The 461,373-nt window shown below is 63.3% G+C and carries 363 protein-coding genes, 4 tRNA genes and 1 other RNA gene (2 of these 368 only partly in view); 211 read left to right on the top strand and 157 right to left on the bottom strand.

The genetic code is table 11. The features are described from left to right. Positions 1-1,640: the 5' portion of a DEAD/DEAH box helicase gene (locus tag JJ896_02240; protein MBO6778449.1), read on the bottom strand. The gene continues 46 nt to the left of window position 1, outside the view; only the first 1,640 of its 1,686 coding nucleotides appear in the window; its start codon is at positions 1,638-1,640; its stop codon lies beyond the left edge, outside the window. Between the two features lie 293 nt (positions 1,641-1,933). Between JJ896_02240 and JJ896_02235 the strand changes: the two genes are divergently transcribed. The 5 genes from JJ896_02235 to JJ896_02215 all read left to right on the top strand — a co-directional run bounded on the left by JJ896_02235 (position 1,934) and on the right by JJ896_02215 (position 7,748). Further along, entirely contained in the window at positions 1,934-3,187 is a 1,254-nt protein-coding gene (locus tag JJ896_02235; GenBank protein MBO6778448.1) for a right-handed parallel beta-helix repeat-containing protein, read from the top strand. Beyond that, positions 3,169-4,218, top strand: coding sequence for a hypothetical protein (locus tag JJ896_02230; GenBank protein ID MBO6778447.1), 1,050 nt, complete (start codon positions 3,169-3,171; stop codon positions 4,216-4,218). Before JJ896_02235 ends, JJ896_02230 begins: the two co-directional genes overlap by 19 nt. Positions 4,219-4,230: 12 nt before the next feature. After that, positions 4,231-6,993 carry a TonB-dependent receptor gene (locus JJ896_02225; protein ID MBO6778446.1) on the top strand — a complete coding sequence of 921 codons (2,763 nt, stop codon included), beginning with the start codon at positions 4,231-4,233 and terminating at the stop codon, positions 6,991-6,993. A 198-nt stretch (positions 6,994-7,191) separates the two neighbouring features. Continuing rightward, the gene (locus JJ896_02220) at positions 7,192-7,341 is read left to right on the top strand and encodes a hypothetical protein (GenBank protein MBO6778445.1); all 150 of its coding nucleotides are present in this window, start codon (positions 7,192-7,194) and stop codon (positions 7,339-7,341) included. After that, entirely contained in the window at positions 7,338-7,748 is a 411-nt protein-coding gene (locus JJ896_02215) for a PIN domain-containing protein (protein ID MBO6778444.1), read from the top strand. Before JJ896_02220 ends, JJ896_02215 begins: the two co-directional genes overlap by 4 nt. A 25-nt stretch (positions 7,749-7,773) precedes the next feature. Here JJ896_02215 and smc read toward each other — a convergent pair whose 3' ends face one another. After that, complete coding sequence (gene smc, locus JJ896_02210; GenBank protein ID MBO6778443.1) at positions 7,774-11,322, bottom strand: chromosome segregation protein SMC; 3,549 nt, start codon at positions 11,320-11,322, stop codon at positions 7,774-7,776. Between the two features lie 353 nt (positions 11,323-11,675). On the opposite strand from smc, the gene JJ896_02205 reads away from it, so the two are divergent. Together JJ896_02205 and JJ896_02200 are read left to right on the top strand one after the other, a co-directional pair. Further along, positions 11,676-12,215: a sigma-70 family RNA polymerase sigma factor gene (locus JJ896_02205; protein MBO6778442.1), complete on the top strand. Its 540-nt coding sequence runs from the start codon at positions 11,676-11,678 to the stop codon at positions 12,213-12,215. A 1-nt stretch (position 12,216) separates the two neighbouring features. After that, complete coding sequence (locus JJ896_02200; protein MBO6778441.1) at positions 12,217-14,676, top strand: serine/threonine protein kinase; 2,460 nt, start codon at positions 12,217-12,219, stop codon at positions 14,674-14,676. 24 nt (positions 14,677-14,700) lie between these two features. On the opposite strand, the gene clpB is transcribed toward JJ896_02200, so the two are convergent. Next, positions 14,701-17,334, bottom strand: a complete 2,634-nt coding sequence (gene clpB, locus JJ896_02195) for an ATP-dependent chaperone ClpB (protein ID MBO6778440.1) — start codon at positions 17,332-17,334, stop codon at positions 14,701-14,703. A gap of 100 nt (positions 17,335-17,434) precedes the next feature. Next, positions 17,435-18,559 carry a hypothetical protein gene (locus tag JJ896_02190; GenBank protein ID MBO6778439.1) on the bottom strand — a complete coding sequence of 375 codons (1,125 nt, stop codon included), beginning with the start codon at positions 18,557-18,559 and terminating at the stop codon, positions 17,435-17,437. A 117-nt stretch (positions 18,560-18,676) separates the two neighbouring features. Between JJ896_02190 and JJ896_02185 the strand changes: the two genes are divergently transcribed. After that, the gene (locus tag JJ896_02185) at positions 18,677-18,970 is read left to right on the top strand and encodes a DUF493 domain-containing protein (protein MBO6778438.1); all 294 of its coding nucleotides are present in this window, start codon (positions 18,677-18,679) and stop codon (positions 18,968-18,970) included. A 25-nt stretch (positions 18,971-18,995) separates the two neighbouring features. On the opposite strand, the gene JJ896_02180 is transcribed toward JJ896_02185, so the two are convergent. Together JJ896_02180 and JJ896_02175 are read right to left on the bottom strand one after the other, a co-directional pair. Further along, positions 18,996-19,298, bottom strand: a complete 303-nt coding sequence (locus JJ896_02180; GenBank protein MBO6778437.1) for a hypothetical protein — start codon at positions 19,296-19,298, stop codon at positions 18,996-18,998. A gap of 51 nt (positions 19,299-19,349) precedes the next feature. Then, positions 19,350-20,588, bottom strand: coding sequence for a cysteine desulfurase-like protein (locus JJ896_02175; protein MBO6778436.1), 1,239 nt, complete (start codon positions 20,586-20,588; stop codon positions 19,350-19,352). Positions 20,589-20,702: 114 nt separating this feature from the next. Here JJ896_02175 and JJ896_02170 point away from each other — a divergent pair, with 114 nt between their 5' ends. After that, a complete protein-coding gene (locus JJ896_02170; GenBank protein MBO6778435.1) occupies positions 20,703-21,977 on the top strand; it encodes an amidohydrolase family protein in 1,275 nt (424 codons plus the stop codon). Continuing rightward, positions 21,974-23,626, top strand: coding sequence for a hypothetical protein (locus tag JJ896_02165; protein MBO6778434.1), 1,653 nt, complete (start codon positions 21,974-21,976; stop codon positions 23,624-23,626). Before JJ896_02170 ends, JJ896_02165 begins: the two co-directional genes overlap by 4 nt. A 39-nt stretch (positions 23,627-23,665) precedes the next feature. On the opposite strand, the gene JJ896_02160 is transcribed toward JJ896_02165, so the two are convergent. The 7 genes from JJ896_02160 to JJ896_02130 form a co-directional block, all read right to left on the bottom strand. Then, positions 23,666-24,115 (bottom strand): rhodanese-like domain-containing protein, encoded by a 450-nt coding sequence (locus JJ896_02160; GenBank protein ID MBO6778433.1) that lies wholly within the window; start codon positions 24,113-24,115, stop codon positions 23,666-23,668. Between the two features lie 86 nt (positions 24,116-24,201). Continuing rightward, positions 24,202-24,861: an energy transducer TonB gene (locus JJ896_02155; protein MBO6778432.1), complete on the bottom strand. Its 660-nt coding sequence runs from the start codon at positions 24,859-24,861 to the stop codon at positions 24,202-24,204. A 188-nt stretch (positions 24,862-25,049) separates the two neighbouring features. Then, positions 25,050-25,463: a VanZ family protein gene (locus tag JJ896_02150; GenBank protein ID MBO6778431.1), complete on the bottom strand. Its 414-nt coding sequence runs from the start codon at positions 25,461-25,463 to the stop codon at positions 25,050-25,052. 11 nt (positions 25,464-25,474) lie between these two features. Continuing rightward, the gene (locus JJ896_02145; GenBank protein ID MBO6778430.1) at positions 25,475-26,947 is read right to left on the bottom strand and encodes an NAD(P)H-hydrate dehydratase; all 1,473 of its coding nucleotides are present in this window, start codon (positions 26,945-26,947) and stop codon (positions 25,475-25,477) included. Beyond that, positions 26,944-28,611, bottom strand: coding sequence for an Ig-like domain-containing protein (locus JJ896_02140; GenBank protein ID MBO6778429.1), 1,668 nt, complete (start codon positions 28,609-28,611; stop codon positions 26,944-26,946). The genes JJ896_02145 and JJ896_02140 overlap by 4 nt, the downstream gene beginning before the upstream one ends. Then, positions 28,601-29,164 carry a hypothetical protein gene (locus JJ896_02135; protein ID MBO6778428.1) on the bottom strand — a complete coding sequence of 188 codons (564 nt, stop codon included), beginning with the start codon at positions 29,162-29,164 and terminating at the stop codon, positions 28,601-28,603. The genes JJ896_02140 and JJ896_02135 overlap by 11 nt, the downstream gene beginning before the upstream one ends. A 40-nt stretch (positions 29,165-29,204) precedes the next feature. Then, positions 29,205-30,512 carry a Glu/Leu/Phe/Val dehydrogenase gene (locus JJ896_02130; protein ID MBO6778427.1) on the bottom strand — a complete coding sequence of 436 codons (1,308 nt, stop codon included), beginning with the start codon at positions 30,510-30,512 and terminating at the stop codon, positions 29,205-29,207. A gap of 133 nt (positions 30,513-30,645) precedes the next feature. On the opposite strand from JJ896_02130, the gene JJ896_02125 reads away from it, so the two are divergent. From JJ896_02125 to JJ896_02115, 3 genes are all read left to right on the top strand, one after another. Then, positions 30,646-31,401, top strand: coding sequence for an RNA methyltransferase (locus JJ896_02125; GenBank protein MBO6778426.1), 756 nt, complete (start codon positions 30,646-30,648; stop codon positions 31,399-31,401). A gap of 110 nt (positions 31,402-31,511) precedes the next feature. After that, positions 31,512-32,732, top strand: coding sequence for an alanine dehydrogenase (locus JJ896_02120; protein MBO6778425.1), 1,221 nt, complete (start codon positions 31,512-31,514; stop codon positions 32,730-32,732). Positions 32,733-32,743: 11 nt separating this feature from the next. Beyond that, entirely contained in the window at positions 32,744-34,192 is a 1,449-nt protein-coding gene (locus JJ896_02115) for an SDR family oxidoreductase (protein MBO6778424.1), read from the top strand. On the opposite strand, the gene JJ896_02110 is transcribed toward JJ896_02115, so the two are convergent. After that, entirely contained in the window at positions 34,189-34,848 is a 660-nt protein-coding gene (locus tag JJ896_02110; protein MBO6778423.1) for a DUF3667 domain-containing protein, read from the bottom strand. The genes JJ896_02115 and JJ896_02110 overlap by 4 nt on opposite strands. A gap of 119 nt (positions 34,849-34,967) precedes the next feature. Here JJ896_02110 and pepE point away from each other — a divergent pair, with 119 nt between their 5' ends. The 8 genes from pepE to JJ896_02070 all read left to right on the top strand — a co-directional run bounded on the left by pepE (position 34,968) and on the right by JJ896_02070 (position 43,511). Next, positions 34,968-35,657: a dipeptidase PepE gene (gene pepE, locus JJ896_02105; GenBank protein MBO6778422.1), complete on the top strand. Its 690-nt coding sequence runs from the start codon at positions 34,968-34,970 to the stop codon at positions 35,655-35,657. Then, positions 35,657-36,289 (top strand): YceH family protein, encoded by a 633-nt coding sequence (locus tag JJ896_02100; protein MBO6778421.1) that lies wholly within the window; start codon positions 35,657-35,659, stop codon positions 36,287-36,289. Before pepE ends, JJ896_02100 begins: the two co-directional genes overlap by 1 nt. Positions 36,290-36,371: 82 nt before the next feature. Beyond that, a complete protein-coding gene (gene hutU / locus JJ896_02095; GenBank protein MBO6778420.1) occupies positions 36,372-38,033 on the top strand; it encodes a urocanate hydratase in 1,662 nt (553 codons plus the stop codon). Beyond that, entirely contained in the window at positions 38,030-39,517 is a 1,488-nt protein-coding gene (gene hutH / locus JJ896_02090) for a histidine ammonia-lyase (GenBank protein ID MBO6778419.1), read from the top strand. Before hutU ends, hutH begins: the two co-directional genes overlap by 4 nt. Continuing rightward, the gene (locus JJ896_02085) at positions 39,517-40,698 is read left to right on the top strand and encodes an imidazolonepropionase (protein MBO6778418.1); all 1,182 of its coding nucleotides are present in this window, start codon (positions 39,517-39,519) and stop codon (positions 40,696-40,698) included. Before hutH ends, JJ896_02085 begins: the two co-directional genes overlap by 1 nt. Further along, positions 40,691-41,182: an asparaginase gene (locus JJ896_02080; protein ID MBO6778417.1), complete on the top strand. Its 492-nt coding sequence runs from the start codon at positions 40,691-40,693 to the stop codon at positions 41,180-41,182. Before JJ896_02085 ends, JJ896_02080 begins: the two co-directional genes overlap by 8 nt. Beyond that, the gene (locus JJ896_02075; protein ID MBO6778416.1) at positions 41,166-42,611 is read left to right on the top strand and encodes a T9SS type A sorting domain-containing protein; all 1,446 of its coding nucleotides are present in this window, start codon (positions 41,166-41,168) and stop codon (positions 42,609-42,611) included. Before JJ896_02080 ends, JJ896_02075 begins: the two co-directional genes overlap by 17 nt. A gap of 21 nt (positions 42,612-42,632) precedes the next feature. Next, positions 42,633-43,511: a hypothetical protein gene (locus JJ896_02070; GenBank protein ID MBO6778415.1), complete on the top strand. Its 879-nt coding sequence runs from the start codon at positions 42,633-42,635 to the stop codon at positions 43,509-43,511. Between the two features lie 28 nt (positions 43,512-43,539). Here the strand turns inward: JJ896_02070 and JJ896_02065 are convergent, their stop codons facing one another. Further along, positions 43,540-44,331 (bottom strand): cyclase family protein, encoded by a 792-nt coding sequence (locus JJ896_02065; GenBank protein ID MBO6778414.1) that lies wholly within the window; start codon positions 44,329-44,331, stop codon positions 43,540-43,542. Between the two features lie 158 nt (positions 44,332-44,489). On the opposite strand from JJ896_02065, the gene JJ896_02060 reads away from it, so the two are divergent. Both JJ896_02060 and JJ896_02055 read left to right on the top strand, forming a co-directional pair. Next, positions 44,490-45,479: a hypothetical protein gene (locus JJ896_02060; GenBank protein ID MBO6778413.1), complete on the top strand. Its 990-nt coding sequence runs from the start codon at positions 44,490-44,492 to the stop codon at positions 45,477-45,479. Then, complete coding sequence (locus JJ896_02055) at positions 45,466-46,662, top strand: KamA family radical SAM protein (GenBank protein ID MBO6778412.1); 1,197 nt, start codon at positions 45,466-45,468, stop codon at positions 46,660-46,662. The genes JJ896_02060 and JJ896_02055 overlap by 14 nt, the downstream gene beginning before the upstream one ends. Before the next feature lie 10 nt (positions 46,663-46,672). Here JJ896_02055 and JJ896_02050 read toward each other — a convergent pair whose 3' ends face one another. From JJ896_02050 to JJ896_02015, 8 genes are all read right to left on the bottom strand, one after another. Beyond that, positions 46,673-47,797: a T9SS type A sorting domain-containing protein gene (locus JJ896_02050; protein ID MBO6778411.1), complete on the bottom strand. Its 1,125-nt coding sequence runs from the start codon at positions 47,795-47,797 to the stop codon at positions 46,673-46,675. Positions 47,798-47,972: 175 nt separating this feature from the next. Further along, entirely contained in the window at positions 47,973-52,052 is a 4,080-nt protein-coding gene (locus tag JJ896_02045) for a DUF11 domain-containing protein (protein MBO6778410.1), read from the bottom strand. A gap of 197 nt (positions 52,053-52,249) precedes the next feature. After that, a complete protein-coding gene (locus JJ896_02040) occupies positions 52,250-57,046 on the bottom strand; it encodes a DUF11 domain-containing protein (protein ID MBO6778409.1) in 4,797 nt (1,598 codons plus the stop codon). 395 nt (positions 57,047-57,441) lie between these two features. Further along, positions 57,442-58,731, bottom strand: coding sequence for an SUMF1/EgtB/PvdO family nonheme iron enzyme (locus JJ896_02035; GenBank protein ID MBO6778408.1), 1,290 nt, complete (start codon positions 58,729-58,731; stop codon positions 57,442-57,444). Next, positions 58,724-60,409, bottom strand: a complete 1,686-nt coding sequence (locus tag JJ896_02030) for an amidohydrolase family protein (GenBank protein MBO6778407.1) — start codon at positions 60,407-60,409, stop codon at positions 58,724-58,726. Before JJ896_02030 ends, JJ896_02035 begins: the two co-directional genes overlap by 8 nt. A 195-nt stretch (positions 60,410-60,604) precedes the next feature. Then, positions 60,605-66,478 (bottom strand): VCBS repeat-containing protein, encoded by a 5,874-nt coding sequence (locus tag JJ896_02025; protein ID MBO6778406.1) that lies wholly within the window; start codon positions 66,476-66,478, stop codon positions 60,605-60,607. Between the two features lie 349 nt (positions 66,479-66,827). Further along, positions 66,828-83,504: a carboxypeptidase regulatory-like domain-containing protein gene (locus tag JJ896_02020; protein MBO6778405.1), complete on the bottom strand. Its 16,677-nt coding sequence runs from the start codon at positions 83,502-83,504 to the stop codon at positions 66,828-66,830. Between the two features lie 489 nt (positions 83,505-83,993). After that, a complete protein-coding gene (locus tag JJ896_02015; GenBank protein ID MBO6778404.1) occupies positions 83,994-88,793 on the bottom strand; it encodes a DUF11 domain-containing protein in 4,800 nt (1,599 codons plus the stop codon). Positions 88,794-89,308: 515 nt separating this feature from the next. Between JJ896_02015 and JJ896_02010 the strand changes: the two genes are divergently transcribed. From JJ896_02010 to JJ896_01990, 5 genes are read left to right on the top strand one after another with little or no spacing between them, the layout of a single operon-like run. Beyond that, a complete protein-coding gene (locus JJ896_02010) occupies positions 89,309-90,700 on the top strand; it encodes a hypothetical protein (GenBank protein MBO6778403.1) in 1,392 nt (463 codons plus the stop codon). Beyond that, positions 90,697-91,869 (top strand): phosphopentomutase, encoded by a 1,173-nt coding sequence (locus JJ896_02005; GenBank protein ID MBO6778402.1) that lies wholly within the window; start codon positions 90,697-90,699, stop codon positions 91,867-91,869. Before JJ896_02010 ends, JJ896_02005 begins: the two co-directional genes overlap by 4 nt. Further along, positions 91,862-93,241 carry an aspartate aminotransferase family protein gene (locus JJ896_02000; protein MBO6778401.1) on the top strand — a complete coding sequence of 460 codons (1,380 nt, stop codon included), beginning with the start codon at positions 91,862-91,864 and terminating at the stop codon, positions 93,239-93,241. Before JJ896_02005 ends, JJ896_02000 begins: the two co-directional genes overlap by 8 nt. Before the next feature lie 53 nt (positions 93,242-93,294). Next, positions 93,295-93,561, top strand: a complete 267-nt coding sequence (locus JJ896_01995) for a EutN/CcmL family microcompartment protein (GenBank protein MBO6778400.1) — start codon at positions 93,295-93,297, stop codon at positions 93,559-93,561. Between the two features lies 1 nt (position 93,562). Further along, on the top strand, positions 93,563-93,850 hold the full coding sequence (locus tag JJ896_01990; GenBank protein MBO6778399.1) for a EutN/CcmL family microcompartment protein: 288 nt from the start codon (positions 93,563-93,565) through the stop codon (positions 93,848-93,850). A gap of 10 nt (positions 93,851-93,860) precedes the next feature. Here the strand turns inward: JJ896_01990 and JJ896_01985 are convergent, their stop codons facing one another. From JJ896_01985 to folP, 3 genes are read right to left on the bottom strand one after another with little or no spacing between them, the layout of a single operon-like run. Beyond that, positions 93,861-94,523: a protein-L-isoaspartate(D-aspartate) O-methyltransferase gene (locus tag JJ896_01985; protein MBO6778398.1), complete on the bottom strand. Its 663-nt coding sequence runs from the start codon at positions 94,521-94,523 to the stop codon at positions 93,861-93,863. After that, positions 94,516-95,310 (bottom strand): TIGR00159 family protein, encoded by a 795-nt coding sequence (locus JJ896_01980; protein MBO6778397.1) that lies wholly within the window; start codon positions 95,308-95,310, stop codon positions 94,516-94,518. The genes JJ896_01985 and JJ896_01980 overlap by 8 nt, the downstream gene beginning before the upstream one ends. A 37-nt stretch (positions 95,311-95,347) precedes the next feature. Then, positions 95,348-96,232 carry a dihydropteroate synthase gene (gene folP / locus JJ896_01975; protein MBO6778396.1) on the bottom strand — a complete coding sequence of 295 codons (885 nt, stop codon included), beginning with the start codon at positions 96,230-96,232 and terminating at the stop codon, positions 95,348-95,350. A gap of 109 nt (positions 96,233-96,341) precedes the next feature. Here folP and JJ896_01970 point away from each other — a divergent pair, with 109 nt between their 5' ends. The 5 genes from JJ896_01970 to JJ896_01950 all read left to right on the top strand — a co-directional run bounded on the left by JJ896_01970 (position 96,342) and on the right by JJ896_01950 (position 103,617). After that, positions 96,342-97,889 carry a GH3 auxin-responsive promoter family protein gene (locus JJ896_01970; protein MBO6778395.1) on the top strand — a complete coding sequence of 516 codons (1,548 nt, stop codon included), beginning with the start codon at positions 96,342-96,344 and terminating at the stop codon, positions 97,887-97,889. A 175-nt stretch (positions 97,890-98,064) separates the two neighbouring features. Then, a complete protein-coding gene (locus tag JJ896_01965; GenBank protein MBO6778394.1) occupies positions 98,065-98,904 on the top strand; it encodes an RNA polymerase sigma factor RpoD/SigA in 840 nt (279 codons plus the stop codon). Positions 98,905-99,688: 784 nt separating this feature from the next. After that, the gene (locus JJ896_01960) at positions 99,689-102,142 is read left to right on the top strand and encodes a CehA/McbA family metallohydrolase (GenBank protein ID MBO6778393.1); all 2,454 of its coding nucleotides are present in this window, start codon (positions 99,689-99,691) and stop codon (positions 102,140-102,142) included. Between the two features lie 115 nt (positions 102,143-102,257). After that, positions 102,258-102,809 (top strand): DinB family protein, encoded by a 552-nt coding sequence (locus JJ896_01955; GenBank protein ID MBO6778392.1) that lies wholly within the window; start codon positions 102,258-102,260, stop codon positions 102,807-102,809. 184 nt (positions 102,810-102,993) lie between these two features. After that, entirely contained in the window at positions 102,994-103,617 is a 624-nt protein-coding gene (locus tag JJ896_01950) for a hypothetical protein (GenBank protein ID MBO6778391.1), read from the top strand. On the opposite strand, the gene JJ896_01945 is transcribed toward JJ896_01950, so the two are convergent. Both JJ896_01945 and JJ896_01940 read right to left on the bottom strand, forming a co-directional pair. Next, positions 103,614-106,805: a hypothetical protein gene (locus JJ896_01945; GenBank protein ID MBO6778390.1), complete on the bottom strand. Its 3,192-nt coding sequence runs from the start codon at positions 106,803-106,805 to the stop codon at positions 103,614-103,616. The two genes, JJ896_01950 and JJ896_01945, sit on opposite strands and share 4 nt — an antisense overlap. Then, positions 106,798-108,060: a mechanosensitive ion channel gene (locus JJ896_01940; protein MBO6778389.1), complete on the bottom strand. Its 1,263-nt coding sequence runs from the start codon at positions 108,058-108,060 to the stop codon at positions 106,798-106,800. Before JJ896_01940 ends, JJ896_01945 begins: the two co-directional genes overlap by 8 nt. Before the next feature lie 52 nt (positions 108,061-108,112). On the opposite strand from JJ896_01940, the gene JJ896_01935 reads away from it, so the two are divergent. The 5 genes from JJ896_01935 to JJ896_01915 all read left to right on the top strand — a co-directional run bounded on the left by JJ896_01935 (position 108,113) and on the right by JJ896_01915 (position 114,146). Beyond that, on the top strand, positions 108,113-108,433 hold the full coding sequence (locus JJ896_01935; GenBank protein MBO6778388.1) for a hypothetical protein: 321 nt from the start codon (positions 108,113-108,115) through the stop codon (positions 108,431-108,433). Continuing rightward, a complete protein-coding gene (locus JJ896_01930) occupies positions 108,434-110,083 on the top strand; it encodes a DUF814 domain-containing protein (GenBank protein ID MBO6778387.1) in 1,650 nt (549 codons plus the stop codon). Next, complete coding sequence (locus JJ896_01925; protein MBO6778386.1) at positions 110,076-111,743, top strand: amidase; 1,668 nt, start codon at positions 110,076-110,078, stop codon at positions 111,741-111,743. Before JJ896_01930 ends, JJ896_01925 begins: the two co-directional genes overlap by 8 nt. Then, complete coding sequence (locus JJ896_01920; GenBank protein MBO6778385.1) at positions 111,740-112,552, top strand: undecaprenyl-diphosphate phosphatase; 813 nt, start codon at positions 111,740-111,742, stop codon at positions 112,550-112,552. The genes JJ896_01925 and JJ896_01920 overlap by 4 nt, the downstream gene beginning before the upstream one ends. Positions 112,553-112,676: 124 nt before the next feature. Next, complete coding sequence (locus JJ896_01915) at positions 112,677-114,146, top strand: sigma-54-dependent Fis family transcriptional regulator (GenBank protein MBO6778384.1); 1,470 nt, start codon at positions 112,677-112,679, stop codon at positions 114,144-114,146. A gap of 13 nt (positions 114,147-114,159) precedes the next feature. Here the strand turns inward: JJ896_01915 and JJ896_01910 are convergent, their stop codons facing one another. After that, the gene (locus JJ896_01910; protein ID MBO6778383.1) at positions 114,160-116,445 is read right to left on the bottom strand and encodes a patatin-like phospholipase family protein; all 2,286 of its coding nucleotides are present in this window, start codon (positions 116,443-116,445) and stop codon (positions 114,160-114,162) included. A gap of 151 nt (positions 116,446-116,596) precedes the next feature. Here JJ896_01910 and JJ896_01905 point away from each other — a divergent pair, with 151 nt between their 5' ends. The 28 genes from JJ896_01905 to JJ896_01770 all read left to right on the top strand — a co-directional run bounded on the left by JJ896_01905 (position 116,597) and on the right by JJ896_01770 (position 143,881). Further along, positions 116,597-117,412, top strand: coding sequence for an EcsC family protein (locus JJ896_01905; protein MBO6778382.1), 816 nt, complete (start codon positions 116,597-116,599; stop codon positions 117,410-117,412). Positions 117,413-117,676: 264 nt separating this feature from the next. Further along, positions 117,677-118,987 carry a DEAD/DEAH box helicase gene (locus JJ896_01900; GenBank protein ID MBO6778381.1) on the top strand — a complete coding sequence of 437 codons (1,311 nt, stop codon included), beginning with the start codon at positions 117,677-117,679 and terminating at the stop codon, positions 118,985-118,987. Between the two features lie 46 nt (positions 118,988-119,033). After that, positions 119,034-120,233, top strand: coding sequence for an aminotransferase class V-fold PLP-dependent enzyme (locus tag JJ896_01895; GenBank protein ID MBO6778380.1), 1,200 nt, complete (start codon positions 119,034-119,036; stop codon positions 120,231-120,233). Further along, complete coding sequence (locus JJ896_01890) at positions 120,230-121,114, top strand: PD40 domain-containing protein (protein MBO6778379.1); 885 nt, start codon at positions 120,230-120,232, stop codon at positions 121,112-121,114. The genes JJ896_01895 and JJ896_01890 overlap by 4 nt, the downstream gene beginning before the upstream one ends. Before the next feature lie 90 nt (positions 121,115-121,204). Next, a complete protein-coding gene (locus tag JJ896_01885) occupies positions 121,205-121,624 on the top strand; it encodes a BLUF domain-containing protein (protein ID MBO6778378.1) in 420 nt (139 codons plus the stop codon). Between the two features lie 61 nt (positions 121,625-121,685). Next, positions 121,686-122,984: a ribosome biogenesis GTPase Der gene (gene der / locus JJ896_01880; protein MBO6778377.1), complete on the top strand. Its 1,299-nt coding sequence runs from the start codon at positions 121,686-121,688 to the stop codon at positions 122,982-122,984. A gap of 84 nt (positions 122,985-123,068) precedes the next feature. After that, a complete protein-coding gene (locus JJ896_01875) occupies positions 123,069-123,683 on the top strand; it encodes an NADH-quinone oxidoreductase subunit I (GenBank protein MBO6778376.1) in 615 nt (204 codons plus the stop codon). Between the two features lies 1 nt (position 123,684). Beyond that, positions 123,685-124,098 carry a hypothetical protein gene (locus tag JJ896_01870; GenBank protein MBO6778375.1) on the top strand — a complete coding sequence of 138 codons (414 nt, stop codon included), beginning with the start codon at positions 123,685-123,687 and terminating at the stop codon, positions 124,096-124,098. A 204-nt stretch (positions 124,099-124,302) separates the two neighbouring features. After that, complete coding sequence (gene holA, locus JJ896_01865) at positions 124,303-125,343, top strand: DNA polymerase III subunit delta (GenBank protein MBO6778374.1); 1,041 nt, start codon at positions 124,303-124,305, stop codon at positions 125,341-125,343. Positions 125,344-125,394: 51 nt separating this feature from the next. Beyond that, positions 125,395-126,096 carry a sigma-70 family RNA polymerase sigma factor gene (locus tag JJ896_01860; GenBank protein ID MBO6778373.1) on the top strand — a complete coding sequence of 234 codons (702 nt, stop codon included), beginning with the start codon at positions 125,395-125,397 and terminating at the stop codon, positions 126,094-126,096. Between the two features lie 127 nt (positions 126,097-126,223). Next, positions 126,224-127,684: a hypothetical protein gene (locus JJ896_01855; GenBank protein ID MBO6778372.1), complete on the top strand. Its 1,461-nt coding sequence runs from the start codon at positions 126,224-126,226 to the stop codon at positions 127,682-127,684. A gap of 226 nt (positions 127,685-127,910) precedes the next feature. Further along, positions 127,911-128,084, top strand: a complete 174-nt coding sequence (locus JJ896_01850; protein ID MBO6778371.1) for a hypothetical protein — start codon at positions 127,911-127,913, stop codon at positions 128,082-128,084. Between the two features lie 65 nt (positions 128,085-128,149). After that, positions 128,150-128,755 (top strand): hypothetical protein, encoded by a 606-nt coding sequence (locus tag JJ896_01845; protein MBO6778370.1) that lies wholly within the window; start codon positions 128,150-128,152, stop codon positions 128,753-128,755. A 1-nt stretch (position 128,756) separates the two neighbouring features. Next, a complete protein-coding gene (locus JJ896_01840) occupies positions 128,757-129,845 on the top strand; it encodes a L,D-transpeptidase family protein (protein ID MBO6778369.1) in 1,089 nt (362 codons plus the stop codon). Then, positions 129,842-130,465 (top strand): L,D-transpeptidase, encoded by a 624-nt coding sequence (locus JJ896_01835; GenBank protein MBO6778368.1) that lies wholly within the window; start codon positions 129,842-129,844, stop codon positions 130,463-130,465. Before JJ896_01840 ends, JJ896_01835 begins: the two co-directional genes overlap by 4 nt. A gap of 1 nt (position 130,466) precedes the next feature. After that, a complete protein-coding gene (locus JJ896_01830) occupies positions 130,467-131,099 on the top strand; it encodes a hypothetical protein (GenBank protein MBO6778367.1) in 633 nt (210 codons plus the stop codon). Positions 131,100-131,405: 306 nt separating this feature from the next. Further along, the gene (locus JJ896_01825) at positions 131,406-131,978 is read left to right on the top strand and encodes a hypothetical protein (protein MBO6778366.1); all 573 of its coding nucleotides are present in this window, start codon (positions 131,406-131,408) and stop codon (positions 131,976-131,978) included. A 145-nt stretch (positions 131,979-132,123) separates the two neighbouring features. Continuing rightward, positions 132,124-132,197 (top strand) — tRNA-Val (locus JJ896_01820). Positions 132,198-132,626: 429 nt separating this feature from the next. Further along, positions 132,627-132,776, top strand: coding sequence for a hypothetical protein (locus tag JJ896_01815; protein ID MBO6778365.1), 150 nt, complete (start codon positions 132,627-132,629; stop codon positions 132,774-132,776). 82 nt (positions 132,777-132,858) lie between these two features. Next, a complete protein-coding gene (locus tag JJ896_01810; protein MBO6778364.1) occupies positions 132,859-133,203 on the top strand; it encodes a hypothetical protein in 345 nt (114 codons plus the stop codon). 64 nt (positions 133,204-133,267) lie between these two features. Beyond that, on the top strand, positions 133,268-134,623 hold the full coding sequence (locus JJ896_01805) for an MFS transporter (GenBank protein ID MBO6778363.1): 1,356 nt from the start codon (positions 133,268-133,270) through the stop codon (positions 134,621-134,623). 130 nt (positions 134,624-134,753) lie between these two features. Then, positions 134,754-137,579, top strand: coding sequence for an insulinase family protein (locus JJ896_01800; GenBank protein MBO6778362.1), 2,826 nt, complete (start codon positions 134,754-134,756; stop codon positions 137,577-137,579). Between the two features lie 59 nt (positions 137,580-137,638). Next, positions 137,639-138,121 carry a thioredoxin family protein gene (locus JJ896_01795; protein ID MBO6778361.1) on the top strand — a complete coding sequence of 161 codons (483 nt, stop codon included), beginning with the start codon at positions 137,639-137,641 and terminating at the stop codon, positions 138,119-138,121. Further along, the gene (locus tag JJ896_01790) at positions 138,108-140,414 is read left to right on the top strand and encodes a TonB-dependent receptor (protein MBO6778360.1); all 2,307 of its coding nucleotides are present in this window, start codon (positions 138,108-138,110) and stop codon (positions 140,412-140,414) included. The genes JJ896_01795 and JJ896_01790 overlap by 14 nt, the downstream gene beginning before the upstream one ends. Before the next feature lie 7 nt (positions 140,415-140,421). Further along, on the top strand, positions 140,422-141,102 hold the full coding sequence (locus JJ896_01785) for a metal-dependent transcriptional regulator (GenBank protein ID MBO6778359.1): 681 nt from the start codon (positions 140,422-140,424) through the stop codon (positions 141,100-141,102). Positions 141,103-141,215: 113 nt separating this feature from the next. Beyond that, positions 141,216-141,650: a response regulator gene (locus tag JJ896_01780; GenBank protein ID MBO6778358.1), complete on the top strand. Its 435-nt coding sequence runs from the start codon at positions 141,216-141,218 to the stop codon at positions 141,648-141,650. Next, entirely contained in the window at positions 141,640-143,094 is a 1,455-nt protein-coding gene (locus JJ896_01775) for a PAS domain-containing protein (protein ID MBO6778357.1), read from the top strand. Before JJ896_01780 ends, JJ896_01775 begins: the two co-directional genes overlap by 11 nt. A gap of 31 nt (positions 143,095-143,125) precedes the next feature. Continuing rightward, positions 143,126-143,881, top strand: coding sequence for a response regulator (locus JJ896_01770; GenBank protein ID MBO6778356.1), 756 nt, complete (start codon positions 143,126-143,128; stop codon positions 143,879-143,881). Between the two features lie 510 nt (positions 143,882-144,391). On the opposite strand, the gene JJ896_01765 is transcribed toward JJ896_01770, so the two are convergent. The 5 genes from JJ896_01765 to JJ896_01745 all read right to left on the bottom strand — a co-directional run bounded on the left by JJ896_01765 (position 144,392) and on the right by JJ896_01745 (position 157,369). Beyond that, the gene (locus JJ896_01765; GenBank protein ID MBO6778355.1) at positions 144,392-151,834 is read right to left on the bottom strand and encodes a DUF1929 domain-containing protein; all 7,443 of its coding nucleotides are present in this window, start codon (positions 151,832-151,834) and stop codon (positions 144,392-144,394) included. A 63-nt stretch (positions 151,835-151,897) separates the two neighbouring features. Further along, entirely contained in the window at positions 151,898-152,527 is a 630-nt protein-coding gene (locus tag JJ896_01760; protein ID MBO6778354.1) for a peptidylprolyl isomerase, read from the bottom strand. Between the two features lie 3 nt (positions 152,528-152,530). Next, a complete protein-coding gene (locus JJ896_01755; GenBank protein ID MBO6778353.1) occupies positions 152,531-154,180 on the bottom strand; it encodes a GMC family oxidoreductase in 1,650 nt (549 codons plus the stop codon). Next, complete coding sequence (locus JJ896_01750; protein MBO6778352.1) at positions 154,177-154,743, bottom strand: gluconate 2-dehydrogenase subunit 3 family protein; 567 nt, start codon at positions 154,741-154,743, stop codon at positions 154,177-154,179. Before JJ896_01750 ends, JJ896_01755 begins: the two co-directional genes overlap by 4 nt. 76 nt (positions 154,744-154,819) lie before the next feature. Beyond that, positions 154,820-157,369, bottom strand: a complete 2,550-nt coding sequence (locus JJ896_01745) for a T9SS type A sorting domain-containing protein (protein ID MBO6778351.1) — start codon at positions 157,367-157,369, stop codon at positions 154,820-154,822. Between the two features lie 198 nt (positions 157,370-157,567). Here JJ896_01745 and bioD point away from each other — a divergent pair, with 198 nt between their 5' ends. The 8 genes from bioD to JJ896_01705 all read left to right on the top strand — a co-directional run bounded on the left by bioD (position 157,568) and on the right by JJ896_01705 (position 166,670). Next, positions 157,568-158,263 (top strand): dethiobiotin synthase, encoded by a 696-nt coding sequence (gene bioD, locus JJ896_01740; GenBank protein MBO6778350.1) that lies wholly within the window; start codon positions 157,568-157,570, stop codon positions 158,261-158,263. A gap of 23 nt (positions 158,264-158,286) precedes the next feature. Then, positions 158,287-159,054: an AmmeMemoRadiSam system protein B gene (gene amrB, locus JJ896_01735; GenBank protein MBO6778349.1), complete on the top strand. Its 768-nt coding sequence runs from the start codon at positions 158,287-158,289 to the stop codon at positions 159,052-159,054. A gap of 1 nt (position 159,055) precedes the next feature. Further along, positions 159,056-159,970 (top strand): DUF2520 domain-containing protein, encoded by a 915-nt coding sequence (locus tag JJ896_01730; protein ID MBO6778348.1) that lies wholly within the window; start codon positions 159,056-159,058, stop codon positions 159,968-159,970. A 1-nt stretch (position 159,971) separates the two neighbouring features. After that, positions 159,972-160,328, top strand: a complete 357-nt coding sequence (locus JJ896_01725; protein ID MBO6778347.1) for a hypothetical protein — start codon at positions 159,972-159,974, stop codon at positions 160,326-160,328. 8 nt (positions 160,329-160,336) lie between these two features. After that, entirely contained in the window at positions 160,337-161,032 is a 696-nt protein-coding gene (locus tag JJ896_01720; protein ID MBO6778346.1) for a peptidylprolyl isomerase, read from the top strand. A gap of 4 nt (positions 161,033-161,036) precedes the next feature. Next, positions 161,037-162,587 (top strand): lysine--tRNA ligase, encoded by a 1,551-nt coding sequence (gene lysS / locus JJ896_01715; GenBank protein ID MBO6778345.1) that lies wholly within the window; start codon positions 161,037-161,039, stop codon positions 162,585-162,587. Next, positions 162,584-163,873 carry an MFS transporter gene (locus JJ896_01710; GenBank protein ID MBO6778344.1) on the top strand — a complete coding sequence of 430 codons (1,290 nt, stop codon included), beginning with the start codon at positions 162,584-162,586 and terminating at the stop codon, positions 163,871-163,873. The genes lysS and JJ896_01710 overlap by 4 nt, the downstream gene beginning before the upstream one ends. A 97-nt stretch (positions 163,874-163,970) precedes the next feature. After that, positions 163,971-166,670 (top strand): PAS domain S-box protein, encoded by a 2,700-nt coding sequence (locus JJ896_01705; GenBank protein ID MBO6778343.1) that lies wholly within the window; start codon positions 163,971-163,973, stop codon positions 166,668-166,670. Here JJ896_01705 and queG read toward each other — a convergent pair. Continuing rightward, positions 166,667-167,623 (bottom strand): tRNA epoxyqueuosine(34) reductase QueG, encoded by a 957-nt coding sequence (gene queG, locus JJ896_01700; GenBank protein MBO6778342.1) that lies wholly within the window; start codon positions 167,621-167,623, stop codon positions 166,667-166,669. The two genes, JJ896_01705 and queG, sit on opposite strands and share 4 nt — an antisense overlap. Positions 167,624-167,687: 64 nt before the next feature. Beyond that, positions 167,688-168,914 (bottom strand): OmpA family protein, encoded by a 1,227-nt coding sequence (locus JJ896_01695; protein MBO6778341.1) that lies wholly within the window; start codon positions 168,912-168,914, stop codon positions 167,688-167,690. A gap of 104 nt (positions 168,915-169,018) precedes the next feature. Here JJ896_01695 and JJ896_01690 point away from each other — a divergent pair, with 104 nt between their 5' ends. Next, positions 169,019-169,975 (top strand): DUF3667 domain-containing protein, encoded by a 957-nt coding sequence (locus tag JJ896_01690; protein ID MBO6778340.1) that lies wholly within the window; start codon positions 169,019-169,021, stop codon positions 169,973-169,975. 58 nt (positions 169,976-170,033) lie between these two features. Here JJ896_01690 and rpsT read toward each other — a convergent pair whose 3' ends face one another. After that, the gene (gene rpsT / locus JJ896_01685; GenBank protein ID MBO6778339.1) at positions 170,034-170,285 is read right to left on the bottom strand and encodes a 30S ribosomal protein S20; all 252 of its coding nucleotides are present in this window, start codon (positions 170,283-170,285) and stop codon (positions 170,034-170,036) included. A gap of 157 nt (positions 170,286-170,442) precedes the next feature. Between rpsT and JJ896_01680 the strand changes: the two genes are divergently transcribed. The 10 genes from JJ896_01680 to atpG all read left to right on the top strand — a co-directional run bounded on the left by JJ896_01680 (position 170,443) and on the right by atpG (position 177,814). Continuing rightward, the gene (locus tag JJ896_01680) at positions 170,443-171,327 is read left to right on the top strand and encodes a M23 family metallopeptidase (protein ID MBO6778338.1); all 885 of its coding nucleotides are present in this window, start codon (positions 170,443-170,445) and stop codon (positions 171,325-171,327) included. 42 nt (positions 171,328-171,369) lie between these two features. Further along, positions 171,370-171,786 (top strand): polymer-forming cytoskeletal protein, encoded by a 417-nt coding sequence (locus JJ896_01675; GenBank protein ID MBO6778337.1) that lies wholly within the window; start codon positions 171,370-171,372, stop codon positions 171,784-171,786. Beyond that, positions 171,773-172,147 carry an AtpZ/AtpI family protein gene (locus JJ896_01670; protein MBO6778336.1) on the top strand — a complete coding sequence of 125 codons (375 nt, stop codon included), beginning with the start codon at positions 171,773-171,775 and terminating at the stop codon, positions 172,145-172,147. The genes JJ896_01675 and JJ896_01670 overlap by 14 nt, the downstream gene beginning before the upstream one ends. Positions 172,148-172,338: 191 nt before the next feature. Continuing rightward, positions 172,339-172,653, top strand: coding sequence for a hypothetical protein (locus JJ896_01665; protein ID MBO6778335.1), 315 nt, complete (start codon positions 172,339-172,341; stop codon positions 172,651-172,653). Beyond that, positions 172,650-173,834, top strand: coding sequence for a F0F1 ATP synthase subunit A (atpB, locus tag JJ896_01660; protein MBO6778334.1), 1,185 nt, complete (start codon positions 172,650-172,652; stop codon positions 173,832-173,834). Before JJ896_01665 ends, atpB begins: the two co-directional genes overlap by 4 nt. 77 nt (positions 173,835-173,911) lie before the next feature. Then, complete coding sequence (gene atpE, locus JJ896_01655) at positions 173,912-174,139, top strand: ATP synthase F0 subunit C (GenBank protein MBO6778333.1); 228 nt, start codon at positions 173,912-173,914, stop codon at positions 174,137-174,139. 59 nt (positions 174,140-174,198) lie between these two features. Then, on the top strand, positions 174,199-174,708 hold the full coding sequence (atpF, locus tag JJ896_01650) for a F0F1 ATP synthase subunit B (protein MBO6778332.1): 510 nt from the start codon (positions 174,199-174,201) through the stop codon (positions 174,706-174,708). 2 nt (positions 174,709-174,710) lie between these two features. Beyond that, on the top strand, positions 174,711-175,262 hold the full coding sequence (gene atpH / locus JJ896_01645; GenBank protein ID MBO6778331.1) for an ATP synthase F1 subunit delta: 552 nt from the start codon (positions 174,711-174,713) through the stop codon (positions 175,260-175,262). Between the two features lie 33 nt (positions 175,263-175,295). After that, a complete protein-coding gene (locus JJ896_01640) occupies positions 175,296-176,885 on the top strand; it encodes a F0F1 ATP synthase subunit alpha (GenBank protein ID MBO6778330.1) in 1,590 nt (529 codons plus the stop codon). 11 nt (positions 176,886-176,896) lie between these two features. After that, positions 176,897-177,814 carry an ATP synthase F1 subunit gamma gene (gene atpG, locus JJ896_01635; protein MBO6778329.1) on the top strand — a complete coding sequence of 306 codons (918 nt, stop codon included), beginning with the start codon at positions 176,897-176,899 and terminating at the stop codon, positions 177,812-177,814. Between the two features lie 18 nt (positions 177,815-177,832). Here the strand turns inward: atpG and JJ896_01630 are convergent, their stop codons facing one another. Next, a complete protein-coding gene (locus JJ896_01630) occupies positions 177,833-178,582 on the bottom strand; it encodes a VTT domain-containing protein (GenBank protein ID MBO6778328.1) in 750 nt (249 codons plus the stop codon). A 149-nt stretch (positions 178,583-178,731) separates the two neighbouring features. On the opposite strand from JJ896_01630, the gene JJ896_01625 reads away from it, so the two are divergent. Then, a tRNA-Ser gene (locus JJ896_01625) sits at positions 178,732-178,820 on the top strand. 478 nt (positions 178,821-179,298) lie between these two features. On the opposite strand, the gene JJ896_01620 is transcribed toward JJ896_01625, so the two are convergent. The 3 genes from JJ896_01620 to JJ896_01610 are packed head-to-tail and all read right to left on the bottom strand — an operon-like array spanning position 179,299 to position 182,111. Continuing rightward, on the bottom strand, positions 179,299-180,471 hold the full coding sequence (locus JJ896_01620) for an FAD-dependent oxidoreductase (GenBank protein ID MBO6778327.1): 1,173 nt from the start codon (positions 180,469-180,471) through the stop codon (positions 179,299-179,301). A gap of 5 nt (positions 180,472-180,476) precedes the next feature. Beyond that, positions 180,477-181,028 carry a hypothetical protein gene (locus JJ896_01615; protein MBO6778326.1) on the bottom strand — a complete coding sequence of 184 codons (552 nt, stop codon included), beginning with the start codon at positions 181,026-181,028 and terminating at the stop codon, positions 180,477-180,479. 6 nt (positions 181,029-181,034) lie between these two features. Beyond that, positions 181,035-182,111 carry a M42 family metallopeptidase gene (locus JJ896_01610; GenBank protein MBO6778325.1) on the bottom strand — a complete coding sequence of 359 codons (1,077 nt, stop codon included), beginning with the start codon at positions 182,109-182,111 and terminating at the stop codon, positions 181,035-181,037. A gap of 63 nt (positions 182,112-182,174) precedes the next feature. On the opposite strand from JJ896_01610, the gene JJ896_01605 reads away from it, so the two are divergent. The 5 genes from JJ896_01605 to JJ896_01585 all read left to right on the top strand — a co-directional run bounded on the left by JJ896_01605 (position 182,175) and on the right by JJ896_01585 (position 189,573). Then, positions 182,175-182,906, top strand: coding sequence for a LamB/YcsF family protein (locus JJ896_01605; protein ID MBO6778324.1), 732 nt, complete (start codon positions 182,175-182,177; stop codon positions 182,904-182,906). Further along, a complete protein-coding gene (gene pxpB, locus JJ896_01600; protein ID MBO6778323.1) occupies positions 182,903-183,574 on the top strand; it encodes a 5-oxoprolinase subunit PxpB in 672 nt (223 codons plus the stop codon). The genes JJ896_01605 and pxpB overlap by 4 nt, the downstream gene beginning before the upstream one ends. Beyond that, entirely contained in the window at positions 183,571-184,470 is a 900-nt protein-coding gene (locus JJ896_01595) for a biotin-dependent carboxyltransferase family protein (GenBank protein MBO6778322.1), read from the top strand. The genes pxpB and JJ896_01595 overlap by 4 nt, the downstream gene beginning before the upstream one ends. A 22-nt stretch (positions 184,471-184,492) precedes the next feature. Then, positions 184,493-187,921 carry a response regulator gene (locus tag JJ896_01590; protein MBO6778321.1) on the top strand — a complete coding sequence of 1,143 codons (3,429 nt, stop codon included), beginning with the start codon at positions 184,493-184,495 and terminating at the stop codon, positions 187,919-187,921. A gap of 95 nt (positions 187,922-188,016) precedes the next feature. Further along, the gene (locus tag JJ896_01585; GenBank protein MBO6778320.1) at positions 188,017-189,573 is read left to right on the top strand and encodes an amidohydrolase; all 1,557 of its coding nucleotides are present in this window, start codon (positions 188,017-188,019) and stop codon (positions 189,571-189,573) included. A gap of 6 nt (positions 189,574-189,579) precedes the next feature. On the opposite strand, the gene JJ896_01580 is transcribed toward JJ896_01585, so the two are convergent. Then, positions 189,580-190,041: a hypothetical protein gene (locus JJ896_01580; protein MBO6778319.1), complete on the bottom strand. Its 462-nt coding sequence runs from the start codon at positions 190,039-190,041 to the stop codon at positions 189,580-189,582. Positions 190,042-190,125: 84 nt separating this feature from the next. Between JJ896_01580 and JJ896_01575 the strand changes: the two genes are divergently transcribed. Together JJ896_01575 and JJ896_01570 are read left to right on the top strand one after the other, a co-directional pair. Then, the gene (locus tag JJ896_01575; GenBank protein ID MBO6778318.1) at positions 190,126-190,707 is read left to right on the top strand and encodes a thioredoxin family protein; all 582 of its coding nucleotides are present in this window, start codon (positions 190,126-190,128) and stop codon (positions 190,705-190,707) included. After that, positions 190,704-191,963: a hypothetical protein gene (locus JJ896_01570; GenBank protein MBO6778317.1), complete on the top strand. Its 1,260-nt coding sequence runs from the start codon at positions 190,704-190,706 to the stop codon at positions 191,961-191,963. The genes JJ896_01575 and JJ896_01570 overlap by 4 nt, the downstream gene beginning before the upstream one ends. Here the strand turns inward: JJ896_01570 and JJ896_01565 are convergent. Continuing rightward, positions 191,948-194,146: an FdhF/YdeP family oxidoreductase gene (locus JJ896_01565; GenBank protein MBO6778316.1), complete on the bottom strand. Its 2,199-nt coding sequence runs from the start codon at positions 194,144-194,146 to the stop codon at positions 191,948-191,950. The two genes, JJ896_01570 and JJ896_01565, sit on opposite strands and share 16 nt — an antisense overlap. Positions 194,147-194,186: 40 nt before the next feature. Here JJ896_01565 and JJ896_01560 point away from each other — a divergent pair, with 40 nt between their 5' ends. The 4 genes from JJ896_01560 (at position 194,187) to JJ896_01545 (ending at position 198,517) form a co-directional block, all read left to right on the top strand. Next, the gene (locus tag JJ896_01560; protein ID MBO6778315.1) at positions 194,187-194,666 is read left to right on the top strand and encodes a nuclear transport factor 2 family protein; all 480 of its coding nucleotides are present in this window, start codon (positions 194,187-194,189) and stop codon (positions 194,664-194,666) included. 62 nt (positions 194,667-194,728) lie between these two features. Further along, positions 194,729-195,505: an imidazole glycerol phosphate synthase subunit HisF gene (gene hisF, locus JJ896_01555; protein ID MBO6778314.1), complete on the top strand. Its 777-nt coding sequence runs from the start codon at positions 194,729-194,731 to the stop codon at positions 195,503-195,505. Beyond that, the gene (locus JJ896_01550) at positions 195,495-196,094 is read left to right on the top strand and encodes a bifunctional phosphoribosyl-AMP cyclohydrolase/phosphoribosyl-ATP diphosphatase HisIE (GenBank protein ID MBO6778313.1); all 600 of its coding nucleotides are present in this window, start codon (positions 195,495-195,497) and stop codon (positions 196,092-196,094) included. The genes hisF and JJ896_01550 overlap by 11 nt, the downstream gene beginning before the upstream one ends. Before the next feature lie 161 nt (positions 196,095-196,255). Then, on the top strand, positions 196,256-198,517 hold the full coding sequence (locus JJ896_01545) for a TonB-dependent receptor (protein ID MBO6778312.1): 2,262 nt from the start codon (positions 196,256-196,258) through the stop codon (positions 198,515-198,517). Here JJ896_01545 and JJ896_01540 read toward each other — a convergent pair. The 3 genes from JJ896_01540 to JJ896_01530 are packed head-to-tail and all read right to left on the bottom strand — an operon-like array spanning position 198,514 to position 202,751. Next, positions 198,514-199,686, bottom strand: coding sequence for an amidohydrolase (locus tag JJ896_01540; protein ID MBO6778311.1), 1,173 nt, complete (start codon positions 199,684-199,686; stop codon positions 198,514-198,516). The two genes, JJ896_01545 and JJ896_01540, sit on opposite strands and share 4 nt — an antisense overlap. A 49-nt stretch (positions 199,687-199,735) precedes the next feature. After that, entirely contained in the window at positions 199,736-201,637 is a 1,902-nt protein-coding gene (locus tag JJ896_01535) for a response regulator (protein ID MBO6778310.1), read from the bottom strand. Position 201,638: 1 nt separating this feature from the next. Continuing rightward, positions 201,639-202,751 carry an FIST C-terminal domain-containing protein gene (locus JJ896_01530; protein ID MBO6778309.1) on the bottom strand — a complete coding sequence of 371 codons (1,113 nt, stop codon included), beginning with the start codon at positions 202,749-202,751 and terminating at the stop codon, positions 201,639-201,641. 175 nt (positions 202,752-202,926) lie between these two features. Here JJ896_01530 and uvrB point away from each other — a divergent pair, with 175 nt between their 5' ends. The 5 genes from uvrB to JJ896_01505 all read left to right on the top strand — a co-directional run bounded on the left by uvrB (position 202,927) and on the right by JJ896_01505 (position 211,631). Beyond that, entirely contained in the window at positions 202,927-204,975 is a 2,049-nt protein-coding gene (gene uvrB / locus JJ896_01525) for an excinuclease ABC subunit UvrB (protein ID MBO6778308.1), read from the top strand. After that, entirely contained in the window at positions 204,972-207,029 is a 2,058-nt protein-coding gene (locus tag JJ896_01520; GenBank protein ID MBO6778307.1) for a multicopper oxidase family protein, read from the top strand. Before uvrB ends, JJ896_01520 begins: the two co-directional genes overlap by 4 nt. A 46-nt stretch (positions 207,030-207,075) precedes the next feature. Further along, positions 207,076-208,485 carry an amidohydrolase family protein gene (locus tag JJ896_01515; protein ID MBO6778306.1) on the top strand — a complete coding sequence of 470 codons (1,410 nt, stop codon included), beginning with the start codon at positions 207,076-207,078 and terminating at the stop codon, positions 208,483-208,485. Between the two features lie 94 nt (positions 208,486-208,579). After that, on the top strand, positions 208,580-210,991 hold the full coding sequence (locus tag JJ896_01510) for a glycosyltransferase (protein ID MBO6778305.1): 2,412 nt from the start codon (positions 208,580-208,582) through the stop codon (positions 210,989-210,991). 163 nt (positions 210,992-211,154) lie between these two features. After that, positions 211,155-211,631 (top strand): protease complex subunit PrcB family protein, encoded by a 477-nt coding sequence (locus JJ896_01505; protein MBO6778304.1) that lies wholly within the window; start codon positions 211,155-211,157, stop codon positions 211,629-211,631. Positions 211,632-211,635: 4 nt separating this feature from the next. On the opposite strand, the gene JJ896_01500 is transcribed toward JJ896_01505, so the two are convergent. The 5 genes from JJ896_01500 to JJ896_01480 form a co-directional block, all read right to left on the bottom strand. Next, a complete protein-coding gene (locus JJ896_01500; GenBank protein MBO6778303.1) occupies positions 211,636-212,361 on the bottom strand; it encodes an ABC transporter ATP-binding protein in 726 nt (241 codons plus the stop codon). An 11-nt stretch (positions 212,362-212,372) separates the two neighbouring features. Continuing rightward, complete coding sequence (locus tag JJ896_01495; GenBank protein MBO6778302.1) at positions 212,373-213,749, bottom strand: efflux RND transporter periplasmic adaptor subunit; 1,377 nt, start codon at positions 213,747-213,749, stop codon at positions 212,373-212,375. A 31-nt stretch (positions 213,750-213,780) separates the two neighbouring features. Continuing rightward, entirely contained in the window at positions 213,781-215,136 is a 1,356-nt protein-coding gene (locus tag JJ896_01490) for a TolC family protein (GenBank protein MBO6778301.1), read from the bottom strand. Between the two features lie 177 nt (positions 215,137-215,313). Continuing rightward, positions 215,314-217,980, bottom strand: a complete 2,667-nt coding sequence (locus JJ896_01485; GenBank protein ID MBO6778300.1) for a T9SS type A sorting domain-containing protein — start codon at positions 217,978-217,980, stop codon at positions 215,314-215,316. An 815-nt stretch (positions 217,981-218,795) separates the two neighbouring features. Further along, positions 218,796-218,880: transfer RNA gene (locus tag JJ896_01480), tRNA-Ser, on the bottom strand. 63 nt (positions 218,881-218,943) lie between these two features. On the opposite strand from JJ896_01480, the gene JJ896_01475 reads away from it, so the two are divergent. After that, positions 218,944-219,534, top strand: a complete 591-nt coding sequence (locus JJ896_01475) for a YdeI/OmpD-associated family protein (protein ID MBO6778299.1) — start codon at positions 218,944-218,946, stop codon at positions 219,532-219,534. Here the strand turns inward: JJ896_01475 and JJ896_01470 are convergent. Together JJ896_01470 and JJ896_01465 are read right to left on the bottom strand one after the other, a co-directional pair. Beyond that, the gene (locus JJ896_01470) at positions 219,531-220,046 is read right to left on the bottom strand and encodes a hypothetical protein (GenBank protein MBO6778298.1); all 516 of its coding nucleotides are present in this window, start codon (positions 220,044-220,046) and stop codon (positions 219,531-219,533) included. The two genes, JJ896_01475 and JJ896_01470, sit on opposite strands and share 4 nt — an antisense overlap. Beyond that, complete coding sequence (locus JJ896_01465; GenBank protein ID MBO6778297.1) at positions 220,043-220,852, bottom strand: dienelactone hydrolase family protein; 810 nt, start codon at positions 220,850-220,852, stop codon at positions 220,043-220,045. The genes JJ896_01470 and JJ896_01465 overlap by 4 nt, the downstream gene beginning before the upstream one ends. Positions 220,853-220,925: 73 nt before the next feature. Here JJ896_01465 and JJ896_01460 point away from each other — a divergent pair, with 73 nt between their 5' ends. Further along, positions 220,926-221,873, top strand: a complete 948-nt coding sequence (locus JJ896_01460; protein ID MBO6778296.1) for a hypothetical protein — start codon at positions 220,926-220,928, stop codon at positions 221,871-221,873. Here the strand turns inward: JJ896_01460 and JJ896_01455 are convergent. After that, positions 221,857-223,155 carry an aminopeptidase P family protein gene (locus JJ896_01455; GenBank protein MBO6778295.1) on the bottom strand — a complete coding sequence of 433 codons (1,299 nt, stop codon included), beginning with the start codon at positions 223,153-223,155 and terminating at the stop codon, positions 221,857-221,859. The genes JJ896_01460 and JJ896_01455 overlap by 17 nt on opposite strands. A 37-nt stretch (positions 223,156-223,192) precedes the next feature. On the opposite strand from JJ896_01455, the gene JJ896_01450 reads away from it, so the two are divergent. Continuing rightward, complete coding sequence (locus tag JJ896_01450; GenBank protein ID MBO6778294.1) at positions 223,193-225,856, top strand: carbohydrate binding family 9 domain-containing protein; 2,664 nt, start codon at positions 223,193-223,195, stop codon at positions 225,854-225,856. Here the strand turns inward: JJ896_01450 and JJ896_01445 are convergent, their stop codons facing one another. From JJ896_01445 to JJ896_01420, 6 genes are all read right to left on the bottom strand, one after another. Beyond that, the gene (locus JJ896_01445; protein MBO6778293.1) at positions 225,857-226,591 is read right to left on the bottom strand and encodes a c-type cytochrome; all 735 of its coding nucleotides are present in this window, start codon (positions 226,589-226,591) and stop codon (positions 225,857-225,859) included. A gap of 86 nt (positions 226,592-226,677) precedes the next feature. Next, positions 226,678-226,953, bottom strand: coding sequence for a hypothetical protein (locus JJ896_01440; GenBank protein ID MBO6778292.1), 276 nt, complete (start codon positions 226,951-226,953; stop codon positions 226,678-226,680). Beyond that, the gene (hisH, locus tag JJ896_01435) at positions 226,953-227,537 is read right to left on the bottom strand and encodes an imidazole glycerol phosphate synthase subunit HisH (protein ID MBO6778291.1); all 585 of its coding nucleotides are present in this window, start codon (positions 227,535-227,537) and stop codon (positions 226,953-226,955) included. The genes JJ896_01440 and hisH overlap by 1 nt, the downstream gene beginning before the upstream one ends. Next, positions 227,534-228,193 carry an imidazoleglycerol-phosphate dehydratase HisB gene (gene hisB, locus JJ896_01430; GenBank protein MBO6778290.1) on the bottom strand — a complete coding sequence of 220 codons (660 nt, stop codon included), beginning with the start codon at positions 228,191-228,193 and terminating at the stop codon, positions 227,534-227,536. The genes hisH and hisB overlap by 4 nt, the downstream gene beginning before the upstream one ends. 1,214 nt (positions 228,194-229,407) lie before the next feature. After that, positions 229,408-230,268 carry an ATP phosphoribosyltransferase gene (locus JJ896_01425; protein ID MBO6778289.1) on the bottom strand — a complete coding sequence of 287 codons (861 nt, stop codon included), beginning with the start codon at positions 230,266-230,268 and terminating at the stop codon, positions 229,408-229,410. 68 nt (positions 230,269-230,336) lie between these two features. Then, positions 230,337-232,790 carry a zinc-dependent metalloprotease gene (locus tag JJ896_01420; GenBank protein MBO6778288.1) on the bottom strand — a complete coding sequence of 818 codons (2,454 nt, stop codon included), beginning with the start codon at positions 232,788-232,790 and terminating at the stop codon, positions 230,337-230,339. 77 nt (positions 232,791-232,867) lie between these two features. Here JJ896_01420 and JJ896_01415 point away from each other — a divergent pair, with 77 nt between their 5' ends. Further along, the gene (locus JJ896_01415; protein MBO6778287.1) at positions 232,868-234,100 is read left to right on the top strand and encodes an aminotransferase class V-fold PLP-dependent enzyme; all 1,233 of its coding nucleotides are present in this window, start codon (positions 232,868-232,870) and stop codon (positions 234,098-234,100) included. A gap of 1 nt (position 234,101) precedes the next feature. Next, positions 234,102-235,277 (top strand): aspartate aminotransferase family protein, encoded by a 1,176-nt coding sequence (locus JJ896_01410; protein MBO6778286.1) that lies wholly within the window; start codon positions 234,102-234,104, stop codon positions 235,275-235,277. Here the strand turns inward: JJ896_01410 and JJ896_01405 are convergent. The 5 genes from JJ896_01405 to JJ896_01385 form a co-directional block, all read right to left on the bottom strand. Further along, positions 235,274-235,804, bottom strand: coding sequence for a hypothetical protein (locus JJ896_01405; GenBank protein ID MBO6778285.1), 531 nt, complete (start codon positions 235,802-235,804; stop codon positions 235,274-235,276). The two genes, JJ896_01410 and JJ896_01405, sit on opposite strands and share 4 nt — an antisense overlap. Before the next feature lie 79 nt (positions 235,805-235,883). Further along, a complete protein-coding gene (locus JJ896_01400) occupies positions 235,884-237,026 on the bottom strand; it encodes a hypothetical protein (GenBank protein ID MBO6778284.1) in 1,143 nt (380 codons plus the stop codon). Then, on the bottom strand, positions 237,023-237,412 hold the full coding sequence (locus JJ896_01395) for a hypothetical protein (GenBank protein MBO6778283.1): 390 nt from the start codon (positions 237,410-237,412) through the stop codon (positions 237,023-237,025). Before JJ896_01395 ends, JJ896_01400 begins: the two co-directional genes overlap by 4 nt. A gap of 3 nt (positions 237,413-237,415) precedes the next feature. After that, positions 237,416-238,612, bottom strand: coding sequence for an alkaline phosphatase family protein (locus JJ896_01390; protein MBO6778282.1), 1,197 nt, complete (start codon positions 238,610-238,612; stop codon positions 237,416-237,418). Between the two features lie 71 nt (positions 238,613-238,683). Further along, the gene (locus JJ896_01385; GenBank protein ID MBO6778281.1) at positions 238,684-238,956 is read right to left on the bottom strand and encodes a PLDc N-terminal domain-containing protein; all 273 of its coding nucleotides are present in this window, start codon (positions 238,954-238,956) and stop codon (positions 238,684-238,686) included. Positions 238,957-239,058: 102 nt separating this feature from the next. Here JJ896_01385 and dusB point away from each other — a divergent pair, with 102 nt between their 5' ends. Together dusB and JJ896_01375 are read left to right on the top strand one after the other, a co-directional pair. Then, the gene (gene dusB, locus JJ896_01380) at positions 239,059-240,141 is read left to right on the top strand and encodes a tRNA dihydrouridine synthase DusB (GenBank protein ID MBO6778280.1); all 1,083 of its coding nucleotides are present in this window, start codon (positions 239,059-239,061) and stop codon (positions 240,139-240,141) included. 290 nt (positions 240,142-240,431) lie between these two features. After that, positions 240,432-242,795, top strand: coding sequence for a carbohydrate binding family 9 domain-containing protein (locus JJ896_01375; GenBank protein MBO6778279.1), 2,364 nt, complete (start codon positions 240,432-240,434; stop codon positions 242,793-242,795). 220 nt (positions 242,796-243,015) lie between these two features. On the opposite strand, the gene JJ896_01370 is transcribed toward JJ896_01375, so the two are convergent. The 5 genes from JJ896_01370 to JJ896_01350 all read right to left on the bottom strand — a co-directional run bounded on the left by JJ896_01370 (position 243,016) and on the right by JJ896_01350 (position 249,235). After that, positions 243,016-244,185, bottom strand: a complete 1,170-nt coding sequence (locus JJ896_01370; protein MBO6778278.1) for a hypothetical protein — start codon at positions 244,183-244,185, stop codon at positions 243,016-243,018. Between the two features lie 66 nt (positions 244,186-244,251). Then, positions 244,252-244,755, bottom strand: a complete 504-nt coding sequence (locus JJ896_01365) for a carboxypeptidase regulatory-like domain-containing protein (protein MBO6778277.1) — start codon at positions 244,753-244,755, stop codon at positions 244,252-244,254. Positions 244,756-244,773: 18 nt separating this feature from the next. After that, the gene (locus tag JJ896_01360; protein ID MBO6778276.1) at positions 244,774-245,745 is read right to left on the bottom strand and encodes a carboxypeptidase regulatory-like domain-containing protein; all 972 of its coding nucleotides are present in this window, start codon (positions 245,743-245,745) and stop codon (positions 244,774-244,776) included. A gap of 92 nt (positions 245,746-245,837) precedes the next feature. Beyond that, complete coding sequence (locus tag JJ896_01355) at positions 245,838-246,857, bottom strand: extracellular solute-binding protein (protein ID MBO6778275.1); 1,020 nt, start codon at positions 246,855-246,857, stop codon at positions 245,838-245,840. 2 nt (positions 246,858-246,859) lie between these two features. Beyond that, the gene (locus JJ896_01350; GenBank protein MBO6778274.1) at positions 246,860-249,235 is read right to left on the bottom strand and encodes a UvrD-helicase domain-containing protein; all 2,376 of its coding nucleotides are present in this window, start codon (positions 249,233-249,235) and stop codon (positions 246,860-246,862) included. A gap of 143 nt (positions 249,236-249,378) precedes the next feature. Here JJ896_01350 and JJ896_01345 point away from each other — a divergent pair, with 143 nt between their 5' ends. Next, on the top strand, positions 249,379-250,707 hold the full coding sequence (locus JJ896_01345; protein MBO6778273.1) for a hypothetical protein: 1,329 nt from the start codon (positions 249,379-249,381) through the stop codon (positions 250,705-250,707). Positions 250,708-250,866: 159 nt separating this feature from the next. On the opposite strand, the gene JJ896_01340 is transcribed toward JJ896_01345, so the two are convergent. From JJ896_01340 to JJ896_01310, 7 genes are all read right to left on the bottom strand, one after another. Beyond that, on the bottom strand, positions 250,867-251,589 hold the full coding sequence (locus JJ896_01340; GenBank protein MBO6778272.1) for a hypothetical protein: 723 nt from the start codon (positions 251,587-251,589) through the stop codon (positions 250,867-250,869). A gap of 133 nt (positions 251,590-251,722) precedes the next feature. After that, complete coding sequence (locus JJ896_01335; GenBank protein ID MBO6778271.1) at positions 251,723-252,226, bottom strand: hypothetical protein; 504 nt, start codon at positions 252,224-252,226, stop codon at positions 251,723-251,725. 64 nt (positions 252,227-252,290) lie between these two features. Next, positions 252,291-253,658, bottom strand: a complete 1,368-nt coding sequence (locus JJ896_01330) for a hypothetical protein (GenBank protein ID MBO6778270.1) — start codon at positions 253,656-253,658, stop codon at positions 252,291-252,293. Positions 253,659-253,665: 7 nt separating this feature from the next. Continuing rightward, entirely contained in the window at positions 253,666-254,406 is a 741-nt protein-coding gene (locus JJ896_01325; GenBank protein ID MBO6778269.1) for a L,D-transpeptidase, read from the bottom strand. Next, positions 254,379-255,110, bottom strand: a complete 732-nt coding sequence (locus JJ896_01320) for an HAD family phosphatase (GenBank protein ID MBO6778268.1) — start codon at positions 255,108-255,110, stop codon at positions 254,379-254,381. Before JJ896_01320 ends, JJ896_01325 begins: the two co-directional genes overlap by 28 nt. 1 nt (position 255,111) lies before the next feature. Beyond that, the gene (locus JJ896_01315; GenBank protein MBO6778267.1) at positions 255,112-255,933 is read right to left on the bottom strand and encodes an SDR family oxidoreductase; all 822 of its coding nucleotides are present in this window, start codon (positions 255,931-255,933) and stop codon (positions 255,112-255,114) included. A 117-nt stretch (positions 255,934-256,050) separates the two neighbouring features. Further along, a complete protein-coding gene (locus JJ896_01310; protein MBO6778266.1) occupies positions 256,051-256,872 on the bottom strand; it encodes an inositol monophosphatase in 822 nt (273 codons plus the stop codon). Between the two features lie 47 nt (positions 256,873-256,919). Between JJ896_01310 and JJ896_01305 the strand changes: the two genes are divergently transcribed. Next, positions 256,920-257,765, top strand: a complete 846-nt coding sequence (locus tag JJ896_01305) for a hypothetical protein (protein ID MBO6778265.1) — start codon at positions 256,920-256,922, stop codon at positions 257,763-257,765. Here JJ896_01305 and JJ896_01300 read toward each other — a convergent pair. Next, positions 257,762-258,424 (bottom strand): tetratricopeptide repeat protein, encoded by a 663-nt coding sequence (locus JJ896_01300; GenBank protein MBO6778264.1) that lies wholly within the window; start codon positions 258,422-258,424, stop codon positions 257,762-257,764. The genes JJ896_01305 and JJ896_01300 overlap by 4 nt on opposite strands. Before the next feature lie 126 nt (positions 258,425-258,550). On the opposite strand from JJ896_01300, the gene JJ896_01295 reads away from it, so the two are divergent. After that, on the top strand, positions 258,551-259,342 hold the full coding sequence (locus JJ896_01295; GenBank protein MBO6778263.1) for a biotin--[acetyl-CoA-carboxylase] ligase: 792 nt from the start codon (positions 258,551-258,553) through the stop codon (positions 259,340-259,342). Then, entirely contained in the window at positions 259,327-260,058 is a 732-nt protein-coding gene (locus tag JJ896_01290; protein ID MBO6778262.1) for a type III pantothenate kinase, read from the top strand. The genes JJ896_01295 and JJ896_01290 overlap by 16 nt, the downstream gene beginning before the upstream one ends. Before the next feature lie 80 nt (positions 260,059-260,138). Here the strand turns inward: JJ896_01290 and udk are convergent, their stop codons facing one another. From udk to JJ896_01270, 4 genes are all read right to left on the bottom strand, one after another. Continuing rightward, positions 260,139-260,786, bottom strand: coding sequence for a uridine kinase (gene udk, locus JJ896_01285; protein MBO6778261.1), 648 nt, complete (start codon positions 260,784-260,786; stop codon positions 260,139-260,141). A 2-nt stretch (positions 260,787-260,788) separates the two neighbouring features. Beyond that, complete coding sequence (gene yaaA / locus JJ896_01280; protein MBO6778260.1) at positions 260,789-261,595, bottom strand: peroxide stress protein YaaA; 807 nt, start codon at positions 261,593-261,595, stop codon at positions 260,789-260,791. Next, the gene (locus JJ896_01275) at positions 261,595-261,915 is read right to left on the bottom strand and encodes a YtxH domain-containing protein (protein ID MBO6778259.1); all 321 of its coding nucleotides are present in this window, start codon (positions 261,913-261,915) and stop codon (positions 261,595-261,597) included. The genes yaaA and JJ896_01275 overlap by 1 nt, the downstream gene beginning before the upstream one ends. 102 nt (positions 261,916-262,017) lie before the next feature. After that, the gene (locus JJ896_01270) at positions 262,018-262,113 is read right to left on the bottom strand and encodes an AURKAIP1/COX24 domain-containing protein (GenBank protein MBO6778258.1); all 96 of its coding nucleotides are present in this window, start codon (positions 262,111-262,113) and stop codon (positions 262,018-262,020) included. Between the two features lie 237 nt (positions 262,114-262,350). Here JJ896_01270 and JJ896_01265 point away from each other — a divergent pair, with 237 nt between their 5' ends. The 11 genes from JJ896_01265 (at position 262,351) to JJ896_01215 (ending at position 276,204) form a co-directional block, all read left to right on the top strand. Beyond that, entirely contained in the window at positions 262,351-263,148 is a 798-nt protein-coding gene (locus tag JJ896_01265) for an alpha/beta fold hydrolase (protein MBO6778257.1), read from the top strand. A gap of 4 nt (positions 263,149-263,152) precedes the next feature. Continuing rightward, on the top strand, positions 263,153-263,599 hold the full coding sequence (locus JJ896_01260) for a hypothetical protein (GenBank protein MBO6778256.1): 447 nt from the start codon (positions 263,153-263,155) through the stop codon (positions 263,597-263,599). A gap of 66 nt (positions 263,600-263,665) precedes the next feature. Next, positions 263,666-264,112 (top strand): hypothetical protein, encoded by a 447-nt coding sequence (locus JJ896_01255; protein MBO6778255.1) that lies wholly within the window; start codon positions 263,666-263,668, stop codon positions 264,110-264,112. Between the two features lie 69 nt (positions 264,113-264,181). Beyond that, positions 264,182-264,549, top strand: a transfer-messenger RNA (tmRNA) gene (gene ssrA / locus JJ896_01250). 511 nt (positions 264,550-265,060) lie between these two features. Beyond that, positions 265,061-267,103: an AAA family ATPase gene (locus JJ896_01245; protein MBO6778254.1), complete on the top strand. Its 2,043-nt coding sequence runs from the start codon at positions 265,061-265,063 to the stop codon at positions 267,101-267,103. 58 nt (positions 267,104-267,161) lie between these two features. Continuing rightward, positions 267,162-269,144 (top strand): UvrD-helicase domain-containing protein, encoded by a 1,983-nt coding sequence (locus JJ896_01240; GenBank protein MBO6778253.1) that lies wholly within the window; start codon positions 267,162-267,164, stop codon positions 269,142-269,144. Between the two features lie 311 nt (positions 269,145-269,455). Then, entirely contained in the window at positions 269,456-269,944 is a 489-nt protein-coding gene (locus tag JJ896_01235) for a hypothetical protein (GenBank protein MBO6778252.1), read from the top strand. Positions 269,945-270,004: 60 nt separating this feature from the next. Continuing rightward, on the top strand, positions 270,005-271,699 hold the full coding sequence (locus JJ896_01230) for an ATP-binding protein (protein ID MBO6778251.1): 1,695 nt from the start codon (positions 270,005-270,007) through the stop codon (positions 271,697-271,699). 12 nt (positions 271,700-271,711) lie between these two features. Continuing rightward, positions 271,712-272,872 carry an exonuclease SbcCD subunit D gene (locus JJ896_01225; GenBank protein ID MBO6778250.1) on the top strand — a complete coding sequence of 387 codons (1,161 nt, stop codon included), beginning with the start codon at positions 271,712-271,714 and terminating at the stop codon, positions 272,870-272,872. Then, positions 272,862-275,255, top strand: a complete 2,394-nt coding sequence (locus JJ896_01220) for an SMC family ATPase (protein MBO6778249.1) — start codon at positions 272,862-272,864, stop codon at positions 275,253-275,255. Before JJ896_01225 ends, JJ896_01220 begins: the two co-directional genes overlap by 11 nt. Before the next feature lie 406 nt (positions 275,256-275,661). After that, complete coding sequence (locus tag JJ896_01215; protein MBO6778248.1) at positions 275,662-276,204, top strand: hypothetical protein; 543 nt, start codon at positions 275,662-275,664, stop codon at positions 276,202-276,204. Between the two features lie 256 nt (positions 276,205-276,460). Here JJ896_01215 and JJ896_01210 read toward each other — a convergent pair whose 3' ends face one another. Further along, positions 276,461-278,161 (bottom strand): NAD-binding protein, encoded by a 1,701-nt coding sequence (locus JJ896_01210; protein ID MBO6778247.1) that lies wholly within the window; start codon positions 278,159-278,161, stop codon positions 276,461-276,463. Between the two features lie 162 nt (positions 278,162-278,323). Here JJ896_01210 and JJ896_01205 point away from each other — a divergent pair, with 162 nt between their 5' ends. Both JJ896_01205 and JJ896_01200 read left to right on the top strand, forming a co-directional pair. Next, positions 278,324-280,420: a S9 family peptidase gene (locus JJ896_01205; GenBank protein ID MBO6778246.1), complete on the top strand. Its 2,097-nt coding sequence runs from the start codon at positions 278,324-278,326 to the stop codon at positions 280,418-280,420. Positions 280,421-280,437: 17 nt separating this feature from the next. Next, entirely contained in the window at positions 280,438-280,842 is a 405-nt protein-coding gene (locus JJ896_01200) for a VOC family protein (protein MBO6778245.1), read from the top strand. Positions 280,843-280,866: 24 nt separating this feature from the next. Here JJ896_01200 and JJ896_01195 read toward each other — a convergent pair whose 3' ends face one another. After that, the gene (locus tag JJ896_01195; GenBank protein MBO6778244.1) at positions 280,867-281,463 is read right to left on the bottom strand and encodes a TetR/AcrR family transcriptional regulator; all 597 of its coding nucleotides are present in this window, start codon (positions 281,461-281,463) and stop codon (positions 280,867-280,869) included. Positions 281,464-281,585: 122 nt separating this feature from the next. Here JJ896_01195 and JJ896_01190 point away from each other — a divergent pair, with 122 nt between their 5' ends. The 3 genes from JJ896_01190 (at position 281,586) to JJ896_01180 (ending at position 283,683) form a co-directional block, all read left to right on the top strand. After that, positions 281,586-282,305, top strand: a complete 720-nt coding sequence (locus tag JJ896_01190; GenBank protein MBO6778243.1) for a hypothetical protein — start codon at positions 281,586-281,588, stop codon at positions 282,303-282,305. 90 nt (positions 282,306-282,395) lie between these two features. Beyond that, positions 282,396-282,845 carry a GNAT family N-acetyltransferase gene (locus JJ896_01185; GenBank protein MBO6778242.1) on the top strand — a complete coding sequence of 150 codons (450 nt, stop codon included), beginning with the start codon at positions 282,396-282,398 and terminating at the stop codon, positions 282,843-282,845. 196 nt (positions 282,846-283,041) lie between these two features. Then, positions 283,042-283,683, top strand: coding sequence for a hypothetical protein (locus JJ896_01180; GenBank protein MBO6778241.1), 642 nt, complete (start codon positions 283,042-283,044; stop codon positions 283,681-283,683). Between the two features lie 650 nt (positions 283,684-284,333). Here the strand turns inward: JJ896_01180 and JJ896_01175 are convergent. Continuing rightward, complete coding sequence (locus tag JJ896_01175) at positions 284,334-285,194, bottom strand: maleylpyruvate isomerase N-terminal domain-containing protein (protein MBO6778240.1); 861 nt, start codon at positions 285,192-285,194, stop codon at positions 284,334-284,336. A gap of 231 nt (positions 285,195-285,425) precedes the next feature. Between JJ896_01175 and JJ896_01170 the strand changes: the two genes are divergently transcribed. The 6 genes from JJ896_01170 (at position 285,426) to JJ896_01145 (ending at position 290,294) form a co-directional block, all read left to right on the top strand. Continuing rightward, positions 285,426-285,908 (top strand): hypothetical protein, encoded by a 483-nt coding sequence (locus JJ896_01170; GenBank protein MBO6778239.1) that lies wholly within the window; start codon positions 285,426-285,428, stop codon positions 285,906-285,908. Between the two features lie 171 nt (positions 285,909-286,079). Further along, complete coding sequence (locus JJ896_01165; protein MBO6778238.1) at positions 286,080-286,313, top strand: DUF433 domain-containing protein; 234 nt, start codon at positions 286,080-286,082, stop codon at positions 286,311-286,313. Beyond that, positions 286,313-286,636, top strand: a complete 324-nt coding sequence (locus JJ896_01160) for a DUF5615 family PIN-like protein (protein ID MBO6778237.1) — start codon at positions 286,313-286,315, stop codon at positions 286,634-286,636. The genes JJ896_01165 and JJ896_01160 overlap by 1 nt, the downstream gene beginning before the upstream one ends. A gap of 78 nt (positions 286,637-286,714) precedes the next feature. Beyond that, positions 286,715-287,635 (top strand): formylglycine-generating enzyme family protein, encoded by a 921-nt coding sequence (locus JJ896_01155; protein ID MBO6778236.1) that lies wholly within the window; start codon positions 286,715-286,717, stop codon positions 287,633-287,635. A 9-nt stretch (positions 287,636-287,644) separates the two neighbouring features. Continuing rightward, positions 287,645-287,866 carry a hypothetical protein gene (locus JJ896_01150; protein MBO6778235.1) on the top strand — a complete coding sequence of 74 codons (222 nt, stop codon included), beginning with the start codon at positions 287,645-287,647 and terminating at the stop codon, positions 287,864-287,866. A gap of 31 nt (positions 287,867-287,897) precedes the next feature. Next, positions 287,898-290,294, top strand: coding sequence for an ABC transporter permease (locus tag JJ896_01145; protein MBO6778234.1), 2,397 nt, complete (start codon positions 287,898-287,900; stop codon positions 290,292-290,294). Positions 290,295-290,486: 192 nt separating this feature from the next. On the opposite strand, the gene JJ896_01140 is transcribed toward JJ896_01145, so the two are convergent. Both JJ896_01140 and JJ896_01135 read right to left on the bottom strand, forming a co-directional pair. After that, a complete protein-coding gene (locus JJ896_01140) occupies positions 290,487-291,161 on the bottom strand; it encodes an outer membrane beta-barrel protein (protein ID MBO6778233.1) in 675 nt (224 codons plus the stop codon). A 152-nt stretch (positions 291,162-291,313) separates the two neighbouring features. Then, on the bottom strand, positions 291,314-293,902 hold the full coding sequence (locus JJ896_01135; GenBank protein ID MBO6778232.1) for a hypothetical protein: 2,589 nt from the start codon (positions 293,900-293,902) through the stop codon (positions 291,314-291,316). Positions 293,903-294,315: 413 nt separating this feature from the next. On the opposite strand from JJ896_01135, the gene JJ896_01130 reads away from it, so the two are divergent. The 5 genes from JJ896_01130 (at position 294,316) to JJ896_01110 (ending at position 300,556) form a co-directional block, all read left to right on the top strand. Then, complete coding sequence (locus JJ896_01130; GenBank protein ID MBO6778231.1) at positions 294,316-296,778, top strand: zinc-dependent metalloprotease; 2,463 nt, start codon at positions 294,316-294,318, stop codon at positions 296,776-296,778. Positions 296,779-296,801: 23 nt separating this feature from the next. Then, positions 296,802-297,833: a hypothetical protein gene (locus JJ896_01125; protein ID MBO6778230.1), complete on the top strand. Its 1,032-nt coding sequence runs from the start codon at positions 296,802-296,804 to the stop codon at positions 297,831-297,833. A gap of 12 nt (positions 297,834-297,845) precedes the next feature. Next, positions 297,846-299,072: a DUF418 domain-containing protein gene (locus tag JJ896_01120; protein MBO6778229.1), complete on the top strand. Its 1,227-nt coding sequence runs from the start codon at positions 297,846-297,848 to the stop codon at positions 299,070-299,072. Between the two features lie 8 nt (positions 299,073-299,080). Then, the gene (locus JJ896_01115) at positions 299,081-300,268 is read left to right on the top strand and encodes a beta-lactamase family protein (GenBank protein MBO6778228.1); all 1,188 of its coding nucleotides are present in this window, start codon (positions 299,081-299,083) and stop codon (positions 300,266-300,268) included. A 69-nt stretch (positions 300,269-300,337) separates the two neighbouring features. Further along, on the top strand, positions 300,338-300,556 hold the full coding sequence (locus JJ896_01110) for a hypothetical protein (GenBank protein MBO6778227.1): 219 nt from the start codon (positions 300,338-300,340) through the stop codon (positions 300,554-300,556). A gap of 72 nt (positions 300,557-300,628) precedes the next feature. Here the strand turns inward: JJ896_01110 and JJ896_01105 are convergent, their stop codons facing one another. Beyond that, entirely contained in the window at positions 300,629-301,150 is a 522-nt protein-coding gene (locus JJ896_01105; protein MBO6778226.1) for a DUF1428 domain-containing protein, read from the bottom strand. A gap of 118 nt (positions 301,151-301,268) precedes the next feature. On the opposite strand from JJ896_01105, the gene JJ896_01100 reads away from it, so the two are divergent. From JJ896_01100 to JJ896_01090, 3 genes are read left to right on the top strand one after another with little or no spacing between them, the layout of a single operon-like run. Then, a complete protein-coding gene (locus JJ896_01100; GenBank protein ID MBO6778225.1) occupies positions 301,269-301,967 on the top strand; it encodes an outer membrane beta-barrel protein in 699 nt (232 codons plus the stop codon). A gap of 12 nt (positions 301,968-301,979) precedes the next feature. After that, complete coding sequence (locus tag JJ896_01095) at positions 301,980-302,357, top strand: nuclear transport factor 2 family protein (GenBank protein MBO6778224.1); 378 nt, start codon at positions 301,980-301,982, stop codon at positions 302,355-302,357. Between the two features lie 57 nt (positions 302,358-302,414). Then, positions 302,415-303,674 carry a serine hydrolase gene (locus tag JJ896_01090; GenBank protein MBO6778223.1) on the top strand — a complete coding sequence of 420 codons (1,260 nt, stop codon included), beginning with the start codon at positions 302,415-302,417 and terminating at the stop codon, positions 303,672-303,674. Positions 303,675-303,695: 21 nt separating this feature from the next. Here the strand turns inward: JJ896_01090 and JJ896_01085 are convergent, their stop codons facing one another. Both JJ896_01085 and JJ896_01080 read right to left on the bottom strand, forming a co-directional pair. Further along, positions 303,696-304,430, bottom strand: a complete 735-nt coding sequence (locus JJ896_01085) for a hypothetical protein (protein MBO6778222.1) — start codon at positions 304,428-304,430, stop codon at positions 303,696-303,698. A 200-nt stretch (positions 304,431-304,630) separates the two neighbouring features. Beyond that, entirely contained in the window at positions 304,631-306,307 is a 1,677-nt protein-coding gene (locus JJ896_01080) for an AarF/ABC1/UbiB kinase family protein (protein ID MBO6778221.1), read from the bottom strand. Positions 306,308-306,867: 560 nt separating this feature from the next. On the opposite strand from JJ896_01080, the gene JJ896_01075 reads away from it, so the two are divergent. Continuing rightward, positions 306,868-308,637 carry an ABC transporter ATP-binding protein gene (locus tag JJ896_01075; GenBank protein ID MBO6778220.1) on the top strand — a complete coding sequence of 590 codons (1,770 nt, stop codon included), beginning with the start codon at positions 306,868-306,870 and terminating at the stop codon, positions 308,635-308,637. Between the two features lie 545 nt (positions 308,638-309,182). Here the strand turns inward: JJ896_01075 and JJ896_01070 are convergent. From JJ896_01070 to JJ896_01055, 4 genes are read right to left on the bottom strand one after another with little or no spacing between them, the layout of a single operon-like run. Beyond that, entirely contained in the window at positions 309,183-310,730 is a 1,548-nt protein-coding gene (locus JJ896_01070; GenBank protein MBO6778219.1) for a sodium/solute symporter, read from the bottom strand. Further along, complete coding sequence (locus JJ896_01065; protein ID MBO6778218.1) at positions 310,730-311,878, bottom strand: LLM class flavin-dependent oxidoreductase; 1,149 nt, start codon at positions 311,876-311,878, stop codon at positions 310,730-310,732. The genes JJ896_01070 and JJ896_01065 overlap by 1 nt, the downstream gene beginning before the upstream one ends. Before the next feature lie 10 nt (positions 311,879-311,888). Beyond that, on the bottom strand, positions 311,889-312,947 hold the full coding sequence (locus JJ896_01060; GenBank protein ID MBO6778217.1) for an iron-containing alcohol dehydrogenase: 1,059 nt from the start codon (positions 312,945-312,947) through the stop codon (positions 311,889-311,891). Between the two features lie 43 nt (positions 312,948-312,990). Then, on the bottom strand, positions 312,991-314,673 hold the full coding sequence (locus JJ896_01055) for a S41 family peptidase (protein ID MBO6778216.1): 1,683 nt from the start codon (positions 314,671-314,673) through the stop codon (positions 312,991-312,993). Positions 314,674-314,881: 208 nt separating this feature from the next. Here JJ896_01055 and JJ896_01050 point away from each other — a divergent pair, with 208 nt between their 5' ends. From JJ896_01050 to JJ896_00995, 12 genes are all read left to right on the top strand, one after another. After that, positions 314,882-315,400, top strand: a complete 519-nt coding sequence (locus JJ896_01050) for a sigma-70 family RNA polymerase sigma factor (GenBank protein ID MBO6778215.1) — start codon at positions 314,882-314,884, stop codon at positions 315,398-315,400. 19 nt (positions 315,401-315,419) lie between these two features. Continuing rightward, positions 315,420-315,932 (top strand): hypothetical protein, encoded by a 513-nt coding sequence (locus JJ896_01045; protein MBO6778214.1) that lies wholly within the window; start codon positions 315,420-315,422, stop codon positions 315,930-315,932. Between the two features lie 11 nt (positions 315,933-315,943). Further along, on the top strand, positions 315,944-316,492 hold the full coding sequence (locus tag JJ896_01040) for a DUF4252 domain-containing protein (GenBank protein ID MBO6778213.1): 549 nt from the start codon (positions 315,944-315,946) through the stop codon (positions 316,490-316,492). After that, positions 316,492-317,031, top strand: a complete 540-nt coding sequence (locus tag JJ896_01035; GenBank protein ID MBO6778212.1) for a DUF4252 domain-containing protein — start codon at positions 316,492-316,494, stop codon at positions 317,029-317,031. The genes JJ896_01040 and JJ896_01035 overlap by 1 nt, the downstream gene beginning before the upstream one ends. Before the next feature lie 83 nt (positions 317,032-317,114). Beyond that, on the top strand, positions 317,115-317,714 hold the full coding sequence (locus JJ896_01030) for a LemA family protein (protein MBO6778211.1): 600 nt from the start codon (positions 317,115-317,117) through the stop codon (positions 317,712-317,714). Continuing rightward, entirely contained in the window at positions 317,711-318,511 is an 801-nt protein-coding gene (locus tag JJ896_01025; protein MBO6778210.1) for a TPM domain-containing protein, read from the top strand. The genes JJ896_01030 and JJ896_01025 overlap by 4 nt, the downstream gene beginning before the upstream one ends. Continuing rightward, on the top strand, positions 318,508-318,828 hold the full coding sequence (locus JJ896_01020; GenBank protein ID MBO6778209.1) for a tetratricopeptide repeat protein: 321 nt from the start codon (positions 318,508-318,510) through the stop codon (positions 318,826-318,828). Before JJ896_01025 ends, JJ896_01020 begins: the two co-directional genes overlap by 4 nt. 90 nt (positions 318,829-318,918) lie before the next feature. Continuing rightward, complete coding sequence (locus tag JJ896_01015; protein ID MBO6778208.1) at positions 318,919-320,025, top strand: LysM peptidoglycan-binding domain-containing protein; 1,107 nt, start codon at positions 318,919-318,921, stop codon at positions 320,023-320,025. Further along, positions 320,022-320,762, top strand: coding sequence for a CPBP family intramembrane metalloprotease (locus JJ896_01010; protein ID MBO6778207.1), 741 nt, complete (start codon positions 320,022-320,024; stop codon positions 320,760-320,762). The genes JJ896_01015 and JJ896_01010 overlap by 4 nt, the downstream gene beginning before the upstream one ends. Before the next feature lie 4 nt (positions 320,763-320,766). Beyond that, positions 320,767-321,603 (top strand): zinc metalloprotease HtpX, encoded by an 837-nt coding sequence (gene htpX, locus JJ896_01005; protein ID MBO6778206.1) that lies wholly within the window; start codon positions 320,767-320,769, stop codon positions 321,601-321,603. A 5-nt stretch (positions 321,604-321,608) separates the two neighbouring features. Continuing rightward, positions 321,609-322,298, top strand: coding sequence for a site-2 protease family protein (locus JJ896_01000; GenBank protein ID MBO6778205.1), 690 nt, complete (start codon positions 321,609-321,611; stop codon positions 322,296-322,298). 18 nt (positions 322,299-322,316) lie between these two features. Then, positions 322,317-322,511, top strand: a complete 195-nt coding sequence (locus tag JJ896_00995) for a hypothetical protein (GenBank protein ID MBO6778204.1) — start codon at positions 322,317-322,319, stop codon at positions 322,509-322,511. A gap of 97 nt (positions 322,512-322,608) precedes the next feature. Here JJ896_00995 and JJ896_00990 read toward each other — a convergent pair whose 3' ends face one another. After that, complete coding sequence (locus JJ896_00990; protein MBO6778203.1) at positions 322,609-323,121, bottom strand: ComEA family DNA-binding protein; 513 nt, start codon at positions 323,119-323,121, stop codon at positions 322,609-322,611. A 51-nt stretch (positions 323,122-323,172) separates the two neighbouring features. On the opposite strand from JJ896_00990, the gene recO reads away from it, so the two are divergent. After that, positions 323,173-323,937 (top strand): DNA repair protein RecO, encoded by a 765-nt coding sequence (recO, locus tag JJ896_00985; protein MBO6778202.1) that lies wholly within the window; start codon positions 323,173-323,175, stop codon positions 323,935-323,937. Positions 323,938-324,105: 168 nt separating this feature from the next. Here recO and JJ896_00980 read toward each other — a convergent pair whose 3' ends face one another. Next, entirely contained in the window at positions 324,106-324,738 is a 633-nt protein-coding gene (locus JJ896_00980) for a hypothetical protein (protein MBO6778201.1), read from the bottom strand. A 1,046-nt stretch (positions 324,739-325,784) separates the two neighbouring features. Here JJ896_00980 and JJ896_00975 point away from each other — a divergent pair. The 3 genes from JJ896_00975 to JJ896_00965 all read left to right on the top strand — a co-directional run bounded on the left by JJ896_00975 (position 325,785) and on the right by JJ896_00965 (position 327,675). Then, entirely contained in the window at positions 325,785-326,408 is a 624-nt protein-coding gene (locus tag JJ896_00975; GenBank protein ID MBO6778200.1) for a methyltransferase domain-containing protein, read from the top strand. Next, entirely contained in the window at positions 326,405-326,923 is a 519-nt protein-coding gene (locus tag JJ896_00970; protein ID MBO6778199.1) for a hypothetical protein, read from the top strand. The genes JJ896_00975 and JJ896_00970 overlap by 4 nt, the downstream gene beginning before the upstream one ends. 68 nt (positions 326,924-326,991) lie before the next feature. Beyond that, a complete protein-coding gene (locus JJ896_00965; protein ID MBO6778198.1) occupies positions 326,992-327,675 on the top strand; it encodes a TonB family protein in 684 nt (227 codons plus the stop codon). Between the two features lie 71 nt (positions 327,676-327,746). Here the strand turns inward: JJ896_00965 and acnA are convergent, their stop codons facing one another. After that, positions 327,747-330,464 carry an aconitate hydratase AcnA gene (gene acnA, locus JJ896_00960; protein MBO6778197.1) on the bottom strand — a complete coding sequence of 906 codons (2,718 nt, stop codon included), beginning with the start codon at positions 330,462-330,464 and terminating at the stop codon, positions 327,747-327,749. 171 nt (positions 330,465-330,635) lie between these two features. Between acnA and JJ896_00955 the strand changes: the two genes are divergently transcribed. The 8 genes from JJ896_00955 to JJ896_00920 all read left to right on the top strand — a co-directional run bounded on the left by JJ896_00955 (position 330,636) and on the right by JJ896_00920 (position 343,815). Then, positions 330,636-330,708: transfer RNA gene (locus JJ896_00955), tRNA-Ala, on the top strand. Between the two features lie 165 nt (positions 330,709-330,873). Continuing rightward, the gene (locus JJ896_00950) at positions 330,874-332,745 is read left to right on the top strand and encodes a S8 family serine peptidase (protein ID MBO6778196.1); all 1,872 of its coding nucleotides are present in this window, start codon (positions 330,874-330,876) and stop codon (positions 332,743-332,745) included. Between the two features lie 64 nt (positions 332,746-332,809). After that, positions 332,810-333,865, top strand: a complete 1,056-nt coding sequence (locus JJ896_00945; protein ID MBO6778195.1) for an alkaline phosphatase family protein — start codon at positions 332,810-332,812, stop codon at positions 333,863-333,865. 40 nt (positions 333,866-333,905) lie between these two features. Beyond that, positions 333,906-335,921 (top strand): glycosyltransferase family 2 protein, encoded by a 2,016-nt coding sequence (locus tag JJ896_00940; protein ID MBO6778194.1) that lies wholly within the window; start codon positions 333,906-333,908, stop codon positions 335,919-335,921. Next, positions 335,918-337,030: a hypothetical protein gene (locus JJ896_00935; GenBank protein ID MBO6778193.1), complete on the top strand. Its 1,113-nt coding sequence runs from the start codon at positions 335,918-335,920 to the stop codon at positions 337,028-337,030. The genes JJ896_00940 and JJ896_00935 overlap by 4 nt, the downstream gene beginning before the upstream one ends. Before the next feature lie 110 nt (positions 337,031-337,140). Further along, positions 337,141-338,325, top strand: coding sequence for a UDP-N-acetylglucosamine 2-epimerase (non-hydrolyzing) (gene wecB, locus JJ896_00930; GenBank protein ID MBO6778192.1), 1,185 nt, complete (start codon positions 337,141-337,143; stop codon positions 338,323-338,325). Positions 338,326-338,521: 196 nt separating this feature from the next. Continuing rightward, positions 338,522-339,328, top strand: a complete 807-nt coding sequence (locus tag JJ896_00925) for a YaiO family outer membrane beta-barrel protein (GenBank protein ID MBO6778191.1) — start codon at positions 338,522-338,524, stop codon at positions 339,326-339,328. Then, positions 339,325-343,815 (top strand): DUF11 domain-containing protein, encoded by a 4,491-nt coding sequence (locus JJ896_00920; protein ID MBO6778190.1) that lies wholly within the window; start codon positions 339,325-339,327, stop codon positions 343,813-343,815. The genes JJ896_00925 and JJ896_00920 overlap by 4 nt, the downstream gene beginning before the upstream one ends. A 32-nt stretch (positions 343,816-343,847) precedes the next feature. Here the strand turns inward: JJ896_00920 and JJ896_00915 are convergent, their stop codons facing one another. After that, entirely contained in the window at positions 343,848-344,318 is a 471-nt protein-coding gene (locus tag JJ896_00915; GenBank protein ID MBO6778189.1) for a hypothetical protein, read from the bottom strand. A 63-nt stretch (positions 344,319-344,381) separates the two neighbouring features. Here JJ896_00915 and JJ896_00910 point away from each other — a divergent pair, with 63 nt between their 5' ends. The 8 genes from JJ896_00910 (at position 344,382) to JJ896_00875 (ending at position 354,790) form a co-directional block, all read left to right on the top strand. Next, on the top strand, positions 344,382-346,481 hold the full coding sequence (locus JJ896_00910; protein ID MBO6778188.1) for a tetratricopeptide repeat protein: 2,100 nt from the start codon (positions 344,382-344,384) through the stop codon (positions 346,479-346,481). 80 nt (positions 346,482-346,561) lie between these two features. Further along, positions 346,562-346,927, top strand: coding sequence for a hypothetical protein (locus JJ896_00905; protein ID MBO6778187.1), 366 nt, complete (start codon positions 346,562-346,564; stop codon positions 346,925-346,927). Positions 346,928-347,029: 102 nt separating this feature from the next. Beyond that, positions 347,030-347,422 carry a hypothetical protein gene (locus tag JJ896_00900; protein ID MBO6778186.1) on the top strand — a complete coding sequence of 131 codons (393 nt, stop codon included), beginning with the start codon at positions 347,030-347,032 and terminating at the stop codon, positions 347,420-347,422. An 84-nt stretch (positions 347,423-347,506) separates the two neighbouring features. Then, positions 347,507-348,073, top strand: a complete 567-nt coding sequence (locus JJ896_00895) for a sigma-70 family RNA polymerase sigma factor (GenBank protein MBO6778185.1) — start codon at positions 347,507-347,509, stop codon at positions 348,071-348,073. Beyond that, positions 348,070-348,960, top strand: coding sequence for a FecR domain-containing protein (locus JJ896_00890; protein ID MBO6778184.1), 891 nt, complete (start codon positions 348,070-348,072; stop codon positions 348,958-348,960). Before JJ896_00895 ends, JJ896_00890 begins: the two co-directional genes overlap by 4 nt. 43 nt (positions 348,961-349,003) lie before the next feature. Continuing rightward, entirely contained in the window at positions 349,004-351,541 is a 2,538-nt protein-coding gene (locus JJ896_00885) for a carboxypeptidase regulatory-like domain-containing protein (protein MBO6778183.1), read from the top strand. Between the two features lie 70 nt (positions 351,542-351,611). Continuing rightward, entirely contained in the window at positions 351,612-353,894 is a 2,283-nt protein-coding gene (locus JJ896_00880) for a TonB-dependent receptor (protein ID MBO6778182.1), read from the top strand. Continuing rightward, complete coding sequence (locus JJ896_00875; GenBank protein MBO6778181.1) at positions 353,894-354,790, top strand: DUF4249 family protein; 897 nt, start codon at positions 353,894-353,896, stop codon at positions 354,788-354,790. Before JJ896_00880 ends, JJ896_00875 begins: the two co-directional genes overlap by 1 nt. 251 nt (positions 354,791-355,041) lie before the next feature. Here the strand turns inward: JJ896_00875 and JJ896_00870 are convergent, their stop codons facing one another. From JJ896_00870 to corA, 10 genes are all read right to left on the bottom strand, one after another. After that, positions 355,042-356,040, bottom strand: a complete 999-nt coding sequence (locus JJ896_00870; GenBank protein ID MBO6778180.1) for a tetratricopeptide repeat protein — start codon at positions 356,038-356,040, stop codon at positions 355,042-355,044. 911 nt (positions 356,041-356,951) lie between these two features. After that, complete coding sequence (locus JJ896_00865) at positions 356,952-358,286, bottom strand: sigma-54-dependent Fis family transcriptional regulator (GenBank protein ID MBO6778179.1); 1,335 nt, start codon at positions 358,284-358,286, stop codon at positions 356,952-356,954. A 1-nt stretch (position 358,287) separates the two neighbouring features. Then, complete coding sequence (locus JJ896_00860; GenBank protein MBO6778178.1) at positions 358,288-359,856, bottom strand: HAMP domain-containing histidine kinase; 1,569 nt, start codon at positions 359,854-359,856, stop codon at positions 358,288-358,290. An 85-nt stretch (positions 359,857-359,941) separates the two neighbouring features. Further along, on the bottom strand, positions 359,942-360,958 hold the full coding sequence (locus JJ896_00855) for an agmatine deiminase family protein (protein ID MBO6778177.1): 1,017 nt from the start codon (positions 360,956-360,958) through the stop codon (positions 359,942-359,944). Further along, positions 360,951-361,838, bottom strand: coding sequence for a carbon-nitrogen hydrolase (locus tag JJ896_00850; protein ID MBO6778176.1), 888 nt, complete (start codon positions 361,836-361,838; stop codon positions 360,951-360,953). The genes JJ896_00855 and JJ896_00850 overlap by 8 nt, the downstream gene beginning before the upstream one ends. Continuing rightward, on the bottom strand, positions 361,835-363,832 hold the full coding sequence (gene speA, locus JJ896_00845) for a biosynthetic arginine decarboxylase (protein MBO6778175.1): 1,998 nt from the start codon (positions 363,830-363,832) through the stop codon (positions 361,835-361,837). The genes JJ896_00850 and speA overlap by 4 nt, the downstream gene beginning before the upstream one ends. Next, positions 363,829-364,842: a deoxyhypusine synthase family protein gene (locus JJ896_00840; GenBank protein MBO6778174.1), complete on the bottom strand. Its 1,014-nt coding sequence runs from the start codon at positions 364,840-364,842 to the stop codon at positions 363,829-363,831. Before JJ896_00840 ends, speA begins: the two co-directional genes overlap by 4 nt. Positions 364,843-364,854: 12 nt before the next feature. After that, positions 364,855-365,160 (bottom strand): hypothetical protein, encoded by a 306-nt coding sequence (locus JJ896_00835; GenBank protein ID MBO6778173.1) that lies wholly within the window; start codon positions 365,158-365,160, stop codon positions 364,855-364,857. Positions 365,161-365,209: 49 nt separating this feature from the next. Beyond that, positions 365,210-365,977: a sulfite exporter TauE/SafE family protein gene (locus tag JJ896_00830; protein MBO6778172.1), complete on the bottom strand. Its 768-nt coding sequence runs from the start codon at positions 365,975-365,977 to the stop codon at positions 365,210-365,212. A gap of 10 nt (positions 365,978-365,987) precedes the next feature. Next, entirely contained in the window at positions 365,988-367,043 is a 1,056-nt protein-coding gene (corA, locus tag JJ896_00825) for a magnesium/cobalt transporter CorA (protein ID MBO6778171.1), read from the bottom strand. 55 nt (positions 367,044-367,098) lie between these two features. On the opposite strand from corA, the gene JJ896_00820 reads away from it, so the two are divergent. From JJ896_00820 to JJ896_00810, 3 genes are all read left to right on the top strand, one after another. After that, on the top strand, positions 367,099-369,243 hold the full coding sequence (locus tag JJ896_00820) for a PAS domain S-box protein (GenBank protein MBO6778170.1): 2,145 nt from the start codon (positions 367,099-367,101) through the stop codon (positions 369,241-369,243). Further along, positions 369,218-369,853 (top strand): response regulator transcription factor, encoded by a 636-nt coding sequence (locus JJ896_00815; protein ID MBO6778169.1) that lies wholly within the window; start codon positions 369,218-369,220, stop codon positions 369,851-369,853. The genes JJ896_00820 and JJ896_00815 overlap by 26 nt, the downstream gene beginning before the upstream one ends. Before the next feature lie 176 nt (positions 369,854-370,029). Next, entirely contained in the window at positions 370,030-371,304 is a 1,275-nt protein-coding gene (locus tag JJ896_00810) for a hypothetical protein (protein ID MBO6778168.1), read from the top strand. 114 nt (positions 371,305-371,418) lie between these two features. On the opposite strand, the gene infA is transcribed toward JJ896_00810, so the two are convergent. Then, complete coding sequence (infA, locus tag JJ896_00805) at positions 371,419-371,640, bottom strand: translation initiation factor IF-1 (protein ID MBO6778167.1); 222 nt, start codon at positions 371,638-371,640, stop codon at positions 371,419-371,421. A 186-nt stretch (positions 371,641-371,826) separates the two neighbouring features. Between infA and JJ896_00800 the strand changes: the two genes are divergently transcribed. The 3 genes from JJ896_00800 to feoB are packed head-to-tail and all read left to right on the top strand — an operon-like array spanning position 371,827 to position 374,452. Continuing rightward, positions 371,827-372,060 carry a ferrous iron transport protein A gene (locus tag JJ896_00800; GenBank protein ID MBO6778166.1) on the top strand — a complete coding sequence of 78 codons (234 nt, stop codon included), beginning with the start codon at positions 371,827-371,829 and terminating at the stop codon, positions 372,058-372,060. Then, positions 372,057-372,284 (top strand): ferrous iron transport protein A, encoded by a 228-nt coding sequence (locus tag JJ896_00795; GenBank protein MBO6778165.1) that lies wholly within the window; start codon positions 372,057-372,059, stop codon positions 372,282-372,284. The genes JJ896_00800 and JJ896_00795 overlap by 4 nt, the downstream gene beginning before the upstream one ends. Continuing rightward, positions 372,281-374,452 (top strand): ferrous iron transport protein B, encoded by a 2,172-nt coding sequence (feoB, locus tag JJ896_00790; protein ID MBO6778164.1) that lies wholly within the window; start codon positions 372,281-372,283, stop codon positions 374,450-374,452. Before JJ896_00795 ends, feoB begins: the two co-directional genes overlap by 4 nt. A gap of 51 nt (positions 374,453-374,503) precedes the next feature. Here feoB and JJ896_00785 read toward each other — a convergent pair whose 3' ends face one another. Then, a complete protein-coding gene (locus tag JJ896_00785) occupies positions 374,504-375,079 on the bottom strand; it encodes a hypothetical protein (protein MBO6778163.1) in 576 nt (191 codons plus the stop codon). A gap of 195 nt (positions 375,080-375,274) precedes the next feature. Next, positions 375,275-376,201 carry a DUF4249 family protein gene (locus JJ896_00780; protein MBO6778162.1) on the bottom strand — a complete coding sequence of 309 codons (927 nt, stop codon included), beginning with the start codon at positions 376,199-376,201 and terminating at the stop codon, positions 375,275-375,277. Between the two features lie 817 nt (positions 376,202-377,018). On the opposite strand from JJ896_00780, the gene JJ896_00775 reads away from it, so the two are divergent. Both JJ896_00775 and JJ896_00770 read left to right on the top strand, forming a co-directional pair. Beyond that, complete coding sequence (locus JJ896_00775; GenBank protein ID MBO6778161.1) at positions 377,019-377,570, top strand: gluconate 2-dehydrogenase subunit 3 family protein; 552 nt, start codon at positions 377,019-377,021, stop codon at positions 377,568-377,570. Further along, positions 377,567-379,273, top strand: coding sequence for a GMC family oxidoreductase (locus JJ896_00770; GenBank protein ID MBO6778160.1), 1,707 nt, complete (start codon positions 377,567-377,569; stop codon positions 379,271-379,273). The genes JJ896_00775 and JJ896_00770 overlap by 4 nt, the downstream gene beginning before the upstream one ends. On the opposite strand, the gene JJ896_00765 is transcribed toward JJ896_00770, so the two are convergent. From JJ896_00765 to JJ896_00730, 8 genes are all read right to left on the bottom strand, one after another. After that, complete coding sequence (locus tag JJ896_00765) at positions 379,274-379,693, bottom strand: DoxX family membrane protein (protein ID MBO6778159.1); 420 nt, start codon at positions 379,691-379,693, stop codon at positions 379,274-379,276. Positions 379,694-379,751: 58 nt separating this feature from the next. Further along, positions 379,752-380,453 (bottom strand): dienelactone hydrolase family protein, encoded by a 702-nt coding sequence (locus tag JJ896_00760; protein ID MBO6778158.1) that lies wholly within the window; start codon positions 380,451-380,453, stop codon positions 379,752-379,754. A gap of 27 nt (positions 380,454-380,480) precedes the next feature. Beyond that, positions 380,481-381,386 (bottom strand): ring-cleaving dioxygenase, encoded by a 906-nt coding sequence (locus JJ896_00755; protein ID MBO6778157.1) that lies wholly within the window; start codon positions 381,384-381,386, stop codon positions 380,481-380,483. After that, positions 381,386-381,943 carry an NAD(P)H-dependent oxidoreductase gene (locus JJ896_00750; protein MBO6778156.1) on the bottom strand — a complete coding sequence of 186 codons (558 nt, stop codon included), beginning with the start codon at positions 381,941-381,943 and terminating at the stop codon, positions 381,386-381,388. Before JJ896_00750 ends, JJ896_00755 begins: the two co-directional genes overlap by 1 nt. 207 nt (positions 381,944-382,150) lie before the next feature. After that, complete coding sequence (locus tag JJ896_00745) at positions 382,151-384,739, bottom strand: ABC transporter permease (protein MBO6778155.1); 2,589 nt, start codon at positions 384,737-384,739, stop codon at positions 382,151-382,153. Then, a complete protein-coding gene (locus JJ896_00740) occupies positions 384,736-385,074 on the bottom strand; it encodes a helix-turn-helix transcriptional regulator (GenBank protein MBO6778154.1) in 339 nt (112 codons plus the stop codon). The genes JJ896_00745 and JJ896_00740 overlap by 4 nt, the downstream gene beginning before the upstream one ends. A 116-nt stretch (positions 385,075-385,190) precedes the next feature. After that, positions 385,191-387,005, bottom strand: coding sequence for an ABC transporter ATP-binding protein (locus tag JJ896_00735; protein MBO6778153.1), 1,815 nt, complete (start codon positions 387,003-387,005; stop codon positions 385,191-385,193). 90 nt (positions 387,006-387,095) lie between these two features. Continuing rightward, the gene (locus JJ896_00730) at positions 387,096-387,758 is read right to left on the bottom strand and encodes a C40 family peptidase (GenBank protein ID MBO6778152.1); all 663 of its coding nucleotides are present in this window, start codon (positions 387,756-387,758) and stop codon (positions 387,096-387,098) included. A 95-nt stretch (positions 387,759-387,853) separates the two neighbouring features. Between JJ896_00730 and JJ896_00725 the strand changes: the two genes are divergently transcribed. Beyond that, complete coding sequence (locus tag JJ896_00725) at positions 387,854-390,100, top strand: penicillin acylase family protein (protein MBO6778151.1); 2,247 nt, start codon at positions 387,854-387,856, stop codon at positions 390,098-390,100. Here the strand turns inward: JJ896_00725 and JJ896_00720 are convergent, their stop codons facing one another. Then, positions 390,101-391,246, bottom strand: a complete 1,146-nt coding sequence (locus tag JJ896_00720; GenBank protein MBO6778150.1) for a DUF3667 domain-containing protein — start codon at positions 391,244-391,246, stop codon at positions 390,101-390,103. 120 nt (positions 391,247-391,366) lie between these two features. Then, positions 391,367-393,964 (bottom strand): hypothetical protein, encoded by a 2,598-nt coding sequence (locus JJ896_00715; GenBank protein ID MBO6778149.1) that lies wholly within the window; start codon positions 393,962-393,964, stop codon positions 391,367-391,369. Positions 393,965-394,018: 54 nt separating this feature from the next. On the opposite strand from JJ896_00715, the gene JJ896_00710 reads away from it, so the two are divergent. The 4 genes from JJ896_00710 to JJ896_00695 all read left to right on the top strand — a co-directional run bounded on the left by JJ896_00710 (position 394,019) and on the right by JJ896_00695 (position 400,366). Then, the gene (locus tag JJ896_00710; protein ID MBO6778148.1) at positions 394,019-394,738 is read left to right on the top strand and encodes a DUF547 domain-containing protein; all 720 of its coding nucleotides are present in this window, start codon (positions 394,019-394,021) and stop codon (positions 394,736-394,738) included. Further along, on the top strand, positions 394,702-395,388 hold the full coding sequence (locus JJ896_00705) for a TVP38/TMEM64 family protein (protein MBO6778147.1): 687 nt from the start codon (positions 394,702-394,704) through the stop codon (positions 395,386-395,388). The genes JJ896_00710 and JJ896_00705 overlap by 37 nt, the downstream gene beginning before the upstream one ends. Continuing rightward, a complete protein-coding gene (locus JJ896_00700) occupies positions 395,385-396,827 on the top strand; it encodes a mercuric reductase (protein ID MBO6778146.1) in 1,443 nt (480 codons plus the stop codon). The genes JJ896_00705 and JJ896_00700 overlap by 4 nt, the downstream gene beginning before the upstream one ends. A gap of 65 nt (positions 396,828-396,892) precedes the next feature. Continuing rightward, complete coding sequence (locus JJ896_00695) at positions 396,893-400,366, top strand: T9SS type A sorting domain-containing protein (protein MBO6778145.1); 3,474 nt, start codon at positions 396,893-396,895, stop codon at positions 400,364-400,366. Between the two features lie 54 nt (positions 400,367-400,420). Here JJ896_00695 and dps read toward each other — a convergent pair whose 3' ends face one another. The 3 genes from dps to JJ896_00680 all read right to left on the bottom strand — a co-directional run bounded on the left by dps (position 400,421) and on the right by JJ896_00680 (position 403,520). Then, positions 400,421-400,909 (bottom strand): DNA starvation/stationary phase protection protein Dps, encoded by a 489-nt coding sequence (gene dps, locus JJ896_00690; protein MBO6778144.1) that lies wholly within the window; start codon positions 400,907-400,909, stop codon positions 400,421-400,423. 124 nt (positions 400,910-401,033) lie between these two features. Then, positions 401,034-402,374 (bottom strand): family 1 glycosylhydrolase, encoded by a 1,341-nt coding sequence (locus JJ896_00685; protein ID MBO6778143.1) that lies wholly within the window; start codon positions 402,372-402,374, stop codon positions 401,034-401,036. Between the two features lie 30 nt (positions 402,375-402,404). Further along, positions 402,405-403,520, bottom strand: a complete 1,116-nt coding sequence (locus tag JJ896_00680; protein ID MBO6778142.1) for a fatty acid desaturase — start codon at positions 403,518-403,520, stop codon at positions 402,405-402,407. Positions 403,521-403,689: 169 nt separating this feature from the next. On the opposite strand from JJ896_00680, the gene JJ896_00675 reads away from it, so the two are divergent. Beyond that, positions 403,690-404,133 carry a hypothetical protein gene (locus JJ896_00675; protein MBO6778141.1) on the top strand — a complete coding sequence of 148 codons (444 nt, stop codon included), beginning with the start codon at positions 403,690-403,692 and terminating at the stop codon, positions 404,131-404,133. A gap of 284 nt (positions 404,134-404,417) precedes the next feature. Here JJ896_00675 and JJ896_00670 read toward each other — a convergent pair whose 3' ends face one another. From JJ896_00670 to JJ896_00590, 17 genes are all read right to left on the bottom strand, one after another. After that, on the bottom strand, positions 404,418-404,945 hold the full coding sequence (locus tag JJ896_00670) for a PCP reductase family protein (GenBank protein ID MBO6778140.1): 528 nt from the start codon (positions 404,943-404,945) through the stop codon (positions 404,418-404,420). Next, positions 404,942-405,832, bottom strand: a complete 891-nt coding sequence (locus JJ896_00665; GenBank protein MBO6778139.1) for a P-loop NTPase — start codon at positions 405,830-405,832, stop codon at positions 404,942-404,944. The genes JJ896_00670 and JJ896_00665 overlap by 4 nt, the downstream gene beginning before the upstream one ends. 66 nt (positions 405,833-405,898) lie before the next feature. After that, entirely contained in the window at positions 405,899-407,920 is a 2,022-nt protein-coding gene (locus JJ896_00660; protein MBO6778138.1) for a universal stress protein, read from the bottom strand. A 3-nt stretch (positions 407,921-407,923) separates the two neighbouring features. Continuing rightward, positions 407,924-408,325 (bottom strand): hypothetical protein, encoded by a 402-nt coding sequence (locus JJ896_00655; protein ID MBO6778137.1) that lies wholly within the window; start codon positions 408,323-408,325, stop codon positions 407,924-407,926. Then, positions 408,322-408,495 carry a 4Fe-4S binding protein gene (locus JJ896_00650; GenBank protein ID MBO6778136.1) on the bottom strand — a complete coding sequence of 58 codons (174 nt, stop codon included), beginning with the start codon at positions 408,493-408,495 and terminating at the stop codon, positions 408,322-408,324. Before JJ896_00650 ends, JJ896_00655 begins: the two co-directional genes overlap by 4 nt. 4 nt (positions 408,496-408,499) lie before the next feature. Continuing rightward, the gene (locus tag JJ896_00645) at positions 408,500-409,642 is read right to left on the bottom strand and encodes a radical SAM protein (GenBank protein MBO6778135.1); all 1,143 of its coding nucleotides are present in this window, start codon (positions 409,640-409,642) and stop codon (positions 408,500-408,502) included. 86 nt (positions 409,643-409,728) lie between these two features. Next, positions 409,729-411,237 (bottom strand): c-type cytochrome, encoded by a 1,509-nt coding sequence (locus tag JJ896_00640; protein MBO6778134.1) that lies wholly within the window; start codon positions 411,235-411,237, stop codon positions 409,729-409,731. Beyond that, the gene (locus JJ896_00635) at positions 411,234-412,046 is read right to left on the bottom strand and encodes a cytochrome c (GenBank protein ID MBO6778133.1); all 813 of its coding nucleotides are present in this window, start codon (positions 412,044-412,046) and stop codon (positions 411,234-411,236) included. The genes JJ896_00640 and JJ896_00635 overlap by 4 nt, the downstream gene beginning before the upstream one ends. Beyond that, positions 412,043-412,849 carry a cytochrome c gene (locus JJ896_00630; protein MBO6778132.1) on the bottom strand — a complete coding sequence of 269 codons (807 nt, stop codon included), beginning with the start codon at positions 412,847-412,849 and terminating at the stop codon, positions 412,043-412,045. The genes JJ896_00635 and JJ896_00630 overlap by 4 nt, the downstream gene beginning before the upstream one ends. Further along, the gene (locus JJ896_00625) at positions 412,846-414,636 is read right to left on the bottom strand and encodes a cytochrome ubiquinol oxidase subunit I (GenBank protein ID MBO6778131.1); all 1,791 of its coding nucleotides are present in this window, start codon (positions 414,634-414,636) and stop codon (positions 412,846-412,848) included. Before JJ896_00625 ends, JJ896_00630 begins: the two co-directional genes overlap by 4 nt. Positions 414,637-414,656: 20 nt before the next feature. Beyond that, on the bottom strand, positions 414,657-415,418 hold the full coding sequence (locus JJ896_00620; protein MBO6778130.1) for a hypothetical protein: 762 nt from the start codon (positions 415,416-415,418) through the stop codon (positions 414,657-414,659). Then, the gene (locus JJ896_00615; GenBank protein MBO6778129.1) at positions 415,415-415,681 is read right to left on the bottom strand and encodes a hypothetical protein; all 267 of its coding nucleotides are present in this window, start codon (positions 415,679-415,681) and stop codon (positions 415,415-415,417) included. Before JJ896_00615 ends, JJ896_00620 begins: the two co-directional genes overlap by 4 nt. Then, positions 415,678-415,878, bottom strand: coding sequence for a hypothetical protein (locus JJ896_00610; GenBank protein ID MBO6778128.1), 201 nt, complete (start codon positions 415,876-415,878; stop codon positions 415,678-415,680). Before JJ896_00610 ends, JJ896_00615 begins: the two co-directional genes overlap by 4 nt. Positions 415,879-415,881: 3 nt before the next feature. Next, the gene (locus JJ896_00605) at positions 415,882-416,226 is read right to left on the bottom strand and encodes a cytochrome C oxidase subunit IV family protein (protein ID MBO6778127.1); all 345 of its coding nucleotides are present in this window, start codon (positions 416,224-416,226) and stop codon (positions 415,882-415,884) included. A gap of 3 nt (positions 416,227-416,229) precedes the next feature. Continuing rightward, a complete protein-coding gene (locus JJ896_00600) occupies positions 416,230-416,847 on the bottom strand; it encodes a cytochrome c oxidase subunit 3 (protein ID MBO6778126.1) in 618 nt (205 codons plus the stop codon). Between the two features lie 9 nt (positions 416,848-416,856). Continuing rightward, entirely contained in the window at positions 416,857-418,614 is a 1,758-nt protein-coding gene (locus JJ896_00595) for a cbb3-type cytochrome c oxidase subunit I (GenBank protein MBO6778125.1), read from the bottom strand. Between the two features lie 86 nt (positions 418,615-418,700). Further along, positions 418,701-419,486 carry a carboxypeptidase regulatory-like domain-containing protein gene (locus JJ896_00590; protein ID MBO6778124.1) on the bottom strand — a complete coding sequence of 262 codons (786 nt, stop codon included), beginning with the start codon at positions 419,484-419,486 and terminating at the stop codon, positions 418,701-418,703. 251 nt (positions 419,487-419,737) lie between these two features. On the opposite strand from JJ896_00590, the gene JJ896_00585 reads away from it, so the two are divergent. From JJ896_00585 to JJ896_00570, 4 genes are all read left to right on the top strand, one after another. Then, positions 419,738-420,499, top strand: coding sequence for a DoxX family protein (locus JJ896_00585; protein MBO6778123.1), 762 nt, complete (start codon positions 419,738-419,740; stop codon positions 420,497-420,499). After that, positions 420,499-420,861 (top strand): hypothetical protein, encoded by a 363-nt coding sequence (locus tag JJ896_00580; protein ID MBO6778122.1) that lies wholly within the window; start codon positions 420,499-420,501, stop codon positions 420,859-420,861. Before JJ896_00585 ends, JJ896_00580 begins: the two co-directional genes overlap by 1 nt. Continuing rightward, positions 420,858-421,319 (top strand): DoxX family protein, encoded by a 462-nt coding sequence (locus JJ896_00575; GenBank protein ID MBO6778121.1) that lies wholly within the window; start codon positions 420,858-420,860, stop codon positions 421,317-421,319. The genes JJ896_00580 and JJ896_00575 overlap by 4 nt, the downstream gene beginning before the upstream one ends. Positions 421,320-421,541: 222 nt before the next feature. Beyond that, positions 421,542-422,822: a hypothetical protein gene (locus tag JJ896_00570; GenBank protein ID MBO6778120.1), complete on the top strand. Its 1,281-nt coding sequence runs from the start codon at positions 421,542-421,544 to the stop codon at positions 422,820-422,822. Between the two features lie 79 nt (positions 422,823-422,901). Here the strand turns inward: JJ896_00570 and JJ896_00565 are convergent, their stop codons facing one another. Continuing rightward, a complete protein-coding gene (locus tag JJ896_00565; GenBank protein ID MBO6778119.1) occupies positions 422,902-423,705 on the bottom strand; it encodes a sugar phosphate isomerase/epimerase in 804 nt (267 codons plus the stop codon). A 68-nt stretch (positions 423,706-423,773) separates the two neighbouring features. Between JJ896_00565 and JJ896_00560 the strand changes: the two genes are divergently transcribed. Next, positions 423,774-424,814: an alkane 1-monooxygenase gene (locus JJ896_00560; protein MBO6778118.1), complete on the top strand. Its 1,041-nt coding sequence runs from the start codon at positions 423,774-423,776 to the stop codon at positions 424,812-424,814. A gap of 10 nt (positions 424,815-424,824) precedes the next feature. Here JJ896_00560 and JJ896_00555 read toward each other — a convergent pair whose 3' ends face one another. Then, positions 424,825-427,563 carry a response regulator gene (locus JJ896_00555; GenBank protein ID MBO6778117.1) on the bottom strand — a complete coding sequence of 913 codons (2,739 nt, stop codon included), beginning with the start codon at positions 427,561-427,563 and terminating at the stop codon, positions 424,825-424,827. A gap of 179 nt (positions 427,564-427,742) precedes the next feature. Between JJ896_00555 and JJ896_00550 the strand changes: the two genes are divergently transcribed. The 3 genes from JJ896_00550 to JJ896_00540 are packed head-to-tail and all read left to right on the top strand — an operon-like array spanning position 427,743 to position 429,592. Next, on the top strand, positions 427,743-428,171 hold the full coding sequence (locus JJ896_00550) for a hypothetical protein (GenBank protein ID MBO6778116.1): 429 nt from the start codon (positions 427,743-427,745) through the stop codon (positions 428,169-428,171). 16 nt (positions 428,172-428,187) lie between these two features. Further along, the gene (locus JJ896_00545; protein MBO6778115.1) at positions 428,188-428,556 is read left to right on the top strand and encodes a helix-turn-helix transcriptional regulator; all 369 of its coding nucleotides are present in this window, start codon (positions 428,188-428,190) and stop codon (positions 428,554-428,556) included. Next, positions 428,549-429,592: a carboxypeptidase regulatory-like domain-containing protein gene (locus JJ896_00540; GenBank protein ID MBO6778114.1), complete on the top strand. Its 1,044-nt coding sequence runs from the start codon at positions 428,549-428,551 to the stop codon at positions 429,590-429,592. Before JJ896_00545 ends, JJ896_00540 begins: the two co-directional genes overlap by 8 nt. Here JJ896_00540 and JJ896_00535 read toward each other — a convergent pair. Then, positions 429,589-431,220 carry a M28 family peptidase gene (locus JJ896_00535; protein MBO6778113.1) on the bottom strand — a complete coding sequence of 544 codons (1,632 nt, stop codon included), beginning with the start codon at positions 431,218-431,220 and terminating at the stop codon, positions 429,589-429,591. The genes JJ896_00540 and JJ896_00535 overlap by 4 nt on opposite strands. A gap of 112 nt (positions 431,221-431,332) precedes the next feature. Between JJ896_00535 and JJ896_00530 the strand changes: the two genes are divergently transcribed. The 4 genes from JJ896_00530 to JJ896_00515 are packed head-to-tail and all read left to right on the top strand — an operon-like array spanning position 431,333 to position 438,658. Then, complete coding sequence (locus JJ896_00530) at positions 431,333-432,397, top strand: pyridoxal-phosphate dependent enzyme (protein MBO6778112.1); 1,065 nt, start codon at positions 431,333-431,335, stop codon at positions 432,395-432,397. Further along, positions 432,394-433,467 (top strand): DUF1611 domain-containing protein, encoded by a 1,074-nt coding sequence (locus tag JJ896_00525; GenBank protein MBO6778111.1) that lies wholly within the window; start codon positions 432,394-432,396, stop codon positions 433,465-433,467. The genes JJ896_00530 and JJ896_00525 overlap by 4 nt, the downstream gene beginning before the upstream one ends. Continuing rightward, positions 433,460-435,739, top strand: coding sequence for a creatininase family protein (locus tag JJ896_00520; GenBank protein MBO6778110.1), 2,280 nt, complete (start codon positions 433,460-433,462; stop codon positions 435,737-435,739). Before JJ896_00525 ends, JJ896_00520 begins: the two co-directional genes overlap by 8 nt. A 57-nt stretch (positions 435,740-435,796) precedes the next feature. Further along, on the top strand, positions 435,797-438,658 hold the full coding sequence (locus JJ896_00515; protein ID MBO6778109.1) for a T9SS type A sorting domain-containing protein: 2,862 nt from the start codon (positions 435,797-435,799) through the stop codon (positions 438,656-438,658). A gap of 33 nt (positions 438,659-438,691) precedes the next feature. On the opposite strand, the gene JJ896_00510 is transcribed toward JJ896_00515, so the two are convergent. The 6 genes from JJ896_00510 to JJ896_00485 form a co-directional block, all read right to left on the bottom strand. Continuing rightward, complete coding sequence (locus tag JJ896_00510) at positions 438,692-439,114, bottom strand: methylglyoxal synthase (protein MBO6778108.1); 423 nt, start codon at positions 439,112-439,114, stop codon at positions 438,692-438,694. Positions 439,115-439,166: 52 nt separating this feature from the next. Then, on the bottom strand, positions 439,167-439,958 hold the full coding sequence (locus JJ896_00505; protein MBO6778107.1) for a redoxin family protein: 792 nt from the start codon (positions 439,956-439,958) through the stop codon (positions 439,167-439,169). 1 nt (position 439,959) lies between these two features. Then, a complete protein-coding gene (locus JJ896_00500; protein MBO6778106.1) occupies positions 439,960-441,450 on the bottom strand; it encodes a hypothetical protein in 1,491 nt (496 codons plus the stop codon). 4 nt (positions 441,451-441,454) lie between these two features. Further along, positions 441,455-441,934: a TlpA family protein disulfide reductase gene (locus tag JJ896_00495; GenBank protein MBO6778105.1), complete on the bottom strand. Its 480-nt coding sequence runs from the start codon at positions 441,932-441,934 to the stop codon at positions 441,455-441,457. Between the two features lie 88 nt (positions 441,935-442,022). After that, positions 442,023-443,015, bottom strand: coding sequence for a hypothetical protein (locus JJ896_00490; GenBank protein ID MBO6778104.1), 993 nt, complete (start codon positions 443,013-443,015; stop codon positions 442,023-442,025). Positions 443,016-443,382: 367 nt separating this feature from the next. After that, the gene (locus tag JJ896_00485; protein MBO6778103.1) at positions 443,383-444,126 is read right to left on the bottom strand and encodes a hypothetical protein; all 744 of its coding nucleotides are present in this window, start codon (positions 444,124-444,126) and stop codon (positions 443,383-443,385) included. A gap of 186 nt (positions 444,127-444,312) precedes the next feature. Between JJ896_00485 and JJ896_00480 the strand changes: the two genes are divergently transcribed. Next, positions 444,313-444,789, top strand: coding sequence for a nuclear transport factor 2 family protein (locus JJ896_00480; GenBank protein ID MBO6778102.1), 477 nt, complete (start codon positions 444,313-444,315; stop codon positions 444,787-444,789). 13 nt (positions 444,790-444,802) lie between these two features. Here JJ896_00480 and JJ896_00475 read toward each other — a convergent pair whose 3' ends face one another. Next, on the bottom strand, positions 444,803-448,012 hold the full coding sequence (locus tag JJ896_00475; GenBank protein ID MBO6778101.1) for a hypothetical protein: 3,210 nt from the start codon (positions 448,010-448,012) through the stop codon (positions 444,803-444,805). 57 nt (positions 448,013-448,069) lie between these two features. On the opposite strand from JJ896_00475, the gene JJ896_00470 reads away from it, so the two are divergent. After that, the gene (locus tag JJ896_00470) at positions 448,070-448,453 is read left to right on the top strand and encodes a DUF2177 family protein (protein ID MBO6778100.1); all 384 of its coding nucleotides are present in this window, start codon (positions 448,070-448,072) and stop codon (positions 448,451-448,453) included. A gap of 40 nt (positions 448,454-448,493) precedes the next feature. Here the strand turns inward: JJ896_00470 and JJ896_00465 are convergent, their stop codons facing one another. Continuing rightward, entirely contained in the window at positions 448,494-450,185 is a 1,692-nt protein-coding gene (locus tag JJ896_00465) for an ATP-dependent DNA helicase RecQ (GenBank protein MBO6778099.1), read from the bottom strand. On the opposite strand from JJ896_00465, the gene JJ896_00460 reads away from it, so the two are divergent. From JJ896_00460 to JJ896_00435, 6 genes are all read left to right on the top strand, one after another. Further along, complete coding sequence (locus JJ896_00460) at positions 450,184-451,083, top strand: histone deacetylase (GenBank protein MBO6778098.1); 900 nt, start codon at positions 450,184-450,186, stop codon at positions 451,081-451,083. The two genes, JJ896_00465 and JJ896_00460, sit on opposite strands and share 2 nt — an antisense overlap. A gap of 22 nt (positions 451,084-451,105) precedes the next feature. Next, positions 451,106-452,095, top strand: coding sequence for an alpha-L-fucosidase (locus tag JJ896_00455; GenBank protein MBO6778097.1), 990 nt, complete (start codon positions 451,106-451,108; stop codon positions 452,093-452,095). A gap of 94 nt (positions 452,096-452,189) precedes the next feature. Further along, complete coding sequence (locus tag JJ896_00450; GenBank protein MBO6778096.1) at positions 452,190-453,197, top strand: LacI family DNA-binding transcriptional regulator; 1,008 nt, start codon at positions 452,190-452,192, stop codon at positions 453,195-453,197. Further along, a complete protein-coding gene (locus JJ896_00445; protein MBO6778095.1) occupies positions 453,194-454,501 on the top strand; it encodes a sugar porter family MFS transporter in 1,308 nt (435 codons plus the stop codon). The genes JJ896_00450 and JJ896_00445 overlap by 4 nt, the downstream gene beginning before the upstream one ends. Further along, positions 454,498-454,917, top strand: a complete 420-nt coding sequence (locus JJ896_00440) for a DoxX family protein (GenBank protein MBO6778094.1) — start codon at positions 454,498-454,500, stop codon at positions 454,915-454,917. The genes JJ896_00445 and JJ896_00440 overlap by 4 nt, the downstream gene beginning before the upstream one ends. A 12-nt stretch (positions 454,918-454,929) precedes the next feature. Then, positions 454,930-455,751 (top strand): hypothetical protein, encoded by an 822-nt coding sequence (locus JJ896_00435; protein MBO6778093.1) that lies wholly within the window; start codon positions 454,930-454,932, stop codon positions 455,749-455,751. A 3-nt stretch (positions 455,752-455,754) separates the two neighbouring features. Here the strand turns inward: JJ896_00435 and JJ896_00430 are convergent, their stop codons facing one another. From JJ896_00430 to JJ896_00410, 5 genes are all read right to left on the bottom strand, one after another. Further along, the gene (locus JJ896_00430; GenBank protein MBO6778092.1) at positions 455,755-456,525 is read right to left on the bottom strand and encodes a DUF3047 domain-containing protein; all 771 of its coding nucleotides are present in this window, start codon (positions 456,523-456,525) and stop codon (positions 455,755-455,757) included. A gap of 71 nt (positions 456,526-456,596) precedes the next feature. Then, positions 456,597-457,337, bottom strand: coding sequence for an NTP transferase domain-containing protein (locus tag JJ896_00425; protein ID MBO6778091.1), 741 nt, complete (start codon positions 457,335-457,337; stop codon positions 456,597-456,599). Continuing rightward, entirely contained in the window at positions 457,337-458,665 is a 1,329-nt protein-coding gene (locus JJ896_00420; GenBank protein MBO6778090.1) for an inositol-3-phosphate synthase, read from the bottom strand. Before JJ896_00420 ends, JJ896_00425 begins: the two co-directional genes overlap by 1 nt. A 99-nt stretch (positions 458,666-458,764) precedes the next feature. Then, positions 458,765-459,925 (bottom strand): hypothetical protein, encoded by a 1,161-nt coding sequence (locus tag JJ896_00415; GenBank protein ID MBO6778089.1) that lies wholly within the window; start codon positions 459,923-459,925, stop codon positions 458,765-458,767. Then, a complete protein-coding gene (locus JJ896_00410; GenBank protein MBO6778088.1) occupies positions 459,922-460,896 on the bottom strand; it encodes a hypothetical protein in 975 nt (324 codons plus the stop codon). The genes JJ896_00415 and JJ896_00410 overlap by 4 nt, the downstream gene beginning before the upstream one ends. 146 nt (positions 460,897-461,042) lie before the next feature. Here JJ896_00410 and JJ896_00405 point away from each other — a divergent pair, with 146 nt between their 5' ends. Further along, positions 461,043-461,373 carry the start of a PD40 domain-containing protein gene (locus JJ896_00405; protein MBO6778087.1) on the top strand. 3,008 nt of this gene lie beyond the right edge of the window, so only the first 331 of its 3,339 coding nucleotides appear in the window; its start codon is at positions 461,043-461,045; its stop codon lies beyond the right edge, outside the window.

Here is a 461,373-nt window from a genome sequence, read left to right as displayed (position 1 = left end):
CCACTCTTCTGCATGAGCTCGGACACCGCAGACGTATGAATTCCCACCAGCGTGCGGCGGTCCTCAATGGTGATCCGTCCGATGCGGTCTGGGGGCACCCCGCCGTGGCGGGCAAGCGTCGAAACGAGCTGATTCACGCGCACCTCGTCCTGCCGGCCGATGTTGAGCTCGATGGCCACCATCTCCTTCTCGGACGGGTGTTCGCGTCGCGGCCGATCGGGCCGGCGCTGACCATGGCCCTGACCTGAGCGCTCGCCGCGGCCCCCACGCTCTCCGCGCTTGAAACCGCCGCCGCGCGGCTCGCGCTTCGGGCGCCGATCCACGACCTCGCTGATCTTCTCAACGGGTCGGCTGAACTCCGCCTGGCGGGCAATGCGCAGGGCCGCCGCCGCTATCTCCACGGGGTCGCCGCCCTGCTCGATCATCTCTTCCACAGTCGCACGCTCGGCGTTGCATCGCCCGCGGGTGATCCAGACGTCCACCCGCTCCAGCAGCTTCTGGCTGCGGCGCTCCTCGATCTCCTGCGCACTCGGCAGCTCGCTCAGCTCAATGCGCTGCTTCAGAAAACGCTCGATCCGGCGCAGTTTGCCCGTTTCGTTCGGCGCGTAGAGCACGATGGCGTCTCCGCCACGTCCGGCGCGCGCGGTGCGTCCGATGCGGTGTACAAACACCTCCGGATTGGACGGCAGTTCGAAGTTGAACACATGCGTGATGCCTTCGATGTCCAGTCCGCGGGCAGCCACGTCCGTACCGACCAGCACACGGATGTCACCGTTGCGAAGGCGCCGGACCACGCGGGTGCGAGCGTCCTGGTTCATGTCGCCGTGAATGGACTCGGCCGGAATGCCTTTGCGGGAGATCGCCGCGGCCAGATCATCCGTGCCTGCTCGGGTCCGGGCAAAGATCAACGCGCAGGAGACATCCTCCGCTTCGAAGATGCGCGTGAATGCGGCCACCTTGTCCCGGTGGTTGACCAGGAAGGCGCGCTGCCGCAGTTCGCCGGTCTCGGCGTCGGCCTTGACCGCGCAGGAGACCGCATCGTTCAGGTACCGTCCGGCCAGCTTGCGGATTCCGGCAGGCATCGTCGCCGACATGAGCACGGTCTGCCGCTCAGACGGCATGTCTTCGAGCAGCGCCTCGATGTCGTCAATGAAGCCCATCGACAGCATCTCGTCGGCCTCGTCCAGCACGACGATGGAGATGTCCGTGAGGTCGAGATGTCCTTTGGCCACCAGATCGAGCAGGCGGCCAGGCGTACCGACCACCACATCGACCCCTCTCCGAAGGGCCTGTACCTGCGGTCCGTAGGAGGACCCACCATAGACAGCCAGCACGCGGGCGCCGAGGTCCCGTCCGTAGCCAAGCAAGGTGTCGCGCACCTGCTGGGCCAGTTCGCGCGTCGGCGCCAGCACAAGGGCCTGCGGCTGCTTCCCGCCCAGCGTAATGCGCTGAAGCACGGGCAATGAGAACGCGGCCGTCTTGCCGGTACCGGTCGGGGCCTTGCCGATGGCGTCGCGACCCCCCAGGAGTGTGGGAATCAGGGCTGCCTGAATCGGCGTGGGAGCGGTGTAACCGCGAGCTTCGAGCGTAGCGGTCAACTGGGACTCGAGACCGAGTCCCTCAAACGTAGTCGGGGTCAATAGACTGTCCTGTAAGAATGTGGGGCGGGCAGCTTCTCAGCCGAATCCGCAGGTCGCTGCCGGTAGCGTGACCCCACACAGACGCCCAGCGCGGGCGGAAGAAAGAGGACGAGCCATATCCGGTGTCTCTGGCGCAAAGGGCCGAGACGTACAGATCCCGACCAACCGGGACGGGAACCTCGGGATCCTCCGGTTCCGTGAGGGTTCCGGGTATTTGGGTGTGGCCGGGGGTTCGCTACTTTGGCCGGCCTCAACGCCGAATCCCGACAGCGACTACCCTGACTTCCAGCCGCATGCGTCGTCAAGCCCCCTACATCCTCGCACTGTTGCTACCCGTCGCCCTGGCCTGCCAGCCGGCGGGGAATGCACCTCTGGATCCCGCCACCGTCGAAGCAGATCTCCAGCGACTGCTGATCGAAGCCGAGCCCGGATCTGAAATCGTTCTGCCGGAGGGCACCTTCAATTTCACCCGCTCACTTTCCCTCAATGACACGCCGGGCGTCACCATCAGGGGAGCGGGCATGGGCAAGACGGTGCTGTCGTTCGCGGAGCAGATCGACGGTGCCGAAGGTCTGCTGATCAAGAATGTGAACGGCATCACGCTGGAGGGCTTCACGGTCGCCGACTCTCGCGGCGACGCGATCAAGGTGCAGGGCAGCGAGAATGTGATTCTTCGGGGCCTGGAAACCACATGGACCGGCGGGGCGCTATCCACCAACGGCGGCTACGGCCTCTACCCGGTCAGCTGCACGAACGTGCTTGTGGAGGACTCGGAGGCCTCCTACGCCTCGGATGCCGGCATCTATGTGGGCCAGTCCCGCAACGTGGTCGTGCGCAACAACTACGTGCACCACAACGTGGCCGGCCTTGAGATCGAGAACACCATAGAAGGAGAGGTCTATGGCAATACGGCCCGCTACAACACGGGCGGCATGCTCATCTTCGACATGCCGGACCTGCCCCAGGCCAACGGCGACCGGATCAAGTTCTACGACAACATCATGGAGGAGAACAACAGCGAGAATTTCGCGCCGAAGGGAAGCGTGGTCAGCACCATCCCGCCCGGCTCCGGCATGATCATCATGGCCCACTCCAACATTGAGGCCTATAACAATCAGATCCGTGGCCACAAGACACTCGGCATCGCCCTGAACAGTTGGCTGTTCACGGGGCTGCCGTTCCAGTCCGAGGATTTCGACCCCTTCAGCACCAACATTTACCTGCACAACAATGTCATCGAGGGCAACGAAGGCCCGACGGACATGAGTTCGGAGTATGGGCAGCTGATCACCGCGCTCGGCCAGGGACAGCCGGTGGACATCATCACCGACGGCATCTTCAGTCCCGCCTCGCTGGACGCGAGCGGCATTCCCCAGGGTTACTGCTTCCGCGAGAATGGCGACATCCGGTTCCTCAATCTGAACGCGCACCTGGGTACGGCCCCCGAGGATCTCATGCGCAACATGTCATCCGAACTCGGTCCGTTCGACTGCGAACTGCCAACGTTCGACACCAGCAATCACGACGCGTGGCTCGCCTCGGAGTAGTCTGCGCCAGCCTCCTCCTGCTGACGGGCTGCACCTCCGGCATATCGGTGCCCGAGCGGGCATTCGATCAATTGACGGAGTACGGCTTCTTTGAGGGCGACCTGGCGGCCCTGCAGCCGGCAGACGGGGTCCTGCCCTACGACCTCAACTCCCCGCTCTTTTCGGACTACGCCGAGAAGGCGCGCTTCGTCTGGATGCCGGAGGGCACATCGGCCACGTATTCGGACGATGGGGTCTTTGCCTTCCCCGAAGACGCAGTCCTGATCAAGAACTTCTATTACAACGCGGCGGCACCCGGATCGGAGCGCCGGATCCTGGAGACTCGCCTCCTGATCAACCGGGGAGACGACTGGGAGGCGGTTGGCTACATCTGGAACGACGAGCAGACAGAGGCCTTCCGCGATGTGGTGGGCGCCGTCAAGCCCGTGCAGTGGACGGATGCATCGGGCGCGGTTCAGTCCGTGGACTACATCATCCCGAACCGCAATCAGTGCAAGAGCTGCCACCTGGCCGGCAAGCAGCAGGTGCCCATCGGCCCGAGCGCGCGGAATCTGAACAAGACGTTCGTCTACAGGGACGGCGCCGAGAACCAGCTGGCCAAGTGGGCAGAAAAGGGCTATCTGTCCGGTTTCGACCCGGCGGCTGCCCATCCCCGCGTGGCCGACTGGAACGACCCGGCCGAGCCCCTGCACGACCGGGCGATGGCCTATCTCGACGTCAACTGCGGGCACTGCCACAATCCCGCGGGATCCGCCAACACGTCCGGCCTGCATCTGGTGGCAGACGCGCCCATGGACATCTCATTGGGTCTGTTCAAGGCCCCGGTTTCGGCCGGAAGCGGCACCGGCGGTCGGCCGTACTCGATCGTGCCGGGCGATCCGGATCAGTCCATTCTCCTGTATCGCATGCAGTCCACGGACCCTGCCGAGCGCATGCCGGAGCTGGGTCGCAGCCTGGTGCATCACGACGGCGTGGTGCTCATTCGCCAGTGGATCCAGTCCATGGAGGCCGCATCTCCCCTCACTCCCTAGACCCCTCCTGACATGAAACCCCTCTCACTGCTCCTGGGCCTGCTCTTGGCCATGCCCGTCTCGGCCCAGACCATCTCCGGAACGGTGACCGACGAGGACGGAGTCGCACTGATCGGTGCCAGCGTGCTCGTTCAGGGCACCACCATCGGCGCCGTGACCGACACCGACGGAGCTTTTCAGCTGGACTACATGGGCGCGTTCCCGGTGACGCTGGAGGTGTCGTACATCGGGTACAGAACGGCCGAGATCTCCATTGCCGCCGCCACCACCACGCTTCGGATCCAGCTGGCCGAGCAGATTTCATTCGGGCCGGAGGTGGTCGTGTCCGCATCGCGCAGGCCCGAGAAACTGCAGGAAGCTCCTGCCGCGGTGGCCGTACTCACGGACGATGAGCTCTCCGCTTCCGGCGGCACCATTACGCCGTTGCGAGCCCTGATCAACACGCCGGGTGTTGAACTGCAGCAGCAGACCGGGCAGCGCATCAACCTGGCCCTGCGTGGCAGCAGCGGCATCTTCTCGACCGATGTCTTTCCGATGCTGGACTACCGGTCCCTGATCTCTCCAGGCCTGGAGTTCTTCGACTCCCAGAACTCGCCCATCAACAACATCGATCTGGAGCGCATCGAGGTGGTGCTCGGACCTGGTTCGGCCCTGTACGGCCCGGACGTGACGACGGGGGTAGTGCATTTCATTTCCAAGGATCCCTTCCGACATCCCGGCACGACCGTCGAGGTTGTAGGCGGCGAAAAGAGTACGCTGAAGGGTGCGATTCGGCACGCCGGCGTGACGGGCGATGAGCGCATCGGCTACAAATTCAACGCCCGTTACAGCAGTGGACACGACTTCGTGCTGCAGCCGGACAACGAGGACGATGCCCGCGTTCTGTCCAATTTCAAGGAGGCGATCCGCCGCGGGTTCGTGACGCCGGAAGGCTTCGTGGATCCGCAGCAGGAGGGCCCGCTGCTGTTTACCACGACGAAGGAGCAGGAAGAGGACTATTGGGCTGCCATGGCGACAGGCACGGTGCATTTCCGGCCGAATCCCGACACGGAACTCGTTGGTGCCGGTGGATGGAATGCGGCCAGTTCGATCTTCTACAATGATCTCGGGGAGGGCTTCAATCACTCCAACGAGTACTGGGGACAGGCGAGGCTAACCCACAAGGGTCTGTTTGCCCAGACCTACTACGTGATCAACGACGGAGGGAGCGACGAGAACCCTGTCTACCTGAACCGCACAGGGCTGATTGTGCCTCTGGAGCGCACACACTTTGAAGCGCAGGCGCAGTACAGCTTTGAAACCCCATCGCTACTCAATGCGGAATGGTCAACCGGACTCGACTACCGTACGGCCGGAGCAAACACGGAAAACCACGTGTATGGTCGGAACGAGGATGACGACGACTACCGCATCTTCGGCGGATACGTGCAGAGCAAGCTGCGTTTCGGATCGAAGCTCGACGCGTTTCTGGCCGGGCGCGTGGACTCGTACAACTTCACGGACGAGAAGACCTTCTCTCCGCGCGCGGCGCTGGTCTTCAAGCCCAATGGATTGCATTCGGTGCGCCTGAGCTACAACCGGGCGGCAAATCCCATCCCCGCATCGGACATCTACTTTGATTTGCCGGTGCAGACCGAGTCCATCCTGAACGTCTGGAATATGGGCGGCATTCGGCCGCAGACGTTCACGGACCCCATGATTACGTGGCTGATCCCGGGGGTGGATGACACTCCGTTCGACCAGGGTTTTCCACTCGCAGCGGCCTATGCGGCCGTAAACGATGCGGTCATTCCCCAGCTGCAGGCTCAGGCCTCAGCCGATCCGTCGCTGGCGCCGTTTGTGCCTGCGCTGGTAAATCTGCTGCAGTCAGGTGCTCCTCAGGGCTTTTCCCGCAGCCTCATCAGCACCGACTTCAATGTCAGCGAGCTGCTTCCGGTCTCTGCCGAGACCAAACTCATCTCGCAGCTGACCGCCTACGAGTTCGGGTACAAGGGCCTCTTCTTTGATCGGTTCGCCGCAGGCTTCGACGTGTACTACTTCCGCAAGGATGCCGCCGGTGGGTTCTCCCAGGTGAGTCCGATTATCACCATGCTGGGCTTGCCGGCCGATCTTGGCAATGGCGTTCAGGAGACCTTCCAACCTCAAATTGAGGCGCTCCTGCTTGGTGCCGGCGTTCCGGCTGCCGATGCCGCCGCCCAGGCCGCGGCCGTGGGTGCCTTGCTCAACGGTGCGTACACGCAGGCCGGCGAGAGCTTCATGGCGACGCTGGACGCCATGGGCCTGCCGTTCCATGGGCTGGTCGAGTCGGATCAGGTGCCGGACACCGGCTTCCCCATGCTCGCGTTCGGCTATCCGACGCGGAATCCCGATGCGGTCAGCGACGACTGGGGCTTTGAGGTGCACACACGCTACTACTTCTCGGAGGCTCTGAGTGCCTTCGCCAACTACACGTGGTTCAATCGGCCGACGGGCATGGCGGGCGACCTCAATTTCCCCCAGAACAAGGTGCGGACCGGCGTCGGCTATGCGCCAGCTGAGGGACTACGGGCAAGTGCGTCATTTGCGTGGGACCAGGCCTATCGTTCCAACAACTCCACCTATCCCGGCCGCATAGAGGCTCGGTCACTGCTGGACGCGTCGGTGGGCTACGGCCTCGACAACGGCGTGACGGTGGAGCTGTCGGGCACGAACCTGCTGGACAACACGTTCCGCTCGCTTCCGGGCTTTCCGCAGATCGGGCGCCGGGTCGTGGCGCGTGTGGTCTACGACTTCTGAGAGCATCCTGGGTTAGGATTGCTGCCGCATGGGGTCATGGGGGAAACCGCACCGGCCATGCTTCTGTAATGACATGTACACAAACATGTTGCTACAATGTCCGGTGGAGAGACTTTCGGGATGAGGCTTGCCCCACACGAACGACAACAGATTGAGAGATTGGCCGCGGCGCTTGGGTCGAGTATGAAAGGCGCCATCATGGAAGCTGTAGCTCGCATGCTGGAGACGGAACGCCTGCCGGTGAAGCTGTCCGGCCGCCTGCAGGGCAGAGAGGACCTGGTCGGTAGCTTCGAGGGGCCGACCGACCTCTCCACGGATCCGCGCTATCTGGAGGGATACGGAAAGTGACTGGCCGCACCTATTTGATTGATGCGGGGCCGCTGGTTGCCGTCATGAACCGGCGCGACCGGCACCACCAATGGGCCACGGAGACCCTGGATCATCTGGACGGGGGCATCGCGACGTGCGAGTCCGTGCTCTCGGAAGCCTGTTTTCTTGCAAAGCGCGGCGGGGGTGCCGCGGAGAAACTGCTGGACCTCCTGGCCACACTGCAGGTGAGGCTTTTACCCATGCCGAATGCAGCGCGGGACTATCTACGGAAGTACCAGGACATCGCCAGTGTGGCTGATGCGACCCTGCTTGCGCTGGCAGACGAGGATGCAAACCGCATCGTATGTACAACCGACGTGAGGGACTTCGGCGTATACCGGCTGAGTCGACGAAGAAGGGTACCCGCGTTGATGCCGCCGAGCTAGCGTGACGGCTGCGGACCTCTGAGGCCTACGCCACCAACACCATTTCCGGGTCTTTGTCGAACTCGACACCCACGAGACGGCTGACTCCCTGCGTCTGCATGGTTATGCCGTACATGCGGTCAGCCGCTTCCATCGTGCGCTTGTTGTGCGTCACGAGAACGAACTGCGTGGAGTCTGCGAAGGACCGGATGAGGTCCATGAAACGGTCCACGTTGGCATCGTCGAGCGGCGCGTCCACCTCGTCCAGAATGCAGAAGGGGCTGGGTTTGACGAGGTAGATGGAGAAGAGTAGAGCAATGGCCGTGAGGGTTTTCTCGCCTCCGGACAGCTGCGCCAGCACCGAGGGCTTCTTGCCACGCGGCTTCGCGAAGATCTCGATGTCGGATTCCAGTGGGTCGTCCGGATTCTGCAGCACGACGCGGGCGCTGGCATTCTCGCCAAAAAGGTGCTCGAACAGCTGCGAGAAGTTGGCCTGGATCGCCGCGAAGGTCTTTTCGAAGCGCTCAGAAGCCGTTGTATTGATTTCGGAGATGGTCTCCATGAGCGTGCCTTCCGCCTTCTCCAGGTCGGCAAGCTGCGTCTCCATAAACGTGAGGCGCTCCTTCTCCTCTTCGAAGGTCTCCAGGGCGAGCTCGTTGACCGGTCCCAGGTTGCGGATTCGCTGTCGCAGCTCCCGCACCTCTTCTCTCGCTGCGGACGCTTCAAAGTCTTCGGGCGGCTCGATTCGCGTCTCGGTCAGATCGATCTCGAAGTCCTCTCGGGTGGCAGCCAGAAGGTTTTCAGTGCGAGCCTCCAGATCAGCGGCCTTCACGTTGAGCGCGTTCTGCTCTTGAATGTGCTGCTCGCGTGTTCGGCGGAGGTCCCGCAGGGCGACGTCCAGTTCGGAGATCGCCACCTTGATTTCGCTCAGAGCATCCTTGGCAGTCAGTACCTCCCGTTCAATCGAGACCTTGTCCTGCTCCAGCAGGTCGATCGCCTCCTCGAGGTATTCGATGCGGTCGACAGCTTCCGTCTTCTGCTGTTCGAGATTTGCAATCTGTGCCGTACGGTTTTCGCGGCCCTGCTCCAGGCGCACAATCTCCTCCTCGACGCGCGACAGGTCCCGGTCCAGGTTTTCCAGATGGTTGCGCGCCTGAACAGCCGTCACCTTGGCTTCGCTGTAGCTGCCGATAGCAGTCCGGCCAGCGGCCTCGAGCGACTGGAATGCCTCCTCTTCCCTGGTCCGAACGGTCTCGATGTGTCCAACCCGTTCGAGTGCACCGGAGACGGCCTCGGATCGGGATGCGATGTCCTGTCTGTAGGCGTCAACGGCTTCAGAGAGTTCATTTCGACGCCGCAGCAATTCATCGATTCGCCGCGTCACGTTGTCACGCTCCATGGCGGCCCGGTCACCGGCCGAGCGGGTCTGGGAAGCGCGACTCAGCGCGTCCCTCAAAGCGCGCTCCGCTGCCGGGAGGTCGACAGCCGCAAGGGCCTGCTGCGCGCTCGTCGCCTCTTGCTGCAGGCGTGCCACATCCTGCTCGGCCGCCGACAGGTCGGTCCGAGCACGCTCGAGTTGCTCGCGGCGACCAAAACGGGCGGAGCCGGTCTCGCCGCTGGTTGCGCTGCCGCCGCACACCACCCCACCGTCGCGCACCCATTCGCCGGACGGCGAGAAACAGCGCGCGCCGGGGCCGGACAGCCTCAGCGCGGCGTCCAGGTCCTCGACGAGGTAGCAGTCGCCCAGCAGCACCCGAGCGAGCCGGCCGTACGCCGATTCGACGCGCACCAGATCGGTAAGCGGTCGAGCCTCCGAGGAGGGCGGCGCCGAGACGGAAACCTCCGGAAGCCGGTCCAACACAATGAACGTGGCGCGCCCTTTTTCCGAGTCGCGCAGTTTGGCGATGGCCCTGTGGGCTTCTTCCTGCGTGTGCACCACCAGACAGGACGCAAAATCACCCAGGGCTGCCTCAACCGCCGGGCCGTGCGATGGGTCACACCCAATCAGGTCAGCCACGGTGGCCAGCGCATGCTCGGACCAATCATCGTTCCCGGCCAGAAACTGTACCGACTCGGAGAAGTCGTCAAAACTGGCCAGCAGGCTTTCGAGCAGCCCCGTCTCTGCGCGCGCTGCGTCCATGCGACGCTGGGCATCCGCCAGAGTCTGCCGTGCCTCGGACAGTTTCGCCTGGCGCAACTCCTTGGTAGCGACGGAATCGTCCACTGCGGCGCGGGCCGCCTCCACGGCAGCCTCTGCCTCAGCCTTCGCTGCTTCGGCTGCCTCTGCGTTTCGCGCGGCCGTGTCAACCTGATCCTTGAGGGCGGACTCCCGCTCATCCAGCCCGGCCAGTTCCTCCTGCATCATCTCTACGCGGGAGGAGGACCGGTCAAGGTTTCGGCGCAGATCGGACAAGGCATCTGAGGCCTGTCGTTCTTCCGTGCGGGCAGCCTGAACGCGCTTTCGTTGCGATTCGACTGCCGCGACCGCCTGGTCCCGTTCGGCACGTGCAACGTCCAGCGCCTTCTCCGCCTCCTCGGTGGCCGGCTGTGCGCCCGCGATCGTCACCTGCAGCACTTCCAGAGACTCCGTCAGGTGCGTTGCGCGATGCTCCGCGTTCTTCTGATCCTCCGTCAGGCGCTGTATGTCTCGTTCGATAACCGCGAGACGTTCCCGAATCAGCCGCTCGTCAGACTGGGCTGCCCGAAGCTTCTCGACGTGGGCGCTAAGACGGGTTTGCGTAGCAACAAGCGCCTGCTCACGCTCAATGTGCCGAGTGCGCAGGTTTTCGTGCTCGGCTTCCCGCTCGGCCAGGCGGGCACCGTCTGCCTCCAGCACGTCGCCCAGTCGCGCCGTAGAATCGCCAATTCGCGCAGTCTCTCCCGTGAGATGATCGTATTGGGTCTGTGCAAGTGCGAGTTCCAGGGCGGACAGGCGCTCCTTGTGCGTCTTGAACCTGGACGCCTTCTTGGCCTGGCGCTCCAGAGAGCGCACGCGCTTCTGAAGCTCCTCGGTCAGGTCGCGCACGCGCGTAAGGTCGACCTGAGTCGCGCCCAGCTTGCGCAGCGTCTGGGCTCTGCGAATCTTGTACTTGGTGATGCCGGCAGCTTCCTCGAACAGGCGCCGACGATCCACGGCGTTGTCCGAAAGAAGCTCTTCAATCATCTTGAGCTCAATCACGGAATAGGCCCCGGCACCCATGCCGGTATCCATAAACAGATCCGTGATGTCCTTCAGCCGGCACTGCGTTCCGTTCAGCAGGTACTCGGACTCCCCCGAGCGGTAGAGCCGGCGTCCAATCGTGACCTCGTTGTACTCCGTGGGCAGGACACCGCGGTTGTTCTCGATGGTCAGCATTACCTCGGCCACGCCGAGCGCCTTCCGATTCCCGGCCCCGTTGAAGATGACGTTCTCCATCTTCTCCGAGCGCAGAATCCGGGCCCGCTGTTCGCCGATTGCCCAGCGAACGGCATCAACCACATTGGACTTGCCGCATCCGTTCGGTCCAACCACCACCGTTATTCCGGGGGCAAAATTGACTACCGTGCGGTCTGCGAAGCTCTTGAAGCCGTGAAGCTCCAGCTTACTCAGATACATGGGGGGCGATGATGGTGAACAGGCCTAATCGACTAATGAAACGGTGCCTAAAGCCGTTTTGCAAGGTCGTCTTTTCCACACGACAGGTGGGTACTTCTGGTTCCCTAACCGGAACAAATGCAGGGGTTTACGATCCGTGTAGTTGTCCACCGCAATTGGTACTTCCGTTATTGCGTCCGAACCAGCGCCGGACCAGACCGGTTTCGGTGCTACCTTGGCCTCAACGGAAGCCGCCTGCAGAAAGGTGTCTAACTGCCATTGAAAGGAGGTCTTTCTCTACGTATACAATAACGAGACAAGTCCGTTTTTCTCCCCACCCCTTGTCTATCCAGCACGAAGTAACACAGCTGCTGGTGCAGCACCGCGACGGCGACGAAGGCGCCTCCGGACAGTTATTTGCACTCGTCTACGACGAGCTGCATGCCATGGCGCACAGACAGCTACGCTTCCGGAGCCCCGGCGAGACCATCAATACGACTGGTCTCGTGCATGAGGCTTATCTGAAGCTGTTCAATCACAACGAGGCTGATTGGAATGATCGCGTGCACTTCTTTGCGGTCACGGCCCGGGCAATGCGTCAGATTCTGGTGGATCACGCCCGGGCAAATCGGGCGCAGAAACGAGGTGGCGACGCCCATCGCACCGAATTGGTGAGTGGCGTGCTCTACGAGGACGCCAGGTCCCTGGACCTGCTGGACCTGGAGGACGCCCTGACCCGACTTTCGCAGTTGAACCCGAGAATGGCGCAGATCGTGGAAATGCGCTTCTATGGCGGGATGTCGGTAGAGGAAATTGCGGTCGCCCTGGACCTGTCTTCCCGCACGGTGGACCGGGACTGGTTCAAGGCAAAGAGCTTCTTGTATCTGGCGCTAAAAGGAGAGGAGGAAAGCTGACGTGAAGCGGGTGTCGACAGAGCAGTGGAAGCGCATCGATACGATTGTTGACGGCGCACTGGACCTTCCTGAAGCGGAGCGGGCCGATTTTGTGGCGCGTGCATGCGGGGCTGACGAGGCGCTGCGAAAGGAGGTCATGGCCATGCTTGGTGCGGGCGAGGTAGCTGGCACTTTCCTCGAGAACCAGCAGCCTGAACTGCTGGGTGACATGCGCTCTGCCGTGCGCAAGGCCGCCGAGCCCAAGGACAACCTGATCGGCACACATGTCGGGCCCTACAGGCTCAAACGACCGATCGGTCGGGGCGGCATGGGCCAGGTGTACCTCGCCGTGCGTGACGATGAGTCCTACACCCGGTACGTGGCTGTCAAGGTGATCCGTCGTGGCATGGACACGGACGAGATCCTCAACCGGTTTCGGCAGGAGCGTCGCATCCTTGCCAGTTTGGCGCATCCCAACATCGCCCGACTGCTGGATGGTGGTGCCACCGAAGACGGCCTCTCATACTTCGTCATGGAGTACATCGAGGGAGAGCCGATCATCGAGTACTGCGATGCGCGCAAGATGCCGGTGCGCGAGCGACTCAAGCTGTTCCGCAAGGTGTGCGCGGCGGTTCAGTTTGCGCATCAGAATCTGATCGTACACCGTGACCTCAAGCCCTCGAATATTCTGGTCACGCCGGACGGGCGGCCGAAGCTGCTCGACTTCGGCATCGCCAAGGTGCTGAATCCGAATCTGGCCGGGTACACGGTTCCGATGACCCAGGCCGACATGCGGGTGATGACGCCCGAATACGCTTCACCGGAGCAGATGCGGGGCGGTGCGGTCACGACGGCGAGTGACGTCTACCAACTCGGCATTCTGCTCTACGAGTTGCTTACCGGGTCGCGCCCGCACGATACGAGCGGTCGCACGCGGAAGGAGATCGAGGACATCATCCTGACCAAGGATCCGGAGCGCCCGAGTACTGCCATCAGTCAGGTGTCTCCGGAGACTGTCAAGAAGCGCACTCACCGGGACGACGTCAACGCGCTGCGGAAGACGCTGTCGGGAGACCTGGACCGCATCGTGCTCATGGCGCTGCGGAAGGAGCCGGACCGCCGCTACCCGTCGGTAGACCTGCTGCAGGAAGATGTGCGCCGCTTTCTGGAGGGTCTACCCGTGTCGGCACAGGCAGATACGCTCGGGTACCGGGCCTCCAAATTCGTCCAGCGCCACAAGGTCGGGGTCGCCGCCTCCGCGGCGCTGATCGCGCTCATGATTGCGGTGACCGTGCTGGCTGTGCGCTTTGCGCTCGTCACGGGAGAGCAGGCAGAGCGCATTGCGATGGCCGCAACAAAGACCGAGCAGGTCAGTCGATTCCTGGTCGGCACCTTCCAGTGGGCCGACCCCGACCTGTCCGGCGGCCGGGACGTCACGGTCAACGAACTCGTCGACCGGGCCGTGGCGCAGGTGGATCAGGAGCTTGCAGGACAGCCGGAGGTGCACTCCCATATGCTCATGGAATTGGGCATCGCCTATCGCGAAATGGGCAACCTGGAGGCCGCGGGCGGACTGCTCGAACGTTCACTGGCCATGCGTCGCGCGGACCCCGACACACCGCCCATGGACCTGGCCGCCAGTCTCTTTCACCTCGGCATTCAGCGCGATTGGCGGGGCGACTGGCAGGAAGCCAAGGATTTGCATGAGGAGGCGCTGGCCATTCGCCTTGAAGAGGAAGGTCCTGGCGGGGTGGAGGTGGCCCGCTCCTACAACGCCCTCACCGCTCCGTACACCCACGCGGGCCGCGCCGAAGAAATGGTCCCCCTGCTGGAGCAAGCCCTTGCGACGGTCCGGCAGACGGAGGGGGTGCGAAACTTTGAGTACGGAGAGTTCCTCAGCAGTCTGGCGTATATCAAACACGAGCTGGGTCTGATCCAGGACTCAAGCGATCTGCTGGCCGAAGCGGAGCAGGCCTATCGGGAGTCGCTGGACATCTTCCTGGATGTTCTGGGCCAGGAGCACCCGAACGTGGGTTCGATGTACACAAACATTGGCGCGTTCATGCAGGATACCGGCCAGTATGCCGAGGCCGAGCAGCTGCATCGCATGGGCTTCCAGGTGAAGCAGAAGGTGTATGGTGATCGGCACACCCTGGTCGGGAATTCCGTCAGCCACATCGCCCGTGCGCTCTACGCCCAGGGCCGAACCGAGGAAGCCGAAAGTCTCTTCCGCGAGGCGCTGGCGCGCCACCTGGACACGCTTGGGCCGGATCACCCCTATGTGGGACGTGACCGGGCCATCCTGGCAAACCTGCTGATCGACACGGGTGAGACCGTCGAAGCCGAGCGTCAGCTCATCCAGGCGATGGAGGTCTATCGCAAGGGTCTTCCTCCGACACACGGATGGATCACGCAGGCGCGCGAGGCACTGGAACGGTTGTACGCCGAGACCGGACAGGAAGCGCGGAGCGGCCTGTACTAGACCTCACCGGACAAGCCAACGCCGTCAGGCTTCTGCGGGCTCTTCGTGTGGCAGCGTCTCGAACGTGAGGCCGGACCCGTCGTCCGCCAGATCGATGCGGATAGTTTCTCCTGCCTGAATCCACCCCGACAGCAGTTCCTCGGCGAGCTTGTTGGTTACCTCCCGCTGAATGACACGCTTCAGCGGCCGCGCGCCAAATACCGGGTCGAAGCCCTTGTCTCCAAGCCAGTGGCGCGCACTGTCGGTGACCTCCAGCTCAACCTCGGCACTGCGCGCGGCCAGCCCGCGCACGTGCTCGACCTGCAGGTCCACGATGCGGCCGATGGCCTCCCGGTTCAGCGGGTGGAAAACCACGGTTTCGTCGATGCGGTTCAGGAATTCAGGCCGCAGCCGTGCCTTCAGCAGCGTCATCACCTCATCCTTCAGGCGTTCCTCGGCGGCATCAGACAGGTCTCCGTCGAGGGCGTCGATGCGCTCACGGATCACCTCTGAGCCGAGGTTCGACGTCATGATGATGATGCTGTTCTTGAAGTCCACCGTGCGACCCTGATTGTCGGTCAGGCGCCCATCGTCCAGGACCTGGAGCAGGATGTTGAAGACCTCGGGATGCGCCTTTTCGATTTCATCGAGCAGGACCACGGCGTAGGGACGGCGTCGGACCTGCTCGGTCAGCTGGCCGCCCTCTTCATAGCCCACGTATCCGGGAGGCGCTCCAACCAGGCGAGACACCGCGTGTCGCTCCTGATATTCGCTCATGTCGATGCGCACCAGGGCGTGCTCGTCGTTGAACAGGAATTCGGCGAGCGCCTTCGCCAGCTCGGTCTTGCCGACTCCGGTGGTGCCCAGGAAGATGAATGAGCCGATGGGGCGACTCTCTTCCTGCAGCCCCGCGCGGCCACGACGTACGGCATTGGAGACGGCTGAAATGGCTTCCGGCTGGCCGATCACGCGACCCTCCAGTTCCTCTTCCATGCGCAGCAGCTTGGCCCGCTCGCTCTCAAGCATGCGGGAGACCGGAATCCCGGTCCAGCGGGCAACAATCGAGGCTACGTCTTCGGCATCGATCTCTTCCTTGAGCAGCGCGCCGTTCGACTGGATAGAAAGCAGGCGCTCCTTGGTCTGTTCGACGGCCCGTTCCAGCTCGGGAATCCTGCCGTACCGGATTTCGGCGACTTCGCCGTACTCGCCCTTGCGCTCCAGCGTCTCCGCCTCCAGGCGCGCCTCTTCGATCTCCTCCTTGGCGGCGCGCAGCTCCTGAATGAGCTCCTTCTCCTGCTGCCAGCGGGCTCGCAGCGCCGTGCGTTTCTCTTCGAGGTTGGCCAGCTGCTCCCCGATCGAGGAGAGTTTGGCTTCATCTTTCTCGCGCTTGACGGCTTCCCGCTCGATTTCGAGCTGGCGAATCTGGCGTTCCAGCTGATCCAGTTCCTCCGGCATGGAGTCGATTTCGATGCGCAGCCGTGACGCGGCCTCATCGATCAGATCGATGGCCTTGTCCGGCAGAAACCGGTCGGTGATGTAGCGGCTGGACAGCTGGGCAGCTGCCACCAGCGCGCCGTCCGTAATGCGAACGCCATGGTGCACCTCGTAGCGCTCCTTGATGCCCCGAAGGATCGAAATGGTATCCTCCTGGCTGGGCTCGGCGACAAGCACCATCTGGAAGCGTCGCTCCAGCGCCTTGTCCTTCTCGAGGTACTTGCGGTACTCGTCGAGCGTCGTTGCGCCGATGGCCCGCAGTTCACCTCGAGCCAGGGCAGGCTTGAGAATGTTGGCGGCGTCCATCGCACCTTCGGAGGCTCCGGCACCCACGAGCGTGTGGATCTCGTCAATGAACAGCACAATCTGGCCGTCGGCCTCGGTGACCTCTTTGACCACGGCCTTGAGGCGGTCCTCGAATTCGCCGCGGTACTTTGCGCCGGCGATCAGCGCGCCCATGTCCAGCGCGAGGATGCGCCGGTCCTTGAGACCCTCGGGCACGTCTCCCTGCACGATGCGGATGGCGAGCCCTTCGGCGATGGCGGTTTTTCCAACCCCGGGCTCGCCGACCAGCACCGGGTTGTTCTTGGTGCGGCGTGCGAGAATCTGAAGCACACGACGAATCTCATCATCGCGGCCGATGACCGGATCGATCTTGCCTTTTCGGGCAAGCTCGTTGAGGTCCCTTGTGTATCGGTCGAGGGCCTGGTACCGGCTCTCTGCATGCTGATCGGTTACCCGCTGGGTGCCGCGCACGTCCTTGAGCACGCCGAGGATGCGCTCCTTGGAGACATTCTGGCTCTTCAGCGCCTCGCCGATTCCGTCAGCGGAAGCAGAAAGGGCGATGAGCACATGCTCGCTGGCGACAAAATCATCCTTGAGCAGCTCGGCCTCGGCCAGTGCGCGGTCGAACACCTTCTTGGCCTCCTTGCCCACGTACTGCCCCGAGACGCTCGACCCTGTCACGACGGGCAGTTTTTCCAGCTCCTGCTGGGTCCTGTTTAGCAGCAGGTCCCGGTTGGCCCCCAACTTTTCCAGGATGGAGGGCACCACGCCGCCCTCGTCGTGGAGAAAGGCGTGCAGCAGGTGCGCCGGCTCCAGGCCCTGGTGATTGCGGGACTGGGCAAGCTCGACAGCCTTCTGGATGACCTCCTGGGCCTTGGCCGTAAACTTCTGCAGATTCATAAAGCGGGTATTCCGGTCAAAATGTCAGTCAGATCCACGAATTGGGGATCTGCCCACTACCGGACCAACGCTGTGCCAATCCCGCGAATCTGCCGTCGTGTCAGTGCTGGTGCTCGTCTGCTGCTGTCTCCTCCGCCGGTTCTGCCGAGTCGGCAGCGGCTCCGCCGGATGTGGCAGCAGCGAGATCAACGGCCTGGAAGACGGCCACCCGCACCGGACCCGACCCGTTGATGCGCAGTCCGACTCGGCCTGGTTCAAAGGCGCCACCATGGCCGTGGATGCGCATCTCGGTGTCTACATAGCTCCGGAAGTGGGTGCCGTCCACCACCACGCGGATATCCTGCCAACCCGGCGTTTCCTGTGCTTCGGTAGCCTGAACCAGCAGGTCCGCGTTCTCCGTGCGGCCCAGACGCATCGTTCCGCCGCCAAGCGACGTGAACCCGTATGAGCCGTCTTCCTGCACGTGGTGGGACACGAGCAGGGACCCGTCGAACTCGGAAAGATCCACCTTCATGTCTACCTGCAGGCGGTCGATGGTCGGCTCAAACAGGAACAGGGTCGGCTCATCTGCAGACAACTCGAGCACATCGCCCAACTCACCGGCGTCGACCAGTGCGGACCGCAGGCCTTCCCGGCTCCCCTCGACAAACTCAACGTCATCCAACCAGCCGCCCGCGGTGGCGGGCAGCCAGAGCACGCCCGTATCCGTGAGCTCGACGCCGGAGGAGCCTTCCGTTTGCTGGATCACCGGCGTTGCGGGTCGATTCTCCACGGCCTCCACGCCTACACCATACCGGAAGACCAGCTCGGCCCCGTGGGTGGCCGTGTGGGTCAGGAGCAAAAGCCCGGCAACGCCGACTACAAAAAAGCCGATTCGGAACACGGCCTTTGCTGACGCTGCGCTGAAGGCCGTAGCTCCCCGAAGCAATGCGTAGCCGCCGAAAAACCACATGGTGTACTTGCCCAGGTCGGCATGTTCGGTAAGGACTGCGTTGGCCTCGGTGGGCAAAAACACGGAGTCCGCAGCCAGCGTACCGGTATACCAGGTGGCTACTGCGGCGACGGCTCCGATTCCGTACATCCAATCCGCGATGCGGCGGAACGAGCCCCGGTCCCGGGTCACGAGACCAATGAGGTCCATGCTGGCCGCTCCAAACAGCAGTGCGATCGGAAAGTGGAGCACCAACGGATGGAAATTGGGTGCCCAGTCAGGAAGCAGATCCATGGCGTTGCCTAAAGTGAGTCCGGGTATACCTCAGCCGGTCTCGGAAGTTACTCCCGGGTGAGGGCAATGCGGGCAGGGAATTTGGATCGCATCGGCGGGATTCGCGTTGACCGCGCCATGGCAGAAGAGGAGGACAGCGGCAATTCGTCCGACCAGGACTGGTGGGACCGATTCCAGAAACTGCTGGATGACCAGAACGACTGGCCGTCGGCGTACACGTTCAAATTTATCGTGCCGTCCGGCAGTCTGGACGCACTGAAGCAGGTATTCGGTCAGGTCGACCTGGCGGTGCGTGAGTCACGGAAAGGCAACTTCCTGTCGGTGACCGCCGTGATGACCATGCACTCGAGCGATGAGGTGGTTGCCATGTACCACGCCGCGGGAAGAGTGGAGGGCGTGATCTCGCTGTGAGGCGTCGCGCTGTGGCGTCAGGTCTTCAGGCCGAGGTATCGAACCGGCTTCCGGCCTGCCGGGGACCGGGCTCGTAGGTCGTGCGCTCGCCGGGCTGAGGCTCCGGCATCGTCTTGACCTCGCTCTGCTTGATGGCCCCCATGCGGGTGTACGCGCCTGAGATAAACGGCGACTTCTTGCCGACTTCGCCACGCGTCAGGTTCAGAATGTAGGCCTCTTCCTGCTGCTCACGTTCAGAGCGCTCCTCGTCCTTCCGGCGCTGATCGCGGCGGTTCTGACGGTCGACGGGTTCGACGCGGCGTTCGTGATGTAGTGATTCGATTCGCATGGGACTCCGGGCCTCCCCAGTTGTATCGGCCACTATAGCAGCACGCTTAAATCATGCCAGAACCCGATCTCGCACCAGATTCCGCAGAGTCTCGAGCACCAGATCCACCTCATCGCTGGTGTTGTAATGGGCCAGGCCGATGCGCAGGAGACCGCCCCTGTCGTGGTAGCCCAACTCGCGAATGACCTCCATCGCGTAATAGTCCCCGTCCCACACAAAAATGCCCTGCGCCGCGAGGTGCTCGGCAGCCTTGCGGGCATGCATGCCCGGATCCAGTATGACGGTCGGCACGCGGTCTGCCGGAGCGTCGGTGATCCCGAACACCCGGATTCCATCCATGGCCAGAAGCCCATCGATCAGTCGCGTGCAGAGGGCGTGCTCATGGGTCGCGATGTCCTGCATTGCCGAGACCAGGCGTTCCCGTCTCGTGGAGCCTGACCCGAGCGTCTCGAGGTATTCGACCGTACCGAGGGTGCCGGCGATGCCTTCATGCGATAGCGTGCCGGTCTCGTGGCGGATCGGCAGTGTGTCCTCCGCAGGGCGCACCTTGTAGGCAGGCAGTGACTCCAGATGCTTCTGCCGGCCCCAAAGCATGCCCTGATGGGGTCCAAAAAACTTGTAGGCCGAGCACACAAGGAAGTCGCATCCCAGGTGCTGAACGTCCGTAACGCCATGTGGCACATACTGAACGGCGTCCACATAGGACAGCGCCCCCACCTCGGCCGCCATAGCGCACATCTGCCTGACGGGATTGATGGTACCGAGAGCGTTCGAGGCATAGTTGATGGCCACTAGCGCCGTGCGCGCCGACAGGAGCCCCGCGTACGTGTCCATGTCGTAGCGAAACGTGCCGGTGTCGAACGGTAGCCATCGCACCGTCAGCCCGAGGTCCCTTGCGAGCAGGAGCCACGGCGAGATGTTCGCGTCGTGATCCATTCGGGTGACGATGATCTCATCGCCCGGCCTGAACCGCTGACCGAGCGTGCGGGACATCGCAAACGTCAGCGTCGTCATGTTTTGCCCGAACACGATCTCTCGCCAGGAGGAGGCTCCGAGCAGGTCTGCCACCGCAGCGTGCGCCTCATCCAGCATGCGGTCGCTCTCGACGCTGGTGACGAAGGCACCCCCGCCGTTCGCATTCATGCGGATGAGATAGTCCGTGGTTCGGTCGATCACGGGCTGCGCGACCTGGGTGCCGCCCGGGTTGTCCAGGTACACCCGAGGTCGTCCTGCGTCGGTGATGGAGAGGGCCGGAAACGCAGCGCGAACGGCCGCAGGGTCTAGAGGCATGGCAGCGGAAGAGGTTGCCGCCAATCTACGCGAGGGCGCTCGAAACGGGTCAGGTAAACTGTTGTTAGCCGCGGGCAGGCCCGCTATTCTGCCGGCCCACCACCGCTCCCGGCCATGCGCATTCGCTCCCTTCTGCTTCTGCTCCTGATTCTGGCGCTCCCGGGCCCTGTTCAGGCCCAGGTCGTGATCGATGCGGCCCGTGCTTTTGACGGTGAGGCCATGCGACACGACGTGCGACTCGTGATCCGGGATGGACGCATCGCGGAGATCGGGCCACGCAGCGAGATCGCCGTTCCCCGAGAGGCGGAGCGCATCACGTTGGACGACCGTCATACGCTGCTGCCCGGGCTCATCGAAGGACACTCCCACATCCTCCTGCACCCGTACAGCGAGACGTCCTGGAATGACCAGGTTCTCGTGGAGAGCCGGGCCGAGCGAGTCGCTCGCGCCGTCGTGCACGTGGATCGCTCCCTGCAGGCCGGGTTCACAACCATGCGCGACCTCGGCTCCGAGGGCGCTGACTACGCGGACGTCGGTGTACGCACGGCGATCAACAAAGGCATCATTCCTGGCCCGGATCTGCTGGTGGCCGGGCGCGCCATTGTAGCTACCGGCAGCTACGGCCCCAGAGGGTTCCACCCGGAGGTGAGCGTGCCGCTGGGTGCGGAGCCTGCGGACGCGGGCGATCTGGTGCGCGTGACCCGCGACCAGATTGGCAAGGGCGCCGACTTCATCAAGGTATACGCCGACTACCGGTGGGGCCCCGACGGGGAAGCGCGGCCGACGTTCAGCGTTGATGAGCTGCGAACGATCGTGGAAACGGCCGCCAGCAGCGGCAGGCAAACCGTAGCCCACGCGGCGACGACCGAGGGCATGCGCCGGGCCATCGAAGCGGGTGTTACCACCATCGAGCATGGGGACGGCGGCACGCCGGAGGTGTTTGCACTCATGGCGCGAGAGGGCGTGGTCTGGTATCCGACCCTGGCTGCCGTCGAATCCATTCTCTCCTACAGGGGCTGGCGCAAGGGCATGGACCCGGTGCCGGAGCGCATCGCCCGGAAGAAGGTCGCATTTGCCTCCGCCCTGGAGGCGGGCACAGCGATAGGCATGGGGGGCGATGTGGGGGTGTACCACCACGGCGAGAACGCGCTCGAAATGGAGCTGATGGTGGAGTACGGCATGCAACCTCTGGCGGTACTGCACGCCGCGACGGCGCTGAATGCAGACCGCTTTGACCTGTCGGATCGGGGGCGGCTGAACCGCGGGCTTCGCGCAGATCTGGTAGCTGTGCGGGGAGATCCATCGCAGGACATCTCCGCAGTGCGCGATGTGGCTCTGGTGATCCAGCGGGGGATGATGGTGCGCAACGAACTGGGGGACGGCGAATGAGACGGGTTCTGGTCCTGGTCGGGCTTCTTGCGGTAGCCCTGCCGGTTGCGGCGCAGGTGGACGGCGTCCTGCAGGTGGACGATGGGCTCTACCGGTTTTTGTTCAGGCAGCAGCTTCAGGGACGTCTTCCGGGCGCGCATCTGACGCATCAGCCCCTGTCGGCGGGCGATGCGCAGGGCTACCTGGACTCGCTGCTGGTGCACCGCGCGCGCCTGTCCCGGGTGGATCAGCAGCTGCTGGATCGGTACCGGCGAACAGAAACGGGCCCCGGTGCCGACTGGGTTAACCGGCGTTTTGCAAGACTCTACAGCAACGGACACGATCTGATCGGGGCGTCCGATGACGACTGGTCGGTATCCGTCAACCCCATATTTGTCGGGTCCTGGGGCTTGGGCCGGCGCACCGCCGGAAAGGGAGCGGACGATGCTCCGGCCGTATGGCAGAACACGCGTGGAACGCACATCGCGGGAAGTATCGGTCCCTGGTTCTTCTTTGAGGGGCGGTTCACCGAGAACTCCCAGCGTGTGGTCGAGGGAATCTCACAAGACGGATCGGTACCGCGAAGGGGCTTTGCGAAGCTGGAGGATGGAGTCTACAACTGGATGGACGCGGTGGGCGTCGTCGGTGCGAGAGGCAAGTACCTGGAAGCCCGATTCGGGCGGGACAGGTTGCGGTGGGGGCACGCGCTGGCCAGTCCCTACCTGTCCAACTACGCGCCGGCGTTCGACCATGTGCTGCTGAAGGCCCGGTTCTGGCGCCTGGAATATGTCAGCCTGTTCAGCGGGTACAGCTCGTCTCGCGCACCCGGGTTTGTGCGCGGTGATCAGGTGCGGCGCCGCAAGTACGGCTCCACCCACCGACTGGCCGTGCACCTGCCCGGGCGCCTTGAGGTCAGCATCTTCGAGACGGTGGTGTTCGCCACGGACTCTCTGGAAGTGCGGGAGCGGTTTGACCTGTCGTATGCCAACCCGGTCATCTTTCTTCGAGCGGTCGAGCGCGACCGGGGCAGCCCGGACAACGTGCTCCTCGGTGCCAGCGCCGCCTGGACACCGGTGCGCGGAGCCCGCGTATTTGTAGAGCTGCTTCTGGACGAGTTCAAGGCCGATGCGGTCGGCAAGGAGTGGTGGGCCAACAAATGGGTCTGGAACTGGGGACTGCATGCTGCGCCGGTCGATGGGCTGACCGCTCGCATGGAGGTGGCGCGCCTGCGCCCGTTCATGTACAGTCACGACGACGAGATTGACGCGTTCGTGCATTTTGGCGACCTGCTTGGTCATCCGGCCGGTCCCAACGCCTGGGACTATACGCTTGCGTTGGACTGGCAGGTCTCACCGCGGTTGCGGCTGGCCTCCACGACGGCGGTGACCCGCCGGGGGCGGAACGACGGCGCCATCAACTACGGAAGCGATCCCCTGATCGACTACGAGGCAGGGCGCGACGATGACTTTGGACATGCCATCCTCCAGGGTATCCGCCAGCGGCAGATCCTGTCGGAGTCCCTGGTAAGCTTTGAGTTGTTGCCGACTCTGTTCGCAGAGGCAGCGCTCCGGTACCAGTCTCTGGACGATGCGGAGACGGGCCTGGATCGCTGGGTGACGCCATTCCTGCAGCTGCAGTGGGGGATGCCGTTCCCGTCCGAGCGCTGGTAGCGCCGGAATTCGGGCCAGGCACGCGGGCGGCGGGAAAGCCTAGTCTGCCCGAAGCTCGGGCTTCAGCAGCCGACCCCAGGTGCGATCATACGTATGCACCTTGCCGCCGGACCCCTCGACGGGTCGCCCCTCATTGGCCCAGCGAAAGATGGAGCCTTCCAGATTGACGATGCGGGCTTCAGTCTCCAGGCGCTCGGCGAGTTGCGAGGACCGATACCCTACCGAGCAATAGGCAACCAGCAGGCCGGTGGCCTCCGCAGGCAGCTCCACGGCGTCGGGGTCGACATGAATTGCCCCGGGGATGCGGCTCACCGCGTATTCCTCGGCTGTGCGCACATCCAGCAGCGTAACCGCGCGAGTCGAGTCGGCGAGCAGTGCGGCCAACGAATCCGTGGAGATCTGCTCGACCTCGGGGAAGGAGGTGCGCACCATGGTCTCGACAGCGGACCACTCCAGGTTCGGTCCGCAACCGGGCGTGAAGCCGGCCATCACGCCGGCCAGTACCCCATAAACGGCGACGGGCCCCGACGCCAAGCGCCGGAGCCCGTCCCAAAGGCGGGTTCGCCTGCTCGAGATCACTTCAGCTTGAAGGTGATCGGGAGGGACATTTTCACCTTGACCGGCTTGCCGCGCTGCTTGCCGGGCGTGAACCGGGCCTGCTGAACGGCGCGGATGGCCTCTTCGTCACAGCCGGCACCGATGCCGCGAACCACAACCGGGTTCTCGACCATGCCCTGCTCATTGACGACGAACTGCACAATCACACGGCCTTCGACACCTGCTTTCTTGGCAATCTCGGGGTAGCGGATCTTGCTCTGCAGCTCACCCAGTCCACCGATTAGGTCCGGCATCTGCTCCACGATCACAAAGATCTCGGGCTCGGGCTCGGGCTCGTCTGCCGGAGGCGGCGGCGGAGGCGGAAGGTCTACTGCGGCGTCGAGGTCCAGGGAAACGTCAAGCTCAAGCTCGTCGTCGTCAAGAATCTCATCGTTCGGGACCTCAACCGGCACGGGCGGGCGCGGCGGCGGAGGTGGTCTTTCGATCTGCTGGGTCTGCTGGATTTCCTCCATCTGGACCACTTCCTGCTCGGCGAGGTTGACGTTGAAGTCGCTGTCAGCGCGCAGATCGAGGCGGAACGCCACGATGAGCAGGGCCAGGGTGAGGATCATTCCAACCTCAATGAAAAGCGGATACCGCGTTTTCAGATCAGCCTTTTCGGTCTTGCGAAGGGCCATCGGTAATGGTTGGGTTTTAGTGGAAGCGCGGGATTGCCCGCTTCAATCGGGGCATCCAATATATCCGCCTGCAGGAGCAAACGGAAGAGCGCCAAGGAACTGATAACAAGAGATTTCGGCGGGGCTGCATGCCGCCCGCGGCGGTCGAAACTGGAGATCGCCCTGCCGAATTCACTGTTTAGACACGGCTAGGAGTCGAAAGTTGCTCCGTCCGACGGCGGATTGAAGCGCCTCCAGAGCACAAAAGCGCCCGTTCCGGCCAAAATGCCCAGGGCGTCGGCCAGGGCATCCAGGGGGTCTCCGGTGCGGCCACCGGGCACGAATTCCTGCGCCAGTTCCGTCAGCACCCCGTAGGTGACCCCGAGAACAATCACGTACAGCCACGCTTTGGGCAGCGTGTCTCCGAGAGCGACCATCCAGAGCCCGGCGAAGCCCGCGAACAATACGAAATGGGCCAGCTTGTCGAACTCGAGCAGGCCCGTCGACGGCAACTGGTCGCCCGGTACGAACAGGGCTGCCAGCGTGGCCAGCGTCCATACGACGGCGAAGGGTACCGCCCACTGTTTGATAAACGCCCGGATCCGGGCTGCGCGCGAGGTCAAATTCTCTGAGTTCAGTGTGCCAAGCGCTCGGAGAGCACCAGCGGAAGATGTCGAATCAGGTCGGCCGCCATCATGGTCGACGGTGCCCGGAGTCTGCCGTAACGCTCGGCGCAGGCGCCTCCCACATGGGTGGCACAGACGGCGGCCTCAAACGGCTGAAGGCCCATCGCCAACAGGCCCGCACACAATCCGGCGAGTACGTCTCCGGTTCCGGCCGTGGCCAGAGCGGGTGTGCCGGCGGTACAGATGACGGCCTGGCCGGTCGCGTCGGCGATTACGGTCGGGGCGCCCTTCAGCACAAGCACGGCATTCCAGCGCTCCGCCCAGGTTCTGGCTGCGGTGACGGGGTTTTCCGGCATTGCGTCGAGACCGGTCATGTGCAAAAATTCGCCGGCATGCGGCGTCAGAATGCGATTCGCCTCACCCTGCAAACGCCCGAGTTCAGAGGCCGCCCTCAATCCGTCCGCGTCGATGACCACGGGAGCCTGCGACCGCCGCAGCACCTGTTCGACCACGTCGCGTGCCTGTTCGCCGCGTCCAAGGCCGGGCCCGACCAGCACGGCTCTGGCCCGCTCCAGCCACTCGCCGGGAGCAGCCTGCGAGACTGTCGGAATCTCTGCAGGACCGGTCCACGTGGCATCCTCGGGAAACGCGCAGACCACGTATCCGGAGCCGATTCGGGCCGCGGCGGAGGCGGCCAGTACAGGGGCGCCTGGATACTTGATCGATCCGCCGACTACGAGGGTGGGCCCGGTGGAATATTTGTAGGCCTGCCGGGGTCGCACCGGGAGGCGTTCAATGACCCACGCATCGTCCGACAAATGCCCGGAACCGGCTTCGCCACTCAGAGCGGCCAGCACTCCGGGCGGAATTCCGATCTCTGCCGTCACTACCCGACCAGCCACATCGGGACCCCGTCCGAGCAGCAAGCCTGCCTTGGCAGCACCCATGGTTACCGTGAGGTCGGCGCGAACCACGTCACCGGCTGCCTCACCGGTGTCTGCGTTCAGTCCCGTGGGCACATCGATGGCCACCACAAACCCGTTCGCCTGATTGATGGCGCGTACAGCCGTATCGAGTGGAGCCCGAGGGGCTGCAGCCTGGCCTGTTCCGAGCAGCGCATCGACAAGCACCGTGCACCCGGACATGCGGTCAGCGGTGTGCACAAATGAAGCGCCCCCGTGTCGCTTCAGGATTTCCAGCTGGGCCTCCGCGTCCAGCGAGAGTCCATCGTCCGAAACCAGCCACACACGCGCCTGGACGCCGAGGTCCGCAAGGACACGGGCCATGACCAGGCCGTCCCCGCCATTGTTGCCCTTGCCGCACAGGATGCCCACGGCGCCGGGGCGGGGCCGGGCCTCGAGCAAAGCGCGCACCGCCTCACGACCGGCCGTTTCCATGAGCGTGGCTCCCGCGATGCCGATCTCTTCGATGGTCTGCCGGTCGGCCTCCCGCATGGCGCTGCTGGAGAGGAACGGTCTCATTGATCGATGCGCAGCGTGTCGGGAATAACAGTCTCCCAGCGGGCTCGCACGGGCGGGCTTTCGTCCAGCCAGCCGATGGGCTCCGGCGCGCGGAACGGTGCCAGGCTGCCGAACGACCAGCGTCCGTTGCCGTCGAGGTCCAGAAAAAGGTCCAGGCGCAACACGCTGCCACCCGGCAGCCGATCCAGCACGAATGCGCCGGAGGAGTCGGGCCTCACAATGTGCGGCGGCCGTGTATCCAGCCAGCCACGCACCACGGCGGAGTCCAGCGACGGATCGACGGTTCCGGCGAGTTCGCCAAGCAGTCGCGAGGGGGACGGCTGCACGGTCACTGAGGCCAGCGAGTCGGGGCCTGCAAACGCGGCCAGGTCCACTTCAATGCGATGGGGAGCGCCGGGTGGCAACCCGAGTGCGACGGCCGTGCCTGTTTCGGTACTCCAGGTCCAGTCGATGCCTTGCCCGCTGGTGTCAAGTACGGCCACACCCCGGCGCAAGGCCGCATCGTCCGGCGGGAAGGAAAACAGCAGTTCGGCCTGGGTCTCCGGGTAGAGGAACTGAACTCCTGATTCGACGGCGAGGGTGTCTACCCGGAACCCTTCGAAGCGCAGCTGGGCCGTGTCGGCACGAGCGCTGGAAGGGAAGGTGAGGGGTCCGATCACTCCGGTGTTGCCGGCAGAGTCGGCCACCGCGCCGTCTGCCCAGATTTCCCAGGCGTTGCCTACAAAGGGGTTGGTTCGCAGGACCACCCGACGGGGTTCGTCATGCGGCTGATAGGCGTCCAGGACCGGCATGGTGCGGGCGGTCAGCGTATCCAGGAGTTCCCAGCGCGATCCGTCCCGATCCACGAGGCGCACATCGGAATCGAACGTCAACTCGATGCGGGCTGTCGTTAAGGCGGCGGCGCGGCGTAGCACCGGAGCGGTGGTGTCGATGCGCGCGGAGTACCAGGTGCCTGCCGTGACGGATGAGTCGGGGGCGGCTGCGACGACCGGGACAGGGGGCCAGGCCAGCGTCTCTCCCGCCTCCGCAAATCGATTCCGGTTTGCATCCCGAACGCCCAGCACAAAGTACGGGGCCTCCTGCAGGTAGGAGAAGGAGAAGCGTCCCGCATCGTCGGTCTGGGTTCGGTAGTCGGGCGGGCGGTCCGGACCCGGCAGGGTGGCTGGCGCCGTGCTGTCGGGCATCAAATAGGCGTAGATGTCCAGCCCCGCGTCCGGCGATCCGTCGAGGGCCTTGACCACCGTACCGGCAAGCCGCCCCTGGTTGATGCGATCTCCGGTGGCGAATGCCACGCGCACGGGTGCGCTCAGTGCGACGCCGTGCGCATCGCGCAGCCCCGTGTCGACGGTCACGATGTAAGTGGTGTTGTCGCGCAGAGGCTCGCGAAAGATCACATCCAGGGAACGCCCCCCCGGCCTGATCTCAGGTGGGCGATCCGGCTCCGGCGTCACGGTGACGGCCGTGGCGGCTGAGCGACCGTCAATGAATTCGTCGAACCGGATGCGCACACGCTCCGGTCGAACGCTGGTCGTGCCGTCTTCAGGCGTCGTATCAACGATTTCCGGAGGTCGATCATCCGGCGGCCCCCCCGTGGGCGGCACCGGCACCGCGCAGGCAGCCATCATGCCGGCCAGCAGGGCAACGAGGTGCAGCCTACCCGCCATCGGCCCGTCGGCTTCTCAGGGAGAAGAAGAGCACGGTACCGGCGGCGGTAGCGAGCGTAATCACCGCAGGCTGAACGGCCCGTTGCCAGAGCGACTGCGGCACGTCGGCTCGCGTCTCCGGGTAGGCGGGTTCATTTACCTGCTCGGCTGCGGCGCGCGAGATCACATCGCTTCGCGACGGTTCGCACAGCCTGTCCACGACGACGACTTCATCCACAACAAGTCGCACGGCCATAGCCATCGACACCGTGCGGGCAATGCGGCCGCCGGGAGCCCGGCCGTAGGCCACTGCGGCTCGGCTGAGATCCATGGACAGGTTGCTTGCGGCCGCACCCTCCGGGGCAAGCACGGTTACGTCTCGTGCCTGCAGGGCGCTCACCAGGGCACCACTCAGGAATGGCGGGCGCGACGGCGGGTCGAGCACGAGCCCATCGCCCGTGATCTGATCCGGAATGCAGCCCACGGCCATTTCCGACAGCACCTCCACGTTGGAGGGCTGGGCGGCAGCCGGCAGGGCCAGCAGCAGGCAGGTCAGGAGCGGCAGGAGGCGCATGGCGCCAAGATCCGACCCCCGACCTGCGGATGAAAGCCGTTCAGGCGTAGATACCGCGCAGTTTGAGCGCGTCGGCCACCTTCTTGATGGCGTCCACGTACGCGCCGATGCGCAGCGTCACGTCATGCTTCTGGCTGACGTCGTAGACCTGATCAAAGGCCACGCGCATCATGCGGTCCAGGCGGCGATTTACCCGGTCCAGGCTCCAGAAGTAGCCCTGGCGGTCCTGGACCCACTCGAAGTACGAGACGGTCACGCCACCAGCGTTGGCGAGAATGTCGGGCACCACGAGCACTCCTCGATCCTTGAGGATGGCGTCTGCCTTGGGCGTGGTCGGACCGTTGGCGCCCTCGGCGATCACCTTGGCCTGCACCTTGTCCGCGTTGCGACTGGTGATCTGGTCTTCCTTGGCGCACGGGGCAAGCACGTCGACATCCAGGGCCAGGAGTTCGTCATTCGAGATGGTCTCCGCGCCATCGAACCCTTCCAGTGACCACCCGTGCGACTCCGAGTACGCCAGTGCCTTGCTGATGTCGATGCCGTCCGCGTTGTAGTAGCCGCCGGAAACATCGGAAATGGCCACGACGCGGCAGCCCTGCTCCGCCATCAATTGCGCGGCGACAGAACCCACGTTGCCGAAGCCCTGCACGGCCACAGTCGATTCGGAGGGCCGCAGACCAAGCTTGTTCATCGCCGCCAGCGCGGTCGTCATCACGCCGCGGCCGGTCGCCTCCTTGCGGCCAAGCGATCCACCAAGCTGGATGGGCTTGCCGGTAACGACCGCGTTCTCGGTGCGTTTGGCGTGCATGGAATACGTGTCGAGTATCCACGCCATGACCTGCGCGTTGGTGTTCATGTCCGGAGCAGGGATGTCCTTGTCCGGGCCGAACACGTCAATCAGGTTCGAGGTGTATCGACGCGTCAGACGTTCCAGTTCGCCGACGCTCATTTCCCGCGGGTCGCAGACTACGCCGCCCTTGCCGCCACCGAACGGAACGTTGACGACCGCACATTTCCAGGTCATCCACGCGGCGAGCGCCTTGACCTCATCCATGGTGACGTCAGGGGCGTAGCGAATGCCGCCTTTGGACGGCCCCAGGATGTCGTTGTGGATCACGCGATAACCCGTGAACACCTTGATGCGTCCCGAGTCCATCACCACGGGAATGGCCGTGATGTGCACTCGGGTCGGGGTGATCAGGTACTCATAGAAGCCAGGATCCAGTTCGAGGATCTGGGCGGCCACATCGAACCGCTCCACCATGGCCTCGAAGGGATTCTCATGGTCGCGGATGGGTGCCGGCTCCTTGTACACGGACCGGGAATGAACGTCGCGCTTGAAAGGCATTTTTGGTGCGGTGCGCCGCGGCTTCCACAGACGGTTCGGAAGCGCTTACAGAGGGAAACGTGCAGGCGGCGCGGTAGATTGAACAGATCTGCAAAGCTACCGCCCCCCGGCGAGACCGAAATACCAAGACACCTTGAAGTTTGATGCCAGTTCGGGTGAACGGCCGCTGACCAGCAGGCGACGCTCCGAGTATCGGAGTCTGGTGCGGGCCAAGGGGCGTCGCGAGTTGGGTCAGTACCTGATAGAAGGCGTGCGTGCGGTGGAGGCGGCTGTGCTTGGCGGTGCGGAACTGGTGGACGTGGTGGTGTCTGCGTCCGGAGATCGCGTGGACCGGATTCGGGCGATGGCGTCCTGCCCGGTCCTGAGCGCATCGACCCGGGATGTGGAGGCCATCGGCGATGCAAAGACGTCTCAGGGCATTGTGGCTGCGGCGCGCATTCCCGCCCCCGCCACCGTGCCGGCCGGGCCAGTACTGGTGCTGGACGGGGTACAGGACCCGGGCAACGTGGGTACCTTGATTCGCACCGCGGCATGGTTTGGCGTACAGGCCGTGATTTGTGCCGACGGCACGGCCGATCCGTGGCAGCCGAAAGTGGTGCGTTCCAGTCAGGGCGGTCTTTGGGACCTGGCCGTGGTTCGGTCCCCGGATCCGGTTGGGCTCCTGGCAGGCCGGAGCATGTTTATTGCGGATATGCGGGGCGTCCCGCTGTCGGAATGGCGCCCGGAACCCGATGCCGTGCTGGTGCTGGGTTCGGAGGCACACGGCGTGTCGCAGGCCTTCCGTGAGGCGAGTGCCGGGAGCGTGCACATCGCCGGTCGCGGCACCGCCACGGAGAGTCTGAACGTGTCGGTGGCGGGCGGCATCCTGATGGCCGCCTGGCTGGGCTGAACTCTTGGTCCGGATTTGTGGCAGAACCGCCGGTTTCAGCTATGCCTGACCCCGCGACGACGCACGTTGGGGTGTATATTTCCGGACTCGGCTAACTCGGAGGACGGCGGATGGAAGTGCCTGCATTGCAGGGCCTGGGTGTGGAGCACGGCCTCCAGACCCTGGAGCAGCGCGCCAAGGTGGGCGAACGGCATAAGAGCCTGCGCATCGGCGTACCGCTGGAGGTTTCCAATGAAGAGCGTCGTGTGGCTCTGGCCCCGTCCGGAGTCAGTTCGCTGGTGTCCAACGGCCACCAGGTCTACGTGCAGGAGGCCGCCGGCAAACAGGCCAACTTCTCAGACCAGGAATACGCGGAGGCCGGGGGCGAAATTGTGCGGGAAGCCGGTGAGCTGTACTCCAACTGCGGGCTCATCGTGAAGGTCGGCCCACCATCGGACGACGAATGTGCGCACCTGCAGGAGAAGCAGATTCTCATTTCTGCGCTGCACCTGGGAGGCACGTCTCCTGAATTCCTGCGATGCCTGATGGATCTCGGCATCACCGGGATCGGGTTCGAGTTCATCCGGGACCAGGACGGCACGCTGCCCATCGTTCGCATGATGCACGAAATCATGGGCTCCATGGCCGTGCAGATCTCGGCCCGCTATCTGGAGTCCGGCGAAGGCGGCAAGGGGGTCATGCTGGGCGGCATCTCCGGAGTGCCGCCGTCGACCGTGGTGATCCTGGGCGCCGGAGTGGTCGGTGAATGGGCCGCGCGCACGGCGCTGGGCTTCGGTGCGCACGTCATCGTGCTGGACAACGACCTGTCGGCACTACGGGTCATGGAGCACTATCTCGATCGGCGCATCACCACTGCCATGGCCACCGAGGGGTACATCCGCCACGCGCTGGAACGCGCCGATGTGGTGATCGGGGCCATGATGAAGGCCGGGCAGCGCTCGCCGGTCATGATCACCGAGGAGATGGTCATGCGCATGCCCAAGGGCGCGGTGATTGTTGATGCCATGATGGACCAGGGGGGCTGCTGCGAGACCAGCGCGCCCACGACCCACTCGCAGCCGAGCTTTGTGAAGCACGGTGTGATCCACTATTGCATCCCGAACATGCCGTCCAACGCAGCCCGCACGGCCACGTATGCGCTTACCAACGTGCTGGTGCCGTACCTGCTCAAGATCGGTGAGGCCGGCACGGTGCATGAGGCGCTCTGGCGGGATGTGGGTCTGCGCAACGGGACCTATGTCTATCGGCGTCACCTGACCAAGAAGAGTCTTGCCACGATGTTCGGCATGCCGCATCGCGACATCGAGCTCCTGATTGCATCGGGGATCTGAGCAGGGATAGCGTGAGTCGTGGACTGATTCTCGTCACGGGAGCTACCGGATACATCGGAGGACGGCTTGTGCCCTGTCTTCTGGAGGACGGCTGGTCGGTGCGCTGTTTCGTGCGCGACGCGGCGCGATTGGAAAACCGGCCCTGGTCGGACGACGTAGCCGTGGCGGTAGGAGATGTGCTGCAGCCGGAAACGTTGCCGGAGGCGCTGAGCGGCGTGAAGGTGGCCTACTACCTCATCCATTCGCTTGGTTCGGAGGGCGACTTTGAGGAGCGTGACCGACAGGCCGCGGAGAACTTTGCGCGCGCGGCCGAGGAAGCGGGCGTGGAGCGCATCATTTATCTGGGCGGCATCAATCCCAAATCCGACAAGCGTTCAAAGCATCTGGAAAGCAGGCTTGAGACGGGTGAATACCTGCGCAAGGGGTCTGTGCCGGTCACGGAATTTCGGGCGGCGGTGATCGTCGGGAGCGGCTCGCTGAGTTTTGAGCTGATCCGCTATCTCACGGAGAGGGTGCCGCTGTTGATCACCCCCAAGTGGGTCCGCACGCGCACTCAGCCCATCGCCGTGCGCAACGTGCTGCAATACCTGACGAGCGCGCTGGATGAGCCCGAGAGCACGGGCCGCATTCTCGAGATCGGCGGCTCGGAGGTGCTCAGTTATCAGGACATGTTCCGGGGCTACGCTCGGGCTCGTGGGCTCCGACGGGCCATCCTGGAGGTGCCGGTGCTGACGCCGTGGCTGTCTTCGCTCTGGGTTGGGTTGGTTACCCCGCTCAATGCGCGGATCGCCCGGCCCCTGATCGAAGGCCTGGACAACGAGGTCGTAGTGCAGGACGACACAGCGGCACGCATGTTCGACATCGAACTGCTGGACTACGAGACCGCCGTGCGCCTGGCACTGCAGCGCTTTGCCCGTGACAAGGTGGAGACGACCTGGAGTGACGCATTCTCCAGCAGTGCCGACAGACGGTTGGTCACGCGCCTGGAGGAAGACAAGGGCATGATCCAGGAGCGGTTGCAGGTCAACGTAAAGGCGCCGCCGTCCGCCGTCTGGGCCGAACTGAACCGTCTTGGGGGAGACAACGGCTGGTTGTACGCCAACTTCCTCTGGCGCATCCGGGGGCTCATGGACCTGGCTGTCGGCGGCATCGGCCTTCGCTCCACGCGCCGAACGTACAGCCACCTGCGTGAGGGTGACGCGGTGGATTTCTGGCGTGTGGAGGAGGCTCGCGAAAACGAGGTCCTGCGGCTGCGTGCGGAAATGAAAGTGCCCGGCAAGGCGTGGCTGCAATACGAGATCAACCCGGTGGACGAATCCACGACTGCCGTTACACAGACGGCGTTCTTCGAGCCGAAGGGCCTGTTCGGCTTCCTGTACTGGTGGATGTTCTACGTGCCGCACACGTTCATCTTCCCCGGTATGCTGAAGGAGTTGAGACGGCGGGCCGAGGCGGCCTAACCGCCTCTCGCTACGACCATCATCCAGCCAAAAATGGCGGCGCCGAGCACGGTCAGGTAGATCAGGAAGAACGTCAGTGTTTCCAGGAAGGCCCGCAGCCGGCCGCGGCCCCCGACCCGTTTGAACGACAGATAGGTGTGCACCAGAGTTGCGACGCGAGTGCCCACACCCACCGCCGCGAGCGGCCACTGCCACCAAAGCAGCGCGGCAAGGTCAGAAGGGTCTTCGATGGGTGCGGCCGCAAGCGCGGAGACTGCGAAGTACACATACCAGGCCGCATGAAGGTGCAGGGCGTGCACCAGATGCTCCACGTAATGCGGGCGCTCTTTGCGCTGGAGCAGAAACATGATCAGGCCGGAAATCGGCACGATCACGAACATGAATCGCGGTAGCAGCCTGGCCAGGTCGGTCCCGCTGGTGGAAGTCACGAACATCAGATCCGTCACTCCGAGCAACTCGGCGATCACGAAGTAGGCGACACTCAGCCACAGGTACAATCGGATCGCCGACAGATACGGCTGCCGCCGGCCCTCGAGGTATTCGACAGTGAGCAACCCCGGCCTTGCCAGCAGCGCACCCAGTGAGCGCAGCAGCCGGTTGTCCAGGCTGAAGAGCGCATCGACCGCATCCTCAAACATGTCCCGCAGCGGCTCCACGCGCGGTTTTGCGGCCTGCCCGCACCTGTGGCAGTGGGAGCCCAGCAGCTCGGCGCCACAGTTCAGGCAGCGAGCGCCATCGGGGATCTGCGTATCATGCCCGGCCATCCCGAGAAGCTATGAACCTGCTACTGCTATCCAACTCCCGCAACCCGGATTCCGGCTATCTGGAGCATGCACGTCCGTGGCTGCAGGAGGCGCTGGGCGGGTGTCGCACGATAGCTTTTGTGCCCTTTGCAGCCGTTCGACTGAGTTTCGACGACTACGCGGATCTGGTACAGCAGGGCATGGGCGATGGGGTTGAGGTGCGCTCCGTGCACCGCGGCAATCCGGCCGACGTTGTGGCGACCTGTGACGCGGTGGCGGTAGGCGGAGGCAACACCTTTCACCTGCTCGATCACCTCTACCGGCACGGCCTGCTTGAGGCCATCCGGAGTGCCGTAGCCGCCGGAAAGCCCTATGTGGGCTGGAGTGCAGGATCAAACGTGGCTTGCCCGACCATGCGAACCACCAACGACATGCCGATTGTGCAGCCTCCAAGTCTGGACGCCCTCGATCTGGTGCCCTACCAGATCAACCCGCACTATCTGGATGCGCATCCCGATCATCACATGGGAGAGACCCGGGAGGAGCGCCTGCTGGAGTTCGAGCAGGCGAATCCGGGGCGCATGGTGATTGGACTCAGGGAGGGCTCCGCCGTGCGGGTTAGCGGCGATCATGTCCTGCTGGGGTCGAGGACGGCCCGTATCTTTGGCGTTGCGGCCGAGCCGTTCGAGATGGATCCCGGACCTATCGCTGTCCCCGCCTGATGGATTTCACCCCCGAAGAAGTACGTGTGCTGGGTGTGCTCATTGAAAAAGAGCTCACGACACCCGATTACTATCCGCTCACCCTCAACTCGCTGACTACCGCGTGCAACCAGAAGTCCAACCGGGATCCGGTCGTGGACTTTTCCGAGTCCACAGTGATGCGGGCGCTGGATTCGTTGATGAGGCGCAAGGTGGTCGGTCACGCCGCCGGAGGCGGCAGCCGGGCGGAGAAATTCCGTCATGCGCTGGCCGAGGCCTGGGGGTTGTCGGAAGCGGAAAGGGCGGTGCTCAGCATTATGCTGCTTCGTGGACCGCAGACTGTGGGTGAGCTTCGGGCCCGAACGGGCCGCAGCCACCCATTCGAGTCGCTCGAGGAGGTAGAGGCGGTGCTTGCCGAACTGGCTGCCCGGGAGCAGCCCCTGGTCACCGAACTTCCGGTGCTGCCCGGCAAGAAGGAGGCCCGGCACACACACCTGCTGGAGGGTGAGCCGGACCTGGAGGCCATCGCGGCGACAGAGCCAGCACCTGCACGTTCAGGCTCTGCAGGGCTCAGCGAGGAGGTCGCCGAACTCAGGGAACGGCTCGAGGCGCTGGAGGCCGCCTTCGAGGCCTTTAAGACACAATTCGAATAGGCATTCTCGCCCCCGGCCGGCGTGTTCGGCGGGAGCGTTTCTGGTAGCGCTTCCAGCGTGCCACCAGCGGACTACGGAACCGATGGAAACAGACGTGATCAAGGCCCCCACCGGCACGACGCTCAGCTGCAAGGGCTGGCATCAGGAAGCCGCGCTACGCATGCTGATGAACAATCTGGACCCCGCTGTGGCGGAGCGCCCCGAGGATCTGATTGTCTACGGGGGTGGCGGCAAGGCGGCGCGCGACTGGGACTCGTTCCACCGCATTGTGAGTACCCTGCGGCGGCTGGAAAACGACGAGACGCTGCTGGTGCAAAGCGGCCGCCCTGCGGGGGTTTTTCGCACGCATGAGGAGGCCCCCCGTGCGCTGATCGCCAACGCGCATCTGGTGCCGCGCTGGGCCACCTGGGACGAATTCCGTCGGCTCGATGCGCTGGGGCTCACCATGTACGGACAGATGACGGCCGGCTCATGGATCTACATCGGCACCCAGGGCATCCTGCAGGGCACCTACGAGACCTTTGCCGAGTGCGCCCGCAAGTACTTCGAGGGCACGCTGGAAGGCCGCCTGGTGCTGACCGCGGGTCTCGGTGGCATGGGTGGCGCGCAGCCGCTGGCGGCGACGATGAACGGTGCCGCCTTCCTCGGCATGGACGTGGATGCGGAGCGCATTCGCCGGCGTGTCGAGACGGGCTACTGTGACGAGATGACCGACGATCTGGATACCGCGCTCGAGCGGGTGATGAACGCCCGCACGGCGCGGGAGGCCCTTTCGGTGGGCCTGGTCGGAAACGTGGCCGACGTGCTGCCCGAACTCGTGCGTCGCGGGATCACGCCCGACGTGCTGACCGACCAGACGAGCGCTCACGACCCGGATGTGGGATACATCCCGGCGGGACATACCACCGAGTCGGCGGATGCCTTCCGAAAGCGTGACCCGAGGGGGTACGAGGATGCGGTACTGGACTCGATGGTGGTGCACATCGACGCCATGCTGGCCATGCAGCGGGCGGGTGCAGTGACCTTCGACTACGGCAACAACCTGCGGGGACAGGTAGCCGATCGGCGAGGCCGTCCGGATGCGTTCGACATTCCGGGCTTTGTGCCGGAGTTCATCCGGCCGCTTTTCTGTCGCGGATCAGGGCCGTTCCGCTGGGCCGCGCTGTCCGGCGACCCTCGGGACATCGCCGTCACCGACGACGCCGTGCTGGAGACCTTCCCGGAGAAGGAGGCCCTCGCCCGGTGGATCCACAAGGCCCGCGAAAAAGTGCATTTCCAGGGATTGCCGGCCCGCATCTGCTGGCTGGAGTACGGTGAGCGTGCCGAGATGGGCCTGAAGTTCAATTGGCTGGTCAAGACCGGACGGGTTCAGGCACCGATTGTCATCGGGCGCGACCACCTGGACTCGGGCTCCGTGGCGAGTCCGAACCGGGAGACGGAGGGCATGAAGGACGGCTCCGACGCCATCGCAGACTGGCCGCTGCTGAACGCCCTTCTGAACACCGCCTGCGGCGCCAGCTGGATCTCGCTGCACCACGGTGGTGGCGTCGGCATCGGATACTCCATCCATTCCGGCATGGTCAGCGTGGCGGACGGGACCGAAATGGGAGATCGGCGCCTGGAACGCGTGCTCACTGCAGATCCCGGTACGGGGGTCATGCGACACGCAGACGCCGGCTACACGGAGGCAATCGATACCGCCGACGAGCGGGGCGTTGATCTGCCCATGATCAACGGGGCATGATCCGTATACGCACTTTGGCCGACAATCTCGCGGCGAGCATGGCCGCGCTGCGAAAGGACCCGGCGGCCGTGCTGGAATCACGCGCCCGCCTGGAGGCTGCCATGGCAACCGGCGGCGTCTATTACGGGGTCAACACGGGCTTCGGCAAGCTCGCCTCCAAGCGCATCGACAACGACAAACTCCGGGATCTGCAGCGCAACATCCTCCTGAGTCACGCGGTCGGCGTCGGCGATCCGGTGCCGCGTGAGATAGCCCGCATCATGCTGCAGCTGAAGATCCATGCGCTGGGTCTAGGCTATTCCGGGGTTTCGGAAACCACGTTCCGGCGGCTGCTGGACTTCGAGCGGCTGGACCTCATCCCGTACATCCCGAGTCGGGGCAGCGTGGGTGCCTCCGGGGACCTGGCGCCACTCGCCCATCTGGCCCTTCCGCTCCTGGGTGAGGGCGCTTTTCTGCGCGATGGGCTCCGAGCCGAGCCTGCGGCCGGTGTATTGGCGGCGCACGGCCTTGCGCCCATCGACCTGCAGGCCAAAGACGGCATCGCGCTGCTCAACGGCACGCAGTTGATGGCAGCCTACGGCGCCTTTGTGCTGCAGCGTGCGCACGAGTTGCTGCGTCTGGCGGACCTAATCGGCACCATGAGCCTCGAGGCCCTGCAGGGCTCGGCCACGCCATTCGATGCACGCATCCATGAAGTACGACCTCATCCGGGGCAGCAGCAGGTAGCCCGAAATGTGCGCCTCCTGCTGGAGAACTCGGAGATCCTGGAGTCCCATCGGGAGTGCGGCAAGGTTCAGGACCCGTACTGCCTGCGCTGCATGCCGCAGGTGCACGGGGCCAGCCGGGACGCCATCGAGCACGCGACGCGGGTGGTGGAGACCGAGATGAACTCGGTGACGGACAACCCGCTCGTGTTTGAGCAGCACGACATCATTTCCGGCGGCAACTTTCACGGGCAGCCGCTGGCCCTGGTCCTGGACTATTCAGCCATCGCGCTGGCGGAGCTGGCCAGCATCTCGGAGCGGCGCACGTATCTGCTGCTCGAAGGGCACGACGGCCTGCCGACGCTGCTCATGAAAGAGACCGGGCTGAACTCTGGATTCATGATCCCGCAGTACACCGCCGCCGCGCTGGTTTCCGAGAACAAGGTGCTCTGCCACCCGGCCTCGGTGGATTCCATCCCCACCAGTCTGGGCCAGGAGGACCACGTCTCCATGGGCGCGACCAGTGCACTCAAGTTGCTGCAGGTGCTGCACAACGTGGAGCACGTGATGGCCATTGAGTTGATCGCGGCCGCGCAGGCGCTGGACTACCGGCGGCCGCTACGGCCAGGGAGAGGCATCGAGTTCGCTCACACGGAGATCCGCAAGCGTATTCCGCATCGCGAGGCGGACTACTATTTCCAGGAGGACCTCGAGCCGGCCATTGAACTGGTGCGCAGCCATGAACTGGCCGATGCGGTTTCCGCGATGCTGGGAGACTGATGCCGGTTCTGACGAACATTGGGGTATTGGCCCGCTGCTCCCCGGCCGGAGGCCAACACGAGCTGCACCTCGTGCGCGACGCAGCGCTGGCCTGGAAGGATGGCGAGATCACCTGGGTGGGCTCGGCAGCGCATGCACCGGGAGACGAAGAGGTGCACGATGCGGGAGGCAGACTGGTCGTGCCCGGACTCGTGGACTGCCACACACACCTGGCATTCGGGGGGTGGCGCGCAGACGAGTTTGCACAGAAATGCCGGGGAGCCAGCTACCTGGAGATCCTGGAGTCCGGGGGCGGCATTCGCAATACCATGCGGCAGACACGTGCGGCTTCGGAGGAGGCACTACGGGGTCGCGCCGCAGGCTTCCTGAAAGAGATGGCGCGACTCGGCGTCACGACCGTCGAGGCGAAGAGCGGGTACGGTCTGTCCCTGGAGCATGAGTTGAAGCAACTGCGCGTCTACAGGGAGTTGGGCGTCGAGCCGACCTTTCTCGGAGCGCACGTGGTTCCGCCCGAGTTCGCCGATGCTGATGCGTACATCGACCATCTCATCGTTGCCCTGCCGCAGGTCGCGCCGCTGGCCCGCTTCTGTGACGTCTTTGTCGAGGAGGGCGCGTTCAGCGTCGAGCAGGCGCGCCGGCTGCTCACTGCGGCGTCCGCGTACGGCATGCGCGCCAAACTGCACGTGGACCAGCTGGGGGACGGCGGCGGGGCAGTGCTGGCCGCCGAGGTGGGCGCGATCAGCGCGGACCATCTGGAGTACACGTCCGAGCAAGGCATGCGGGCCATGGCAGCCGCAGGGGTGGTAGCTGTCACCCTGCCCATCGCCAGTCTGTATCTGCGTCAGAAGCCCATGGACGGCCGGGCGTTCCTGGATGCCGGGTGCTCCGTGGCGGTGGCCACCGACTTCAACCCGGGTTCGGCGCCGAGCTACCACCTGCCGTTCGCCATGACCCTGGCCTGCACCATGAATCGGCTCACGCCGGCCGAAGCTCTGAAGGGCGCAACACTGATTGCGGCCCGCGCGCTGGATCTTGAGACCAGCCGGGGATCCCTTGACCCCGGTAAGCGTGCGGATTTTGTTCTCATCAACGCGGAGTCCGTGGAGCAGTGGCTCTACCACTTCGTGCCCAATGCGGCCCACCAGACTTTCGTGGCGGGCGAACCTGTGTTTGATGCCTGAAGCGATCGCCATTCTTTCCACCGGAGGGACCATAGACAAGGTCTACTTCGATGCCCAGAGCGACTATGAGGTTGGGGAGCCGCAGATAGCGGAGATCCTGCGCATGGTCGGTGCTCAGGTGCCGTATACCGTGCACACCCTCTTCCGGAAGGACAGCCTGGACCTGACGGATGCCGACAGGCAGGTGATCCGTCAGATGGTCCTGGCCACCGATGCAGACCGCATTCTGATCACGCACGGCACGGATACCATGGTGGAGACGGCTGAGGTGCTGTCGGATGTGGCCGGCAAGACGATCGTACTGGTGGGGTCACTCACTCCGGCACGGTTCAAGAACTCGGATGCCGAGTTTAACATCGGTTTTGCCATCGCAGCCGTGCAGACGCTCCCGTCCGGCGTGTTTATCGCCATGAACGGATGCGTTTTTCCCTATGATAAAGTCCGCAAAAACCGCAAGATGAATCGGTTTGAAGAGGTGGTGTGAGGGTATAGCGTGTGTGTTTGTGTTGGCCCTGGCCACGCCGGCGGCGGGTCAGGTTATCGACACCCCGGAAGCGATTTGTCCGGCCGAGACCGGATTCGTGGCCGGCGCCCGACCCTTCCTGCCCTTCGGTCCTGTGCGCATGGAGCCGGCGATGCCGGCCGTTGCCAGCGCGCCGGCTCTGGTCTACCTGAGTGATCCGTTCGGGGGCGATGCCGTGGAGGTGACGCTTGAGCGTCTGCACGGAGACGGCACGTCGCTGGACGGGCAGTATGTGCGCGTGGCCAGCGACAAGGTTGATGCGCCGGGTACCGCCACGCCGGGCATTGGAGGGGCTGCCGACTTCCGGTACCAGCCCAACGACTACGTCACCGAGAGCTGCTTCGACCGCGTGGAGGACTGCGCGCTGTTTGACCCGGTCAATGTGTACTACCACGTGGACCGCATGGCCAGCGAGTTCTGGCGCGACCGCATGGGGGTGGATCCGGACTTTCAGGCCGACGTGCGCACCCACATAGCGGGCGATGGGGGCTTCGCCGATCCGCCGCGCTCCCTGATCATGCTGTCGGTGGGCTGGATCTTCATGCACAACGCGGCCAAGGAAGACGAAATCATTTACCATGAGTACACGCACCTGATTGCGGCGCGCCTGGGCTTCGAGCTGGATATCAATTCCCCCGTGGAAGCCCAGGCCATCTCCGAGGGGTATGCGGACTATTTCGCGGCCTCCTTTACCGATGATCCGCGCATCGGCGAGTTCGTGGTGACCTGTCCCCCTCGGCAGGGGTGCCTTGGGCCGCCGAACGACAAGGAGATCCGCACCCTGGCGACCGACCCGGCCGTCTGGAACTGGCAGGGAGGAAATCCGGACTCCGGTCTGAAGTACGGGATCTGCACACGCTTCCACGATCAGGATCTGAAGTGCAAGACCTCCTGGAACAACTACGTGCCGAGGTACACCTGGGCCATCATCTGGGGCAGCTTGCTCTGGGATCTGCGGGCCGAGTTGGGTGCAGACGTGACGGATCGTCTCGCGCTGGAAGCCATGCGCAACACGGACGGGCAGGCCGCCACCCTGGAGCGGGCTGCAGGCCGTCTGATCGATGCTGACCGGTTATTGTTCGCCGGTGTGCATTCCGCTGCCATCGAGGCAACGGCGAGCGACCGCGGAATTGCGGCGCTGACCACGGTGGCGGAGTTGCCTGATGCGGCCAACCTGTCCGTGTTTCCGCGGCCGGCGGGTGTGGAGCTGACCCTCGAGGCCGAGCCGGGCGCGATGCTGACCCTGTTCGACCTGATGGGACGGGTGGTGCGCCGAGAACGGTCGACCGGTCCGGCCCGGTGGGACATCAGCGGATTGGCACCCGGCATGTACTTCCTGCGATCCGAGGGCGCGCGCAGCGAGACGGTGCCCGTCATGATCGCGCGCTGACGCGCTATATTCCGCGCGCTCATGGCGCTACCCTACGCATTCAAGGAAGGACTGGCCGGTTTTCGGCGTGCGGCCTTTGCCTCGGCCGCTTCAACCGGCGCCATGGCCGTGGCGCTGATTCTGGTGAGCGTATTCTTCGCGCTGGGTTTTGAAGCGCAGGAGGTGGCCTCCTGGCTTCGGCAGCGCGTCGGAGAAATCGAGGTCTTTCTGGATGACGTCGACGATCGCGCGGGGCAAACCGTGCATGACCGCATCGCCGTCTTGCCCGGCGTCGAGGGTACCGAATACATCAGCCGGGCACAGGCCGCCGAAATCTTCCGGCAGGAGTTCGGTGAGGGTGCCGAGACGTTCTTCGATGCACCATTCCTGCCCGCCTCCGTACGATTTACGGTCTCGCAGGAGTATGCGAATGCGGACAGCCTGGGTGTCATGGCCGCCGAAATCAGCACCTGGACCTACGTGGACGATGTGCTCTTCAACCAGCCGTTGCTGGTGAAGGTGCAGAAGAACCTTAGACTGCTGACGCTGGGGGGCGGGGCGCTGGCGCTGTTGGTGCTCCTTGCTTCGGTATTCCTGGTGGCCAATACAATTCGCCTGACCATCTATGCGCGAAGGCTGCTCATCAGGACGATGAAGCTGGTCGGCGGGACGGATCGCTTCATTCGCCGGCCGTTTGTGATCGAAGGCATGTTGCAGGGCTTCCTTGCATCGCTCATTGCGCTGGGCGCGCTGGCCGGCTTCTACTCCCTGGCACTGCGCACCCTTCCGCAATGGCCACCACCGGGAGTGGACGAACTCGTCATCTTCGGAATGGCCGTGCTGCTTGGCGGCGTGCTCCTGGGCTGGGCGGGATCTGCGCTGTCCGTCAGGCGATTCGTCCGCAAGGTGGCGCTGCACTAGTCGAGCCTGCCCCGGTTGTCGCGGGCCGTCAGGGCACGACGGCCACGATGCGAAGCGGCCCGCCGGATCCTGCCTCGATGTGCATCGGAAGGGCGATGATGGAAAACCCGGTTGCCGGCAGCGCTGCCATTTCCGCCACGTTTTCAAACGCCGGGATATTGGCCTCGAACAGAATCCGGTGGCTCAGAAAGTCTGAGGACTGGCCAAAGTCGATGGACGGCGTGTCCAGGCCGACGGCAGCCACCGAACGATTGTCGACGAGCCACTGCGCCGCGTCCGGGTGAATGCCGGGGAAATGCAGTTTGGCGACGGCGTCGGGGCCTCGTTCATCCGTGCCCATGTAGGACACGCGGTCCGGCCAGAACTGTGCGTATCCGGTTCGGAAGAGCAGAATGTGGCCGTCGGGGATCTCTCCGTGCTCGGCCTCCCAGGCCTGCAGATCAGAGGGGGCTATCTGATAGTCCGCATCGGCCAGCGCCGCTTCGCTGACATCAATCATCACCGCCGGCGCCACCAGTCGCTCGAGGGGGATCTGGTCTGTCGAGTGCTTGCCCTCGGCAAAGTGCACCGGGGCGTCCAGGTGGGTCCCCCCGTGTTCGGCCGTGCGGAAAGTATTGGCTTCGTACCAGTACCCTCCGTCCGTCATCCCGGCGAAGTCCACGTCGAGCTCGAACCCGTCCGCGGTTGGCCAGAAAGGCGTTTCGGCGTTGTAGACGTGGGTCAGGTCGATGAGCTGACCGGCCGGGAATGCAGCCTGCGGAGCGTTGTCCGGGGTGGTGCAGGCGGTCAGGAGGATGGCCAGGCCGATGACGCTACGCATGTGCAATCAGGTTAGTGGGTTCGTTCCAGTCCAGAACAAGGCGGACCAGCCCTCTGCCGGGGCTGACCCGAGACGAATAGTACAGAATCAGCCACCAACACTGAACGTGGATTGTGTGACGCCGGGCACCGCACCCAAGCCGCGCCGTTACAGGCCCCATGACCGTCGGCATCGTCTTCGACCTGCACAGCGCCTGGCCGTGGCGTCCGGGGGACCCCCCGGATGCGGATGCCGAGTACGAGCCCGAGGAGACGGTAGAAGCCATCGAAGAGGCCCTGCGCGCGCTGGGCCATCAGCCGCTGCGGCTCGGCACACCGCGCGATTTGCTGCGGGACGGACCTCGCGACGTGGACGCTGCGGTCAACATTGCCGAGGGTGCCTGGAGCCGAAATCGGGAGGGCTGGGCGCCCACCTTGCTTGAGATGTGGGGAGTACCATTTACGGGCTCGGACGCGCTCGCCTTGTCCATCAGCCTCGACAAGGTCTACACCAAGCAGATTGCCGGTGTGCGCACTCCCGCCTGGACCACGGTCGCACCGGGCGAAGAGCCTCGGACTCCAGGTCCGTATCCGCTCTTTGTCAAGCCGCGCTTTGAGGGCACCGCCAAGGGTATTCGTCCGTCAAGCGTGGTCTCTGACGCAGGGTCCCTCGCCCGGGAGGTGGCCCACATTCACGCCACCTACGATCAGGACGCACTGGTGGAGACATTCGTGCAGGGCGGGGGCGAGTATACCGTGGCCGTCGTCGGCTGTCCGCCGCAGGCCCTGCCAAAACTGCAACGGGCCGTCGACCCCGACACGGGAATCGGCAGTCATGCCCTGGAGCGCCACGGCGTGGAGGGGTGGACCCTCGAAGGCAGCATTGACCCGGACCTGGAGGAAGAGATGCAGGTCATGTCGCTGCAGGTGTTTCGCGCTCTGGGATGCCGGGACTTTGCGCGCGTTGATTTCCGGGTGGACGCGAACGGCACACCGTGGTTTTTGGAGATCAATCCTCTGCCCACCTTCGCACCGGACGGCACGTTCGCCGTGCTGGCCGAGCTCATGGGCCAGTCCTATCCCGTCTGGCTGGCGGGCGTGCTCGAACAGGCCCTGGACCGCGCGATGCGTGAGGCCGGTCCGAACTACGTGCAGCATGCCACGACCTGATCACGTCTCCCAAACCGACTGGGACGACTGGCGATGGCACATGCGGCATCGTGTCTCCAGTGCGGACGCCCTGTCGCAGTGGATTGAGCCGACTTCTCAGGAGCTGCACGGAATCCGGGAGACGGACGGGATCTTCCGATGGAATATCACGCCGCACTACGCGTCCCTGATGGACCCTCAGGACGCGGCGTGTCCGGTTCGCCGCCAGGTCGTACCCCTGGCCGAGGAATGTGAACCGGACCTGGTGGGGGTCGTCGATCCGCTTGAGGAGGTGGCCCACAGCCCGGTCAAGAACCTGATCCACAACTACCCGGATCGTGTGGCATTCTGCGTCACGTCCGAGTGCGCGATCTACTGCCGGTACTGCCTGCGCAAGCGCATGGTGGGTGACGCGGACGCCATGATGCGCCGCTCAGAGCTGGACGATGCGGTTTCCTATATCCGCGCCCACCCGGAAATCCGGGACGTGCTGCTGACCGGTGGCGATCCCCTCACGTTCAGCGATGGTCGCGTGCGACAACTCCTGGAAGCTGTGCGCTCCGTCCCGCACGTGCACGTGATTCGCGTGGGCAGCCGCATGCCCGTCAAGCTGCCTCAGCGCATCACCGCGGATCTGGCCGGGATCCTGGGAGAGCACCGCATCTGGCTGAACACTCATTTCAACCACGCGCGCGAGTTGTCCTCAGAGGCGGACATCGCACTTGACCGCCTTCTGCGAGCCGGAGTGCCCATCGGCAATCAAACCGTGCTGCTGCGTGGCATCAATGATTCGGGCGATGCGCTCCGTGCCCTCCTGACCGGTCTGGTGGCGAGGCGGGTGAGGCCGTACTACCTCTATCAGGCGCAGCTGATCGGCGGCACACGTCACCTGCGCACGTCCATCGAGCACGGGATGGAGCTCATGGAGTCGCTGCAGGGCACGCTGACCGGATTTGCGATCCCGGTGTACGTGCTGGACACGCCCTACGGCAAGGTGCCGCTGAATCGCTCCTGGGTACTGGGCCGATCAGGCGATCACGTGGTGATGCGCACGACGCGCGGTACGATCTGGGCCGAGCCCAATCCGCGTCCCAAGGATGACCCGTCCAGGCCGTTGCCGGAGATTGCCATGCCCGATGGGGCCGAGACGATCCCGACGGGGGCGGCGAAGTTCGGTGAGGAGCGCTGGGTGGTGCCGGCGTGAAGCGGCCCGGCTAGCGCAGCAGCGTAACCGACCGTGTGAGCACAAAGCCGGGACCCGTGATGCGGTACATGTACAGGCCGCTCGGTAGCCCGGAGGCGTCGAATCGTGCTTCATGTGCGCCCGCTGCACGGAAACCGCTCTCGAGCACTTCAACCTCACGCCCAAGCATGTCGAACACGCTCAGCCGCACGTCACTGCCCACAGGCAGGGTATAGCCGAAGGTCGTTGTAGGATTGAAGGGGTTCGGATAGGCCGGCAGCAGGGCAACTTCACCCGGGAGCTCGGACGACTCCGAAGAAGAACTCATGGCACCGTGCGCCATGCACGTAACGGCCTCGTAGTCGCGGTTGGAGTTGACGCCGATCGCTGCCCACGGGGTGGCGTTACCGGTCGCCAGGTCGATTTCGACCATGTTCGGACCGTCGCCGCCGGGTGTGGCAAACAGGCGGCCGGCGGGGTCAAACGTGAGTCCTTCCAGGTCCTGGGTGGCCAGCGGGGCGATGGTGGTGGCCACGCCGGTTTGCCGATCAATCGAGACCAGAGTCGAATTCTCGGCAGCATCAGTCACCACGGCAACGAAGTCGCCGGTGGTCGGGCTGATGGCGATGTCGTCCACGTGCACGTCTGTGGAGCCAAAGCTGACGCGCACGTAGTCCTTGCCGCTTCCGAAGGCGTCTTCGACAACCCGCCCGCTCGCGGGGTCGATCTGCACCAGGAAGTCGAATGCAGACTTGCGCACCGCGCCGAACAGCTCTCCGGTCGTCGGATCGAACGTCATGCCGTCCACGTCACCGGCAGAAAGCGGGCCTTCGTCGCCGTAGGCGGTACCCAGCCAGCCGACGGGCGCGAAGCGGCCGGTCTCGACATTGATGGTGCCCAGCAGGCCGCCGTCGGCCGCGAAAATGCCGGGTTCGAACGGGTGGAACGCGACGGCCTCGATGTTCAGCGTGCCGGTCATCCCGATCTCGGTTTCCAGGCCTGTGGCCTTTTCCACCTGGGTGACCACGTCAGCGTCAAAGCGCACGCCGTTGTTGTCGGCCACAAGGAAACAGTAGTCCTCCGCACCGCCGGTCTGCGCCGAGGCAGCAAACGCAGGCGCAAAAACAATCAACAAGGCCAGGAATCGACGAGACATGACGTGCTCCGATAGAGATCAATCTCATCGGGTATCGGCCGGTATTGGGGCGACTAAACCGCCAGGGGCCGCTGGAGGGGGCAAACACGCAACGGGGCCGACTCCCCTGTTGGAGAGCCGGCCCCGTTGTGGGAACGCCTTCTGTCGTCCCCGAGTCGCCGTCGGGGAGAGGCGTCTACTTGATCAGGATCATGGAGCGGGTGAATACACCGGCCTTGGTGACCATGCGGGCGAAGTACGTGCCGCTCGGCATGGCATCGGCGCGGAAGGTCACTTCGTGCGTTCCTGCGGACAGGCTGCCCTGGTGCAACAGCGCCACTTCCCGGCCGAGGATGTCGTACACGGCCAGGCGTACGTCACCGGACTCGGGCAGCTTGAAGCTGACGGTGGTCTGGGGATTGAACGGGTTCGGATAGTTGCCGTCCAATGCGTACTCGCCGGGCAGCTCACTCACGGGCTCGTCCTCGGATGAGGTGGACAGGGCCCCGGTTACCGGCACGCCGGTATCGGTGGCCGAGAGGCCGAAGCCTCCGACGGTGCCTGCCACAGGGCCCGCGGCCGAGGTGTGCGCGCCGAAGGGCAGCGTGGAGGAGACGACCTGCATGAGGAAGTCGCCGTTCGCTGCGGTCTCAAAGACCACCTGGCCGTCGTCGCCCGTCTGGGACTGGGCAACCAGCACATCGCCCTGATCGAGGGTACCGTTGGCATTGATGTCGCGGAACAGGTCCACGCCCACGCCTGCGAAGCCGCTCTCGCCGGTCTGGTACTGGCCGTCACCGTTGTCGTCGGCAAAGAGCATCGTGCCCAATGCGTTGACCCGGCCGGTCAGGCAGTCGAGGCCGGATCCGTAGCCGGAGCCGCCGTTCGAACCGCCGGAGCCGCTACCCGGGTCGTACCCGGAGTTGTGGCCCGGTGCCTGCGGTGCGCCCGGATCCGTGTATCCAACGCCGTTGCCGGCTGAGCCATACGCGCCCTGGCCGAGCGTAGCCTCGATGGTGATCGAGATGTCCACGCCGATGTCCAGGTTGATCAGGAGCGGCACGTCGGTAGCGGTCGATGCAAAGAGTTCACCGTTGTTGAAGAACGAGAGGCCGTTCAGGCGTGCGGTGCCCAGGTCGCGGACCTCGTTTACCGTGCCGAATGTGCGGTCGATGCGCGCCATGCGGGCACTCATGCCGTCGGCCGTACCTACGGCGTAGAGACCGCCGTCGACCGGGTTGATCGCGATATCGTCCACCTGCGGAAGGTCACCACCGACCAGGAGGTAGTCGTTGCGAGGCCCAAAAGCGCCGCGCACTGCCGTACCCGTTTCGGGATCGATTTCGATGACCAGATCCGCCGCGTCCTCCCGGGCCACAATGCCGAACAGGCGTCCCTGGAAGGGATCGAACGTCAATCCGGTGACGCTTTCGAAGCGCTGGGGGCCGACCTCGCCTTCGCCTGACCCGATGTAACCCAGGCGCTGGAAGGCACCGGTGAGGGCATCCACAGTGCCGAGGGCCTCGCCGTCCGTGGCAAACAGCGTCTCGGACCACGGGCTGTACGCCACGGCTGCCACATCATCGGAAAGGCCGGCAAGCCGCACATCGGACAGCGCACCGGGCGCGAAGGTCGACACCTCACGATTTCCGGTCAGGTAGCAGAGCGGATCGTCCGAGGGGGCCTGGGGATAGGAGGGATAGGACTCCCGGAAGCCGAACTCAATGCCGGTGACATGGGCGCCACGGGACACCCAGACGGGCACGCGGGCAGCCGTCGTGCGGAAGTAGCCGGCCGGGACGGTGATGTCGAGAATGCGCAGGCAGTACTCGCCGGTCTCCACATCCCAGAACGTCACGTTGCCGCTCTTGTCGGAGTCGAGTGAAGCAACCTCCACGTCATCGAAGGTGCCGCAGGTGCGGTCTTCACCAATCGTGGTGAGATCCACCTCGAAGCCGCCCAGGCCGGTATCGTAGTGGTTGAAGACGCCGTCCACATCCGCATCGAGGAAGACGAAGGCTGAAACGGAGCCCTTGGGCTCGGGCAGCTGGTCTACGAAGATGGAAACGCAGTCCTGATCGTCCTCGGCGTCGGGGCCGCCCACGAGTTTGCCGTAGGCTTCGGCACCGGAGCGCGAGTCGCGATCGCCCTGATCGGCATCCCAAACCTCGGCGCAATTGCGGATCTCGCCGTCGTCATCCACACGGGCGCGGAACGAAACTGTCACCGACTTGCCGGGACGAATCTCGTCGATGGTCCAGGTGAATGCACTCTGGTCGAACGTGATGCCACCGGGCTGCCCGGGCACGGAAGAATCCGTGGCGGAGCCGTCCTCAAACCAGAGTCGGTTCGAGAAGTAGTCCTTGATGACGACGTTGGTCGCGCTGGCAGTCGGAATCTCGACACCCTGCTCGAACATGCGGTTCGTGACCGTGATCGAGTACGTCACATAGTCGCCCACGCGAGGGTTCTCGTTCGAGACATGCTTCACCAGCTCCAGGTCCGGACGGCGGGGCGTTACCCAGACGGTGACGCAGTCCTGATCATCTTCCGACTCGTGGCCGTAAGCCAACGGACCGCCGGCCTCCACTGCTGTTCGGGAGTCGCGGTCGCGCGGATCCGCTGCGTGGACCTCGGCGCAGTTGGAGTACTCTCCGGCATTGACCATCTCGGCCTGGAAGACCAGGGTAAGTGCCTTGCCTGCGCGCAGGCTCTCGATGTGCCAGGAGGTGTTGTGGGGGTTGAAGGTGATGCCGTTGGGGCCTCCCACCGTAGCCGACCCGTCGACATAGTGCTGACCGGGCTGCAGGTAGTCGGCGATGGTGATGTTGGTTGCGTCGGCCGTCGGGATGTCGCGTCCCTGCTCCACCGCGCGGTTGCGCACCGTCACCGAGTAGGTGATGATGTCACCCTGGATCGGGCGGTCGTTGTCGACCACCTTCTGGACTTCGAGATCAACCAGGAGGGGGCCGGCCCAGAGGGAGACACAGTCCTCATCATCCTGCCGCTTCGCTCCCGCAAGAGGTCCACCGGCTTCCTCACCGGTGGTGGAATCGCGGTCCTTCATGTCCGCGTCCCAGACTTCCGCGCAGTTGGTGTATTCACCCTCGGCCTCCACCCGAGCCCGGATGGAGAGACTGGTTGCCTTGCCCGGGTTGAGTTCTTCGAGATGCCAGGTGGTCGTGGACTCGTCAAACGTACCGAGCTGCACCGAGTGGTCGACCAGGGTCAGCCCATGAGGCAGGTAGTCCTTGACCTGGATGTCGCGGGCGACGTTGGTCGGGAACGTGCGACCGTCCTCGGACTCGGTATTGTTCGAGAGCGTGATCGTGAACGTAACGATGTCTCCTTCCAGCGGGTAGGAGTTGTCGACGACCTTGATCACTTCCAGGTCGATGGTCTTGCCCTGGGAGGGGCGCACGATGACCATGCTGCGATTGTTGGCCGGTGTCAGATCCGGGAGCGAGCCGCCGCTTTCCACGGTGGCTTCGTTCGTGAACGTGGTGGCACACGCCACCCAGCCGAACTGCCGGAAGGTTGCCGACTCCCCGGCACCGAGATCCAACACCCAGGTGGTCGTCTTGAAGTCACCCACCTGTGCGTACCCGCGTGAGACTTCCGGCTGGTTGATGCGCTGGAAACAGCCGCTGGGGTCAGCCAGCACGTCACGAATCACGATGCCCTGGACGGCGGGCCCGTGGTTGGTCACCGTAAGGTGGAAAGACATGCGTTGTCCGACGACCGGGTCCGTGTGAGAGACGGTCTTCACGACCTCCACGTCCGTGGAAGGGACCGGCCAGACCCAGACTTCTGCCTCGTGACCCACCGTGTCGGAGTCCGGATTGCTTCCGGAGCTGATGACCGATGCCTTGTTGGAGAACTGCGTGACGCAGGTGACCCTGGCAGCCTGGGTGGCCGTCATGGTCTGGCCCGCCGCCATGGTGCCCGTCCAGCGGAAGCCTTCGTCGGGCGTACCGATCCAGTTGCCGTGCGAAAACTGCGGCTGGCCGATCGTCTCCACGCAACCGGCGCCGTCATTGAACTGGTCCAGCACCTTCACCAGGTTGCTGGCTTCGCCGGAGTTCGTGAGCGTGACCGTAAACTCAATGCGCTCGCCGATGGCCGGCGACGCATTGGACACGGTCTTGGTAATGCTCAGGTCGGCACCGGCGTTGTCGGCGCCAGCCGTCGCTGCCGTCGCCGGGGCCGCCAGCAGCGCGGCAGCCGCCAGGGAGGCAAGGCCTGATCGAAGCGTCTTGAGGAAGGGGGTACGCATACGTGTGTCTGTTGTAAGCGGGAGGTGAGTGGCCGCCGGGTTGGGTGCAGAACCCGTTTCCGGACGGCGGCCGCGAACGCGCGGCGGCCGGGCCTGTGTGTCGCCCGGCTTGCCGCGCTGTGGCGTTGCGGCGGACCCGAGGGGTCCGGCGCGTGGACGCGGGTTCCGGGCCGCCGACCCGGAACCCGCCTGTCCCGCTACTTGAGGAGGACCATGGTTTTCGTCTGCACGCCGAGGGCTCCGGCCAGGCGGGCCATATAGGTGCCGCTCGGCAGATCGCCGGCCTCGAAGGTGACTTCGTGCGAACCGGCACCCACTACACCGTCGACCAGGACGGCCATCTCGCGTCCGAGCACGTCGTGCACCGAGAGGCGAACCTGACCGGACTCCGGCATCCGGAAGGACACCGTGGTCTGCGGGTTGAAGGGGTTCGGGTAGTTGCCGGCGAGACCGAAGCCGCTCGGCAGCTCCGAAGAGGCCTCGGTAGAGGTACCGAAGGCGCCATCTGCGGTGATACTCAGCCCGTAGCCGTCAACCGAAGCGGCGGCGATCATGGCCGAGCCCGCGTCGGTGGCCTGCATCACAAACGCTCCTGTTGCCGCCACGGCGAAGGTGGCCTGACCGTTCTCCGCGGTGGTGGTAGCTACAAGGAGGTCGTTCGCAGATACCGTACCGTCGATATCCATGTCGCGGTAGAGCTCCACCTCGGTGCCGCTCGTTACGGCAACGGAGAGGTAGGACGGCTCTGCCGTGAGGCAGTCGATGGACTCGTAGTCGCGGTTGCCGTTTACGCCGATCGAAGCGTGCACCTTGACCTGCAGGCTGTGCTTGTCGATCTCCACGATCGCCTCGGTGCCTTCACCGGCCGTGCCGTAGAGCGTGCCGTTGTTGAAGAAAGCCAGACCTTCCACGTTCTCGATCGGCAGATCAAGCACCTTCTGGATCCAGCCCGTGTGCGGGTCGATCACTACGAGGCGGCTGTGCATGCCGTCGTGGTTGTTGATCGCAAAGAGCTTCTTGGTCTCCGGGTCCACGGCGAGGTCGTCGATGTCGTCGAGCTCGGGACCGTAGTAGTGGCCGCTCTCCGGCTTGATCACCAGGTAGTCGATGCCGTGACCGAACGCGTTCGTGATTGCTTTGCCGGTCTTCGGATCGATCTGGATCAGCAGATCGCGCAGACCGGTGCGGCGAACCGAACCGAACATCACTCCGGAGTAGGGATCGAAGGTGAGGCCATCGACGTCCAGGAACGCCAGCCATCCGTCTTCGCCTTCGCCGCCTCCGAACTCACCGATCTCGGTGAACTTGCCGGTGTACCGGTCAAGCGTGCCGAGGGAGCGCGCGTTGGATGCGTAGAGCTGCTTGTTCCATGGGTTGTAGGCGACGGCCTCGATGAGCTCCGTATGCGTGCCACCGATCACCTCGTCCTGATACGCACCTTGCGTAAGGCGGGTGAGCACATCCGCGCTGCCATGGCCCTTTCCGTCATTGTCGGCCACGAGGTAGCACAACGTGTCGCCGCTCGGCGGCGGAGGCGGAGGCGTCACGTGACCCGACTTGAAGCCGAAGTTGACGACGGCGTTGCCGCCTTTGGTCACAACCACCTTCACCGGATCGGGCGAGGTACGGGTGAATCCGTGCGGGATCGCGATGTCCAGGATGCGCACGCAGTAGGTACCGGCGTCGACGTCCCAGAAGGCGTACTTGCCCTGGTGGTCGGTGTCGTCAGTGGCCAGCTCCTTGTCGTCGCCGCCTCCGCAGACGTAGTCCTTGCCGAGGTCGGTGAGGTCTACCTCGAATCCGCTCAGACCCGGCTCGCCGTGATCCAGCACGCCGTTGTAGTTCAGGTCGTTGAAGACAACACCGGTGACGGAGCCCTTGCCGACCGGGGGAGTGGTCTGACCCACCCAGTAGTCGACGCAGTCGTCGTCGTCCTCATTGCCCACGAGCTGGCCGCCGGCCTCATCGCCCGTCTTCGAGTCGCGGTCCTTCTGATCCGCATCCCAGACCTCGGCGCAGTTCTTGAACTCGCCTTTCTGGTCTACGCGGGCCTTGAGCGTCAGTGTCACCGTCTGGCCGGGAGCAATCCACTCGATGTACCACGTAGCGGCATGCTTGTCAAAAGTGATGCCGTTCGAGGCGTGGGCGCTTCCGCCGTCAATCACCCACAGGCCGGCCGGGAGGTAGTCCTTGACGATGACGTTGGTCGCCTTCGCTGTCGGCACGGTCTGGTGGTGCTCCTTGTCGTTGTTGGTGACGTTGAGGGTGAAGGTGACGATGTCGCCCACTTTGGGATTGGCATTGTCGATGGACTTGTCCAGCTCCAGGTCGATGAGCGGCCTGTCGGCCACCCAGAACTCGACGCAGTCCTGGTCATCTTCGTCACCGATCAGGACACCACCGGCGACATCGCCCGTCTGGGAGTCGCGATCCTTCTGGTCTGCGTCCCAGACTTCGGCGCAGTTCGTGAACTCGCCAGCCTTCTCGGCGCGCGCCTTCAGTTTGAGCACAACGCTCTGACCCGGCGCGATCCATTCAATGGTCCATTTGACGTTGGTGTCGTCAAAGGTGATGCCGTTGGCTTGCGCGTGGTCGCTCGAACCTTCCACCAGCCAGAAGCCGTGCGGTAGGTAATCAGCTACCATGACATTGGTCGCCTTGGCGGTCGATCCGTCGTGGTCGTTGTTCTTGACCGTGATGGTAAACTCGGCCGTGTCGCCCACGGTCAGGTTCGTTTTGTCCATCGTCTTGGTCAGCTCGAGGTCGATGAGCGCAGGGCTCGCCCAGAGGGCGGCGCAGTCCTGGTCGTCTTCCTTGCCGATGAGCTGGCCGCCGGCCTCGGCGCCGGTCTTGGAGTCACGGTCGAACTCGTTGTCGTCCCAGACTTCGGCGCAGTTCTCGAACTCGCCTTCCTTGTCCACGGTCACAACCAGCGTCGCGGCGAGGCTCTTGCCCGCAGCCAACTGGTCGACGTGCCACGTGAGCGAGCTGTTGTCGAACGTCGTGCCGGCCGGCACATTTGCCGTGTGGAGCGAGAGGCCGTGGGGCAGATAGTCTGCCACCTGGATGCCCGTAGCCGTGGCGGTCTCCACCGTGCCGTGCTGGTCGTTGTTCTTCAGCGTCAGCGTGAAGGTGACCTTGTCACCGACAGTCGGATAGGGGTTGTCGACCACCTTGGTCAGTTCGAGGTCGATCGTGCGCGGCTGCGCCCAGAGGCTGGCACAGTCCTGGTCGTCCTCGGCATGCGGGCCGCCCACGAGCTCGCCGTGCGCTTCGGCGCCCGTCTGCGAGTCGCGATCGATTTCGTTATCGTCCCAGACTTCGGCGCAGTTCGTGAACTCGCCGTCCTTGTCGACGGTCGCGATCAGCGAAAGCGAGATGCTCTTGCCGGCCTCGAGCTGGTCAATGGTCCAGGTAAGTTTGTGGGAGTCAAACGTCACACCGTGGCCGTTGGGGGAGGCACTGTGGAAGGACAGGCCGTGCGGGAGGTAGTCCACCACCTGAATGCCCGTGGCCGTGGCCGTGCGCACGGTGCCCCACTCGTCGTTGTTCTTCAGGGTGAGGGTAAACTCCACCTTGTCGCCGACGGTCGGGTACGGGTTGTCGACCACTTTCTCGAGCTCGAGGTCGATAGTGCGCGGCTGCGCCCAGATGCTTGCGCAATCCTGGTCGTCCTCGGCATCGGGACCGCCGACGAGTTCGCCGTGGGCCTCGTCGCCCGTCTTGGAATCGCGGTCCTTCTGGTGCGCGTCCCAGACCTCGGTGCAGTTCGTGAGCTCGCCGTCCTTGACCACAAGTGCGGTCAGTACGAGCGATACGCTCTTGCCGGGCTCCATGCGGTCGATGGTCCACTTGGTCTTGGACTCATCGAAGGTGATGCCAAAGCCGCTTGAGGCGGAGTGGAAGGTGAGACCGTGGGGGAGGTAGTCTGCAACCTGGATTCCCGTGGCAGTGGCCGTTGCCACCTTCTTGCCGTGGGCATCCACGTCGTTGTTCTTAAGCGTCAGCGTGAACGTGACCTTGTCACCAACCGTCGGACGCTCGTTGTCGACGACCTTCTCGAGTTCGAGATCGATGCGCGGCTTCTGGAAGCCAAACTTGATCCCGGTTACGTCTTCGCCTGCACCTACTTTGACCTTAACAGGATTCTCCGTCGTCCGCTGAAAGCCGTGGGGAATCGTGATGTCGTCGATTTCAACGCAGTACGTGCCGGGAATGACATCCCAGAACGCGTAGTTGCCTGCTGCGTCGGAGTCTACCGAGGCGACCTCCTTGTCGTCGTGCGTGCCGCAGGTGTGGTCGTTGCCGATTTCGTTCAGATCGATTTCGAATCCAAGCAGACCGGACTCGTGCGCGTTGAAGACACCGTCTCCGTTAACGTCGTCGAACACCATGCCCGAGATCGAGCCGGTGTTGACCGCCCAGAATTCGGCGCAGTCCTCATCGTCTTCTCCCAAATGCAAACCGGCGAGGGCCGCATAGGCCTCCGCCCCCGTCTTGGAGTCGATGTCCTTTTGGTCGGCGTCCCAGATCTCGGCGCAGTTCTTGAACTCGCCGACCTGGTTGACGCGGGCCTTGAACTGCAGATCTACCGACTGCCCTGCGTTCAACCACTCAATCGTCCACGTCAGCGTGCTGTGATTGAAGGTGATCCCGTGCTCGCCGCCCGTCGTGGCCGAGTGCTGCAGCGCGGTAAGGCCGTGTGGCAGGTAGTCCTTTACAATGATGTTCGTGGCCTTGTTGGCCTGGCCGTGCGCGGGCTTGTTGCTCACCGTGATGGTGTACACAACGTCCTCACCGACGGCGGCGAACTGTTTGTCGACGACCTTGCTCAGCTCCAGGTCCACCTTTCCGGAGGTCTGGGCCGCGGCCGGAAGGGCGACGGCAAGGAGCAGCAGGGCGAAGAGCGCCCAGGCCGTGAAATCGGCGATCGATGCGCGCGAACGCGTCTTGATCGGGTTAGAGGTATACATGGCGTAGCTGTCCTCCAACATGCTGTGATGCGGATTCGGGCCGCGCTCATCCGGAGGGGAGCACAGCCGGTTATGTGTTCAGCGGACGCCGGGGTGTGTGATGTGCGGGTCGGCGGAGCGCAACCTCCGTGGATCCGGCCCGGGCAGCGATTTCTCGCAACCAGATGTGGATTACGGGGCCGTCGTGAGGATTTGCGGACTCCTAATAGGGGGGCGGGCGTCCGAAATGTGTCAAGGCCGGAGATGCGACAAACCGGTCACACAGGCCGGTCGCGGGCCGTCGGAATCACGCCGCGGAGTTGCTCCAGATCGGACACAACCCGCGTTTTTAGGCCAGAATCGAGTCCGTTACCCGCCTTTCAGACAAATCGCAACACAATCCCGCAAACCGGGATTTTTTTGGGTCCCTCGGGCTCCTATCGCACGTCGAGTACACCGCGGAAGCCCTGGCTCTGATTGCCGTACGAGGCTTCGTAGGCCCCGTAGGTCCGGTCGGCGGTCGCCGAGAGACCGAGAACGCCCTCGGTGCCGCCTCGAAAGCCGCTTCCGATGGCCTGCGGCCCCGGCCAATCGGGATTCATGAATCCATAGGGCTGGCCCAGCTCATCCAGAAAGCCTCGACCCGGTGATCCAGCAAAGGCGCGCCCTTGCGGATTGCCCAAAGTGACCACCCGTTCCCACAGACCTCCGCGCATATCGACCACGCCCCAGTCCGAGGTGCGCCTGGAGGTGTATACGCTTACCGGGGGGTTGCCGTCGTCGTACCGCTTTTCGCCGTCTGGCGTGCCTGAGGCGGCCTTCTCGTACTCGAACTCCGTCATCGGCCGGAGGCCGGCCCAGGAGGCGAACGCAATGCCGTCGGCCCATGTCAGAAACGCCGCATGCTTGTCCTGCATCGCGGACACACAGTCGGACTCATAGCAGGTGATCGTGCCCCCGTTTTCGCGGTACTGCGGGTAGGCCGACACGTCCCGGGCCATGCGAGCGCGAGTCGGCAGTGTGGACAGCATGGCCGCATACTGTCCTTCCGTTGCGGCAAACTTCATGATGTAGAAGCCCGCGGTGCCCTTGGGCCAGGCGGCAGGCACGGGACCCATCCCGTCACCACCGGTCCATTCTTCGCCCTCGGGCACGTCGTAGTGCAGGTCGCCCGTGCCGACCGCCAGCTCGTCCTCCGACGTGACCCAGAACCCGTCCTCCGATCCGGCTGCGTAGAAACCGTTGGTAGCCGCTGGACTGCCTACCAGATGCGGCCCCGGCGGAACGAATACCATCTCGATGCCCGTGAGGCGCACGTTGGCGGGTGCGGGCAGGGCCTCCAGACCGCTCGCGCCGTAATGCCACACAGCGCTCACGGAGGCCTGCGTGGTCTCCTGACCGGACGCCAGCACCAGAAGGCCCACCGAGGTACCTGAAGACAGCGGACTCGTCTTCAGTTTCACGCCCTGCGCCGAGTGCCCGTCCACGGCAAACCGGAGGTCACTCCAGACTCCGGGCTCCCTCTCAAAGCGCGCGATGATCCAGGCGGCGTCGTGGTTGGTGTTCGTGCGCCAGCTGCCTGTCCACGAGACGTCGAAGGTCAGGCTCACCGTGTTCGTGGAGGTGTCGGCATTGGTCGCATCGACCCTCACATTTTCAATGCGCAGGTCTGCTGCTCGCGCCGGCAGTACCAGCAGGAGGAGGAGCGCAGGGGTCAGTCTAGTCATCCAGTCCTTGAAGTCGATCCAGGGCGTCAGGATAGTCAGGATGGATGGCGATTGCCTGTTCGAGCGACGAGCGGGCCGCGGCGGTGTCCCCACGGGCAAGGTGGGTCAGGCCCAGCTGGTAGTGCGCGCTGTGATAGTCGGGATAGGTCTCCGCATACATGCTGTACAGGTCGAGCGCCGCGTCAAGGCGTTCAGGGTCCGTGCTGAAGCCGTTCTCGCCGTACAGGTAGCCAAAACCAACGAAAAAGGGCGTGTACTGGCTGAAAAGGATCTCCCCGGGGTACACGGTGCGCAGTGAGTCGAACAGCACACGCGCACGATCGGTGCGGCCGCTGAACAACGCCTGTTCCAGATCAATGACGGCGGGGCGCAGGGGGTTGTAAGCCGCATTCAGCGAATCCAGGCGTGCCTGCAGCTGGCCACGGGTGTGCAGCTGTCCGTCCGTGAACACGGCCGCTATGGAGCGAGAGTGGGTGATCTCCTCAAGCGGATTGTCGTCCAGCAGCACGAGGTCGGCCACGTAGCCCTCGGCGATGCGGCCCATTCGGAGGTCATCATTCACACAGCGTCGCAGGAAGTCGCCGGCGTTGCTGGTGGCGGCCTGCAGCGCCTGCAGTGGGGTAAGCCCGGCATCTACCAGCATGCGCAGTTCCTCGTGGAGCGCATCGCCCGGAAAGACGCCTGCGGTCGACGCATCGGTTCCTGCGAGCAGGGGTACACCGGCTTCCTGCAGGGCCAGCGTTACAGCATTTTCAACCTCCAGGCGGGCGCGCACCTGCGGGACCCATTCCTCCGAGTTGCGGATGTACCGGTTATTGGCCGGTCGGAAGGGCTGCAAAATCGCGGGATGCAGGGCCCGGGCCACCGGCCGTGCCAGCAAACTGTCCAGACTCGTGCCCTGCGCCAGCAGTCCTCCGGTCCAGCTGAGGTTCGGGGTGACCGTAGTCCGACTGCCCGCGGCGATGGTCTGTGTAGTGCGCGCCACGTTCTCGTCAGTGTCCCCGTCATTGAAATACCAGCGATTGATGTCGTTGCCGTGTGCGATGTTGTCCTGGCCCATCGCAACAAGGGTGTCGAGCCCGGTGTCCGGCCCTGCGTGGCCGATCACACAGGAGCCGGCCGCATGTGTCTCCTGGACGATGGCCTCTCGCAGCTCGTTCGGCAGCCGGGTGTAGACCTTGATCATGTCGAAGCCCGCATCGAGCTGACGCCTCACGGCCGCCCGGGCGGATGCGCTGTCGCGCACGGACAACATGGGTTGCATCCAGGGTGGGTAGCCGTCCATGTAGTCGCCGGTCAAGAACATGCGCGGGCCGAACCGGGTGCCTTCTTCAATCTCGGAGCGCCACGTCAGGTGGTTCGGGAAGCCCCGAAGCACCATGACGCCTGTCACCCCGAACGCCGGATACAGGTTCAATTCGTCGGGGTGGTCCACATGGGTGTGTGCGTCGACGAGCCCGGGGATCAGCACGCGGCCTTCAGCATCCACCTCGGTATCAGCGATGCCGGACCACGAGGGACTCACCTCGCTGATAACACCGTCTCGAACGACCACCGAAGCACTGGTGAGTTCGCCCGTGTCCACATCGAGGACCTGGGCATTGCGGATGACGAGATCGGGTTGCGGCGCTGCGCACGCGGACAAAAGGAGCGCGGTGGCGACGAGGGAGCGCTTCATGCTAAAAAACCTTCAGGTGCGGGAGTTGGACTCGGCCCAACCTGCATGGTTTGCGCGGATTCCTCTTGCTGCGGTAAACGGCGACGCGAGCACGACTGCCGGGCGCGTGTGGCTGTCGGACAAAAAAAAGGGCCGGTCGGGAAGATCCCGACCGGCCCTGAGGCTCTCAAGACGGGCCGTTACACGGCCAAGAGACTATTTGATGAGTGTCATCGAGTGCGTCAGCGTGTGTTCTGCAGTCGACATGCGTACCAGGTAGACGCCGCTGGGCACGTTGCCGGCATCGAACACGGCGGTGTGCCGTCCTGCGGACACCTGGCCGTCGACCAGCACCGCCAGTTCGCGGCCGAGCATGTCGACGACCGCCAGTCTGACCCTTGCGGTCTCAGCGATGTCGAAGGCAATGGTCGTCTGCGGATTGAACGGGTTGGGATAGTTGCCCTCGATGCGGAAGCCACCCGGGACCTCGCTCAAGGACTCGCTTGAGGTCGAGGTGGCTGCAAGAGCCAGTTGCCCGACCTCCACCTGACCACCGAATCCGACGACCGATGCGGCGGACTCTCCGCCTTCCACGAGCTTCAGGACAAAATCGCCGGTGGCTGCCGGTTCGAAGACGGCATTTCCGGAGGCGTCTGTGTGTGTCTCGGCAACAACCACATCGCCCGTGCGGTCTCCGTCTACATCACGCATGAGTTGCACCACGCGCTGGGCGGCCGGGGTTTCTCCGACCTGGAAGATGCCGTCACCATTGAGATCCTGGTAGTACATGGCGGAGAGGCGGTTCGTGCCGTTGGTGAGGCAGTCGATGGACTCGTAGTCACGTCCGCCGGCTCCGAGGCCCGCCTGCACGGTGGCCTTACGCGTGTTGAGGTCGATGATCACGATCGACTCATGTCCTTCACCAGCCGTCCCGTAGAGGGTGCCGTCTCCGTAGAAGGCCAGTCCTTCGACGTTGCCCAGCGGTAGATCGAGCACCTTGAGTGCACGGCCCGTGTGCCGGTCGAGGGTCACGAGGCGGCTGTGCTGCCCGTCCCGGTTGTTGATTGCGTACAGCGTGCCGTCCCAGGGCGAGATGGCGATGTCGTCGATGTCGGTGAGCCCATGCACACCCTGAATGGTCACAAAGTCCTGGCCAGGCCCGAACGCGCCCTTGACGGCCTTGCCGGTTGCCGGGTCGATGCGAATCAGGAGGTCGGGTTCGCCGGTTTTCCGAACGGTGCCGAAAAGCTGATCCGAGCTGTAGGGATCGAACGCGAGCCCATCGACGTCCAGGAAGCCGCGCTCCACGCGCTGGCCGTGGTGGTTTACGCCCCAGCCACTTCCGAACTCGCCGATCTTCTGGTAGTGCCCGGTGTTCAGATCGACGATGCCCAGCGAACGCGCGTCGGCGGCGTAGAGCTTGCGGTTCCACGGGTTGAACGCAGCCGCTTCGATCATGGACGTGCCTGTGAACGCCACTTTGACGTCCTGCGTGGCGCCTGCGTAAAGCACCGTCAGCACGTCGTGCGAGGGCTGATGCTCGGCGTCATTGTCGGCGATCAGGTAGCACAGAGCGTCTGAAGGCGGAGGCAGCGTGCCTTTGGGGTCTACCGTTACGGAGGCCCAGTCATTGCCGGCGCTCTTGTCCTCTTTGGAGCCGCTGTCAGTGATCTCGGCGTTGTTGGTGAACGGGGTATCGCACCCCACCCAGCCCGTGATCGTCAGCGTCTCCTGGGCGTAGGCGGCAAGATCCAGGGTCCACTCGATGGTGGAGTTGCTGTGCGGCGTCACGGCGCCTTTGGAAATCCCGATCCCCGAGGTGGTATAGGAGAAGCATCCGTAGCTGTCGTCGAAGATGTCCTTCACGACCACGCCGGTGGTGGCTTCACCGTCGTTCTTGACGGTCACCGTGAAGGTGATCTCGTCTCCGACGTTCGGGTAGGCATTGGAGACGCTCTTGCTGAGGCTCAGGTCTGCCTTGCCTGCGGGCACATGAACCGGATCCACGGAAGCCGCTGCCCAGTCATTGCCCTGGCTGGCATCTTCCAGAGTGCCGGAGTCCACGATTTCTGCCTCGTTGCGGAATGCGTTCTTGCACGTCACCCAGCCGGTGATGCGGAACGTCTCGCTGGCTGCCGCTGCGACGTCCACGATCCAGCGATAGGCCCCGCCGGACTCGACGGCCAGCATGCCCTTCGAGAAGGCGAGCCCGGACGAGTTGTGGGAGAAGCAGGCCGAGCCGTCCACGAGCTCATCGCGAATGATGACGCCTTCAGTGGCCGCGCCGGTGTTGGTGACCGTCACGGTGAACGTGATTTCGTCGCCCACATTGGGTGTGGCGTGGCTCACAGTTTTGGTCAGACTGAGGTCGGCCTTCTTGGCGACAGGACGCACCTCAACGGAGGCTTCGGCCTCGTCGTCCTGGTTCTGCGCATTGGGATCGTAGGCGCCGCCCTCTTCGCCGGTCTGCGAATCATGGTCCAGGCCCACCTGGTCGACGTCCCAGACCTCGGCGGCATTGACATGCGTACCGGTCTGATTGACGACGGCCTGGAAGGAGAGGGTGATGGATTCATCCGACGCGAGGTCGGACACCACCCAGGTCAGGGAATTCTGATCCACGCTTACCACACGATTGTCGTCGGCGGGCGAGGTGGCGGTATCCCAGACGTAGGACATGGAGCCCGGCAGGTAGTCGCGAACGATGATGTTGGTCGCCGGAATGACCGGCCCATCGGCCGATGAGTTGGTCAGCGTCAGCGTGAACTCGACAACGTCGCCGACCACAGCTGAGGACGGGTCGGCCGCCTTGCTCAGCTCCAGATCAATCTTGTCCTGTCGGCCGCGGATGCGCACCGTGGTGCAGTCCTGGTCGCCTTCGGCGTCGGCCGGATTGGTGATCGGGTCCAGGGCACCGCCCGGCAGGGCGCCGGCCAGTCCGGACAGATTCTCGATGAGCTCGTGCTCGTCGTAGTCCCAGATCTCGGCGCAGTTTTCCAGGTCGCTGACCACCCACGCATCGACAACCGCGCGGATGCCCAACTCCACCGTCTCGCCCGGCTCGATCGCGTCGATGGTCCAGGTGTGCGTCACGGTGTTGAACGTGATGCCGGGCCCGGTTGTGGCCGAGAAGGGCACGTAGGTGAGACCGGCCGGCAGGATGTCGTCAACGATGACGGTCGTCACCGTCTCTGCGCCGGCCAGGTTGGCGCTGGATACGCGGATGTCGAACAGCACCTCTTCGCCCGGCACGAAGCCGTCCGGGTCATTCGGCACGTTGCGCACGGTCTTGTCTACGGTCAGATCGACGAAGCGGGCGACGGGTTCGACAATAAAGGCTCGCTCATTCGAGAAGCGGGACCCGGCGTAGGCCTGATCGATCGCCTGAACGGCCATGTAGTACGTGCCTGCCGGCAGATTCTCCAGGGTCCACTGCTGGTTCTGCTGGATGTTGCCCCACTCGGCGACCAGGCGCTGACCGTCGACCAAAGCCATGGGGGAGAGAACGTCCGTGCCGCCGGGGGTAGTGCCTACCCGCAGATTGTAGGAGAGGGCATCAGTCGGGGTCCAGTCATCTGGCGTGGGAGACAGGAAGGTCACGGTGGCCTCGTCCCCTATTACGGCTACCAGCGGCGCGAGCGGCGGATTCGGACGCACGTTCACAGCGGCAGCATGACCGTGGTAGATCTCCAGATGGCGCCCGTCGACCGCGTTGGGGTCTGAGGTCGTCCCTACAAGCGCGATATCCAGCTTGCCGTCGTTGTCATAGTCGCCGAATTGGGCATCGGAGATGCCAACCGGGGTCAGTACTTCTGTCGAGAGGGCAATCTCACCGGCGACGCCGGTATCACCGTCGTATAGCTTGGTGGCCGGGCCCCAGCAGTCGGATTTGGCAAGATCCAGCGTCATGCACCCCGTGATGAGGATGTCGATGGCGCCGTCGTTGTTGTAGTCACCCGTGTCTATGGAACCGCCCGCATTGGCAAACAGCTCGGCTTCTTCGGGGCTTGCGACGAAGGTGCCGTTGCCCTGATTGAGCAGCATGTTCACGCCCGGCGTGGAGCAGCTGGCATCGCGGCAGCCGCTGAGCAGCAGATCAAAGTCGCCGTCGTAGTCGAGATCGGCGACGGCCACGTCTCCGCCGGCGAAATCGGGCAGCACTTCTCCGGAATCGGTGAAGGTGCCGCCGACATTGTCATAAAGAATGGTGGTGGGCGTTCCTCCGGCATCAATGCCGGTCTGAAGCAGGTCCAGGTCACCGTCGTTTTCGCGATCCAGCAACGCCAGCGAGCCGATGGACAGTTGCGTCAGGCCCGCCGCGGCATCGGTGAAATTCGCGTCGCCATCGTTCTGGTAAATGCGGGACACGGCTGCGTTGCACACCATGTTCATGACGTCGATGTCCGTGCAGCCGGACACGGCCATGTCTATGGTGCCGTTGTTGTCGACATCGCCGAATGCCACGGCGGTACCAATGAAGGCGCCTAGCGACGACTGCGGCCAGAAGCCGCCGGCTTCGTTCTCGTAGACGGTGGCGTGCGCGCCCATGATGATGCCTTTGGAGCCGGACACAAACAGGTCCAGGTCGTTGTCACCGTCCAGGTCGGCGAACTTGACCACGCCGCCGCCGGCACCGTCCAGCGCGATACCGGAGTCGACAAAGCCGCTGCCGGTGTAGCGGTACAGCGTGGTTTCAGCCGTGTTGCACAGTGCGTCGACGCAGCCTGCGACAACAAGATCGAGGTCGCCGTCACCGTCGTAGTCGCCCCAATCGAGCGATGCGAGGTAGAGTCCGTCCAGAATCTGGGCGCTGGTGAATGCGCTTGGGTCCGGGCCCCCGATACCTGTGTAGACCAGTCCCTCGATGCCCCAGATCTCATCCGGGTCGGAGGTCGTGCCGCCGAGGGCCAGATCAAGTTTGCCGTCGTTGTTGAAGTCGGCCAATTCAGCGTCGGACAGGCCGAGGCCGACGAGGCTCTCCCCGGCATCCACAAACCCAAACGCGCCGTCTCCAAGGAGCAGGCTCGAAACCGGCGTGGAGCAGGTCATGGCATTGAGGTCCAGATCCGAGCATCCGGTGAGAATCAGATCGACCTCGCCATCCCGGTCGACATCGGCGGCATCCAGGCTGCCGGACGCCGTGCCGGGAATGTTGGTCTCCAGGGAGAAGGAGAAGGCGCCGACCGTGGAGGTGTTGCGGTAGACTGCACCGCCGACCGTACAGGAGGAGTCGGTGCATCCGTTCAGCGCGAGATCCGGCCTGGAATCACCGTCCACATCGGCCCAGGCCACTTGGCCCGCGGCGAAATCCGTCAGGCCGACCGGAATCTCGGTGAAGGTGCCCTGAGGGGCGTTGCGGTAGACCACCGTGTGCGGGTCGTTGGAGGAGTCGACGCCCGTGAGAAGCAGGTCCGGGAGGTTGTCTCCGTCGATATCCTGAAAGGAGACCGATCCGACGGCAAGCTGGGCCAGCCAAGGCGTAGCTGGTGCCCAGAAGGTGCCGTCACCTTCGTTTTCGTACAGAATGGTCTCCGGTGAGGTGCACGTCATCCCTGCCGTGCTCAGCATGGTGCACCCCGACAGCACGAGGTCCAGGTCGTCGTCGCCGTCGTAGTCGGCAAAGTCTGCGGCCGCGCCCAGCATGCCCTTCAGCGTGGTCAGCTGGGAGAAGCTCCCTCCGTCATTGCGATAAATCGTGGTGTGTGCGCCCCACAGTCCCGCGAACCCGGATACGAACACGTCGAGGTCATCGTCGCCGTCAAGGTCCACGAATCGCACGACGCCGGCTCCGGCCGCCTTGAAGGGGGCCGGCACCTCAACCAGGGTGCCGCCGTCGTTGCGGTACAGCTTGGTGAGGGGCGACATGCAGAAGTCGCCGGTGCAACCGGCAAGGAGAAGGTCCGGATCATTGTCACCGTCATAGTCCCCCCAGGCCAGGGAGGTCAGATAGGTGCCTGCGACGTCCACTGGGGGAGTGTCGAAGAACTGGGCCGTTGCGTTCGGAACCAGGATTGCGAGCAGCGTTGCCAGCAGTGCTGCGGCAAGACCGGGTCCGTCAAAGGGGAGTCGACCTGAAGAAAAGGTGTGCATCTCGGTAAGGGAGGATTGCGCTCAAAGGAGGCGGCTGGTCCTTTCCTTAACGGGGCGGGCAAAAGTATTCGAAGAGCCGAAAAAGACTGATTTCGGCAGATCCGGTAGCACAAATCGGACGCGGGCGACACGTCTGAATCAGAACCGACGGCGCCTGCAACCACTCCGACTCTGCAGGTCGGTGTGCGGGCACGCGTAGCGTCTGGCGGACGTGCAGATGCGCCCATCGGTCAACCCGCCCCGTCCGATTACGGCAACAGAATTCCGCCGGATTGAGACAAACAAAAAAGGCCGACCGGGGAATTCCCGGCCGGCCCTTTATGCCCCTGTGAGGGGTGGAGCAGCTTTTCTATTTCACGAGCACCATGGTGTGCGTGAAGGTCTTCGTAGCCGTCGACATGCGGTAGATGTAGGTACCGCTGGCGAAGCGTTTGCCGTTGAAGCGCACCTGATGCTGACCTGCCTGCGTGAGGCCGTCAACCAGGACCGCCACCTGGCGACCGAGGACATCGTACACCGCAAGGGTGACATGCTCGGTAGCCGGCAAGTCGAAGGTGATCGTGGTGACCGGGTTGAACGGGTTCGGGTAGTTGCTGTGCAGCGCGTACTCGACCGGAACCTCGGTATCTCCGTCTGTGGACGTGGCTGTCGATGCGCCGATGCCCATGTAGGCCCGTGCCGTCAGGCCGAAGCCTTCGAGGCCGGTCGCCGTCTGGAGACCCACGCCGCGGACGAACCCGCCTGCCATCCGGTACACGAAGTTGCCGGTAGCAGCCGTCTGGAATTCGACCTCGCCATTGCTGTCGGAGAGCCCCGTGCGGACCAGCGGGTCGTCACTGCCGATGAGCCCATCGCCATCCACATCCCTGAACAGCTCGATGTCAACGCCCGTGAGCGGGACTTCGATGCCGGTCTGCTGCCCGTCGTCGTCCAGGTCCTCAAACACCGTGATACGGAGTTTGTTGGTCGGAGTGGTCAGGCAGGCAATGGCCTCATAGTCGCGGTTGCGACCGTTGCCGATCGACGTCACGATCTGCGTGCTGAGCGTGGCCTTGTCGATGATGACGATGGCCTCGTCGCCCTCACCGGCGGTCGCGTAGAGCGTGCCGTCGCCGAAGAAGTCGAGTCCCTCGATGTTGCCGATAGGCAGCGTCTTGATCTCAGTGATCCAGCCGGTCTGCTTGTCGATCGTGACGAGTCGGCTGTTGGTGCCGCCTTCGTTGTTGATCGCGTAGAGCACACCGTTGGTCGGATCGATCGCGATGTCGTCGATGTCGTTCAGCCCGTTGTTCGTCAGGATGGAGATGAAGTCCTTCCCGGGACCAAAGGCTTCCGGCACATGGGCGCCCGTGGCTGGGTCGACCTTGAAGAGCAGATCCGGCTCGCCGGTCTTGCGGCTGCTGGCCCAGAGATCGCCGGTGAGCGCGTCGAAGGCCAGGCCGTCCGCGTCGAGCAGACCGCGGGTGCGGTACTCGCCGTTGGCCAACCAGCCTTCTCCGAAGCCGAACTCGCCGATGGTCGTGTACCGACCGGTATGCACGTTGATCACGCCCAGTTCGTTGGCGTCGGCCGCGTAGAGCTGGCCGGTCCATGGGTTGAACGCCATGGATTCGATCATCAGGGTACCGGTCCGACCGATGATGCTCTCCACTCTGCCCTGTGAGGTCAGTTTGGAGATCACGTCACGGTTGTCGAAGCCATGACCGTCGTTGTCCGCGATCACGTAGCAGAGCGCGTCCGTTGCAGGCGGCTGACCCACCCAGACGCTGGCCTCGGCCTCGTCATCCTCACGCGTGGCGTGCGGATTGAACGGTGTGCCGCGTTCGTCGCCGGTCTGCGAGTCCACATCTTTCTGGTCTGCGTCCCAGACCTCGGCGTAATTGGTCCACTCGCCGGACTGATTCACGCTCGCCTTCAGCGAGAGCTGGATGGTCTGCCCCGGCGAGACCGAAGCGATCGTCCATGTCAGTTTGCTGGGGTTGAACGTGATGCCCGGCCCCGTGGTCGCGGTGTCCCAGACGTAGCTGAGGCCCTGCGGCAGGTAGTCGGTCACCATCACACCCGTGGCGTCGGTGGTTCCCTTGTTGGTAAGGTCCAGCGTGAAGGTCACCGCGGAGCCAATGGACGGGTACGGCTTGTCGGCGCGCTTCTCGAGTTCGAGATCGATCTTCGCGCTGGTGCCGGTCCAGATCCGGTGGCAGTCCTCGTCGTCCTCGCGGGCGGCATGGGCGTCGAATCGCGTTCCACGCTCGGTGCCGGTGGTCGAGTCCTTGTCCTTCTGGCGGGCATCCCACACCTCGGCGCAGTTCTTGAACTCGCCAGGTTTGGTGACCAGTGCCTTCAGGGTCAGGTCGATCTCCTGCCCGACGCCGATCCACTCCACGGTCCAGCTGAGCTGGCTCGGGTTGAATACGATGCCCTGTGCAGTCGTCGCAGAATCCCAGACATACCGGAGACCGGTCGGAAGGTAATCCTTGACTACGACATCCGTCGCGGCCAGGTGCGCATCGTCCGAGTTGCGGAGCGTGATCGTGAAGGTGACTTCGCCACCTACCGCAACCGCATCCTTGTCGGCGGTCTTCTCGATCTCGAGGTCGACCTTGCTGCCCAGGGTAGCGTAGCCGAAGTTGGCCTCGACGGTAGCGCCATGGGGCACGGCGATCGTGGCCGGGTTGCCTCCGGTGGTGTTCGAAACGCCGCCCGGCAGCGTGTTTTCGTCCACAAGCACGCAGTACGTGTCAGGGTGCAGGCCGCCGAACGAATAGGCGCCCGAGGCATCCGTGGTGCGGGTGGCCCTGAACTGATCGTCCGCGGTGCCGCACTTGTAGTCGGCGCCCTGTGTGAACAGCTGCACCTTGACGTTCGGGAACCCGAAGTCGCCCGAATCAAGCGTGCCGTTCTTGTTCTTGTCCTCGAAGACCTTGCCCGCGATGGTTGCTTTGGGCTTGGCGATCTTCTTGAGTCCGAAGAGCACGGTTGTTACCTGATCCGCCTCCACCACGAGGTCCGACGGGTCGTTCATTGTGGTGACGTTGAAGCCAGCCGGCGCCGTGGTTTCGACGAGGTCCAGGCGGTAGGCCCCGATCGGAACATCGGTGAACCAGTAGCCGCCGTTGGATGCGGATACGGTGGTGCCCACGGGCACGTCATCCGGAGTGCCGAAGACACCATCAGTGCCAGGTCCGAAGAGGTTCAGCGTTACACCGCTGATACCTCCATCGCCAGAATCCTTGATGCCGTTTCCGTTCAGGTCGTTGAAGACGAAACCGTCGATCGAGCCCGTGACCGGCGCGAAACCTGTCAGCAAGCTCTCGGACTCGTTGGCGCCGAGTTCAACCTCCTCGGGGTTCTGCGTGGTTGCCTCAGTGCCTTCCGGCGTCTCAAACGAGGCCGTGTAGGTGCCCGGCGGCAGGAAGGTGAACGAATAGGTGCCGTTGAGGCCTGTCAACGTCTCCTTCTCGATCTCATCTCCGGTGCCCGGAATGCCGTCGGGTCCATCGCTCGTGAGTGTTACGAGCACACCCTGCAATCCTTCCTCGCCCGCGCCCTGCGTGCCGTCGCCGTCTGCATCGTCGAATACGATACCGGCAATCGATCCACCAACCGGGAGGAATCCGAAGTCGGCCGTTTCGACCACCTGGCCGTTGATGACCTCGAAGGCCAGCGGGTCCGTATCGCCGGTGGCGATGTGCTGAGCAGGCTCGGTGGCCTGAACCAGGTAGAAGCCCGGCATCAGACCAAGGAAGTTGTAGATCCCTGCGCCGGAAGTCACCTGGGTGATGCCCGAACCGACCTCGCTGGCATCCAGGAATCCGTCTTCGTCAGCGTCCACGTAGAGTGTCACGGTGACCCCGGAGATGCCCGGTTCGCCGTTGTCGTACACGCCGTTGCCATTCAGATCCTGGAAGACGTTGTCGCCGATCTGCGCCATTTTCTCGGTGGCGTAGCCGATGTCCTCGTTTTCCGTCGTTCCGCCTGAGATGGTTACCGGACGCGGTTCGGTGGAGGTTGCCACCAGACCGACCGGGTCGTCCACACTGATCAGGTAGTTGCTGTCCGGCAAACCTTCGATGATGTAGGTACCAGTGGCCGACGTATTGACGATGCGGCTCGGGCCGTCGTCCGCGGTGCCGGCCGTGCCGTCGGCTCCGAGGTCGAAGAGAGTGATCGTCACATCCGGCAGGCCGCTCTCGCCGCCGTCAAGGATGCCGTTCTGGTTGTCATCAGCGAAGATGGTGCCCTGAATGACCCCACCCGGCAGCATGATGCCGAAATTGGTCGTCACGGTGCCGCCGCCACCGACCCAAATGAACGCCGGATCGGGGGTGGTGCTGATTGAACCGAACGGTGCCGCAGATTCGTCCACGTTGACCACGTAGTCTCCCGGCGGCAGGCTGTCGAACCAGTACTCACCATTCTCGTCGGTGGTCGTGGACAGTTCGACGTTGTCGAGCGTCGTGTCGTAGTCGCCGTCCGGTCCCGGGCCATAGATGACCACCTGGAAGGACTGGAGTCCGGACTCCCCGTCTCCCTTGCGACCGTTCTTGTTGACGTCGTCGAATACCACACCGTGCACCGAAGCCGTGTTGGGCAGCAGCCCGTAATCGGCATCGTTGATATCGGTGTTGTCGACCAATTCGATGGGCTCTCCGGGATCGCCGTAGGCGGCGCTGCCGCTGCTGTTGAAGCCGCTCGGTACATCGATGGTCACGAAGTACGTGCCCGGGTTGAGGCCGGTGAAGTCGTAGATACCGGCGGAGTTGGTCACCGCCGTGCCGTCATCGGCCGTATTCGGGATTCCGTCCGGTCCCGGGGTACTGGCGATGGCGTCCTGCCCCGGTTCGAACAGGTCGTCTCCGTCATCCAGGTACAGCGTGAGCGTGATTCCGGGGATTCCGGTCTCACCCACATCCTGCACGCCGTCGCCGTTCAGGTCCTCAAAGACCGTGTCGCCGATCGAGGCCATCTTGTTCGTATTGAAGCCGAAGTCCACCGATTCGGTCTCCGCAGGCTGTACGCCCACGGTGACCTTGGGCGCGCTGGTCGAGACAAGCCCGCTCGGCGCGGTGGCCTCTACGTCATACGTACCCGGAGGCACATTGGTGAAGCTGTATTCACCGCTTCCGTCGGTATTCGCAGTGTCGAAGATGAAGTCGTCACCGCCCCCCGGAGTGTTGTCCAGCCCGAGGTTGATGAGTTTGACCGGTACGCCGGCAATCGTCGTCTCGCCGTTGTCAAACACGCCGTTGCCGTTGGCGTCGTTGTAGGCGACACCCTCAACCGTCGAGTTGCGCGTCTGGAACCCGATGTCTCCTTCGGACTCTTCGCCCGATTCCACGTCCACCGAGATCGGGTTGCCGGTTGTCGCCGTGGCCCCCTCAGGCACTTTCGGCGAGCCGGAATCAACCAGCACGTCGTAGGTGCCCGGAATGAGGCCCGTCACTTCATAGTCGCCTTGGGCGTTGGTCGTGGTTTCGCTGACGATGTCGTCTGCGGTGCCGTCGATACCATCCAGCCCGGGGCCGCTCACCGTTACCGGCACGTCGGGCAGACCGGGCTCACCCGGATCCTGTTCGCCGTTGCCGTTCAGGTCGTTGAAGACCGTGCCGGCAACCGTTCCGTTCATCGGCAGGAAGCCGTAGTCCGCATTGTTCACGTCGTCACCGGAGAGCACCTCGATGGGCTCACCTTCGGGACCGCGCGCTGCAGAGCCGGTTTCCATGAAGCCTGACTGTGGCTCGGCATCCACGAAGTAAATGCCAGGCGGCAAGGCCGTGAAGTCGTAGAACCCGGCGTTGTCGGTCGGATCCGATGTGCGGAACAGGGGATCGGACACCTCACGGGTTCCGTTGCCGTTTGCGTCCCGATAGAGTCTGACCACTACACCCGAGAGACCTGGTTCGCCCGGATCCTGAATGGAGTTGCCGTTGTCGTCGCGGAAGATGAGGTCACCAATGGACGCCATCTTGTTGTCGTTGAATCCAAAGTCCGCTTCGGCGTCGTCGTCGGCTCCCAGGACAACCGGCTTGGGATTGGCCGTAGTGACCACCTGTCCGCTGGGGGCGGACACCGAAACCTGGTAGTTGCCCGGAGGCAGCGTACCGAATGTGTAGGCGCCGTTCTCGTCGGTCATCGTGCTGCCGGCGAATGAATCGTCGCCGCCACCCAGCTGCCCGTCAGGTCCGACATTGATCAAGGTGACCACTACGTCCTCGATGCCCGGCTCGTCGTTGCCGTCATCCTGTCCGTTTCCGTTGGGGTCTTCGAAGACTACACCGGAGATGGAACTGTTGCGTGTCTGGAATCCGTGATCGACATCCTCGACTCTGGTATTGCTGCCGATGTCCACGATTGCAGGACGGTCCGTGGTAGGCGTGCTGCCGGTGGGGATGTCGGCGTTGACCGGGAAGACGCGATAGCGGCCGGGAGCCAGGTTCTCGAACCAGTACTCACCCTCGCTATTGGTTTCCACCGTGAGGTCGACGTTGTCGGCGGTAGTCGCTGCGTTGTTGTCCGGGCCGTTGCTTCGCAGGCGCACCGTGATCCAGGGCAAGGTCGGCTCGTTGTTGTCGAGCTCCCCGTCACCATCCAGATCGTTGAACACAACGCCGTGGATGGAACCGCGCTTCGGCATGATACCGTAGTCCGCGCCGTTGACGTCCTGGCCGTCGGCTACCGTGATGGGTGCCAACTCGTTGCCGGTGATGTTGTCAGGATCACTTGGTGAGCCTTCCTGGTCGCCGGTTTCGGAGTAGGCCGGGCCGGAAATGACGTCCACGAAATAGGTGCCTGGATCCAGCGCCGTGAAGTCGTAGATGCCTGCGGAATTGGTTACCTGCACCACTGGCGGACCGTCGTTGGCAGGTTCGAACGTGCCGTTGCCGTCGTCCTTGTAGAGTTTCACGGTGATGCCTGCCACGCCGAATTCGCCAGGGTCCTGGACGCCGTTGCCGTTCAGGTCCTCATAGACGGTGTCGCCGATGGAGGCCATCTTGTTGGAGTTGAAGCCGAAGTCTGCCGTTTCGGTCTCGTTCGGCATCAGCGTGATCGGCAGCGGGTTTGAGCCCGTGACGACCATCGTACCCGGCGGGGTCACTTCGACGCGATACTGGCCGGGGGCCAATCCGCCGAAGGTGTACGTTCCGTCGGTGACATGACTGGTTGCAGTCTGCAGAACCACATCGTCTCCGGTGTCGAAGTCGCCGTCTGGTCCCGGACCGATCAGCTTGACCGGAATCGATCCCACGGCGGGCTCGCCTCCATCGCGCTGGGCGTTGTTGTTGGGATCCGAGAACGTCACACCGGTAATGGCGGAGTTCTCGGAGCGGAATCCGAGTTCAGCCGTGGTGTCTTCATTGGCACCAAGCTCCACCGCGGGGTCCGGGCCAATCTGAATCGTGCCGGCAGGGCCGTCCGAGGAGACTGAATACGTTCCGGGCACAAGGTCGGTGAACCAGAACTGGCCATCCTGATCGGTGGTACCGTTCTGCGTGCCGTCGGGACCAACGAGGTCCACGTTGATGCCCTGCAAACCGCGCTCGCCAGGATCCTGCGTGCCGTTGCCGTTGGTGTCCTCGAAGATGGTGACCAGGATCGAGCCGTCCACCGGCTGATAGCCGTAGTCCGCATCGTCCACCGTGGTGCCGCTGACGACCACGATCGGGTCCCCTTCGTCACCGCGGTTTTCACTGCCGGTCTGCACGTAGCCGCCACCTGTCGGCGGGTGCACGTCCACGAAATAAGTACCCGGCATGAGCTGGCCGAAGGTGTAGAACCCGGCCTGGTTGGTGACCTGAGTATCAACCGGGTTCGGATCGTCTGCGCCATCCCGTACGCCGTTTCCGTTCGTATCACGGAACAGATCCACAGTCAGACCGGGCAGGCCGAATTCGCCGGCTTCCTGCTTGCCGTCGCCGTCCAGGTCTTCGAAGACCAGGTCGCCAATGGAGGCCATCTTGTTGTTGTTGAAGCCGAAATCGATATCACGGACATCGCCCGTATCGACCGCTTCGACAACCGGATTCGGCGTCGTATTGAGCAGACCGTCCGGGGACTCGGAGCGAATCTGATAGGTGCCCGCCGGCACGTTTTCGAAGGAGTAGTCTCCGTTTACGTCCGTGGTGTCAGAGGCCACAACCTGATCATCCGGCGTGCCGAACTCTCCGTCAGGACCGGCTTCCACCAGGGTAACCGTGATGTCCTCCAGGCCCGGCTCGCTTTCGTCGACGGCAGGAGTTGAGTTGTCGTCATCCGGGTCTTGATCACCGTCGCCGTTCTTGTCGTTGAATACCGTGCCTGCGATGGTGTTGTCTGCCGGCTTGAATCCCGCGTCAATGCCTGACACGTTCTGATTGGGTCCGACGTTGACCTTCTGCGGGTCTTCCGTGGTCGGCACAGTGTTGGCCGGGTCCACCACGTCCACGACGTACATGCCCGGCGCGAGGTCGGTGAACTCGTAGTTGCCGTCAGCGTCGGTCCAGATCTCGGGGAACGTGAGGTCGTCCTCGGTTCCAAAGAGACCATCGGGACCGGCACCGGTCAGGATGACACCCGCGTCGTTGAACCCGTCTTCGTCGTTGTCCTGCACACCGTCGCCGTCGTCGTCCATGAAGACGGTTCCGGCGATGCTGCCTGCTTTTGGCTGATAGCCGAAGTCGGCGTCAAGCTCGACATCTCCCATGGCGACGGTGACGGTGGTTTCACCGTCGAACGTGGCGCCGTCGGGATCGAACGTCTGCACATGTTCGGCCGGAGGCATGGTCACCCGGACCACATACGTGCCAGGCAGCAGGTTCGTGAAGAGGTAGCTACCGCTTGCGTCGGTCATCTGCGGGTCGACCGCCACGCCGTCCGCATCGTTGACGCTGGACGTGCCGTCCGAGGCAAAGAGCTCGACCTTGGCACCTTCGATGCCCGGCTCGCCCATTTCCTGACCGTTGATGCCGTTCGTGTCCTGGAAGATCGTATCGCCTATCGAGGCAACCTCGGCGTCCGGATTGACGAACCCGAAGTCCGCGTCCGTCACCGGGTTGGTGCCGTCGGTGGTTACTGCCAGCGGATCGTCCGTGGTGGGCGACATGCCGGGCACGTTGCCCACGTCCACGAGATAGTCTCCCTGCGGCAGGTCCTCGAAGAGGTAGTTGCCGTCATTATCGGTGACCGTATCGTCGATGAGCGGGTCGCCGGTGTTGATCGTGCCCGAGTCGTCGGCGTCCTCGTAGAGCGAGACCATGATGCCGGCTCCGAGATCGTCTTCGTCGGCCGGGTCAAAGGTCTGGTTTTCATTTTCGTCGCCGTAAACCGTGCCCGCGATGGAGCTTGTGGCTGGCTCGAAGCCGACGTCTGCTCCCGTGGTGGCCGTGTTCTCGGTGACTGAGGCGTCAATGGGGTTGCCCGTAGAGGAGACCGTATCGTCGGGCTCCGTGGGCACGGAGATCATGTAGTCCCCGGCCGGCAGGTTCTCAAAGATGAATGAGCCGTCTCCGCCCGTGGTGACCACGGAAGTGACAAAGTCTCCATTGGAGGCCAGCAGCTCGACCAGGGTGCCGTCCGGAAGCCCGGTGTCATCATCATTTGGCTCCCAGACACCGTCACCGTCTGCGTCATTGAAGATGTTTCCGGCTATCGAACCCGAGGGGCGGAACGGGAAGTCCGCCGTCAGGAAGTCCACGCCGGCGGCGATGGTGGGGCTGAAGGACGTAGTGACAGGTGGTGTGAAACCGCTCACGTCGGGATCACTGACATTCACTTCCACCGTGTAAGTCCCAGGCATCAGGCCTGCGAATTCATACTTCCCGAACGCATCGGTAGTCGTTGTGCCGCTTGCTGCGCCTGACAGCGTGACCTCCACGCCTGCGATGCCCGGCTCGCCGGCATCCTGTTCGCCGTCGCCGTCGTCGTCCCGGAACACAGTGTCGCCAATGCGCGCCATCTTGTTGGCGTTGGCGGAATAGCCGAAGTCTGCGGTGTCCGAGCCGTTGGGCTCAGAAATGGTCGCGCTCTTGGGCTCAGCGGTGGTGGCAATCAGACCGGAGGGAATCTCGCTGTCTTCGACATCCACGACATAGTCGCCCTGGATCAGATTTCCAAAGTCGTATGAACCGTCCATGCCGGTCTCTACAGACTCCACCGGCACCAACGTGCCGTCCTCATCGCGATACAGGGTAACCGTGACGCCCGGAAGGCCCGGCTCGTCGTTTTGTACGGTGTTGCCGTCCTCGTCTTCAAACACCACGCCCGAGATCGTGCCCTCGGCCGGTTCGTAGCCGATGTTGATTCCGGGGGTATTTGCGTTCAGTAGGATGGTAGCCGGGACCGGGTCTCCGGTTGAAGGCACCTTGCCGTCCGGCTCATCATTTTCGATGAGATTGACCAGGTAGTCACCCGGCGCCAGGTTGAACAACCAGTAGCCGCCCTCAGGCTGGTTGGTGACTGAACCGTCCGCTGTGACGGCGGTCACCGGCGAGCCTTGATGCTCGACCGGGTTTCCGTTCTGGTCCAGCAGTTCAACAGTAACGTTCGGAATAGGGGTATCCCCATCGGCGGTATTGAAGATGCCGTCTCCGTTCTGGTCCATGAAGACAAAGCCTTCCATGGTGCCCTTGGGACGGAACCCGAAGTCCGCATCCTCGAAGTCCTCGCCGGCAGCAAGGTCCTCCGTGTAGCCAGCGCTCCCCTGGGTTGGCGTAAACCCGCCCGCCCCTGCAGTAACCTCCACTGAGTGCTCGCCGGGCATGAGTCCGGTGAACTCGTAGAACCCACCATCCGCGGTGGTGGTGGTGGCGGTCGTGTTGTCGGGGAACGTGATGGTCACCTCGACGCCGTCGATTCCGGGCTCACCGGGATCGCGGTCGCCATCTCCGTTGTCGTCGCGATAGACCCGATCGCCGATGGAGGCCATTTTGTTGGCTACGCTGGAGAAGCCAAAGTCGGCCTCCTCCTCGTCTCCGGGGCCATCGAGCTCCACGGGCTTGGGCTCAGCAGAGGTGGGGAGCAGCGGATCCACGTTCGAGTCCAGCACATCCACGATATAGAAGCCTTCCGGAAGGCCTTCAAAACTGTAGTCGCCGTTTGGTCCCGTGTTTTCCACGGTGTCGACCACCATGTCGCCGACGCCGTCTGCGTCAAAGTCCTCGTAGAGGGTCACGGTGACATTCGGGATTCCGTCTTCAAGACCCGCGTCCTGGAAACCATCTCCGTCCGTGTCCTCGAAGACCACGCCAGAGATTTTGCCGGTGCTGTCTTCGAATCCGATGTCCACCCATTTCTGCTCGTGCAGACCGAGCGTGACATCGATCGGGTTTCCGGTCGATGTCGTCTTGTCCGGAATGACCGTATCGACTAATACCTCGTAGCTGCCCGGCGGCACGTTGGTGAACTGGTAGCTGCCGTCAGTGATGGTTTGGGAGGCATACTCATCACCCTCATCGTCCAGCAAGCGAACCGTCACCTCGTCGGTGATCAGCATGTCGAAGGAGGCGTTGTAGTCGCCGCTCGCGTCGCCGTCCATGAAGACCAGACCTTCGATCATACCGGTCGTCAAGAGGCCGAAGTCGGCTCCGTTGAAGACTTCGCCGGGGTCGAGTTCAATGGCGCCGGTCATCAGACCCGCGGTTCCGATGTAGCCGGTCGGCAGATTGGTTGCCTCTGCTACGTAGAATCCGGGAAGCAGACCGTCGAACTGATAGTTGCCCAGTGGGTCGGTGGTTTTTGGTGTACCAACCACGCTCAGCTTGTCACCCGCCGCATTGGAGTTGTAGAGCGTGATCTCCACGCCCGCAACGCCTACTTCACCCGGGTCCTGCGTATTGTTGTCGAGGTCGTCACGCCAGACGAAGTCGCCGATGGAGCCGCGATTCTTGTTGGCCGGATCGACAAATCCGAAATCCACGTTGACCGCGCTGTCCATGCCGTTCACTTCGCGTGACATCGGCTCCATGGTGGTCGGTATACGGCCTTCCAGCTGGGGGTCGTTGTTGTCGACGTCGATGACGTAAGTCCCGGCCGGCAAGTCGTTGAACTTGTAGAAGCCGTCCGTCGAACCTTCGGTGTAGGTCGTGACCTCGTCAACCACCACATCGCCCACGCCATCTTCGTCGGTGTCTGCATAGAGAGTAACCGTGACTCCGTTGAGTCCGGGCTCAGAGTCGTCCGACCCGTTGTCGTTGACGTCATCGAAAACCACACCGGAGATCATGGACTCGGCCTTCTGGTAGCCGAACTCCACTTCTTCGGTGGACGTGCCGTCTATGGTCAGGGTGACCGAGGTCGGTGTCGTCGGCAGGTCGGCCTCGGGCGGCAGGGTGGAGCTAACCACCTCCACGTCATAGCTGCCCGGAAGCAGATCCTGCCCCGTCATGGCCATGCCGCTGCCGTCGGTCTCGAGGGTGATCGCGTAATCGTCTCCCCCGCCGTTCTCGTCGATGCCGTTCGGGCCAAACGAGGTGATGCGCACGTCGACTCCCGGGAATCCATCTTCGCCGTTCTGGTCGCCGCTCGCGTCCGCGTCGTTGAACACAACAACCTTGATCTTGCCCTCTGCAGGGATGAGGCCGAAGTCCACGTCGTCCCGGTTGTCCCCCGAGGTCAGCTCGAAGGGGCCCATGGTGTCTGGAGGCGTGGTCAGGGCGAAGCCGGCCGGTGGCTCAATGCGCACCTGGTACATGCCGGGCATCAAGCCGACGAAGTCGTACAGGCCATCCGCCGTCGTTTCGATCATCGAGGTGTTCGTGCCGTCGGAAACGCTGTTTCCGGAGCCGTCCTCAAGGAAGACCTTGGCGCCGGCTACTCCCGGCTCTCCATTATCCTGATCGCCGTTTCCGTTGAGGTCGAGCCATACCCGATCGCCAAGCGTTGCCATCTTGACCGAACCGAAGAGGAAGTCAACGCCGGTTTCGTCATCTCCCACGCCGAGATCCACGTCCCGTGGCTCGGGGAAGTCCATCTCATCCACCGGGAAGTTGCCACCCAATTGGGCGTCCGAGTTGTCGACGTCAACCAGGTAGTTGCCTGCGGGCAGGTTGTCGAAGGTGTACTTGCCGTCACCATCGGTTTCGGTCGAGGCCGCGATGGTATCGCTGCCGTCGACCATGCCGTCATTGTTCTCGTCGTTGTAGAGGACCACGGTGACGTCCGCAATGCCTGGCTCGTTGCCATCCAGGTTGACGTCTCCCGCGGTGTCTTCACGCACCACGCCCATGATGGAGCCTGTTTGCGCGTAGCCGAAGTCAGCTTCCTCTGTTCCGTTGAGGGGCAGGATGACGGTGGCCGGCTCCGGAGTGGTCGGCGCGGTGCCTGCAGGCTCGCCCGCCGTCACGTCCACCATGTAGGTGCCGGGGGGCAGGTTGGAGAACATGTACATGCCGTTCTCATCCGTCGACGCCGTTACCGGCCCGTCACCAAAGTCGACGGCAACGCCGTTTTCGTCGAGGAGAGCGACGCTCACATTCTCGATGCCATTGCCGGCCTCGTCGAAGTCGCCTTCGCCATCCGTATCGCGCCAGGCAAACCCCTGGATCTTGCCTGTCGGCTTGAATCCGAAGTCGCCGTCGTTGTAGTCCTGGGAGGCTACAAGCGTCTCGGTATCGAAGAAGTCATCCGAGTCGGCCTCTCCGTCGTCGTTGTTGTCGGAGATCATGTAACCCGACGGGGCTACGACTTCGGCTACATAGGTCTTCGGGTCAAGCCCGGTAAATTCGTAGTGGCCGGCGCTGTTGGTGACCTGCGCAGGAGTGACCTCCATCCCGTTGATATCGTTCATGAACAACCGGACGGTTACGCCGGCAATTCCGGGCTCGCCTTCGTCCTGCATGCCGTTGCCGTTGTCGTCACGGTAGACGGTATCGCCGAAGCTGGCCAAGCGAACCTGACCAAACAGAAAGTCGACCATGACGGTCGGCAAGTCGTCGGTCAGCGCAACGTCGGCCGGGTTGGCGAGGATCGACTCAAGTGCCCCTGGAGGGTCCTCGTTTTCATCTACGAGTACCACGTAGTCGCCGAGCGGCAGGTCGGTAAACTCGTAGAACCCGTTGGCGTCCGTGCGGACCATGGCGATCTGCGTATCGCCGAAGCCGTCATTGTCCTCATCGGTGTACAGCAGCACCTTGACGTCCTCCAGCTCGCCGTCGCTTCCATCGTCAATGCCGTTGTTGCCGTTGGAGTCCTCGTACACCGTGCCGGCGATGCGACCCGGCGGGGGCACTGTCACGACGATTTCTGCGCAGGCGTTGTCGTCTTCGCCGGCCTTGAAGCCGTTGGACGGGGCGGAGTCGGGATCGTCCTGGTCTGCCGAGGCGATCTCCACACAGTTCACAAAGGTGTCCGGCTGAAAATCTCCGGTCGTAAACAGCCAGTCGCTGGCGCTATGATGCTGCAGTGAGCCGCGGCCGTCGTGTTTGAGCCAGCCCCAGCCACTGATTCCGGTGTGGGTGCGGTGGCCGGAGTCGTCATCCGTATTTCCAATGCGAAGGGCAAACGCACCTGACTTGTGAGCGGTCAGATTGAACACATGCCCGGCCCCGAAGTCGCTGGTTGAGAAGTGAGGCACGATGGTGCCTTCTCCCTGCTCGACCGTGGTATACAGATCATCGTCACCCGGCACCGGGGCGATGGTCATGTCGTAGCGGAAGTACAGGTCCCAAATGCCGGACTGGCCGACCACGTACTCGCTTCCGCCATCCTTGCCGCCAAACACCTGGCCGAAAATGATGATGGAGGATCCGTCTACCTGCATCCATACATCAGAGTCGTCGTGCTCGAAGTCGAACGTGATGGGCCGATGGTTGTGGAACAGTCGGTCCAGCCGCAGGCCGTACAGAGGATCCCGAGCATTTCCGTTGGGGTGGTTCTTCAGCTCGTACAGTCCGTTTGCCACGAGTTCAGAGCCTGACTCGACGACGTTCGCGGTAAAGGTGACATCGATGGTCGCCATGCTGTTGGCGCCAACAGTGCCCACGGTCCAGAGGCCGGAGGCATCGTTATAGCTGCCGTCACCCGAGGCGCTTACGAATTCAAAGCTTGCCGGGAAGCTGTCCTGAACGGTGACGCCCGTTGCAGGTGCACCGGAGTTGTTGGTCACCTTGAGCTGGTAGGTCACCTGTCCGCCGGTTGAGATCTCCGCGCCGGAAAGGACCGTCTTGCTGATTTCCAGATCTACTTCCGGCGTACAGTCGGTGTTGAGCTGCAGCCGATCCCGGTTGTTGCCGTACTTGACCTCGAGCATGAACGGCTCGTCCAGCACGTGCCCGTTGTCCAGCACGAAGTCGAACGTGGTCATTTCGCCGTCCTTGGCGCCCTCTCCGTCCGTCTCGTACTTCAGGCTGCGGGCGAACGGGTTGCTCGTCGGGAATTCGATGTCGTAGTCAAACGTGCCGTCCGAGTACTCGGACGTGTCGGACGAGAGGGTCGCACCGTCGGGCAACTCAAACGCCACGAAAGAGACGGCATTCCGGCAGTTATTGGTCACCTTGACCATATACCGGGTTTCTCCCGATCCCTCGTCCGTGACGGAGATGATCTCGGCCGTCGTGCACTGCGAAGAATCCGTCGTCATGCACATTGCGCCGGTCGGCCGGACAGACAGCGTAAAGCAGGACTCGTCATCCTCGGCAGGAGCCGAATCAAAATTGCCCGGGGTCGAGTCCTGGTCCGAACCCGCCATCGCAGTGATCTCGGCGCAGTTGCGGGCCTCGCCCTCTGCCGTCGTCATGCCGGTAAAGGTCAGGTCTATGCTTGCGCCTCCCGCCAATGAAGCAATGTCCCACGTAACCGTGCTGCCATTCAGCGTGCCGCCGGATACGTGCGACAGGTTGGTCGGCAGGTAATCGGACACCGTGATATCGGTAGCCGTGGTGGTGGACTCGTTGGTCACCGTAATGGTGAACTCAACGTTTTCGCCAACGGTCGCCAGGCCGGAGCCGGCGGTCTTTTCGATGGCCAGGTCGGCGAAACAGTCCGTCAGGAAGGTGACGTTGATGTCGCCGTGGCCTTCGTTCTTGAGGTCGGTGGTCGGTTCCTCGTCCACCCACCAGTCAAACCACGCCGAAGCGCCCAGCTTGAATTGGTCGAACAGGTTTGCGCCTGTGCCGAACTGGAAGGCCTCGCCTCGACGGGCAATGCGTACACGAGAGCCGTGGTAGTCGCCACCGTCGATTCCGTGCAGGAAGCCGGTGATGGTCTCATAGTAGACGAAGTCGGACGGGTCTACCGCATAGTTGTATCCGTTCTTCGGACTGCCTGCCGGCGGGGTGGTCGTTCTGTCTTCGAAGGTGAGTTCAAGAGTGAAGCCCTGCCCAATCTCGTTGATAATCGTGCCGGTCAGCGAAGCGGTGCCATCGTTCGCCTCATCGAATACGGCATTGGAAATGCTGTACAGCTTGGTATTGTTACGCTTGTCGAGACCGGGCAGCCAGAACCCGTATTCCCGCGTCATGCGATCCTCTACGCAGTACTTGGTTGGATCGGGTGCCGTGGACGGATCATCGTCCGCCGCGCACACCGGCTTGTCCTCGTCCCGGCTTTCGGCCTGTTCGATGAGGAACGATCCGTAGGTCGTGCCCGGACCGACCGGCTGCGCACAGGTCACATCGATCGTTGTATCCAGGTCCCAATCCCTGCCGTCCTGGATGTAGAATTTCAGCTCGTCGTCCCGGAACGTGCCGTCGCCGCTGCCTCCGTCGTCATCGTCATCGTCGCTGGTGCCCTGGCCTTGAACCATGAACGTATTGCCCGGCTTGACCACGGAGTCGAAGATCCGGTGTCCACCGTCGAGCACGACAATGCGAGCGGTCTGGTTACCCTGGTACCGCACGGTGAGCTTCGTGACGCCACCGCGACATTCAGCGCAGGAAGCGGATCCGAATCCTGTCACCAGCTCAAAAGCCGGCGCAAACGTGATCGGGTCATTCGAACTGGCGCCCGGCACTTCCGCAGACGGTGCTGCGGCTGCGTTCTGGGGGAGGGTCAGCAGCAGGCTGACCACCAGGCCAAGGGCCAGAGGGGCGAGACGGGAAGTCAAGGAGTTCTCCATGGCAGGAGTAGAGGGATATAGAGAAGGCAGTACAGGTGGAAGCGCCGCGTTCCGTAAGGGCGCAGTTCTTCGCGCTCCGCGAGAATCCAAGAAGGGTGCCGTGGTCGGCCGGTGATCGGCGCCAGGACCCAAAACCACACATCCCGATCGCTCAAATCGGGCCATGGAGGCCTGTTTCGGGCGATCGGGTACAAGTCGTTGACTGAAGGCTCCGGGAGGTGTCGACTCCTCTTCCGGCCCGTCAGGGACGTACATCGGCGGAAAAACTTTCTTGGAACGGCTCGCTGAGTGCGGGCATGGCAGCCCGCTTCCGTTCCCGGGTATCGACCGTTCTTCCAGGCTCAAAAGGGCGCCGTCCCCTGCCAGCGCCACCTCGTCCCGCCCGTCCCAAACAAAAAAAGCGGCCACCCGCCCTGAGGCAGGTGGCCGCGGATCCGGCGCCGGGTCCGTGAGGGGAAGCGGACCGTGGGCGCGCGGAAGCTCGAGGGGTTATTTCACAAGCGTGACCGTATTAGTTTCGACCTGCGAACCGGCGCGCATCCTCACAAGGTAGGTACCTGACGGGATACCGTGCGCGTGGAAGGTCACGGCGTGGCGACCGGCGGTCATCATGCCGTCCGCCAGGACCGCGACCTCGCGGCCCAGCAGGTCGTACACAGCCAGGTGAACCTGCGCGGCTTCCGACAGGCTGAAGGGCACTGTGGTCTGCGGGTTGAACGGGTTCGGATAGGCAGCGTCCAGATCGAATCCGGTCGGCACATCCACATCGCCGGTTTCGGTATTGGTGGTCGTACCCGAGGAGGCCGCCAGTCCGTGGCCCACGAACAGCCCCTGGCCGCTCGTACCGATGATCAGCGTCTGGTTCTGCTCCATCACAGCGAAGGCGAGCACCGGCAGGGCACCGAAGCCGGCGTCTTCCCACGTGCCCGTGCCCGGGTTGTAGGCAAGCACGCCCTGTCCCCAGGTGCCGGCGAAGATGATCTCGCCCATGAAGGCCAGTGTGCGCACATCAAAGTCCTCGCTGCCGTCTCCGAACAGCTCAAACTTGTTGCCTTGCTTGACGAACACGCCCTCGGGCGTGGCCGCAAACAGCTGGCCGTCGTACGGGCCGTGCTTGGGACCGAAGTGCAGGTCCCACGCGCCCGAAGGCGCACTGCCGTGTCCGCCGATCTGAGAGAAGCTCTCGGCGCGATCAAAGGACTCCCACACACCGCGGCCAACCGTGCCGACCACCACGTGGTTCGAATCATTCGGATCGACCTGGATGGCCCATGCCGGATCACCGAACGAATTCAGCGGCGTCCAGGTATAGCCTCCATCCATGGAGCGATACACAGAGCTCCACTCCAGATTGACGCCGGCGTACATGACGTCTTCGTCGTTCGGATCGATGGCCAGCGAGAGCACCTGCCGGTCACCCAGATCCAGGAACTCCCAGTTGCGGGCGTTGTCGTCCGAGCGCCAGACACCACCCTTTCCGTCGGCCCAGATTCCGACGAACAGCGTGCCTGCAGAATTCCGCTCGATGGCGTAGGTATAGAGGTTCTCGAACCCGCGGTTCATGCGGGTCCAGCACTGTCCGCCATCATTCGAGTAGAGCACGCCGTAGCCGTAGGTGGCTGCGAACAGCTCGCCGGTCTCCGTCTTTACGATGTCCTGGATGACGGCGTTCACCACCAGGGCCGCGACGTGGCGCCACTGGTCCAGCTGGCCGTCCCAGTCACTGTCGATGAAGGCGTAGACACCCGAGCCCGGCGTGCCGGCGAAGATCTCGCCCGTCGGCGCCGTGGTCACGGCAGACACCGTGCGCACCGGCAGGTTGACGGCGTTGGTCCACAGCTCCTTGGACTCGTCGTAGAAGTAGGCTCCGTTTTCGCGGCTGCCCGCCAGCAGCGTGCCGTCGGCACCCGTGGCAATGGTCTCGATGGCCTGGCCGTCCAGACCGTATCCGAACCGATTCCAGATGCCGTTCTCCAGACGATACACACCGTCGGTGTTTGTACCGGCGTACACCTGGCCGTCAGCCGCGTGCAGCGTATTGACGATGCCCACCGGCAGCCCGGCGCCCATCGGCTTCCACCAACCATTTACCAGGGCGTAGATGCCCAGCCCCGGCGCGGCCGCGAAGACCAGTCCGCTGGCGTCGTCCACGGCGACGGCCGTCACTTTCTTGTTCTCGAACGGGTTCGAGTTGGCCCCGGCACGACTCCAGCTCAGGCCTTCCCAGACCTGCACGGACCCATCGCCCGCCGCATACAGACGCATGCGGGAGTCATACAGGTCGATGTCGAAGAAGTCGGCGCCACTGGGACCGATCTGGTTCCAGTTCTCACCCTGCGAGTCGGACACGAACACGCCCGCGCCCTCGGTAGCGACGTAGTAGCTCCCGGTCTTCGAGACCAGGATATCGCGGATCGGCAGGCGATTGTCGGTCTGCAGGTACGGCGGCCAGCTCTGGCCGTTGTCGTTGGAGATGTGCACACCGCCCGTCTCGGTACCGGCAATCAGCTGCTCGCCGACGGGGTCGTAGACGAGCGCAGTGATCGTACCCATGTCCGTGCAGTCGGACGGCGTGAAGGCAGCCGTTGCACGCGCGGTTACCAGGGCATTGTCCTGATCGTCTTCGTTCGGGTCACCGTTGTCCGGCGTGGAATCCACGTCGTCCTGGTCGGCGGCCGAGACCTGGGCAATGTTCTCGATAGTGTTCGAGATCGTCACCGCCGTCGTGATTTCGAGCGATGCCGACTCGCCGGCCTTCAACTCCCCGACGGTCCAGAGGCCGTGGAGGAACTTGTACTCGCCCTGCGAGGCCCAGGCGCCCTCGAACTCGAGGCCGTACGGGATGATGTCGCGAACCTCAACGCCCGTCGCCTTGTCCGGCCCGGCGTTGACAACCGTGATGACGAACGTCACACTGTCGCCGAGCTTCGGGCTGGAGGTATTCACCTCTTTGGTCAGCTCGAGGTCAATGAGGCGCGGCTGCGCATCGGTGAAACCGAAGTCGTTGCCCGTATCGGTCTGGCCGAAGTTCGTGAACGATGCGGTCTCGACGTTGTCCGTCGTCAGCTCCGTATTGTTCGGGTAGGTGCGCAGGTCCGTCTCCAGGACGAAGTCGCCCAGCGACGAGACGTGGAAGGTGTACGTGCCGTCGGCGGCCGTCAGCCTGGACGCTACGAACGGGTCGTGCGCATCCACCTGGCCGTTGCCGTTCTTGTCGCGATAGAGCTTCACCGTGACGTCCTTCTGGCCCGGCTCGCCGTAGTCCAGAATGCCGTTCTCGTTCTTGTCGCGGAAGACGGTGCCCGAGATCTCATTGCCGGCGTCGGTCAGGCAGGCGATGGCCTCGTAGTCATTGTTGCCGGCAGCGCCGAGCGTGGCACGGGTGGTGGTCTCCCCGGTAGCCGGGTCGATCACGACGACTTCGCGGCCGTCATCGCCGGACACGCCCAGGAACGTCCCGTCCACCGAGAACCCGAGGCCTTCCACGTTCTCCAGATCGAGATCCGTGATGTCGGTGACGGCGCCGTCCCACTTGTCGATCAGCACCAGGCGGCTCTTCATGCCGGACAGATTCAGGATGCCGTACATCTTGCCGTCCCAGGTGGAGATGGCGATGTCGTCTACGTCATCGAGTTCCACGCCGTGCACCTCGATGGTGCCGACTTCCACGTAGTCCTTGTGCTGGCCGAAGGCATCTGCGACGGCCTCGCCGGTCGCGGTGTCGACCTGGATCAGCAGGTCAGGTCCACCGTTGCGGCGCACCGAAGCGAAGAGCTTCTCGGAGAAGGGATCGAATGTGAGTCCGTCCACGTCATCAAACTGCACGGTACCCAGGGATCCCTTGCCGGAGCCGAAGGAGCCGATCGCAGTGAAGGCACCCGTGTTCAGGTCCAGTGTGCCCAGGCGGCCGGCGTCTGCTGCATACAGCGTGTGCGTCTTCTTCTGGTAGGCGATGGCCTCCAGTGCGAATGTGCCGGTACTGCCGATGACCTGCTCGGCCCCATGCGACGTCAGCTTCGAGAGCACGTCAGCCGAGTTGCCGCTGCGATGGTCGTTGTCGGCGACCACATAGCAAAGGGCGGGGTCCTTGGAGATGTGCTTGACCGTGAAGCCGAAGTCGTTGTCCGAGTCATGTTCGCCGAAGCCCCCGAACCAGGCGGTATGCAGGTCCGTCGTGGTCAGCGTGGCGTGCGCCGGCAGCGTGCCTTTCTCGACGACGATGAGGAAGTCGCCCCGGGCAGAGATCTCGAACAGATACTCGCCTTTGTGGTCGGTCACCTCGGTGTCCAGCAGCTTGTCGTTCTGATCGACCTTGCCGTTGTTGTTGACGTCTTTGTAGAGCTTGACCGTGGCACCGGCGAAGCCGAGGTCGCCGTGCCCCCGAGCGCCGTCCTTGTCCTTGTCCTCGAAGACGGTGCCCGAAATCTTGTTGGTCGAGTCGGTCAGGCAGGCGATGGACTCGTAGTCGGTGTTGCCCCGTACACCAAGATGTGCGCGCACGCTGGTCGCGCCTGTGGTCTGGTCAATGACCACGACCTTGGCGTCCCCGTCGCCACGAACGCCAAGCAGCGTGCCGTCCGCGGAGAAGCCAAGACCTTCGATGTTCTCCACGTCGAGATCGGTGAGGTCGGTGAGCGCACCGGTGTTCTTGTCGATGGCCACCAGCCTGCTCATCGTGCCGTCCTCATTGACGATGCCGAACAGGGTCCCGTCCTTGGGGTCTACGGCGATATCGTCCACGTCATCCAGCAGGATGTACGCATCGGTTTCGAAGGGCTCGATGACGATGTACGTCTTGTGGAGGCCGAATGCGTCCTCGATGGCCCGGCCGGTGGCGGGGTCGATCTGGATCAGCAGATCCTCCGCCTGGCGGCGCACGGATCCGTACAGCACACCCGAGTGAGGATCAAACGCGAGCCCGTCCACATCACCGAAGTGCTGCGTACCGAGCGCGCCCTTGCCGCTCCCGATGTGACCGATTCCTGTGAACAGGCCGGTCGACAGATCCAGAGATCCGAGGCGTCCGGAGTCCGCGGCGTACAGCACACCCGTCTGCGGGTGAAAGGCCACGGCCTCTATATATGTGGTATGCGTCTTACCAATGAAGTGCTCATCGGCACCAATCAGCTTGGAGAGCGCGTCCGTGTTTTCTCCTTCGTTGTCTGCGACCAGGTAGCAAACGGCGCTACTGCCGGCAGCACGCGCGCTGGGCGCGAGCACGGGCAGCAGCAGGAATGCGGCCAGAAGGAAGGCACGGAATCCGTCAAAGGCGGTTCGGCGCTGGATCATGTCTGTTGGGGCGGGGCTCCGTCGGGGCGGGCCACCGCGATAGGTGTGTACATCGACTCACCTGCGTGTGTCCAACAACCGTGCCAGTCGCAAACAAATACACTTAGATATTGTGTGTCATAAAGTGTATCAAATACATACACGAAACCCTTCCTGCCTCGGGGGCGGGAAGGGATTCGTGACACACAGAGAAATACGCCGTCCAGGCGCGGCCGGCCAGGCAGATGGTCACCGAAAGAGAAGGCCCGGGTGGAGGAGTCAGTGAGGGCTACTCAGGGAGACCGGGGTCAGGCGCCGCCGTCCGGGATTCTGGTTTTCAATTGCCGTGCCAGGCCCGGAAAAGGCCGCAAATGAGGCTGAATCGTTTCATTGAGAGACATTTCACGTCCGATTCGGTCTCAAAACGGTCTCGAAACGAAACCCGTTATTGTTGACATGCCTTGCAACAAACGGGTACTTTGCGGCTTGATACGGGACACCCAGCTGCCTCGAATAGCGCACATCAGCCACGGCGCATGATCCGCGTCCTCTTCATCATCCTCGCCGTCGTCTCGATGGCGTTGGCCTTTGTGTTGAGTATCTCCTGGCTGTATCTGGCATCTGCGGCCATGCTCGTTGCGGCGGCCGTGATTCTCACACTGGATACGAGAAAGAGATTGCGCCGGACTGCCGTGGCCGGATCCAGAGCCGCGCCAGGTGTCTCCCGACCTACCGAGGACCTGCAATCCCTGGGGATCATGGAGATCAGGCCGAAGGCCACCGGCAATGCGGCGCGTCCGGCCGTGGACGGCGCCTCGGTAGCCGCCGAAGTGTCCGTGCTTCCGCCGGTCTCGGAGATGCGAGGTGGCGATGGAGCTGCTTCCGATTCAAAGGACGCCGAGACCCAGGCCACCGCTGAATCGGCCGGCAGCCAGCCCGTTGCCGTCGCTCCGCCCCCTCCGACCGAACCGGCACCACGTGTAGGCGTGGTTCGCAAGCGGGCTCGCACCGCTCGCATCATGGTCGAGGGCGTCGCCGACCAGTCCAGAAGCGAAGTCGTACTCTCAACCTTCAGGGCGCTTCGTGCCGCGGTGGACGCGACGACCATTGCGTTGCTTCGGGAAGAGCAGTCGCCTTTGGGGTACAGTCTTGAGGCCATCGTTTCCCGCAACTCGTTTGCACGCAGCGGCGGCCGGTTCACGGTCGCCAAGCCGCTGGCTACCTCCAGGGCAACCTTGCAGCCGCAGGTGTTCGCCTGTACGGGACCGAAGGGGTTCAACGCCAGGCGCCTGGGGTATTACCACGAGCCCATCGCCATTCACACGGTGGCCTTCGTGCCGCTGGCCGGGAGCGGTGCATCCTGGCTGCTGGTGGCCGATTCCATGTCCGACAATGCATTCGACTCGGAAGAAAGCCAGCGCATGCTGCGCGAATTCGGTCGCCTGATCCAGGCACTGGTCGGTGAGTCGGCTTCGGAAACCACGCAGCGGTCATCGGAAGTGGATGAAGATCTGCGTCCTCGACGAGAGATCATTGCGGAAGAGATGCAGGCTGCCCGGGACTCGGCTCAGCCGTTGTCCCTTGCGCTGGTGCACCTGAATCGCGGTGAGGGGCTGAATGAGGCGGAGGTCTCATCGTCCGAATCTGCCCTGTCATCCCGGCTTGCCATGGCCACCAGTGACGGCCGCGTGGAGCGGTTTGGCGAATTGACGTTCGGCGTGCTGCAGACCCGTGCGGTCGATGATATCGTGCGGTGGGCGTCCGACCTGCACGTGGACTTTCGCAGCAGCTCGGCGCTGGGTGGCGCGGTCAGTATCGGGGTTGCGATGCTGGATCCGCGGCATGACTCGCCGGATGCCCTCCGCGCCGACGCGACGGCGGCGCTGCGCGAGTCCTACGAGACTGGCGAGTGCGTCATTCTCGAGTGAGCCGTCCGGGGCTGTTTGTCACGATTGTTCTGGACGGCGTAGGCATCGGCTGGCAGCCGGATGCGGCGGCCTACGGCGACGAGGGTGCCAACACGTTGGCGCACGTGCTGGAAGCGGCAGCCCCGCAGCTACCGAATCTGCAGGCGGCCGGCCTGGGCAACATCGCTCCTCTCCCCGGAATGCCCGCGGACGCGAATCCTCAGGCGGCCTGGGCACGCATGGAGGAGCAGAGTGCCGGCAAGGACTCCACTACGGGTCATTGGGAGCTGGCGGGACTGCGACTGGAGAAGCCGTTCCCGACCTATCCCGACGGCTTTCCGGAAAACCTGCTGGATCGATTCCGCCGCGCAACCGGCGTCCCGCAGGTGCTGGGCAACGAGGTGGCCTCGGGGACAGACATCATCGCCCGACTGGGCGCGGAGCATCTGGAGACCGGCTCACCGATTGTGTACACGTCGGCGGACTCGGTCTTTCAGATTGCGGCGCACACCGACGTGGTTTCGCTGGACCAGCTGTATGCCTGGTGCGCCCTGTCTCGGGAGGAGGTTTGTATCGCAGACCATGCGGTGGGGCGCGTGATTGCGAGGCCGTTTACCGGAACGCCTGGTGACTTCACACGACTGTCCGACCAGCGCAAGGATTATGCGATGCCGCCGCCCGAAGGCACGGTGCAGGCACGGTTGCAAGACCTGGGCGTGCGCACGGTCTCGATAGGCAAAGTGGCCGATCTGTTCGCCGGGGCGGGATTTGACGAGACGCACAAGACAGGGCGCAATCCCATCGGCATCCGCACTCTCCTGAACAGACTGAACGCCTGGGACGGGGCGCCGACCTTCATCTGGGTCAACCTGATCGACTTCGACCAGGAGTTCGGGCATCGCAACAATCCTGCGGGCTTTGCTGCGGCTCTCGAAGAGTTCGACGCGGCCCTGCCTCACATCACGCAGGCCCTGCCCAGCGGGGCGGGTCTCTTTGTGACGGCCGATCACGGCAACGACCCCACCTACCCCGGCACGGATCACACGCGGGAGTACGTGCCGGTCCTGCTGTGGGGCACGCGGGCACGGGCGATGGGCTCGCGGCCGTCCTTCAACGACCACGCCGCGACCGTGCTGGACTGGTTCGCGCACCCTGAACCCGGGCCGGGGGTCTCCATGCTGGATGACTGAGCTCGCACACGCCGCACGCCGGGCCGAAGCCTGGCTCGAAGCCCTTTCGGACCGCCCGGTGGCGGCGACGGCATCCCACACTGAGCTGAAACACGCGCTTTCGGTGGACCTGCCGGAGCACGGAGAAGCGTTCCCCGACGTCCTCGAGGTGCTGCTGGGAGACGCCGAGCGTGGGCTCATCGGATCCGGGAGTCCGCGCTTCTTCGGCTGGGTCATCGGTGGTACCCATCCGGCCGCCCTGGCCGCCGACTGGTTGACCTCGGCGTTCGATCAGAACGTGGCGATCTACCAGACCGCCCCCATGGCGGCGGTCGCGGAAGAGATCGCGGGCCGTTGGCTGAAGCAGTTGCTTGGCCTGCCCGAGGAGGCCAGCTTCGCCATGGTGACCGGGTGCCAGATGGCCCACTTTACGGCGCTTGCGGCAGCGCGCCACCGCGTGCTGGCCCGAAAGGGCGTCGATGTGGAGCGTGATGGGCTGTTCGCCGCTCCGCGGGTCCGGGTGCTCACCGGAGCCCATCGACATGAGTCCCTGATCCGGGCCCTGCGCTTCCTCGGACTTGGCTCCGACTGCGTGAGGCTGGTCGATCTGGACACGCAAGGGCGCATGGATATGGGTCATCTTGCCAGGGTGCTGGATGAGGAGCCCGACGCACCGACCATTCTTTGCCTGATGGCGGGGGATCTGAATACAGGCGCGGCAGATCCGTTTGCCGAAGCCTGCGCCCTGGCGCACGCAGCAGGTGCCTGGGTGCACGTGGACGGCGCGTTCGGACTCTGGATGCGTGCCGGCAGCGACGGTGCCAATGCGCTGCCGGGATGCGAACTGGCCGACTCATGGGCGACCGACGGTCACAAATGGCTGCAGCTTCCGTTCGACACGGGGTTCTCATTCGTCCGGGATGAGCAGGCCCACCAGGCTGCGATGACCATGACCGCCACGTACCTGCCGCAGGCCGACGGAGCCGGGCGGGATCCCATGCGCTTCAACCCCGAGTGGTCACGGCGCGCCCGCGGGATTGTCACCTATGTGGCGCTGCGGTGCATGGGGCAGGAGGCCATCGCCCGTATTGTGGACGAGTGCTGTCGACATGCCCGGAATCTGGTCGATGGGCTGGGTGCCATTGAGGGCGTGGAGGTCGTGGCGCCGGCGCGCATGAATCAGGGGCTGGTGCGCTTCCTGGATGTGCACGGGGATCATGATGCGCACACGGACCGAATGATTGCAGCCATTCAGGCAGAGGGCACCGCGTGGTTCGGCGGCACCACCTGGAAGGGCGTACGGGCGATGCGCATTTCGGTCTGCAACTACCGCACGACGGATGCGGACGTGGATGCAACGATCCGGGCGGTGCGGCGCGTGGTTGCCGGTTGAGTTTGTCGTGCCGCTGAGACTATCGTGCGACGTTGCACCAAGCGCCACAGGGCATGACGTTGGGGAAAGTCGTAGGGACCGTCTGGGCTACCCGGAAGGATGAGCAGCTGACGGGGATGAAGCTGCAGATCGTGAAGGAGCTGGGGCTCGACGGGGGCGTGAAGGACAAGTTTGTGGTGGCCGTGGACTCGGTGGGTGCGGGCGTCGGGGAGACGGTGCTGTTTGCACAGGGGTCGAGTGCCCGGCAGACGGAGCTGACCCGAAACAAGCCCATCGACGCCGTGATCACGGCCATTGTGGACCGCGTGGACGCGGACTGAGATGAACCTCGGCAAAGTGATTGGTCGGGTCTGGGCCACGCAAAAGGTGGATACACTGGAGGGGCGCAGGCTCCTGGTGGTGCAGCCGCTGACCTTTGATCGGGAGGAGGCGGGGGCACCGCTGATTGCGCTGGATACGGTTGACTCCGGTGACGGCGACCACGTTATCTATGTGTCCTCCACGGAGGCGACCATTCCGTTCAAGCCTGCCCTCACACCGACCGATGCGACCATCGTAGGCGTGGTGGACCGGGTGGATAACCGCGGCGCGTCCTGGACGGCTACTTGACGGTCCGGAGTCAGTCGGGGATCAGCGGCACGAAGCTGAAACCGTCAAATTCTTCGCGCTCGTAGTTGTTGGCGCCCCTACGCACCACGCGCTGCATGACCTGGCCGCCGGATCCGCCGACCGGAATGATGAGTCGGCCTCCGGGGCGATCGTCTTCCGGCTCCCGAAGCTGTTCAAGCAGCGCGGGGGGGATGCCGATCGCGCCTGCCGTAACAATGATGCCGTCGAACGGTGCCACGGTCTCCCACCCTTTGGTGCCGTCACCATGTCGACAGTTGACGCGATATCCCAGGTCGCGCAGCAGGGTCCGGGAGCGTTCGAACAGCGGCCGCAGCCGTTCCACGCTGAACAGACTGACGCCGAGCGTCGCCAGCACGGCAGCCTGGTAGCCACTGCCGGTGCCGATCTCCAGGATGCGCTCACCGGGGCGGGTAGCCAGCCGCTCGGTCTGGTAGGCCACCGTGAAGGGCTGGGAGATGGTTTGGGACAGGCCGATGGGCAGCGCCTCGTCTTCGTAGGCGCGCCGCTGAAGGGCCTGATCCATGAACAGGTGCCGGGGCACCTCGCCCATGGCGGCGAGCACCCGCTCGTCCTGGATGCCCTTCTGGCGGAGCAGATCCACCAGGGCCTGACGCTGCCTTCGGAAGCGGCGCTTCGGATCGAGTTCAGGCATTGGCGGCTTCCTTCGTGGGGGTGAGTTGGGGCGACAGGGCTTCCACGAGGATCTCACGAAGGCGGCCCGTGGATACGTTGCGCTCCAGGCGCCCCTCCTCCGACACGGACACCCGACCGGTTTCCTCGGACACGACGACTACCACAGCGTCCGTCTGCTCGGTCAGACCGATCGCGGCCCGATGGCGCAGGCCCAAATCAGAGCCGAGATTCATGCTGGCAGACACCGGCAGGATGCATCGGGCGGCCTCAATGCGTCCGTTGCGCACGATCACTGCGCCGTCGTGCAGCGGGTTCTGCGAGTAGAAGATGGTCAGCAACAGGTCGCGCGAGATGTACGCGTGCAGTTCGGCACCGGTCTCGACATAACTGCGCAGCCCGGCCGTGCGCTCAAATGCGATGAGCGCGCCGATCTTGCGTGAACTCATCTCACTGACGGCATCGACGACCGATGAGATGCGCTCCTCCTGCGCCGGCGAGGACATGAATCGTCGCACGAGCGGATTCTGGCCTACCAGGAGGAGGAGACGGCGGATTTCGGGCTGAAAGAGAATGATGACGGCGAGCACGAACACATCGCCCAGCGCCCCGAACAGGGCTTGCAGCATGGTCATGTTCGCCGCCGTCACGAGCACCTGGATGAGGTAGAGAGCCAGAATGCCCGCAAAAATCTGCACGGCGATGGTGCCGCGCATCCACTGGTACAGCCTGTACAGAATCCACGCGACGAGCGCGATCTCCAGGAGATCGACGACACGGATCGGTATGACCCAGTCGAAAATGGTCACGTGGACGGGCGGATGAGCACTGGCGGGATGATACGGCTCATGGGGCCGCGGTGGCGCTGAGGACCCGCAGCATTTGCGCCGTCTCGGCCACGTCATGGGTTCGCACAATGCTGGCCCCTCGGAGCACCCCGACTGCCGTCGCTCCCAACGAGCCAAACAGTCGCTCCTCGATCGGGGCGGGCTTGTCTCTGGAGCCGAGTGCAGCGCCAATCGAACTCTTGCGGGAGACGCCCAGCAGCACCGGGTAGCCGAGTGCGACCAGCCGGTCACAATGGGCGATGAGGCGCAGGTTGTCGCCGACGCTCTTGCCGAATCCGAAGCCCGGGTCCAGCATGATGGCGCGAACGCCGGCACTTTCGGCTTGCATCGCCGCGTCCAGCAGTGAGTCTGCGACCTCCTGGACGACGTCGCCATACCTGGCCGAGTGGGGCATGCCCCCGACCTCACCCAGAGAGTGCATCAGCGCCAGTCCGGCGTTGCGTTCAGCCACGAGGCCCGCTATTTCCGGGCTGTGGCGCAGGGCCGTGATGTCGTTGATGAGGTGCGCGCCGGCTTCGAGAGCCTGCGCGGCGACCTCGCCCTGGAAGGTGTCGACGGAGATGAGCACATCCGGAACAGCTTCCGACACGCCATGGATCACGGGCAGGATGCGCGCGGCCTCTTCCTCCGGGGACAGCACCTGCGCCCCCTCGCCGTACACCCTGCCGCGAGGTCGGGAGGAAGCGCCCCCGATGTCGATCAGCCGCGCGCCCTCATCGGCCATGGTCCGCGCGCGTTCCACGGCGGCATCCACATCGAGGTAGAGACCGCCATCAGAAAAGGAGTCCGGGGTCACATTGAGGATCCCCATGACATGCACCCACCCGGGGCTGCAGTCCAGCAGGTGACCGCGCAGGTCAAGTACGAAAGGGTCGTGCGTCACAGCGGGGTGAATCTTTTTGCACCGCAGCGGTTAGATATGGCGTAGACCCGTCGCGAAAACGGCGGTTTCAGATCCCCCTCCAAGATTCCGCGTTTCCGCACAGCCGAGTATGCCGCTCACTGATGCCCTCGGCGCACTGCCGCACCTGCGAACCATCGACCGGTTCAAGGCAGACCCGGTGGGTACCCAGGAGCGCCTGCTGCGCCGTCTGTTGGAGAAGGCACGCGATACCGAGTGGGGTCGCAAGCTAGATTTCCGCGGGGCTCTGGCGGAGGACGACGTGGTCGGCGCGTTTCAGGCCCGGTCTCCCATCAGGGGCTATGAACCGTTTCGAGATGCAGTTGCGCGCATGCGACAGGGAGCGCCGGATGTCCTTTGGCCCGGTGTGACCCGGCACTACGCCGTGTCGAGCGGGACCGCATCGGCCGGGAAGATCATCCCTTTGAGCCTGGAGATGCTGGATCTGAACCGGCAGTTTACCCTGACGACGGCGCTGAACTACGCGCGCTCCTCAGGCAGCATGTCGTTCGTCGCGGGCAAACTGCTTTCGGTGCCCGGTCGCATCGACGAGGACCCCGACAACCCCGGCGTTTTCGTCGGGGAGATGAGTGGCTTGATGTACCTGTTCGGGCCCTGGTGGGTTAAGCGCTACCTGCAGGCCGTGGATCAGAGCGTGCTGTTTCTCCCGCGTTGGGAGGACAAGCTGAAGGCCATGGTGGACCGCACACTCTCCATGAACATCAAGTCGATGGCCATGGTGCCGTCCTGGGCGGTGGTCTTCTTCCCGATGTTGATCGAGGCCTACAACAGAAAGCATGGTGCGTCGGTGACGACGGTGCAGGAAGTCTGGCCGGAGTTCAGGGTGTTCTTTTCCGGCGCAGTGGCGTTGTCCTCATACCTCGAGCTCATGCAGGAGCAAATTGGCTCCGATCAGGTGGACTTCATTGAGTCGTACGGGGCTTCGGAAGGGGTCTTTTCCTTTCAGACCCAGGCCAGCGATACGGATATGCTGCTCCACCTCGACAACGGGGTGTTCTTTGAGTTCACTCGGATGGATGAGGAGGAGGAAACCGCGCGGCGCTACACCATCCGGGACGTCGAGGTGGGCGTGCGCTATCGACTCCATGTTTCGTCGTGTTCGGGGTTGTGGTCCTACGGGGTGGGAGACGTGGTCAAGTTTACCAGCCTCGAACCCCATCGTATTGTGGTGGCGGGACGGACGAGTGAGATGCTGGACCGGTACGGAGAGGCCGTATTTGGCGGGGAGGCACGGCAGGCTCTCGAGCGCGCATGTGCGGGCTCCGGTGCCCGATTCAGGGACTACCACATCGCCCCGGTGGCGCCCGACGGCACGCGCCCGCCACGCCATCAATGGCTCATCGAGTTTGATCAGCCGCCGGGCGATGTGGGAGCGCTAGCCTCGGCAATTGATACGTACTTACAGGATGTGAACCGCCACTACGTAATCCGGAGAGAATGCGGGGCGTTTGATGCGCCTGAAATCGTCGCCCTGGCTCCGGGCACGTTCCTGTCCTGGCTAAAAACCACGCGGGGCAAGGTGAGTGCACAGACCAAGGTTCCCCGCATGAGCGAAGACCGCGCGTATGCGGACGGGATCCTGGACACCCTCGAAACCATTGGCAGCCAGACCTCATAAGTGCCAAGGAATCAGGGGTTTCTGAATAATCCGTAAACCCACCACAAGCGCCTGTTCGCCAGTTCATCGGCGGGAACAACCCACCCGTGAACGAGTGAAGGGGCGTCGCCGCAAACGCGACCGATCCCCACCCAACGGCCGCTGCCAGAAAAAACCGCTACGAGGAAGAAGGTATATGTACGTCCCGCGACAGCAACGGATGCTCGACCAGTATCTCCAGGAGATTGGTCAAATACCCTTGCTGACCCCGCAGGAAGAGGTTGATCTGGCGCGCCGCATCAAGCAGGGCGACCAGGATGCGCTTCACAAGCTGACGCGCGCCAACCTTCGCTTCGTGGTATCGGTTGCCAAGAAGTACCAGGGTCAGGGACTGACGCTCGCCGACCTCATCAACGAGGGCAACTACGGCCTCATCAAGGCTGCCCAGCGTTTCGATGAGACCCGCGGCTTCAAGTTCATCTCGTACGCCGTCTGGTGGATCCGTCAGGCCATCCTTCAGGCCCTGGCCGAGCAGAGCCGCGTCGTGCGTCTCCCGCTCAATCGGATCGGCACGATTTCGAAGATTCGCAAGACCTCCGCGCGTCTGGCTCAGGTGCACGAGCGTCAGCCGAACATCGAGGAGCTGGCCAAGGAGCTCGAGGTGGACGTCGAGAAGGTCCGCGAGGCCATGCAGCACACCGGCCGTCATCTTTCGATGGACGCGCCCTTCAACGAGGACGACGACAACAGTCTGCTCGACGTGCTGCCCAACGACGAGGACACCTCGCCGGATGAGCTGCTCATGGACGAGTCGCTCAAGATCGACATCGAGCGTGCGCTTTCGCTCCTGCACCCGCGCGAGGCCGAGATTACGCGGCTGTACTTCGGGATCGGTCGGGAGCACCCGCTGACGCTCGAAGAGATCGGCCAGCGGTTCGGGCTGACCCGTGAGCGCGTCAGGCAGATCAAGGAGAAGGCTCTGCGTAAGCTTCGGCAGAAGCATCGGAGAGAGGAGCTCCAGATGCACATCGGCTGATCCGGGGCGGCTTTTTCCCCAGCTCGGCGTTGGACTTCGGACTCGGCTCCCTGCGGCGTATTGACATACGCCTCAGTCGCCTCGCCTCGTCCGCCTTGATCTGAGAAAAAATCCACTCCCGGATCGGGGCGGCTTTTTCCCAGCTCGGCGTTGGACTTCGGACTCGGCTCCCTGCGGCGTATTGACATACGCCTCAGTCGCCTCGCCTCGTCCGCCTTGATCTGAGAAAAAATCCACTCCCGGATCGGGGCGGCTTTTTCCCCAGCTCGGCGTTGGACTTCGGACTCGGCTCCCTGCGGCGTATTGACATACGCCTCAGTCGCCTCGCCTCGTCCGCCTTGATCTGAGAAAAAATCCACTCCCGGATCGGGGGCGGCTTTTTGCGGCGTGGCGCCGGCGGCGGTGCAGGTCAGCACTTAGGCCTCACTTTGCACGGGTCGGGTATCGTTCACACGGGGCGGGCTGGAAAACGCGGGGTGTTTTCCATGTTTGCGTGGGTGGCGAGATGGCTCGGGTGGAATCAGGCTTGGTATTCCACTCAAGGGTGGTGAGCAAGGCCCTGCACGTGGATTCGGGGGCTCGGATTCCATGTTTGGCCGTGAGCGGCGGAAGCATGCGCTTGGGGCACCGCGCCGGCCGGCGGGGATGGCGCCGCAAATTGTGCAGGCCCGCCCGCGACCCCGGACGGCCGGCCATGCGCTGCTGCCGTTGTACCCGCCACGCGCTGACCGGCAGGCACTGCGCTTGATCGGAGCCCTACGCTGAGGTAGCATTTCGCTCCGGAATGCGAGGAGGTGCCGCGGTGGATCGAGGTGGATTGACGCGTTGGCTGATGGCGGCGCTGTGCGGTTGCGCTCTGGCGTCAACCGTGGAAGCGCAGGTAACGCGGTACGGGTTGCCGACTCGCGTGGAGCTGCACATGCTCCCGGCGGTCTCGAGCACGCCGCTGGACCCCGACTGGCATCCAACCCAACCCCGGATCGCCTACTCCATGCGCGGAGATATCTGGGTGCACGACCTGGAAACGGGGATCGCAACCGCCGTCACCCAGGGCCCCGGCTACCACTTCGAGCCGGCGTGGAGTCCAGACGGACAACGGATCGCCATGGCGGTCGACTTCGATGGGCAGATGGACCTGGCCATCGTCAACGCGGACGGCACCGGGTTTGCCCGGGCCACCGACGGCGGGTCCATTGACGTGCAGCCGGACTGGACGCCGGACGGCGCGACCCTGGTCTTTGCATCAGCCTCGGGTTGGGACTTCGACATCATGTCCGTGAATCTGGAAACAGGGCTGGTCACAACGGTAGTCGGGGGCGGAGGCAACCAGTTTCAACCGGGAGTGTCCCCGGACGGAACGGAGTTGGTCTACATCTCGCGTGTCCGGGGCCGCCTGGGTAGTGGAGGGATCTGGCGCCGGTCTTTGGCTGGTGGAGAGCCAACCCTGGTCCACTATGAGGAAACCAGCTACCGACCCGCGCCTGTGTGGACGCCTGACGGGGCTTCGCTGGTCTTCGCTTCGGACGCCTCGGGCTCCTACGATCTGGCCACGGTGCCCGCGACCGGAGGGAATCGCGTGCGCCTGACCTCACAACCATTGGACGAGTTCGCACCGGCTGTAAGCCCCGACGGTTCGCTCGTGGCATTCGTGGGAAATCAGCATGGCCATTCAACCCTGTACATCACATCCCGATGGGGTGAGGGCAATACAAACTGGACCGAAGTAGCTCCGGTCTCCGTGGAGCCCCAGTATCAAACAGGCACCATTCGGGGTCGCGTACTCGGGCCGGACGACACCGTGCTGCCGGCCCGGATCCAGATGGTGGCTTCCGATGGGCGGGCCTACGTCCCGGACCAGGCCTTCCACCGGGTCAGTTCGGTGAATGAAATCCACTACTTCCATTCGACCGGCGAATTCGAGGTCACCGCACCGGCCGGCACCGCACGCATTGAGGCCGTGCGAGGGTTCGAGTGGATTCCAGACATCACCTCGGTGGTGGTGCCGCCAGGTGGGTCCGTGGACGTTGATCTGCGGCTCACCCGACTGGCCGACCCCGCCTCAGAGGGATGGATCTCCGGTGACATCCATGTGCACGACCTCCACGAGGGGCGCTATGGCCTGACGCAGGAGCAATTCTTCCAGCAGTTCGAGGCCGATGACCTGCGCGTCGCCAACAGCCTGATCCATATGGACGGCACGAAGATTATGGGGCGATGGGCGGACCTGACTGGAGCCGACCACGGCTCATCCACCAGCACTCACCTTCTCCGGTATGCCCAGGAGTTTCGGGGTTCATTCGGCCACGTCGCCCTGCTCGGCGTGTCTGAGTTCATGATGCCGCTGATCGGCGGTACGGCCGGCTCTCCGTATCCCGAGGACGGGTTGAAGCTCGCCTATCTGGACAGCGTGCGAGCTGTGGGCGGCATCGGCGGCTTCGTCCATCCGTACACCCGCAACAACGGCTCCATCGACTCGCCAGACGGCGCTGCGCAGTCGGACATCCCGATTCACGTTTTGCTCGGCAGGGGTGACTTTTTCGATGTGGTCTCCTACGCCTCGGACGAGATGGCCAGCGCGCAGATGTACTACCATCTGCTCAACGTCGGGGCTCGACTGCCGGCAACCGGAGGCACGGACAACTTCTCCAACGTATGGAGGGACCCCTCGGGTGGCACGGCGCGCACGTATGCGCGCATCGACGGCGACTTCGGCTGGCACACGTGGATCGAGGCTGTACGCGCCGGCAGAACCGTCGCCACAAACGGCCCCCTGCTGTCGGTCGAAATAGACGGACAGGAGCCCGGCTCTGCCATCACACCCCGGCGGGAGGTCACTGTCAAGGTGGCGCTCGATACCATTGTCCCGGTCGATGTGATCGAGGTGATCGTAGACGGGGCCGTCGCCTACGCCTTCGATGTGCCTCCCGGCCCGCGGCATGTCACATTCGAGCATCGACTCCGGACTGCGCATGCCCGGTGGGTCGCAGTGCGGGCCCGCGGTGGCGTTGCAAGGTACTCCGGGGATGCCTACGCCTTTGCGCAGACCACACCCGTCTATTTTGAGGGTGCTCCTCCCAACGAGGCCGCGCTCGCATCCGCGGCTTTCCTGACCGCGACCATCGAAGAAATCTGGCGCCGAGTCGAGCGCCGGGATCGCTGGTTGTCCCTGGACGCGAAGGCGACCTACCGAAACCGGGTGGAGGAGGCATTGAGTGTTCTGGAGGGTCTGCGGCGCTGATGCGGAGCGACGATCACCGTCTCCATGCGATTTCCGCTTTCGGTGACGCATCTCTGGCCAGGCCTGACGTAAGGGGAGCCAGAGCCTGCCCTACATCACCAAACCCCGGGAAGCCATGAGTTGGATCGATGACCGCATCGCAGAACTACGGGAGTTGGATGCCACCATCCGCGCGGAATTCCTGCACCTGACCCCAGAGCAGAGCAACGTGAAGCCGGGCCCCCGGAAGTGGAGCATCAACGAGTGCTTTGACCACCTCATCCAGACCAGTCGGAGCTACGAGAGCATCTTCGAGGACCTCGAGCGCGGCACATTGAGTCTTTCATGGGCCAGCCGTATTCCACTCCTGCCGAAGGCCATGGGCCGCATGGTGCTAAAGGTGGTCTCGCCGGACTACGCAGGAAAGAACAAGGCACCGACCCTCTTCACGCCAACCGCGTCGCAGTTTGATCGGAATCTGAGCCAGGATCTTCTGCAGGCCAACGCGGATCTTGCGGCGCATCTTGAGAAGTGTGCAGACGAGGACCTGGACCGCACGACGGTGCCATCACCCCTTACCCCGTTCGTGACGTATTCGCTCCGGGATTGCATCCTGGTGCTGGTCGAGCATGAGAAGCGACATCTGAACCAGGCGGATCGTGTGCGCACGGCGCTTGCCGTGGTCTGAGGCCGGTCACCGGTCCGCCCCAACCGCTCGCCATCCTGGGACTCGCGCGCCGGTCACCGGTCTGTCCCAACAGCTCGCTATGCCGAGGCTCGCGCCGAGGCCAACGGCATCCGTACACTGAGACACCAGCACCAACCCCATCGCCCGAATCCTTCTTGCTTCAGTAACCAGCTCCCTGCTGAAGATGCGTTGGATGGTGTGTGTGCTGTTTCTGGTGGTCTCGTGCGACACGGCCGCTCCTGAACCGGCGGAGCCTGAGGAATGGGCGCTTCCCCTCAACGTGGGAGATCGGTGGATTGCCAACACGTGGTTGGAGAGTCGCAGCGGGTTCTCGTTCTCCATGCCACCGACGGATACCATGGTGATCACCAGAGATTCGACCTTCTGGGGACAGCGCTGGTACTGGGTCGAGTCCTCCGGCAGACACGCGCTCCTTCAGGGATGGTACGCGAACACCCCCATGGGACTGATGAATGCACCGGACTCTGCCGGAGCTCGGTGGTTGCTCGCGTTGCCCAGGCCGGACCAGGAGGCCTCCTGGGGATCGGTGTCTGTAATCGATACCACTCGGGCGGAAACCGCGTCGGGCGCTTCCTATCGCAGGGTCCGAATTCGTCGCAAGATCCACACGCTCGGCGGATTCAGCACTCCGTTCCCGTTCTACGATACCCTGACGGTTTCTCCCGAACTGGGGTGGGTAAGGTGGATCACGCCGTACTACGCGCGCGGCGGCACCTCATTCTACACCTATGCCTATCGCATTCACTGGGAGCTGGTCCACTACCTCCCGGCGCGAACCGACCGCTAATAGACGAAGTGGCGTTCCCGCAGCGAGCGCACGACCGGTTCCAGCACGAGGCGTCTGATGCGATAGCGCACGCCTGGCATAATGGCTGCGGTGTCGACCGCGTCGAGGGTTTCGATCAGGCCCGCCGACAGCAGGGTTTCGAAAGCCATGATCGCCGTGGCTTCGTTTGTGCGGAAGAGCGTTGCATGCTCCTCGACCGTCATGACGTTGTGGAACACCAGCGATCGAATGGTGAAGGCGGTGTCGTTCTCGACCTGCGCCAGATAGGTGAAGCTTAGCGGCTTGATGGGATGCAGTCGCAGCACATCGCCCGCTTCGCTGAACTCCCCGGCGCGAATCCACTCAAACAACGCACGCGTTGGGCTCTGGCCGGAGATTCGGTATAGCGCATCGAAAAAATCCGTGGACAGGATGCGTTGCACATCCTGGGGCGTGCGCGCCCGCCTGAGGCGCTGGCGGGTGAGGGGCGATGGGTCCTCAGGCGGCTGGAACTCCAGCGTGACTCCGCTGCGGCGGTGGCGCTTCAGGATCAACTCTTCCATGGTCGGTGCGGACCAGCGGGAGAGCGGGTGGGACATGGCGAGTCTGGACGCTGCGGGGGCCGTCTTTTGTGCGAACCGCCAGGCCAACGAGCCGCAGGAAGCCACCCACGCGACCCGGTCGTCCGTGCGAATCCAGAAGAGCAGCAACTGATTCAGCAGCGCGGTGCCCCCGGAGATGTTGAACATCAGCATCTCGAGGTTGTCGACCATCACGACCGTGCTGTTGATCTCGATTCGCTCCCGGATCAACGATTCCAGCTGGGCGAAATCGCCTCGGAAGGGCAGGTCCGGAAACAGGGCTTCGGCGAACAGGCCGGCCAGTTCCGCTTCTGTGGTCTGGCGGCGGTCGAGCGCAATGCGCAGGGTATGGAAGTCGTCCCGGAGTTCGATGTCCAGCAGTCGCAGAAAGCTCGTGCGACCGGCGCCAAGCGGCGCATCGACGACAATGATGCCCGATCCGAGGTCCTGAGCCCATCGATCCAGCAGACCTCCGACCTCCTTGAGGTCCCCGGCACGGTTCTCAGCCAGGCCGGGATCTGCCACGGGCTCCGGAGAGAACAGGCGCCGATATACGAGCGGCAGCCGAGCGTACAGCTCCCGCGCACTGGCTACGGTATCCAGGGCCAGGTGTCGCTCGGCGGTCGTCGCGGTAGACACCCCGACTGCCGTCTGTCCGATGCGAATCAGGTCCCGACCACGCTGTCGCGCCAGCCGGAAGGCCGCCATACCACGCTCACGACCGGAGGACCATGCCTGTGTCACCCGTTTCCAGCTGCGCTCCGACCGCCTGCTGATGCTTGTTTGCAGGCCCAGCAGTCGCTTGGCGAGGAAGTCGTCGGACTGCACGGCCCGAAACGCACTGTTCCAGTCGTCCGAGAGGAGTCGATGAAGCTGGGTTACGAAGGCAGCCCACTCCGGCCCGAGAGACTGGTAGCGCTCCTCAAGGGAGAGCGCCGCACGATCCAGCCCGCTTGAGATCAGCGTCGCCAGATCAGGGGCCTCCTCTTCCGGCAGATCCCCGCCGGCGGAATCCGCATCGGTAGCGGTAACCTGCTGGAGCGCCGTATGCACGGTGTTTACGATGACCTCCTGGACCTGCTCGGTCTGATTCCAGACCCGAGCAATCGCCTTCCGCAGCGGCTCCGCAGTGGGCTCCAGGCGTGCTGAAAGGGAGCGCTCGAAAGCTCCCCGCGCTACCTGCATAAGGTCGGTCGTGTGGGTGACCGGTTTTTCGCCGACCACACTTCGCAGGCGCAGGTCCCGCGGCAAGGCGGCGATGTCCTTCATCATGCCTCGCCACGCCGATTCGCCGGCGTCGGTCAAGGCACGGTCCGATGAGGAGAGCCCCGGAAGATCCCGATAGACGGCAGCGATCTCCCCCGTCTGGCCCAGCAGGGACTCGAGTTCATCGGCGAGCCTGCGCGGATCGGCACTGTGCTCAGCGATCAGCGTGCGTGCTTCCAATTCCAGTGCCTTGAGACGATCACGCACCGCATCGTACGTGCGTTCCAGCGGAGAAAGCGCCTGGTGGCCGATTTCCTTGAGCAGGCCTTCCTCCGTCTTGCGGACGAGGTCCCGAAGGTCAAGCAGGGATTCGGCCAGTACCACGCGGTCGCGCGTGAAGGCGGCGCTGGTGCCTGACCGCCGCGTGATGGAAGCCAGGGGGGCCACGCTACCGTACAGGAAGGTCCCTGCCTTGGTGAAATCCCGTCTCAGGCCCTCGAGCGCCTCGGTAGGGTCGGGTTCGTTCACCTCCGGCGGAGCAGGCGCTGGAAGGTTCAGGGCCTCCGCGAAACCCGGGCGGACTGGTACGGACTGATCCTGGCCCTTGATGTCCGGCCACTTCAGCCGGACCGAGTGGGGCACATGGAATTTCGGCTGGTCGTGATCGGCCAGAAACCGCAATGCTCCGACGGTCCATTCCCACAGAATGCGCTCCTGCTGTCGCACCTCTGCCTCCAGCCACTGCCGGAGCGACCGGGTGTGGGCTTCAATCCGGGGCAGCACGTCGTTGTCCAGGCGAGCACGAGCCACTTCTTGCGGGGCCACACGTCGAGAGGCGTGGGCCAACATCGCCGGAGTCCGACCGAACACCCCACCCACCGAGTTGGACACGCTGCGCGCCGCACCCCGCGCGGCCCGTCTACCGCGCTGAGCCGACTTTCGCCACCGCATCATGAGCGAGTCGCCCGCCTGACCGTGGAGAAGGTCCTGTGCCGTCGGTAACTCGACACTCTCGGGCAGTCGGTCTACGGCCTTGTACAGGCGGGTGCGCGCGCGTTCAGCGACAGATTCGAGACGACTGATGGGGTCCGAGTCTCGATAGTAGTCGAGTACGGGGTCCATCACCTGTTGATGCACCTGATCGACGTAGAGGCGCACAGCATCCCACATTCGTTCGGCGGCCAGCCCATCGTCCGGAGGGATCTCGGCAATCTGCGCGTGAAGCGCCGTCTTCAGGCTGTCGTGACTGCCCGAGACATCCGCCGTCATGCGCCCAAAGGGTCGCACCACCTGACTGCGAACCGCCGCGGCCCACGCCCGCAGCTCGGCCCGCACCGCGGTTTCGAAAGCGGTGGATGCCGATTCCAGCTCAGCCTCCGCCTCCAGCAGGTGTTCCTCCGGAGCAGCCCAGGTGCTACTCATCGTCGCCCTCCTCCGGCTCGGCCGGTCCGGCGATGAACGGAGCCAATTCCTCAGGGGCCTGCAGGCCGTACACCGGGTACAGCAACCCCGCCTTCAGGAAGCCCATCTTGGCCGTTTCAGTGATATCCGTGCTGAGGGCGGACTCGTACAGGTGGTCCAGCACGTAGGCCTTCACGACAATCTTGGTGAGGAACGTTTCCTTGAATTCATCCCGCACGTGCACCACGATGGGCTTTTCGAGATAGACGTACCGGGAGTTGGCGGCAGCCTCAAAGGCGATTTTCTTGGCCAGACTGGCGTCCGTCCATCCCGGCAGATACAGCGTAGTCACTACCTGGCAGTCCAGCACGCCGGCGTTGGCGTTGGCTACCTGCCCATCGACCACCTGGGAGTTCGGAACGGAGACCAGGTTGTCGTCCAGAGTGACGATGCGGGTGGAGCGGATTCCGATGGACTTGACCTCGCCGTACGTGGCTCCCACCGCCACCTTGTCACCTACCTGGAACGGCGCGTCGAAAATGATGATGATGCCGGCCAGCAGGTTCTTGATGAGGTCCTGGGCGGCCAGGCCAATGCCGACGCCGAGTGCTGCAGAAGCGGCCAGTAGCCCGTTGCGGTCTACCGAGAAGACGCTCGTCACGATGAAATAGATGGTGATGGCCCACACCACCATGCGCACAATGGGAATCAGGCGCTTGAAGAACAGGCGGCGCGCGGCGCTCCGTTCGGCAATGGCCTCCAGAAGCCAAAGCAACGCCCGAAGGAAGTAGTAAACCGCGATGATGAGCAGCGCGGCGAAGATGATGCGGGCACCCACATTGCGCAGGCCTTCCTGGATACGCTCCACCGGAGCCACGGTGGTATCTGCCGCAGCAGCGGGTGCGCGCACGGTGTCGATCCGCACGATAAAGGTGTCGCGGACCTGCCCCTGGAGCTGCTGCAGGACGAGGGCGGCGATGGCCTGCGCGAGGCTGTCGCCAGAGGCGGGCGTAACGGAAGGAGGAGCGGACTGCGCAGGCGGTCCGCCCGGCGCTGCCGTTGCCTCAGCGGACTGCGCAGGCGACCCTCCCGGGTCTGCCGTCACCACCGCGGGCGAAATCGCGCCCTGCAGGCCGGCCGTCGAATCCGCGACCATCGAAGAGTCCACGGACACCACCAGCGAATCCGCTGGCTCCGGGTCCCCGAATCCGCCAAAACCCTGGCACGCCGGGAGGAGTAGCACCAGCGCCAGCAATACCGACCGCATGCGTAGCATGCGTGCTATATACTTCGCTGAGCGATTTACTGAAACAACTGAATACCCGGGAATGGGCTGGATTAGGCATGTGGTAATCGACATCGCAGTGACGCTGCTTATTGCGTATGTCGCATTTGCCGGCCAGGCGTGGGCACTTTGGGTGGTGTGGATCTATACCGGGCTCATGCTTTTGCTGAAGCTGGGCGCGGTGGCAGGGAACGTGCCCGTGCGCTCTCAGGGCGTGCCGACATGGTTCTTCCACGTGCTGTACGCCGCCAATGTGGGTCTCCTGCTGTACGCGGGGCAGCTCTGGGCGGCCGGCGGATGGGCAGTCATCTGGGTCCTCTCCATGATTGCCGAAGCTCGCTCGCGTCCCGCCAAGGCAAACTGAGTGCTGCTCGGCTATTACACGTTGCGCGCGCTCGCGCGTGAATGGAACGGCTCACTGCGCGGGTGGCGCATCGAGGATGCCTATTCGTCCTCCCGGGACGAGCTGACGCTATTGCTCGCTGACGGGGCAGGCGAGGCTTCACTTCGGATCTCCGTACGACCCGGCAGTACGTTTGTCTTTCGGCAGGACGGGGCCGGCAAACCTCGACGAAACGTCACGCCGCTGTTCCGGGCACTGCACGGTCACGCCGTCGACGGCGTGGCGGTCGCCGATCGGGACCGCATGCTGGATATCCGGATCTCGAACGGCCTCCTGCTTCGCACCCAGCTCTTCGGTTCGCGCGCAAACGTCTTTCTAGGCGATGGCCAGGGTGCCGTGATCGAGCGATTTCGCGAAAACGTGGGACCCGCAGAACTGCCGCTCGGCCGTCCCGCCCCCGACCCCGTCACGGCGGAGGAGTTGGCGGACCGCTGGCCTACGGGCGCGCAGCCCATCGCCCGTGCGGTGCTTAGGGCCGTTCCGCTGTTCGATCAGTGGATGGCGCAGGAGGTTGCTGCGCGCGCAGAACTCAAGATTGCAGACGCCTGTCTGGCGGGGCCGAACGACTTTCAGTCCCTCAGCAACGCGGTGGGATCCGTGCGGGAGGACGCGCTCCAAGCCGCGGCCCCGGCTGTGTATCGGAATGGCCGGTCTCCGCTCGCGCTCGGATTGATCCGCTTCACGACTCCGCCGGCCGAGCCGGAGCCGTTCGAGTCCGTGGATGCCGCCGTGCGAGCATTGGTTCGGGCCTCCCTTTCGGATCGTGCCTTCAGGAGTCGCTACGAACCCCTGGTCAGAGATGTCGAACTGAGAGCTCGCAAGGCCGCCGACTCCCTGGCCTCGATGAGCCGCGAAATCCATCGCCCGTCCCGCGCGGATCGCTACGAGCGATGGGGTCACCTGCTCATGGCCACCGAAGCAGGGTCGTCGCCCGGACGCGAGCAGGTGGCGCTGGCTGACCTCTTCGGGGCCGGAGAGACCGTCACCATACCGCTCGACCCGGCGCTTTCGGGGCTGGAGAACGCGAACCGGTACTACGATCGCGCTCGCCGGAGCCGTCGGGCGCGGGAGGAAGCGGAACGACGACTCGCAGCAGCCGAGGCACGGGCCTCCGCGACCGGATCCATGCTCAGCGAGCTTCAGGACGTGGAAGACCTGAAAGGCCTGAGGGCATTTGAGAAGCGCCACGCAGATCACCTGCCGAGCCGTAGGGACAAATCGGCTGCGTCAGACGTGCCGTACCGTGTCTTCAGGCTGGACGGCGATCACGAGGTGTGGGTGGGTCGCAACGCAAAGCAAAACGATCGTCTGACCTTCCGCGATGCCCGCAAGCACGATCTGTGGCTGCATGCGCGCGGCGTGCCGGGCTCGCATACGGTTCTGCGGCGACCGCAGAAATCCGGCAAACCACCCGGGCACGTCCTGGAGCAGGCGGCCTCCATCGCCGCCTGGTTTTCGAAGGCACGTGGATCCGGGCTCGCACCGGTAATCGTCGCTGAAAGGAAGTATGTTCGCAGCCCCCGCAAAGCCCCGCCCGGCACCGTGTTGGTCGAGCGCGAGGAGGTCCTGATTGTGCCGCCCCAATTGCCCCCCGACGCCACCGATGCGTAGTGCGTTTTTCCTTCTGATCGCAGGCTTCCTGGTTGGCTGCGGATCCTCAGAGCCATTTTCCAAGCGCGATGTACAGGGCGCCCAGAAAGTGGCCGGCCTGGACTTCACGGATGAGGAATTGCGCACCATGCGGCGCAATCTGGAGCGCAATCTGCGCAGCTATTCAGAGCTCAGGGAGCATCCGCTGGACAATGCCGTGGCGCCGGCGCTGTGGTTCGAGCCAAGGCCGCCGGGGTTCGTCATGCCCACGGGCACCAGCAGCTTTGATGTGCGACTCCCGGAGGCACGCGTTCCGGAAGACCGGGAATTCGCCTTCCTTACGGTTGCCGAGCTCGCTTCCCTTCTGAGGACGCGCGCGGTCACCTCTGAAGAACTGACCCGGTACTACATCGACCGGTTGCGGGCCCACGACGCCGAACTGCAGGCTGTGGTCACCCTCCTGGAGGATCGCGCTCTGGCGCAGGCAAGGGCTGCGGATCGCGAGATTGCGGCCGGCACCTGGCGAGGCCTCCTGCACGGCATTCCGTACGGCGCCAAGGATCTGTTGGCCGTGCCCGGCTATCCAACGACGTGGGGCGCGGGCCCGTACCGGGACCAGGTGATTGATCGTACGGCGACCGTGATCCGAAGGCTGGATGAGGAAGGCGCCGTGCTCATCGCCAAACTCACCAGCGGGGAGCTGGCCAGCGGCGATCGATGGTTCGGCGGCCGCACGATGACGCCGTGGGATTCCACCACCGGAGCCAGTGGATCTTCGGCAGGGCCGGGCTCAGCAACGGCTGCCGGACTCGTGCCCTGGGCCATCGGGACCGAGACGTGGGGGTCCATCATCTCGCCGTCCACCCGAAACGGCCTCACCGGACTGCGTCCTACCTACGGAATGGTCTCCCGGGCGGGGGCCATGACCCTGTCGTGGTCGCTGGACAAGATCGGGCCCATGTGTCGCACGGCACTGGATTGCGCCATCGCGTTTTCGGGCATGCTCGGGCAGGACCCGGAAGACCCATCCACGGTCAACGCCCCGGTGCAGGTGGGCCAGGGGCGAGATTGGTCCTCGGTCCGGCTGGGGTACGTCAAAGACGCGTTCGATCGGGACTCGACGGCCACCGGGGACAACGCACGGGCAGCGATGGAGGTCTTTCGGGCGATGGGCATGCAGGTGGATTCCGTTGCATTTCCGGGTCCCGTGAACTGGAGCGGCGTGATCTCAACGGTTATCCGGGGCGAATCCGGCGCGGTGTTCGACCAGCTGTTGCAGGAGAATCTGGACGATTCGCTTTCCTGGCAGAGCTCCTCATCCCGAGCCAATTCACTGCGCCAGTCTCGTTTCATTCCAGCCGCCGAATACATCCAGGCCAACCGGCACCGGGCCTTACTGATCATGAGCATGGATTCCCTCATGCAGGAGTTTGACCTGCTGATCGCGCCGAGCGGCGCGGGCGGGGCCATCACCAACCTGACCGGACAGCCGGCGATCACACTCAAGAACGGCTACCGATCACCGGATGACCGGCCGGAAGCGCGCCTGCCGACCGGCATCAGCCTGATCGGCGGCCTCTACGATGACGGCCTTCTGCTTGACGCCGCCATCGCCTATCAGCAGCGCACCGACTGGCATCGCCAGCACCCGCCGCGCTTCATCCCGGGAGGTCGCCCATGACATGGTGGGAAGCACTCATCCTGGGCCTGGTGCAGGGCCTCACCGAATTCCTGCCGGTCTCCTCATCCGGCCACCTGGTGTTGGGTGCGCACGTCCTGGGCCTTGAGGCCGAGGGCGATGTGGTGTTCGAGGTGTTTGTGCACTTCGGCACTGCGCTGTCCATCATCTGGGTATATCGGGAGCGCATCGTCGGATTGATCATGGAGACGTTGCGCTCCCTGGCTGCTCCGGGGCGACTGGTGGAGAGCTATCGGGAGCGCGAGGACTTCCGGTTGGCCATGCTCATCCTGCTGACACTCATCCCGACCGGACTCGCGTACGTGCTGTTCAAGGATCCCATAGAAGCCGCGTTCTCGAGTCCGCGATTCGCGGCCGGCATGCTGCTGGTAACGGGTACCTTGCTGCTGCTGACTGTGTGGCGCAGCGGCGGAGAGAAGCCGGTGGGTCCGCTCAAGGCGCTGGTAATTGGCGCCGCTCAGGCGATGGCCATGTTTCCGGGGATCTCCCGCTCCGGTTCCACCATCTGCACGGCCCTGTACATGGATGTGGAGCCCGAGAAGGCGGCCAACTTCTCATTCCTGATGCTCCTGCCGGTGGTGATCGGCGCTACGGTGCTGAAGACGGGTGAGTTGATGCAGGCGTCCTCCGTGGACTGGGTGCCGATAGTCACGGGCACGGCGATAGCCTTTGTCAGCGGCATCGCTGCCATTCACTTGGTGCTGGACTTCGTGCGCCGCGGCAAGCTGCAGTACTTCGCGGTGTACTGCTACATCGTTGGCGTGCTGGGACTGGTGTTGATTCCGGGGTGACGACCCGGGTCGGGCTGGCGCGGACCGCATCGCCCGTCTGCCGTCTCATTTTAAGATTTCGCCGCGTGGCCGATACCTCGGGTTGAACCGTGCCCCCAGTGCACAGCAACCCAGCCCCTCGGCCATGAAATACCGGATCTTTGTAGTAGACGACGACAGGCACTACGCGCGGATGTTGAGCTACCGGCTCGACAAGAACCCGCAGTACGAGGTGGAGACTTTCTCCAGCGGTGAGGAGCTGCTGCGCAACATGGTCAAGAACCCGGATCTGATCCTGTGTGACATCATGATGCCCGGTATCGACGGCATTGAGGTGCTACGCCGCATCGTGTCCCGCCGCCCGAATCTGCCGATCATCATGGTTTCGGCCCAGGGTGTGGTGGAGACTGCCGTGGAGGCCATGCGCATCGGGGCCTACGATTACATCACCAAGGGGCAGGACGACCTTTCCAAGCTGGACGCCATCGTCAAGAACTGCCTGGACAAGGTGAAGCTGGAGCGCGAGGTGAGCACCCTGCGCGAGGAGGTGTCGCAGAAGTATTCCGTGCGTGGGCTGATCGGCGAAAGCCCGGCCATGCAGAAGGTCTACAAGATGATCCAGAAGGCTCTTCGCGGCGATCTGACGGTGGCCATCCAGGGCGAGTCAGGCACGGGCAAGGAACTGGTGGCCAAGGCCATTCACTACGGATCGACGCGGAAGCGTGGTCCCTTTGTGGTCGTCAACTGTGCGGCGATCCCGCGGGACCTTATGGAGAGTGAGTTCTTCGGGCACGAGAAAGGCTCCTTCACCGGCGCGCATGCCCGCAAGATCGGCAAGTTCGAGCAGGCGGACGGCGGGACCATTTTCCTGGACGAGATCGGCGAACTGGACCTGGACCTGCAGGCCAAGCTGCTGCGTGCCCTGCAGGAGGGCGAACTGACCCGAGTCGGTGGCAATGAGACCATCAACTTCGACGCCCGCGTGATCAGCGCCACCAACAAGAATGTGGTGGAGATGATCAGGGACAACAAGTTTCGCGAGGACCTCTACTACCGGCTGTTCCAGTACCCGATTCCGCTCCCGCCGCTGCGCGAGCGTGGGCAGGATGTGATCGTGCTTACGAACTACTTCCTGAAGGAGTACACGAAGGCCCACCAGGAATTCAAGGGCAAGAGGTTCTCGAAAGCCGCTCGCCACGCCATTGCCACGTTCTCATGGCCGGGCAACGTGCGTGAGCTGAAGAGTGCTGTCGAACGCGCCATTCTCCTTTCCGACGCTGAGGAGATTTCGGCCGCAGACCTGATGTTGGGCAACGGAGGCGCCGTGTCGCCGTGGGCAGACCGCATGAGTCTTGCCGAAGCGGCGGAGACGCAGTTCGTGACCCCGGACTTTGACGAGGACGGAGTGCCCGCTGAGGGTGACGGCCCGACGGTGTCCGGCATCTCGCTTGGGGCCGATTCGGACCACATCGTCTCCCTGGAGGATCTGAAGCGCCGCGCCGTGGAGCGTGCCTACAGGCTGTGTGACGGCAACGTGGACCGGGCTGCTGTCGAGCTGGGCATCGGCCGTGCCACCATGTACCGGCTGCTCAAGAAGTACCACATGATGTCGTAGGCAGCCGGGCGCGCTAGAACGTGTGCCCGAACGAGAAGCCTACACCCGGAACCGGATCGGCGCCGCTGGTAGCCATGAACAACCGGAGTGGGCCGAGTGGACTCTCCAGTCCGATTTCCACTGCACCGCCCAGAATCGGGGGCTCCCGGAGCGAGTCGGTTACCTCATCCAGAGCGCCACGCTCAGCGGTGGTGAGCAGGGAGTAGGTGGTGCCAGCATTCAGCGTGCCGCGCAGAAACACGCCTTCATCCAGCTCAGCCTGCACAGTCACTGCGCCCGTCCAGGAGGCCCTGCCGAAACGCGCATGGCGCGGCACGCCCAGGAGAGGCAGGAAGGAGCCAGGCAGCACGTCTGCCGGCTGCGAGCCGCCGATAAAGCTGTAGTAGCTCAGCGGCAGCCGCTCTCCGGTGGCGCGGTAGCCCGTTGCTCCCACCCTCACGCTCCAGTATCGGGTGATCGGCAGGTGGCGCGAGGCGCGAAGTCGCAGAAGGGACACCAGGTGGCTGGGGTCTTCGTCGCCCGACCAGACGGGCTCCGCGGCGGAGTAGCCAATGCGGGCATCTAGCACGATCTCGCCACCCTGCGTCGGGAAGTAGGCCGTGTTTCGAGTATCGGAAACCAGTGAGAGGCCTCCTGAGAGTACCGCGTGATCGGCGTCCGCCGTGAGGGACCCCTGGGAGCCGTCTTCAGAGGTCAGGATGGTCGCCACGGCATTGCGTGCTCCAACCAGGTCCCCCTGGGCCGCGAGCCCGACCAGGGTGCCCCGCCCCGCAGGTCGTCCCCAGAATCCGAGCACGGACAACAGTTCGAGGCTGATCTGCTGTACGGGCACGTTGGCGTTTACGCCCAGGGATGCCGCGTAACCGTCCGGAAGGAAGAGATCGACCGGGGCACCGTAGTAGCCCAGTCTGATCCCGCCGGTCCAGCCGTTGTCGAACCGGTTGATGTGGCCTACGGAGAGCTCGGAGAGCTCGCCGACTCGCAATCGCATTTCGGTGGTGGACGCGAGGCCGCCCAACGTGCGACGCAGAAACGTGAACAACAGCTGGGTGGCAAACTCCGAATCATGGCGAAGCCCGAAACCGAGCCGGTCCGGGGCTGCTTCGGGCACTACCCGGAGTATGGCCTCTGCGCCCCTTTGGGTGCGAATGATGCGATAGGTCACCAGGCTGAACAGGCCGGTGCCGTAGACTCGCTGCACTCCGGCTTCCATGAGGTCCCGGGTGGCCGTAAACGGGGCATCCAGTGCGAACGCGGATCGGGCGATGGCGGCGGTCTCGAGGTCGGCGCCGTCCACGTGCACGCTGATTACGTGCAGGGAATCGGCTGGCGCCGGAGGCATGCTTGGCACCCTTCGGGCAATGCCCAGCGAGTCCACCAGGGCCTCAATGCGGGGCAACGCCGCGCGGGCCGCCTCCTCGCCGCGGGCAATCCAGGTCGGCGCCGCCTCAAATCCGGTCACGCTGAGGCCGGCCGTTTCCGGTCGGATCAGGATGTCGATGAGCTCCCGCTGTTCCTGGTCGTCACGCAGACTCTGATAGAAGGAGGCATGACTGAGAACATCCAGCAGGGACGGCTGCTCGAACTGGATATCGGACGGCTGTGTGCCGACGTCCACGCCGATCAGCACCGTCGCCCCCAGGTTGCGCGCCTCGACAGCCGGCAGGTTTCGGGACATGCCGCCGTCCAGATACAAGGTGCCGTTCAGATCAGCGGGCACGAACACGCTGGGCAGAGACATGCTGGCTCTCAGGGCCTCAGGCAGCGAGGCGTTCCGAAGCGTGGTCGCGGCTCCCGTATTGAGGTTTGTCGCGACCGTTGCAAACGGGATCGGAAGGCGACTCAGGTCCTCAACGTGATGGTATCCCCAGGTAAGCCGCGAGAGAAAGGCGGACACCTCCTGACCTGCCAGCAGACCGCCGGGAAGGCGTGGTTCCAGGCCGTCCATGGGCAGCGCGATCAGGGTACCCCGGCCGGCCAGCCGTCCCTCGAGTTGGCGGCTGCGTCGGGCGCGGGTGTCGGAGAAGTACTCGCTGAGGTCGTTCTCCGTCACTACCCGCTCCAGATCTGCGGATGTGTACCCGATCGCGTGTAGCCCACCGATGACACCCCCCATCGACGCGCCGCTGACCACATCGATCGGGATACCCGCTTCTTCCAGCACGCGCAGCACGCCGATGTGCGCCAAGCCCTTTGCACTGCCACCAGACAGAACGAGTCCCACGCGCTCCTCGGACTGGCCGTGGGCCGGGTCGGGAAAGAGAGCAAACAGCAGGAAGAGTCCGAGCAGAAACCGCATGATGGCGTTTCTCTACGGAAGGCCGTCAAAAGGTTGGGGGATCGCGAGAAATTAGTCGTCCCTGCAACACGTGTTTCGCGTCCGGGGTACACTGGAGCGCCCCTTGACGCCGAGGACACGGTATCTTGCCCCCCGAACCACCTTTGCACTGATGCGCCTTACGGAATACGAACGCACTGCCCGCCGCGAAATCGAGGCCTGGCAACACGGCGATGCGGGCATCGTCTCCAAGGTCCTCAACTGGGCCATGCAGCCGATGGACTGGGTGGTCAAACGGGTCATCACCGAAGACATCGAGTCGCAGGTGGACGAGGTGGTCAGCAGCATGCTGTCGCTATTGAACGATGCCTCCGAGTGGACCTACGATGTCTCTGGCGTGCTGGAACAGGCGCAGGAGCGCGGAATCAAGGCGGAGCGCATCGAGGATCTGCGCGATGTGCCCCTGGAGAACCTCGACCCCATCGCAAAAGGCCACACCACCGAGAACGCGCTCTTGGCGGCGCTGGAGGGTGGAGGCACCGGATTGGGAGGGGCGTTCCTGATTGCCGCCGACATTCCGCTGCTGATCACGATCAACCTCAGACTGATCCAGCAAATTGGGGCCAGCTACGGTTTCGCCATGAACGGCCCGGACTACCGGCCCCTGGTGTTGTCCATTTTCAACGTGGCGGCCTCCAACTCGAAGGAGGCCAAGAACGATGCCATGCGCGAAGCCTCCGTGGCCGGTGCGGCCCTGGCCCGGGACCAGGAGTATCGCGGACGCGTCAGCGGAAGCTTCCGCGAGCAGAATCGGCACTTGCCCAGGGAGATTGCCAAGAACATTCTCGGCCGCAAGCTGGCTCAGGCCGTTCCAATTGCTGGCGCCGCGGTCGGGGCGGGGATCAATTACTGGTTTACCACCGAGACGGCAGAGACGGCCTACATGCTCATGCGCGCCCTCTATCTGGAACGCAAGGAGCGGGCATAGGGGCCGGACCGGGCCGCCGGGGTGGCAGAGCCTCCGGACTGTAGGGAACCCGCCCGGAACTCAGGGTTTCGAGTCCCCGGCCGATACTTACGGCACACCGACCCGGCGATTGCGCGCAGGCGCCTAGCATATCAGATCGTCTCTTCCCCGGGTCCCCAAATTTTCTGGTCCCGCTGCCGACGCGCGCTGCGGGCATCTATCTCGCTCCGACCTTGGTTGACTGCAGCCGTGAACCGGCGCACAGGAGCTCGACGTTTCTCTCTTTTGACCTTCTCTGATCTGGCTCTCAGCGAGCCCATCCTGCGCGCTGTCAAGGCGCAGGGATACTCCAATCCGACCCCCATCCAGGCCAAGGCCATTCCGCCGGCGCTCGAGGGGCGGGACGTGCTCGGGGTGGCCCAAACCGGTACCGGCAAGACTGCCGCATTTACCCTTCCGATTCTCCAGTGTCTGTCGGCCCGCAACGAGCGTCCGACCACACGATCTCCCCGGGCCCTGATTCTAACGCCCACGCGCGAGCTGGCCGCCCAGATCGGGGACAGCCTCAAGACGTACGGCGCCCACCTGCGACACCGCCACACGGTGATTTACGGGGGTGTCGGCCAGCAGCGGCAGGTCGATGCGCTGCGTCGCGGCGTCGATACGCTTGTCGCGACGCCGGGTCGCCTTCTTGATCTCATGGATCAGGAGCATCTGTACCTGGACCACGTCGAGTTTTTTGTGCTCGACGAAGCCGACCGCATGCTGGACATGGGCTTCGTGCGCGACGTGCAGCGCGTGGTGCGTGAGTTGCCTCGCCGCAGGCAGAACCTCCTGTTCTCAGCCACCATGCCCAAGGCCGTTCAGGGCCTGGCCGGCGAGATCCTGTACAAGCACGTCGAGGTGGCGGTCAAGCCGGAATCGACCACAGCCGAGCGCATCTCGCAGCGTGTGCTATTCGTCCAGAAAGCGGACAAGAAGCAGCTTCTCGAAGAGCTCTTCCGTGATCCGGCGCTGGACCGCGCCATTGTATTTACGCGCACCAAGCACGGCGCCAACCGAGTCGCCAAGTACCTGGACAAGAGAGGTGTTTCGTGCGACGCGATCCACGGCAACAAATCGCAAACGGCCCGGCAGCGTGCGTTGCGGGGTTTTCGGGATGGCCGGGTGCGCGCGCTCATAGCGACTGACATCGCCTCGCGCGGCATTGACGTCGAGGACGTGAGTCACGTGGTCAATTTCGACCTGCCCAACATTCCCGAGAGCTACGTGCACCGCATCGGGCGAACAGCCCGCGCGGGAGCCGAAGGGTACGCGGTTTCCTTCTGCGATGCGGACGAGGTGGACTACCTGCGGGATATCGAACGCACCATTCGGCAGTCCGTCGAAGTGGACGGCGAGCATCGTTTTCACGACGAGCGCATCGCCAGTTTGCACGCCCGTGGGGCCAATGCAGGCTCGCCGAGCAACGGTCGTGGTGGATCGCGCAGCGGCCGCGGCGGCAATCAGTCCGGCAGCGGAAGGACATCGGGCGCCTCCGGGCGACCCAACGGTGGCCGGCGCAGATCCGGCGGAAGCCGTAGAAACCGCCGCTGATCGACGGCAATGCGTACCATGACGGCACACCCACCGGGTTGTCGTCATGGACCGCAGAGCATTTCTGGCATCGTCGTTGGCTCCGGCTCTCGCCGGGCTTGCCGCCGGTCGGTCGGCTGACTTCCGTGCCCAGTTTCCCATGCTGGAGCACACCGTCTGGCTGAACATGGCGTCCATGGGTCCGCTGGCCCGGTTTGCCTCCGCAGGCATGGACGTGGGTGTCGCGTTCCAGCAAGAGGGTCCGGGCGATGGGCGCTCTGACTACTTGCGCGCCGTGCAGGAGGGCGTTCGTGGCCGCTTTGCAGAGCTGGTCGGCGCGCGCGAGCCGGAGATCGGACTGGTGTACTGCACCAAGGCCGGCGAGCAGATAGCCATCGACGGGGTCATGGACCGGCTTCGGGCCGGGGACAACGTGGTCACCAACGACCTGCACTTTATGGGCTCGCTGAACAACCTTCTGGGGCTGCGGCACTCGGGCGTGGATGTGCGCATTGTGCGTGCGCTGGATTGGCGGGTTTCTGCGGAGCGCATGGTGCAGGCCATGGACGCGCGCACGGCGCTGGTATGCGTAAGCCTCGTGTCCAACATCAACGGACACATCGAGGACGTGCGGGTGCTGGCTGATGCGGTGCATGAGCGGGGTGGCCTGCTCTACGCGGACATCATCCAGGCCGCCGGCGCAATGCCCCTGAACCTGCGTGAGCTCGGAGTGGACGTGGCGGCCTGTAACGGCTACAAGCACCTGCTGGGTGTCTATGGCGCGGGCTTTCTGTTCGTGCGGCAGGAGGTCCAGGGAGAGGCCTTGCCCGACCGCATGTACCCTGGCAGGGCTCGCCACGGCTATGCGCCCTGGGGGCCTGAGCTGGAGGAGGCGTATTCCTGGAGCGCGTCTTCCACGGCCCGCCGCTATGAGGCGGGACATCCCAACTACATCGGCTACTGCGCGGCGTATGAATCGCTGGAACGGCTGCTGGCCATCGGGCCGGAGCGCGTTCGGGACCATGCAGTGGCGCTCAACCGGCGGTTGATCCGGGCGCTGCCACGAGCCCGGTTCGAGTGCATCTCTCCCGACCCCGACGCCATCGGCATCGTCACATTCAGGCTCTCAGAGCCCGACCAAGTGCGGGAGCGTCTTGCGTCTTCCGGCGTGGTGGTCACGCTCAGTGGCGACCGCATGCGCGTTTCGCCGGGTTACTTTTCTACCGAAGCGGACATCGATCGATTGACAGAGGCGCTGATCGGGTGAACAGGATTGTATGGGCGATGGCGGGGCTGCTGTCCCTGGCCGGGTGCGCGCAGGAGTACGACGTGGCGTTTCTGTCCGACCGCGGAAGCGGGTCCCAGATCTGGCGGGTGCGGGCGGACTCAGCGCTGGAGCAGGTGACGTTTGAGGAGGGGGGCATGTTCGGAGCCCGGTTTCGGTCGGACATGATCCTCTATTCGACGGTAAGGGACGGTCGCGCGCAAACGAGGCACACCGACCCCGTATGGTGGCAGTCACGGCGCACCAATTCACCGGGTCGGCATGAGGAAGAGACGCCTGATTTCAACGGGTCAGACTGGGTGTATCGCGTGGCGACAGGGATCGTCATCATCGACGGAGGGCTTCGCGGCATGTCTGCCTCCGAGGGGCGGTGGCTGGTCGAAGACTCGACGGCCACCCAGCCTGTTTTCTCGCCGGACGGTTCGCGTGTGGCCTATACCAGTGCCCGGACCGGAAACCGGGACATCTGGGTTGTGGACGTTTCGACCGGTGAGACCCGGCCATGGACGACCCATCCCGCGATGGAGGGCCACCCTGCATGGCACCCGAACGGGCGCGAACTCATCTACTACCGATACGAGGACGGCAACGCCGACCTGTTCTCGAAACGAGGTCCTGAGGGTGCACCCAGACAACTGACCGACACACCTGAGAATGAGCTGGTGGGACGCTGGTCGCCGGACGGACGGCAGATCGCATTCGGCGGCGTTCGGGATGGGGACTGGGAAGTGTTCACCATGCAGGCAGACGGTACCGGGTTGCAGCGCGTGACCCGGCTTGAGGGCTTCGACGGAGACCCGATCTGGCTGCCGCGCGCTCAGCGACCCGATACAAGTGATGTGCCCGGCCCGGCTCCGAATTGAGAGAGCGAAGAGAGCGGTAGAGACCCAAAACTGAAAATTGGCCGGCCGGTAGCCGATACCTCCCGGGAGCACACCCACCAGGAGGCCGCCATGATTCAGATGATTTACGCCAGCGCGGCGACCGTTCCGTTCAGCGAGGCCGATCTGCAGGCGCTGCTGGCCAAGGCGCGGGTCAACAATCAACGGGCGAATGTCACCGGGATGCTGGTATATGACCAGGGATCGTTTCTCCAGGTACTGGAGGGGCCTGAGGCCGCCGTGGACTCCATCTACCGCCGCATCGAACGCGACCGAAGGCATGGGAACGTGCTACTGCTGGCGAAGACACACGTCACAAAGCGGTCGTTCGGTGAGTGGAAGATGGGCTTCTTCAACACGGGCGGCGCGCATCTTCCGGGATTCAGTGACTTCTTCCGGCGCAAGATGCCTTTTGCCGGTGCCGAGTTGGATCAGGCCCGCAGCATTCTCCTGCGCTTCAAGCGTGGAAAGTGGCATCGCCACGTAGCCTAGCCTTCCCGGCGAATTCGCCGCCGCTACGGAACGGCCGGTCCGCCCTCAGGTGGAAGCGGTCATGCCACTGCTCGCCATCGTAGGCCGACCCAACGTCGGCAAATCCACCTTCTTCAACCGGCTCACGGAGAGCCGCGACTCGATCGTGGACGACCAGCCGGGCGTGACTCGTGATCGCGTGTACGGGCACGCAGAGTGGGCCGGAAAGCAGTTCTCGGTTGTCGACACCGGCGGTTTCGTCGCACACTCGGAGGACCGGTTTGAAGCGGCCATTCGCGAGCAGGTGGCCATCGCCATTCAGGAAGCGGACGCCATCATGTTTGTGGTGGACGTGACGGTGGGGGTTACGGATCTGGACCAGGACGTCGCTGCACTGCTGCGCAAATCCGGCGTGCCCGTGCTGATCCTGGCCAACAAGGCTGACAACGAGGAGCGTCGTTGGCAGGCGTCCGAGTTCTACGAGTTGGGCGTTGGAGAGGTGTTCGCCGCCAGCTCCATCAACGGCATGGGCACAGGGGACCTGCTGGACGCTGTCGTCGAACTGCTGCCTGATCACGAGGAAGAGGAAGATGACCGCCTTCGAGTGGCCATCATCGGCCGTCCCAACGTCGGCAAATCATCCTTGACCAACGCGTGGCTGGGAGAAGAGCGGTCCATCGTGACCGAGATCTCCGGCACTACCAGGGACGCGGTCGATGCGGTCATGAAGTACCACGGCCGGGAGATCGTGCTCGTCGACACGGCCGGCCTGCGCAAGCGCACCCGCATTCGGGAAAATGTCGAGTTCTACGCGCTGCTGCGCACGGAGCGGGCCATCGAGAGCTGCGACATCGCGGTGCTGCTGCTGGATTCGGTTGAAGGGTTGGAGTCGCAGGACATCAAGGTGCTCAAGCGCGCTGAGGAGCTGCGCAAGGGTCTGGTCATCGGCCTCAACAAGTGGGACCTCGTTGAGAAGGAGACCAACACGGTGCGCGACTACGAGCGCCAGATCCGCGAGCGGCTCAAGACGCTGGACTATGTGCCCATCGTCACGTTCTCTGCCGTGACCGGCCAGCGAACCGGCAAGCTGCTGGAAACCGTGCTTGCCGTGTCGGAGCGACTGGACAAACGGATCCCCACCGCGAAGCTAAACGAAGTCATTCTCCCCGCCATCGAGCGCCACGGGCCGCCGATGTATCGGAACGCTCGGGTGAAGATCAAATACGCCACCCAGACCAAGGCCCGACCGCCCGTCTTTGTGTTCTTCACCAACCAGCCGAAGGGCATTCGGGAGGACTACCGGCGTTACCTTGAGAACCGCCTTCGGGAAGCCTTCGACTTTGAGGGCGTACCGCTGACCATATCGGCCAGAAAGAAGTAGTCAAGCGGCGTTGAAATCCGCTGCGCGGTCCCACGGACGGCCACAGCCGTTGTAGATTCCCGACTCACGAATCGTTTCCAGCCCATGGGCGGCACCCCACAGATCACAGCCAAGAAGGACGAGCGCAAGCTCAATTTCTGGGAGCGGCTGTACCTCCCCGAAGTACTGAAAGGCCTAGGCTACTCGGCGCGGCGCATGCGCGACCCGCTGTACACCTTCCAGTACCCCGACGAGCAGTGGTATCCGCCGGATGCCTATCGCGGCCGCCCGGTGCTGGTGGAGGAAGAGGGCAAGCCCCGCTGTGTGTCCTGCAACCTGTGCGCGCGCGCCTGCCCGCCCATGGCCATCTCCATGCAGAGCCATGAGATTGAGGGCCCCAAGGAGCGCGAGCCCGAGTGGTTCGAGATCAACATGCTCCGGTGCATCTACTGCGGCTTCTGTGAGGAAGTGTGCCCGGAAGAAGCGATCATCATGTCCAAGGAATATGATCTGACCTTCCACGACCGGGAGGAGGCGATCTTCGGCATGGATCGTCTGCTGGTGCCGAAGGAGCGCCTCAAGGATCGACTGGATTGGCTGGCGAAGCAGCGCAATCCGCAGTTCGGCGACGAGGTGTGGGACCACCCGGAGGAGAACAACCGTCATTCCCTGCATAACCGCCCGTTTCTGAAGGCGCTTACGTCGGGCGGCGCCCACTGACGTGAGTCGTCAGGACGAGGTGCTGGACCAGATGGCGTATCTGGTCGATGAGCTTGAGGCGCAGCAGGTGGTTCTCGGGCTGATTCCTGATGTGCTTTGGGATGCCCGGCCGCCGGGGTCGACGACCCTGAGGGAGATGTATCGGGCGATGGCCTCCAGAGAGGCCGACGAGCATCGAACAGCACTTGGCCTGGAGCCTGTGGAGTTTCCGTCGTCCGACACTCCGGCAGACCTGTTACGCCAGGTGGGTGCGCTCAGGAAGCGCACCCTGCAGGAACTGCGGGCCACGGCACTGGACTCTGAGCGGTTGGACGTGTGCTACCGGATCACGCAGGCGGACGCGGCTCAGCTCCGCGAGGTTGGTCTGCGACTCAATGAGGCCGCCATGGGCGCACCTCGGGTTTCCAAGATGTAGGGCTTCCCGGTGAGGCGGCGACGCCCGTCCCGTTGTCAACTTTCGGGCAAGAGGCGATATGGGCCGCCGGGCGGACACTAGGATGGACGTTTTGGCCGTTATAATGAAGTAACGCCAACGGAAGTGCGGCAACCCAGCAACGTGCCTGTCACTGGGATGTCATACTTCCGTAGGTAGGTTTCTACCGCCAGACCGCTTCCTTACATGGCTCGTAGCTCGTCCTACGACGATACTGCCACTGCCTTCCGGCACGGCAACTTCAAGCCGCTGTACCTCCTGTACGGCGAGGAGCGGTATTTCGTGGACGAATTGCAGCGCCTGGCCATCGAGCATGCGGTGCAGCCCCACGAGCGGGACTTCAATATGGACATTGTGTACGGTCCCGAGACCGATGTCCAGAAGGTGCTTGCCCTGTGTGCCAGCTATCCCGTGATGGCGCAGCGTCGGCTGGTCATTGTGCGCGATTTCGACAAACTGTCGGAAAACAAGCGATTCAAGGCCTATGCCGAGCAGCCGAATCCGACCGCGGTGGTGGTCCTTGTGGCCTCAGGCAAGGTGAACACGGCGCATCACCCGTATCGCGCCATCAAGGCGCAGGGAGTCGCGGTGGACTGCAAGCGGTTGTACGACCGCGAGCTGCCGCGCTGGCTCGAAGGTGAAGTCAGGCGACGTGGGCGCGAGATCGAAGGCCGGGCGGTTCAGATGCTGGCGGAGTATGTAGGCTCCGATCTGCAGAAGGCCGTACGGGAGATCGAAAAAGTGCTCACGTTCGCTGGGGACCGAGAGCGCATTTCGGCAGACGATGTTGTCCAGGCGAGTGGTCACTCGCGGGAGGTCAACGTCTTCGAATTGCAAAAAGCAGTGGGAGAACGCCAGTTTGCGCGCGCTCAGCGGATTGCGGAGCGGTTGTTGCAACAAGCATCAAACAGCCGTGGAGAGGCTCTGATGATCGTTGCAATCCTGACATCTTTCTTCACCAAGCTCTGGATTCTGACATCTTGTCAGAGACAAAGCTTTGGCGAAAAAGACATGGCGCAACGTGTCGGGATCCCACCTTTCTACTTGAAGGAGTATCTTAACACGCTTAAGCGATTTGACGCGTCGGCGCTGGCAACAGCGTTCAGGACGCTGGCATCGGCTGATTTCGAGCTTAAAGGCGGAAGCAGCCGGAGTGAGCGCCTGATTCTGATGCTGGCGCTTCGCCGGATTACCGGGGGAGAGGCCAACGCGGCTATCGCGGCATAGATCCACGGCGGACTTCCGCCACTCGGACTTCGGTCCGAAAAACACAACAGTATGACTGAGACGACAACCAGGGTCAGCCCACTCAAGAAGCGCACGCTGCGTGTTAAGGCGAGCAAGCTCGGAATTCAGGCCAATGTGAATCCGAACAATCGCCACTACGAAGCGCTGATGGCGATGAGTGACGAGGACCTCATGTCCCAGTTCCAGATGGGAACTGTCGAAGCCTTCGACATTCTCGTCAGCCGGTACAAGGATCCTCTGACCAACTATATCTATCGCTTCCTGGGCGATATGAAGGAGTGCGAAGACCTCCTGCAGGAAACCTTCCTGCGGGTGTATCGCAACCGTCACTCCTACCGTCGAATTGCCAAGTACAGCACGTGGCTGTACACGATTGCCGGTAACCTTGCGCGTTCCGAGTACCGGAAGCGCAAGCGCCGCCGTCTGTACTCGCTGCAGTCTGTAAACCGCGACGACGAGGAGTACGAGGTCGAGATTCCGGACGAGACGTTCTCTCCGGACAAGCACGCCGAGAGCACCATCCAGGATCACTTCATCCAGGAGGCACTGGCCCAGATTCCGGAGGAATTCCGTGAGGTCGTGGTGCTGCGCGACGTGCAGCAGCTCGCCTACGAGGAAATCGCCGACATTACAGGCCTGCCGATGGGCACGGTCAAGAGCCGCATCAACCGCGGCCGGACCAAGCTCCAGGCACTGCTGAAAGACATCTATACGCCGTCGTCTGACGACTAGTCAGGCGCGCGCGCTGCAAAAAGACAAAGGCCGGCTGGGTGGATGCCCAGCCGGCCTTTGTTATGTGCGACGGCAGCACGGAACTCATGAGCGGCGTGGGCTTCCGATGCAGATGATCGTCCGACTCGTGGCAGATAAACTCGCCGTAGTTGCAGCAGCGCTACTTCTGCTTCCTATGGTGCTCACGGGCTGCGATTCTGTTCCCGCACCCGATGAGGTGTCGGTGCCCTGGAGTGACTCAGACCCTGACGGAGGCGAGATTGGTGCCGGATTCGAGGGGGGCGCCGGTTCCTTTTCCCTGAGGAGCCTTGCGAGAAGCGGCGAGTCTTTCCACGCGCCCGCCGCCGCAGGGAGTTGGGGGTACTACAGGCCGCCGGACTCCCTGTCGTGGGCCGACCTGGTGCGTATCACTTCCATCGACCTCGAAATGGAATCCGATGGCACCTACGCACTTGCCTGGACAGGCCAGGTCGCGTACAGCCGCTCAAGGCCCTGGAGAGAGCAGGCCATCAGCGGCAGATGGGAGGGGGTTCATCAGGAGGCGGATGGATTGATCTGGTTCGATCCCGATGATCCAAGTACCGCTCCGGTCGTAGTCGCACGATTCGATAGCAGGGGCCTTTTTCTGTTCTTCGACCAGTGGGATGCGGGAAGTATGGATGGCCCATGGGCCCTGATGCAGCAGTACTCCGTCATCAACCTGTCGGGTACCCTGCATTCATCGAGCGCCGCCTCGGAGCGTATCACGTTTTCGGGGGAGCCCCTGATCACCACAAATACGAAGGGAGAGGTCCTTTGGTCGACGGACTTCAAGGTTTCCGTCGGGCCTACGGTCACGGTGTCTGTCCTGACCGGCGGCAGTCAACAGTCGCAGGCCCCGCGCTCCTGGACCCTGCCCGCCAAACAGGGGCGTGCTCTGTGGCTCACAGGCAACAACGATTTCTGGATGCTTTGGAACGGTCGCTTGTACGTTCCGAGTCTAACGCTCGGGTCGACGCTCCATACTCGCCTCATTCTCGATACTGCGCCCGGATGTGCATCCGTAGATCCGCTTGCGACCATGGTCCCCCTGCAGGATGGCCGGTCATGGACCTACGACTACGTCGAGTCCGGCTGGGGATGGAACGGGATTGAAAGGGCCGAGCGGAGCCTGACGGGTACAGCGCGGTGGACGGTCTCGGGCATCGAAGAGCTCGGTGCTGACTCCGGCTCCGACTCCTGTATCCGAAAGGACGCTCTCTACCGACTGACCATCGAGGAGTCATTTACGGGTACCTATCGCAGGACCTCGGGAAGTGACCCAACGGGTATCTCGGTTGATTCGGTGCGGGTCCGCGAATTGTCCGTCTACATGTCGAGGACACAGCTGGTTGTTGGGCATTACGCCGATCGGATTCCTGCCATCCGCCTGACCGACTTCGGCGCTGGGCAGGGACCTGTTTCAGACTCGCGTAACTACGTGGCCGGGTTCGGGGGCGCATACGGCGTCGAATACACCGCGGTGCCCGGTCAAGGATTCACTCGCCTCAGACACTTCAAGAGTCAGCGGGAATCAGGATGGTCGGAGACTCTCACCCTGCGGCAGTAGCGGCTGACCGACCTTCTTCCCAGTGTTTGGCAGGGTCTGGCGAGGCCAAAATCGCCCTTATGAAGCGACGAGGGACGATTTGTGAAATTATTCGGCCTCGGGTTTTTTTGAATACGCCGGACGAAACCCGCGTATAAGTGCTCATCTGAATCCCAGGCCACTCGGCCGATGCGGCAAACGGCCGCCGGACGACGGGAGCCCTGATTCGGCTTCCTTGAAGGCATCCATGCCTCGCACGACGGCGCGCAGACAGCGTGTCACCACGGCGCGGGTCCATCGCGTGATTCCGCCCCCCAGCTCCCCGGAGCTGGACCGGATTACTACCTGGTCCTTCTACTTCCTGGCAGGCACGCTGGTCAGCGCGCTCGCACTCCTCTTGATCATTGCGGTCCTAGGCTAAGTCCGTCTGGACGACAACGAGCCGCATTCTTCCCTCATCCCGAAAGGGATACCTCTACTACTGCAATGAAACGCTTCTCCATAATCACCCTTACCCTCATCACCATCCTCGGCATTGCCGGCTGCGCGAAAGCCCCGGTTGATACCCTCGACCAGGCTCAAGCCAGCCTTCAGGCCGCCCAGGATGCCGAAGCCAACCTCTACCTGGTTGACATGTACCAGGCCGCTGCAGACTCCTTCGCAGCTGCCGAGGCGGAAATCGCCATCCAGGACGCCCGCAACGCCATCGTTCGCAACTATGACCGCGTGGAGTCCCTGCTGGCCTTCGTGATCCAGACGGCCGACTCATCTGCTTCGGGCGCTGCCGTGGCCAAAGAGATGATGGCCGCCGAAAACGAAGTCCTGTTCCAGGAAGTCGAAACGGCCATCGCTGAGGTCAACCAGCTCATGGGCATGGCTCCCCGCGGCAAAGACGGCGTTTTCGCGCTGGCCTCCATCCGCACCGACCTGACCGCGACCTCCGCGACGCTGGTCGAGGCACGCACGGCACAGGAGAACGGCAACGTGCACGAAGCACGCCAGCTGGCCCAGTCCGTGATGGACCGCGCCGCCGAACTGAAAGCTGAACTGGAGACCGCCATCCAGTCGGCCAACCCCGGTCGCCGCTCATAACGTGACCTCGCGCAAGCGTGAGGCAAAGCCCGGTCGCCCCGTGCGGCCGGGCTTTGCGCTTATATCGATTTCCGGTGGTGTGCTGCTTCTGGCAGCGGGTTCTTTTCTGGCGATGAGCTCCAGCCGGCAACTGCCGGCTGAGGAAGTTCGGACCGCTCGCGAGCGCCTGGCCGCTGCTGAAGCGGCCGGTGCCGCAGTGCTGGCCCCGGAAGCCTTCGAGGCGGCCTCGGCAACCTGGCAGCAGGTCCTTGCGGAACTGGACTCCACGGGATGGCTGCCGTACGGACGCTTTGCTGAGGTTCGGGAGCTCGCCGAGGAGACCATGCGGCTGGCCGACTACGCCGCCGAGCGGGCGAACCGGGCGTCGGACTCGCTCGTGGCGCATCTCGTGGAAACCCAATCCGGATTGAAAGCCAGCCTGGCGCAGGCGGATTCGCTGGCGCGACGGTTTCCCGGATCCCGGGTGCCGGTTGACATGCTGACGCAGGTGCGGGCCCTCAGGGCTCGCGCCCTGGCGGCCTCTGATGCCGGACAGGTCGTCGAGGCCTCACTCCGGCTCGAAGAGGCTACCGGATTGCTGCAGGCCTTTGAAGACAGTCTCGGCGCTCTGGATGCTTCGCTGTTGGCGTCTTCGCGCGCCGCAGAGTCCATCGCCCGATTCCCCCAGATTCTTGTTGACAAGCGCCGCCGACTGCTGGTGGCCCGCTACTCTGAGACCGACGTCGACACCTTTCATGTCGAGCTCGGTGCCGAATGGATGGGCGACAAGCAGCAGGAGGGAGACCGGCGCACGCCGGAAGGGCAGTACCGCGTGTCGAGAAAGCTCGGACGCGGTCAGTCCCGCTACCACATGGCGCTGCTCCTTGATTATCCCAACGAGGCCGATCGTTCGCGTTTCCGTGCAGCCCGGGAAGCCGGACAGCTGACGGATCAAGCGCGCATTGGCGGCCTCATCGAAATCCATGGCGAAGGCGGCAAGGGCGGTGACTGGACCGACGGCTGCGTCGCCCTGACCAACGAAGACATGGCGCGGCTTTTTGCGCGCATTCCTGTCGATACGCCGGTGCTCATTGCGCCGGCTCTGCTATGAAGTCGTCATCCCATCCCGTTCTGACGGGTGCCCTGTGCGGTGCCCTCGCCGGGGTTTTTCTTGTGCCGTGGCTGGCGTCCCTGACGCCTTCCCGGATCTCGGAGACGTGGACTACTGATTCGACCGCGGTGGCCCGCGAGGTGGCACGCCTGGAAGCGGCCACAAATCGGCTCAAGCCGAGTGGGCCCTATCTGGTGGTCTCCACTACCGACAACACCTTCCGTCTCATGGCTGGCGCCGATACGCTGCGCGAGGGCATCTGCTCGACCGGGAGCTACGTGAAGCTGGATGCTGCCGACGGTCGCTCGTGGCTGTTCCAGACGCCTCGCGGGCGATTCCGCGTACTGGACAAACGCACGAATCCCGTCTGGTCCAAGCCCGACTGGGCGTTTGTCGAGGCGGGCCTTCCAGTTCCCCCCGCCGGTCACCCAAGCCGCTACGAGCGCGGCGTACTTGGGCGCTACGCACTCGCGTTGGGTGACGGGTACCTGGTTCACGGCACACCCTACCAGCGACTGCTGGGGCAGCCCGTGACCCATGGGTGCGTGCGGTTGGGTGACGTCGATCTCCAGGCCGTGTTCATGGCCATGGGGATGGGCGCGCCCGTTTACATGTACTGAGATGAAGCAAGCGTTTCTGTCCGTTGCGGCCGTTGTGGCATTGGCGACGGTACTCTGGGCGGGACTGTCCCGTCCGCATCTTCGGATTGTCGAGGCGCCGGCCCTTACCGCGGCCGAGGCCCGAAACACGCTGGCGCGACAGGGCGAGTTCGCGCTGGTCATCCGCGTGGGGGAAGCCCGAGCCGAGTTGGTGCACGGCGCTGCCGTCATGCGGGAGATTCCGCTGCGTGGCCTTCGAGGCGCGTCTCGTATGGTCGAGATATCGGCCCTGGCCGGTCGCCGGGGAACGCTGCCGTTTGAGCCCATTCAGCACGTCACAGCGCCGCCGGATACGGCATCTGCGGAGCCGCCACGGGTGCGTCCGCTTGACAGTGATCCTGCCTACGGCGTGCTGGTGCTGGAGAACGGCCGGGAAATCCGGCTCTCACCCCACGACACCGGCGTGTTTGGATCGCTGGAGGTGTCAGGGTACCGGGTGGTAGACCACCTGCGCACGAGTGTCCGTCTGGTGCGGACGATGGGCGCTGGCGACCCGGCTCCCCGGCCGCCGCTGGTCCTGCAGATGTCTGACCGGGATGCGCGGGCCATATACCGGGCGCTCCCGATCGGGGCTCGGGTCCTGGTAACACCCTAAAACAAAGCGGGCCGGCGGGAGCGCTCCCACCGGCCCTGCCCATTCAGGCAGTCTCCCCAGGCCACCTGATCTGGATTGTCGGACTTGATGACACTCATCGGTGCCTTCGCATAAATAGACGGAGGTTTGACTTGCGGGGTTGTCACAAATCTGTGTCGAACGTAAGGCAAAAGATGGATCGAGTTCAGACGGGCGGCGATTCTTTGGGACGAGCGGCGCTGTCAGTCCACCTGCAGATTTTTTGCAGGATTTCGGATCCAGCGTTTTGTGACGGTGTATGCGCTCCATCCCCACTCAGCAAGGCGTATGGCCGAAGGCTACGACGGCGAACAATCGGCACCCCTCGACGAAGGACTGGACGAGTTCCTTTGTGAGTACGTGGACGGGGCAATGGACCCCGTAGTGCTCAAGGCGTTCGAGGAGTATTTGCGTGCAAATCCGCAGGTTGCGGCGCACGCGCAGTGCCTGTGTCAGGCGAAGCGACTTCTGTCGCAATCGGTAGCTTGTCCTCACGGGACAAGCGAGCTACAGTTTCGACTGAAGGAGGCGATTGCGCGCGAGCAGTTGGGGAGTCCCGCCCCGTTCGGCAGTCTTGGGTCGGCGGCCTGGTTGACGTCGGCGGTCGGCCTCATGCTGATTATGGGCATGCTTTTCGGGACCGCGGTGGTCCAATACAACACGCCCGCGTCGGGGCCGGAGATCGTGGCCGAGCGTGAGATCGTTCCGAGCGATGCGCACGCCGCCGTGCCGGCCAGGTTGAATGTTTCGACGGTGCGCTACGTGCGCGGCGGGGCACAACTGCCTTCGCTGCAGGAGTCTCCGCTGATGACGCCGTTGTTTGCCGGGCCGCTGGTGCAGCCGGCCGTGGCCACGCCGTAGGGTTCCTGGGGCTGGGTCGTTGTGAGTTTGCGAGGCTCGCGGGCTCTGCGGGCTGGCCAGTGTGGGTTTGTGAGCGTCGCGGGCTGGCCGCACGAAAGCTTCGCTTGCCGCCGTTCTCCCGCCTCCGTACTATTTGCGCCCTTCCGGGCCCGTAGCTCAGCGGTTTAGAGCGCTCGCCTCACACGCGAGAGGTCACAGGTTCGAATCCCGTCGGGCCCACATACGAATCAGCCCTGTCGTGCGTAGCGCGGCAGGGCTGATTCGTTTCTTGCGCGATGGGGTTCGAACCGTTCCCAGGTTCGACACGAGCGACCGCAGGGAGCGACTGATGGAGGCGCGCAGCGCCGGAGTAATCCCGTCGGGCCCACGTCGAGTTCAGCCCGTCAGCACCGCCCCAATCCGCCGCCCGCTGCGCGGCGAGTTGCCCGGAACGTGGAATCAGTGGGCGCTACTCCACATCTCGGCCCCGCAGCAGACCTGCCAAGTCCAAAAACGGGGTCGGATTCCACTCGAGGGCGCCGCAGAGGGCAACGCTGTCGGAATAGCGCCGCTGTATTCCACGTTTGCGGCAAATCGTCGCCTGCCAGCGGGCTGACTCGCGGCGCGACCCTGCGCTTTGGCTCGCCTGAAACGGGAAGAAGTCTGGAGGTGGCATCCTCAATCCTGGGCGCGCTGGGTCGCAAAGAGGAGGCTCTCCTCTACATCGACGAGGCGATTGCCTTGCATACCGCAAATGCCGACTCAGCCGGAATTGCCCACACAAGCTCGCTGCGGGAGGGGTTGCTGACGGACGACTGAGCATCTCAAGGACCGCCCCTGGCCCGCGAACACCACCCGATGGACCAGCGCGCAGGTCGGTTCTCCCGGCTATCTTCCGCCCATGACCCCCATCCCCTTCTCCCTCCCGGATGACGGCTTCACCGAGCGGAAGGGCTCCGTGCGCTTGATAGACGGATATGTAGAAATTCGTCTCCAGACTTCGCTCATGGGCGAGTTCAACAAGGAGGAGCGCATCTTCAAGATCGAGGCCGCGACACTGGAGGACGCCCACCTGACCACGGGCTGGTTCAAGGACAAGATTTGCCTGGCCCCCAAGAACGACGAGCTTTTCGAGGGCTTGCCGGGCTTTCTCGAGGGAGAGGTGAAACTGTCGGTGTGGCGCAAACACCGTCAGGCGGGCCTGCAGCTCATCGACCACCTGCAGCGCGCCATTGTCGGATTCTGACGGCGGACGGCGGCGTGTCGTAGCCCGCCGCACGGCGTCGGGGCGAGTACCGTTTCGCCGCGCCATGCGACTCAGTCTGCTGGATGGAGTTTTCGCGGTCCAGTACACCACGCTGACAGCGGGGCCTTTCCTCGTTGCATTTCTGCTTGTGCTGGGCGCCTCGGCACCCCAGATCGGACTGGTCGGCGCGCTGCCCCTTCTGGGTGGCTTGCTGCAACCCCTCGGCGCCGAGATCATCCGGCGCCGCGGAGGGCACCGCAAGGGTTTGCTCGTGACTGCAGCTCTGGTGGACGCCCTGCTTTGGAGCGTGAGTCTCGCGGCGGTCATCTGGCTGTCGCCCGGCGCAGCGTTGATCACGGTACTCGCGGTCATCACCGTACAGCAGGGCGCGTTGGCCTTCGCGGGCACAGCCTGGACCAGTCTGATCAGCGACCTCGTCCCCGTACGCCTGCGTGGGCGGTACTTCGGGACGCGCAACTTTGTGGCCAACGGTTTTGGAGCCATCACGGCGGTGGTCGCCGGATGGGCAGTACGGGTTGCCCCGGGCGATCCGATTCCGGTATTCCTCGTGTGTTTCGGGATCGGTGTGCTCTCACGGCTTGTGAGCATCCGGTATCTGGCGCGCCAGCAGGAGCCTGCCCCTGATCGTATCCCACCCGGAACGTTTCTCGCACGTTTTCGGAGACCCTTCGGCGACCTCGCGTTCCGACGCTATCTGACCTTTGGTGCGGCGTGGGGATTCGGAATCTGGTTCGTGGCTCCGTTCTTCACAGTCTACATGCTGGAGGAAGCCGGAATTGGGCTGCATTCGGTAATGCTCTTCACCGCGGCTGGCACAGTGTCCAATCTGCTGGGACAGCGTGTATGGGGTCGAATCTGCGACACCTACGGCGACAAGCAGGTCATGAGTCTGTCCGGTTTGACTGTGGCGCTCCAGCCGCTCTGGTGGATCTTCACCGCGTCGTCGGGTCCGGGCTTCTACCTCATCGTGCTTCTGAGTATTACAGGCGGATTCGCCTGGGGTGGATTCACGCTGGCCACCGGAAACCTGATGATGCGCCTGGCGCCCGCAGACGGAAAGACCCCCTTCTTCGCGACTCAGGCGGCCGTCGGAGGCTCGTTCGGTGCGGCAGGCTCACTCCTGGGCGGAGTGCTCGCCGGCATCTTGCTTGGGACTCCTGGATTCGCCTCCCTCGACCTTCTCGACGGGCTGAAGACGCTGTTCGTGCTGTCCTTCCTCATTCGCACATTGGCATGGCTCCTTCTCTTGCGTGTGCCGGATCCCGTGCGTCGGAAGCGCCTCCGGGGGGTCTACGTGATTCGAGACACGGTGCGCTCGCTGAATCCGGCGCATGGTTTCGGCCCAAACTCGGGACTCTTCCTATCCGGCCGCAGTCGACCGGAGCGCAACTCCCGATAGATCGTTTTTTCGGGCGATGGGGTTATGCGCGCCCCGCCTCCGGGTCAATGCAGTAGACTGCCGGCCAAAAAAGTCCAGTTTTGACCGGTTCCCGCACGCTATTGTGCGCTCCCTCCATCAAACCTTCCGCATGAGACTCTCCCGCCTCGTACCGCTGCTATTGCTCTTCTTTCTGCCGGCCTGTGCATCTGAGCAGGCCGTCCTCGCACCTCCGCCTGTCGTCGAGGCGGAGACCTCATCGCCCGTATTGCCGACGGATTCCCTCTTCACCATCGGCAAACTGGAGAACGGTCTGACCTACATCATCCGCCCGAATGACCGGCCGAGCAATCGCGCGCTGATGTGGCTCGCCGTCAACGCAGGGTCGGTGCTTGAGGATGATGACCAGCGGGGCATGGCGCATTTCCTGGAGCACATGGCGTTCAACGGCACCAGGGACTTCGACAAGACATCGCTGGTGACGTACCTGGAATCCATCGGGATGCGGTTCGGCCCGGATGTAAACGCGGTCACCTCTTTTGATGAGACGCTCTACATGCTGGAGGTGCCGACCGACTCCGCCGAAATCGTGGACCAGGCGTTCCGGATTCTGGAGAACTGGGCCGGTGGAATCAGCCTCAACGATGAGGACATCGAGGCAGAGCGGGGCGTGGTTCTGGAAGAACTGCGTCAGGGCCGCGGCGCGACCGCGAGGGTTCGGGAAAAGCAGTACCCCTCGCTGTTTTCCGGATCCCGCTATGCGGAGCGGCTACCGATAGGCTCAGTTCAGTCCATCCAGGAGTCGGATCCGGAGGCCATCCGGCGCTTCTATCGTGACTGGTATCGGCCCGATCTGATGGCGGTGATTGTGGTGGGAGACCTGGACCCTGAGGAGGTCGAGGCCCGGATTGTCGAACGATTCTCGGCCTTGCAGGGGCCGGAGTCTCCACGTCCCAGGCCCACCTTCAATATGCCGCCCCACGAAACCAAGGTAGCGGCGGTCACGGACCCGGAGGCGCGTTCCACGAGCGTCAACATCTACCGGAAGCTGCCTCCTCGCGAGGTGAAGACCGAGGCGCAGGCGCGGGCAGGACTTGTAGAGGGTCTCTACCACGGCCTTATCAACCTGCGCTTTCAGGAACTGACGCGAAGACCCGATCCGCCATTCACGGGGGCAGGGTCACTGCCGGCGGCCCTGGTGCGTTCCACAGCACTGCACATGCAGTACGCCGGCGTGCGAGACGGTGACGTGATTCCCGGGCTGGAAGCGCTCCTGACCGAGGTCGAACGGGTTCGCCGCCACGGCTTCACGGCCACGGAACTGGACCGAGCCAAGGTCAACCTGATGCGGTTCTGGGAGCAGGTCTACGCCGAGCGTGATCGGAGACCGTCCACCGCGTATGCGGCCGAGGCGGTAATGCATTTCCTGGGAGGCGCGGCCATTCCCGGTGTGGCGGTGAATTACGAACTCAACGGTCGCCTTCTGCCCGGTATAACGCTGGAGGAGGTAAATGCGGTTGCCCGGGAGATGTCGGAAGGATTCGGAACGGTGATAGCGGTTAGCGGGCCGGAAAAGGAAGACGCGCCGTTGCCTTCGAATGAGGAGATCCTTGCGGTGTTCGACCGGGTTCGTGCTGCCGAAGACATTGAGCCCTGGGAGGACGACGCGCCGGAGGGAGCGCTGCTGGCGGAGAAGCCCCGCCCGGGAATGGTGATCCGCCGCAACCACATCGAGGAGCTGGGCGTCACGGAGTGGACGCTGCTCAACGGCGTGAAGGTGATTCTCAAGCCGACGGACTTTCAGGAGAATGAAATCCTGATCGGCGCGACCAGCCCGGGTGGGCTGTCACTTATTTCCGATGAGGACTACGTCAGCGGGGACTTCGCCACGCTGCTGCTGCAAGCGGGTGGAGTAGCGGACTTTGATCGCACCCAGCTGCAGAAGTGGATGGCTGGGAAACTTGCCAGTGTCTCCATGCTGATCAGCGATGTTTCCGAAGATGTGATCGCAAGCGGGGCCGCATCTGACGCGGAGACGCTGTTCCAGTTGATTTATGCCCGGTTTACGGCCCCCAGGCTCGACCTGGAGGCAGCCGAAACCTGGCGGCATCAGCTGGGGATCGGCTTTGCCAATAGGAACACGCCGTCGAGTGCGCTATCGGACAGCATCCGGTCGGTGTGGTCCAGAGGGCATGCCAGGGAGCGCGCAACGACGACCGAGCTCCTCCAGGAGGTGGACTTCCAGCGAGCTCTTGAGGTCTACCAGGATCGATTTGCCGATGCCAGCGACTTCCATTTTGTGATTGTCGGCAACATTGACCTGAAGGAGATCGAACCCCTGGTCATTACCTATCTCGGAGGTCTGCCATCCATCAAGCGTGAGGAAACCTGGCAGGACCACAGCCCCGAACGTCCGGACGGGGTGACCGAGGTGGTGGTGCACAAGGGGCTGGAGCAGCAGAGTCGTGTAGAGATCCGGTTCCACGGAGAGGCGAGCTACTCATCGGACGCCTCGCTGCGCCTGGGCGCGTTGGCAGACGTCATGCGAACCCGATTGCGGGAGGTGCTGCGCGAAGAGATGGGCGCGGTATATGGCGTCTCGGTCAGTGGCTACATCTCCCGGATTCCGACCCAGCGCTACACCTTTACGGTGCGGTTTGGCTGCGCCCCCGAAAACGTGCACGAACTCGAGCAGGCCGTCTTCAACGAAATCGCGAAGGTGAAATCCGAGGGCCTGACAGAAGCAGAGGTAGCCGCTGTACGGGAAACCAGAAAGCGAACACGGGAGACCCGCATGGAGGAGAACAGTTTTTGGCGCTCGGCGCTGGACGGGGCCTACACCCGGGGTGACGACCCACGCCGCATCCTCACCTACTATGACCGCATTGCGGCGCTGAGTAAAGAGGCCTTGCAGCAGACGGCCATCGACCTCCTCGATCCCGAGCAGGTGCTCATCGCCCGACTGTTCCCGGAGTAGCGGATCCGGGATCCCATCGGGGTCTTGTGTGTAGTCGCAGGCAACAATAAATTTAGCCTGTGCTAAAAATCAGGTTGTCGGTGGTTGTGACCGGGGTGCTGTGCCTGGTCGTGGGACAGGTCCGTGGACAGGAGTCTGCGGACACGCTCGCCGTGCAGTGGCTCCAGTTTCAGGAGGGCGTAGCAAGGGCGCAGAAAGCCGACAAGCCCATCTTCCTCATGGTGGGCGCACCGTGGTGTGGCCCGTGTGCCCGGCTGAAGTCGGAGACGTACCCGGACCCGCTTGTCGCCAGAGCCATGCGGGCGTTCGTGCCGGTCGAGCTCACCATTGACGACTGGGATCGCAAACAGCGCATCGGCCCGTACCGTCTCACCGAGGCAGCCTGGTCAGAGCGCCTGGGCGCGGCGGAAACTCCGACACTGCTGGTGCTCACCTCGGATCTGCAGGTCCTCGGCAGGCACACCGGGTTCCTCCCCCCGGAAGGACTGCTACCCATCCTGAATGCGGCCGCAAGAGCGGCATCCAATCATGACGACTCGTAGTTGGGGTATCACACTGGCGGTGGCGGGGCTTTCGCTGACGATGGCTTCCCAGGGCCAGGCCAGACAGTTCGCGACCATCGAGGGCACAGTACGCTCTGAGGGGCAAGCGGTCGCCTATGCCAGCGTGCGCTTGCCCGACCTCCGTGCAGGTGTTGCGGCTTCCGAAGCGGGCGTCTACAGCCTGAAACTGCCGACCGGAACCGAAGGGTCAATCACCGTCCTGTTCACTGCGATTGGCTACCAGCCGCTGGAGAGGTCGGTTGAGATCCAGGGGGTGGAGACCATACGCCTGGACGTCGAGCTCATCCCGACGGTGTACGAGTCTGGAGCACTGGTGGTGACAGGAACGATGACCGAGATCACGACGGCAGAATCGCCGGTGAAGGTCAACCTGCTACCCTCGCGCTTCCTGGAGACCGTGCCGACGTCCAACCTGATGGAGGTGATCGACCGGGTCAACGGGCTCTATCAGCAGATTGACTGCGGCGTCTGCTACACCAACAACATCCGGATCAACGGCATCGACGGGCCCAATACCGCCGTGTTGATCGACGGCATGCCCATGATGAGCAGTCTGGCAGCGGTGTACGGACTGAACGGCATCTCACCGATGCTCATCAAGCAGGTCGAAGTGGTCAAGGGTCCCATGTCCACCCTCTATGGGTCGGAGGCGCTGGGTGGTGTCGTGAACATCCGGACCAAGGATCCCGGCTCGACGCCGCGATTCTCCGCGAACGCGTACACCACGCAGCACCGCGAGCACGTGGCAGAGGCCTCCGCGGTTGCACTGCGAGGAAGAACCAACCTGCTGGTGTCCGGCACCCTGCTGTCGGCACAGGACTACCACGACAACAATGCCGACGGTTTCTCGGACCGTCCATTCCAGTCTCGCGTAGCCCTGTTCGCCAAAGGCACGCGCACAGACGCGCTGGGGTTTGACCGAGCCTCCGTCGTGGCCAAGTTCTATCACGAAGACCGTGAGGCCGGTGTCGAATCCTTTCTGAAGGCTCCGAAGGATCTCCGTGGCTCCGGCGCGACCTACGGGGAGTCCATCTTCACGCGTCGCGCCGAGCTGATGGCTACGGTGCGCGCGACCAGCACCCTGAACGTGGCGTCCGCCCTGAGTCTGCACGATCAGGACTCTTTCTATGGCGACTCGGGCTACCAGGCACAGCAGACTGACGGCTTCCTTCAGGCCACCTGGACGCCGTTCATGCCCGCGGCCCGTGAGCACCACGATCTGCTGATCGGACTGGCGATGCGGTATCAGCGCTACGACGACGGTTCAGGCGTGACGGGCCGCTATGACGACAGCGGCACACTGCTCGAAAACCAGCCCGATACGCGCCTGATTCCAGGTCTCTTCGTTCAGGATGACGTGGAGGTCACGGACCGTCTCAGGGTGCTCGGTGGCCTGCGCCTGGATTATCAGCCGGATCACGGGCTGATACCATCACCACGACTCGCGACGAAGGTGGAGCTGGGTGATTTGACCACGCTGCGTCTGAACGTCGGCACGGGCTTTCGGGTCGTGAATCTCTTTACCGAGGACCATGCTGCCTACACGGGCGGCCGCGCTACGGTGATCCTCGAGGACCTGAACCCGGAGCGCAGCGTGAGTACCGCCGGCTCGATCCAGCACATCCTCACGGGGATGGGAAGCCCGATTACGGTCGACTTTGACGCATTCTGGACGCGGTTCTCCAACAAGATCGAGCCGGACTACGACACGCCCGGTGAGGTGCGGTACCGGAATCTCCGCGGGCACTACGCAACTCGGGGCGTCGCCCTTCAGGTTCAGGGCAATGTGACGGGAGGGGTGAGCTACTCGGTGGCGGGCACGTTGATGGATGTCTACGTCGAAGAGGATGGCACGCGACGGGACCATGAGTTTGCCCCCGCCTATCAGGGCACCGCGACCATCACCTGGCAGGCCCCGAACGATGTCGTGCTGGATTACACCGCGCGCGTCACGGGCCCCATGCAGATGCCGGGATTTGAGCCGTCTGTGCGCGAAGCCTACAGGCAGGCGACCGGGGTCACCCTGCACGAGCGCTCCCCGACATATGCTGTGCACAACCTGCAGGCCACCCGCGATTTCCGCTCCACCTCCGGGCGGTTGCTCCAGGTGTACGTTGCGCTCGAAAACCTCACCGGATTCAAACAGTCGTCGCCCCTGGTGGGCTACTACGAAGGAACGCCCGGATTCGGGGACTCGTTCGACACGGCCTATGTCTATGGCCCCATAGAGGGTCGGCATTTCGGCGCGGGAGTGCGCCTCATCCTTCCCTGATCTGACCATGAGCAACGAGGCCCCCGGATCCGGCCGCATGCTGAGCCAGGTAGCAGAAGACTACCTCAAGACCATCTACATGCTTCAGGGAGACGGTCGCGTGGGTACGAACGACCTGGCCCAGTCACTGGAGGTGTCGTCCGCCACGGTTACCAAGATGCTCAAGCGGCTGACACGCATGGAGCTGGTGGACCACGAGGCCTATCGCGGTGTCCGCCTGACGGAGCCAGGGCGAAAAATTGCGCTTGAGATTATCCGGCACCACCGCCTGCTCGAGACCTACCTCAAGGAGATCATGGGCTTCTCCTGGAGTGAGATGCACGATGAAGCCGAGCGCCTGGAGCACCACATCTCTGAGGAATTCGAGGAGCGCATCGACGAGATGCTGGGTTACCCCACGCACGATCCTCACGGCCACCCCATTCCCACCAAGGACGGGGTGATTGCCGACTCCGCGACGCAGACGCTTGCAGATGTAGATCCCGGAAGCTCCGTCGTGGTGCACCACGTGTCGGACGGAGATGCCGAAATGCTGCACTACCTGGAGTCTACGGGCCTGCTGCCCAACAGCCGGGTGCACGTCGTGCGCAAGGAACCGTTCAATGGACCCCTGCGCGTGCAACTGGAGTCGGGCGAGAAAACAATCGGCCGTGAAGTGGCCCGCAACGTGTTCGTGAACGAGGCCTGACCGGAGATCACGGAGTCGAGACCACAACTTGTTCCTTAGGAAACCTTAAGGTCAGAATCGGGCGGTTCCGGAGCCAAAGCCCTATGTTTACAGCCGTTCCTGTCTGTTGAGGTATGGCTGAAGTGACTGCCCGCATTGCGTCCGTGCTCGTTGTGGATGACAACGAGGTGGATGTCTTTCTGGCGCGGGAATTGATGAGACGTCACGGGGGGTTCGGTGACGTGTATGACGTGGCGGACGGGCAGGAAGCTCTGGAGCTCTTTCGGAGCCAGGCAACCGGCGAGCGTTTGATGGGCGACGATTTCCCGCCGACGCTGATCATCCTTGACATCAACATGCCCCGCATGAATGGATTCGAGTTCCTGGACGCCTTCCGGGAGGTCGAGGATTCTCTGGATCCCGTGCCGGTGGTCGTGATGATGCTCACCAGTTCGGTGGATCGCAGGGACCGGGATCGCGCCCGCGCCTACGGCATCGTGAAGGAGTTTGCCGAGAAGCCCGTAAGCATGGAGTTGTTGGACCAGGTGGTGAGCAGGTATGGCCGGTGATGCGCAGGCCACGGCTGCCGAGCACGGTGTTGATTTCCATCGCCTGGTCGACGACGCTCTGCACCTGTTCTGCGTAGCTGGTACCGATGCCCGCTTTTACTGGTTGAACCAGGCCTGGCCCGAGCTGCTGGGATGGTCGATGGACGAGCTGCTGTCCCGGCCGTTTCTGGAGTTCGTTCATCCGGAGGACATAGCCGCCACGCTGGCTGAGGTCGAAAAGCTGCGTCAGGGGCAGCCTACCCTGAAGTTCATCAACCGCTATCGGACCAAGGACGGCAGCTACCGGTCCCTGGACTGGCTTTGCACGCCGTACCCGGATGGCAAGTTGTATGCCTCTGCCAGGGATGTCACCGATCGTGTGGCGGAGCAGAAACGCATGCGCGAGCAGGTGGGCTGGCTGGAGATGGCGGAAGAGATGGGCCAGGTGGGCCACTGGCGCATCGACCTTGCTACGGAAGAGCTCTACTGGTCACCGCAAGTGTATCGCATCCACGGGCTCGATCCCGGCTCCGGCACCCCTCCGCTTAAAGGAGGGATCGAGGCCTACCACCAGGAAGACCAGCGGCGTGTCCGGGACTACGTCAACCGGGCCATCGAAAAGAAGGAAGGCTTCTCATTCCAGCTTCGCCTGATCCGGGCCGACGGGGAAGAGCGCCTGGTGCACAGCCGGGGCGAAGTGACCCTGGATCCGGTGACCGGTGACGTTGAGTCGGTGTTCGGAGTCTTCCAGGACATCACCGACCGGTTTCAGGACTTCCAGCGCAGCAATGAGGCCCTCGATCAATTCGCGTACGCCGCAGCACACGATCTACAGGCACCCCTGAAGACCATTCGTGGCCTGGTAAGTCTGCTCAAGCATGACCTGAAGCATTCCGATGAGCTGACTCCCGTTCTGGATCGCATTGTGGAGAGTTCCACCCACATGCAGGCCCTGATCGACGAACTGTACCGGTACGCACGCCTGACCGGCTCTCGTGAAGAGCTGACGTGGGTCAGCCTGGAAGGCGTGGTGAGGGACGTCTGTCGCAACCTGACGGCGGATATTGACGCCGCCGGCGCCGAGATCAAGATTGACCCTCTGCCGGACGTGCTCGGCCGATCCACGCTGCTGGCGGCCTTCTTCCAGAACCTGATCTCAAACGCCATTCGCTACCGGCACCCCGAACGGGCGCCGAATGTGTATGTGTATGCGATGCGGACGGAAGAGGAACACCGGATAACGGTGGCCGACAACGGCATCGGGTTCAAGCCCGCAGACAAGGCCAAGGTCGTGCGGCCGTTTTCCCGACTGGGTCGCGACAAGAAGGGCCTCGGCATGGGGCTGGCAATCTGCCAGCGCGTGGCTCAGATCCACCATGGCGAACTCGAAATTGATTCCGAACCGGGTACAGGCAGCCGGTTCACGCTGGTGATTCCGGCCGGCGAAATGGTGCCTGAGACGTGATCGACCCCCTCACCCCTCAACCCCTCAACACATGCAGTCCGGCGTACGCCGCCAGGTTCTTCTGGTGGACGACAACGACACCGACGCGCTCATTGTCGAGCATTTCCTGCAAGCCTCCACCGGCCCCCATGGCATCAGGTATGAGGTGACGCGCGCGTCCTCCATTGAGACCGGGCTGAGCGCTCTGGCTGAACTCAATCCGGACGTTCTGCTCCTGGATCTGCACTTTCCGGGTTCGGGAGCCGACGACACCTTCGCCCAGTTTGCACCCTTTGCAGATCAGGTACCGATCGTGCTAATGACGGCTTCGGACGAAGACGACCTGTCGTACCGGCTTGTGGAAAAGGGGGGACAGGATTTTCTGCGCAAGGACCACGTCAACCGATGGAGTCTGGTGCACGCGATCGAGTTCGCCTGCAACCGACACAAGATCCAGGTGCAGCTGAACAATCTGCTCAGGGCGGCCTCGGGGTCCGGGCGTGACTTCCAAACCCTGACGGAGGCAACAACGACGCCGCTCATCGTGGTGGATCCGGACTTCGCCCTGCTCTATGCCAACGCGGCGGGGTGCGGGTTGCTACACGTTGATCTGGCGGGGGCGGTTGGAGATCAGCTGGATCTCTACCTGGACCCACGCTCCGGTGCCGCGCTCATGTTGATTGACAAACGCCAGTATGTGGTCGATGCCGTCTCGATTGGGTGGGACGGTGCGGATGCCATCCTGCTCACCGTTCAGCAGCCGGTTCCAGAGGTGGAAGTCACCCCGGGAAGCGTGATTTCCAACTGACCCCACCAGACCGGGCGTCTCGATCCCGCATGCCGGGGGACGGCACGTCCGATTCGTTTGGTCAGGTGTCCCGGGCTCCTCATCCGGTACTTCCAACCATCCGGCCACAAGGCGCGCCCCCGTACCCCCATACGACGAGTCGCACCGACCGCGCTTGTCAACGAATCAAGGTCGTGCCGCCCCCGGCATGGGTCACCCCTCACCAAAGGCGGTTGCGTCGTCTACAGACGGGCCATGCGCGGTCTGTGACGGGAGGGGTCCCGGCGGGGACCCCCCACAGGGTCCACCGGTTGCCGATCACTAAGACTGACAATTATCCAGATACAGGCAGCCAACGCGAATACATTCAAGGCGATGGCAAACAAGGCAAGGGTGGGACTCATGGTACTCCTCCGAAAGTCACGCTTGGAAACAAACGCGACGGTCTCCACCGAACGGGGCCACGTTCGGGGTTTTTTTCGTAATGGAGGAGGTACCCCGCCGCGTCGGAACTACTTCATCAGGATCGAACTACTTCATCAGGATCACCGAGCGGGTCTGAACCTGCGCACCGGCCGTCAGCCGGTAGAAGTACATCCCGCTTGCAAATCGCGAACCGTCGAATCTCGCCTGATGTCGTCCGGCGGGATGCGCGCCTGAGGCAAGCAACGCAACGCGCCGACCTGTCATGTCGAACACCTCCAGTCGCACGGTGGCAGACTGCGGCAAGTCGAAGCCTATGGTTGTGATCGGATTGAACGGGTTCGGATAGGCCGGCAAGAGTTCAAACACCTTCGGCAGTTGAGCCGGGGTCTCCTGCGAGGTCGCCGATCCGATCTCCAGCACAAAGTCTTCCGCTCCTGCCGTCTGACCGAATCCGTGATGCTTCACTCCGCGGACGGTAGCTCCGGGCCGCGAGGTGGTCACGAGAAAGTCACCTTGGGACGCAGTGCGGAAAGTGTATTTCCCGGAGAAGTCCGTCTCGGTGACGCCCAGGAGCGCATCGCCCGAATCCAGTCGTCCGTCCGCGTTCATGTCTCTGTAGAGAGAGACCTCCAGATTGGGGAGCACGGCATCGTACGCGTCGAAGGCCCCGGACATGTTCATGTCGGCGTAAGCGCGTCCGGCGGTCGTATTGGTATCGTTGGTCAGGCAGGCGATGGCTTCGTAGTCACGATGGCCGTCGACCCCGAGTGAGGCCCACAGGGAGGTCGCGCCTGTGCTGCGGTTGACCACGACCACTTCCTGGAAACTGCTGCCACGCGTGGCAAGCAGCGTGCCGTCCCCATCGAACGTAAGTCCTTCCAGGGAGCCGTCGTTGACGCTGGCTACCAGCGTAGAGGCACCGGTTTCCCGGTCAATCCGGACCACCTGTCCCGACCCGGATCCATTCGCAATGGCGTAGAGCTGCCCGTCCAGAGGGTCGATGGCGAGATCGTCGATGTCGCCGCGGCCGTCGATGGCCTCGATCTCCACATAGTCGCCGCTGGAGAACGCCCCGGCCACTGCCGCACCGGTATTCGGATCCACCTGAATCAGCAAGTCCGTCGCGCCCGATCGTCGAACGGCCGCATACAGGATGCCCGTGTTCGGGTCAAACGTGAGTCCGTCCACATCACTGAAGGTCACGTTTCCGGCCAGACCGGACCCACTTCCAAACCGGCCGATCTCAGTGAATGCCCCGGTGACGACATCGATGGAACCAAACCGGCGACCATTCGCGCCGTAGAGCGTCGTCTGCTGCGGGTTGAATGCCATGGCCTCCACCAACTGCGAGCCCATGACCCCTACGGTGGTCTCGAGCAGGGAGCCTTTGCTGATGCGGGTCAGCACGTCCCCGTCGCCGAGCCCGCTTCCCTGGTCGGCCACCGCGTAGCAGAACAGGGAGGCAGTGGTCTGGTCCAGTTCGTAGCCGAAATCCACCCCCGAAACCTGCTGGCCTTCGGACTGCACAGACACGGCAGCCACGGCCTCACTCGATGGGGTCGCCGCCGGGGGCAGGCTTGCGTAGTCGAGGCGCACCAGAAACGCCCCCAGACTTGCCAGTTGGAACGACCATGTACCGTCCTGGGCGGTTGTGACAGAGCGCAGGAGGGCATCGCCCGCATCCAGGGTGTCGTCCGAATTGAGGTCACGGAACAGATCCAGCCGCGCGTTGGCCTGGCCGTTCTCTCCTGCTCCGAGCACGCCGTCCCCATTCTCGTCGAAGTAGACAGTGCCGGATATGCGTTGTTCGGCCTGCGGTCCGCGGCAGTCGATGGACTCGTAGTCTGTCCCACCCTCTCCCAACGTCGCCACGGCCGTCGTCGAGGCCGTAATCTGGTCGATCTCGACGATCGTGCGCCCGTTGTCTCCGGTCGTGCCGAAGAGGCGACCGTCCGTGGTGAATCCGAGACCTTCTATCTCGCGATCAACCACCCCGACGAGAGCCGTCATCCCGGTCACGGGATTGAGGGTAAAGAGCCGTGTACCCCCGGAGGTAGTACCGACGCCGTACAGCACTCCGGTTGTCGGGTGAAAGGCGATGTCGTCCAGGGTTTCGACACCGTCTACCGGTGCGATGGTGACGTATCCCGTGCCTGCTCCGAAGTGGTTCGGGACCACGGACCCGGTAACCGGGTCGATGACAACCAACAGGTCGGGCTCTCCCGATTTGGCAACGCTACCGAACAGAAGGCCCGTTCCCGGCTGGAAGGCCATGCCGTCCACATCCGAGACCCCGCGCGTTCCGTCCGCTCCGTCAGCGGAGCCAAAGGCACCGACATCCAGGAACGCTCCGGTCGCCGTGTCCAGGCGTCCCAGCCGGTCCGCGTCCGCCGCGTAGAGTGAGCCGAGGGTGGGGCTGTATGCAATGCCTTCGATCCTGGTCGTGCCCGTGCCCCCAACCCGGGATTCCTGGCCATCGACAACCATGGTCAGCACATCGGCGGCGCCGCTATTGTCCGCCACCAGATAGCAGGTGGACTCCACAGGCACGTCAACCTGCAGGATTCTCCACGTGAATTGTCGCGCATCGGAACCGTCGATGTCCTCCGCCCGCACGGTGACGGTGTAGGCTCCGGCCTGTGTTCCAGCGCCGGTAATGTGGCCGTCGGGGGACATGGACAATCCGGGTGGCAGTCCGGAGGCACTGAACGTCACCGGGTCCCCGTCGGGCTCGCTTGCGGTAACAACCAGGCTGACCGCCTCCTCGAGCAGGTGCGACTGTTCGGCGATGGCGTCCACGACGGGCGGGCCGCCTGATGAAGGAGCCGCGGCCTCCTCGTCGTCGATGGCCTGGAGATAGGCGACCAGGTTCGCCAAATCCCCTGCCGAGACGGACACGCCGGAATGGGCCTGCACGGCATCGCCCAGGGTGGCGGCAGAGCCGTCATGCAGGTACGGCCCCGTGGCCCAGACACCCCGCAGCGTCGGCGTATCGATGCCGGTCAATGGCTGCCCGAGACGGCTTCCGCTGGATGCACGCAACGTGCCTATATCATGCAGTGTGAGCGATGGGCTGTCCGTGAATCGCGTACCGGAGTGACAGGCGGCACAGTCCAGTTGACGAAATATCTCAAGTCCCGCCGCCGCCGCGGCCGAAAGCGAACCGTCGGCCATGCGGAAGGGGCTGCTGCCTGATTCTCGCAGGCTTGCAACGTACGCGGCCAGCGCGTCCAGATCCGGGGAGCGCCCGGCCTTCAGGGGGCCAAGCGGGTCCTGCGTTGCCTGGAAGTCGGCATTATTCAACAGGCCCGTTCCGTCGAAGACGCCCCGGATATCGTTCTCAAAGTCGTGGATCTCGTCAAAGTTGGCCGTCCAGTGCACCGGACCATGGTCGGTGCCGCCGCGGCCGCGCAGATCGATGGTATTGCGCAGTCCCTCTCCACCGTCTGTCATGTCCCAGACGCGGCCGTCATGCGCGCCGCCGGCATGGCAGGAGGCGCAGGACAGGTAGTCCTGGGCCGAGAGGCGGTCATCGAAAGCGTCGTTGAAGAGCTGCTTGCCACGAAGCACCACGGCATCCAGGGCTTCGATACCCACCGTCGAAATGGCCTGACCGACCGGCGCTTCCACTCCGCTTCCGCCTTCGGTGAGCGCGGTCACATTCACGGACTGCACGGTGCGGTCCATGTAGTTGTGCACGAACAGCGTGCGGCCGTCGGCAGAGAGCGCAAGACCTGTCGGGGCCCGTCCGACTGCGATGCGCGTAATGGCCTGGCCCAGGAACGGGTCAATGGCCGTCACCGCACGCGAGCCCGAATGAGCCACAAAGAGCACGTTGCCGCGCGGCCCGAACACGGACGCGACAGGGTGGCTCTGGTCGTCGACGTCGAGTCGGTCGGCCACCCGTTCGTTTCCGGATGGGATGTCGATCACAGAGATGCCGCCACGCACGAGCCGGTCGTGCTCGCGTGCCTCGCCGTCACGCTGCAGGCCGCGGAAAATGTTGTCGAACTTGGACGGGATCCACAGCGACGCACCGTCCGGGGAAACGGCTGGAGCCGCGAGGTAGTTGGCGATGCCGCGAGCGCGATCGGGCGTGTCCACCACGTCGTTGTAGGCCAGCGTGGTCGTGCGGTCCAGGCCGAGATCGGATGTACGAATCCACAGTACCTCCCCGCCCCCCTCGGTCCCTACGTTGGCCGTGCTTTCTCCTGCGATGGGCGGGGTGATGAATCTTGTGACGTAGAGTCGGCTTCCGTCGCCGGACAACGCGAGGTGGCGCAGCCAGGGGCCCAGAGACGATGACTGTTCGGCAAGACCGGAAGAGAGGTCCAGTCGGACCACGCGCCCGGAGCCCTCGAGGGCTACGAAGGCCTCCGATCCATCCGGGCGAACCACAATGCCATAGGGTCTGCTTGCAAACGGCATGTCAAATGTCTCCACCACACCCAGTGATGAGGTGGAAACGCTTGTGACGGTGCCGGAACCCCGACTTACCACAAACACCCGGTTCGCTGCATGAGACAGCGCCACCGGATTATCCCCGACAGGAAGTTCCGCGAGGCGAACCTGCCCGTTCGCACTGGTCACGGTTACGGAGTTGTTGTCCGGATTGACGTTCCAGATCCGACCGGAGGCGTCAAGGACAATGCTGGAGCTGCGGCTGCCCGCCTGGCCCGTTTCGGCCGGGTGCACGTTCTGGAAGAACGAGACCTGCGCCGATTCCGGGCCGGCCGTGACCACGGCGGAAATCTGATAGCGTCCGGGAGCGCTCCAGGTGTGGGATGCCTGCGCCCCGCCCGTTGTGCTTGTCCCATCGCCAAAGTCCCATGCCACATCGAAGGAAGCGGGCCCGGAGACACTCAGCGAAACGCTGCCGGCCTGGCCGACAGCAATGGGTGAAGACTGCACCCCGGCAATGGCGAGCGGCGCGGTGTTTGAGTCCACCGTCCACACGAAGGTGACCGACTCCAGTCCGGTTCCGTCAGTCACCGCCGCCGACACCGTGAACGTGCCTGGCGTGGCGAGTATGCCGGAAATCATCCCTGTCTGAGTGTCCAGCAACAAGCCGTCCGGCAGGCCGGAGGCGGAGAACGTCAGGGGCTCGTTTTCAGGGTCCGCGGCCTGCAGCTGCAGGTTAACCGCAGTTCCGACGGGGTCCTGCTGGTCTCCGGGGTTTGCCAGGGCGGGAGACCCATTGAAGGGCGAGAGAAAAGTGCCCGGTATGACTTCTCGGAGGCGGCTCGGGGTCTGCCAGGCCACGGCCAGATTGTCTCCGCCCGCTCCTTCCTTGTGCACAGCCTCGATGTAGTAAAGATTCCCGGCTTCGAGGTAGACCTGCGCCGACTCCTGCGAGGCGTATTTCTCCCAATCCCTCGAAGGAGTCCAATGGCCGACCGTAGCGATGACCTGCGCGTCGTCCGGAGATGCACTGGTGCTGAGCCACAGCTCGCCGTGGTTGTCGCTGGCAATCCAGAACGTGTACAGCCCGTCCTCAAGCGGGTGCAGGAAGCCCCGCATCCGCGTGCCGTAGAAGTTGGCGATGTCGGTCGGGGCCTCAAACTGGTCCGGGTAGTCGGTTCCCGATGGACTGTCGGGATAGCGGGGGTCGCTGCGAAGACCGGCGAGCTCATCGCCCTGGATGTTGCTCCACCACTCCCGGAGAATCGAACCAGTGCCGCCGTCCCGCACGGTCCAGTTGAATGATTCCGTGTCCTGGAGTTGACCTGCGGTAAGCGTGATCTCCACCGCGTGCAGGCCGGTCGAGCCGGCCGCGATCGTTCCGGAGATCAGGCCGGTCTCGGCGTGTATGGAGAGCCCGGGGGGAAGCCCCGTGGCTGAAAACGATGCCGTCATGCCCTCCGGCACGAACCACTGAACCTGCAGGTTGACGGTGTCCAGATTCCGCGATTCCTGGTCGGCGATCGAGAGCAGTGAGGCCGACAGATCTTCCGTGACAAGGACGGGCATGGATGTCGATGGTGTGCCGTCGGTATCGACGGCAAACAGCATCCAGTATCCGGGGGACAGCACGTTCTTGTTCGGGTGAGAGATGACCTCGTAGTTGTCTCCCGAGCGCGACCGAACCGCAAGGCGAACCAGGCGCTGATCCGTATTGACCGCATGCGTGGTGGACGATGCCTTGATCATCGTGAAATAGTCGATGTCCCGGGTAGCCTGAATCTGGAAGGTCTGGCTGTAGCCGACCGCTGAAGGAGCATTCAGGATCTCCGGGCGGGGTTTCAGGGCCCCGGCGGCGTCGTAGAGATACGGCGGTGTGTAGACCTGTCCGTCCTGGTGATTGGCGGCACATCCGGAGCCACAGAGGCCACCGCCCGCAGATAGCACGCGGCCATCGTCCAGGAGCAGGGCAATGGAGTGGTAGTTGCGAGGCTCGGAGATCCCCGCGACGGTGCGCCAGGTGCCGGCGTCCGGACTCCAGATTTCCACCGGGAGTACCGTGCCGTCATCGCTGAACTTGATGCCGGTGGTATTTCCGCCAACCACCAGCACTTCGCCGTTTGGCAGCACGACGGCGCTGGCGAACCTGCGCGGGTGCTGCATGGGCGCGATCTCGGTGACCACGGGCGTTGCCCCGTTGACATCCATGATCAACGCCCGATTGGTGGCGGGGTCGGCGACAGCCGTACCCGCGCCGCCGGCAATGAGAATCTTGCCCTCGTCGTACATGGCCACGGCCGCATGCTTGGAATACCATGCATCGGGCAGCCACGGGCCGTACTCCAGAAGCTGTCCGTTGCCCTGCACCGTGACGCGGTGCATGATCGAGGTCGGCCCCGCATGCACGATGTCGCCTCTGGGGTCCAGGAAAAGGTGCGGCCACCAGTGGGATTCGAAGCCCAACTGGCCGGAGATTCCACCCCAGTCGATTCCTGTCAGTTCCGCCCATCCGGACCCGGGCGTCAGGAGCTCAGCCGTGTCGGCCGCGTTAGGTTGGCCGCTCCCCGAAGCCGTAAACACCGTGCCATCCGGCATCGCGACCGTGGTCGGGTACCAGCGCCCGTGATTCATGGAGAATGTCTGCGACCAGCTTCCCGTATCCGGATCGAAGACGGAGGTGGTCTTGACGTGGTTGCGCCCGCCGTTCACCAGGAGCTTGCCATCCGGCAGCATGACCAGGTGGGCGCAGAACATGTCGTGCGTGTGGTTCGGTGTGTCCACAAAGCTGCCGGTCTGCGGGTCCCAGACAGAGGCATAGGTGAACTCCGAGCCCGACGGGAATCCGTCCGTCCGGTTGGACGACCACGTCAGAATGCGACCGTCCGGCAGATTCGCAGCCGACACCGGGACGTGCGGCCACTCGATCACGCTGCTCCACTCGCCGAGCTCACTCAGATCGGCGGGGCTCTGGGCTACGAGCGGTCCCGCAGCGATGACATAGCGGCCTGTGTGGTTACGGGCCTTTGCCGCCCAGAATGCATCAGACTGGGCGTGCGTCTCATGGTTGTGGTCCTGGGCACGAGCCGGTGCACTGAGGGCCACGGTGGTGAGCACCGCAAGCACAGCCGGACGGGGAAAGTGACGCATGACGACAGGGTAGGGGTATACCCGGTCGGTATCGTCAGCACAGGCCCGCTCTAAAGGGGATTCCTACCAGGCACGAACTACCGTCGTGACCGCAATCGAATCGAGTTCAGGGTATTCAGCGGCCAGTGTGCGCGCTCCGAGGTCGGTACGCATCGGTTCGTTCCCGTAAGCGCTGAACAAGCGCTCCACGATGTCCATGCCCTCGACCACACGACCGATGGGAGGAAAGCCCACGACGTTGCGTGAGGAGCGATCCGCGTCCAGGTGAATGTTGTCCTTCAGGTTGATGAACATGGTGAAGGACCGCGTACGCGCTCCGGCGCGGGCGAACGACAGGGTGCCCCGCTCATTGCTGGCTCGAACGGGCTCATCGTTCAACGGCATCTGGCGCCACTGCTCGTCAATGACGGGGTCACCCGATCCGCCGAACTGAGCCACGAAGTCTTCCACCACCCGGTAGAAGCGGGCACCCTCATAGAAGTTGTTTCGGAACAGGTAGTAGGCCCGATCCACCCCTTCCGGAGACCAGTTCCGATAGAGACGCAGGTTCAGGGCTCCTTCGCTGGTCTCCATGCGGACCTCGAAGGAATCCGGGGCCGCCTGATGCAGGGAAACCAGAGACGGCTGGGTGATGGGGTCCGAGGCGCTGCACCCTGCCAGAGCCACAACAAGTAAGAGAGAAACGGTACGCATGAATTAGATCTCGCCGCGTCGGGCGAATTCGGAGATGTGCTCTGCGGCGCGGAATGCCAGGGCCATGATGGTCATGGTGGGCTGCCCCCTTCCGGAAGACACGAAACTGCCCCCATCGACCATAAACAAGTTGGGGATCTCGTGGCTGCGGTGGTAGCGATCCACAACCGAAGTGTCGGGATTCGTGCCCATTCGGGTGGTGCCGAGCAGGTGGGCTCCGGCACTTTGAGGCACAACCTCCGGCGCCCAGACTTCCTGGGCTCCGGCGGCGTCCAGGACCTCGCGAGCCCGGTCCTGCAGAAACGCCATGGTGGCGAGGTCATCATCATGGTCGCGATAGGTGATGCGAAGCGACGGCAGCCCATGTTGATCCGTATGGGTCGGGTCCAGCGTCACGTTGTTGCTCGCGACGGGCAGGGAGGTGGTGTGCACGGCCACCGTCATGCTACGCGTGTAGTACCGCTCCAGCGCGTCCTTGAACCCGGCCCCCCATGTAGGCACAGAGGGCGGCAACCCACCTCCGACGGCCCACCAGATGGGGGTTCCAGGCTGAAAACGGGCGTCCAGCCCACCGCCGCCGTAGAAGCCGCGGCCGGGGTCGGTATCGTACCAGTCGTGCACGATCCGGGTGACCTGGGGGCCCTTGAACTCGTTCAGCGCGTGCTCAAACAGTCCGTTGGCCGCTGTTTGTCCGTTGAACATCAGGTTCTGACCCACCATTCCGCTGCCATTCCCGATTTCCGACAGGAGCAGCAAACGAGCGGTTTCGGCCCCATTCGCACTCAGTATGACGGCCTTGGCGGCCTGGGCATGCTCCAGTCCGTCTTTGTCCAGGTACCGGACCTCCCGCGCACGGCCGTCCGCGCCGAGGGCAACCTGAAAGACGGTGCTCAGCGGGCGGACCTCACAGTTGCCGGATGAGACCGCCTGGGGGATCATCGTCGCCAGTGTGGAGGATTTGGCGTTGACCTCGCAGCCGTATGCCAGGCAGAAGCCGCAATTGATGCACGGCGCACGACCGTCGTAGACCTCCGACAGGATGGCCATGGGGGCGGGATGCGAGTGCAGACCGAGCTTGGCCGCTGCGCGGTCCATCAGCACGCCCGAGGACTTCACCGCAAGCGGCGGCATCGGATAGGGGCGGGACCGCGGAGGGTCGTCCGGGGCCGGCGTACCGGAGACTCCGATTTCCCAGTCGACCCGCGTGTAGTACGGCTCGAGCTCGTCGTACGTCAGCGGCCAGTCGGCGAAATTCGTTCCGGCAATCGGACCGAGGCGGCTGCGCTCATTGAAGTCGACGGGGCGGAAGCGCCAGAAGTTGGCTGTGAAGTGCACACTGCTGCCACCGACCATTTTTGCGTAGAGCGCAGGCGGAAACGGGGTAGGGGCCGCGACCTGATCCTCGGAGGCGCGGAATGTCTGCCCGTGGCTGCCATCGCCGTTGCCCATCCACTCGTACTCAAAAAACGTTTTCCACTCATCGTGCCGAAACTCGGACGGGTCTACCCAGGGGCCCTTCTCAAGAAGGACCACGCTGTGGCCGGCGGCAGCCAATTCGCGGGCCATGATGCCGCCGGCGCTGCCGGAGCCGACGATCACAAAGTCTACCTCCTCACGGGTGGCATAGCGGGTGCTGGTCTCCACACGTTTCATGCGTTTACCTCCGCGTCGTAGTGGCCAAAGGGGGGCGTCCACGCGTGACGGTCATCAAATCCGATGAGTTGCCAGCCCACCTTGCCCCGGTTGCCTCCACGAGCGGGATGGCTGAGAAAGCCGGCCACAGTCAGGAATTGGAGGATCTGGAACGGCAGCTCCGTTTCGATCCCATGGATCAGGGTGTCCTGCTCGTCCTCCGAAAGAGAGGCGAAGGGCTGGCCCGCCTGCCCGGCCAGCTGGTCCATGGTCCCGCGGATCAGCGCATCGGCTCCCGTGAATACGGGCATGGTGTCCAGCACCATGTCGATGAACCGGGTGACACCCGCCTCCCTGGCACCGGGCCGGTCATCGGTTGGAATGATGCGCGCGGTGAAGGCTTCCACGAATGCGGCTTCCTCGGCTGTGAACAGGCGGTAAGGCTGCTGCTCGGCTCCCGGGCTGCAAGCGAGGTCCATGGTAGCCAGAAAAGCCGGCATGTAGGCCGTCAGGGCGGCCCCACCGGAAAGACCAGCAAAGCGGCGGATGAAAGCGCGGCGGTCCGGGTCTTCGGGGGATTGCATGGCTCTTGGGGGCTGGCTCTGGGCCAAGAAACCACCCCACCCGGACGCGGGCAAGCCGTTCGGGCCACCCCCGAACCTATCGCACGATGCTCACCGGGGTGGTGGTGTTCACGTCCTGGGACCGAATGGTCACGTAGTAGATGCCCGCCGGGAGATCTGCAGTCGGAATGCGATCAAACGCCCGGCCGGAGTTGACAGGCCCATCGATCACCGTTTTGGCACGTCGGCCGGAAGCGTCATGCAGCGTAAGCAGCACATCCTGCCTGCTGTCGAGCACATAGGTGACCGTGATGGCTTCACGGGCCGGGTTGGGAAAGACGGTCAGCAGCTCGAACTGGTTGAAAATGGGTAGTTCGGGTTCCGATCCGGTTCCTTCCAGCGCGCGCTGAAACATGCCGTTTCCGTGCGTGGCTACCCTCAGCCGCCGGGTAGCGTCGTCAGCGGTGGCAGCTTCGGAGATGGCCAGATCCATTGCGATGAGGGCCTCCGGAAGTCCTTCGTCGAACGGCTCCCAGGTATCGCCGCCGTCCGAAGAGACATACACACCCACATCGTTTCCAGCGTACACCCGGTTGGGTGTCTGCGGATCGACCACAACGGACCAGGTGGGTACGTCGGGCAGTCCCGAAATCGCAGCCGACCAGGATGCACCACCGTCTTCGGTTCGATAGACATGGGGCGTACCAAAGCCGGCCACAGCAACGAAGGCCCGGTTATCGTCCTGAGGATCCAGCGCGATATCTACCAGGTAGCGATCTGGTAATGTCCCGGTGATGTCCTGCCAGCGAACCGCTCCACTGCGCGAAACCAGCACCCGCGCGCGTTCAATGCCGGGTGCCGTTACCGCATAGACCACATCGGCCGATTGGGAGGAGGCAGCGAGACTGACCAGCGGCTCACCCGTCAGCGGGTTTCCACCGTTTCCGGTGCCCCATGAGGCGCCGCGATTGCTGGACATGTATACCCGGTCCCGTCCGGCATACAGCCGCGCGGGATTCACGGGACTCAATACGAACGGTGCCACGAAGCCCGTGGGCCTGTTGTTGCCCGGCGGTGCGACGCCCTGGGAGCTGAGCCCGCTGTCCGTGGAGCGACGCATCGCCAGGTACTGACTGGACCAGTAAACCCGATTGGGCTGCTCCGGGTCGATGGCCGTCCAGGCGCCGTCCCCTCCGTTCAGGATGCGCCACTGCAGGGTGCCGCGGTAGAGGAGCGTGGAGTTGTCCTGGGTGCCCGCCATGGCGACCTGCGGCACCTGGGGATTGTTACTCATACCCGCATAGAACTGCACCGTCTGCAGGCCCCCGTTGAGGGCCTCGAACGGTGCACCGCCGGTGGTCGTGCGATAGATGCCTCCGTCGGTCGCAAAGAGATGGTAGTCGGCATCCTCGGGATGCACTGCTATTGCATGGTGATCCGGGTGCGTCCACTGCGGTACCCCATCATGCCCACCGATGGGGGGCGTCGGGTTCGTCCAGCCCGTCCATTCGGTCTGCGGATTCAAGACGCGTCCGCCGTCGGTAGATGTGTAGATCAGGAAGCCCACGACCGTGATGTGGTCGATGTTGTCGGGACTGATCGAAACGTCGTGCGAATACCACCCCTGGGACCCCACGAAGTTGGTGGTCTCCTGCATCACCTCCCAGGTCGCCCCGCCGTCCAGCGTGCGAACCAGCCAATTCCCGTCCGAGGAGGTGAATCCGTTCCCGATTGTCGCGTAGGCAACGTTCGGGTCGGAGGGAGCCTGCGTGATCAGGGCCTTGCCGCGCCACGTCGCGGGAAGTCCTTCGGTGGTCCGACTCCAGGTGGCACCGCCGTCCAGGGATCGGTAGAGGCCGTTGCCCGGCGTGCCCAGGTTGCCGTGCGCCGCCAGGACCAGGCTCGTGTCGGCCGGATGCAGGGATACGTCCGTGGCCATAATCACCGGGTGCACGTTCGTCCAGCTGCGTCCGGCGTTGTAGCTGACATAGAGACCCTCGGTGGTCGCCGCCCAGACCGAGGCCGGCCGAAGCGGGTTCACCGTGATCATCTGCACGCCGCGGCCCTGCTCGGCCGCCCAGTCCAGCGTCTTGCTCCAGCTCGTGCCGCCATCCCGGGAGACCAGAATGCCCATGCCGTAGGAGCCGCGAGAGGGTCGATAGGTGACGCCCCGTCCATCGCGATCCTGATAGTTGTACACCTCCCCGGTGCCGAGGTAGATCGTGCTGGAGTCGTCCGGCGCGTAGGCGACTGCCGAGGCGGCGAGGACCGGGAATCCGGTCTCGATCCGGTGCCAGGCGCTCGTTCCCTCGCCGCCGGAGTAAGAGCGCCAAAGCCCTCCGCTGGCCGAGCCCGCCAGCAGCGTGCGCGGCCGCTGCGGGTTGAACACCACCGACAGCATGCGGCCGGCCACATTGTGGGGGCCGATGGCCTCCCAGGGTTCCTGCTCGAAGTCCTGCGTCTTGAACGCGCGCCTTTTCAGGTCAAAGGCCTCGGATACCCCGGCGGCCGGCACATCCGGCTGGGGATAGGCCCTGGCCTGGGTCATCCAATCCAGCGATGACCACGCACCGGAGGGGCGTGGTTTCGGCTCGGGCGAGGAGCAGGCCGCCAGTAGCAGCGCAAGAACGGGGAGGAATCGAACCATGGACACGGGAGGGTGAGCAGCAAGGCGCGGGGAATTCCTCAGCGGGCCTGCACGTTCCGATGATCCCGACCGAACGGTGCCGTTCGACGATTGACCGGTAGTCGGGTGGACAGATGCTTCCAGGGAGGTCGGCACTTTCGATTGCTGCCCTGCCACAGGGGAGGTACCTTTGCGCCTTGTTTCGCGGTTGGCGCCTGCATGGCAGAAGGCCTGTTTCTAGTCGGCAGTTCCCGGGGAGTCGGTCAGACCCTCGTCGGGCTTGGTCTGGTCGGATTGCTCCGGAAGATGGGCGTCGACGCTACGATGATGACGCCGATCACCACCGGTGGGTCCGGTGAATCCACGGCGGATGCGCTAGGCCGCCTGGGCATTGAAGACCCCCGGCCGTTGACCGAGCCGGTAAAGTTCGAGACGATGGCCGCCCCCTACGTGGCGAGCCGGATTGAGGGCAGACCCGTATCGCTCGAATCCATTCTGGACGCGTTCCGGGACCTGAGGAGCCGGCACGAATTCGTGGTCGTGGACGGCGGCGGCATCCTGGTACCGATTGCAGAGCGGTTTTTCATGATCGACCTGCTCGAGCGCATGGGGCTGCCGTCCATCATCGTGGGCCGAACCGCCCGGGGCACCCTCAACCACTGCCTGTTGACCCAGCGCATGATGTTCGTGCAGGGGGCGCATCCCCTGGGCTTCATCCTGAATGGATTCGGGCAGTTCGGTGACGGATTTGCGGAGGCCATGAACCCGGAGGTCCTCGCCGAGTTGGCGCGCCCAACGCCTGTCCTGGCATCCATCGAATGGCGTCCATCCTATCCAAACGACGTGGACGGCCTGGTCCAGGCGTTGGAGCAGCAAACCCACCTCGTGGACGTTCTGCGGGGAATCACATCCTGACTGTTCAACCCAGTTCAAACACCATGCGGGCACACGCCGTGTACGCCACCCAGGAAGCACCCCTGAAGCAACAGCTGACCGATCTGCTGAGGGAGGCTCCGGAGGAGCGGACCACCAGCCGGGTCCATGCCGTCGTAGTTCCGGACTCCAACCTGCTGGATGGCGGTGCGGCTTCGGCACGCGTGTTCGCGGCAATACGGGGCCAGGGCTACCGTCACGTGATCATGGTGGCCCCCAGCCGCAGCGGCCAGTTCAATCGGCTCAATGTGTGCAGCCTGGATCAGTACCGCACACCGCTCGGCGAGGTACCCATCAGCAATCGGCTGCGACAGGAACTCTGCGACGAGGACGACGACATTTTCGTCGGCGATGAGGGCCACTTTCACACCCACGGCGTGGACGCGCAGCTTCCGTTCCTGCAGATGACCCTGGAGGACTTCGAACTGGTGCCGATCGTCATGGGCCACGAAGGACCGGATCTCTGCAGAGAGCTCGGCCATGCGGTTGGCGAGGTCATGTACAACCAGCCCACGCTTCTGGTGGCGTGCGTCAGCATCAACGAAGCGGACGATGCGGCCATGCAGGACCTGCGCACCCGCCTCGAAAACAGGGACGTGTCCGGCCTGATGCAGCTGGTCAATGGCAACCGCATGAACATAACGGGTGGCGGCGCGCTGCTGGTCGCGCTTATCGCGGCACTGCACCGCAGCGCAGGCACGATCACAATCACCGACTTTCAGCGCCCGGCAGACGGCAAGCCCGGATACCTCGGAGCGCTGCTCAGCACCTGACATGGCTCGCAAGGCTTCCACATTCACCCTGGTCGGCGCCGGAGCCGTGGCCTCCACATTCGGGCTTGCGCTGCTGGGACAGGAGTGGCGGCCGATCGGCGTTTTCGGGCGCACGCCGGACAGCCCGCGTGCCCGGGCTCTCGCGGAGGAACTGGGGGCGGACGCCGGCATCTCGCTGGACGAGGCGTGTCATGCTTCGGACCTGGTGCTTATCGCGGTCCCCGACGTAGCGATTCACCTGGTTGCGGAAGAACTTGCTCTGGGCGATGCGGACTGGAGCGGCCGCATGGTGGTGCACACCTCGGGCGCCCATCCGGCATCGTTCCTGGCTCCCCTGGAGCAGCACGGCGCCCGCACGGCAGCCATGCACCCCCTGCAGTCCTTTCCCGGACCCGCCCAGCCCGGCGCGCTGCGGGGAGCCTATGTGACCCTGCAGGGGCATGCTGCGGTGACGGCTGCACTGCGAAACACCCTGGAGGAGATTGGCGCTCTGGCCATCGAAGTCACCGAGAGCGACAAGGTGGCCGTGCATACGGCAGCCTCGATGATCTCCAACTTCACCGTGACTGTCGCTGCCATGGCCAGGGAAGTGCTGCAGACTACGGGTCTCGGGGAACAGGATGTGGTGGCCATGCTGCAGCCGTTGCTTGCCGGCACCGTGGAGAACATTCGTCTTCGCGGACCCGAGCGTGCATTGACCGGACCCATCGTTCGTGGGGACATCCCCACGGTGGAGCGCCACGTGGAGTTGCTGTCTCGGCAGGCACCGCATCTCATCACCGCGTATGTGGCACTTGCCACCGAAACGGTTCGTGTGGCCCGAAAGACGGCCCGGTTGACCAGTGCCGACGCCATGGAAATCCTGGATCGTGTGATCGAAGCCCTTCCCATTCCGCCCGCGAGCGAAGAGGACTGATGTGGATTCGGTAGCATCCCTGCTGGCGGACCCCGCGGCGGAAGAAGCCTGGGCTCGGGTAGAGCGATGGGCAAAAAAGCGCTACGGCCGGGAAGCCTCCGTGGAAAGCCTGCTGTTCCTGATCGGGATTCATTCCCGCGATGGGGACATCGCAGCGCGCCTGAAGAAGGAGATGAAGCAGGACCTGATCATGGACGGCACGCATGCGGTTCTCGCCGAGCTCGGGGTCTATGCGCGCGAGGGTGCCGGCTGGAAGCGGATTCGGTCAATTCCCGTGCTTTCCGAGGACGATCAGGAACGTCTCCTGCGTGTCGCGATTGCCCGCTATCTTGATCGACATCTCGACCCCGGCTTCTGACCCCCGCCATGTCTCGTGTACTCCCCGTGCTGCTGCTGACCCTGCTTCTGGGTTGCGCACAGCCTCAGGACAGTGATCACTTTGCCATCGAAACGCAGCTCGGCACCATGGTGGTGCGGCTGTACGATGAGCAGACCCCAGGCCACGCGGAGAATTTCCGCAAGCTGGCCAACGAAGGCTTCTACGATGGCACGCTGTTTCATCGAGTGATCCCGCGCTTTATGGTGCAGGGCGGTGATCCGAATTCCAAGGACGGCAACCCCATGAATAACGGGGTGGGAAGTCCCGGCTACACCCAGCCCGCCGAAATCAAGCCGGAGCTATTCCACAAACGTGGAGCTGTGGCTGCGGCTCGTCGGCCCAACAGCCCCGGCAAGGCATCCAGCGGCAGCCAGTTCTACATCGTAGTCGGACGGCAATTCTCCGACCAGGAGCTGGACCAGGTAGAAGCCATGTTTTCCCAGCGCGACGGCGCACCATTCAAGTTTCCTCCTGGACAGCGTGAGGTGTACAAGACCGAGGGCGGTGTGCCCCAGCTGGACGGTGGTTACACCGTGTTCGGCGAGCTCGTGGAAGGTTTCGACGTGCTCGATGCCATTTCGCGGGTCGATACGCCGAATGGCCGGGGAACGCCCACGAGCCCGGTGCTCGGAGACCAGCCGCTGGAGCCGATTCCGATGGTGGTTCGGCCGGTAGAACGGTAGTCCCATGGCAGAGCGTACCGAGCAGGAGCTGCGGCGTCGCGAAGAGCGCGCCCATCTCGAGGAAGCGGGCATCGAACCGTATCCTCATTCGTGGAGCGTGACCCATCGTTCGGCGTCCATCGTGGACGGATTCAGGGATGAGGAGCACCAGCCCGATCAGGAGACCGGCGAAGCTCCGTTTCGCGTGAGCATCGCGGGGCGGCTCATGTCCCGCCGCATCATGGGCAAGGCGTCGTTCTTCCACCTCCAGGACTCCGAGGGGCAGATTCAGGTCTACATCCGGCGTGACGATCTGCCGGAGGGCTTCTACAACACGGTTTTCAAGCGCCTGTTGGATATCGGCGACATTGTGGGTGTCGAGGGCTTTGTATTCCGAACCCGCATGGGAGAGGTGTCCGTGCATGCCGAGCGCCTGGTGCTGCTGGCCAAGGCGCTGCGTCCGCTGCCGGTAGTCAAGGAGCAGGACGGGCAGGTCTACAATGAGGTCACCGACAAGGAATTCCGCTACCGCCAGCGGTACGTGGACCTAGTTGTAAACCCGAAGGTGCGCGAAACCTTCCGCAAGCGCGCCCGCATGATCTCCGCCATGCGCTCTTTTCTGGATGATCGCGGCTACCTGGAGGTGGAGACTCCGGTGTTGCAGCCCATCTATGGTGGCGCATCAGCGCGTCCGTTCACCACGCACCACAACGCGCTGGATATGCCGCTGTATCTGCGCATCGCGGACGAGCTCTATCTCAAGCGCCTGATCGTCGGCGGATTCGATGGGGTCTACGAGATCGCCAAGGACTTCCGCAACGAAGGCCTTTCCCGGTTCCACAATCCGGAGTTCACCATGATGGAGCTCTATGTGGCGTACCGGGACTATGCCTGGATGATGGAACTGGTGGAAGAGATGGTGGAGCACATCGCCATCAGCGTGCATGGATCGACGCAGGTGGAATTCCGCGGGCATAGCATCAATCTGGCGCGGCCGTGGAAGCGCGTACCCCTCCTGCAGGCCATCGAGGATCGCACGGGCTACAATCTCTACGGACGCTCTCGCGACGAACTGGCCGCCATCGCCGAAGACCTCGGGCTTGAGGTGGACGGCAGCATGGGTTCAGGCAAGTTGATCGATGAGATCTTCGGCGAGTTTGTCGAGCCCCACCTGATCCAGCCGACCTTCATCACCGACTACCCCATCGAACTCAGTCCGCTGGCCAAGAAGCACCGGTCGTCGCCGGGTCTGGTGGAGCGCTTTGAGGCCATCGTCGGAGGCAAGGAGATCTGCAATGCCTTCAGCGAGCTGAATGACCCGGACGATCAGCGAGAGCGGTTTGAGGCGCAGGACCGTCTTCAGGCTGCCGGAGACGACGAGGCCATGGCGATCGATGAGGACTATCTGCGGGCCCTCGAGTACGGCATGCCACCGACTGCCGGCCTGGGGGTCGGTGTGGACCGGCTCGCGATGCTCATGACGGGCGCAGAGTCCATTCGGGATGTCATCCTGTTTCCGCTGCTCAGGCCCGAGAAGGCTGAAGAGGATTCGGACACGGAGGACGCCGGAGCGTGACGAACGCCTCGGCCGACGCCTGGAGTGAGGTCGGCTACGGTCAGCTGGTCCGGCAGAACACGATGTTTCGCCGGCTCTGGCTGGGAAACATCGTCTCCCTGCTGGGTGATTGGTTCAACACCATCGCGCTGTACGCGCTGGTTCTGGAACTGACGGGCTCGGAGCTGGCACTCGGGGCCGTATTCATCTCCAAGATGCTGCCGTCGGGCCTGGCCAGTCCAGTAGCCGGACTGTTGGTGGATCGCCTGAACCGGCGCCGTGTCATGATCGGTGCGGACGTGCTTCGCGCGGTGGTGGTGCTCGGATTTCTGGTCATCGACCAGGCGTCCGAGGTGTGGTTGCTGTACACGTTGGTGGTGTTGCAGACAGTCATCGGCTCGGTATTCCGCCCCGCACAGAACTCCTCGGTTCCGAATATCACCGCACCGAACGAGCTGGTCACCGCAAACGCTCTCATGGCAGCAACGTGGTCTACGATGCTGGCGTTTGGAGCCGCGGCTGGTGGCATTGCCACCGAGTATCTGGGCCTGCAGGCGGTGTTCATACTGGACTCGCTCACCTACCTGCTCTCGGCGTGGTTCATCTGGCGCACCGTCATTCCGCAGGACACCGATCCCGTGCCTGCCGAGCCCGGCGTGCTGCGCACTGCGGCCAGGGATGTGATCGAAGGGTGGAAGCACATGGTGCGTCGCCCGGAAATCGGGCGCATGGCACTGGCCAAGGCCACCTGGGCCATTGCCGGCGGCGGCCTGGTGTTCCTGCTCGCGCTCATGGGCGAAGCGATTGAACCGGCCGCGGCATCGGTGGCCATCGGGGTTCTCTTCGCCGCTCGTGGCGTGGGTACGGGCATCGGTCCCATCGCCGCTCGCGCGCTGGCCAGGGATCGGCGCCACTGGCCGTTCATTCTTGGCGCGTGCATCAGCTTCAGCGGGTTGTGCTACCTGGTCATCGGCCTCGTGCCGTGGAGCTACTGGATTGTCGGACTGATTGTGCTGGGCCACGCCACCTCCGGGGCCAACTGGGTCCTGTCCAACGTGCTGTTGCAGGAACGCACCGAAGACCGATGGCGGGGGCGGGTGTTTGCTACCGAGTGGCTGACTGTCATGGCGGCCGACACCGTGGCCATTCTGTCGGCGAGTCTGCTCCTTGAGTGGGACCTGATGACGCTGGCGCCGGTCGTGATGCTGCTGGGAGGATTGCAGATTATTTCCGGCATCATCTGGATCGCCGCCGTGGTGCCTGCCGAGCGTCGCTGGTCCCGGGCCCGGGTACCCGGACGGAGCTGAGTGTCGAGGGGGGCTGGAGAGGATTGGCACCGTTTTCGATACGGGAGCCCATCGACACCAACTCTCCAAGACTCTCCAGATGTCCTCTCCGACGTGGATGCAAGTTTCAGCCCTGAGCGCCGATGCGCTGCAGGAGCTTGCAGACCTCAAGGAGTTCGCCTTTGCCGAGGTGAACGCACAGGGAGTGATCGGCACGCTGAACCCCTTCGCCCGGCTCTGCTGGGACTTTGAAGAGGGGCACCCGATGCCCGACGACGTGGCCTGGATGCTGCGCGAAATGCAGCCCGATTCGTCGGAAACGCTGCCTTTGAAGAAGGGAGGGCTCTATCTGCATGCCGTGCGGCTGGCTGAGGACCAGGGCTGGGTAGTCATTGGATACGAGCCGGACGCGATCGAGGAAGAGGACGAAGAAGGCGGCGAGTTCGCGCAATTGCTCGACCAGATGCCGGCCATCGTACTGCGCATGCAGACCGACGGCACGGTCCTCTCCGTGAACCAGGAAGGGCCTCGGCGTACCGGCTATTCCAGGGAAGACATCGTCGGAATCCGATTCTGGTCCCGTGTTGCCGTCACGGAACATATTTCCGAGGTCGAGCAGGCCATTCGCTCCGTCACGGCAGCCAAGAGTGGCTACGTCTCTTTCCAGTATCGCACCATGCAGGGTGTCGTCCGCCGCGCGGAGATGCACCTGTATTTCAGCGAAGCATATGAGGTCGAGGCGGTCGTCTTTGATCTGACCCGGCTCGAGGGCCAGGGTGTAGACGATGGGCTTTCCGGCGCACTTCGCAACGCCATCGACCAGAGCCCGATGGGCATGTTGTGGATCGACGTGTCCGGCACGGTCCGCTACATGAACAACCGGGTCCGTGAGATTCTCGGGATCACCACGTCCGCCGGTTGGCTGAACCGCACCATTGACGAGGCGAAGGGCTTTGATCCCACCGCGGCAAAGACCATTCGTCGGTGCCTCGTGGAAGGCGACGCGGCGCGCGGCATCGAAGCGAGCTTCGAAACCGCATCCGGCACTATCCAGCGAGCAAACCTGGCGGTATCCCCGGTGTACTCCGAGACGGAGCGGGCCGGATGCACCATCATCATTCAGACGGTCGGTGGCCGCGACGGGTGGGACGATCCCAAGTCACGGTATGAGGCCGCCTCCGCCGCCCTGCGCGAAGTGGCGACCGCATCGCCGGACGACAACGTCTTTCTGGACTCGGCAGCCCGCATCATTGGCGAGGCTTCCGGCGCGGACCGCGTACGTATTCTGCTTTCCGATCCCGCCGTATCGGCTCCCTTCACACGAGCGCAGTGGACGGCGACAATCGGATATGCGCGTCAGCGCTACGAAGGGGACCGTGAGGTGCTGGTCACCATGGGACCCAACAACGAACTGTACGTGGGTCCCGAACACGATGCGGACGCAGCTGCCCTCGCGTCCGTGATCGAACTGCACGAGGCTATCTGGCTGAGGCTGAAGCAGTCCGGCGGGTACGATGCCTACCTGGCGCTGGAGCGACTCCCCGGGGGGGACGGTGCCCGTACGGCGTGGACCGCCCGCGAGCGCAGCCATCTTGAGAATGTCCGGGAAACCTTCGAGACACTCTGGTCCTGGATCCAGGTCGGCGCGCGCTACCGCATGATCGTCGCGGCCATTGAAAACGTCCTGTTCGGCTTTGCCTTCGGTGAGGACGGTGCCCGGCGCTATCTGTTTGCCACCGATCAGGTGGAATCCCTGACGGGCCACGCAGCGCCCGAGTTTGTGGATCTGCGCAGCGGCACGCTCGATTGGATCGAGGATGTCGTGCACCCGGAAGATCGAGCCATGGTGCGGGCGCACGATCGCACCCTTGAGCAGGGCCATGAAAGCAAGATTACCTATCGCATCCGGCATCGAAACGGCGATGTTCGTTGGGTGCTGGAGCAGGCCGCGCCACACCCGGACCCGACCGGGTTCTCGACGGTGAGCGGCACGCTGACTGATCTTACCGAGCGCAAGGAGGCTGAGGAGATGTTGCTCTCGGCCAAACAGCAGGCGGAAACCCAGGCGCGTCGCAAAACGGCGTTCATGGCCACGATGAGCCACGAGATTCGCACTCCGCTCGGCGCCGTGCAAGGCTACTCCCAGTTGCTGGATCGCGAAATCGCCGAAACGGAGCAGTCCCTCGGCGTGCGCATGCCGGACGAGGTCAAGGAATTTGTGAAGGCCATCGGAGATCGCTCCAAACGCCTCCTTGAGTTGGTGCAGGACCTGTTTGAGGTGTCCAACCTTGAAATGGGCGAGGTCACCCTGCGCAAGTCACCGGTGGCCATCCACGGGGTCATCCGCAAGAGCGCCCAGAAACTCGCAGCGCAGCTTCGCGAGAAGGGTGTGCGCATGCATCTTCAACTGGACAGCCGGGACCCGAAAGTGCTTGGCGACGCCCATCGGCTGGAGCAGGTCTTTGACAACCTGCTCGCCAATGCCGTCAAGTTCACGGATGAAGGATCGGTGACCGTCACCACGCGGCACCAGCGCTCCGAGGTGGACATCGAGGTCATCGATACCGGAGTCGGTATCTCTGAAGAGTTTCAGGCGCGCCTGTTCGAGCCGTTTACCCAGGAAGAGGACTGGAAGAACCGCCGTTTTCAGGGTACGGGGCTCGGACTTGCACTCGTGCGCAAGCTGCTGCAGCTCATGGACGGCAGAATTGAGGTGGAAAGCGTCAAGGACGGCGGGTCCACCTTCCGCATCACGCTGCCGGCGGCAAGCACGCCCGATCTGACGGCGCCCCGCATGCCGAAGGCCCATCGCGGCTAGGGCCGGTTCTCCAGCGCATTGCGCACATTGCGCATGAACATGGCATACTTGGCGCGTTTGGCCGCACTGCCCTTGAAGAGGGCACGGAAACCGGCCGTATCCAGTTCCTCCCAGGCCTCAAGCGACGTGTCAGGCAGGCCGGTCCTGGTTGCGTAGCGGGGCTCCTCGGTGGGAGTAGCGAACCGGTTCCAGGGACACACCTCCTGGCAGATGTCGCATCCGTAGATCCAGTTTCCGATGTCGCCGGCCGTTTCTTCGGGCAGCGTCTCGTTGCGGTGCTCGATGGTGAGGTAGGAGATGCACCGGGCCGCGTCCAGTTGGTAGGGCGCGTCGATCGCATCCGTCGGACAGGCATCGATGCAGCGGGTGCACGTGCCGCAGTGGTCGGTATCCGGGCCGTCGGCAGGCAGGGGCACGTCGATGATCATCTCGCCGATGAAATACCACGAGCCTACCGACCGGGTGATCAAATTGGTGTGTTTGCCGATCCAGCCAAGGCCGCTCCGCCTGGCCCAGGCCTTGTCCATCACCGGCGCCGAATCGACAAAGACCCGTCCCGAAATGTCGCCGACCTCATCGCCCAACCAGACGAACAGTTCGGCGAGACGCTCCTTCATCACCGAATGGTAGTCGTCTCCCCAGGCGTACCGGCTGATGCGGCCGATGTCGGGGTCTGCCGGAGGCTGGCGCTCCGGGTAGTAATTGTGCAGTACGGACACCACGCTGCGCGCGCCTGGAACGAGCAGGGTGGGGTCGATGCGCTTGTCGAAGTGGTTCTCCATCCACTTCATGGTGCCGTGTCGTCCCTGGTTCAGCCAGGCCTCGAGGTCACGCGCCTCCTGATCCAGGGGTCCGGCCGTCGAGATGCCGCAGGCAAGAAAGCCCAGTTCCTGCGCGCGCTGTTTGAGACGGCGCGCCAGGCGTTCCTGCTGGGAGGCATCAAATCCGGGCATAGACAGGTGAGGCGACGTTCGGGGGAGAACGCCGCCTCTTGAGGGCTGTTGCCGGGAGGGGAGCCTAGAAGTTTTCGTACAGCGGGCGCCGGAACGAATTCCGGATCGATCCCCGCAGGACCTGGGCGCAGTCAAAGGGCAGTGAGTCCACTCGCCTGGCACGCGGACAGCCGGGACCTTCGGTGTCCTTGGCCTTGCCGCAGGCCTCGCCATAGCCCTGCGCGGACACGGTGAACATGTCTTCCGGCAGGCCGCGGCGCACGTAATAGTTGAAGACCGCATCGGCCCGCGCTCGGGACATGCGCAGTGCATCAATGCCGGAGTCATCCCGGTCGGTGTAACCGATGATCTCCACGCAGCAGGCCTCGTTGATGGTGAGGGCCTCGATATTCTCGTCCAGCATGGCCCGGGCTTCGGCGCTCAGTTCAACGCTGCCGTACTCGAAGTACACCGAGTTCAGCTCGACAAGCGGGCACATGAGGGGCGACTCGGGGAGTGGCGGAGCGTACGCCGGCACCGTCATCGGCGGGGGAATACGGGTAGGCTCGGGAGCGCGCACCTTGCGACGGTTGAGACACATGCGGATACCGCCCATGACCAGGGAGGTATTGTGCGGATCGTAGTCGGCCTCATTGCGCCAGACGTAGTTCAGGTCGAACCGCCAGCTGGCCTCCGCGAACGCGGACCAGCAGCCGTTGAAGGCTACGTCGATGCCTGCTCCTACGGGGATGTGGTAGACGGAGCGCTCCGGGCCAGGCACGCCGGTGCCGGGGATGTTCACCTGCGGGTTGGACTTAAAGGGGTCCGCCACCATCGCTCCGAAGCCGGTGAAGATGTAGGGCAACACGCGTGACCTGGATCCAGGCGTGAGCGTCATCACGATCTCCGGCTCCCAGAGCATTAGAAAGCTCGTCAGGAACTCGTTCTTGGCCGGCTGCGGCTGAGCCGCCACCAGTGCTTCGCCATCGCTCTGGGAGAAGTTGGTAAAGGCCAGCATCCCGCGGAAGTAGAACCGGTCGGAGATGATGGGGAACGAGCCGAAGAAGACCGCGGCCGGATCGCTTTCACGCACGAAATTGGAGGCACTGCGTCGCTGAAGCAGGTCGATCGGTCCGTGATAGGTAAACAGACCTGCGGCCACACCGAGGTGCGCCCGGGAGTCCCGGAACTGATTGGCCTGCGCAGATGCGGCGTCAACCCCGAGTGTGCCCAGGATCAGGGAGAAGGCCAGAAGACGGAAGGTCTTGAGCATAAGACCGCAGTGGTGCGTGATGAGTGCAGGTTTGGTCACGATGCGGACGCCAATTCCCGTGCCATTTCCGGAAACATCGTTTTTCTGCCGTTTTGGCGGGGTCGGGGTACTGTTTTGAGACTCATGCGGGCTAGATTCTCCATATGGAGACCTGTCCGACCTGTGGCACCGACCGGCCGGGGGCATTCTGCCCGCAGTGCGGCGAACGCCGCGTGGAACCCGAGGACCGCACGGTCAGGGCGCTGATCGGCCGCCTCTTTGGAGAGGTGACCAACGTCGACAGCGTACTGTGGCGAACCGTGGGGGTGCTGCTTGTCCGGCCTGGACGACTGGCCCGCTTCTGGGCGATCGGCAGGCGCCGGGCCTACCTGCACCCGGTTCGGCTTTTCCTGCTCATGAACGTGGTGTACTTCCTTGTACAGCCTCTCACCACCTACACGGGCTACAACACGCCGCTGCGATCACAGATGGAGCGGCAGTTCTACAGTGACCACGCGGGTCTGTACGATGTGGTCCGCGCCCGGGTCACCGAACGGCTGCACGTGACGCTGGCTGCCGAGGACCTGCATCCCGACAGTCTTGCGCGGCCGGTATACGAGGCAAGATGGCAGTCAGAGTTCCGGAACTACGAGGAGCGATTCGACGGACTCTCAAGCCGCCTGGCGAGCAGCCTGGTGATTGTGATCATCCCCTTTCTGGCGCTGACGCTCGTGCTGCTCTACCTAGGGCGAAGGCGTCTGGCGGCGGATCATGTGGTGTTTGCTACCCACCTCATGGCCTGGGACCTGATTGCCATCGGGGTGCTGTATCTGGGAGCGTTTGTGCTCCTGACCGCCGGACTGGTGGAGTTGATGGGTGGCGAGCAAGCCTTTCGCGAGTTCCTTCTCAGTCGCCCCCGGCTGGCCGTCTGGTTCGAGGGGTTCAGCGAACTCGGAAGCATGATTCCGTTCGGCTTCTACGTGTTCTTCGGGCTTCGACGGTTTTATGAGGATGCGGTCGGTGCTGCGGCCCTGCGCGCCCTGGTCCTGTGCATCGTTTATCTGGCGCTTGTGCTGGCCTACCGCTTCCTGCTTTTCTGGCTCACGTACTGGCAGGTATAGAAAAAGGCCCGAGTCCTTACGGAACCGGGCCTTTCCAAATCGGGGCAAGCGTCAAACTCTACAGGGCGTTGACCTGCTTCTCGAGAGCGCTCTTGTAATTGGCCGCCTTGTTCGGATGAATGATCCGCTTGGCCGACAGACGATCGAGATACGCCTTGACGTCGCTGAGCAGGGAGTTGGCCTCCTCCTTGTTCTCCGTGGAGCGGAGCTGCTTCATCATCGTACGCATACGGCTACGGTGCAGGCGGTTTGCTGCACGCTTCTTCTGATCCTGCCGGACGCGCTTGGCGGCTGACTTGTGCTGGGGCATGTTGGGAACGCGAGTTGGGCCCGTCACTCGGGCCGATCACTGATTTACGCAGAGCCCGCCATAATAGCCAATCGGATCCATTTCGTCAATGCCTGACGGACCGGAACCGGCTTCTCAGCGGTCTCGTTGAGGCCGATCCCACGACCCGTCCTGATTGATGTTCTCCTTTCTCAGTGATTTCATGCGTAGTGCCGGCCAGGCGCTCGACGTCATCTTGCTGGATGAGGACGGACTGGACGCGCCGCGACGCTATCGCTTGCATCCTTCTCAGGTGATTGGTGCCTTGGTGGGGGTCTCGTTTGTCCTGGGACTGTTCATGCTCCTGCTGGTGGTCGTAACCCCGCTTCGCGGCCTGTTTCCTGGCCTGGCAACGGCCGAGATGCGTTCGGAGGCTCGCCTGAACATGCTGCGTCTGGAAGCCCTGGAAGACTCGCTGCAGGCTCAGGTCGACTACATGACCCACCTGCGTGCCCTGATGATGGGCCGGGTAACCCCGGATGCCGAGGCGCCCGTGTCTGACCCGGACCCGGATCAGGCGATCGCCGGAGATCCTACCTCTGCCGATTGGGAAGATCACCAGCGCCCGGCCCTCAATCTGGGTTCGCTGCCCATCGAGGAAGGCCAGGGACTGCCCGTGGCGCTTGCCGCCGGGTCAGGATTGTCGATACCACGATTTCCTGCGTTGCCCCCTGTGGATGGTTTTGTGACCAGGGGGTTTGAACCGCGGATCGGACACTATGCCCTGGATATCGCCGTGACCGAAGGGTCGGTGGTACGATCGCTCAGTGGAGGCTACGTCGTCCTGGCAGACTGGACGCATGACGGAGGCTACGTGATTGCAGTCCAGCACTCCGGTGGATTCCTTTCCGTGTACAAGCATAACCAGCGACTCCTGAAAAGAGTCGGGGACCGCGTATCGGCCAGAGAGCCCATCGCCATGTCGGGGAACACGGGCGAAGTCACCACCGGGCCCCACCTTCACTTTGAATTATGGCGGGACGGGTTGGCCCAGGATCCGGAAGACTACCTGCTGGCCTTATAATGGGGGGCCGTCCTCGGGCCACACCGCTACAACAGTACTGACATGGCGAAAACACAGACAACGCCGGACCTCTCCTCGATCAACCTCATCGGTGAGGGCACCGAACTCGAGGGCACGATGCGCGCCAGCACGGACGTGCGTGTCAACGGTCGGGTCCTTGGAGACCTGACGGTTGAGGGCAAGGTGATCGTGGCTGACAAGGGTGTCATAGACGGCACCCTGAAAGCGAAGAGCGCCGATGTTGCCGGCAAGCTGAAGGGAGACCTTGTCGTGGACGACAGGCTGCTGCTGAAGTCCACCGCGGACATTGAGGGCAACATTCGAACGTCGCGTCTGGTGGTGGAGGAAGGGGCCAAATTTGAAGGCAACTGCTCCATGGGTCGCCTGGATGCCGCTCGCAAGGCCATGATGGGCGACGGCAGCGATACGAAGCAGAAACCGGTCATTGGCCAGTCCTGACCAGAAGGGGCCAGCCTGGCAGGCGGGTCTTCGCGATTCGAGCCCGTACCTGGGCCTGGGTCTGCAGTTGGCCGGTGCCGTCCTGGTCTATGTGGCCATCGGCTACCTGCTTGACCGTTGGCTGGATACCTCGCCCTGGTTTCTGGTGGCGGGCGCGGTGGTCGGCATGATCGCCTTCTTTCTGCAGCTCGTGCGGGTGGTCAGGCAAATGAATGCCGGAAGCAAGACGTCGGGCGCCGGCAAGTCTTACCGGGAGCTGGACGATGCCGCCTGGGGTCGGGACCCGTGGAAAGAGAAATGGCGGGATGAGGACCCGTGGAAAGACGGTTCCGGTAACGGAGGAGGTACGGAGCGCCGATAGGCCGGGGGGACTGTCGCCGGGCAGCAAAAAGCTCGATTTCGGGGCCGTTCACACCTATTTCACTGCTTCACCCCGGCCCGTTCATTCAGTTTTCACCCCTCCTCTTCATCCCCTGCAAGAGGGCTGACGTAGAATGGCCACCTGTTTGAAACAGGGGTGCCCGAAACCCCAGCCCAATCCCCCCAAACACTGTGGAGCCCAACGACGCTTACGTACTGAGTCTGACCCTCGGAATCGCGTTCGGTGTGGTTTACGGGCTTGCAAGTTTCATCACCTATCGACTGGCCCTCCGGAAGTCGGCGCGCACCTTCATGATGGTGGCGTTCGGCGGCATGGCCATTCGCCTCATGATGGCGGCGACGGCCGTGGTTCTGGTGCTCGCACTGGCGCCCGTTCAGCCGCTGCCCTTCGTAACCAGCTTTTTCGCGGTGTTTGCGATGGCCCTCGTGCTCGAGGTTACCGTGCTACACCGGCAACAGACTCGACAGGCGGTCGCTCGCACATGATCAAGTCCAGCCGATTCGGTTTTTCGCTGCTCGCCGCGCTGTTATTCGCAGCTTCCGGCACGCCGGCTTTCGCAGCCGCAGAAGGGGAAGAACTTGACGTCGTCGGTCACTCGTCGGACGGATATTACTGGGATTTCTCACCCGGTCCAAAGGTCGAACTGCCGCGCATCTTCATTGTGCGTGACGCTGAAGGCGGCCTGGGCGTGGACTTCTTCTGGTCCTCGACTTCGGCGGTCCTCGCCGGCAATTACGTGGCCACCTGGGAGGATGCCGGGAAAGACGATCCGGCCGATGTGCTCTCCGAGGAACTGACCGAGCCGGCTGATGACGACGCCGAGGTCGCAACCGAGGAACGCACCGACTACTACTACGCCGCTCTCGCGCCGCCTGCGGGCACCTCAGTGGTGCTGGACATGTCCATCACACGCCAGCTGCTGTTCGCGTGGTTCGGCATGATCATCGTCTTCCTGCTGTTCACGTCAATGGCCCGCAAGTACAAGGCGGGCGTCGGGCGCACGTCGGCCCCCAAGGGTCGGCTGCAGAACACGCTCGAGACGCTGGTGCTTTTCGTGCGGGACGAGATTGCCCGGCCGAACCTGGCCGACAAGACCGACAAGTACCTGCCGTACCTGCTGACAGTCTTCTTCTTCATCCTGACCTGCAACCTGATTGGCCTCGTGCCTTTCGGGGCGACGGCCACCTCCAACATCATGGTGACGGCGGTCCTGGCCACCATCACCTTCGTGCTGACGCAGCTGGGGGGCACCAAGGATCACTGGGCGCACGTCTTCAACCCTCCGGGTGTGCCGGGCTTCGTCAAGCCCATCCTGGTTCCGGTTGAGCTCCTGGGCCTGTTTACGAAGCCCATCGCCCTGGCCATTCGGCTGTTTGCCAACATGACGGCCGGCCACCTGATCATCCTCAGCCTCATCGGACTGATTTTCACCTTCGGCGGCCTTTTCGGCACGCTGGCGGGCTACGGCGTGGCACCGGTCAGTATCGCGTTCTCGCTCTTCATCTACTGTCTGGAGCTCCTGGTGTCCTTCATCCAGGCGTACGTCTTCACCATGCTTTCGGCGCTCTTCATCGGCATGGCCGTTGTTGAGCACCACCACGATCACGACGAGGATCATCACCACGCGCCTGCGCTCGCGGAGCTGGGCGAGACGGTACTCGAATGACTATCCGGCCATGCCGACTCCGCTGATGCGGGGCCGGCCGGCCACCCTTACCACCCTACACGAACACAACTGATACAATGGAACCGACAGCTTTGGCTTACCTGGGCGCAGGACTCGGCGCCGGTCTTGTCGCACTCGGAGCCGGCCTCGGCATTGGCCGCCTTGCCGGCCCGGCCATGGAGGGCTCTGCCCGCCAGCCGGAAGCAGCAGGCGATATCCGGACGACCATGATTATCGCTGCCGCTCTCATCGAGGGTGTGGCGCTCTTCGGTCTGGTTATCTGCATCCTGCTGGCGATCAAGTAGTCGCCACCCCGGCAATACGGCCGGTCCTGATTGGGGACCGGCCCATGACCCTTTAGACCATGACACCGATCCTGGCAGCAGGCCTCCTGTCTCCCAACATTGGGTTGGCCGTCTGGATACTGATCACGTTCGGCCTGCTCTGGCTGCTCCTTTGGCGTTTCGCCTGGGGACCCATCACCAGTGCGCTGGAAGAGCGGGAGAACACGATCCAGTCGTCCATCGACCAGGCCGAGAGGGCCCTGGCCGAAGCTCGGCAGATCCAGGCAGACAACGACAAGGCCCGTCGTGAGGCGGAAGCCGATGCGCAGAAGATTCTGCGTGAGGCCCGTGACACGGCGGAGACCCTGCGAACCGAGGAGGTCGAGAAGACCAAAGCCCAGATCCGTCACATGCAGGAATCTGCGCAGACGGAAATCGAGCGCGAGCGTGACGCCGCGCTGCAGACGCTTCGCAACGAAGTGGCCGACCTGGCCATCTCCGCAGCCGGACGCGTTCTGGGCGAGAGCGTTGACGATGCCCGTCAGCGCAAGCTGGTCGACAACTTCCTGAACGATCTGCCGACCAACTAGGCATGAGCGATCTCGCAATATCACGTCGCTACGCCCAGGCGCTACTCGAAGAGGCACGCGCCGCGGGCAACGTGGAGTCCACCGACGAGGATACCGCTGTTATCAGCGACTCCCTGGCCGGCTCCCGTGATCTGCAGCAGTTCTTCGACAGCCCCGTCATTTCCCGCGACAAGAAAAAGTCCGTTGTCGATGGGCTTTTCAAGGACCGGGTAGGAGCGCTGAGTCTTCGTCTGCTCCACATGCTTGTGGACAAGCGGCGGGAAGGACAGGTGGCCGACGTGTTGGCTGCCTACCGTGGCCTGCGCGACGAGGAACTGGGCATCGTCCAGGTATCGGTCCGGAGTGCACGGGCTCTCGACGAGGCCGACCGCTCGGCAGTGGCCGCATCGCTCGAGAAGCGACTGAACAAGCGAGTCAGACTGGAAGTGTCGGTAGACCCCTCCCTGATCGGCGGTATTGTCGTTCAGGTAGGCGACACGGTGTACGATGGCAGCGTCTCCAACCGCCTTGCGTCGCTTCGCGAGCGGATGATGGAAGGCGCCCTGATGAACTAACTCGGGCCTCGAGGCCCAACAATTCGATACGCGATGGCAACCGCAATCCGGCCCGATGAGGTCACTGCAGTCCTGAAGCGCGAGCTCGGCGGCTTTGAAGCCGACACCGACGTTTACGAAGTAGGATCCGTTCTCCAGGTTGGAGACGGTATCGCCCGCATTTACGGCCTCTCGAAAGTGCAGGCTGGTGAGCTGCTGGAGTTTCCCTCCAGTGGTGTGACCGGCATGGTGCTCAACCTCGAAGAGGACAATGTGGGTGCCGTGCTCTTCGGCGAAGTCGACGCCGTGAAAGAGGGCGACGAAGTCCGCCGCACCAAGCGCATTGCGTCCATCAACGTGGGCGAGGGCATGCTGGGTCGCGTGATCGATCCGCTCGGCAATCCGCTCGACGGCCGCGGCCCGATTTCCGGTGAGACGTTTGAGATGCCGCTGGAGCGCAAGGCGCCGTCGGTGATCTATCGTGAGCCGGTGTCTGAGCCGCTGCAGACAGGTATCAAGGCCATCGACTCCATGATCCCGATTGGTCGGGGTCAGCGTGAACTCGTGATCGGAGACCGTCAGACCGGCAAGACGGCCGTGCTGGTGGATACCATCATCAACCAGAAGTCGACGCACCAGACCGACAAGCCGGTCTTCTGCATCTACGTCGCAGTTGGTCAGAAGAACTCCACCGTTGCCCAGGTGCAGCGCGCCCTGGAAGAGAACGGCGCCATGGAGTACACGACCATTGTCAACGCATCCGCGTCCGATCCGGCGCCGCTGCAGTTCATCGCGCCCTACGCCGGCGCGTGCATCGGCGAGTTCTTCCGCGACACCGGTCGGCACGCACTGGTGATCTACGACGACCTGTCCAAGCAGGCCGTGGCGTATCGCCAGGTCTCGCTGCTGCTCCGTCGTCCGCCGGGACGTGAGGCCTACCCGGGTGACGTGTTCTACCTGCACTCACGGCTCCTGGAGCGTGCGGCCAAGGTCAACGGTACCGACTCGGTTGCGGCGCAGATGAACGACGTGCCCGACTCGCTGAAAGGCAAGGTCAAGGGCGGCGGTTCGCTGACCGCTCTCCCGGTCATCGAGACGCAGGCCGGTGACGTGTCCGCGTACATCCCGACCAACGTGATCTCGATTACCGACGGTCAGATCTTCCTCGAGTCCGGGCTCTTCAACGCCGGTGTGCGCCCCGCCATCAACGTGGGTATCTCCGTGTCCCGTGTGGGTGGTAATGCCCAGACCAAGGCCATGAAGAAGGTCTCCGGTACGCTGCGTCTGGACCTGGCTCAGTACCGCGAGCTGGAGGCGTTTGCCAAGTTCGGTTCTGACCTGGACCCCGCCACGCAACGGCAGCTGACGCGTGGTGCCCGCCTTGTGGAGGTGCTGAAGCAGGGCCTCTACGAGCCGGTCCCGGTGGAAGAGCAGGTGGCCATCATCTTCGTGGCTACGAAAGGCCTGTTGGACGACATCGCCGCCGACAAGGTTGGTGCCTTCGAGAAGGAGTTCATCGAGCGGTTGCGCCTGAAGCACGCCGATGTGCTGGCAAGCATCCGCGACACCGGAAAGACCTCCGACGAGGCCGCCGAGACCCTGATGAAGGTCGCCAAAGACCTCGTCGCCCTGCAGACCGCTTAGGCTAACGACGCATGGCCAGCCTCAGAGACATCCGCACCCGGATCAATTCGGTCCGGAATACCCAGCAGGTCACCCGCGCCATGAAAATGGTGGCGGCGGCCAAGCTGCGCCGTGCCCAGGAGCGCATCTTCCAGACGCGTCCGTACGCGTTCAAGATTGGTGAGATCATTGCGCACCTGAAGCGTCATGTGGATCCGGCGAGCCACCCGCTGTTCAGTCTGGATGATGTGTCGCCGGGCGTCTGCCTCATCATCGTGACGGCGGACCGTGGATTGGCGGGCGGGTTCAACTCGAACCTGATCAAGGTCGCCGAGAAGACCATCAATGAGCGTTTTGCCACTGAGCGGGACAACGGAGATCTCTATTTGATCTGTGTGGGTCGCAAAGGGCATGAGCACTTCGGGCGTCGCGGCCACCAGTTGGTGGGCGACTACCGGGGAACGTTCGACAGGCTTACGTTCTCCTCGGCCGACTCGGTGTCGGATGTTGCGGTGGAGGGCTACCAGTCCGGCAAGTGGGATCAGGTATTCCTGATCTACAACGAATTCAAGAACACCATCTCCCAGAACCGGGTGGTGGAGCCGTTCCTGCCCATTCCGAGTGAGCACTTCCTCACGCCGGTGATGGCAGAGCAGGAGGGCGATGCGGCCCAGGCAGACCTTGAAGCTGCGGTCGACTACATCTTTGAGCCCAGCGCCGAGAAGATTCTCGACGAACTGGTGCCCCGGTACCTGGGCTACCAGGTCTGGCGAGCACTGCTGGAGTCGAACGCGGCCGAGCAGGGGGCTCGCATGGTGGCAATGGACAACGCCACCAACAATGCGGACGAGCTGCTGAAGGATCTCAAGCTCAAGTACAATCGCGCCCGCCAGGATGCGATTACGAAAGAGCTCATCGAGATCACGTCAGGAGCTGACGCTCTGGGATAGGCCTCTTCGCGGCATCGCTCAGCCTTTCGGCTGAGGGCGGGTTGTCTTGAAGATCTGGCGGGTGGTGGCGGCTGTGCCGCGTACTACCATGCGGCCGCTTTCCCGGGCGTAGACGTAGGCCTGGCCCAGGAGACGGGGGAGAAGCTTGCGGAAGAGTGGGCGTCCCAGGTGCTCCCAGAACCACTCGAAGATGAGCGGTGCGAAGCTGAGCACGAAGATGGCGGCCAGTAGGAGCCCGAAGTTGTCGTGCAGGATCGGCACGTGCTCCACGAAGTATCCCGCGCCAGTCAGCAGGCTGACCCACAGCACAATCCCGACAACCGAGAATGCGAGGAAGCGGGAATACGGCATGGCTGTCATTCCGGCCACCACGGGTGCGAAGGTGCGCACGAGGGGTACGAAGCGGCCTACAACCAGGATTTTGGCGCCAAATCGCTCAAACAGGATGCGGACGTGCGCCAGCTGCTCAGCATTCAGGAATCGGCGGTCTTCCCGGAACGCGAGCGGGCCCACCCGCCGGCCCAGTTCATAACTGGTAACACTGCCCGCCAGGGTCGCGGTCACCAGGAGGGCCCACATCAGCGGGAAGCTGGCAACCTCCGTCGAGGCGACTACGCCGACGGCAAAGACCAGAGCGTCGCCAGGAACGAAGGGAGTGACCGTCGCCTCGAGAAAGGCGATAGTGAAAAGCGCGACGTACATCCACGCCCCGTACTCGACGAACAGGGCGCCAAGCTCTTGATCAAAATGGGCGAGAAAGTCCAGCAACCGGATTCAGGAAGATGCGCATTTCTACACGCCGTGCACCTGCGCCGGGTTCGCCGCGCCGTAGTTCCTGCAGAGAAAGTTGACGGATCAGGGCTAGAACATCCGGCCCGGTTCGCTGTAAGTTGCCGCCGCTCCAAAAAGCACCTCTCGGAGAGGTGGGTGAGTGGCTGAAACCACCGGTTTGCTAAACCGGCGTACGTGGCAACACGTACCGGGGGTTCGAATCCCCCCCTCTCCGCACAGGATGAACCCCCGGCTGCGCCAGCAGCCGGGGGTTTTTTGTGGGGTCGGCCATCAAGGCGCCCCCCACCCCCCTCTATCAGGATTCAGCACACCGGCCGCCAAGCGCCTTGTAAGGCCGCCCCCACAAAAAACCCAGGGCCGGAGACCCGTAGGGTTCATCCCGTGCAGGCCCACCCCCCGGGATGTGCGAGGCGCAGCCGAGCAAATCCCCCCGTCTAGGGTTCGGCCGCCAGACCTCCCCACTCCCAATCAGGATTCAGCACACCGGCCGCCAGGCGCCTTGTAAGGCCGCCCCCACAAAAAACCCAGGGCCGCAGGGCCGTAGGGTTCATCCCGAGCAGCCCCCACCCCCCGACGGGATGTGCGAGGCGCAGCCGAGCAAATCCCCCCGGCCACCATAGACTTTCGGGCTGGATCCCAAGCCCGTCGTGTGCCCATCTGCGGGACGTGGCCGCCCCCGTCCCGGTCACCCGCTAGGCGCTGAGCAACGCTCGAACCGCATCCCAACCCGACAAACTCGCGCCATGCACGGTAGACCACTCCTCAGCCAACGCCTCTCCTGCAAAAAACAGGTTCGCGCCGAGCGGCTGCGCCAGAAGCTCTCGGGATGACTCCCGCTCCCAGTGCGAGTAGGAACCCATGATGTGCGGTTCCTTGGTCCAATCCTGAACCACACTGCCCAGGTAGGCGGGCGTCGCTCTGTCACCAAAAATGGTGTCCAGTTCGCCCAGCACCCGCGAGACAACCTGCTCCTCCGTAGCCAACTCCGTGTAGGCGGTGGCCTTGTCTCCGATCACGAAGAGCCCGAGCACATTACGATCCGTGTCTTTTCGAAAGGCCGCATCGTAGAAGAGTTTGTCGGTATCGGTGATGCTTCCATCAATCGTCAGATCCGGGTAGAAGTCTTCGGAGAACTCGATGAACGCTTTGAGGATGGGAGGCACGTCGACGTCCTCGAACGCTTCTACGCGATCCGCCGGAAGGGGAGGGGTAAAGTCGATGGCGCCTGCCTTCAACACGGCAATCGGCACGGTCATAACAACCTTGTCTCCCGTGTACTCCTGGCCGGCCGCGGTGCGAACCACCACCTTGTCACCGGCATAATCAACACTCTGAACGACCTGTGCGAACCGAATGCGGTCTCCGATGGCGGGTAGCATAAACCGCTCGAAGAAGCCGTACCACGTGGTGCTCTTGAACTTGTACTCGGCGTAGAACGCGTTTATCCAGTTGCGCCCCTTGAGACGACTGCCGTTCCAGATCGAAATCGTTTCAGGTGAATAGCGAATAACCTCCACACTCGCATCGAACGTCTGGTCATTCACCAACCGAGTCAGGATGGTCGGGTCGGTATGGATCCACTCGGCTCCAAGGTCGATGGGGAAATCCGCCAGCGCGCGGGACCGCTTCATGCGGCCTCCGATCACATCGGACGCTTCCAGAATCTCGAAGTCGATGCCGTGTCGCGCGAGCGCGTATCCGGCAGTCAATCCCGCCGCGCCCGCGCCCACGACTAGCACCTTTCCGTTGAAATCTGTTTCGACCAGTTCGGAAAACAGGTCTTCGCTGCAGCCGAGGAAGGTGCCGAGAACAGGAACTCCGAGTCCCATCGCGGCCATCCGCTGGACAAAGTCTCGTCGGTGCATGGTGTTCAGTCTCTGAAGCGTATGGTCCCGCCAACCTGGACCATGAAAAAGAGCGCATCGGGCGTAGTGAACGACAGTCGGCGCCCGACGGCCAGCTGGAGGTGCTTGAGCCGCTGCCTGCCCCAATCCAGGCGATATCCGACCGCAGGAACAAGGTGGAGTCTCAGCTGCCGGGAAGCCTCTTTGTCGCCGCTCGAGATGCTCACGCTGACGTCGATGACCCGACTCTCCACGTGCACGTCAAGGCCGGCCGTTAACGATGACAAGGTCGACGACAGCTGCCATGACGCGTCCGCGCCGACCAGCAGCGTGCGATGGTCGCGCGGCCACGAAAACCCGCCAATCCGAGGCCTGACCACAGGACTCCCAGCAGCACTCATCGTCCACTCGGTGCCAATCACAATACCGGGTTGAATGACGTACCCACCAACAAGGCTTACCGCAATTGGGTACGGCTCCTCCTGCGACTGAGAGTACGCGGCCTGCGCCAGGCACAGGGCCACCACAAGCGCGGAGACGACCCGTTGCGTGCTGCTGCTGGTAAGGCCGGGTGCCATTCCTGTCTACGCCAGACTGCTTCGGAAGGACTCGTCTGGCCCAATCGACCGCGCGAACGCCGTCATCAGCGCCACGGTCCTCTCCACATCTCTCAGATCCACCATCTCGATCGTCGAATGCATGTATCGCATGGGAATCGAGATCAGCGCGCTGGGTATGCCCCGCTTGGTAACGAAGATCTTGTCCGTATCCGTGCCGGAGAAGCGGCTGCTGGCTTCATGTTGCAGCGGGATACTCTCCGCCTCCGCTAGCTTCATCAGCCGCTCGACGATCAGGGGGTGATTCACCGTGCCGTGTGTGATGGACGGACCTTCCCCAAGCACCACCTTTCCGTGCTTCTCCTTCTTGATCCCCGGCGAGTCCGTGGCATGGGTGACATCCAGCACGAGCGCAATCTGAGGTTCCAACCGGTACGACACCATGCGTGCCCCATTTCCACCGATCTCCTCCTGAACCGCGTTCACGGCAAGCACCGTCGCAACGGGAGGGTCGGCCGACGCCGCCAGGTTCTCCAGCACCTTCGCAATCACAAATCCACCAAGCCGATTGTCCAGGGCGCGTCCGATCAGTTTCCCGTCGCCGAGCTCATCGACCGAGTCCGTGTACACAGCCGGGTGACCTACCCGAATGCCACGCTGCGCGACCTCGTCCGGGCTGCCGGCACCGATGTCCACAAACAGCTCTTCCAGCTTCGGCGCCTTCTCTTCCGTACCCCGCTCACGGAGGTGAATCGCGGTATTTCCGATGACGCCAAGCACGGGGCCATCGTCCCCAAGAATCCGAATCCGTTTGCCACGTGCAATCGCATGATCGGAGCCACCGATGCGGTCGACATGCAGAAATCCGTCGTCGGTGATGTACTTCACCATGAAACCGATTTCGTCCGCGTGGGCCTCCAGCATCAGGGTCGGACCGCCGCGCCCATTCAGCGTTGCCCAGGTGTTGCCATAGGCATCGTTGCCGACCTCCGAGGCGAACTCGCGCACGCGGCGAGCCCAGACGCGCTGGCCTGGAAGTTCGAATCCGGTGGGGCTGGGGGTGTCTAGAAGCTCCTTGAGAAAGGCGCGGTCTCCTGCGGTCATTGCATCCGGGTTGGTTTGGCGGCAAGCTACATCAGGGCCGTCCCGCCCGTGTATCTTTCGCCGATGCTGCTGAACTGCGATATGGGGGAGTCCTTCGGGCCCTGGCAAAAGGGCCGGGACGCTGAAGTCATGCCGCTCATCGACTGGGCGAACATCGCCTGTGGCGGTCACGCCGGAGATCCGGACACGATGGCGCGCACGCTTGCGCTAGCAGCTGAACACAACGTGCGAGCCGGTGCCCACCCGGGCTACCCGGACAAGCGACACTTCGGGCGCCTCCGCATCGACATGCCCATCGACACTCTGGTCCACGAGGTTCAGGCTCAGATCGGTGCCCTGCAGGCCGTGGCCCGCGCCGAGGGCGTCACCCTGCACCACGTCAAGCCGCATGGTGCCCTGTACAACGCGATGATGGAGGATTGGGGTCTGTTGGTCCGATTGGGGCAGGCCGTAGCCGCTGTGGACCCCTCCCTGGTCTTCGTGCTCCAGGCCACCCCCGATCGCGATCGCCACGCGCTCGCGCTGCAGAACACCGGTCTGCAACTCGCTTTCGAAGCATTCGCGGATCGCCGCTACCGGTCCGACGGCAGGCTGCAGTCCCGGCGGCATGCCGGCTCCGTACTCGAGGACCCCGAGGAGGTGGAGCGCCACGTGGAGATGCTTCTTGCCGGTACGGTCCAGACTCCTGACGGGCCCTTGCAGATCCGCGCCGATACGCTCTGCGTGCACGGCGACAATCCGGTCGCGCTGGAAGCCGTGCGACGCGTGCGCGCGCTCATCCCACGCAGTCCGTGATCTCGCATCCCGCACCCTGGAGTGCCCTGATAACGCTGCCGCTCGCTCCCAGTGCGTCCACCGTTGCCGTCATTCTCGCCCTTGAGCAGGCGATCCTGGCTTGCGATCTCGAAGTCGTCGACACGGTACCGGCCTTCAATGCCCTCCTGGTGACCGGCCGCCCCGAATCCTGGGATCCGCGAATCGTCGAACGCCGCCTGTCAGACTTCGCAAAAGGACTTCTGGAGCAGCCGCCTCCAGTGACATCCTCACCGCAGACCATCGAGCTCCCGGCGTGCTACTCCCCGGCGCTGGCTCCCGACCTCGAGGCGGTGGCGCAGCGGCACTCGCTGACTCCGCAGGACCTCGCCCGGATCCACGCAGAAAGCACCTATACGGTGCTCGCTGTAGGATTCTCGCCCGGCTTTGCCTACCTGGGCGACCTCGACTCCAGGCTGGCGACGCCCCGGCGCGACGCGCCTCGTCCGGACGTCGCGGCCGGCAGCGTCGGACTGGCAGATCGGCGCACCGCGGTATATCCCTCAAACGGTCCGGGCGGCTGGCAGCTCATCGGCAGGGTGCCCGCATCCCTCTTCGCAGATGCCGAACAACGGCTTGCACGGTTCATGCCCGGAGATCAGGTCCGTTTTCGGGCCATCACCGAGCAAGAATTCGCCCGCGCCTCGTGACGGCCGTGATTCACAGCCCGGGTACGCTGACGACCATTCAGGATCTCGGCCGCATGGGACAGGCCCGACGAGGCCTGGCACCGGGCGGCCCCATGGACCGTGAGGCCTTCCTCTGGGCCAACCGGCTACTGGCCAACCCGATAAACGCCCCGCTCCTGGAAGTCGCTTTCGGCGGACTCACGGTGCAGTTCATGGACGATGGACTCTGCGCGCTGACCGGGGCGGATTGCACGGCCACCCTGGACGACGAGCGCATTGCCCCCTGGAGCGCTGTCCGCGTACAAGCGGGACAGACACTGAGCCTGCGATATGCAGCCGACGGCAACTACGCCTACCTGGCCTTCCCGGGAGGGCTGGTCGCGCCGAGATTTCTTGGCTCTGCCTCCGTGGTGATGCGCGAGGGAGTCGGGCTCTCGCCGGTGAGGGCCGGCGACGAACTGCGCTGGGAGGGTGGGAACGCCCGGCCGGCCCGGGTTCGCCCCGAGGTACACGCCAGAAGCGAGACGGCCTTCGCCTTTTTGCCTGGCTACGAATGGGGCCGATTCTCCGAAGAAGACCAGCACACCTTCCTCCACACTGGCTGGACCATTCAACCCAGCAGCAATCGCATCGCCCGTCACCTTTCCGGGGCCCAACTTGCGTCCGGTCCTCGCGTGCTCGACTCGGTGCCGCTGGTAGACGGCACCGTTCAGGTGCCGCCCTCGGGAAGGCCACTCGTATTCATGCGAGACCGCCCGACCATCGGTGGCTACGCAAAACTGGGTAGCGTTTCGCCCCGCGATCTGGATCGTTTGGCACAAATCCGCCCGGGCGAGGCCGTTCGCTTCAAACTTGGAAACCCTGAGGTGATCCGTCGCGTGTCTAGCTCGCATCGGAGTTTCTTCGAATTGCGCTGAGCAGGGGCACGAATTCCAACGCATGGCAGGACACGTCGCTCGCGACCAGGACCACCTGTACTTCCTCTCCGGTGGCGGAGAGATGGGCGCGATGGCGCGGGAATACGACTGGTCACGGTCTCCCGTAGGCCCCCCTGAGCAGTGGCCACCCAGTCTGAAGACGACGCTGTCGATCCTCTTCGCCTCCCGCTACCCGATGTTCTTGTGGTGGGGGAAAGAGCTGATCCAGTTCTACAACGACCCCTACCGTCCAAGTCTCGGGGAATTGCGTCACCCCGCTGCGTTCGGCCAACGCGGAGAGGAATGCTGGACGGATATCTGGAATTTCATCGAACCCCAGATCGAGCGGGTCCGGGAAGGCGAGTCGACCTGGAGTGAAAATCAGCTCGTCCCGATTCTTCGGAACGGCCGCATGGAAGAGGTCTTCTGGACCTACAGCCATAGTCCGGTCCGCGTTGAATCCGGAGAGGTGGAAGGGATTCTGGTCGTGCTGACCGAGACCACCGGTCAAGTCCTGGCCGATCGCCGCATGCAATCCCTGGCTCAATTGGCCGCGGCCACCCGAGGTGCTCATTCGGAGACTGAGGCATGCGAGGCGGCGGCTGCGGTTCTTGCCGAGGCACCGAGCGACATTCCGTTTTTGCTGATCTATCTGGATGATCCGCAGGCCGACACGGCCCGTCGTGTCGTTTCCACGGTGCCCGGGGTTGGCGAGCCCGCCGCGCCGGAAGAGGTGCATCCTGACTCATCGGCAGATCTATGGGAGATCGGAGCCGTCATGCAAGCGGGGGAAGCGAGACACCTGACGGATGTCACCGCCAGGTGCGGCGAGCTGGTGGCCGGTCCATGGCCGGAGCCGATCGAAGAAGCCCTCGTGTTACCCATCATCCAGCCAGGTCAGGAGGCCGCTTCGGGGGTGATGGTATCAGGCATCAGTCCGAGGATTCCTTTCGATCAGGAGTATCGGGAATATCTCAATCTGGTCGCGACGACGATCGCGACGGCGGTCGGTGAGTCCCAGGCCTTCGAGGCGGAGCGGCGGCGTGCAGAAGCCCTTGCCGAACTCGACCAGGCAAAAACCACCTTCTTCAGCAACGTCAGCCACGAATTCCGCACGCCGCTGACGCTCATTCTGGGACCGGTAGAGGATGCCCTGGCCGATCAGGAGCAGGTGCTCGCCGGCCGCCAGCGCGAGCGGGCCGAGCTTGTACATCGCAACTCGCTCCGACTCCTGAAGCTGGTCAATACGCTGCTCGATTTCTCGCGGATTGAGGCGGGCCGGCTTCGCGCGGTGTACGAAAAGACCGACCTCGCCCATTTCACCACGGAGCTGGCGAGCATCTTTCGCAGCACCATTGAGCGGGCCGGCATGGAGCTGCGGATCCAATGTGATCCGATTCCGGAACCGGTCTTCGTAGATCGCAACCTGTGGGAAAAGATTGTGCTCAATCTGATCTCCAACGCCTTCAAACACACGTTTGAGGGCCACATCGGCGTGTTTATCCGAAGTGTGGAGGGCCGCATTGAGCTGCAGGTGGAAGACACAGGCACCGGAATCCCCGAAGCAGACCTGCCGCACCTCTTCGAGCGCTTCCACCGGGTAGAGGGTGCGCAGGGACGCACGGCCGAGGGCACGGGGATCGGGTTGTCGCTCGTTCAGGAACTCGCCCACATGCACGGAGGCTCGGTCTCCGTGGAGAGCACGCTCGGGGTGGGAAGCTGCTTTCGGATCACCATCCCTGCGGGAGCGGGACACCTGGATCCCGAACTCGTGCGCGAGACCGACGATCACCCCCTGCCGTCGGGCGCATCTACGCCGTATCTGGAGGAAGTCCGCAGGTGGCTGCCCGATGACGATTCGGTTCCTCTTGCCGCTGCCGATCCTGTGCTGGAGGCGACCGGACCAGCGCGGCCGCGGGGCAAGGTGGTGCTGGCCGAAGACAACGCTGACATGCGGGACTATCTCCACCGCCTGCTCGCCGAGCAGGACTACGAGGTCGTCGCGGTCGGCAATGGGGAGCAGGCCTTGAAGGCCGCCCGGCTGCACCATCCTGATGTGATTCTGTCCGATGTGATGATGCCCGAACTGGACGGGTTCGAATTGCTCGAGGCGATCCGGGCTGATGCCGACCTGGCCTCGGTGCGCGTCATCCTGTTGTCCGCGCGGGCCGGCGAAGAAGCGCGCATCGAGGGCATTTCAGCAGGCGCAGACGCGTACGTGGTCAAGCCCTTCTCGGCCGGAGAGTTGATCGCTCAAGTGGGCGCGCAGGTCCAGATCGGTCAGTTGCACAAATCCACCAACGAAAAGCTGACCCGGCTCCTGATGCAGGCCCCGGTGGCAGTAGCCGTGTGGTCCGCGCCGGACTTCACGCATGAGCTCGCCAACGAGCGCTACCTGGAGATGATCGGTCGTTCCGAGGTCATCGGGAAGACGATCTATGAGGTGTTTCCGGAGCTGCCGAGGGATGCGCCCGCCATCCAGCTCATGCACAGGGTGTACGACACCGGGGAGGTTTATATCGCGACCGAGTTCCCCGTCAAGATCGACCAAAAGGGCACGGGCGTGCCGGAAGACGTCTTCTTCCACTTCAGTCTGGCACCGGTGTTCAGTGAGACAGGCGAGGTCACTTCGCTGATGACGGTGGCCGTCGACGTGACCGGCCACATCGAATCGAGACGACAGGTGGAGGGCCTGCTGGACGAAATCCGGCAGCTGAATGAGTCGCTCGAGGAGCAGGTTGCCGAGCGCACGGGCCAGCTTCGCGATGCCGCCTCTCGCCTGACCATGGCCGAGCAGGAGGAGCGTCGTCGGATTTCCCAAATCCTGCACGACAACCTCCAGCAACTACTCTGCGGGGTCCAGCTCCAACTCAATCGTGTGCGGAAGGACGCACGAGCAGGAAAGACAGAGCCCATCCTCAAGAAGCTTCAGGCCATGGACGAGTGGCTGGACGAGAGTGTGCGACTCACGCGCCAGCTGACTGTGGATCTGAGCCCTCCCATCCTGAAGAACGAGGGACTCAAAGAGGCGCTGGAGTGGCTGTTCGCACAGATGAAGAGCCTGCACGGGTTGCAGGTGTCACTGCGTGCGGTCCACTCCTTCCACATCCCCGATGAGGACATGCGGGTCCTGCTCTTTCAGATTGTGCGCGAACTCCTGTTCAACGTCGCCAAACACTCAGGCACCAGTCGCGCCTGGGTCGAGATGAAAGACATTGAGGGCGGTCTGGAGATCCATGTACGCGACAAGGGCCGTGGGTTCGACAGCGAACAGACGGGCGATGTCGGTGCGGCCGGCGGGTTCGGGCTCTACAGCGTGCGCGAGCGCCTGGCCCTGTTCGGGGGCACCCTGAGCATCAAGTCGGCCGCAGACTACGGCACGCGGTCCACCATTCGGATTCAGACGCGCGTCGAGCGAGGGCCTGCCTTCAAGCACCAGCGCTCGGCCTGAGCCCCCGCAAGGCTGACCTTACAGCGCGACCCAGGGGGGCGCAGGGCGGCGAATCCGTACATGACCTATTCTGGCGTCTCACAGACGACGGCGCCATGCGACTCTCCCTCTGCATCCTCACCCTGGCCCTCGCCGTGACCGCACAGGCCCAGGATCGACTGATCCAGCAAGCCGACGAGGCTGCCGCTGCCCAGGCGAAGCTGGTCCAGGTCATGGTCGACAAGATCTTCTCATTCTCCGAACTCGGCTTTCAGGAGGTTGAAACAAGCCGTTATGTCACGGCCATTCTGGAAGAGAACGGATTCCATGTGGAGCGAGGCATTTCCGGTATACCTACCGCGTGGTGGGCTACATGGGGCTCCGGGGAGCCGGTAATTGCCTTCGGCTCGGACCTGGACGGCATCCCCAAAGCGAACCAGAAACCCGGCGTGGCCTACCACGACCCGCTAGTGGAGGGAGCTCCCGGCCATGGTGAGGGTCACAATTCCGGCTCGGCCGTCAACGTCGCCGCCGCGATCGCGGTCAAGCAGGTGATGGAGCGCGAGAACATTCAGGGCACGCTGGTCCTCTGGCCTGGAGTTGCGGAGGAAGTGCTCGGATCGAAGGCATGGTTCGTGCGCGATGGGCACTTCGCCGACGTCGATCTGGTCTTTTTCACCCACGTCTCGTCCAATCTCAGGGTGGGCTACGGGCAGGCCCACGGCACGGGCCTGGTCAGCGTGCAGTTCTCATTTGACGGTGATGCGGCCCACGGTGCCGGAGACCCCTGGGCTGGTCGCAGTTCGCTCGATGCCGTCGAGTTGATGAACGTCGGCTGGAATTTCCGACGCGAACATCTGCACCCACTCCAGCGCTCACATTACGTCATCGTGGACGGCGGAGATCAACCAAACGTCGTTCCCTCCAAGGCCACCGTCTGGTATTTCATCCGGGAGATGACCTATGACGGAATCAAGGCCAACTTCGACACCGCCACCCGCATGGCGCAGGGTGCGGCGCTCATGACGGACACCGAAATGAGTTATCGGGTGGTGGGCGCGGCCTGGCCCCGGCATTTCAACAAGGTGATCGCAGAAAACATGTACGAGCACATCAAGGTGGTCGGTCTGCCCGAGTGGTCTGAGGATGACCAGACGCTGGCTCGTGCCCTGCAGAAAGAGCTTGGAAACCGCGAGCGTGGATTGAACACCGAGCTGGATACCATCGGCGTCCCGATTGGACCCAGGCGTAGCGGCGGCTCGGACGACATCGGCGACATCTCCTGGGCCGTGCCCACCGTCACGCTGCGCTTCCCGGCCAACATGCCGGGCATACAAGGCCACCACTGGTCCAGCGCGGTGGCCATGGCCACGCCCATCGCCCACAAGGGCTCACTGGCCGGGGCGCGCGTCATGGCGCGTACGGCGCTCGATTTCTTCCTGAACCCGGAGAAGGTGGAGCAGGCCTGGGACTACTATCGGGAGGTGCAGACGGCGGAGATGACCTACACGTCGTTCCTCGATCCCGACGAGCCTCCGCCGATCCATATGAACGCGGAGCGGCAGGGGGCCTATCGCGAAAAGCTGAAGGCCTTCTACTATGACCCGGATCGGTACGACAACTACCTGGAGCAGTTGGGCATCACCTATCCTACCGTACGCACCAATGACTGAGACCTCTCAGAACTGCGGAATTCCGAGAGGGCTTACCGGACAGTCCCGGCTCACGTTGTAGGCAATCGATGCAATTTTCCAGCCCTCCCGGGTTCGAAAGAGCTGAAAGGCGTCTGTGCCACAGTGGCTGAACGTGCGGTCGAGCCAGAAATCATAGCGCGTCCATACGATGGCCAGGTCGCCATCCACAAAGACCTGCGGATCCCACATTCTCTCCAGGTACATCGGCCCGTCCTGTGCCAGGCCCTGTGCATCCACCGTGACATCCCGGAAGCGGACGTCTCGGTCCCGGACTGAATAGGCGCGTGCTCCGGGCAGCATCAGCGCCATGAATGCCGTCGAATCGCGCTCTGAAATGGCGTCGAGGGCCTGGCGCGCCACGGCCTCGACGGCTGCGCGATCGGCCTGAGCGGCGACCTCGGAGCAGGCCGCCCCGACCAGGAGCATCGACAGGGCGAGATGTTTCATTTGTGTGCGGATTTGGGAGGAAGGCGGAATGGGGTGCCGCCCCATCGACAGTGGGCTATAATGTCGCAGTTGCCCCCGACCGATATGAAGCGAATTCTCCTGTTCTCGCTGCTGTTGGCGCCTCTTGCAGACGAGGCCCTGCGCGAACTGTACGAGTCCGGCCAGACCTACGAGGCGTTTCTGGAGCAGGCGGATCGCCGCAAGGCCATGTGGCACGACAATACCGAGAAGGCTGTCGTACCCGATTCCATCCGGACCCGTCTGCAGGCAGTCGCAGGTACGTGGCATCTGCTCGCCATCGCTGTGGACGGTTGCAGCGATTCCGCCAATACGATTCCCTATCTCGCAGCTCTGGTCGACGCTGGGGATGGGCTGACGATGCGCATTGTAGGCTCCGATGTCGGACGCGAACTCATGGAGGCCCATCGAACCCCCGACGGCAGGCCCGCCACCCCGACGGTGGTGCTTCTGGATGCGGAATACGAGTTGGCAGGCGTCTTTATCGAACGGCCGGCGCCTCTGCAGGAATGGGCCATCGCCCATCGGGACTCGATGAGCTCCGGCGAATTCCTGCAGGCCAAGTTTGACTGGTATGACCAGGATCTGGGTCGGACCACCATGCACGAGGTGGTCGAGCTCATGGAAGCTGCTGCGGCCGGCCAATGAAAGGGCTGCTCCAACGCCTGGTGCCCGTACGGGATGAGGAGATCTCCCGCCTTCTCTGGGCCACGGTCTATGGATTCTGCATCTTCACCTGCTACTACATTCTGCGGCCGGTGCGAGACGAGATCTCCTCGGCCGATCTGGGCAACCTGCAGATCATCTGGACGGTCGTCTTTGTGGTCATGCTGGCTGCCGTCGCCGCGTACTCCTGGCTGACCACGCGGTATGCAAGGGGACGATTCATCCCGCTCACGAATCGCTTCTTCCTGGCGAACCTGCTCCTGTTCTACGCGGTCCTGATGATTCTTCCCGAGTCCGCTCGGCCATGGATCGACCGCGTGTTTTACGTGTGGGCGGCCGTCTTCGCGCTCTTTGCGGTGACGGTTTACTGGGGATTCTTTGCGGACCTGTTCACGAGTGAGCAGGGCAAACGGCTGTTTGCCTTCATCGCAACCGGCGCGTCACTGGGCGCTCTGGCGGGCTCGTCCATTTCATCCTTCCTGGCCGAGCCGCTTCCGCCATTCACCCTGCTGCTGGTGGCCTGCGTACCGCTGGAAATCGCAAGCTGGTGCGTGCACGTACTCAATCGCGCCGGGGTGGCCGGGGAGCCGGACGCGGTACGGGATCAGCCTCTGACCGGATCCGCTCTCAGTGGCATGAAGCGTGTTGCCGGCTCGAAGTACCTGCAGGGCATCATGGCCTTTATCCTGCTGATGACGTTCGCTTCGACCGTGCTCTACTTCCAGCAGGCCGAACTTATCGGCAATGCGTTTCCGGAGGACCGCGCCGCCCGGACCGCATTCTATGCCCGCATTGACCTGGCGACCAACATTATCACTCTGCTGCTTCAACTCTACGTCACCGCGCGCATCATTCGGTGGATTGGGTTGGGCACCGCGCTTCTCCTGCTGCCCGCCGTGACGGCCCTTGGTTTCCTGACGCTGGGTGTTTATCCGCTGCTCGCAGTGCTGGTCGTTCTCCAGGTAGCCTACCGGGCCGGTCGTTATGGACTCGCCAAACCGGCGCGGGAAGTGTTGTTCACGGTATTGCCCCGGGAAGAGAAGTATCAGACCAAATCATTCCTGGACGCCGCCGTGTATCGCGGCGGCGATACGGTCAGCGGCTGGGTCTACTACGGTCTCGGTGCACTCGGTTTGTCGATCGGGGCGATTGCGCTGGTCGCAGCGCCGGTTGCAGCCGTCTGGGCGCTGGTCGGGCTCAGGCTGGGCCGCGCCCACGAAACTCAGGCCGAAGGCTGATCCATCGCCTCAACCCGAACGATTGCGCCCTTGAACGCCGGGGTACGGCTGGTGGGGTCCACGGTCCGACTGACAAGCTTGTTGGCCTCGGGGAAATACATGGCAGAATTGCCCGGCTTCAGCCGTTCGAATCGGGTGACGCGCACGGGATAGAGGCTGCCTGCCGGACCGTGTACGGCAACACGATCCCCAGCCTTGACGCCTGCGGCATCCATGTCTCGCGGGTGCATCAGGATCACGTCGCGGGACGATACGCCGCGGTAGAGGTCCTCCTCCTCGTAGACCACCGTGTTGAATTGCCCCTCACTGCGGACCGTCATCAGCCTCGTTTCTCCGGGCTCAAGTGACCTCGAGTCGGGCACTGCGTGCGCAAACAGTCGCGCACGTCCGTCTTCGGTCGGGAAGCGCGGCTGGTGCAGCGTGCGACCGCCGATCTGAAATTCCTCCCGGGTTGTGTCCATGGCGGACATGGCCTCCCAGCCCGGGATGACGGCTCCGATGACCTGGCGGATGGACCGGGTGTGCTCGAGCGACTCAAAGTCGACCGGCCCCTGAACGCCCAAAACACGCCGAGCCAGCTCGGCGATCACCTGCACCTCAGACCTGGGGCCCTCCAGTCGGGCAGGCCCCCCATCGCTCATGCGCACATAATTGAACATGGACTCCTGGGTCGTCGGCTCCGGCTCCTCATCCCGGGCCAGGACCGGCAGGATCAGGGACTGCGCGCCGGTGCCCCAGGCGTGCCCCGTATTGAGGGTGGTGCTGAGATACACCGTCAGGTCGAGGTTGCGTAGCGCAGAGGCCGCGAAGTCTGCGTCCGGATTCGAGCCGTACAGGTTGCCTCCCAGGCACACGCCGAGCCGCATGTGTCCTGCGTCGGAAGCCTCCATACAGGCCATCGTGTCCAGGCCCGGACTGGTCGGCAGCTGCACGTCCAGGCGATCCTCCAGCGCATCGAACACGGCCTTCTTCAGCGTCGGTGTGACACCCACCGAACCCATGCCCTGCACGTTGGAGTGGCCGCGAATGGGCATCAGCCCCGCGCCCGGCTTGCCTACCATGCCGCGCAGCAGGGCCAGGTTCGCCAGCGCCTGCACGTTCTTCACGCCGTGCGCGTGATGGGTAATGCCCATCGCCCAGGAGAAAATGGTGCTGTCCGAGTCTGCATACCGGCGGGCGATGCGATCGATATCCGCCATCGCCACGCCTGAGCAGGCGATCAGGTCCTCCCATGCGTGTGCCTCTAGTGAGTCGGCGTACTCCTGCCAGCCGTTGCAGTGCATGGCCAGAAAACCGGCGTCGTGAGCGTCGAGCTCGACCACGCGTTTGGAGATCGCCGTAAGCAGCGCTAGGTCTCCGCCGATATCCGGCTGCACAAACCAGCTCGCAATCTCGGAACCGAAGAGCAGACTCCACGGATGGCTGGGCACCTTGAAGCGTTCCAGTCCCGGCTCGCGCAGCGGGTTCACGACTACGACATCCCCGCCCCGCGCCCGCACACGCCGCAGACTCTCGATCAACCGGGGATGGTTGCTGGCCGGGTTGGCACCGACCAGGATCACGAGATCCGTCTTGTCCAGATCCTCCAGCACCACCGTGGCCGTGCCCGTGCCGACCGAACTCGTCAACCCCGCCCCGCTGGCCTGGTGGCAGTAGTAGGAGCAGTTGTTGACATTGTTCGTGCCGTACAGCCGCGCGAACAGCTGCAGGAGGAAGCCGGCCTCATTGCTGCTGCGTCCGCTGAAATACCAGAAGGTCTCGTCCGCCGGGGTGGCCCGCAGCGTAGAGGCAACAAGTCCCAGAGCCTCGTCCCAGCTGACGGGCTCATACCGTCCCGTCTCTCGTCGATACAGGACAGGCCGGGTCAGCCGGCCAGCGCTTTCGAGTTCACGAGGCGTCAGCTGGCGCATCCGGGCGATGGGGTAGCGGTGCCAGAAATCGCCCGGAATGCCGGGCTGCATGTCGGCAGCCATGGCCTGAAGGCTCTTCTTGCAGAGCTCAGGGAAGCTGCCGACCTCGTTGACCATGCCGCCCTTTTGGCCTCCCATGCCCACGGCGCAGGTCTTGCAGGCATTGCGCGAGCGCATCGCCCGCCAGAGAGGGAGGATTCCACCCGCCTCCCGAGCCTTGCGCCAGGAATAACCGATCGCGGCCCAGCCGCCCCCTGCTCGTGCTCCTGCCATGCATTAACATACGGACCGAGAACCCAACCCTGACGCTGCCATGCGCACTTCCCTCATACCGGTACTGGCCCTCGTACTTCTTCCCGGACTTGCCGTCGCTCAGGATGCCGAGTCGGATGTCTCCTCCGTGCTGGATCAGTTGCATCTAAAAGCGTCCGAAGGGGACTTCGAAGGCTATTTCTCCCTGTATGCCGAGAACGCCGTCTTCTTCGGCACCGATGCCTCGGAACGGTGGCCGCTGGAGATCTTCAAGGACTACACCAGGGGTCGTTTTGCTGAGGGCACGGCATGGACCTACCACATGCTGGAACGCAACATCGACTTCTCCCCGTCTGGTGAGGTGGCCTGGTTCGATGAGCTGTTGACCAACGACCGTCTCGGACTGACTCGAGGTACCGGGGTCTTGGTCAGACAGGACGATGGGTGGCTCATCACCCAGTACCACTTGACCATTCCGGTCCCGAATGAGCTCGCCGTGCCGTTTGTCGAGATCATCAAGGTGCACGAAGCCTCCCAGTAGGCTTTTCGCCTTCTTGACCGGAGACAGGGAACGCGCATGAGCGGGTCCGGTAATCGCGCGCCATGCTCACCAAGCGCATCATACCCTGCCTGGACATCCGCGACGGGCGTACTGTCAAAGGGATAAACTTTGTCAGCCTTCGGGACGCCGGAGACCCTGTCGAGCTGGCGGTCCGCTACACCGATCACGGCGCGGACGAGCTGGTTTTCCTGGATATCACGGCCACGGTGGAAGGTCGTCGCACGTTTGCCGACCTCGTGGCCGATATCGCGGCCGCCATCAACATCCCTTTCACCGTTGGTGGTGGCATCAGCTCGGCGGCAGATGTGGATCGTCTGCTGGGGGCCGGAGCCGACAAGGTTTCGGTCAACTCGGCCGCGGTGCGGCGGCCGGAGCTGGTGAGCGAATTGGCCAAAGAGTTCGGATCGCAATGCGTGGTACTGGCCGTCGATTGCCGGGATACTGACGGCAGGTCCGTGGTGCACACGCACGGAGGGCGCACGCCGACGGACCTTGAAACGGAGCCCTGGGTCAGGGAGAGTGTCGATCGGGGAGCGGGGGAGATCCTGCTCACCTCCATGGATCACGATGGGACGAAGGCCGGATTTGCGCTCGACATCACACGCCGCGTTTCGCAGTCCGTCAACGTGCCCGTCATCGCGTCCGGTGGTGCCGGAGCCCGAGAACACTTTGTGGATGTGTTTCGGCAGGGCAAGGCGGATGCTGCGCTTGCCGCCTCCATATTTCACTTTGGCGAGATTCCCGTTCCGGACCTGAAAGCCTGGCTGCACGAGCAGGGTGTTTCGGTCCGTTTACCCATGGCGTTCGATGCAGGTTGATTTTGACAAGATGGACGGGCTGGTGCCGGCCGTAGTCCAGGACGTGCGCACGGGCGATGTGCTCATGCTCGGCTATATGAATCAGGACGCGCTGTCCGCTACACGCTCGACCGGCCTGGTCACCTTCTTCAGCCGTTCCAGGGGGCGCCTCTGGCAAAAGGGTGAGAGCAGCGGAAACGTCCTGCATTTCGTGGACGCGCGGGCTGATTGTGATGGCGATGCACTCCTGATTCGCGCGCGCCCCGAGGGCCCCACGTGCCACACCGGCGCGAGCACCTGCTGGGGCGAGCCGGACGCGCGGGAAGGCGCGGGGTTCTTGCGCACCCTTTCGGCGGTCATCGACGATCGCGCGCAGGCAGAGGCCGGCGCTTCCTACACCCGGCGGTTGCTGGACAAGGGTCCTGCAGGGCCCGGACAGAAAGTCGGGGAGGAGGCTGTGGAGACGGTGATTGCCGCGCTGTCCGAATCGGACGATGACCTGGTCAACGAGGCATCGGATCTGGTCTATCACCTGCTGGTGCTGCTCAAGAGCCGCGGATTGACGCTTGACGACATCGGGGAGCGACTCCGGCAGCGTCACGCGGGCTGAAGCGGTCCCGCTCAGTATCGGAGGTCTCCGGAACCGGGTGACGCCTCCGAGTCGGCCGCCTGAACGGCGGGTCACCGGGCGCATGGAACCGCTCGCGGATGCGTGCACCAACGGCATTGGCGAACACCGTCTAGATTGCCGGGCCATTTGCCGACCGACCCATGCGCCGTCTCCTTATTGTCCTGCTGCTATTCAGCTGTGTCACGGGTGCTGCTGCCCAGACGGCCACCGTCAGGGGTTTCGTTACGGACGCCGAATCCGAAACCGCATTGCAAGGGGCCACAGTTGTCTTGGAGCGTGCCGGCGCATTGCTCGGGGAGGCCACAGACGGCGACGGCTTTTTCACGCTTCGCCGGGTACCCATCGGGTCCTACACCCTGCGCGTCTCTTTTGTAGGCTACCAGACACGGGAGGAAACGATTTCGGTAACGGCCGGCGAGCTCCGTGACCTCTCGATTGCGCTCGAACCCGCCACCGGAGAGCTCGAGGAGGCGCTGGTGGTTGCGGAGGTCGAAAGCGGCATTGCCGCGGTCGCAGCGGGCCTGGAGACCATTCGGCCGTCGGATGTGGATCGGATTCCGGTGCCTGGGGTGTCCGGGGACCTCGCCGCGTATCTGCAGACTGTCCCGGGCGTTGTGCTGCCCGGTGACCGGGGTGGTCATTTCCACGTGCGGGGAGGGGCGCCGGACCAGAACCAGGTGCTGCTGGACGGCATCCCCGTCTACAACCCGTTGCACGTACTGTCCATGTTTTCCGCCTTTCCGGAGGAGGTCATAGACGGCGCTGACTTTTACACCGGTGGCTACCACGCCGCCTACGGCGAGCGCATGTCCTCGGTGCTGGATGTCACGGCACGCAACGGCAACAAGCAGGACTTTGCCGGAGCGGCGGCGCTGGCACCGTTTCTTAGTGGCTTGAGACTGGAGGGGCCCCTGCTGACCCGAAGGGCTTCTTTTCTGCTGTCGGGACGGCGTTCCCTGGTGGAGGAGCTGACCCCGGACTTCTTCGGCCAGCGCATGGCATACCGGTTCGGCGATGTATTCGGTAAGGTTCACGCGCTGCTTGGTCGCCAGCACCGACTCTCCATCACCGGTCTGCACACGTTTGATCGCGGGGACCTCGCCGCCACGGAGAAGACGTTTCTTGGGGATGCCCTGGCGACGCCAGACACGGACTCGACCCGCATCGCCTGGACCAACACGGTCTTTGGTGCGCGCTACGAGTATTTCCCGGGCTTCATGCCGGCGCAGTTCACGCTTTCGGGCGGACTATCGTCCAGCACGCAGGAGTTCGGTCCGGCTGAGCAGCTCGAGCGCGAGTCTTCAATCGAGAGCCTGGACCTGAAGGCGGATCTGGTCTACTTCCTCTCGGGTGGGGAAGTCGCCCTGGGAGGCCTGTTCCGGGCCACGGACACAGCCTACTTCATGGACGGGCAGTTCGACGACGTACCGAATCGCGGTTCGGCCGCCCTGGAAGAGATTGCGGCCTATCTCTCGGTGGAGGCCCGGGCAGGACTGCTGACGCTCACGCCAGGGTTGCGCTGGTATTCCGTGCCGGATCTGTCGCAGTCTGTGTTTGAGCCTCGTCTGCGGGTCGCGGCCTCCGTGGCCGATGGGCATGAGGTGTCGGCATCGTGGGGCTTGTTCCACCAGGCACTGATCGGCCTGAATGATCAGCGGGATCTCGGGAATGTGTTTACCGCCTGGATGCCGGTGGATGGCGAGTCCCTTCCGCAGTCCATGCACGCAGTGCTCGGCTGGTCCGGCACATTGCCGGCCGGCGTTCGGTTGGCCGTCGAGGGGTACTTCAAGGACTATGCAGACCTGCGCATCCCGATCTTCAGTGCGTTTCCGCGGTTCAATACGCGGCTCGAGTCAGCAGACGGACAGGCATACGGGGCAGACGTCCGTCTGGAGTTCACCGGCCAGGAGTTCGTGCGGGAAAGCCAGATCGGCGGACGGGTGAGCTACTCGCTCGGCAAGGTGGAGTACACCACCGACTCGGGCGCCGTTTTCCCCCCAGGCCACGATCGGCGGCATTTGGCGCAGGGCGTCATCACTGTCTCCAAAGGAGAAGTCAGTTTGTCCGTACAGGCGCAATATGGGTCCGGTCTGCCGTTCACCCCATCGGCCGGGTTTGACAAGTGGTACCTGTTCACGCCGGATGTAGACGTGGCGTGGGAAGCGGGAGAGGATCGACTGCTGTACGCCGAGCGCAATTCGGCACGGCAGCCCACCTACGGCCGCGCAGACGTGTTTATTCAGCGGCGCATCGAACGCGGGCGATACGTGGGCACGCTGCGAGCGGGTGCCCTGAACGTCTTCAACCGGTCCAACCTGTTCTACTTCGACCTGTATACCTATCGGCGGGTGGACCAGCTGCCGGTTGTGCCGTCGGTAGGGATGAAGCTGGAGCTGCGCTAGCCTGCCGCGGGAAACAGCGACTCATCCAGGCCGGGGATGATGCGCATTGCATTGCCGTAGTAGACGGCACGAAGCACATCGTCAGGGAGGTTGAGTCCGTACAGCCGCCAGAATGCGTGGTACTTGCGGTAGTACGGGAAGTACTCGTGATCGGTCTCGAGCACCCGGAAGTAGGTGTGGAATTCCACCGGGTTGTAGAAGTCCTTGCCGAAGAGAACCCGGTCCTTGTAGCGTTCGAGCCAGGCCGCGGCGTGGCGTGGCTGCCGACCGAGTTCCTGCACGACCGCTCCGATCTCGGTGTAGACATTCGGTAGTTCATCCAGCAGGCCGCCGAGCTGGTCCAGGTCACTGCCCAACCATCCGAGGTGGGCGGCGATGAAGGTGGTATTCGGGTGGTTTCGGAACAGGTTGTGCTGTTCGCCGATGATCGTATCAAACGGCGGGAACTGATCCGCGGGGCGATACCGCCGTGGCCGAAGTTTCAGCTCGAGCCATCGCTCGTTGTGCTTGTTTCGGGGCTGCCAGAACATCGCCGGGTCTGCCGTGTGGATCAGGACCGGCACGCCGCGCTCGCCACACAGTGCCCAGATGGGGTCGAGACGGGGATCATCCACCGCAACGCGGTTGCCGTCCACATCCTGCACGTCCATACCCAGGTTCTTGTAGATCTTCAGGCCGCGGGCGCCGGCGTCCAGATCGCGGGCCAGTTGTGCCACCGCGCGCTCCGTCCATCCGGGTGCCCCGACGCTGTCGAAGGGCACGTTGGCAAACGTGACGAAGCGGGAGGGATGTCGACCCTCTGTATTCGCGATCGCCTGTTCGAGGCGATCCCCGGTGCCGCCGCTCAGGTTGACGCTCACCGCCAGATTCAGCGAGTCGAACTGTGCCACCAGCGTATCCACTGCACCTTCCGTGAAGGCGGGCGCGCGAAACCAGTGCCCATGCACATCAACGAACGGGAACTGCGCGGTTGGTACGCCGAATCCTGGCACACGCAGCGTGGACACCGGTTCGTATTCCTCGATGGTCATGCCGTCGAGCTTCTCGGCTTCGGCAGCCAGCTCAGGAGGCAACACCCACGGGACTTCTTGCTGGGGCGTATCGGCTTCAGATACGGCGCAGGCGCTCAGGATGAGGGACAGGCAGGCATGGGGAAGCAGGCGCGACATGGGGACCGGAGATTGTGCGCCGCTTGGATGCGGTCCGCTCCGGCAGGTTTCAGCTTCCCAGCCCGAGGCCGCGTTCGGTGCGTTTGATTTCCTGGTAGCGCGAGAGCGCCTGCTTCAGGTCGGCAAGCGTCACAGGCTTCGAGAGGTAGTCGTCCATCCCGGCTTTCAGGCATCGCGCGCGGTCTTCCGGCATGGCGTTCGCCGTGAGCGCGCAGATGTGCGGCTGCTTGATGTGCATATCCCGGATCTGGATGGTCGCGTCCAGGCCGTTCATGACAGGCATCTGCAGGTCCATGAAGTAGAGGTCATAGTACTCGACCTTGGCCATTTCCACGGCCTGGAGACCGTTCTCCACCACATCGGCAAAGACGCCCGCGCGCTCCAGCAGCTTGCACACCACACGCTGATTGGTCGGGTTGTCCTCCACTACCAGCACCTTGATGTCGAAGGAGGCGCGCCTCGGCTCGCGATCCGTTTTGACATCGGCGTTTCGGGTTGACTCCTGCTCGGTTTCCGGGACGACAAATGTGAAGTGGAACGTGCTTCCCTGGCCCACTTTGCTGTCGACCCATATTTCGCCGCCCAACGCCTCCACGAGTCGCTTCGAAATGGCAAGTCCCAGTCCGGTGCCTTCCTTTGTGCGGTTGTAGGCATCCTCTACCTGTGAGAAGGGGGCGAAGATGGACCGCAGTTTGGCGCCGTCGATGCCGATCCCCGTGTCGGAAACCGACACGTGATACCACACCTGGCCTTCCCGTGCGCGCGCCGAGACGGCCACCGAGATCTCTCCAGACTCCGTGAACTTGACGGCATTGCCGACCAGATTGAAGAGCACCTGGCGCAACCGCGTCTCGTCCGAGGTCACCCAGTTGGGGGCTCCGGCCTGATACCGCAGGTTGAGACGCACACTGTTTGCGTTGACCAGCGGGCGGAAGACGTCCAGCGTTGTGGCAACGCAGGCCTGAAAATCGAAGCGCTCTGCATCAAAGGTCAACTTGCCTGCCTCAATTTTGGATAGGTCCAGGATGTCGTTGATCAGGGAGAGTAGCGCGTTGCCACTCGACTGAATGGTCTGCACCATATCACGCTGATCCCCGGAGAGGTCCGTGTCCTCCAGAAGGCCCGTCATGCCTATTACGGCATTCATGGGCGTGCGAATCTCGTGGCTCATGTTGGCCAGAAACTCACTCTTGGCGTGCGATGCGGCCTCAGCCGCCTCTTTGGTGAGCCGCAACGCTTCTTCGTCGCGCCGCCGCTCGGTCATGTCACGCGCAATCTCTACGTAGCCCGTCAGTCGACCGGCATCATCACGGAGTGCGGTGGTAGTGGCCTCGGCCCAGAACATGCCGCCGTCCTTGCGACGACGCCAACCTTCTGTGCGCGCATAGCCGGTCAGGGCGGCTTCTCGAAGCGACTCTTCCCACACATCTGCCTCCACCACGAAGGCAACAGGACGCTGCCCCATCACTTCGTCTGCTGAGAATCCACTGGTCTTTGAGGCGCTCTCGTTCCAACTGGTGATCTGCCCGGCGGCATCCAGCAGCATGATTGCGTCCGGAGATGCCTCGAGAATCAGCTGAAGCTTGCGCTCGCGTTCCCGAAGCGCGTCCTCAGCGGCGTTCCGCCTGTCAATCTGATCCTGCAGCAGGGTCACGATGGACAGCACGTTCTCGTCCGCAAGATCCTGCTCCGACTCGGTGAGCTGGAGGGAGCGGAGCGAGTTCTTCAGTCGCCGCAGAACCAGGGCCTGATTCGCTGCTTCCTCGGTGAGCCGCTGATTGGCCTCATACAGCTCGCTGGAGCTGAGGTCCATCGAACGGCTCAGAACCTTTCGGTCCGAGTCGTACTGGGTGTAGGCGTCGCTGACAGCCTGCAGGAAAGCCTGCAGATCTTCCGGGGTGTCGCCTTCGCCCAGATACTTGCGAATCTGGCGCTTCAGGAGACGATGCATGTTACGCAGCTTCTCTGAGCGTCGTAATGGTCATCGTCTGGTTGTGCAGTTCGCACCAATCGGCGTGGGCCGTCGGGGCGAGCTCGCCGTAGGAGTAGAAGCCGGTCATCTTGGCCGCTGCCCCAATGGTTTCGCGCACAACTTCGGTTTCCTCTTCGGTTCGCTGACCAAGCACGATCCGCCGTCCGACACAGGATACCAGGATAGCGAGCTCCGGAGAGTGGCCTTCCAGGCCGCGAACCGCATGCTCGGCCGCGTAGGCAGCACCGTCCACGAGATCCTCGTACGAGGCACGCATGAAGCGAACGCTGGTGCCATGCGGCACGTCGCCTGCAAACGTCATCGACTGATCTTCCTCGTTGACGGAGAGAATCGTGCGCACAAGGCGCCGTCCGTCGGGGAGCATGAGACACAGCGGGAAACGCAGGGCCGAACCGGGGAGGTGCTGGGCCTGGTCACCGAGGTACAGTTTGTAGAGCTCCAGCGCAGACTTGCCGTCCAGCTGATACAGCACATTCGCCTCGGAGGACGTGACCGTGCGCACGGGACCGAAGGGGGCCCATCCGCCGGAGGATCCGAAGCCTACCGAGAGCGCATCGCCATAGAAGCCGACTGCCGCAATCTGCCCCGACTTCGGCGGGCCGTCCAGGCCGACCAGGGTGCATTCGAATTTGGTGCCGTCGCCGGCGAGGCCGCCGGTGAGGAGTGTGTTCTCCGGGAGCGTTTCGTTGAACCCCTTGGCCAGGGCGCTGCCGTTGACCAACTGTCCGTCAGACACGACGAAGACATGCTGGAGGTCGTCCGCGCTTAGCTTCTCGGCGAGTTCGACCCCGGCACGGTGACTGCAGTCGTCCTTTTCGATGGACATGGAGGCAGCCCGAACACGCGTCTTCTTGAACGTCACGGCAGTGATGGTCACCCGGTCGTCGGAGACTTCCGTGTCGTAAATCTCCCCGGAGGTCGATCCGGAAACGATGACGGCCTCCGGGTAGGCGGCACGGATGCTGGAGAATGCGTCTGATATCTGGTCGCGACTGCCGAAGGCGAGCACCCACTGGGCATCGCCAGGGGTGAGTTCTTCGCCAGGGCGCCAGGTCTGCTGATGAATCTGCATGGCAAACAGGGGGGATGAGACTGCTTTGTTATCGGCATTTCGGCGCGCGCCTGAAGCCCAAAACACACAGTTTCTTGCCACGAATGCACAGGCGGGCCGTGCAAAGGGGAGCGGCAACCCGGATACCGACTTCCCCGAGGATCCTGCCCATCGCCCCAACGTGGAAGAGGCCGCCATGCAAGTCCCGACCTCAGCGTTCCAGATCGAATCCGAATTCAGCCCGACCGGCGACCAGCCGAAGGCTATTCGAGAACTGCTGGAAGGGCTCGATCGGGGCGACCGGTACCAGACGCTGCTCGGGGCGACGGGCACAGGCAAGACCTTCACGGTGTCCAATGTCGTGGCGGAGGCCGGGCGGCCTACCCTGGTGATCAGCCACAACAAGACCCTCGCGGCGCAGCTCTACGCGGAGCTGAAGCAGTTCTTCCCGAACAACGCCGTCGAGTTCTTCATCTCCTACTACGATTACTACCAGCCCGAGGCCTACATCGTGCACTCGGACACGTATATCGAGAAGGACATGTCGATCAATGACCGCATCGATCGACTGCGTCTGCGGGCAACCAGCTCACTGGTCTCGGGACGGCGCGATGTCATTGTGGTAGCCAGTGTCTCCTGCATCTACGGCCTCGGCTCGCCTGAGGAGTTCAAGTCGGAGATCGTGCAGGTCAATGACGGCATGCAGATCGAGCGCAATGAGCTCCTGCGCAAGCTGATCGCGGTGTTTTACAGCCGCAACGATGTGGAATTCGTGCCGGGCACATTTCGCGTTCGGGGCGATGTGGTCGAGGTGTTTCCAGCCTACTTCGAGGACCGCGCGTACCGCATTGCGTTCTGGGGCGACGAGGTGGAGAAGATCACGGTGTTCGACGTCAAGTCCGGGCAGGATGTGTCCGATGAGGAGTTTCTGACGATCTACCCGGCGAAGATCTTCGTGACGCCCAAGGAGAAAATCGAGGCGGCAGTCAAGTCCATCGAGAACGAGCTGAACTGGCGACTGGCAGTACTCCGGGAGAACGGACAGATGCTGGAGGCGCACCGGCTGGAGCAGCGCACGCTCTTCGATATGGAGATGATGCGCGAGGTGGGCTACTGCTCGGGCATCGAGAACTATTCCAGGCACCTGACCGGCATGAATCCTGGCGATAGGCCGTACTGCCTGCTGGACTACTTCCCGGACGATTTCCTGATGGTAATTGACGAGAGCCACGTCACACTGCCTCAGGTCCGCGCCATGTATAACGGAGATCGTGCTCGCAAGCTGACCCTGGTGGAGCACGGATTCCGGCTGCCCAGCGCGCTCGACAACCGGCCGATGACCTTTGAGGAGTTCGAAGCCGCCCAGGACCAGGTGCTGTACGTGAGCGCGACTCCTGGAGATTTCGAGCTCGAGCAGTGTGGTGGCGTGTTTGTGGAGCAAATCATCCGTCCCACCGGCATTCCCGATCCCGAGGTCACCATCAGGCCCTCGAAAGGTCAGATCGACGATCTGCTGCACGAGGTGAAAGAGGTCAGCAAGCGGGGCGAGCGCACGCTGGTCACCACGCTGACCAAACGCATGGCCGAGGATCTGGCCGATTATCTGAGCTCGTACGGCGTGCAGGTGCGCTACCTGCACTCGGATATCGATGCGCTGCAGCGCGTGGAAATCCTGCGCGGGCTGCGCCTGGGCGAGTTCGAGGTGCTGATCGGCGTGAACCTGCTGCGCGAGGGGCTTGATTTGCCTGAAGTCTCCCTGGTAGCCATTCTGGACGCCGACAAGGAAGGGTTCCTTCGCTCGGATCGTTCGCTGATTCAGACAGCTGGGCGCGCGGCCCGAAACGCCAACGGCCGCATCATCATGTATGCCGATACGATCACCGGATCGATGGAGCGCATGATGGATGAGACCGAGCGCAGACGGGCCATCCAGCTCGCCTACAATGAGGAACACGGCATCGTGCCCCGGACGGTGCTCAAGTCCAAGGATCAGATCCGCCAGGGCACGATCATCGCTGAAGAGAAGAGCGACGAGACCGGCCGCAAGGAGTACTACGACGGTCCGGACGAAAACCTGGTTGTGGCTGATCCGGTCGTGAAGTACCTGGACGACGATCAGAAGAAGGACCTGGTGGTCCAGATGCGCAACCAGATGCTGGAAGCGGCCGAGAACCTTGAGTTCGAGAAAGCCGCGCAGCTGCGGGACAGCATCGCGCAACTGGAAGCCGCGCTCAAGATCGCATGATCAGGCACTGCCGGCACCTGGCAGTCGTCGCCCTGTTGTTGGCCGCCGTGCCGATCCAGGCGCAGGACGCCTGTGTCGCCGGAGACGACTATTGCATTCGGCTGGAGCCCGCCTCGCGCGTCTATGGGGCGATGGGGTCCGTGCGCCTGCTCCGGCCTGCCGGCAGCCCGTTTACGGTAGCTGTGGATCGGGACGGCCGACACCGGTATGAGACCGAGTTCGCTTTGCAGGGGCTTCCGGCGCCGTCTGAGTTGGGCGACTACGCGGTATACCGGGCCTGGGTGGTGGATCCCGACCTGAACCGGCTGCAGCCACTCGGGATCGTGCGAAACGGTACGGTTCGTACCGGAGTCGTTGCCCGCAACAAGTACATGCTCTGGGTTACCGCCGAGCCGGACACGCTCACGGCCGAGCGGCGAGGACCACTCGTGATGCGCGGGCTTTCTCCAAGCACCCGCATGGAGGCTCATGGCTTCATGGGACTGTCGGCCTTCATGCCGGCAGAACCGGGGGCGGGGCCGTGGACGCCGCCGCCCATGGTGGCCGGTGTGCGCATGATGCCCGGCATGAACCGGACGCGTCCCACCGTCTCGCCCTGGCTGCCCGAACTTGCCGGGCCGGAGGCGGAGGTGCGCAAGGAAGTGCGGCTTGCCGATGGGGACACGCTACGACTGGAGGCCTCACCCGTCACACGCGTCGTGCACGGGCGGGCTGTGCCTGGCTTCGCCTACAACGGTCAGATTCCCGGGCCGCTGATCCGCGTGGATCGCGGCACGGAGATCATCGTCATTGTGACCAACCGAACACCGTCGGAGACCGCCGTGCACTGGCATGGGCTGCGACTGGAGAATGCGTTTGACGGCGTGCCGGGCCTCACCCAGGATCCCATTCCGCCAGGGGGCACGTTTACATACAGGCTTCGCTTTCCGGATGCCGGCCTGTACTGGTACCACCCACACCACCGCGAGGATGTGTGGCAGGATCTGGGGCTCTTCGGCAACATCCGGGTGGATGCGGACTGGCTCCCTCCATCGGATCACGAAGCGGTTTTCATGCTCGATGACGTTCTGCTGGGGCGGGACGGCGGATTGCTGCCTTTTGGCGATGAGGAGGCGAACTTCGCCCTGATGGGGCGCTTCGGAAACCGGCTGTTGGTCAATGGCGAGCCTCGCCACGACCTGAGTGCGCCGGCAGGTAGCACATTGCGGCTCTTTCTGACCAACGTATCCAACACTCGCACCTTCAACTGGTCCATTGATGGTCATGCGGTGCGCGTGGTGGCTACGGACGTGGGCCCCTTCGCAGAGCCCGCCTGGACGGAAAGTGTGGTCATTGCACCGGCCGAGCGCTACGTGGTGGATGTCATGCCGGAAGCGCCCGGCCGCTTTGCGATCACGAATCGTGTGCAGTCGATTGATCACGGGCGAGGCCGGTTCTTCTCAACGGTGGACACGCTGGGTGTCCTGCAGGTCGGCGCGGCCCAGCCCGGCACCCTGAGGCGGCACGGCCCGACACCGGCGGCCGATGTGCCCGGTCTGCTCGAAGCGGACCTGCTGGCAGGCTTGCCGGAGCTGGAGTTGGAGCTGAGGCTGGAGACGGCAGGCCTGCCGGCCATCGTGCGTCAAATGATGCTGCTCGATCAGAGCTATTTCAATCCGGTCGAGTGGACGGGCACCATGCCACACATGAACTGGGTGTCCTCGGCTCGGGAAGTACGATGGGTGCTTCGGGATCCGCAGGCGGGGGAGGAGAACATGGATGTGTCCTGGCGCTTTCGGGCAGGCGATCTGGTGCGCGTGCGCCTGTTCAACGACCCGGACAGTCCACACGCCATGCAGCATCCCATCCATATCCACGGCCAGCGATTCGTCGTGCTTTCCGTCAACGGAGAGCCAAACACACATCGGGCGTGGAAAGACACCGTGCTGGTGCCGGTAGGCGCGGAAGTGGAGATCCTGCTGGAATTGTCGAATCCCGGGGCCTGGATGGTGCATTGCCACATCGCCGAACACCTGTCTTCAGGCATGCGCATGGTATTCGAAGTGGATCAGTAGCCCGGTCGGCTCTACTTTTTCGGGACCCATCATTCGAGTCCCCACCATGCGAGCTGCACTACTCAGTCTTCTGATCTCGGTCCTGGCGCTGCCGGCTCTGGCCCAACGTGCCGCCAACATGGGCCCCGCGGCCAAGCAGTTTGTGGTGGAGGATGCGGAGGCCATCGCTCTTGAAAACGTGCGCCTGATTGACGGCACGGGGAGCGCCGCGATGGAAGGGGTCACGGTGCTCATCGAAGGGGGAAGAATCTCTGCTGTCGGTACGGATGTGGACATTCCGCCGTTTGCCAGCAGGCACGACCTCGCCGGCCACACCGTGATCCCGGGCATGGTGGGTCTGCACAACCACACCTTCTACACCACGTCGGCCCGGCGCGTGCAGGCCAGTGAGACGGCGCCGCTGTTGTACCTGGCCTCGGGCGTGACCACCATCAGGACCACGGGGAGTTACCACCCCTACAGCGAAATCAACCTCAAAGAGGCCGTGCGGCTTGGCGAGCGTGCGGGCCCGCGCATGTTTGTGACCGGTCCCTACATCACCGGCGGCGAAGGCATGACCTACATGACGCGTCTCGGGACTGCGGAGGATGCCCGCCGGGTGGTACGCTACTGGGCAGAAGAGGGGGTCGATTGGATCAAGGCCTACACCCTGATCACCCGCGAGGAGCTGGCGGCTGCCGTCGATGAGGCCCACAAGCACGGTGTGAAGGTCACGGGACACCTGTGTTCGGTCTCCTTCAAGGAGGCCGTCGCGGCCGGCATCGACAATCTGGAACACGGCTTCTTTACGAATACGGATTACGATGCGGACCGCGCCCCGGACACCTGCCCGGGCGACTTCAGGAACTCGCTGCTGGAGGTGGACATGGAGTCGGATGAGATCCAGTCCACATTTCGCGCGATGATCGATGCGGGCGTGCCGATGACCTCCACGCTGGCGGTCTACGAGATGTTTGTGCCGAATCGCCCGCCCCTGGAGCAGCGCACGCTGGACGCGATGTCGGAGGGCACCCGTTCCGATTTTCTCCTGACCCGCGCGGCCATTTCGGAGCAGAACTCCGAAGTGTGGCGCGAGCTCTTTCCCAGGGCGCAGGCGTTCGAGCGCGCGTTTGTCGCGGCCGGGGGTCTGTTGGGGGCAGGTGTGGATCCCACCGGGTACGGCGGTGCCCTACCCGGATTTGGCGATCAGCGTAACTACGAGCTGCTGCGTGAGGCCGGCTTTTCTGCTGAGGAGACCGTGCAGATCATGTCGCTGAACGGGGCCCGCATCCTGGGCATCGAGGACGCAACCGGCAGCGTGGAGGTCGGCAAGGAGGCAGACCTTGTGGTGATCGAGGGAGACCCGGCGGCTAACCCGACCGAGATCCGGGGAGTCAGGCTGGTGTTCCGCAACGGGATCGGCTATGACTCGGCTGCGATGATTGAAGCGGTGCGCGGCGAAGTCGGCATTCGGTAGGGCGGCTCCGGAGTGAAGCCGGCTACGATCTGACGGGATTGGCACCCCGTTTGTCGGTAGGGTGGGCACATCCTGAACCACCCGTCCCGACACGATGTCCGGTACCGTTCACGAACTGCTCCAGCGTGGCGCGGATCTGCTCTCCCAGCGCCAATTCGACGAGGCTGAGGCCTGCTGGCTGAAGGCCCTGCAAGCCGAGCCTGGCAACGGTCAAATCGTCGCCGTTCTGGCGCGCCTGTACATGAACCAGCGCCGGCTCACCGAGGCCGTTACGCTGGTGCAGTCGGCGTTGCAGCAGGAGGGTGGTCCACAGCCCGTGGTGCTTCACGCCTTTGGCCTTCTCTGTCACCATACCGGCGATCCCGCAGGACTGGATGCAGCCATCGGCATTCTGGAGTCGGTAGCCTTCGATCCGGACAAAATCGCCGAATTACGCGCTCTGAAGGAGAAAACGGTGGAGACGACGCTTGCCGAAACTCGGGCTGAGCGGGACTGGGCCGCCGACGAGATAGCGATCTTTTGCGGACCCACGGGGCATACCTGGTCACCGCGCAGCCTGGCCCGCGGAGTCGGCGGGAGCGAGGAAGCCGTCATCCGGCTGGGGCGCTGCCTGGCCGCCGAAGGATGGAAGGTGACCGTCTTCGCCAATGTCGGAGAGGAAGCGGGCGACTACGACGGTGTCTCCTACCAGGCCCTGGACCACCTCAACATCCGGGACCAATTCAATGTCGTGGTGCTGTGGCGCTCGATTCAGTGGGTTGATTCAGACTTTCGGGCCCGGCAGACCTACGTCTGGCTGCACGACCTGCCGGAAACCGCGTCCTTTACCCGGGGAAGAGTCGACCGGGTGACGGGCATCATGGTCCTCTCAGCCTTCCATCGATCCACACTGCCGCACGTACCGGACGAAAAGTTTGTGATCACCGCGAACGGGATCGATCAGGCGTCCCTCGAGCCTTCCGAGCCGCAGCAGCGAAACCCGAAACGCTGCCTCTACGCAAGCTCGTATGAGCGTGGACTGGAGGCCCTGCTGGAGATGTGGCCGGCGGTGCTGGACGCGGTGCCCGATGCAGAGGTGCACGTGTTCTATGGCTGGCACGGGTTCGAATCCCGCATGGACGACCCGGAGGTGGCTGCGTGGGTGGCGCACATGAAGCAGCTGATGCAGCAGCCCGGCGTGCACGAGCATGGTCGCGTCAGCCAGCAGCGTATTATCGACGAATCCTACGCCGCTGGCGTGCTCGCCTACCCGTCGACGTTCGAGGAGACCAGTTGCATTACCGCCATGAAGGCGCAGGCCTGCGGGGCCGTGCCGGTGGTCTGGAATCTGGCGGCACTCGCGGAAACGGTCCGCTGGGGCGCTTGCATCGAGGCCGGTGATCGCGAGGCCTACCTGCAGGCGCTGATTGGAATGCTGCAAGACCCCGATCGCCAGGAGCAGATCCGGGAAGAAATGATTCCCGGTGCGCGAGCAGCGTTCTCCTGGCAGGCCGTTGCTGCGCAATGGAGCGAGCTGTTCAGTCAGCCCACGCTTTCGGTGTGCATGATTGCCCGGAACGAGGCGGAGCGCATCGGCCGCTGCCTGGCTTCGGTGACGCCGGTGGCCGATGAGGTCATCGTGCTGGACACCGGTTCAACCGACAACACGATTGAGATTGCCACCCGGGCCGGAGCTCGGGTGGAGCACCTGGAGTGGCCGGACGATTTCGCGGCGGCACGCAACCACTCGCTGTCTTTGGCGACTGGTGACTGGATCCTGGTCATCGATGCCGACGAGGTCCTCGATGAGGCGGCCGTCGCGCCCATTCGCAGGGCCATCGCACGGGAGGACGTGCACGCGTTCCGACTGCTACAGCGCAACTTCAAGCCGGAAGGCGAAGTCTCGCGATTCGACGATACGCCGCTCACTAGACTCTTCCGAAACGACGAGCGATTCCGCTACGAGCAGCCCATTCATGAGCAGATCCTGCCGTCCATCAAACGCGCGGGTGGTCATGTGGAGGATTCCACGTGGGTGTTGCTGCACGACGGATATATGAGCGAGACGGTGCAGGGCGGAGCAAAGCGGGCCGAACGCAACCTGCGCCTTCTGGCCGGGGCAGCTGCAAAGCGTCCCCGTGATCCCTATCTGCACTACCAACTGGGCGTGACCTACAAGAGCCTGCAGGACTTCGAGCGGGCCGAACAGCATCTACTGTTGGCCGAGCGCATTGGCATGCAGAATGAGGTGCCGGAGGCGCGCATCGATCTGGAGACGACCCTGGCGCAGTTGGCGCTGGCGCGGAACGACTATGCCGAAGCGGACCGTCGTGCATCCACCGTACTCGAGCAGGAGACGGGCCATGTGGTCGCGACGTTCGTGCGCGCGGTCAGCGCGATGTACTCCGGGCAGTTCGCACGGGCGCTGCCGGCGTTGGAGTCCCTCATGAGCTCGGATCGCTGTCATCCGTCGATGCGACCTCAGCTGGAGGCGCTGCGCGGCCACTGCCTGGCGCAGGCCGCCTGACGTCGCGGCTGCCGGACCGCCCGAATCCGGAGCACGGCGGAAGCCCGCCTGACGCGGCGGCTGCCGGCACGCGAGCCGGGTCCGAGCGCGAAAACCGGAGGTTCGTGACGCGCGCAGCAACGATCTTGGTACCTCGCGTGTCTTGCCCCAAAACCTCCGGACTGTGACCCGAATTCTTTGTGCCGTCTTGCTTGCTGTGCTGCTCTCCGCCTGCGGCGAGGACAGCGAAATCGTGAGCGAAGGAGTGGTCCTCTTCTTTGAGCCCGTGGCTATCGGGCAGGCCGGATCGGCACAGGACACGCTTGAAGTCGTGGTCCGCGACTCTCTGGCCTGGGTGGACGCCTCCCGTCAGCTGCGGCCGCTGGCTCCCTACAAGCGGGTGGACTTCTCCCAGTCCGTGGTGGTGGCCGTGGCCATCCCCACCGAATCAGGCGGATACCACGTGGAGGTGCAGTCCGTCGAGGATATGGGGGACGAGGTGGTCGTGACCTACCTGTTCCACGAGCCCGCTCGGGACTGTATCACGCTCGCGGCCCTGGCGCTTCCGTTCCAGGTCGTTTCCGTGCGCCGGTTTGACGACAAACCGGTCCGGTTTGAACGCGCGACCCAGCGCTACGAGTGTACCTGGAAACAGCCCTAGCGGCTCAGGCCTCCGTCAGCACGTTGCCCAGGTCCGCGCCTGCCAGCACCGGTTCGGGCACGCGCTCGTCCACCTCGATCAGTCCGTCACGGAGGCGGATGATGCGGCGGGCATGACGGGCGATGTCCTCTTCATGCGTGACCACCAGCAGGGTGTTTCCCTTCCGGTACAGCGCTTCAAAGAGCAGCATGATCTCATCGCCCGTACGCGTATCCAGGTTTCCGGTAGGCTCGTCAGCCAGCAGAATCGAGGGCTGATTGACGATGGCCCTGGCGACGGCCACACGCTGACGCTGACCGCCTGACAACTCATTGGGCTTGTGGGTCATCCGGTCTCCCAGGCCCACATTCTCCAGCGCCGTGGCCGCCATTTCCTTGCGCACCGAACGCCGCTTGCCCGAGTAGATCAGCGGCAATTCGACGTTCTGAAGGCAGTTGACGCGGGGCAGCAGATTGAACGTCTGGAAGACGAACCCGATTTCGCGGTTGCGCACGTTGGCCAGCTCGTTGTCGTCCATCTCGCTGACCTGCTGGCCATTCAGGATGTACGACCCCTCTGTCGGCGTATCCAGACAACCGATGATGTTCATCATCGTGGATTTGCCCGAACCCGACGGGCCCATGATGGCCACGTATTCGTTCCGGTCGATCGTGAGATCTACGCCATCCAGGGCTCGGACCAGCTCCGAACCCATTTTGTAGATCTTCTTGACGCCCTTCAGTTCAATGATCGGGCGCTCGCTCATGACCGTGCGCCGGGGTTGAATCCGCCGCTGCGCTCTTCAGTCACCGCATCGCCTTTCTCGAGCGTGCGGGATACGGCGCGGAACGGGCCGATGATGACCATTTCGCCACCGGACAATCCGGACGTAATCTGAATGTGCGTGTCATCTGCGATGCCGGTCTCGACTTCGATCAGCTGGGCCTCGCCGTCCTCAGCGACGAAGACCACTCGCCGCAGGTCTTCCTCGTCCGGCACCTCTTCGGTGGCGGCCGTGGAGTCTGCGTTCGCACCACGGCGATTGCGACGGGCTTCCTCGCGTGCGATGGCGTTGAAGTCCCGCACCGTCACCGCCTGAATCGGCACGGCCACGATGTCGACTACCGTCTCCGTGAAGACGTCCACCGTTCCGCTCATACCCGGGCGGAAGTTCGGGGCGGTCGAGGCCGTCGGGCTTTCCGCGGATGCCACGACGACGCCGGCAGCGGTGGACTGCGACACGTTGTGCGGATCCAGAATGCGAATCTTGATTGGGAAGTTGGTCACCTGCTCCTGCGTGCCGGCACCGGCGACGCGGGCGGAGTTGGCGATCTCAGTCACGACGCCCTTGAAGGTCCGGTTCGGGTAGGCATCGATTTCGATGGCGGCCGAGTCGTTGAGGGCGATGTTGACCACATCGTTCTCATTGATGTCCACCATGATCTCCATCGCATCAAGCTTGGCGACCCGCATCATCTCGGTACCCGTCATCTGGGTGGTACCCACGACGCGCTCTCCGAGCTCGACATTCAGCATGGATACGGTGCCGTCCATCGGTGCGAAGATGGCCGTCTTGGCCAGCTGCTCACGGGACTCCCGCAACCGTGCGTTCGCTGCGGCCACGGCATACTCGGAGGCTTCCAGTCCGGCCTTGGCCGTCTCAAAGCGATTCTCTGCGGTCTGCAGCTCCGCCTCAGCAATGGCTCCGTTCTCAAAGAGTTGCTTCGAGCGATTCAGCTCCAGCTCGGAAGTGAGCAGGTCCGCTTTTCGCTGCGCCATGCTGGCTCGGCTCTGCAGGAGACTGGCCTGGGCCTGCTCAAGCTGTGCCTCGTAAAAGTCAGGCTTGATGCGGGCCAGCAGTTCGCCTTGCGAGACGCGGTCGCCTTCGTTCACCGGAAGGGCCACGATCTCACCCGAAACGTCGGGGCTGATGACGACCTCGATTTCGGGCTGCACTCGGCCTGAGGCGGTGACGACCTGCGTCAGCGTGCGCACGGAGGCCTGCTCCATTTCCACGGCCGTCGCGTCCGGGCCGCCACCGAGCACCTGGCTCAATACAACGACGGCGCCAAGCGCGACTACCGCCAGCACGCCAATAATGATGATCAAACGCCGGGTGGCGTTCTTCTTCTTAGCCATTGGGAGGGAGGGTTGGGGGAAGAAGTAAGTCCTAGAAGAGTGGGTTGTCGGCGCTCAAGGCACCGAGGTAGAATTCGATCAGCGTCTGCTGGAAGTAGAACTGGGCAATTGCCGAAAGGCGCTGGCTCTCAGCATCGACAAAGGAGGCCCGGGCCTGCGTCAGTTCCACCAGAGTCGAAGAGGCGACGTCATACCGGGCCTGCTCGACCTCCAGGGCCTGCCGCGCACTCTGAACCTGCTTCTCGGTAACCTCCAGGCGCTTTACGGCAGTCTGATAGTCCAGATAGGCCTGACGCACATCAAGCGCGATCGACTGTCTGATGTTCTCCAGATCCAGCCGCGCGTTGCTCAATTGGACCTGTGCCCGCTCCACCGAGTTGCGCGTCTGGAACCGGTTGAAAATCGGCAGGCTCAGGTTGAGGCCGATGTTGCGCGACCGGTTGTCGGCCAACTGATCGTCAAAAGATGCGGTCTGGCCGGTCAGGGGATCGCGACCGAAGCTGGAGTAGCTGGTGCTGGCGCCGGCCGAGAGGCTCACTCGAGGCAGGCGGCTGGATTTGGCCACCGTGATGCCGGCTTCGGCGGCCGTAATCAGAAATTCGGAAGCCTTGAGATCCTGGCGCTGAGCATACGCCGTGCGAAGCAACTCGTCCGGGTTGTAGGAGCGCAGGGTAAGTTCGATATCGTCCGGGGACGGAGCCTGGAAGATCCAGCTTTCCAGCGGGTCCAGCTGCAGCGTGTTGATGAGGCGGGATTCGCTCAACTGCAGGGAGCGCTGAGCCGTCAGCAGTGAGGCCTCGGCGTTGGCCACCTGCACTTCCTGCACGTACTGGTCGGAAATGGGACGCTGGCCGACGCGAACAAACTCAACAATGCGTTCGAGCTGTTGCTGCTGTGCCGCCAGGTTTTCCTCCTGAATCCGGATTTGCTGTTGATCGAGGAATACCTGGAGGTATTCGCTGCCGACCGCGAGCACGGTAGCCTGTTTGCTGTTCTCCAGGGAGAACTCCTGCGCTTCGAGGGCAGCCTCTGCCTGATCGACGTTCGCACCCATGGCGAACCCGTCGAACAAGGTCACACCTGAGCTTGCGGACAGCGAGAACCGATCGCTGGAGGAGGTCTCCAGGCGTCCCGTCGTAAGGTCAAACTGAAGACCCCAGTTGCGGCCGGTGCTCGTGCTGAAGTTCAGGTTCGGCAGTCGGGCGGCGCGGGCCTGCGACAGCGAGGTGGCCTGCAGTTCCAGGGAATTCTGCGCCCTGCGGAGCGCCACGTTCTGGTCGAGCGCAATGCGAACAGCGTCTTCGTACGTGATCACTGTCTGCGCGGACGCTGCCTGCGGCAGGAGAAGCATGCCGGCCAGTGCCAGCATGGGAAGTCGGAAGCGCATGAGAAAGGGGGCCTGTTGGCTTCTGTGGGAGGCGGGATTGCCGGTCAAAGGGCGGGTACACGCGTTCCGGGAACGCACGGTTGCAGCCCGCCACATGCCGTGACAGAATCTCCGTAATTGCCCTCCCTACGACCGGTAAGGGCGCTCGGTTACGCGAAGAGGCTGAGAAGCCTTGATTTAGCGCACGATGGTGAGGGCAGAAGTGCGCACGAACCCGTCCAGGGAGGTGCGGACCATGTAGACTCCGGCCGGCCTGGAGGCGGCGTTCAGATCGACCAGTTCCCCATCGCCCGTATAGGAGCCGCGGAGGCGCCCCAGCATGTCGAAGACCTGAACGGTCGCGCCAAGCGGCGCGCGCACCTGAGCCACCTTGGTAGCGGGATTCGGGTACGGGATGCCCACGTCCTCCGGGAGTTCAGGGGCGATGGGGTCCGGCTCTGGTTGCACGAGCGTAGCGCTGAGGACGAACGGTTCGGAGCCCGACTCGGGATGGCCGTTGCGGAAGAGGATGGCGCGGTCTGTAGTGGCTGCTTCGTCGACGGTTGCGCCTGGCAGCGCGGCGCCCAGTCGACGCGTGTTTCGATGTGCTCCGGTCACCCAGAGCTGGGTTCCGTAGGGCTCCAGGCGCTCGGCCACAAGAATCTCGTCTCCGACGACCGTCAGCACCTCCACGGGCTGATCGAAGCCGGCCAGGATCCGGCTGCCCGTGCGCGTCCCGTCGGACTCGTACACACCAAACCCGTGGCGCGTCGAGGCGGAATAGTAGAATCGGTCATTGTGCACCAGCGCCTCCCGAAAGAAGTAGTCCCCTGAGGCGAGGATGTCGAACGATTCCGCAGCGGAATCGGTGATATAGAGACCTTGCCATCCCCGGAAGACGCTTTCTCCCCTGAACGTCAGCAGTGGAGACGTGGTGGAGAGTGGTTGCTCGGAGATGGCGCGGGCGCCACTGCCGTCCACCATCCACAACTTGCCGTCGTTGCCATCGAGGAGTCGAAAGAACGCAGCCGAACCGGCACCGTGCAGATCGCGGATTCGCTCACCGGCCGGAATCTCCATGACGACGGAGAGCCCCTCCTGACGCGTGTACCGATAGAGCTTGTGGTCGTCGTCCGTGAAAAACTGTCCGTCGTCCGTCAGCGCATAGTTCCAGGCATCGGGCACTCGCACCAGCACTTCTCCCGTTTCGGCGTCAATCAGGAAAGCGCCGTCTCTCCAGACCTGACCCGCCACCATGCCGGCCGCGACGTCCATGCTGTTCAGGTTGCCCTCAAAGACACGCGTGGCAACCGACTCGCCTGCGTTCAGCACCCAGACGCCTCGCAGGGTTCTCCAGTGGAGACGGTCCCCGTCGACCCGGGTCTCGAATATTCCTGTCCCGTCAGACTGAGCCAGCTGTCGGGTACCGGATGGCGTGCCGTCGGTCTGCCACATCTGGGCGCCCGCAAGACCTGAGTTGGCTGCAAAGACCACCTGCTCGCCCCATCGCGCGAAATGCTCGGGAAACGAACCCAGTGAACCCGAGCTGATCCGGGTGCCGACCGTGGCAATGGATTCGCCGGTCAGGTCGAGGCTTCGAAGCTGCTGCCCCGAATCGGGGGTCGAAGCCGAAATCAGGAGGGAGTCGTCCAGGAGTGCGACCCATTCCGGCGTCGAAGATGCAGCTCCGGGGGCAAAGTCGGAGACCAGGCGTGTGCCTTCCGGCGTGCCGTCGGTCACCCAGAGCTCCATCCCCGTGGCCTCGGTGACCGCGCAGAACCAGGCCCGATTTCCTCGCACGGCGAGTGTGACCGGGTCGCTGCCCGAACGACCCGGCTCGATGTCGCCAAGCATGATCGTGCCGTCGGGATCCCCGTTCGAGAACCACAGCTCCTTGCCGAACTCCGGCGTCCAGGCCGTGAAAAGGATACCGTCGCGGAAGGCGTGTTTGTCTTCGGGGTAGGCGTCGAGCAGGCCGGGAGCCAGGTCCTTCACCAGCACCGTTCCTGCCGCAGTGCCGTCCGTCCTGAACAGCTCCCACCCCGTGGACAGGTCCTGCGCCAGGAAGAACACCTCCTCGGATCCTACTACGAAGTCGCCGATGTCTTCCCACCTGGCGTTGACACCCAGCTCCGACTGCCGCTGGTTGTTTGTGCCGTCGAGGTTTACCGTCCAGACCTCATCGCCCAATTCCTGTGACCATCCGCCGTAGATGATGCGGTCTCCGAAAACGACGGCATCCGAACCCGGGGCCTGCACCAGCCCATGGTACGTGGCGGCCTCAGTCAGATCCGTCGACCAGAGCCCCATCCCGATCCCCTGGTTGTCGATGCCGAAGAAGTACAACCGGTCGTTTGCTACCAGCGGCCCTCCATTCCAGTCATACAGTCCTCTGGTGTAGCCGCCGGTGAAGAGGGTCACTGTGTTTGAACCGTCAGTGGCTCGAACGCGATACGCATCCCCGCGATCGACGAAGACGAAGTGGTCTCGGAACACGCCTGAGGGAATGATGCGCTCCGACGTCGTAACCAGTCTGGTCTCGTGGCCGTCCGAAACCCACAGTTCTGCGTCGTCTCTCGTAAAAAAGACCAGCGAGTCGTTGGCGGCGTGAAAGGTGAGATTGGAGCCCTCGGTGCCTGGTGTGAGATCGACGAGTTGCCGGATTACGCCACCCTCAAAGACCCAGGGCTCCCGGCCGGATTCCTCCGTCCAGCCGGTAAAGAACGCCGTGCCGCCAGGGCCCTTCAGCAGGTTCTTGGGATAGAGGCCGCGCGGGGTGGTATTGAGGTCGACAAGCAGTTCCTGTGCGGGGGCGACGGCGGTCAACCCCATCAGGAGCAGGAGAATGAGGAGAGTGCGTCTCATACTATCGTACCACAGTTAGCATGCGGGTTTGATCCGGGCGATGGGCGGCCCGCAGAATGTAGACGCCAGCCGGCCAGGTCGAGGAGTCGATGGTGAGTGCGCCGGAGGGATCGGCGCATGGTGCAAATGTACCTGCTACTGTCCGCCCTGGCCGCTTCGTAGGGTCGAACGGCCCATAGTGCCAGCCGGTTGGGCTTCGGAGCGAAGCAGGCGCGGCGCAGTGGAATATGGGGCCACTATTCCACGATTGGGCCGGCCCGGGGGCTTGCCAGGTGTAATACGGCGGCCTATTCGACTTCGGCGCCAGGCAGGGGCCGGTCGGGGTGGAATATGGGGGTGCGATTCCACTCGAGCGGCGGGCCGCGGGGGCTGCTGGGGCTGCGGGAGGCCTGGCTATGCGTAGGCTCGGCCCTCTTGGGCGAGGTCGCCTCTGCCAGGGGCGGCACTGCCGGGCGGGAATGCCCCGGGCCCCGGCCCCGGGCTCCCGGTTGGGCGCCACGCCGGACGGGAAGCGGAGGTGGCGCCGCGCGGAGTGAAATGTGGGGCCGCTATTCCATGTTTGGGCCGGCCCGGGGGCTTGCCAGGTGTAATACGGCGGCGTATTCGACCTACGCGCCGGGCAGGGGGCGGTCGGTGTGGAATATGGGGGTGCGATTCCACTCCAGCGCCGGACTCGCGGTTGCGGGGCTGCGGGGGCGGCACCGCCGGGCGAGATCGCCTCGGGGCTGGGCGGCGCTGCCGGCACGCTCGCTCGAGCAAGCTCGGCTCGGCGCCGGCCCCACGCTGGAGCGCTTCGCGCCTGGCCAAACTTGTTGCGGAGAGGGTGGGATTCGAACCCACGGTACCTTGCGGCACGCCGGTTTTCAAGACCGGTGCATTCGACCACTCTGCCACCTCTCCGCGCGCTCATACTCGATGCCCTGGGGGAGGTTCGGTACCTTGGCAGGACCTCATCGACCATCCATGAACCCTCCCGAAAACTCCTTCCATCCGTTGTCCCGGGCCGAGTGGCGGGCGTGGCTTCTGGAACATCATGCGCGCCCGGATGGGCTGTGGCTCATCAACCACTTGAAGGCATCGGGCAAACCCCGGCTGGACATGGAGGACATTGTGGAAGAAGCAGTGTGTTTCGGATGGATCGACAGCCTCCCTCGCAAGCTGGATGACGAGCGGACCATGCTTTGGCTCGCTCCCCGAAAACCCGGCAGCAACTGGTCCGCGATCAACAAGGCCCGGGTGGACAGGATGATGCAGGCGGGCCTCATGCACCCGAGCGGAATCGCCAAGGTGGAGGCGGCCCGGGAGGACGGCTCATGGAGCGCGTTGGACGCGGTCGAAGCCCTGGTGGTACCCCCGGATCTGCAGGCCGCTTTTGATGCCCGGCCGGGAGCGGAAGGGCATTGGCTCGCCTTCCCGAGGTGGTCCAGGCGCGCCATGCTGGAGTGGCTGGTAAACGCAAAACGCGCCGCCACGCGGGAACGACGCATCACTGAGATTGCCGATGCGGCCGCGGTCAACCAGCGGGCCAACGAGTGGCCCAAGCGTAAACGCTAGCGAATGCGCCTCCAGGTATAGGTGCGCTCTCTGGTCCAGGCGCCGTCTTCAGACACGCCGTACGAGGTGCCGATGTGCTGGTCGTCGGACTCGTTGCGGTTGCGATGTCCCTGCATCCAGCTGGTGCCGTCCTGGCTCGTGAACGTTTGCAGCACCTCGTTGCGGTCGGGACCGGTTTGCGTGAACAAACCGTCACCCACAATGCCGGAGGCACTCCACTGCATGAGTCTAAGGCGTTCGGTGCCGGGGTCCCAGAACAGCCGGAATTGCCAGTACTCGCCGGTTTCCTCCCCGTGAAGCATCCCGTACAGACGACCGGTGGCGGAGTGTCCTCCGGGCCCGGCCCGCCATTCCTGTCGATACGCCAGGTCTGGCTCTGTCTCGCTCACGTACGCGCTGTTATCAGCTTCCCAAACGCCGACTACGCGCGACAGCTCTTCCGCGGCCCACGCCGGCACCTGCGCCCGGACAACTCCAGGCAGCAGCAGCAGGACCCACAGAGCCGACTTCATCCCTGCTCTGCCTGAACCAGGGTTACCAGCATACGAATGCGCTCCCAGGCCGCATCCCGCGCCTGCTTGTTCGGGTCGTCCGCCCCAGTTGAGGGGTCGTCTCCCCGACGCATGAAGGCGTGTCCGGCTCCCGGGTAGATGACAGGGTGGTACGTCTTGCCCAGTTCCTCCATCGCCGTCTCCGTTCCTGGAATCTGCCTATTGATGCGAGCGTCGTTTTCCCCGTAGAACCCCCAAACCGGCGCCTCGATGCGCTCGTAGCCCTCCTCTGGGGACGACCCATAGAACACCATCGCGCCCACCAGTGCGTCGGAATTGGTGGCGAACCGGAAGGTCTGGCTGCCGCCCCAGCAGAATCCCGCCACGAACAGCAGGCCGTCGGATGCCGGAAGGCCGAGTGCGTAGGCCTGCGCCGCCAGGAGATCCTGCGTGATGCCGTCCGGGTCCAGTTCGTACAGGGCTGACCGGGCGGCATCGGACGACTCGAAATCGCTCGTCCTGCCATGCTGCTCATCGAATCCCGAAAGCAGGTCCACCGCCACCGCCAAATAGCCTGCCTCGGCGGCCTGATCTGCAAACAACCTCACCGAGTCCGTCAATCCCCGGTTCTCGTGAATCACGATGAAGGTGGGCGCCGGCTCCGAGGACTCCGGATACGCCACGAAGAGATGCAGGTCACGATCGCGGGACTCCACAGTGGTCCATTCGTGGTGGCGAGGCGACGCGTCCAGCGCGGCAACGGCCCAGTCTTGTGCAGAAGCCGGGAGTACAAAGAGGACACAAAGGATCAGAGAAAAGAAGCGCATCGCGGGGTCGGGAGAGTGTCGCACCAGAATAACGCTTTGCGTTTTCGTCTGTGAACCCCTCCGCGACTCTGTCATGTCTCGACCACTTTCCGTCACGGCTTCTGCCTGGTTTCTGCTCATCAACGGCGTGTTGTCAGTGCCGGCCCTGATCTGGGCCCTCAGCATGCCCGAAGCGCGCGAGTTGGTGGGGGAGATCGGACGGGGACCTGCCACACTGGTGATCAGCAGCCTCGGGCCGCTGCTGTCGGTCGCCGCGGGTTGGGGCATGCTGGAAGGGCACAAGTGGGGGCGCAATCTCTTCCTGGGCGTCCTCCTGTTCTCGCTCTTCTGGGGATCCTTTCAGTTCTCTTCGTCGATGGAGGGAGCGTGGGTCTGGCAACTCATCGTGAACCTGCCTTCCGTTGCGATAGCCATCGCCATTACCCGCCCTCGGGCAACGGCCTGGTTTGACGGCGAGCCTGATCCGGAGCCGGGCTTGGTGCCCGGTCTCCACCGATATCGACGCGCACGCCAGTCCGGGGACCTCGCACGGATCGTCGGTTTGATCGTGTTGGTATCAGGGACCGTATTGGCATATTTCTCGGCCACTCTGGTCGCATCCCTGTACGCCGTGCTGTTCTCGAGCAGCGGCTCGGGCGGCTTCTCCGGCTACGCCACATTCTTTATGGTGCCCCTGCTCTTGGGAGTGGTGGCCCTCGTTCTGGGCATCTTCCTCTGGGGCCGAAAGAGGTGGCAGGCCACGCTCGGATTGGTCCTGGCATCCGTGGGTGCCTTCCAGGCATTGCTGGCCGCCCAGTTGCCGTTTTTTCTCAACGGGCCATTCATGGACATGATGCGCCGCGAGGACTCCGCCTTCTCGGACCCGGAGTTTCTGGCCGAACTCGGACCGATGGTGGAGACGCTGCAGTCCCTCGGCTGGTACGGCCTCATGGTCGCACTCGTCGGTGGGATGATGGCCTGGCACCGATGGGCCGAGGACCGCCACGATGTGCGTGCTGACCTGGCTACCGGTACGGGATGAGGATCAGGTCCTCCTGAGGTGGGGTCAGCCACTCCGCTCCGGTCTCCGTGATGACCACCATGTCCTCCACGGAGATGGTCTTGGTCGTGGAGTCGGTCAACGGCCACGAAAAGAAGCCGTCAAACGCAAACGTCATCCCCGGAGCCAGTTCGTTCTCGGGTGACCGGTCCAACTCGCGGCCCAGATGTCCACCACCGAGCCGCGGCCCGACGTCGTGCGCCCAGAACCCGACGGGATGGCCGGTGCTCCACATGACCGGCAGCGAACCGGATTCTTCGAGCACCTCCCGCTGGGCACGGTCCACCTCCGATCCGAATGCGCCGGGACGCATGGCCGCAAAGGCAGCGCGGCTCCCCCGAATCGCAGCCTCCCACTTCCGGAATGCTTCCGGAGGCGCTTCCACCTCTTCCGGTCCGAGCACATAGGCAAACCGCTGAATGTCGGTCACCCACATGTCGTGCACCCGAATCCCGAAATCGGTCTGAATGAAGTCCCCGGGCTGGATAACCCTGGGTGTCGGGTGGGAGTGCCCGCGGTCCTTGCCGGAGTTCACGGCCGGATTCTGGGCAGGGCTCCACGCATCTCCAACCCCGGCCTCCGCCATGCGGGCCTCCAGGAAATTTGCGATGTCCAGGTCCGTCGTCACGCCCGGCACGGCCGCGGCATACGCCTCGACCTCCCACTGGGCGGTCACCTCGGCCGCCCGCCGCATGATGGCCACCTCCTCCGGAGTCTTGACGGCCAGCCAGGAGACAATCAGAGGCTCAGAAGAAACCAACCGCGCGCTCCACGCAGGACCCAGGCCTGCTTGCAGCGCTTCCCATTGGAGCGAGGAGAGCCCATCGGCCGCCGCGCGACGCCCTCGATTAACCGCAAGCGACTGAACATCATACCGCTCGAGCTCCGCCACCACCGCGTCCCATACGCTACTCCCGCGCTCGATGGCGACCACACGATGCGTGCCGAGTTCGGCAAGCGAGGTCGCCTCTCCAGCCGGGGAGATGGCCACCGGCTCGACCCCATCGCCCGTGCGAAAGAACAGGAATGCCGCCGTACCACCCGCGTTTTCGCAGCCCACGTGACGCGCCATCGGGTCATTGTTGTTCTCACGGCAGACGGTCAGCCACCCGTCCACACCCGCGCGATCCATGGCGGCAGGCAATAGATTGTGGATGCGATTCTGCCGGATCTCCGGCCACGGATCCCCCTCGAACAGGGTCTGGGTTTGCGGCTCGGCACGGCAGGCCGCCAGAACAAGGATCAGAACCAGAGACAGTCGCATGATGGTCACCAATTGGGCGCGCAAGATATCCTGTGCGATGGGCTCTGTGCTCCTCCTGTCGCTCGCCGGCCGTCCCGCGGCGGCACAAGAATCCGCCGTCCCCTTGCCGAGCGTCAGCGCCGGTGTAAAGGCCGGAGACGTGGTCATTGACGGGCACATCGACGAGGAGGCCTGGCAGGCTGTCCCGATTGCGACCGGCTTCGTTCAGCAGACTCCCGTGGAAGGCGCGCCCGCCACGATCCGCACGGAGGCCCGCACCATGTTCGACGGGAGCGCGGTGTACGTCTCGGCGCGTATGTGGGACCCGGAGCCTTCGACCATCGCCCGGCAGTTGGTGCGACGGGACGAGCGCGGGCAGTATGACGACTTCATGGTCGCGTTCGACACCAACCTCGACTTGCGCACCGGCTATCTGTTCGCGGTGAGCGCGGCCAACGTGCAGCTGGACATGTATCTCTACGATGACGGGGAGCTCGACGGCAGTTGGGACGCCGTATGGACATCGGCCGTGCAGATGCTGGAAGACGGATGGAGCGTCGAGATGCGCATCCCGCTGTCGCAGATGCGTTACGCGGCCTCTCCGGAGCCGCAGACCTGGGGTGTCGAGTACGTGCGTCACAAATTCAGCACGACTGAGGAGACCCAGTTTGCGCTGATATCCCAGCTGCAAAGCGGCCGGGTGTCCCAGTTCGGTCGGCTGGAGAACGTGGTCATCCCCCGCGCGTCGACCCGACTTGAGGTGCGACCCTACCTGTTGTCCCGGGCGGAGAGCTCTCCCAAGGTGGCCGGCAACCCCTTTGAGGACGGCTCCGGATTCGGAGGTCGGGCGGGATTTGATCTTCGCTACGGCATCGGCGCCCAGTTCAATCTGGACGCGACCATCAACCCCGACTTCGGTCAGGTGGAGGCGGATCCGGCCGTCATCAATCTGACGGCGTTCGAGACCTTCTTCCCTGAACGCCGACCCTTCTTTGTCGAAGACGCGCGCATCTTCGACTTCAGGCTCTCCGGCCGGAGCTTTCTGTTCTACTCCCGCCGGATCGGACGCGCGCCGTCGGGTCGCGCCCCGGACGGTGCCACATTCGTCGACGAACCCGAAGCAGCGACGATTCTCGGAGCCGCAAAGCTGACAGGGCGCACGTCCAACGGCCTGTCCGTGGGGGTGCTCACGGCCCTGACACAAAAGGAAGAAGGCGAGGCCTTTTTTCAGCAGACCGACACCCGGGCACGCTTCACCGTGGAGCCTCGTACGGGCTTCGGAGTGGTGCGTTTGCAGCAGGAGTTCAACGGCGGCGCTTCGACGGTCGGTGCCATCGCCACGGCCATGCACAGGGGACTCCCGGAAGACGGATCCTTCAACTTTCTCACCTCGTCGGCCTTCAATGCCGGACTGGACTGGCAGCACCAGTGGGCAGACCGCGAGTGGTCGTTCCAGGGCTACGTGGCCGGCAGTCATATCCGTGGGGACGAGGAGGCGCTGCTCCGAGTGCAGCGTTCCTCGAATCACTACTACCAGCGGCCTGACGCGACCCGCCTGGAGCTGGATCCGACAAGGACCACCATGTCAGGTCTCGACTGGCGAGCAACCCTCTCACGCGAGCGTGGCCGGCACTGGACTGGAGCCGTCTGGGCGGCCCAGGTGACGCCCGGATTCGAGACCAACGACCTGGGCTTCTCGAACCGCCAGGAAGTGCTCGACGGCGGTGCCCGGATTCAGTATCAGGAGATTCAGCCCGGTAGGGTGCTCCGCAACTACCGCGTCTCTGCGTTCACCTTCCACAACTGGAGCCACGAGGCCCTGGACGGCAGCTGGAGCGATGCGCACGTCCGTGGATTCGTGCGGCTGGGTGCCGACGCGCAGTTCCTCAACTACTGGAGCGTGGAGGGCAGCGTTGACTACCGGCCACCGCTCACCAACCGCACGGCAACGCGGGGCGGACCACTGATCCGTGAGCCAGCCTCCCGCGGCTTCGACATCGGATTCTCGACCGACCCGCGCACATCGTTCAGCTTCGGCCCCCGGGTCGAATACGCGGCTGGTACGAATGGTTCGGGCGATGAGCTCTCGTTCGGATTCGAGGCCGAGTATCGGCCCAGCCCGCGGGTTGAAGTCGGCCTGACGCCAATCTTTGGCAGATCCACAAATCCGGCCCAGTACGTCACGAGCATCGCGGACGCCGCCTACGTCGAAACGTTCGGTCGCCGCTACATCTTCGGGTACCTGGAGCGCTCGGAGCTGTCCGTGGAAACGCGGATCGACGTGGCCCTCAACCCTCGGCTGAGTCTGCAGGTGTATGCGCAGCCGCTACTGTCGGCCGGTGACTACACCTCCTACCGCCAGCTGGTGCGTGCCATGTCCTTTGACTTCGACGACTTTCGAGAGGGCACACCGGCTGGTAGCGGCTGCAGCGCGGGCCGGACCTGCCGCGAGGGGGACACGCGCTACTTCGATTTTGACGGCGACGGAGTGGCCGATGCGAGCACCCGGGAGCGAGACTTCAATGTGCGTTCCCTGATCGGCAATGCGGTCTTGCGATGGGAATATCGCCCTGGTTCTACGCTATTCCTGGTCTGGCAGCGCCAGCAAAGTGATCGCATTGTGCAGGGGGACTTCAGCTTCCGCCGGGACGTGGACGCGCTGTTGGGCGCAGACGCCTACAACGTGGTGATGCTGAAGCTGAACTACTGGTTCGGCGTCTGATCAGTTGTCTCCGCGCAGATCGTCAATGCGCGGCTGCACACGATTCGCGGGTGCGCCCAGTTCAATGGCCCTCTCATAGGCTGCAATAGCGGCCTCGACATCCCCCTTGCCCTCATAAAGCTGGCCAAGAGCCAACTGAATGCTGGAGGATTCGGGATGGAACTCGGCGTTCAGCTCGTAGATGACGATTGCATCGTCCACCTTGCCGGCCTCGGCCAGCTGGGAGGCTACCTCATTGGTTTCCCATTCCCTGAAGTCGTAGACGCCGGCCATGCCACTGCTCTCGCGCAGGTCCCGGTACTGTGTGGCCGCAGAATCGCCTCCCGACTCGTGCGCCGTCAGCAGCAGTTCCTGCATGAGCGTGCGTGGTTTGGCTACGCCCCGGTGGCACGTCTTGCAGGTGATCACGACGGGCGGGTCGTCGCGATTGGGCACCATGGGAAGAATCGCGTCGTTGAGATTGCGCGTCATGCGAATCATGAAGCGGGCCTTCTCCTTCAGCGGGTTCTCGTCGCTGGCAAAGTCGATATCCTGGAAGTTGCCCTCACCGACCGGATCATAGTGGCAGCCCTCACACCGCAGGCCGGTGCCGAATGAAAACTGCCGCATCAGGCTGATCACCTGGCCACGACTCCAGTCCCGCGGCAGGACCTGCAGGTTTTGTGGCGTGCGCTGGGCTTGTGCGGGAATAGCCAGCGGGGCTACAAGGACGGCGGCGAGTAGCAGGCGAAGCATGGATACCTCCAATAATTGGCCATGGAGGGTACTGTCGGTGCAGGCCTGCGATCAAGGCACTGGGAGGCGCAGGGCTACGGCGTGACTCAGTTGGTAAAGAGCCGTGGTCCTTCCCCTTCGATCACCTCGATGTCCTGCACCGCGAACCAGGACTCATTGTCCTCTCCCGAGCTGTTTGTATAGGGGACCTCAGGATCGCCGGTCTCAATATCCACCACGTAGACCAGGTCCTTGTGCATGCCGGGGGCTACCTGCACTCTGGGTGCATAGTCGGCCACACGGCCCGTCACGGTGCCGAGGGTGATTCCGGCGCGGTTGTAGAGGTGCACGCGCACCTGTTTGCCGACAAGCGTGTAGGACATCAGATGCTCAGGAAGTTCTGCAGGATGGCGGCCCCGACGTCACCGCTCTTTTCCGGGTGAAACTGCACGGAGTGGAAGTTGCCGCCGGACAACCCGGCGCTGAAGGGCAGGACGTAATCCGTGCGCGCGGTCGTCTGGGCGCCCAATTCAGCGTAATAGCCGTGCACAAAGTACACGTGTGCTCCGTCCGGGATGCCTTTGAACAAGGGCCCCCGGAGGTCGTGAATCGAGTTCCATCCGATGTGGGGAACCTTGTCCCGCGGAGGAAACAGGCGCACCCGTCCCGGGAATATGCCCAGGCAGGTAGCCTCGTTTTCATCGGACGCGTCACACATCAGTTGCAGACCCAGGCAGATACCCAGAACCGGCTGCGTGAGCGATGGGATAAGCGTGTGCAATTCGCGCTCTCGCAGGTAGGCCATGGCCGATGAGGCCTCGCCTACGCCGGGAAAGATCACGCGGTCGGCGGCTCGCAGCGCATCGTGGTCGTTGGTGACTTCGAACGCCACGCCCAACCGCCGCAGGGCGTGTGACACGCTGCTGATGTTTCCAGCGTTGTATCGAACGACGGCAACCTGACTCACAGTGTGCCCTTCGTGCTGGGAATGTCGCTGCCGCCACTCTGGCGCACGGCCTGCCGCAGGCTGCGGGCAAGGCCTTTAAATACGGCCTCAATGACGTGGTGGTCGTTCTCGCCGGATGCCTTGATGTTGAGGTTGCAGGCGGCCGCGTCGCAGAAACTCTTGAAGAAGTGCTGCCACATCTCCGTAGGCACGTCACCCACGACTTCTCGTGAGAAAGGCACCTCCCAGACCAGGTGGCTGCGCCCGCCCAAATCCAGGGCGACGTGGGCCAGGGCCTCGTCCATGGGCAGCAGAAACGCGTAGCGCTCGATGCCTCGCTTGTCGCCCAACGCTTGCCTGAGGGCCGCACCCAGGGCGATGGCCGTGTCTTCCACGGTATGGTGCTCGTCCACCTCCAGGTCTCCCTGTACACGCACCTCGAGATCCACCCCGCCGTGACGGGCAATCTGGGTCAGCATATGGTCGAAGAACCCGAGTCCTGTGTCGATGAACGATCGCCCGGCGCCGTCCAGGTTGAGGCGCACAAAGATGTCTGTCTCCGAGGTCTGGCGAGTGACGACCCCCAGACGATCTTCGACAGCGCTGCCTTCCGGCAGCTGCTCAAGCCGGCGCTGAACGGCGAGCGCGTGTCCTCTCAGCGCCTCCGCTTCTGCCATGGTTATGACCGCCGGACCCAGGCGGCGCAATCCCTGCTCGGAGATCTCCTGGAACGTGATTTTGCGCACGAAGGAGTCCAGGCTCACGCCGGAAAACGCTCGCGCGGCACCGCCCGTCGGCAGTGTGTGGTTGGTTCCGGAAGCGTAGTCGCCTGCGCTCTCCGGTGTCAGGTGCCCGACGAACACAGATCCGGCCTGCGTGATGCGGGATGCAATTCCGGAAGCGTTTTCGGTAGCGAGGATGAGGTGCTCGGCAGCGTACGCGTCGATCAATTCGACAGCTCGATCCGGGTCAGGCTCGACCACCACCACGCTGTGCGTCAGGGCCTCCTGGGCCACATCGGCGCGAGGCAGCTCCGCCAGCTGCTCTTCCAGGGCTGTCCGGAGGGGTTTCAGCAACGCGTCATCGGTGAGCACCACGAATACGTGCGAGTCGGGCCCGTGCTCGGCCTGCGACAGCATGTCGGCGGCCACAAACACCGGGTTGGCCGAAGCGTCCGCCAGGATCCCGACCTCCGTCGGCCCGGCGGGCAGGTCCACGGCGATCCCGCGCATTGCGGCCCACTGCTTGGCTGCGGTCACATACTGGTTTCCCGGGCCAAAGAGTTTGTCCACCTTCGGGACGGACTCGGTGCCCAGGGCCATGGCAGCGATGGCCTGTGCGCCGCCCACCCGGTAGACGTCTTCAATGCCGACCTCGTGAGCGGCGAAGAGAATCGCCGGGTGCACGTTTCCGCGTGAGTCCGGGGGCGTGCAGAGCACCCGCGTGCTGCAACCGGCCAGCCGCGCCGGCACGCCCAGCATCAACACGGTGCTGAAGAGCGGCGCAGTTCCGCCGGGCACGTACAGCCCGACACGCTCTATCGGCACCGACCGCCGCCAGCACGTCACGCCCGCGGTGGTTTCAATGCGCCGGACGGGCTCCCGCTGGGCCTCGTGAAACAAGGTCAGGTTGCGCACAGCGGTGCGAATCGCGGCGCGAAGTTCGGGTGATACCTGTTCCCGCGCGGCCTCGAAGGCCTCGGAGGGCACGCGCAAATTCTCCAGCCGAACGCCGTCAAAGCGCTCGGTCAAGTCCAGCAGGGCCGCATCGCCCGAATCCCGCACGGCCTGCATGATCTCGTCGATGCCGGCGACGGCATCCTCCAGCGGAGCGGTAGGGCGCTGTACCAGCTCACTCCACAGCGCGGGGTCGGGCCGGATCTCGATGCGCATCAGAGCACCATCTTTTCGATGGGGACGACCAGCATGCCTTCGGCCCCGGCATCCTTGAGTTGATCCACCACCGACCAGAATTCGTCGTCCTTGATCACGCTGTGCACGGAGCTCCAGCCTTCATCCGCAAGCGGAACGACGGTCGGAGAGCGCATTCCGGGAAGGAGATCCTTGATGCGTTCCACGGCGCTGTTCGGGGCGTTGAGCAGGATGTACCGGGACCCTCGGGACCGCATCACCGCGTCCATGCGGAACGTGATCTGATCCAGCAGCGCCTGCTTGTCGGCTGACAGCTCGGGATTGGACACGAGCACAGCTTCGGACTTCAGAATGGTCTCCACCTCTACGAGACCGTTCGACAGTAGCGTCGAGCCGGTGGATACCAGGTCGCAGATACCATCTGCCAGCCCGATCCCGGGCGCGATCTCCACGGATCCGCTGATCTCGTGGATGGATGCCTCAACCCCTCGCTCCGACAAATACGTGCCGAGCAGATTGGGGTAGGACGTGGCGATGTGCCTGCCGGACAGGGACTGAATGCCCTCGTAGGCATCGCCACGCGGGATGGCGACCGCCAGCCGGCATTTGCCGAAACCCAGCGCCCGAATCTCGCGGACCACGTGGCCCTTTTCGAGCACCACGTTCTGGCCGACGATGCCCAAATCTGCGACACCGTCTGCGACATAGCCCGGGATGTCGTCATCCCGCAGGTACAGGACCTCCACCGGGAAGTTGTGCGCCACCGCCCGAAGCCGCCCCTTGGGATGCGAAAACCGGATACCACAATGCTTCAGCAGATCGATCGAATCGTCTGACAGGCGTCCGGATTTCTGAATGGCCAGGCGGAGTTGGGCGGGCATGGCAGGGGTCTTGCTGCGGGAAAAGCGCTCCAACCCCGCCTGGCGGAGGCGGTTCTACCAAAAACCCGTCAATCGGCGTCCAGCACGTCTGCGATGCGGGCCTGCACATCCTGCAGGTGATATCGGGTGGTGCGGTCACGCGTGGACGGGAGTCGGGCCGAAATCAGCGCATCCAGATCACGCAACTGGCCGCGCACCATGGCGCGAATGTCGGACTGGCTGACGTCCACCGACGTGCCGAAGAAGAAGGCCGGCAGGGACGGCTCCTCGGTCATGAGGTACTCCATGCGCTCGACGTAGGCGCGTTGCAGCGCGCGGCGATAGGTATCGACTTCGGGACGATTGCCGTTCAGCTCCGCGAAGATCGCGTTACGCAGGTCGTCCAGGAACTCAAGGGCCGTGTACCCTTCCCGGTCGATGGTCTCCGCCTCGATAAGCATCTGAATGCGGGCGGGCCCGAGCAGATTGTTCAGAATCGAGGCCTGACCGGCGCGCATGCGATCCACTGCGCCTGCTGGCTCGATGCGCCGAAGCAGATCGGAATCCAGAACCCAGGTCGGGGTCTGCCAGACATGCTCGTCCAGGAAGGCCATTGCGGCCTCCTGCTTGTCACGCGGCACGACCTCATAAACAGGACCCTCCTGGTCGGTGGTCTTCGGCGTGACATAGCGCCCACCGACCACGGTCACCACATGACGCATATAGCGCGACCACATGCCCAGAAGCTCGCCGTAGATCTCATCGAGGTCGTCATAGGCCTTGCCGTCCGTCGAGGTCCAGTCCACCAGGTTCGGGACCACGCGCTTCAGGTTGGCCACCGCGTATCCGGAGGCTCGCACGGGGTCGTCGCCCATGTCCTCGGTCTGGGCGTCCGGGGTGAAGGCCGTGGACGTGAGGAAGCGGAATCGCTTGTCACCCGCCTTTTCCAGGATGAGCGCGTCCAGCGCCCCCTTCTCCTGGTCGGGATGCTCGATGCCGGGATACCAGCGGTAGCCCCAGTTGATGACGTAGTCGTCGTAGGGGCCCACCATGCGCACGAATCGCGTAACGCCGTCACCCGGCTGGGCGATGTAGTTCTGCCGGGTGTAGTCCATGATCGTCGGGGCAACGCCGTATTCCGAGGTGAACGTCGGCGAGCGCAGCGAATCCACGGGAAAGCTGGAGCTGGCGATCATGTTATGCGGAAGGCCCAGCGCGTGGCCGATTTCGTGTGCGATGACCTGACGCATGGTCTCGCCGATCAGGCTCTCTTCCGTATTCAGGGTGCGCGCGCCAGGATTGGCCGCACCCGTCTCGATCATGAGGCGGTTGCGGTAGGAGCGCATGTGGTTGTGGTACCAGATGATGTCGCTCTCGATGATCTCCCCGGTCCGCGGATCCGACACGCTCGGACCGGTCGCGTTGCGTGTGGTATTCGCCACATAACGCACCGTCGAGTAGCGCACGTCCTCGGGATCCCAGTCGGGATCGTCCTCCGGCGATTCGTGGCAGCGGATGGCGTTCCTGAATCCGGCCGCCTCGAAGGATCGATTCCAGTCTTCGACGCCGGCACAGAAGTAAGGCCGCCACCGCTCGGGCGTGCCCGGGTCCAGGTAATAGACGATGGGCTTGACGGGCTCCACGAGCTCGCCACGCAGGTAAGCTGCGGGATCCGAAGGCTCCAGTCGCCAGCGGCGGATGTAGCTCCGCGTGCCGGCCTTGAGTTCGTCCAGGCTGAAATCCAGCTGGCGCACGGTGAAATAGCCTACACGGTGATCATGCACGCGCGGCATCATACGCTCAGGAAGCAGCACCATGGACTGGTACATCTGCATCGAAATGGTACCGGTATCCGAGTTTGAGGGCGGATCCGAAGCCTCGTAGGTCATCGTGTGGCGCACATTCACGTTCAGCGGGAACGACTTGGCTTCATCGATGAAGCTGCGAGATCCGTCCAGACGGCGTACCCGGAAGCGTGTGCGCTGGCTGTTCGACAGTCCGGAAAGTGCGGGCACATCCGACTCAAACAGATCACCGACCTCAATGACGGTGCCCGCTGAATCCGGGCTCAGCGCCTCGATGTCGAACGACATGATGATCGGCTCGAAGTTGTTTATTGCTACCGAAAACGCTACCGGGAGTGAGTCCGGTGCCACGCTGGAGTAGGCCATGCGGCGCAGAAGCAATTGATTGGCCCGGCGCTCAAACCGCACCACCTGCTCGTTCACCTTCGAGCCGCCGTTGATGAAACCGGACAGGTTGGCCGGGGTCTGGGCGATGCGGGATACGAGCAACAGTTCGGCACCCAACAACGAGTCGGGAATCTCAAAGAAGTAGTCCTCATCCACCCTGTGCACGGTGAAGAGCCCATCGTCAGAAACGGCCTCATCCGTGATGACCTCGTCGTAGGGCTTGAACGGAGAGTCGGACTCGGAGCGCTGGGTGGGCGATGGGCGCTCGGCCGGAGTGGCCGGCTGCGTGGCAGACTGCGCCGTCGTGCAGGCGACCAGAAGAATCAGAGCGAGGGGTGCGAGACGTAACATCCGGAAACGGGTTGAACTGCAGAGCCCGAAAGATACCCGCTATCTTGCAGGCCGAAGCAAGCCAACCTGAGGTCGCCATGGCCGACCGTCGAAAATTCCTGAAGACCCTCGCCGGTGGGTCCGCCGGCGCGATGCTGGCCGGGCTGCCCGCCGCTGCGCCCGGGCTGCCGTCTCCGCCCGCGATTGCGGACGAGGCGTACTGGGAACTGGTCAAGGCCCAGTTTTCGGTACGTCCGGGCCTGATCATGATGAACGCCGCCAACCTGTGTCCGTCGCCCCGCGCGGTGGCGGAGGCCGTTTCCACGCTGACGCGAGCCGTGGACGCCGACGCCTCGTTCCAGAACCGTGCGCAGTTCGATGCGATGCGGGAGCAGGCCCGGTCCGCCATCGCGGCGCAGATTGGTGCCGATCCTGCGGAGCTCGCCATCACGCGCAACACCTCGGAAGGCAACAATACCATCGTGCAGGGTCTGGAGCTCGGCCCGGGCGATGAGGTGGTGATCTGGGATGAAAACCATCCCACCAATCGGGAGGCCTGGCAGGTGCGTGCCCGACGGGACGGCTTCCAGGTACGGCAGGTATCGGTCGATCCAACGGGATCGCTGATCGAGCCCTTCCTCCGGGCGATGGGGTCTGCGACCCGGGTCCTGTCGGTCAGTCACCTTTCCAATCTCACGGGGGTGCTGCTGCCGGCCGGCGAGCTGTGCGCGGAAGCCCGCAATCGGGGCGTGTACGTCCACCTGGACGGTGCCCAAACCTTCGGAAGCCACGTGCTGGATCTGCACGCCATCGCATGCGACTCCTATGCCTCCAGCTCCCACAAATGGTACTGCGGCCCCAAGGAGGCTGGAATCCTGTATGTCAGGGCCGATCGGATTTCGGAGGTGTGGGCGACCGATGTCGGTGTCGGCTATGCCGAAACCCCGGAGCATGGAGCGCGCAAGTTTGAATCTCTTGGACAGCGCGACGATGCCTGTGTCGCGGCGATGGTCACGGCGGCGGAGTTGCACGACCGCATCGGCAAGGAGCGCATCGAGGCTCGCGTACGGGAATTGACGGAGGCGCTCATCGCCGGTCTGCAGGAGGCGGTGCCCGGAATCTCTTTCTCGATGCCGCCGAGTCCGAGATCCCGTGGCGGCGTGGTCATTTTCCAGCTGCCCGGCAAGGACGGGCGTGAGGTCTTTTCGAGACTGTATGATGAGCATGGCGTTGCAGGAGCACCGACAGGCGGCATTCGCCTCTCGCCCCACATCTACAATACACTCGCCGATGTGCACCATGCCGTGTCAGCCGTAGCCGCCCTTGCCTGAGATGGATCCACGCTTTCGGGATCACGTGGCCTGGACCAGCGACGCGCCCCTGGGGCTGGTGGTGGAGCGGGCGGAGGGCCCCCTGCTGCACCTGGCCGACGGCCGCACCGTAATCGATCTGATCAGTGGAATTGCGGTTTCCAGCCTGGGGCACCGTCATCCCCGGGTCTTGCAGGCGATCAAAGCCCAACTGGATCGACACCTTCATGTGATGGTGTACGGCGAGTTTGTGCAGGAGCCGCAGTCGGCGCTTGCGGCCCGGCTGGCGAGTCATCTGCCGGAGTCGCTCTCGACGGCGTACTTCACCATGACCGGCACCGAAGCCAACGAGGGCGCACTCAAGTTGGCCAAAAAGTATACCGGCCGCAGCCGCCTGGTGGCCTTCGAGCATTCGTATCACGGTGACACGCATGGTTCGCTGTCGGTGACCGGGCGCCGGGTGTACCGGGACCCGTTCCTGCCGCTCTTGCCAGAGGTGATTTTCCTGCCGTTTGATGATCCGGAGGTGCTCTCGGTCATCGACCATAAAGTCGCCGGTGTGATCACCGAGCCGATTCAGGGGGAGGGCGGAGTCAATGTGCCGTCCGATGCCTGGATGCAGGCCCTTCGCGAGCGCTGCACGGATGCCGGCGCGCTGCTCATCTTCGATGAGATCCAGACCGGAATGGGCCGGACAGGCACGCTCTACGCGTTCCAGGGATTTGGGGTCGTGCCCGACATTCTGACAACGGCCAAAGCGTTGGGAGGCGGCATGCCACTCGGCGCCTTCATCTCAAGCGCCGAGATCATGGGCTCGCTCCGGCGCGATCCGCCGCTCAGTCACGTCACGACCTTCGGTGGTCACCCGGTCAGCTGCGCAGCGGCCGACGCCGCACTCACCGTGCTCATGGAAGAGGGTCTGCCCGGTCGCGCCGTCGAGGTCGGCAATCGAGTACGGAAAGCGCTCCAGCACCCCCGCGTGCGGGAAGTCCGCGGTCGGGGCGCCATGCTTGGCATGGAGCTGGGTGATGCGGCGCTGACCGAGGCCGTGGTGATCCGTTGTCTGGAAGGGGGTGTGCTGCTGGGCTGGACGCTGCACAGCAACTCCCTGGTGCGCATCGCCCCGCCACTTAACATCTCGTGGGACGTGCTGGATCAGGCGCTGTCCGTCATGCGCGGCGCGCTGGATCAGACCTAGTTGTCCAGGTAGGCGTCCGGGATGGGGGTGTCCGGTGATTCGGCCAGCCAGTAGATGTTGACGACCCACCAGCGGCTGCCGTCATTGAAGAGCTGGAACGAGTTGATGCCGCGCATGAAGGGCTCGGGATCTTCGGCGGCACGGCGGGCCTCATAGGTGGAGAAGAGGTGCACCATGGAGCCATATTGCTCCTGCGTGCGGGAGATTTCCCGCTCAAAGAAGCCCATCGTATTGAACTGGCCGCCGGCGCGTTCCACGTAGTCGTTCACACCCATATACACCGGGTAGTTGCCGTCCGGCGTGCGGGCGATGGGAATCAGTTTGGCCTCAGGCCTGAACAATGAACGGAACCGGTCCCAGTCGCGAGGGCCGGCGGGCCCCGATATCACGTCATAGACGGCAGCCATGATGGCATCAACGCTTTCCACGTCCGCGGCCGCAGGCTCCGGCCAATCGTCGGGGGCAGGTTGGGCCTGGACCACAGTGGTCGTCAACATCAGAACGGCAGCGAGAAGAATGGCTTTCATCGGGGGGCTGGCTTGATGAGGGGGAGAGAATAGGGGGATGCGCCGGCCGCGCAAAAGGGATAACGCGGGCCCGGCGGTTCTAGTACATGTCATAGCGGGCAAGGCGCCCCTCCAGGGCACCGTTGACCAACGCCTTCTTCCAGGTGGTGCGCAAGCCCACCGACTTCAGCTGCTTGGGCTTTCCGGCGTAGATGAATGCAGAACGACCCGTGCAGGATTGTTTGAGCCAATCGCCGAGCTCCTTCATCAGGTTACCGGCGGATCGCTCGTCGCCCAGTCGCAGTCCATACGGCGGGTTGCAGACGATCACGCCTTCGCTCACCTCCTCGATGCTGCGGAAGTCGCGCCGCTCCACGTGCACCGCCTTGCCGGCCGGCAGGCCGGAAAGGTTCAGGCGGGCTGCCTTGACGGCGTCGGCGTCCACGTCCGATCCACGGATGAGACCGGGCTCAACCGGCTGGATGGCCGCGTTGGCGGCCTTTCGCACCCGGCTCCAGGCAGCAGGATCGAAATCGGGTAGCGACTCGAATCCGAACCGCTTCTTCAGGTAGCCCGCCGGCACCCGCCCCGCTACCATCACCGCCTCTGCCAGGATGGTACCCGAGCCGCACATGGGGTCCAGCAGGGGCGTATCGCCCGTCCATCCTGCCAATCTGAGCGCCGCGGCGGCCACCGTCTCCTGCATGGGGGCCTCCAGCGTTTCCTTTCGATAGCCGCGGCGGTGCAGGGAGCCGCCGGACGTGTCCAGACTGATGGTGGCGACGTTGGCGTGGATGTGCAGATTCAGCCAGACGTCGGGGTCCGGGGTGCGCACGGACGGTCGTTTCCCGGTAGCCTCCCGAAATTGATCCACGATCGCGTCCTTCAGGCGTCTCGCTGCGAACTGGGAGTGCCGAATCTTGCTGTTCGAGACCGTGGCGAACACGGCAAACGTCTCATCGAGGCCGAAAAACTGACTCCAGTCGATCTTCTGGGCCTGCGTGTAGAGGTACCGGTCCGAGTGGCAGTTGAACTCGGCCAGAGGAGCCAGCACCCGCGTCAGCAGCCGGGATTCGTAGTTGGCGCGATAGAGGGTCTCAAGGCTGCCCTCGAAATAGACGCCTCTGTAGGCCGGACTGGTGGAGCGCGCGCCGAGTTCTTTCAGTTCCTCAGCGGCCGGTATCTCCAGTTTTCCGGCAGCCAGGCCAAAGAAACGGCCCGTTTCCTGATAGAGCAGCCTCACGCGGGAGCTTCGACGGGAAGCAACACCAGGGCGAACAAATAGACGACCACACCAGCGATGTAGGGTAGCATGCCCCCGGTCATCAGGAGGTGCACGGCACCAACCAGCGCGGCCAGTTCACAGGCTGCATAGGCGATGATCAGCATGCGTGCCCGCTCCTCGTAGGACGCGGCCCCGTCAATGCGGCGTCGAAACAGCATCACCACGCCCGCCGCCAGAATCACCAGCAATGCGACGAATCCTGCCAACGGACCGTCAGCATTGAGCGTGACACCATGGTCCGCCTGGCCCGCAATGAACAGGGCAACCAGGCCAAAAAGCACGATGCCACTCAGCAGGGCGAGTCTGATCAGGCGCACCTGGGCCGGCTGAATATTGGGAGTCATGGCTTACCTCAAGAACGGGGTGACAACCGCAATATCGCCATCATTCGGTGCCGGCGTGAGTCCCGCCACTTCAGTGAGCAGGTTGTAGACGTGCACCGACTCGAAAGACTCCACGCGCACGCCGGAGTGGAACGCAGGGCCGGCCGCTATGAACAGGCCGGCCATGGCCGGCAGGTGGGGGTGATATCCGTGATTGCCGGGATTGGGTGATCCGATCTCCCGGTGGCGGTCGCGGGTCGGAAGCACAGTCCACCCCTCCCGGGCCAGTCCGATCACGGCCGGAATGCGGTGGTGGCCGGTGTAGTGAAGGTCGGCGAGCTCCGTGTGGCTGAGCAGATCGACGCCCTCAAGACTGCGTACTGCATCGCGCACCATGTCTTCCCGACCGGGAGCAGGCCGAATGGCAAGAATCGGGGAGAGGTCGATGACCTGCCCATCGTCCGGCCCCATCACGTCCTCCAGGTAACTGACCGCGGTGGGGTCGACCTCCGACATGCCATGGTCCGAGGTTAGAACGAGGTTGGTGGTGGACAGCAGTTCGCGCTGCCTCAGGCCGCCGAGCAAGCGGGCGATGTGGTTGTCAACGGCCTGGAGCGCCGCTTCGGTCTCCGTCGAACGCGGTCCAAACAGGTGGCCCTTGGTGTCCACATCGCTGAAGTAGAGCGTGATGACGGTTGGACGCTCGTCGACCGGCAGGTCCAGCCACTCGAGGACCTGAGCCACGCGGTCCTCGCCCGGCACGGCCGCATCGTGCCGGAACCAGTGGGTAGCCTGGCGACCCTTGACCGGCGCTTCGGACCCCACCCAGAAGAACGTGGCGGCCGTCTGGCCCTGTGCCTCTGCGGTAACCCAGATGGGCTCCCCGCCCCACCACCGGGGATCCTCTACCGCATCGCGATCACTGATCCTGAACCACGCGTCCAGCTCGGAATCGTACATGGTGTTGGCCACGATTCCGTGTTTGGCCGGATATAGGCCGGTTGCGGTGGTGTAATGATTCGGAAAGGTCTTGCTGGGGAAGACCGGCGTGAGCCCATCGGGCGCCCAGACGCCTCCCGCCGCGAGATCGCTCAGGGCCGGCAGATCCACATCGTGCATGTACTGCGCCCTGAACCCGTCAATCGAGATCAGAATCAGGGTGTCCTGGGCCGCAGGGCGGCAGCCCACGAGCAGGAGGGAGAGAAGGAGCAGAACGCGCATGCCGGAAAATGAACACGCCGGCCCGGACAAACCGGACCGGCGTGCATCTTTCGCTGCGTTTGCGGCGAATTTCACTTGCCGAACAACCACCAGAGGATGAGGCCGCCGACAGGGAAGAAGATGATGATGAGCGCCCAGATGGCCTTGCGTTTGAAGGCCCAATCGGTGCCTGCAATCTGGACAAGGGCAATGATGTCCAGAATCAGAATCACGCCGCCGCAAATCCCGTAGCCCAGCAGGCCTCCGCCGGCCAGCTCAATCAGGTTGGGTCCTCCGCAGCCGGCGAGCACGGTCGTCATCAGGACGGCAAAGACGGGTAGTGCGTACGCGTGGAATCGTTTCATCGGAAGGGAATCAGTGAATACTGCTCGTTATACGGAGTCAGTCTGCCGGGTTGCAGCGCCTGCGTGGAACTGGTGTAAAACGGGCCTCGTTTGGGCGGTCTCATGCGTATTGGATCCATAGACTTAGGCGAACGCCCGGTATTTCTGGCGCCGATGGAGGACGTCAGCGATCCGCCGTTCCGCTTGCTCTGTAAACGGTACGGGGCGGACCTGCTGTACACCGAGTTCATCTCGAGTGGCGGCCTCGTCTATGGTGCCGATGGCTCCCACATGAAGCTTGACTTCTACGAGTCGGAGCGGCCGCTTGCCATCCAGATCTTCGGGGGCGAAATCGAGCAGGTACGAGAGGCGACCGCCATCGTGGATCAGGCCGGTCCGGACATCATCGACATCAACTTCGGCTGCCCTGTCAAAAAGGTGGTCTGCAAGGATGGTGGCGCCGGCATTCTGCGCAATCTGCCCAAGATGAAGGCCATTACGCAGGCCGTCATTGAGCAGGCTTCGAGGCCTGTCACGGTAAAGACGCGTCTGGGCTGGAACGACGAGTCCATCCGCATCATCGAGGTAGCCAGCATGCTCGAGGAGATCGGCGTGCAGGCGCTGGCCGTGCATGCCCGTACGCGCTCGCAGATGTATCGCGGGGACGCGCGATGGGAATGGCTGCGACGGATCAAGGAGGAGGCCGGCCTGACCATCCCGCTGATCGGGAATGGTGATGCGACAACACCTGAGAAGATCGAAGCCATGTTCCGCGAGACGGGTGTCGATGCGGTCATGGTGGGCCGGGGCGCCATCGGCAACCCGTGGATATTCCGGGATCTGAAGGTGTATCGCGAGACCGGCGAAGTTCCTCCCGCACCCACCTGGGAGGAGCGCATGGCGGTCGTGGCGGAGCACCTGACGCTGAAGTGCGAATGGCTCGGCGAGCGCAAAGGCGTGCTGGAGATGCGTCGCATGTACGGAGGCTATTTCAAGGGCTTCCGGAACGCGAGCCGATTGCGGCTGCTCATCATGGAGGAGGACACGCGCGATGGGGTCCTGGAGGTCATGATGAACTTCCGCGAGGATGAGCCGGAGACCGTGGTGTCGGCCTCGGTTGCGCGTCCGGCCAGGCTCAGTGCAGCCATCCAGGCCAAGCTCCCGGTACCCGCGACCCGGCGGGTCGAGCGCGAATCAGCGGCCTGACTCCCCCGAAATGGCGGAGTGATTTTGGGGCACTTGCGCATGCCCTTTCTGGCTTAATTTGGCGGTTTAGGGCACTAATAGATGCCCTTTGTCTACCAAAAACGGACTTGCTGTGTCCTCTATTGATGACCTGCGCCGGGCATGGGGAAAAATTTAGCACCCTGTGTAACAGTCTGAACCCTGGCCCCGTAGGTCCGCTGCATGGAACGTCGTCGCATCCACCGGAAGCGCCTCCCGCGACGAACCTCTCTCCATCCTGCCAAACCACTCTCCCCGAGATCGGATACACCATGAATCGGTGCTACAAACTGCTGTCGCTGGGCATCCTGGCGCTGGCGCTTGCGCTTCCAACATCCGCCCAGACATCCCGCACGGCCGCTACGCCGACGCTTTCGGATCCGGGTACATTCACGCCCAACGTCAAGCCGGCTCTCACGCCGCAGAAGACGGAATCCCGCATCATCGTGGACGGCGATCTGTCGGATCCCGGATGGAGCTCGGCGGACCGGGCCTACAACTTCAGCGAAACGTTCCCGGGGGATCAGTCCAAGCCGCCGGTTGGGATCGAGGTCTGGACCACCTACGATGCCAACAACATCTACTTCGCGTTCATGATCGAGGATGACCCGGAATCCATCCGCGTCAACATGAGTGATCGGGACGCCATCTGGCAGGACGACTACGTGGGGGTCATTCTGGATCCGTACGCCAACAATGCCTGGGCGTACTTCATTGCCTCAAATCCCATCGGCATCCAGGGGGATACCCGGATCCTGGGCGGCGGCAACGAGGACATGGGCTTCGACATCATCTTCCAGACGGACGGCAAGGTGACCGAGAAGGGCTATCAGGTGGAGATGGCCGTGCCGTTTGAGAGCCTGCGGTTCCCGCAGACGGATGTGCAGAACTGGAATATCAACTTCTGGATCACACATCCTCGTGAAAGCCGCAATACCTACTCCTGGGCAGCCATTGACCGGGACGATCCGTGCTGGCTGTGTCAGGCGGGTAGTATCGAGGGGATCACGGGCGCGACGCCCGCAGGCAAGCTGGAGCTGCTCCCCGCTTTCACCGGCTCGCAGGCCGCATCGCTGCCTTCATTCGACAATCCGGATTCCGGCCTTGACAACAGTCGTCTGACCACGGATCCAAGTTTTGGACTGAAGTACCGTTTCAATTCCAACCTCATTGCTGACGTAGCCGTCAATCCCGACTTCAGCCAGATTGAGTCTGACGCCGCGCAGATCGATGTGAACTCGACGTTCGCGCTGTTCTTTGAGGAACGTCGTCCGTTCTTCCAGGAAGGGTCCGATCTCTTCGACACGCCCATTCAGACCGTTTACACGCGGTCGATCAACAATCCGTCTGCCGCGGCCAAGATCACCGGACGTTCCGGAAATACGAGCTTCTCCTACGTGGGTGGCCTTGACGAAGACAGCCCGGTCATTCTGCCCTTTGAGGAGCGCAGCCAGTTTGTTCAGGGTGGCGAGAGTTACTCAAGCCTGCTCCGCGTGAAGCAGAACTTCGGTACCAACTCCCATCTTGGTGCGCTGGTGACGGACCGACGGTTCACGGGTACGGATGGGGTCGGATCGACGTTTGCCGTCGACGGCAACATTCGTCTCAGCCAGTCGGTGTCCGTCGTCGGACAGTTGGCGGGAAGCCACACATCCGAGGGCATGGACGATATGCTGTCCGAGCAGGCCGGCAACGCCACCTTCAATGGCGGCGAATACACCGCAGCGTTTGACGGCGAGAGCTATTCGGGATGGGCCTCCAGCGTGCAGCTGCAGCGCAACACGCGGCACATGTGGTCGCAGGTGAGCTTCGAGTCCTACAACCCCACTTTCCGGGCCGCCAACGGCTTCGTGAACCAGAACAACAACAAGGAAGTGTTCGGCTTCACGAACTACACGTTCTACCGGGACTCGGACAAGTTCATCCAGCGCATCTCACCGAAAGCGTTCGGTGGGTACATCTGGAACTTCGACGGCGAGCGCAAGGACGAGTTTGCCTGGGTCGGCGTGAACATGCAGATGAAGGGTCAGACGTGGTTCAACACGGAGATCCTGGTATTCAGCAACGAGCGGTTCGCGGGAGAGGACTTCCGCAACATGCGGCGCATCAACCTGAATCTGAACTCCAACTTCAGCCAGAAACTGACGGCCGGCTTCTGGATGGGCTACGGGCACCAGATCTCCCGGAACCCCTCCAACCCCGTGCTCGGCATGGGTACGAACCTGAACGTGTGGTCGACCTTCCGACCGACCTCACGCCTGTCCGTGAGTCCGAGGCTTTCCTACGCCCGCCTGGAAGATGATGCCACCGGCGACGAGATTTTCTCGGGGTACATCCTGCGCAGCCGGATGAACTACCAGTTCTCCAAGCGGCTCTTCATGCGCGTCATCACGCAGTACAACGACTTCGCGAAGCGTCTGGAGGTCGATCCGCTGGTGACCTACAAAGTGAATCCCTTCACGGCCGTGTACGTCGGTTCGACGCACGACTTCCTGGACTTCGAGCAGGTCCAGAACGCGCCGCAGACCGGGTTCTATCAGACACAACGTCAGTTCTTCTTCAAACTGCAGTACCTCTTCCGGATGTACTGCACCCCGGCGCCGGGTGAAAGGCGCCACACTTGCGCCGAGTCCTGAGTGGGGGCTCTCGCATCAAGGCCGCAGTCAGGGAGGGTCAGCGGCCTAAAATGAAGGGCACCGCCTGTGTGGAGGCGGTGCCCTTCTGTTTGGTACTGCCGTCCACCCTCCCAGGGAGGGGCTGGGTTGTTCAGAGCGGCCTATCCTAGAAAGGCACCGCCTGTGTGGAGGCGGTGCCTTTCTGTTTGGTACTGCCGTCCATCCTCCCGGGAGGGGCTGCTCAGTCCCGGGTCACCGGCTGCACCCAGGCCATCTCGAATTCGCCCTCTCGATAGGGATTGGGCTTGAGCTTGGTGGAAACGACGGTCGCGCGCACGAAGAGGTCATCGCCCGTCATGCGGTAGGAGGCCTCGGGGCCCTCCACGGTGGCCAGCAACTGCCCGGGTTCGCCGCCTTCGCGGGTGCCTCTGAAGTAGGTTGTGTAGAACACGTCCTCCTCAGGTTCGATGTCCACCTCGAGGCGCCGACCGTTGAACTCGATGCGGGAAATCGTCACTCCGGAGGAGCCGTAGAATGCACCGGCTTCGAGGGCGCCGATGACGGAGCCGGTGGTCAACGAATCGGCGCGCACCATGACCCAGCCTCGTCCAGGGTTGGCCACTCCCGTGCGCATGTCGTGGTATCCATGCGCATCGTCAACGGCGAGGCCGAACAACAGGGGGAGCCCCTGAGCCAGCCGTTCCGTGTTGACATAGTCCCACATCGCCTCGGTACCGGGCCGGGTGTCGTCGCCCTCGTTGTGCACGGCGGGGTGGCCGTTGTAGACCTCGAAGAAGTGTTCTCCTGTGAGTGGGACAAGATCATCAGGCGTGACCGCCCAGCCGAAATTCGGGTGGTTGACGTGCGGCACCATGGGTCGCCCGGTGGCCTCGCGCTGCTCCAGCACAGCGTCGATGTTGCGTTGCAACACGTCCGTGACGCTCGACCCGCCCTGCGGGGCGATGTGCTCGTGGATGCCCGTGGCGTTTACATGGAGAGGCTTGTCCTCGAAGCGGTCGGTGATCTCCTCCGACTGCACGAGGATGAATTGCCCGGCGCTCTGGAAGCGCTCCACGAGTTCGTCAAACGTAGCCAGGCGCACGAACACCGAGTCTTTCCGGATCTGCTGGTCGACTGCCGTGGCATCCCACGCGATATACTCGACGTAGGCGAGGTCCCGAGCCTCCGATATGTACACCCACCTGTCGCCCTCCTGAAGCGTGTTGTGATCCGAAAGGGCGAGGAAGTCCCATCCGTTGTCGCGGTACCACTTGACCACCAACTCGGGGAATTCGTCTCCGTCACTCCACAGGGTGTGGGTGTGCAGGTTGCCCTTGTAGTAGACCTGCGGCTCTGGTGGGGCACAGGCGGCTGCGAAGAGCAGGAGGAGGAAGGGGAGCTTGGAACGCACGGGTATCCGCGGATGGTGGTGCGTGCAAACTAGCAAGCGATCGCGGACCGGCGACGGCGGACCGTGTTATTGTCGGTGCTTTCGCAGAGGTAGCGTCTTTGGCGGAGACGGCTCGATCACCCGAACCGGCACCCAATCGTGATCATCCAAGACATGCCCGAATCGCATCCAGACTTGGACCGCGAGTGAATCCCGCAGAGGCAGCTCTTCTATGAGCATGGGACGGAAGCCGACGAGCAGAAACTCAAGTTCCGCAATCGGAAAGCGGCTTGGGATGAACAACTCGAAATAGCCGGTCGAATCGACCTGGGCGTGGAAGGTTGAATCTCCACGGGCGAATACGTCAGCCCCCCACAACGGGCTTCCCCAGGAGTCATACACCCTTCCGGTGATAGACCGTTGGCCGTCGTGAACCTCCAGGAGGTATCCGCTTCGTTCTGGGGGCGGAGGCGGTGCCTCTACGCAGTCAACCTCGCGAACGCCGTCTGCCGAGTACTCCCGGCAGATGCCCTGGCCGAAAGTGGACCCAACGGAGAAAGCCAGTGCGGCGAGCGAAAGCAGTCGTCTCATGGTTTCAGGCAGCCTGACTCAATACGGCGGCTTCAGTTTGATCTCAAGCACTACCTGACGCCCGCCGACCACTTCGAGAACATTGTCCGGGAGCACCCATCGGTCGGTCACGCCACTAAAACTATGTGGCGGTCCGGTTGACGACACGAAGTAGGTGCCGGGCTGCAGACCGACTACAAACGATCCGTCTTCGCCGGTTCTCGCCAGTGCCTGAAGGACACCGTCCTGGCTTCGGAAGAAGACAAGACTTTCGCCTGTCCTCGTCACATTCGGGGGATATCCGTTGTCGGCGCTGACCGCTCCCGTGACCACTCCCAATGCACCCGGGACATCGAATTCCTCGAGCGTGCGCATCCCGCGGTTCAAGGGGTAATTCCAACTCGAATGTGTCCAGGGCGGATAGGAAGCCGCGATGGACACAGCGAGGGAATCGCCGCGTGTCACCGTGAGACTGGTCTCAAACGCCGATCCATGGCCCGCAAAAAGCACGTAGCGATAGACTCCCGACGGCAGTCTGAACGCAAACCGACCTTCCTCGTCCAGCGTCGAAGACCACTGCTGCCCGACGTGATCTCTCAGCAGCACGCGATAAGCCTGAATTGCTGCGTCACCCGGAGCCACGACGCCAGTGAGCCAACCTTCTTCGACCGTTTCCAGCGGGTTCGGTGTCGATAACAGAGAAAAGGAGACCGACCGCTCGACGCCTCGTCGGGGGTCATCCAGTGCCCCCAGACGAGGCAGAGTGATCTCGATCACCAGCGAGTCTCCCGAGTGCACCGATTCCAGGTGCGTCACCGTCTCGTAACCGGCGTGCGTGGCCATGAGCCGAGCTACAGCGCCTGAGTCCGCATAGCTCCGGTACCTGAAGTATCCCGTCGAATCGGCGGCAGTCTGTCCGATGTACGGGATGCCTCTCCACGTGAGCAACAAGCTGGCGTCTGGCAGATGGGCCCCGTCAGCATCCACGATGCGAGCCGTAATCGAGCTCATGGAGCCTGAAGGAAGTCGGCTCTTTGACAGCGAAACCTGTCCCGATGCTTCGCCAGCAAAAACACTCGCGAGCACGAGCAACAAAAGCCGGCTCAACCCCCCAACTCCTCCAGATACTCCGCCCCGCGCCCCTTAATCCGCTGGTCCCAGTGCTCCATCCAGAGCGCACCCTCAATCTCCAGCCGACCCCAGTCGACATCCATCGGCACGATCGGCGATGCCATCCATTCCGGCAGCCGCTCCGCCCCGATATCCTGCCGAACCGGGATGCGGAAGTAGGTCTCGGCCTGCTGCACCAACGCCGAGTCCGACGTCACAAACTCGTAGAACGCGCGCGCCATGTCGGGATTCGAGCCTCCACGAACAAGCGCGATCCCATCGTTCAGAATGGGGGTGCCGGAACTCGGCACCGCGAATCCGAACGGATAGCCATTCAGCGACGACTGAATCTGCGTATCGGGCAGATTCCATAGCGACACGTCGCCCTCCTCACGCGCCAGCTTCAGGTACAGCTGCGTGGGGTCGGCGGTGTAGGTCTTGGTGTTCACGTCCAATCGCGCGAGCCAGTTGTAGCCGTCCTGCACCGTCGGCTGCCGCATGATCAGCGCGCCCCAGATGGTGCGCATGGTTGACGACGCCAGCGGGTACCGAATGATGATGCGGTCATTCCACTCAGGCTCGAGCAGGTCGTCCCAGTCCACGGGTCGCTCACCCTCCTCGACCGTTCGCGAGTTGTACATGATCACCTCGGGCGTCAGGTACGTTGCATACCACCGATCCTCGGCATCCCGCGAGCCCTCGGGCACGGCATCGGCCCATGACGGGCGATAGGGTTCGAGCAGCCCCTCGGCCGCCGCCTTGGAAAATGTCGGGCTGTCGCCGCCCCACCAGATGCTGGCCTGCGGGTTGGCGGCCTCGGTGCGAATACGGTCATACGCATCCTGTCCGCCCATGTCGATCCAGCGCACGTCCACGCTCGGATACCGCGCCTCAAACGCCAACTCGTACTCGCCCAGCATTTCCTTGCCGTGCGGCGAATACACCACAAGCAGGTCGCGGGAGTCGCCGGCACAGCCGACCAGAAACAGGAGCAGCAGCAGGGAAGCGCGCATGATCATCCAATGCGTTGCAGGTTGGCGAACCGCAGCATCAGCTTCTTCTCACCGACCTCGTTGAAGAACACCACCGCCTTCGCCTGGGGCCCGTTGCCCTCGATGGCCACAATGCGGCCTTCGCCGAACGTGCCGTGCTCTACCTGCATGCCGGCTGCCAGGTCGCCGGAATGCTCGGCGTCATATACAATCCGTCGGCCGGCGGGTGCGGGCGATGCGCTCTGCGCCGATCTCCGCGTCCCGCCTCGCATTCCGCGGGTATCGTGCGTGCGGCCCTTCTCGGACGGCCCCTTCTGCCCACCCAGCGGACGCCGATAGTAGAACGGGTCCATCTCGGTGTAGGACCCTTTGCCACCTTTGGCCTTGAAGCGGTCCTGCTTGGGAGAAAACGTGCCGCCGGCCTCGGTCTGCAGCAGGCCCTCGCCAAGCTCATCCAGGAATCGGCTGCGCACGCCGGACTGATGCTCGCCGTACCGGTACCGGCTCCGCGCATACGACAGGTACAGGTACCGCTCGGCGCGGGTCGCGCCCACATAGAACAGGCGCCGCTCTTCCTCCAGCTCCTCCGGGTCCTGCGCCGCGCCCGACAGCGGAAACAGCCCTTCCTCCAGGCCGGTGACGAACACGGTCTTGTACTCCAGCCCCTTCGACGCGTGCATGGTCATCAGCGTGACCTTGTCATCGAAGTCGGTCCCGCTGTCGGCGTCCGTCAGCAGGGACACTTCCTGCAGGAAGGCAGATACGGTGTCCGGGGTCTCGGGGTTATCCGTGAACTCCTTGACGGCTGAGATGAGCTCTTCCAGGTTTTCCCGACGCACCAGGTTCTCCGGCGTATGCTCGCGCATGAGTTCATGGCTCAGCCCGGCCTCGTTCACAATCGTGCGCACCAGATCCCCGGCCGGTTCGGACTCACCCTTGTCGATGAAGCCCTGGATCATGTCCCGGAAGGAGCCCATCGCATTGCGGGCCCTGCTGGAGAGACCGGGCACTTCATCCAGGCGACCGAGCGCCTCCCAGCCGGTCAGTCCGGCTCCTTCGGCCCAGGAGAAGAGCAGATCCTGACTCTTGTTGCCGATGCCGCGCGTGGGATAGTTGATCACCCGCTTCAGGCTGCCGTTGTCGTGCGGGTTGACCACCAGTCGCATGTAGCTGATGGCGTCCTTGATCTCCTTGCGCTGGTAGAACGACACGCCGCCGACAATGCGGTAGGGCACATCCTCACGTCGCAGGGCCTCCTCAATGGAGCGGCTTTGCGCATTCGTGCGATAGAGCACGGCCACGTCCTTGTAGCGGATGCCATGCCGCAGGCACAGGTCGCGAATCCGCCGTTCGATCTTTTGCGCCTCATCCCGCTCCGATAGCGCCTCCATGACAATGATGGGCGAACCCTCGTCATTGTCGGTCCAGAGTTTCTTCTCCAGCTGCCGCGTATTGCCCTTGATGATGGCATCGGCCAGCGCCACGATGGACTTGGTCGAGCGATAGTTCTGCTCGAGCCGCACCGTCTTGGCCTCCGGATAGTCCCGCTGAAAGGACAGGATGTTGCCGATGTCCGCACCGCGGAAGGCGTAGATGGACTGCGCATCGTCACCCACCACACACAGGTTCTGGTGGCCGTCCGCCAGCAGTTTGGCCAGCGTGTACTGCGCGTGGTTGGTGTCCTGGTATTCGTCGATGTGGATGTAGCGCCAGAAGCCGCGGTACTTCTCCAGAATCTCCGGGTGATTGCGATAGAGTTCGATGGGCTTCAGCAGCAGGTCATCGAAATCCATGGCGTTGGATCGCCTGAGCAGATCCTGGTACGGTCCGTAGATCTTTGCCGCTTTCTCCTGGGCGGGGCCGATCGCCAGCCTGGCGTACTCGCTGGGTTTGACCAGCCGGTTCTTGGCGCTGGAAATCAGGCCGTACATGGCCCGCGGCGAAAACTGCTTCGGATCGATGTTGTGCTGGTTCAGCAGTTCCCTCAGCGCCCGCTGCGTGTCGTCCGAGTCGTAGATCGAGAAGTCGGACGTGTATCCGATGTGCTTTCCTTCCTTGCGCAGCACGCGCGCAAACGTGGCGTGGAAGGTGCCGATGGTCATGCCTTTGGCCTCATCGCCGATCAGCTCGAACACCCGGTGCCGCATCTCGCGGGCCGCCTTGTTCGTGAAGGTGATGGCCAGGATCTGATGCGGCCGCGCCTTGCCGGACGCCAGCAGATAGGCGATCCGGTGCGTCAGCGTGCGCGTCTTTCCCGAACCGGGGCCGGCAATGATCAGCAGCGGGCCCTCCGTGGTCGATGCCGCCTCCTGCTGGGCCTCGTTCAGGCCATCCAGGATGTCGCTGGTGGCCAGTTCAGACGGCTTGTCGAGATCAGGGAGGAGGCTGTACTGCTTCATTCAGTCGGGCGGGTTCGAAGGGGCTCGGGACCAGACCACATGGAATCGCCCTGGGCGGAGGGGGTTTCAACCGAAGCCGGCCAGCTTTCCACAAGCGTGTATATTCGCGGGTCGCTGCGCCCCCAGCCCAAACCACCCCACCCATGAGTCTGGAATCCATCCTTCGCGGCCTGCTCGGCATTACGGTCATTCTGGGCATCGCCCTGGCCATGTCCAACAACCGCCGCAGCGTCAACTGGCGCATGGTGGCCGCTGGCCTGGGACTGCAGCTGGTGCTGGCAATCTTCCTGTTGAAAGGGGCCGCCATGGGCGAGGTCTTCGCGCCCCTGGCATGGCCCAAGGCTTTCTTTTCGTGGGTCAGTTCCTTCTTTGTCGTGGTGCTGGAGTTCACCACGGAAGGAGCCGAGTTCATATTCGGTCCGCTGGCACTGAGCCCGGGCACAGATGGCAGCCTGGGCAATTTCTTTGCCTTCCAGGTACTGCCGACAATCATCTTCTTCGGCTCCCTGATGGCGCTGCTCTACCACCTGGGCGTCATGCAGAAGGTGGTGCAGTACATGGCGTGGGCGGTGTCCAAGTTTCTCGGCACGTCCGGCGCCGAATCTCTCTCGGTGACGGCCAACATCTTCGTCGGGCAGACGGAGGCGCCGCTGGTGATCCGGCCGTACCTGGAGAAGATGACATACTCCGAGCTGATGGCCATCATGACGGGCGGTATGGCCACGATCGCCGGTGGCGTCATGGCCGCTTACATCCAGATGCTCGGCGACCCCTACGCGGCGGCGCGGGGCCTGGAGCTGGCCGAGGGGCGCCTCATCTTTGCCGAGCACCTGCTGGGTGCCAGTGTCATGGCGGCGCCCGCCGCGCTGATCCTGGCCAAGATCATCATCCCCGAGATCGGCGAGCCCGTCACCAGAGGCAAGGTCAGCATCCCCACCGAGAAGACGGCAGCCAACTCCATCGATGCCATCGCGAGTGGCGCGGTCGATGGGGTCAAGCTGGCCATCAACGTGGGCGGCATGCTTATCGCCTTCCTGGCCATGATCGCCATGATCAACTACATCCTGGGCTGGGGTGCGGGCTTCTTTGGCGCTGAGCTGACACTGCAGCAGCTACTCGGCTGGACCGTGGCTCCGGTGGCGTGGCTGATTGGCGTGCCATGGGCGGATGCCGTGCAGTTCGGCAGCCTTCTCGGTACCAAAGTGATCGTCAACGAATTTGTGGCCTACCTCGAGATGGCAGGCGCGATCGCCGAGGGCACGCTCGGCAGCAAGGCCACCATCATGGCCACATTTGCGCTTTGCGGGTTCGCCAACCTGTCGTCCATCGCCATCCAGATCGGGGGCATTGGGCCACTGGCGCCGTCCAGAACGGGTGAACTGGCCGCGTTGGGACTCAAGGCTGTGCTCGCCGGTACGCTCGCCAACATGATGACCGCCACCATTGCCGGGGCGATCGCGGCGGGAGTTTAGAAGCCTGTTGAACAAGTCCAGCACACCATTCTGCGGCGGCGGAACGCCATCTGCGTCGTTGTCGCTCCTCCGAATAGCGCTGCTATTCCTCGTCACGACGCCTAGCATCTGACATCCCGGCGCGCGCAGCCTGGCGCACTCTACTTATTCATCAGGCTTCTAGGACGGGAAACGAATCCGGAAGCGCACCCACGACGGGATGGCCTCCGACTTGCGGCCGCGCAGCAGATAGGCGGGCTGCCAGCGCATCTCGATGGTGCTCAGGAGGGCGATGCGGTCCAGCACCGGATGAACGCCGGAAAGCTGCTCGATGGCGGCGGGCACGCCCTCCTCGTTCACATAAACCTGGAACGACACCGCGCGCCCCCCGGCGGTGACCTTGAGGGAATCCGGAATGGAAATGGGGATGTCCTCGCCCAGCTTCAGAATCGTGCGCGGCTCGTGGTAGTGCCGGTAGATGATGCGGAATCCATCCCGCTTGAAGCGCGCGACGTCGGCTCCCGGATCTCCAGAAGTACCCTCTCGGAGGATTTTGGGCGTCACGTAGGCATCAAACAGGGAGTCAACCACATCCGGCTGGTTCCGGAAGAGCGGCAGCAGGCTCTGCTTCACATATCGCACCAACCGGTCCTGACTCACGTTGGCCGCTGCGGTAAGGGCCACGGTAGCATCATAAACGATGGGCTTTTCGTCGACACCCATCGACTGGAGGGTTTCCAGGTCCCGAAACGCACGGGAGGTGTCGGTCCCGGAGATCCACCAGCGCACGCCGAGATCCGACTGCCAGACCTCCGGCAGACTCAGATCGACAGGCTCCGGCTCTGAACAACCTGCTATCGGGAGCAGCAGGGCGAACAAGAGCAGAGGGTACCAGAGGCGCACAGGCGCGGAAGGCAGGTGCTACAAGCGTGCGATGGACCCGCAAAGGGGCACAAAATGGACCCGTGGACGGAAGAAAAGTTGCGCCGCGCGTCGAGGAGCCGGCCTTCCCGCAACCCGCCAGGCCGTGCCGAGCTCAGGTGGCGGGGGTCTCCAGCGCCGTGTCTGCCAGGCGCACGAAGAAGCGCCGGCGATCCATGGCTACCACGCGCACCCAGCTCCCCGAAGAGATGAACTCGCCTTCGGTGACCACTTCGATGCGCTTGCCTTCAATCTCGACGACACCGGTGGGCCGCAGCGGGGTAAGGGCCAATCCCTGCTTGCCAAGGTACGTGGAGCGCTGCTCGGACTCACGCTCGCCGCCCCCGGAGCCTCGCCCAAGGCTGGTGGACAGGACAAACCGCTCCCAGGCCCCCGATTGCCACATGCCCCAGAACATCAGGCCGCATGCCGCGCCGGCTCCGAGCAGGGTCACCATGCCACCCATCGGGCCGGACTCGGTGAAGACGTAGCCGACCGCGAACACAATGAGAACCAGCCCCACGATGCCGAAAATGTTGATTCCCGGCACCAGGTAGACCTCCGCCGCGATCAGGGCGAGACCCAACAGGATGAGGGCGATGGGGATTACGAGTTCCACGCGGTCGGACTTAGGGTAAGACGCAGTCTACGAGCCGGAAGGGCTTTGTTGCACGCGGGGAAAATTAACCCGCGACCTCCCGTACCTCGACCCTTGCGCCACGGGCGCTGACCACGCGCACCGTCGCGCCTGCGTCGATGTACTCGCCCGCTGTCACCACATCGACGCGCTGGTCGTCGAAGCTGGCCACACCCGCTGGACGCAGCGGCGTAAGGGCCCGTCCCACCTTGCCGAGCAGCGTATCGTCTGTGTCCGCCGACGTGAAGCCGGCCGCGCTGGACAACTCCGGTGCCAGCACCAGGCGCGAGAACCGCTCCGAACTCGGCAGCCATCGCGCCAGAGAGAACATGAGCACTACGGCCAGCACCAGCGTGATGGCCAGGGTCCAGATGGCCTCATTCATCCAGACCAGGCTCGGGAAGTCCAGCCCCACGTTGCCGACCAGCGAAAAGCCCAGCGATACGATCACCAGGGCAGCGCCGGAAAGCCCGGCCACGCCGAATCCCGGCAGGACAAAGATCTCCACCAATAACAGGCCGACCCCGAGCACAAACAGGATCAGCTCCCAGGATTCCACCAGGCCCATGATGTAGTGCGGTCCGAAGAACATCGCCGCACCGAGCAGGGCCATCGCGCCGGCAAAGCCTACGCCGGGCGTCTGCAGCTCGAAATACAGGCCCCCAAGCATCATGAGCATCAGGATCGACTGCATGACCGGCGATCCCAGGAATCGCAGCAGAGCCTCCACCCGCGTCGCGTTGTGGGAAACCACGCGGTCTTCGGTCACCTCCAGGGCTTCCAGGACCCGGTCCAGATTGTCGATGACCGCATCGGCCACACCGACCTCAAGCGCTTCGGACGCTGAAAGCGTCAGCACCTTGCCGGCCTCCGACACCCCCGGTACCTCCAGGGTCTCGTCCACCATGGCTTCGGCGATGTCGGGGTCGCGGCCGTTGGCCTCCGCGGTGGCCCGCATCAGCCCGCGCATGTAGCTCTGGTACTTGTCGGGCGCGGCCTCGCCGCCCATGCCTTCCACCACGGTCGCCGCTCCAATGGACGATCCGGGGGACATGACGATGCGGTCTGCGGCGTAGGAAATCAGCGCGCCGGCACTGGCCGCATTCTTGTCGATGAACGAAATGGTGATGATCGGCGTGTCCAGGATGGCCTGCCGAATCTCGTCCGCGGCGTCCACCAGGCCACCAAACGTGTCCATGTGGAAGACCACTGCCGAGGCCTCGGCCTCTTCCGCATCGGCCAGCGCACGATTGAGGTAGGTCGCCAGTCCGTTGTCGATCAGGCCTTCAATGCGCACGACGTACACGGGGCCGTCCCCGAGCACGGGGACCCACGTGTAGGCCGCCGTTTGCTGCGCCGAGGCCGGCGCGACAAGCGTCAGGAGTGCACCAAGTAGCAGGAGGGGGGATCGCATACCCGGTTCACGGTTCGATGACCACGGGGGTTCCAACGTGAACCAGCTCCCAGAGTCGATCGATGATGTGATTTTCGATGGCCACGCAGCCCTGGGTCCAGTTGGCGCGTCTGCCGGTGCCGTCCCCGTGGATTTCAATCCAGCCTCCGAGGGGCGTATTCATGGGCGGCATGCGGAAGACCCGGTCCGCCGCAAGGATGTCGCGGTACTGCTGGGTGGTGATCAGGGAGTCGCGCAGACCGCGCTCCGCATCCTCCCGGTTGGGGTAGTTGAGCACGAACGCCCGATGGTACTGGCTGTTGGCGTTCTTCATCACCACATGGAAGACGCCGTTGGGGGTGCGCCAGTGGTCCGGCTCATCGGGGGCGCCGCGTTTGATCTTGTCGGCAAAGAAGTTGTACCCCAGGTCCGCCGGCATGCGCTGCACCAGCTCTCCGCCCCGGTACACGTACAGCGTCTGGGACTTCTTGGAGATGCGAATCCATACGTTGGAGACGTCGCTGGTGCGCATGAGTCCGCGGGCCCCATCGCCCGTACGTACGGTCATCCAGGCAGAATCCCCTTCGACCCGAAATACCGGTTCTCGCAGCTTCAGGGCCACGTAGGGACGGGTGGTGTCCGAGAGCTGATAGATCATCGCCTCGGACCGAACCGCGTAGAAGAGCTCGGAATCGTCCGGCGCGTCCTGCCCCCACACCTGTAGGGGCAGGGCAGCAAGGATCAGGGGGATGAGGACGACGCGATGCATGCCTGGTAGGCCGCAAGCACGGCCTTGCTGGCTGTTCCTGGCAGAACGTGGTGCACGGCGCGCTTGACGGGCCCGGTAGCATTCGCCGGCGCAAAAGAGGTTCCGACCAATTCGAGTGCCCCCTTGTCGCCGCCGGTATCGCCGATGAAGGCCATGTCGGCGATATCGATGCCGAGTTCGCGGCCCAGCCAGAGCAGGCCTTCACGCTTGGTGAGCGCGCGGTGCATGATGTCTACTGAAATGGGCGTGTGGGCCACTACGAACTCAGCGTGGTGATCGGTGACATAGGCCTGGATCTGGTCGCGGGCCCGCAGGATGTCGTCGGTATCGGCGCCGATCACGCCGGCCTGGGTGTGTTTTCCGCGGTCCACGGACATGTCGGTACCGCGCACCACCGACTCGAGGTGCTCCTGGATCGCGGCGATCGCGCGTTCCTGCTCCGGTCCGAAGTCCGGGTGCCAGGCCCGGCGGCCGGTGGTGAGGTCGTACATGCCGGCCCCGGCCTCAAAGAGGAACGGGAGCCGCACATCGAGGGCCTGCGCGGTGGCCTCGGCATAGCCGAGCGGTCTGCCGGTGCAGAGCGTGAACGCAGGCGCACCAGGCAGCCGGGTCAGTCGCCTGAGTTCGGCGAAGTCGTCCAGTACAAACGGGACGAAGGGTTCAGAAAGGCAGCCGTCTATGTCGGACGCAAACAGTCGGACCACGTCAGCCGCCGAGCGCCTCGGCAATCGTGTCGATCAGCTCATCCGAGATGCCCATCGTGCTGAAGCCGCCGTCGTGGAACAGGGTCTGCATGGTGACCATGCGGGTGTAGTCACTCAGCAGCATGACCGTGTAGTCGGCGCAGGAGTCGGCGTCCGCGTTTCCGAGTGGAGAGAGGCGTTCGGCGAATTCGAACATGGAGTCGAATCCGGAGATGCCGGACCCGGCCGTGGTCTTGGTCGGGCTCTGCGAGATGCTGTTGATGCGGATGCCGCGCTTGCCGAGGCGGGAGCCGTACGAACGCACGATGCTCTCGAGCAGCGCCTTGGCGTCGCCCATCTCGGAGTACTTGGAGAAGATGCGCTGGGCGCCGATGTAGGAGAGCGCGACCACGGAGCCGCCGTCCTTCAGTGCACCGGTGGCGTCCGCGGCGCGGACCGTGCGGTGCAGCGAGATGGCCGAGATGTCGAGGGTCTTGTGGTACCACTCGTACTTCAGGTCCTCGTACTGGCGATTCTTGCGCACGTTGAGGCCCATGCCGATGGAGTGCACAATGAAGTCCACGCCGCCGAACTCCTCCTTGGCCTCGTTGAAGAGTGCCTCGAGGTCGTCGTCGTTCGTGGCGTCTGCCCAGACGATGCGACTTTCGGTGGCGTCGGCCAGGGCATCCAGGCCGCCGAGGCGTTTGGCCACCGGAGCGTTGGACAGCAGAAAGCGGCCGCCCTCCCGGTAGACCGCTTCAGCGATCTTCCAGGCGATCGAAGAATCGTTCAGCGCGCCAAAAATGACGCCGGTTTTGCCTGCGAGGAGTCCGTGTCCGGTCATGGCCAGGGGCTGGTGGGTGAACGAACGCCAAGAATACGGCGCGCGGCGGCATGGCGGATGAAAGGTGGTGGAAACCGGGCGATGGGGGGCGCGGCGGTCCGGCTCCGCGGCGCCGGCCTAGCCCCGCACCAGCCGCATCGGCTGCACCATCTCCCGCATGGTGTCGTGAATCCGCCCGTTCGACGCGATCACCTGTCGCGCAAACGTCGCGTCCGGCGAGCCCGAATAATCCGTCACCTGGCCGCCACCTTCCTGAACCAGCAGCATGCCTGCCGCCACGTCCCAGGGGGACAGCCCCGTTTCGAAGAACCCGTCGAACCGCCCGCTGGCGACCCAGGCCAGGTCCACGGAGGCCGACCCCGGTCGGCGCACGCCCCGCGCATCGCGCATGAACGCCTTGAGCACGGCCAGATACTGGTCGATGTGGGCAAACTCGCGATACGGAAAACCCGTGGTGATGAGCGCATCGTCCAGTTTGTCCGTTCCGGACACCTCCGCAGGCGCCCCATTCACCCGGAGGCCCTCTCCGCGCACCGCCGTGAAGAGCTCGTCGCGGGACACATCGTACACGACCCCAACCTCCGTCTGCGCACCCCGCTGCACGCCAATGGAGACCGCGTACGGCGGCACGCCGTGCATGAAATTGGTGGTCCCGTCGATGGGGTCGATGATCCATCGCCAGCGGCCTTCGGGCGCCGCCGGAGTCAGGTCATGCTGCTCATCTTCTTCCGCAAGCACAAGATGACTTGGGAAATAGCGGTTTATGGCCGATACGATGAGGGATTGCGAGGCCTTGTCCACATGCGTGACCAGATCGTGTACCCCTTTCGCCGAAATCCCCTCCGGGGTGACGCTTCCGGATTCCTTCCGGATCAGCGCTCCTGCCTGGCGGGCGGCGGAGATGGCTACGTCGAGGACCTGGTGGGCGGTGTCGGCCATGTGTCTGGCAGGGGAATCAAGGAAGTGAACCACGCGTATCGGCCCCGATGAACCGGATGACGCTCAACTTGGTCCGCGCCTGCGCCGTCGCCGTGCTGCTGGCAACGGCGACCGGATGCACCGGCGATCAGTTCAACCTGGGCGCCGAGGAAAGCGCGCAAGTCGACTCCGTGGCCACGCTGCTGAGCGGCGTAGACGACACGGCGTTCCGCGCGGCGTTCACCAAGCTCTCCGACTACTCCTACACCCGGTACAGCCGCACCGAGCAGTTCGACACCGACGACTTCCTGGTGGCGTTCCGGGAAAACGTGCATCGCAGTGAACTCGATGGCGGCGCGCGCATGGTGGACACCCAGGCGGAGGACTCGGCCGGCACGTTCGACTTTGGCCTGTTCCAACGCTTCACATCGAGCAATATCGGGGCGATGGACCCCGTGGATCTGGTGCCCTACCTGCTGCCCGAGGACCCTCCGTACCTGCAGGGTCGCAACCGGGAAAAATTCGAGTGGGAGACGATCGGCGATACGCTGCTGTGGGACACCCAGGCCCGCATCATCGAAGTGCGCGCCCGCCCGTTGCACGGGGACGGTGAAAACATCCGGCGCGTGCGCCACTACGTGGACGTGAGCACGAACGAGTTGCTCGCGATGTACCTGGAGCGCATCGACCTCGCCTTGCTCTTCCGGGAAGAGAGCCAGTTCTATGTGCACATGCGGCGCACGCATACCGGCGAACTGGTGCCGCACAATGCGCGCTTCCAGACGCACATCCGCACGCCGTTCAAGACGGACAACAAGTTTCGCACGGTGTCCACCTACTACGAGGTGCGCAGTCCGGGCACTCCGCCGTCCATGGCCTCAGAGCCGGCGATGGTTGGCGGCGAAGCGGGTTAGAACCAGGCTGCCAGAGCGGGCAGGGCGGTGAGCGGCTGAAGCTCCCGATCCGAGATCACGTCCGCAGGAGAGAGCACGCCGTTTTCGAGGGCGCCGGCCAACACCGTCGCGGCCGCATCGGTCCGGTTCTTGGCGACGAATACGCGGGCCAACTGGAGGTGCGCCGCTGGCGACCCCGGGTCCTGGGTGCGTGCCACGCGTGCAAAAGCCTCCGCCTGATCCAGGTCCCCGAGCATGCGGGCATTGATGGACAGGCGCACGTGCAGATCGGCGCCTCCCTGAATCAGATCGCCGGCCTCTTTCAAGGCCGATAGCGCGGTGTCGACAGCGCCGGCCGTGCGCGCGGCCTCGGCAAACAGTAGCCATGCCTCGCCGTTTTCGGGCTCCAGGCCGACCGTGGCCTGGGCGTCCTCCATGGCGCCTTCGGCATCGTCCAGCATCAGGAGTACCTTGCCTCGCAGCAGCAGGGCTTCAGTGTCCTCCGGCAGCTCGGCAATCACCTGATCCAGGCGGCGCTTGGCCTCATGCAGGGACGCGCCGGTACGCCAGGCACGCTCCGCCCGGTGGAACTGGAGCCTGAGTTCCGGCGGGCGTACAATCTGCGCGTCTACCGTCTGCACGGAGAGCAACAGGATGAGTATGGTCAGAAGGCGTTTCATGGGGGATCGGGGCCGGCCGATCGGGGACAAGAACCGTGCCCCCGCGGCGGTTGCCCCGAAGCGCGGCCTCGGGCGTCCCGGAACGTACAACATTGTAGCCACCCTGACGCGCCGCGAGGTCGCCCGATGAATTGGGTTGAGACCACCAGGCGCTTGCTGCAGACCAACTACGTAGGGCAGCAGATTCGTACGTTCGAGTCCACGGATTCCACCAATGTGCGGGCGATGGAGTGGGCAGAATCCGGCGGCCCTTCCGGCGCAGTGGTGGTGGCGGATAGCCAGACGGCAGGTCGAGGCCGGCTCGGCCGGCGGTGGGAGGGGGGCGAAGGCGAGTCGCTGCTGTTCTCGGTGATCGTGCGACCGGACGTTCCGGATGCTTCGATGGGGCTGCTGCCCCTTGCTTCGGGGCTTGCCGTGGTGGACGCGGTGACTCCGCTTGTACGTCACGAGCTGGCGCTCAAGTGGCCGAATGATGTGCTGTTGGCCGGCATGAAGTGCGCCGGTGTGCTGGTGGAAGGTGTGCGCTCCGCCGACAGCCGGTGGGCCGTTGTCGGCATTGGCATCAACGTGAATCAGGAGGTGATGCCGCGTGCCCTGGAGCAGACCGCGATTTCCCTGCGGCAGTCTGCGGCGGCAGTCATTCCCCGGCCGGTCCTTCTGGCCTCGCTTCTCGAGGCGTTGGAATCTCGCCTGCATCAGCTTGAGCATGATCGGGTGACCCTGCTGGACGACTATCGCGCGGCCCTCTCCGGGTTTGGCCGGACCATTTCCCTCCGACTGGCCGATGGCAAGACGGTGAGGGGACGACTGGCGGGAGTGCTCGGATCGGGCGCTCTGGAGATGGAAGTGGGCGGCACGCTGCGGCAATTCTCGGCGGGGGACGTGTCCCTGGGATCTGAGCGATGGGTAGCCTCATGACACTGACCGTCGACATCGGCAACTCGTGGTGCAAGATCGGCCGGCAAGATGCGCACGGATCCTGGATGGTGGACCGGGTGGCGACAACGGATGTGGCGGCTTCCCTGGCGGCCCGCGACTTCGACCGGGTGGCCTTCGCCTCGGTGGTGCCGGATGCTGCGAAGGCTGTCCGCGTTGCGTTGGAGGGACGCGGGGTTTTCGAGGTCTCCTGGCAGGTCAAGCTGCCATTTGCGATGGGCTACGAGACGCCGCAGACCCTCGGCAACGATCGCATCGCGGCGGCGGCCGGCGCGCTCCTGGAGTACGGCCGGGAGGGCCGGGCCGTGATTGCCGTGGATGCCGGCACGGCGGTGACGTATGAGGTGGTTGATGCGGAGCGCACCTACCGCGGCGGGGCGATTGCGCCGGGGCCTGGACTCATGGCGTCAGCGCTGAATCTGGGTACCGCGCAGTTGCCTGAGGTGGATGCGCCACTGGAGGGCACGGCCATCGGCGTGAGCACGCGGGAGGCGCTGCGGTCGGGCGTGTACTGGGGGTTTGTCGACGCCGTGGGCGGCATGCTGGACCGGCTGCGAGACGAAGTGGGCGATGCGACGGTGGTGCTCACCGGCGGTTGGGCCGGATTCCTGGCCGGCCACCTGGCCGGCGTGCATGTGCTGGATCCGCACCTGGTGCTGCGGGGGATCGCGGCGCTGGATGCGCTGAACGCGGGGTAGGGTGCGGGCGCGGGTCGGCCGCCTGGTCGCGGGTCAGCTGCCGGGGGCTCGCCGCGTCAGCCGCGGCTGGACGGGCAGGGTCAGCCTGCGGGAGTCGCGTGGCCCTCGGCCACCCCTTTCAGGTAGCCGATCAGCACATCGATCGCCGGCTGATTGTGACCACCACGCGGCACGATGACGTCTGCGTGGCGCATGGACGGTGCGACGAACTTCTGGTACATCGGCCGCACGGTGCGCTCATACTGGGAGAGCACGTTCTCTACGGAGCGGCCGCGCTCGGCAATGTCCCGGCGTATGCGGCGCACCAGGCGGATGTCGTCATCGGCGCGCACGAAAACCCGCAGGTCCAATCGATCGACCAATTCAGGTTCGGCGAGCACCAGGATGCCCTCCACCAGCACCACCGGTCGGGGCTCAATCCGCACCGTCTCGCCGGTGCGCGCATGGGTCGTAAAGTCGTAGATCGGCTTCTGGATGGCGCGGCCGGCCTTCAGCTCATCCAGGTGAGTGCAGAGCAGGCTCGTTTCCAGCGAGTCGGGATGGTCAAAGTTCTGGCCGGCGCGTTCCGCGACCGTCAGATGAGACAGATCGTAGTAGTAGGCGTCGTGATCCAGGACTGCCAGACTCTCCGGGCCCACGGCATCCAGCAGGCGCGCCATGACCGTCGATTTTCCTGAGCCGGATCCTCCGGCGAGCCCGACGCAGACGGGTGGGGCCGGAGCGGACACGACTAGTGGCGCACCATGGCGATGTGGTGGGTGCGGGTCGGCTTGTCGTACGACGAGCGCTCCTCGTCATACGTGTAGCCGTCCGGGTGACGCCAGGAAAGCAGGGGCTCCAGCTCTTCCAGGGTCTCGCGCACGATGAAGTTGACCAGGCGGCCGCGCAGCGGGACCTGATCCTCCACCACTTTCATTTCGCCACCCATGTTGCGCAGGAAGGTCACCCGCACCATGGCCTTGTAGGTCATCTCGTTGTCCCACGCGTCGTCGAACGACTCGGGGAGCAGATTCCAGAGAAGGCGCTTGCTGACCGTCTCATTGAGGGCCGGCGTGATGCGCGGCTTCCAGTACTCCATGACTGGACCCATGCCCGGTACATTGGCATCAATGCCCAGCATGTAGCGCGGAATGAGGTCGTCGGGTCGGAGCAGGCCGAAGAGCCCGGAAAGGATGATGCCTTCTTCGAGCAACCGGCGTTGCGCACCCGTGGGAAGCCCCGGAAAGTCCATCGCCTTGTACATCACGCCCGGGCCGTAGCGATCCAGGGCCGACATCAGCGGGGCCTTGTAGATGCTGCGGTTGACCTCCTCACCGTCGATACCGTCCGGGAGTCGGCCAAACAGCGCGTCCGGGTCTTTCACGCCGCCGTCCATTGCCGCGTGCAGGGCATCAATCAGGGAGCGCCGATCCGCGTTCAGCGCGTGGAAGTAGTTGAACGTGTTCGACGAACGATAGTCGAACATGTCCGGAGCGAAGGGATTGCCGCCTTCGGTCTTGGGACCAGAGGCAGGCAACAGAATCGAGAAATCGGGCATCAGCCGGTTTTGCGGTGCTCCCGCATCTCACCGAGGAGGTTGTCTATGTCAGCGCGAATCTGTTGCGCTTTCTCCTCGGCATCCGCAACGAGGGCGTCACCGTCGCGGCGAGCCTCGCCGCTCTCATCGGCGTTCAGAAACTCGTCCAGGAGTTCGGAAACGCGGTCTCCCAGGTGATCCAACTGGTAGGCAAGGCGGCGGCGGACCTTTCGGCCCTCTTCCGGGGCCGTGATCAGGCCCAGGGTGAATCCGGCGGCTCCGCCGACAAGGATTCCCCAAAGCCAGGCACGGGCGCTAGACCCTATTCCGTTGTCACTCATGGGATCGGCTGACTAGTACACTCCGCTGTTGAACCGTGACGCGAAGATCCGGTTCGGGAGCGTTAAAGACCAGAGGACGGCCGGACGATTCCGGCCATCAGACTACCGGTTCTTCTTCTTGTGCCGGTTCTTACGAAGGCGCTTCTTGCGCTTGTGCGTGGCGATCTTGTGTCGCTTGCGCTTGCGGCCGCAGGGCATATCGCTTCAGGTTTGGTAAAAAATCTTTGGCAGAACGAGAAAATACCGCTCTGGAGGCACTTCAACAAGCATATTTGCAGTGAAGAGGGGTTGCCGAGCCTGTTTCCAGAACGGCAAATCTCGACCTCAAAGAATCCAACGTGGATTGCGCTCAGGAAATCCCGAAATGAGGTTGTTTTGCTATATTCTCATCTTGATCGGCAGGGACTCCGTAGTCGCAGGCCCCCCCTTCTCATCATGACGCACACCGACTACACCATCCACACCACCGCAGGCTATCAGTATGCGGACGAAGGCCCTGCCCATGGCAAGGGTCCGATCCTGCTGCTGCACGGCATGCTGGGCGAGGTCAGCAACTGGGAGCATACCATCGGCAAGCTGGCCCGTGAGGGATACCGGGTGCTCGTGCCGATTCTGCCGGTGTACCAGATGCCCGTCAAGGAGACCAGTGTGCCGAGCCTGGTGGACTTTGTAGTCCGGTTCATGGATGCGCTGAACCTGGGTCCGGCCGTCGTCTGCGGTAACTCCCTCGGAGGTCACATCGCCCTTATGCTGACCATCAATCACCCCGAGCGGGTGCGCGGTCTGATGCTCGCGGGCGCGTCCGGGCTGTATGAGGTGGACATGGGGCAGTCGATCATGCGGCGCAAGGACCGGGAGTATCTGCGCGAGCGCACCGCTGTGACGTTCTTCGATCCCAAGCATGCCACGCCGCAGCTGGTCGATGACGTCTATGACGTGGTCAATGATCGTGGTCGGGCGCTGCGCCTAATTCGCATGGCGCGTTCGGTGAAGGCTGAGAACGTGCGCGATGACCTGCACAACATCCAGGTGCCCACCCTCCTGATCTGGGGCCGGGAAGACGAAATCACCCCGCCGGATGTGGCCGTGCAGTTCAACGAGCTGATTCGCGGCTCGGAGCTGGCGTGGATTGACGAGTGCGGGCATGCGCCGATGATGGAGCGGCCGGATCAGTTCAATCAGATCCTGCTGGACTTCCTGGGGCGGGTGACGAGCTACGAGGCGGTAGCCTGAGGCCATGGGCCGGCTGTCAATCGTGCTGCTGCTTGGGCTGACGGCGTGCGCGCTGGATCCCCTGGAGCGCGGCGCGCTGACGGTCACGACCAGTGTGAATCGATCCGACGTGTCCGAGTCCAATCCCGGCATCGTGCAGGTATCGGCTCACAACATGTCGGGCGTGCCCGTCAGTCTCGGCATGGGCAGCAGTTCGTGCGCGCTCAGCCTCTGGGTGCTGACGGAGGCCGGGCAGCGGCATCCGGTTGCGGGGCGCATCTGTACGATGGACTTGGTGCGCGATCGGGAGGTGCTTCCGGGCGATCGGCGCACGGAGAGCTTCGAGTTTGATGGTTCCGTTGCCGTGGACGGTGTGGTCCGGCGGCTCGAGCCGAACACGTATCGGTTGATCGGCACCGCGGCGGACAAAGGCGAGAGTCCCGCGGTCGAGGTTCGGGTAGTGGCGGACTGACGGGCCGGCACGCCCGCTGGGCACGGTTGGCGGGTTTGGCGTTGGGTCGGTCCCGATCTTCTTGCCATGAGGTACCTGCTAACCCTGTTGGCCCTGGTGATTCTGGCCGGCTGCGCGCCGTCCCTGAGTCCGTTGTATCGGGACTTTGAGGATGACACTCCTACCGGCGATGATGTCTTTGCCCGCATCGACCGTGCGCTCGGGGAAGCCGGATGGACCACCGTACCTGCCGTGACCGCCAACGCGATTGCCACGGAGCCCCGGAGCTTCAGATCCTGGGGGCTGTATTCGGTGGAGATCGAACTAGAGGTGGTGCCCATGGCCGGCGACCACGTCCGGGTGTTCGTCAATCCCTATCGCAAGTTCTTTCAGGGTACGCGGCGCAAGGTGCCGTATGTGCGGAAAGGGTGGGCGCGAGCGGTGGTCGGGGATCTGTCCGATGCGCTCGAGGCCGAGGGGCTGACGTACATGGGCACGGCCCAGCAGCGGGACCGACTGGCGGGGGCTCGGTAGGGCTTTCCGAAACACCGGCAGGGTCGATACCGTACTCATGGTAGAGGCTCACGCCTCCTGTTCTTTCTCGGGGATGTCACGGTTTCGACGGGTGGAATGTGTAGCAGGCTGCGCTTCGAGCCATTCATGGTGATGCTCGTTAATAATCCCATGAACACTGCAACTGCGAACGATTACTCGTACGCGATGGCGGCTTAGTCCCGCTATCTGTCTCTAGCTCACCTGACCATTGGTGGGTCATGAGGCATCATGCTTAATGGTCTAGCGCCTCAGACGCCGTCTGAGTACTGAGGCGCGAAACTCTATCAGACTGTGCCTTCGGGTCGCCTTGTCGACTGGCAATGGCCCGCGGGCGAGAACTCCAATAGGTCGACTATGAGCGTAGATGTCTGACTGGGCATCCATTCGGACGCGGGTTCGACTCCCGCCATCTCCAAGCGATCTCCGCTGTTAGCGGATGAAGCAAAGAACGGTTTAGCGCCGCGGCTCCAGAGGATTGGGGTCGCGGCGTTTTCTTTGGGGTGGGGGGTGTGCATGGCCAGTGGCTCTCTGGCTGGGACTGGCGCACCCGCGGCCTGACAACGTTTACGCGAAGCAAGACTGCCGGATTAACTCATCTTTGAGGCCGAGACACCGCCATTTCAAGTAACGATGTGAATGGCGGATGGCTGGGACATCTCTTTCCTATCGCCGAACCTCAATCGAGTCGGCTGCGCTCCGGCCGGTTCAGAATAGTGTCTAACTGCCATTGACCACCCCCAAGCGTGGGATGTACGCTGCCTTGGCGGCTTCGTCCGCACATCAAGACGCTACGTAGAGCTTTCGAAGGGCTCGTCGGAGACCGAGGACGGGGACTTTATTCGACGGCGATGCAGCGTTTACACAGGATGCTTGCGATATGATCGTTCCATCCCCATACGAGTGCTCACAGAAGGCTAACAGATTGGCATGTACCTGTCACGAGTAAGGCTGCGCAACTTTCGTCAGTTCGGCGAGGGTGATCAAAGGCTCGAACTATCACTTAGTAATGGGGTGACCGCGCTGGTCGGGCGCAACGATTGTGGCAAGTCTGCAGTGATCGACGCCATTCGTTATGCGCTCCTAACGCGTGACGCGAGCTATATCCGTGTCCAGCCCGAGGACTTTCACATTAATGAGCTCGGCGAGCAGGCGGGCGACATATCGATTCAGTGTCGCTTAAGCGGTCTCGACGATGAGGAGAAGGGTGCACTCGTTGAGTATCTGACGTACGAAAGCGGCGAAGTCTGTCTTCTCGTCAACTGGTCCGCGCGTAGGCGGAGCAATTCCCCGGGCGCCCGTAGGTGGGTTGACGTATCGGTTCGCAGTGGCGTCGATGGCACGGGGCCCGCCTTCGAGCAATCTGTGCGGGAACAGCTTTCTAGCGCGTATCTCCGGCCGCTTCGCGACGCTGCGCGAGAGATGTCGTCGGGCCGTGGCTCAAGGCTGTCCCAGATACTTGCGAACGTACCCGGAATAAGTGAAGGTGAGGCCTTCGACGAGCAGCTTCTCCCGGCCGATCCGGACACCGTGGGCAAGCTGAGCCTCCTTGGGCTGGCTGACTATCTCCGACACAGCGTGAACACTCATCAAGGGGTAAGTGGAGCCCAGGACGCGATCAACACGATGTACCTCTCCTCCCTCTTTTTGAGAGGAGATCGCCTGAAGGGCCGGATTGATTTCATTGAAGAGGGGAGCGACCAGATACGTCTCCGGAGAATCTTGGAGCGACTTGAGATCGGCCTATTTGACGCGTCAACACTGAGCGCACGTGGTCATTACGGTCTTGGCTCGAACAACATTCTGTACATGGCCTGCGAGTTGCTCCTTCTGGGACGGGAACCCGATGGTCTACCTCTATTGCTCATCGAAGAACCCGAGGCACACCTTCATCCCCAGCGTCAACTCCGGTTGATGGACTTCCTCGCGAAAGCGGCAGGTGGCGAGGTCAGCGAGTCCCCGCGGAAGGTTCAGGTCGTCCTTTCGACCCACAGTCCAAACCTTGCATCGACGATACCGCTCAAGAACCTCGTCGTGCTAGAGGGCGCGCGTGCCTACTCGCTCGCAGAAGGCCAGACCCGGCTCGACGCCAGCGACTATCGCTTCCTTGAACGGTTTCTGGACGTGACAAAGGCGAACCTCTTGTTTGCGCACGGGGTCATCATCGTCGAAGGAGACGCAGAGGCTTTATTGCTTCCGACGATTGCCCGGCTCTTGGGAACAGACCTCACAGAGCACGGAGTTTCCATAGTCAATGTCGGCGGAACCGGGCTTAGGCGGTTCAGCAGGATTTTTCAGCGGGCTGATGGGTCAGTGCCGCATATCTCCGTCCCTGTCGCCTGCCTAGCGGACATGGACGTCATGCCTGACTGCGCGCCTGTAATTCTTGGCCTGGTTGCTGACGAGACAGACGATGTCTGGACAAGTCCAAAGCGTCGCTGGAAGGCAATGCGCGACTTTGGCGACGAGGACAAGTCTAAAGATCAAGCGCTCGCCGAGTGGCGCGAAAGCATCCGAGCCTCCGATGGCCAGTCGGTCCGTACGTTCGTTGCGGACTTCTGGACGCTCGAGTACGACCTTGCATATTGCGGGTTGGCCGAGGATGTCTACGTTGCTGCCAAACTAGCGCAGAAAGACGGCTTGATCACGGGCGGGACGAAGTCCGTAGATGATGTCCAAGCAGCCGCGACAACCAGCTTCGGAGAACTCCAGGCGAAGTCGAAAGGCAATGATGAGGTGCTTTGCACCCACGTTTATCGGCTCTTCACCTCGGGTGGCGCATCCAAAGCAATCGCCGCTCAATATCTAGCCAACGCTCTCTCTGCCCAAGGAGAAGGCGACGACTTCGATCGCCAGGCATTTGCTGGAAAGTTGCCGCGCTACGTGGTCGATGCCATAGCTTACGCTACAGGAGATGTCGCACCTAGTGCGCCCATCGACCAGGAGAAGCCTGAGGTGGACGCAAATGACTAATCCTGGGTCCCTTGTCCCAAGGGTTGACGAGGAGGATGTCGCATGGGTCTGTCGCGTGATGGGCCTACACGGCTTCGACGAGTCCCGTCGGGAGTTCCTGCGGGCACGGCAGACGATCGACCTGTCTGCATGTCCGGGGAGCGGGAAGACGACGCTAATCGTCGCAAAGCTGGCAATCCTTGCCCGGAAGTGGCCACACCGAACGAAGGGCATCTGCGTCCTGTCCCATACGAACGCAGCGCGTGAGGAAATCCAGTTGCGTTTGCGGGGGACGGTAGTCGGGCAGCAGCTGCTATCCCACCCACACTTTATTGATACAATCCATGGATTTGTAAACCGGTTTCTTGCACTTCCGTGGCTGAACTCGAATGGCTATCCCGCGGCGACCGTCGATGATGACGCGACCAATTTGTACCGGCGCCGTTCGATTAGCATCTGGGAATACGAGATGGTCAGCTCCTACCTAAGGAGGTCTCATCGCGAGTTCGAGAGCGTGCGTCTAAAGGATCGCGAGCTCCAAGTCAAACTTGTCAATGGAGACTTTCCGTCTAAACCAGGCACTGCGACCTACGAAATCGCCAAGAAGGCCGTAGGAAAGTCGTCCGAAGCAGGATACTTCTGCTATGACGAGATGTTTGTCTGGGCCAAGGCGCTGCTTGAGGATTGCCCAAGCGTCTCAACCTGGCTACAGAGCCGGTTTCCGCTGGTCATGGTGGACGAAGTGCAGGACACCTCAGCTCTCCAAATGGGCATTGTAGAGGCTGTGTTTCCGAGAGCAAACTCCGCTGTCGCCCTGCAGCGGGTCGGTGATCCGAATCAGAGCATTTTCGACGATTCCAGAGCCAAAACTGAATCTCTTGGTGGGTTTCCAGCTTCTTCAACGCACCTGGAGATTTCTAAGACCTTCCGCTTTGGACCGGAGATCGCGAAGCTCGCATCCCCCTTTGCGGTCCATGCAGTAGGCCCAGGGGGCCTCGAGGGAGTCGGCCCGCGAGCAGTGAGAGGGGCACCACACAGTTGCCAGAACGCAATATTTGTATTTGATCCGCCCGAGGCCAAGGGAGTCCTGAATGCCTACGGCCTTCACGTGCTCTCCTCGTTTGAAAACGAAGCGCTCGCCGAGGGTGACGTCGTTGCCGTCGGCGCCGTCCATAAAGACGCGAGCGACGTGACCGTTGACCACCCCCATTTCCCGAAGACCGTTTCCCACTACTGGAGCGGCTACAAGGCCGAGGTAGGGCGCAGCGATCCGCATCCCGGAACGCTTCTACAATATGTCCGGGTGGCGCAAGCCTCCGTGCGGGATAGGGGAGACCTTGCCTCTGCAGTCCAAAAACTTGCAGCGGGTCTTGTTCGGTTGGCGCGACGCCGCGGTGGGGCCACATCTCTTGGGCGGCGAGTGCCGAGTCACCGATCGATTGTCGATGCGCTTGCCGACAACGATGCCGCGGCTTCCGCGTACCGCCGCCTACTAAAGACATATCTCCTCGATTTGGAGGCTCCGACGATCGCATCGTGGGCTCAGAGGCAGGCTGACATACTGCAAGTGGCGGCTGCTCTCGACGCTTCTGGTGCGGCGCCTGAGCCAAACGACCATTTCCTCAATTCGGACCCACCCGATCCGTTGCTCGCGTCCCTGGCTGGAGCGGTGCCAGGGGATCTGGGTCCGAACGTTTACCGCGTGGAGAATGCCACAGGACGAAGCGTCGACATACGCCTCGGATCGGTGCACTCGGTAAAGGGCCAGACCCATCTGGCTACCTTACTCTTGAACACCTATCGCAACGGCCATTCAGCGAAAAGGATGTTGCCGTGGTTACTCGGCGAAAAGGTGAACTTGGCCGGCGCAGGTGTACAAGATCGGGCTCGCCTGCAACTGACCTATGTTGCAATGACTCGTCCCAGTCACCTTGTCTGTCTTGCCGTTCCCCGAGATGCTTTGGGGGATGATGAGGCGATGAGTCTCCGGGTGGCAAGCTTGAGGCAGCGCGGCTGGTCGGTTGGGGAGATCAAGAACGGGGTGTCTTCCTGGTGCGCTTGATCAGACTAGCCGCCTCGCTGCATTCTGCGTCGAGCAAAAACAGCGCTGCGCAACTCAATGCCCCGCGACATAGGCGCTTGGCGACCCTTTACTAAATAGAGGCGGCTTGTTGGATACGCTTCAGGCCTATGTCACATTAGACTGAGCCACAGGTAAGGATTCTAGCTATGGGACTTTCTGATCTCTTTAAGAAACGGCACCAAGCCCCGGTGGAAGACCAGATCTACGATTTGGGCAAGGCCGCAACGCAGCTAAAAAAGGCCAAGCAGTATGGTAGGGCTATCGCGGCTCTACGCGAGGCACACAGTCTGATGGAGCGCACTTCCACGCAGTATTCGGTTAAGCACTTTCTGAGGGTCCCCATGCTGCTTCAGTTGGACGGAAGGGCTGAGGAGGCCTGGGCGGAATACCAGGAGCTGCTATCAAGCGGATACCCGGGTCAAATGAGGTCGAAAGACATGATTCTGATGGACTCGTATCAGATCTACGATAAGATGAGACTGCACCTCCAGCGCGAAGGAAGGGCGAAAGAGGCGGTCGTCTATCATGTCCTCTCCATTGTTTGTTGGTCGAGAGCTCTGCGCCTGCAGAACCGGTCCAACGAGCACGAGCATACGCTCACCCGCGAGTACGCGGCAGTTCAAGTCGAGAAAGTCTGGCGACGTACCAAGCTGAGTACGGGCGCCGAGGGTCTTGCCTCAATGCTACACGATTTGCTCAATGGTCTAGAGGGCATGCAGCTGCAGTCGGTCGAGCACCAAATTCGGGAGTATCTGGACGGCTGCGGTACGGGCAGATAGCAGGCTATGCAGCAGTCCGCAAGCGACGTGATCCTTTAAGAACGAGACGAACCTGAGAAGTTGACCAACGAATCGACCACCGACATTCGCGCGCGAGTCCTTGGCACAGAGGACGCAAGTCCACTCTCATTTTGGGTTGCCTTGCCGAAGGACAAGTACCTGCAGCTAGACGACGTCGTCGCACTTGAGAGGCACCTCCCCGGAGAGGCCGAACCCGTAAGTCTATATGGCATCGTCACCCAGGTCATCGCTCGGCACGAGGGTGCGCGCTTTGATAGTGACGTCTATCTGATCGAGGAGGGCGTGCTTCCGGCCGAGGTGACCGAGGTTGCGGAGGTCCTCACCACTCGCATCGAGCCGGAGCTGTTTGTTCCACCGCGACCGGGTGAAGCGGTACGACTTGCTGTGGGTGACGACCGTGATCAGGCGCTGTTCTTCGATGGGATGGAGGAGCGCCTCATCGCTGGATCTTCCCGAGACGGCCAGCCAGTATTCGTAAACCTCGAGTTTCTGGATGGGCGCCGGGGGGCGCATGTCAACATTAGCGGCGTTTCCGGTGTCGCCACGAAGACAACCTACGCCACCTTTCTCCTTTACAGCCTCTTCAATGACGCGCTGGGGGCTGAGGCCATGAATTCGAAGGCTATTATCTTCAATGTGAAGGGGGAGGATTTGCTGTTCCTTGATCAGCCGAACTCAAGACTGGATGCCAATGAGGAGGCCCGGTACAGCGAAATCGGGTTGATGCCGGGAGCCTTCGGGAGCGTGGAGTTTTGGGCGCCACCTCGGCCCGGACATCCCGATGCTGCTCCTGACGTCAGCAGTCGGGACAAAGAAATCGGTTCCTTCTTTTGGACGCTATCAGCGTTCTGTGAAGACCAGTTGCTCCCCTTCCTTTTCGCCGACGCGGGGGATGACCGTCAGCAGTACACAATTGTAGTCCACAACGTCGCTGCGCAGCTTCGAGAAAGGGCCAATCCCCAGGTAGGCGGTGGAGTATCTATCGATGGCCGCGAATTCCGCACCTTCGACCAATTGATTGAGTTTATACATCAGCGTCTGGAGGATGACAATACCCGGCAGACTTGGGCCGGTCAGTCCATCGGTCAAGGAACAATTAATGCCTTCATTCGCCGTCTCCATTCAGCGCGAAGGCATATCGGGCATCTCATTCGCGGCGACATACCCCACCCCGAGAACCACCGTATCGAGCGACAATCGCAGGTAACCGTGATCGATATTCACAACCTTCACGATCGAGCAAAGCGCTTTGTCGTCGGGGTAACTCTACAACGCGCCTTTGAGGAGAAGGAACGGACAGGTCAAGCCCGGCCCCTACTGTTCGTAGTGCTCGATGAGCTGAACAAGTACGCTCCTCGAGAGGGCTCGAGTCCGATCAAGGAGATTCTTCTTGACGTCGCAGAACGGGGGCGCTCCTTAGGAATAATCCTGCTAGGAGCGCAGCAAACTGCAAGTGAAGTCGAACGTCGGGTAATCGCCAACTCTGCAATAAGGGTAGTAGGCCGCCTGGATAGCGCGGAGGCCCAGCGCAGCGAATACGGGTTTCTTCCGCCCACACATCGTCAGCGAGCCACGATTGCCAAACCGGGAACGATGATTCTATCGCAGCCCGAACTTCCAATCCCGCTCGTCATCGGGTTTCCGTTCCCTGCTTGGGCCACCAGACCTTCAGAGGTCGCACCTAGATCGCCTGCAGCCGACTCGGACCCATTTGAAGGGCTTGAGGACGCCTAGACGCAGTCCGCCATGAGGATAATTCACACGGCTGATTGGCATGTCGGACAGGGCATGCGTGGTCGCTCCCGAGCCGACGAGCATCGTGCTGTTCTGGAGGAGATCGTTGCCATCGCTGCGGAGCACAACGCCGACCTGATCCTTGTGACGGGAGATCAATTCCACGCCGGGGCTCCAAGTCCGGAGTCCGAAGAAATCGTGTACGAGGCCCTCATGAAACTAGCCTCAACCGGTGCCCACGTACACGTAGTGGCGGGCAACCACGATAGCCCGAAACGACTGCGGGCCGTGGCGCCGTTGCTAAGGCTTGCCAACGTCACCGCGAGTTGGGTTGCGTCGCGACCCAAGGATGGAGGGGTTGTCGAATTGACGGTTGAGCGTACAGGTGAACGCGCAGTCATTGCCAGCATCCCGTTTCTCTCTAGACGCACAATCGTCAAGGCTGATGACCTGATGAACCTTGACTCAAGCCAGCACGAGGGTAAGTATCGCGATCGATATCGTCAGATTGTCGAGGCTCTGACGAAAGACTTTGACAAAGAAACGGTCAACCTGGTTGCCGCTCATGTAACAACGCAAGGAGGTGCCAGAGTCGGGGGAGAGAGGGAGTCGCAGTCAATTCTGGACTACGTGGTCCCGGCGGCAGTCTTCCCTACCAACACGCACTATGTCGGGCTCGGTCACCTACACGGGGTGCAGCGCATCGATGCGGGTGCACCCGTTTGGTACCCGGGATCGCCACTGTACATGGACTTTGGAGATAAATCAGCGGAAAAATGTGTTCTCTCCATTGAGGCCAAGCCGGGAAGGCCCGCTCGGGTCACCCGAGTCCCATTGACGTCAGGACGCGCATTGCTCACCTGGAAGGGCACTGTCGAGCAATTCAGACTGCATGCGGATGGCCTTGGGGACGCCTTCGTTCGCGTACGGCTGGCTGAGGCCCGAAGACCAGGCTTGGCTGACGAGGTTCGCGAAATTCATTCAGGTGTCGTAGAGGTAACGCTGGAAGACCAGAATGACCGAGAAGCCAAGGAGGATTCAAGAACCAATATCGAGGATCTGTATGGGTCGCCTCGTGAGCTATTTGCTCAGTACCTAGCCGAATCGGACATCGAGAATGAGGAGATAATATCGTTGTTCGATGAGCTTCTGGAGGACTCGCATGCGCCCTAAGAACCTAACCATCCACGGCTTTGCTTCTTTCAGAGATGAGGTAGAGATCGATTTCGAGGACGCCGACCTGTTCGTTCTAAGCGGTCCCACGGGATCCGGGAAATCGAGCATTATCGACGCCATGACGTTTGCGTTGTACGGCGCGGTCCCGCGCTACGGTAAGCAGGCCACGACCGCCATCGTGAGTAAGGGGCGCAATGAGGCCCGGGTTTGCCTCAGGTTCGATGCTGGTGGTAAGGAATACACAGCTACGAGGGTTGTGCGAATGCTCTCACCTGAAAGGGCCACCACCAAGGAGGCGCGATTGGAACAGGGCGTGCAGGTCCTAGCCGATAGCACTCGCGACATCGAGAACGCAATAACGAGCATCATTGGCCTGAATTATGAGGACTTTACTCGTTGCGTGGTGTTGCCTCAGGGCGAGTTCCAGAAGTTCATGCACGCGAATCCGGCGGAGCGCCAAGATCTGTTGATCAGTCTGCTGGGGCTTGGGCTCTACGAGGACCTGCGACGGGAGGCTTCCCGGCGGGCGGACGGGCACAGGTCGGAATTCGAGATCGCACAGCGGCGTCTAGAAGAGGATTACCAAGGTGTCACACCGGACGCGCTCAAGAGATCGGAAGAGGTGCTCAAAGCGCTGAAGGCCACTCAGCTAGCGGCTGCGAAGGCAGGGGACGAACTTGAACAGTTGCGAGACGAACTAAAAGAGATAGCGAGGAAGTCAGAGACACTCGCTACTCAGTCCGACATCGTGGCTAAGCTGAGAATTCCAGCGGCTGCGACGGTCGCTGCCGGACAATTGGATGAAGCCAACCTGAAGGTCGATAAGCTAGCGGAGGAACTGAAAAAGGTTCGCCTTGAGCGCTCGGCGTTGAACGAGGAGAGACAGGAACTCCCTGACCGAGGCGATCTCAAGGTCCAGCTTAGCCGACGAGAGGAGGCAGCGACAGTGGCTGCGCAGCTGGTCGAGCTCAAGGCTGATTCCAAGGACGGAAAAACGAGGCTGGAAACGGCTAGTGAGGCCTTGGCGCAAGCCGAAGACAGATTGACCCGCTCTGAGAGTGACCTCCGATCGGCTCAAAACCGTCATCAAGCAGCGCATCTCGCAAGGTCTTTAGTTCCAGGCGAGCCGTGTCCGGTTTGTCTTCAGGTTGTGGTTGACTTACCGGACCATTCTGGGACGGCCGACCTGGCGGCGCTGGGTGAAGTCGTCAAGAAGGCTAAGGCGGACCTCAAGGCAGCAACAGATAATCTGGGCAAGATTGAGAAGTCTGCCGCTCGATCTGAGGCCCGCTTTCAAGAGGCCGAGAAGCGCTTCAAGGATCTAGCAAAGCAGCTCGAAAAGACCCCTGAGTTGGAAGTGCTCGCAAAGGACCTCGCGCGAGTTGACGACCTGGATGCCCGGGTAAGGTCTGCCATCGCTTCGGAGGGCGCTATCGAGCGAAAAAGGCAGGTCGCTCAGGAGAAAGCCGGGCTTCAAGCGGGAATGGTGGTCGCGGCATGGGAGAAGTGGAAGGAGGCTCGGGGTGATGCCTCCCGGGCTGGCCTCGATCCGCCAGATCGCGTCGAGGGCGATCTCCTGGCCTCATGGAAGGGTCTGGAGCAGTGGGCAATCGCAGCGGCGAAGCGACTCAGGCCGAAACTTGACGCCTTAGAAGAGATGAGGCGATCCAAGCAGGCCGAGATGGAGGGTATCCTCAAGGGGCTTAAGGAAAGCCTCGCGCGTACCGGTGTCGAAGTAAAGGAAGGAGAGAACCCCATCGGTGCCGTTCAGAGCGCCTATGCGAAAGCTGAAAAGGCTGCCGCGGATCTCCAGGCGCAGCTTGAGAAAGCCTGTCAACTTCAAGACCGGGCAAGACAAGAGGATTCCGCTGGGCGGACCGCTCGAGAACTCTCGCGGCTCCTCGGTGCGAAGTACTTCGAAGGGTGGATGATTAAGCGCGCTCTTAAGGCGCTCGTCCTCGGGGCCAGCAAGACCCTTAGAGAGTTGTCTTCAGGAGCCTATTCTTTGGAGGTTGGGGACCAGAACGAGTTCGTCGTGATCGATCATCTGAACGCAGATGAGAGGCGGTCGGCGAAGTCGCTGTCCGGCGGGGAGACGTTCCTCGCTTCGGTGTCACTGGCACTGGCCCTTGCCGACCAGGTCGCAGAGTTGGGTGTGCGCGGAGGGGCAAACCTAGAGGCGCTTTTCCTGGACGAAGGGTTTGGGACACTAGACCCGGAAACACTTGATACCGTCGCTAGCGCCCTGGAGGAATTGGGCGCTGGGGGTCGCATGATCGGACTCATTACCCACGTCCAAGATCTAGCCGAACGGATGCCGGTGCGTTTCGAACTCTACAAGGAGGGAAACGTGTCGTCGATTACGAAAATGGCTGTCTGAAATGAAGATCGCCGTGGAGCCATGGGCTCCGGAATATGGAAGCCCTTTGGGAGCCGAGGCACTTGAGCAGCCGACCAGTTCGGTTGTTGATGTGGAGGTTGAGATGACTCGGGGAGAGTGGCGGCCGATCGCACCCGAGATGCAGCGGCCGCCTCGTGTCGTCTATTTCATCGATGGGGTTCGACGCATTGATGCGAGAGTCTGGATAACGCTTGAAGACGGGGAAACGCGCCCCGGGATATGCGCAAGTTTCGCCGCCGGCGTCGCCAGGTGTGGCGACTCCGCTGAGATTTGTAGCACTCGCGTCGAGAGACGACTTATCGCTCGTGCTGGACCCACCGACTTGCGGTCAAGTGTTGGTGTTTACTCGCCCCGGGCGGTACAGGCCGACGACGTCGATTCCTTGATGTCCGCACTTCAAGTAGATATGCGGGCAATTGAGGCGGATGTGGCCCGGAATATCTCCTTGGAGGAAGATGCGGTCGTGGTGTTCGACGGTCCAATTGGAAGCGGGCGGGACGTACAACCGGCAATTGGGTACGTCAAGACCCACCGCGTGGCCTACTTGGAGAGTGACTTGTCAGCCGTGATTCCCGAGCTGGAAGTCGGACAACGAACGCCCATCTTCCTGATCGGCGAGCAGTTTACACGATACACCTGGTACGCTCGATTGCCCATGCCAAGTTTGGCTGGGAATCCGTGGAGTGGGATCATCCGCTGTGAGGCCTCAGGTGACATGAAGTCCTCTACAGCCGCAACTCTCGCTGATTTTTCGTGTACGGCACTCCCCCGCTTCGCGGCGGAACCTCACAAGGATCCCAGGGCTCCACAGAATCTGTATCCGATCGCCGCGCTGGAGCGGGAGCTTCAGAGGCGGATGGGCCATCGGCGATATGTTGAACGCGAGTTGCGCGTGGCGGGATGGCGTCATTCAGGGGGACTGAGCTAGCAAGCCATGGTTGTTTGTAGTGGTGCTGAAGCGCTGGTCGGGGACGAGCGTCAGGCTGCCATGCCTGCTGCTCGTCAACGACCTAGACCAGCGGAGTATGTCGCCACCTGTAAGCGGTCTTCCCCATTGCACGGCCCTAGAGTGGAACCCCGGCTCAACTGCATCAGAGAAGTGCCCGGGACAGCGGTTAAGAACGAACATCAACGGTTCATCGTTAAAACTCAGCAGGAGGTAACCGGTCGGCAGCCAGCCCCGCCTACCCAAACACGCTCAAAAACTCCTGCCGCTGCTGATTACTACCAAGCATCAGCAGCTCCGTACCCGGCTCAAGCACCGTAGACGCCGGCGGATTCGTCCGAACCTCCCCACCATCCTGAATAGCAACCACATTCAGCCCCGTCCGCGCCCCAATTCCCGTCTCCGCCAGCGACTTCCCATGCAGCGACGCCGGCAGCGGAACCGAGAACAGGTCAACGCCCTCACCGAGCATAATGAGGTCCTTGCCCTCCACAATTGAAGTAATCGACTCCACGCCGAGCGAGGCATAGCTCAACACAAAGTCTGCTCCGGCGCGGTGGATGGCCTCCAGGTTGCGTTCGTGCGTAATGCGACTGACCAGGCGCAATTCCGGGTTGAGCTGCCGACAGTACGAGGTAAGGAAGATGTTCATCGCATCGTCGTGCGTCGTCAGTAGCACGGAGGGAGCTTTCAGGACGCCAGCCTCCACGAGCAAATCATAGTCCTCGGCGTCGCCCGTGAATACGGCCTTGCAATGGGGGCGGGCACGGTCACAGATGACGGGGTTTTGCTCCACCACGTGCACGGGAATGTCCTGTCGCTGCAACGCCCTCGCAGCTGCCCTCCCGACAACGCCACCACCGATGATCAACACCGGGTTCTCATTCACGTTGTAGATGAAGAGCAGCTCGTCCAGCTTGTCGAGTTGCGCCTGCGTACCGATGATGACCAGGACGCTGGAATGGGTGAGCTGAGTATCCGGTCGCGACGGCGTCATCCGGCCTTTTTCCCACACCCCGATAATGCTGACCCCGGAGATCTCCCGCAGCCGAGTCTCCCGGATGGTGCGTCCGGCGAGCGGTGTGCGATGCAGCGGCAATTCGGCGATCAGGAGATCTTTGAGGTTGCCGATCACATGCGAACGCGCATGAGAGGCAGCGACACGGCTGGCGAGCTGCTCGCCCAGAAACCTCTTCAGGCACAGCACATGATCGGCCCCGCTGAGCTTGAGCACATCTACGGAGTGCTCCCTGCCAGCCGTGGCTACAATGGGAACCTCCGGGGCCACCTCCCGAACCGTAAGGATGATGCTGGTGTTGACGGTGTCCGCCCTGTTGGCAATCACCATGCGGGCCCGATCCAGGTTCAGGGACTCGTAGGTCGCCCTGTTATCGAGCTCACCAACGACTACGGAGATCCCGTCGAGATACCGGTTTGAGGCGAGCGTCGGATCGGGTTCGAGGACGAAGTAGGGGATGTCTTTGCTCTTCAGGCGCTCAATCAGCCCCGGGGCAATCGTTTCGTAGTCACAGATGATGACGTGCCCCGTCGTGCCGGGGGGTACCCGCTCTGGCGCGCGATGCCGGATCTGCGCCTCCAGCCAGGGCGCATAGAAGAAGCGGATGAACGCAAAGGGCAGGACGATCAATAGCAGCACCACGCCGGACATCAGCACCACCATGCTGAAGACGCGCCCGATGTCGCTCTGGAAGGTGATGTCGCCGAAACCGAGCGTGCTCATCACCGTCAGCGTCCAGTAGAGACCGGTGAACCACGAGTGCTCCTGCCCCTCCACATGCACCATGATCAGGTGGAACAGCTCGGCGAACACCACGACCACCACCGCCACGAAGGCCACGTACTTCAGCAGCGCCCGCACATTGCGCTGGGTTCGCTTGTCGCTAAAGAAGTAGGATAGCTGGGTACTGACGAGTTTCATGAGGCAGTCGCGCCGCGAGGTAGAGAAATGTACTGCTCTCCGCGATGAGCTTGGCGAGGTCGGCGCCCGCGCGCCTGAGTACCTTGACGACAGTACAAGGACAAAGACATGCACATGGTGCCACTTTGGCGAGCCTGCCTACTCGTAGGCATCCTTATCGCGATGCCCAGGACAATCGTTGCCCAGCACGGTGAACTGACTCTGGACGACCTGTTCGCGACGCCCAAGCTGACGGGAACGACCCCGTCCAGGCCAGCCTGGGCACCGGACAGCGAGCATTTTGCGTTCTCCTGGAATGAGCCAGGAATACCCGGACGAGGCCTGTGGATTTCCTCGAGCGATGGACAGGACATCCGACTTGTGTCCGCAGCCGAATCCCCGTCAGTGCGCGACATCGTCTGGACCGACGCGGACGCCATCGTCAGTCTGCGGGGCAACGATCTCTGGCAGACCTCGTTGAGCCAGGGAGACGACGTCCGGTTCATGCCTCTCGAGGCAGGCGCACGCAGCCTCTCCCTGTCGCCAGACGCCAGCCAGGCGGCCTACATCCGCGACGGGGACCTGTGGCTTGCCGACTTCGCCTCCAAACAGAATCGCCAGCTCACCGACATCGGCATCCCGAGCCTCTCGAGTCTGCCCAGGGGGCGCTACAGCCGGGCAGAACGCGAAATAGGCCCCGGCATCTGGAGCGGACCGACCTACAAGTGGTCCCCGGATGGCACGACCATCGCGATCCACGTCGTGGATCGACGGGCGATGCGCAAGGTGCCATTCCCGGACTATCTCGCTGACGAAACCAATCCGAACGAGGTCCGCCGAGGCTACCCGGGCGATGCGAACGAGATTCGCAGGGTGGGACTGCTCGACGTGCAAAGCGGGGCCATCAAATACCTGGATCTGCCCAACCCGGACGCCAATCAGGTTATCGACTTCAACTGGTCACCGAGCGGTGCGCTGCTCATCGACATCGCGTCCGACACCGCGGTCGAGCGCAAGCTTTTTGTCGTTGCACCCGGTGAAGGCGAGCCCCGCGAGATCTGGCGAGGTGTTCGGGAGAGCCGCATGTACACATCGTTCGCGTCTGCCTGGCATCCGGATGGCAAGAGCGTCGTGTTTCTGAGCGACATGGGTGATCGCTACGGCCTCTATACGATCGATGCCTCGCCATCCAGGGATCTGCCCCGGCTGCTAACCGATCCTTCTTACGATGTGCTCTCTGCCCCCAGTGTTGCCGGGGAGGCGCTGTTCTACGCAGGCAACGGCAACGGTGCGCACGAGCAGCATGTCTATCGCCTGAAAATGTCCGATGGCGACCCCGAGCAGGTGACGCGCCTTGCTGGCCGGAACGCGGGCTACCCTTCACCAGACGGCCAGCACCTCGCCTTCATGCACAGTAGCGACACGTCGCCGAACGAGTTGTATGTGGTGAGCAACGACGGTGGTGACGCGACGCGTGTGACACACTCGCCGCTGCCCACCTTCTCGGAGCGAACGTGGACGGCTGCGGAATACGTCAGCTTCCCCAGTCTTGTCGACGACTACACGCTGCGTGCCCGGATTCTGAAGCCTGCCGAGATGCAGCCGGGCACCAGGTACCCGGTGTTGTTTGGGCCGGTGTACTCGAACACCGCTAGAAACCGCTGGTCCGGCAACTACAGCCTCGTGCAGCAACTGCTGGTCAAGAAGGGGTATGTGATCGTGCAGGTCGATTCCCGCGGCAGCGACGGCTACGGCCGGGCGTTCCGTGAGGAGTTCCTGCTGGGCTTCGCGGACCAGGACATCGAGGACTACGCAAGCGCCGTGGCCTACTTGGAGTCACTCGACTATGTCGATCCCGATCGTATTGGCATTTGGGGCAGCAGCTACGGCGGCACACTCTCCGTCTACTCCTTGCTGATGAAGCCAGGCCTGTTCCAGGCGGGTGTGGCTGCTGCTGCGGCGGTCGACCCGTTCTTTTTTGGCACCGACGACGTCGCGATCGTTCGTCGCCCCCAGACCCACCCGAAGGTCTTCGAAAGAAAGGCGCTCAAGTACGCAGCGAATCTGGAGGATCACCTCCTGTTCATCCACGGGATGCAGGACCATGTGGTCCCGTTCAAGACAACCGCGGTGTTGGCTGAAGAGCTAATTCGGCAGGGCAAGGACTTTGACTTTGCGTTTGCTCCCGGGGCTACGCACGGATGGAGTCGTGAGCGGCACTACGATCGCTACCTGTTTGGCAAGATGATCGAGTTCTTTGACCGACACCTGGCGCGGTAGCATGCCGCGGTCTGCCCATGGCCACCGGCCCCGAAAAACCGAATGTGCTGATCATGGCTGAGTTGCTTCGTCCTCGTTCCGTGCTAGCTGTCCGCGACCTCGAAGCGTCGACCGAGTACTTCGTCGAAGTGCTCGGCTTCGAACGGGACCCAATCGAAGCGCCCGGGTGGAGCTTCTTGTCTCGTGGCGCGGTCCTGCTCATGCTCGGCGAGTGTCCTGACGAAGTCGACGCTGGAGAGACGGGCAATCACTCATGGTTTCTCCACGTGATGACCGAAGGAGTGGATGAGCTCCACGACGAGTTCTTGTCGCGCGGGGCGGAGATCGTCGTTCCGATTGGGGATCGCTCACACGGTCATCGGGAATTCGTGGTGCAGACTTGCGATGGACACCGCATCCTGTTCGGTGAGCCCCTCAACTAGTCGGTGATCAGGTTGGCCTCGGGCCTACAGCCCTCGCCAAAACGAGTGGATGGCCTCTCGGCTGAGTGCTGCTGCAAGACCTGGTGACATGACCTCGGCTCCGAGCTGTCCGTCTATTATCAGCGTAGCAAGGCCATGGACGAGCGCCCAGGCCGCTGCTACCCCAAACTCCTCTGACGAAGGTGTGAGGGCTGCCCTGTTGCACGCATCAACCGCTCGCTCGAGCACCCCTCTCGCCTCCGAAGCTGCAGCGTTCAGTGCCGGGTAGGGCGTCGTATCAGCAATCTCGCGGCTAAACATCAGCCGAAACTGCTCGGGATTGTTCACGGCAAAAACGACGTATGCAACGCCAGCTTCCTGCAGACGCTCGACTGGATTGTCAATAGAGCGCTCGATCGCCAGAACAGCCTCTGCCAGGGAACGGAATCCCTCTTCCGCAACGGCAGCGATAAGTGCAGCTCTGTCTGAGAAGTGGTGATAGGGAGCCGCATGGCTCACGCCAGCCCGCCGAGCTACACGCCGAAGAGAAACCTGATCCGCGCCCAGTTCGCGCGCGATATCCAGCGCCACCTCCACAAGGGTCCGACGGAGATCGCCGTGATGATAGGATTTTGAGGTCATGATTCAGAGGATCTTGACACTGGCAAGATTCAGTTCTAACTTGACGCCGTCAAGATTGGGTCAGTCGGCTTCACAGTCAACTGTTCGATCATTCGTGGTTCGACAAAACCCACCAGTATCTGATGAACAAGAACCTCTTTGCCGCAGCCTGCGCGTTATTGCTGACGACGGGCGCTGTCGTCTTCCTATGGGGTGGTGCGCAGCACCCGTCAACGGGCTCCTCACTAGGGCCGGTTGGGTCGCCGGAGTACTTTCGTGCCTTCGCGCGTCACGTTGCGGACCACGTCGGCTGGCGGGAAATCCACAGTGGCATCCTTGCTGGACCGATTCTCTGGGCACTCGGAACGGTCGGACTGGCAGATCGCTTTTCGCTGGAACGGCAATCCAATTGGTCAATGTTGGCGCTCCTGTCGCTATCGATGGGCGCTGCGACGTGGGCTGTCGTATTCGTTCTGGATGGCTTCGTGGCGCCTCTTCAGGCTGAAGCAATCCTTGCAGCCGGGTCCTCCATCGATGCCGTCCATGCCTTCCGCTCCAATCAGGAAATCGTCATTCGGCTTGGACTCGTCAGCTGGCTGCTCATTGGAGTCGGAATCGCATCGATCTCAGCGGCAGCGCGGACGGCGGGGGAGCAAGCTCGCCTGATTCGCTTTGTTCTGGTCCCTGGCGGATTCCTCGTCGGCCTTTGGCCGCTGGTTGCTTGGATCATGGGCCCCTTTCGTCCGGGTCCCTTTACCAGCGGCACCTGGGCCGCAACTGCAATCCTGACGTCGGCTTGGTTTGTGGTAGCTTCTGTAGTGCTCGTTCGAAAACGTTCGACGCAAGCGGGGGGTGCTGCTTGAGCTCGACAAACACATTCCGCGCTTGCGTAGAATTCGGCTGAGTCGGCCGACCATCTGCCACCGATTCGAGACCACTCGCTACGCCGCACCATGGAGGACTCCAAAGAGATCCAGATTCGATTGCTGGCGGACGGCGATGGGGATGTCCTTCGTTCAGTGGACCCCGATGTCTTCGACAATCCGGTGGTAGAGCGTCTAGCCGACGAGTTCCTCCAGGACCCCCGCCACCACATCGTCGTGGCCACAGAAGAGACCGTTGTCGTCGGGTTTGCCTCGGGAATCGACTACGTGCACCCGGACAAACCACCCGAACTGTTCGTGCTCGAGGTTGGAGTTGCAGAAACCCATCAGCGTCGCGGTATCGCGAGCAAGCTGATTCGGAGGCTTCTCAGCCACGCGCGGTCAATTGGCTGTAAGAACGCATGGGTGGCCACCGAGACGACGAATCACGCGGCGCGTGCACTGTACGAATCTCTTTCTGGTCAGGAAGAGGCGGACCGTGCCGTGGTGTACAACTTTCCTCTGGCGTCTGGGTCCTGACGATTGGTCCACTTAGTGAAAGGCGGCATCCCCCGAGTGAAATCCCTTCGCGAGCCCTCGCCCGGAGGTCGGAAAGGGCGTTTCGCCTTATTGCGCTCAGGCGTCGGGACTGCTACGCTGGCTCAACCGGGGCGAAGCCCGGTTGGCTGAAGCATTCTCCATGGCCGATTCAGCACCCTCACGGGAAAAACACGGAATGACCCTTCGGACATTGCTCATCGCCACGATCATCGCATCGTGTTCCGTGCAGGATCCTGGCACCGACATCGGTATCCCCGGTGCTCAGGACAGCAGCGACCCAATTCCGGAGCCCAGGACCATAATCATTCCTCAGGCGACCGGCGTGGACACCGTTTCCGTTGTCGATCAGTTCTCGGGTCGGTTCGGTGCTCGCGAGGTACGAAATGCGGAGACATCCGGTCTCTTTGCATTCAACCTTCTGTGGTACCACGCCGAAGACACCCAACTCTTCTTGGGAGCGCGAGTGGAGTGTCCTGAAGTACCCGTCGTCACGATGCGGGATTTCGCGCTACTCGAGCTACCGGATACGGTATCCGTCCCTGAGTGGATGGGGATGCGACAGCAAGACTTCCTCAACTGGGCCCACCGTCTTGATCCAATTCACCACCAACTGACCTCAGGCGAGGTACGTTTTGAGGATGCCCGCTATGAGAGGGCGTACCGAGGCGAGAGTCGCGAAGAGGTCTTGATCTTCAAGTACAGCCTGGCTTTCGAGGACATTCGCTTTTCCAACGGTTTCCAAGTCCAGTCTCTTAGGTCCGAGCAGTACACGTGCTATCCAGGCACCCAGTTCTGGTTTGGAGACCTGCACAACTAGCAAGCCATCTGAGCGGGGTTCGCTCCGATGGGCGGCTCGATGCCCAATCTGCTCTGTGCACGTAACGAATCGATGAATGTCTATGTGGCGAATCTGAACTACGGTTTGGAAACACCCGATACTGTGTGAAGTATGTGTGCGAGGTCATGTCGGAAACTGATCTCAATCGTCACAAAGATGGGTAGTAAGAAGATTTCTCCAGGAACTCCTGCACCAAAAAGCGGCCAGTACAAGGTTATCGGCCCTCGGGGCGGCGATCAGGGCCGTGAGGTGACCAGCACTAAAGGCAAGCCACTTCCCCCGACTGAGAAGCCAGGTCAAGGCTACGTGCTCGTAGACCCGACGAAGCACAAGAAGTAGTTCGCCGAGGCGACGATCGCCCATCTGTACATGGGGCGCCGGGACCCGATGCTTAGCCTGAGGGTCGCCTCTATGTGCAGTGCGTCATTTCGGCGACGGTGCGCCGTGACCCATGAGTTGGTCGGCTGCCGACATGAGTTGCCCCGGTCAAGGCTTCTGAGCGCACCGGACTCCCCTCAGCAATTGCGCCATATCTGTCGCTCCCTTTCTGACGACAGCAACGCGACGGTGCGGCTTGCTGAGCAGCCGCATGCCGCAGATCCTAATTCAGGCACGGGCGGCGCCTCTCACTACGGAGTTGACCGCCTTGAAACCATGACGCTCCGAGCGCCGAGCAGTCGCCGGGCAAGGTCTGGATCCCCGTGCACCTCGGCTCTCTCCAAAGCGGTGTCCATGGGTAGTGCGTTGTAGAACAGGCGCCAAGCATCGTCAGGGCTGAGGCGGACCTCGGCGGACGGTGAGTCGGGCCTTCCCGCCTCCAGCGCCCAGGTACGGCCTGCGGCGGTGGCCGTCCAAGACCCTCCGGTGTCCCCTAGCACCGTGAAGGTGACCGTCGTTCCGGCGGTCGCTGGGGCACCGGACAGGGACACAGGGATAGCATGAACGCTCAGTTCCAAGAGCGGCGTGAGCCACTCTTGGGAGAGCAGAGGAGGAGCACCGACGGCATCGCGAATTTGAGCCTGGTGGTGCCATAGTTCCGTGTAGTCTCTCCCGACGTCCATCCAGCAAAGCGACTCCTGCTGGCCAGCCCAGGCCACAGGAAAGAAGGCTGGAGCCATCGGATCAAGTGACTCGTAAAACTTGGCGAGCTGAGGTCCAATTTGATCAAGCATCCCGATGAGCAGGGTCGGTGAGACCCGTCGAAATGCATCGACCCACATGTGGTTAAGGCGGTTCAGGAATTGGACCAGGTCCTCGTAGCTATCTCCCCCACGGGTGTCGGCTTCAAGCCGCAGCTGGTCCCGCTGTAGAGAGAGGCGGCGCACCTGGCCGTCGAGCAAGTGTGCCGCCACATCGCGGACCTGCCACTCTCCAGCCAAGGTCCGAGCGGTCCACTGCTCCTCGCCCAGGCTTCTCAAGAGCGACATCAGCTCCTCGTGGAGAGGCCCGAAGAGGTGTTGTGTAAGAACTGGTTCCAGCTGAGCGGTCATGGGACGTACCCTCAGATCAGGAGGCACAGGGAAGGGGTGAAGGTAGGGTTCGAACCCGTGGACTTCCCGATCAGGCATTGCGCCACTTCAGTCTGTACGATGGACACGAGGTCGTGATCTCCAGCTGCGCGCGTGGGCAGAAATTGGCGTCTGGCCTCGCTCCTCTGCCAGCACGATCTTCGTCGCGTTCGAATGACGGATCGGCCCTTCACCCCGTAGTCGCAACACCCAATGCGAACCTCCACACCACGAGCACATCCTCGGAAGGCCGCCGCCGACCATCTGGTCCTGGTGCTCCTGGGCTTCTCGCTGTTCAGTGGAGGCGCGCTCGGCTGTGCATCGACGAAGTCACCCTATGCTGACCTTGAGCCCTGTGGCGCGTACGTACCAGGGCCGCGTCCGGCAGAGCAGGAGTTGAGTGCAGGCGACCACACCGAGCCGAGGTTGATCGGCAGCGTTGCCGACCTGAGAGATCGCGTCGACCTCGACACCAGAATCCGAACTGGCGGAGTGGAGCTATTCTCGGAGGCTGAATTCCTGGTTGACGTCAACGGTTGCGTGCGAGAGATCAAAGTCACCAGGAACGACCTTCAGGAGATCACGGATGCCTTTGTCAGGGGCCTTGCTACGAGTCGCTTCCATCCGGCAACTTTGAACGGCGTGCCCGTGGAGGTTGTCAGTAGTAGGGCCTGGTCTTGGAAGTCCTCGCTTTGAGTGCTAGGTGATTTGCCCGGCGACCCGTGGAATCGCCACTTTGATGACCTAGGCGGGCCGGTGGGTGAAACCCACGTCCACCGATCAATGCCCAGCCGCGAGCCGCACGGATTCGCAGAGTGGATCGCGACGGTTTAGACCGCGTATAAGATCCAAAATCGGGCTTCGGCTATGGACCGTGCAGACATCTACCACTCCCACCCCGGGATTCTCAGCGGTGTCCCGGTTTTCACTGGCACCCGCGTCCCGGTTGATACGCTCGTTCAGCACCTCAGAGCGGGGGTAAGCATAGAGGCGTTCCTCGATGATTTCCCGAGCGTATCTCGGGCCCAGGCAGAGGCATTCCTTACCTTGGCTCTCAACGATGCGTTGGATCTGACTCCAAAGGACGCTGAGGCGGCCTAGTGCGCGTCCTGCTGGACGAGAATGTCCCGCGAAAGCTCAAGCATCGCTTCAGTCCGCCTCATTTCGTGACTACTGTTCAAGAGCGCGGTTGGGCCGGAGTCGAAAACGGAGCGCTGTTGCAAGCGGCGGCCGACGAATTCGACGCGCTGGTTACCTTGGATCGAGGAATTGAGTATCAACAGGATATGTCCGGACTCGATCTTCGGCTGATTGTTGTTAGTGCCTCCTCCAACCGGTATGAAGACCTCCTTCCTGTCGTACCGGCCATCGAGAGCGCCCTCGTCAGACTAGGGGCCGGTGAAGTGGCTCTTGTGGCGGGATGACCAGCCCTAGGAAGCGGCCATGTCAAAGCTTTCCGTCGATCTCCGTCGCGTTCAGCCAGGATGGATAACCAGTAACTAATGACCCGTCCGCAGAAGGCCTTTGTACTACTCGCCGCCGCCGCTTTCGTCGCGCTCCTGGCTCTGACCTACGGCTTCGAAAGCAACCCTGAACCCCCTGCCCAAGAGCCCGAGGGCACCACCAGCCCCGCCAAATCCAACCCACCGGAAGGCAACACCAACCAACCAGGCTCGTCCCGCCCAACAGACTATGTCGAGACAGTCCACGGCGTATCCTTCACGATGAAAGCCATCCCCGGCGGGACTTTCTTGATGGGGTGCGGCCTGGAGGATGAGCCTTGTGCCGATGACGAGTGGGCAGATAGAGCAGCCCAGCAGCGGCAGACAACGGCGAACGTAGCCCCCTTCTACCTTGCGGAGACTGAGGCGACCTGGGAGCTTTACCAGACCTGCATCGACGCTGGTGCCTGCCCCGACAACGACGCCGACGGAGGTGACAACGGTTGGGGCAAGGGCCAGCGGCCGGTCATCGAGGTGAGTCGAGACGACGTGGTGAATCAGTTTCTACCGTGGCTGAACCAACTCACGGGTCGGGACTACCGGCTGCCCTCCGAAATGGAGTGGGAGTATGCTGCCCGCGCGGGTACCACCAGCCGCTTTTCGTGGGGAGAGACCGCCGACTGCTCGCAGGCTCGTTACGGCTACGTGTCCGGTGAATGCGGAGGGCGTGCCTCCACCGACCCGGTCATGAGCTTCCCGCCGAACGGCTTCGGACTCTACGACATGCATGGGAACGTCTGGGAAATGGTTCAGGACTGCTGGACCGAAGACGACGAGGCCACGTGCGTCGAGTTTGTGCTTCGCGGCGGCTCCTGGCTGAACGCTCCCGTCAACCTGCGCTCCGCGGCCCGCTTTCACCATGACCGCTCGTACCGAGAGAGCGGAGACGGCTTTCGACTCGCCCACGACACCACTCCTTAACCCCCTGCCATGACTCGTCTTCTCTTGCTTACCTGCATCGCTCTTCTGGTCGTCACCGGCTGTGCGAGTCCCGGTCCGCCGACTACCGAATCCGGGCTGGCCTATTCCGTCGTCGCCGAAGGTGAAGGTCCGATCGCTGAGCCGGGCCAGCATGCGCTCATCCACGAGACGGTGACGTTCTTGGACGGCCGGACCTACTTCACCACACGCGAAGGCCCCCCTTTCCGGTAGGAATCGAGACGGAATAGAAGCGGCAACCCTCATGCCATCTCTCTTGCCCAATTATCTCAAGACCGCGGTCCGCTCTCTCCGGCGGGGCAGGATCTACACCGGGATCAACATCCTCGGGCTTGGTTTAGGGATCGGGTGCTGTCTGCTGATCGCCCTCTTCCTGCAGTACGAGCTCAGCTTTGACCGTCACCACAGCAATGCCGACCGCATTTTTCGAGTCGTGTCAGAGCGGCAGGTGGGCGATTCCGTTGAGTCGATGTCCAACGCTCCGTTCCCGACGGGGCCAACCCTCTCCGCCAATTTCCCTGAGATCGAAGAAGTCGCGCGGCTATTCAGGGCTACCAACGGAGCGAGTGTCCGGTACGCAGACGGGCTGTATACCGAGCCCAGGTTCTACTTCACGGACGCGAGTGTCTTCGATGTGTTCACGATCCCGTTTCGCGCCGGAGACCCGGCGAGCGCGCTGCGCGCTCCGAACGGCGTCGTCATCACAGAGCGGGCGGCACTGAGGTACTTCCGCGGCGCGGACCCCATCGACAAGACAATCAAGGCCACCCTGCTTGGTCGAACGGGTGACCTGGTGGTGACTGGTGTCGTGGAGACTCCTCCTGCGCAGTCTCATTTCGACTTCGATTTCCTGGTTCCGTTTGACTCGGAGCTGAACGGGTGGAACCAGGGGCCGCCGCGGTGGGAAACCGGCATGCTGGGGGCGTGGACATACGTGTTGCTTCCCGACAAGCGTGCTGCCCTGTCGCTGGAGAGCAAACTCGCTGCGTTTGTTGACAACCACGCGCCCATTGCGATGCACGGCAGCCTGGCCTTCTCGCTCCAGCACCTTCCGGACATCCATCTGCGCTCGCACCGAATCGATGAGCTTGGTGCGAACGGCAGCATGATGTACCTCTACGTGTTTGCGGGCGTGGCGCTGCTCATCCTGCTCATCGCCTGCATCAACTTCGTAAACGTGACGACCGCCCAGTCCTTCCGCAGGGTCAGGGAGGTCGGCGTGCGCAAGGCATTGGGGGCTGGACGGGGCCAACTGGTCCGGCAATACCTCAGCGAGTCCCTGGTGCTGAGCTTTGGGGCGGTTCTTGTCGCCCTGGCCCTGGTGGCCCTCACGCTTCCGTATTTCCGGTCTGCGATAGGGATACCGCTGTTCCTGGACGTGCTCGCCAATCCCTCAATCCTGGTGTTCCTGGGTGGCGTATGGCTGGTCACGGGAGTCCTGTCAGGCCTCTACCCGGCGTTCGTGATATCGCGATTTAGCCCTGTGAAGGCCGTGAAAGGAACTGTTTCGATGGGGAGAGCGCGTTTGCTCTCGCTCCGCACAGCGTTGTCTGTGGGACAGTTCGCGGCCTCGGCCATCCTTCTCGTGATCCTTCTGAACATCCTGAATCAGCTCGACTACATCGAGCACAGGGAGCTCGGGTTCGAGCAGGATCAACTTCTGGTGTTGACGGGGAGCGGGGCCTCTTTCGATGTGTTGAAGCGGGAGCTGACGGCAAGTCCCAGCGTGACCAGTGTGACGGTGACCTCGCGTGTCCCTGCGGGGCGACATCTCGCGCGTCGCTCCGTGGTACCCCAAGGGGTCGACCGGGAGAATGTGCAGAACGTGCCGTTCCTGAGGGTCGAGCAGGACTTCGTCAGCACCCTGCAGATGCGCGTGACTGAAGGTCGCGACTTCGTCGCGGGCGACCAGCAGGCAATCCTGGTCAATGAGGCTGCTGTTCGGGCGTTCGGCTGGACAGATGGTGCCATTGCGAAACAGGTGACCGAACTGGACAGGGGTAGCGAGCGAGTCTGGAACGTCGTCGGGGTGATTGAGAACTCCCATTTCGAGTCGCTCCACGCATCGGTTGAGCCACTCATCCTGGCAGGAGGTATCAACTCCGGCTCCCGGGTCATCGCCCGAATCAGCCCCCATGACATTTCGGGGGCCATCGACCATATCCAGACCACGTGGGCGAGGCTCAGTCCGGAGACGCCGGCAAGCTTCTACTTCATGGACGAGAACATCGACGCCATGTATGTGCAGGAGCGGCGTCTGCGCAACGTCCTTCAGGGGTTTGCTGCGCTCGCCATCTTCATTTCGTGCATCGGGCTGTTCGGCGTAGTAGCGCTGTCTACCCAACAGCGCAGAAAGGAGGTGGGCATCCGGAAGGCCCTGGGCGCTACCGCCACCGACATTGTGATGCTGCTGTCGCAGCAGTACGTGGCGCTCGTCGCATGTGCGATGCTTGTCGCCGCACCCGTGGCGTACATCGTGGCCGACCGATGGCTTGCCGGGTTTGCCTACAACACCGGGGTCTCGGGTTTGAGTTTCCTGATCGCGGCCGGATCCGTGTTGCTGCTCGCCCTGGGGACGACGGCTTGGCAGTCCCTGGGGGCGGCACGTGTGGCTCCGGTTGAGTCGCTCAGAAATGATTGATGGGTTGAGTCCGCGCTGGGACCATCGATCCCGATCCCTAAACTCCGCAAACAGCGCGCGAGGCCGGCAGCGCTGATGCACTGCCGGCCTCGCATCCGACTCTCCCAATTCGTCACTCACGTGCCTGAACCGGGCACCCTGCTTTCGCAGGATGGATCGGACATCCACAGGCGTAATGTTGCCTGAAAGGGACTACCGGAACGGGTACCAGGAGAGCCCAAGACTCAGCCTGACCCCTGCCGTGCCCAGATTGATGTCGGTATCGGAGCTGCCGATCTCCTTGAAGAGCATGGCGCCGGGCGTGAAGATGGTGGATCCCTCGATGGCCAGTTTCGGAAGTACGAAGTAGCTCACACCACCCGCCAGGGATGCGCCGAATCCTCCGTAGGTCACTTCCTTGTTGTCAACGCGCAGATCACCATCATAGGACAGACCCATGACCGAGAAGGCAGCTTCTGCGAATGGCATCCAGCGATGCTGGGGGCGGAAGTGATACCGTGCACCGAAGTCCACGAATCCGAAAGCGTAGTCGGCGTTGTCGGGCAAGCCGTCAAAGTCGCCACCTCCTTCCACACCGCTGGAACCCTCGAGTCCCACGAAGAGCGACCAGTGTTCATTCAAGGCATAGCCAAGCCTGAATCCGCCACTGGCACCGCTTCCATCGTGGTCGCCTTTGTAGCCGACCCCCAGGGCACCCGTGCGGGCGTGCATGAGGAAGCCGTGCGTCCCTGCGTCCGTCTCCGCGACGGGATTTCGCTGATCGTCCTGCCTGGCCTGAACGGTGCTTGTGAACATGAAAAGGGCAAGCACTGCCATGAGCCGTGTTCCTTGCCGCCCGAAGGGAGAGTTGTAGTTGGTTGCAGTCATGATTCCGTTGGAGTCAGTTGTCAGATGCGAGATGCTGACAACCCTTTCGGACCATCAGCGTCGGCAACCTATCTCTGCCTACCAGGGGCTCGAATCAGCCAAAAGGTGCAACCGGGGGTGTAAAAGCCTCCACGATTGTCTGCACCCGTCTCCTATCGCAACCAGCCTTTCATCCTGGCTTCCTTGATGGCCGCTGTCCGGTTACGGACCCCCATCTTCCCGTATACATTGGCTATGTGCCGCTTGACGGTGGCCACGCTGATGAACAGGCGATCTGCAATCTCCTGGTTCTTCAATCCATCAACGATCAGTCCGAGAATCTCCGTTTCGCGCTCCGACAGGGCGTCAGGGCCGCTCGCGTCGGTTTCCTGTACCGAGGCGCCAAGGAAGTAGAGAACGCGTCGCGAGAACTCGTCGTCAGCCTCAGCGAGCACCTCTCGAAAAACATCGGAGTCGTGTATCGTGGTCGCGCAGCAACGCACCATGTGGTGTTTCGTCGCGAGTCGAATGGCCCGTCTGGCGTGCTGCTCGGCCTCGGTCCGGGATGATTTCGAGAGTACGGCCGTTGCCAGGAGGAGCCACTCGACCACGTCGATCAGCCTGCCATCCTTCTCGGCATCGTCCGCCTCTTGAGCGCATCGCGTCGAAATCGCATCCCGCTCATTCAGCCCGATGCCTGACTCCAAATCCAGGTGCATCAACAGCCTCATTGCACCGTGGAGAGTCCAGTCAGCTGGCTTCTCGGGCTCGTTGTCCGCACCATGATCTGCAACGAGGGCCGCCGCCTGGCGATAGTCCCCACGTTTCGCCAGCAGCCGGGCTCGCAACAGAGACACGGAGACGGGTTCCGGTGTCCGCGGTGATGGCGGATATTGATCGGCCCGGACGAGGACCTCAAGGGACTTCGCCGGGTGGCCCTCCATCTCCAGGATCCCGGCCTCAAGCACCAACAGTCTTCGTTTCAGATCTGGCGCCTTTACCTCCCGTTCCATGATCGGGATCAACCTGGCACGGGCTCCTTCGGCATCCCCCTCCTCAAGGACTGCCTGCACCAAAGCCAGCTGGGTTTGGGTCAGTCTGTAGGAGGGCCCGCTCGAGCCGGCCTCTATCACTGAACAGGCGGACTCCAGGTGCACGCGTGCCTCTGCCAGATATCCCTGCATGAGACGGATTTCTCCGCGCATGTAGAGCGAGGCGTGATGAAAGAGGGTATCCCCGGCACGCTGGAATTGATCGGCGGCATCGGAGAAGTAGGGGAACGCTTGCTCCAACTGGCCAGTGCGCAAACGGGCCAGTCCAAGAATCACCAGCGGTATCCCGCGATAGGCTGATTCGTGATCCGGCAACAGCTCCAACGCTCGCTCGGCGTGGCGCTTCGTGGCCTCCCAGTCGCCGCGGGCTTGCCCAACAAACGCATAGGCGGCCGAAAGGAAGGCTTCAAGAGATTCGAACGTCTCCTGGTCGGACACCTTCGGGCTGGGATGATCGAGAAGCGACCTTGCTTGATCGAGGTAGCGTTCGCCGTCATCGATCTCGCTGGTATCCAGCAGCGCCCAGCCCATTCCCAGATTCAATACCGGACGGTCCTCAAAAACGAATCCGGGAAGCTGGCGGGCCTTGTCCAGCCAGATTCGGGGCTGGAACCGCCGGTCTGTTTCGCGCCAGAAAAGCTCTACCAGATCCGCGGACAGTTGGACATCGCCGGATTCGAGCGCATGTGGAATCGCTCGGGCAAGGTCTCCCTGGTCAGAGAACCAGGAAGCGGCCCTCCGATGGAAGGCGGGTTGCAGACCGGGCAACTGTCGCTGCAAGCGCGCCTGCAGGACTTCTGAAAACAGGTGGTGGTATCGATACCGATGCGCGACATCGTCCAGCGGGACGACAAACAGGTTGGCTCGGTGGAGCGATTCCAGAAGGTCTGCTGAACCACTGCCGCCCGTGACGCTGTCACACAGCGGACCCGACAGGAATGGCAGGATGGAAGTCGCCAGCAGAAACTCCCGGGTTTCAGGAGACTGCTGTTCCAGCACCTCTTCCAGCAGGAAGTCATAGACCTCCCGGGTAGAGCCAGAGAACCCATCGATCGTCCCTGAATTGCCCTCACCAGTCTGCACAGACAATGCAGCCATTTGCAAACCGGCAATCCAGCCTTCTGTCTGCCGGGACAGGACGTTGACCACGTCGGGGTTGAGGGTGACCTCCCGTCGGGCTCCACGCGCCCCCTGCTGAAAGCGCAGAAACTCCTCCAGGTAGGATTCGGCTTCCGCCTTGTCGAACTCCAGATCTCCGACTCCAAGGTCTCGGAGCTTGCCCGACGATCGCATCCTCGCCAGCGGAATGGCCGGTTCCGAACGGGTACCCAGAATCAGCCGAACGGACTCGGGTAGCCGTTCAATCAGGAACAACAGCCCGGCAAGCGTTTCTTCGTTTTCGACCAGATGCAGGTCATCAAGAATGACCGTGCGTTCGATTCGAGCAGCCACCAGGTCATTCACGAATGAAGCCAGGATGGTCTGCAGGGGCACAGGCTCGGAACCGTGCAACAGGGAGAACGCCAGGTCCCCGACCGTGCTGTCTTCGTCGCGGAAGGCACCCATGAAATAGGCCCAGAACTGCGACCGCGCCTGATCCTCGGGATCGAGGGAGATCCAGACGCGATCCTTTACGGGGTGGGCCCCTTTCCGGTACCAGTCAGCAAGCAACGTGCTCTTGCCGTATCCGGCCGGGGCACGAACGAGCACGTGGGATGTCGATAGGCTCACATCCAGTCGCGACCGAAGATGCGGTCGCGGAATCATCACCAATGGGTCCCCCTGGACGTGATACTTGGTGGCCAACAATTGAAGTTGGGCTACCCCTCCCGGAACCATGGCAATGGGGGATGACCAGGATTCTGCCGCCATTCCACGACGGTCAGGATCGAATTCAGCAATACCGCGATGGAAGGCCGGGTGTGAATCAGGATGCGAAGTCGCTTGCGAGAATGGTAGGCCGCAGTCCTAGGAGAGGCGAATATACCGGATTGGCACGCACCGACTCCCTGCCAAAAAACTGGTTGGGGCTTTGGTAGATCGGGTGAGTTCGGGTTGTGCCGTCTGAGGGCGGCTCGCTACACTCCGTACGCCATCCCTCCAAAAGCCCCAGCCGTTCCCGCATGGCCTATAACGCTCGCCCCCTCCGCCTGGCCGCTATCCTGACCGTCGCGATTCTTCTCGGCGCTCATCCGGCAGCCGCCCAGGACGCCGAATACACAAGTGTGGTGACCTCGTCGGCTGAGTCTGACGATGGGCTCTTCCATGTCCATCAGGTTGACGGCAAGATCCTGTTCGAAATCCCGGACGCCATCCTGGGCCGGGACATGCTCATCATGAGCCGCTATGACAAAACGCAGGACGGTTATGCCAGCGTGGGAGGGATGATGGCCGGCAACCTCCTGGTCCGCTGGGAGCGCCGGGACGATCGCATCCTGCTGCGCGGAGTGTCGCACTCCAAGACGGCCGACCCCGACGACCGGGTCAGCCTGGCCGTAGAGAATTCCTCGTTTCCCAGTGTCATTGCTGCCCTTCCTATCCTCACGAGGGGCGACGGCACATCCGTGGTGGACGTGTCGGACCTGTACCTTCGCGATCACGCGGCGTTCTCCATGCCTCGCAACACGCGCACCCGGTTCAACGTGCGCTCATTTGACGCTGACCGCAGCTGGCTGGAGTTCACCAGGAGCTTCCCGATCAACGTGGAAGTCCGTGTCGTCCAGACCTACGAGGCCCACTCGCCTCCGTCCGCCGGCCGCGGAGGGGCCGTTTCCTTCGAGGTGAATCACTCGATGATCCTTTTGCCCGAGGAGCCGATGATGCCTCGGCTGGAGGATGAACGGGTCACCTACATCGGCATCGACCGGACCGACTTCTCGAGTGACTTCCAGGGAGTGCGCCCGGAGCGCTACATCCGACGGTACCGAATGGAGCCGTCTGACCCCGAAGCATGGGCCCGCGGGGAACTCGTGGATCCCGTGCGTCCCTGGGTCTGGTACATCGATCCGGCGACTCCCGAGGAGTGGATTCCGTACTACATCGCGGGGGTTGAGGAGTGGCAGGAGGCCTTTGAGCTCGCGGGCTTCAGGAATGCCATTCAGGCACGACTTGCCCCGACACCCGAAGAAGACCCCGAGTTTTCGCTTCTGGATGCGCGCTACTCCGTCATCCGGTACGTGCCGACCACCGTGCGATCCGCGAATTCGGGAGGAGACGTGGTCGACCCGCGTTCCGGAGAAGTGATTCGGGCGCACACGAACATGTACCACGGCCTGGACGAGCGACTGCGCTGGTGGCTGCTGACGCAGGTGGGCGCAGCCAATGCCTCCTTCCAGACGGACCAACTCTCCCAGGAAGACATGGGCGAGGCCATCCGCTACGTCATCTCTCACGAGACGGCCCACTCTGTCGGACTTCCGCACAACCAGATGGCCAACTTCGTCTTCCCGGTCGACTCGCTGCGGAGTCGCGAGTTTGTGGAGCGCATGGGACACTCCGGTTCGTCGGTTGGCCGCACGCGCTACAACTACGTCGCTCAGCCCGGCGACAACGTGCCTCCGGAGCGGCGCATAGGGCTCTGGGACAAGTTCGCGGTTATGTGGGGCTACCGGCCGATCCCGGAGGCCACCACACCCCATGAGGAGTTCGAGACGCTGAATCGCTGGATTGTAGAGCGTGCCCACCTGCCCTGGTTCCGATCTGCCGGCGCACTGTTCGGTATGGACGTGGAGTGGGACCCCAAGAGAATGACGGAAGGCATATCGGACGATCCGGTCGAAGCCGCCGAGTGGGGAATGAGAAACCTGCGGCACGCCGCAGACAACCTCATGGACTGGGTCCTTTCACCTGGAGACGATTACTACGAACTGGAAACGCACCACCTCCAGCTCCTCACACAGTGGAATCGCTACGCCGAGCACGCAGCAGCCGCGGTGGGTGGGTCGTGGACCCATTACAAACGGTATGGAGAGGATGGCTGGGTGTATACGCCCATCGAAGCCGACTACCAGCGCAAGGCCATGCAATTCCTGGACGAGCACGTGCTTCAGACACCCGATTGGGCCCTGCAGCTTGACCAACTTCGTCGCATCGAGCACGTCGGGGTTGTGGAGCGCATTCGGGCGTACCAGGAGTTGGCCGTCCAGCGCCTGCTCAACCATGCACGGCTTGCGCGCATGATCGAGCACGAAGCGTTCCTCGGAGACGAGACGTATCGACCGGCCGATATGCTGGACGATGCGCGTGGCATCGTCTGGCGCGAGATCGCGTCCGGTTCGCCCATCGACACCTACCGCCGCAATCTCCAGCGTGCCTATCTCGCACAGGCACACTACCTCCTACACGAGGCTGAGTCAGAGCACTGGAGCCCCCCGCGCTCGGGAAACCTGCGCGTGGGCAGGAATGACGATCCTCCCCTGAACGCCGATCTCCACATCGGTCAATCTGACATCCGGCCGCTCATCCGTGATCAGCTGCTCCAACTCAAGCGGGAACTGGAGGCCGCGATGTCCGCCGGCGTACAGGACAGAATGACACGTATCCACCTGGACGATGCGCTCGTCCGCATCAATCAGGCGTTGGAATAGGCTCCTCCAACCGCCGATCTCCCATGACAAGGTTCTTTCTCGTGTGCGTTGTGACCGCATCGTTCAAGGTCGCTTCCGCACAGACTGTCCCGCCGGATACATCAAGGGCGGTGATAGACTCCGTCTATGCCATCATCCAGGAGCAGTCGCTGTTTCGCGACAGGGTCGACTGGACGGAGACCGACAAGACGTTCAGATCTGCAGTCGATGCTGCAGGGACGTTCGCCGAGGCTCTTGATGCCTTCCGGCTCGTGTTCGAGGCACTGGACGATGTGCACAGCGCGATCTACTACGCTGGAACCGGAATCGCTTATCGCCGGCCGCCCTCCCGACCTGTTGTGCGTGACGTGCGCTCGCTCATCATGCTTAGCCGCGAGCGAGCGAATCAACCTGAGGGCCGCATGCTGCCGGGCGGTGTCGGATACGTGTACGTACCGGCCTATGGGCCGATTGGCCCAGACCCGATCAACGAAGGCGCCCGAGCTCTGCGCGACGTCGTCTGCGACCTGGCGGCCGAGGCGGGGAACGGATGGATTGTCGATCTGCGCGTCAACGAGGGCGGCAATATCCACCCCATGCTGTCGGGCCTCGGTGATCTGCTGGGCGATGGGGTTGTTGCCCGCTCGGTGGGCTCGTCAGGCGAGGCCCAGTTCGGCTGGTCCATCGTTGACGGTGTGCTTTCCATCGACGGTTATTCAGCGGCGACGGTAGAACGGCGATGCCCCGAGGCCAGGGAGTTGGGGCCGATCGCTGTCCTCATCGGCCCGGCGACGCTCAGTTCAGGCCAGATTACCGCGGTGGCATTTGCAGGGTGGGAGCGCGCCCGACTGTTTGGCGATCCCACCGCCGAAGGCTACGCGACCAACAACGCATGGCACCAGATCACGCCGGCGCTCGCACTGAACCTCTCCACTGCGTACTTCGCCGACCGCTCAGGCTATGTGCACGAGGGCATCGTGCTCCCGGACGAGCAGGTCGAAGGGGAGTGGCGCCTGGATGACCTGGAGAATGATCCCGTTGTCCAGCGCGCGCTGGCATGGATCGCACAAGACTGAGCGGCGGGAATCATGGAAACAAGGCTGGCACCGGTTTCAGAGAAGCAGCGGATCCTCTCGCTCGACGTGCTGCGGGGGTTTGCGCTCCTGGGCATTCTGACGATGAACATTGGCTCGTTCTCGATGCCCGAGGCCACGTACTTCGATCCGACGGCCTATGGAGAACTGGTCGGCCTCAATGGCTGGGTGTGGCGGCTCACGCACCTCTTGGGCGACCTAAAATTCATGGCCATATTCTCGATGCTCTTCGGGGCCGGCATCGTGCTTGCCGACCAGCGGGCTGAGGCTCGCGGGCGCCCGTCGGCCGGTCTCCACTACCGGCGCGTGGGATGGCTGATCGTTTTCGGGCTGCTGCACGCACACCTCCTCTGGTACGGCGACATTCTCTACTGGTACGGCGTGTGCGGGATGGTGGTGTACCTGTTTCGCCGGGTCTCGGCGCCGTGGTTAATCGTGTGGGGGCTGGTGTCGCTGGGGGTGACCTCGGGCATCATGCTGGGAGCCGGGGCTTCCGTGCCGTTCTGGCCGCCGGAGGTGCTCGCCGAAATCAACGCCGACCTCAAGCCGTCTGACGCGGTGAAGGCCGCCGAGATTGCCGCCTTTCAGGGGGGATGGCTTGAGCAGATGAGCCATCGTGTACCCAAGGCCCTGGAAATGCAGACCAACACCCTCCTGTTTTGGGCCTTCTGGCGGGTCTCAGGTCTGATGCTGCTGGGCATGGCGCTGTTTAAGCTCGGCGTGTTCAGCGCAGCACGCACGACCCGGTTCTACGTGGCGCTGATCGTCGTAGCCGTTGTGGTAGGTCTCCCCGTCATCGCCTACGGGATCCGATACAACTTCGCCAACGATTGGGAAGCGCCGTATTTCTTCTTCTACGGCCTCCAGTTCAACTACTGGGCCAGCGTCCTGGTCAGCCTTGGATGGGTGGGTGGTGTGATGCTGGTCTGCCGGGCCAATCTGACACGACTGACACGGCCGCTGGCCGCTGTGGGGCGGACCGCTTTCTCCAACTACATCCTGCAAACGGTGATCTGCACCACCCTCTTCTACGGCCACGGTTTTGGGCTCTTTGGCCAGGTGGACCGGGTCACGCAGGCGGTCATCGTCCTCGCCATCTGGGCGTTCCAGCTGGCCATCTCGCCGCTCTGGTTGCGCCACTTCCGTTTTGGTCCACTGGAATGGCTCTGGCGCTCGCTGGTGTACCTGAAACGGCAGCCGTTTCGGCTCGCGACATCATGAGAATACCCATGACCCGATCCTTTCCCGTGCTGTGTGGCCTTGTGCCGGCCATCCTTCTTGTTTTCGCGTGCAAGCCGTCCCTCCATGAGGGTGTCGGCGTCGGCGTTGGCGCGGGGGCCGATACACTCATCTACGATTTGAGGCCGGAGGAAGGCGGCGAGCCCGCATCGCTGGTCGAGCGCATGGAGCACTATGGCGTTCCCGGTGTCAGCGTGGCCGTGCTGCGCGACGGGGACCTCGCCTGGGCTGAGGGCTTCGGTGTAAAACTGTCCGGTACTTCGGAGCAGGTGGACGCGGAGACCGTGTTTTCAGTCGGCTCGCTGAGCAAGGTCGGCGCCGCGGCGACAAGCCTGCGCCTTGCAGACGCAGGCCGGGTCAGCCTCGACGACGACGTGGACGGCTACCTCACGTCGTGGTCCATCCCGGAGAATGCCTACAGCGAAGACAGCCCGGTTACCCTCCGCCGGTTGATGTCTCATACGGCCGGGACCACAGTGCATGGTTTTGCCGACTTCCAACCCGGTGAGGATCTGCCGACCACGGTGCAAATCCTGAACGGCGATGGTCCTGCCAAGAGCCGGGCGATCGTTGTCGATACGGAGCCGGGAACGCTGTGGCGCTATTCTGGAGGCGGCACAACGGTCCAACAACTGATCATCGAAGATGTCACGGGCACCAGCTTCGCGGAAGCGGCGCGGACCTGGGTGTTCGAGCCGCTAGGCATGGACCGGAGCACCTACGTGCAACCCCTTCCGGCAGCCCATGGCAACATCGCGCGGGCACATGATCGCCGCGGCAACCCTTCAGCGCTCCCCCGAGGCTGGGAGGCGTTCCCGGAATCAGCGGCGTCGGGACTCTGGACTACCCCGACCGAATACGCCAGGATGCTCATCGCTTTTCGAGATGCATGGTTGGGAGAGTCGGACAGTTTCCTGTCGCAGGAACTTGCCCGGGACCTGATGACCGAGGTCGCGCCCGGCTCCTACGGGCTAGGGCCGCAGCTGGGCGGTGAGGGCTCGACCCGGTTCTACCGTCATGGGGGAGCCAACGAATCCTACCGGGCCTACTTCATCGTCTACCTCGAGAGCGGGGATGGGGCTGTGGTGTTCACGAATGGGGCGCGGGGGGGCGACCTGAACCAGGAAATCCTTGATGCACTCAGTCGCTCGGAGGGCTGGCCAAACGAGGAATCGTGATGGGATGGCGACCTCGGGCGTCACCTCTCGGGGTTGACCCCGTAGGCGGGAGAATCAGCCCCTGATTCCATGCGCAAGCTCATCCTCACCGTAGCCCTGATCGCCGGGGCATTCACTCTGCCCGGCATGATCGGCACCGTCCTGGGCATCGCCGGCGGATTTGCCGCGGCCTCCTACCTGTTCACGGCCCCTCGCACCAAGAAGCTTCTCAAGTGGGGTGCCGACAAGTACGTCGCGGACGAGAAACGCCGCGAGAAGGCCCGCGACTGGATACATACTGAGTCGTGAGGCGGGGGGCGGCGGTCCGGCGGCACGAGGCGCCCTGCCTTCACAGAACCCATGGGGCAGCGTGCTAGCCCATCAGCGGCGAATCAGCGGCTTGAACCCGCCATACGCCATGCGACTCGGGTCGAAACCGATATCGGCGGATTCCATCCATTCCGTCACACGGGGGTCGGTGGCCACCTTGTTGTGGATGCGATCACGCGCCTCTCGTGACTCGAACGTGATCCAGCCGAACACGACGACTTCGTCCTCAGTGACGCCAAGGGCATCCGTAAAGGGGCGAGTGCCTTCCACGTTCAGGTCGTCTCCAAGCCACTCGGCGTAGTCCAGGGCACCATGCTCCTTCCAGACCCCCGCGATCAAGCTTGCTACGCGCTCGTATTCGTCCAGGTGGGCACGAAGGACAGGGAAAGCGAAACCGTCGACATAGTGGGTCATGCTGCTGGGTGTCCGGTCGGAGGTACCCGGGAACGAGCCCGAAGCACCCACCGGATCCTGAATGATTGCGTATGCGAAACCGCCGGCTTTTGCCAGCGGCGATTGGATCTCCCCCTCCGTCGCTCGCCCGATTCGAATGGCATCGGTCGGCGCCAGCATCTAAATAGAACTCGCGCGACTCCCCAACAAGACAGCATCCTGAGATGAGACCATCGACACAACCTCGTCGGGACCTCATTGTCGATGTGGACCGGATTGTGGCCGACAACTTCTAACCATGACTCGCTTACCACGCAGCACTCCGGCATTCCGACTCGCCTCGCTGGCGCTATTGGCCCTCCTAATTCCGTCGATCGCGATTGGGCAAGAGTCCAGCGACTTCCGGGGTTTCTACATCGGCGTTGAGGGCGGAGCGATGAGCTACAACACCCAAATCACGTTCGATGGGGTGGATGACCCTGCCGGCCGAGGAGGAGTGGGTTACGGAGCAGCCGTCGGCTACAACCATCTTCGCGATCGCCTGTTGCTGGGAGCGGAACTGATGTTCACCGACGCCCCGGATCCGGATCCATATACGTTCGATCCGGCGGTGATCGGTTTTTCGGAGATGGACGTACTGCGAGGGGCGAGCGTTGGGCTGGATGTGCGGGCAGGTGTGCTGCTCACCAAGTCGATCCTTGCCTACGGAGCCGTCGGTTACTCTGCAAACCACCAGTCGGTGAGATTGGATGGCGTGCCCCTGGAGGAGTTTGCCAACGGCTCCGGACCAAAGCGCTATGGGGCCGTTCAGCTTACCGCCGGTCTGGAGTGGGCCTTCCACGAGCGGGTTGGGATTCGCACATCGTTCCGAAAACTGAACGGGGTTGACCTCAGCGCGGAAGACTTCGGCACGATCCCAATGGACGCGTCTCTCTCACGGCTGGATGTCGAACCGAGTCAGCAGCACTTCTTTACCTCGATCCTGATCCGCGTCTGACCAGATAACCCAATGAACGCCACAGAGCACGAAGTCTGGCAACGCGAACTCCAAATCCGGGCGGCCATCGCCCAGAGTTCGATACCCGACCTGGAAGACTTGATCCATCAGGATCTGGTCTTCGTCATCCCCTCGGGCGCCGTTCTCACGAAACAGGCAGACCTGGAGTCCCACCGCACCGGGACCATCAGCATTGCGGCGGCCGACTACTCTGAGGACCACATCGCCAGGGTGGGCTCGAACTTTGTCACGACTACCCGAGTCCACCTTACCGGCACATGGCAGCGGAACCCCTTCAAGGGAGACTTCCGTTACATCCGCGTTTGGGCCCGGTCGAAGGGGGGCGAATGGCAGGTAATAGCCGGCTCCGGCACCGCCATCGCTACCTGAGGTGACTGGTGAGAATCGGCCGGGAATCCGGCCCGGACCAATCCGCCCTTCTGACAGGTGAACGACCTCGCGACTCGACTACGCGCATCCTGGAGTGTTGCAGCCATTCCAGCCGCCGCGATCTGTGCGATCCTGCTGACTGGTTGTGGTTCACCTCCATCCAGCCTGTACACCATCAGCGAACCTGAGAACCGCCAAGATGGCCTTGAAGTCGGCACTCTGGAGGAGGTCAGGATGGATCCAGTGCCGGTTGGACGTGCCGTCGATGGCATTGGTAAGGGCAAGTACGGCGAGATTCACTCCCTGCTCATCTACAAGGACAGCAAACTGGTCGTCGAGGAGTATTTCGTCGGTCACGACTACCAGTGGGACGGGCCCGATTTCCAGGGGGCCTTGGTGGAATGGGGGTGGGATACCGAGCACAACATCCATTCTGCAGGAAAGAGCATTACCTCTGCCTGCGTCGGTATTGCTGTTGATCGGGGGTTCATCGAAAGCGTGGATCAGTCCATATTTGACTACCTGCCAAGACACCAGCACCTCAAAACCGATGGAAAACGCCAGATAACCATTGAGCATCTGCTCACCATGACCTCGGGGTTGGAATGGGATGAATGGCGCACATCGTATTCCGACGAGCGAAATGACGTGATCGCTCTCTGGATGGACTGCGAGGATCCGGTGGCATGCATCCTGGCAAAACCTCTGATCAGTGAACCAGGAACCGACTTCACCTACAGCGGCGGCAACAGCATCCTGCTAGGCGAGATCGTCAGGAGCGCCACAAACCTGGATATCGAAGCGTTTGCAGGCGAGTACCTGTTCTCGCCGATGGGCATAGACCCCCCTGAATGGGGCTGGATCGGAGATAGCGGCGTGGTTTATGCGGCCGGGGATCAACGCTTGACTTCCAGGGAAATGATCAAGTTCGGGGTCGCTTACCTCAACGGCGGCGTTTGGAACGGCCAGCGTATTCTCTCCGAGGGGTGGATCGGGCGTAGTGCCGCCTCCTACGCCGGGCCCAACAACAGTTGGTTCAACTACTTCCTGCGCTCTATTCCGCCTGGAGACAACACGTGGGGTCAGCGAGGCTACTCCTACGCGTGGTGGACCCACGAGTACTCTCACTCTGGCTCGCGATTCCCCGCGTTCTGGGCCTTCGGTTGGGGAGGGCAGAGGATCGTCGTCTTCCCGGATCAGAGCGCAGTTGTCGTGTTAACGGGAGGTAGCTACGTCTCGAAGGACCACACTGCGACGATCTTGGAGGAGTTTGTGCTCCCTGCTTTTCGAGCCAGTCGCGCAGCCGTGACCCTCTAAGGGGTCTCAAGTGACTCCGGCTCACCTGCCTTCGATCACCAGGCAAACGCCAACCGGGTCCCTTACCACGGCGCGATCCGTCGGGACGGAGCGCCACACAACTTCGCCGCCCCCCTCTCCCGTGCGACGGAGGCTCTCGTCCAGGTCGCCAACAGGCAATCCGATCAGCCAGACCGACGGGACACCCTGAGCCCCATCGCCCGAAACCAGGATTTCAGCGGACGTCCCACCATCGGGCCGCACAATGCGAAATATGCCATCGGCACCCTGAGCCGCCGACCACCCGACGACTTCCTGGTAGAACAGGCTCGTCGCGGGGACATCCGCAGCCACAAGCGTCAGGGACGAGATACGCCCCGTCCCCTCGACGACGGCTAGCTCAGCCTCAATCACCGGGACCAACCCAAATGCTTCCCCGCTCGGATCCGTCAGTACAGCCCACTGACTCCGTCCCTCAGCGTCCCGGCCGTGCATCAACTCACTGCCCCCAAGCTCAACAGCTCGCGAAGCACAGGCCCCCACATCCGCCACCTGGAGGTGCGGCATCCACTGCATCGGCAGGGCCTTGTACTCTGGCATGCGCTTACCCAGCCCGATGATCGGCATGCCCCTATTGTTCATCAGGTCCTTCCGCCAGAGCGGGGAGCCTCCGGTTGTCAGGATTCTAGCGTAGAACCGAAGCTCTGCCTCGTGTTCGGGTACGGCAATGTCAGCACTGAGCACGCCGCCGACACCGGGAGCAAACGGATTCTGCATAGCCAGATCACCTGATCGAGTGCTCAGGAATGTAACCGCAGGGCGGCGGTCGCCGGCAACTAACAGCGCTACAGATTTTTTCTCCCGCACTGACCGCATCGCCCGAATAGATCACGCTGATGGGCCACTAGTGGACAGCAGATTTCCGTCGCAACTAATGCCACCGGGGACGGGGATGCCGGCCGCCAGGGGCCAGGCCCTCAGGCCGGCCGCGCCCTGTCTCGTGGGTTGCGATCTGCACCCCTGAACAGATGGACGATGAGCACAAACCCGCAGGTCGCTGCCAGCAGAAATACCACCATCGCAATGCCTGGGTAGCCCAGCAGCGTGAAGCTGGTCTCGACCCGCATCAGGAGCGCAGCGCCGATCACAAGCGCAGCGACCACGATGGCCAGCGAGATTCTGTCCGAGATGCGGTTCAGGTTGGCCAGAAGGCGGACTTCGTCAAAGGCGCGCACCCGTACCTCAAACTCGCGCTCGGCAAGATCTTTCAGGATCGCGTTGACGCGATTAGGCGCCTCTCGTACAAGATCCTGAGCCTCCAGGAGCGTTCGGAAGACGTTCCCCGGCGATAAGCTCGAGATCATGGTCTGCTTCATCAGGCGATTGGCCCTACGCCGAATCGCCGCTCCCGGATCAAATGTCGGATCGAGAAGACGCGTGACCTGATCCAGCTGCAGCAGCGTCTTGCCAAGAATTGAGAGCTCCGGCGAAGGTCGCAGACCGTTTTCCGCGGAAACCCTCGCCAGCTGGACCGCCACGACGCCGGGGCTCATGGCTTCCAGAGTCGCATCCCGATGCCGGACAACCAGAGCCGACACCTCCCGGGTGTATTTGTCCCGGTCAAACCACTCCAGCGGAGTGCCCAGCGCCAGACCCGCCTGGGCGGCTTCGTGGCCCTGGCCTTCGCTGGCGGCGAGAAGCAGCCGAAGGAGCCCCTCCCGCTGGGTAGGATCGAGTCGCGCCACCTGACCGAGGTCGAGCAACGCCAACTTCCCATCCCGGGTGAGAAACACGTTCCCAGGATGCGGATCCGTGTGGTAGAAGCCGTGCGCGAGCATGCCGTCGAGATACACGTCGGCGAGCGCCGCGCACAGTCCCTTGCGGTCTACCTCCAGGAGCGCAACCGGCGAAACGTCGGTGATTTTTGTGCCATCCACGTAGTCCATGGTCAGGACCGTATCCGAGCAATAGTCGTGAATGGGTTCCGGTACGATCACCTCGCTCGATCCGGCGACCAGGTCGCGCATGGTGTCGAGATTGTTTGCCTCAAGGCGGAAGTCCAATTCGCGCACCAGCGTGTCCCGGAACTCATTGAGCATGCCTGTCACCGCGAGTCCACGTGCGGCGTCCAATCGCTCATCAATCAGATCGGCGACGTCAGCCAGCGCATCGAGGTCCTTGAGGATGGTCTCACGAATCCCGGGCCGCTGCACTTTGACCACGACTTCGCGTCCGTCGCGAAGCGTAGCACGATGCACCTGTCCGAGTGAGGCAGCCGCCAGCGGTGTCTCCTCGAAGCGCCCAAAGGCTTTCGAGAGTCGCACGCCCAGCGACTCACAGACAATCCGCTCCACCTCCTCGAAGGGAATGGGCTTCACCTCATCCTGCAGGCGCTGAAGCGCTTCGACATACGGCTGAGGCAGCAAGTCTACCCGCGACGAAAGCAATTGCCCCAGTTTGATGAATGTGGGGCCGAGTTCTTCCAGATCGGCGGCGAGTTCAGCGGGCTTTGAATCTCCAGGGAGATCCTCTTCATCCCGAAGCGAGCCCTCCAGGCCCGCTCCCTTGGCCCAGTCCTGACTTCCGTATTTGGCCAGAAGGCGCACAAGCGCGGCATACCGCGGGAGGCGGGCAGGCGATAATGACAATGACATGATTCAATAGATATCTGCTGATTCCTGAAGTGAAGATTCGCACCGCCAAAACACATGCGGAGCGATAGAAAAAAGGCCCCCGGCAGCAATCTCTGCCGGGGGCCTGGCGCAACCTCCCGGTTAAGGGAGGACGTGTATCGCGGGACCGAGCCCCCCCGGCTCGGCCGACGCTCAGTTGCGCTTCGAAAGCGGGTTTGGAACCCTTGTAGCCATTCCGCACTGTGAGCACCGGGTGCCCAGCGTCGCAGACAGCAGTCGGCCGAAGACCTGCAGGATGCCCCCACATCGCTGGCAGGACAGGTGGTAACTGCGCTCCGAAGAGCGCGGAGTAGCATGACTCGATTTCATTTGTAAAGCCGGCATAACAAACCCCCAATGGCTTTTTCTTCACCAACGGTACGAAACGTCCAAAGCATCCAGTGTGGGATGCGATGCCGACTCCTTGTAGGAATTGTCTGATTTCGACTGCAGGATATTCGGTAGGCCCCATTTTCGGGTTTTCTGTAGGCCAGCACGGCCGGGATCCCGGATTGGTACCGCCGCAGTTCGGATTTTCCGGCGTGAGCACTGCGTCCAATCAACAGGGTGCCCTGAGTGGCAGTCTGACTCAACTTTATCGTCTGCTGCGTCCGTATCGCGGGCGCGTCGTGGCCCTGTCGGCGCTCATCAGCGCTTCGGCGGCTCTGGGAACGGTCGCGCCGCAGTTCGTGCGATACGCATTCGACACGGTCATTCCCAGCGGCTCGCTTGAGCTGTTCGGCTGGTTGGCCGCGGCCTATGCAGGCTTCTACCTGATCCGCGCATTCGTGTCCTACGCGGCGATGTACCTGAGCTTTGCATTCACTCAGGGCATCATCAGCGACATCCGGATGCGGGCCTACTCGCGACTGCTTCGGCTCCCGGTATCGAGGTTCGCAGACGAGCGGTCCGGCTCGCTGGTCTCCCGCGTGGTCTCGGACGTGAACGCTCTTGAGGGCATGATTCAGGCGGGCTCGACCCGCCTCGCCGGCCAGCTGTTCAGCATTCTGGTGGTGCTGGTGATCGTCATTGTGATGAATTGGAAGCTGGCACTGGTGAATCTGGTCGTGACCCCGCTCCTGGCCTGGATCACGCGTCACTACCAGGGCCCACTGCGGGCGGCATCGCGAAAGATTCGTGGCCGGGTCGGAGAGATGACGGCCGTCGCGAGCGAAGCGATCGGCAACATCCAGGTGGTGAAGTCCTTCGCAGCCGAGAATGAGGAGACAGAACGCTTTGGCGAAGAGAACGGCGCCTACGTGCGATTCAACCTCGACCGTCGCAAGGACGTGGGCATGATGGAGGCCCTGATCACGCTGACCGCCACCTACGGCATCGGCGTGATCCTGATCTACGGAGGCTGGCTGGTGGTCGGAGAAGCGCTGACGGTGGGTGAGCTCACTGCCTTTCTCATGTATCAGCGCCAGTTGCAGCGGCCCATCATGTCCGTGATGTTCTTCAACAACCAACTGCAGTCGGGCATGGCCGCCCTGGAGCGGGTGGCGGATCTGCTGGACGCTGAGCCGGAGCGGGGTGGTGACCTCAAACGCCTGCCTGCGGGCGCCATCGAATTTCGCGATGTCACGTTCTCCTATCCGGGAGGAGAAGCCCCGGTCCTCCGGGAGTTCAGCTTTGTGCTGGACCGCAACCGTACGGTTGCTCTGGTCGGTCCGTCGGGTGCTGGCAAGAGCACCGTCACCAAGCTGCTTTCTAGGCTTTATGACCCGCAACTCGGCGAAGTCATTGTAGGCGGAGAGGACGTTCGGGGCATCGATCTCGATGCGCTCCGCGACGGCATCGCCGTGGTGCCCCAGGAGCCGACGCTGTTTTCCGGCAGTGTGCGCGAGAACATCGGCTACGCCCGACCGGGCGCGACGGAGGAGGAGATCCGGAAAGCTGCTCGCCTCGCCAACGCCGATGGATTCATTCAGCAGCTGCCCGAGGGGTACGATACGCAGATAGGTGAACGAGGCACCAAACTCTCGGGCGGCCAGAAGCAGCGCATCGCCATCGCCCGTGCCATCCTGAAACAGGCCCGGGTGCTGGTCCTCGATGAGGCGACAGCCAGTCTGGACAGCGAGTCCGAGGCCATCATCCAGGAGGCGCTCGAGGGTTCATTCCGTACGGATGAGGACCTTGCGACGATCATCATTGCCCATCGACTGTCCACGGTGCAGAACGCCGACCGCATTCTTGTGCTGGACGGGGGCCGGCTGGTCGAGTCTGGCTCCCACGCGGAGCTCATCGAAGAGAAGGGGCTGTACGCCAGGCTGTACGAGTTGCAGCACGGAGCCGAGCTGGAGTCGCGGTAGCGGCGCGGAGCAGGCGCTTCGCGCGTCTGCACGGTCCGCATGCGCCAGGCGGGACCGAGTGCACAAAAAAAGCCCCCGGCAACCGAACTGCCGGGGGCTCTTCCTTCGTTGATTGCCACCTACGCCTGGACCATCGACCCCCCCAGTCTAGGCCCGCGTCGGGCAATCGCCAGAACCGCGTCCAGTCAGTTACGCGGTATTGTCAAAGTGCTGATCAGGTCAGCGGCTGTCGGGTTGGCAGCGGACCTTGCACATGCTATCGGCTGCCGCCCACTGTAACTACAGCTTCTGAAGCCCGGATTCTGTCCGTTTTCTTCCGAAAGGCCTGTAGGCGCTTTCCGTATTGGCTGTAGGATTTGTCCTACGCTCCAAAAACGGCCAAAAAACGCGCTTTTCATGGTAGAAATCCGTCTCGCGCTGCGCAAAGTTCTGTCAGAAAAAAGACAGCAAAGCACCGAGGCACCCTGGCCCAGATCAGTTGTCTGTCACGATCGTGACAGTACGAACATATGTAAAGGTTTTCAGACGCCAGCCCCGGAGCCACGTCAATGGAAGACGACATGCAGCGCCACAAGAGAAGCCGCCAGAAGCAGGCCGGCGCGCGCCACCGACGGGGAGTGCGAGGTCAACAGCTCACCTCCCGACACCCAGTTTCGTCGCGGCGTGGTCAGCGCAATGACGCCAAACGCGATCACGATGACCCAGAACGCCCGCACGAAGTAGTTCATGGCCGGGAAGGCCTGCAGGATGAACAGGTTCAATGGGATGGTCAGGAAGAACGCCAGCAATACGATCCGCTCCCGCGGAACGGCCACCAGGACCGCCGTACAGATGAGCACGACGATGCCGCAGTTGATGTAATACCGGAGTTCGTTGAGCGTGTGCGTGAACGCCGCGCCCGGGTCTTCAAACTTCAGGTACAGCAGCACCAGTCCCATCAGGCAGCCGGTCACTAGCGCAACAAGGATCGCACGCCGTCCCGCCTGCACGACCTGGCTCTCCGACGCTGCCGGGCGGAAGTAGCCTTTGTACAGATCCACGGACCAGAGCGTGGCCAGTGAGTTGTAGGTGGAGTCCACCGTACTCATGAGCGATGCGAACAGCGCGCTGAGAATCAGCCCTTTCAGACCGATGGGCAGGTAGGTCGTCACCAGATACGGGAACGCCATATCCGGCTCGTCCAGCCCCCCGGCCCCGAGGATTCCGGCCAGCGCCACGCCTGGCACGACAATCAGAACGGCCATGGCGTACTTCAGCACGCCCCCCACCATCAGTCCGACCTGCGCATCCTTCAGGCTTCGGGCGGCCAGTGACCGCTGCAATACCGACTGGTTGGCGCACCAGTAGTTGATGTTCAGCAGGAAGAGCCCAAACATGTGGGTCCAGGGCAGGGTCGGGTGCTCCCGCGGCAGGTGCAGTTGCATGAGCTCTGGAGTGCGTACGTAGAGCTGCCCCCAACCGCCGACCTCCCGGATGGCAACAAGCAGTACCACAAAGCCACCCAGAAAGAGGATGCCGAACTGCACGACGTCGGTGCGCACCACGGCTGCCAATCCGCCCAGGTACGTGTAGATGGCCGAGAACACACCGAGGCCGACGAGCAACACAGCAATGCGCACCACCCGATCCTGGGAGATCACAGCGAGGTAGTCCCCGAAGACCAGGTCGGCGGCGTAGGCCCCCCAGAACAGGGCGGCGCCCAGCGTAATCGTGCTGAAGAGCGCAATGTTCGCTCCCGAGTAGACCAGCGCCGCCTTCCGTCCGATGCGCTCTGCGATGAACTGGGTGACCGTAACGACCCGGGAGCGCATATACAGCGGCACAAAGACGAACACCGCAAGCAGGATGCCCTGAACAGCGTTGATCTCCAGGCTGGCCTGCGCAATCCCGAACAGGTACGCTGAGCCCATCATGCCCAGGAACTGGTAGCCCTGGATGTTGGTCGCGATGGTCGAAAGCGCAACGCTCGGCCAGCGGAGACTGCGCGACGACAGGAAGTACTGCTCTACCGTCACTTCACCCCGGTCGCGGCCCCAGAGCGCGGCGACCATGATGGCCACGAAGTACGCAAGTACGATCCCCAGGTCCAGCATCAGAAGCGCGGCCCCGCGCCGAGCGGAGTTTCCGGAGTCGCAGAGGACACACGCCCCTGGACATCGGGCAGAAAGGCCGTCCTGAAGCGGGGCAACACGTGCCGCGCAAACAGCCGGCACTCGTCCAGGTGCGGATATCCAGACAGAATGAAGGAGCGAATGCCCATGTCCATGTAGCGCTGCAGCTTGGCAGCAACCTGGTCCGGATCACCGACCAGCGCCGCGCCACAGCCCGAGCGCGCGCGTCCGATGCCGGTCCAGAGCTCGGGCTCCACGTAGCCGTCGGTATCTGCATCCTCGCGAAGACGAGTCTGTCGCGCCACTCCCAGAGACCGAGCGTCCTGAGAGCGATTCCGGATGTCGGTCCCCAGGGCCTCGGGCAGCCGCGATACGAGCGATGCGGCCCAGGCCCGAGCCTCGGCCTCCGTCTCCCGAACCACGACATGCACGCGCAATCCATAGTCCAGCGTGCGACCGTACGACGCCGCGCTGCGCCCGACCTCCTCCATCAGGTTCGTGAGCCCGGCTTCCGTGTCAGGCCACATCAGATACACATCACACTCGCGCGCACACAGGTCCAGCCCCGCCGGCGAGTACCCGCCGAAATAGAGCAGCGGCCCACCGTTCTGCTGGTAGGGCTTCACCGGTGCGGAGGGCAGGGCCAACCGGTAGAAGTCTCCCCGGAAGTCTATTTCGTCCCGGGTCCAGGCCTGCCTCAGTATCTGGATGACTTCGGCCGAACGGGCATATCTATCCTCCGACGACAACGTCTCACCCGGCAGGTCCGACGAAATCACATTCAGCGTCAGGCGACCCTTGAGGATGTGATCGAGGGTGGCAATCGCCCGGGCCAGCATCGGCGGATGGAGTTCTCCCATGCGCACGGCCGGCAACAACCCCATCGTTCGAAGGCTGGGTGCCAGAGCGGCTGCAAACGTCCACGTGTCCTGCCCCACCTGATAGGAGCTGGGGCAGAGGCTGTTTCGGAACCCCAGGCGGTCCGCTTCCAGCAGGACGCGAGACGTGTTCTCCCAGGACGAACGGAAGGCGGGATCGCGCGCACCCAGGTAGCGGTCGTCTCCGTCGCATATCGGCGCAAACCAGGAGAACTCCGCGGCCTGCAGCGCCTCGGAACGAATGTCGGGCAAGGGCGGGGGGCTAAAGCTCCCGCAGAATAGCCAAATAGTCGGCCGCAGTCATGGTCCTCGGGTTGGAACCGTTGGAGCCGTTCTGTTCGGCTTCCCGGGCGATGGGCTCGTAGTCTTCCCTGGGCACGCGAAGCTCCCGGAATGAAGGAATTCCTACCGCGCGCGACAACGTCTCCAGCGCGGAGAGCAGGTCCGGTGTTCCGCAGGCCTCACCCAACGTGTTCAGCTTGCCGGCGGCTTCCCGTTCCTGGTAGCGCAGGACGGGCACCAGCAGCGCCGCGTTGAGCGCACCATGCGGCAAATCGTGTCGGCCGCCGATGGCCTCGGACAGGCAATGCACGCCGGCGACGTCGGCGTTGCCGAACGCCATACCGGCCAGGGTGGATGCCTCCATGAGGGCTGTCAGAGACTTGGGTGTGCGCCTCTCGACCGCCGACTCGAGATGGTCGAGGATCCGCCGGAGAGCGCCGGCGGCCAGCGCGTCGCTGGCGGGGTTGGCCTGCCGACCTACGGCCGCCTCCACGGCATGGGTGGCGGCATCCATGGCCGTGGTGGCAATCAGGTGCTCCGGCAGGCTCGCAAGCAATTCAGAATCAGCGATGGCCCAGGCCGGAAACATGCGATCTCCCTTGACCGAAATCTTGCGCCGCTCGGCCTCGCTGGTCAATACGGACACCCAGGTGACCTCCGAGCCGGTGCCGCAGGTGGTCGGGATGGCCACAAACGGCGCGGATCCGTTGGGGAACCGGTTGCGGCCTTGATACTGGGCCACGGGACCGGAGTTTTGCAACATCAGGGCGATGCCCTTGGCCGCATCCAGCACTGATCCGCCTCCGATGCCGACCACCACCCGGACCCGCGAGTCTCGGTAGCGGGCAGCAACCTCATCGACCGTACTGGTCCGGGGGTTCGGGCGCACCCGGTCCCAGACCACGGGCCGAAAGCCGGCCGTTTCCGTCAGGCCGCAGACCCGGTCCGCGATTCCCGCCGAGGCCACCCCGGGATCGGTGATCACGAGCGCCGTGCCGGCGTCGTAGCTCGACAGGACTTCCGGGAGCTTTGACAGCAAACCCGCACCGATCATTGTGCGGGTCGGGATCCGGAACGGCAACTCAGTCGCCCCGCGTCTCCGCGTCCTCCGCGGGCGGCAGTGCGGCCAGCTCCGCAGCGTCCGTCCACATGCCCTGGGCCTTGAGTACCGTGGGGTCGATGGCGTTGAAGATCGGGAACCAGGCCTCGCTGCCGTAGAGTCGTTGGGCAAGTCGGGCTTTGAGCACGGTGCGCAAGAGCGCCTCCGACTCAGCGAGATCCTCCGCTGAAAAGACTCCGTCCTCCGCGCGGGAGTCTCCATCGGTGATGGAAATGCCGACCCCCTCGGCGTAGTCCCAGAACCCTTCCATAAAGCTCTCAGGCACAGCGTAGCTGTCCACAAACTCGTCCTGGCGCTCCATCCACGTGCCCCGGAAGGCGGCTTCACGCTCCAGGAACCACTCCCGGGCAAATCGCACGTCCGCTCCCTGGCGCACGATGGCGCGCAGGATCGGGGCGTTCATGCCACCTACGCTGTCAGGCGCGATCACGATGTCGGGCATCACACCGCCGCCACCAAACACGGTCCGCCCGTGCGTGGTCTTGAAGCGCAGCGAGTCCGGAAGGTCATCGAGGTATTCGGACACGTTGTACGTGGCCTGGCGCAGGCTGCCGAACTTGGAAGTGTAGTAGTCTTCCAGACTGCCGTCTTCATAAGCGGTCTGAATCAGGCGGCCCGACGGCATGTAGTACCGGCTGACCGTCAACTGCAGGATGCTGCCGTCCCGAAGCTGGAACGGACGCTGCACGAGTCCCTTGCCGAACGTGCGCCGACCGACCACGAGCGCGCGGTCGTGATCCTGAAGCGCGCCCGAGATGATCTCACTGCCGGACGCAGTGTTCTCGTTGACCAGCACGATGACTGGTCCGTTTTCAAACAGGCCACCGTCGGTGGAGACGTCCCGCTCGGACTCGCGCTCCACACGTCCCTTGGTATAGACGATGGTGTGCCCACCCGGGAGAAACTCGTCGGCAATCAGGACCGCGGTCTGCTTGATGCCTCCTGGGTTGTCCCGCAAATCCAGCACCATGCGCTGCATGCCCTGGTCGATCAGCGCGCGCGTATGCTGCAGAAACTCCTGGTGCGTGGTCATGGCGAATCGACCGATGCGCAGGTAGCCGGTCTCATCGTCCATCATGTACGAAGTGTCGATGGAATAGAGCGGGATCTCGCCACGCGTGATCACGAATTCCACGGGCTCGTCCACACCACGGCGCACCACGTCCAGCTCCACATCCGTGCCGATGGGACCCTTGATCCGGTTCTGGATCTCAATCGAGTTGTAGCCTACCACGGACGAATCGTCTACTGCAATGATCAGGTCACCGGGCATCAGGCCGACCTTTTCCGATGGGCCGTCCGCGATGATCGAGGTCACTCTGGCCGTGTCTTCCGGCGGGGCCTCGAACCAGATTCCAATGCCACCAAACGAGCCGCGGTAGCCTTCCTGGACCTTGGCTACCTGCTCTTTGTCGATGTAGGAGGAGTGCGGATCCAGCTCTTCCAGCATCGCCGAGATGGATCGGTCCACCAGATTCACCGGGCTGACTTTCTCCACATAGTTCCGGTCGATGAGCAGGAACGCGTCTTCGAGCTTGCGCAACTGCTCCAGCGTGTCCGGCTGGGAGAACACGCCGCCCACGCGTGCGCCGATGAACGTGCCCGCAGCAAAAACAAACAGGGCGGGTAGGATGAACCGCTTCATGTAGACGTAATCTTCCGGATGAAATGAAGTAATCGTGCCGGCTCTCCAAAGTTTCGGCGATTGCGGCGGGTCAGGCGTCAGGCCATGCCGTTCGGCGGATTTTGGGAGGGCACCCGCTGTGCAGGTGCAACGTTCGTGCCGAGGCCGTGTAACCTTGGCGCAGTGCCGTCCGTTCTGCATCCGAATCCGGCCTGACACCCCACCAGCGTTGACACTTTCGGAGTTCGAACTCACGGTTACCCGGCACCAGAACCGGGTCTTTGGCTACGCGGCACGCCTGCTCGGCGACCGCGATCAGGCCAAGGATGTCGTGCAGGACGCGATGCTCCGGATGTGGAAGCATCGGGATAGGGTGGATGAGGACGGCGCGGTCTCCTGGTTGCTTCGCGTGACGCACAACGCCTGCATTGACGTGTTGCGTCGGCGGCAACTGGAGCACCGGATTTTTGACGGAGAACCGGACGCGGATCGGACCGGGAGCGCGACGCTCTCGCCTGCCCGCCAAACGGAGTCTGCCGACATGATGGCGCACCTGGAGCGCGCCATCGAGACGTTGAAGGAGCCCTATCGCAGCATTGTTGTGCTGCGCGAAATCGAGGACTTCCGATACGAAGAAATCTGCGGCGCCCTCAACCTGCCCATGTCCACGGTCAAGGTGTACCTGCACCGTGCGCGCCGGATGCTACGGAAGACCATTGAAGAGGTGATGCACCTTGAAACAGCCTGACAACCAATCGCCCGACGCCATGATCGAGGCGTTCCTGGACGGCATGCTCAGTCCGGAGGAACGACAGACGGTCCTGGGGCGCGCAGCCCGCGACGCAGGCTTTGCCGCCCGGCTGGACCTGGCCAAGTCCATTCGGGAAGCCCTGCGCACCATGCCGTCGGAGGCCGCTCCGCCGGATCTTCTGCCAGCCGTCATCCGCGAGGTCCGTCGGGATGCTCGCCGGCAGATGCTGGCGCGTGTCAGCAGGTGGTTTGTGTCGTTCGATGTGCGTCCAGCGCTTGTGACCGCATCGCTCGTACTGGTGATCGTGATGGCCGGCATTCTGGGCCGGCCTGCGGAACCGGTGCCTACCGAGCCCGAAGTGGCCGAGGCACTGGAGCAGATCAAATGGACCCTGGGTCTCGTGTCGGAAGTCGGCCAGATCACGGCCGTGCACCTGCGCGATGACGTGCTGGAGCCCCATGTCATCGGACAGCTGCCTGGGGTGGTCGGCGAGCCATTCGATGCCCCCCGTGGGGCACGACTAAATTGAACCGGAAAGCCATGACATACAGAACCGTTTTTTCCACGCTGATGCTGCTCGCCATGCTGGGCGTGGCGGGATCAGCCCAGGCGCAGCGCATCGAGCGCATGCCCGGCTACTTCGATTTCGATGAGCTGGAGCGCATTGTGGGTGCCGAAACGACCCTCGAGGTCAACGTCAAGGGAGCCCTCCTTCGCATGGCCGCCGAGGCCGCGCGCATCGAGGACGACACCCTGGCGGACATGCTGCTCAAGCTGGTCGCCATCCAGGTGCGGGGCTATACGCTGGACTATGAATCGCGGGAAGTGCTCCGGGACCGGGTGGGTCCGCTTGCTCGCAAGTTGTCGGAAGATGGCTGGGACCGCGTAGTGCGGGTATCGGAGGACGGCGAGTTTGTAGAGATGCTGGTGCGCGATACCAGCGGCGAGCGTGTCGAGGGCATGATGGTCTTTGTCATCCAGTCCGGAGACAATGGGACCGTCTTTGTCAATATTGTTGGAGAGATTGATCCCGAGGACATCGGCCGTATCGGGCGCCGCTTCCGGATCGATGTGTTGGAGGACCTGTAATGAGAAGAAGCTTCACCCACGTTATTCTGCTTCTGATTCTGGCTCCGACGCTCGCGGGCTGCTTCTACTCGCGGGAAATCGCGCACATTCGCGAGGACATCGAAGACATTCTCGGCGCCCGCTTTGAGCGGGAAGTGGTGGTCAAGGTCGGGCCGCGGCTCTTCCGCACCGTGAGCTGGATTTCCGGGCGTGTGCCGGACGTCTATGCACAGATGGCGAGTGACTACGTGCGCGAGATAGATCGCGTCAAAGTCGGCGTGTATTCGGTTGAGAAGCAGCCGACCCGCAGCGACCTCCGCTTCAACCGGGTGCCACGGTTCAAGCGCAGCGGCTGGGAGGTGGCGGTGCGCGTCGAGGATGATTCCGAGACGGTCTGGGTCCTGTACCGCGAGCGGTACGACAGCATTCGGGATATGCTGGTGCTGGTGCTCAATCGCGACGAACTGGTCATCGCCCGCATCGAGGGTCATCTGAACGAGCTGGTCTCCATGGCCGTGCAGGACGCGGATTTTTTGCGTGACGTGGCCTCCTGGGAGTAGGCGATAGAAACCCGGATTCAAAGGCTCCGTAAGCGCGGTAGAAGGGCATCGCCCTCTACCCTCCCACCAACTTATGGACCTCCATGCGAAGCACGGGAACGCTCGTCATTGTTTTCATTGTACTTGTGGTCGGATTTGCCGGCTGCGCGGGCTGTGGCACCTATAACGGGCTGGTCGCTCAGGAGGAGCGCGTAGAACAGTCCTGGGGTGACGTTGAGACCTCGTATCAGCGGCGGGCCGATCTCATCCCCAACCTCGTGCGCACCGTTCAGGGCGCTGCCGATTTTGAGCAGGAAACCCTGGAGTCCGTCACGAACGCCAGGGCTCGGGCCACGTCCATCAACGTGTCTCTGGATGACTTGAATGACCCGGCCAGGGTCCAGGAATACCTGGCGGCGCAGTCTGCGCTCGGATCATCGCTCGGCCGATTGATTGCCGTGGCGGAAAGCTATCCGCAGCTGACGGCGACGGCCGCGTTCCAGGACCTGCAGACCCAGCTGGAAGGCACGGAAAACCGCATCAACACCGCACGTCGCGACTACAACGACGCGGTACGTCAGTACAATACCCGGGTGCGGCAATTCCCGGGGTCGATCATCGCCTCGATAACCGGCTTCGAGCGGCGCACGCCGTTTGAAGCCGAAGCCGGTGCCGAGGCCGCTCCGACCGTAGAGTTCAATTGATCCGGGCCACGTCCCGTTTTGCCGTTGCGGTGTTGCTGGCGACGGTCGCTCTTGCGGGCGCCGTGCGCGGGCAGGACGTCATCGCTCCGTCCGGACTCTGGGTCACCGACCTTGGCGAGTTCCTGACGGACAGCGAGGAGCGCCTGCTTTCATCGCGTTTGGCGGGATTTGCGGACACGACATCGACCCAGATGATCGTGGTCACGCTGCCGTCGCTGGACGGGGCGGAAGCATCCGACTATGCGACTGCGCTCGGTCGGGCCTGGGGCGTGGGCCAGGGCGACAAGGACAATGGGGTTGTGGTGCTCGTTTCGCGCGAGGACCGACAGGTGCACATCGCCACGGGATTGGGTCTGGAAGGCGCAATTCCGGATATCATCGCGGGCCGCATCGTTCGTGACATCATGATTCCCGCTTTCCGGGACGGGTATTTCTACGATGGGATTTCGGGCGCGGTGGACAAGCTCATGCTCGCCGCGGCGGGCGAGTTCACGGTGGATGCATCGGATTCCGGAGACGGCATCCCCATCGAGTTTATCGTACTGGCATTCATCGTCATCGTAATCATTGTGATTGCGATCGCTGCAGCCGCGGATGAGCATGACGGCGATGGGGGGCGACGCTACCGGCACCGGTCCGGCCCGGTCATCATCTGGGGCGGCGGCTGGAACAGCGGCTTCGGCGGCGGCCGTGGCGGCGGAGGATTCGGCGGCGGCGGGTTCGGTGGCGGCGGTTTTGGCGGCTTTTCCGGCGGTGGCGGCGGCTTCGGCGGAGGCGGTGCCGGAGGATCATGGTGATGGACCGCCTTGCGATTCTCAAGGAGTACCTGCGCGACGATCCCGAGGACGCATTCACCCGATTCGCCATCGCGTCCGAGTACCGGAAACTCGGCGATCTCCAGGCCGCACTCGAAGCGTTTGAGGGGCTGGTTCGGGATCAGCCCGGATACGTAGGCACGTATTACCACCTCGCTGCGCTTTATCGGGAGCTTGATCGTGGCGAGGATGCCCGCCGCACGTACCAGGCCGGTATCAAGACGGCCGCCGCGGCCGGCGACCGGCATGCAGAGTCGGAGCTGCGCTCCGCGCTGCTCGAGCTCGACATCGACTTCTAGCGCATGGCGGCCCGGCAGCGCCGGCGACCGTTGTGCGCGGAACCTGGGTGCCACGACACGTATCCAGATCTGCAATCCCCCCGAAGCGCCATGCTGAATGCTCGTGTAACTGGGGCCCTGGCGCCCCGTATGCTGCTGGTGATCCTCCTTATGGCAGTGGCCGGTCAGGCCACCGCCCAGGTCAAGCGCACCTACACCGTTAGGGCGGGCGATACGCTCTACCGCATCGCGCTCAATCACAACATGTCCGTGGAAGAACTACAGCGACTCAACGGTATGGACGGCACCATCATCAAGGTGGGGCAGGTGCTGCGGTTGACGGACGGGTCCGACCTGACCGAGGAGGTGCCGCCTGCTGCGGAGCCGCCGGCAGAGGTTGCTCCCCCGGTCGAGGCTGAGGTGGTTGAAGAGCCTCCGCCGGTCGGGGTGGAGTCCGCGGTCACCGATCCGCCCGCGGAGGATGTGGCGATCGACGCGCCCGCCGTGCAGACTCCCGAGTTTGAAACCGAGTCGTTGCCCGCGTTTCCGGAGCCACCTCCGCCTGCACCGATCACGGCCGTGACGGATTCCTCGGGCGCCGTTCTATTTGGGGAATACACGCTGGCGGCCGGACAGTCCTACTACGACATCGCCTTCACGCTTGGCGTTTCCGTCGACACGCTGGAAGCGCTGAACCCGGATCAGCCGGCCGTGGTGGCCAGTGGTGATGTGGTTCGGGTTCCGGCTCGGTACGCATCGTCCACGCACACTGTAGCAAGCGGCGAGACGCTGTACGGGATTGCGGCCTCTCACGGCGTGGCCCTGTCCGAGCTGCGCCTGGCCAACCCGGATCTGGGCGATGTGCTCCTGGTGGGTCAGGACATTCGTGTGCCCCGCGCACCGGCCGAGATTACGATGCCGCTGGTGGTGGCTCAGGGACCGGCATCCATCTATCCGCAGCAGTTTGTCGGCCGGTTGATGGCAAGCGGACGCCCGTACGAGGACGATCGCTTCACGTTGGCCCACCCGGCCCTGCCGTTCGGCACCGTGGTGCTGATTGAGAACGCAGAGACCGGTCAGTCCACGTTCGCCGAAGTGGCGGACCGCATGCCGGTGAGCACCGATTTCGTGGTTGAGGTATCGCGGGCCGTGGCTGAAGCCATTGGTCTGGGCGAGGCGGGAGTTTCGGTGCGCATCATCGAGTCGGGTGGCCAATGAATCTGAAAGCCTACTTCCAGAACACTCGGACCGTTACCTACTCGGTCATCCTGGCGCTGCCGCTTCTGGTGGCGTACGAGGTGTTGATTGTGCTGGTCAACAACGGGACCGATGTGCCGGTGCGGGTGGGCGCGGACGTGTGGATCAAGCAGGTGATCGACATGGTCGGCGATGTCGGCATGTTCGTCATCGGGGCGCTTCTTGTCGTAGGCGGGCTCTGGCTGGTCAAGCGCGATCGCGAGAACGGAGTGCCGCTTCGGCCCCGCTATTTCGGCTGGATGCTGCTTGAAAGCATGCTGTACGCCGTGGTGGTAGCGGGCATCGTATCGCGATTGGTGGGGGCCATCTACTACAACATTGCGCCGGTCGCCTTGATGGCGTCGGTCCAGGAAATCGGACTCGCCAAGATGCTGGCGCTTTCGCTGGGTGCCGGGCTGTATGAAGAGCTGGTGTTTCGCGTGCTGCTGGTAGGTGGTCTGTTCTGGCTCTTCACGCGTAAGAAGCAGGAGGGCAGCCGTCGCATCGGGGCCTACTTGCTGGCGGCGGTCATCGGCGCCGCCATTTTCAGCGGCGTGCACTATACCGGGACATTCGGCGACCCGTTTGAACTGCCGAGCTTTACGTTTCGATTTCTGTTCGGACTGGCACTCAATGCTTTGTACCTGTGGCGTGGCTTCGGCATAGCCGCCTGGACCCACGCCATATATGACGTGCTGGTCGTGACCAATACGCTATAGATCCATGAACAACTTCTTTCGCACTTCGGCCCTTATGGCGGCCATGATTGTGCTCTTCGGGCTGATTGGCGCCGGGCTGTACGGCCAGACGGGCATGATCATCGCCTTTGTGGTGGCCGTGGCCATCAACTTTGGCAGCTACTGGTTCAGCGACAAGATTGTGCTGAAGATGTACAAGGCCACCGAGGTCGGCCCGTCCGAGGCGCCGGAGCTGTACCGCATGGTGGATCGGCTGCGCCAGAACGCCGCGCTGCCGATGCCGAAGCTCTACGTCATCCCGAATGATCAGCCGAACGCGTTTGCTACCGGCCGCAACCCCGAGAACGCGGCCGTGGCCGTCACCAACGGCATCGTTCGCCTTCTGAGTCCTCAGGAGCTGGAGGGCGTGATCGCCCACGAGCTGGCGCACATCAAGAACCGGGACATCCTCACATCGACGATTGCGGCCACTTTGGCGGCGGCTATTACCATGCTGGCGCGGTTCGGCATGTTTGCCGGAGGTGACAGGGATCGCGGAGGGGCCATCGTCAATCTGCTGATGATCTTCCTGGCGCCGCTTGCTGCCTTCATTATTCAGATGGCCATTTCCCGGGCCCGGGAGTTTGCAGCAGACCGAACCGGAGCGGAGATCTGCGGCAATCCGCGCTCGTTGGCCAGCGCGCTGGAGCGGCTGCAGTCCGGTGCGGAGCGAGTTCGCATGGATGCCAATCCGGCCACCGCCCACATGTTCATTGTGAACCCGTTTGCGGGCGGAATGAGTGGACTGCGCACCCTTTTCTCGACACACCCGTCTACGGACAAGAGAATTCAGCGATTGCTGGCGCTTGAAGGGCGCCGATAGAGCACATGAAAGGATCCGCACGCATAGGTACCGTATCGGGGATCGGCATTTTTGTCCACTGGACCTTCTGGATCCTGCTGGGCGGCCTGTTTGCGTGGTACATGTACCTGGGTGCGACCGTGGTCGCCGCCATCATGGGCATCGTCCTGGTGCTGGCGGTGTTCGGCTGCGTGATTCTGCATGAGCTCGGTCATGCCATGGCGGCGCGGAGATACGGGATTCCGACGCTCGACATCACCATGTATCCCATCGGCGGCGTGGCGCGGCTCCAGCGTATTCCGCGTGAGCCCAAGCAGGAACTGGTGATTGCCCTGGCCGGGCCGGCGGTGAACCTGGGCATTGCGGCCCTGCTGGCTCTGCTTGGTGGTGCCGGTCAGGGAGCGGATCCGCTGTGGATGGTGATGTCTGGTGACGGCGGCATGCTGGAGATGCTGATGTGGATCAACCTGGCCCTGGTTGGATTCAATATGATCCCCGCCTTTCCCATGGATGGAGGTCGCGTTTTCAGGGCTGGTCTTGCCACCTGGACGGACTACCGGCGGGCCACCCACATTGCGTCGCTCGTCGGAATCGTCATGGCCATCGGCATGATTATCTACGGCGTGGTGACGTTCAATCCCGCACTGCCGTTTGTGGGACTCTTCGTGATGTTCGCGGGCCGCCAGGAGGTGGCGCATGTCATGGAGACCTCGTAGCGGCGCTTCCCTCCCTGCATGAGCGCGGACTACGTACTGGTCATCATTCTGACGACGGTCGGCTTCGGCATGCTGGCCGCCATCCTGCTCATTCCGGTCTATCGATTCATGCGCCGGGAGGATCAGGCCATGGAGCAGATCAGCGAAGCGGATCTGCATGAGGAAGCGCAGCGCCGGGATCGGGTGCATGCGGGTACGGACGAGGAGGTGTAGCTGGGGGGGCGACTCGGCTGGCGACAAGGTCCGTGCGGCCCTGGTGCCTGGGGGCGGCTCGGCTACTGCTGACGGGGGTCCCGTGCGGCCCTGGCCACTAGCCGCCGCGAAGCGAGTCCGGCACGGGCGTCGCGGTCACCATCAGACGTAGACCCTCCATGGTCGCGGCCCCGATTCCACGTACCATCTCCAAGTCGGCGACCGATCTGAATGGGCCGAACTGCTCCCGGTGGAGAAGAATGCGGGCGGCCAGCGCGGGCCCGATGCGAGGCAGGGTTTGCAGTTCCTCAGAGGTCGCCGTGTTCAGGTCGATGAGTTTCTCCGGCGCCTGGGCCACCGGGCCAGGAGTGGTGGCGGACTCTATCGCCTGCTGTTGCGGCGGTCCGATCAACTCTGCGGAAGTCCACCGGCTGGCCCGTTCGTGGTACTCGGCCTCGAGTTCCTGATACAGCGCCTCGTCGACAGCTGGAATCCGGCGTGACAACTCCTGTGCGGCCACCCCGAACACAAGCAGTCCGGCCAGGATGCAGAGCCCTCGAAACTCGGACGCCGTCAGGCCCAGATGCAGCTGGGCCCGGTAGTAGAATCGCAGGAGGTCGTCGCGCTTCATATCCCATCGACCCCAAGCGGCACTCCGCATAACGCCGGGCGTTACGGAGGCATGTCCTCATCCCGCACCGAGATCCTGCGCACGGACGCCGTGGTCCTCAAGGCCATGGACTATGGCGAGACCAGCCGCATCGTCACGCTGTTCACGCGCGATCACGGACGAGTCGGTGTGATGGCTCGGGGGGCACGGTCGTCCAAGAGCCGGTTCGGCTCGACCCTGGAGCCGATGTCGTGGATTCAGACCGTGATCCACTTCAAGCCGGGACGCGATCTCCAGTCGCTTTCGGAAGCGTCACACATGGAGCTCTTTGCCAACATTGGCCGCTCGCTGGATCGAATTGCCGCGGGCGTGCGCACCATCGAACTCACGTCTGCGCTCATGCAAAGCGGGCAGAGCAATCCCATCGTATTGGAACTTCAGGTCGAGGCACTGCGCCTGATTGACCAGGCCGATGAGCGCATCGGCAACGTCTGGCCGTTCTATGCGATGCGACTTGCCGGGCTGCTGGGCCTGTCGCCGTCCTTTGGCCGCCCCGAGGTGGACCGGCTTCCGGGGGACGGTGGCTGGTTGCGCCTGGATACCGGCGGCCTGGACGCGATGCGACCGGCCGGCGTGCAAAGCATGAAGGCCTCGCGGTCCGCGCTGCGGGCATTCGCCGTCTGCACGCGGGCGCCGGCAGACATGGTCATGCGCATGAACATGAACGATGCGGTCCTCGGCGAAGTCACACGCCTCGTGGAGTCATTCATCCAGTATCACGTCGAGGACGCCTTTCCGCGTAGGACGGCCCGCGTGTTGGGGCAGATCGGGATGTAGTTGGGCGGGCTGCGGATCGGTGCGGCCGGGGGGGGCTCGGCGGTCGGGTCGGGCTGCGCACCGTGCGGCCGGGGCGCTGGCCCGCGGGGGCTCGGGGCGCAGGCGCTCAGGCCGCGGGGCGGTCAGGTCGCTGGCCCGCGGGGCTCGGGGCGCTGGATGCTCGGGCACTCAGGCCGCAGGGCGCTTGTAGATCCCCGTGTGGTTGACGTGGCCCACGTATCGCCCGAGGACCCGGACTTCCTCAAACACGTCGGGGCGGATCTGGATTGCCTGGTACTCCGGGTTGGCCGGCTCCAGGCGGAGTCCGCGCTCGTCATAGAAGACGCGCTTCAGTGAGGTCTCTCCGTTATAAAGCACCGCGCCGATCCCGCCATTCGGGATGTCGTCATCCATGAGTAACACGTAGTCTCCGTCATTGATGTCGGCACCGATCATGGAGGTACCGGACACGCGGATGGCGAAGATCCGGTCTATGCTGGGGAAGAGCATGTCGAGGGTGATCGTGCCCAAGTGCGCATCGACCGCCTCCTGCAGCGTGCCGGCCGTGATGATGCCCCGAATGGGAATGCCGCGCGTAGCCACACCGTCCGTTTCCGGCGGCGGGAAGCGATAGCCGTCATCGTCCCGTTCCAGATAGCCCTTCTTGGTCAGCGCCTCCAGGTTTTGCGTGACGCTGTTGGGGGAGCGGTACTCGAATTCGTCGATCAGCTCCCGATACGTCGGCCAACCGCCCGTCGTGCGATTGTAGCGTTTCAGGTAGTCGAGGAATGAGCGCTGTTTCTCGGTAAGCCGTCTGGACATGGCTAGACAGTGTCACATACATGTATCATGTGTAATGATAGTTAGCGTGTCCGGTAAGTGCAAACGCGGGCGTTGGGGGCGGGGGGTGGCGCCCGGGTGTGGCCGGCCCCGGCGTGGAGGTCCCGCCTTGAGCCTACCGGGCCCGCGATGTGGAAAACACCCCCGGGATTACACACGGAGGCCGGCCCGTCTGAGGGGCGGAGTGTAAATCACCCCCCGTTTTACACTCCGGCGGCGCCGGTGGCGGCTCCGAGGTGTAAAACGCGCCCCGTTTTCCATGTCGGGCCGGATACGGGCGATGGGCTCGCGGACACCCCGCCGCGGGCCGCGCACGACCGCAGGCGCCGCGCCGCGCCGGCCCCACGACCCCGCCTAGAGCCTACCGGGCCCGCGATGTGGAAAACACCCCCGGATTACACTCCGAGGCCGATCCGTCTGAGGGGCGGAGTGTAAATCACCCCCCGTTTTACACTCCGTCGGCGTCGGTGGCGGCTCCGAGGTGTAAAACGCGCCCCGTTTTCCATGTCGGGCCGGATACGGGCGATGGGCTCGCGGACACCCCGCCGCGGGCCGCCCACGACCGCAGGCGCCGCGCCGCGCCGGCCCTACGACCCCGCCTCGAGCCTACCGGGCCCGCGATGTGGAAAACACCCCCGGGATTACACACGGAGGCCGGCCCGTCTGAGGGGCGGAGTGTAAATCACCCCCCGTTTTACACTCAGGCGGCGCCGGTGCCGGCTCCGAGGTGTAAAACGGGCCCCGTTTTCCATGTCGGGCCGGATACGGGCGATGGGCTCGCAGGCACTCCGCACGGATCACGCCGACCGCGGCGCCAACCGCCGCGCCGCCCCGGGCCAACCGCCGCGCCGACCGGCACCCCCGCGCCGCGCCGGACCGCCGCGCCGACCGGCACCCCCGCGCCGCGCCGGACCGCCCCGACCGCCGCGCCCGCCCCAACCCCAACCCCACCCGCAGAGAAAAGGCCGCGGATGGGGGATCATGGCGCGATGCTCAGGGTGAAACGCTCTCGCACTCGAAGAAACCGCATGAAAACACCCAGCTGGCGCAAGGGACTTCTCGGCAAGGGAGGCTTCTGGCAGAACGGATACTGGTACGACCTCCACGTGGAGCGTCGCATTCCGCTCGTCATGCCGATGCTGGAGGAGATCCTCGCGGCCCTGCCGCCGCTGGGCCCGGGCGTGTCGGTCTGCGACCTGGGCTGTGGCACCGGCAACGCGGGCTTCGCGGTGATGTCGGCGTACCCGGGAATCCGCCTCACGTTGCTGGATCGCGATGAGGACCTGCTGGTGCTGGCGCAGTCCAAGCTGGCGGAAATCAGTGATGGCGCATTGGCCATTCGGGCGGAAATCCGCGCGGATGGAGAGGCCATACCGGGCGGCCCGTTTGATGTGGTGGTCGCGTCGTTGGCCTTGCAGGACATTGTAGGTGCGGACATCGAGGGTGCGGAGGCGGAGTCGCACTACGAACTTCTTTTCCAGGGCATCTTCGACGCGCTCAACCCGGGAGGTCACCTCATCGTCGCTGACGGCGCGGGTACGATCGGACTCTACCGGCAGATGAAGGCCATGGAGCGTGCCGGATTCATGGACGTAGATTGTGCCTGGCGACAGAACGAACTGTTTGTATGCGGCGGCCGCACGCCCGAATGATCCGAGTCCTGGCTCTCTTGGCCCTGATGTCTGCCATCCCGGTCAGCGCGCAGAGCGGCGTAGACTGGGTGGCCGTCGACTCGGTGTTCGTCTCGCGCGCCCCGACACCGGACAGACCAGACCTGCCGGCCGAGGCGTTTTCGGTGCCCATCGCCGATCCGACCATGCTGTTCGTTCCGGGCGATGTCGTCCTGCCCGATCCGACCCCCGAAGGCTGGTCCGCGCTGATCGCGTTCCGGGATCGGCACCCGGCCATCGCCCGTGGTCTGCATGAACGGCTCGATGCGGCCGGCTACGCATTCTATCGCGGGCTGCGACTGGACAGGGACTCGACCGATGAGGTGGTGATCGTGGCCGGAGCCTCGGGAGCAACCCGCATCAAGGTCGCGTCTGTCTTCCCCGACGACACGGTGGTTCGAGAGGTGCTCACCGGCCAAATCACGATGGTCAGCTACGGGGAGGTATCCTTTGAGGCCGACGACTCCGGCATGCTCCTCATCGAGGTGGTGCAGTAGCCGCCGAACTCCGGAATAAGCAACTCTGTCGGTGAGAGTGGGTCTTACAGGAAAACCCACACGCTCCGATGAAACGATCCCTGCTTCCGGCGCTTGCCCTGATGCTACTGACGGCCTGCACGCAAGAGGTTGAGCAACAGTCCGGCGAACTCTACGTGCTTTCGGGCACGGTGACCGACACCGCACTCGACATGCCGCTTGTGGGCGCGAACGTGGCCCTGGAGGGCACGCCCTACGGAGCGGCGACCGGACCGGACGGGTTTTACTCCATTCATGCCATCCCGGCGGGTACCTACCTGGTGCGCATCACGCATGCGGGCGGGCTGGTCTCCTCCGAAACCGTGCAGGTCCCCGGCCACGCGTCCGTCACGCATGCCGTGAGTCCCGCGGGCCAGACCAGACACGAGCGGGCGGCCCCGGCACCACGCATGAACTCGACCGGCGAGGAGTTCGTGGTCGTGGAGCAGATGCCGCAGTTGATCGGGGGGCTCGGGGCGCTGCAAGCCGAGATCAGGTACCCGGTCATCGCCAAGAAGGCGGGCATCGAGGGCCGCGTGATCCTCCAGTTTGTGGTCGATGAAGAGGGCTATCCGACCGATATCACCGTGGTACGTGGCATCGGGGCCGGAGCTGACGAGGAGTCTGTGCGCGCCCTGCAAACCATGCGGTTCGAGCCCGGCCGTCAGCGTGGCCAGAAGGTTCGCGTCAAGATGAGTCTGCCCGTGACGTTCAAGCTGCCCGCCGACGCCTGAGAGCATCAGGGCAAGAAAAAAGGGCGGCCCCCGGTTGGGAGGCCGCCCTTTCTCATTTCAGGCCGTGGGGTCTACGCATCCACGCGGCTGGCATTCAGGAATTCCCTGAGCACGTAGTGCAGGATGCCGCCGTTGCGGTAGTAGTCCACCTCCACGGGCGTGTCCAGACGACATACCGTATCGAACTCGATCGTGCTGCCGTCCGCCTTCTCGGCAGTCACCGTGATGGTGGAGCGGGGCTGCACATCGTCAGTGACAGGAATGCTGAACGCTTCAGTCCCGTCCAGTCCCAGGGAGGCTGCGGAGGCGCCCCCGGCATACTGCAACGGAAGCACACCCATGCCGATCAGGTTGGAGCGGTGGATGCGCTCAAAGCTGTCGACAATCACGGCTTTGACACCCAGCAGCAGCGTGCCCTTCGCCGCCCAATCGCGGCTTGAGCCCATTCCGTAGTCCTTGCCGGCCAATACCACGAGCGGGGTGCCCCCGTCGATGTATTGCATGGCCGCATCGTAAATCGGCATGGTCTCCCCGGTGGGGAAGTACTTGGTGACGCCGCCCTCAGTACCCGGCACGAGCTGGTTTTTGATGCGAATGTTGGCAAACGTGCCTCGCATCATGACCTCGTGGTTGCCGCGGCGCGATCCGTAGGAGTTGAAGTCCAGGAAGGACACATTATTCTCCAGCAGGTACCGCGCGGCGGGCGAATCCGGGGCGATGGCCCCCGCGGGCGAAATGTGGTCGGTTGTGGTTGAGTCGCCGACCTTGGCCAACACGCGCGCCCCGGAAATGGGCTCAATCACCGGGGTCTCAGGTGTCAGATCCATGAAGAACGGGGGCTCCTGCACGTAGGTGGAGGCCGGGTTCCAATCGTAAATGGATCCCTCTCCGATCTCGATGGCATTCCAGGACTCGTTGGACTCCTCGATTCCGTCGTACTCGCTGATGAACTGCTCCGGCTTGACACAGGTGTTGACCATTTCGAGGATCTCACTCCCGGTCGGCCAGATGTCACTCAGGAAGACGTCATTACCCGCCGAATCCACGCCGATGGGATCCGTGGTCAGGTTGATGTCGACGGTGCCCGCAAGTGCGTAGGCGACCACAAGCGGGGGCGAGGCCAGATAGTTGGCCTGCACAAGCTGATGGATGCGGCCCTCAAAGTTGCGGTTGCCGGACAGCACGCCGGCAACAATCAGATTGCCCTCCTTGACCGCGTTGGCGGTCTCCTCCGGCAGCGGACCGGAGTTGCCGATGCAGGTCGTGCATCCGTAACCAACGAGGTTGAATCCGAGCTGGTCGAGGTACGGCCAGAGTCCCGCCTCATGCAGGTACTCGGTGACGACCTTCGAACCCGGCGCCAGCGACGTCTTGACGTAGGGCTTCACCTTCAGTCCGCGCTCCACCGCCTTCTTTGCCACCAAACCCGCGGCCAGCATCACAGACGGATTGGAGGTGTTGGTACAACTGGTGATGGCGGCGATGGCCACATCGCCATGTCGCAGGACCCCATCTCCGTAGGCACCTGTGTCCTTGAGGCGATCCTCATTGAGGCCGAAGCCCTTGGGGCCGGCCGGAGTGGTGAGGGACGTGCGGAAGCTGGATTGCACGGCCGGCAGTTCGATGCGATCCTGCGGGCGCTTGGGTCCGGAAAGGCTCGGAGTAACCGTGCTCAGGTCCAGTTCGAGTACGTCGACGAACTGCGGATCTCCCGAGTCGTCGGTCCGGAAAAGGCCCTGCAGCTTGGCGTAGCGCTCCACCGCCATGACCAGTTCGTCGGGCCGCCCGGTGCGGTGCAGGAAGTCCAGCGTTTCCTGGTCGATGGGGAAGAAGCCCATCGTAGCCCCATACTCGGGTGCCATATTGGCAATCGTGGCCCGGTCCGGCACCGTCATGTTGGACACGCCGGGGCCGAAGAACTCCACGAACTTGCCGACTACGCCGTAGGCGCGCAGCATTTCCGTCACCGTCAGCACGAGATCCGTAGCCGTGGCGCCCTCAGGCAGCTGGCCTTTGAGGCGGAACCCGACCACCTCCGGCATCAGCATGTACACGGGCTGACCCAGCATAACGGCCTCGGCCTCGATACCGCCGACGCCCCAGCCGACAACACCCAGCCCATCGATCATCGTCGTGTGCGAGTCGGTGCCGACCAGCGAGTCGGGGTAGAACACGTGCACACCGTCTGCCTCCGGTTTACTCCAGACAGCACGGGCGATGTACTCCAGGTTCACCTGATGGCAGATGCCGGATTCCGGCGGCACCACGTGGAAGTTGTCGAACGCCTGCTGGCCCCAGCGCAAAAACTCGTACCGCTCACGGTTGCGCTTGAACTCCTTCTCCGCGTTGATCTGGATGGCCGCCTTGGTGCCGAAAGCATCCACCTGCACCGAGTGGTCGATGACCAGGTTGACAGGCACGCGGGGGTTGATCTCGTCGGGATCGCCGCCCAGACGCGCCATCGCAGACCGCATCGCAGCCAGGTCCACCACGGCCGGCACGCCGGTGAAGTCCTGCAGCAGCACGCGTGCGGGCATGAACGGAATCTCTTCCTTGGCCGGTGCTTTCGGGTCGTACGCAGCCAGGCGCTTTACGTCATCCTCGGTCACCAGGAACCCGTCACAGTTTCGCAGGACCGATTCCAGCAGCACTTTGATGGAATAGGGCAGCCGGTCGATGTCGAATCCGCGCTCCTTCAGTGCGTCCAGGCGGTAGACATACCCGGTGCCGGAGCCGGTGTCGAAGGTGTCGCGTGCGTTGAAAGGATCCTCTTTGCGGGGCGTGCTCATGCTTGTCTGCTTCTCGTGTGCGGAGACTGAAAGTACCCGCAAACGGTGCAAAATGTTCGATTCCGGGGGCGAATTGGCAACGAAGCCGCACGGCCACCGCAGGTCTCGGAGCACCGGCCCGGGGGCGTCTCACAGGAACAGCGTGCGATGGATTCTCGTTTGCGCCGCCAAGGGGCTATAGCTCAGGTGGTAGAGCGCTTGGATCGCACCCAAGAGGTCTGGAGTTCGACTCTCCATAGCTCCACAGGAAGGCCGCGGCACGATGTGTCGCGGTTTTTTTTGTGACGCGCGGTCCGCAAGGAAGCCTCACGATTGATTCTGTCGACACAGCGCACACCGCTTAAGTCGCAGCCAAAATTGCCGATACCCCGCTTGCACTCCCTGTACTTGCCCCCTGCAAGCTTTGATTTTGTCTCTCCGGACCGCCGTCCGTTTTGCCGCTCCCGTCCTGATCCTTGGACTGCTCTCGGGCTGTTCCAACGAACTGCTTTCTCCGGAGCCCGCGGCCTCTTCCCCGGACCCCAAGATTCGCCACGCGGAGCTGTTTGATCAGGCCATCCGCTCCGGGCGGGCCGGCAAGGAGGGCGATGAGGTCGGTATCATCATCAAGTCCTCGAAACTTGTGGACAGGTACAAGCTGGTGGACCGCTACAAGCTTGTCGATCGCTACCACTACGAATACGCGTTTTGGGGCCTGGCGGCCTGGGTTCCGGAAGGTGAGCTGCGAGATCTCCTCGAGGAGATGGCGGGAGATCCCGACATCCTGTCGGTCGAGCCGGACCTGCCGGTCGATCCTCCGGAGACCATGCTGCCGATCCCCGTGGCATTCCAGCAGTCGCCCTGGAACATCAGCGATGTCGGGGGCAACTCAAGTATCGCACGATCCGGAGACTGGCGAGGGTCCGTGGAGGGCGTCACCGTGTATGTGGTCGACTCCGGCATTCACGGCTATGACCTCAACGAGGTGGCAACGGACAACCTGAGCAACTCGCAGGATGGTCTGGATGCCCAAATGCACGGCTACCCCGCCGCGATGATCGCCGCGGCCGAGGACAATTCATCCGGTCTCGTCGGCATCGCTCCCGGTGCGAGCGTGCACTCCATGAAAGTTTTGGACGATGACGGCACGGCCGATCTGGCTACCGTCGTGGCGGCGATGGAAAGAGTCATTGCGCTCCAGGCTCAGAGCGACACCCCCGCGGTGGTAAACCTGAGTTTGGGCGCAGACGTGGGTTCGGAGCAGTACACGGCGCTGGATGATGCCGTGGACGCTGCCGTCGCCGCAGGCATCTCAGTGGTAGTTGCCGCGGGGAACGAAGGCATCGACGCTCGCACGGTGACGCCGGCACACGCCAAGGGTGCCATCACGGTCGGCAGCTATTCGGTATCAGGACTGTTCACCAAAAGCCGTCGTGAATCCAGCTTTTCCAACTATGGCCCGAGCGTGGACCTGTGGGCACCCGGCGAGTCGGTGTACTCCCTGGTGGAACCTGCGGAGGGTCTCGGAATGGCCAAGGCCGCGTTCCTGGACGGCACTTCGTTCGCCGCTCCCCACGTCACGGGTGCAGTCGCGCTCATGCTGAGCCACCTGGGTCCTGTCGAGCCGATGCTCCTCAAGAGCGCTCTCATCGACGCTGCGAAAGAACTGGACTCCGGCCTGCCCCGGCTCTGGGTGGGCGACGGTGCGGCCGAGGCCATGGAGCTGTATGTAGCGGGCCAGACGGCCTCGCACGATTCGGTCACGCCCCCCGGATCCGGCGCGGGGGCTGACGGGAGCGACTCGACCCCGAACGACGCTCCGACCCACACCCTGATGGACTCTTTTGAGGACGGCTTTGCAGGTTCTGACGGCTCCGCCACGTGGTCCGGCGAATGGGTGGAGCACGGCGAGTCCAACGGAACCGACAAGGGCAAGCTCAGGGTGGTGAGTAGCGGCAGCTGCGCCTCGGGCTCCTGCTTGCGGCTACGAGCCCCGGGCAAGAACCGCAGTGTATCGCGCGCCGCCGACCTGGCCGGCGCGACGTTCGCGACCCTGTCCCTCTATACCAAGCACTCCGGCGGCAAGCACCGGCTGGAGATCTCCGGCGACGGTGGTGCTTCCTGGACCATGCTACACGAATTCAGCGGCAAGCAGGGAAAGCAGAACCTGCAGTTCGACATCTCCGGGTTCCTCGACAACACCTCGCTACGATTCACGGCCGTCGACTCAGGTGAAGGCAATCTGTTCGTCGACGACCTCAAGATCGAGGCGAACGCGCCCGGCTTGCGATCGGCCAACTGAGTCCGGACCTATCCCAACCAAGAGCCGCGATGCACCAAGCGCCGCGGCTCTTTACGTTTGGGGCATGCGTGTACTGCCTCTCCTTGTCCTTTTCCTCGTCCTGGCCACAGCGCCCTCTCACGCCCAGGAAACCCGCGTTGTCCTCGTCACACTGGACGGTCTGCGCTGGGAGGAAGTCTTCCGCGGCATGGACCCGTCCATGACGGAGGATGAGTCCCTGCTCGCCGAGTTTGGCGTGGGCGATGCGGCCGAGCGCCGCACGACCCTTATGCCCTGGTTGTGGAGGACCCTGGCCACGCAAGGCGTGCTGCTCGGCAATCGTCAGCTGGGAAGCACGGGCCGAGTTACCAACGGCCACGTGTTCTCCTACCCGGGCTACAATGAGATACTGACAGGCAGGGTGGATGAGCGCATCGACTCCAACGACAAGGTGCCGAATCCCAATGTCACCGTGCTGGAGTGGTTACAAACCCGAGCCGGAGTTCGCGCCGCCGCTTTCGGCTCCTGGGATGTATTCCCATACATCATCAACGAGGAGCGCAGCGGTATCCCGGTCAATGCCGGGTTCGAGCCTTCGCTGGACCCCGAACGTTCCGAGAGGGAGTCATTCCTCAATGAGCTGCAGGCACAGATCCCGAGCCCGTGGGGCACTGTGCGCCTCGACGCGTTTACGCATCACTACGCGCTGGAGTACATGAAGAGGGCATCGCCCGAAGTCGTCTACATCTCGTATGGCGAGACGGACGACTTTGCGCACAACGACAACTTTCCTGCTTACATCCGAGCCGCCCGCAATACCGACGCGTTCCTGCAGGGGCTTTGGACGTTCCTCCAGACGGATTCCGCATATGCGGGCCGCACTTCGCTGATCATCACCACGGACCACGGTCGCGGGTCGGGCGATGGCTGGGTAGGCCACGGTACGGGCGAAGAATGGGCGGGCTCGGAGTACATCTGGCTGGCCGCGCTCGGGCCATCGATCCCGGCCGGCGGCGAGCTGCGGGGCGTCGGTTTTGACCAGGCGCAGGTAGCGGCGACCGTTGCGGCGCTGATGGGCTTCGACTTCACTATAACGGGGGCGGCGCCGCCGATCTCCGCGGTGGTCGCTCCGCGCGACTAGGCACGGAAGGTGCATGCAGGTGGCTCACACCATCTGCTTCATGCCGATCAACGTCGCTTCCCAAGGCCGATCTCGGCGGGTTTCCACATCTGGAATCCTGCGTTTCTGTACGCTTCTGCTGCTTTTGAGCGTAGTGAGCGGCTGTGCGCGCTACGGCGAGGACGCCGGCACTCTGGTTCTGGACAGCGCCGTCGCAGTGGAAACGACGGCAAAAACGGCTACGGGCTCGGCAAATGATGCCCAGCTGGCGAAACTTGAATCACCGATTCCGCTGCCAGACGGGGTCGAGGTGGGTCACTTGCCTCCGCATTGGTATGGCACGACCTGGGATCGCGACCGCGCAGCCTGGATCAAGGCTGTGCTCTGGGTACTGTACTCGATCGTTGCGCTGATCTGCGTGTACGGCGTTCGGCACTACACCTTTACATACAACCGGCTTTATGGCAGGCAGCGGCATACCTACCTGCCGATTGACGTCGCCAACTGGCCCAGTCTGACCGTCCTGATCCCCTGCCACAATGAGGAGCGCGTGGTCGCGTCCATCCTGGAGGCACTGCTCGCAGCGGACTACCCGGCTGATCGCATGCGCATTGTGCCGGTGAACGACCGCTCCACCGACGGGACGCGGGACATCATCGACCGGTACGCGGCGAACCACGCAACTCGCATCTTCCCCTTACACAGGGAGGGTGGTACACCGGGCAAGGCGGCCGCGCTGCAGGATGCGATCGCGGACGTGACCGATGACGTCATTCTCGTATTTGACGCCGACTATCTGCCCGGCCGAGACCTGATCAAGCGCCTGGCCGCACCATTCCTGGACCCGCAGGTCGGTGCCGTCATGGGCCGCGTGGTACCCGTGAACACGCCTCGGAATCTGCTCACGCGGCTGCTCGATCTGGAGCGCTGCGGTGGGTATCAGGTGGACCAGCAGGCGCGCATGAATCTGAAGGTGATCGCCCAATATGGCGGTACGGTCGGCGGCGTGCGCGTTTCCGCGCTGAAAGCCGTCGGCGGCTGGCGCGAGGACTCACTCGCTGAGGACACCGATATCACGTTCCGTCTGGTCCTGGGCGGATGGAAGATCGCCTATTCGAATCGTTACGAGTGCTACGAGGAGGTCCCGGAGACCTGGCCCGTCCGCATTCGGCAGATCATGCGATGGGCTCGCGGGCACACCGACGCCGCCGTGCGCTACATGCCGGGACTATGGTCCAGACCGCGGCTGACGTTTCGAGAACGGCTGGACGGCGCCCTTCTGTTGGGCACCTATTTGATGTCGCCGATCCTGCTGATCGGCTGGTTCCTGGCCATCCTGGCCTTCTATCTCGGTGCGAACCCGTTCCTGGGGGCCGTGGCCATTTTCTCGGTGGCCGCCTACAACACCATCGGCAACTTCGCGGCCTTTTTTGAGATCGGCGCGGCCGCGCATCTGGACGGAACCGAGCGTCGCATTCGCATTCTCCCGCTGGTCCTCGGCGGTTTTCTGGTCAGCCTGGTCTCCACCTCGCGGGCCGTCATGACCCAACTCTGGCCGCGTCGCCGCAAAGAGGTGGTCTGGGACAAGACGGAGAGGTACCGCACGCCGGCTAGCGCAGAGGAGACGATTCGCAGCGCGGATGCCATTCCGGCTGTTCCGCAACCGGTTCCGGCCCCGGCGCCGATGGCACCGGCGCCGATGGCACCGCCCGCGCAGCGCCCGATGCGGCCTGCGGCGGTTGCTCCCGCCCCTGCTCCGGATCGAGCCGCAAATCGTGAAGCGGCACCGCGTCCGCCCGCATGGGCACCGATTCAGCGGTCGACCCCGGCCCCGCAACAGGCCGCCCCGGCCCCGCCGCAGGCCGCCCCGGCCCCGCAGCAGCAGGCCGCCCCGGCCCCGCAGCAAGCCGCCCCGGCCCCGCAACAACCTTCCCCGAAGCCCCCACAATCCGGCCCGAGACCGGCTGACGAACTCCGAAAACGAGACCGTCGGCCACCGTCCGCACCCGATCGTGTGGCCAGCAGGGCGCCCACCGTGGGCCACCGCATCCCATCCTCCCCGAAGAAACAGTCATGACGATCGGTGTGGTCATACTGATCGTTGCCGCAGCGCTTGTCCTGTTGCTCCCGGCCTGGCCGGCGCTCACGGAATGGCGCACAGGGCGGGACAAGCTGCCCCTGACCATTTCCGACACCTACGCGGACGACCATCACCTGGTCGCCGAGAACTTTGGACAGGAGGTCGCCACGCATGTGCAGGAAGCGGTCTCCAACTACCTCGCCGCAGGGGGCCGGCCGGGCGGAGGCGTCGAAGCGCTTCGAAAGTTCTACGAGGTCATCGGCCCGCATTCCACCGACACCCCCGACTTCCAGAACGGCGTACTGCCGCTGGTGGTGGTGCGCAACACGCTCACCCAATGGCCGGCCGGCGCCGGACTGCTGCGGCAGACCTACATCTCCGGGGCCTTCGAGTCCGGCCAGGGCAGCCTGATCCAAAAACTGTTCGTGGATGGAGACGCATTTCTGGGTGACGAAACCGTGATCGGGGACTGGATCCACGCCCGCCGCACGCTTCGTGCATTGGCCGGCTGCGAACTTAACGGCTCCGTCGCCGCCCACCGCATGCTGCAGGTGTGGCCCGGTTGCCAGTTTGAGCGGCTCGCCAGTCTGGAAATCCGCTTCGGAGACGAGTGGCATTGGCCGGAGGGGCAGGTACCCTCTCTGCACCGCACGCTGGACCTTCCGCCGCTCTTCCGCCTCAACGGACGCGCTGCCAGACACGGCAAGGCGCATCAGGTGGACGGAAACCTGACAATTCCCCCCGAACATGTCTGGAGGGGAGACCTCATTGTACTCGGCAACCTCCGCCTTGGGCGCGGAGCCCGCGTCGAGGGCTCCATCAAGGCCGAAGGCTCGATTCTGCTTGAGGTCGGCGCCTCGGTCGAAGGAGAGGTGTTCTCGAACACGTCACTCGAATTGCGAGCCGGCTCCCGAGTCACGGGCATCGCAGGTTCGGAGGGTCAGTTGACCGTGCGATGGGGTGCCGAGGTCGGCACACCGGAGACGCCATCGACAGCCACAGGAAACACGGTACTGATGGAGCAGGGAGCGCGCGTCCACGGAGTTGTGATGGCCGTCGAGGCCGGCCGCGTGGCGCTACGCACGGTTTCCCGCATGGCCGCCTGACTTCCACGTCGACGGAGCCAGAATAAAGGCCAAATTGGCCTTGAGGGCGCCGGAAAGAGGTCGATACCGCTCTTGTTGCGAACCGCCACAAGACGCACCCCTCTTTCCACATGAGCCAGAAGCGCATCCTGCTGTGCATGGGTACGCGTCCGGAGATCATCAAGATGGCTCCGGTCTACCATGCCCTCCAGGGCAGTCCCCTGACACCCGTCGTGGTGCACACGGGCCAGCACGAGGAAATGGCATGGCCGGTCTACGAGTTCTTCGAGATGGATCCGGCCCACGTGATCACGCTAAAGCGTGAACGGTCAACGCTGGGTTACCTGGGTGGCAGACTCATGGACGGGGTCGATGCGGTCATCGCTTCCGAAGATGCTGAGGCCGTTCTGGTCCACGGCGATACCTCCTCGGCGCTCATGGCGGGACTGGCGGCATCGTACGCGCAGATCCCTGTGGGCCACGTGGAGGCCGGCCTGCGCTCGCACGACATGAGCGATCCGTTTCCCGAGGAGCAAAACCGGGTGCTGCTCGCACAGATAGCGCGGTGGCATTTCGCACCGACCGAGCGCGCGGTGGACAATCTCACCGAGGAAGGCATTGCCCGAGACGGCATCGACATGGTGGGCAATACCATTGTAGATGCGACCCGACTCGGCATGGACTACGCCATCTCGCACTACGCCGGCGGGGGTGCAGTCGAGGGCTGCGACGTGGCGCCGTTCGTAAAGGCCTCGGAAGGCTCCAAGATTGTGCTCGTCACGGCCCATCGCCGCGAGAACTGGGGGGCGCCCCTGGCTCGTATCGCGCACACGGTGCGTGAATTGGCAGAGACACATCCCGAGTTGCGCGTCGTGTGGCCGGTGCATGCGAATCCGGTTGTGCGCAAGACGGTGATCGGGGTCATGAAAGACCTTGCGCCCGATGTGCACGAGCGGGTCCTGCTGACGGGGCCGCTCAACTACCCGCAGATGCTGTGGACGCTGCGGAATGCCTGGCTGACCATTACGGACTCCGGCGGCATCCAGGAGGAGGCCGCGGCACTGCGTGTGCCCGTGCTTGTCACGCGCAAGACGACCGAACGTCCGGAGCTCATCGAGGCCGGCGGCGGCGCCCTCGTGGCCACTGATCCCGGCAAGATCCGGCGCTGGGTAGAGACGCTGCTCGAGAAGCCTATCGTGCACAGCCGCATGCGCACGGTGAGGAATCCCTACGGCGATGGGCATGCCGGACAGGCCATCGCCCGTGTGCTGGTCCAGGATCTGGCGGGCTCCCAGCGAGTCATTCGCGCCGCCTGATCAGAAGGGGCGGAGAGGCCGGCTCTGGCGGCCGACACAAAAGCAGACGGGGTAGGGGTCAGGGCAAGTTTTGCCCGTCGGGCAGGGAGGGAGTCCCTCCTGAAACGCCAAAAAGCCCGAAAAGGAGCACGGCACACTGCTTGCCACTCGCGTGGAGGAACCACAGCCATGCGCCGGCGGCAAAGCCGGTGTGCCCATGCTCCGACATCTGTTTCTGGCCTCGATCATTACCTGCGCCGCCACGACCGCGCACGCGCAGGGACTGCAGCAAACCGCCCCGCCCCGCGATCGGGTGGAAATCGGTGGGCTGAACTACAGCTTTGACGCGGGCATCAGCCCGTGGCGCGGGGCCGTGGTGCGCACGGAGTTTGTACGTGGCCCGAAGATGATCTGGAACGGCGAGGCCGTGGCCGAGCATCGCTTCGGAGAGCCGAGCTTTGCCTACAAACTGCAGCACACGGCCAATCTGGGAGCGTGGATCACCCGGGTGGCGGCACGCACCTCAAACGGCGGGTTCTACAATCCGAAGTATCGCGCGGACGTGACCATCGGCCGCAAGCTGCCTCCGCGTCGCAAGGTGGTGCTGCTTGTCAGCGGCTTCTTCCGGGAAGTACGCGACGGGCATCAGGACATGGCGGCTATCGTGGAAGCGCAGGTCTACTTCAGTCGATGGCTGATTGCGCAGGGCGGCGTGCGGTTTCAGCTAAGCAATCCGGGCGAGGCCACGTCACGCTATCACGACGCCGCGCTTACGATTGGCCGGCACGGAAAGGCAACGCTGCTACTGCATGCGGCGATGGGCTCTGAGGCCTATCAGATCATCGATCCGCTGGTGATCTACACAAACTTTGACAGCCGCATGGGGCGCGTGGCCTGGCGGCAGTGGTTGACGCGGACCTCCGGGCTTCAGGTATCGGGCTCCTGGTACAACAACCCGTACTACACCCGGACCGGGGTGGAGGTATCGCTCTTCTTTGGATTCAACGCCGCGGGGCGCCGATGAGGAACTTGCGCAAGAAGTATCCGGGCAGGGCGACCACGTATCTGCACCGGCACCGCGGCATCCGACGCACGGAGTCCCGCGCGCACATTGTGCCGATGGCTCTGCTGGGCCTGCTGGTCACGCTCGTGTGGGTAGCCACTCTGCCCTTCACCGGCTCGGTCTGGGTATGGATCCTCGATGTCGTGCGTGAACCGCTCGGCATGGCCAGCGGCACGACAGCGCTTCACTACGTGATCGGCGATCGCCTGGCGCTGGTACTGCCCAAACTGGATCTGCCTTCGTTCGAGCCCTCCCGTGCGCATCTGATCGTGACCGGGACGGTGTGTCTGTGTCTGGTCATCCTGAGCTACCTGCTGCCGGCCAAGATGGCACCGACCAACTATTTCCTCCGCGCGGCGGCCCTCATCCAGGGCTCTGCCGTCGCCTTCTTCGCCATTCAGCCCTGGCCGTTTCCGTACACGGCCGGCGACTACCTGACCGGCCTCACCGGCGCAGGCATGACACTCATCGGGGTGGTGCCACTCATCCTGGCGGTCACGCACTGGATCCTGGACTACCGGTGGTGGCAAAAAGCGACCATCACGGTGGTGTGCATGGGCTACCTCTTCTTCATGATTCCCCTCAAGTATGCCGTGCACGGGGTGGTCCTGTACTACGGCGGATTACTCTACATGCCGATTCTGTTCATTCTGTTCGGCCTTCCGGTCGAAGTGTTCGCATTCATCGCGCTGTTCTCATGGGGAATGAGCTGGGAACGGGACCGGGGTCGTCAGGACCGCAACCTTTCCGCCATGCCCGCGGGTGTAGTGGTCCTTGCCATGTTGCTGCTTGGCGCGACGCCGCTCGCCGAGCCCGACGAGAGCCCGTGGACAGCGCCGGCCGTCGACGTGGACCTGGCACTCGCATCGTCCGCCTCTTCGTTGACGCCGCCCGTCGGTTCGGACATGACCCTGACGCTGACGCTGGACGAGCAGTCGGGCAACAACGCGACGAGCGTCATTGTCAATGCCACGCTCGACTCAGGGCTGACCTACAAGTCCTCGACTCCAAGTCAGGGCACCTACAATTCCGGGACCGGCGAATGGAATGTCGGCACGTTGACCGCTTCGGGCACGGCCACGCTGTCCATAGTGGTAACCGTCGATACGTTTGATCCCGTCACGCAGAGCTTCGAAGTCAAGAGCCACGACTTCAACGACCTCGACTCCACCCCGAACAACGCCTCCACCAACGAGGATGACGACGATTCGGAAAGCCTGACTCCGACTGCCATCGGAGGGCAGGTCTGCTACGTGGTGGCTGACTCCGGGGACACGCTCCTGCGCACCACGCGCAGCGGATCGACCGAGCAGAGCGTAGGTGCGACCGGCACCACCGTCATCGAAGCCTCGGCCTACTGGCCGGAAACGGAGATTCTCTACGCGGTGGACGGCGGCGACTTCGGCACGCTGAACACAAGCACCGGCGTCTTCACATCCATTGGAACGATCGGCCAGGGCGACGGCGCCGACGGACTTCAGACGCTGGACGATGCGGACGGGCTGGCCTTTGACCCGCTGACCGGCATCCTTTGGGCCACCGAACGCCGGGAGGGCGCCACCAACCTGGATGACCTCCTGTTCCAGATCAATACGACGACCGGAGCCTTTATCCCGGACGCGTTCGGAGCAGGCGTGGACTACCTGGTGATCGCTTCCACGGCTGTCACCGGTCTGCCCGACATCGACGACATCGCCATCGACGCCTACAACGGCACCCTGTACGGCATCAACAACTCGTCCACGGCCGATGTGCTGGTGACCATCAACAAGACCGACGGCAGCGTCACCAGTGTCGGTGCCCTGGGGCAGGACGACATGGAAGGCCTTGCGTTCGACGCCTACGGTGAACTCTACGGTTCGACCGGGACCAGCGGCGGTGCCAACCGGAACTCCTTCTTTACGGTCAACAAGACGACCGGCGTTGCGACGCACGTGCGCAGCCTGACCACCGGCACCGATCACGAATCCGTCTCCTGTCTCGTGGACGGCGTCAACACCATCTCGGGCAATGTCTTTCTCGACATGAACGAGAACGGCACGTGGGAGGGAGGCACCGACTCGGGCACCTCCGGTGTTACGGTGAGGCTCTACCGCGACGTAAACGCAGACGGTCTCGTTGATGGAGGTGACATCCAGGTCGCGACCCAGGACACCGACGGCAGCGGCAATTTCAGCTTCGTGGTCGCCTCCGAAGGCAACTTTGTCATGGACATCGATACGGGAGACCTCCCGGGCGATGCGGTTCTGACCACGGACAACGTGGAGACGGCTTCATTCTCAGACTTCGGCAATACGGACTCGGCAAACCGCTTTGGGTATCGCCGTCCGATCGATCTGTCGCTCACAGTCGACGTCGATCAACCGAGCCCGAATGTCAGCGACAACGTGACATTCACCATCACACTGGCCAACGCGGGGCCGAACACGGCCACCAATGTTCAGGTGACGAATACGCTGCCAGGCACGCTCACCTTTGTGTCTGCGACGCCCAGTCAGGGCTCGTTCGATGCGGGCACTGAGATCTGGACCGTCGGTACGGTGAACGTGTCGGGCGGCGCGACACTCGACATCGTGGCGACGGTGACCACCTCGGATCCGGCGACGGATTCCGCAGAGGTAACCGCGGCGGATCAGACGGACGTGGATTCCACGCCGAACAACAATCAGCCGACCGAAGACGACCAGGATGACGCCACGGTGACGCCCAGCGGCGGCTCGGGCGGAGGCGGCGGAGGACTGGAGTCAGACGGCTCGCTTGCGGGCACACTGGCCCGGGTGCTGTTCACACGTCGACTCGAAGCGTCGCAGACCGGAGGGATTGATGGTCTGCCGAAATTCCAGTTTGACGGTGCCGGCAAGTCAGGGCTGAGCAACCCGACGCTGCGGGCCGTGGTACCGCTCACCGGACCGGACGGCAGTGAGCCCTTCGAGAGTTCGCCGGAGGACATCCTTCCCGTGACAAATGCTGCCGATGTGGTGGCTGCCGACTACCTGCGCATGCGCGATGGCCGGCGCCTTGGCGCCGTGTTTGCAACGTTGACGCTTTCGGGCGAACTGTACGAACACACCAAAGTCGTGTGCGATCGCCTGCGCGGTGCGCACCTCACATCGGTTGCGGCCATTCAGGCGGCCGGACAACCGTTCCTGTTGTCGCGCCTGGTGCATGAGGACGGTGCGGTCGATCACGCCGTGACCTACGTGGCCTACCGGACCGGATCCGGGTGGACCGTCGACAGCCGATTCCGTCTGGACGAGCACGACGTGCCGGCAGACGCAGAGGACGTCATCAATGTGCAGGTCTGGTCGGTGAGTCCATCGTACACAAGAATGATGGTCGAGGCCTCACTGGCACGTCTTGCCGAGATGGGTCCGATCACGTTCCTTAATACGGAGGCGAATCCGCCGCAGGCGCCGGAGCTCTACATCCGGACCGGTAACTACAGCAGTGGCGTGCTGGAACTGGAGCTCTACAATCCGAAGGCGCGCGGTCGCATTCATCTCACCGGCGGCACCATCCAGCGCACCGAACTCGGGGACCGTCAGGCGTTCCAGGAATCGGTCTCTGTGCCGCGCCCGGACGAAAACGGGATCTCGCGGGTAAGCATTCCGGTCGGCCCGCTGTTCGACGCCTCATTTTTTGTGGAAACGGATGCCGGTGACCGGGACGTCGTCTACCTGGCCGATGGGGCCTGGAGCTACACCTACGACGGTGAAGGTGGCTCCGACGTGAACGATTTTCGCGTGGAGGCCGACCAGGGCGCAGCCAAGGACGGTGTGCATCGCATAGAACGCAGCGTCAATATGACGGGCAGCGTGCGCACGTGGGCGGTTCTGTTCCGCTATCTGCGGGCCAACGGCCGCGCCATGGACCTGTCCGACTACCGGTATGTCGAGTTTACGGCCTCCGGCGCGGGGCAACTTCGGGTACTCTTTGAGAAGGAGTCGGTGCGCACCTCGGACCACCACGGGACCGTGGTGAAACTGGAACGGCAACCGCAAACATATCGACTCTGGTTCGACGAATTACGGCGCCCGGACGGAACGGGCTCACTCGACCCGTCTGACCTGCTGCTGATCTCGTTCTACGTGATTGGCGAGCAGGGTCGGTCCACACCGTTCGAGTTGAACGTGGGCGAACTGCGATTCGGAGGCGCGGAGGGAGATCCTCTGGCCGTGACGCCGGACAGCTACGAGTTGAAGCAGAACTACCCCAATCCGTTCAACCCGCACACGCGCATCGAATTCGGACTGCCGGAAGACGGGCCGGTACGGCTTGAGGTGTTCGACATGCTTGGCCGTTCGGTCGGCCTGCTGGCGAACGGGTTCATGACCGCGGGACGCCATGACGTGCCGTTCGATGCCAGTCGGCTTGCCAGCGGCGTGTATCTGTACCGCCTGCAGGCAGCCAATCGCACGCTCGTGCGACACATGACCGTGCTGCGGTAAGGATCGCGGGAGGCCGGTTCGCGGCCAACGCTTCAACCTGGTGCCAGCTCTGCCGGAAGGCGTGAAAGCCAGCCAAGGTCCAGCACGGCCCACAGGCCCACGAGGATGGCCTCGGCGGCATCATGACGCAATGATGTAGGTCTGGTAGCCCCGGACCACGCGATCACCTTTCGTGCCAGCCTGTCGGCCGCTTGCTTGGCCAGGGCCCCGCTTCGCTGCTCTCGGGGAAGCAGCAGCACCGTGCGCCAGGTGTGCGCATCCAGGAACTGCGGTACCACGCCGGCCCGCTCGGCCGCCTTTTGCCACGGCACGGCCAGGTCCCCGCCGCCCTCGACCACCAGGTGGGTAGTTTCCCGGTATTCGCGCAGAAGAGAGGCCGCAGCGCTGCGCAGCCGGCTTCTCGATCCGTAGTTGCGGCTTCGGTACCACAGCAGACGACCGTCCGGCCCGTAGGCGGCGAGTCCGGTTCGCAGTCCGAGGTCCACGGCGAGTAGAGACGGCATCGCCCAAATTACGGAAACCCTCAGCGCGGAAGGCGATACACGCCGCCCTTACCCCACCCGCTGATGACCCGTCTGCTTTTTCTCGTTGCGCTCCTGGTCGGCTGTGCGCCGGCGGATCCGTCGGTGTCCGACGTGCCCGTGGTAACCGCGGCGTACACCGGAGACACGGCCTGTGCGTCCTGCCACGAGGACCAGTACGCATCCTTCCAGTCCCACGGCATGGCCAACTCGTTCTATGCCATGCATCCGGAGCGAGTGATCGAGGACTTCCCGGGACCGGCAGTCTACCACGAGGAAAGCGATTTCTACTACAGGGCATTCCGCGAGGGAGACCGGTTTTTTCAGGAGGAGTACCGCCTGGACGATCGCGGGACCCAGACGCATCGTCTGGTGCGTCCGATCACTCATGTGGTGGGCAGTGCCCAGGCGGCGCGCACCTACGTCAGTCATGTGAACGGGCGCTACTTCGAGTTGCCACTGACGTGGTACGCCCAGGAGGGAATCTGGGACTTCAGTCCGGGCTATGCCGAGGCGAATCAGCGATTTGATCGTAAGGTGACCGCCCGATGCATGGCTTGTCACACGGATGCGCCGCCCCGCGCGCAGGGGCTGGACGATGTGTTCGGTGCCCAGCCTGCGGCCATCAGCTGCGAGCGCTGTCACGGTCCGGGTTCGGAGCATGTGGCGGCCCGACGGGCGGTGCCGAACCCGCCGGAGGGAGGTGACCCGACGTTGGTTCGGCTCGCGTCGCTGTCCATGGATCGTCGCCTGGATGTATGCCAGCAGTGTCACCTGAACGGGGCTGTCGTCACGTATCCCGACGGGAAGGATCCTTACTCGTTTCGGCCGGGCGATGCGCTCTCCGACCACCAGGTCCTGTATGCAGCGGCGCATGACCAGGGCTTCAGCGTGGTCAGTCACGCGGATCGTCTCAAGCAAAGTGCCTGCTTTCTGGAGTCGCTAAGCACGCAGCGCCCTCTGGAGTGTACCACGTGTCATGATCCACACGACGGATTCCGTGATCAGGGGCCGGCCTACTTTGACGCCACCTGTCAGTCCTGCCACACCGGGGTGGCTCAGGAGGTTGCGCCGGAGCTTCAGGGTGCCCACCAGGAGGCTGTTGGATGCGTGGACTGCCACATGTCTCGGCGGGAAGTGGAGAACGCGCCGCACAGCACGTTCACGGATCACTTCATTCGTGCGTCTGCCCCGGTTGAGGAGTCGGTGTCCGGCCAGAACGTGGAGGGTGTGGTCCTGCAGCCGCTTGAAGGAGAGGCTTCTGCTGGAGAAGAGGCGCTGGCATATCTGACCTACGGATTCGGGCGCGGGGATATGGATGCCATCGCCCGTGGCCTGATTCTGGCCGAAAGCGAGCGGGACTGGTTCCTGCAGGAAGAGAACTCGGAGGCGGCGCTGACCTGGGGAAAGGCGCTGCTGCTGGCGGGGCGGCAGGGGGCGGTCGAGCCGATGCGGGCGGCGGCGCGCGCCGACACGACGGACGCCGAGCGATTGCATGGTGTGGCCCGCGCACTGGAGGCAGACGGTGACTTCGACACCGCGTTGTCCTTCTACGAGCGCGCTCTGACCTATACGCCCGGTTCCGTGCGCATTCTGTCCGACTACGGCAATCTGCTGCAACGGCTTAGTCGACTCGGGGAGGCCGAAGAAGCGTACCGGAAGGCGATTGCCGAGGAGCCCTGGGACGCGGCCTCGCACAACGGACTGGCGGTTACCCTCATGGCCGCAGGTCGGCTGGACGAGTCCATCGCGGCGGCTCGCGACGCGGTGGCGCTGAACCCGGACTACGTGGACGGCCTGACCAACCTGGGTACGGCCCTGGCGCGCAGTGGCCAGCTCGAGGAGAGCCTGGAAGTGCTGCGCAAGGCATCCCTGCTCGGGTATGAGCAAGGCAACCTGGCGCCGGTGCTGAACCTGGGGCTGGTAGCCCTGCAGACGGGTAACCACGAGGAGGCCGTCAACATGATCGGCAGAGTCGTGGTAGCCAACCCGGACAACACGGACATGCGTGTCCTTCTGGCCCGCGCATTCATCGGAAAAGGCGACCCCATCAGTGCCATGGCGCAGCTGAACGCGGGTCTGCGGGCTAATCCGGGTCATCCGGCCGCGACCGCGCTCAAGGAAGAACTCGAGTCGCGCAACTGAGAAGCTCCTCTTAATCACCAGCTGTCGGGTGCCGATAACGGAGGGGCAGCCCTCCCCCCCACTTGCACTCACCGATAGCCATGAAGCGAGTGAGCCTCGGGTCAATCGACCACGACGACCTCATTAGCATCATCCTTGCCCACCCCATGGCGGGCAAGTTTGTAGCGAGCCTTATTGAAGGAGCCGGCGACAATGGTTTGCTGGCCTCCTACGCAGCCGTGTTCAAGGACACCACCGTCTGTCTTCGCGTGCCGAACCACGTGGAAATGGATACAAAGCGCACCTTCCTGCTGGTCTGGCACGGTGCCGAAAAAAGCCCCTGGAGGGTGGAGTCTGTCCTTTTGCCGCGCGATGCCGTCGAGTTGCGACTGCTCGCCGCGGCGGCAAGCACGGCAACGATGGTCACAGCCAAACTGCCCATCGTGAGCGATCAGAAGGCCGCCTGAGGGGACGAATCTTCCGCCCCGCGAGTCGCGAAATCTGGCTTCCAGCTACGATTCGGGCTTGGCCCAGCGTTTGCCCTTCCGCGGGTGAACAACTGCTGAGTCATGGCCACACTTGTAGAACGGCGGCGCCGTCTGGCACGACATGAGCTTCCCGTCGAGTCCTTCTTTCTGGAGATGGACGATGCGGAAGAGAACGTGCGCGAGGAAATGCTCTTCGATCGCGCCGCGCTGGAATTGGAGTCGGGTCGATCCCGACGAGGCGTGTATGCCATGGCCCTGACCGCCACGGACGGGGACCGGGATCGCGCAGGCGCTCGCTATCTGCAGCTGCGGGTCGACCAACTGGCCAGCGAGTTCGAAGCGTGGGAAACCGAGCGCCGACTGGAAGAGACTGAAGAGTCGCGCCGCGAAGAGGCTTCGGCCGATCTCCTGGGGACCCTGTTTGCCATCGGACTGGTGATTCTCGCCGTCATTGCGATCGTGAACTGGAGCTGAGCCCGGGCGCGGGGTCCGATTCGGGAGGACCAGCGCCGTCGATTACGCGTAGCCGCAGGGTCGTGTGTCTTCAGGCCACACCCGATGACCGACCGCGTGACCCCATCGCCATCCAAAACGCTGCCCGAAAGGATTCAGCAGTCCGACCGGGAGGCCTTTGAGTCTGCCGTGACGGCGTACCAGGACGCCTTGTACCGGTACGCCGCGGGAATTGCGGGCAGTGCATCGGCGGGCGATGTCGTTCAGGACGTCTTCCTGAAGTTGTGGGAAATGCGTGAGTCGCTCTCGATTCGCATCTCACTGAAGGCCCTGCTGTATCGCATGACCCGGAACCGCGCCCTGAACATGCGCCGCAAGCTGCGGCGCGTAGAGCTGCCCGGAGAACTGCCGGAACCCGGCGCGCCTGATCAGGAATCGTCGCAGGACCTCGAAAGACTGGTCCGCGAGGGCATTCGGGCGATGCCGCCACGCCGTTCGGAAGCTTTCCTGCTCAGTCGCTACCACGCGCTGACCCATGACCAGATCGCCCGGATTATGGGGTTGTCCGTGCGAACGGTCCAGACCCACATCGTGCACGCCCTTCGCGACCTGCGGGCGCATCTGGATCTGCATCGGGAGGCGGGCATGCATGCTGAAGAGGCACGATCATGATGGACCCAGGAATGACTCCCGAAACCGAACTCGACGCTTTGCTCAGTGGTCTTCCGGCGGCGGAACGTGAGCCGTTGAAGCGCGCCTGGGATCTCGCCGGCTCCGTGGCACCGGAGCCGTCTCTGGGTGTAGCCGAGGCGGAGGTACTCCGTCAGGACATCCTTGCAGGCGCCCAGCCGTCGGGGCGCCGCTTTCCCTGGAAATGGGGGGCTGCTGCCGCTGCGGTGCTCCTCGTCGCCGTCGCTCTTGGCTGGTCCGGGTCTACACTGGTCGCCCCGGCGGGAAATACCCAGCTGGTCACGTTGCGGGATGGTTCCACCGTGCTTTTACACCCCGGCAGTGAGCTTGACATGCCGGGGCCGCTGCGCCGGTCCGCGCCCGTGCATCTTCGGGGTGAGGCGCGCTTCGACGTGGTTCCGTCGCAGCGGGTCTTTCGTGTCCATACCGGGGACGCGCGGGTCACGGTGCTTGGAACCCGGTTCGTCGTGCGTGCCTGGCCGGGGGAGGCAGGTACCGCTGTGCATCTTGAAGAGGGCAGTGTGCGACTCGAGTCGGCTGTTGCCGCCGAACGCATTGAGGCCGGCAGCTCGCGCCGGATCCAGGCAGGCCGCATCCTGGACGCGCCCGAGTTTGGTGTCGACGTCGCGCTTGACTGGACCAACGGCGATTTCGTCTTTGTGGACGCCCCGTTCTCTGCTGTCCTCCAGGACATCGAGCGCCGGTTCGGGGTCCGCATCGAAAATCGCACGTCGGAAATGCAGGGGCGTCTTGTGAACGGAGCATTTCGTGGTCCCGCCTCGGCTGAGGAGGTACTGGGAGACCTTTCCTTGATGCTGGCTCTGACCTACTCCCCCACGTCCGACGGCTTTGAAGTGACCGATCGTTGATCCGATAGCTGCGTTTCGGCATACACTGGTCCTGGTTGTCGCGTTGCTGGGACTTCTGCACCCGCCTGAACTCCAGGCGCAGGAGACCCGCGTTATCGAGATCCAGGCTATTGATGCGCCGGTGGCCGAGGCCCTACGGCTACTGGTGGCGCGGTCGAAAATCGAGTTGCTGTATGAATCGGCACTGGTCGACGGAAGGCGGACCACCTGCCGGATTCGCACACAGGATGCGGTGGCGGCTCTCCGGTGCATTCTCGATCACACCGGGCTGGACTATGTGACCCTCTCGTCCGGTGTGCACGTGGTGATTGGAGCCCCTGAGCGCCGTCCGGAGTTGGCCTCCATTGTCGGGCGTGTGGTCGATGCGGTCTCCGGCCAGCCGGTGCGCCATGCTCACGTGCAGGATGTGTCCGCCGGTACAGGAACGCTCACTGACGAGGAAGGTCGATTTCTGCTCGGCATGGTGCGACCCGGCCCGCACCCGGTTCGCATCACCCATGTCGCCTACGAGACCCGGATCGACACCGTATGGACGGCGCGAGCGGCCCGGTCCATTCCCCTGCAGCAACGCATCGTTCAGGGGCAGGCTGTGCTCGTCTCCGGGTTGAAGGCCCGGAGCCTGGAGGAAGGCACCTCGGCGGTTCGGGGCCTTGTCGATGACGTGCGCGCTCTCACCACGGGCGGCGTCGGAGGGGCGGCCCGAGTATCCGGGGTTCGTGTGGATCCCGGCGGGGCCGGTGTGCTCCTGGAGGGCAGTGCACCTGGAGAACACGGTCTCTTCCTGGACGGCACGCCCATTTTTGTGCCGCTGCCGAATGGTGGGGTGTTCAGCCCTTTCAGCCCGCTGGCCGTTCGCGACATGATGGTGCACCGAGCCGGATCGTCAGTGCGGTCGAACTCGGGGCTTGCGGGGAGCATTCATGCGGAGCACTCCCTGCACGATGGCCCTGGCGGTCGCGCCGCCGTGGTGCAGGTGTCGCCGCTCGCGGCGGACGCACGCGTTTCAGGTCGCCGGGATAAGTGGGAGATGATGTTGGCCGCTCGCAGCGAACTGGGGCGACACCTTCGGCCGAATGCGCTGGACCGAAGAATCCGCCAGTGGAGCCGGCCGGACCCATGGCTCGCCTCCCGGCTGTTCGAATCAGACGCAACCGAACTTGAGCAACTGGGGGCCGCGCTGCAGCAGCAGCCGGTGATCATGAGCTATGCCGATGCCCACGCCGCGGTCAAGCGGACCGTCGGGGCGGCCGGCTGGCTGTATGCCTCCGCCTATTTGGGCGACAACCGGTTCGGTACTCCCGCGCTTGAGTCTCCGCCGTTTGAGCTGGATGCCGTGTCGGATGAGTACGTCTGGCGCAATCGCGCCTTCCAGGCCCGGTACAGCTGGTTGCCCGGCACGCGTACGCTCATGTCGGCAGGTGTGTGGACATCCTCGTTTCTTCTGAACCACCCGTTTGCCGAGTCGCCGCAGGCTCCACGGGGCGCCCAGGGGTCGGAATTCAACGAAGTCGTTTCGGAAGGCGTCTACGCAGTGCTGCAGACAAGTCTGCGTCCTCGTGTCTCGATGAACCTGGATCTGAGAGTGCGAAACGTGGACACAGACTCGCGCATGGGTGTCGACCCTCGCGACCCAACCCGGGAACTGTTGCCTCCCGAAACCCCGGAGGCGCGCTGGCTCGCTGAAGCTGCCCTGGATTCAGACTGGTACCTCGGTTCGGCCGTCAAGGTGACCGGAGGATCACGGCTGGTGTGGGTGCACGCCCGTCGAACTCTGTATGCGGAGCCGCGGGCGGCTGTGCACCTGGAGCGGGGACGGACCTCCGGTCGGGCAGCAGTCGGACTCTATCGGCAATACCTCAACCAGTTTGATCTGGCGAGCTGGAGCCTGTCGGCCGTACTGCCGACGTTTCGGGTCTGGCTGCCTCTGACGGCCGACCAGCGGCCGGCGACCGCCGCACACGCGGTGCTGGAGGCCGCCTGGCAGGGTGCGCCGGACCTCACCGTAACCAGCCGCGCCTATCGCAAGGAGTTTCTGCGCCTGCATGACGTCGCTCTCCAGTCCGGAGGGCCGAGTGTTGGGGAGGCGTCCGGAACGGCTTCCGGCGCTTCACTGGAGGTCGATTGGCGTCCAGGCAGCCTGGAAGTGCAGGGAGCGCTGGAATTGTCTCGCTCGCGAAGGACCGTGCCAGGTCGCTATGGAGGCGCCGAAATTCGCTCGCCCTGGGAGCAACCGTTGCGTGTCGCCGGTGGCGCGATCTGGCGCCCCGCACCGGCATGGTATCTGTCGATGAGTGGTGAACTGGTGCGAGGGCGATCCTGGGGTATGCGTCGCGCCTACTATGCGTATCTGCCCGGCGAGGTCGCACGCCCCGATGAGGATCGGCTGCCGCTCTACGCGCAGCTCGACGCCGCCCTTTCCTACACCATGTCGCGAAGTGCACTTCCAGTCACCTTGCGGCTTGACGCCATCAACGTGACGGCACGAAACAATGTGGTGGAGTATCGACTGGACGCCGACGGGAGATACGCCATTCACGGCCTGCCCCGCGTGCTGATTTGTTCCGTGCGCGTGCACCTCTGAATTCGGGCGATGGGACTTACGCGTTGCGAAGTCGCCGCGTGTCCAAAGGGTAACCAACCCGACTGGCGGCATGCGCACCCTGATCGTTTTCATCGTCTGCATGGTTGCGTTCGGCTCGAACGTCCAGGCCCAGCGCTTCACGATCAGCGGCGTCATTACGGATGCCACCAATGGCGAGACCCTGATCGGGGCGAATGTGCACGCCGTGACCGCCGGGACCGGCACGGCCGCCAATGCCTACGGATTCTACTCGCTGACCCTGGACGCAGCGGACTCGACGACGCTGGCTTTCACGTTTGTAGGGTTCGAACCTCAGGTCAAAAAGGTCTATCTGAATCGGGACGTCCGGCTGAACGTCGCTCTCCAGCCCGGCGCAGGTCTGCTTGATGAGGTAGTCGTCTCGGCTGAGGCCCTGGTGGAGGACAACGTGCGCACGACGCGCATGAGTGTCGTGGACGTTCCCATTCGATATGTGGAGCAGTTGCCTGCACTGCTGGGCGAGCAGGACGTGCTCAAGGTGATCCAACTACTTCCCGGCGTGCAGCAGGCGCAGGAGGGCACCACCGGATACCACGTGCGTGGTGGCAACGCCGACCAGAACCTGGTCGAACTGGACGAAGCCACGGTCTACAACCCAAGCCACCTGTTCGGATTGTTCAGCGCGTTCAATTCGCGTGCCCTGAACAACGTGGAGTTGGTGAAGGGTGGTTTTCCCGCCCAGTACGGCGGCCGACTTTCGTCCATCCTGCGCGTCTCCATGAGGGATGGCAACCGGCAGGAGTTTGAAGGCCAGGCGGGTGTCGGCATCGTATCGTCGCACGCCACCATCGAGGGGCCGCTGGCAAAGGGCAAGGCGTCCTACATCCTCTCCGGCCGGCGGAGCTACCTGGACCTGTTGATTCGGCCCTTTCAGAAGGACCGGGTCTACTACTTCTACGACCTCAACGGCAAGCTGAACTACAGTGCCGGAGAGAATGACCGGATCTACCTGAGCGGCTTCCGCGGCCGGGATCACGCGGAGTACCTCGACGCTTCCGGAACCGGCTACGGCATTCGCTTCGGCAACTCCACCGGCACGCTGCGCTGGAATCACATTTTCGGGCCCCGGTTGTTCTCCAACGTCTCGCTGGTCAGCAACGAGTACTTCATCCGGGTGAACACCATCCAGGGGCAGTTCTACTCCCAGAACTACTCTGGCATCAACGATCTGACGGCAAAGGCGGTGCTGGAATTCTACCCGGCGCCCCGCCACAACATCCGGATCGGTGGCACGACGACGCGTCATGTGTTCATGTCCACCGGGACCGGCGGACAGCTCCCGACGGGGCACGTGGTCGCCGGAATCGACGCCGGCCAGATTCCCGAGCGGAAAGTGCACGAGTCTGCCGTGTTCATTCAGGACGACTGGGACTCCAACGGGCGGTTTGGCCTGAGTGCCGGCCTGAGGATTCCATGGTACAGCGGTGACGACACCACCTATTCAGCGATTGAGCCCCGACTTGCGGTGCGCCTGAGTCTGACCGAGCGGTCTTCCTTCAAGGCCAGCTTTACACGGATGAATCAGTTCGTGCATCTGGTTCCGAGCACGACCGCATCGCTCCCGACCGATATCTGGACCCCGGCGAGTCGGGCGGCCAGGCCCCAGGAGGCCACGCAATACGCGTTTGGCTACTTCCGGAATTTCCGGGAAGGGCGCTATGAGGCCAGCCTGGAGGGGTACTACAAGGAAATGCGCAACCAGGTCCTGTTCCGTGAGGGGACCCAGATTCTCGCCTACCAGGACATCGACCGTCAGCTCACGTTTGGACGGGGCTGGTCCTACGGGGCGGAGCTGTTTGTAAAACGCCGGGCGGGCAAGCTTTCGGGGTGGCTCAGCTACACGCTGAGTTGGACGCGCCAGCGGTTTCCAGCGCTCAATCGCGGGGAGGTCTTTCCCTTCCGATATGACCGGCGGCACAATGTGTCTGCTGCTGCGACGTACGAGTTGCCGGGCAAGTGGTCACTTTCGGGCGCGTTCGTTTTCCAGAGTGGGCCGGCGGCCACGCTGCCCGTTGGCCGCGTGCATGTCAGCCTGGGCGGGGAGCTCTACGAAGGCCTGTTCTACGACTACGAGCAGGTCAACAACTTCCGCATGCCCAACTACCACCGGCTGGACGTCTCGGCCACGCGCACGATCGCGAGTCCCCGCTGGTTTGACGAGGGCGAGCTTGTGATTGGCGCCTACAACGCCTACAGCCGCCTGAATCCCTACTACGTCTACCTGGATCTGGACATCAAGACCGGCGAGCCCGTGGCCAAACAGGTCGCTCTGCTGCCCATCGTGCCCAGCATCTCCTACAACGTGCGATTCTGATGAGAGCAACTCTGCTTGTATTGGCTGCGCTCAGCCTGCTGGGCTGCAAGAAGACCATTGGCATCACCGAGCAACCCTATCGGCCGACCATGGCGATCGAAGGCCTGCTCATGCCGGGCGAAACACCGCGCATCTACCTGAACGAGACCGTGCCCTTCTTCTCGTCGCGGCTGACTCCGTCGCAGCTGTTTGTGGACGATGCGGTCGTCAACATTCTGGGGCCGGACGGTCTGGATCAACTGGTGGTTGATTCCACCTACAGCCGCTGGTGGTGCCGATGGGAGCCCTTCTACGCCGGGTCCATCCAGATCCGGGAGAACGCCACATACACCCTGTCGCTGACCCGGCGGGGGCAGTCGTACACGGCCGAAGCGACGACCAATGTGCCGGCTGCCACAATCAGCGACGTTTCCTACGTGGAGACCTTTGTCGACATTTATGGTGGACACGAGGGGGTCGTGGTGAATTTCGACGACATCCCCGGACGGTCCGATCAGTACCGCTTCGAAATGGTGCGCGAGCTCGACACTCGGCATGAGACCGTGGACGACCGGGAATATCGCAGTCCCTGTCTGGCTGAAGATGAGAAGGTGTGGCAAACCGACGTAGGTCGCTTCGTGTACTTCGATGACCGGCTGGACGGCGCCCCGGTGCGCTTTGTGGTCGAGCCGGCCCACACGAACTACAAGGACGACAAGGCCCTAGTCTACATCCAGAGCCTGGACCGCGAGGCCGCCGAGTTTTACGAGCGCCTGGACAGGCAGCGAGAGGCCAACGTCAATCCCTTCATCGAACCTGTCTTCTTGGAGACCGGAGTGCATGGGTTGATCGGCGTGTTTTCTGCCATGAATCGGTCCGAGCCCATGCCCTTTGTGTTTCCGCTGGATTCGGGGTGATGGGTGCGGGCTGGCTGCTGGTGGCCGGCCGGGGTTGGCTGAGGCCGTCTGGGGCTGGGCTCTCGGCCGGATGGGGCGCGCGGGCGCAACCGCCAGGCCGGGGACGGGGCGCGCTGGCCGCAAACCGCCAGGCCCCACCCGCCGTCGGCGAGTGGGGCCTTCCGTTTCGCTGCGATGTCCCCCCAATCAGCCGTCCGCAGCGATGGCGGGGGAGGTAGTTGGGGAGCGGACTTTCCGCCCCCCAACACGGCTCAGGAATCCACGTCGGTGAGTTCCGGGGCCGGTCCCAATTCGCGGGCCACGTATTCGTCGCGCCATGTGTTGACCTCGTCGATGAAGGCCTGCGCCAGGGTCTCGATGGAGATTTCCGAGGGGTCAATGCCCTCGACCGCTACGACTCGATCCAGATTGGACTGTGCGCGCTCGTAGTCGATGTTCAGGTCCACCGCCCGGCCGTAGGCCAACTCGGCGGCGCGGAAGAATCCTCGCAGTTCCAGTGCCATGCCCAGGTTGTTCTGGAACGTGGCGTTATCAGGTGCAATCGATACCGCCTGGGCGAGCGCGGTCAGTGCCTGCTCGTACCGCTTGTCATCCACCAGCACGAGGGCCAGGTTGTTGATCGCCCACGCGTCTGATTCGTTGATCAGAATCGCTTCGCGATACGCATCCGCAGCGCTGATCAGTTCGCCGGCCTGGTGCAGGGCACGACCGCGAAGTCTGTGATTGATGCCGTTTTCCGGCGACAGCGAATCAGCCTCGATGAGGACCGAGAGCGCATCGTCCGAGCGACCGCCGTCCAGCAGCGTACGGGCCAGATTCTGCCACGACTTGACGTGGGTGTCGTCGAGCATCAGTGTTTCGCGGAAGGCGAGTTCGGCGATTTCCAGTTCGCCGGCTTTGCGTGCAGAGAGGCCGAGCATGTAGTGGCCCCACGGGTTCTCCGGCTTCTGATCGATGTACCGGGTGAAGAGCTCGGTGGCGCGCACATAGTCGCGCTCGTTCCAGGCGGCTTCCGCCTCTTCGTAGGTGACCGGCGTCACCACGGTCGGTGCCGGGGGTTGCACGGGCTCCACGACCGGAAGCACCACAGGTGCCGGGGCAGGACTCACGCGCTCGGTCACCTCAGGGGCGGTGTCGGCGGCAGTGGGTTCGCTATCCGGCCGGCAGCCGACCAGGGCGAGGGTGAGAACGAGCGCGGTCATGTAAACCAGCGTCACTAGTTCGGATAGAGGAAGGCTTTTGCTATGCATGGTCTCGAAGGTCTTGGTTGCGAGTGCCGTGCAATGCCCACCCAAGCGCGATGCCAAGGCATGCCAGGTACGGGCGATGGGGTTTGTAAGCGATTGGGCGGCAGTGGGTTAGGGGTCTTTTGCCTGCGGACCGCGCGGGCGCGCTGTGTCCGTTGGGACACGAGCGCGGGAGGCGTCACGTGTCCGCCTGGACACGGGGCACCGGCGCCGGCCGCGATTCCGGCGCGAGCGGCCGCCCCGGGGTTCGATTTGTCGCTAAGGTTTCATCCGGAGGGGTTTTTGAACCTATTTGCGCTCGAATCCGCTGCTAAGGTTCCATCGGGGGTGTTTTTAAACCTATTTGGGCTCGAAACCGCTACTAAGGTTGCATCCGGGGGTGTTTGTGAACCTATTGGAGCCGGAAGCGCGCAGTCGCTACCCCGCCGCGGGGTGCGGCCGCTGCGGGTGCCGCCGCTGCGGGTGCCGCGGGATGCCCGTGCCGCTGCGCCGCCGCGGGACGCCCGAGCCGCTGGCCGCCTCGGGTGCAGGTGTAATCGGGGGCCCTGATTCCACATCGGACCCCGATGCTCGGGCCCCGACATGCAATCAGCGGCCGTATTCCACATCGGCGGCCTCGCCGAGGGGTCTTTTGTGGGATGCGGGGGCGTGATTCCACTTTCGGGGCTTTTTGCTGGCCGCCGAGGGGTGCCGCCGCCCCGCACCGCCGCGCCAAGGCCGCGCCGAGCGCCCCGCCGCGCCGCGCCGCGGGATGCCGCCGCCGCGCCGCCGGGCCGCGCCGCGGGGCCGCGCCGCCGAGTCGCGCTGCCGCCCGGGCCGACCGCCACCGCCCGCGCCGAGCCCACCGCCCCGCCGGCCGGGCCGAGCCCACCGCCGCGCCAAGGCCGCGCCGAGCCCGCCGCGCCCCCCCCCCCCTACCCCCGCTGGATTCCCAGCCGGCGCATGATCTTCAGCAGGCTCGCGTGGTCGGCCAGGCCCAGCGAGGCCGCGGTCTCCGTAATGCGCCAGTCGTGGGCTTCCAGCGCGCGCAGGACAATGCCCCGTTCGGCCTCGACCTTCTGCTCTGCAAAGGACGATCCGCCTGAGACCGGGACTTCGAACTCCGCGGGAAGGGCGTCCACATCGATCACGGCATCGTCCGACGCGATGACCATGCGTTCGAGCACGGTGCGCAGTTCACGCACGTTGTTTCGGCGCCACTCGGCGTTCATGAGGGCCGCGAGCGCATCGTCCGAAAGCCGTCGCGCCTTCATGCCGAAACTTTTGCAGATCCCGCCGAGCAAGGCCGCGGCCAACTCCGGAATGTCGCTCTTCCGATCCCGCAGAGGCGGCACGCGCAGGACGTGGGTGTTCAAACGGTACAGCAGGTCGGTGCGGAAGCGGCCGTCTTGAGCATCCTGGTCGAGGTCCCGGTGGGTCGCAGCCACCACGCGCGCGGTGACTGAAATCGGCTTTTCGCCTCCGAGGCGTGTGACTTCCCGAGCCTCGAGGGCTCGGAGAAGGCGTGCCTGTATGCCGGATTCCAGCTCCCCGATTTCGTCCAGAAACAGGGTGCCTCCTGCCGCCCGCTCAAAGGCCCCGCGGTGGACCTTGTCCGCGCCGGTAAAGGCGCCACGCTCGTGTCCGAACAGCTCGCTTTCGACCAGCGAGTCCGGGAGTGCACCCGCGTTGATCGCCACAAAGGGACCGTCCCGGTCCGACTGCTCATGCAGGGCACGAGCCACCAACTCCTTGCCGGAACCGCTCTCGCCCAGAATCAGCACGCTGCTGGGAATGGGTGCGAGGCGCGCGATCTGATCGCGCAGGGTCTGCATGACGGCGGAGGTGCCCAGCAGCTCGGGACCGCGCAGCCGAGCCCGCAAGGTGGCGACCTCTTCCCTGAGGCTGCCGTGTTCGAGAGCCATTTCGACCTCGCGCACCACGCGTTGCATGGGCTCGGACTTGTCGATGAAGCTGAACGCTCCCAGCCGAACGGCGCGCATGCAGCGGTCGAAGTCACCGGTTCCGGTGTACACGATCACAGGAATCGAAACCCCGGCCTCCTCGAGCGCACGAAGCACGGCGAAGCCGTCCATGCCCGGCATTTCCAGGTCCAGGATGATGCAGTCCGCCGGCACCTCCGCGACCTGCTCCAGTGCTTCCGCGCCGGATGTTGCCACGGTGGTCTCGTGGTCCGCCAGACGCCGCAGATCATATGCGTACTGCTCCGCCAGAGCGGCCACGTCGTCGACAATCAGGATGTGCGCCATGTCAGTCGCGATGGGCGGAAGCGAGGGGGAGTTGGATCACGAAGCAGGTCCCTTCTCCGGGGGTGGAGTCTACGTCAATCGAACCGTCCATATCAGACACGAGACGCCGGACAATGGAGAGGCCCAGTCCGGCTCCGGTGGACTTGGTAGTAAAGAAGTCCTCAAAGACCCGCGCGCGCACCTCCTCGGGCATGCCGCTGCCGGTGTCGCGGACCTCCAGAACCGCTTTCCCATGATCGGATGCCGCCCGAACCTGCACGCTGCCACCGCCCTCGGGCAAGCTGTCCAGCCCGTTCGCGATCAGATTCTCCAGGACGCGCCTCAGCGCCAGGCGGTCCACATTGGCCCGGATCTCTCCCGAAGCAGCACAGTGCACCCGATCGTCAGCCAAGGCGGCAACAATCCCCCGCACCTCCGCCGAAAGATTGACGGACTCCAGCCGAGGACTGGCGGCGAGTCGAGCATATGCCGTCGCCAGTGACTGTAAATAGTCCATGCCGGACTCCAGCGTGGACCGGCGATCGGCAAACACACGACCCAGCTCCGCGGGGTCGTTCGAGACTTCGTCCAGATGGCGCATGACATTGCGCACCGGGGTGAGGCCGTTCTTGATGTCGTGATTGGCCTGTCGGGCAAAGTCGCCCAGGGCGGCGCGCCGCTCTGTTTGCCGCAGCCGGGAGGCCTGCCCGCGAAATCGCCTCAACATGCCTTCCAGAGATCGGCTGAGCCCGCCAATTTCGTCGCGGCGCTGCGCCAGGAATCTGGGCGCGGAAGTCGTGCTGTCGAGATTGGTGCGGCTGTACGTTTCCCGCAGCTCGCGAATCGGCCGGGTGAACCGATGGGATGCCCACCACGATATACCAACGGCGCTGACGGCGACGACCAACAGCGCCAGCAACAGCCACCGGTCCAGCGCTCCGAGTACCTGATCCAGCGGACCGAGGCTGTGCGTGATGCGGACCACGCCGTCCCGCCAGCGCTCCCCATCGGAGACGCGCACAGCCATCTCCGCCGACAGACCTGAACGGGACTCGCCGGCTCTCAGCAGATTCTGACTGATGAGGCCCGCGACGAGCATCGAGTCGGGAGCAAGCGAGCGCCAGAAGTCGGAGCCCACCTTACGCGCGCCGATCAACGCGGTACCTCGATCAGCCAGCTCCGCGGGTGTGGCTACCACCAGCCACGTTCCTTCCTCCGTCACAAAAAACTGAGGATCGGTGCCTGCTTCGGGATGCGGCAGGACCTCATCGCCCAGGACCCGGCCCTCATCGAGCCGCACCTGCAGCCGGTTCATGCCGGTGCGTGCCGCAGTCCGGTCCAGCAAGCCGGGCACCGCCGACAGCCAGGCACTGTCTCCGCGCAGGAAGCGCACGAGTCCCGGCTGCGTCGCAAGGTCTTGTGCAGCCGACTCAGCGGCTGCCAACAGCAGGCGCCGTTCACCTTCGAGGCGGGATTCGGCCGTCTCCACGAGCGAGCGTACGCGATCGCGATACTCATCGGTGAGTTGGCCGCGCACCTCAACCCGGACAGCGCCGAGCAGCAGGGCAAGTGGCAGCAGCAGGGCCGCCATGATGAGAAGAGTCAGTTGTCCGCGAAGCCGCACGTCTCGCCAGCCTGGTTGGGCTCGATAAACGGCACGCCGGCCGGAGAGGGTCCTACGCGGGCACCTGCTGCGTCAGACAGTGAATGGCGCCGAGGCCCCAGACCAGCGGCCGGCAGTCCAGAAGTACAACCTCCCGGTCCGGGAAAAATGGCGCCAGAATCTGGGCCGCCTGCGCGTCCGACGATCCTCCATACGCGGGGATCAGCACGCTCTCATTGCTGATCAGGAAATTGGCATAGGAGGCCGGAAGCCGATAGCGCTCGCCGTTCTCCGTAGTGTGCCAGGTCGGGGCAGGAAGTGGCAGCCGATGGACACGTAGCCCATGTTCGGCGGCCTGCTCCCGGAGCGAGACAAAAGCCTGTTCCAAATGCGCGTGTGCAGGGTCGGGATTCGTCCCGGGAACGCTCATGACGATGTCCCTCGGAGAGACGAAACGGGCCAGGTTGTCGATGTGCCCGTCGGTGTCGTCGCCCTCGATGTGGCCTTCCACCCAGAGCACGGTCTCAGTGCCAAGCAGCGCATTCAGCCTGGCTTCGGCCTCGGCCCGGGTAAGGCCCGGGTTGCGGTTGCGGTTCAATACGCAGGATTCCGTGGTCAACAGAACGCCCGAGCCGTTCACGTCGATGGCGCCCCCTTCGAGGGTGAGGCCGGCCTTGTGCACGGGCACCCCAAGCGCCTCAGCCATCCGCCCGGCCACGGCAGCGTCCAGGTCAAACGGCGGATATTTGCCGCCCCACGCGTTGTAGTCGAAGTCGATGGCCACCAGCCCGTCGGTCCCATACACCAGGGTGGCGCCGTGGTCGCGGCACCAGGCGTCGTTGGTCGGAATGTGGTGAAAGACCACGTTCTCCGACGGCCGCAACAACCCGCGCACGTGACGCTCATGGTCACCGCCGAGCACGTTGACATGCACGGTCTGCCCGGAGCTCAGGGCGTCTACGATTGCCGCGAAAGCCGGCTCGACCCAGGCGAACGCGCCGGGCCAGGTTTCACGGTTGTGGGGCCAGGACACCCACACCGCCTGCTGCGGCTCCCATTCCGCCGGCATGCGGAAACGGGACTCAGTCATCCAGGAAGCGACGATTCAGTGGCGAATAACTGTCGATGCGGCGATCCCGCAGAAAGGGCCAGCCGTGTCGCTGCTCGGCAATTCGCCCTCGGTCAATCTCGACCACACGAACCGACGGCTCGTCGACGGGCAGCTTCTCCACAATGGATCCGTCCGGACCCGCCAGAAACGACTGGCCCCAGAACTGGATGCCCTCCGCAGGGGCGGTCGGGTCCGGCTCGAAGCCAGTGCGGTTCACAGCGGCCACGAAACAGCCGTTGGCCACGGCATGCGAGCGCTGAATCACCTCCCAGGCGCCGTGTTGCTGCGCGCCGTGAGAATCCCGTTCGTCAGGATGCCAGCCGATTGCGGTCGGGTAGAACAGGATATCCGCGCCCTGCAGCGCCGTGAGACGGGCGGCCTCCGGATACCACTGGTCCCAGCAGATGAGCACGCCGATGCGACCGTGTCGGGTATCGAACACGCGATAGCCGAGGTCCCCGGGAGTGAAGTAGTACTTCTCGTAGTACCGGGGGTCGTCGGGGATATGCATCTTGCGATACTTGCCGAGATAGCCCGCCCTGCCGTCCACGACCGCAGCGGTATTGTGGTAGAGTCCAGGCGCCCGCGCCTCAAACAGACTCAGTACCATCGTGACATCGAATTCCGCCGCGATGCGCTCAAACCGATCCGTAGTCGGGCCCGGCACCGGCTCCGCAAGCTTGAAGTATTCGGGGTCCTCGGTCTGACAGAAGTAGCGGCTCGCAAACAGCTCCGGCAGGCAAACTACCTGCGCGCCGGCCTCTGCAGCCTGACGCGTCAGCGCCTCCGCCTGATCCAGATTGGCCTCTACGTCGTCGCTCATCTGGAGCTGTACAAGGCCGATGCGGACTATGCTCATTGCGCAGCCTCCGCTACAGGGTCGAGCTCCCGGCGTGCCCCGGCCGCTGCCGGATCCAGATAGGTGCTGTCTGCGAACATCGCCTCGTACTGAGCCAGGAGCCGCACCGCTTCCACCCGGCGGAGCCGGCCTCGTCGCACCTCCCGCATCATCATCTTCTCCAGGCGCTTCCGAAGGTCCTCCGGGAAGTACTGAACCAGGGCCAGCATCTGCTGCACCGTGGTGCCCGGGATGGCCTTCTCTATGTAGAAGCCTTGCGGCTCGTCGGAGTCCGCGTACACGTGCACCTCCGCCACCCTGCCGAACAGATTGTGCATGTCGCCCATGATGTCCTGGTACGCGCCCATCAGGAAGAAGCCCAGACGATACGGTTCGTCCTCCTTGAGCGGATGCAGATGCAGGAAGCGTTTGTCGTCGTGTGAGGTCACGTAGCGCGACACCTTGCCGTCCGAATCACAGGTCAGGTCCACCAGCACCCCACGCCGAGTGGGTGCTTCATCCAGCCGGGTCAGCGGCATGATCGGGAAGCGCTGCCCGAAGGCCCAGTGATCCAGGATGGACTGGAATACGGAAAAGTCGCAGAGATACTGGTCGACCAGGCGTTGATCCAATGCCTCCAGCTCCGCCGGCACCCATTCGGCGCCCGCCGCATGAACGCACCGGATGATCTCCGCGCACACCGTCCAGTAGAGTTCCTCGGCCAGTCCCTTTTGCTCCAGGGGCAGGTATCCAAAGCCGAACAGGGTTTCGGTTTCCTGCCGCTTGGCCGCGGCGTCGTGGAAGGCCTCCAGCAGTTCGCCGGGTTTCAGCATGTTGTCCTGCACCCAGGCCAGCGTCTCGGCAAGTGCCTTCACGGCGGGGTGGGCCGCATCGCCCGGGGATACGTCCTCTCGAGCGACGTCCTTGCGATAGGCGGAGAGCACATCGACCACAAGCACCGAGTGGTGTGCCGCAAGGGCCCGACCACTCTCGCTGATCAGAACCGGCGGCGCTACGTCCTCAGCGCGGCAAATCTCCTGCACGATGGAGACGACCGCGTTGGCATACTCCTGAAGGGAGTAGTTCATGCCCTCTTTCGAGGCGCCGCTTTCGGCCTCATAGTTCACGCCGAGTCCGCCCCCGACATCCAGAAAACGGATGGACAGACCGCGGGCCGCGAGCAGCGTGTAGATGCGGGTGATCTCCTTGATTCCGGCCCGCAGCGACTGGATGCGCGAAATCTGGCTACCCAGATGGAAGTGCAGGAGGGAGAACCCGGCTTCGAGCCCATCGCGCCGCAGCCGATCTAGGATGCGCAGCAGCTCCGGAATCGAAACACCGAACTTGGAGAGGTCGCCGCCTGACTCGGCCCATTTGCCGGAGCCGGCGGCGGTGAGGCGAATACGGACGCCAAATTCCGGTCGGATTCCGCGCCTGGCCGCACCCTCCAGCAGCCGCTCGAATTCGTCGAACTTCTCGATCACCGGGATGACGGTGCGACCCAGCTGCTGACCGGTCAGGATGAGGTCGAACATTGCCTCGTCCTTGTAGCCGTTGCAGATGAGGAATGTCTCGTCATCCAGGTAGGGCATGGCGGCCACCAACTCGGCCTTGGACCCGCACTCGAGGCCCATGCCGTGCGGCCTGCCTGCCTCAAGGATCTCGTCCACCACCTCGTGGAGCTGGTTGACCTTGATGGGGTACACGCCCCGGTAGGCCGGCTGGTAGCCGAACTCCTCGCGCGCGGCGTTGAAGGCGGCGTTCACCTGTTCGACGCGGCTCTTGATGATGTCCTGGAACCGAATGACCACCGGAGTGCGCAGGCCATCCTCCAGCAGGCGCTCCACGACATCCTGAATGGCGATGCGCTGAGTGCCGTCGCGATGCACATCGGCCACCATGCGGCCGTCGTCGGCCACATCGAAATAGCCATCACTCCACCCGGGTAGATGGTAGAGCTCGGCCGCGTCCTTCACGCTCCAGTCGGGGAGCGTATCCGGAGTCCGCGGGCTCATGCGCGCGATGCGGCCGCGACCCGGCCGTCGGCCTGCCAGTTCAGGGCCGGGTCAGACTCGAGGATGTAGGCGAAGATCATGGGAGCCACAATGGTCGCGTCCGACTCCACGATGAAAGACGGCGTGTCGACCGCGAGCTTGCCCCAGGTGATTTTCTCATTGGGCACGGCCCCGGAGTAGCTTCCGTAGGACGTGGTAGAGTCCGAGATCTGGCAGAAGTACGCCCAAAGGGCCGTGTCTTCCTGGAGGTCCTGCTCCAGCATGGGGACCACACAAATCGGAAAATCCCCCGCAATGCCGCCTCCGATCTGGAAGAAGCCGATGGGCTGCTCCTGATCCCGGTACCAGGTCGCCAGACTCATCATGTATTCGATGCCCGACTTCATCGTGCGGGGATCCGCGATGTCGCCCTTGATGCAGTGGGCAGCGAAGATGTTGCCGAGCGTCGAGTCCTCCCAGCCCGGGACGACCATAGGCAGGTTCTTTTCGGCCGCAGCCATGAGCCAGCTGTCGGCCGGGTCAATCTGGTAGGCGTGCTCGAGTGCGCCGCTGAGCAGAAGCTCGAACAGGAATTCGTGTGGAAAGCGCCGTGCCCCGGTGCGGTCTGCCTTCTGCCACAGATCCAGCACAGCGTGCTCGATGCGGCGAATGGCCTCCTCTTCGGGAATGCAGGTGTCGGTGACCCGATTCAGATGGCGCTCCAGAAGGGCCTGTTCGTCTGCTTTTGTGAGATCGCGATAGTGGGGGACGCGCACATAGTGGTCATGTGCGACCAGGTTGAACAGGTCCTCTTCCAGGTTGGCCCCGGTGCAGCTGATGGCGTGCACCTTGCCGCTACGGATCATGTCGGCCAGGGAGAGTCCCAACTCGGCCGTGCTCATGGCGCCAGCAAGCGTGACCATCATGCGGCCACCTGCCTCCAGGTGGTGCACATAGGCCTGGGCCGCATCCACCATCGCCGCCGCGTTGAAGTGGCGATAGTGGTGCTCCATAAACCGCCGCACGCTCATCGTGCGGAAACCTCAGTCGTCTTCATCATCCGACCACTCTTCCGTGTCTTCATCGCCGGACCAGTCGTCATCTTCCGAATCGTCCTCGTCGGCTTCCTCGTCGTCATCATCCCAGTCGTCGTCATCGTCTTCCCACTCATCATCGTCTTCTTCTTCGTCGTCCTCCTCATCGTCCCATGGCTTGTCCCAATTTTCGGGATCCTCCATCCAGTCTTCGTCATCATCGATGGACATCATCAGCACCGGCGGAAGGGAGGGCAACGTAGTCAGGGCAGGGTCAAGGACAGGCATATCCATGGCTGCTAGGGTGAGCTTCAACTACAAATCTACTGCGTGATCCCGAGCGCGGGAACCCGTATGGCGTGATTTAGACGAAGAAGAGCACGGCCGATCCGGCCACGGTCAGAATGAGCAGACGATGGATCCAGCGGTCGGCGTCGGGGACCTGAGCAACGAACCGCACGGCCAGCCACGCGCCGATGCTCTGAAAGACGGCCATGGCCAGCCCGTAGCCCCAGTGCACCTGATCCTGCAGGAAGAAAATGAGCAGGGTTGGAAGCCCATAGGCGGCGACTACCAGCAGCTTGATTCCGTTGGCGGCGGAAAGCGTAAAGCGCCCAATCAGGACGAGGCCCGCCAGGAGAAAAACGCCGACGCCCGCCTGGATGAAGCCGCCGTAGACTCCGATGGCAAAGAACACGGGTGCGGCCAACCATCGGGCGCGGCCGGAGAGGACTTCTCCGTGCGGGATCAACCACCGTTTCGGGTTGACCAGCAGGACAATGAGCATGAAGACCATCAACCCGCCAATGGTGTAGTTCATGGTCTGCTCGTCGATGCCGACTGCAATGCGTGATCCAACGGCTGCCCCGATCACTGCCGGCAGCACCACCCACCATGACCCCGCGAACTCCGTGATGCCTCGGCGGGACATCTCACTCATGCCCACCATGCTTTGCACCATCACGCCGATGCGGTTCGTGCCGTTCGCGACCGGGGCGGGGAGTCCACACACAAAGATGAAGATGGGAAGCGTGATCAGCGACCCACTCCCTGCCAGGGTGTTGATGACGCCCGTACCCACTCCGGCCACGGCAAAGAGCACCCAATCCAGCAGCGACAGATCGACGTTCATGTGTGTCCCGCTAGAGCCAGCCCTTACGCCGGAAGAACAGCACCAGCAGTACCGCCATGGCCGCCATTACGCCCATCGCGACAGGGTAGCCGTAGGGCCACTGCAGCTCGGGCATGTTGACGAAGTTCATGCCGTAGATACCGGCAATGAATGTCAGCGGAATGAAGATGGTGCCTATGATGGTCAGCACCTTCATGATCTCATTCATTTTGTTCGAGATCGCCGCCATGTACAGATCGTGGATGGAGCCGCCGACCTCGCGCAGGGACTCGATCACATCGATGATCTGCACGATGTGATCGTACAGGTCGCGAATGTACGGCTGGGTCTCACGCTGCATAAGCGCCAGATCTCCGGACAGCATGCGGGATGCCGCCTCGCGAAGCGGCCAGGCCACGCGGCGCATCATGATGAGCTTTGACCGCAGTCGCCGCAGCCGCGGAAGCGTGTCCTCCGGGGGGCGCTCCTGCACCGAGTCTTCCAGGGCCTCCAGGTCATCGGAGATTCCCTCCAGGGCGCGGAAGTAGTCATCCACAATGACGTCCATCAGGGCATAGGCCAGGTAGTCAGGTCCTGCCCCGCGGATGCGCCCGATGCTCTCTCGCAATCGCCGACGCACGGCTTCGAACACATCGCCCTCCATTTCCTGGAACGACACGACGAAGTTGCTGCCGACGGCCAGTGTCACCTGCTCGGAAAAGGCCACCCTGGACTCGCCGTCTCCCAGCATGCGCAGGGTGATGAACAGGTGGTCGGTGTACTCGTCCACTTTGGCCCGCTGCAAGGTCGATGCGATATCCTCCAGTCCCAGCGCGTGAAGGCCAAATCGCTGGCCGATCCGGGTCAACAGCGCCTCGTCATGCACGCCGTTCACGTTCAACCACATCACCTTTCCCGGGGTGTGGTGGATGTCATCCAGGTCCTCGATGCGGCGCTCCTCGAGATTCTCGAGGTCGTAGGTAATCAGCTGGAGCGTTGGCGCCTCCGTCCTGGGCACGCCTCCATATACGATGGTGCCGGGTGCCAGGCCCGTTTGGGAAGAGCGTTTCCGGAGATAGAAGCCCATGGCCGTGGTGATTGCTGGATGAAGATACCGGCGCGGGAGACTCACCGTGGATCGAATGAGGAAGAGACCGTATTTATTACAGTCCACCACTGGCAGGAAACGCACCATTCTCAGCCACGAACAGATACTCGTTTACGTCCGGGAGGACTGGCGCCAGCTCCTGCTGACCGTGCCCGGCGTACGGTTGCTGGACGCTCCCCCCGAACAGGGGACCCAGGCACCCGCAGTCGTGGATCACCGTCACGCCGACGCGGTGCTGGCCTCGAGGCCGAGCTTTCCCGTGGTGGTGGCCATGCCTGAGTATGACCTGGAGGAAGAGTGCCGGTGGCTGGGCCAGGGAGCGGATGCGTGTCTGTTTCTGACTGAGGATCTGCCGGTCCGTGTTCCTCAATGCGCAGAGCGCGCCCGGGCGCGACGACGCGCCATGAACCGCATCCGAAAGGAGGACCTTCGATACCGCGCCATGGTGGAGAATCTCCTGGACGTGGTAACGCTGCTGGACGGCTTTGGCGTGATTCTGCATCAGAGCCCATCGGTCACGGACGTATTTGGTTGGGAGCCGAAGGAGATGCTGGGCCGGAATGCCATCGAGTTCGTGCATCCGGCAGACGTTCCCCGCATCCTGCAGCTGATTGCGGAAGGGCGGGAAATTCCATCGATGCGCGCCAGCACGCAGTATCGGTTCAAACACAAGGACGGTGGCTGGCGGGTAGTTGAGTCGAAAGCGGTAAACCTGCTGCACGACATGGCGGTGCAGAGCATTGTGGTGGTCTCGCGGGACACCACCGAGCGGCAGCAGTCCGAGGATTCCCTGCGCGCGAGCCGGGGCCGCCTGGCGGCGCTTCTGGATGCCATTCCCGATGCGTACGTGCTGGTTGATCGTGAGGGAACGTATCGGGACGTGCACATTCCGAGCGGATACCCATCGGCTCAGTCGGCTGCCGAACTGATTGGGCAGAGCGTGCGCGAGGCGTTGCCGATGCCACTCGCGGAGCGCGCCCACCAGGCGGTTCAGCAGGTGCTCAAGACGGGTGTGGCCACGGTTTTCGACTATTCGATTGATGTCAACGGCTCCACGCGTTTCCGGGAGGCACGCATCGTGCCCTTCGATTCCGAGCTGGTCTTGAGCGTGCAGCGCGACATCACGGATCGCATGAAAGCACTCGAGCAGGTGCGGCTCAGCGAAATCCGGTTTCGTAGCCTCTTCGAAGCATCGCCGGACGCCATCTTCGTGGAGTCGGAAGAGGGAATCGTGTTGGATGCCAACCCGGCGGCCTGCGAGTTGCACGGCGCTGAGCGAGAGTGGCTGGTGGGGCGTTCGGTGGAGGAGCTTGTACCGCCCCGTTTCAGGCGGGAGGTCGGGATCAGCTTCCGCCAATTGGTGGAGGGCTCGCTGACCCGGGGCGAAGGCTTCAGCATGCGAAAGGATGGCAAGTCGGTGCCGATCGAATTCAGTGTGGGCCGCACCGTCTATGGCGAGCAGTCCGCGCTGCTCCTGCACGTTCGCGACATCTCCAAGCGCAAGGCGCAGGAGGCGCTGATCAGAAAGCTCGGATCCTATCGACAGTCCGCAATTGAAAAGGAGCGGGCCCGCATCTCCCGAGAGGTGCACGATGTACTCGGACAGGCGCTCACAGGGCTTCGTTTCGACATCTCACGGCTGGGTCGACAGGTGGGGCCTGAGTACGAGAGTCACATTGTCGAGGCCAATGGTGCTATCGATGCCATCATCGATGACGTCAGGAGAATCTCGGCGGAACTCCGCCCGGGAATTCTGGACGATCTGGGTATTGCGGCGGCGGTGGAGTGGCAGGCCAAGGCCCTGGGCAACCGTTCCGGCATCGAGGTGGAACTGGACATCGAGCATGCCCTGCAGAGCGACCCGGAGCGGTCCACTGCGCTCTTCCGGGTTTGCCAGGAAATGATGACCAACGTGGCCCGGCACGCCAAGGCGTCCAAAATGTGGGTGTCCCTGAGCAAAACCGACGAAAAACTGCTCCTCAGGGTCGCCGATGACGGAAAGGGACTGGACCTTGGATCGGACTCGGAGACGGAGCGGGTCTCTCTCGGATTGCTCGGAATCCGGGAGCGTCTCCAACCCTGGGGGGGTACCTTTGAACTCCGCGAGAACGAGCCACGCGGAACGGTCGCCGTAGCTACATTACCCCTCAACGATGCCCATCCGCGTACTCATAGCTGACGATCACGCCATCGTCCGAAGAGGGGTCATTCAGATCTTTTCTGAAGAGCCGGACATGGTCCTTGTCGGCGAGGCCGATACAGGCAATGGCGCCATCGACCTTGCCCGGGAGCACGAAGCCGACATCTTCATTCTTGACCTGAACATGCCGGGTCCCGGAGGTCTGGCCGTGCTGAGTCAACTTCGTGCAGAACATCCCAAGCTGCCGATCCTCGTGCTCACCATGCACGACGAAGAGCAGTACGGGGTACGCATCCTGAAGGCAGGCGCGGCCGGCTTCCTCGCCAAGAACTCGGCGCCGGACAAGCTGGTCGAGGCTATCCGGCACATCATCCGAGGACGCCGCTACGTTTCGGCGGCACTGGCCGAGGCCCTGCTGGAGCACATGGAGTCTCCTGCCCCGGAGGCTCCGCACGAAAGCCTGTCCGACCGGGAATTCCAGGTCTTCCAGGAGTTGGCCCGAGGAAATACGCCGTCCGGGATTGCGGACAAATTGTCGCTCAGCGTCAAGACCATCAGCACCTACCGGTCCCGGGTTCTGGCAAAGCTGAACCTGTCTTCGAACGCAGAAATCGTGCGTTACGCGCTCGAAAACGACATTATCGTCTGATACGTAGGAGACTTCCTACGCTCCATTCGGAGCACTCCTACCCCTCTTAGTCCGCGCATCCTATATCCGGTCCGTGGGATCACTGCGTACTGTTGCAACGAGGCTGATCGCGCCCCTCAGGCGATGCCTTCTCCGGATCATTCCGGTGTAGTCAGTCAAACATTCTTTTCCCCATAATGCGTATCAAAACCCATCGTTCACTAGTCGGACCGGCCCTTGTTGCGGCTGGTCTCCTGTTCACCGGTTGTGACTCGGATTCCAATGTTTCGGGACCGGGCAATACCAATGGTGACCGTACTGTAAGTGGATTCGTCACAGACGACGCCGCAGCAGGCAAGTCTGCTGGCACAATTGAAGGCGCGGTCGTGACCGCAGCCGAACTCAATGCACAGGGCCGCCTGTCGCAGGCCGAAGGTGATGCCACCACGGATGCTTCCGGCCGCTTTGTCCTCGAGACCTCGGCAGATTCAGACCTGATGGTGGTTACGGCCACCAAGGGCGACTTTGAGTCCAGCATCCTGGTCGATGCAACGGGCTCGACATCTACCGAGACTCCTGCCATGACCTCTGAGACCTACGCGGAAGCGGAAGTCTACGTGGAGGCGCAGCGACAGAATGAAGAGGAGGTAACCGCAGCCGACGTTGCAGCCTTTGTTGACGCCGAGATCGCAGCTCGCATCCGTTCCGGCTCCGAAACCGCCGCCCGAGTGGCCGTGGCCATTGCCAATTCGGCCGAGGCCGAGGAGGAGTACGCGGAGGAGAATGAAGGATTCGACGACGAAGACTTCGACCGGGCAAAAGAGGAGGACGAGCGCACCTATCGTGACTACCAGAGCTCCATGCGCGGCCAGGTCAGTGCTTCAGCTGCTGTCAACGCGCGTGTCGCCCTGGAGCGTGCAGTAGCCCGCGCTCATGCCACCGCCGGCGCGTCGGCCACGGCCCAGGCCAAGGCTCGCGGCGCTTCCAAGACCGCCATGCAGTCCTTTACCGCAAATATGGACGCCACGGTGCGCTTCCATCTTCGCAAGAAGGCCGAATTGATGAGCGCGATAGCTTCTGGTGCTGCCATCGAAGCAGAGTTCCAGGCAGAGGGCTCGTCACAGACCTCGACGGTCTCGCAGGCTGCTGCCAGCCTTGAGGCTCAGGTTCGCTCAGCCGGATCCGAGTCACAGATTGAGGCGGCCTGGGATGAGTTCCGCTCCGACATCAAGGCTGCCGTGGCAGCGGAGTTGTCAGTGTCTTCCACGCTGATAGACGCAGCCATCACTTCGGCGAATTCGGTGGAGGCCAAACTGGTGGCTGACCTGCTGATTGCGACGACGGTCGATGCGCTGGTCAATGCCAAGGCGGCCTACTACTCGGCTGCCGAGTCCACGATGGCCGCAGCGCTCTCAACCAGCGCCAAAGCCAATTTTGGAGCCAAGGTTCTGGTTCTGGCCTCTGGCTCCTGACAGATCTAACGCCCGCACGGAGCACATCTTTTCAGCCGTAGCGGGAATACTCCTCGCCGTGGATTACAAGGCGAGGAAAAGCCCGGCCGCTCATTGGGGGGAGCGGTCGGGCTTCTAGTTTTTGTAGCGGTATACGATGCGTCCCTTGGTCATGTCGTAGGGCGACATCTCTACGTCTACGCGGTCTCCGGGCAGGATGCGGATGAAGTACTTACGCATCTTTCCGGACAGCAAACCGAGGATGCTGTGTCCATTGCTGAGTTCAACGCGGAACTGAGCATTCGGGAGCGCCTCAGTCACGACGCCTTCCTGCTTGATGGGTTCTTGCTTGGCCATTCAGTGGGATTCGGTGGTGGAACAATGCCTCGCGGGGGAGACAGCACAATAATACGCTGCGTGCCGGCAGGAAGGTCCGTTCCGGGCGATGGGCTGGTCACGATGAACTATCCGTGACCGGATTGGTTATTTGGACTCATTCTAAATAAGTTCGCCTGCGAACCCGGCAGAACCCCCGTGATCCCGATGGACATAGCCCCCCTGACGTCATTCCCCGAGGGTGACTCCGTGGAAATCCACGTGCTGGGAGTGGGCGACAAGCTTGCCGACCGCCTTCGCAGCTTGGGTCTGCGGGAAGGCTGCTGTGCACGCGTCATGAGTACGGGCGACAAGTGCGTTCTGGCCGTTGGTGAATGTCGAATCGCGCTCAGACGTGAAGTTGCCATGGGCCTGATGGGCTGCTCCGTCTCTGGTCGGTGAGCCTGAAGCTGGACCAACTCAAACCCGGAGAGACCGGACGCATCGACGGATTCACGGATGCGTCGCCCTCTGTGCGCCTGCTGGAGTTGGGCCTGCTTCCGGGGACACAGGTTGAGGTGGTCAGGCTGGCACCGCTCGGTGATCCAATGGACCTGAAGGTGAGAGGATTTCACGTGTCTCTTCGCAAGTCGGAGGCTGCATGCATCCTGGTCAGTCGAGCGTGATGCAAGCAGTTGCCGTGCGCAAAATTGCGCTCGCCGGCAACCCGAACGTCGGGAAGACGGTGCTCTTCAACGCGCTCACGGGCGCCAACCAGAAGGTCGCGAACTATCCGGGGGTCACCGTAGAGCGCAAGTCGGGACGCCTCAAGGATTCTGGACAGGGGGGGCAGCCCGTCGAGATCATTGATCTACCAGGCTGCTACAGTCTGAACCCCCGATCCATTGACGAGCGCATCGCCCATGATGTCCTGGTCGGAGCGATGCCCGGGGAGGCTCCTCCGGATGCTGTGGTCTGCGTTGTGGACGCGACCAATCTGGAGCGCAATCTGTACCTGGTGACGCAGGTGCTGGACCTGGGTTTGCCGTGCGTGCTGGCCCTCAACATGACCGATGCGGCCGAGGCAGCGGGCATCGAAATTGACATCGCAGCGCTGTCTGAAGCGCTCGGTATTCCGGTGATTCCCCTGGCTGCCCGACTGGGGCGGGGCATCGCCGACGTACGCGAGGCCGCCCTGGAGCGCGCCGTCGTCGCGCCGCCCATCGACTGGCCTGTCCGGGAGGATGTTGAAGAGGAGGTGGCGAAACTGAGCGCGGTGCTGTCCGCCGAGCGGCCGGAGCTGTCCGACCGCCGCCGCCGCTTCGAGGTGTTCGCGGCCCTGGTGAGCGACGTGCTGCTGGAAACGTGGCAGGAACGAGCGCCGGAATTCCATGCAGCCGTGCAGGATGCGCGGCACCGGATGAATGCCTACTCGGTGCCCTACCAGATGGCGGAGACCATGGGGCGCTACGGTTGGGTTTCTCCACTGGCTCATCGTGTCATCACTACCAGGAAGAAGGTGGGTGAGCGGTCCCTGTCCGACAAGCTGGATGCGGTACTGATCCACCGCATTTGGGGGCCGGTCCTGTTTGCCGCGCTGCTTGTCGTGATTTTCCAGGCCGTGTTTACCTGGGCCGTGCCGGCCATGGACTTCATCGAGTGGGCAGTCAACGAAACCGGCGCGGGGATTCGGGCGGTCATGCCGGACGGCATCCTCGAAGACGTGATGGTGGAGGGTGCGCTTACAGGTGTGGGCAACGTCATCATCTTTCTCCCCCAGATCCTGATCCTGTTCTTCTTCCTCGGGCTAATGGAAGACACGGGATATATGGCGAGAAGCGCGTTTATCATGGATCGGGCGATGCGCCGGTTCGGGCTCAGCGGCGCGTCAGTGGTCCCCATGCTTTCCGCATACGCGTGCGCCGTGCCCGGCATAATGGCAGCCCGGACGCTACCTGAGGAGCGCGATCGCATCATTACGATCATGGTGGTGCCGCTTCAGGGCTGCTCGGCGAGGCTCCCGGTGTACGTCTTGTTCATCGGTGCCTTTATTCCTGCCGGTACCTATTTCGGTGTGATCGGCTATCAAAGTCTGGCCATGACGTCGCTCTACTTCCTGGGCACCGGCATGGCATTCGTAGCGGCCTGGGTGCTGAGCAGGTTCGTCTTCAAGGGCGAGGGCTCCAGCTTTGTCATGGAGCTGCCACCATACCGTCTGCCTCAGATCAAGATGGTGTTGCGCCGCATGGTAGACCGCTCCAAAGTCTTCGTGGTGCGTGCCGGACGCATCATTTTCGGCTTGAGCATCCTGCTCTGGATACTGGCTGCATACCCGAAATCTGACTTGCCCGCAGATCTCGAGGCCAGGATGGCGGCGGCGACCACGGCCGAGCAGGTGGAGACTCTGCAGAACGAAGCTTCCGCCTGGCGCACCAGTCAGTCGTACATCGGCCGGTTTGGCCGGGCGCTCGAGCCCGTCATGGCTCCACTGGGCTTCGACTGGAAGATTTCGGCCGGCATCGTGGCTTCCTTTGCGGCCCGGGAAGTCATCGTGAGTGCGCTCGCGACCATCTACAGTGCGGGGGCCGATGCGGACGAAGAAAGCCTGGCCCTACGAGACGCCATCAAGGCGGACACCTATCCCGACGGCACGCCGGTCTTTACACCGCTGGTGGCCGTCAGTCTGATGGTCTTTTTTGTGTTTGCGCTCCAGTGCATGAGCACATTGGCCATCGCCAGAAGGGAGCTGAACTCCTGGTTCTGGCCCGTCGTCATGTGGGTCTACATGTTCGGGCTGGCCTATCTCTTTTCGCTGGCCATCTATCAGGGTGGCCTGGCCCTTGGACTAGGGTAACCGGTCGCCCGCCCGCGGCCTGTGCGCGCGGGCGGGCTGACCGCTACGACATCAGGTGGCGACGCAGGTCGAACCGGCGAAGAGGACGTCGACGGTATCCTCATCGGTGTCGCCGGTCAGCGTGCCATTCAGGCCTCCGGCCATGAACATGGGGCCGACGCTGCTGTCCTGGAATTCGGCAGCGAGTGCATCGCTCAGTTCCGCTCGGGTTGAGCCGGGGCCAATGCCGGCCATGGTCGTCAGGGAGCCGTCCGTGTCCCGGGCGGACCATCCCGCGAATGCGTCATCGGAGAAATAGAGTGTCAGGCCCGAATCCCAACGCATCACCCGGAGACCACACTCGTCATTCATCATGTCCTCCGCAGCCGGCCCGAAGTTGGTTTCCACGACGGTCAACAGCTGAGAGCTGCTGGCCCCGAAGTTGATGTCCCGCGTGCTGGCGTTCTGCAGGACGACGACCTGCAGACCCTCTCCGGAAAGGTTGAGGGCAATCTGTGGCGTGGGTGCTTCCGCCGGAGCGGCTTCTTCAGTGGCCGGCGCCTCGGCCGACGTATCGGCGTCATCAGCGCCCTGGCAGGCGGTCAGGCCGAGGAGGAGGAAAGCGGTAAGTAGTAGTCGCGACGACATGTTCTGTGAGATTCGGTGTTGAGGGAGCGCTCGGCCCGCCGATGGGGTCCGTCTTGTTCCAGCGCGGCGTGGCGGTTCGAGGGGCAACCGGCAACGGATCGGTGGCGGGCGGCAGCGCGGATGGATCAACATATGGTCGTTCCTCGGGCTCCGGCAATCAGGGAGATGCCTAAACGTGCAGCCGCTTACCGCACGCTACCACTCATATCCCAGGGCACGGGCGAGTTCGCGCGGAACGGCCCACTCCTGCCGATAGATGCCGATGGACCCCCACAGTCCATATCCCTGGACCACGTTGCTCATGGTACCCGGCTGGGCCAGGACTTCCGGGTCGAAGTTGCCTTCGGGCGGATCCCACCACTGGTCCAGGATGCGCACCTGAATGCCCATCGCAGTGGCCGTCTCCGGTGTGTTGTCGTACGCGCCCGCGGCCCGAAAATCTGCTACGCGCTGGCGGATTTCGCGCGTGTCCTTTGTCAGGTCGAACACCACCTCCCAGCTGCCGTCCGGCATGCGTGATCCCGAACGGCCGTAGGGGACCAGCATGTAGGCCTGCAGCGCGCCCCCTCCAGGTCTGGAGCCGTTGTTCTGGTTGTGCATCAGGTAGATGGCGTTGATGTCCCAGGGCGAGGCGATGCGCGGAATGGTGAGGCGCATGTTTGCCTGTGTAGAGTCCGCGTTGAAAACGGGCTCGTTGCGCTGGACCAGCGCTGCGTCCGGTATGGTCGGAACCTGGGTTTCTGCCCAGGCCATCTTCTCGTCCTGTCGCACCACTTCAAGCCTGTAACGCCGTCCTGGCTGCACGATGAATCGCGATCGGAAAACGTGACCGTAGGTGCCGTCCTCCAGCCTCTGAAAGTCATGCGTCCATTCCCGAACGTCGCCCGTGGTCAGATCCGTCGAGAAGACTCGCGCGTCGATGCGGTTGTCCTCCGTGGGCGTGAGGATGTTCTCAGCATTCCGTGTGACAGCGATCACCCGGACAGAGTGGTTCACCTCAAGCTGGTCGAGGAACCCGTAGATCGTGAAGTACCTCTGGTCGTTGTCGAACGGATCGAACGCGGTGTCCGAGCAGCCGGTCGTCGACAGCAGAACGAGTAGCAAGAGCGCCAGACGTGCCATGGCCGGAATCTAGGCGCGGGTGCTGAGCCGCCTCCACCGTGGTTTCCGAACGGTACGAGGCCCGAGGCGACCGGTCGCTCGGCGGTTTTGGATTTTCCGGGTTGGGGGTGGGGGCGGTCTTGTGCGGCCGGCGGGTGAGGGCTCTCGCGGCGCTCGCGGCTCTCGCGGCTCTCGCGGCTCTGTGCGGGCGCGTTGTCGGCGCCAGCGGCGGGCATGCGGGCTGGGCCTGGTTGGGGACGGTCTTGCGCGGCCGGCGTGTGAGGGGCTTTCGCGGCGCTTTCCGGGCGCGTTGTCGGCGCTAGCGGCCGGCATGCGGGGTGGGCCTGGTGGGTTGCCGCACCCGGCCGGACGTGGAATCCTCGGGCCCGCTTCCACTCGGCGCGGAGCTCAGCCCGGCGCGACATGGAATTGCGTGGTGCTTTTCGACTCGGCTCGGGTGTCGATGGGGCCTTAGGTGGAATCGGCCAGTGGTATTCCATGTGGGAGACGGCAGGTGCTGCCGCCGCGGTTGCCGAGGCTGGTGCTGGGGCCGGAGCCGCCGAGGACGGCTGCCGGTGCTGGGGCCGCGGCCGCCGAGGACCGCCGGTGACCGCCGCCGCCGCCGCGGCCGCCGAGGACCGCCGGTGACCGCCGCCGCCGCCGCGGTCGCCGAGGCTGGAGCCGGCCGGCGAGGACCGCCGCCGCTGCCGGCGAGGACCGCCGCCGCTGCCGCCGGGGACCGCCGCCCAGAACCGCCGCTGCCGCCGAGGACCGCCCCCGCCCACCCGCCTGCGGCCAGCGCCCTTGCCCCCGCCGGCACCTGCCGCTAGCTTTCGTAATGGATCGCAGAGACGCACTTCGCCGGATTTCGCTGTTGCTTGGCGCAGCGATATCGGCCCCTACGGCCGCAGGCCTGCTGGCGGGATGCCGTGCCGGTGGCGGGAGCTATCAGCCTCGCGCGCTGGCAACGGACGAATATCGATTTATGGGCCGGCTGGCGGAGGCCATCATTCCACAAACGGACACTGCGGGAGCCCTGGCCGCGGGCGTCGACGAGTTCATAGACGCCATGCTGGTCGGATACTACCCGACACCAGAGTTAAATGCATTTCGAAGTGCAGTGCCGCCGCTTCGGCGGCGCCTGGAAGATGAGCAGGGTCTCATCGACATGCCCAGCCTGGTGACTCTCGACTCCCAGGCCTTCGAACAGGATCCGGGGCCGCGGGAAATGGGGGCGGATTTCAGCGACATTCAGGCCTACAGACGCGTCAAGGAGTTGGTCGTGGCGGGATACTACACGTCACAGATCGCCGAGTCGGAGGAGCTTCGACCGACGCCCATGGGACAGTATCGCGGCGACATCCCTCTCGAAGGGAGGACGTGGGCATGACGGCAGTGCACACCCGCAATGAGTACGATGCCATCGTGGTCGGCTCCGGCATGACAGGCGGCTGGGCCGCCAAGGAGCTTTGCGAGAAGGGCCTGAAGACGCTGGTTCTGGAGCGCGGTCGCAGCATCGAACACATCCGCGACTACGTCACGGAGCACAAGCGTCCCTGGGAGCTTCCCCTTCGGGGCCGGGTCAACCAGATCGAGGCCGAGACCGAATACGCGGTCGGCAAGGACGTGTACCTGTTTTCGGAGGCCACCAAACAGTTCTTCATCAATGACAGGGAGAACCCCTATCGCGCCGATCGCCCGTACCGATGGATCCGCGGCGATCAGGTGGGTGGCCGGTCTCTGCTTTGGGCCCGTCAGGTCTACCGCTGGAGTGACCTGGATTTCGAGGCCAATCTGAAGGATGGGCACGGCGTGGATTGGCCGATCCGCTACAACGACATCGCCCCCTGGTACGACTACGTGGAGCGCTTCGTCGGAGTCTCTGGCCAGGCAGAAGGCCTTCCGCAGCTGCCGGACGGCGTATTCCAGAAGCCGATGGAGCTGACGGCCATGGAGAAGCACGCCCGCGCGCGCATCTCCCAGGCGTTTCCCGAGCGACTGCTCACCATCGGGCGCAGCGCGGTGCTGACCGAACCTCTCAACGGCCGGGCCGCCTGTCACTACTGCGGAACGTGCGAGCGCGGCTGCTCCAGCGCCTCCTACTTCTCGAGCCTCAGTGTCACGCTTCCGGCCGCCATGCGCACTGGCAACCTGACGCTGGAGGCCGACAGCCTGGTCCACAGTCTGATATACGACTCCGAGCGCGACCGTGTCTCGGGTGTACGCGTCGTGGACAAGGAGACCGGCCAGATGCGCGAGGTTTATGGCGGTGTGGTCTTTCTCTGCGCGTCGGCTCTGGCGTCGACGCAGGTCATGCTCAACTCCACCTCCAACCGTTTCCCGGACGGCATCGCCAACGGCAGTGGAGAATTGGGTCACAACCTGATGGATCACCACATGGGCGTGCATGGCTACGCCTCATCCGACGACTTCGCCGACTCCTACTATGAAGGTGTGCGGCCCAACGGCATCTACATCCCGCGCTGGCGAAACCTGGATGCGGCTTCACGAACCGACGAGTTTGTGCGAGGATACGCCTACCAGGGCAGTTCGTACCGCGACGATTGGGGCCGCGGCATGTCGCAGGCCGGCGTCGGAGAGGCATTCAAGCACGGACTGCGCACTCCGGGTCGCTGGCACATGGTGCTGTGGGGCTACGGCGAGTGTCTGCCGGACCACACCAACCGGGTCTACCTCTCCAGTGAGGAGGACCAATGGGGCCTGCCCGTCCTGGTCATGGATGCCGACTGGGGACCCAATGAACGGGCGATGCGCTCCGAGATGGCCTCATCCGCTGAGGAAATGCTCAACGCGTGCGGCTTCGACGACGTCTCTTCCGAGGACTACATCGACGACAACCCACAAGGCTTCGCCATACACGAAATGGGCACCGCGCGCATGGGTCGGGATCCGCGCACGTCCGTGCTGAACGGATGGAATCAGGCACACGAGGTGCCGAACCTGTTCGTCACCGACGGTGCCTGCATGACGTCAAGCGCCGTGCAGAACCCATCGATCACTTACATGGCCCTCACGGCGAGGGCCGTGGACCACGCGGTCACGGCCCTGCGCCGGGGAGACATCAGGATCTGATCAAGCCGTAGCCGGGGTAGCAGTGCCGGCAACCACAGCCTTGGACGGCTGGGTGACCCAGATCGTGTAGAGGAAGAAGGCAGCCCCTCCCAACCCGAAATCCTTCACCATGTGCAGGAACGGGTTGATGCCCATGACGGCCGTTTCGGAGCCCAGGTACTCGGGAAGGTGCACCAGAAGGGCCGTCATCATGAGGAAGATGCCCAGAATCAGTGCTGCCAGGTGAGCCCGATAGCCCGCCAGAATGGCGAGGCCACCGAGCAGAAGCAATATTCCCGTCGCTCTCACCACAAGCATCTCCGCGGGCAGGAAAGAAGGAACCGCGTTGGTGAGCAGGTATGCGTTGACCAGGTGATTCAGCCCCATCAGGATGAATGGAACTGAAAACAGGACCCGGCCGATCACTGGCAAGTGTTTCATGGCGACGGGTGTCGGTTGGGTTCAGACGGGAAAGAACGGCCGGGGACGCCGTGCTTCCTCATTGTAACCCGTTCGCACCCTTCGCACAACAACGCGCCAGAAGATCCCGCGCCATGCGAATCTCGTCGGCGTTCACCGTGTGTCCCATCCCCGGATAGATTCTGGCCTCCACCTCCGCCCCCAGGTCCTTGAGGACTGCAGCCGACCTTTCCACTCGGGCCAGCGGGATGTGGGCATCAACATCACTGCACCCAAGGAAGAACGGCACGCCGTCGAGCCGTCCCGGATACTGAAACTCTTTGTCGTCAGGCGGGCGGACATCGCGCTTCTGCACCGTGCCGATGAGCCCGCCACTCAGGGCGATTACGGCGCCGAGGTTTCTGCCGAACCGCGCCGCGTACTCCAGCGCCAGGCAGGCGCCCTGTGAGAACCCCAGGAGGGCGATGCGCTCCGCGGCCACGCCTTCCACAAGCACGCTTTCCACGACCTCGTCGATGCGCGCAAGGGCCCCTGCCAGGTATGGCTGATTGTGGCTCAGCGGTGCCAGGAAGGAATTGGGGTACCAGGTGTTTTGATCAGCCTGCGGCGCAATCCAGGCCACCTTGTCGTCAAGGTCCAGAAGGCGCTCGAACTCGAACATGGACTCTGCCGTCGCCCCACGCCCATGCAATAGAATGACGGCTGCTTCTGCAGCCGCCACCGGCGGGCCCGACCTCCTGATCGGGCTCGCCCTGTGTGGAAGCGAATCTGTCGTCAGCATGCAGTCCGGGGGGCTGGACGGCGGTAATCAGGCAGGCACGCTGTCCAGGGAGGGGAGTCGCTGCTCGATGCGGGAGCGGTGTGGCTCCAGCCAATCAGGCAGTTTCAGCGTTTGCCCGAGAGATTGTACGGACTCGTCCACCGTGAATCCAGGAGGGTCCGTGGCGATCTCGAACAACACGCCACCCGGCTCCCTGAAATAGATGCTTCGAAAGTAGTTGCGGTCCTTCACTTCGGTAACGGGGATGCCGGCCGAGATCACGCGCTCCCGCCAGGCCAGCTGCTCCTCATCGTTCGCCACGCGAAACGCCACGTGATGGATCGTGCCCGCTCCCATGCGGGGAAGGTCCGTACCGGTTTCGAGATCAACGCGACTGCCATTCCCGGTCAGAAAGCGCGTCCGGGCGCCTTCCTCGGCGCCTCGTTCAAGACCCAAAACCTCCTCAAGCAGGCGAGCCGTCGGTTCGGTCTCAGATACCTGCAGGGTCACGCCATCGAACGAGCCCAGGGCCGGTGTGGATGATCGGCCGACCAGCGCAAGATTCAATCCATTGGGATCGCGGAAACGCAATACCCGATCCCCGAATCGCTCCGTGATCGGGCGGAAATCAAACGGTCCGTGTTGTCCCGCGCCTCGCACCTCGGCGAAGCGTTCCAACCAGGTGTCCAGCGCGTCGTCCTGAACGGAGATCGACGTTTCAGCAACATTGCCGTTGCCCGCTCTTCCCTGCCTGGCCTGCTCGTAGGGGAAGAAGGTCAGGATGGTGCCGGGCTCTCCGGTCTCACTGCCGTAGTACAGGTGCCACGTGCCGGGGTCGTCAAAATTAATGGTTCGCTTGACAAGCCTGAGCCCCAGCACATGCGTGTAGAAAGCGACATTCTTCGCCGCTGGCCCCGCAATCCCCGTCACGTGATGGATGCCTGAAATACGCATCACGCCGCCTCCAGCCTGGCCTGGGCCTGACGGATCAGACGATCCACGAGCTCGCGTAGCCGGCGCCGTGTTTCGGGATCGACGAGTTTGCCCTCCTCAAACTTGGACAGCGCGCCGCCCACAAGAAGTCCTGCACCGCCCAGGGGCCGTGCGCCAATGGTCATGAGCACAAACTTCAGGTGATCCTGCGCCCGCGCCGTGCCGACCAAACCGGGCGATGCGCCGATCACGGCCACCGGCTTGTTCCGGAGCGGCGGGGTACCGCCAAGCGGCCGGGAGGCCCAATCCAGGAGATTGGCCAACACGCCCGGGATCACGTGATTGTACTCGGGAGTGGCAAACAGGACTGCGTCGGCTTCCCGGATCGCATCGCCGAGGGCCAGTACCGATTCTGGACGATGCTCGTCCGAGTCCAGATCGCCGTTGTACAGTGGGAGCGAGCCCGGATCGAAGCGCGTGAAGCGAGCCTCATGGCCCAGTTCCTCTGCGGCGGCATCCAGGAGAGCGGTGTTGAACGAGCCGTCCCGCAGGCTGCCAGAAATGGTGAGAATTGTCATGACCGTGGGTTGTCGAACACTGATAGTTGTTACGACAAATAAATCCACGGGTTCCTCCTGCGGCCGCCGCGGCGGGGGTGAGACCAACCGCATCGTCCCGGCCGGTCGCCGGCGGCAGGCGCGAGACCACCGGCATCGTCCGCGCCGTCCGTACGCGGCAGGCGCGAGACCATCCGCGTCGTCCGGGCCGTCCGGCCGCGACCACAACTACTCTGTCCGCAGCGCCTTGACCGGACTCATGCGGGCGGCCCGCCAGGCCTGAAGCCCGGTCGTCGCAACCGCAAGTGCCAGGGCCCCCAGGCCGGCGACCAAGAGCGTGCTTGCCTCAATGCTGGTGTGGTACGCAAAACCTTCCAGCCATCGTGAGCCAAACAGTACGGCGATGGGCACCGCGCCGACCACAGCCGCCCCCGTGAGCCACACCGTCTCCCGGGTCAGCAAGCCGACAATGCCCGCCGAAGAGGCACCGATGGCCTTGCGTACACCGATTTCGCGGGTACGACGTTCAGCCGCATGACTGGCAAGCCCGAACAGGCCGAGGCAAGCGACCAGGAATGCCATGAGCGTCGCAAGTCGGAGCAGTTCCCCCGTGCGTTCGTCTGTGGCATAGAGTTGTTGGAAGCGCTCGTCCACCGGATGCGCCGAAAACGGATTCTCCGCATCGAACCGCGCATACACGTCCTGCAGGCCGGCCAGAGCCTGCGCCGCGCCGCCATCCTCAACCCGCACGAGCACGGAGCCATACCAGCCCGGCGCGGGCGCGGTAAAGATCATGATGGGAGAGATGGCCTCGCGCGCGGAGCGAAAGTGGAAGTCCTCGACCACTCCAACGACCGTGAATTCCCGCTCGAAGGCCGGCATCTGCACGATTTTTCCGATGGGCTCCTGCCAGCCGGTTTGACGCGCAAACTCCTCATTGATCACCAGAGCTTCCGCTTCGTTGGTACGATCCGGATCGTGCAGCCGGCCCTGCACCACAGAAAGCCCCAGCGTGGCCGTGTAGGAGGGATCGCCGACGAGCATGCGCACGGCCGGCCGCGTCTCGTCCGTAAACCCCGGAATCTGTATGGGAATGCCCCAATCACCACCGCCGGGCTGGTTCGCCGCGAGCGCGACGGACTCGACCCCGGGCAGGCCCGCCATCTGGTTGCGCAGTTCCTCGAGACGAGGCGCCATGGAGGGGTCTTGCAGCGAGACGGAGACCAGTCGGTCCCGCTCAAAACCGGCCGGCTTCTCGGTGACGTAGGTCAGCTGGTCGGAGACGATGCCCGTCGCCATCAGCAGCGTGGTGGAAATCACGAACTGGGCCAGCACAAGACCACGACGCACACCGCCGCGGTTGCCGAGCTCGCCTCGGCCCCGCATGACCACGGCAGGTCGGAATCCGGAAAGCACGAATGCCGGATACGCGCCGCCGAGCACACTCATCACCAGCAGCATGGACCCGAATACCGTCAGGACCTCGGGTCGGATCAGGTCGGCAGGTGCAAAGGACTTGAAAGCAAGCTCGTTGAAGAAGGGCAGCAGCAGAAGGGCAAGGAGCACGGCCAGGGCAGCGGCCAGCACCACGTTCGTCCCGGACTCGACCAGGAACTGACGGGCGATGGCGCCACGCCGCGCGCCCAGACTCTTGCGCACACCGACCTCCCGGGCACGCAGGGCGGCTCTTGCCGTTGCCAGATTCACGAAATTGAACGATGCCAGCAGCAGGATGAAGGCAGCGATCCAGGACATCATGCGCACGGTCTCGGCGCTACCCATCACGGCAATCTCCCTGAACATGGAGGAGCGCAGGTAGATGTCCTGTACCGGCTGAAGGCTGAGCGGACCGAAGCGCTCGGCCTCAGCACCAAGGCGACTCCTGACGAGATCCGTGATGGCCCCGGCCACCAGGGTGGCGTCTGCATTCGGGCGCAGCTTGAGGTATGTGTAGTACTGATTCCACCTGACCCAATCGTCGTGGCTTGGGTTGGCATAAGACACCATGGAGGCCAGGAATTCGGGACGGAAGTGGGTGTTCGTCGGAACGTCCGCCATGACCGCGGTAACCGTGAACTGCCGATCGCCAACCGCAAACGTGCGTCCCAGGGGCTGGCCCGCCCCAAACAGCGTGCCCGCGAGGGACTCGGAGAGGATCATGCCTCCCGGAGTGCGAAGGGCTTCATCCGCGTCGCCGGAAATCAGCGGCCAGGGAAAGACTTCAAAGCTGGTGGAGTCCGCGTAGAAACCGCTCTGCAACTGCTGCTGCACTCCGTCGATCTCGATCGTCGTGGACCCGAAAAAGACGAACCGTGCCGACGCCTCCACCTGCGGCAGTTCGCGAGCTGCCGTGGGCCCGTACGGCCCGTTCACCTTGGCAATGCCATCGAAGTTCGCATCGCTGTGCCCCGCCACGATGCGGTAGATGCGGTCGACGTCCGGGATGTAGGTGTCGTATGAGCGCTCGTCCAGCACGAACAGGCTGATCAGCAGCGCCGCCGTGAGTCCAGTAGCGAGGCCAAACAGGTTGATGGCCGAGTACGTTTTGTGCCGGAGCATGAATCGGCCGGCGACGCGTAGGTGATTCTTCAGCATGATGGGTGCCGCGATGCGCCCGCGGCGTCTGCGCAGTGTGTGTGGGCGAACGAACAGGAGGACTTCCTTCCAGTAGCGCCGACGCGCCCGTCGCAATCCGTGCCGCCGGAGGTCTGCGTGCCAGGCCTCATCGAGATCGCCAAGGATCTCTTCGAGGAGTTCGTCGCGGCAGTACAGCTCCAGGAGCCAGCGCGCCAGTCCAGGTGCTCGAGCATCTCTCATGCGCCGAACTGCAGCTGGAGTGCCGGCTGGGCCAGCGTGCGCAGGCGTTCACGGGCCACGCGGGCAGACTCAAGCGCGCGGGCACCACTGCCGGTCACGCGAAACAGGCGCTTTCGGCGGCCTCCCCGCTGCTCGGTGGCCCCGCCGAGTTCGGACCCCAGCAGCCCCTTGTCCTCCAGACGGTACAGCGCCGCATGCACGGCGCCGAGGGATACGCTACGACCGGCCTCGGTGTGCAGCATGTCCCGTACTCCCAATCCGTAGGCCTGGTCACCGAGCGCCGCTACAGCCAGCAGTACCAGTTCCTCAAACTCACCAAGTCCACTTCGCGCCATGACTCCCGTCGATTTGCGGGAGTATATGCAAAAGTATAACTAATGGTTGCGCGGGCCCTCAGGAATGCCCTTCCGAATGACCGGCGCAGGCCCCGGGCTACACCGCCGGGCGGCCCTCAGGGAGACTGCGTCGCATAGTCCTCGCCCGGGTTGACAAACAGGTCCTCTTCCCACCGGTATTGTTTGTCGTGCAACTCGCGGTAGCGCCCATCCAGGGCCATCAGTTCGGCGTGCGTGCCGCGCTCCACGATCCGGCCCTCTTCCAGGACGAGAATCTGATCGGCACTTCGAATCGTGGACAAACGGTGAGCAATGACGAACGTGGTACGCCCTTCCCGAAGGCTTCGGAAGCCCTCCTGAATCAGGGCCTCACTCTCCGAGTCGAGGCTGGAGGTCGCCTCATCCAGAATCAGTATCCGCGGGTCGGCAAGGATGGCGCGTGCGATGGCGATGCGCTGCCGTTGCCCACCGGAGAGTTTGACACCCCGCTCTCCTACTACGGTATCGTATCCGTCCGGGAATCCGGAAACGAACTCGTCGCAATTGGCCAATGCGGCAACGCGGCGAACCTCTTCATCGGAGGCGTCCGGACGGGCGAACCGAATGTTGTCGGCCACGGTGCCATCGAACAGGAAGTTCTCCTGCATGACAACGCCAAGGTTGCTCCGGTAGTCTTTAAGGCGCACGCTGGCGAGGTCACGGCCGTCCACCTGCACCTGCCCGGAGTCAGGACGGTTGAATGCCATCACCAGGCTGACAAGAGTGCTCTTGCCCGAACCGCTTGACCCCACCAAGGCCGTCGTAGTGCCGGCAGCGGCTTCCAGCGAGACGCCCCGCAGGACCGGCACGTCTTCCTCATAGGCAAACGTGACGTCCTCGAAGCGTATGTCGCCACGCACTTCGCCCAGGCGATCCTTGCTTTCGTCCTCCTGATCCTCGGTTGGGTTGGCCGTGAGCTCCCGGATGCGGTCCAGACCGGCGAAGGCCTCGGAGACCTGTGTACCGATGTTTGCAATCTGGACGATGGGGGCCGCAAGCAGCCCGATCAGGAATACGTACATCACAAAATCGCCGAGAGTCATCTCCCCGGCGAGGATCGAGCGGCCTCCCACAAGAATCAGAATAATGCCGACTCCTCCGATCACGAGTCCGGCAAAGGTGGAGATGGCCGACACACCAGTGATGGACCGGCGGATGTTCTGGAATAGGCGATTGACGCCGTCGTAGAACACGTTCTGCTCGCGCTCCTCTACCCCGTAGGCCTTCACGATGCGAATGCCGTTCAACGTTTCGTTCAGACGACCGGTGACGTCCGCGTTGATTTCGCCGCGCTCACGGAAGATGGGGCGCAGTCGGCTGAACGCCAGCGCCATACCGCCGCCAAACACCAGCAGCAGGGCCAGCGTGAACGCGGTCAGTTGCCAGTTCAGCCAGAACAGCACGCCGAGGGCCAGCACAGCCGTGAACAGTCCTCCCACCAGTTGGATGATCCCGGTGCCCACCAGATTGCGGATTCCCTCGGCATCCGTCATGATGCGCGAAATCAGCACCCCGGTCTTCGTGGAGTCGAAGTAGCGGATGGGCAGTCGCGTGACGTGGTCCTGGACTCGTCGACGCATCTGCATGATGGCACCCTGTGCCGTCACGCTGATCACCTGGGACAGCGAAAACGTCGTGATGCCCTGCACCACGGTCGCCGCTCCCACGGCCAGTGCCAGCGGAAGCAGCAGATCGCCCTGTCCGGCATTGACCACGTCATCGATCAGGTACTTCGATGCCCACGGCAGCACAAATCCGCTCAGACGGTTGACCACCATCAGGGCCATGCCCAAGGCCAGTTTCCCGCGGTGATCCCACATCAGGGACCGTGCGGCCTGCCAGGTGGCCGCAGTGATTTTGGCTTTCGGTTTCTTGTCTGGGAGGTCGGCCACGGGAGGAAGGCTAAATGGTGCCTAGCCTACGCTGCCTGTGTCAGAAGTTTCGGCATTGGAGGCGCCCGGCAGGGCTCCTCGTCGTGCAGGCTACCAGCCCGTGCGTCGACGCGAGTTCGCCTTTTTGGATGGAGCCTTTCGGGGCGCCTGCTCGGAGACCTCGACGGGCACGGGTTCCTGGGCCAGCATGCGCACTGCGCGGGGAGCCGATTCTACGGGCCTGCGCGCAAAGACGAACGCATCATCCCAATACCGTTCGGACAGGTTGGAGACCATCACTCCGCGGCTTGACGATGCGTGTGCGAACTGGCCATCGCCCAGGTAGATACCTACGTGGTCAGTGCGTTTGGGCGTGTGGAAAAAGACCAGATCCGCCGGTTCGAGCGCTGCGCGAGTGACCCGGGTGCCGGATTCCTTCTGCTGCGCTGTTGTGCGCGGCAGGGCCAAACCGAGGGCCTCCGCGAAGACATTCTGCACAAAGGCCGAGCAGTCCACGCCGCTCTTGTCATTGCCCCCGTAGCGATACGGAGTCCCCATCCAGCCGCGGATTTCAGCTTCAAGATGGGAGAGTTGGTCCTCCGGAGCGGGCTGGTCCGGTTCTTCCGGAACGGAGATCCAGCCCTCGGCGTCGGGTTGCGTGGGCTTGGCGACCGGTGTGCGCACCGGCTCTTCCAGGGTGGCAAGCGACACGGTGCCGCAGCCGGAAAGCAGTACGGCGACAAGCAGGGCCGCCAGAGAATGGGATGATTTCACGCCAGACACCGAGGGAAATGAGGGAGCGTGTATCGGGTATCGGCGATCACCCTTGAGGAGTTAAGTTCGAACCTGCCCAATCAATGCCTGAAGTCATGCGCGCCCCCCTGATTCTCCTCGTTGTCCTGCTCGTTGGCTGTACTGATCCGGAGCTGGCCCGCTGGCAGGAAACCGCCGAACGGGTAACCATCACCCGGGATGACTGGGGCATACCGCACATCTACGGTCCCACCGACGCAGACGCGGTATTTGGCATGGTCTACGCGCAGGCAGAGGACGACTTCAATCGCGTCGAGACCAACTTCATCAACGCCATGGGACGCCTGGCAGAGGCAGAGGGGGAAGACGAGATCTACCGCGACCTGCGCATGAAGCTGTTCATTGATCCAGACAGCCTGCGCGCGATGTACGATGAGAGCCCGGCATGGCTGGTGGCGCTCATGGATGCCTGGGCCGACGGACTGAACTACTACCTGCACACGCATCCCGAGGTGACGCCGCGCGTGATTACGCGATTTGAGCCCTGGATGGCCCTGAGTTTCAGCGAGGGGTCCATCGGCGGTGACATCGAGCGCGTCAGTATTGGCAGGCTTGAGGAGTTCTACGGCGGGGACCCACGGGCGATGGTGTCTGCGCCACTCCGGGAGGCTGCGGGTCTGACGCCGCCCGAAGAGGGGCCGCCGTCCACTGCGCTCGGCGCTGCCATCGCCGAAGTGTTTGTGCCGGACGAGGAGTTCCACGCAGAGCCGACCGGATCAAACGGGTTTGCCATTGCTCCCGACAAGAGCGCAACGGGCGAGGCCCTGCTCTTCATCAACCCGCATACCTCATTCTTCTTTCGCTCCGAACTGCACATGAAGTCGGACGAGGGGCTGGATGCGTACGGAGCCGTCACCTGGGGGCAGTTCTTTGTCTACCAGGGATTCAATGAGGATGCAGGCTGGATGCATACATCCTCAGGCGTGGACAACATTGATGAGTTTGTTGAGGACGTGGTAGAACAGGACGGCGCCCTGTTCTATCGCTATGGCGATGAGCTCCGGCCGGTGCAGGTGAAGGAGATCACGGTACCCTATCTGGCGGAAGACGGCAGCATGGCGGAGCGCACCTTCGAGACGTTTCGCACGCATCACGGGCCCATCGTTCGTGACCTGGATGGCGAGTGGGTGGCTGTGGCCATGATGGAGGAGCCGATGCAGGCCCTCATGCAATCCTACGGGCGCACCAAGGCGCGCAACCTTGCGGACTACCGCGAGAACATGGAAATGCATACCAACTCATCTAACAACACGGTCTACGCGGATTCAGAGGGCAACATTGCGTACTGGCACTCCAACTTCATCCCGCGCCGCGACAACCGATTCGACTTCACCAGTCCGGTGGACGGAAGCGACCCGGCTACCGACTGGGACGGCGTGCTGAGCATTGAAGAGACCCCGAACGTGTTCAACCCGCCCAATGGCTGGCTGCAGAACACCAACAACTGGCCGTTTTCGGCAGCGGGGCAGTTCAGCCCGGATCAGGACGACTATCCCCGCTATGTGCAGCGGAGTGGGGAAAACGCGCGTGGCATCAATGCCATTCGCGTGCTGAGCCGGGAGGATGCGTTCACCCTGCAATCCCTCACCGACGCCGCTTTTGATCCGTACCTCTCCGCGTTCGCAGAGATGATTCCGGTGTTGGTGAGTGCGTACGACCGCACGGCGGCTTCTGCGTTGAAGGAGCGTGTCGCGGAGCCGCTGCAAACGCTGAGGGAGTGGGACTACATGTGGGGCGAGGAGTCAGTACCGACTACACTCGCCGTCTATTGGGCCGAGCAGACCCGGCCGTCCGCCATGCGTAATGCGCGGGATGCAGGCCTGTCGCTGGAAGCCTACATGGCCTCACCCGGCGCCCGTCCGCTGCTGCTGAAGGGATTGTCCGAGGCCGTCGATACCCTCGCCGCCCACTTCGGCTCATGGCAGACACCCTGGGGAGAGGTGAATCGCTTTCAGCGCCTGACCGGGGATATTCGGCAGCCATTCTCGGATGACGGCCCGAGCATCCCGGTAGGGTTCACGTCCGCGCGATGGGGCTCGCTGGCGTCCTTCGGAGCGCGTACATACCCGGGCACGGTGCGTCGGTACGGGACCAGCGGCAACAGCTTTGTGGCTGCGGTGGCCTTCGGCGATTCCGTGCGGGCGATGGCCGTGACCGCCGGCGGACTCTCCAGCGATCCGGACTCGCCTCACTTCAACGATCAGGCGGAGCGCTACGCCAACGGCAACCTGCGCGAGGTGTACTACTATCCGGAGCAGCTGGAGCAGCACACCGAGGAGGTCTACCACCCGGGGCAGCGCTGATCAGCCGAACAACCCTGCCAGCAGGAGCACACCTGAGACGCCGAAAATCAGTATCGCAAGCCAGTAGAAGGAGGCGACCAGCATAAACTTGACGCCTGTTTTCAACCAGCCCTGTCCATACACCTTCTTCTGGGCCACATAGAAGTACAGCATCAGCAGCACATCCAGGGTGACGCTCAGGATGACTACTGCTCCGACATTTTCGGGGTTGTCCCCGGACACGGCCGACGCAATCGCCATGATGCTGAACGCGAGGAAGGCGACGGCGTGGTTATGCAGTCCAAAGACCAGGTGCTCGCTGTAGTACCAGTCTCGTCGGATGTAGACGAGCTTCATGAGCAGCGCGAAGACCGGCAACATGAAGAACATGATGATGGGCAGCTTGTCGATGGCCCCCCGGCCGAAATCGACAGCAGCACGTCGGGTCTCAGTGGGCGTTCTTGCTTCTTTCAGCCGCCTGAGCGGTGAGTTCGTCAGGTTCTCCGCCCCCATCACGGTGATGTTGAGGTTGGATTCTGACGGAAACAGGATGGCCGCGGCCTCCTGAAGGTCTTGAGGTCGGACCAGACTGTCCGGTGGGTATGTCTCGAGCACCGATTGCTGCCAGGTCAGACGATTCCGGTCCCTGTCCTGAACACGATCCAGCCAATCCTCCTCCTCATCCTCCGCCGCTTCTGCCGCCTCCTCCAGGCGCTGCCTGAAGGATGCCAGCGATGCGCTGTCTGCCAGCACGCCCGAAAGCGAGTCGGCCTCGAACACAGCTGTGAGACTATCAACCCGACCTTGAGCCGCGTCGAAAGCCAGACGCGCCAACTGGGTACGCGATTCCAGCGACTCCAGGTCTTCCTCTATGTCAGCCATGAAGGCCGCCACCGTCATGGTGGTATCTGCCCGGGCTGAGATGCGCTCATCAAGCGCGCCGACCGGGTCGAGCACCGACAGCAAAAAGAAGAAGGTGATTGTCGCGCTCAGATACAGGCGCAACGGAGCCAGATAGCGCTTCCGGCGCCCCTGGAGGTACTCGACCGTCAGAGAGCCCGGACTGAAAAGCAGCTGGTACAGCGTCTTCCAGAGGCGCCCGTCCAGCCCGAAGTACTCCGTAAACGCATGTCTCAGGAACTGCCAGGCATTCTGGCGAAGCGGCAAGTCATTCTGCCCGCAGTTGTGACAGAATGAGTGGGGTCGTTCGGTGCCGCAGTTCGGGCAGAGAGGCGTTTCAGACACGGTCGGCGGAGCGCGGAGGGAGGCGGATATCGTCTGACGGGCTCAACGCGGAGCGGACGGAGCCTGGATGTCGTCGCCAAAGAATAGGGCGTTTACGAATAGACGACTCGTGCCGCGCCAGTACCCGCGGAAATTCGGATTGTCAATCATCAAGACCACCGTGCCGCCGCCCAACCGGTCTGCCATAACGGAGGGCGAGCCCGACAGCCGATCCCGGTTTCGGTCCGAGATGTATCCGGAGAGGTGGGCGTCCCCTTCAATCAACTGCGCGACCGTTCCGTACGGACTCTGACTAGGAGCGAAAAACCAGCTGTGGTCCCGCCAAACGGGCAGGAATCGGCGGGTGTAACCGAATCCCAGTGGGTGCGAGACATCGAGGTCGGCCTGCCAGATGGAGCCCCCAATGGCCTGGGCACCCGAGATCTCCGAGGCCAGTTCGTAGTCTTCTCGCTCAGGTGGCGGCTTCGGCGCGTCGGGTTTTTCCTCCGGGTCTACGGGCTTTCCGATGCCTGGCGCCGCGACGTTGGGTGTAAGCTCATTCTGCGCGGCCCAGGCGGCTGCACTTCGCTGGGCGATGAGTGTGCCTCCGCCTCGGATCCACGTCTTCAGATTGTCCAGTCGATCTCCCGAGAAAGACCGCTGGGCTCCTGACACCAGCACCAGCACATCGTAGTCGGACCAGTCCACACGACCGAGATCGGCGGGATCGATCTTGGTGACCGGCATGCCGACACGCGTGTCGAGCAGGTGCCAGAGCTGACCGGCCTCATAGGAACTGACCCCATCGCCCATGGGAATGAGCACCCGGGGAGCGCGTACGGGACGAAATCGGCCACTGCCCAGATCCGGCCCGGAGACCACGCCGAGTGAGGTGGCCGCGTGTACCGGGGCGCCGTGGTTCATGGAGGCTTGGGACACGATGGCGTGCACATCCTCCGCGGAGTGCTCCTGAATCGACACCGGAATGCTGATGGAGCCCCGACCGAATTCCACCTCCCCGGCCGATGTGCGGGCCGTGAACGGTGCGAAGGCGGCCTCCACGCGAAGCCCGGCGGCCTGCATGGCCTGGAGAGCCGGCATCGCCGCCGAGTCCCGCCAGTCCATCAGGTAGGCCAGCTGCGAGAACGGTACCTCAGGCACCGCGAAGGCCGGAACGGCAATGACCTCATCGCCCAGAGGAAGGGTGCCTCGAAGCTCGGCGTCCGGAATTCCATAGGCCAGGGACACGGTCCACGCCGAGGCGTCGTAGAACACCGAGTCCGCAAACGTCTCCGTACGCTCGAAAATGGAGCGGGCCAGGCGATACATCGGTTGGCGCGCCGGCACCACCCATCCCATGCCGGGCTCAAAGCCCTCCACAGACCGGGAGAGTTCGTGCACACGAATCTTGTGGCGCAGGAGCAGCTCCAGAAAAGCGCGGTTCAGTGCGTGGTCCACAGGATCCCCGAATACCCAGCCCTTCGTGGCGTAACCGTCCGCTTCAGACAGGGCCGATGCAAAGAACCGGCGCTGGTATTCCTGCATGTCGGCGCGTTTGTCGATGGCGGCCTGCACGGTCGCAAGACTTGTGCGCACATGATTGCGGATGGCGAACCAGAAGGTCAGGGTGCCATGGTGGCTGCTCTCCTGGATGTGCCCGCGCGCGCTGGCTTGCTCGAACACCAGACCCAGGCCGCCCAGGAAATTCGGGTACGTGGAGCCGTAGCCGGGGTAGGTGTTGTCGAACACTTCCCGGGTGAAATAGAGGCTGCCGATTTCGTCCAGTGACTCCGCCCAGTAGCGGGCGAAATCGACCGTCACGTCCGTGTAGAGCTCTTCCGGTAGCAGGGGGTTCCACGACCCGTAAGGCTCGCTGGGCTCGAAAAAATAAGTGCTGTTCGCGCCCATCTCATGGTAGTCGGTGACGACCTGCGCCTTCCAGGCGTGGTGGAAGTCGATGCGCGCCTGACTTTCCGGATTCACAAGCGGGAGCCAATCGCGGTTCAGATCGAACCAGTAATGGTTGGTCCGGCCGCCCGGCCAGGTCTCGTTGTGCTCGCGGTCCAGTCGATCTGCCACAAAGGGTTGGGCGCGGTTGGCGTTTGCCCAGAAGGTGTGCCGATCCCTTCCGTCGGGGTTCAGCACGGGCTCGATGTGGAAGATGCCTTCCCTGCGGATCCGGTCCATTTCGGCGCCCTCTCCGGCAACCAGCCAATAGGCCGTCAGCATGGCGGCCTCAGCGGACGACGTTTCATTTCCGTGCACGCCGTAGCCAAGGTGTACGATGGCCGGGACTTCCGGGTCGGGGTCGCCCTCAAGCGAAGCCAGGTGCCGGGTGCGCCACTCTTCAAGTCGCTGATGATTGGCGCTGGAGGTTACCGTCAGCACCGGCATGGGGCGGAGTTCATGCGTGCGCCCGATCGAGCGGTACTGCGCGCGGGCCGATAGTCGGGCCAACTCGCGCATGTAGGAGACGATGCGGTCGTGCCTCGTGTGGAAGGTTCCGATTTCGTACCCCAGGAATGCCTCGGGAGACGGCACGGAGGGATCAAACGTGGTGCCTTCCGGGAAATAGTAGTCGGTAGACTGAGCAAAAGAATCGACGGACGGGGCAAGCAGCAGGATGGCTGCACCCACCAAAAGGAGCAAACGACGTAGCATGACTGTGCAAAAGGTGAGCAGCCAATCTAGCTCAGCGTGTCCCTTCACTAAAGCATGGCGCAGAAAGTGCCCTTCGATCATCAACACGCCCTGTGGGGTGACGTACTGCGCAGCCGTGTTCGGGGCGGCCTGGTTGACTACCGAGGGCTGAAAGCGAGTCCCACGCAGCTCCAGGACTATCTGAAGGCCCTCGGCGCGGTGCGCCGCGGGCAGTTCGCTGCCTGGTCCAAGACGGAACGGCTGGCTTTCTGGATCAACGCCTACAACGCGTTTACCCTGCGCCTGGTGGTTAGCCACTATCCCGTCGGCAGCATCCGCGACATTGGCCTCCTGCCACGCTGGGCGTTCCTGACGCCGACGGTGAGGCTTCCGGGCATGCGCCGGGTCATGAATCTGCTGTGGCTGGAGCACCGAATTCTTCGGAGCCGGTTTTCCGAACCGCGCATCCATGCCGCCATCAACTGTGCCTCGATGTCGTGTCCGGAGCTGGCTCCGGAGCCGTACCAGGCGAATCGCCTGGAGGAGCAGCTGGAAGGAGCCATGCTGCGTTTTGTGCGGGACCCGGCAAGGAACCGCCTCGACCGGCAGGGGAATGTGCTGTATCTCTCAGCCATCTTCGACTGGTTTGAGACAGACTTCCCCTCCCCGATATCCGGCTTCGTGGCGTCCTGTATGGAGGCGGACGATGCGGCCTGGATCCGCACGCACCATCCCGCCATCAAGACATTGCCTTACGATTGGAGTCTCAACGCTCAAGACCGACTCTCCGCCTGATCGGGATGGTGCTGGTGGCCGCTGTGGCTGCGTGGCTGGCTGCGAGCCCTTCCGGCCGTGCCGGACTGGCCGATGTGGCCATGCGACTCGGTGACAGCGGACTGCCTGGTATCGCCGGATTTGTGGTCGTCTACGTGGGTGCCACTCTGCTCATGATTCCCGGCACCCTGATGAGTCTGGCGGCGGGATTTGTATATGGACCATGGCTGGGACTGCTGGTGGTGTCACCTGCGAGTGTGCTCGGCGCGACCGCAGCGTTTCTGGCCGGGAGGTACCTGGTGCGGGAGCAGCTTCAGGCCCGGTTCGGCCCCAAAGTGCACGCAGTGGATCAGGCTGTGGGGAGACGCGGATTTCTCGTGGTCCTGCTCCTGAGGCTCTCTCCCGTGTTTCCGTTCAACCTGCTGAACTACATGCTGGGCGCGAGCTCGGTCAACCTGCGCGAGTACGTGCTGGCTTCCTTCCTGGGAATGCTTCCCGGCACTGCCATGGTGGTGATCGCCGGTTCCCTGGTCGCAACTGCTCCGGGACTGCTGAACGCCGCGCCTCGATCCGGGGCTCTCATGGCCATCGGCTTTTTCGCCACGGTGGTGGTTGTCTGGTACTCGGCCCGCCTGGCGAGGCGAGCGCTCAAGCCGTATCTCAAGTCATGATCGCTTCAGACCCCTCTGACATTGCGCTACGTGCTCATGTAGCGCCCCCGGGATGGCAGCCGCCGCGGCCCGCCGACCGCTACAACCTGGTCGTGATCGGAGGGGGTACGGCCGGGCTGGTTTGCGCGATGGGCGCGGCCGGCCTCGGTGCGCGGGTTGCTCTGGTGGAGCGCCATCTGCTGGGCGGTGATTGTCTGAACACCGGCTGCGTGCCGTCCAAAGCATTGCTCGCTTCCGCCCGGCAGGCCAAGTCGCAGGACGAGGTGCCGGACTTCAAAGACGTCATGAGCCGAATGCGCCGGATACGAGCGGAAATAGCGCCGCACGACTCCGCCCGTCGCCTTAGCGACGCCGGCGTCGATGTGTTCTTTGGTGCCGCGGCGTTCAGCGGAAACAACACGGTGACGGTGGACGGCGTCGAGCTCCGATTCGCTCGCGCTGTGATCGCCACGGGGGCCTCTCCGGTGGTACCGCGCGTGCCCGGTCTCGCGGAGCGGGGCTTCCTGACCAGCGAAACCCTGTTTGACCTCAATGAGCGCCCAGCACACCTCGCAGTAATCGGCGCAGGTCCCATCGGCTGTGAGATGGCCCAGGCGTTCCGGAGGCTCGGCAGTCGCGTAACGGTTGTCAGTCGGGATGACGAGGTGCTGCCCAACGAGGACCCGACGGCGGCTGCACTGGTGCGGCGTTCCCTGGAGGGCGATGGCGTGCATCTGGTGCTCGGTGCCGAGGTGAGCCATGTGTCAGATGACTTGCTGCACGTGCAGCAGGGCGAGGAGACGCGCAGTCTAAATGCGGACGCCGTGCTGGTAGCCGTAGGTCGCTCAGCCAATCTGCATCATTTGGGCCTGGAGGCGGCCGGTGTGCGCACGGACCATGGCAGGCTGATTGTGGACGATCATTTGCGCACGTCCAACCGGAGAATCTTCGCGGCCGGAGACGTGGCATCGGGCTATCGATTCACCCACGCCGCCGATGCCATGGCCCGCATCGTGATTCAGAATGCGCTTTTCCTGGGGCGGAAGAAGGTCAGCGACCTTTTGATGGCGTGGTGCACCTACACCGATCCTGAGTTGGCGCACGTCGGACCGCAGTCGGCTGAACTCGAGGAGAAAGCCGGTCGGTGGCACGAGGTTGATCTCGCATCGTTGGATCGGGCCAGGACGGACGGCCTTTCGAGTGGACTACTCCGCCTGGCGGAGGGGCGGGATGGACGGCTGCTCGGCGGCACCATCGTCGCCCCGGGCGCCGGCGACCTAGCATCCGTGCTGATCACGGCCGTGCAGGGTGGACTTGGGGTTCGGGATTTTGCCTCCATGGTGATTCCCTATCCGACTCTCGCGGAGGCCTTCAAACGCGCCGGCGATCAAGCCAACCGCGAGCGCCTCACACCCTTGATTTCGGGCGCCATGCGACAATTTCTTGCGTGGCGGCGGTAGCCTTTCGGCGGGTAGCCCCGACGGTTAGATTGCGACTTGCTACTCACACTCCGACACCGGCACCCATGCGGAGAATAATCGTCGCGTTTGCCGCGCTCCTGCTGCCTTTGGGCCAGAGCGCGGAAGCACAGATAGCGTTTTCGGGAACGACGGTTGACCTGGACGCCACGTTGCAGATCGACGCGGCGGATGTGGACGGCGACGGCGATATCGACCTGCTGTCCGTGCACGGCAATACCATCTCGTGGTGGCAAAACAGCGGCGGATCGTTTACCGAACAGACCATCGACACTTCGTTTGATGGAGCCCGAGGTGTGCATGCGGCAGATGTCGACGGTGATGGCGACATCGACGTGGTGGGATCGGCCTCAACCGACGATCTGAAGCTGTTTGTTAACAGCACCGGCGATGGTTCGACGTGGACGACGACGAACATCGATGTGCTGTTGACCGGCGTGTACTCGGCCACCACGGGCGACATCGACGGTGATGGTGATCTCGACATCATTGCGGCCGTCGAATCTGACAATGATGTGTCCTGGTGGGCGAACGGGATCTGGGGCGAAACCAGCATCGACACGGACTTCAGCGGAGCCCGCTTTGTGGCAGTTGGTGACCTGGATGGAGATGGCGACCTCGATGTGGTCGGCAGCGGATTTGACGCAGGCAGCATCGTTACCTGGGCCAACAATGGCTCCGGCACGTTCGCCGCGGACACGAACATCAAGACCGCATTCGGCAATCCAGGTAACATCGATCTGGCCGACATGGACGGAGACGGTGATCTGGATGTGATTGGGACATCGACGAGTCTGGACGATGTCAGTTGGTTCGAGAACGGCAACTCGTGGGCGGAAACCAGCATTGACGCCGACCTGGACGGGGCCTCCGATGTTGATGCTGTGGATTTTGACGGAGACGGGGACCTGGATGTGCTGGCCGTCGGCGATGACGGTGCCGACGTGGTCTGGTACGAGAACGCGGGCGGCGGGACGTGGACCCAGCGAGACATCGACCTGTCCTTCACCGATGCCGTTTCCGTGCTTGCCGTTGACATCGACAGGGACGGGGATCCGGACGTACTCGCCTCGGGTCAGGGCACCTCTGGCGGCGACATGGGCTGGTGGGAAAGCAGCCGTCGCGGACGCATCGTTTCCACCGGCTCGGAAACGACGGTTCAGTCAGACCTGACCGGCGCGACCTCGGTGGTTGCCGCGGACATCGACGCAGACGGAGATATCGACCTAGTCAGCGCTGGATCGGCAACGGCCGCGCGGCTGCATACTTCCGGTGGCGGTTGGACCAGCAGCAACATTCACGCTGGGAGCGCGGGCGCTTCTGTCGCGGTCGCAGACATCGACGGAGACGGAGACCTGGATGTCATCAGCGCAGACCCCACCGATGACGATGTAGAGTGGCACGCAAACAGCGGGTGGTCGACGACGCAGATCGACGCATCGTTCAACGGAGCTCGGGCAGTGGCGGTGGGTGACCTGGACGGTGACGGCGACGTCGACGTGGTCGCGGCCGGCGGGGACGGCAACCAGCTCTCGTGGTTTCAAAGTGCGAGTAGCGGGTCCAGCTGGACGGAGCGCAGTATCAAGGCCTCGTTCAACGGCGCCTGGGGCGTTGCGGTTGGCGATGTGGATGGAGACGGAAACCTCGACGTGGTCGGTACCAGCCACACGGACGATGATGTGACTCTGTTTGCCAACACGCTGGGCACAGGGCTTGCCATGGTTGAAACCGCCGTCGATGCCTCATTCAACGGAGCCCGATCCGTGGCGCTCGGTGATCTGGATGGTGACGGTGACCTGGACATTGTTGCAGCGGGTGACGACGGCAACCAGGTTTCATGGTTCGAAAACGGCAACAGCTGGACCGAAGCCTCCATTGCCACGCCTACCGCACCTGCATCCGTCTTCCTGGCCGATATGGACAGCGACGGCGACCTGGACGTGTTGATTACCGCCAACACGGACGATGATGTGATCTGGTACGCCAACGACGGGTCGGGAGGTACCTGGACCGCGACGACAGTGGACGCTGCCTTTGACGGAGCGGCGGCTGCCGTTGCTGCGGACCTGGATTCCGACGGCGATCTGGATGTAGTTGCCGCCGCGGATACCGACAACGACGTTGCCTGGTGGGCATCCGATACGGTCATCGGCAACCAGGCGCTGTTTATCTCAGGCACTGCCGGGCAGAGCAACAATGTGGGTTGGAGGCTGCTCTCTGTTCCGTGCTCCGGCCAGACCCGCGCTGGAATGGAAGGCATCACAATCAGTGGCCCCGACGAGATCCGCCGATACGACGAGAGCGCCGGAGCGACTGCGGAGGATCGCTGGCTCGACACGGCCTCGTCAGACGGCCTCACCCACGGCCATGGATTTGCCGCATATCTCTATGACGACGGTACGCAGGAAGTGGGCGCCACCTTCCCGGTCATGTTTCCTGCCTGTGGCCCGAGTACGGCAAACGTGACGGCCACCCTGGACGTGGACGAAGAATGGTTTTTGGCAGGCAATCCCTTCCTCCAAAGCTTCGACATCGAGAGTCTGACCATGACCGGCCACCAGGCCGTGGTCAAGCTCTGGGATCCTTCTTCCGGGAGTTACACAAATGTGACGCAGGGCGGGGCAGGCGATGTGGTCCCGGTGGGTCAGGGCTTCTTCATCCAGAGGAGTACGGTAGGGGCCGGGGCGACCACGATCACCTACGCGCTGACCGGTCGCACGAGTGGAGGCACCTTTGTGGGCAAGCGTTCCCCCACGCTGCGCACCGATTTTGTGCTGACGGTAACGGACGATGCCGGTCACCTGCTAAGCACCGATCGTTCCGCAGCGCTGATTGTGAGGAATGACGTGACTACCGGTTGGGACCGGTACGATTCCTCCAAGCGCAGGCCTCTGTCGGAGCAGTTCGCGGCACTGACGCTGGTTGGAGAACGAGCCGGTCGGGAAGAGGCGCAGTCGCTTTTGAGTATTCCGCTGTCCCTGGACCGCCCCCTGTCGATCCCGGTCCAGGTAGACGCGCAGGGAATCAGGGGGACGGCAGAGTTGGCCTGGTTCGGCCTGGATGCATTGCCCGAGGATTGGTCGGTAGAACTCGTGGATCTCAGCACGGGCTTTGGCCAGCCCATGCGGACAACCAATCGCTATCGGTTCGCGGTTGAGCCTTCCGCCTCCAAGACAAATAGCTCGACCATCGCTCTGACCGAAGCCCGGTTTGAAATCCGAATTGCACCGTCGGCGACGTCCGCCTCGGCCGAGCACGCTGAGGAGTTCGTCCTGGGATCGGCCTACCCCAATCCGAGCACGGACCTGGTGCAGGTGCACTACACCCTGCCCCATGCCGCGGCGCCAGAGTGGACGGTAGTCGACTTGCTCGGCCGCGTCGTTCGGCGCATTCAGTCGCCTCCCACGGCCGCTGGCCGGCAGGTACAGACCGTTTCAGTGTCTGGCCTTGCGCCGGGCCTGTACTTCATGGTGCTTCGCGTGCAGACGGGTCAGCGCTCCATGCCCATCCTGGTCCAATAAAAAAGGGACGACACCGCGACGGCATCGTCCCTTTTGTAGGTCTTTTGGTCGAACCTATTGCACGTGTGCTTCCAGGAAGTACAGGTGCTTGTCCAGCAGGCGCGTGATCTCCGTAAAGAGATCGACCGTGACTTCATCTCCTGCTTCGCCGGCCTGATTAATCGCGTCCCGCATGAGATTCGCGGTCTCGCCCCAGCGGTCGGCCAGCGCTTTCAGCGCTTCCATATCCTGGGTGACGCGGATGTCGATGTCGGCCAGGTCTGAGTTGCGGGCCGCCATGCGTACGGTGCCTTCGGCGACACCGCCGATGGCGACCGTGCGCTCTGCGAGCATGTCGATTGGCTCCGTCAGCGCTCCCGCTGCCTCGTCGAACGTCTCGTGCAGCTGTTTGAAGTGCGGACCCTTCACGTTCCAGTGCATCTGCTTCGCCAGGCCGCGAAGAACAATGATGTCGGCGAGGCGCTTGTTGATGAGCGTATTCATCGACTCTCGGGTTTCCTCCGAGAGACCGTTGCGAGTTTTAAAGAGAATGGCAGTCTCCATAGGGATCTGCATATGTATTAATTGGATATCTACTTACGCGAATTGTTGTTATAACGACTAATGGGTCCTCGGGTTCCGCGATTGCCGCTTAGAACCTCCACTAAGCCCCCAAAAACGCCGCTTTTCAGAAAGGCATGCGGCTCACGGCGTTCGCCGCGGCGATGCTGCGCAGATACCGGGCTGAGTCCTTGAAGACGGGCTGTCCAGACACCGAATCGATGGCGATGATGCCGGAGACGGGTGGGCCGGCCGCGTCGAAGGCGCTCCAGACGAAAAAGCCTCGCAGGTCCACGCCGTCCGCGGCCGCGAGTTGTGCACGCACCAGGTGACGCCTCAGGAATCGTACCCGCAGTTCGTCCCGGATGCGGCCGGCTGCATTCAGTTCGTCTATCGGCCCGTAAGCCGCACCGTTGCCAGTGACATAGACCGGTGGGTTGTCGTAGCGATCCGCGACCTGGGTGAGAATGGCGTGCAGGCTGCGGGCGTCGGCCTCGCCAAAGGCTGACTTGTCTCCGTCAAGGTTGGGGATCAGTCGAACACCCATGTGCTCGGAGAGGCTGTCCGCTTCGACACGCACCGGGGCGAAGTAGTCGATGCCCAGGAAGTCCGCTTCCGTTTCCGGGGCATCCAGGTCAAGCGCGAGCGCCTCAAGCAGGTCTGAGGGGTACGCTCCCTCGTACAGCCCGCCCAGCAGGAATCCGTTGCGGTATTGGTCCTCCAGATCTGCAGCCGGTCCATCGTTCTCCGGGTCGGCCGGATGCACCGGGGCCGCGCCAACGATGAGGCCGATCGGTGCTTGTGCGCCGGCCGCCTTGGCCCGGGCATGGGCCTGGAGCATGTGGTGCATCTCCGTCAGGCGCGTTGCCAGCAGGGCTCGGGTGGACTGCTCCGGATTCTGGGCGCGGGCGGCACGTCGGGCCTGCACGAACGGGGGTGCCGCGGCACTGACCGGGCGGAGGGTGGTGTCTGGCTCGACGGGTAGCCGATGTGCGTTGAGCCGGTCGCGGAAGGGGTCTGCCATGGTCACCCACATCGAGACCGCATCGCCAAAGGCATCGAACGCCTGGCGCGCGTAGTGCTCGAACCAGACCGGGGATTCCGCCGAGGCCCAGCCGCCCTCGTCCAGAAAGCGGGCCGGCATGTCACCCTGGTACAGTACCACCAGCGGTTCCACACCCGCGTCATTCAACAGCGCGAGTTCGGCAGCCACCCGATCTGCCTCATTGGTGTTCAGGTTCTCCCCGTCCGGCAGCAGGGCGGCCCAGTCCAGGGACAATCGGTAGTGGGTCAAACCCACGGCCCGCAGCGCCTGCACGTGCGCCTCGGTCAGTGTGACTTCCTGGAACGCGGCATTTCCCGCACCCCACACAAAGTCTTCCGGGAACGGTTCTGCCTGGCCGACCGGCCGACGGCATCCACTGAGCAGGACCAGCAGGGCGGTCAGGAGGGGTAGGAGAGCGCGCATCCTGCAAACTACGCGGCGCGCGGCGGTCCGTCATGTCGCCTGGACGCTCCGTACAGGTTCAGCGGGGCGTTGTCCCATCTCCCTGAGGAAGCGGAAGTGTGAGCGCAGCATCTCAGGCAGCGTAAGCTTGTTGTAGGGCACATCGAACTCGTTGGCCGTAGCCTCGATGATGGGCGCCATGCTGCGATAGTGCGTATGGCAGATCCGCGGAAACAGGTGATGCGTAGCGTGTGCGTTGGTGCCGCCAATCAGGAATTGCGCGACGCGGCTGTACGGGGACCAGTCGGCACTCGTCACCATGGCGTGGTAGGCCCAGTTGTAGGGAAGGACGCCGTCCTGGTCCGCCTCGGGGAATTCGGCCTCCTCGCAGAAATGCGTGCCTACGAGCAGGTAGACGAAGGCCGCGGAAACGACCATGGACATGCTCATGTAGCCGATCATGATCTGCCACCAGGGGAGGTCGAGCAGCATGAACGGCAGGACCAGGGCTGTCGTGATGTAGATCACCTTGGTCAGTGCGAACACCGCGTAGTCCTGCCAGCCATAGTCTACCGCGCCCAGGGTGGTGAGGCGCTTGCGATTGGTGATGTACAGGAAGTCCTGCCGCCACGCCGAATGCAGCACAATGATGGAATAGGCCAGCGGCGCATACAGGTGCTGCCAGGCGTGCTTGCGCTCCCAGGGTTGGTGTGGGCTGAGCCGGAGCAGTGGATTGCGCGTCACAGCGGAATCACCACCTTCCACGTTCGGGATCACGTGGTGGGCCTGATTGTGTCGCAGCTGCCACAGCGTGCCGTCCACGCCGAGGAATCCGAACGTGATAATCTGTACCCAGCGGTTGACCGTCTTACTCGGCGTGAGCGCCTGGTGCACGGCGTCGTGGGCCAGGTTGGTGACCAGCAGCAGGGCCGCGAGACCGTATAGCATCGCAAAGCCAAGCTGGGACCACACAGACTGGATCGGATTGATGAAAATGGCGGCGTAGCTGGAGGCCAGCAGAAGCACAAACACGGTGGCCTTAAACAGCATGAATCCGTCCGCATAGCGGGTCTTGCCGCGGGCCGCGAGGTCGTCGCGCACGCGTTGGCGCAACGTGAGGAAGAACCCGTTATCCTGGGTGGTATTGAACTTGATTGCGTGGGCCATGGCAGGGGGTGGTTTCCTGCAGACACGCGATTCCCCGGCTGGCGGGATCAGCCAGGCCCACGGGAGTCCCCGGCCGGCGGGATCAGCCAGGCCCACGGGATTCCCCGGCCGGCGGGATCAGCCAGGCCCACGGGATCAGGAAACCCCCATCGCCCCCTATCTTCGGTGAATGAACCAGCCCGACCCTGTAAGAGCCCGAGTTCTCGATGCGCTGTCACTTATCGCGTCCGGGGATCGGCTGGCAGCGGTCAACCCGGAGCTTCCCCCCGGTCGCGCTGCCTGGCTGCTCTGCGAGACCTGGTTCGACATCGTCTACCAGCCGGGCACACGCTATATGGACGGCCTGAAGGGCGATCACGACCCCGAGTCCGCGGAAGCCTTCCTGGCCCATTTCGGCGAGGACGAACGCCGCTGGCTGGAGCGTTTCAACCGCTTCCTGGAGTTACGCGTGGATCGACTTACCGCAGGCCAGCGAGAGAATCGGGTGTTTCCGCCGGGTGAACGCTGGACCAACGTCATGCGGGACGCCGGCCACATGGTGGATCTCCTCGGCGGTAATCCGCGCGAAAGCCGCATCCTGGAGACGGCCGCACAGAACCTGCTACACGCCTGAAATTCCGATCACGGCCTACCTGGGCGGCCCGAGAGGTTGACTCCGGCCGTGTTTGTAAACCTTCGCGCCGAGTTTGCGGCCCGAGAGGTTGAATCCGGTCGTGTTTGTAAACCTTTGCGCCGAGTTTGCGGCCCGAGAGGTTGAATCCGGCCGTGTTTGTGAACCTTTGCGCCGAGTTTGCGGCCCGAGAGGTTGAATCTGGCCGGGTTTGTGAACCTTTCCGCCGAGCTCCCGGCGCCTGTGTCCGGCCGCGGCACAGCGGGGGCAGCGCATCCGCGGGGGACCTACATGCCCATCTGCCCGCGCGCGCGCTCCAGGTAGCTGACATCTACGACTGCCGCGCCCTCTGAGCGCGCGGTGTCCTCGATGCCCTTGCGCACGATCGGACGCACGAACTCCGGAATACGCTCCATGCGCGCCTCGGCCTCGGCCGTCCATTTCAGGCCCTCGGCCGCCTCGATCTGAGGCGCCATCATGCCGCTGAACGGGCAGCCTCCGCCTTCACTCTTCGGCGCCGCACCCATCTTCTGCGCGTACCATTCCGCCGTGTGAGGAGCAGGCTCCTCGGGCGATGGGGCATCGAATCCATCCAGGTTGTCGCGGATGGTCTCCATGGGGGCAGCAGGCTCGGTGCGTCCGCCCACCTTGACGCCCAACGAATGAATCATCTGGGTTTCCATGTGATTCGTCAGCATTGCAGTCTGACGACCACATGTACCGCACTCGAAGACCACGGACAGCGAGCCGTTGTCGGGACCAAGGGCCTCTTTCAGGGCCATGGGTTCGTCGCAGTCGACGCAGAGAAACTTCATTGCGATATGGGTTCGCTCACGGTTTCGAGCAAGGCGAGCAGATTGTCGGCTACTGCGGCAACGCCCTGCGCCGCCGGTCCGCCGTCCGACAAGGCACGCTGGGGCCGTCCTGCATCAAGCAGTGAGCCGAAGTCCGGATCAAAAGGAATCTGACCGAGAGACAGCACGCCGGGCATGTCGAGCGGGTCCGAAGCATACAGCACATGCTCCTTGCCGCAGTCCGTGCACACGAAAGTAGCCATGTTCTCGACCAGCCCCAGCGGTCGGTTGCCGAGCGCTTCCTGGGCGAGTGTTACCGATTTGCGTACCACGTAGCGTGACGCCGGCGAGGGAATCGATACCACGACTGCGGCGGACAGACGCGACACGGTGTCAAACAGATTGGGCAGTTTGTCCGTGCCCGGCGGGAGGTCGATGAGCAGCACGTCCAGTGGGCCCCAGACGGTGTCTGCCAGCATCTCCCGGATGGCGTTGACCTCAGCCATGCCCCGCCAGGCGTAGGCGTGCTGCTGTGTGTGTGCCGCCCACTTGACGGGCTTTCCGTCCGGGAGGAACAGGTCGATGGACATGACCTTCACCCCGACTTCGGAGACAGGGGGGCGTACCCCGTGCGCGGTGGTCGGAAGGGTACGAGGCACGCCCGTCATCTGGGCCACGGAAGCGCCGTTGATGTCGGCATCCACAATGCCGGTGCGCATGCCGCGCATGGCCAGCTCCGTGGCCAGGTTGGTCGTGACGGCACTCTTGCCCACGCCACCCTTCCCGCTCATCACCGCGACGATATGCCGCACCTCGGAGAGGTTGGCGAACATGCGCTCGTCGCGCTCGGCCACCTGGCCGGCTACGTTCGAACCGCCGTCGTGGGCTATGTCGTGGTAGGTCTTCACTGAGGGTGTTCAGGCACCGGTACGGGGCGCGGCGCCGCTCTGGCGTGAATGTCTGGCGTCGCGCCCTCAGGCGTCGTCGAGATCAGGGGGCATCGCAGGGCCTGCGGCACCGTCGCCACCGGCAGGGGCCGCTCCGTCGCCTCCATGCGAGTCGTGCCCTTCCGCGCCGCTCTTCTTGGCCGCGTTCTGCTTGCGAATGGCTTCCTCCATCATCTGGAGACCGACCTTGATGCCTTCCTCGACCACGGGCAGGTCGACGAGGTCGGTGCCCTGCTCATCGGCAATCTTCTCGATGCGCCGCTTGGTGGCGTTGCGCATGAAGCCCTCCGGCACGCGCGCCAGTCGCGCAACGGCGTCCGGGGTCCACGAATAGTTGCCGTCGCGCGTATTGCGTTCCGGTGCCTGGGCGGCGTCCACAGCTCGTTGTCCCAACTCTCCTCGCTCCTCCAGCATTCGGGTTTCGATTTCGGTTACGTCCACCACCTCGGCCACCATGGTCCGGGTGATGGTGTCGATCTTGCGCACGCGGGCGCGCTTCTCCACCTTGGCCTTGGCGCGACGCCGTTGATAGCCATCCGGAATGGCGGCCAGAATGGCGCGGGCTTCCTCGGTGTACTTGAGCCGCACCTTGTCAAAGGCCTGCTCCTCGTGAATGGCGCCCTCCAGCGGTGCCAGACCCTCGATGGCCTCCTTGTCCAGGAGCTGCAGATGCTCTTTCTCTGCGCTGCACACGGTGCATTTGTGCGGCTCAAAATTGCGCGCTACCCAGCCGCACTTGGCGCACACCCAGGTCTGCTCATTCGCAGTCTCGATCTGGGTACGGGCCACATCGTCCGCAATGATGCCCATCGCCAGCATGGAGCTGCGGGGCAGGATGGTGCCTAGTGCCTGCTCCAGTACGGAGACCGTGACCACGGAGTGGCCGCGTTCCATGGCCCAGCGGTGCACGGTGGTGCGGGCGATGCCCTTGGCGAAGTCGGGAGCCCGGTCCAGGATGCGCTGTGCCGGCTCCGTCCAGATCATCGAGGATTCGGCCTGCACGTCCACGTCCGGGGTAAACCGCTGGCTCGAGAGCAGCACATTGCAGGGCACCAGGCGCAGCAGGTTTTCGGTGTTGGAGCCGATGTCCATCGACTCGTCGCTGTGCACTCCGATGCGGCCCATGACCAGCAGCCACGGCTTCTTGCGGCGCACGTACTCGAGAATCTTCTCGAACGCCTTGCCGTCCAGCAGCGTGATCTTGAGGTCGAAGTCCTCGTCCTCAGCCAGTTTGCGGGCCACCTCGAGGTGGGACTGGTAGATCTTTGCCAGCCCGGTGTCGATCACCTCCTCGTGCAACTGCTCCTGCTCCTGGAATTTGAAGACCTTCGAGGCTTTCTCCGTCAGCACATGCACGATGCTGTTGAACATCGCGTAGTGCAGGTACGGATCGTAGGCGCTGATGGCCTCCACCGTTTTGCCGAGTGCCTTGCCCATCTGGATGGCCGTCTTCAGGCCTGCAAATGACTCGGGACTGCCGTCCACGGCCACCACGATGCCGCCCCCGTCCTTGTGGGCCACCTCGCCGACGTTGGGCGTCAGCTGGTCCTCCATGGGAGCGGTGTTCTTGATGACCAGTGTGTCGGTCTTGGTGCGGCGCACCACGCGCTCGCACACCGAACCAATCTGACTGTCCTTGACGGCACCGAGCCCCAGGGCGCCCATGATCACGAGGTCATAGTCGCTTGTGTTGATGTCGTCGGCGATCACCCGAAAGTTTTTGCCGTCGTACATCTTCGGCTCAAACTGCAGTCCGGCCTCCTGGGCGCGCGCCTGCATCACCACCAGATAGGAGTCGGAGATCAGCTCCAGTCCCATCGTGATCAGGGTGTCATGCACCTTGCGCTGCTTCTCCATCTCCTCCTCGATGAGGTACTCATCGGGAAGGGTGAATTCCATCTGCTTGAACCGGTAGTCATGCAGGCGGGCTGCGTAGGCGTGACTGCCCACGAGTTCCGATTCAAATTCCTTGCCCAGCGCCACGGCCATGTCCACGGCCGTGATGCTGTGTTCGGAGTTGTCTACCGGTACGAAGATCTTCTTGTACATGCGTCAGCGCAGTCGGCTGAGCCGCTCCCGGACGTAGCCCAGGCGGTCGGCAATGTTATCGAGCGTGCGGTCCATGGTACCGCGGCGGGTGGGGGCGCGCACCCCTACGGCGAGAATCGCCGCGCTGAGGTGCTGGTCGCATTCGGTCAGGCTGGCGGTCTGGAAGTCGCCCAGCACGATCGTGCGGAGTTGTTCGAGTCGGAATCGTGCGGAGACGAGCGAGTTGCGAAAGTCGTCGTCTACCGGCAGGGTGCCAATGAGTCGGCTGATGCGCCCGATTTCCAGGCGCAGAACCGAAGGGGCCATTTGCGCAAACGTCTGGCGGCTGACGTAGTGGAGTTCGTTCCACTCGTTGTTCTCGCCAACGGCCACGTCGGCCAATCCGTAGGCGTCCTGACGTCTCATGCGTCTTCCTCCGGCACGATGGCGTCCTCCGGGCACACAGAAACGCACTCCTCAAAGTCGCAGCACGTGTCGTTGATCACGTAGATGGGATCACCTACCTCGATCGCTTCGATCGGGCATTCTGGCAGACATTTGCCGCAGGCGGTGCATTTGTCGGTGATCGTAAACATGGCGTCAGGACTGGCCCCAGGCCGGCATGGCGCGGCCGCTGCCGGCAATGGCGGCATCCATGTCGGCCGTGGTGACCACGGAAAGATGGTGCCTCGAAGCGTAGGCGATGAGCCCGCGACGCACCTTCTCCCGGATAAAGGCGATGGGAATGCGGTCGATGCGGCGAATCACGGGATCGGAGAACGCCACATCGGGGATCTCCGGGCGCTCCATGGAGCCGGGCTGATACATGCACGCCGGATCCTGGGCCAGGTGGTCTCCCGAGGCGGCGTAGGCCCGGCAGCGGCAGCCGCCGCATAGCTCCGAGAACTCGCAGGAGCCGCACTTGCCCTTGAGCCGGGCGGTGTCGCGCAGGTCCAGCAGTACGGAAGACGTATCCCAAACCGCTGTGAATCCCTGGTCCCGCACGTTGCCGGCGACCAGGTCCATGTAGGGACACGGCGTTACGTTGCCTTCGGGGGTGATGCGGCAGTACTCCGTGCCGGCCATGCAGCCGCCGGATTCCATGCCGCCCCGGCCCATCTCAAAGGCGAGCTGCTTGAACTGTGGCGCACACTTGGCGCGCACGAGCATGGGCGCGTACTCATGCTGGGCATCGACGAGTTCGCGCAGTGAGGCGTCGGTTTGGGCTGCACTGAGCTCCTGCTCGGCCATCTCCCGGCCCCGGCCGGTCTCGACGAGGTAGTACAGGTTGAAGGACCAGGCGCCCTTGTCCCGGGCAAACGCCATGAGGTCCGGCACCTCCTCCAGGTTGTCGCGCATGACCGTGGACTGCACCAGCACCTCCAGGCCGTGCTTGCGGCAGATTTCGAGGGCACGCACCGAATACTTCCAGGCGTCCGGGCCGCCGCGAAACGCGTTGTGCTTGCAGGGGTCCACCGAGTCGATGGAGATGCCGACGCCCTTTACGCCGCACTCCACCATCTTCTTCGCGACGTGGTCATTGACCAGCACACCGTTCGTGCCCATGACCACCCACATGCCAAGTTCGGACGCCCGGCTTGCAATCTGGTAGATGTCCCGGCGAAGCAGCGGCTCGCCGCCGGTCAGGATCAGCATCTCCGTGCCGAGCGCACGCATCTCGACGACGAGATCCAGGCACTCCTCGGTGGTCAGTTCATTCTCGGCCCCCTGACCGGCATCCATGTAGCAGTGCGGGCACGCCAGATTGCACTTCTTGGTCAGGTTCCAGGAGACCAGAGCCGGTCGGTATGGGCGCGGGGGCTGCAGAGTTATTCAGAGGCGTATTTGCGGCGCATGTAGAAGGTGATTCCAACCCCCAGCAGCAATGTGAACAGTCCGTATCCCGCCATCGGGCCCGCCGGAGAGGGCTTGTCGGCCACATCGACGTACAGGTTGTACCAGACGCTGATGCCGCGCCGGTTGCCGGCCTCGGCATTGAAGCCGTCCCAAACGGTGAAGGCCACCGGAATGAAGGTGCCTGCTTCGAAGCCGATATGGCCTTCCACCGAGCGATCCCGGGTGAAGGTGGCAGTCCAGGCACCGTCTTCGAACGCCGCGTCCACACCAAGGCTCGGACCCTCAGCCGTCAGCGCGTTCGAGCCGCTGCCCACGTAGTGCGTTGCCGTCGGACCGGCCATGTCCGCAAACCACAGGTCGACGGAATTTTTTCGGTCTCCGAACATGAAGTACGGGAGTTCCACGCCATCCGGGGCCTCCGTCGGGAATTGCAGCGCCACCGCATCCGACCACGTGCCGGAGGTATCCGGCGCGCCGATCCAGGGCTCGCCGGGCACTTCTTCCACCGCGACGTCCGGGCCGTTGCTGCCCCGCGTGTCGGCCTGCAGGTCGTGCCAGCGCAGCCGCACGGCAATCTGGTCAGCCGTTACAAGAGCTCTGGCTTCCACCGCGTTGACACCCGGGAAGAATGAGCGGCCGGGCTCTACCACCTGGCCAACAATCGGGAAGAGCGCGGGACGTGCCGCCTCGAACGCTTCCTCGGAGATGGCATCGACCGGGTCGGCAACCAGCGTGGTCGCGTAGTTCGGCTCGTCATTGGACAGCGAGAGCACATAATCCACCAGCGCCCAGCGGTCTTCAATCGGCTCGATCTCGTAGGCTGGCATCGGGCTGCCGTCCAGACCCGTATTGAACGTGCGGTAGATGTCCTCCCGACTCGATCCGTTGCGGAATGTCCAGCGTTTGGTCAGGTCGGCCGCGCGGATATGGAATCCCCACTGGTCCGTCAACGTGGGCGCAGAGGGTCCGTCACCGCGACCCAGGTCTCCGTGGCAGTCCACGCACTGGTTCTCCAGAAAGACCTCGCGTCCACGGGCGATGGACTCTTCGCTGGCCCGCGGTGCATCCGGAATCTCGATCAACTCCGGAATCCCAAACGGCCCCGCAAAGTCGTCGGCGAACGTCTTGATGTAGTACATCAGGTTCGTGATCTCCGACTCCGACAGGGACGGCCAGGGCGGCATGCCGGTGTACGGCATGCCCTCCCGGATGGAGCGCTTGATGTCCTCGTCACTCGGTAGTTCGCCGGACATGGAGCTCCGGAACTTGAACGTGGAGCTCGTGAAGTCGCGGGGGGCCGGGCGCAGGTAATCGGTCGCCGGACCGATCCCATCGCCCGTCAGGCCGTGACAGTGGGCGCACTTGGCGTCATAAAGGACCTTTCCGGCCTCACGCTGGGCGTCCGTACCGAGGTCTGGCTCCTGGGCCTGGGCAGGGACGGCGAGCCCCAACGCGGCGACAATCATGAGGGCGCGTTTCATTCGTGCACCTCCAGGGCGCGCGGACGGTGCCCCGTGTAGTCATAGAGGAAAAGGATCACATCCCAGATCTCTTCTTCCGTGAGGAAGAGTTCCCATGCCGGCATGGCGCTGGACCAGGGTGTGGACTCCACCGGCAGGCCGGGGCCCCCTTTCGCGATGCGCCAGAACAGGTAGTTCTCCTGCAGCATCGCAATGGTTGAAACGTCCTGGAAGTTGGCGGGAATGGGTTCGTAGCCATGGGCAAAGACCCCATCGCCCTCCATGTTGTCCCCGTGACAGAAGACGCAGTTTTCGTAGTAGACCCGGCGTCCGTTATCCACGTGCGCGGCGAACGCGGCAGGATCGCTGGTTTCCAGCGTGCGGTAGGGGTTGTCGTCCGTCACCATGTTGATGGTGCGGCCCTGGTAGCTGACCGTTGCAGGCGGTGGCGGGTGGATGGTGCGTCCGGCGACCGGCGGAGCGGGTTCGGCGGTCATGTCCGAGTAGACATTGAACGCCACCAGTGCGGGCACGGCAAGCAGCAGAATCACCAGCGGGATGGTGAACTTCTTCTCCGTAAAGAAGGCGATGGTGTTGGTCGCGGCCTCCCGCATGCGACCGTCCGCTGCGGTGATATAGGCAGCCAGGGCAATCGTAACGATGCCCATGAACATGTTCACGACGCTGGCCGGCACGGGCGGGTCGATGCCGTACGTGGACATCGCATAGACGGCGATCCACCAGGCAATGGCCCAGACGATGATGTTCGGCTTGAGAAACCGCAGGGCCACCATGGCCCCGATGATGCCGAGGACTACGAGTGTGTTCATGATCCTCCCGTCTTGCTGGCAAGGAACTGCACCAAAGCGTCCACTTCCTGATCGGTGACCTTGTCGCTGAAGCCGACGGCGGCGAGCGTGGCGCCCATGACGCCGGCCACGTAGCCCTCTGCGACAACCGCATCGGGATCCATGATGGATTCCCGGATTTCGGCTTCACTCATGCGGGCTCCCACGTCATAGAGCGATGGGCCCGCGCCTGCTGTCGGCACATCGACCGCATGGCACGTGTTGCAGAGGTAGGATGCGAATACGGCGGCTCCGTCAGGCGGGCCGGCCGCGGCGGCAGGGGCCGGGTTGTCGGCCACTTCTGTGGTGTAGCCGAGGTCGGTGGCCAGCGTGATCGTCGGCTCTCCGCCCAGGCCCTGGAGATAGGCGATGACCGCCTTGATTTCGTCGTCGTTCAGGCCGATCGGCGGCCGGTTGATCACCGGCATGCCCGGCAGGAAGCCCTCGACGATGAAATCATTGGGCTCGTACATCGACTTGGCCAGGTACGTTACGGCATCCTCACCGGGTACGCGGTCCGCGGCGGCCACGCCGATGCCGCCGAGGTCCGGGAAGCGCAGGCTGGACGGGTCGGCACCCGAACCGATCGTATGACAGCCGAGGCATGTGCCCTTGCCGGCCACAATCAGTTCACCCGCCTCCGCCAGCTCAAAAGGCGTCATGTCCGCGCTCAGGGTCGCGGACTCCGGCGGGTAGGTGATTTTCTGGGGTACGGTCTGCCCTACGTAGCTGTAGAACGCCGAGACCAGAATGGCGAATCCGAAGATCTTGACGGCGTTTTTCATGCCGTTGCCTCCTCCGTGGCGGGGCCTTTGGGCTCCCAGGGCTTCTTGCTCGAGAGGCCGGCCAGCCAGAAGACCACGGCGATGAATACAAAGAAGATGAGCACGATCACGGACACCACGTTGCTCGCGAAGCCGAGCGTGGGCGTGAACGCATCCACGGAGACGTCCTCCATGACGCCGTAGACGTGCCAGTGCTGGCGCATCCCGGCGCGCACGTAGCCCATAAGACCCATGGTCCAGGCAAACGTCAGCGCGATGAAAAAGAGTGCGTACTGACTGCGGGCGGGCATGTCACCCCACCGGATTTTTCCGGTGATCTTGGCGCCGCGGTACATGAAGATGTCGATCGTGATCACAGCCGCCATGCAGGCGAGCACGGAGAGCACCTGCGGGACCGAGAGGCCGATGCGCACGCTTGCTTCCACGAAGTAGCCGTAGACGCCGAGGAAAACCACGTAGATAACCGTAGCCGCAAAGATGCCGATTTGGGCGTAGTTGCCGGTCTTCGCCCAACTAACAGTCGGCTCCTTGTTGCCGCGCCTGTAGAGCAGGAAGCTCAGGAAAGTGGTCAGGATGAGCACGTTCACGGCCGTGTTCTTGGCGCTCATCACACCAAGTACGCCCAGCACCGGGTGATGAGCACCGCCCATTTTGCGCGCTTCCTCCACGGATGCCACCAGGGAGTGTGGCGTGGCCCAGACAATGAAACAGGCCGCGATCGTGATCAGCAGATACTTGATCATCGGCCGGAAGCGCTCCGCACCCTCGATGCGCTCCATCGACACCCAGAGGTAGTAGTTCGCCGCCAGGAACAGGTTGCCGATGAGCACCGCCTGGATGATGAACAGCCACGAGAAGGTGCCGCCCATCAATGTGATGCCCAGGCTCTGCGAGAAGCCATAGATCTCCTTGCCCAGCCAGTAGCCGGCAAACGGGAGGGGGAGGAGGGCTGCGATGGCAATGAAGTTGCCGATATAGCCCATCCAGTCATAGTGGGCCTTCTCCTCCTGCGTCTTGGCGCCCAGGAACTTGAACGCCGCGTAGGCCGCAGCCACCGAACCGCCGAAAGCCACGTTGGCAATGATGCGGTGGATGTTGATGGGCATCCACATGGGGTTCATGAAGGCCGCGGAGAGGCTGACCAGTTCGCCGGTCTCGGAGATGCCGGCGGGCGTGTTCATGAACGTCAGCCAGGCATCGGCGATGAACATGATGCCCGTGCCCACAATGTTGAGCATGATGCCCAGGAAGATGTGGAACTTGGGGTTGAACTTGCCCCACCCGTAGTAATAGCTGTAGAGGAAGATGGCTTCCAGGAAGAACAGCGCTACGTACGGGATGAACGTCCAGCTGAAGATGCTGATCAGGTAATCCGTCAGGCGCGGATAGAGGATGACCAGCAGAAAGGTCAGCATTGCGCCCAGCGACGCCGTGAAGCTGAACGACACCGAAAGCAGCTTCGTGAACTCGTAGGCCAGCGCGTCATAGCGCTTGTCGCCGCTGACGTAGCCGATGATCTCGATGATCACGGCAAACATGGGCACCGCCAGCACGAACGCTGCAAACATGAGGTGCAGCTCAGCCGTGACCCACATGATCACACGGCTACCCATCCACGGGAAGGTGCGGTAGTCGGGGCTGTCGACCACCTGGGGCGCCGCGAACGCCTCCATGGGGCCGGCCAGCAGGATTATGGCCGCTGCGGAAACCAGGCCCATCGCCGTCGCTACGCGTTCGCGCGAAAGGCCCTGAAACGGACCGCTCTGGAGAAGGCGGTCGGGGCGCATGCCCCAGATGCCGCCGCGCCTCACAACGTGCCTCGCAGGTCGTCGAGGAACGCCTGAACCGCTTCCTCACTTTCCACGGTTACGTAGCCCTTCATGCGGTAGTGGGACAATCCGCAGAGCTGGGCGCAGGCAATCTCGTACTCACCCTCCACGTTGGGCCTGAACCACATGGGGATGATCAATCCGGGGATCGCGTCCTGCTTGACGCGCAGTTGCGGCACCCCGAACGAATGAATGACGTCCTTGCTCGAAAGGTTGAGAATGACCGGCCGGTCTACCGGCAGATGCAGCTCGTTTACCGAGACGACGTCGTCTGCGGAGGCCGGGTCACTGTCGTCGAGTCCCAGCGGGTTGCGCACCGTGTCGACCAGTTCCGGCACGCGGCGGCCGAATTCGCCGTCTTCGCCCGGGTAATGCACGTTCCAGGCAAACTGCTCAGCCACCACGTCCACACGGAAGGGAGCATCCTGGGCAGTCGGGAAGTCGTTCTTGATGAAGCCGTAGAGCGGGAATGCAAAGCCGACGAGCAGTGCGGCCTCGGCCAGAATCACGCCCATTTCCTGGTACTTGGACCATTTGCCGTCCGCGCCGTCGTAGTTGGCTACCGGGTTTCTGCCCCTGCGGAAACGGAAGAGCACGTAAATGAAGTACGCTCCCCACCCCACAAACAGCAGGGCCATCAGCCAGTGGACCAGCGACATCATGAAGTCGATCTCCGCGGCGTGGGCCGCCGCGCGGTCGGGCATGCCGAGGAATTGGCTGATATCGAGAAACTCCCTCATGGGCCTTGCTCGGTTTGATTGGAGGAGGGGGAAGCCTGGGCCTGCTCAAGGTCTTCGGCGAGCACGCTCATCTTCCGGAAAAAGCCGACGATGCCCATGAACACACCGCTCATGAGCGCAAAAAGCACCATCATGGAGGCCGAGACGGCCCGCACGGCTGGTGCATCGGATCCCGCTCCGAAACAGCGCTCACAGGCGGAAGCCGCCTCGGGCCACGCTGCCACGGCCAGCAGGAAGAGAGTGAGTATGGTGGCGCGTCTCATGAAGCGGCCTCCAGCTGTTTCATCTTCTCCAGGAACCGGCGGCCATACACCACCAGCCCCACACCGGAGGCCACGGCAAGCGCAGCCCAGACGAAGCCCATCACCCCATCGACCGTCATCAGAGCGTACACCGCAGAACCGCCGGCCAGCAGGGCCGACAAGGTGATAAACACGATGTGCAGGGTTTTCAGGGACATGGCTCAGCGCGTCTGTTCCATGGTCACCGCCTCTTCAGCCGGCCAGATCTGATCCTGGTCGTTGTAGGCGGAGACAAAGAGGATGAACATGAAAATCAGGAAGGCGAACGTCACGCCCAGAATCCAGAAGATGAGCTTCTTCTCATCAATCAGGTGCATGAAGTAGGCCGCCACGAGGCCTCCCTTGATGGAGGCGATGAACAGCGCCAGCGCAAGGGCCGGCCCGATGCTCAGGTCGATGTACGCCACCGCGACCGTCACCACGGTCAAGACGAGCAGCGCTCCGAACACGATCATGTAGGTCCGAACGTGTTTGCGGATTTCTTCCACACTGTGGGCTTCCGACATGGCTCAGACCAGATAGATGGTTGGAAACAGGAAAATCCAGACGAGGTCCACGAAGTGCCAGTACAGGCCCGCCACCTCGATGCGGCTCTTGAAGCGTTCGGGATCGGTCTTCCACATTTTGGCGCCGGGGCCCCAGAAGTAGCCGTTCACAATCATGCCGCCGATCACGTGGAGGGCGTGCAGGCCGGTCATCACGAAGTAAATGCCCAGGAAGTTGTTGTCGGCAGGGAAGTAGCCGTGCGAGAACTTGTCGCCGTACTCGATGGTCTTGATGATCAGGAAGCCGAAGCCGCATAGGATCGTCAGACCCATGTACAGCTTGTACTTCTTGAAATCATTCATCGCCAGCGCCGCCCAGCTCAGCACAATGGTGACTGAGGAGGCGATGAGCACCACGGTGTTCACGAAGGCCAGCGGCACGTTCAGGACCTGGGAGGCGGTCGTGAAGACTTCGCCGTCCAGTTCGCCGGGCCAAACCGGCACGCCGACGCGCAGGAAGATGTAGGCGGAGAAGAGTCCGCCGAACAGCATGATCTCGGAGGCCAGAAACAGCCAGACACCAAGCTTGGCGTTGTTGACGCCGGTGTCGGGACGGACCTCTACGGTATAGGGAATCTGCATCGTGAGGCGTCAGGGCTGGTCCTGGGGGTAGAAGTCGGAGTCGTGACCAGGCACGCTGTATTCGTACGGGCCGCGGTAGACCGTCGGGATCGTCTCGAAATTGCCGTGTCCCAGTGGGGGCGATGTGGTCGCGGTCCACTCGACGGTCGTGGCTTCCCACGGATTGTCGTTTTCCACCTTGCGACCTTTCCAGATGGACCAGAAGAAGTTGAAGATGAACGGCAACTGGAAGAGGCCCAGCACCCAGGCGGCGATGGACATCGTCTCGTTGTAGTGAACGACCTCCTGAGCGAAGTCGTAGCTGGCGCCGCCGTCATACAGCCGCCGGGAGACGCCCGCCATGCCCTGTATGAGCATGGGGAAGAAGATGAAGTTCATCGGGATCACGGACCCCCAGAAGTGCACCTTGCCGAGCGTGTCGTTCAGGTATCTGCCCGTGGCCTTCGGATACCAGTAGTAGATCCCGGCAAACATGGCCAGGATGGTCCCCGGTGCCACCACGTAGTGGAAATGCCCAATCACATACATGGTGTCGTGAAGGGGAATGTCCGTGGGGGCGAGGCCGAGGGGCAGCCCCGTCAATCCTCCGATCCCGAACATGGGAAGGAACGCCAGCGCAAACAGCATCGGCGTGGTGAACCGGATGGAGGCCCCCCACAATGACAGGAACAGGGCCGAAAGGATGATCACACTCGGAATGGAGATGATCATCGTGGTAATCTGGAAGAACCCACTGAGCGCGGTACCCATGCCCGTGATGAACATGTGGTGGGCCCACACGATGAAGCTCATGAAGCCGAGGAATACCAGGGAGTAGACCATCAGGCGATAGCCCCAGAGCGGCTTCCTGGTGTTGTTGGCCACGATCTCCGCGACAATGCCCATCGCGGGGAGAATGAGGACGTAGACCTCGGGGTGCGCCAGGAACCAGAACAGGTGCTGCCAGAGAAGCGGGCTGCCGCCGCCGGCCACGTCGAGCACTTCACCGCTGACCACCAGGCCCGAGGGCAGGAAGAAGCTGGTGCCCGCAAGCCGGTCAAACAGCTGCAGCACGCCGGCCGCCTCGAGCGGCGGGAACGCAAGCAGCAGCAGGAACGAAGTGACCAACTGTGCCCACACAAAAAACGGCATGCGCCAGAGCGTCATGCCGGGGGCCCGGAGCTGGATGATCGTCGTGATGAAGTTGACCGCACCCAGGAGCGATGACGTGATCAGGAAGATCATGCCGATGAGCCACATGGTCTGGCCCATCGTTTCTATGTCCGCAAGCGGCGGGTAGGACGTCCAGCCTGCTTTCGCTGCGCCGGCCGGGACCCAGAAGCTGGCCAGCATCACGATGCCGCCCACAAAGAAGACCCAGTACGAAGCCATGTTCAGCTTCGGGAAGGCCATGTCGGGGGCACCGATCTGCAGCGGCACTACGTAGTTGCCGAACGCACCCACAGCCAGCGGCACGATGCCCAGGAACACCATGATGGTGCCGTGCATCGCGCCGAGCTGGTTGTAGAACTCCGGCTGCATCACGCCATCCGGCATGGTGGCGTCACTGAACAGCTGGCCGATAATCGGCAGTGCTTCGCCTGGATAGGCCAGCTGCCAGCGCATCAGCATCATCAGCGAGAAGCCGATGAAGAGGAAGAGCAGGCTGGTCAGGCCATACTGGATGCCGATGACCTTGTGATCCGTAGAGAAGATGTACTTCCTTATGAAGCTCTCCTCATGGTGGTCATCATGGTGGTCGTGTCCACCGTGGTCGTGATCGCTCATGCGTCTCGCGGATGCTCCGGTTCACGACGGGCCGCCGCAGCCGAGCTGCGGGCCAGAACCGGAAGAGGGAGGTCCGGTCCGGGGGCCTAGGAGGCGGAGGAGAACTCGAAGGACACGCTGGCGGCTGCGCCGTCGGTGACCGACACGTTCTGGGTCTGGGTACCGTATTCCTCGTGCCAGGCTTCAATCACGTAGTCGCCGGCCGGCAGGCCTTCGATCGAGAAGCCGCCGTCATCGCCAGAAACGGAGTAGAACGGGTGGTCGGTCACGCCAGCGTATGCGCCCATCCAGGGGTGCACGTCGCACTTGATGAAGACCGGGACTTCCGGAACGCGGAATTCGCGCTCACGCTCGTCGCCCTGACGGGGCATGCCGAAGTTGAACGGGCGGTTCGTTTCGGGCATTGCGTGGATGTTGTGCAGCAGCGGATCCGAGTTGAGGATCTTGATGGGCTGGCCGGCCTGCACACCGAAGACGTGTGGTGTGTACATGCAGCCGGTCTGGTCAAACACCACCGGTTCGGTCGGGGCGGGGAAGTTGTATCCGTCGGGAAGACCCTCTTTCACGTAGACAAACACGTTCTTGAGCGTGCCGTTGTCGTTGACGACGACGTTCTGGGCGTAGACCGTATCGCCGGCCTGCAGCTCGTTGCACTCACGATCCAGGCGCACCGGGACCGGGTCGGGCGCGGTGCCGCTGAAGGAAATGGAACCCGTGACGCTTGCCGAACCCATGGGGGTGGCGTCGGCTGCGGCCGCTGCCGGCTCGTCTGCGTCGGAAGAGGAGTCTGCTGAGTCGCCGCCTCCACAGGCGGTCAGAAGGAGAGTTGCTGACAGCGTAAAGAGAGCAAGTACGCGCCGGAACGGGTTCATGGAAGACGGGGTGTGGGTGATTGGGGAAGCTGGGGTGAGCAGGTGTTTGTGGGGGGACCTGCAACGCCGTTTACCGACTTTTCAAAAAGCCACTTCGGATATACGAATAAGACGTGGAAGCGAGCAATAGAATGAGCGACTTGCGTCGACCGGCTTATGCACATCTTGCACTTGTCCGTCAGCAGGCATTGCGGTCACGGGCGCTTACGTCGAAATTGAATTCCGCGTAAAGGCAAACCCACACCACGCCAATGAGCGCCACCACCCGCTTCCTGGAGTTCGGGAATACTCACAATGATGCCGCCCTCGACATCATCCGCACCTTTCTGGGCTTTGCCCTTTTTGTGCGCGGGGTGCTGTTCATTGCCGACGCGGACCGCATTCTTGCGCTGATCCAGGACGAGCAGATGAGCTACCTGCTGCCGGCTGTCGCCCTGCAGATTGCCGCGGCCACGCACCTGTTGGGTGGCCTGATGCTGTCGGCCGGGCTGCTGACGCGGCTGGGTGCGCTCATCCAGATTCCGGTTCTGCTCGGCGCTGTCTACATCTCCGCCCAGGGCGGCGGCCTGTTTCTGCCTGATCAGAGCCTCGAGCTGAGTGTGCTGGTGCTGTTCGTACTGGGCGTGCTGTTCGTGTTCGGCTCCGGCAAGCTGTCCGTGGACAACTTCCTCTTCAAGCCGACCGACGAGAAGGAGCCGGTCAACCGCGCCACGTCGGCCGAGTACCGGGCGCGCGTGCGGGAATGGGAGTCTGAGCACATGAGCCGTGTCGTCGAGCAGCAGCCCCGGCGCGAGTTCAAGTCTGCCGAAGAGGCCAACCTGTGGCGGCTCAAGATGGTCGTCAAGTATGGGGCCATTGCAGCCGCAGCCGCCATCGCACTCATTTTCCTGGTGCAAAGCCTGCCCTTTGAGGTGACCGTTGCCGAGATCGGGGCCGTGGGCGGCGCACTGTTCATGATCCTGGCCTTCTTCTTCCTCTTCTTTGGCTGGGCTCTCAGGGACGTTGAGGACTGATGGACTGGGTCTGGCCCCTGTACAGCGAATACGTGCACAAGACGCTGGGAGGGGACGATGCTCCGGAGGACCTCCAGGAGCAGACGTTCATCTCCCTGCTGAGTGCATCTACCGTAACGGTGCTGGTCCAGGAGCCGTGGCGCGGATCGGTGCGCTTCAAGCGGCTGGCCGTGCTCGGGCCGGATACCATGTTCGATCTGCTGAACGACCCCGAGGGTTGGCTGGCCGGCCGTTTCGGCGGTGGCAAGTTCAAACTCAACTTTCACCACGGGATGCACTTCGTCGCGACCCGTAATTTCAAACCCTCCGGTCCGCCTCGGTGGACGGAGCTCCCCGACATCGAACCCCAGTACGCCCAATGATTGAAGCGCTGAACAGGATGCCTGCCTATCGCCGTCTGGTGACATGGCAGTGGAGTCACAACTCGCTGGCGATCGATCTCATTCGCATGTTCATGGGCGTCGCCCTGCTCATCCGCGGCGTAGCGTTCCTGTCTGATCCAGAGATCCTGGAGGCCTTTGCCGGCGACCGTGCCGTTTCGGCCGCCAAGTACTACATCATCTGGAGCCACATCATCGGAGGCGGGCTGCTCCTTGTGGGGCTGTTCACACGGATTGCGGCACTCTCACAGATCCCGATCCTGGTGGTCGCCGTGTTCTTCGTGCACCTCCCGGGTGGATTTGCCACAGAGAACCAGTCGCTCGAATTGTCCGCGCTGGTGCTGGTGGTGCTGTCTGTGCTGGCCATCTACGGGGCCGGCAAGTACTCGCTGGACTACCGGATCTTCTACCGGGACCTGACTGCTTCGCCCGGCGGCTGAGGGGGCGAAAACGGCAGGTCAGCCTGTCGCACAGGGAGCTGCCCCGGGGAAAAATAGCGGGTCGGCCAGATTTGAGGGCAACAATCAGGAAGCGCTTCCGTCCTTCCTGTAGCGGTTCCAACCGGCATCTGTGAACCGAACGCGGACAGAGCGTGTCCGCTATGGTAGAACTTCCTCAAATCGCTGGATATCCCCCCGTTCGGCAACGTCCCCTTGCATAGCATGAAACGACTGCTGGCCCTGCTGCCCGCGCTCTTCCTTCTCATACCCACAACCCAGGCCCAGAACGGGGGGTCTCTCCGGGTCTTCCTGGACTGCGACTTTTTCTGCGACGACAACTTCATTCGTGAGGAACTGCCGGTCGTCGACTTCATCACCGAGCGTCAAAGCGCGGACGTACACATTCTTTACGCCCGTCAGACCACTGGATCAGGTGGCGACCGCATTACGCTCACGTTCCTCGGTCAGCGCGACTACAGCGCTCTCAGCGATACGCTGACCTACGCCACTCCCGGGGACGCAACAAGTGACGTCGAGCGTCGCGCACTGCTCCACAATCTGTCGCTGGGTCTGGTCCGATACATGGCTCGCGCCGGTATCGGCGACAAGCTGACCATCACAGCCATCAAGCCCCAGGTTACCGAACAGCCTGCGGCATCCATCGAAGTCGATCCGTGGAACTACTGGTCCTTCTCGATCGGGGCGTCCGGCAACATGAACGGTCAGGAGACCACCAATTTCCGGAGGCGCAGCGCCCGGTTCAGCGCAAATCGAACCACGGAAGAGCTGAAGGTGCGCATCAGCGGCAACCTGAATGACCGCCGCAGTGAATTCGATACCGGCGACGACACCATCGTCAATGAAACCCACAACGAGAGTCTGTTCGGGCAGGTCGTGAAGTCCATCGGCGAACAGTGGGCCGTGGGTGGGACCGCCAGGCTATCCGCGTCCAGCTTTCAGAATAACGAGCTCGAGACCGAGTTCGGCCCGGCCATCGAGTACGACTTCTTCCCGTACTCCGAGTCCACCCGGAGGCTGCTTACGGCCCAGTATGGTGTGCGGCTCGCTCGTCGCAACTACGAGCAGCTGACCATCTTCGGGCTTGAGGAAGAGACCATTCTGAGGCACTACCTGGACCTGAGTCTGAGCCTCTCGCAAAAGTGGGGCAGCGTCTCGGTCTCCGCCGATATCAGCCACCTGCTGACCAACTTCGAGCGCAGTCTGACCGACTCCTACAACCTCGGGCTGTTCGGCAATGCCCGTGTGCGGCTGTTCAAGGGTTTCAGCTTCAACACGTTCGCGAGCTACAACCGTATTCGTGATCAGCTGGATCTGCCCGGCAACGCGGCGACCAAAGAGGAAATCCTGCTCCAGTCGATTCAGCTGCCGACCGGATATTCCTTCAACATGAACTTCGGGTTCACGTACCGCTTCGGATCCATTTTCAACAACGTGGTGAACCCGCGTTTCGGCGGCGGAGGGGGTTCGGTCATCTTTTTCTAGACGACGTCCGGGTCGTCGACGTCATCTGGCACCGACGTCTCGGGGCCGGCAGTCGGGGGGCTGCCGGCCCCGTCTTGATTCAGAGCGTTCTGAGATGTGCGATGCTTCGGCGGGCCGTGACCAGCGGCTCGGTCGCATTGTCGCGCTCGACGAAGAAATGCTGCCCGCCCACGCCGCGCGCGGCCTCGATGAGCGCCGCAAAGTCAAGCGTGCCGTCCCCCACATCGACCATGGACCGGTCGGTAGCCATGTCCTTGACGTGGAACAGTCGGAAGCGGTCCGGATGGGCCTGCATGAGGGCGATGGTGTCCTGCCCGGCATAGGCGGTCCAGTACCAGTCCAGCTCCAGCTTCACCAGACCGGCATCGGTCCTTTCGAGGATCAGGTCATACGGCATGCGTCCATCCAGCTCCTCGAACTCGAATTCGTGGTTGTGGAACGCGAACTGAACACCGGCAGCGGCGCACTTCTCTCCGAAATGATTGAACTCGTGGCAGATGCCGCGCCACGCGTCGAGCGAGGTTCGCTGGTCCGGGCTCATCCAGGCGCAGACCAGGTAGTGGTGTCCCACTGCGACTGCGTGCTCAATGAGCGCGTCGATGTCCTCCCGCATCTGCCCCAACGTGGCATGCGCGGCCGGCGCGGCCAGACCTACGTCGGCCAGGATGCGCTTCACCTCCTGAGGGGCGTGCCCGTGATACCCCGCAAACTCCACCTTCGTGTACCCCAGATCCGCCAGAGCGGCCAGCACGCCGGGCAGGTCCTGGGAGGCCGGGCCTCGAAGCGTGTACAACTGGATTCCGGCGTCGGGTAACATGCGTTGGCGTCCGGGTGTGAGTGCCGGCGCGACCGCCAGCAGCGACAGGAAGTGTCGTCTGTTCATGAGTGAAGGCACATTTGCAGCAGTATACGCCCGTGAGGGCCTATCTTCGGGCTCCAGTTTCTCCCCCTATGCGTGCTCTCAAATACCTGGCAGCGCTGCAGATTCCTGCGGCCGTGGTGCTCTCGTTCTGGCTGCCGGGTTGGTGGTCATTCTTTGCGGTGTTCTTTGTCTACGGCCTGATCCCCATCGCTGATCAGTTGCTGCCGAAGACCGAGGCGAACATGTCGCAGGCCGAGGAGGCCGTCGCGCGCGCGGAGCCGCTGTACGATGTGATGCTGTATCTCTTCGTGCCGCTGCAGGTGGGCATTCTTGTCGCGTACCTCTACGCCATGGCCAGCGGCCTGTGGTCGCCCGTTGAGATGGTCGGCGGCACACTGGCGATGGGCATTTCGTCCGCTGTGTTGGGCATCAATCTGGCCCATGAGCTGGGGCACCGTACTACCCGGTTTGAGCGTGGGCTCGCCAAGGCTCTGCTGCTTACAACACTCAATACCCACTTCATCGTGGAGCACAATCTGGGGCATCATCGGCGAGTTGCTACGCCGGAGGATCCGGCAACAGGGCGGTCCGGTGAGTCGGTATACCGCTTCGTTGTGCGCTCCATGATCAACAGTTACCGATCAGCGTGGTTTATCGAGCGGGAGCGTCGGGGGAAGCGGCAACTGGCGTTCTGGTCGGTTCGGAACGAGATGCTCCAGCTGACGGCGATCCAGGCAATGGCCCTGGTGGTAGTGGGCGCCGTGTTCGGGCCGTTCGGGCTCCTGGCCTACGTGCTCAACGGCCTGTTGGGCCACGTGCAGCTGGAGGTCATCAACTACATCGAGCATTACGGCCTGACCCGCGAGAAGCGGGACGATGGGCGCTATGAACGGGTGCAGGCGCACCACAGCTGGAACTCGAACCACGCGCTGGGTCGGCTGGTGCTGTTTGAATTAACCCGCCACTCGGATCACCACTACATGGCCAGCAGACCGTATCAGGTCTTGCGCAGCCTGGACCACGCGCCGCAGATGCCGGCGGGATATCCGGCGATGATGCTGCTGAGTCTGGTACCGCCTGTCTGGTTTCGGGTGATGGACCCGAGGGCAGAGCGGGCGCTGGCGGAGTAGGGGTCTGGCCTCATGGGTTGGAGCCGGCCGAATCGAGGCTGAACAGGCGATGCGTTGTGCGTCGGCCACGAATGGGAAATACGCCGCGATCCGTCAGTCGCGCACTAAGGTTGGCAGGCAACCGACTTGCCACGGTTTCGCTGAGTAGCACATCGGTGCCGAGTTGCCGATTCAATCCTTCGATCCGGGCCGCCACATTCACGGCGTCCCCCGTAAAGGCGAACGTCTGCCTGCCGTGGGGACCAAGCAGGCCCGCCCGAACAGGTCCCCCGTGCACTCCTGCGCCGAGTCTTGTCTCGGGAAGGTGCCCTTCCAGGACACCGCGTCGAACGGCAGCAAACATCTGATCGACGGCATGAATCGCGCTGATCCCGGAGTTTGGGAGTGTCTCGGGCGCTCCGAAGACGGCCATCAAACCATCACCAAGCAGTTGGTGCACGATGCCCCCCTGCTCACGCACTGGCGGTGTCAGCAGTTCAAACAGCCCCTGCAGGAAGTCGGCGACCTCATCGGGTGTCCTCTCCTCCGCAAATGTCGTGAATCCACGCACGTCTACGAACACAATGGTGGCGTCCGGGCACGCCGTGGCGTTCGCATACGCCGATGGAGGAACTCCGTACATCTGGCGGAACAGCTTTGCGAAATGATCCGCGTCCCGGAAGCCGACCCGGCTTGCGGCTGAGGCCACGCTGCTTTGCCGTTCCAGCAATGTGGCGGCTGTCTGGAGTCTCAGCATGCGCAGGAACGCCGAGGTGGTAAGTCCCAGTGCGCCCTTGACCCGACGCTGAAGTTGGCGGGGGCTGAGACTCATTTCATCGGCCAGCCACTCTACCCCAAAGGCCGCGTTTCCAAGGTGCTCTTCGGCGATTGAGGTCAATTGCTCCACGAACGCCGCATGTCGGTCCTCAAGCTGGAGTTCGCTGGTTCCAAGTCGTACCGCCGTTTTCTGGGCGATGCGGTTGCGGATATGGATGAGGTTTTCGACCCGATAGAGTAACTCTCTGGAGCTGAAGGGCTTTGTAAGGAAGTCGTCTGCTCCCGCCGCCAGTCCTGCCAGGCGAGACTCTTCATCGTCGAGTGCGGTAAGCAGCACAACGGGCAGGCCGGCCAGGCGACCTGAGTTTCGCACCCGCCTGCACAGTTCGATTCCGTCAATCTCAGGCATCATGACGTCGGTGATCACCAGGTCGAACTCGTGCTCGTCGAGAGCCTTCCACGCCTCTGCACCGTCCCGTGCCTTTATCGGTCGGCAGGTCGGACTGAGAACCGTGGTCAGGTAGTCCAGGATGTGCTCGTTGTCGTCTACAATCAGGACATGCGGACCTGTGGAGCCTGCCTGGTTTGAGGAATCTGTGCGATCCGATATCTGAGTGCTGAGGGGATTGTCGAACGAGGGTAGAGGCCGCATCGGCTCGTCGCTGAGGGGCAGCCGAACATCAAATCGGCAGCCGAATCCCGGCTCACTTGTCAGTTCAACCTGGCCGCCGTGCAGTGCAACGAATTCGGCGACGAGAGAGAGCCCGATCCCGGTGCCGCCGCTCTCGGATCCCGCCACGCGATGGTAGCGGTCGAACACCCGAGCCTGCTGATCCGCCGGAATGCCGGGGCCGTTATCGGCGACCGTGACTCGCCCCCAATGCTCGTCCCCGGCGGCCCTGACGCGGACGAGCCCACCCCGGGGGACGAACTTGACCGCATTGGAGATGAGGTTGCCGACGACCTGCCGGATCCGCGCCGGGTCGATCTCTGTGGCCACAGGCTCCCCCGGTGCCTCAAACTCGAGCCTGAGTTCCTTGCGCTCCGCGGCCGGTTGGTACTCCAGGACGACGGACTCAGTAAGAGCGCGCAGGTCGTACGAGTCCAGCTCCAGTCCGAGCTCACCGACCTCGACCCTGGAGAGATCCAACATGTCAGCCACGAGACCGTTCAGGCGTACCCCTGCGTCACGCGCAATGGCGAGGTGATGGGCCGCCTGCTGATCCACAGTACCGGCAGCACCGGAGAGGACATCCCTCACCGGCCCCAGCATCAGGGAAAGCGGTGTGCGGATGTCATGGGCCAATCCGAAGAAGAAGCGCGACTTGCGCTGTTCAAGCTCGTCCAGCGCGGCCGCTGCCCGATCACGCTCCCGGGCGATGCGCCGAGATTCAGCAGCCGTTTCGAACAGCCTGAGGCGCGCTGAATACAGCAGCGTCGATGACGCGAAAGCCGCGGAGGCCATCGTCATGATGAAGATCATCTGGCCGGAATCCGCAGCTATTCCTGCCCACGAAACGGGCACGACATACAGCAACACGGCGCTCACTGAGAGCACGGCCGCCTGGGCGGGGCGAAAGGAGACGGTACCCACAGCCACAAACAAGGCGATGGCGATCCAGGGCGTACTGAAATCGGTGTTTGGCCTGGAGATGTCGTCCAGGATGGAGGTCAATCCGGCGCCAATGCAGAGAACCGCGACCACGACCCGTGCCCCGCTTCCGCCCGCTGGCGTGGTGGAGAAGACCAGGGCCGCGCCGGCCAGGAGAAATACGAGCAGCTTGTCCCAGAGCGCGACACTGCCCTCATGGCTCCACCACGAGAAAGGGCGGCCACTAGCATAGAGCACGCCCACGTACGTCACTACCAGGAGTATGCCGAGCAGGGCCGTTGTGCGCAGGCCCCGGATGTTCAAATCCCGATTGAGATCCCGGAATTCGAGATCCGACTCAGCCCGGTTCAGGGCCATCCAACGCGAGAGAATGCCGGCCATGGCGGTGGGGGAAGCCGCTTGGCCCAAGTAAATGACCCACCGAGCCGCGCGCAACCGGACGGACCGGACACGGGGCACGGGAAGGACCGGACATGTCGCGATCTGCCGGTCGGCACGACCGATTGCGTGGCAGAGCGATCCGGTCCTTGATGGCCGTTCAACACAACACCCGAACGGTCATGAAACGCATAACCCTGCTCCTTTTTACGGCATGTGCACTGTCTGCATGCGATTCACTTGAACTCGACTTCGAGCCCGAACGCCGCCCGCAATCACACGAATTGCGCATGACCGGCAGGATCACGGCCGCGGGTTCGCCGGTCGTCGGCGCGACCGTTGCTGTGCATGTCACACACGTGGCGAACGAATCCTTCCAGGTACTCTCCAGGGCGTCCGGATTCTTTGAGTTCAGCCACCGAGTCACCTATCCGGCCACCTGTGGGATCCTTGGATGCGACGTGGGATGCTCGGCCAATGTCAGGGCCAGTTCGACTTCCCATGGTTGGGCCGAAAAGCGCTATCCCTGCTCGGTCCTGGGCGCGGGCGTCGGCGCGGTCACATTTCAGCTGAGTCCAACCGGCGGCACCGTCGTGGAAGACGGTTCTTGACATACCTCGATGGTCGATGTATAATACCTCGGACATCGAGGTAAACATGTTTTCCAAAGAACTCAGCGCGGCGACGGCCCGGCCCCTGGTGCTTTCCATCCTCGCGGAAGGGGAGTCCTATGGCTACGAAATCATCCAGCGCGTCAAGGATTTGTCTGATGGGGAAGTGGAGTGGGCCGAGGGCGCGCTCTACCCGGTGCTGCACCGGCTGGAGAAGTCGGGCCTGATCGAATCCTACTGGGCTGTGGCCGACAACGGCCGCCGCCGCAAGTACTATCGCATCAAGCCCATCGGCCAGCGGCAGCTCAAGGCCGAGCGCAGGCAGTGGACACTGGCCAATACCATGCTGGATACCCTCTGGACGCCGAGGCTGACGTATGGCTGATCTGTCCACTGCCCGAGAGGTCAGGCAGGGCTTTGACCTGGCTGCCGCGCTCGAAGAATGGCGTGCCTCCTTTGCAACCAACCTTGCCTTCGGCGCGGACGACATCGCCGAACTGGAGTGCCACCTCGTGGAGGCCGTGGCTCAGGCCGAGGAGGAAGGACGAGACCCGGAGCGCGCGTTCCGTCGTGCAGCCTCGGGTCTCGGCTCCTCCGACCATCTCACTGAAGACTATCTGACCGCGGCGTCGCCCGGTCGCAAGCTCCTGTATCACACCCAGGAAACCGCCATGAAGTACGTACTGCCCGCATCGATCGTATTTGCCGCCCTGCTGGTGGCGTTTGCCCCGGGAGACGCTCCGGCCGGGCCCAACTATCAGCTGGCAGTGGGAGGGAATGGAGAGACCTACCGGTTGGATACGCGCTCGGGCGAACTGTGCCGCATCGCGCTGTATCCGGGTTCGCCCATGACGGTGGAGGGTTGCCTGGCCTCTCCGGAGGACCTGGTGGACCCGACGCTGGCCCAGGTGTCGGGTCAGGTGTATCGCGACGGGGGCGAGGTTCCGGCAGCCAACGTCAGGGTCACGGTCGGTGGGGAGGGCGCGGTCACGGATCGACGCGGGCGCTACCATATCGCCTTGGATCGGAGTGGACCGCAGGAGATCTCAGCCGTGCTGCGCGGAATGGAAGTGGCCTCCACGGTGGACCTGGAGGCGGGTCGTCACACCGTTCACGACCTGGTGCTTCCGCCGCCTTCGGACGCTCGGTACGTGGTCCAGGGACAGATCGTTCATCCAGGGGTCGGACCGGTCGCTGAGGTGAGGGTCTACTCCAATGAGGCAGAGTCTTACACGGACGCCAACGGATTGTATACGCTCGTTCTGGACACGGGTGGCTGGACCACAGTCCATGCGGCCGGAGAGGGGCTGACCAGCGCCTACTCTCGGGTCCGAGTGGGCAGCGCCTCTGCGACCCCTCTCAATTTCCTGGTTGAGTTAAACCCGGTGAACGGACGCGGCAAATTGGTCGTGAGGGACTAACGCGCCTCCCCGAACGCCTCCCCTTCATTCCACTGCAACTCCAGATCGCTCCATCCCAGCCGGTACGCCACACGCGCCGCAACCCGCATCTGCTGCACCACACCGCCCATCGGCCATGAGGGATCGAATTCGTCGCTGGGCTGGTGGTACCGGTTCGCCGTGTAGTCAGCGCGATTCTCCAGGCCCCAGCCCTCCGGGCGGCCCTGATAGTCCTTCCCGGTGACCACAAAAACTGCCGGCACGCCCCCGCGAGCGAACGCCAGCTGGTCGCTGCGGAAGAACGAGCCCGCGTTCGGGTTGGGGTCAGGCTCCACACGCAGCCCCTCGGCCTCCGCGGCCTCGCGGAAGAGGCCCATCATCTCGCTCTTCTCGGCGCCGATGCCGACGATGTCGTGGGTACGTCCATAGACGTTGCCGGAGTCCACGTTGATGTTGCCCGCCGCCAGTGCCAGGGGCAGGTGCGGGTTGCGGGCGTAAAACTCCGCGCCCAGCAGGCCGGATTCTTCCGCGGACACGCTCAGGAAGACGAGCGAGCGCTCCGGCGGTTCGGGCGATGCGCTCATGGCCTTGCCGAGCGAAAGCAGCATGCCGACGCCGGATGCGTTGTCGACGGCCCCGTTGTAGATCGTATCTCCCGACGCGTCGGGTTTTCCAATGCCCAGATGGTCATGGTGGGCCGAAAACACGACGCTCTCATCGGGACGCACGGCACCGGTGATCTTGCCGACAACGTTCTGCCCTGAGAATCGTCGTACGGCGTAGTCCACCTGGACGGCCGCGGACACCGGCAACTCCATCGGCTGAAAATCCCGCCCTCCGGCGGCCTCAAACCAGGCCTCCAGCGTGCTGCCGGACATCTCGGCCAGCGCCCGGGCGGACTCTTCGGTGATCCAGGACTTGAGCGCGAGCGGGTTTTCAGGCGGGGTTGCCAACTGGATTTGCTCGCCGGCTGCGGTTGCGGAAAGCACCTGGAACGGGTAGCTGGCAGTCGGTGTGGTGTGGATCAGGATGGCCCCGCGTGCTCCCTTTCGCCGCGCCTCCTCGTACTTGTACGTCCACCGACCGTAGTAGGTCAGGGTGTCCGCCTGGAAGAGATTTGGCTCAGTCTCGTTGGCCGGAGGATCGTTCACGAAGCTGACAATGATCTTGTCGGTCACGTTGACATCCTTGTAGCTGCTCCAGTCGTATCCGGGTGCTTCAATGCCGTATCCCACGAAGACCAGGGGAGCATTGACGGCAACACGCGTGTCCTCCAGGTCAGTTGAGACGATGAAGTCGTCGACAAAGTCTAGCAGTATCTCATTCCCCGACTCGTGCACGAAGGCGAGCGGCCCCTGGGGCTCGGGTGTCGAGCCCAGGAGCGGTACCTCCTGGAACCACGTCCCGTCGTCGCCCGCGGGCTCCAGACCTGCTGCCTCCATCTGCTCCGCGATGTAGGCCACCGCGCGTGCCTCGCCGGGCTGGCCTGTACCCCGACCCTCCATCGCATCGTCACTAAGGATTTCTATGTGCGGGCGCACGGAGGCACTGTCCAGCGCCGCGAGCACGGTCTCGGGGATTTCCGGCGACTCCGTTACGTTCTGGCACGCGGCGGTGAAGAGCAGCACAAGGGGAAGCAGTCGGCGCATGGGTTCAATCCCTTGGTGGGAGCCGGCAAAGATAGGCCGCCAGAAATCGGCCCGGAACCTGTGAAAGTCATGCGGAGCGTTTTCGGTACGCGCGCCTGATCTATCATGCGTCATGCACCCTGAACCAGTCATAGATCCCCTTCTGGACGGCGCCCACGGCGACACGGCCTGGACCGAATCGCACGAACAGATTGCGCCCGAATTGAGTCTGCTCGCGCGTCTCGAGGCTTTTGAGGATGCGGCCGAGTCGGAGGTTGGCGATACCAACATGGTGCGCGCCCGCCACCTGGAACGCGAATGCGGCTTGCGGCAGCTGTTTCTGAAGTTTGAAGGCAGCAACCCGAGCGGAACGCAAAAGGATCGCATTGCCTTCGCGCAGGCTGAGGATGCACTTCGTCGCGGCTTCGACGCGGTGACGGTGGCCACGTGTGGCAACTACGGGGTTGCTACCTCCATGGCGTGCAGGCTGGCCGGTTTGAACTGCGAGGTGTTCATTCCTTCCGCGTACGCCACCAAGCGCGTGCAGGAGATGGAGCAGCTGGGCGCGCGCATACACCGCGTGAATGGCGACTATGAGCGCACGGTGGAAGTGTCCCGAGCTTTTGCAGCGGACAAGGAGATCTACGACGCCAACGCGGGCGGGGACAACACCGCCCTGCAGCTCAAGGCATACGGTCAGATTGCCTACGAGATTTACGATGAGCTCCGAGACGCGCCGGCCGTAGTGGCCGTATCCGTGTCGAACGGCACCACGTTGGCGGGAGTGCACCGGGGGTTCGTGAGTCTGTACCGGCGAGGCAAGACGTCTCGCATCCCGCGCATGGTGGCGGGGTCCAGCTTTCGGAAAAACCCCATCGTTCTTGCCTGGAAGCGTGGACTGGAGACCTGCGAGGACCTGGAGCCCGGCAGCATCCGCGAAACAGAGACCAACGAGCCGCTTGTCAACTGGCATTCCCTGGATGGAGACCACGCTCTACACGCCGTTCGCGATACGGACGGTTGGTGCGAACACGCGTCGGACCGCGTGATGAAGCAGCTGGCTCGCACCCTGCTGGAACGCGAATCTCTCGGAGCCCTGCCTGCTGCAACTGCGGGCTTGCACGCGCTACTTACCCGACAGGCGGCCGAGCCGCTGGCGGGTGACCGTTACGTAGCTGTACTAACCGGAAAACGATGAAGCCTCTGGACGGAACGGCCGTCGTGTACTGCGACGGCGCTTTCAACACGCCGAACGGCAAAACGGCGCACGGGCTGGTGCGGTTTACCCGGCGGTATCACGTGGCGGCTGTGATCGACTCCCGGCATGCGGGTCAGGACGCCGGAACGGTGCTGGACCGGCGGCCAAGCGGCATCCCGCTGGTGGCCTCCCTGGAGGCGGGTCTGCAGACCGCAAGGGCAGCGGGCACTCCGGCCAGTCACCTGGTGATCGGCATCGCGCCGGACGGCGGCCGTATCGATGAAGGGATGCGCTGGGCCATCCGTGAGGCGCTCAGCCGCGGCCTGCACGTGGACTCCGGGCTGCATGACTTCGTCAGCGACGACGCCGAGCTGGCCGGCCTGGCTGCGCAGCATGGCGCACGGATCAGGGATATTCGCAAGCCGCCGCCGCGCTCCGAGCTGCACTTCTTCTCCGGCAAGATCGAGCACGTGGACTCCTGTGTCATTGCAGTGCTCGGAACCGATTCGGCGGTTGGGAAACGCACCACAGCATGGAAACTGGTGCAGGAGCTGGAGGCGCGCGGCCATGGCGTGCAGATGATCGGCACCGGTCAGACGGCCTGGATGCAGGGGGCCAAGCACTCGTTCGTGCTCGATTCGCTCATCAACGACTTCGTGGCGGGGGAAATCGAGCATGCCGTGTGGTCTGCGTGGAGCGAATCCCGACCGGAGTTCATTGTCCTTGAGGGCCAGGGCAGTCTGATGAATCCCGCCTATCCCGGCGGCTTCGAGTTGCTGGCGGCCGGGCGGCCCCAGGCCGTGATCATGCAGCACGCGCCCACGCGGACCGAGTATGACGGCTTCCCGGGGTACAAGATGCACCCGCTCACCCAGCAGATCGACGTGCTGCAGCGCCTCTCCGGCAAACCGGTGATTGCAGTCACCGTGAACCATGAGGGCATTGCCCCGGAGGACATCCAGGCAGCGTGTGAGGCCGTCTCAGAAGAATGCGGGCTTCCGGCGTTCGATGTGCTGGAGCATGGTGCAGCGGGTCTTGCAGACGTGGTCCTGGCGGCGCGCAATGGCTGACGTTTCCGCGCTCCTCGTCATTGACCACCTGGAAGTTCTGGCGCCACGAATCAAGCCGGATGGCATCCGTTGCACCTACCGCGTAACGCGGGGCGCAGAGGTCGCCGAAACCGAACTCGGATTCTCGTACGGCGAGCCGGTATTCGACGGCGCGGACTCGGAGAACCTGGCCAGCTTGATTCTGGCGCAGGTGGCTCTCAACTACGGCCTCTTCTGCAAACGCATCACCTTCCACGGCCGGTTTGATCGGGTCGATGTGCGCTTCCTTACGGAGGCGATGGAAAACACCAGCAGAGAGATCTGGGTCAACAAGATCCTCGTCGACAACCCGTTCCTCACGGGCGATGCGGCCGCGATTGAGCCGGCGCGTCTGGAGCGCTACACGCAGGCAGCCATCGATTTTCCGAACGTGCGCGACCAAGCGCCGTGGCCGGGAGCCGAACCGGACCCCCGCAAAGTCTGCGTACTCTCCAGCGGCGGCAAGGAGAGCCTGCTCTCCTACGGCCTTCTGACCGAGATGGGCTACGAGGTCCACCCCCTCTTCGGCAATGAGTCCGGCCGGCACTGGTTCACGGCGGTCAATGCGTTCAGGCATTTCGAGACGGACGTCCCGCACACCGCGCGCGTCTGGATTTCGGCGGATCGCGTCTTCGGGTTCATGCTGCGGCAGTTGCCGTTCATCCGAAAGGATTTTGCGGACGTGCGGGCCGACATCTACCCGGTCCGCCTGTGGACTGTGGCGGTTTTCCTGTTCGCCATGATGCCGCTCGTGCGCAAGCGCGGTCTGGGCCGCATCGTGATCGGATGCGAAAACGACACGACGCGCCGGGTGCGCACGCACGGGATTCCGCACTACGACGGCCTGTATGACCAGAGTCGCTTCTTTGACCAGGCCCTCAGCCGCTACTTCCATCGCAAGCAGCTGCCCATCGCCCAGTTCTCGCTGCTACGAGCCCTGTCCGAACTGACGGTCCAGGACACGCTGGCGGCCCGTTACCCCGCCCTGCAGGCGCACCAGGTATCGTGCCATGCCAGCCATAAGGACGGCGAGCGCATGCGACCCTGCGGGAAGTGCGAGAAGTGTCGCAGGGTGGTCGGGATCCTTGTGGCTGGCGGCCACGATCCGAAGCGATGCGGGTACACGGAGGATCAGATTGAGCGGTGCCTGGGAGCTCTGAAGGTCCAGGGCGTGCACCAGCGGGGTCCGGATGCCGCTCACCTGCTGTGGAAGCTGGCGGCGAAGGGTGCGGTTGAGGCAGGCCTTGGCAAGGAGCACCCCGAGGTGGAGCAGTTGCGTTTCGACACCGAACGATGCCCACCGGATACGCTTCCGGAAGACATCCGTGCACCGTTCCTGCGCATCATGCAGCAGCACACCGGAGGGGCCGTCGCGCGCTCCGGTCGCCGATGGGTGCCCATCGATCCGCTGTCTCCCGAGCGCCTGGCTCTTCCCTATCCCTTTGGCAAACGTTTGCCGCCTGCCATGTCCAAGACTTCCTATTTGTGGGCCGAGATGTCCTGGCCCGAAGCCAAAGAGCGCCTGTCCCAGGTGGACGTGGCGCTGCTCCCGGTCGGAGCCATTGAGCAGCACGGCCCGCACCTGCCGCTGGATGTGGACACGTTCGACGCCGAGTACCTCTGCCGGGCGGTCGCCGCGCGCTGCGACGAGCCGCGGCCCCTGGTGCTGCCGACCATTCCCTACGGCGTCTCCTACCACCATGACGAGTTTCCGGGAACGCTTTCGGTATCGAATGAGACGCTCGCGCGGGTCGTTTACGATATCGGCATGGCAGCGGCCCGGAACGGCATCACGAAGCTTCTGATTGTCAATGGTCATGGCGGCAATGCGCCGACACTGAACCACGCCGCGCAAATGATCAACCGGGACTCTCGCATCTTCGTGGCGGTTGACACCGGTGAATCGAGCGACGAGGAGATCTACCGCGACGTGGTGACGCCCAACGACGTGCATGCCGGCGAGGTGGAGACCAGCACCACGCTGGCCGTGCGGCCCGAACTCGTGGATATGAGCAAAGCCGCGCCGGACATCCCGCGTTTCTCCAGCAAGTACCTGGACTTCACCGGCAACGAGGGCGTACCATGGTACGCCTTCACGCATCGCATCTCGGAAAGCGGCGTCATGGGTGATCCGACCAAGTCGTCCGTAAAGCAGGGCGAGGCCATCTGGGAAATCATGATTCGGCACCTCCACACGTTTGTCGAGGAGCTGCGCGGCATGACCCTGGACGAAATCTTTCAGCGGCGGTACTAGCGCCCACGCGAGCGGGGGAGACGGTTATCTTGCCGGACCCTCCCAATCGCTTTGTTTATGCGTTCTCTGATTGTCCTGCTGTTGGCTATAGTTGTTTTGCCTGCAGCCGCCCAGACCCCGCGCGGGGTGCTTGTCACCGACCATCCTGATCCGACCCGAATCGAGGGTTCAGCGCGGGTGAATGTGCGGACTGGAACCCCGGTCGCACTGTATCACGTGGACTATCGCTCCGATGCGGCCAGCGCTCTGGAACAGGCGACTGACTTCCTTCGCGACCGGGGCCACGAGCTCGGTATCCGAAGCCTCGAAGCCGAACTGCGGCCGTACGCGGTTCGGGAGACTCGCGTTGGCCGCCACGTGCGGTTCCAACAGGTGCTGGAAGGCGTGGACGTGTACAAGGCCACGGTCTCCGTCACTCTCGGGGGCGACGGACAGGTCCTGTTTGTCTCCAGCGGGTTTGAACCCGGGCTGTCGCTTGAGGCAGGGGCGTCCAAGGGCGCGCCACAGTCGCTGGACCAGGCGGCGATGGAACATGTGGCGTTCCAGGGCGCGCCCACACATGTGGAATCTCGGCCCGTGGTGTTCGCCCGCAACGGTACCGTACGCATGGCCCGCCAGGTGCAGATGGTGACGGCAGCCGACGCCTGGGACGTGCTCGTCGACGCCGGCACCGGCCTGGTCTTCCGCGCAGAGCCGACTGCGCACGTGACGCCGGCACAGGCACCGATGTTGACCTCGGCTCGGGGAGCTTTCCCCCGCGCTGATGCTCCGAGCACTTCCGTCCGTCGACGTGTGGACGGAACCGGAATGGTCTTCGACCCCGACCCCATGACCACTGCGGGTGTCGCCTACGGATCCTCATCCGGCCACAGCGACAACGGCGACGCCGACTCGGAAGAGCTCACCGCCGCGCGCACGCAGGTAACGCTTCGCGACATCACGGATACGGGATCGTCGTTTCTGCTCTCCGGCCCGCTGGCTGAAATCGTCGATTTTGACCTCCCTTTCCTGGGCCTGTTCGAGCAGTCCACCCCCGACTTTGATTTCACCCGGTCGGAGCCGGCCTTCGAAGCCGCGACGGTGTATTACCACCTGGAGCATTCGATGCGGTACATCAATGAGGAGCTCGGCATCGCCCTCGCCCCCCTTCAGTACAGCGGCGGCGTGGAGGCCGATCCCCACGGATTGGAGGGCGCCGTCAACGCCCAGTACCTGTTCACGGGGCAACTCCGTTTTGGCGAAGGGGGTGTGGACATGGCCGAGGATCCAGAGGTCGTACTGCACGAACTGGGCCATGCCATCCATGACTGGATCACGGATCGCGGAATCTCCCAGGGCGCCGGCCTCAGCGAGGGATCGGCGGACTACTGGGCCGCCTCCTACACCCGAAGCAAGTCCACGTGGTCCGAAAATGACCCCAACCGGGACAATTTCGGGCGATGGGGTGGCCGGCCGTTCTTCAACGGGCGCCGCACAGACTACTTCGGCCGGTATCCGTTTGACCTGACCGGAGCCATACATACGGACGGTCAGATCTGGGCGAGCTCCATGATCGACATACTGGACGAGATCGGGCGGGACAAGGCAGACTTGCTCTTCCTGGAGGGACTCGCCATGACCGGCAGCAACAGCAACACAGAGGACGCCGCACGGGCGGTTCTGAAGGCAGATTCCGTGCTGTTCGGCGCCGAGAATGCCGCGCGCATGGTCGAGTCGTTTGTTGAACGCGGATTCCTGTTCCGCGCCGCCGCGGCGGCTACCGGACGCTCAGGCCCGGGTCCACTCAACGTGACGTTTTTCGACCTGTCCACCTTTGGGGAAGGCAGCGCCAATTCCTGGGCGTGGGACTTCGAGTCGGACGGTATGGTGGACGCTACCAGCTCGCTGGCCTCTCATACCTATGAACAGCCGGGTCTCTACAGTGTCACGTTGACGGCATCAAATGGCACCAGAACGGAGACTACGGTGCTCACCGACTACGTCTCGGTGAACAGTGGCGTGTACGTCTGGGAAGGCTTCGGCAACCCGCAGGGTCGTTCGGGTCGGTACATCTACGAGTCGATGCTTGAGGCGGGCGTGCCGGCGGTCTATTCGCGCACCGCTGCCATCCATCCCTCGTTTGATGGCTACGATGCGGTCTTCCTGTCGTTCGGACCATTCGATCCGCAAAACCTGCCCACGCCGCTGGACGACATCCCCGCCCGTGCCATCCGGGACTATGTATTGGGTGGAGGCAAGGTATACGTGGAGGGCGCGCAGGTCTTCGGGTCCAACCAGGCATCCAATGCCGAGCTGCTGCAGGCTTTCGGGATGAACGCGGCCGGCAACGGCAATCGGCGCCCGGTGACCAGCATGACGGGACAGGCGGGCAGTCTTGCGGAGGGGTTGCAGTTCGTATCGTCCCGGCAGACGGCAAACGGCTCCATTGACCAGTACGGCGTCGGAGGCTCAGGGCGTGCCGTCTTCGTCGAGGACGGCTACGGCGTGGTGGCCGTGCAGAATGAGACCTCCGCTGGCGGTCGCGCCGTGGCGATGTCGTACACGATGGCAGATCTCCAGGCCAACGGCGGCAGCTCGCGCGATGCGCTGTTGACCGCGGTGATGGACTACTTCGGTATTCCCTTTGTGCTCGATACAGAGGGCGGGGAGGAATTCCCGAACGCCCTGACGCTGGATGCACCGTATCCGAATCCCGCGCAAGGACACGTGGCCATGACCCTGAGCAATCCGATCCCCGGTCCCGTGCTTGTGCAGGTGCACGATATGCTGGGGCGGCGGGTGTGGTCAGGCTCTCAGTGGCTGGCCGGCGGCCGTCAGAACCTGGAAGTGGACACGGAAGGCCTGCCGTCCGGTTCGTACTTCGTGACCGTCAAGACCGGAGAGCGCCTGGGCCGGCAGCGATTCGTGGTCGTGCGTTAGCAGCCGGTTGAATACGTGGAGTCCGCCGGGCTTCTAGACTCCGCGATTTACGTAGCTGTCAAAGCTCGGCCGTTTGCGTGAGGCCTCCTGGGCCAGAAGAGGCGACGTAATCAGATAGTCTGCGGAGATACGGTTGCAGGCCAGCGGAATGTCCCAGACGACTGCAAGCCGCAGCAGGGCTTTCACGTCCGGGTCATGGGGCATTGGCTCGAGGGGATCCCAGAAGAAAATCAGCATCTGGATGTCTCCCTGGGCGATGCCGGCGCCAATTTGCTGATCGCCCCCGAGTGGACCGCTCTGCATGCGTTGCACATCGCGATCAAGCGCATCGGAGAGCAGGCGTCCGGTGGTGCCCGTTGCGCAGAGGTTATGCCCTGCCAGGATGTCCCGGTTGTGAATGGCCCACTCGACGAGGTCCTTCTTTTTGTTGTCGTGGGCTACCAGGGCAATGCGCATTTCGACCGGATTGGATTCCGGCCAATCTACGCTGGCCGCATTCAACAGGCGTCTAACGCCTCGTGAGCAGGACGGTACGCGTCAACCGCTCCTCTCCGGCCGTCAGGGAATACGCGTACAGCCCGGGCGGCAGGTGCGGGCCCGGGCTCCACGTGACACGGTGTTCACCGCGCTCTCTCAGCCCGTCGCTGAGCACGGCAACCTCGCGCCCGAGCATGTCAAACACGGTGAGCCGAACGTGCTCCGTGCTCTCGATACGGAACGCAATGTGCGTCTCTCCGGCCGTGGGATTCGGGTACGCGGGTGTCAGGCCAAAATCGACTTCCGGAATCTCGTCGGAACCCGTTCCGATTGCCGAAAGCAGCGTATTGATCATGGACCGGGCCGACTGCAGCGTGCTCGACGTGTTGGACATTCCCTTGTACCGCAACACGCCGTCCGCTCCGATGACCAGCACGCGGTCGTACGTGGTGCCGTACAACGAGGCCATGCCTCCGGCCTGAAGTCCCAGGGGATACGTGATTCCAGTGCGTGCCCGAAAGCTGGTGACGCTGGCGGTTGTCGATGAACTGGTCCACATGTCCAACCCAATCGCCTGGAAGTTCGGGTTCGAGCCGAACTGAGCCTGGATTTGCTGTTCCGTGTCATTGCCGACGGCAAGGCAGAAGGGGCAGGTATTGCCGAAGAGGAATACGAACACCACTTTGCCGGAGAAGTCGGCCAGTCTGATTTCACCACCGCCCAGTTTGGGGTAGGTGAAGTCGGGCGCCGTATTGCCCACATTCTGAGCGTTCGCGCCCAGGCACAGGCACGACAACAGGAGGAGCGAGGCCAGATGTTTCATATCAAAATCGGCTTGTGACCCGGAGTTCGGCGCCTTCGAAATCCAGCACTTCGTAGCAGATACCTGATGTACATGCCGGCCCGCCGCGACGGGTTCCGACAAACAGCCCCAATGTGTGCTGTCGGTTCGGACGCCAGCCCAGGTTGACGCCAAGCCACTGCCGAGCCGACGTCTCAATCTCTGCCGTTCGAGGGTCGTCTGTCAGGAAGGCGTCCGTTGAGCGCTCCCACACCAGTCCCGCGGAGTACCGTGTTGAGCGGGAGGCAGTGACTCCGACCACGAAATTCGTGGCATCTCCGTCCTCCAGAAAGTCCCGAGTAAATCGCTGGCCCTCCAGCGTGGTCGACACGGACCACGGCCCTGCGAGCTTGCGGTCCAGATAGAATCCCGCTGCACGCCGCGCCGATTCCCCCTTCAGGGGGTCCTCGGCGGCATCGACGAATGCTCGCCCCGACCACTCGCCGAGCGGTACGGAAGCAAATTCGGCGTAGTACTCCTTGTAGACCAGCGACTCACCGAACTCGTTGACCGCCCGTGTTGTGTTCAGAGTCAGCGTGCCCTTGGGCAAGACGGTGTAGAGCTCTACCTGAAAACCCGTCTCGTTCACGGCATTCAGAACATGCGTACTGCGATTCAGCACCACCCAGCTGTGTTCACGGACCAGGGAAGGCGGGTCGTTGAATCCCGAGCCGAGGAAAAAATTCTGGTAGTCCTTGTACTCGAGGCTTCCACCCCCTCCGGCGCGACCATAGGTGAGCGCCGCGTAGAGCGCTCTTGCTTTGTCGGGGGACAGCGTCTCTCCACCACGCTGAGTCGCGTACTCTACATAGCCGCTGGCACCTCCTGCGCGAAGCCTCCCCGAAACTGAACCAAAATCCTGTTGCCCGATCGCGGCCTCATTGCGCAGCAGGTTTCCTCCGACCTCGAGAGGTCCAAACCGTACTGAGCCCGAGCCGGCCGTCACGAGATCCGGGCGGCGCTCTTCCCGGGGCCTTGTAGGCGGCAGCACGGCCAGGAGCGGCTTGCCGCGGAGGACTCGGAGTGCGATGGGCCCATTGCGATAGGCGATGGTGGCCCCCTCGATGTCTCGCTGAAACGACTGACGGACGCGAAACGCAGCATCCTCGTAGGTGGCCCCGGGAATTTCGAACCCGCGCAACAGCAGGCCTCGGCCGAGGATGTCATAGAAGTGTCCGACCGTCGCGTCGAACCCCCCGAGTCGCGCAGTCACGCGCGCCTGCGCCAGTCTGGTATAGCGCCTCTCCTCCCGGTGGGTCAGAAACGATTCCAGGCGCCCCGATACGCGCACGCTTCCTGCATCGAAACGCAGATTCAACTGCTCGAAGAGCGTGGTCAGGCTTCCGGGCTCCGTGAAGGGCGTGTTGCCCGACTGCACCTCGGTCCGACTCAGCGCGCTGAATTGCGCAACGACCGGCGAGGCGGGTATCAGGAGCACGGCGAGGACGGCCGCAGCGCGCACGGATCGACTCACAGGCTCAGTGGTCTTTCAGGAGTTCCTCGATCTCACGTCGCACCACGTCCTCGTCACCAGGCCGAAACCCTTCGTGCACATAGACAATGTTGCGCTTTGCGTCGATCACGAGCAGGGTCGGCATGGCCTGGACGTTGAGGTCAGCCATCACTTCGCTGTTCGTGTCCAACAGGATGGGATAGTCCACCCCGAGCGATCGGGCATAAGGCGCCACCTTGGACAGGTTGCGGGGCGAATCCACATTCACTCCGACCACCCGCACTCCCTGGTCACTCAGGGAGTCTGAGATGGCCACCAGCGATGGGATCGACTTTACGCACGGGCCGCACCAGGTCGCCCAGAAGTCGATCAGTGTCAGCGATTCGCCCATGACCGAACTGAGTCGCGTTTCGCGGCCGTCCAGGTCGGGCAAAGAGAAGTCCGGCACCCGATCCGCCGGCGGGATCAGGACAAGCGCCAGGAGGAGGGAGCGCAGGAGGTACATGGGTCAGAATAGATGGACGTTACCGGATCGGCAAGGGCGCCCGAAACCCGGCGGCCTACCGACTTGTGTTCAACGGCCGACCCATGCGTTACGCCCGGCTGGCCGCTCCGTCGCTCGGTTCACCTACCCGGTGGGGACAGGTCAGCCGAAACTTGATTCCCCGCGCCCGGCCGGTGTCCATTCGCAGGGTGCCCCCGCACATTCGCGCGAGGTCCACGAGTTGGGAAAAGCGGCCGGAATATCCCGCTTCACCCGTGCGTTGCGCCGCGCTGATGGCGTTTATCTCGGAGTCTGACAGGTACAGCTCATCAGCAATGATGGTCAGGTAGACGGTTCCCTCCTCAGCCCTGAGGGACACGGCAACCGTCGATTCGTGGAGCAGCGCTTCCACCGCGTCCGTGACGGCATTGATGTAGGCGGTGGGTTCTCCGCGCCACAGGAGCGGCTCTATGGCCAGGTACATGGCGTAGGCCCGACCTAATCGAGTTGCTCGTGACTGAAGGCTGGTGATCATCGGGACGGAGAGCTCGGTAACGATCTCGTCGTCAGAGTCGGGCACGGGTGCCTGGGAAATCGCGAGGCCCAGGCGGTCGAGAAGGCGGCCCGTCTCGCGAATTGCAGCCCCCAGGCCACGGGCCTTTTGGGGGTCCATGGACCGCGCCTGGAGTGTCATCTGCCGTCCTTGCCCAAGCAGTTGAGCCAGCGCATCGCGCACCGCACGAGGTAGCCTACCCAAATCCGGACCCTCGAGCCGGGGCTGCCACTCGGGTCGTCCCTTCTCCAGCGAAGACGGCAAGTTTCTCAGGAATGCCTCCAGGTCCCCATCCTCGGCCTGGGGGATGAAAAGGACCGGTGAGGCCGCGGTCATGGGATGGGCTCGCAGGGATTCCAGCAAACCGCCGAGCTCGGATGGCCGTTCCAGCCGACCAACCAGGATGATTTCGGGCAGGTGTTCGCCGGCCAGTCTGGCGGCCTCCGGGCCATTGTCGGAAACGATTACGCGGTGCGTGGCACCCTCCAGCGCCGTGCGGACACGTCGGCGCATGCCGGCGTCCAGTTCAAGTAGCAATACAAGAGACATGGGACCCTCAATTCAAACTCTTTACAGGGTCGCCAGTCAAAGGACGGGCCTCCTGGAATCGGCCCCTCGAGCGTGATTCCTGCGAATCGGGCACCCTGGCCCCGTTAGGGCGCATGTGGGCCTCCGTGTGCAATTCTGTCGAAGCGAGGGGCTTCTCTGTGGGCTGATCCGGTTCGTCTTCGATAGTGGTCATGGCACCGTGAGCGATGTCTCATAGTGTGTGCATGGGGTTTCGACAGATCAGGCGTCCATCCAAAGCCAGGCGGCCCCGGGTACTCCCCGGACGCCGCCCGGAAAACCCCTGAAAAAGACAAAGGCGCCGTGGGGAAGTCCCACGGCGCCTTTGAGGAGCGAGGCGTATCAGGGACTAGTCGTCGATTTCGACCTCGCTCAATCCGTCCTCAATCTCCACGTCGAGGTCAGCGACCTCGCCCGTGGTGGTATAGTCATAGAGGGACAGGTCGACGACAGTTTGGTTGTCTTCCCTGAACCAGGGTCCAGGATCCACGCGGATATAGAGTGCTTCAGACTCGGCGACATTCACAGGTGTGGCAAACACGCGCTCCACCTCCACGTCCGCCTCGAAGTAGGAACGGAACGGGCGCTGGACACCACCCGTCGATGTAAAGGTGCCGGTCACCAGAAGGGAAGCCTCGTCCGGCCAATCCGGATACTGGGCACGGACATTATTGCGCAAGGAGGCCGAGAGGCCGCCATCATCCAGATCCAGATCCTCAATCTCGAATTCGATGGCGCGGTAGGTGCCTGCCGGAACCTTTTCAGACGCAATCGGAACGGCGTTGCCATCCATATTGAACGTTACCAGCCGCGGGTCCACGTCAAACTCGTGGCAGTCCTCGTCAAGCCTTCCAAAGAAGCAGCCGTCTCCGTCGGCGCGGAGCTCGAACTCGCTGACCACAAATGCCATGTGGTCGATGTTGAGAACACCGTTTGACCCGGTGATAGGCATACCGCCCGTTTTCCCCGCGGAATAGTCCGGAGACTGGAATGAAACCGTAATGAAAGCTTCGCCGTCTTCCTCCGCGCTCGACGAGTCGCAACCCGTCAAGAGCAGCGCCAACAGCGCAAACATGGACCCAAAGCGTCGCATAGTGAATCAATCTTAATGGTGATATCTATGTCAGCCGCCGTGAACTGTCGACGACTGACGTCAATTAACTGAAGATGCCCTGCCGGCGCAGCCGGACAGCATCCAAAGTCAGGGTAAGTGAGGTCCCAAGAATGATGTAGGAAGGGACTGACGTACCTTGTAGGCCAGTTTCCAACCAGGCATGCCATGATTGCTTTTCTCCTGTCCATCCTGCTGGCCTTTGCCGGGCATCCGGTCGATGGAATCCCTGTCGATCCCGAGCTCGATTCCTATTGGACCGAGGTCTCGCGAACCGTGGCGGAGGGGGACTTTGATGGCTATGCGGCCCTGTATCACCCGGACGCAGTGCTCGTGTCCACAGCCGGAAGCGCGAGCTACCCGATTTCTCAGGCGCTCGAAGGTTGGAAGCCGGGCTTTGTCGATACCGCCGAGGGGCGCACCACCGCCAACGTCGAGTTTCGCTTTACCCGCCGGCTGAGCGATGCCTCAACCGCGCACGAAACCGGGATTTTCCGCTACATCGCGACCGATGCCGACGGAGGGCAGCAGGGCGCGACGGTGCATTTCACCGCCCTGCTTGTCAAGAAGGACGGACGCTGGCTGATGCTCATGGAGCACCAGAAAGAACTGGCTACTGAAGAGGAGTGGGAGGCCGCAGGCTAAGCGACAGCGAGTTCTATTTCTGAATGGGCGGTGCTCCCGTGGTTGCGAGTCCGGATTCGAGGCTTGGAAGAACTTCCGTCAGGAAGGCGTGCAGGGCCTCCTGAGCAGCAGCCAACTCCACCTTGCCGGCTTCCATCGTCGCACGATGCAGCGGCGTCGGGCCGTATGACGTGCTCAGGCCACGGAAGCCTGCAAACATGCGTGACTGCGGAGACGGCGCGTTGCGCTCACCAGCCTGGCTCTTGCTGCGATAGCCACGAACCTGTTGGTCTATGGCCAGAAGCGTGGCGCGCGCGTTGTGCAGGCGCTCGGCCAGGTCGGCACTGGGCCGGTCGGCGCGGGAGTGCGCAGTCTGCATGGCTTCAACCATCTCCTGCGCGTCGCGGAAGGCGGTGGTGAACGTCGTGACCTCGGCCTGCATGGCCTCTACTTCCTGCATGAATGCCAGGATTTCTTCGGGCGATGCGCCATCCAGCGCACCGTCACGCAGCGGCACGACATCGAAGGAAACTGGTCCAGACATGTCGGTCATCTCGCCGTTTACAGTTCGCGTCAGCGTTACCGTGTAGGTACCCGGCGGCGCCATGAAGCCACCTCCGCCGCTGCGCTCACCCGGAACGACAGGCGCGTTCGAATCAAACCGCAGATTCCACGCCGTGCGGTGGAGTCCTTTTCCGGTGCGCCCTTCGACCCGGCTCACCACATCTCCGTCCATGTTGCGCACCACCAATTCCACGCTGGCGGGCACCTCGTTGCGCTCGGCCTCGAGGGCATCCCAGCCGGGGAACGGCAGATCCGCATCGCCCGCTTCCCGTTCCCGTTTCTGACGGGCCCGTTCCATGGACTCCCAGCCTTCGTTCAGGTGGTAGGTGAAGACGGCGCCGAAGGTCGGGTTGGGTGCTGCGTACTGCTGATGACCCTGTGCGCCACCTTCCACGTCCCGCGGGATGAACTGGCGGGCGGTCTTGACAGGGAAGATGTGGCCGTCGGCGGCCAGCGCGTCACTGTCCAGGTTGCGCAGCGGCGTGTAATCGTCCAGCACAAAGAACCCGCGCCCGAACGACGCGCCCACAAGGTCATTCTCGCGGCGCTGGATGACGACATCCCGGAAAGAAATCGTGGCACCGCCAGTCGGCAGATCGTGCCAGGTGGTGCCGCCGTTCGTCGTGACCTGAACCCCGAATTCGGTGCCCAGGAAGATGAGATTCGGGTCCTCGTGGTCCTGGACGATGCGCCAGATCAGCGTGCGCTCCGGCAAATCTGCGGCAAGCGAACTCCACGTCTGCCCGCGGTCGGTGCTCTTCACGAGATACGGCTCCAGATCACCGAACTTGTGGTTGTCCAGCGCCATGTAGACGACGTCTGCATCGTGCAGGTCGGCGTAAACGTGGTTGACGAAGGCGCCCTGCGGCACGCCGCGAATGTCGCCGACCTCCATGGTGCGCCAGGTGTCCCCGTCGTCCTCCGAGACCGAGAAGAGTCCATCGTCCGTGCCTGCATACACCAAACCGGGCTGCACGCGGGACACGTCGATGGATGAAATGGTGTTGTAGACCGACATCGCGTTCAGATCCCAGGCATTATCCCAGCTTTGAACGCGGCCCATGATGGGCAGCTCAAACCGCTCCTGATTGCGGGTCAGGTCCCCGGAAATTGCGGTCCAGCTGTCGCCGCGGTTCTCGGACTTCCAGACCCGGTAGGAAGCGAAATAGAGGGTGGCCGGGTCGTGTGGAGAGACGACAATCGGGGCGTCCCAGTTGTACCGTTCGTAGGGCTCACCCGGGCCGGGCTGTGGTTGTATGGAGACCTGCTCTCCGGTCAGGCGATCGATCCGGGCCAGGCCGCCCTGCTGGCTTTCCGCGTAGGTGATGTTCGGGTTACCCGGCTCGGTGGCACTTTGGTGACCGTCTGCGCCGAGTGTCTTGAACCAGTCCGCATTCCGAATGCCGTGCCGATTGTCCGTGGCGGACGGGCCGCCGTGTGAACCGTTGTCCTGCGTGCCGCCGTAGATCAGATAGAATGGCTCCGAGTCATCAACTGCCACCTTGTAGTACTGGGTGACGGGAAGATTGCCGATGAACTTCCACGTGGCGGCATCATCGAATGTCTCGAACAGGCCACCGTCCGTACCCATCAGGTAGTAGTCCGGCAGGCCGGGCAGAAAGGCGATGGCGTGGTTGTCTCCGTGCTTGTTTCGCCGGTTCACGCGCGTAAACGTGGCGCCGTAGTCCTCCGACATCTGCAGGGAGGCGTCCATCAGAAACAGGCGGCCTTCGTGGTGCGGGCTCGCGAAGATCTCCTGGTAGTAGTGGGGACCGGTCGCTCCGGCGACCGCATCCGACATCTTGCGCCACGATGCACCCCGGTCGGTGGTCATGAAGACGCCGCCGGTGGTGTGGTCCAGTTCGATGGCCGCCCAAAGCTGGTCCGGGTCGTGGTAGGACATGGCGAGGCCAATCTTGCCCATGTTGCCACCGGGAAGGCCGCGGGTCAGTTCGGTCCAGGTCTCGCCGCCGTCCGTGGACTTGTGCACGCCGGTGCCGGGGCCGCCTCCCATGTAGGAGGCCACGTTGCGATGGCGCTGCCAGGTGGCGGCGTATAGCACATCGGGGTCCCTTGGATCAATCAGGAGATCAGTAGCGCCGACCCATTCGTCGTCACCGAGGGTGCGCGTCCAGGTGTCTCCTCCGTCGGTGGTCTTGTACACGCCGCGCTCGCCACCAGGCGCCCATAGCGGACCCTGGGAGGCCACCCAGACAGTATTCGGGTCATCCGGGTGCACGATGATCTTGGAGAGGTGCTCCGAGTCCGGAAGACCCTTGTTGGTCCAGGTGCGTCCGCCGTCGTTCGAGAGGTAGATGCCGTCCCCGTAGGCTACGTGGCGTCCACCCACATTCTCTCCCGTTCCAACCCAGATGCGGTCCGGGTTGTTGGGGTCCAGGGTCAAACAGCCGATGGAATAGGAGCCCTGTCCGTCAAACACGGAGGTCCAGGTGGTACCCCAGTTCTCCGTCTTCCAGACGCCTCCCGAGCCGACGGCCACGTACCACGTGCCGATGTGCTCCGGGTGTACCGCGATATCGGCGATGCGGCCGGAGGTGAACGCCGGGCCAACGTTGCGCATCGACAGGGCATTGAGTCCGAGCCCGTCGAGCGGATCGTCCTGCGCGGACGTCGGCAGGACCAGGAACAATGCGAGCAGGAGGGCAGGGAGGAAGCGCATCAGGGGTGGGATCTGGTTCGGCGACCAATGTACCCGCCCCGGGAGCTAGATTCAGGTATGCGCATCTACGTCATCTGTCTGGCCACCTTCTTTGCAATCGACTTGCTTTGGCTAGGGGTTATTGCCAAGGGTTTCTATGAGACACAGCTCGGCGCGCTGCGCAAGGATACCGTCAGTTGGGCACCCGCCATCGCCTTCTATCTGGTCTATTTGGCAGGACTGGTGCACTTTGTAGTGACGCCGGCGGCCGGCGACACGCGACGGGCGGCGCTGAATGGGGCCGCCTTCGGCTTTGTCACGTATGCCGCGTTCGACCTGACCAGCCTCGCGCTTATCGAAGGCTTCGGTTGGACTGTTGCGCTGGTGGATCTGCTATGGGGCAGTTTGCTCGGCGCGACCGTAGCCTGGGTGGGCGCAAAGGCAACCAGGGCAGAGGATTGATCGCCGAGTCCCGGGACTCCTTCCACCCGAGGCCAGTAGACTACTCCGTCTCAACGCCGGCCAACGCCTCCAGGAACGCTTCTCCGTAGCGCTCCAGTTTGTTCAGCCCTACACCGGGCACCCTCAGGAATTGCTCCGAGGTGCGCGGAAGCCGCAGCACCATTTCTCGCAACACTTTGTCACCGAACACGATGTAGGCCGGCACCCCGGCCTCGTCTGCCAGGCGGCGCCTCAGCGTGCGAAGCTCCTCGAACAGGGCGCGTTGGTCCGGGGTGAGGTCGGGCTGGGTCTTGGTCGGAGCGAGCGCCAGCTTGGGCTGCGCGGGGCCGATCATCTGTGTGAGCGTCTCTCCCCTGCACACATCGCACGCATCCCCGCAGGCTGGCATATCCTCGTCGAAGTGCTTTGTCAGCACCTGGTGGCGGCACAATCCACGATCCACGACGCGGAACAGCCGCGTCGTTGCCGAGGCGGTTCGATCGCGCACGGCCGGGTCAGTGATGCCGTCCAGAAACCGCTCATGCAGTTTGACGTCGGCCCAGGAGTAGAAAAGCACGCAGTCGCTGGGCAGCCCGTCGCGTCCCGCCCGCCCGATCTCCTGGTACCAGGACTCCAGGTCCTTCGGCATGTCACGATGGATGACAAAACGCACGTTCGATTTGTCGATGCCCATTCCGAACGCAATCGTCGCGACGATCACATCCACATCGTCTCGCTGGAACGCCTCCTGATTCTCGGCGCGCTCTTCAGCCGCTAGCCCGGCGTGATACGGTCGCGCGTTCACGCCCTCGCGGCGGAGAAAGTCGGCGGTTTGCTCCACGCTTTTGCGGCTCAGGCAGTACACAATTCCGGATTCGCCGGGGTGTCGCCGGATCACGCCCAGGATTTCCTTTCTCGTATTGCCGCCTTGCCCCTTCTTGCGCGCGTAGATCTTCAGGTTGGGCCGGAAGAAGGACCCCTTGAATCCGGCCGGTTTGCGCATGCCCAACTGCCGCAGAATGTCTACCGCGACCCGTCGGGTGGCCGTTGCGGTGAGGGCCAGCACAGGTACCTCAAGGTGCTGCTTCAACCCCTGAAGGCGCCGGTAGGACGGCCTGAAGTCATGGCCCCACTGACTGATGCAGTGCGCCTCATCCACAACCAGCAGCGCGATGGGACAGCCGCGCACCACATCGCCCAGGTGCCCTTCCAGGGCTTCCGGGGCCAGAAAGACCAGTTCCCAGTACCCTGCCCTGAGCGCGTCCATGCGGTCCTGACGCTCGGTCATGGTAAGCGTCGAGTTGATGGCCGTTGCCTTGAATCCAAGGTCCAGCAGCCCGTCCACCTGATCCTTCATCAACGAGATCAGGGGCGAGACCACGAGCACGGTGCCCCGCATCAGACGCGCCGGAATCTGGTAGGTGAGCGACTTTCCGGCGCCCGTCGGCATGAGCGCGATGCAATCCTTGCCGGCGAGCACCGCATCGATCACCTCCTGCTGCCCGGGCCGGAAGGAGTCGTAGCCAAAAACTTGCTGTAGGACGGTCTGCGGCGTCTCGGACACGGTTTGCTGTTTATGGTAGAGGGTGTCGGGAGGAATCGCGCAACGCGGCCGACTCTGGTTCGGCAGGGTGAACGAGACGGGCGTGGGTATACGTCCCGGCTGGGCAGGAGTCCCCGCTCGCATCACGACCCCAGGCCGGTCGGCGATGATCCCGGATCCCCGCAGGAGGAATCGGGGTTCGGCGCCCATGCGTGTTTCCTACACCGATGCCTACTACGTGCCGCTGCCCGACGGGCACCCGTTTCCGATGGGCAAATTCCCGGCACTTCGGGACCTGTTGCTGGAGGAAGGATTGGTGCGGGAGCACGATATCGTGTCGCCCAGACAGGCAGATTGGTCGGACTTGCTGCTGGTGCACACCCCCAGATATCTGAACGCGCTCGCCGAAGGCACGCTGTCCCGCCAGGAGGAGCGGCGCATGGGACTGCCGTGGTCGGATGCTCTGGTGCGCAGATCGCGCCACGCCGTGCAGGGCACCATCAACGCCTGCTCGATGGCCCTTGAGGACGGCATCGCCGCCAACCTGGCCGGGGGCACGCACCATGCGTTTCCAGACCACGGCGAAGGATTCTGCGTCCTCAATGACGTGGCTGTGGCGATCCGTGTGCTCAAGCGCGCGCGATGGATCCGCCGCGCCATGGTGATCGACCTGGACGTGCATCAGGGCAACGGCACGGCTGCCATTTTCCGCGAGGATCCGGATGTTTTCACGCTTTCGGTCCACGGGGAGAAGAACTATCCCTTTCGCAAAGAGCCGTCCACATTGGATGTCGGGTTGCCGGACGGCGCGGACGACGACGCCTACATGGCGGCGCTGCAAGATGTGCTGCCCAAGGCGCTCGATGGATTTCCGTGCGACCTCGTGATCTACCTGGGAGGAATAGACGTGCTGTCCGGGGACCGCTTCGGCCGACTGGCACTGACCCGGCACGGTCTTGCCCGTCGGGACCGCTTTGTGATCGAGCAGGTAACCGAACGCGGGCGTGCCCTGACCTGTCTGCTTTCGGGTGGTTATGCAGCAACGCCGGAACTGACGGCCGATTGCCACGCGTCGGTGCATCGCCAGGCCGCCCTGGCAACGGCCTGAATCCCGTCCGTATTCTCGGCGCATGCGCTGCGGAGTATTGGTGGTTATGGTGTGCGGCACGCTTTCGTGCCAGAGCGTGGTGATCCCGTCCGAAGACTTGCGGGCGGATTTCCTGACCTGGCGGTACGGCATGTTCATCCATTTCGGCATGGCGACCTTCACAGGTGGCGACTGGACGAACGGATACGAAGACCCGAGGGCATTCAGTCCTGACCGGTTCGATCCGGGGCAATGGGCGGACGTAGCCGTGGCTGCCGGCATGAAATATGGCGTGCTGACCACCAAGCACACCGGCGGGTGGGCGCTCTGGGACAGTGAGCACACCGACCACGACGCGTCGGCGATGCTCGAATTCCAACAAGGCTCGGGCGATGTGGTCGCGGAATTCGTTCACGCGTTTCGCAGCCGCGGACTGCGTGTCGGTCTGTACTACTGCATGGCCGGAGACTACGACGGGCGCTTTGGCAACCCGGTCCCGCCCGGGCCCTCCCTGCATGGATTTCCACCGGAAGCCAACGGGGACTATGCAGGCTTCGCTCGCAAGCAGTTGACGGAGTTGCTAACCCGGTACGGTCCGATAGACCTTGTATGGATCGATCAGGCGCGCAGTCCCTACATGGACCAGGCCGCGTGGCACAAGCTCCGCCGACACATCCGAAAGACCTCTCCGAGCACGCTCATCCTTGCGAACGAGCAACGCACCAGTTCGGAATCTGACGTTCACAGCTACGAACTGCCCTTGTATGCTGCCACGGATCCGGCGGCAGGATTGCCCTCGACCGGCAACACGGAGCCGGCCGAAGTGTCTGATACCATCGGGCCCAGCTGGTTTTGGAACGAAGGACACACGCCCTGGGCGCTCAAGTCGGCGGAGTACATCGCAGAAATGCTGACCACGGCAAACGCCCGCTCGGCTAACTACTTGCTGAACGTACCTCCGGATACTTCCGGCCTGCTGCCGGCTGCGTCCATAGAGCGCCTTATGCGCGCCAGGGAAGTAGCCGGTCGCTAAGTCGCCCGCGCTCCTTAATGAAGTTAGGTCGAAGGGTTCGCATGGATCCGGTATTGGCATTCATTTTAGTTTGTAAACGTTTTCATTCTCTTCGATGCCGACTCTGACTGAGGTTGCCAGACGCGCGGGCGTGTCCGTGGCCACCGTGTCCCGGTTCTTTAACGACCCTTCGGTGGTTCGGGAGCGCACCAGGGCCCGCATACAGGCAGCCGTAGACGAGTTGGACTATCGGCCAAGCCGAGTGGCGCGCCGCTTGCGGGTGGAATCCGGCCAGTCCAAGATTCTCGGCATCGTTATCCCGGACATCCAGAATCCGTTCTTTGCCGATGTGGTGCGCGGCGTGGAAGACGTCGCCTACGCGAACGGTTTTGCTCTCATCCTCAACAATTCCAATGAGGACCCGGATCGCCAGCGGGTGTGCCTGGAAACCATGCACACGGAGCAGGTCGACGGTGTCATCCTGCCGTCCGTGGTAGAGGGGGATCCGGCGCTCGACCGCCTGCAAAAGAGTCGCGTGCCCATCGTCTGTATTGACCGCCGATTGACGGGCCGGTACCTGGATGCGGTCCTGACCGACAACGTGCGCGGCGCAAGGGAAGCCGTGCAACTGTTGATCGAGGGGGGGCATACCCGCATCGGCTACATCGGAGGTCTCCCGCATTTGTCCACCTCCGTGGAAAGACGCACGGGGTATCGGCTGGCCCTGAGTCAGGCAGGCATTCCCATGGATCCGGAACTGGTGCTGGAGGCGGAATCGACTCAGGAGGACGGAAGCGTGCTGCTCCACGACCTGGTCAACCTTGAGCGCCCACCGACTGCCGTCTTCATCGGTACCAGTATGCTCAGCCTGGGCGTAATGCTGTCCATTCGGGCGCTGGGTCTGCGCGTGCCGGACGACATGGCTGTCGTTGCCTTCGATGAAGTCCCCTGGTCCCGGGTAATCGACCCTCCGCTGACGGTAGTGAGGCAGCCTGCTCAGGAAATGGGGAAGCAGGCAGCGGAGGCTCTGCTGGCCCGCATTGCAGATCCAAAGCTCGAGCCACGCGAGTTTGTGCTGCCTTCTGAACTGATTGTCCGCCGCTCGTGCGGCACCGGACGATGAAACGCGTTACCACCTGGTCCCTGACCGCCGCGCTGGCCGGATTCCTGTTCGGCTTCGACACGATTGTGATCTCCGGCGCCGAAGGCCGGCTGCAGGAGCTCTGGCAGTCCTCGGACGCGTTCCACGGCGCCGTTGTCGTCGGCATGGCCCTCTGGGGCACGGTGGCCGGCGCGATTCTCGGCGGTATCCCCACGCGCATCCTGGGCCGCAAGCGCACCCTCATCGGGATCGGTGTGCTGTACACCATCTCCGCCATCGGATCCGCGTTCGCCGGCGACCCGATCACGTTCGCGGTCTTCCGATTCCTCGGCGGCCTGGGCGTCGGTGCATCGACCGTCGCCGCGCCATCCTACATCTCCGAAATCGCACCTGCCAAAGACCGGGGACGACTGGTAGGCCTGTACCAGTTCAACATCGTTTTCGGCATTCTGGTGGCGTTCGTCTCCAACTTTCTACTCTCGGGTCTCGGAGACGATGCCTGGCGCTGGATGATGGGCGTGGAGGCCATCCCGGCCGTCATCTACACCCTGCTGGCCCTGGGACTGCCCCTCAGTCCCCGCTGGCTGCTCACCAAGGGACGTGTCGAGGAGGCCGATGAAGTCCTGCGGCTCGTCGGCGCCGAAGAGAGCGCGCAGCAGCTCCTGGCCGACATGGCCGCCGAGTCGGGTCCTTCGGAGTCGATCTTCCAGAAGAAGTACCGACTGCCATTGGCCCTGGCGTTTCTGATCGCCTTCTTCAACCAGACCTCAGGAATCAACGCCATTCTGTACTACGCCCCGCGCGTCTTTGCGGAAGCCGGATTGGGTGCCAGCACGGCGCTGTTGAGCAGCGTTGGCATCGGTATCACGAATCTTGTCTTTACCCTGCTCGGCATCTACCTGATTGACCGCAAGGGCCGCAAGCAACTGATGTACTGGGGTTCGATCGGCTACATCATCTCGCTGGCTCTGGTGTCCGCTTCGTTCTTCCTTGGTTGGAGCGGACTCGCGGTGGCGGCCTTCCTGTTCATTTTCATCGGCTCCCACGCGGTGGGACAGGGCGCGGTCATCTGGGTGTTCATCTCGGAGATCTTCCCCAATCACCTGCGCGCATCCGGACAGGCCTTCGGGTGCTCCGTGCACTGGGTGCTTGCCGCCATTATCCCGTCACTGGTGCCGGTTCTGTTCGGCACCATCGGGGCCGCCGTCGTGTTTGCCCTGTTTGCCGGCATGATGGTGTTGCAACTACTCTGGGTGCGCTACATGATGCCTGAAACCGCCGGGCGCCCGCTCGAAGAACTCGCTCACTCTCTGGCTCGACCATGAAAGACCGCTATCACGACCTCGGCCTCCTGATTCTCCGTCTGGGCTTTGGGCTGGCGTTTATCTACTACCACGGCTGGTCCAAGCTGACCGGCGGACCGGAGCGCTGGGAGGGCATCGGAGGTGCCATGGAGATGTTCGGCATTGGCTTCGGGCATACCGCGTTCGGGTTTCTTGCGGCGTTCGCGGAGTCGATCGGTGCGCTCATGATCGCAGCGGGACTGTTCTTCCGGCCGGTTGCGGCGCTTTTGGCGTTCACGATGCTGGTTGCCTCTGCACGCCACTGGATTACTGGTCAGGGCACGCCCGCCCACGCCCTCAAGAACATGTTCGTGTTGGTGGGGCTCATGGGCATCGGCCCCGGACGCTACAGCGTGGACGCGTGGTTGCAGGCCCGGCGCGGCGCTGGCGGCGAGTAGCTACCTTTCAGGATGCGCGCGCTAATCCTGTTCCTTGTGCTGGCAGGCTGTTCGGCCCCCGAGCAGAAGGCCCCATCGTTCGAGCCCGATCCGGTGACCGCGGAGCAGGAAGCAGCCCGGCTGGCGCTGTTGCCGGCGGAATCGGTGGCCGTGATCGACGGCTTCCGGGAGCAGGTAGCCGCCGTTCGCACCTCGGACGACTTCGACGCCCTGTTCGAACGGGCTCTGCGGATGACCGGGGACTTGATTCCTGCCGATTCCCTGGATCCCTTCACCGGATACAGCTACCGGTTTCAGGGCAACGATCTCGGACTTCCGGGGCTGAGTCCGAGTTGTGTGGCCGAGTGCACGGAAGCCACGCTGAGCATGGAGCGGGATGACTGGGACCGCATCGCCCAGGCCACGCCCGACTCACTCGACGACGCCTTCGTGGCCCTCTTGTTCGACCACTGGGGCCATCCGCAGGTATATCAGGGGCAGATCACCGGATGGCCCGCGTTTTTTACCCGCACGTGGGACTATGGCGGGTATAGCATGCTCGGTTCGGGCGCTCATGAGGCGCTGTGGAGCGAGCTGACAGGTCGGGATTGGCAAGGCCGATTCACCCCGCACCTGGACCAGATGCGTCAGGTGCTGACCGGAGATATGATCAGCGCCCAGTGCTACGGGCTGCCGGGCGATGCCGTCTCCGCCGAGTTGAATCGCATACGCGCGACCAGCGGGATCGACACTGACCTGGAGGGAGCGATCAACCAGAGGATCCAGGACATTTCCGAGGGCGCGGTGGAGGTGGACTGTCAGACCACGATGGACTGCGCCTGCATCAGCGGATAGAGGCTACCCGCTCGCGTGGATGCGGAGGTTGTCGAAGTCGACTTCCGCCTCCGAGTCAACCGAGTCCGAGTCGCTCCAGAGGAAAATGGCCGAGGGGCGCGACGGCGGCTCCTTGCCGAAGAGGTCGCGATAGTCCTGCTGCACGTCACGCCGGACCGGGATCCAGCGCTCTATGCCTTCTTCGACCTGCGAACTGACCACCAGCACACGCAACGCGCCGTAGGACGCCGTCTGGCCCTTGGGCAGCGACGAGCTGTAGGAGTATTTGATGGTGCGGGGTCGGCCAAGCCAGTCCTCGTCGAACACCACGTAGATCGCCGCGCCGGTGTCGTTCAGCCTGGACATGTTTTCGCGCGCTCCCACGGGCAATTTCAGCGCACGCCAGTCCCAGCTCAACAACGGATGGGAGTCGACGTCCCAGTCCAGCTTCTCCCCATCGTTCGGCAGAATGATGCGATGGGCCTTTCCATAGACCAGGGCGCGGATGAACCGGTTACCCCGCTCCGAGGCCACGACAAAGCGCTCCTCATCGGTCTGCAGCTCTCCGGTGACCGGGCGCACATCGCGCTTGTTTTCATAGGTCAGCCAGCCGATGGGCAGGCCGCCCGCCTCGAACTGTTCGAAGTCGGCGACCACCAGGCACCCTGAGAAGGGCACACACGGCGTGCTGGCCCCGGCAGGCACGGAGGCCGTCGGAGAAGCGGGTCCAATGGATTGCGCTGCCACCGGTGCCGCTGCCAGCAGCAGGGCGGCTATGGTCAGGAGAGGGCGCACATGGCGTTCACGGGCAGGGGTTGAGGCGGTTCCACCGTTCGAACGACGGAGGAGACCAGACATTGCCCTACTCAGCCCGCAGCGCGCAATCCGAGTCGCTGTTGCACGTGATCGAGCATGTCCGGCGTGTCGACGTCCTGCCAGAATCCGTCGCCGATATCCAGCACGTGCATGGTCCCTCTGCCGGAAAGGGCCTGCACCCCGTGAGAGAGTGACGCGTCGCCCTCTCTGTCGTAGACCACCTGGATGGCATCCAGCAGCGCGCGCGTGCACACAAACACGCCGATGTCAATGCAATTGTACTCCGTCAGGTGCTTGCCGATGGCCGCGATGCGCCCGTCTCGCTCAACGACTTTGGTGGCGTCGTCGAGGTCAAACACCTGGTCAATCCGGTAGTCGACCAGGAGGGTGGCACCGTCTTCCGGCGGAACGTGGGCGCCCGCAGCGAGCATCACATCTTCCGACACCACGTGGTCTGCCATCACGAGCACGAACTCGTTCCCAAGGTGCGGCGCCGCGCTGAGCACAGACACTCCGTTCGACAGATCGTACCGTTCGTTGAATACGAACTGAATGGGCATCGACCCGGCATATTCGTCCTCGACCGCCCGCCGTATCAGGCTGTGCCGATGACCCAGGACAATGACGCTGCGTGTGCATCCGGCGGCCTCCAGTCCCTGCAGCGCGCGCACAATCAGCGAAGTACCGCCGAGTTGAATCAGGGGCTTCGGCACCTCGGCGTGTCCGTTCTCAGCCAGTCTGGAGCCAAAGCCGGCGGCCAGAATGAGGCCGGTACGTTCTGTTGTGGCCATCAGTGCAGGTCCGCGTGCAGGTCGAAGTTCTCCGACAGGTGCGTAAGCGGCTCGTGGCCCGCCATGACCCGCAAGGTGTTTTTGAGCCTGAAGTGCTGGATGAACAGGTCGTGCTCCGGCACGTGACCCTCCCCGACATGGGGGCTCTTGAAGTAGAATGACAACCACTCCTGGATGCCCGAGCGGCCCGAGCGGGCGGCCAGGTCAAGGAACAGCGCCAGGTCAAGCACAATGGGTGCGGCCAGGATGGAGTCGCGGCAGAGGAAATCCACCTTGATCTGCATGCGGTACCCCATCCACCCGAAGATGTCGATGTTGTCCCAGCCCTCCTTTTCGTCCCCGCGAGGCGGGTAGTAGTTGATCCTGACCTTGTGGTACAGGTCGCCGTACAGATTCGGGTAGGTCTCCGCCTGCAGCAGCGTGTCGAGCACGGCCGACTTGGTCACCTCCTTGGCCTTGAAGCTGGATTCGTCATCCAGCACCTCCCCATCGCGGTTGCCGAGAATGTTGGTGGAGAACCATCCGTTTATGCCGAGCATGCGGGCCTTCATGCCCGGGGCCAGGATGGTTTTCATCAGGGTCTGCCCGGTCTTGAAGTCCTTGCCGGCGATGGGCACCCCGTGTTTTTCCGCCAGCATCTCGAGCGCTGGCACGTCCGCTGAGAGATTCGGCGCTCCGTTCGCGTAGGGCACGCCCTCCATGATGGCGGCGTAGGCATAGAGCTGCGAGGGAGCGATGGCCGGGTCGTTGTCTTTCAGACCCTGCACAAACGACTCCGGGGTCTGATGACACGCAGCCGGCCGCAGATAGACTTCGGTGGAACCGCACCAGACCATGACGGCGCGCTCGGCTCCGGTCTCATTCAGGCGATCCCGGATGTCCTGCCGCAGCTGTTCGGCCAGCTCATACTTGTTGGCCCCCTGCTTCACGTTCGGGCCGTCCAGGCGCTTGACGTACTTGCGGTCGAAGGCCGCGGCCATGGGCTTGATGCCGCTCAGGAAGTCACCTACCGGATCCAGGTGGTCCGGACGAAGCACGTCTGCCCGTTTCGCCGCCTCCAGTGCCGTGTCGCTGAAAACGTCCCAGGCACCAAATTCCAGGTCCTCCAGCGGGGCCAGGTCCACGAGGTCCCGAATCAGCGGGTTTCGGCCTTCCGAGCGGGCCCCGATGCGGATGGTCTGCATCTGGGAGAGCGATCCCACGGGCTGCGCTATGCCCTGTCGGATGGCCTCGACCCCGGCCATGAACGTGGTCGAAACGGCGCCAAGGCCAGGCGTCAGGACCAGCAGTTTGCCGGAATGGGGGCTCGCAAGAGGGAGGGGAGTCATCGAGTGGGTGGCCCGCGTTTGCGTCAACACAATGTTACCCTAAGGTAACCTTACGAGGGAAAACCTCAGAATGAGGGATTTGAGGACTGTGTGAGCCTTTCACCCCGCAAGATCCCGCATCGCAGCCCAAATCCGGTCCCGATTCTCGCCATCGGCGCCCAGCATGTGCCTGTTCAGGAACTCCTTGCTCACCTCGCGGCAGCAGTCCGGATCGGCGAAGGCGAGCTCCAGCTGCGCCTGCAACTGGTCAAAGTCCCGCGCCAGCAGACCGCCGTGTTCTTCCGGAGGCAGCTTCCAGATGTACGAAGCTTTTTCAACGCGTCGTTTGCGAACGCCTGCGACTGTGAGCTGCCTCCAGATGAAGGCCTCGTCCGCGCTGCGCACCGGATAGACGTGCAGGGTTGGGCGGCCGGTCGCGTAGTACAGGTTGGCGATGCTGCTGTAGTTCGTGATCAGCGCATCGCTCACCTGAAGGTCCAGGTAGTTGTCGGGTGCCTGGTTCTTGAACTTGAGGCAGACGTTCGGATACCGCCGCGTCAACCCGTCCAGAAAGTCCAGGTAGGCCTGGTCAAACCGGAACGAGTCATGCAGGCGGACGATGGCGTTCGCGCCATGGTCGTGGATCTGCCCCAGCAAGCGGTCAAACAGCTCGGCGTCCCGGCCCCAATGGGCAAACACTTCGCCATAGTGCCAGGTCGGTGCAATCAGCACCGTCTTGCGGTTGACAATGTCAAAGGGGTAGTAGGGCTGCGCCAGCACGCGGTCCATCGGAGTGCGCAGATCATCGTGGCTCGCCGCACCGAGGGTCAGACAGTTGTCCGGGTGCACACCACTGATTTCCGTGCGATGTTTGCGGTCCCAGGGACCGAACGCCTGCCATTTGAGGTGCCTGTTGGCGCGTCGAATGCTCCCCCAGGTCCAGGTCAGTCGAGCGTGCAGCAGCCAGAGCTCCCGCACATCGTTCGGACCCTTCCATCCGAACCCGTGCCACAGGATCAGTGCCTTGCGAGACGTTCGAAATGGCGGAACGCCGTTGTCCATCAGCGTCACGTCCCAGTGGCGGGAGGGACGCCCATGATGCCACTTGCGGGCGACGATTTCAGCCTTCAGCGGGAATAGATCGGCTACACCCTGGGCCAGATACAGCGCCGGGTCGTCCATCACGACTCGCAAGCGCTTGACGTCCGGCAGCCCGTCCAGATATCGGGTCATGCTCCACAGATCCGCCCCGAACGTGGTGGCCCAGACGAGAACGTTCATGCGGTTTTGGCCGGGACTTCTGGAGCGGCATCCTGCTCTGCCTCGTCAGCCGACTCCCGGGCAGCCGCTTCGGCTTTCCACCGCTGATCTCCGTAGTGCGAGACGATAAACAGCACCACATTGGTGATGCGAACCAGCATGCTCGCGGCCAGCAGCATGCCGGCGATGGCCGTTGTAGCGTGTCCCAGCGTCGATGACAGCTCGATCCCCAGGGTCAGGAAGAACAGATCCTTGCTGGGCAGGAAGGGGATGCGATTCAGGATGATGAGCAGGCACAGGTAGGTGAGCCACGTCATCACTCCGATCTCCGGCACACCGACCATCCACTGCAGGAGCACCAGTGTGTTCACAACCAGCAACCGCAGGTAGTGAATGCCAAGAATCCGGGACGACAGGCCGCCGGGGAGGGCAAAGATGTACTTCCGGAACCGTGCCAGAATGGCCACGACGACGACCAGCACCACGCCGGCCACGATGACCTGCGCGCGCCCCACGTTGGTGAACAGACGCTCCAGTTCCAGCACGCCCGTAGCCGTCAGCACACCAAGCAATCCGAAGGCCGTGGTGAGCGCCGCCACCGACGACAGGATGTTGATGTCACGAACGGCCCGGAACGCTTCAGACCACGACGTGGACAGGCTGTCCCGGAGCCACCAGAAGAAATACACCTCGCCTGAGTAGCCGGCCATCTCTTCGTTGAACACACGCTTCTTGATGAGCGCGCGCATGCCGGCCATGGCTGGCAGGGGCCAGATCTGTCTGTAGATCCAGAGCTCCGCCAGGGGTTGTGCCATGTAAATGGCCACAAACAGCAGGTAGAACAGCGGATTCCTCGGCAGGGCCGACCATAGGTCTCGCCAGCCCAGCTGCCCGAGCCGATAGATCAGGTAGGCGAGGATTGCGACCGTAACCGCGCGCCCACCCCATTTGAGCACGGCCTGTACCCGCTTGTCGGCGAGCCGGTCGCGCACGGTATCCACAAGAGAGGTCGTCAGAACGGGAGGGAGTAGGTGGGGGAGGCCCGGAAGCGCACCGACCGGTGACCGGCAGGGTCGGGCGCCGAAGTTAATTCAAAGCGGGAATCGTGTATTCTGCCTTCCCACCAATGCGAGTACCCGTGAAGCAGATCGCCTCCGCCCTGTTCCTTGCCCTGGCCTGCGGACCTGTCGTAGCGCAAACCGTTGCGGAAAACGACTCCTCAGCCGCCCTCGCCAAGCAGGAGAAGGCACTCCCCCTGATCCCGACGCGCACGATGGCCTATACGGCAACCGAGGGCTCCTGGATCTCGCTGGACGTCTCGCCGGACGGGGAAACCATCCTGTTTGAGTTGCTGGGCGACCTGTACACCATGCCGGTCACCGGCGGCGAGGCCACGCGCATCACGAGCGGCATGGCGTACGACATGCAGCCCAGGTATTCGCCCGACGGTCAGCACATTGTCTTCATCA

It is taken from the genome of Rhodothermales bacterium (assembly GCA_017643395.1).
In the GTDB taxonomy this organism is placed as follows: Bacteria; Bacteroidota; Rhodothermia; order Rhodothermales; family UBA10348; genus JABDJZ01.
This window is presented reverse-complemented; position numbering and strand designations above follow the sequence as displayed.

Coding starts and splice junctions, on each gene's coding strand:
- JJ896_02235 (MBO6778448.1), top strand. CDS start 1,934: ATGCGTCGTCAAGCCCCCTACATCCTCGCACTGTTGCTACCCGTCGCC.
- JJ896_02225 (MBO6778446.1), top strand. CDS start 4,231: ATGAAACCCCTCTCACTGCTCCTGGGCCTGCTCTTGGCCATGCCCGTC.
- JJ896_02220 (MBO6778445.1), top strand. CDS start 7,192: ATGGAAGCTGTAGCTCGCATGCTGGAGACGGAACGCCTGCCGGTGAAG.
- smc (MBO6778443.1), bottom strand. CDS start 11,322: ATGTATCTGAGTAAGCTGGAGCTTCACGGCTTCAAGAGCTTCGCAGAC.
- clpB (MBO6778440.1), bottom strand. CDS start 17,334: ATGAATCTGCAGAAGTTTACGGCCAAGGCCCAGGAGGTCATCCAGAAG.
- JJ896_02190 (MBO6778439.1), bottom strand. CDS start 18,559: ATGGATCTGCTTCCTGACTGGGCACCCAATTTCCATCCGTTGGTGCTC.
- JJ896_02185 (MBO6778438.1), top strand. CDS start 18,677: ATGGCAGAAGAGGAGGACAGCGGCAATTCGTCCGACCAGGACTGGTGG.
- JJ896_02180 (MBO6778437.1), bottom strand. CDS start 19,298: ATGCGAATCGAATCACTACATCACGAACGCCGCGTCGAACCCGTCGAC.
- JJ896_02175 (MBO6778436.1), bottom strand. CDS start 20,588: ATGCCTCTAGACCCTGCGGCCGTTCGCGCTGCGTTTCCGGCCCTCTCC.
- JJ896_02170 (MBO6778435.1), top strand. CDS start 20,703: ATGCGCATTCGCTCCCTTCTGCTTCTGCTCCTGATTCTGGCGCTCCCG.
- JJ896_02165 (MBO6778434.1), top strand. CDS start 21,974: ATGAGACGGGTTCTGGTCCTGGTCGGGCTTCTTGCGGTAGCCCTGCCG.
- JJ896_02160 (MBO6778433.1), bottom strand. CDS start 24,115: ATGGCCGGCTTCACGCCCGGTTGCGGACCGAACCTGGAGTGGTCCGCT.
- JJ896_02155 (MBO6778432.1), bottom strand. CDS start 24,861: ATGGCCCTTCGCAAGACCGAAAAGGCTGATCTGAAAACGCGGTATCCG.
- JJ896_02145 (MBO6778430.1), bottom strand. CDS start 26,947: ATGAGACCGTTCCTCTCCAGCAGCGCCATGCGGGAGGCCGACCGGCAG.
- JJ896_02140 (MBO6778429.1), bottom strand. CDS start 28,611: ATGGCGGGTAGGCTGCACCTCGTTGCCCTGCTGGCCGGCATGATGGCT.
- JJ896_02135 (MBO6778428.1), bottom strand. CDS start 29,164: ATGCGCCTCCTGCCGCTCCTGACCTGCCTGCTGCTGGCCCTGCCGGCT.
- JJ896_02130 (MBO6778427.1), bottom strand. CDS start 30,512: ATGCCTTTCAAGCGCGACGTTCATTCCCGGTCCGTGTACAAGGAGCCG.
- JJ896_02120 (MBO6778425.1), top strand. CDS start 31,512: ATGGAAGTGCCTGCATTGCAGGGCCTGGGTGTGGAGCACGGCCTCCAG.
- pepE (MBO6778422.1), top strand. CDS start 34,968: ATGAACCTGCTACTGCTATCCAACTCCCGCAACCCGGATTCCGGCTAT.
- JJ896_02100 (MBO6778421.1), top strand. CDS start 35,657: ATGGATTTCACCCCCGAAGAAGTACGTGTGCTGGGTGTGCTCATTGAA.
- hutU (MBO6778420.1), top strand. CDS start 36,372: ATGGAAACAGACGTGATCAAGGCCCCCACCGGCACGACGCTCAGCTGC.
- hutH (MBO6778419.1), top strand. CDS start 38,030: ATGATCCGTATACGCACTTTGGCCGACAATCTCGCGGCGAGCATGGCC.
- JJ896_02085 (MBO6778418.1), top strand. CDS start 39,517: ATGCCGGTTCTGACGAACATTGGGGTATTGGCCCGCTGCTCCCCGGCC.
- JJ896_02080 (MBO6778417.1), top strand. CDS start 40,691: ATGCCTGAAGCGATCGCCATTCTTTCCACCGGAGGGACCATAGACAAG.
- JJ896_02070 (MBO6778415.1), top strand. CDS start 42,633: ATGGCGCTACCCTACGCATTCAAGGAAGGACTGGCCGGTTTTCGGCGT.
- JJ896_02065 (MBO6778414.1), bottom strand. CDS start 44,331: ATGCGTAGCGTCATCGGCCTGGCCATCCTCCTGACCGCCTGCACCACC.
- JJ896_02060 (MBO6778413.1), top strand. CDS start 44,490: ATGACCGTCGGCATCGTCTTCGACCTGCACAGCGCCTGGCCGTGGCGT.
- JJ896_02055 (MBO6778412.1), top strand. CDS start 45,466: ATGCCACGACCTGATCACGTCTCCCAAACCGACTGGGACGACTGGCGA.
- JJ896_02050 (MBO6778411.1), bottom strand. CDS start 47,797: ATGTCTCGTCGATTCCTGGCCTTGTTGATTGTTTTTGCGCCTGCGTTT.
- JJ896_02045 (MBO6778410.1), bottom strand. CDS start 52,052: ATGCGTACCCCCTTCCTCAAGACGCTTCGATCAGGCCTTGCCTCCCTG.
- JJ896_02040 (MBO6778409.1), bottom strand. CDS start 57,046: ATGTTGGAGGACAGCTACGCCATGTATACCTCTAACCCGATCAAGACG.
- JJ896_02035 (MBO6778408.1), bottom strand. CDS start 58,731: ATGACTAGACTGACCCCTGCGCTCCTCCTCCTGCTGGTACTGCCGGCG.
- JJ896_02030 (MBO6778407.1), bottom strand. CDS start 60,409: ATGAAGCGCTCCCTCGTCGCCACCGCGCTCCTTTTGTCCGCGTGCGCA.
- JJ896_02025 (MBO6778406.1), bottom strand. CDS start 66,478: ATGCACACCTTTTCTTCAGGTCGACTCCCCTTTGACGGACCCGGTCTT.
- JJ896_02020 (MBO6778405.1), bottom strand. CDS start 83,504: ATGGAGAACTCCTTGACTTCCCGTCTCGCCCCTCTGGCCCTTGGCCTG.
- JJ896_02015 (MBO6778404.1), bottom strand. CDS start 88,793: ATGATCCAGCGCCGAACCGCCTTTGACGGATTCCGTGCCTTCCTTCTG.
- JJ896_02010 (MBO6778403.1), top strand. CDS start 89,309: ATGATCCGCGTCCTCTTCATCATCCTCGCCGTCGTCTCGATGGCGTTG.
- JJ896_02000 (MBO6778401.1), top strand. CDS start 91,862: ATGACTGAGCTCGCACACGCCGCACGCCGGGCCGAAGCCTGGCTCGAA.
- JJ896_01995 (MBO6778400.1), top strand. CDS start 93,295: ATGACGTTGGGGAAAGTCGTAGGGACCGTCTGGGCTACCCGGAAGGAT.
- JJ896_01990 (MBO6778399.1), top strand. CDS start 93,563: ATGAACCTCGGCAAAGTGATTGGTCGGGTCTGGGCCACGCAAAAGGTG.
- JJ896_01985 (MBO6778398.1), bottom strand. CDS start 94,523: ATGCCTGAACTCGATCCGAAGCGCCGCTTCCGAAGGCAGCGTCAGGCC.
- JJ896_01970 (MBO6778395.1), top strand. CDS start 96,342: ATGCCGCTCACTGATGCCCTCGGCGCACTGCCGCACCTGCGAACCATC.
- JJ896_01965 (MBO6778394.1), top strand. CDS start 98,065: ATGTACGTCCCGCGACAGCAACGGATGCTCGACCAGTATCTCCAGGAG.
- JJ896_01960 (MBO6778393.1), top strand. CDS start 99,689: ATGCGAGGAGGTGCCGCGGTGGATCGAGGTGGATTGACGCGTTGGCTG.
- JJ896_01955 (MBO6778392.1), top strand. CDS start 102,258: ATGAGTTGGATCGATGACCGCATCGCAGAACTACGGGAGTTGGATGCC.
- JJ896_01950 (MBO6778391.1), top strand. CDS start 102,994: ATGCGTTGGATGGTGTGTGTGCTGTTTCTGGTGGTCTCGTGCGACACG.
- JJ896_01945 (MBO6778390.1), bottom strand. CDS start 106,805: ATGAGTAGCACCTGGGCTGCTCCGGAGGAACACCTGCTGGAGGCGGAG.
- JJ896_01940 (MBO6778389.1), bottom strand. CDS start 108,060: ATGCTACGCATGCGGTCGGTATTGCTGGCGCTGGTGCTACTCCTCCCG.
- JJ896_01935 (MBO6778388.1), top strand. CDS start 108,113: ATGGGCTGGATTAGGCATGTGGTAATCGACATCGCAGTGACGCTGCTT.
- JJ896_01925 (MBO6778386.1), top strand. CDS start 110,076: ATGCGTAGTGCGTTTTTCCTTCTGATCGCAGGCTTCCTGGTTGGCTGC.
- JJ896_01920 (MBO6778385.1), top strand. CDS start 111,740: ATGACATGGTGGGAAGCACTCATCCTGGGCCTGGTGCAGGGCCTCACC.
- JJ896_01915 (MBO6778384.1), top strand. CDS start 112,677: ATGAAATACCGGATCTTTGTAGTAGACGACGACAGGCACTACGCGCGG.
- JJ896_01910 (MBO6778383.1), bottom strand. CDS start 116,445: ATGCGGTTTCTGCTCGGACTCTTCCTGCTGTTTGCTCTCTTTCCCGAC.
- JJ896_01905 (MBO6778382.1), top strand. CDS start 116,597: ATGCGCCTTACGGAATACGAACGCACTGCCCGCCGCGAAATCGAGGCC.
- JJ896_01895 (MBO6778380.1), top strand. CDS start 119,034: ATGGACCGCAGAGCATTTCTGGCATCGTCGTTGGCTCCGGCTCTCGCC.
- JJ896_01885 (MBO6778378.1), top strand. CDS start 121,205: ATGATTCAGATGATTTACGCCAGCGCGGCGACCGTTCCGTTCAGCGAG.
- der (MBO6778377.1), top strand. CDS start 121,686: ATGCCACTGCTCGCCATCGTAGGCCGACCCAACGTCGGCAAATCCACC.
- JJ896_01875 (MBO6778376.1), top strand. CDS start 123,069: ATGGGCGGCACCCCACAGATCACAGCCAAGAAGGACGAGCGCAAGCTC.
- holA (MBO6778374.1), top strand. CDS start 124,303: ATGGCTCGTAGCTCGTCCTACGACGATACTGCCACTGCCTTCCGGCAC.
- JJ896_01860 (MBO6778373.1), top strand. CDS start 125,395: ATGACTGAGACGACAACCAGGGTCAGCCCACTCAAGAAGCGCACGCTG.
- JJ896_01850 (MBO6778371.1), top strand. CDS start 127,911: ATGCCTCGCACGACGGCGCGCAGACAGCGTGTCACCACGGCGCGGGTC.
- JJ896_01845 (MBO6778370.1), top strand. CDS start 128,150: ATGAAACGCTTCTCCATAATCACCCTTACCCTCATCACCATCCTCGGC.
- JJ896_01835 (MBO6778368.1), top strand. CDS start 129,842: ATGAAGTCGTCATCCCATCCCGTTCTGACGGGTGCCCTGTGCGGTGCC.
- JJ896_01830 (MBO6778367.1), top strand. CDS start 130,467: ATGAAGCAAGCGTTTCTGTCCGTTGCGGCCGTTGTGGCATTGGCGACG.
- JJ896_01825 (MBO6778366.1), top strand. CDS start 131,406: ATGGCCGAAGGCTACGACGGCGAACAATCGGCACCCCTCGACGAAGGA.
- JJ896_01810 (MBO6778364.1), top strand. CDS start 132,859: ATGACCCCCATCCCCTTCTCCCTCCCGGATGACGGCTTCACCGAGCGG.
- JJ896_01805 (MBO6778363.1), top strand. CDS start 133,268: ATGCGACTCAGTCTGCTGGATGGAGTTTTCGCGGTCCAGTACACCACG.
- JJ896_01800 (MBO6778362.1), top strand. CDS start 134,754: ATGAGACTCTCCCGCCTCGTACCGCTGCTATTGCTCTTCTTTCTGCCG.
- JJ896_01790 (MBO6778360.1), top strand. CDS start 138,108: ATGACGACTCGTAGTTGGGGTATCACACTGGCGGTGGCGGGGCTTTCG.
- JJ896_01785 (MBO6778359.1), top strand. CDS start 140,422: ATGAGCAACGAGGCCCCCGGATCCGGCCGCATGCTGAGCCAGGTAGCA.
- JJ896_01780 (MBO6778358.1), top strand. CDS start 141,216: ATGGCTGAAGTGACTGCCCGCATTGCGTCCGTGCTCGTTGTGGATGAC.
- JJ896_01775 (MBO6778357.1), top strand. CDS start 141,640: ATGGCCGGTGATGCGCAGGCCACGGCTGCCGAGCACGGTGTTGATTTC.
- JJ896_01770 (MBO6778356.1), top strand. CDS start 143,126: ATGCAGTCCGGCGTACGCCGCCAGGTTCTTCTGGTGGACGACAACGAC.
- JJ896_01765 (MBO6778355.1), bottom strand. CDS start 151,834: ATGCGTCACTTTCCCCGTCCGGCTGTGCTTGCGGTGCTCACCACCGTG.
- JJ896_01760 (MBO6778354.1), bottom strand. CDS start 152,527: ATGCGTACCGTTTCTCTCTTACTTGTTGTGGCTCTGGCAGGGTGCAGC.
- JJ896_01755 (MBO6778353.1), bottom strand. CDS start 154,180: ATGAAACGTGTGGAGACCAGCACCCGCTATGCCACCCGTGAGGAGGTA.
- JJ896_01750 (MBO6778352.1), bottom strand. CDS start 154,743: ATGCAATCCCCCGAAGACCCGGACCGCCGCGCTTTCATCCGCCGCTTT.
- JJ896_01745 (MBO6778351.1), bottom strand. CDS start 157,369: ATGGTTCGATTCCTCCCCGTTCTTGCGCTGCTACTGGCGGCCTGCTCC.
- bioD (MBO6778350.1), top strand. CDS start 157,568: ATGGCAGAAGGCCTGTTTCTAGTCGGCAGTTCCCGGGGAGTCGGTCAG.
- amrB (MBO6778349.1), top strand. CDS start 158,287: ATGCGGGCACACGCCGTGTACGCCACCCAGGAAGCACCCCTGAAGCAA.
- JJ896_01730 (MBO6778348.1), top strand. CDS start 159,056: ATGGCTCGCAAGGCTTCCACATTCACCCTGGTCGGCGCCGGAGCCGTG.
- JJ896_01720 (MBO6778346.1), top strand. CDS start 160,337: ATGTCTCGTGTACTCCCCGTGCTGCTGCTGACCCTGCTTCTGGGTTGC.
- lysS (MBO6778345.1), top strand. CDS start 161,037: ATGGCAGAGCGTACCGAGCAGGAGCTGCGGCGTCGCGAAGAGCGCGCC.
- JJ896_01705 (MBO6778343.1), top strand. CDS start 163,971: ATGCAAGTTTCAGCCCTGAGCGCCGATGCGCTGCAGGAGCTTGCAGAC.
- queG (MBO6778342.1), bottom strand. CDS start 167,623: ATGCCCGGATTTGATGCCTCCCAGCAGGAACGCCTGGCGCGCCGTCTC.
- JJ896_01690 (MBO6778340.1), top strand. CDS start 169,019: ATGGAGACCTGTCCGACCTGTGGCACCGACCGGCCGGGGGCATTCTGC.
- rpsT (MBO6778339.1), bottom strand. CDS start 170,285: ATGCCCCAGCACAAGTCAGCCGCCAAGCGCGTCCGGCAGGATCAGAAG.
- JJ896_01680 (MBO6778338.1), top strand. CDS start 170,443: ATGTTCTCCTTTCTCAGTGATTTCATGCGTAGTGCCGGCCAGGCGCTC.
- JJ896_01675 (MBO6778337.1), top strand. CDS start 171,370: ATGGCGAAAACACAGACAACGCCGGACCTCTCCTCGATCAACCTCATC.
- atpB (MBO6778334.1), top strand. CDS start 172,650: ATGATCAAGTCCAGCCGATTCGGTTTTTCGCTGCTCGCCGCGCTGTTA.
- atpE (MBO6778333.1), top strand. CDS start 173,912: ATGGAACCGACAGCTTTGGCTTACCTGGGCGCAGGACTCGGCGCCGGT.
- atpF (MBO6778332.1), top strand. CDS start 174,199: ATGACACCGATCCTGGCAGCAGGCCTCCTGTCTCCCAACATTGGGTTG.
- atpH (MBO6778331.1), top strand. CDS start 174,711: ATGAGCGATCTCGCAATATCACGTCGCTACGCCCAGGCGCTACTCGAA.
- JJ896_01640 (MBO6778330.1), top strand. CDS start 175,296: ATGGCAACCGCAATCCGGCCCGATGAGGTCACTGCAGTCCTGAAGCGC.
- atpG (MBO6778329.1), top strand. CDS start 176,897: ATGGCCAGCCTCAGAGACATCCGCACCCGGATCAATTCGGTCCGGAAT.
- JJ896_01620 (MBO6778327.1), bottom strand. CDS start 180,471: ATGCACCGACGAGACTTTGTCCAGCGGATGGCCGCGATGGGACTCGGA.
- JJ896_01615 (MBO6778326.1), bottom strand. CDS start 181,028: ATGGCACCCGGCCTTACCAGCAGCAGCACGCAACGGGTCGTCTCCGCG.
- JJ896_01610 (MBO6778325.1), bottom strand. CDS start 182,111: ATGACCGCAGGAGACCGCGCCTTTCTCAAGGAGCTTCTAGACACCCCC.
- JJ896_01605 (MBO6778324.1), top strand. CDS start 182,175: ATGCTGCTGAACTGCGATATGGGGGAGTCCTTCGGGCCCTGGCAAAAG.
- JJ896_01590 (MBO6778321.1), top strand. CDS start 184,493: ATGGCAGGACACGTCGCTCGCGACCAGGACCACCTGTACTTCCTCTCC.
- JJ896_01585 (MBO6778320.1), top strand. CDS start 188,017: ATGCGACTCTCCCTCTGCATCCTCACCCTGGCCCTCGCCGTGACCGCA.
- JJ896_01580 (MBO6778319.1), bottom strand. CDS start 190,041: ATGAAACATCTCGCCCTGTCGATGCTCCTGGTCGGGGCGGCCTGCTCC.
- JJ896_01575 (MBO6778318.1), top strand. CDS start 190,126: ATGAAGCGAATTCTCCTGTTCTCGCTGCTGTTGGCGCCTCTTGCAGAC.
- JJ896_01570 (MBO6778317.1), top strand. CDS start 190,704: ATGAAAGGGCTGCTCCAACGCCTGGTGCCCGTACGGGATGAGGAGATC.
- JJ896_01565 (MBO6778316.1), bottom strand. CDS start 194,146: ATGGCAGGAGCACGAGCAGGGGGCGGCTGGGCCGCGATCGGTTATTCC.
- JJ896_01560 (MBO6778315.1), top strand. CDS start 194,187: ATGCGCACTTCCCTCATACCGGTACTGGCCCTCGTACTTCTTCCCGGA.
- hisF (MBO6778314.1), top strand. CDS start 194,729: ATGCTCACCAAGCGCATCATACCCTGCCTGGACATCCGCGACGGGCGT.
- JJ896_01550 (MBO6778313.1), top strand. CDS start 195,495: ATGCAGGTTGATTTTGACAAGATGGACGGGCTGGTGCCGGCCGTAGTC.
- JJ896_01545 (MBO6778312.1), top strand. CDS start 196,256: ATGCGCCGTCTCCTTATTGTCCTGCTGCTATTCAGCTGTGTCACGGGT.
- JJ896_01540 (MBO6778311.1), bottom strand. CDS start 199,686: ATGTCGCGCCTGCTTCCCCATGCCTGCCTGTCCCTCATCCTGAGCGCC.
- JJ896_01535 (MBO6778310.1), bottom strand. CDS start 201,637: ATGCATCGTCTCCTGAAGCGCCAGATTCGCAAGTATCTGGGCGAAGGC.
- JJ896_01530 (MBO6778309.1), bottom strand. CDS start 202,751: ATGCAGATTCATCAGCAGACCTGGCGCCCTGGCGAAGAACTCACCCCT.
- uvrB (MBO6778308.1), top strand. CDS start 202,927: ATGCAAGTCCCGACCTCAGCGTTCCAGATCGAATCCGAATTCAGCCCG.
- JJ896_01520 (MBO6778307.1), top strand. CDS start 204,972: ATGATCAGGCACTGCCGGCACCTGGCAGTCGTCGCCCTGTTGTTGGCC.
- JJ896_01515 (MBO6778306.1), top strand. CDS start 207,076: ATGCGAGCTGCACTACTCAGTCTTCTGATCTCGGTCCTGGCGCTGCCG.
- JJ896_01510 (MBO6778305.1), top strand. CDS start 208,580: ATGTCCGGTACCGTTCACGAACTGCTCCAGCGTGGCGCGGATCTGCTC.
- JJ896_01495 (MBO6778302.1), bottom strand. CDS start 213,749: ATGGCTAAGAAGAAGAACGCCACCCGGCGTTTGATCATCATTATTGGC.
- JJ896_01490 (MBO6778301.1), bottom strand. CDS start 215,136: ATGCGCTTCCGACTTCCCATGCTGGCACTGGCCGGCATGCTTCTCCTG.
- JJ896_01485 (MBO6778300.1), bottom strand. CDS start 217,980: ATGAGACGCACTCTCCTCATTCTCCTGCTCCTGATGGGGTTGACCGCC.
- JJ896_01475 (MBO6778299.1), top strand. CDS start 218,944: ATGAACCCTCCCGAAAACTCCTTCCATCCGTTGTCCCGGGCCGAGTGG.
- JJ896_01470 (MBO6778298.1), bottom strand. CDS start 220,046: ATGAAGTCGGCTCTGTGGGTCCTGCTGCTGCTGCCTGGAGTTGTCCGG.
- JJ896_01465 (MBO6778297.1), bottom strand. CDS start 220,852: ATGCGCTTCTTTTCTCTGATCCTTTGTGTCCTCTTTGTACTCCCGGCT.
- JJ896_01460 (MBO6778296.1), top strand. CDS start 220,926: ATGTCTCGACCACTTTCCGTCACGGCTTCTGCCTGGTTTCTGCTCATC.
- JJ896_01455 (MBO6778295.1), bottom strand. CDS start 223,155: ATGCGACTGTCTCTGGTTCTGATCCTTGTTCTGGCGGCCTGCCGTGCC.
- JJ896_01450 (MBO6778294.1), top strand. CDS start 223,193: ATGGGCTCTGTGCTCCTCCTGTCGCTCGCCGGCCGTCCCGCGGCGGCA.
- JJ896_01445 (MBO6778293.1), bottom strand. CDS start 226,591: ATGCTTCGCCTGCTACTCGCCGCCGTCCTTGTAGCCCCGCTGGCTATT.
- JJ896_01440 (MBO6778292.1), bottom strand. CDS start 226,953: ATGTCCTACACGCTTGTCGGCAAACAGGTGCGCGTGCACCTCTACAAC.
- hisB (MBO6778290.1), bottom strand. CDS start 228,193: ATGGCAGAAGCGGAGGCGCTGAGAGGACACGCGCTCGCCGTTCAGCGC.
- JJ896_01425 (MBO6778289.1), bottom strand. CDS start 230,268: ATGCCCGCCCAACTCCGCCTGGCCATTCAGAAATCCGGACGCCTGTCA.
- JJ896_01420 (MBO6778288.1), bottom strand. CDS start 232,790: ATGTTACGTCTCGCACCCCTCGCTCTGATTCTTCTGGTCGCCTGCACG.
- JJ896_01415 (MBO6778287.1), top strand. CDS start 232,868: ATGGCCGACCGTCGAAAATTCCTGAAGACCCTCGCCGGTGGGTCCGCC.
- JJ896_01410 (MBO6778286.1), top strand. CDS start 234,102: ATGGATCCACGCTTTCGGGATCACGTGGCCTGGACCAGCGACGCGCCC.
- JJ896_01405 (MBO6778285.1), bottom strand. CDS start 235,804: ATGAAAGCCATTCTTCTCGCTGCCGTTCTGATGTTGACGACCACTGTG.
- JJ896_01395 (MBO6778283.1), bottom strand. CDS start 237,412: ATGACTCCCAATATTCAGCCGGCCCAGGTGCGCCTGATCAGACTCGCC.
- JJ896_01390 (MBO6778282.1), bottom strand. CDS start 238,612: ATGCGCGTTCTGCTCCTTCTCTCCCTCCTGCTCGTGGGCTGCCGCCCT.
- JJ896_01385 (MBO6778281.1), bottom strand. CDS start 238,956: ATGAAACGATTCCACGCGTACGCACTACCCGTCTTTGCCGTCCTGATG.
- dusB (MBO6778280.1), top strand. CDS start 239,059: ATGCGTATTGGATCCATAGACTTAGGCGAACGCCCGGTATTTCTGGCG.
- JJ896_01375 (MBO6778279.1), top strand. CDS start 240,432: ATGAATCGGTGCTACAAACTGCTGTCGCTGGGCATCCTGGCGCTGGCG.
- JJ896_01365 (MBO6778277.1), bottom strand. CDS start 244,755: ATGAGACGACTGCTTTCGCTCGCCGCACTGGCTTTCTCCGTTGGGTCC.
- JJ896_01360 (MBO6778276.1), bottom strand. CDS start 245,745: ATGAGCTCGATTACGGCTCGCATCGTGGATGCTGACGGGGCCCATCTG.
- JJ896_01355 (MBO6778275.1), bottom strand. CDS start 246,857: ATGCGCGCTTCCCTGCTGCTGCTCCTGTTTCTGGTCGGCTGTGCCGGC.
- JJ896_01350 (MBO6778274.1), bottom strand. CDS start 249,235: ATGAAGCAGTACAGCCTCCTCCCTGATCTCGACAAGCCGTCTGAACTG.
- JJ896_01345 (MBO6778273.1), top strand. CDS start 249,379: ATGAGTCTGGAATCCATCCTTCGCGGCCTGCTCGGCATTACGGTCATT.
- JJ896_01330 (MBO6778270.1), bottom strand. CDS start 253,658: ATGCGATCCCCCCTCCTGCTACTTGGTGCACTCCTGACGCTTGTCGCG.
- JJ896_01325 (MBO6778269.1), bottom strand. CDS start 254,406: ATGCATCGCGTCGTCCTCATCCCCCTGATCCTTGCTGCCCTGCCCCTA.
- JJ896_01315 (MBO6778267.1), bottom strand. CDS start 255,933: ATGACCGGACACGGACTCCTCGCAGGCAAAACCGGCGTCATTTTTGGC.
- JJ896_01310 (MBO6778266.1), bottom strand. CDS start 256,872: ATGGCCGACACCGCCCACCAGGTCCTCGACGTAGCCATCTCCGCCGCC.
- JJ896_01305 (MBO6778265.1), top strand. CDS start 256,920: ATGAACCGGATGACGCTCAACTTGGTCCGCGCCTGCGCCGTCGCCGTG.
- JJ896_01300 (MBO6778264.1), bottom strand. CDS start 258,424: ATGAAACGCCTTCTGACCATACTCATCCTGTTGCTCTCCGTGCAGACG.
- JJ896_01295 (MBO6778263.1), top strand. CDS start 258,551: ATGAATTGGGTTGAGACCACCAGGCGCTTGCTGCAGACCAACTACGTA.
- JJ896_01290 (MBO6778262.1), top strand. CDS start 259,327: ATGGGTAGCCTCATGACACTGACCGTCGACATCGGCAACTCGTGGTGC.
- yaaA (MBO6778260.1), bottom strand. CDS start 261,595: ATGCCCGATTTCTCGATTCTGTTGCCTGCCTCTGGTCCCAAGACCGAA.
- JJ896_01275 (MBO6778259.1), bottom strand. CDS start 261,915: ATGAGTGACAACGGAATAGGGTCTAGCGCCCGTGCCTGGCTTTGGGGA.
- JJ896_01270 (MBO6778258.1), bottom strand. CDS start 262,113: ATGCCCTGCGGCCGCAAGCGCAAGCGACACAAGATCGCCACGCACAAG.
- JJ896_01265 (MBO6778257.1), top strand. CDS start 262,351: ATGACGCACACCGACTACACCATCCACACCACCGCAGGCTATCAGTAT.
- JJ896_01260 (MBO6778256.1), top strand. CDS start 263,153: ATGGGCCGGCTGTCAATCGTGCTGCTGCTTGGGCTGACGGCGTGCGCG.
- JJ896_01255 (MBO6778255.1), top strand. CDS start 263,666: ATGAGGTACCTGCTAACCCTGTTGGCCCTGGTGATTCTGGCCGGCTGC.
- JJ896_01245 (MBO6778254.1), top strand. CDS start 265,061: ATGTACCTGTCACGAGTAAGGCTGCGCAACTTTCGTCAGTTCGGCGAG.
- JJ896_01240 (MBO6778253.1), top strand. CDS start 267,162: ATGGGCCTACACGGCTTCGACGAGTCCCGTCGGGAGTTCCTGCGGGCA.
- JJ896_01235 (MBO6778252.1), top strand. CDS start 269,456: ATGGAGCGCACTTCCACGCAGTATTCGGTTAAGCACTTTCTGAGGGTC.
- JJ896_01225 (MBO6778250.1), top strand. CDS start 271,712: ATGAGGATAATTCACACGGCTGATTGGCATGTCGGACAGGGCATGCGT.
- JJ896_01220 (MBO6778249.1), top strand. CDS start 272,862: ATGCGCCCTAAGAACCTAACCATCCACGGCTTTGCTTCTTTCAGAGAT.
- JJ896_01215 (MBO6778248.1), top strand. CDS start 275,662: ATGTCCGCACTTCAAGTAGATATGCGGGCAATTGAGGCGGATGTGGCC.
- JJ896_01210 (MBO6778247.1), bottom strand. CDS start 278,161: ATGAAACTCGTCAGTACCCAGCTATCCTACTTCTTTAGCGACAAGCGA.
- JJ896_01205 (MBO6778246.1), top strand. CDS start 278,324: ATGCCCAGGACAATCGTTGCCCAGCACGGTGAACTGACTCTGGACGAC.
- JJ896_01200 (MBO6778245.1), top strand. CDS start 280,438: ATGGCCACCGGCCCCGAAAAACCGAATGTGCTGATCATGGCTGAGTTG.
- JJ896_01195 (MBO6778244.1), bottom strand. CDS start 281,463: ATGACCTCAAAATCCTATCATCACGGCGATCTCCGTCGGACCCTTGTG.
- JJ896_01190 (MBO6778243.1), top strand. CDS start 281,586: ATGAACAAGAACCTCTTTGCCGCAGCCTGCGCGTTATTGCTGACGACG.
- JJ896_01185 (MBO6778242.1), top strand. CDS start 282,396: ATGGAGGACTCCAAAGAGATCCAGATTCGATTGCTGGCGGACGGCGAT.
- JJ896_01180 (MBO6778241.1), top strand. CDS start 283,042: ATGACCCTTCGGACATTGCTCATCGCCACGATCATCGCATCGTGTTCC.
- JJ896_01175 (MBO6778240.1), bottom strand. CDS start 285,194: ATGACCGCTCAGCTGGAACCAGTTCTTACACAACACCTCTTCGGGCCT.
- JJ896_01170 (MBO6778239.1), top strand. CDS start 285,426: ATGCGAACCTCCACACCACGAGCACATCCTCGGAAGGCCGCCGCCGAC.
- JJ896_01165 (MBO6778238.1), top strand. CDS start 286,080: ATGGACCGTGCAGACATCTACCACTCCCACCCCGGGATTCTCAGCGGT.
- JJ896_01155 (MBO6778236.1), top strand. CDS start 286,715: ATGACCCGTCCGCAGAAGGCCTTTGTACTACTCGCCGCCGCCGCTTTC.
- JJ896_01150 (MBO6778235.1), top strand. CDS start 287,645: ATGACTCGTCTTCTCTTGCTTACCTGCATCGCTCTTCTGGTCGTCACC.
- JJ896_01145 (MBO6778234.1), top strand. CDS start 287,898: ATGCCATCTCTCTTGCCCAATTATCTCAAGACCGCGGTCCGCTCTCTC.
- JJ896_01140 (MBO6778233.1), bottom strand. CDS start 291,161: ATGACTGCAACCAACTACAACTCTCCCTTCGGGCGGCAAGGAACACGG.
- JJ896_01130 (MBO6778231.1), top strand. CDS start 294,316: ATGGCCTATAACGCTCGCCCCCTCCGCCTGGCCGCTATCCTGACCGTC.
- JJ896_01125 (MBO6778230.1), top strand. CDS start 296,802: ATGACAAGGTTCTTTCTCGTGTGCGTTGTGACCGCATCGTTCAAGGTC.
- JJ896_01120 (MBO6778229.1), top strand. CDS start 297,846: ATGGAAACAAGGCTGGCACCGGTTTCAGAGAAGCAGCGGATCCTCTCG.
- JJ896_01115 (MBO6778228.1), top strand. CDS start 299,081: ATGACCCGATCCTTTCCCGTGCTGTGTGGCCTTGTGCCGGCCATCCTT.
- JJ896_01110 (MBO6778227.1), top strand. CDS start 300,338: ATGCGCAAGCTCATCCTCACCGTAGCCCTGATCGCCGGGGCATTCACT.
- JJ896_01105 (MBO6778226.1), bottom strand. CDS start 301,150: ATGCTGGCGCCGACCGATGCCATTCGAATCGGGCGAGCGACGGAGGGG.
- JJ896_01100 (MBO6778225.1), top strand. CDS start 301,269: ATGACTCGCTTACCACGCAGCACTCCGGCATTCCGACTCGCCTCGCTG.
- JJ896_01095 (MBO6778224.1), top strand. CDS start 301,980: ATGAACGCCACAGAGCACGAAGTCTGGCAACGCGAACTCCAAATCCGG.
- JJ896_01085 (MBO6778222.1), bottom strand. CDS start 304,430: ATGCAGAATCCGTTTGCTCCCGGTGTCGGCGGCGTGCTCAGTGCTGAC.
- JJ896_01080 (MBO6778221.1), bottom strand. CDS start 306,307: ATGTCATTGTCATTATCGCCTGCCCGCCTCCCGCGGTATGCCGCGCTT.
- JJ896_01070 (MBO6778219.1), bottom strand. CDS start 310,730: ATGCTGGACCTGGGGATCGTACTTGCGTACTTCGTGGCCATCATGGTC.
- JJ896_01055 (MBO6778216.1), bottom strand. CDS start 314,673: ATGAAGCGGTTCATCCTACCCGCCCTGTTTGTTTTTGCTGCGGGCACG.
- JJ896_01045 (MBO6778214.1), top strand. CDS start 315,420: ATGATCGAGGCGTTCCTGGACGGCATGCTCAGTCCGGAGGAACGACAG.
- JJ896_01040 (MBO6778213.1), top strand. CDS start 315,944: ATGACATACAGAACCGTTTTTTCCACGCTGATGCTGCTCGCCATGCTG.
- JJ896_01035 (MBO6778212.1), top strand. CDS start 316,492: ATGAGAAGAAGCTTCACCCACGTTATTCTGCTTCTGATTCTGGCTCCG.
- JJ896_01030 (MBO6778211.1), top strand. CDS start 317,115: ATGCGAAGCACGGGAACGCTCGTCATTGTTTTCATTGTACTTGTGGTC.
- JJ896_01015 (MBO6778208.1), top strand. CDS start 318,919: ATGCTGAATGCTCGTGTAACTGGGGCCCTGGCGCCCCGTATGCTGCTG.
- JJ896_01010 (MBO6778207.1), top strand. CDS start 320,022: ATGAATCTGAAAGCCTACTTCCAGAACACTCGGACCGTTACCTACTCG.
- htpX (MBO6778206.1), top strand. CDS start 320,767: ATGAACAACTTCTTTCGCACTTCGGCCCTTATGGCGGCCATGATTGTG.
- JJ896_01000 (MBO6778205.1), top strand. CDS start 321,609: ATGAAAGGATCCGCACGCATAGGTACCGTATCGGGGATCGGCATTTTT.
- JJ896_00995 (MBO6778204.1), top strand. CDS start 322,317: ATGAGCGCGGACTACGTACTGGTCATCATTCTGACGACGGTCGGCTTC.
- JJ896_00990 (MBO6778203.1), bottom strand. CDS start 323,121: ATGAAGCGCGACGACCTCCTGCGATTCTACTACCGGGCCCAGCTGCAT.
- recO (MBO6778202.1), top strand. CDS start 323,173: ATGTCCTCATCCCGCACCGAGATCCTGCGCACGGACGCCGTGGTCCTC.
- JJ896_00980 (MBO6778201.1), bottom strand. CDS start 324,738: ATGTCCAGACGGCTTACCGAGAAACAGCGCTCATTCCTCGACTACCTG.
- JJ896_00975 (MBO6778200.1), top strand. CDS start 325,785: ATGAAAACACCCAGCTGGCGCAAGGGACTTCTCGGCAAGGGAGGCTTC.
- JJ896_00970 (MBO6778199.1), top strand. CDS start 326,405: ATGATCCGAGTCCTGGCTCTCTTGGCCCTGATGTCTGCCATCCCGGTC.
- JJ896_00965 (MBO6778198.1), top strand. CDS start 326,992: ATGAAACGATCCCTGCTTCCGGCGCTTGCCCTGATGCTACTGACGGCC.
- acnA (MBO6778197.1), bottom strand. CDS start 330,464: ATGAGCACGCCCCGCAAAGAGGATCCTTTCAACGCACGCGACACCTTC.
- JJ896_00945 (MBO6778195.1), top strand. CDS start 332,810: ATGCGTGTACTGCCTCTCCTTGTCCTTTTCCTCGTCCTGGCCACAGCG.
- JJ896_00940 (MBO6778194.1), top strand. CDS start 333,906: ATGCCGATCAACGTCGCTTCCCAAGGCCGATCTCGGCGGGTTTCCACA.
- JJ896_00935 (MBO6778193.1), top strand. CDS start 335,918: ATGACGATCGGTGTGGTCATACTGATCGTTGCCGCAGCGCTTGTCCTG.
- wecB (MBO6778192.1), top strand. CDS start 337,141: ATGAGCCAGAAGCGCATCCTGCTGTGCATGGGTACGCGTCCGGAGATC.
- JJ896_00925 (MBO6778191.1), top strand. CDS start 338,522: ATGCTCCGACATCTGTTTCTGGCCTCGATCATTACCTGCGCCGCCACG.
- JJ896_00920 (MBO6778190.1), top strand. CDS start 339,325: ATGAGGAACTTGCGCAAGAAGTATCCGGGCAGGGCGACCACGTATCTG.
- JJ896_00915 (MBO6778189.1), bottom strand. CDS start 344,318: ATGCCGTCTCTACTCGCCGTGGACCTCGGACTGCGAACCGGACTCGCC.
- JJ896_00910 (MBO6778188.1), top strand. CDS start 344,382: ATGACCCGTCTGCTTTTTCTCGTTGCGCTCCTGGTCGGCTGTGCGCCG.
- JJ896_00905 (MBO6778187.1), top strand. CDS start 346,562: ATGAAGCGAGTGAGCCTCGGGTCAATCGACCACGACGACCTCATTAGC.
- JJ896_00900 (MBO6778186.1), top strand. CDS start 347,030: ATGGCCACACTTGTAGAACGGCGGCGCCGTCTGGCACGACATGAGCTT.
- JJ896_00895 (MBO6778185.1), top strand. CDS start 347,507: ATGACCGACCGCGTGACCCCATCGCCATCCAAAACGCTGCCCGAAAGG.
- JJ896_00890 (MBO6778184.1), top strand. CDS start 348,070: ATGATGGACCCAGGAATGACTCCCGAAACCGAACTCGACGCTTTGCTC.
- JJ896_00880 (MBO6778182.1), top strand. CDS start 351,612: ATGCGCACCCTGATCGTTTTCATCGTCTGCATGGTTGCGTTCGGCTCG.
- JJ896_00875 (MBO6778181.1), top strand. CDS start 353,894: ATGAGAGCAACTCTGCTTGTATTGGCTGCGCTCAGCCTGCTGGGCTGC.
- JJ896_00870 (MBO6778180.1), bottom strand. CDS start 356,040: ATGCATAGCAAAAGCCTTCCTCTATCCGAACTAGTGACGCTGGTTTAC.
- JJ896_00865 (MBO6778179.1), bottom strand. CDS start 358,286: ATGGCGCACATCCTGATTGTCGACGACGTGGCCGCTCTGGCGGAGCAG.
- JJ896_00860 (MBO6778178.1), bottom strand. CDS start 359,856: ATGGCGGCCCTGCTGCTGCCACTTGCCCTGCTGCTCGGCGCTGTCCGG.
- JJ896_00855 (MBO6778177.1), bottom strand. CDS start 360,958: ATGACTGAGTCCCGTTTCCGCATGCCGGCGGAATGGGAGCCGCAGCAG.
- JJ896_00850 (MBO6778176.1), bottom strand. CDS start 361,838: ATGAGCATAGTCCGCATCGGCCTTGTACAGCTCCAGATGAGCGACGAC.
- speA (MBO6778175.1), bottom strand. CDS start 363,832: ATGAGCCCGCGGACTCCGGATACGCTCCCCGACTGGAGCGTGAAGGAC.
- JJ896_00840 (MBO6778174.1), bottom strand. CDS start 364,842: ATGAGCGTGCGGCGGTTTATGGAGCACCACTATCGCCACTTCAACGCG.
- JJ896_00830 (MBO6778172.1), bottom strand. CDS start 365,977: ATGAACGTCGATCTGTCGCTGCTGGATTGGGTGCTCTTTGCCGTGGCC.
- corA (MBO6778171.1), bottom strand. CDS start 367,043: ATGGGCTTCTATCTCCGGAAACGCTCTTCCCAAACGGGCCTGGCACCC.
- JJ896_00820 (MBO6778170.1), top strand. CDS start 367,099: ATGAGGAAGAGACCGTATTTATTACAGTCCACCACTGGCAGGAAACGC.
- JJ896_00815 (MBO6778169.1), top strand. CDS start 369,218: ATGCCCATCCGCGTACTCATAGCTGACGATCACGCCATCGTCCGAAGA.
- JJ896_00810 (MBO6778168.1), top strand. CDS start 370,030: ATGCGTATCAAAACCCATCGTTCACTAGTCGGACCGGCCCTTGTTGCG.
- infA (MBO6778167.1), bottom strand. CDS start 371,640: ATGGCCAAGCAAGAACCCATCAAGCAGGAAGGCGTCGTGACTGAGGCG.
- JJ896_00800 (MBO6778166.1), top strand. CDS start 371,827: ATGGACATAGCCCCCCTGACGTCATTCCCCGAGGGTGACTCCGTGGAA.
- JJ896_00785 (MBO6778163.1), bottom strand. CDS start 375,079: ATGTCGTCGCGACTACTACTTACCGCTTTCCTCCTCCTCGGCCTGACC.
- JJ896_00780 (MBO6778162.1), bottom strand. CDS start 376,201: ATGGCACGTCTGGCGCTCTTGCTACTCGTTCTGCTGTCGACGACCGGC.
- JJ896_00775 (MBO6778161.1), top strand. CDS start 377,019: ATGGATCGCAGAGACGCACTTCGCCGGATTTCGCTGTTGCTTGGCGCA.
- JJ896_00770 (MBO6778160.1), top strand. CDS start 377,567: ATGACGGCAGTGCACACCCGCAATGAGTACGATGCCATCGTGGTCGGC.
- JJ896_00765 (MBO6778159.1), bottom strand. CDS start 379,693: ATGAAACACTTGCCAGTGATCGGCCGGGTCCTGTTTTCAGTTCCATTC.
- JJ896_00760 (MBO6778158.1), bottom strand. CDS start 380,453: ATGCTGACGACAGATTCGCTTCCACACAGGGCGAGCCCGATCAGGAGG.
- JJ896_00755 (MBO6778157.1), bottom strand. CDS start 381,386: ATGCGTATTTCAGGCATCCATCACGTGACGGGGATTGCGGGGCCAGCG.
- JJ896_00750 (MBO6778156.1), bottom strand. CDS start 381,943: ATGACAATTCTCACCATTTCTGGCAGCCTGCGGGACGGCTCGTTCAAC.
- JJ896_00745 (MBO6778155.1), bottom strand. CDS start 384,739: ATGAGAGATGCTCGAGCACCTGGACTGGCGCGCTGGCTCCTGGAGCTG.
- JJ896_00740 (MBO6778154.1), bottom strand. CDS start 385,074: ATGGCGCGAAGTGGACTTGGTGAGTTTGAGGAACTGGTACTGCTGGCT.
- JJ896_00725 (MBO6778151.1), top strand. CDS start 387,854: ATGCGCGCCCCCCTGATTCTCCTCGTTGTCCTGCTCGTTGGCTGTACT.
- JJ896_00715 (MBO6778149.1), bottom strand. CDS start 393,964: ATGCTACGTCGTTTGCTCCTTTTGGTGGGTGCAGCCATCCTGCTGCTT.
- JJ896_00710 (MBO6778148.1), top strand. CDS start 394,019: ATGGCGCAGAAAGTGCCCTTCGATCATCAACACGCCCTGTGGGGTGAC.
- JJ896_00700 (MBO6778146.1), top strand. CDS start 395,385: ATGATCGCTTCAGACCCCTCTGACATTGCGCTACGTGCTCATGTAGCG.
- JJ896_00695 (MBO6778145.1), top strand. CDS start 396,893: ATGCGGAGAATAATCGTCGCGTTTGCCGCGCTCCTGCTGCCTTTGGGC.
- dps (MBO6778144.1), bottom strand. CDS start 400,909: ATGGAGACTGCCATTCTCTTTAAAACTCGCAACGGTCTCTCGGAGGAA.
- JJ896_00685 (MBO6778143.1), bottom strand. CDS start 402,374: ATGCGCGCTCTCCTACCCCTCCTGACCGCCCTGCTGGTCCTGCTCAGT.
- JJ896_00680 (MBO6778142.1), bottom strand. CDS start 403,520: ATGGCCCACGCAATCAAGTTCAATACCACCCAGGATAACGGGTTCTTC.
- JJ896_00675 (MBO6778141.1), top strand. CDS start 403,690: ATGAACCAGCCCGACCCTGTAAGAGCCCGAGTTCTCGATGCGCTGTCA.
- JJ896_00670 (MBO6778140.1), bottom strand. CDS start 404,945: ATGAAGTTTCTCTGCGTCGACTGCGACGAACCCATGGCCCTGAAAGAG.
- JJ896_00660 (MBO6778138.1), bottom strand. CDS start 407,920: ATGTACAAGAAGATCTTCGTACCGGTAGACAACTCCGAACACAGCATC.
- JJ896_00655 (MBO6778137.1), bottom strand. CDS start 408,325: ATGAGACGTCAGGACGCCTACGGATTGGCCGACGTGGCCGTTGGCGAG.
- JJ896_00650 (MBO6778136.1), bottom strand. CDS start 408,495: ATGTTTACGATCACCGACAAATGCACCGCCTGCGGCAAATGTCTGCCA.
- JJ896_00645 (MBO6778135.1), bottom strand. CDS start 409,642: ATGGATGCCGGTCAGGGGGCCGAGAATGAACTGACCACCGAGGAGTGC.
- JJ896_00640 (MBO6778134.1), bottom strand. CDS start 411,237: ATGAAACGCGCCCTCATGATTGTCGCCGCGTTGGGGCTCGCCGTCCCT.
- JJ896_00635 (MBO6778133.1), bottom strand. CDS start 412,046: ATGAACACACTCGTAGTCCTCGGCATCATCGGGGCCATGGTGGCCCTG.
- JJ896_00630 (MBO6778132.1), bottom strand. CDS start 412,849: ATGAAAAACGCCGTCAAGATCTTCGGATTCGCCATTCTGGTCTCGGCG.
- JJ896_00625 (MBO6778131.1), bottom strand. CDS start 414,636: ATGCGCCCCGACCGCCTTCTCCAGAGCGGTCCGTTTCAGGGCCTTTCG.
- JJ896_00620 (MBO6778130.1), bottom strand. CDS start 415,418: ATGAGGGAGTTTCTCGATATCAGCCAATTCCTCGGCATGCCCGACCGC.
- JJ896_00615 (MBO6778129.1), bottom strand. CDS start 415,681: ATGAGACGCGCCACCATACTCACTCTCTTCCTGCTGGCCGTGGCAGCG.
- JJ896_00610 (MBO6778128.1), bottom strand. CDS start 415,878: ATGTCCCTGAAAACCCTGCACATCGTGTTTATCACCTTGTCGGCCCTG.
- JJ896_00605 (MBO6778127.1), bottom strand. CDS start 416,226: ATGTCGGAAGCCCACAGTGTGGAAGAAATCCGCAAACACGTTCGGACC.
- JJ896_00600 (MBO6778126.1), bottom strand. CDS start 416,847: ATGCAGATTCCCTATACCGTAGAGGTCCGTCCCGACACCGGCGTCAAC.
- JJ896_00595 (MBO6778125.1), bottom strand. CDS start 418,614: ATGAGCGATCACGACCACGGTGGACACGACCACCATGATGACCACCAT.
- JJ896_00590 (MBO6778124.1), bottom strand. CDS start 419,486: ATGAACCCGTTCCGGCGCGTACTTGCTCTCTTTACGCTGTCAGCAACT.
- JJ896_00585 (MBO6778123.1), top strand. CDS start 419,738: ATGAGCGCCACCACCCGCTTCCTGGAGTTCGGGAATACTCACAATGAT.
- JJ896_00580 (MBO6778122.1), top strand. CDS start 420,499: ATGGACTGGGTCTGGCCCCTGTACAGCGAATACGTGCACAAGACGCTG.
- JJ896_00575 (MBO6778121.1), top strand. CDS start 420,858: ATGATTGAAGCGCTGAACAGGATGCCTGCCTATCGCCGTCTGGTGACA.
- JJ896_00570 (MBO6778120.1), top strand. CDS start 421,542: ATGAAACGACTGCTGGCCCTGCTGCCCGCGCTCTTCCTTCTCATACCC.
- JJ896_00565 (MBO6778119.1), bottom strand. CDS start 423,705: ATGAACAGACGACACTTCCTGTCGCTGCTGGCGGTCGCGCCGGCACTC.
- JJ896_00560 (MBO6778118.1), top strand. CDS start 423,774: ATGCGTGCTCTCAAATACCTGGCAGCGCTGCAGATTCCTGCGGCCGTG.
- JJ896_00555 (MBO6778117.1), bottom strand. CDS start 427,563: ATGGCCGGCATTCTCTCGCGTTGGATGGCCCTGAACCGGGCTGAGTCG.
- JJ896_00550 (MBO6778116.1), top strand. CDS start 427,743: ATGAAACGCATAACCCTGCTCCTTTTTACGGCATGTGCACTGTCTGCA.
- JJ896_00545 (MBO6778115.1), top strand. CDS start 428,188: ATGTATAATACCTCGGACATCGAGGTAAACATGTTTTCCAAAGAACTC.
- JJ896_00540 (MBO6778114.1), top strand. CDS start 428,549: ATGGCTGATCTGTCCACTGCCCGAGAGGTCAGGCAGGGCTTTGACCTG.
- JJ896_00535 (MBO6778113.1), bottom strand. CDS start 431,220: ATGCGCCGACTGCTTCCCCTTGTGCTGCTCTTCACCGCCGCGTGCCAG.
- JJ896_00530 (MBO6778112.1), top strand. CDS start 431,333: ATGCACCCTGAACCAGTCATAGATCCCCTTCTGGACGGCGCCCACGGC.
- JJ896_00525 (MBO6778111.1), top strand. CDS start 432,394: ATGAAGCCTCTGGACGGAACGGCCGTCGTGTACTGCGACGGCGCTTTC.
- JJ896_00520 (MBO6778110.1), top strand. CDS start 433,460: ATGGCTGACGTTTCCGCGCTCCTCGTCATTGACCACCTGGAAGTTCTG.
- JJ896_00515 (MBO6778109.1), top strand. CDS start 435,797: ATGCGTTCTCTGATTGTCCTGCTGTTGGCTATAGTTGTTTTGCCTGCA.
- JJ896_00510 (MBO6778108.1), bottom strand. CDS start 439,114: ATGCGCATTGCCCTGGTAGCCCACGACAACAAAAAGAAGGACCTCGTC.
- JJ896_00505 (MBO6778107.1), bottom strand. CDS start 439,958: ATGAAACATCTGGCCTCGCTCCTCCTGTTGTCGTGCCTGTGCCTGGGC.
- JJ896_00495 (MBO6778105.1), bottom strand. CDS start 441,934: ATGTACCTCCTGCGCTCCCTCCTCCTGGCGCTTGTCCTGATCCCGCCG.
- JJ896_00490 (MBO6778104.1), bottom strand. CDS start 443,015: ATGTCTCTTGTATTGCTACTTGAACTGGACGCCGGCATGCGCCGACGT.
- JJ896_00485 (MBO6778103.1), bottom strand. CDS start 444,126: ATGCGACGCTTTGGGTCCATGTTTGCGCTGTTGGCGCTGCTCTTGACG.
- JJ896_00480 (MBO6778102.1), top strand. CDS start 444,313: ATGATTGCTTTTCTCCTGTCCATCCTGCTGGCCTTTGCCGGGCATCCG.
- JJ896_00475 (MBO6778101.1), bottom strand. CDS start 448,012: ATGCGCTTCCTCCCTGCCCTCCTGCTCGCATTGTTCCTGGTCCTGCCG.
- JJ896_00470 (MBO6778100.1), top strand. CDS start 448,070: ATGCGCATCTACGTCATCTGTCTGGCCACCTTCTTTGCAATCGACTTG.
- JJ896_00460 (MBO6778098.1), top strand. CDS start 450,184: ATGCGTGTTTCCTACACCGATGCCTACTACGTGCCGCTGCCCGACGGG.
- JJ896_00465 (MBO6778099.1), bottom strand. CDS start 450,185: ATGGGCGCCGAACCCCGATTCCTCCTGCGGGGATCCGGGATCATCGCC.
- JJ896_00455 (MBO6778097.1), top strand. CDS start 451,106: ATGCGCTGCGGAGTATTGGTGGTTATGGTGTGCGGCACGCTTTCGTGC.
- JJ896_00450 (MBO6778096.1), top strand. CDS start 452,190: ATGCCGACTCTGACTGAGGTTGCCAGACGCGCGGGCGTGTCCGTGGCC.
- JJ896_00445 (MBO6778095.1), top strand. CDS start 453,194: ATGAAACGCGTTACCACCTGGTCCCTGACCGCCGCGCTGGCCGGATTC.
- JJ896_00440 (MBO6778094.1), top strand. CDS start 454,498: ATGAAAGACCGCTATCACGACCTCGGCCTCCTGATTCTCCGTCTGGGC.
- JJ896_00435 (MBO6778093.1), top strand. CDS start 454,930: ATGCGCGCGCTAATCCTGTTCCTTGTGCTGGCAGGCTGTTCGGCCCCC.
- JJ896_00425 (MBO6778091.1), bottom strand. CDS start 457,337: ATGGCCACAACAGAACGTACCGGCCTCATTCTGGCCGCCGGCTTTGGC.
- JJ896_00420 (MBO6778090.1), bottom strand. CDS start 458,665: ATGACTCCCCTCCCTCTTGCGAGCCCCCATTCCGGCAAACTGCTGGTC.
- JJ896_00415 (MBO6778089.1), bottom strand. CDS start 459,925: ATGAACGTTCTCGTCTGGGCCACCACGTTCGGGGCGGATCTGTGGAGC.